Source organism: Bacillus sp. FJAT-44742, assembly GCF_002797315.1.
GTDB classification, from domain to species: Bacteria; Bacillota; Bacilli; order Bacillales; family Marinococcaceae; genus Thalassorhabdus; species Thalassorhabdus alkalitolerans.
The window spans coordinates 1,405,019-1,806,853 of sequence record NZ_KZ454936.1 but is presented as its reverse complement, the minus strand read 5'-3'; the positions used below and the strand labels follow the sequence as shown (position 1 = coordinate 1,806,853).

Below are 401,835 nucleotides of genomic sequence, written 5' to 3'. Positions count from 1 at the left end.
GTAACCGATTCTCAAAGAATCGCTGAACCATCAGAAGTCAGCCGAAGCCATAGTACCTTACCTTCCGGAAGGTAAGGGAAGGGCTGAATCATAAAATGAGTACCATTTCCCTGGCGTACGCGTCATCCGCTGACACAGAATAGACCAACTACCTACGAAAGAGAAGTGAAGTCTTCGAGGGCGCAGGTAGGGTGGAGGATGGTCGCCACACAAAAGAACGAAATGGTCACGTGGAGGGTGAGCAACATGTTGGAACACATTCTACACCGAAACAATCTGAATGCCGCCTACTACAAGGTGACAAAGAATAAAGGAAGTCACGGCGTTGATGGAGTTCCCACTTCCGAACTGAAAGCTCAGATTTCGGAAGAATGGGACACCATCCACGACCAACTTCTGAAGGGTACGTACCAACCGTCTCCCGTCCGTCGAATCGAAATCCCGAAAACGAACGGAGGCAAACGGAAGTTAGGTATCCCTACGGTGATGGATCGTACGATCCAACAAGCGCTCAACCTCTATCTTCAATCGATGTATGACCCTAAGTTTTCTCCGCAAAGCTATGGGTTCCGACCAGGAAAGCGAGCACATGATGCGGTGAGACAGGCGAAAGCCTATATCAATGAGGGGTACACCTGGGTGATAGACATCGACCTCGAGAAATTCTTCGACCAGGTTAACCATGACCGGTTGATGCGAACGCTAAGCTTCCGCATTAAAGACCCCCGGGTGCTTCGTCTTATCCGAAAATACCTCCAAGCAGGCATTATGGAAGGTGGGCTCACGACCCCAAACCGAAAAGGAACACCACAGGGAAGTCCATTAAGCCCACTCCTTTCTAATATTGTGCTCGATGAACTGGATAAAGAATTGGAATCCAGAGGGCTTCGCTTCGTTCGGTTTGCCGATGACTGCCAAATATATGCAGGTTCTAAACGAGCCGCCGAGCGAATCCTCAGGAATATGACAACTTTCATCGAAAAGACGTTAAAACTCAAGGTAAACCGAGAGAAAAGTGCGGTGAGCCGCCCGTGGAAACGTAAGTTTCTCGGATTCAGCTTTACACCTTCGGTGAAAGGTAAGGCTAGAGTGCGTGTCCATAATGATTCGGTTCATAAGGCTAAGGAACGTCTGCGTCAACTGACAAGTCGAAAATGGAGTACCGATATGAAATACCGAATTGAGAAAATCAATACATTTCTTACAGGATGGTATAACTACTTTCAGTTGGCAGAAACGCCATCCATTTTCAAAAGACTGATGGAATGGTTGAGAAGAAGACTCCGAATGATTCGATGGAAGGAATGGAAGCTGCCCAAAACAAAGGTGAAGAATCTGATGGCACTGGGAGTGACAAAGGCGAAAGCCTTGGAATGGGGAAACACAAGAAAAGGCTACTGGCGTATAGCCAGCAGCCCTATTCTCCATCGCACACTCAATGACCATTATTGGCAGCGTATGGGTTTGAAATCATTGAATTAACGTTAGAATTTTATGAAACCGCCGTATACGGAACCGTACGCACGGTGGTGTGAGAGGACGGAGGTTAGTCACCTCCTCCTACTCGATTAGCTGAGTTTTGTCCCAGCATCTTTTTTTATCAGAAACTAGAACAGGTGACTGTAGGGCTGTAGATCCACTTTCTTTTCTTTAAGCTTAGCACGGAGAAATTTATGGTCTCGTTTAGGAGTGGCTATAATGTAGCCGCGAATAATTAAATCTTCATCAATGGTGTCAACTTGTTCTTTAAGTGCAAGCTCACCGATTTTCCCGGCAATTTTTTCCCTGGCTACATCTCTAAACAATTCAGGGACGGGAGAGACCAGTTCTTCTAATAGCATTTTTTTATCTTCCGGCCACAGATGGCGGGTTTGCTCGATATAATAATCCTGCCAGTCCAAGATTGATTTTCCATCTTCTTTAGGGAAACGTTTCAGAAACTTTCTGAACATAAAGTATCCCCCGATAAACATCATTACCGTCAAGAATATAGACCACAATACGATGAACCACATGAATAGATCCGTAGGCATTTTCTTCACCTCTGTCTTAATTGGTCCTTCATTATTTTATCACAGAAAAATAAAAAGATGGAATTATATTTATGAGGATTTTTTTATCTGTTATAGTGGTAAAGGAAGTGAGGTGGAAAAGTCTATGTTGTTGTATTTAACAAGCTATATTTTGCATTGGGTGATTTCAATTTTCTTCTTCTTGCTCATACCATTGCCTTTTTTGTATAAGGGAGTAGATGGATCCTACAGACTACCCCTTTTTAAAATTTACCGGGGTATTATCCATGGGGCTCATGCCGGAATAATCATTGCTTTCATTACCGGAATCATTCTTACAGATAACTGGTTATCTTTATGGACGGTGGTGGTATTGGTAAACTGGGTCGCTATCAGTGCCTTTCTAGGACTGACTTCTAAACAAATCAGGTTATTACTGTCAGCAGAAAAGGAAAACAAAGAAAATAAAGAAGCAGGAGATAAGCTGTTTCAATTCAGTTTGCTGTTATCCATCCTTATAATTTTCCTGTTTTTTATTAAGTTTTCAAATCTCCTTGGTGCATAATAGGAAAGGTGGTATCAACGTGCCTTATTATTTTGCGTATGGCTCCTGTATGAATGTAAATGATATTAAAAGAACGGTAGATGGGAAACGTCTTGGACCAGCGCTTCTCCATGATTATACGTTCGGCTTTCGCGCTTTTTCCCATAAACGCGAAGGGGGAGTGGCAGATATTATATTTGAAGAAGGAAAAACCGTAGAAGGCGCCCTTTTTGAAGTGCCTGGGTTTGAAGAGCTTGATATTAGAGAAGGATACCCCCTCGTATACGATCGTATACCTGTGCATGTAAAAAGGCTCGAATCAAATGAATGGGTAAAAGCTGAAACCTATACGATAAAAGATAAAGCTGAAACAGATATACCTCCGTCGAAATATTACGCTGGGCTAATTGAAGAAGGGGCTGAGATATTATCCCTTGAATACCAGGATCAACTTAGAAAAATGATCAGGGAATTGTGGCGCAAAGGGAAATAACACCAGGATAAAAGGGAGTGAATATTCATTGAGTTCACGGGATGTAAATGATTATATCCAGGAAGGTATTCATGGGAGCAGAAGAGTAAATCCAGACGAACAACGGAGATTTTTAGGTACATTCCGGGAAAGAGTACTTATTGCTTTAACAAAAGAACAGGTAATGAAAAAAGGAACGTATCCAGAAGTTGAAGAAATGATAAAGAAATACCCGGACGCTCATTTACTTGTCAATGGCTTGATTGGGCACAAGGCTGTGAGTGAATATACAAGGCTTGCCAGTGAGAATGGAATTCATGCCCAAAGAGTCACAGACCATGATTCCAACACTGATATCGGTCTTCTTTTGGCGAGTGACATAGCTGTTGATAATGAAGAAATCTTCATTGAAGATGAAAAGTCCGAAGAACAAGAAACAGATAAAAAGCCTTCCTTTTTCCAACGCTTATTTGGCCGGTGATATAACAATAGATCCTTACAATGTAAGGGTCTTTTTATTTTATATTCACAACCTCCTTGGAAGGATTTATCCCCTCCGGAAATCATTAAAAGTCGTAAAATGCTGTAACTGAGACATGATAAGAAACGACAGTCACTTTCCTCGTGCAAGTGAATCAATAACTTAAAGGGGAAATTTATCATTCAAGGGGGTGAAAACAGTGGAAAGAAAAAAGCTTCAGCAGATTTATTATGAATTGAAAGAAGAAGAAAAAGAGCTAAAGGCCAGATTAAACAAGTACCACTTTGGCAATGAATTGGAGCTTGTCCATGAATCAATGGATGAATTGTCTAGTTATGATAATCATCCAGGAGATTTAGGAACAGAATTATATGAAAGAGAAAAAGATATTGCATTAAATGAACATGCTGAACAAGAATTAAAGGATGTTCAAAGGGCCTTAAAAGCATTAGAAGAAGATACGTTTGGACGGTGTGAGGTGTGCGGAGGGCCTATTTCAGATGAACGATTGGAAGCTCTTCCTACGACAACTACTTGTATCAAGCATGCCCCTCATGAAATATATACAAATAATGAACGCCCTGTAGAAGAAGATATAATAAAGCCTGCATTCGGGCAATTTGAATATGATGAAAACGAAAGTGAAACCTTTTTTGATGCTGAAGATGCCTGGCAAGAAGTAGAACGATATGGTTCTTCTGAATCGCCATCTGATTTTTATGAAACGGCAAAGAGTTATAACGAAATGTATGTGGAATCTGATGAAAACGTAGGGTACGTGGAAGAGGTAGAAGGTTTTTTGCAGGCAGGCCTTGACGGACGTTTTACCGGAGTCGGCACTGCGCATGAAAAATATGAAAGGTATCTTGACACAAACGAGACCGATTCAGTGCTTGGGTATGATGAAGAATAAGGGCCGCCCCTGCGGCCTTTTTAAGTGGGCTTAATAATAGGAGTGAAAGAGTCATCGCGTGTATCAATGTACACCATGCCAGAAGAATCAACTTGAGCCACAAACACGTCTCTCATGTTTTTGATCCCATGCTCTTTTAATATATTATCGGCCCACTTTTTATCTTTTCCCATTGCTTCTAAGCTGTAGGGGAGAAGCTTGCCATTCAAAATAAAGGTCTGCGGCATTCCCTTTGACAATTTTGTTACTTTCATGTCTTCCCGGTTCACGAAGTGGGATTGAGGCTTTTTCAGGACACTTATTGTCCCATCGGTTTCCATCATCGCCCCCTCGATTTCATGTAAATAAAAATCTCCTCTTTTACGCAAGTTCGCTAATAAGTCATCTACCGTACGCATATGAAAGCTCTTAATGGCAAGGATGTCAGAAATAAGAGCCAACAGAGAAAAAAGGACAACCCCGGCAATACCGATTAGTAGTGGAATCTGTTGCGTAAATGTGACAGTAGCAACCATCGACCCGATGGTAATAGCGGCCACAAAGTCAAAGAAGGTCATTTGAGCGATGAACTTCTTATTAAGGATACGGGCGATTACATATAAAATAATAAAAAGAACAAAGGATTTTACTATGACGTGTTCCAGAAGCATAGCAGGAAATCACCTCTTTTACATAGAAGTAGTATTCCGAAGAGTTACCAACTTGAACGTTTTTTAGCATACCCAATAAAGACCCATACATTCTTACTCAAAATAGAAGGATCGAGTTTGTGGAATAGTGTGAAATTTTTTCAAGGTCTTTGTAAAGATGTCTAATTGTGATACAATATTAGAATTCATGTTTACTGAATGGCTTGCCGGTGAAAACTCATACTAAAAGGATAAAAGAAAAAATGCTTTTATCAAAAAGTGAGATGGAGTGAACCGGCGTGTCGCAGGAAAACAAAATTGCAAGTTACGTAGGAAGATTAATCCGTGATCATTTTGGTAAAGGTCCAAAGGCAATTTATGTGACTTTTTCCCATCCTTATTTCACTATTTATGTGGAAGATTTTTTAGGGCCTATGGAAAAAGTATTGCTTGGTGAAAACGATGAAATGTCTGTTCAACACCTGAGAGAACGGGTGGTGGCCACATTAATTCCAGAAATTAAAACCTATGTTTACGCAGTCACAGACTTGGAAATAAAAGAATTTTACTATGATTGGAATTTGGCCAATAAGACCGGAATCTTTATGGGGATTACTTCCGAAAAAGATGAAGATGCCTATCTTGTAGGCGAGTATAAAGAAAAAGAAGCAATTGAACAGGAAATGATTTCTGTAAGCATAGAAGCACAAAAAGCACCAGAAAAAATTCACTCTAATAAAGTAAACGATCTAACATTCATGATTGTCAGGGAAGGGATACTTGTTCCTATAGAAAAAGAATTAATCAGCTTAGGAAAAGAAGAAAATTTAAAAGTGGCCAAGCGGAAATTAGAAAAGAGAAAGCTAAATCAGGGAAGACGTTTCGAGCTGCTTTTAAATACGAAGCTTAAAGATATCTTTGTAGATTGGGATTTTAATCTCGATAGAAGTATTGTCACCCTTATTTTAGATCCCGTACATTTGAATAAAAACAGGCGGAAATGAGCTAGACAAAAAGCTAGACGTAAAGCCGAAAAGAAGTATTCTTCTTTTCGGCTTTTTTATATGGCTGCAAGGTTATGTAAACTAAGCAAGATGGAGATGGATGGAAGAGAGGTGTTTAGAATGGCCAACTTTAAAAAAGCACAAAGTTTTTACTGTTACTCATGTTTTAAGGATTTTGAACAGGGGGAACTTGTTTATTTTTATCAAACTAGAAAACACTATTATTGTCACGATTGTGCCGATGACCAAAAAGACAGAAATCTAGAAACCCATATTTACCAGGATTTAAAGAAGGAAATGTAAAATCCCTTACTTCTTGGCGATAAAACATCTCTGTCCCTTTTTTACATCAGGGACAGAGCGATCCGTGTATTAAATTTTTCTTTTTTCTTCTTTTGGTTTACCTACAGGAGTAAGAACATCCTTTCGTTTCCCGCAAAGCTCACACTCATACTTGCCGCTCTCTTTTTGATTGACGACCGTACCAGGATCGTTGTCTGGTTTTGTCACAAATTCGTTCCATTCTATAAATTCATACTTGTGAAAGCCTAAGCGGCAACGCAATGGCTTACTCATTGGTACTCCCTCCTTAATTTACCGTTACCCGTTTTGTAAACATTTTACTCCTGTTCATAATTTCTTTTGATAAATTTATAATTTTTCTACAATTTTCTACCTTTTTCAGGTAAAATAGACGAAAAAGGAGGCTGGATAAAAAATGTATGGCGAAAGATTGCAGAAATTACGGATTGAATACGGCTTAACGAAAAAAGAGGTAGCTGAAGGATTGGGTCTTACCCCCGAGGAGTACCAGGAAGTAGAGCAAAATGAGAGGTCCTTAAGCCTGGATAAGATAGAATTTTTAGCGTCCTATTTTGAAACTTCGACTCGGTACATATTAGGAACGTCCCAAAAGAAACAAGTAAGCAAAGTAATAGATCTGGGACTCGTGCTTATGAATAGAGAAGAAAGTGAACATGTGCGGGCAATCAAAAGGCATATGGGTCTTGTTAAACCGTAACCTAATTATAGAAAGAGGGCACTCAACCGTTGATTATACAGAAAATTGGATACAGTAAGCGAGTGGACATTCCTGTAAGTACAGGTGGTTCGTTTTTGAAAACGCCCTTAAGCGGGCGTTTTTTTGTTTTCTTCTTAAAATGTAACTGAATGCTCTTCGAAATTACTGAAATGTAGAATATTCAAAAAATATTCTTCGAGGTTTACAACGTGGTGCGGGAAGGTAATTGACTAGAAAGTTTACATTTAATTAGGGAGGTCAGACAATGAAAACGTTTAAAGTAAGGTTTTATTTTGATAATGATAATTATAAGACATTAAAAATAAAAGGAGAATCTCAACAGGAACTCTTGGATCAAATAACAAACAGGGATGAACAGTGGCTCATACATGAAGGAAGTACTTCTGCCATTAACCTTTATCTCGTAACAAAAATAGCTTTCTTAGAAGAAACCTCTGAAGAAAGTTCAGGCTCTGAGGAAAAAGAAGACAACAATAAGAAGTCGAAAAAGAAAAAAAAGGATTCACTAAAAAAGCATAGGTATGAAGCTTCAAAGCCTAAGAAAAATGAACTGGTTTCTGAAGACACTTCAGAAAAGGATTCTGGTGAAGAGAGGGAAGAGGAAAGAAGTTCTTCAGAGGAAAATGTAGAAGAAGAACCGTCTGAGAAGTCCAAAGAGGGTGAGAACACAGGCGGCAACAAAGAGGCCAAAGAAGAGTCTGAGGAGTCCAAAGGAGACGAGGACACCGGCGACAGTGAAGAGGAAGAAGAAGGGTCTGAGGAGTCCGAAGGAGACGAGGACGCAGACGACAACGAAGAGGACGAAGAAGAGTTTGAGGAGTCCGAAAGTGACGGGGACACCGACGACAGTGAAGAGGAAGAAGAGTCTGAGGAGTCCGAAGGAGACGGGGACACCGACGACAGTGAAGAGGAAGAAGAAGAGTCTGAGGAGTCCGAAAGTGACGGGGACACCGGCGACAGTGAAGAGGAAGAAGAGTCTGAGGATTCCGAAGGAGACGGGGATACCGACGACAGTGAAGAGGAAGAAGAAGAGTCTGAGGAGTCCGAAAGTGACGGGGACACCGACGACAGTGAAGAGGAAGAAGAAGAGTCTGAGGAGTCCGAAAGTGACGGGGACACCGACGACAGTGAAGAGGAAGAAGAGTCTGAGGAGTCCGAAGGAGACGGGGACACCGACGACAGTGAAGAGGACGAAGAAGAGTCTGAGGAGTCCGAAAGTGACGGGGACACCGACGACAGTGAAGAGGAAGAAGAGTCTGAGGAGTCCGATGCGTCCGAGGACGCAGACGACAGTGAAGAGGAAGAAGAAGAGTCTGAGGGGGCTGAAGAGGCCAAGGACACCGACGACAGCGAAGAGGCTGAAGAACAGTCTGAGGAGTCTAACGAGTCCGAGGACACCGATGACAGTGAAGAGGAAGAAGAGTCTGAGGAGTCCGAAGGAGACGAGGACACCGGCGACAATGAAGAGGAAGAAGGAGAGTCTGAGGAATCCCAGCAGGAGAAAAACAAAGATAATAAGGAAGAAGAAAAAGGGAAAAAGAGCTCCAAGAAGTCTAAAGGAAAAACTAAAAATGAAAAAGTAGAAGAAATCTTGGAAAATGGGGAGAAACCTAAAGGAAAGAAAAGCAGCAAGAAAAAATCCTCAACGTCCTCTTCTAAAGACAAAGAAGATAAATCCCAGAAAAATAAAAAGAAAAACAAGCAAAGTGAAGAATAATAAAACAATAAACAACCCAGTCAAGTGGCTGGGTTGTTTTCAATATGATTATGAGAATTGGGTAAGGAAAGCTTGAAGTCTTGATCTATCGACTTCTTCTCGAAGTGCCTCATGATGAGCTTCCTCAGTAGACAAGGTTGCGTAGGCAGGAATAGGCTGGCTTCTTTCTGTTTTTTCAATGCTGGAAATAGAGTCAGCATGTTCTTCAGCCCATGATTGAAGCTGGCGGAGGTTTTCCCATCGTTTTCCCTGGAACTCATCATCCTTAGGAAAATATACTAGTGGTTTGTTTATCCAATTCAGACGAATAGAAGAGGAATGATATAACCCGGTGACCGCTGAAAGCTCAATTTCATAGATGTTTCCTGAATGGAAAACTATACGGTCTCCTTTGCAAAGAATCGGAATCGGTAGATTCATCAGATCTTTCCCCTTTCATGTAACGGTTTGTACTGACGGTCAATTGTTCCGTCCTCTTTTGTTTTATCCTACCATGGGAAATACAGGGGAAAAAGGGCCATTCGACTTCTTTTGCACTTGTAGTCGGAAAGAGGACATGATTTTATGTCATCTGATATAATTCTGTCCCTATATACAAAGAAAATGAAATTTCTTAATAAAGACAGCTCTTTACTCGTCTTATCGAAACTAAGTGCTTTCAGTAAACTAGAAAAGATAGTCGGCTTTTAATAGGGAAGGCAGAAATGAGGGTATAAAGTATGAGAACTTACATAGCAAAAAAGGATCATTCTATAGAAACAAGTTATTGATTTAAAACTGAGGGTATACATGCTACAAAAAATAATAGTTGAAAGGTTACCTACTACTTAATTGATAACGAGGGAAAAGCCTATGAGAAAAGAAGTAAAGATAACAAGTATTATTCTCTCTGGAGCCATAATGGCAGGAGGCATTTTTGCGATGCTTCCCATAGAGAATGATCAGTTTCAACGTGAATTTTTACAGTCCTCAACTGCCGAAACTTTTGATCGTGAAAAAGAAAAGGAAATTAAGCACAAGAGAGAAAAAGCAGTGTATGGTCATGTTCACATTTATTATCCTCAAAAAGAGGAGGAAATCCTTTCTCTAACTAAGGATGCCTTTAAACAGGCGATGAGAAAAAATGAACAACTTCTAGGAAGCTATAATAAAAGACAGGTAGATGCTGTAGTATTAGGTGCTCAAGAAGAACTCACAGAACTGGCTGGTGTAACAGATGCAGATGGGTACTACAAAGACGATGAAAAGTTCATAGGATTCCTGCTGCATGATAAAGAAGCCATCCTTGCAGGAGAAAAAATGATTGTATTTGAACTCCAATCTACTATTATGCATGAATACACTCACTATGCCTTCAGACAAAGAATCAAGGATGCAGGAATAGACCAAAGTGAGATTCCTATATGGTTTGAAGAAGGGTTAAGCGAATATGTGGGAAATGATAGTGAAGTTGAATCGAAAACGAAAATCCTTCCTTTTAGTCAGATAAAGGATAAAAAAACATGGGACGAAGCGAAAAAAATAGAAAATGGAGATATTTATGGGCAAAGCTTTCTTGCGATTGATTATCTTATCGAGAAATACGGTATAAGAATTATACAAGATATTATAAAAGAAACAAAAAAATCCGGAAGTTTTAATATAGGCTTTTATTCAGCCACAGGAATTGAGGTAGAAGAATTACACATTATTTTAATAGAGGAATTGGCAGCCTAAGAACTGGCAGGTAATAAAACAAAGCGGTTATGGCATCTTTTCTATTGGAAATCAGTTTTATAGGGCGTACTTTTTTCTATGAATCATTTATAATAGAATGTCATGCAATAATAAATTTTATGTATTCGATGACACTTTACTAGTAAAACGAATTGGAAAAGGAGGCATTTTTATGAAAAAACATAATTTTGTAATCATGCGATACAGCTTATTAACTAAAGAAGGGGTAGAATGGCAAATCGGAAGGCAGGAGTTCGATAACTATAAAGAGCAACTCTTTAATGCTAATCGTTTAGCCCAACATGAATTTCTGTTTGAAAATGTAACTCTCCCATCATTGGTTAACCAAACAATAGAACCGACAGCAGATAATTTTACTCTCTTAGTTTTGACTTCTGAGCTTTTACCAGAAAAAAACCTTAAGAAATTAGAAGATTTACTACGTCCATATCCCTGGGCTAAGGTTATTTCTCTTCCTCCGTATGACACTGTTGATAATATTATCCTTGACTGTTTTACAGAAGAGCTTAAAAGGTTTAATCATGACCTGACATATAGTACGACCCGTTTAGATGATGATGATGGCTTATCTGTTCATTTCATAGAACGTTTAAATCAATACGTTGATCCACAGTTTGAAGGATATTGTGTTACATTTCCTAATGGTTTTTCAGCGTTGTATGATGATCGACTACAAAAATACATATCCATCCATAAGCATTATGCCCCTAAAATAGCTTTAGGTCTTTCTTATATCAATACATACGATCCTGCTACAAAGAACACAGGCAATGAGATACCAACAATTTATCACAACGGGGTCCATTCCAAAGTTGATTTTGTCAGCCCGACGATCATCGATTCCAAATATCCAACTTTTCTAAGGACCGTTCATTCTGCCAGCGATAGTAACAATGCTAATCAAGTAAAAAAAATTAAGTCCATGCCAGTGTCGAAAACTGAAGACATAGTAGAAGTGTTTCCACTACACGCAGGGTTGTTTACTTCGTCAGAAACTCTCTCTACCTACTCAAGTACACCGACGAAAGTAAGCAAAAAAGAAAATGAGCTGAAACCCACACAAAGACTGGAAAATGAAATGAAAAACATGAAAAATGAAATTAGTCTGCTGTATAAAGAAAATGAAAATCTAAAAGATGAAGTGAAAGAGTTAGTGAAACAAAAAGAACTGTTTAAGGATAAGTATATGAATATACAAGAAAGCCGGATCTGGCGTTATACAAAACCTATAAGAGAAGCAGGAATAACAGTCAAGCGGCTCATACGTAATAAATAATTATATTCATAAATCTGTACATAGAAAATGCCTCCATCAGACAAGGGATTGAGAATGTTTTGTCTTTTTCTGTGCAGATAACACAATGGGAAAAAAACTTCATTCTGTCTTTATGCATAGAACAAAGGCTTTTCTTAGGAACATACGCTCTTATGTAACACTTTCATTCCTCTTTTGGATCTTTAAAAAAGATCTGGTATGCAATTAAAGATATCATCGTTAATAAAATGACCCCCATGGTCAATAAATCAGTTCCAGTCGCTTTAAAGATAGACCAGTTCATAGCATGCAATAACATCATGTGATCACTCTCCCTAATAAGTTTGGCCTGGATAACCAGACGAAGAAAAAGGTCCAAATCATTTGTTCCTCTACTTGAGATTGTTTCTGTGAGTGATAGAGTTGTGCTTATAACTATGAAAGAGCAGGAAGAGATATGCTGACAAATAATAGTTTTGAGTCTTGCGGAAATTTATTGTGCAACGATCAACAAGCATACTGTTCACCAAGGTTGTATTTGTTTCTTTCAAAAAACAGAGAAGGGAGCTTGAAAAAAGGTCCCTCGGAAAAATAGAGAAACTAAGCTAGAATAAAAGCGATAGCTTCATATTAATTCTTTAAACAAAACGGTTAGAAAAAAAGTAAAGTGACTGCTTTCCAAAAAAATTTACTTTTTGTTGATGGATCAAAGTAATAAATGAGAAATATTATCATAAACCACTAAACAGAGGATTGATAAATAGTTGTAAGCAGTGCAGAGTAGTTTTTAAGGAACTACTAACAAATGGGGTGAGAATAGTGAATAATGATTTTGCGGTTGAGGCAAAAGGACTTGTAAAAGTATTTGGCAAGCAAAGGGCTGTGGACGGAGTGGATCTGGCTATTCCAAAAGGAATGGTTTATGGGTTTTTGGGACCAAACGGAGCAGGGAAGACAACAACCATTCGTATGCTTGCCACGTTAATGCAGCCTGACGGAGGAGAAGCTCACATTTTTGGGCATAACGTTGTGTCCGATGCAGCAAAGGTACGCGAGCGAATTAGTTTAACTGGACAATATGCATCCATAGACGAGGACTTGACCGGGGTGGAAAACCTCGTTATCCTTTCTAAGCTTGCGGGTTATTCGAGGAAGGAAGCAAAATCCCGAGCAAATGAACTTCTTATCGCTTTTGGACTTGAAGACGCTGCGAAAAAGCAGGTAAAAAATTATTCTGGTGGAATGCGGCGGCGAATTGATATTGCAGCAAGTCTCATTGTTACCCCGGATCTTTTATTTTTAGATGAGCCGACTACGGGTCTTGATCCGAGAAGTCGTAACCAGGTTTGGGAAATCGTCCGCACCCTGGTAAATGCAGGTACTACTGTTTTATTAACCACTCAGTATTTAGAAGAAGCAGACCAACTGGCGGATCGTATTGCCGTGATCAATCAAGGGAAAATAATTGCAGAAGGCACAAGCAGTGAATTAAAAGCATCCGTTGGAGCCGGAACGCTTCATGTTCACCTTGAACAATCGGAAGATAAGCAGAAAGCCATCGAAATTCTTCAAGATAAGCTTCAAACTACGATACATTCTTCTTCTGAAGGGGGCAATTTGTCTGCTCAGGTGAGCGATGCATCACTTGTTGCCATATCCCTGGGTGAGTTAGTGAATGAAAACATCCAGGTAAGTGACTTTTCATTAGGGAAACCAAGTCTCGATGAGGTATTTCTTACGTTAACAGGGGAAAACGCGGAAGTGAAAGAGGAGGAAGAAAATGAACCAGCCAAATGAGATTAGAGAAGCAGAATTACAAAAGGCCATTACTTCGCGAAATCGGCCTGAACGCCCTACAGCACTCTCTTCCTCTTTAACCTTTTCATCAAGGGCCCTCCTAAGAATAAAGCATGTGCCCGAGCAATTGTTTGATGTTACAGTATTTCCTGTGATTTTTCTCCTTATGTTTACATACCTATTTGGGGGAGCCATTGCTGGATCTACCAGTGAATACCTCCAATTTCTCTTGCCAGGTATTCTCGTTATGACGGTAGCTCAAATTACAATGTACACAGGTATCGATTTAAATAATGATATTCGTAAAGGTATTTTTGACCGTTTCAGGACACTGCCCATTTGGTTGCCATCTGCGCTGGTTGGCGCGCTTCTGGTAGATATGATTCGGTATTCTGGGGCTTCTGCCATTATGTTAGGCCTTGGCTTTATTCTTGGCTTCCGGCCGGAAGGTGGATTCATCGGAGTTTTAGGAGCGGTTGGCATGATCCTTATTTTCTGCTTCTGTTTATCGTGGGTGTGGACGACACTGGGTATCATCATGCGTTCAGAAAAATCCCTCATGATGGTTAGTTTTATGTTTCTTTTTCCACTGACGTTTGTAAGTAATGTCTTTGTTGATCCGGAAACGTTACCTTCCTGGCTTGAAAGCTTTGTGGATGTGAACCCCATTTCCTTACTTGTAGATGCAGTACGAGGGTTTATGCACGGAAATGTGACTGGAGAAGCAATCGCATGGGTGTTTTTTGCCTCGGCTATTTTTCTTGTGATCTTTGCTCCCCTGACGATGTATTTATACCGAAATAAAAAGTAATAGGGCTAAGATGAAGAGGAGGAGTGAAAAAGGCATTTTCAATGCTTAACATCAAGTTGCTTTTGAAGTAATGAGCCACTTATGAAGAAACAACGTTGAGGCGTATTGATCATTTGATTAATATGCCTTCTTTAATAACATACTGAATATAGTTAGGGCTGGGAAATGTAAAAAGTTTACCTCACACTAAGGCCGTTTCCCACTCGCTAAGCATAGTAAGATAGTAAGGGAAATAAACTCAGCAGCTAAGTATAGCAAGGAAGAAGAGCTTTACACTATTCAGCTTTTAGGTAACCAATTTGGCCAGAGCTCCTTCTCTCATTGATACAACCATTAATATGTATCTCCATTCCTAATCGGAATGGAACTCCTCTTGAAAGTTTTCAAGAGGGATTTTTTTCTTCATAGGGATTTATTTTTTTATTTGTGAGAAAATTTTATTACTATTAAGTATACGTGGTGAGAGAGGAGTATTTTGAATGAACGAAGAAGTGAAAAATAAGTTAAAAAAGATCTTACCAACAAATAAACTGCACTTTGAATTATCTGATCGTTACTGTTATAGCTTTGATGCTTCTTTTGGTGAATATCTACCTGAAGGAGTAGCCCAACCGTCAAGTGCACAGGAAATCAGCGAGATAGTAAAGCTTGCCAATCAATACGTATTCCCTCTTTATCCAAGAGGATCTGCCACCTCTTTAAGTGGAGGGCCGCTGCCAGTAGAAGGCGGTTTGGTTCTTGATATGTCTCAGATGCGCGACAAACTGATTATTGATAAGGAAAATATGATTGCTATTACATCTCCAGGTGTACTTACTTCTGACATTCATAATGAAGCTGAGAAAGCCGGGCTTTTTTATCCGCCAGACCCAAGCAGTGCTCATGTTTCTACCATAGCGGGAAACATACTTGAAAATTCGAGCGGTCCGAAAGGACTAAAGTACGGAACAACAAAGGAATATGTTATCGGTATGGAAGTGGTCACGCCTACGGGTGAAATTGTCAGAGTGGGAGGGAAAACAGTAAAGAACGTTACAGGGTTTGATCTAACGCGCTTAATTACCGGCTCCGAAGGCCTCCTTGGAATCGTTACAGAAGCAACCCTCCGGCTGATTCCAAAACCAAAAGACAGAAAAACAATGATGGCCACCTTTCACAATCCAGTTGATTGTGGGAGGGCTATTACGAAAATTCTTTCTCAGGGAATTCTTCCCGCAGCAATGGAATTGATGGACAATGCTTGTATCCGCGCTGTGGAACATTTTGAACCGAGCGGACTTCCTGTTAACGCCGGAGCTTTGTTGATACTTGAAGTTGACGGACATCCTCTGGCCCTTCAGGAGGAAATAGAGCAGAGTCGTGAAATCTGTGAAGAAATTGGAGCACTAACAATTAAAGTAGCGGAGAGTGAAAAGGAAAGAAACGATATATGGACAGCGAGAAAAAAAGTATCTCCGGCAATCACTCAACTCGGTCCAACTAAAATATCGGAAGATGCAACAGTTCCTCGAAGCAAAATTCCTGAAATGATGGAGAAGCTTAATGACATTCGCGATCGCTACCATTTAAATCTAGTAGTATTTGGACATGCAGGAGATGGCAACCTTCACCCAAATATTATTACAGACAAAACCAACATAGAAGAGATGAAGCGGGTAGAAGATGCTGTGGGTGATATCTTTCAGGCGGCACTGGATCTAGGGGGAACCTTGTCAGGGGAACATGGAATCGGAACATTAAAAGCTCCTTATTTGGAACGGGAATACGGAAAAGAAGGGGTTGCACTCTTAAAATCTATTAAACATGCATGGGATCCTAATAATGTTTTAAATCCTGGTAAAATGTTTGCAAAAGAAGGACAAATCAAGGTGGTGCTTACATAAATGGCTGCAACACAGGAAGAAACAAAGAAATGGGAAAAAGAACAAAAGGTACACTCACACCAGCTCTATGATTTAGCATACCGTGCGACTAACCAGTGTATTCAATGCGGTTATTGCCTGCCTTCTTGTCCTACCTACATGTCCATGGGGAAAGAATCAGCATCTCCCCGAGGGAGAATTAACCTGGTGAAAATGGCGGCTGAGGGAAAGATTGATCTATCACAAGATTTATCTGAACCGATTGATTTATGTCTTGGCTGCAGAGCCTGTGAAACAGCTTGCCCTGTAAACGTACCTTATGGTCATATACTTGAGTCAGCCAAAGATACGATTAAGGAGTATGAAGAAGATACAAAGCAAACAACAAAGGCAGAAGGTTTGAAAGGAATTCTACTGCGACAGGTATTTACACGGCCAGGACTTATACGGGCTGGGGGGAATGCAACGTGGCTTTACCAAAGGTCTGGTCTAAGCAATCTTGTTGGGAAGACAAATCTACTTTCAAAAATATCAGAACCAATCGGTGAAATTGAAAAAATATTGCCTTCAGTGGAAGGGCCAGGAAAAAGGGTGAAAAGAGGCAAGGTACTAGAACCCTATATGGAAAAGAAAGCAACAGTTGCTTTTTTTACCGGCTGCGTTTCGGAGGCAGTTTTAAACAGAACGAACCGCTTAACTATTGAATTATTAAGGCACATTGGCTGTGAGGTTCATATTTCAAATAAGCAAAATTGCTGTGGAGCGCTTCACGCTCACCAGGGTTACAGTTCGATTTCTAAAGATCTTGCAAAAGAAAATATTAAAGCGTTTGAAGAAACAGAAGCTGATTATATTATTAATAACGCGGGAGGCTGTGGGGCTATCCTCCGGGAGTATGACCATTTATTAAAGGATGATCCTGATTGGAAGAAAAGGGCTTCACGGTTTTCCACTGCATCAAAAGATGTGTCTGAGATTTTTGTAGAGCTTGGCCCACTTCCTTTTAAAAAGGAGTGGAAAGGGAGAATCACCTATCAGCCATCCTGTCACTTAACGAATGTCCAAAAAGTGACGGGGGCTCCTGAGGAATTATTAGCTTCGATTCCTGGAGCAGAATATATTGAGATGGAAAAAAGTAACGAGTGCTGTGCTTCTGGGGGAATTTACAATCTTATACATTACGAGGAGTCCATGAAAATACTGGATAAAAAAATGGGATATGCGAAGGAAACAACAGCCACTACTATTGCCTCTAGTAACCCAGGTTGTTTGTTGCAAATGAGGCTGGGAATCAAAAGGGCAGGTTTAGAAGGGAAAGTCCAAGGAGTTCATGTAGTAGATATTTTAGCTGAATCATGCGGTATTGAATAATCAATAATAGTAAGCTCGGTCTATAGTTGCCGAGCTTTTTATGCATATGTAATATTAACAATAATTTGTCCGATAGATTTCTTTTTATTTACTTGGAATGTAGGGATTTTAGTAAAAATAGGAGGAGGGTTTAAAAAACCGCAGTGCAATCTCTACATGCGGTTTTTTTATATGCTTTTTTTCACTTCATTATTTTTATTTCTTATTACATTTTGAGTGTCTTCGCAAAAATTTCCATATGGAGCAACACAGAAGGGGAGCTAAGGGATAAAGATGACTGGTTCTTTTACCAGTTATTAATGCAGTTCCTTCAAATCACTATTTTGTAAGGGGAATAGATTGCTATGAATGTGTTTGTTAAAGGCAGCACTTGTTATTTTATTTTCACACAATTATAATTACTTTTATATGTTCCGTATTGTGGATCTTAAGTTCCGTAAATCGGAATTTAAGAAAGCTGAAAAGGAGGGGAAATATATGCAAGCTTCATCAAGTTCAGAAGTAAAGGTGTATCCACTAAATGAAACGGCAGTCACTGTCTCCTTTGGGGATTCTTTTTGTCCAGCCATTCACAAGAAGGTAAGACTATTATCTCTTTCACTTGAAAAACAGCCCCTGCCAGAAATGGTAGAGTACATACCTTCTTATACAGGAGTAACTATTTTTTATAACCCTATGCAGGTTGAAACAACACGAGGTAATAAACCTGTATTTGAATTAGTAAAAGAAAAGGTAGAAAAGCTCCTCTCTGCTATTGATCAAGAGACAGAGGATAAACCACGCACAATTGAAATACCTGTTTATTATGGAGGGGAGACTGGCCCGGATTTAGGAAATGTGGCCACTCATAATGGGCTTACTCCTCAGGAAGTCATAGAGATACATTCCAGTGAAAATTATTTAGTTTATATGATTGGGTTTGCCCCGGGCTTTCCATATTTAGGTGGGATGTCGGAGAAAATTTCCACACCCCGGTTAGACAATCCGCGGACATGTGTGCCGAGTGGATCGGTAGGAATTGCAGGTGCACAAACCGGCGTCTATTCCTTATCAACCCCGGGGGGGTGGCAGATTATAGGCCGAACACCCTTATCGTTGTTTGATACAGCAGGTGATCCCCTTACTTTATTAGAGTCTGGTGATATTGTCCGTTTTAAGCCTATATCAAAGGCAGAATATCAGGTTTATGAGGAGGTTGGAAAATGAGTATTAACATTCTTCAGCCGGGCCTCCTGACAACCGTTCAGGACCTTGGAAGACATGGCTATCAAAGACAAGGTTTTATAGTGAGTGGTGGAATGGATCCATATTCTCTTAGGCTCGCTAATATGCTTGTGGGTAATCGAGAAGATGAAGCAGTATTAGAAATGACGTTGAAGGGACCGGTGTTAGAGTTCCAAAATGACGCGGTGATAGCCATAGTTGGTGGGAATTTCACTCCTTCTATTGAGGGAAGGTCTCTTCCCCTTGGAAAACCTGTTTTAGTAAAGAAAAATAATGTTGTAAAGATGGGAAGCTGCAGTGAGGGTTGCCGTGCATACGTAGCATGTGCTGGAGGAATCAACGTTCCGGAGGTTATGAATAGTAAAAGTACATATTTACGGGCTGAAATAGGTGGTTTTCATGGACGACCCTTGCAAGCAGGGGACATTTTAAAGGCGGGGAAAACAGATGAAAAGAACGGCCGCGTCTTTTCTTACCTGGCATCAGGGCAGAGTGAGCGCTTTATTAGCACTACCTGGAGTATTAATAGAAAGCCTTTTATACCGGTAAAAGAAAAAGGTCCTATTCGAGTCATAAAGGGTACGCATTTTCACCTTTTTACCAACAATGCTAAAAGAAAGTTCTTTCAAAAAGAATTTAAAATCAACCCTCAATCTGATCGAATGGGTTACAGGCTTAGGGGGCCGCTCTTACAAAAAGATGAAAATAAAGACATTCTTTCAGAAGCTGTAGCTCTTGGGACTGTTCAGGTGCCATCAGATGGCAACCCAGTGATCCTGATGGCTGATCGCCAGACAACAGGCGGGTATCCAAGGATCGCACAAGTAATACTGACTGATATTCCAAGACTAGCACAGCTGAAACCGGGGGATTCTCTTCATTTTGAAGAAGTGACTATCCAGGAAGCAGAAGAGCTTCTTCTCAAAAAAGAACAGGATATGAAAGAAGTACAGACTGGATTAACCATTAAGTTTGATAATTCATAACTAAATTGATATGGAGAGATGTAAAATGTTTACTGTTGAAGATTTAAAAACCATGATTAAAGAATTGGAAGAGTCACCAATAGAGAATTTTCAATTTGAAAATAGTGAAGTGAAACTTAGCATAAACAAAGGGAATAAGGAACGGGATTCTGTCACTGTAAAAGAGTCAAACAATAATAGTGAAAAAAATGAATTAGAACAAGGCAGTCACCCTTCTAAAGATCCGGAAAATACTAAAAATGATAATACTGAAGAAACAGTAAAAGAGAAAACTATCGTGTCCCCTATGGTAGGAAAATTTTATTCTTCACCGGACCCTGACACGGCTTCCTATGTGAACAGTGGAGATCAAGTTACTCCAGAATCGGTTGTTTGCGTTGTAGAAGCGATGAAGCTATTTAATGAAGTAGAAGCGGGGATAGAGGGCGAGATTGAAGAGGTTCTTGTAAGTGATGGGGACATTGTAGAGTACGGCCAGCCTTTATTTAAGGTGAAGTAGGTCCAAGCACTGTAACTAAGAAGCAGAAAAAGGGGGATTATATGTTTAAGAAAATACTAGTTGCTAATCGAGGAGAAATTGCAATTCGCATCATCAGGGCCTGCAAGGAAATGAACATCCAGAGTGTAGCTGTTTATTCTGAAACAGATAAGGATGCACTCCATGTGAAAACAGCAGATGAAGCCTATTGCATTGGACCCGCACAAGCTTCTGAAAGTTATTTGCATATGGAAAATATCATAAGTGCCGCATTATTATCCAATGCCGATGCTATTCACCCGGGATATGGATTTCTGTCAGAACAGCCCAAGTTCGTAGAGCTATGTGAAGCTGTGAACCTTACCTTTATCGGACCTTCCTCAGAAGCGATACGCAAAATGGGCGAAAAAGCCGAAGCCAGAAAGACAATGAAAAGTGCAGGCGTGCCTACGGTACCAGGAACAGAAGGGGTGATCGAAGAGCTTGAAGAGGTCCGAACCATAGCTGAAAAAATCGGCTACCCTGTTATAGCCAAGGCAAGTGCAGGCGGCGGGGGAAAAGGGATGCGAAAAGCAGATAATAAAGAAAGCCTCGAAAAAGCTGTACGGCAAGCACAAAATGAAGCAAAATCTATATTTGGTGATGGAGGAGTCTACGTAGAAAAATTTATTGAAGAACCAAGGCACATTGAGGTACAGCTATTAGCTGACCGGCACGGAAATGTCGTTCACTTGGGTGAGAGAGACTGCTCCATACAAAGACGCCACCAAAAACTTATTGAGGAGGCACCTTCACCGGCTTTGAACCTTGAACTAAGGGAAAAGATGGGGGAAGCATCTATTAAGGCTGCTAAAGCAGTGAATTATTGCGGGGCAGGCACTGTGGAATTTCTGTTAGACAAGCATAATCGGTTCTATTTTATGGAAATGAATACAAGAATTCAGGTTGAACATCCTGTAACAGAGATGGTTACAAGGGTAGATATTGTGAAGGAGCAGATTTCTGTGGCCGCAGGTGAACCCCTTTCTTTTACCCAGGAAGAAGTTATTCTAGACGGACATTCGATTGAATGTAGAATCAATGCTGAAGATCCGGAAAAGAATTTCAGACCTTCCCCTGGAGAGATCACTGAATTTGCTCCTCCGCAAGGATTTGGTATGAGGATAGATACGGCTGTCTACAAGGGATACGAGATCACGCCTTTTTATGATTCAATGGTTGCTAAGCTGATTGTGTGGGGTAAAACGAGAGAAGAAGCGATCAGCCGGATGAAGCGAGGGCTTACAGACTTGAAAATAGGTAATATCCAAACGACCATTCCTTTACACTTACAGATAATAGAAAATTCTCAATTTCAAACCGGTGCCTTTGACACAAGCTTCATGGAACATTTCTTAGATCAAGGGAGCTCTGTTAAAAAGTAAAAGACTGCCAACCAAGGTTTTTAGAAATAGTGTTCCCTGCTTCCTTTGCTTTGTTTATATAAAAAGGGAATTGATCTTTTTGAAAACGGGTTTCAGGCCCAGCTATACTTACCCCACCTACTATTGAATTCTTGTAGTCAAAAATGGGTGCCGCAACTGAAACGGTATCGTTTTCTAACTCAGAGAAGCTAATAGTATAGCCATCGATACGAGAGCGGTGCAATGATTGGAGCAATTTTTCTTTGCTGGTGATCGTTCCTGAGGCAAAAGGAATCAAATTTGCTTTCTCAATATAAGCTTGTTGCTCAGTTTCTTCTGTATAGGCCAGGATGATTCTAGGGCAAGCTCCGGCATACAGAGGAGATCGTCTTCCAATCTTAGTGTAAAGGCGAACAGGGTGACTTGCTTCAAGTTTTTCTACATAGATGGCTTCCAACTGGTCTTTTACGACCAGATTGATGGCTTCCCCGGTTTCACGATTGACTTTTTGCATAACAGGTAAGGCCGCTTTACGTATATCCAGACGTTCGGACACAAGCTGGCCAAACTCAAGAAAAAGCATGCCAAGAGAGTACCTTCCGTCCTTTTCCTTTTGTAGAAAGCCCATTTCTAGCAGGGCTCCGACCATGCGGTGGGCAGAGGTTTTAGGAATACCGGAAAGCTTTACCATCTCCTGCAACGTTAATTCTTCATGTTGCCGAAAGAGAGTAAGCAGTGCCATTGACTTTGTGACAGTTTTGTTTTGATTTTGCATGATAACTCCTCCAAGCTTGGTATGTATTTAGGTTCAGTTCTTTAGCTTGAGGGCGTTTTCTTAAATCTAAGAAAAAGCAAGCTGTTACCCTTAGTATACAAAACAACTCTATTTTCGTCTAAACCACTTAAAAACGTTTTTTGGTGGATACGTTTAATCGATTATAGTAGTAAGGAAGGAGAAATAAAATGGCGAATACTCCGCTTACGGAGAAAGGATTAACTCCAAAAGAAAGAATTAGGGCTTTAACGGGGGCAGCATTTTTGATGGCTACTTCTGCTATTGGACCCGGCTTCTTAACTCAAACAGCTGTGTTTACAGAACAGCTTTTAGCAAGTTTTGCTTTTGTAATCTTAGTGTCTATTATCCTCGATATCGGCGCTCAAATGAATATATGGAGGATTATTGCTGTCACAAAAATGAGAGGGCAGGAAATTGCGAATGCTGTCTTACCTGGATTAGGTTATGTCGTTGCATTTTTTATTGTTTTGGGAGGTCTTGCCTTTAACATTGGAAATGTAGCAGGGGGAGGGCTGGGAGTGAACGCTCTTCTTGGTTTGGATACAAGAGTTGGAGCTATAATGACCGGTGTGATATGTATTGCTATTTTCCTCTTAAAAGAAGCAAACGCGGCAATGGATCAAATTGTACGTTATTTAGGTGCACTGATGATACTTTTTACTGCTTATATTATGTTTGGGAGCAACCCGCCATATGGGGAGGCGGCCTTACGTTCGGTGGCCCCTCTGGAGGTAGACTTTCTTGCTATTGTTACCATCGTGGGTGGGACAGTAGGAGGATATATAACGTTTGCCGGAGGACATAGGTTATTAGATGCGGGGATCACTGGCAAGGAAAATTTAAAGTATGTGACAAACACGGCGATCTCCGGCATTATTGTTGCTTCTATCATGAGAACTATTCTATTTTTGGCAGTTCTTGGAGTTGTGTCTGCTGGATTTGCTTTAAATCAGGATAATCCAACAGCTTCTGTTTTCCAAATTGCAGCGGGTGAAATCGGCTTCCGTATATTTGGATTAGTGCTGTTTGCAGCCGGAATTACCTCGGTCATAGGAGCGGCTTATACATCTGTTTCCTTCTTAACTACTTTTCATGAGAGCATTGAAAAATATAAAAACTATTGGACTGTGGGCTTTATTGTATTTTCAACAGGAGTCTTTGCCATGATCGGTCAGCCTGTAATGCTTCTTGTTCTGGCAGGGGCGTTCAATGGATTAATCCTTCCCCTTACCTTAGGGTGTATCCTTTTGGCAGCCCACCGCTCAACCATTGTTGGGAGCTATAAGCATCCAGTCTGGATGACCGTTTTTGGAGGTATTATTGTTGTATTAACTGCTTATTTAGGGGTGCGTACTCTCCTGCAAACATTCCCACAATTATTTTCATAATGAATTTTTAAAACCCAATTGTCTGGTATGACAATTGGGTTTATTGTACGTGGAAGAAAATCATTAAGTATGAGGCTCATTATTTTCCGCTTTAAATACTCCTTACATTAAACCCAGATTACAAATTTTATATCTATAAAGTTTGGTATAATTCCATTAGTCTAGATTAAGTGGGGCATTTTGCCTCAGGAGGAGATAAGTGGTGTGCGTGAAGGAACTATATGATAAAGTGAGTATCCCTCTTTTTATCACTACTTTAGAGGGAGCCATAAAGTTTGTTAACGAAAAAGGGAAAAACGCTTTTCAGACCGAGGATTTTGGAAGAAATATCTTTTCTTATATACCTAACAAACAAGTCAAAAGGATAAAAATGTTCCTTGATACCTTATATAAAAAAGAGAGTTTTGGGAATCAAATATCTCTCGAGGTAGAGGCTTTATTCGCAGACCGAAGTCTAAATGGAGAAGTAAGCCTGTTAGATTCGACTCATTTGTTGTTTCAGTTTCCAAGGTTTAACGATCAAGTCTCTTCACCCCAGGAAACTTATAAAGCAATTATTCATATGATAGCAAAGAATGCACCACTTTCCGACATTATAGCGTCAGTGCGAAGCTCTATTGAAAGCTATATAGGTCTGGAAGGTTCTTCTATTTATGTGATAGAGCATGAGAGGAGGGCTCCTCTTTCAGCCAGTAACGATATATTTCCTGCTATTGAACAAGATCATGATGTTTCTGGCCCGGATCTTAAGTCTTCTTATGTCGTCCCTCTGCATATAAACGGGGATTTGGCTGGTGAATTAATATGCGTTCTTCCTTCATATATTTCATTTTCAAACGATAAAAAAGATTTTCTAACAACATGCGCTGACTTGCTTAGTTTTGCTCTGGACAAAAAGAGCCGAGAAAAACAAGTAGAAGCCAGATTCCTCCCTGAACATGCTGGCGATGCTGGATGCGTCCTGGATGCAAAAGGAACAATTCAGTATGCTACACCTTCCAATACTTCCATATTAGGTTATGAAGTCGAGGAAGTAGAAGGCACGAGTACATTTGATTTGCTGCATCCAGATGATGTGTCGTTTGCCATGCAGGTGTTTGAAGAAGCGGTTCTCACAAAAAAAGAACAGAAGGTAGAACTTAGGTATCGTAGAAAGGATAACCGTTACATTGATCTTGCCTTAACAATAAAATCTGTAGTTGAGGATCGGAACCAGGTTTCCAGAATGGTAGTGACAGGACGAGACATTACAGAAAAAAAGCAAGCGAGAAGAAGGTTGGAGGAAATTGAGCAGCGGTATAAGTCTCTTTTTGAACATAGCCCTTACCATGTCTTTTCTCTAGATTTAAAAGGAAGGGTTGTTTCAATGAATACACCATCGGACACCTTCCTTGGTTATCGAAAAGAGGAGTTGATCGGCCCTTATTCTCCTTGGATTCATCCCGATTATCTAGCTCACACCAATAAGCATTTTACACTTGCAGCTAATGGCACTCCACAGGCCTATGAAACAGTATGTCTAAATACAAAAGGAGAGGAAGTGTATTTCAAGGTAACGAATATTCCGGTAAAAGTAGAGGAGAGAGTAGTGTCAGTTTATGGGATGTTGGAAGACATCACAGAAAAGAAGAAAGCTCAAAAGAAGATCGAAGACAGGGAGGAAAAACTTTCTTCGTTACTGAATGCCATGCCTGAATTTGTGCTTTTTAAAAACAAAAGAGACAAACTGATCGAAATGAATGACTCGGCAAGAGTACTGTTTGGAATGAAAAGGGAAAAGGAGTCAGAATTAGTAAGCAGAAAACCTATGTATAACTTATCTCTCATCTCCTCCTCTAAAGATGAAGTCGCCTGGAAGCAAAAAGGAATTCTTCAATATGAACAAAATGTCAATCACCCTAACGGAGAAGTGAGAACTTTTGAAATAGTAAAAGCCCCGCAATTTAGTAATCTTGGAGACCGAAAGTATTTGGTAACCATTGGACGGGATATTACAAGACGTCAAGAAATGGAAGCAGAGCTCCAAGAAACAAAAGAGCAGCTGTGGGCGTTATTTACTCATAGTGCCGATGCGATATCCATTCTTACGCTTGAGGGAGACTTGTTAAAAGCAAACCCGGCGTTTTACAGCCTGTACGGATTCTGTGACAAGGATAAGATTAATGTTTTTGATGATTTGGCACCAGGAGAATTATATCAGGAGACAAAACAGGCATTACAAAAGGTGAAAAATGGAGAAGAGGTTATAGACTATCAAACTCTGAGAAGAAGAAAAGACGGAGATGTATTTGATGTAAGTATCACATTTTCTCCCATCCAGAATAAAGATGGCCAGGTAACAGGGATATCAGCGATTTCTCGAGATATACATGAAAGAAAGAAAACGGAACAATTACTAAGAAGGTCGGAAAAACTGTCCGCGCTTGGTCAGCTAGCTGCAGCGGTGGCCCATGAAGTGAGAAATCCTATAACAACAGTGAAAGGGTTTACACAGCTTTTACAGGGGAAAGTAGAGTTTGAATATACGGATCTCATGCTTTCAGAACTAGACAGGGTAGAAATCATTATAAATGAATTTCTAACATTAGCTAAACCACAAGCTGTTCATTTTAAAGAAGAAGACGTGGCTGATGTTATTCATAACATTCTTGCTTTGGTCAAAACACAAGCAGCCATGCACAGCATAGAAATTCAAACCTATTTTCAACCGGATGTATTACCGATTTTTTGTGATTCAAACCAAATTAAACAAGTATTTCTGAATATATTAAAAAACGCTATTGAAGCGATGCCGAACGGTGGATTGTTGAAAATTGAAGCTAGAGAGTTCTCCTCGTATGTTGAAATTGAAATAGAAGATGATGGGATTGGAATCTCACCGGAGCGCATGAGAAAACTTGGTGAGCCATTTTACTCTAATAAAGAAAAAGGAACGGGACTGGGGTTAATGGTATGTTACAAAATCATTGAAGAGCATCATGGGGAGATTTACTTTGCTAGTGAAGAAGGAAAAGGAACAACTGTAACAATAAGATTGCCAAGAGAAAAATGAAATTCCTATGTTTACAGGCAAGGAAACCGTTCTGGTTGGTCTTCGGCTAGAATTCAAAAAAGTTCCGATGAAGAATGAACTCTCTTTGGAGTTGTAAAATGATGAAGAGAGCAGACTCATACTTGTTATCCTTTCTTACTCTTTGATTAAATAAATATATATGAGCAATAGGAGGAATTGATCTCGAAGTAAAAAACTGCAATTTTTGTTTTATGAATCTTTGGTGTATCAGTAGCTGCTGTAAGAAGGAGCCGGGTGTGTAGTACAATAGGAATACCCAAAAAAAATGGATAATTATCCTCTTATGTTCATACTCATCTCCTTGTATTATTGGACCCAAGTATTAATGTAGAATTGATTATAGTGGCGATTGTGTCCCTTCTGAACCACCGTAGGGACCTTTCCTTATCAATCGAAAAAAACAACCACCAGAATCATCCGATGGCTGCAAAAGGAGGTTCTCCGAACAATAAATAAGAAGTGATACTCAGCATCAGCAAATGACTCATTAAGGACTTATCATTTGCTTAAAGAACTTTTTCCTTTTTTGCAAAGAGTTAAAACCAAATGGTTACAAAACAGGATAAAACTCCTAGAGATAGAATTTTTTAGAATTTTCAATACATATGATCTATTCTCTGTTGCAAGTTAAATAAGGAAACAGTAATTTGATAGAATACACCCCTACATTAACGTAAAGGAAGTGAAGTCGTGAAACCAAAAGTCATTGTCTATAACCGTATTCCCGAAGATTTGATGGAAAAGCTAAGCTCTTTCTGCGATACATATCAATGTTCTCCAGAGAGCAAAGAGTTTTTTCACCACCTGCCTAGTGCAAAGGGTATGATAGGTTCAGGATACAATATTGATAAAAAATTACTAGATAAGGCTCCTGAATTAAAAATTGTTTCCAATGTATCTGTTGGATACAATAACTTGAATATCGAGGAATTAACAAAAAGAGGAATTATGGCGACGAATACACCAGATGTTTTAACTGAAACCACTGCTGACACAATTTTTGGTTTACTTCTTGCTACCGCTAGAAGAATGCCTGAACTTGATCGTTACGTAAAAGCTGGAAAGTGGGAGGCTTCTATTACAGAAGAATTATTTGGTAATGACGTTCATCATAAAACATTAGGAATGATAGGAATGGGCAGGATTGGCGCTGCAGTAGCAGAGCGAGCTCATTTTGGCTTTAAAATGAACATTCTTTATCATAATCGTACAAGAAAGCCAAGCATGGAAAATAGGCTGGATGCCTCCTATGTTTCCCTGGATCATCTGTTACAGAACTCTGATTTCGTTTGTGTAATGGTTCCACTGACTCCTGAAACTGCTAATCTAATCGGGGAAAGAGAATTTAAACTCATGAAAAAAAGTGCAATCTTTATTAATGGCTCTCGAGGAAAGGTAGTTAAGGAAGAGGATCTAATAAAAGCCCTCGGGGATAAGGAAATATTGGCTGCTGGCTTAGATGTATATAGGGAAGAGCCGATTGACACAGAGAGTCCTTTGTTACGAATGGATCACTGTGTTACGTTGCCGCATATTGGTTCAGCGACAGCAGAAACCAGGTACAAAATGGCTGAGCTTGCGGTGGAAAATTTAATTCAAGGGTTACAAGGGAACAAGCCGCCTAGTTTAATTAATGATGTTATTGTCTAATAAAGTTTTACCCTAGAATTTTAATGACAAGCGGTGTTAGGTAATGGGGGCCTATGCTCAAAAAATTAAGGTTCTCAAGGGTTCCGTAATTGTATAAATTAGTCTGAACAAGAGAAAACTCATAGCTATGCAACGCCACGGAGGATAAAAGCCCGGGAGGTTACTGTAAAAGTACCTCCTTGGCTTTTTTCATTTTGTGAATTATTAGAAGGTAATTCATTTGCTTTATTATATAGCTTGATTACTGCATTGGCTTTAGGTTGAAGAATTGAAGACTTTATCGCCGCTCTGATTTCAAAACGAGTATCAACACTATTTCAGAAGGCATGTGGACTGTTTTCTTTACTATGACACGTTCATTTATCGCTGTAGCTATAAGATATTACTATTCAGGCGTGAAAATGGTCGAATGGAAAATACTACCTGGCTTTGGGAGTAGGGTTTTTTACAGACATTTGCTGCAATCACGTATGTACTCGGTGTTAATATGGGACTGTTGTCAATTGTGGCTCATGCGGGAGCACACTCTCCATTTTCCTTTGTGCTAGATTGCTCATTAAAGAAAGTTTATGTAGAACCCAAAATCGCAACGTTTTCCAGCTAGTGAGGGGTAACAATTTTAGTTTTTAACACGTAAGTTTTTCATTCCATAAAACCAATAATTTTCCCTCATTAGAGGGATGTGAGTGTTTATCAAGGCATCAGAAAAAAGGCCTGTATCTGATAGTCTTATAAGGAAAGCATAGTTGTTGTTGGTGAAATCCAATACCTTACCAACTGAAAAAAAGTTTTAATATCTGTTTACACTCCAGGCATAAGTATATATAATAAATTACAAATCGTAATGATTACGCTTTTAATCGTGTTATACAAAGAGTTGCCCCTGCGACACGCCAAAAGAATGAATGCAAATTAGGGAAAAGGAGGTTATTGGAAAATTGCTTGTTTACTTATCGCCTTGAAAACAATAGTCTGGGCTGTAAATCGTAATTATTACACTTTGAAAAGGAGTCAATTATGAAAAAATCATTAATCAAATGGTCAAGTATTGCAGCAATGAGTACTTTATTAGTGGCTTGCCAAGAGGCTGAAACCAGTCAGGAGGCTGCTGAAGAAGAGGAAGAACAGGCAGAAGAAAGTGAATTGGAAGAAAACGAAGAGGAAGAAGTACATAGTAATGAAGACGAAGAACACAACCATGAAGAAAGCAGTCATGACCACGACCATGATGAAGAAGGTCACGACCATGACCATGCCCATACCCATGATGAAGACAGTCAGAGAATATATGATGGATATTTTGAGGACGAGGAGGTTGAAGATCGAGATTTATCCGATTGGGAAGGTGAATGGCAGTCTGTTTACCCATACTTGCAAGATGGAGAATTAGATGAAGTGTTTGAACATAAGGCTGAAGAGAATGAGGAGATGACAGAGGAGGAATATAAGGAATACTATGAGGAAGGTTACGAGACTGATGTTCATCATATCGTGATTGAAGATAATACTGTTACTTTCTTTGAGGACGAAGAAGAGTATTCCGGTGAATATACCTATGATGGATATGAGATTCTTACTTATGAAGCTGGTAACCGGGGAGTAAGGTTCATATTTGAACTAACAGAGGAAAATGAAGCCATGCCTCAGTTCATTCAGTTTAGTGACCATAACATCTTTCCTACGGACTCTGACCATTTCCATTTATATTGGGGAGATGATCGGGAAGAGCTACTAGACAATGTAACAAACTGGCCTACTTACTATCCTTCTGAGTTAGATAGTAAGGATATTGTTCATGAAATGATCGCTCATTAATAATTAGGAAGGAGAGTACATTTATGTATGTGCACTCCTTCCTTTTATTGTGATCCCGTTCAGTCTTCAATCAGCCATTGATCCATTTTCGATCGTTAGTAAAAGATACGGTCAACCATTTTTTATATTGTAAATCGTTAGTACGGTTATTAATTTCCTCTCGAATTAAATCCTGTTCTGCGACAGTTTTTACTTTGGATTGCTCATTTAGAATAAAATCAACTTCGATGAAAAGTTTACTTCCTACCTTTGACATTCGAAGCACGGAATCTTCTATTTGATAGTGAGCCTGGATGGAATGGATCACAGCTTTACATTTCTTTTCAATCAATTGGTCCGGTGCCATTTCTAGTACTTCTTTTAAAGCTTTTGTGATTTCTACCACTGGCACCTTCAAGAAGTAACCAGCAGAAATGAGTACCATAAGCGGATCAATATAAGGAGTTAAAAACGTAAATTGAGTGTAAGACAGAAGTGCAGCAATGAAAAACCCAATTAGAACAGCTGCACTGAGTATCGTGTCCATTCTCCATTGATTAGCTTCTGCTTGAATAAACCCTGATCCTTGCTTTTGTTTTTTGAGATACACAAAAATACCACAACATGCTATCGTGGATAAAACAGAATAAAGAAGAGCAAACCCCACGTTGGTTTCTCGACCACCTGAAAGCAGGGCATCCACTGCTGTTATTAATGCAACTAAACAAAGGAACAACATGACTGCGTATTTAATAATAATGACCAGAGGTTCAAGCATCTCCTTACCGAATGGAAACTTTTTCGTATCTCGCTTCTGAATAAAGTGTGCTGCAAATAATGACAAGAGACTCAGCATCACACTAATTAGAGAATATAGTCCGTCGAACATGATCATTTGTGAAGAAATCAGGTACCCTAAAACGATGCCAGTCACAGCAAACATGACCGCACCATAAACTGAAACTTTTAACAACTTCTTTTCCAATGCATAATAGGTATGCATCTTAACACCTCATCTAGGCTTTGTTTGATGATGGACAATCAGTCAATGCACTTCTGATAAACAGTAATACTTGGTTTTTACTTTTTTCCTTGCTCGTTTCACTTTGATTTGTTAAATAAAATGTCTCCGCTGAATTTTCTATTAAATTAATAATCATTTTAGCTAACGCATTTGAGTCAAAATTTGTGTGAATGAAACCATTTTCATTTGCTTGATAAATTCTTTTCTCAAGCCAGCTATAATAAGGCTGGTATATCTCTTCCCAACGTTCAAACGAATGGTAATAAGCAAGTCCGGAGTAACAAAATAAAATGAGTTCACGATACTCCTTCGTTATATCAAATGTAACTTCAACGATCATTTCAAGCGTATGAAAAATGGTTTCTTCTGCTTGGAAATTTTGTTTTATTTTCGAGAAAAGAGCTTGTAAAATCGTCTCGGCAATAGCCGGAACAACTGCGCTTTTAGAGTCAAAGTATAAATAAAATGTCCCTTGGGCAACACCTGCTTCTTTAACGATTTGAGATACTGATGCTTTCTCAAACCCTTTTTCTTTCATCACAGTAAGTGCTGCATTTACTAATAACTCATATTTACTATCTCGGTTCATTCTCAATCCTCCAAAGAGATATAGCTTGTAGTGACTGACTGTCAGTCATTATTGTATCATGCATGACAGATGTTGGCTACTTTCGTGTGCTTTTGGTTTTCAGATAATATAACTTGAATGAAAGCCATGTTGCTCATACTTCCATAAGGATAAAAATAAATAAAGCTAAAAATGTATGACGCCGAACATACTGGCAGTTACAAATATATGGTGTTATTGTCATGTAAACGAAGGGGGATAATAGTTGAATATGACATAAAGGGCATTGTTTATTATAAATAAAAGAAATAATCATACTTATAAAAGACAGAGAAGTTATAGTAAAGTAAATATCAGAGTTTAATCATGTAAGAAAGGGGATTTTAATTGGAGTACATATTTAGCCTTGCTCGTTGGATCCACATTTTTTCCGGGTTTGTAGCGCTGCTGATTTTTTGGCTTCCGCTAGTAACACGAAAAGGTGGAAAATTACATAGAGGAAGCGGGTTGCTTTTTGTTATTTCTATGGCAATTGTTTCGATAACAGCATTTTATATGGGAATTTACCTAATTTATTTCGATGCTGGCACTTCCATAGGTGACATACCGTTCTCATGGTTTCTAATTTTTATCTCAATTCTTAGTGGGGCAACCACATGGTATGGTGTCCGTGTCCTTCGGTTTAAAGGGAGAAGAATTTCACACCGCAATCCCGTTGATTTGTTGTTTCCGGTTTTGCTGATCACTTCAAGTATAGGTATCATGATATACGGTTGGGTGGTTGGTTTTCCATTACTTCAATACTTTCCGATTGTTGGTCTGTTCTTAGGCGGTACACAACTTAAATACTGGATTTCTATACCAAAAACAAGTTCTCACTGGGTTGTTGAACACATCATCGGGATGCTTTCCTCCTGTATAGCGGCAATCACGGCATTCACAGTGTTTGGTGCTCCAAGATTGCTGCAAGTCGAATCAGTTAACCTGCTCATGTGGTTTCTTCCGACTCTTGTTTTTGTTCCGCTCATTATAGTTTTAACGATTTATTATGGAAAAAAGTTTACTGGTGTGCACAAGGTCTAAACATAATCGCCTTTAGTAAACTATCGAGTAGTAAGAGTTGAAGATCCAGAATGCTGCAAATGCAGCTGATTTTAATGCTCGATAACTAGGAAATAATGGTAAGCTAAAGGGAGGTTTATTATTTCCGTTCACAAAAAGGGGGGTTCATTTGAGCAGCTTCACGAAGGAATTTATAGAGATTGATGGTCATAAAAATGCGCTTTAGAACGGATGGAAATTAACGGTCCCAAGGACGAGGACGTACGTTCTTCTGCTATGAGGCGATTGAGTGTAGAACGAGAGCCTTTATACCCTTGATGACGACATTCTTTTTCAATATCATCTCCTGCTGCGTAGGCCTTTGAACCATCTCGAGTGACCAGCTCAATATAAGGATATTGTTGTAGCCATGTCTTTACATCTTCTTGTGTTCGTCTTACAAACAAATCAATAGGACAACATTTCTCTAAATCAATCACAAGGGTGCCATAGGTAGAGCGTTTACGAATGGCGAACAGGAGGGATGAGCTCAAAACCATTTAATAGTGAGAATGATCAAGTATACCTTTTTTCCACTCATAGGCAAATCGGTAACGCGCCGCGAATAGCGACTGTGTTTTCGATGGGAACACTTGTGACAGGAAGGGTAATGTGCTGATGTCGATAAAACTTTCGTAACAACTTCTATCTCACGAGATTGTTCGGTCACAACACTTGCAGCCTATCATCTAAGTCAACAAAGTTGGTCACAGGTGTTTCGCTCCTTTTTTAGAAGATATTCCTAAATACTATCAATGGATAAACTCACCAAGTACCGGGTAATCATGAATTCTATTTAAATCATTCCTTCTTCCCCCTAAAGTGCTCAGTTAGTTGACAACCACACTCTTTACTAATACGTTCTTTTACTTCCTGAAAAGTTCCTGAACCCCTGTTCACATCTCATTTTAACAGAAGAAAGGTGCCTGATTCACCATGCGCATTATCCTACTTAAAGTTTATTAGGTTTTTTGACGAAAACATGGTATGCTCTATCTAACCATTTTAATACCTGTTTCATGTTGTTTCTGTGGCTGGCTAAAATGCCTAATCCATTAATTACGAAAATATAGACTTTCTCTTAACATTGGTCTATTTTTAAGTTTTGATTAGGATCGGGCATTAATAGTCAGCTTTTTTGATACATATTCCTTAACTATAGATTCAGCTTGCAGCGAACAGTCACAATAAGAAAACAAAAAAGGACTCTATAAAAGAGTCCTTTAATAATTATGCCTTGTTTACGTTAGTAGCTTGAGGTCCACGTTGACCTTGCTCAACGTCAAAAGTAACTGTTTGACCTTCATCTAAAGTTTTAAACCCTTCACCTTGAATAGCTGAGAAATGTACGAATACATCGTCTCCACCTTCAACCTCGATGAATCCGAATCCCTTATCTGCGTTAAACCATTTTACTGTACCTTGTTGCATGTTTGTTTCCTCCTGTGTGGATCTTTTCCACTATTTAATACTATTATTGCTCAGTTTTCAAAGGAGAAAAGCTTATATACTAATTCTTTTCTTAGCTTATATACTAATTCTTTCCTTAAAGACACGAACAAAAATAATTCTTTTATATAATAACAATTAAAATTCATAAAGTCAAATTTTTTAATCATAGCCTCCTCTTGAAGACTTTCAAGGGGAAAACACCTTTTTTATTTTGAGGTATTCACCCAATAGGCCGATTCTTGGCTGGGATGGAGGGGAGACAAAAAACCTTCTTGAATTCAAGAAGGTTTTTCTTAGAGGGTTTAGATAAAAAATGAAAAGCCTTTGCAGGTCATCAATAAGGGAGAATATAAAATATATTCTCTAATATTATAATACACTTCATTTATAAATGGGAATGGTTCTCATTTGTCATTTTACTTTGTAGGTATTCCCATTATGATCAACTTATTATCCATTCATTATTACCTAATTTTATTGGAAGACGGCTCTAACTTGTACATTCTCCACTTGTTTGCGTGGGATGCCTCCACCATCTGCTAAGGGATCAAGTTGGTAACTCCAAGAATATGTCACATGCCACTCTTGAATATTCATCCTTTGAGCGTGTAAAGCATCAGCTACCCTTGAAGCTATAGAAAGAAGAGTTAACTTATTATCTATTATCAAATTCGCTTGTTGTAGAAACGGGAATACGAGCCACACGTTTTTTCTACACCCCCACCCCCTTGCTTGCGCTGATCGTTTTGCCGATTGAACAGACATAAAAACCCTCCTTGAAAATGTTTCACTAACGCCCCTATTTATGACTTTCTAGTGGTATATAGCGAAAAATAAAAAGAGCCTCTAAAAAACCACAAAAGTATTATCACGGTTTGCAAATTCTTGAAAGAAATTTAGATATTTAGAACTTGCTCTTCCTACTCTAACCATTTTCTTATTAAACAAGTCTGTTTGAACACTTGAAACCCTTGTTCCCACTGGATTTTTGGTTTGTTCACTTAGAGTGTACTCTGAGTTAACACGGGTATAAAAAAGAAGAGAATAATAAATGGTCACAAATGTTTAAAGACGCTGACCTACTAAAAGAAAAGTTATAAAGCTCATGCCTTAAAAACAGATCTGATATAATACCTAAAAAGGACGAGTGGTATGTATGTTTTTTATGTCCCCATACCGCTACATGCTGGAATTACATGGAGAAGAGCGAAGCCAACGCACCATCTCAAAACAAAGGTAGGAGGAGTTTAAGTGACATTGCAACAATTGAGATATGTGATTGAAGTGGCGAAGCAACGATCGATTAGTAAAGCTGCGCATCGATTGTTTATTAGTCAGCCGAGTCTGTCGAATTCGATTAAAGAATTGGAGAATGAACTGGGGATTGCGATTTTTTCTCGTACGAATAAGGGGATTGTTATTACGTCAGAGGGTTCGGAGTTTTTAGGTTACGCCAGGCAGGTGATTGAACAGACAGACTTGCTTGAAAACCGCTATGCCAATGCGACTCAATCCCCGCAGCAGCATTTCTCTGTATCTGCCCAGCACTATGCCTTTGCGGTCAGTGCGTTTGTGAAGCTGTTGAAAAATTATAATCGGGATGAATATGAGTTTACGTTACGAGAGACGAGGACGTATGAAATCATTGATGACGTAAAAAACCTTCGCAGTGAAATTGGGATTTTGTATGTAAATGATTTTAACCAACAGGTCATTCGGAAGTTTCTGAGAGAAGGAAATTTAACGTTTCATGAGCTATTTCAGGCCAAGCCGCATGTGTTCATCAGTTCAACTAATCCACTTGCGTCTCAGAAGTTTGTTACCTTAGCTGATTTGGATCCTTATCCGTATTTGTCATTTGAACAAGGGGACTATAATTCGTTTCATTTCTCCGAAGAGATATTAAGCACCATCTCAAGGCGCAAAAATATTCGTGTCAGTGACCGGGCCACGTTGTTTAACCTGCTGATAGGATTGAATGGATACACGATTTCCACAGGGGTAATCAGTTATGACATCAACGACGATGATATTGTGGCGGTGCCGCTTAAGGTGGATGAGAGCATTACAGTCGGGTATATTCAACATAAGAATGTGGCAAACAGCCCGCTGGCAACGATTTATATCAATTTCTTAAAGGAAACGATTGCCGAAGAACTACCTTTGCTATAGGTTAAAGCTATGACAAAGCATAGAATTTACGTGTTATGCTATACCATTATTCAATGCTACACTGACCCTACAATACTAAAGGAGAGGGTTAACAGTGGGGAAAAGAAGTTTAGAACAAAGATTAAACGAAGGCACAGTCGTTGTAGGCGAAGGATATTTATTTGAAATGGAGCGCAGAGGTTATTTACAGGCAGGATCGTTTGTACCAGAAGTAGCGCTGGAGCACCCGGAGGTTTTAAAGCAAGTATATCGAGATTACATGAATGCCGGTTCAGATGTGGTTTTAGCTTTCACCTATAATGCCCACCGTGAAAAAATGAGAATTATAGGTAAAGAACATTTACACGAGCCGTTAAACCGGAGTGCGATTCGTTTGGCGAAGGAAGTGGCGAAGGAACATCCTACAGAAGAAGCGTTAGTTGCAGGCAACATTTCGAATACGAATATTTTTGATTCGAAAGATGCTGATTCTGCGGAAGAAGTAAGAAGTATATTTGCAGAAATGGCCACGTGGTGTAAAGAAGAAGGCGTCGATTTTATAAATGCGGAAACTTTTTATTACCATGAAGAGGCTGTTATTGCGCTAGAGGAAATTCAAAAACAAGGTCTGCCGGCAGTAGTTACATTAGGACTGATGGGTGAAAATATACTGCGGGATGGTTATACCGTTGAAGAATCCTGTAAAATTCTTTCTGAGAAAGGTGCGTTAGTGGTTGGGATGAACTGTTTCCGCGGACCAAATACGATGCAGCCATACCTGAAGGGAATTAGAAATGAGGTAGAAGGATATGTCGGTGGATTGCCCATTCCATATCGCACGACAGAAGAACACCCTACGTTCTTCAACTTGCCCGATGGAGGATGCAGTTGTTCTTTGCCGACCGAAACCACGTTCCCGACATCCTTAGACCCTCTTTATCACAATCGATACGAATTAGCGGAATGGGCGAAAGAAGCAAAAGATATTGGTATTAATTATATTGGTCTTTGTTGCGGGGCCTCACCTGCGATGATAAGAGCAATAGCAGAAGCGATAGGATACGAAACCATTAATTCCAAATATTCACCGGATATGGAGAAACATTTCTTATTCGGGAAAGATAAAACGCTAAAGGATCATAATCTAAACTACAGTAAAAAAGCATAAGTCATAAGGTGATCATTGAAAGAGGGTAAGCAGGAAAGCGATAATAAATATGGCTTTACTCGGGCGCTTCTTATTTGAACAAAATGGATGCATTCTTCATTAACTGAAGCTGCATCCATTTTTAAGACTGGTAAGGTCTCCGCAAAAGCTGGTACAAAAGATTGCATACGTGGCAAAAAACGCCCGCCGTACTCACAATAGGATATGAAAAATTCTAAAAAGATCATTAAGGCTTTACGAAAAGAGGGTTTTGACGTGGATTATGAAGATTTCTGGGATTGATAAAAATCGATTTTCTGTGAGCTTTATATTCAAACTTTTCGGTAGTTTCAAAGGGATGCAAGTCATAAAAAAGAAAAACGCCCCAAAGGCGTTCAGGCTGTTGAGAAAGTCTCAAAAGCATTCCGTTGTTTTTCCTTTAAAATGCTCCGTTCTAATTCACTAAATCCACTCATGACTATTAGAAAGAATTTACCGGTAGGGGTCTTGTATCAATTCCCATATCCATGATGACAAGGTGAACGTTCTTTTCCTGCAGGTATTCCACTAAGTTCAATTGCAACTAATAATGAAGGTTATAAATACTGACCACGTTATCGTTTTTTTATAAAAGGATCGTAGAGGACAGCAATGCAATGGTTATGGATGTTGGAATCAAAGACAGTGCACTTATTGAAAGTGCTTTGAAACGGGCATATGCTACTGGACAGGATCTATACCCTATTACAATAGATAAATGCACATATTTCACTTCTTTCCTGGCGTCCATGGTGTACGTCTAGGGAACAATCTAGGTATGTTCCTTTTATACTCCCTGTAATCCTCTCCAAACTGTTTTTGAAGTTTAGGCTCTTCCCCTACAATAAATAAGTATAATTTACGATAGTAAAAAAGAGAAACCATAAAAATAAAGCAACGGAACCAAAAATAATTACTTCACCGAGTAATATGAATACCACTCCGCTTATCATAGGATTCCGAGTATATTGATACGCCCCGCTTACAACTAGTTTTCTTGGGGGATCCCATGGGGCTAATGTGCCTTTCCCTTTTGTTGCAAACTGAAAAATCGTTAAGGTGACGAGTAACAGCCCTAAAATCATAATTATTGTACCTATCAATACAACTAATATAGTAATAGGAGGTTTTATCCCCAACCGACAGAATTATGAAAGAAATATAATATTAGTGCAGGGATGATAACTGTAACATTAAGAGGTAAAAGTAATATTGACACGAAATGAGAAAGTACTGAAGATTGTTGGTTGGTTGCCACCATACACATTCCCGAAACCAACTTCCTGTAATGTTCTAGTCTCTCTTTTTTCTTTTATAATAATGAAATTACTATTATTGAAGATAACCGCCAAGGATTGGGGAAGGATTATATAGGCACAACCATTTAAGAATATAGAAGAATAGTTTTCATTGAAGTAACGGGTTAGCGTTAGTTCAAAAAGAGCAACCTCAGTGGTATTATGCTCTTTTTTTGTGTATTCCAGTGCAAGATTAATCTTAGTACCCATCAATATTACTTGACACGATTCCCATGAGAAGGTCTCACATTAAGGCATTAAAAAAGTTTGCAGGTTACGTAACGTCATCCTTTATTGTCTAAATAAGGGAGGGATATAAAATGAAAAATCATGATTGTTTCTTTGGGACATCACCGTGGAATTGGAAAATTGTAATAAAATTACTTATATTGGTACTAGTGCTGGTTCCTATTTTTATAGAATCTTTATTAAAGGGGTATCTAACAGAAGTATTACAAAATGATTTATATTCAGGAATATTGACAGGTTTTGTCATGGCTATCACCTTCATGTTCGGACTTTATTTTTTGGCCATAAAGCCAGAAAATCTTAGCTGGCAGGAAGTCGGATTGAGAGGATTTTCTCCAAGGTATTGGAAACCTATTGTTACATGGACATTCGCAATTATCGCAATAGCCTTAGTAATGATTATGGTTATAGAGCTATTCCTAGGTATTGGTTCGGAAAATAGTAAGACAGAAAGCCTACAGTCGAGAATGACACCTCTTAACTTCTTGATTGGGTTTGTATCAGCAGCCATTATTTCCCCTATATATGAAGAAATATTTTACCGAGGATTCCTTTACCGTTTCTTACGCAGCAAATACGGAGTACCTGTTAGCATGTTGGCTAGTTCATTTATTTTTATGACTGTACACATTCCAACTTACAATACCCTCTTATTAAATTTTGTATCCGGACTTATATTTGCCTGGACGTATGAAAAAACAGGGTCCATTGTTCCAGCAATGATTATACATGGGACAACGAATGGAATATTCATCATCCTAGTTGCCCTTGGGTGAAGGCATAAGCCTCTTCGAGAAAATCGATGATTTCCTGGTTGATCGGATACAGATTTAGTTGATTTGATAATTCTTGAGAACGGCGTACTCTCCAAAACTTATCCATTAGGTCTTGGTCCCCCTGAAAAGTCTCCTCTGAGAGAATCTCAATATCTTCTATAATAAGCTTAGCATGCGCTGAATCTGGGGAGATATTGTCTTGTATGCATACCTCAATTCGTCTAACAAGATTAATCCACCTTTTAATAGAGGGGGTATCCATCTCTAATTTGGGCAGACTTTCACGTAGTTTTTCTTGCTCGTCAGCAGAAAAAAATGAGCTCCAACTTCTTTTTTGTTTTGGAGGGACTACTAGGGAGATGAGATCTTCCCAATTAATCGTCCCCTCTATACTAAGAATGTTCAGTAATGAATTTGTATGTGCAATTGATTTTTGTATGTTAGATACTTGCTCTTCCAAATAGGATTTATGCACCATTAGAATACTCTCTGTGGATTGATCTTTGATTATCCTATTTATTTCTTCGAGTGGAAGCGCAAGAGATTTAAGCAACAGGACCTTTTGTAGAATTAGGCAGTCTTCCTCTGAATAGAACCGTTTGCCTCCCTCACCTAATTTAGAAGGACATACCAGGCCAATTTGATCATAATATCGAATGGTTCTAATGGATACATTGAAACGCTTTGCCAATTCCCCGCTTGTTATATACATAGTTCCTCCCTATACAAATATAAAGTGTCCCCCGATAGTAACTCCAGTTAAAGATTATCACTCTTCTTTATGTTTCTCTACTTTCTTCCAAAGTCCTATTCAAATATGTAGGGTAGTTATTGTTTATACTTTAAGTTTATCATCGTAGATTTCGATAGACGTCGGTATTGAAAGATGAGAGAGTATGATTTCCTGACTCTCTTTTTTTTAATTACATTCATCAACTCCACGCAAGGCACCATTGAAGTTTATTTCTTCATATCAATTCAGTAAGACAAACATCTTATCAAATTAGTTAGTAAGTAAAAGGGATACAGGTCAGGGTATTAAAACGATGAAAGAACTGACAAAGAATCGAGATACTGGGAAGGTTGCTAAAAAGAAAAAACTCTATTGACATATCAACAATGCAGGGATAAACTTTTGAAAGTAATTTATTTTAGTTTAGGAGGATTATTAAAAAATGTTACCTAGAATTTGGTTCCGTGCTTTGAACAAGTAATTTCATACGTTCAAAGGCTCTGCTTGTGTATGCAGAGTAAACGGGATCAGTCTATCCTTTTTTAATAATCTTCATTTTGCATAGGGATATGTTATATGCAGAAAGGCGGACCGTTCTGCCTTTCTTTTTTATGCTAAAGTATATTTTAATGAAGGCAGGCGGCCATATTTATTTCCTTCTTATCCTAAAAAGATAGGTTTATTGGGCCAGGCGATTATACGACTGTCCACATTTGTAGATGCTCTATTCGTTTACTCTAAATCACAGGCAGCTGGCCTGTGATTTTTTATTTGGAAAAACGGGTGGTAACGAATGATGGAACAATTATGTATAGAATTATTAAAAATTGAAGCATCGTATTTAGATAAGGTGACCCTGGATATAAATCATTTATCAGTGCACCAGTTTGATGAGCCGGAAGACCGGATGTTTGTTGAGCGTGTCGCTGACGTTGTTTATGGTATCGAAGAGCAACAGTTAAAAATAGAAGGCAGAGGTGTTCATAATGAATAAAATAAAAGAAATTACAGAGAGTGCAAAGAGAAACGGAATTATCATTGAGGAAGATTCCGTTAAAATCAACGAGTCCGGCCTGGACTTTCAAGTCGTTCATGCAACTGACCAGAAAGGTGACCGATGGATACTCAGATTACCAAGAAGAGATGATTCAATGGCAAAAACAGAAGTGGAAAAACAAGTGCTGGATATTGTGAGTCGCATTGTTTCATTTGAAGTTCCTGTATGGTCTGTGTATACGGAGGCAATGATTGCATATAAACAATTATCAGGTATCCCAGCAGGGACAGTTGATCCGAAAATACAAAACTATGTGTGGGAGTTCGATGAACACAATGTTCCGGAAAACTACATTAACTCGCTTGGGAGGGTGTTAGCTGAACTGCACCAGGTTCCAACAGAGTCCATCCACGTCCAGGGATTGACGGTACAATCTGTGGATGAAGCGAGGGATGCCATGATAAAACGAATGATGAAAGTGAAAGAAAAGTATGGCGTTTGCGATGAGTTATGGAAAAGGTGGCAGGCATGGGTGACCAATGATAAGATGTGGCCGCAGCAAACTGGGCTTCTTCATGGTGATGTGCATGCTGGTCATACTTTGATCAATGAGCAAGCAGCAGTGACTGGGTTGATTGATTGGACAGAAGCGGCGATTACAGATGTGTCCAAAGATTTTGTCGGTCCTTATATGACGCACGGAGAACAAGCGTTACAACAAATCATAGAGGCTTATAAAAAAGCAGGCGGAATCACATGGCCGCTCATGAAAGAGCATATCATTGAGTACGAGGCAACTTCAGCAATCGATCTGGCTGAGTTTGCCGAATCCTCTGGTTCAAAAGAGTATGAACAGATGGCTAAAGAAAGTTTAGGTGTCAATAAAAAGTAAAAATGGTGAATGAATCAGAGTATTTTAAAATGAGTTGCAGGTAAATGCTTAACAGCGGATTTCTCAGTGAAAAGGTTGTAAGGAAATAGGCGATGAATACTTCAAAAAACACCTTTAGAACTGATTATTTTCTCTCTCAAAAATCTTTGAAACCAAATTGAGCAAATAGAAAAGCGAATAGATAAAGGTATGGAGCAATAAATATGTCTTCATACCTTTATTTATGCTCTGTTACGCTTCTTCACTAGAATAATCAACACTTATCTTGGAATAGACTTTTTTATTATAGGACAGAGCACTTCTGAAGCTTATAACCTGTTTCCTAAAGATAAAGTTATGACACGAAAGGTACTTTCTACCTTATATCTCGTGTAGATGTAAGGGTCATTATTGTACGAAAAAAAGGCAACAATTTAAAAGGCATTTACAAAATATCATTTAACTCCGTATCTGAATATATGGAGACTAACACCACGGCTTTTTTATCTCCAACATTTTTTACAAAGTGGGGAACACTTGCATTCCAACTGAATGAATCTCCCGCTTCTGCAATGACAGTATCTTCCCCTTGTTCAGCGAGGATTTTTCCTTCTAATACAAAATGGCATTCTTCCCCTTCATGGGCATGAGGTTCTCCTATCGTCGCTCCTGGTGGTAGTTCAACTATCAACATTTTCAGGCCTCCTTTTGAGGATAAATGCTCAACGTTTAATCCATTAAAAGTTGATTTGGTTCTTGAATTTTTACGAACTACACGCATGTGCTGTTCTTTCTCCAATAGGAGGTAAGGCATAGGCACTCCAAGATAGGTGGAAATCATACTTAATGTACTAATTGAAGGGGAGGTATTATTGTTTTCAACATTACTAATGAATCCTTTTGAAAGGCCGGTCCCTTCGCTCATTTGCGCGATGGTCATTTTTTTTCTATTACGGATTGCACGAATTTTAGTTCCAATTTCCAGCGTAATCACCTCTAATGTTTACTTATAAAAAACTTATTTACATAATAACAAACAAATCTATAGACAATCTACTGGTTTGATTGTTATCTTATAAATAAAAATTATTCATAATAAGAAACAAATGGTTCTGCTTCTTGCTGTTTATGCATTTTTCTTGAGAATATTTTCTTCGAGAAGAGCTGAAAAGAAAGTAAATCACAATTAGTGAGGAGGAATAGAACATGCTACCATCATTATTTGTTGCACACGGAGCGCCTATTTTAGCCATTGAGGATAATGATTACACCCAATTTTTAGAGCAAATAGGAAGAAAATACCCCAAGCCAAAAGCAATAGTGGTGTTTTCAGCACACTGGGAATCACGTACTCAAAAAGTAAGCAAGGTAGATGAATTTGAAACCATTTATGATTTCGGTGCTTTTCCTGAGGAGCTGTATCGGATCAAGTATCCGGCTAGAGGAGATCATTCCATTACAAAGGAAATAGAAAAGTGCTTTTTGTCACGGAATATTCCTTATGAGCTAGATACAAAACGTGGGTTGGATCATGGAGCTTGGGTCATTCTTAAAATAATGTATCCAAATGCCGATATCCCGGTGATTTCAATGTCTGTAGACACAAACCTTACACCTATGGAACAGTATGAAATCGGAAAGTCTCTATTAGATATAAGGAAACAGGATGTTTTGATCGTTGCAAGTGGGGGATTGGTTCATAATTTAGGAGCAGTAAGAATGGGGAGTGATGATGGAACAATAGATCAATGGGCGTGCGAATTTGATACATGGTTAGAACATCAAATAACGACCTGGGAGGTAGAGACTCTTTTCAACTATCATTTATTAGCTCCATATGCTGAACTTGCCGTACCACCTTATGGCAGGGAACACTTTATTCCATTATTTTATGCCATGGGTGCAGCAGACGATGAACAGAGTGCAACATTATTACATCGAAGCTACCGGTACGGAAACCTTAGTCATACTGTTTGGCAATTTGGTGATAAAAAGTGAGTTTATTTTACTTGTCTGGAGAGGAGTGGATAGATTTTTATGTTACTATCTTTAATTCGTGATATTTGAATATTACATTTGATCCCAAAGGAGGTGACATAATCAAGTAAAAAAAGGAACGGATATATATCCATCCTATTACAGCTCTAGTAGGATATACAAGAAAAGTAAGATATCCTATGTGTGGGTATTTCGGTGGGTTAATAAAACAGGAACCTTTCATTTTTTAGAAAAGAGGAGTAGTAAATAGTTACTTTTTTAAAGAAACTTACAAAAATAAAGTTAAATATCTTGAAATAAAGATATTCAAAATGATACTATTCGAAATAGAGATATGTAAAAAAATATTTTTTAAAAAGGAGAAAAGCAATGTCAAATAAACATGAAATTGGGAGTCTACTGCTACGAGTAACGTTAGGAATTATTTTTTTAGCCCATGGTCTTGATAAATTTCAAGGTGGGATTGAAAATACAGCTGGTTGGTTTGATAGCATTGGCATTCCAGGATTTTTAGCGTACGTGGTCGCTCTCGTGGAGCTTGTTGGAGGAATTGCTTTAATTCTAGGCTTTGGCACTCGAATCGCGTCTCTTTTATTAGGTCTTATCATGATAGGAGCCATTGTGACCGTTCAACTGCCAGCCGGCTTTTTGGGTGGATATGCTTATGACCTTGTATTACTTATTATTGCGGTTCATCTTTTCTTAAATGGAAGTAAATTATTGTCTTTAAACAAAGTCCTATTTAGAGGGAAAGAGGACAAAAGCACGGTAGCGAAATCAGCTTAATTATCTTGGAATCAAGATAATTAAAATGCAGAGGATGGTCATTCTTTATTAAGACTCCAGAATTCTGAAAGATAAGGAAGGACATGCAAAAGAGAGGGGAGGGTATCCCCCTTTTTGTTGTGTTCTTATGCTATGGCCAATCCCAGGGGAGAAGTAGTCTGTGTACCCAACTGGAACGTCACTAGCGTTTACATTTAAAGAAGAACCGAGAGCAGCAGATGCAATCGGTTAATAAGAATTTATTATCAAATCGAACTGTACAACCGACTAGTCGTGTTTTTGCAAACGGACATTTAAGATCTCTTTCTCCCACAACTAATTCTTAGGGGGGAAGAAAAATTAATTCTCAGAAATTTGTGCTAAAATTAAGAGAACCCTAGTGACTGCCTAGGGTTTTCTTTATTACCACTACCTGAAACATAATAATACTTGTCAGATCAAATTAGGAAGATTTACTTTGAAGGTGACATACTTAATTGTTTCTTTCATAATAATTAATGGTCTTTTAATAGGGTGCAGTGATCAAAGGTCGGTAGAGTTTGTAGGAGAAGGGAACAACTTGGAGGGAAAATACACTGCTCACATTCAGGGAGAAAATCAAGAAGATATTGATTACATAATAAGATATATTGGTTCTAATTCTCCTCCAGATACTATTAATTACAAAATTGATAGTTTAGAAGTAACTGGTGCTACTTTAAACGAAAATGCCTATGTGGAGCATACTAACAATCGTTGTAGTGGGTGTGCTATTACCAATGAGAATAATGAATTAGAAGTAACCATTAAGTGGGAAGAAGAATCAGAGTCTTTTTATCTAACAAGTAATTAATAAACTTATTTGTCAAATTAAATGTTTAAAGTTAAGAGGTTATACACATGGAAACATCTAAACCAAAGTTATGGAGTAAAGATTTTATCCTCATGTCATTGATCACTTTTTTCATTGCACTCACTTATTTTTTAACAATAACAACCATAGCTGGGTACGCAATGGAGGGTTTTAATGCCACTGAAGGAATAGCTGGACTTGCCGCAAGTGTTTTTGTTATTGGCGTTCTTACTTTTCGTATCCTGACAGGAAAATACATTGACATCATCGGCAGGAAGAAGCTGCTTTTTATCGCATTAATTTTAGCTTTTTTTTGTACACTCCTTTATTTTCTAGCGGGGCACTTAAATCTTTTATTATTCATTCGCTTTCTGCATGGTGCAGTCGTTGGCATCGTGCTGACCGTGATGCAAATCGCGGTAATCGATATCATCCCTGTTAAACGCCAAGGGGAGGGAATTAGTTATTACACTCTAAGTTTTATTCTAGCAACAGCTATTGGACCTTTTCTGGGCCTTCTAATGATTCAGTTAGCAAGTATTAACATGATTTTTATCACTTGTACGATTTTGACGGGGATTGGTATTTTGTTAACTTTGTTTATCACATTACCTAAAGTAGTGATCAAAAAAGAACAACTCGAAGAATTAAAAGGGTTTCATTTTAGTCAGTTCTTTGAAAAAAAAGCAATTTCTATGTCCTTAATTATGACTGTTTTAGCTTTATGTTTCTCTGGTATTATTACATTCCTTGCTTCTTATTCAATGGAAATTAATTTAACCTATGTTGCGAGCTTCTTTTTTGTTATCTATTCTGTCTGTATCTTCATTTCCAGACCAATCACTGGCAGAATACTTGATACAAAAGGAGATAATATTGTAATGTACCCAGCGTTTATTCTTTTTGCGGCTAGCTTTATGGTTCTCGGTCAAGCAAATCAAGGTTTTACTTTAATACTAGCCAGTATATTAGCGGGGCTCGGATATGGAAACCTTCAATCTTCTATTCAAGCGATCGCAGTTAAAAAAGCCCCGCCGCACCGAGCGGGACTTGCAGCTTCCACTTACTTTATCTTTAATGACATAGGAATAGGAATTGGACCGTTTATTCTTGGCTTTTTTATTCCACTTATCGGGTACCAAAACTTGTATTTCTCATTATCCATAACAGTTATTGTTTGTGCGTTTGCCTATTATGTTATCCACGGAAAACAACATGCAGTAAAACTAAAAGAGCCTCATACCTCTCACCATACTGGAGCATAAATAGATTGTTTGAACCGTTCTTTCCTTCCAACTTTCTCAAATTGAAAACAAAAAAACACATACATCCTACTCAGTGAGCAGAATGTATGTGTTTTTTTTATATGACTCCTTGAGTAATCATAGCATCAGCAACTTTTTTAAACCCTGCTATGTTTGCTCCAACAACCAGGTTGCCGGCGTCACCATATTGTTCAGATGCTTCCATTGAAGTACTGTAAATATCTTTCATAATCTCTTTCAACTTAGCGTCTACTTCTTCAAATGTCCAGGAAATCCGGCCGCTGTTTTGAGCCATCTCTAATGCAGAAACGGCTACACCTCCGGCATTAACTGCTTTTGCTGGGCCAAATAATACATCATTATTTAGAAATACATCAACCGCTTCAAGGGTAGACGGCATATTTGCTCCTTCACCGACGGCAATTACCCCGTTACTAACCAGAATTTTAGCTGAGGTATCATCTATTTCATTTTGGGTCGCACATGGCAAAGCAATATCACATGGGATCGTCCAAACGCCGTTACAGCCTTCATAAAATTCAGCTTGAGGGTTTTCGTTCAAGTATTCATTGATTCTTTTGCTTTCTTGTTCTTTCAGTCTTTTAACGAGATCAAGGTTTATACCGTTTTTGTCATAAATATAACCGCTTGAATCACTGCACGCTACTACTTTTGCTCCTAATTCTTGAGCTTTTTCCATTGCATAAATAGAAACATTTCCTGATCCGGATACAACTACGGTTTTGTCTTTTAGAGAAAGTCCTTTATCTTTTAGCATTTCATCTACAAAGTAAACCGTTCCGTACCCTGTTGCCTCTTTTCTAGCTAAGCTTCCACCATATTCAAAGCCTTTACCAGTTAGGACACCTGCCTCGTATGCACCACGAAGCTTCTTATACTGACCAAACATATAGCCGATTTCACGAGCACCTACGCCAATATCTCCGGCAGGAACATCGGTGTCTGGTCCAATATGCTTGGATAATTCAGTCATGAAGCTTTGAGTAAAACGCATGATTTCTGTATCGGATTTTCCCTTAGGGTCAAAATCCGATCCACCCTTTCCTCCACCAATGGGCTGTCCAGTCAGGGAGTTCTTAAAGATTTGCTCAAACCCAAGGAATTTAATAATACTTGCAGAGACGGAAGGGTGAAAGCGGAGTCCGCCTTTATACGGTCCGAGCGCACTGTTAAACTGGACACGAAACCCACGATTAACCTTTACGTTACCCTCATCATCCATCCATGGAACACTAAAAGTAATCAATCTTTCGGGTTCAATCATCCGCTCAAGCACATTGTTTTTCCGGTAGATAGGATTCTCTGCTAAAAAAGGAACGAGAGAGTCAAAAATTTCTTTCACGGCCTGGTGAAATTCTTGCTCATTTGGATTCCGTCTTCTCATTATTTCAAAAACATCATCTACATACTGCTTTGTGATTTCTAACTCATCTTGTTTTACTGCTTGAAAAGTAGTCAATCGTAACGCCCCTTTGAATACATAAATATTTTAGTAAGATTTTCTAACGTGCAATTTGGTGATGCCTTATATTAACTGTAAGAAAATTTAACAATCCTATTTTTAATCTTATGTTTAAAAAGATAAGGGAACAATATAAAAATTAGATTAATTATATGCCGAAAATGCATGAATGGTTAGCTGAATTGCAATAAGTCATGCAGACCCATCCAAAACTTACACTGTGTGCACCTTAGAAACAGTTTTTATAGGCATTCTAACCCCATCTTAAGGCTTTTATTGAATTTCCTAAACGCGCTAAACATGATCACCTTCAAGAAATAAAAGGAAATTAAAGAAGAGATTAACTTGGGTAAGAGGAGGGGGAATGGAGATATCCTTCCTTTTTGCGGTAGAGACATCTAATAAATCGTCAGAAAAATTTAAAAGCATTCAGAAAAATATTCACAACTGGTTGTTTGGAAGAATTTCTTACATACACCTTGGAATATTTGGAGTTAGCGCAAAAATGTGCTTTGAGGGAGAGTCTTTAATACTGTCTTCTTTTTGAGGACCTTGTTACATATTCTTTTTCTGATGTTAATTTTTAAATGCTTTGTATCCAGATTACCGTAGCTTAATTCCCATGGTGGGTTTTCCTTCTCAATGTGGTTGTAAGTTCTCTCGTATTTATTCCTATTTCGGTTCTTTATAATAACCTTATTAAAGGAAGAACATACTCTAAACAGTGGAAATAACTTAAATATTAAAAAAATTTGCGGGCATATCATATTCTATTCGTATCATATTTACATTCCTTTCAGCTATGTAAAATCTTACGCTGCCTAAATGGCGAGTTTAATATAAAAAGTAAAAATAGGTCAATTTATTCTTCCCGTTCTAACCTTTACCATGAGTAAAGTAAGTTGAAAAAAAGCTTTTTTTATTAATTTTTATTGCTAATCAATTTCTTAGAAAACCTAGAAAAGGATAGGGAGTAGACGTTCTCTCATAGTTGATTAAAGGTGAAACGTGTTTGCTTATTATCATATTTAATTCTCCAGTGAAACGTAAGGGTAGAAATAACCGTATGTATGTCAGTCCCCGATTTCCTTAATAAGGTCGATCCCCCTAGCTATTACTTATCATCCTGGTTTTGTTATTTTGTTATGACACTGTTTAAGGAAAAAAAGTGTGGTGGTGCAATCATATTTTCTTCTATTAAATGAAAAGAATTATACCGTATAGAAATTGTTTTTCAAGAAGGGGGAGTAGAATAATAATTTACCCAAGGTAGAAAAAATACTTTTTCTTTCTTCACCTAAGTGTTATGGTGTTTATATAAACATATACAAATGGGAGCAGGTGTACTAAGTAAGTGATACTAGTTGGGATAATGGAAGATGCTCATTCCTGGATTCCTTTTTCTTGCTCTTTGAAGAAGTAAGAAAGGAAAAAATGCACCTGGGGAAATATGTGACTAAGGAAGTGGATGAAACATGACACTTGAAATAAGAGGTATTAAGAAAAAGTTTGATAATACTTACGCTGTTAACGATATTTCTCTTACAGTTGGAAAGGGAGAGATGTTTGGAATGCTTGGCGCAAATGGGGCAGGAAAAACAACCACCTTTCGAATGATCCTCGGGCTCCTTGACCCTACTGAAGGAGACGTTACCTGGGAAGGAAAGCGAATAACCTACAAAAGAACCCATTTAGTAGGGTACTTGCCGGAGGAACGTGGTCTCTTTCCAAAACTGACAGTAAAAGAACAATTGTTATATTTAATGAGCTTAAAAGGAATGAAAAAGAAAGAAATCATAAAAGAACTGCGTCTTTGGCTTGAACGTTTTCAAGTTCAGGAATATGAAAATAGAAAAATAGAAGAATTGTCAAAAGGCAACCAACAGAAAATACAGTTCATATCTGCCGTGTTACATAAACCAGAACTGCTTATTTTGGACGAACCATTTAGTGGCCTTGACCCTGTTAATTCGGAAATGCTGAAAGAAGCGGTACTCGACCTTCACGGTGAGGGCACGACAATTGTTTTTTCTAGTCATCAAATGAGCAATGTAGAAGAACTTTGCGAAGATCTTATTATGCTAAAACGAGGGAAGCCTGTTTTACAAGGAAGATTAAAAGATATAAAACGATCCTTTGGTTTGAAAAGTATAAGTATTCATGCTGACTATGACTTAGGTTTTTTGAAGTCACTGCCAGGAATCTTATCGGTAAAGAAAACAACAGACGGAGCTAAAGTAAAAGTAGCAAACGAGGAAGTTGAAAAAGATGTGTTTCGTGTGATATTTGAGAAGGGTTTTGTACGGAAGTTTGAAATAGAAGAACCATCATTGCATGACATTTTCATCTCTAAAGTAGGAGGTGATAAAGATGAATAACTTTTGGGTCACAATTAAACATACGGCAAGAAATAGGCTTAAATCAAAAGCTTTTGTTTGGTCGACAATCCTCATTTCACTGATTGTAATAGGTTTAATGAATGTTGAAAACCTTGTAACTGCCTTTGGTGGAGATGCGGAAACAGATACCTCTACTGTGGCAGTGATAAGCGAAACTGAGAACGAAGAGGTAGCTGAATTGCTCACGTCTTTAGATAGTGGAGAGTTAACTTATTTGAATTATGCGGACGAAGATACAGATTCGGCCATACAGGCGGCAGAAAATGATGAGATTGATTATGTCTTAGAATTATCAGGGGCCATTCAACAGCTAGAAGCAGAGTTTTTTAGAACTGGATCTGATTTTATGTTAGGTCAACAGGTTCAAATGGATGTTCAACGAGTAAAAGAAACGGTTGTAACAAATGAATTAGGGTTAGATGAAGAAGAACTTTCCATGATTTACAATCCCATTTCTTTTCAAGAATCCTCGTTAGGTGAAAATGATGCGGTACAAACAGAGGAAACCCATATGCAATCCTATTGGATGGTTTATGGCCTTGTTTTTGTTATTTATATGATTATCATCTTATTTGGTTCAATCATTGCTACAGAGGTAGCCACCGAGAAGTCTTCGAGGGTGATGGAACTCATTGTATCTAGTGTGAACCCAGTTACACAAATGTTTGGCAAAATAATCGGGATCGGAATCGCAGGATTTGTTAATATCCTGACTATAGTTATGGCTGCATTTATTGGGTATCTCATTAGTGGGGCAACGTTTTTGGAAATGCTTGGAGGGGAAGAGATTCAATTTTCCTTAGTAGGATTTGCCGTTTTACTTATCGTTTTAGGATATTTATTATACGGAGGCATTGCTGCGATGCTTGGTGCGTTAGTCAGTCGGGCTGAAGAGGTAAACCAGGCTTTACAACCGTTAATCTATCTGGCTATGATCTCATTTTTCCTTGCTATATTTGGCCTGAACGTTCCGGATGCCCTATTTGTAACAATCTTATCCTATATTCCTTTTTTCACTCCGCAATTATTATTCCTGAGAATGGGAATGACAACTATCCCAGTATGGGAAATTATTGTTATTTTTATGATATTAGTTATTAGTGTCATTTTAGTCAACCTGCTAGCTGCGAGAATTTATAAGGGTGGAGTACTAATGTACGGGAAATTTTCCTTTAAAGGAGGCATGAAGCAAGCTCTCCGCTTAGGGAGAAAAGAAAGGTAATGAATTTAGAGGTTTTCTTTATGAAAGTATAATGATGGATTAGATTACCCTGGTCTAAAATCGAAACTTATTTGTTTTGGAACAATTTTCACATTGCCTGATAAATACTTACATTCTATCAAAGGGACAAATGAAGTGGTCTTTCCCACTACACTAAATAATTTTGGTAGGAATATGTATTCGCTTGTTCTTTAATGTTCCCATATTAAAATAGGGTATTGATTATAAGAGTGTCAACAGACAAGATCTATGTATTTCACAGGAGGGGATTCATACCCCCTCCATTATTATAACTGTTAGTATAAGAAATCAGAGGATGTTTAAAAACACATGTTTTTTTTATGTGTTTTTTTGGATGATTCTTATATATCAATAAATTTATCTCCTCATAGTCCTTTCTGTATTGCCTGTTTAAAAAAAACCTTCGATAATATTATTCTTCTAAATATAGTGTGGAACACCTTCCTTCTTCATCCCAATGGCACAAGAAGCGTACAGTAATTCAAAAAAAGTTACTACAAATGTCCTTAACTCTTTTTATCTTTTTAAGATTCAATATTAAATTGGTAGTTGGAAACAAAGGAGTGAAAGAAATAGTACGTGTTGTACCTGTGAGGTGCTGAATTGTAAATTTCCGTTTTGGTCCTACCAATACACTTCTTATCCAAAGAATGCTCGGCTATGTTTTCTTTGCTTAATAACCTATTACTACAGTGTAGGAAGCTATAAAACCTAAGCTTCACCAAGCTCCTATCTTTCAAACATTACATTTGTAACTACTCATTATAATCGCCTTTCTTTAAGATAAAAATATCAATCATATACTATCTGGGAGGGTAAGTTGATGGGAATCGTCAATATGGAAAACATAGTGAAGCGGTATGGTTCACATTTAGCGTTGGATTATGTGGACCTTGAAATTGCTGAAGGTGAGATTTTAGGGTTGTTGGGCCCTAATGGAGCTGGAAAAACCACGTTGATACATGCCCTGGCTGGAATTATAAAGATAGATTCTGGTGACATTCGCGTGTTCAACAAGGAACAGAAGGCTAATTTACTCGATATCAAGCGTGAAATTGGACTGGTAACACAGGAGATATCCGTATTTACCGATTTAACGGCACAGGAAAACCTGGAGTTTTTCGGTGGAATTTACGGTTTGAAAGGACAGGAATTAAAAAAACGTGTGGAAGAAACGCTTAAATTTGTTGGGCTTATAGACCATGCCAATAAGCTTCCGGATAAATTTTCCGGCGGTATGAAGCGAAGGCTCAACATTGCCTGTGCTCTTGTTCACGAGCCGAAATTTCTGATTATGGATGAACTGACTGTAGGGATAGATCCACAATCTCGAAACCATATCCTCGAGACTATCCGTGAATTGAACCATCGGGGGACAACCATCCTTTATACTACCCATTATATGGAGGAAATTCAGAATCTTGCCTCACGGGTCGTGATCATGGACCAGGGTCATATTATTACCCAGGGTACAATCGATGAGCTGGTTGAAAAAATTCACCATGAAGAAAAAATCAAACTTCAGGTAGCTGAGCCAGATGATGAGCTTTTAGAAAAGCTGCGAAAACTCGATGGGGTGAAACAAGTATCGAAAACAGGGAAGGAGATTCAGATCATCTCCCAGGCAGGGGCCGGGACCCTCGATAGAGCGCTTACTGTTGCAAAAAAGTTTGGCGGAATCCATTCTGTAACAGCGGATAAGCCTACACTCGAAGATGTATTTTTAACTTTAACAGGAAAGCAGCTCCGGGACGGAGGGAATGAAAAGTGATTATCTTAAGATCCAGCTATTTTATGTTCCGCAGGATGTTAAGGAACTATGTTGGTTTTGCTATTTTACTATTAACTCCTATCGCGCTAATAACATTGCTCGGCTTTTTAGCTGACGATGCGGTGAATGAGCAGCTTGGAATATTAGTAAAGGCAGAAGTTGCCTTTACGATTATATTTGCCTTCCAGCTATTTGGCGGTTTTTATACGATGGAATATATAAAAGAGGATCTCCTGTCCTCATCAAGATGGAGAATGTATTCTTTGCCAATTGAAATACAGTGGCATGCAGTATCCATCTTGTTGACGAGTACAATTTTTAATATCCTTCAAGGTTACGTCATTATTTTGTACACCCAGTTTATGTACAGTATTGATTGGGGCAATCATTTCTTTATCTTATTAACATTGACAGCGGTTGCACTTTTCTCCCAACTTGTCTTTTTGAACCTTGTATTAGGCATTAAGAAATACAAAACGGCGGATAGATTAGGGACAACATACGGTATTGCTGTTTTGGTGGTGGCAGGGGTATGGTTCCCATTGCCAGATAACCTGGTATTCAACTTTCTGTCTACCTATGGCAACCCCCTTTCCCTTGGAGAAAACATGGCGTATGCCAGCATGGCAGGAGGAAACCTGGAAAAAGGAATCATTAGCATTGGAATCTTGCTTGTTTCTTCTATCATTCTCTTGATTACATCTTCTTATCTAGGAAAACGGAGGCTTTTATGACTATCTTTACCTTTGTTTTTAAACGTTTTTTCCGCAAGAGATCAAATTTGCTTTTCCTGCTTATCCTGCCGGTTGGAGTGATGTTTCTTCCTGAGGGGGAATGGCCTCCCATTCCACTTGGCTTTCAATACTATGGCATTTTGCTTATGTTTATTGCTGCTAAACTTGCTGGTATCATCATGCAAGACCGTTACGACAAAGCATTGCTTCGCCTAAGTATTGCACCGATAACTCATTTTCAATACTTGCTGCAAAACCTGTTAGCTTATTTTCTCATTCTGACCTTGGTAAACATTGCTGCTGTTTTAACAGGTGTGATTGTGCATGGGAATAATATTCCATCACCAGTCCTTCTGTTTATAATCTACTCATTTTTTACACTGACAGCTTTAGGGTTTGCTTTAGCATGGATTTCACTTTTCCATAACAAGGAAACTGCATTTGCTGTGGTTAGTGGTGTGATTGTCCTTATGGCCATGACTGGGGGAGTCATGTGGCCGGTGGAACTAATGCCTGAAGTTCTCCAGCGCGTGGTCATGGTGATTCCAACATACTGGTTAGCGGAAGCGATGCGGGTGGTTTCCTTTGATGTGCCAGTGGAAGAACTGGCTGTGCCTTTAGTAATGATGCTGTTGTTCAGTGCAGCATTTTTGCTTTTAGGAAGCAGAAGAAGGATTTCCTGAGACATTTGGTATAATAGATGGCAGAAACTAGAGGAAAGTGTGTGCGAGAATGATGGATCTTAAGGAGAAATGGACTTCAGGAGCAGTTGTACTTATTTGCCGAAGCCTGGGGTTACTACTGCTTTTCCTGCTATGGCTCAGAAGTGATGGCAGTGAAGCTGGTATAATCCTTCTAGTGTTTCTTGCAGTCATGTCCATAGCCCGCTGGAGGTTCAATGTGCCAGAATCGGCGGTCCTCGTTGACCAGGCAGCCTGCTTCGTTGCATTTATCTTTTGGCCTCCGGCTGTTTTCTTACTGGCTCTGCCGCTGTTCGAAGCTTTTTTAGCCAGATGTTTATGGTGTAGTATTCCCGTAATTATATTCGTCTTTGTTTTTCCAGAAGCAGTGACTTTATCATTGATTACTGTATTCATTCAAGCAGGGGTGACTGGGGCTATTATCGGCGGCTGGAGGGAAGAGACAAAGAAATACCAGCGGGAAGCAGACCGGCAGCGAAAGGATCGGTACGAACTGGAGAACTTAAAAGAAGAGCTTCTTGCAGCGAATGTACAAGGAGTGCGGATGGCAGAGCTTAGTGAACGGAATCGAATTGCCCAGCAGCTTCACGATGAGGTTGGTCATGAACTCACCGCATCAGTTTTGGCTTTGCAGGCTTTTGAACAGCTCTGGAAAGAAGGGGACCCCGCCTCAGAGGAAATGTTCGCCCAGGCGCAGCAACGAATCAATAACAGTGCCTTCCATCTGAGGGAAACAGTACATAACATGAAGCCTGTCAAAGAACTAGGTATAGATGGGTTGGAGGAGATCTGCCGCCGGTTTGAGTTATGTGCTGTCCGTTTGCACGTTTATGGGGATACTTCCACTGTGCCTTCACATTTATGGACTGTTCTTTACCCGTGCTTAAAGGAGGGGCTGACCAATATTTTCCGCCATGCGGTTAACCCAACGAAGGTCGAGGTGACGTTGGACATCAGCCCATACATCGTGAGGATGTCCGTCTATAATGATGGGGTGGTAGATGGAAAGGGGAAAAGGTTTGACGGAGTCGGCCTGAGAAACCTCCGCCAAAGAGCAAAAGCTGTTGGCGGCAGTATCACTACAGATGCCGGCGATGGATTCCGGTTGATATGTGTACTTCCTTTAGATAGAAAATAGACGGAGGAGGACCAGGACTTGAAAATAATAATTGCAGATGACGATCCGCTTGTGTGCAAGAGCTTGAAGGTGCTTCTTTCTCGCGAAAAAGATATGGTGGTTCATGGTACTGCAGGCAACGGTGCTGAAGCGATCAGCTTATGCCGTGAGGACCTGCCCGATATTGTGCTGATGGATATCCAGATGCCAGTTATGGACGGCATTCAAGCCACCCGGCAGATAAAGGAAAATTGGCCGCAAGTTCGTGTCATGATGCTGACAACCTTTAAAGATGAAAAAAATATCGGGCTCGCCATTTCTGCTGGAGCAGAGGGGTATGTGATCAAATCAACCTCTGTATCAAGCATGGCACAGCAGCTTCGCGCCCTAATGTCCGGTTCCACAATTTTAGGTGCGGATGTGCTGAAACAGCTCACCCAACCGGCAGAAAGAGAAGGGTTGGAGCAGTTGACTCCACGTGAAAAGGACATTGTTGTACTGGTTGCCCAGGGCCTCGCCAACAAGGAAATAGCGGAACAGCTGTTTATTGGGGAAGGGACAGTCAGAAACACTTTGTCGATAATACTGGAAAAGTTAGAGCTCCGCGATCGGACCCAGCTGGCGATTTACTATTGGAAAAAGACATAGGTGGGAAGGGAGCAAAGGAGAAAGCAGAAATCAGATACTGGAGATTGCCCAGCTGGTTCCTCAGGTGAGAGCTGATAATACGTATGAAGGATGGTAATAATAAGCTGCTACATCGGATGTGTTAATTTAAAAGAGCTAGAGTTAAGAAAGACAGCATACCTTTTTTGAAAAGGAAACATTGTATTAAGTGGAATATCGTTTAATTATGGGGGACAAATGAAAAAAATAATAAAAATCAGCAGCTTTATCATCATATTATCGATTGCTGTCAGTTATTTAATAAATGAATTATCTCAATCAAGATCGTTCCAATTCTTTGGTGGTTTAGTTACTAGTGTAGAAACAGACGAGAAAGTCGTAGCCTTAACTTTTGATGATGGGCCTGGGGTAAATACTCATGAAATCTTAGATATACTAGGAAAGCATAATGTTAAAGGTACTTTCTACTTAACTGGTTATGAAATTGAAAAATATTTTGAAGATGCGAGTAAAATCGTGCAAGAAGGACATGAAATTGGAAATCACTCTTATTCCCATCAAAGAATGGTTTTTAAATCTCCATCATTTATTAAAGCTGAAATAGATAAAACGGATGAGCTAATACGACAAATCGGTTATGAGGGAGAAATCACTTTCCGTCCACCTTTTGGGAGAAGGTTAGTTTTGTTGCCGTATTATCTATCCAAGCAAGATAGAAATACGATTTATATGAATATCGAGCCTGATTCTTATCCCGAAATTGCTAATGATGCAAATAAAATTGTAAACCATGTTGGAGAGAATATAGAACCTGGCTCAATCATTCTATTGCATGTCATGTATGAAAGTAGAAGAGAATCTCTCAATTCAGTAGAAGGTATTATTACTTCGTTAAGAGAGGAAGGGTATAAATTTGTAACAATCTCGGAACTGTTAAAATATGAAGTTCAAGAATGATATTGTAAAAATCCTCAATGGATGCGTTCCTCTCATGAGCAGGAACGTTTTTCTTTTTCTAAATGAACAAATACAATATGCAAGATTAAAATATAGGCACTCTACAACAAAATGGGAGTTGAAAGTGACTCCTAACTAGATTACTTATCCTATTTTAACGCCTCATTTTGAAACATTAGATTGGCAGTGAAATCAAGTTGCCTCCCCGTATTAAGATAATAAAAGAGAGGAAGCATTAGCTCTCCTCTCTCTTTTTTAGTGTCTAATTAAGAAACAGAAAATCCTTTCTGCTCTTTCACTCCATCTTTCTCTTTATTAAATTCATCAAGTATGGCGCGCACTTCATCAGTGGAGTTCGTCTCCATCAACCGATTTCTCAACTCACTCGCACCTCTGAAACCACGAACATAAATCTTGAAGAAGCGGCGGAGTGGTTTGAAAATCCGTGGTTCGAGTTCTTCGGAATATTTATCATGAAGATCGAGCTGCAGTCTCAATAGATCGAGTAGTTCGTCACTGGAATGCTCTCTTTTTTCTGTTTCAAAGGCAAATGGATTGTGGAAGATGCCCCGTCCGATCATAACGCCATCGACGCCGTATTTTTCTACAAGTTCTAATCCTTTTTGTCGGTCAGGAATATCTCCGTTGATCGTTAGTAACGTATCCGGCGCTACTTTATCACGAAGTTGCTTGATCTCGGGAATCAACTCCCAATGGGCATCAACATTACTCATTTCCTTTTTCGTACGGAGGTGGATGGACAGATTGGTAATGTCCTGCTCCAAGATATGCTTCAGCCAGTCGTGCCATTCATCAACTTCCGTATATCCAAGACGGGTCTTTACACTGACGGGTAGGCCGCCTGCTTTTGCAGCTTGGATGATTTCTGCTGCCAGCTCTGGGCGTCGGATCAGTCCACATCCTTTCCCTTTCGTTGCGACGTTTTGCGCCGGACACCCCATATTGATATCTACGCCACGAAAGTTCATTTCAGCCATTTTGATACTCATTTCTCGGAACTTTTCAGGCTTGTCTCCCCAAATATGAGCAACAATTGGCTGTTCGTCTTCTGTGAACGTCAGACGCCCTCGCACACTGTCAATTCCATCCGGGTGGCAGAAGCTTTCTGTGTTTGTAAACTCTGTAAAAAACACGTCAGGTCTAGCGGCTTCACTGACAACATGACGGAACACGACGTTCGTCACCGCTTCCATCGGTGCCAATACAAAAAATGGACGAGGCAACTCATGCCAAAAATTTTCTTTTATCATCTATCTGAACCCTTTCTCAAAGGAAACTGTGTTCCTGAAAATAAAAGTTGGAAATATTGAGCTTATTCATTATTAATGACAGTCCTTCACTGTATATATACTTTAATAGCATTAATCAAAAAGTTCAAGTGTATAACTCATCCATAACTTTATTAAAGTGCTACCCCTCTAAGATCGCTCCACAGTACAACGATAGTAGGCAAGATAAAAGATTTTCAACAATCGGGCGGAAATATGGAATGAAGAGTAAATAAAGTAGCGAACTCTTGGTTTTAAAAGGGATCGGTTTACACCGACGAAAAAAATATAAAAGATGATTCATGAGCTTTTAAAAACAAATTTACCCCATAGTAAATAAGGAAATGAAATATCTTCTCATGTCCCTGAATACCTTTAAAAGAATTCATGTACAATGAGGTGATTTGATGAATTCCTTTCCTGTTCCTCCTATAGTGGTCACCGTATCGTGGAACTTTCCCTTGTCTGTGGTTTATTTTCCTCAATTGTTTGGCGTCCCTTCATTCTTTACCCAACAAACAATGAACCGAAAGATTACGAGCAAAGTAGCAGAGCTTCTTCAAAGCTTCGCTGAACTAGGTTACCTTCATTGGGGAAAAACATCGGTAAATGGCTACTTTGAAATAAAAAATGTGCAAAGAAATGTTTTGAGTCTTACTCTTGGTAGTGAAGCCATGATGCCTGGTATGGCACATCCTGCAAGTGCATTTTCTTCTCTCACCTTTGATTTACAGACAGGAGAAGAATACGAACTGAAGGATCTGTTTTTACCAGGGAGTCCGTACACTGAACGACTGTCCTTGTTAGTTAATGAGCAGATAGAAGAGCTTCAAATACCGGTCTTTGAAACTCCTGTAACAGTGAGTGAAAACCAGGACTTTTATATCGCTGATAAATCCCTTGTCATCTTTTTTCAGAGGTATTCAATCAGCCCTGGTTATGCAGGCTATCCAATGTTTCCCATTCCTATTTACAAGCTTGACGATATCATAAATAAAGAAGGTCCTTTAGCAAGGATGAGAGGATAGAAGCAAAAGTATTGAGACGAAAGTTTGTGGAAATAATACATTAGTAATACTAGATAATAGTAATTAGCAATGGCTGCTTTCGTTCGTGGAAGCAGCTAGTTTAGTAGACAAAAGGGGTTGCGAAGTGACGTTTTTATGCCTGGGTGGAAAAGCGTAAGTAAAAACATCATTTAAATCGTGAGTGATGTAAAAGTTGTTAGGTCATGTTTATTGCTCTTTTACTTTTTATATAAAAGTGTAAAATGTTATTTGACATGGTTCTGCAAATTTTATCACGTTGAAAGAATTATTTTAAAGACAATCAAAAATTCATGTATGCCCTATTGGTTTTCGTTCTTCACAGTTTTTTCATACTTTTAATTTATTAATAGTATGAGAAGGTTTTGTTTTATTGAGCTTTATAGAAAAAATTCTCACGCCTGTAAAACAATTATCTGTATAGGGTCCATCATATTTACTTTTATCTCAAAACAAAAAAGAGAAGGAGACATCACGCGCATGTTAGCAAGAATTCTAGTCGGAATCTTATTTTTAATCACACTATCAACTTCTTTATCATTTCAATCCTTCGCTCAGGAAGATCTTACGCTTCACAGTGAAGCTGCTCTGTTAATGGATGGTAAAACAGGCCAGGTATTATACGAAGAGCAAGGACATAATCAAATGTATCCTGCTTCTATTACAAAAATAGTTACGGGAATCATGGCACTGGAAATGGCAGACCCCGAAGAAACGGTTACCATTAGTAAGGAATCCACTGAGGTGGAAGGAACAAGTGTTTATCTTCTAGAAGACGAGGAAGTTTCCTTGCAGCGATTGGTTCAAGGGTTAATGATTAATTCAGGTAACGACGCGGGTCATGCAATTGCAGAACATATTGCAGACAGTGAAGAAGAATTTTCAAAGAAAATGAATGAGTTTGTAAGGAAAAAGACAAATGTTGAAAACACTAACTTTACAAATCCCCACGGACTTTTTAATGAAAACCATTATACGACAGCCTATGATATGGCTGAAATCACAAGGTATGCTTTACGAAATGATGACTTTCGAGATATAGTTTCCACGAAAGAAATGGAATGGAACGGTGAAGGGTGGGAAACAGACATTTACAACCATAATCGCATGCTTTGGCGTTACGAGGGAGCGTTTGGCGTGAAGAATGGTTTTGTCCAAATGTCAGGGTTTACACTCGTAACAGCTGCCGAAAGAGACGGACATGAACTGATTGCTGTAGTGTTAAAGAGTGGAACGGCTGAGCAAAGTTATCAGGACACAGAAAAGTTATTAGATTATGGGTATGAGGCATATGACCAAGAAACACTACCTAAAGGAAAAGAGTTCTCCTCAGAGGAAGGTTCAACCTTTTATGTACCTCATGAAATAAAATTTTCCTTAGAAAAAGGAGCAGAACCAGAGTTCAATGTAGAGGATGAAGAGAAGGGGCTTCTGAAAATAAAAGAAGATAAAGATGAGATTCATGAAGTGTATTTGCCAAAGAAGAATAAAGAGTCTCTAAAAAAAGAAAAAGAGGGACTGGAGACTGAATCGGCTGAGAGAGAACTAAAATACAGTGACTGGGCAAAGTGGCCCAGTTCCAGCAAAGCAAGGGTAGGCTTAATGAGACCATAAGGACCTGATAAAAATTAAATCAACTATAAAAACACCTCCTCAATTTTTATGAGGAGGTGTTTTTATTACTGTGCTTGACTAAAAGGAAAGAAGGTGAGAACAAGTTTTGACAGAAACAAACACTCTATGAAAGAAGCCTAGAGAAAAAGGGATCAAACTCTGTTAAAAATTAGTTCCAATTGATGCTAATGGCCAATTTTATTTTTATCTTTATACACGCGGAAATGGACTGAATACACACCCTCTTCATCTTCTACTTTGTTAATATTTAACATTGTCACTCTATCCGTGTTTTCGCTTCTTTTCGTTTCTTCGATAAACTGGTCTATTGCTTTGCCATAATCTTCGTCATTCACTTTGATTACGTTTGTTTGATCTTGAAAACTCATAAACCTCATTTTTCTACCTCCTTTTTGGGAAGCTGTATTTGCATAAGTGACCTTTTTTCATATTTTATAATAGATTGGCAGAAAAATACATATTAAGCGCTTACATTATTTTAAAAAGAACTTTTTTCCTACATTATCTGTAGAGAACTAGAATATTGGAACCATTAGGTCTTGACCTAAGAAGATATTCTTTGGTTCGCTTTTCCAGGACTCACCACGTTGCGTATTCCCAGTTTGTCCATGTCTGTCCTTTTGCTAACGCTCCATGATACATGATAAAATTAAAATATAATAACCGATATATATTGAGTGATATTGATACTCTTTAAATAGGAGAGATGTACTGCCATGCCACCCAAGACGAAATTTACGAAGGAACAAATTAGTAATGCAGCATTTGAAATTGCAAAAAGTGAAGGAATTGACAGCATCACAATCCGGAAAGTAGCGGATCGTTTAGGGAGTTCCATTGCACCAATTTATGTGAATTTTAATGATGTTGATGAGCTTAAACAGGCCGTAGCAAATAAAGTTGTTCAACTGAGCCAACACATGATATATGAAGAAAATTCAGGGAATACCTTTCGGGATATAGGGGTTGCCAGTCTTCGTTTTGCTCAGGAATATCCAGTTCTGATCAGAGATTTTGTGATGAAACCAAACGATTATTTTCAGGATCATGAGAAAGAAATGGGTAGTGACCTTGTAGAACATATGAAAAAGGATGCAACGCTTGAAGGTTTTACAGATGATGAACTGATGACGATTTTATTTAAGATGAGGGCCTTTCAAATGGGACTTACGATCATGGTAGCCAATGGGCTGCTCCCAAAGGAATTTGATTTGGACAAAATGATTGCGATTTCAGACGATGTTGCTGAAGATGTGATGATTGCGACTCGAATGCGAAAGGAAAAAGAATAATTTGGAATTGTTAACTCGAACCAAGTGAAATATCAACTTCGCTCGGTTCGTTTTTTTTACGGTAAAGGTAAATTTATTACATGTATCAAACATTTGAAATGCTTTAAGAGGGTGACCAAAAAGTTATATCTTGGGTACCCTCTTTTTTGCTTTACGCAACGAATTTTTCATCTAACTCCCAGTTTTTTCTTTTACTATAACACCATTAAATGAAAACGGGTTTTCTAAAAGAAAAAGTTCTTAAAATGGTTTACAAAAACATAATTCGGCATATAAAATAATATATGATATATAACAATTGTTATTTATAAAAAAGAAGCGGGGAAGAGAGCCAACGAAGCCATAGATATAAAGGAAGGAAAAGGAGAGTAGACAATTGAAAATGATTCAAAGGTTGAAAAAGTCGCCTGTTACTTTGTTATTTTTTACGTTATCGTCGTTGATCTTCCTTGTTGCCCGTTTAAGTGACCCAGAACATATACGGTTTTTAGCATTAAACAATGAGGAGTTACCAGAAAGATGGTACACAATTCTTACCCATGGCATTGTACATGTAGAACCTTATCATTTTTTATTAAATATGGCAGTGTTGCTGTTAGTAGGGCCGTGGGTAGAACAATTACTAGGGAAGAACAGGTATTTTATATTGATTGTTTTATGTATTTTGGCAGGCGGATTATCCATTGTGTTATGGAGAGAAGCTGGTATTGGGTTTAGTGGGGCAGGATTTGGACTGCTATTCTATTATTATTTAGCATTCCCGAGGGATAAAGAGTTATTTTTTCAACTGCCGAATGTTGTATTGCCTATTATTTTATTTGGAGTTTCTGTTATAGCTATTGTCTTTGGTTTGTTTGGTTCTGTGGGTCATATCCCTCATTTAGCAGGTGGAATGGCAGGGGCAATATGCTTGTTCTTATTTAGGAGTAAACATGGCGATTGCCTGCATAAGAAAGAAAACAAGTAAAGCTATATTCGAGGAGGAATATAAAAATGAAAAACAAGACGGTAATCATTACTGGGGCGAATTCGGGAATTGGGAAGGAAGCCGCGTTACGATTTGCTAAAGAGGATTACAAGGTTATTATGGGTTGTCGGAACTTGGAAACTAGTAGAAAAGTGCAAAAAGAAATCATAGAAGCAACTGCCAATAATCACGTGGAACTGATGGAACTCGATACATCCTCATTCGAATCCATTCGTAAGTTTTGTTCAGCCTTTCAAAATCGCTATGAACAGCTGGACATTCTTATTCATAACGCAGCTTATTTTAACCACGGAGAACCATACCGAGAGAGTGCTGAGGGTATTGAGCTCACATTTGCCACCAATGTTTTTGGACCGTTTCTTATGACACACTTATTATTGGATCAATTGAGAAAGTCTGAAGATCCGAGAATCCTTCATGCAGGAAGCAATATCATTAAGCATTTCTTTGACACAAAACGTAAGATTGATTATTTGGACGGTAAGCACGAAGAAATCATTAAATCATTCAGTGTGTATAAAATGTATGCCGAATCGAAAATGGCACTCACTTTATTAACGTTTAAAATGGCTGAGAAGTTTGAACAAGACGGGATCAAAGTCAATGCCATACAAATCAATGGCGCGAAAATGTCTAAGGCAACGATTCAAAAATTCAAGCCTAAGTACAAAGTGATCGCCAGGGTTCAAAATTTATTTATCCCACCAGCTTCCTACATGGCTGATAAATATTTCAAGATTTGTACAGAGGAAGACTTTAAACATACAACCGGGAAACTATTCAACGATAAACTGGAAATCATGCAACCGTCACCGAAAGAATTTCCGGGTTTCATCAAGCAAATGAAACAAATTATTGGTACCAGTGTTTACCCTGCTTATGAAGAGAACACAAATGTTAGCCAGGAACTATGGGCCCTATGTATAGACAGTAGCCGCTCAAGAATCGGTTAATACTAGACTCAAGGTGATGGGTGTAGAACTTAAGTATTGATATGAAAGAACACAATCTTTACTTAAGGAAATTTCCAATTCGAAGGTAGTATAAAAGTATTATTAATAGGCGATCCCTACACGTGATTTTATATAATCGCTTGTTTGAAGCTGGCTGAATGTAAATTCTGCGGTATCCGGTACGGATATTTTAACTCCATCTTCCGGCAAAAAATTTCGCTCTATACGATATTTGCCTATTTTTTCGCCATCTGGCAAGTAGGTAGGGCAGACAATCGTCCAATCAAGGGTTGATTGTTTGAGCATATCGTAAACTTTATGATGTTCTTTCGCTGCACGGGTTAACTTACGCTTTGATTCATTTGATTGATAGCGCAGGGAAGTTGGCGTGGTTCTACTTTGCAGGATACCTGCAGTTCCTATAGTTATTATTCGTTTTGTACCTTCTTTTTCCATTGCTTCGATAATAAGTCGCATACTTTCTAATAGAGTGGTGGTGCCATCAGTGTTTAATGCGCTTATAACCACATCACTTTCATGCATTGTCTGTGCGATATCTTCTTTATTTAAAACATTCCCTTGAATAACGGTTAAATTTTCATTATTTATTTGAATTTTTTCTGGAGTACGGACTAATACAGTAACATGATGTCTGGCGTCCAGAGCGTGAGTAACTAAATGACTTCCCACTCGTCCAGTTGCCCCTAAAAGTAAAATATTCATGAGAATGAGCCTCCTTTTGCAAATACTAATAGTTTACTATAAAAGCTATACAATTGTCTTATTCAACGCTGTTTATGTTTAATAAGAAAGGTGAAAACAACAGAGTCATTACTGTACAGTAGATTGATGCTGTTGATAAATTCGCTATACTAAACCAATTTTAAAGAAAATAGCAAATAAGTAAAAAGGTAACCATATCGCGTATACATTAGTTACCTTTTTTTATTGGTATTTATTCTCTAATGAAACTTAATAAATTGTTAAAATAGTTATATGTTATATTCAGTAAAGGTTTATTTTATTAAGTAAATTGGGTGTCAGTGAACATTGTTGGAAACTTGTTTTAATAATAATTCTAAAGGAGAAGTAGTAATGGGAAATTTAAAACGTTTTGGGGTCTCCATGGAAGAAGGCCTATTGAATAAATTTGACCAGTTAATAGAAGAAAAAGGCTATGAAAACCGTTCTGAAGCTGTGAGGGATCTAGTAAGGAACACTATAGTACAAGAAAGTACTGAAAAAGACGAGGAGTTTATCGCAGGGAGTATACTTATCTTCTATAATCATCGGCAGCAGGATTTGATGCAAGAGTTAACAAAAATACAGCATAATCTGCATCATGAAATCCTTGCAACAACACATTTTCATTTAGATGCTGACAATTGCCTGGAAATTATAGTAGTGAAGGGGGCAGCGCAGAAAATACGTGCTATCAGTAATCAGCTAATCAGTATAAAGGGAGTCAATTATGGGAAGTTCACAGCTGCGCCATTGAATTCGTTTGAAGAAAAATAGAAATTGTGTCACAATTTAATCAATTCGTGTTACAGTGGTAATATAAAAAAGTTATATAGTTTGAGAGGAATAGATACTAAATGAAAAAAACTGTTACATCCTTCCCTATTATTCTATTAACCACTGTTACAATAACCGGTTGTTCGTTATCGGCAAATACAGATACCTCAGAGGAAACAAAGGATAGTCTAACGATGTCCTGGCCACAGGATATAGGTGAGTTAGATCCTCACAGCTACGCTCCTAATGAAATGTTTGCTCAAAACCTAGTGTACGATTCATTAGTTTTATATGACAAAGACGGAGAGATTCAACCGCATTTAGCAAAAGAGTGGGAAGTAGCCGACGATGGAAAAGAATATATTTTTACTCTTCGGGATGATGTTGTCTTTTCCGATAATACGGTGTTTAATGCAGAAATTGTAAAAAAGAATTTCGATCATGTTTTAGCAGAAAAAGAAGATCATAGTTGGCTTGAATTAGTGAATCAAATTGAAGATACAAAAGTCATAGATGAAAGAACCTTTTCGATTTCATTAAAGAACCCTTATTATCCTTTACTGCAGGAATTAGCACTAGTAAGACCTTTTCGGTTTCTAGGAGCCTCTGGCTTTAATGAAAATGGCGCTGGGATAGATGAGCCCATTGGCACTGGTGCCTGGGTATTAAAGGAATACCGTCAAAACGATAGAGCGGTATTTGAGAGAAATGAAAATTATTGGGGCGAAAAGCCGGACTTTGAGGAGTTAATAGTAAAAGTTATTCCAGATAATGAGACCAGGGTTATCGAATTTGAAAATGAGAGCATAGATCTTATTTATGGAAATGGACTAATTAGCTTGGACGCTTATGAATACATAAAAGATAGTGATACATACGAAACGGGCCTAAGTGATCCTATGGGCACGAGAACTCTTGCTATTAATTCAGACCGCGGGCCTACAAAGGATATAGAGGTCAGGCAGGCTCTTAATCATGCTTTGGATAAAAGCATGGTGATCGAGGGAATTTTGCATGGAACGGAAAAGAAAGCTGATACTCTTTTTGCACCCAATGTACCATATAGTGATCTAGATTTACCGCCTTATGAATACGATTCAGGGAAAGCAGAGGCCTTATTAGAGGAAGCAGGCTGGCAGCAATCAGATGAGTCAGATTATCGAATGAAAGATGAAGAAGAATTGGTGCTTGAGCTTTCCTTTGATTACAACAACCATCTTCAAAAAGCAATTGCAGAATTTATGCAGGGTGAGTTTCGTGAAATGGGGATCAATTTAATCTTACTCGGAGAAGAAGAGCAATCCTATTTGAACCGCCAAAAAACTGGAGATTTTCATTTGATATTTAATAATACATGGGGGGCCCCATATGATCCCCATTCTTTTGTATCTTCCATGCGCACTCCATCTCATGCGGATTATGCTGCCCAGGCTGGTTTGCCAATGAAAGAAGAAATTGATGAAAAAATCAGTGAAGTGTTAACTACCCTTGAAGAAGGACCCCGCCAGGAATTATATGAAGATATATTAAGTACTCTTCATGAACAAGCTGTTTATTTGCCTATAAGCTATACAACCAATATAGCGGCTTACCACCCTCATGTTCAGGGGGTCGACTATTCTCCGGTAGAATATGAATTTAAGTTGGAAGAAATTGAGTTAAAATAGGATGTTTATTTTTGTAATCAGACGTTTAGTAATTATGATACCTGTGTTGGCTGGTGTTTCTCTTATCACATTTTTTCTTTTGCAGCTTGTCCCAGGAAACCCTGCGGAGACATACCTTCGATTATCTAATATACCTCCTACAGATGAGGCGATCGCTAGAGTACAGAGAGAACTTGGTCTCGACCGTCCTCTGGCAGTACAATATATACATTGGCTCGGCCAGGCCTTGCAATTGAATTTTGGCTATTCCTTTGTCACGCAGCGCCCAGTGCTTGAAGAAGTACTATATTATTTTCCTGCGACTATTGTACTGACTTTTGCTTCAGTAGTTATGACGGTAGTCTTCAGTATCCCAGTTGGAATCTTATCTGCTATATTCAGAAATCGTTTGATAGATAAGGTCATGAGGTTCAGTGCTATTGCGGGTAATTCCATGCCTTCCTTTTGGCTGGGTTTTTTGCTGATGTACTTTTTTTCTTTAAAGTTAAACCTTTTCCCTGCATCTGGCACAGGCTCTTTGGCACACATTTTTTTACCGACCATGACCCTGGCGATACCATATATAGCGATTTACAGCCGTCTTCTCCGGACAAGCTTTTTAGAAAGCAAGGATCAGCCATTTGTTATTTATTCAAAAGCACGAGGAATAAAGCCGCATGTGATTTATGGGAAACATATTCTAAGACATGCTCTCCTGCCATGTGTGACCATTTTTGGCATCAGTATAGGGTACATGTTAAGTGGAACGATTATCGTTGAAAGTGTCTTTTCATGGCCGGGAATTGGCCGTTACTTTGTATCTGCGATCTTGAACCGGGATTATCCTGTCATCCAATTTAGTGTCATGTTTATGGCAATCACATTTATGCTTATAAATTTGTTGGTTGATATCATCTATGCTTATTTGGAGCCGCGCATACGATGGAACTCAGAGGTGGGACATCATGATTAAGATAATGAGAAAAAGCACACTTCCGCCAGGACCTTTATTGGCTCTAACCTGTGTGATGATCTTATGTATGGCAGCTATACTTGCTCCCTTTATTGCTCCACATGATCCCACAGTAAATCATATGAATTTGAGATTGCAGCCACCCTCTGCAGAATTTTGGCTTGGAACGGATCATTTAGGCAGAGACATATTTTCTCGGTTGTTATATGGAGCTCGCATTTCTTTAGGCAGTGCGCTTATCGTCGTGGCCGTTTCCATGCTGATCAGCATAGTTGTGGGAATTATTTCAGGCTACAGCGGAGGTGTGATCGATTCACTATTTATGAGAGCATGTGATGTTCTAATTTCCTTTCCTGGTTTAATACTTGTATTTGCATTAATCGCCATTCTTGGTGCAGGGTTGCTGAATTTGCTTGTAGCTATGATATTAGTATTTTGGATTAGTGATGCCCGGCTGATAAGGGGGATGGCACTTAGTCTGAAAAAAAGAAATTATGTGATTGCTGCAAAGTTATCCGGGACACCTGCTCCGATCATTGTATGCCGTCATATTTTACCTAATGTATTACCTCAAGTTATTATCTTAGCAACACTAAATATCGGAAGTGTGATCCTTCATATTGCTGCCTTCTCCTTTCTAGGGTTGGGCATTCAACCGCCGGCTCCAGAATGGGGCACGATGCTAAATGACAGCCGCCCTTTCCTCCGCAGTAACCCTGAACTAATGATAGGTCCTGGATTAATGATATTTATAGTTGTTCTTTCCTTTAATATATTGGGAGACCATTACCGTGATCGGAAAGATTTTAGCTTAAAGGAGTTATAACATGGCTCAGACTTCAGCTCTATCAGTGAAACACCTTAAGGTAACGATCCCGGAGAAGAATGCTTCTTTTCTTCACGGAGTTACTTTTGAGATCAAGAAAGGAAGAGTACTTGGCTTAGTAGGGGAAAGCGGATCTGGCAAAACTTTAACCAGCCTGGCCATACTCGGACTGTTGCCCCCAAGTCTTCATGCACAGGGAAGCATAAGGTATGCAGGCAAAAATCTTTTAACGATCTCTCAAAAAGAATGGCAATCCATCCACGGCCAGGAGATTGCTTCTATCTTTCAGAATCCAATGTCTGCTTTTGACCCTATTTTCACCATTGGTTCTCAAATGGTTGAAACCATCCAATCTCATCAAAGAATATCAAAAAGTCTAGCGCAGGAAAAAGCGATAAAAGCCTTACAAACATTTCAACTGAGAGATGCCGAGGCCATTTTTCATCAATTTCCTTTTCAACTGAGTGGTGGAATGCTCCAAAGAGTGATGATAGCGTTAATCTTTGTATTAAAACCTTCCTTTTTAGTAGCAGATGAGCCTACTACGGCGTTAGATTCTGTCAATCAGAAAATAGTCCTTGATGAATTGGAGAAATTATCCCTGGAAACAGGGATGGGTATGCTCCTTGTCACTCATGATTTAAGTGTCCTATATAGAATGGCCCACGAGGTCATTGTCCTAGAAAATGGAAGGATAGTTGAACATGCTTCTACTCAAGAATTATTCTTCAGGCCACAACACCCGTATACCCAGAAACTACTATCGTCAAGTAGAAGAATTAGAGGTGAGTTCAGGTGATGCTCATGAGAATGGAGGCGGTGACAAAGAGCTTTAAAAAACAGGGGAGAATAGTACAAAATGTTCAAGCGATGTCAAATGTCTCTCTTAATATCAGACAAGCTCATTGTCTTGCATTAATTGGGGAGAGCGGGTCCGGTAAAAGTACAACAGGAAGAGTTTTGTGTGGGATAGAGGAGCCTGATTCTGGTAGGATCTTTTACTTAGGCAAAGATGTGAAAGCTTTTCGCAGCAAGGAACGAAAAATGTTAAGAATGAACCTTCAGTATGTGTTTCAAGATCCCCTTAGTGCTTTAAATCCAAAACTGACTATAAGAGAAAGCTTACAAGAACCTTTACGGAATCAGCGAGGTGACCAATCAGAACGAGAAGAAATTATTCAAACTGTATTAAAAAATGTAGGATTGGACAAGCATCATTTAAACAAATACCCTTCACAATTAAGTGGCGGCCAGCTGCAAAGAGTGAATATTGCTCGTTCGATCTCTACAAAACCAAGCATGATTGTACTTGATGAGGTAGTGAGTAATTTAGATGTACCCACCCAGTTGCAAATACTGGATCTTCTTGTGGAATTAAAACATTCCTACCATATGTCATACCTTTTTATATCTCACGATCTTCAAGTGGTTAGATATATTGCAGATTCTGTCGCCGTAATGGATAACGGTAGAATTGTGGAAAATATCGATAATATTAATAACCTTTATCAGCTTGACCATCCAGCTTCCCTTCGGCTCATAGATGCTGTACACGAGATACCCGAAGGAACAGTGAAAACGGATAAGGCTGCGATACGATAGCAAAGGTTTGCCTTACTTCCTTAGTGACTGGGGGAATTCGCTACAGCAAAGGGCTGTCCCATAAATCCTTAAAATTAACTCTTCATTGGTGTCACCTTTTGTGATGCCAGTATTATGTCTGAAAAAATGGGAAGAGACAATTGTTCCGTTATGAGAACTGACTGTGGTCGTTTGGTTGTTACTCATAAAAGTCGTCACTTTCTAGATTCTCGTCAATACTTCGGGAATTTTGTTCACTAAACAAAGTTCAACCTAAAAAATTCGATTCCTTAACGTTTGAGGAATCGAATTTTTTGGGTTTTATTGTTCAAAGGCTCTCGCTTGTTAAATCATATTAGTAGTGTTGTAGGTCACTTGTAAATTGTCATTTTAAAATCAAGATTTAGTAATGAATTTTCATGTACAAATTTTTCCTCACTATACAAGAATATTCGCTCTTATGTTTTTGTTTTGATTTTAATGTACGTACAGACAGTAGCCGCTTAAAATCTGGTTAATACTAGACTCAAGGTGATAGATGTTGCACGTAAGTATTAATATATCTTTTCCTAAAGCAATTTGAAAAACTTATGGTATCAATACATCGGCCGTTTTGAAAAACATTCCATTGTTTAAGACTTATGCGAATCTCTTACATTCAGGAAAAGGGTGATGTCCAAATGGACTACAAGGGTGTAGAAAAAGAATTTTTAATGACGCAGGTAAATGTATTCGTCCAGGCTTCTTCAAAAGAATCTCTGGTAACTTAATAAGCCCGAGCAAAGCAAGGTACTGCTCAGATGATCGTTATCTAAGGTGAGAAATTCAATAAAAGGTAAACAGCAATAACAATTGGTCAGGTAGTTCTAATTCCGTTAATAACAGTGTCTATGGCATTTTTATAAAGAAGCTCTTTAGATTCTTGAGTGTTGAACGCTAATAATGCTGTATCGTATAATCCGGAAATGAGGGCTAATAGAATGACACTTATCTCTTCAACATTTAGGTCCTTATTAAACTCTTTTTTATGAATACCCTCTTGTATTATCTCCGAAACGATCTCAAATTCAGGCTTGAACAGTTCTACGACAAAAGATTTTTCTTTCTTTGTTGATATCATATACTCCGATAATGTTGTGATTAAAGGATTATGAATCTCTAAACTGCATAAACGTGCCCACAAGTATAATTTATCAGTAGCCCACTCTTCTTTTACCATCAGTATTTCCCACTCGTTAATAAATTTGTTTAATGCTTGTTCTATACAGAATAAATAAAGCTCTTCCTTATTTTTAAAGTGGTAATAAATAGTTCCTTTGCTTAATTGTGTTTCAGTTTTTATATCCGACATAGATGTCGCTGCGAAGCCTTTTAATTCAAACAATTTAGTTGCTTTATCCTCAATTAACTTTTTGGTATCTTCACTATTAATTCCAGATGGCCTACTCATAAATCCTCCCACTTACTTAGTAAATTTATTATAAAAAATGTAGCTGTAAATAACATATAAAAGTAATTTTATACGACTTTGAATTTATATCAAGCACCATTCTATAAATTAATTGACCGATCGTCCGAATAAATGGTAGTATATTTTCCATAAGCTTATTAATTGTTTTTTACCCCTGGTTATAAAAAAGGAGTGTTTCATGTGAAAGAAAAAGTAATTATCATTGGGGCTGGTGTTGGTGGTCTTGCCACTGCTCTATTTTTAAAAAAGGCTGGAATAGAAAGTAGTGTATTTGAAGGTGCTTCAGTTGAAAGAGAAAGCGGGGCAGGATTTGTACTCACACCAAATGGCCTGAATGTCCTGGAAACACTGGGTATAAATAAAATTGCAGACCATAGTTTTCCCTTGGAATCTGAGACCACATACACCAGTAACTATAAAGAACTGTCCAGCATGACATTTGCGGGAAATGATTTTTTTAGTAAAACATTTATTACGATTAGTAGACATAGCCTAATGAAACTACTTTTAGAAAAAGCTGAGGAATATAATATACCCGTACACTACAATAAAAAGCTGGTTAATTTTGAACAAAACTCTGAAAGTATTACAGCTTTCTTCTCTGATGATTCAAAGGAAAAGGGAGAGATCTTGGTCGGGGCAGATGGCATTCATTCAAGAACAAGAGAAATAATATATCCTCATATTAAACCTATTTATTCTGGTTACTATGGTATTCACGGGCTGGTATCTTCTTCGAATGTAAAGCAAACAATTGATACTAATGCAAGTGTCTATGGTGATTTTGATAATTATTTAGGTACTTTTGTAAGTAAATGTTCTCCAACTTCAGAAGCAGATATATTATGGCAATTTGTGGGGAAAGAAGAAAGAAAAATTCCTGCAACGAAATTAGAGTTGGCAGACAATCAGTTTATAAAGGATTGGTTATCAGAAAAAATTAGTGGGTGGGATAATCCATTTAGTGAACTTCTGAACAATACAGAAAGCATTACCTCTAGAAATATCTTTGAGTTGGAAGAACTGCCTCATTGGTATCATGGGCGAGTCACTTTTGTAGGGGATGCCCTACATGCCACCAATCCAATGCTGGGAATTGGTGCATCATGGGCTTTAGAAGATGGGATGTATTTAGCAAAAATGTTAAAGGAGCATGGATATAGAGATGCCTTTTATTATTTTGAGAATGACCGTAAACCAATAATTGAACCTGTAAGAAAGGGAGCCACTAAGGTACTTGATAAAATATTTGAACTAAGAAACATGACGAACACCATTTATGATAATCGTATTGATTGGTAAAAAATAAAAGTAAACAGCTGTAAAAGAGTATGTACATTCCTGTACATACTCTTTTGTTGTTATATAGACATCCTGTCCTTAGACAGAGAGTTTTCTTCGTAGGATGTAGGACCATCATAATAGTTTTAGAAAAGATATCGTTTCCCAATAGAGGTTGTTTAAGGGGATGAAAATCTTAAAAATTGGGTTCGGTCGAAGATGCTGCACAAGTGTTTGATTTGGTACCGAACTGGCTCCAAGCAAAAAAGGAATTCTATTGGAGGCTATTTGCTTATGTATCTTAAAGCCTTATTTCTTCTTTTTCTGTATAGACATATTTTTTCAGCCTTAATATCTTCCGTTACAAGAGACCGTTGCAAACTAAATAATATTAAAGCCTGCTCATCATTTAAACCGAACTGCTCTAGTATATTCATGGTAACCCCCTAAAGAAATTTAAAGTTTTAGACAATAATAGATTGTATAACTATTCTAATTTGAGTCAACTAATTAACTATTACAAAAGTCCGAAGTGAAAGTTGAGTTATTGAAAGAGCTATAAAGAATTATATAGAATAATTTAGACCTAATAAATTTATGAACTCAGGTTGACCTCGATATGTTACATCACCATTAACATCTACCCATGCCTGAACAATCCCAAGTTTATTCAGAGCTTTTTCTATTCTTGAAACCTGAAGTCTAAATCGTTTTATATCGGGATTGGCAATTATAAATATTGGATCTATTCTTTCTTTATGGCTTTGCATGAATCTCATTATCTGGTTAACTTGTTCTGGAAGATGAATGCTTATTTGATCAGTTTTGTATACTTTATTTGTTCCAATATGAGCAAGAGCTTGATTCCCACGTGATTCAATGTGAAATATTAGTTCTCCCTTTGCTGCTCTCAGATCAATTGCGCTTTGGTGGTTACCGAATGTTGTTTCAAACCCTTTTCTCTCTAAGTCTGCAGCAACAGCTGTAGTAATTTTGTTTTGGTCTGCAATAAACGGGTCTGGGACCTGTAATGAACTATTAACCACTGACATGTGATTCCTCCTTAGTTATTGAATACTCTCTAATTTCAAGGAATTTAAATACATTTCTGCAATGCGTTCTTGTTGAACAACTGCTAACTTAACTTCCCTCTGTAATTTCTCTGTTAGTTCTTCCTGTAATTCGTTGATGGCGTTTAGGTAATCTTTTTCTAGCTGGCCCATAATGAATAAATAAGCAAGACTCTTATTAGAGTTAATTATGCATTTTTCTAAATCCCTAATGGGTCTTTTATCCGTAACAATCCCTCTATAGTTTTTACATTGTACTGGAATACCTTCTAGTAATATCTCATTTGATAGTGGATCTGTAGTTTGAATCAGTAAATCCCAACCTTTACCTGAATCCCGTACTGCAGCGGCCATTCCAGGAATACTCTTTATTAAATCCTCAACGAAGTACTCGAAAGCTTTCCCAGGCCATTTTTTCGATATCATATCTATAGTAGTTTCAATAATAGCGGTTTTCGTATCAGAGATTGCTATTTCATTTGTTAACTTTTCTTTGTAGTCATTTTTCTCCCATAAGTGTTCCTCTATTAATTCTTCAATATTTTTTATAGCCTCCTTAGGGTAAATCTGATAATACTGTCCACGTTTCGTTATTGCATGTCTCAATGATTTGGTTACGTACTTTGATTCAATAGAGATAAAGTCTTTTGTGATAGGCTTGCAATGGATAATATGATTAAAATCCTCTTTTTCCTCAGTAGCATAATCGTAACCATCTGTTACTTCAGCAATAAGTAATTTTCTTAAAGGTTGCTCAAACTGAATAAGTAATACATCACCTTTTTTAATTCGATTTACAAGGAACTGTGTATATCGCCATGTCACCTTTTCTTGATTACTCATTTGATTTTTACTTTTATTTTTTAATATGTTTAGATATGATCCAGGTGGACTCCAACCGAAGTGAAGCCTACCATCTAGAAACTCCTTATACATCCACTCTTGATCACGATTGTTAATAGCTACTAACTTATAAAATCGTGTCATTTCATCTACCTCCTTTTTTCTGTTTAATTGGAATGTAATATCCACATTGTTTCGTGCAAACCCATGTTGGAAATGCATCAATTATGGTTTTACCATCTGGCCCAAACTCAATGGTTTCCCATGCATCCTCATATTAGAACCACAAGACCAAGACTTACGGCAGAGATTAGTATCCAAATTCGCACTCCTTTCGTTTCATATAATATACGTATCGTGCTTTTCATCACCAAGGTTGTGTCATATTTTCATACCTTACTATCATTAATTAATTTATGTAAGTGTTATCAAAATTAGCTGTTTAATAATATGATATGATACAAAGTAAAAAAAAACAATATTTTCCATATCCTTACACTCTTGTATGTGTTGATGATCAATTCAGGTATTTAAAATAGGGACAGTGTTCCATGGTAAGTGAAAGAAATTTACAAGAGTGGTCTTATAAAGAGACTGTTGGGAAAATTATTGAGCTTTATAAACAAAAAGCAATGGGGAAAATCCTAAAAGTGATCGTGAAAAAAGAGTCAAGGCTAGTTTTGAAAAGTTAGTGAAACGTAACGGTAAAGCTATGGAGGGAATTAGTAAGAGAGGAAAATATACCTTGCTAAAAAAGATGTAGAAAATACTCCAGGACACGTTAATCAAAGGTTATGTAGGCACATACATAGAGAAAAGGAGAAATCGTTTCTCTGACGGTCATAAATGCACATTCAATGCAGCAGGTACGGTTATGATTAAATAGCTTTGGGTGAAGAGATTGAAGAATGGAGGACTCCACCATCGCTGACGACAAAACAAGACCTTCTTTTAAAGAGGCTGTCATTTGGATAGAGCAACATGCATATAAAAGAGAAGAATAGCTCCCTTTTCTGTAATGGAATTGGGGGCTTTTGTTGTACGACTGGTCTATATTTAGGAGTAGGTTAGGTTATAATTTGCCAGGTTTTGCATAATGGAGTGTGGGTAAGAGAGTAGTAATGAAAGGAGTGAAAGGATGAAACTGCGACTTTGGCAAAAAATTGCGCTTGCAGTTATCGTCTTAGCTGTAGTTCTAAGCTTTGTAGGGATATTGAATGTTCCTAGTAATATAATAGCCTGGAGCGCCGTAGTTTTTACCTTTATTCTATTCATCGCTGAGATTCTCAAAAAGAAACAGAAGGAAAAAAAGGAAGAAACAAATAATCCTATGAAAACAGATAACTAACTCAGTAATAAGGTGCCAGGGGTATATTCCTTGCCCTTTTCTACGTTTAAAGGTGAATAACACCACCTCTTTCCATAAAAAATTTCTCTAGTGTCGGGAATGGAGGAAGTACGTATCGACCATGCATAATCAAATGGTTACGTTTGTCCTCTTGTATGATAAGAGGAGGCGTTGGCATGAGCGGTTTCAAAACATATTCAGAAGTGATGGAAGTAAAAATTGCGTTTACCGGTAAAGGTCATAGACGGTTTCTCTCTGTAAAAAAAATTTGAATTTATACCTGTATAGACAGCATCCCCACCCAAGGTGCTGTTTTTTATTTGAAAATCCCCTTACAAAAGGAAAAAATATCCAAAAAATATACTTTTTCGAAATGAAAGGGTTGTATTAAGTACATAGTAAAATCCCAATGGGTCAGAGACGCACCCTCTGTCAAAACGCTATCATTTAAGCTGAGTTCGATAAATAAAAAACCATAAAAAAATAACAGTCGAGAATGCACTGAAAGCGACTATAAAGAAACAAACAGTGAAAAGGTACTCCACAACACGTTTGATGAATCATCCAAGAGTAACACAGACAAAATGACAACACCATGTAAGCCTATGATTCAACACAGCAACATGAATTGCGTTCATCACAAGGCTTGAAGCGCAGCTCAGCCTTGTTGAACACCCAAAACCTAAGATAGTCCAAAGCTACTGTGTTTACACATAAGCCAATGAAACAAAGTGCAGAGAAGTATATTAGGAGTATTTCCAGAAGCTAATAAGAAGAAAACCAAAGGGGTAAACAATGGTTGCAGGACAGTAGAGGGAGGTTAATGCTCAGGAATACAAGTTGAGGCTAAAGAAGAAGCTCTCTATGTTACTAGTATCCATTAAACGGTCATAGGATTAGAGTATAGATTTAGCGGCTACCATACTGTAAAATACAGGACAATATATTAATATCTGGGAGGGAAGTAACATGAAAATCCAAAGTTATGAATATCTTGATGATAATCTTAGAGTTAACATCGCAGAATTTGACGATGATATATTTGAGGTAGCTGTTGAACGGAGGGAAAACCCTATCCAGGACCCTGCAAAATGGGAAACAGATAAAAGTTTTTTCAGAGCTACAACTGTTACAGGGGCATGGAGAGTAAAAGAGTTAGTGAAATATAAAATCAAGTCAAAATATAAGCAACAACACCAGTCATAGGGAAGCCACTTCAATTAAAATAGAGCATTGTGACAACATAAGAATAAGAACAAATGCACTATTAGTGGAGGGTGGATAGAGGATGAATTATTCAGAAGAAGATTAAGAGACCTTTGATTCATTTATTGTAATTGGCTAAGTAGTTAAAAATCTTGAAAGGGATGTAAAATCCTACATAAAGCGCCTTAAAAAAAACACCCTTATACCTATCTGCTCGATGAAGCTAGCCTATTGGCAAGTTCAGAACTTATGGAAAGACACTACTATAAAATTTGTTTTCCTCCAGCCTTGACTTGGGGCCCCTGCCCCCTTTGGAAACCTGAGGTCAGGAAGCAACTTTTCCTTCCTTTTTACGCGCTGAACACGCTAGAGGATACCAAAGGGGGCTTACCCAATAAGGGGACGCTTGGTTTTGGTTTCATGTGCGTTAAGTGGGATGGAGCCTGTTTTAAGATCTACTTTTTTCTTCTTATTTGGACCAATTCAGAAGATCTAACCATTGTATCCAGTTATACAATTGTGAAGAGTGCGTTTTAAATTTACTTGATACTTGTGATCTTTTGTACATACGCTTGACTGGTTTTTTAGACATAATAAAACCTCCTACTTTTATTTTGGTAGAAGGCTAAAGGCGATATAACCATGAAGGTTTTGTGAATAGGTCTGCCTAGGTTATAAGCAAAAACCCTCATGAAACCTTGGCAAAGGTATAGTATGTGTAAGTCATAAACCTATGTGTTGGCGGGACTGTGTGGGAATCGAACCCACCGGAGACTGCACGAGCCTCCCTGAAGGTTTTGAAGACCTCGGCGTGCACCAGCATCACAACCAGCCCCGTAAAGACCTTTCGGCCACAGATATTTATTTTATTATGTTGGCCTAAAAAAATCAAGGGGAATGTGTGTTACAGCCTCTATTTCCCTAAGAAGGTTAGGAGATAAAGCAACTGCTGAGTCGTACGGCGTATCCTTACATAACATACATAAAGATACTAAAATAGATAAAGGGCGGGGTGTCTGTAAGGAGGAATCCAATGAAAGTCATTATATGTTCTTCCTATGAAATGGTAAGTCTCAAGGCTTCCCAAATAGTAAGCAGCCATGTAAGGGAAAAACCAGATTCTGTTTTTGGACTGGCAACCGGTGGGACTCCTCTTCGCATGTATGAACTTTTGGCTGAAGATCACCGTCTTAATGGAACATCTTATCAAAAAGCTGTCAGCTTTAATCTGGATGAATATGTAGGATTGAATCGGTCACATCCTAACAGCTATTATTATTATATGCAAAATCATTTTTTTGGTAAGGTAGATCTCTTACCAGCTAATCGTTATGTACCTGATGGGTTGGCCAGTGACTTACAAGAGGAATGTGAACAATATGAAAAACAGATAAAGGATGAAGGAGGGATTGACCTCCAAATTTTAGGACTTGGAGAAAATGGGCATATTGGGTTTAATGAGCCAGGAACCTCCTTTAAAAAAGGGACGCATGTCACAACGCTCACCAATAATACAAGAAAAGCGAATGCCCGCTTTTTTAAGAATCAACGAGAAGTTCCTCATTATGCTATTACGATGGGACTCAACACAATTACACAGGCAAAAAAAATTGTCCTTTTAGCTGCTGGAAGGAAGAAAGCAAAAGCTGTGAAAAGAATGATTACTGGCCCAGTGACCGAGTCTTTCCCGGCTTCTATTTTACAGACCCATTCAGATGTAACCATCCTGATAGATAAAGAAGCTTCTTTTGAAAATAGAAAAGAGGAAAAATGATTTCCACTATGGAATTTGTTATACGAAAGTCCAATACATCATTACGGATGATGTCTTAGACCTTAACTATGAACAGGGGTGTACAAGTAATGACCATGAGATTAAATCCATACCTCGTCATGGACGGGACGGGTAAAGAAGCGATTGAATTTTATGAACATGCTTTAGGTGCAAAAGTTATCGGAGTGCAAACGTTTGGCGAGATGCCAGAAAGCCCGGAGTTTTCACTTCCTGAAGAAGCAAAGGACCGGATAGCACACGGCTTGTTAAAAGTAGGAGAGACAGATTTGATGCTTTCTGATACTTTTCCGGGCCAGCCCCACCAGGCAGGGAATCAAGTGACAATTTGTATTGTTCTTTCCGATAAGAAAAGGACAAATGAAGTGTTTGAGGCTTTAAGCGCAGATGGAAAAGTGACCATGCCTTTACAGGAAACCTTTTGGAGTCCGGCTTACGGAATTGTTACTGATAAATTTGGAGTTACTTTTCAGATTACGACAGAGTAAAAACGGTGAATCATCATTATCAAGGACTGGGCGGAACACTCCTTATAGGAGTGTTTTTTCTTGTTTGAAGATAACTGATTGCCCAAAAGTGCACACTTTTTTTTATTGAAAACAAGATAGAGAGTCTCGTGCTTACATAATTATTTTTGTTGGCTGCTCAAATATAGTAAGATGTACGTAAGTAAAGACGTTAGCAAAGAGGTGGGGAAACCCGTGAAACATACATACACCATTGGAATGGCAGGTCATATTGACCACGGAAAAACAACACTTACAAAAGCATTAACAGACATAGATACTGACAGGCTGCAGGAAGAAAAGGAAAGAAATATTTCGATTGAACCAGGATTTGCTCCCCTTTCCATACATGAAGAGATGGATATTTCAATTATTGATGTTCCGGGACACGAACGATTTATCCGCCAGATGATTGCCGGGGTGGCTGGAATTGACGGAGTAATCCTAGTAGTTGCGGCAGACGAAGGAGTGATGCCCCAAACGAGGGAGCACTTAGAAATCCTCTCGTTTCTTGGAATTACTCATTCATTAATTGCAGTTACCAAAGTAGACCGTGTAGAAGAAGAGCTATTGGAACTTGTGGAGGAAGATATCAGAGAAGAAGTTCAAGGTACTCCATTTGAGCAAGCTGACCTGGTGTTTGTTGATAGTTTGTCTGGAAAAGGTTTGGATCATCTCAAGAGCAGGATTCAGGAAATGATGAAAGGAGTCCCTGGCCGAGACCCTAAGGGAGCCTTTCGCCTGCCTATTGACCAGGTATTTACCGTTCATGGCCAGGGAACGGTCATAAGAGGGACAGTATACGAAGGAAAAATTGCCGAAGGAGAAACAGTAAACCTTCTGCCAGCGCAAAAAACGGTTAGAGCAAGACAGCTCCAAGTACATAAGCAGCCTGTAAGGGAAGGAATAGCGGGTCAAAGACTTGCTATTAACCTTGGAGGGATTGACAAGGAAGAAGTGGAAAGAGGAGATGTCCTTGTATCAGCAGACCATTATGTGTCTGCTGATACAATTGATGTGGAACTTACCACAGTGGATGCGATCAAATTCCCTCTAAAACAACGGGGCTATATTAAGCTTCATTTAGGGACAGCGGAAGTTTACGGGAAAATTGTATTCTTTGACCGGAATGTTCTTGAAGCAGGGAAAAAGCGGGTTCTTTGTCAGGTAAGGCTTGATGAACCTGTGGTCACAAAGAGAGGAGATCGTTTTATCTTGCGAAGGCCTACTCCTGTTGAAACGATAGGCGGGGGAATGGTGATTAATACGGATACCCAAAAGTATAAGTTTGGGCAAGAGACAATAGACAAGCTTGAAAAGGATCTCGAAGGGACGCCGGAAGACCGGATAAAGGATGTTCTCCTTGAGTATAAATGGCTGAGAAAGGATGAAATAGTGAAACATTCAGGCCTTACAGCCGATGAGGCAGAAGAAACGCTTTCTCTCATGCTGGATAGAGAAACAGTCATTGAAGTAAAGAATCAGATGTTTACGTTACCGGATTTATTTGACAACTTTATGGATCGTTTAAGGGAAAGCTTAGAAACATTTCATACTGCCTATCCATTAAGAGCAGGTAAAAATAAAAGTGAAATTCTTCAGGAGAATAAAGGATCTTATCCAAAAGGGTTGTTAGAGCATTTCCTTGATAGTGGGATTCAAAAAGAATTAATTAAAAGGAATAACCAATATATTGCTCTAAAGAATTTCACTCCACATTTCCCTAAAGGCTGGGAGTCTCGAATGGAGAACGTAGTCACAGCTCTGCAAAGGGAAGGATTACTTGTTTCGCCTTTTGAAGAGACAGCCAGGGAACAATCTTTGCCAGACGATTTAATGAAAGAGCTTCGCCAGTACCTTTTAGAAAATGGAAAAGCAATTCCTATGGATGACAAGCATATTTGGGACCAAAAGGCTGTGTCAGAAGCTAAAAGGAAGTTACATGACGGAACAAATGAGGTATTTACTTTGCAAGAGGCAAAAGAAGTTCTTGGTGTGACCCGGAAGTATTTAGTTCCTTTTTTAGAATGGCTTGATAATGAAAAATGGACAGCAAGAAAGGATAAGGAACGAACATGGCTAAAATGAAGGCAACTAAGGATAAGAAAGAATTAAAGGTTGTCTTTCTTACTCCTTACCTTTATTCAATCAGAGGAAATGCCACGACAGCAAAACGCTTGACCCAGGCTCTTTCCCGGGAAGGGGTAAGCGTAAAAGTGGCTTCTTATGAAGAGGAAAGTTATGAAAAAATTAAGGAATTAATAGCAGAAAGCGACATCGTGCATGCTCTTCATGTGAGAAGGTTTGTAGAATGGCTCAGTGAAACAGGCATCAAGATTACCCAGCCCCTTTTACTAACCTCGGGAGGGACTGACGTGAATGTAGACTTCAAAGATCCTGATAAACTGAAAGAAATGAAAGACATTATACTTCAAAGCAGCGGAATTACTGTATTTACTCAGGACGGAAAAGAGAAAGTTCTTCGATCCTTTCCTGAAAGCAAAGGGAAAGTGCATATCATTCCTCAAGGGATACACCTGGAAGATAACAAGGAGATGGATATGCAGCTTCCTGCCGGCTGCCCAAAGATACTCCTTCCTGCAGGACTGCGTCCAGTAAAGGATGTATTGTATCTTGGAGAGGCGCTTGTCTCTTTACGAAAGGTATTTCCTGATTTGCAATTTGCCATCATTGGTGCAGACCTCGATGAAAAAACCTTTCAAGAAGTAAAGAAATGGGATCTCCAATATAAATGGTTTCATTACTGGGAACCTATACCCTTGGATAGAATGTCTACCCTTTATGAGTGGGCGGATATCGTCGTTAATACATCGAGTTCAGAAGGGCAGCCGATGGCTGTCTTAGAGGCAATGGCGTGGGGAACCCCGGTGCTTGCACGAAATATTCCAGGAAACAAAAGCGTCATTTTTCATGGCTCTAATGGTTATTTGTTTAATAATGCCGAAGAGTTTATGGAGCAATGTAAAACCTTGATGGCTTCTACTGAGCTGCAACATAAATTCATTTCTGGTGGAAAGAAAACAACATCCAAGCATCATGACCCGTCCGAAGAGGCAAAAGCTTACCTGTATTTGTACAAAGAAAGCATAAGTAAGAATGAAGAAAACAAGGGCTGAACTTTGAGAGAAGGCCCTACACTTCCTTTTTTAAAAGGGAGTAGCCCCTCTCTAGTCCTTTCTTTTTTGAGTGAAGGTAGTGAAAAGAAGATCGCAGAGCCTCTTGTGGGCGGTGATCTTCTTTTACTGTTTTTACATAGGAAGCATTTTTTTCGCCAGCTTTGTAAATGCCTCGCTTTCATGAAGATTTTCACCGTGTTGAAGGTAAGAGGCATAAAAGGTTCTGCTCGAGGGGAGAAATCCGTAGCGCCCAACATTTCTTTTCTTTTCATGCTGCAGTGCAAGATCAGACACAAATCCATATCCAATGCCTGCTTCAACCAGTGAAAGCATGGACTCTGTCGTAGGTGAAATAGCTGCGGTTTCAAGCTCAGCCATCGACCCGCCCCATTCATTTAATCCTCTTTCTGCCGCGATAAATGTGCCTGACCCTTCCTTTCGTTTAATAAAAGGAAGATGCTGGAGTTCCTCCATTGAAGTTATCTTTTTTTTATCAGGATTAGAAGGTCCAATAATTGCAAGCCTGTCTTCGATAAGAGGGACGACCATAAGCTCAGGATGAGTATGGAAGGCCCCGGTGAGCGCCATATCTAAATCTCCTTTCTTTAAGGAAGCAGAGATGGTTTCTGAATCATCAACCTGCAAAGAAAGGCGAATGTCAGGATAGGCTTTTATAAAAATGCTGCACAACTTTGGCAGAAAGTAGGTTCCGGGTGTGGTGCTTGCACCTATGCGGAACGTTTTTTTCCAGCTTTCCCCTCTTTGAGAGCATCTTTCCTTTAAATCCTCCCACTCTGTCAGCCATTCACTAGCTTTTTCATACACCCATTTTCCTTCCTCGGTCAATGTGAAATGATCCCGGTCAATTAAAGAGACACCAAGTTTTTGTTCCAGAGCCTTTAAATGCTTGGTCACAGCAGACTGAGATATGTGAAGTGTATCAGCTGCTTTGGAAAAGCTTTCTTGATCAGCAAGAACAACAAAGGTTGAAAGCCATTTTTCGTTCATGTATGTCCACCGCCTTTGGTATGCATATAACTTTACAATTATCTTAAACAATGGTAGCTTAATAACGCAATCGTATTCCGTTATGGAATGAATATTTGTACGTTTTGGAAATGATAAGAAAATTGTGAAAGGATGAATGTTCTCCTATGAAAAAGTTTACTATGTTGTGTACAGGTATTATTCTTGCAGGCACCCTCGCAGCCTGTGGAGAGGAAGATGGACAGGAGGAAGTGGATGAAGGGACAGAGGTAGAAGAAACAGAAGAGGAAGCCGGGGAAGAAGAAGCAGAAGAGCCTGGGGAAGACGAAATGGCCGGTGAGGGCGACGATGATGTATTAGAAGTCGCAGTGATCCCTGCTCAGTCAATAGGTGAAATGCAGGACGGTCTTGATCGTCTGGAAGAAACATTGTCAGAAAGCCTGGACAGAGAAGTAGAGGTAGAGCATTACCCTAACTATAACGCTGTGGTTGAAGCCATTAACTACAGTCATATTGACCTTGCTTATTTAGGGCCACTTACTTATTTAATTGCTCACGAAGAAAGCGGAGCCCAGGCTATTTTAACTCAGGAAATTGACGGGGCTCCGTATTACTATTCATATATTATTACCCATGAGGAAGCGCCGTGGGACGACCTTGATGAGCTTCTTGAAGACAGGGAGGAAATTGACTTTGCATTCGCCAGTATTTCCTCAACGTCAGGCTCTTTGATCCCTGGACTTGAGCTGAACCAGCGGGGAGTATTTGAAGATGAAAATAATCATGAATTTGCCAGCGTTCGGTACACCGGCTCTCATGACATTACTTCACAAGTGGTTCAAAACCAGGAAGTTGATGCCGGGGCTGTAGATAGTGCTATTTATAATGCACTGGTAGAAGAAGGAGCAGTCGACGATGACCAGATTAAAGTTATCTGGGAGTCAGAGCAGCTCTATCAATACCCATGGGTTGTCCCTCACGATATGGAAGAGGACGAAATTGAAGCGATTCAAGAGGCGTTTATTGCCATAGAAGACGAAGGAATTTTAAATATCTTTGGCGGGGCTTCAGCATTTGTGGAAGCGGATGACAGCCAGTATGAAGACGTCCTTGAGGCAGCAAGAGAATTTGATATGCTCGATCCTGAGGTTCTGGATTAATCACGCTTTGTTTTAGCCGGTCATCGGTTGACGTATTTCAGCCAGACCGGCTTTTTTCATAATGAACATCTACCTGTCGAAAACTGAGGCTTTCCGACTTTGTCTGTCAGCCTGGTTTTGGAAACACTGGGGAAAGGGTTGAAAACATGATTTGGTTCCACAAAAGATACCTCCTTTATGGAGTTATCTTACTAGCGATCACCTGGTGGAGCATGAGGGAAACGGGCTTTGAGCTTGAAAGATTTGCTCAGTTTACAGATGCTTTTACTTTCATACAAAACCGTTTTTTGCCACCGGAATGGTCTCTGCTTCCTTTGCTGCTCAGGGAATCCCTGGTGACATTGGCAGTGGCTTTCCTTGGTACTTTTTTTGCGCTTATTATTGCTCTGCCACTCAGCTTTGCGTCTGCTTCCAACACAAGCAGAAGCAGAACGGCTTATACGTTCAACCGCTTTTCTTTATCCGGCCTGCGGTCCATCCCTGAGATTGTCTTTGGTCTGGTTTTTGTGGTGGTTATCGGTTTAGGCCCCTTTGCAGCTGTTCTTGCTATTTTACTTCATAATATTGGAGTCCTTGGAAAGCTGATATCCGAGTTGATTGAAGCTTCTGATCCAGGCCCCCATGAAGCAATGAAGTCAGTAGGAGCTCAAAGGCGGATTGCAAGTCTGTTTGCTATCGTCCCGCAAATTTGGCCGAATATTTTATCTCATTATTTTTATCGGTTCGAAGTCGCTATTAGAACCTCTTTAATCCTTGGATTCATTGGCGGGGGCGGGATTGGCCAGCAGCTCTTTAATCAATTTCAAAGCTTTAATTATACAGCGATGGCAGTGAGCATTTTACTTATTATGCTTCTTGTCATAATGGTAGATATGTTTGGCTCATATGTAAGGAAACGAGTGATCTAAGGAAGGAGGGAAAGGTTTGATTATATTAGAAAATGTAACGGTAAAATATCCAGGAGCCGCTGATCCGGCTATTGATAATTTGTCTTTATCATTTCAAAAAGGAGAATTTATTGGTGTGCTTGGAAGGAGCGGGGCTGGAAAATCAACCTTTATCCGGACCATAAACGCCCTCCAGGAGGTAAGTTCAGGAGAAATTTTTGTTGATGACTATTCTGTTCACTCCTTATCAGATGAGGATAAGCGAAGGCTTAGGACAAAGGCCGGCATGATCTTTCAGCATTTCCACCTCATCCCCAGGATGACTGTGCTTCAAAATGTGCTGACCGGGCGGTTTGGCCAAAAGAAATGGTATGAGAATCTACTGGGCTTATATTCGGAGGAGGAAAAGAACGAAGGGAAGAGTGTCATTGAACAAGTTGGCCTGGAGAAAATGGCAGGAAGAAGAGTTGAGGCTCTCAGCGGTGGACAAAAACAGCGAGTGGGAATTGCTCGCGCCCTTATGCAGCAACCTGATATTTTTCTTGGAGATGAGCCAGTAGCAAGCCTTGATCCAAGTACGGCTAAGTCGATCTTTGGGATTCTTCGTTCCGTTCATGACGAAAAAAACCTGGTAACGATCATCAATATCCATGATGTTGAGATTGCCAAGAAGTTTTCAACGAGAATCATTGGCTTAAAAGAAGGAAAGCTTGCTTTTGATGGACGCCCTGAGGAGCTTGATGACAAGGCATATAATAGGATTTACGATGAATAAACCCCTTGGGCTTTTCCAAGGGGTTTATTATACGCTATTTTACTTCAATCGGTCGTTCTGTTCTTTCTGTCACATGGCCGATGATGGCTGCTTCATGAATTCCTTTTGTATGAAGGGCCTCGACATATTGGTCAGCTTCTTCTTCAGGCAATGCTACAAGGAGACCACCTGACGTGATGGCATCACACAATAAAAGCTGCTGAGCTTTACTTAGTCGGTCATCAAAGGAAATGATAGATTCAAGCCAGCTGGCATTGGCCTTTGAGCCACCGGGGATTATTCCCTCCTCGGCAAGCTGCAAGGCTCCTTCAAGGACAGGAATCCGGTCATATTCAAATGAAAAGGTAACATCGCTGGAGCCTGCCATTTCATATCCATGACCGAGTAATCCAAAGCCTGTTACATCTGTTACAGCACTTGGATGGAAAGAATCCAGAGCTTCAGCTGCCTTATTGTTAAGTGCAGCCATTGTCCGGGTAACGGCTTCTTCTTGTTCTTTTGTGACAACCTCACGTTTGATGCCAGTTGTAAGGACGCCAACCCCGATCGGTTTTGTTAAGACAAGAACATCGCCAGGTTTAGCTCCCTGGTTTCTAAATATCTTGTCAGGGTGGACAATTCCAGTTGCAGCCAGTCCGAATTTGGGTTCACTGTCATCAATAGAATGGCCGCCTACAATGGTTGCTCCTGATTCTGCTACTTTATCAGAAGCTCCTTTCATAATCCCTGCTAAAACTTCGTCAGGGAGAGACTTGATTGGAAAACCTACGATATTTAAGACCGTCTTTGGTTTTCCTCCCATCGCATAAATATCGCTTAATGCATTTGCAGCAGCGATTTGGCCAAACATATATGGATCATCCACGATCGGAGTGAAGTAGTCAACGCTTTGCACAAGAGCAAGGTCGTCGGTCAAACGATATACGCCCCCGTCATCAGAGGTGTTCGTACCGACTAACAAATTTGGATCAGCTTCTCGTTCTGGTAAGTGACGCAAAACTTGCGCCAGGTCTTCTGGACCAATTTTGCATCCTCAGCCAGCTTTTGAGGAAAGACTAGTTAGCCTGATTTTATCTTCTTTGCTCATATTAGGACACCTCCTGTAAATTCCTTTTTTGCTGCTTACACTAGTATAAGGGTATCATTTGCATAGTGACAAACAATATCCTAAAATAAAGTTCAGAAATCAATTATAAAGGAGAAGATTTTATTATGAAAGTAACCGTGGAATTTTGCATGCAGTGAAACTTTGCTCCAAAAGCCGTGAGTTTCGCGGACAAACTACTAGATAAATATCGAGGCGCAGTCAGCGCTGTGGAATTAATAACGAGTTCAGGCGGGGCCTTTGAAGTCACAGTTGATGGCGAAAAGGTATACTCAAAGCTTGAACAGGGCAGCTTCCCAGATGAAGATCAATTGATTGAAGAAATTGCAAAATTTAAAGTATAGGTAAACAGGCGGGCCGGTTATTTCTTGGAAAACGGCCCGTGTTTTTATCTCATGGGAGCTGGGATGAAGAGGCGTCCTCGATTAGAAAGGTGAGAAATAATATGAAAGAAGCTGTAAGAATGCTCCCCCCAATTCATGAGCTTCAGGTTGAGCCTGAATATACAGCCCTGGCCTTTCAGGAGAATGGAGTATCATCTGAGAAGTTGACAGAGTGGCTTCGTGAAGAAGTAATGAAGCTGCGAGGTGACCTTCTCCAAGGTCAGGCACCAGTTCCCGTATCTGCTGCTTCCTTTAAGAACCATGTATTGAATGCATTAAAAAAAAGAGTGCAAGCCTTTGAATCCTACACACTTACACGTGTCATTAATGCCACCGGGACGATTCTGCACACCAATCTAGGGCGGGCGCGCTTGAGTGACGAAGCGATTAAACAGGTGATTATGACTTCCTCAAATTATTCCAACCTCGAATATAATATTGGGGAGGGCAAACGGGGATCCAGACATGATTTGATCGAAGATTTACTTACCGAGGTAACCGGGGCAGAAGCTGCTATGGTTGTTAATAACAATGCTGCGGCTGTTTTTTTCGTCCTTCATGCTCTGGCAAAAAATAAGGAAGTGATAGTTTCCAGGGGCCAGCTTGTAGAGATCGGCGGATCCTTCCGTGTTTCATCAATAATGGAGGAAAGTGGTGCACACTTAGTCGAGGTAGGCACAACGAACAAGACTCATTTATATGATTATGAAAATGCGCTGAATAATGATACGGGCATGATAATGAAGGTGCATACGAGTAATTTTAAAACGATTGGTTTTACAGCCGAAGTGGGTCTTGAAGAGCTTATTACGTTAAAAGATAAAAAACAAGACAGCCAGTTTATAATATATGAAGACCTGGGAAGCGGAGCGTTGTATGATTTTTCTTCTCATGGAATTGGAGACGAGCCTACTGTAAGAGAGGTTATTGAAAAAGGAGCCGATTTAGTTACATTTTCAGGAGATAAGCTGCTTGGCGGTCCTCAAGCTGGAATTATAGCCGGCAAGAAGGAAACCATCCAAAAGCTCAAGAAAAATCAACTGGCCCGAGTACTTAGGGTTGATAAAATGACCCTGGCCGCCTTGGAAGCCACGTTGAAAGCATACGTAAAAGGAATTGAGGGGGTACATACTCTTCCTGTCGGTAAAATGGTCCTAGAGAGCAAGGAGGAAGTAAAGAACCGGGCAGAGGTCTTTTTAAAGGGCTTGGACGCTACTTCCTGGAGGGCATCTCTTATTGAAGAAACCTCACAAATAGGTGGAGGAACGATGCCGGATGTTTCATTATCCACGTTTGCAGTGAAAGTGGAGCTTGAGGCTGAAATAGTTGAAAAAGTACTAAAATTATTGAGAAACGGTGATGAACCTCCAGTTGTGGCCCGTGCGAAAGGAAACAGTGTTATTTTGGACTTTCGTACCGTTACCTGGGAAGAAACTGAGGTGCTCGTTCATCGTTTTGTCGCTCTTGACCAACATTTTCATTCCTCATAGCGGCTGTCGTCAAAGGCTTTTTATAGAAAGAAAAACGAGCTGGCATGAACGCTTTCAGCTCGTTTTTCTTTTCTTTTTCTTTTTGAAGAAGTGGACTTATTTATCCTCTGCCTCCATGTGCCTGATTGACGTGATTGCGCTGTTTTACTTTTTTTGAACCTGGCATAGGTTCTTGCATTCCTTCTGAGTCTGTATTTTTAGGTGAATTTCTTCTCTGGTCTTTATACGTGTTTTTTTCCGTCATCCTGTACCCTCCTTTCGTACGTAGGATAAACAGAGGGGAGAAAAACATACAGAAAAAAGAAATCTTACAAAAGGACATATCACAAGAGGGTGAAATAAAAGAACTAGCACGGCTGCATGTTGCAGTCAACAACCTTTTTCCTCGTACATATTACAGAAAGATGAAAATATTTTCACTAAGCCATTTATATTTTTAAAAAGTTTTGCTATTCTTGAATAGGGAAGATTTGCGACTACAAGTATCAAAGCGTTTTCAATAGTTTTGAGCAATATCTTCGACATTTTCCCAAATGTGTTATATGATAGTTTTAAAAAGGAGGGAATACATAATGAGTAAAAACAATGATGTTTTTAACTCCCGCAAGTCCTTTTCTGTCAATGGAAAGACTTACAACTATTATGACATTAAAGCGCTTGAGGAAGCAGGAGTAGGTAAAGTATCTAATCTTCCATACTCCGTGAAAGTATTACTGGAATCTGTACTAAGACAGTACGATGATAAAGTAATCAAGAAAGAGCATATTGAAAGTCTGGCAAAATGGAGCGCCGACAATAGTGGTGCCGAGGATGTACCTTTTAAGCCCTCACGTGTTATCTTGCAGGACTTTACAGGGGTGCCGGCTGTTGTAGACTTAGCTTCTCTTCGTAAGGCTATGGCTGACATTGGCGGTGATCCTCAGTCTATTAATCCTGCTATTCCGGTAGATTTAGTCGTAGACCATTCTGTTCAAGTGGATAAGTTTGGACAAAGCGACTCTTTAGAGCAAAATATGAACCTTGAATTTGAAAGAAATGAGGAGCGTTACAAGCTTCTAAGCTGGGCAACAAAAGCATTTGATAACTATAGTGCAGTGCCGCCGGCGACTGGTATTGTCCATCAGGTGAACCTTGAGTATCTTGCTTCCGTAGTACATGCTGTAGAAGGTGAAGACGGCAGCTATGAAGCATACCCGGATACACTGGTAGGAACAGATTCCCATACAACAATGATAAACGGCCTTGGTGTCCTAGGCTGGGGTGTGGGCGGAATTGAGGCAGAAGCTGGAATGCTTCAGCAGCCTTCTTATTTCCCAGCTCCGGAAGTTATTGGTGTGCGCTTAAGCGGCTCCATTCCTGAGGGAGCAACAGCTACTGATGTCGCCCTTAAGGTAACACAAGTACTTCGTGAGCAAAACGTTGTTGGTAAGTTTGTTGAATTCTTCGGTGAAGGACTTGCAGATCTTCCTCTCGCTGACCGAGCTACGATTTCCAACATGGCTCCTGAATATGGAGCAACTTGCGGGTTTTTCCCAGTAGACCAAGAAGCTTTGAATTACCTTCGCCTGACTGGCCGCAGTGAAGAGCATATTGAAGTGGTTTCTACTTATTGTAAGGAAAACGGCCTTTACTATACTCCAGGTACAGAAGAGCCGACATTTACTAAAGTAGTAGAAATTCCGTTAAATGAAATTGAACCAAGTCTTTCCGGGCCAAAGCGTCCTCAGGACCTTATCACTCTTAAAGATATGCGTGAGCAGTTTGTGAAAGCATTGTCTGCTCCAGCAGGAAACCAAGGGTTTGGACTTGCTCCGGAGGATATTGATAAGGAAGTAGAAATCGATCATCCAAGTGGAAAGAAATCCACGATGAAAACAGGTGCGGTTACAATCGCAGCGATTACGAGCTGTACAAACACCTCTAACCCTTCTGTTATGCTTGGAGCCGGACTCCTTGCTAAAAAAGCTGTAGAGAAAGGTCTTGAGGTTCCAGGCTATGTGAAGACCTCTCTTGCACCAGGATCAAAAGTAGTTACAAGATATTTGGAAGATTCCGGTCTGCTTCCATATTTGGACAAGCTTGGATTCAACCTTGTGGGCTACGGCTGTACAACTTGTATCGGAAACAGCGGACCGCTTCCAGTGGAAGTGGAGGAAGCAATTGCTGATAATGATATGCTTGTAAGCTCTGTTCTTAGCGGAAACAGAAACTTTGAAGGACGCATTCACCCCCTTGTAAAAGCCAACTACCTTGCTTCACCGCCGCTTGTAGTAGCTTACGCTCTTGCAGGTAATGTGAACTTTGATATTCAAAAGGACTCCTTTGGAAAAGACAAAGACGGCAACGATGTATATTTTAAAGATTTATGGCCGTCCGCCGGGGAAGTCAAAGAATTTATCGCTCAAAGTGTTTCCCCTGAAATCTTTAAGTCAGAATATGAGTCTGTATTCGATAACAATGAACGCTGGAACGAGCTTCAATCCGATGAAAATGACGCATTATATGATTGGGATGAAGAGTCCACGTACATTCAAAACCCGCCGTTCTTTGAAGATCTTTCTGAGAACCCAGAGGATATTAAAGAGCTTAATGAACTGCGCGCGATCGGTAAGTTTGGTGACTCCGTTACTACGGACCACATTTCTCCTGCCGGTTCAATTGCAAAGGACAGCCCAGCAGGTAAATACTTGATGAGCAAAGGCTTAAAGCCTGCGCAATTTAACTCCTATGGTTCCCGTCGTGGTAATCATGAAGTTATGATGCGTGGTACGTTTGCAAATATCCGCATTAAGAACCAGCTAGCACCTGGCACAGAGGGCGGTTACACTACGTACTGGCCAACTGGTGAGGTAATGGCTATTTATGATGCAGCTATGAAGTACAAAGAGAATGAGACTGGTCTCTTAGTAATGGCTGGAAAAGACTACGGTATGGGAAGCTCTCGTGACTGGGCAGCCAAAGGTACAAACCTTCTAGGCATCAAGACAGTTATCGCCGAAAGCTTTGAGCGTATCCACCGCAGTAACCTTGTTCTTATGGGTGTTCTTCCTCTTCAATTTAAAGAAGGCGAGAACGCTGAGAAGTTAGGACTGACTGGTAAGGAAACCTTTGATGTGAAGGTGGATAATACCGTTCAGCCTCGTGATCATGTAACCGTGATTGCTACAGATGAAGATGGAAAGACTACTGAGTTTGAAGTACTTGTACGTTTCGATAGTGACGTTGAAATCGACTACTATCGTCATGGCGGTATTCTTCAAATGGTTCTTCGCAGCAGATTGGCTGCTGCAAAGAGCAGCTAATAAGGTAAAAAGGCTGACCTGCCGGGTCAGCCTTTTTTATGATCATTAATGACAATCACACGAATATACAGGGGGCAACGCAGGCATAGGTACAAGACGAAGATAATAAAAGGGCGTCTCCCTTAAGAAACAAATAGTCATCGTCCCCTTAAAAATTTCCCAGTAGTTGTCCGAAATATATCGGCTGTTTGTTCTATAGTCTAAAAGGTATGGTGCATTACATACAGAGCCATTTATACCTCCTGTATAACGGATGCGTATTAGTGGCTATTAAGCAGCGAACTAGATCTCTATTTTATTGTTTTTATGAATATTTTCCGTTCCTGCGTTCACAGCAGTCTTGTAATACCAGCATTTATGCTCAATGAGTGCCATCGTCTTCTTTAAATCTTCTATTTGTGACTCTACCTTGGCCTTTCGTTCTAGGAACAAGTCATACCTTTGCTGCAATGTGGCATCCCCGTCAGCACACCAATCAATAAAGTTTTTAATTTCCTTAATGGGCATCCCGGTGGATTTTAGACATTCTATTATGTTCAAAGCATCGATGTCAGATTTTTTAAACAATCTTGTTCCATTGGGCGATCGTTCCACAAAAGGTAATAACCCCTCCTTGTCGTAATAACGTAAGGTATATGCTGTAAGGTTCAGCTCTTTAGCAACTTCGCTTATAGAATATGTCTTCATCACTTATCTCCTTTTTTAGGATCGTATAGATTTGTTAGATTTAGAGTTAACTCTATGTTTTAAGGTGAATGTATCACTGTTTATAGTAAGTGTCAAAGTCCTCGTATATAGAGACATGGAGAGTGTGTTACAACTCATATAAAGAATCCGGTTACAACTTCTTTTATTTATTGAAACTGGATGAAAGGCGTAAATTTCAAAGGAATGTAATACCTTGACTTAGAGTGAACTATAAGGATTACCATTGTGATAGAAGAGAAGAAGCAGGATGGAAATGAATCAAAGGTTAGTTCAAAACCCTGAGTTCTTTCCTTCATCCTGTACAAGTGTATTCTCTGAAGAAAAGTTATAAATACAGGAGGTTTTACCTTTGATCACTGCTAAAGCACGAGCCGTTGATGGACCAAACAAACCCTTTCGAGCTACTGAAATTAAACGACGTGACCTTGATGGGCAAGATGTTTTGATTGAAATAAAATATTCAGGAATATGCCACTCTGACATTCATACTGCTCACGGTGAATGGGGAGGTGTGAACTATCCTCTTGTACCAGGGCATGAAATTGCAGGCATTGTGACGGATGTAGGAGACGAAGTGACGAAGTACAAGGTTGGTGACCGGGTAGGGGTTGGATGTATGGTCGACTCTTGTGGAGAATGTGAGAACTGCCAAAAAGGAGAAGAGCAATATTGTCTCAAAGGAAATGTACCTACCTATGCTGGTGTGGACAAATACGGGGAGTCGACTCAAGGTGGCTATTCCACCCACATTGTTGTAACTGAGGATTTTGTACTTCGTATTCCTGAGGGGATCGAATTAGATGCTGCCGCACCATTACTTTGTGCAGGAATTACAACTTACTCTCCGTTAAACCATTGGGGAGCTGGGCCAGATAAAAAAGTCGCGATAGTAGGCATGGGCGGTCTTGGTCATATGGCTGTTAAAATTGCACACGCCCTGGGTGCAGAGGTTACCGTTCTCTCACAAACATTAAAGAAAAAAGATGATGGGTTGCAATTTGGGGCAGACCACTACTATGCCACTAGCGATCCTGAAATCTTTAATAAGCTTGCTGGAACGTTTGATCTTATAATTAATACTGTTAGTGCAAAAGTGGACATGAATGCTTACCTCTCGTTGTTAACATTAGATGGAACCCTGGTAAACGTGGGAGCCCCTTCAGAGCCACTGCCCATAAATGTATTCTCTCTCATTGGTCATCGTCGTTCATTTGCGGGATCTATGATAGGAGGTATCCGTGAAACACAGGAAATGCTAGATTTCTGTGCAGAACACCATATTTTTCCGAAAATTGAAGTGATATCTGCAGACCAAATTGACGAAGCATATAAACGAGTATTAGGATCGGATGTAAAGTATCGATTCGTAATTGACATTAGTACCATGTGAGGGATGGTAAAGAATAGCTCTGCTTCAACACTTTATATACCAATCATCCTTTGCAAATACTAATAGGAATGTAAATAGCCGCTCCCCCTTCATGCCAATAAGATGCCCACAAGGTAAGCTGTCCCTGGTTATAAATCAATTTACTTGGATAATTCCATTTTAACGGCAGGATAGCAAATCCTGTCGTTTTTTATAGCTTAAGTAAGTTTTGCTTTAGGTGTACATCTGAACGTACGTTATTGTAAAGAACCCGGTAAGATTTAGAAGTTTATTAATATTTAAATAAGAACCTCTTTTTGGTGTAAATATCTACTAGAATAAGCAATAGGAAAGAGGATGTAGGTGCGCTTTTTTTACCATTGACATTACTCAGTACTAACCACTGAAATGCTTGTTACCATACCAGCTTCTTTATGACCAGGAAGCGAACATATAGCTTGATAAATTCCAGGCTCCGTAAAAATAACGGACTGGCTATTAGTGGTCCTGGGAGATGTATGAATATGAGCCCCTGCCTCTTTAATTACAAAGTCATGCTCCTGAGAACCCGAGTTCGTTAACGTAAAAGTAATCTCTTCATTTAATGGTACACGAATATCCTTTGGATGAAAATTATATTCCGTGGCATGAAGCATAATATTGTTGTGTGAAGCATGACCTTGGGTAGAATCATCTATTATGCTGATGTTAGCCGGAAAGGAATAAGTATGAAAACTGATAATGAAAAGGAAAACAACAAAAAAATAAGCCAGTGGTTGAAACAAAACATTTTTTTTCATTTTTACTTTATTTATCTCATGAATTTGCAACAGGTACACAAGAAAGAAAATAGCTACAGTTAAAAGAGTCATGACCCGCAGCAACTGAATAAATGTTTCAGGAGCACTCATAACACCGAGCATCGTACCCATCATTCCACCCATTATTCCAGCCATAAGCCCCTCTAAAGAGGCTGCCAGAGAGAATGGGTAGCCTGATATAACTCCAATGACTAATCCTATAAGCATACTGATAACCGTCATTTCAAAAAAGGCAGTGGGATATAAAATAGATGTTATTGTCCCTGTACTTAAACCAACAATCATTCCTAATGTCATGGCAATTACCATGCCTGCCATATTGCTTATTACGCTTTTAAATAAATAGGAAAAGATTAATAACCAACTTAACAACAAGGTGATAATAATTACAAGGGCGATAAGATGCAGCACATTATTTTCTCCTCTCCATGCTTAACTCCTTTTCATTTTATTAAGAGAGAAATATTAATATGTACAAGTATTTCCTTTGGCCTTTAAGAATAGGAGGATTTGTTCTTTAGGTGGTAGAGTGATAGACAGTATGTTGTTTAGGGGGTGAACTTACTCACTCTATGTTTTCTTTTCTATGTATTTTAACCAAGCAATGTTAAAAGTTTTTCTCGGGAAAGGAGAGTTGTTAGAGTTTGTTGTTCCCTATAATTTTTTATCCTTTTCGTATTGTTTACGCCATCCGTATTTGGTTACACCTTTTGGTTTATACATTGATAAAATCATATTAAGAAGCAGTACAACTAGAGCTCCTACTGAATGGAGGAGACCATGGGCTCCCTTTAGCTCATCAAGGCTAGTACTTGGTTCTCTTGCTAATTCTGCTACTAAACTGATAGTCTGCGTGTATTGGAATAGGATAAAGATAGCTATTATAGTCAGCAAAAATTTTGCCAGGATCCAATAGTGACGAAATAATCCCCATGTGGTACTCAGTGACATAAATAGCCCGGTAAGCAGGGAGGCCAACGCTAAGGGAACAACAGCATAATAGGTGATTGGTTCCATGGAGATAAGAGCTGCACGTATTATATGAGCATCCCGGCTAGTTAAAGTTGTAATGACTAAAGCTAGATAGGCGAATACTGCTCCTATCCATCCGATCGAAACTGTAACGTGAACGGTTAATGCAAACTTACGAAATTGTGTATTCGCTTTCTTTCCTCTATTCTTAATGCCCAAAATGCATCCCAGGTCCATGGTTTCCTCCGGTAATGATTATAATAATTATTACCAACAAGAGTATTACGATCAGGGAAAGGCCTGAAACTTTTACCCACCGTGGTGTGCTTGGTGGACGCGGCTGTTTATTAGAATTATTGTTTAACTGTGGTGTTTTACTCAAATGAAGATAACCTCCTTTTTAAATTTATTACACAATCTCAGTATAACAAGAATTTATGTAGAGAGAGTGAAGACAGACCACTTCTTTTTAAGTAACCGCTTTGTAAATTCTTTACTGTTTTTAAAACTTGAGTACGTACAAAATAAGGCAATAGAATCTCTACTAACTTGCAAAATGAAAATACATAAGCAATTTTACGTCTATTTGATATGGAGCGGCGTACAAAATACCCAATTTAGCAAAGTCAGACAACAGGTATGCCTAGCTTCCTTTCTTTTATAAATCAAGATCGCAGAGGATTCTATCAAAGAGAACGATCCTTTTGTATTTTAGATACAGTACTGTGTGTCAACCCTTAGAATATTATGTTCGGCCATATTGTAAAACACAATGGCATCTATTATTGTGGTTTAAGGATAAAAAGGTATTGAAAATAGAAAGGTTATCAGTGAAACATTATAAAAGGAGGTTTCATATGATTAAAAAATGGTGGTTTTGGTTGTTAGTTGTTTTGTTTATTGTGATTAATATATCCATCACTAACATGTCTAACGACAGTGATGCTAAATATCAAAATGATCGTCCTCACCCTTTATATAGCGACATACCAACTCATTAATATAATAAGTCTAAAATGAGCATTAAAAAACCCTATTGATAATTGTCGACAGGGTTTTTTAATGCTCATTTTTATTTTAATCAAACTTTCATCACAATTAATGTTTATCCTTATATATGGCCAACCAATGAAATGGAAATCTCACAATTAAGTAGAGAAAAGATCAACTCTTTACAATGAAAATTTACTATTTGGAGGTGTACGGAATAAAAAGTGAATTGGCGGTACCTAAGGGAGCCCTTAAATCATAAATATTTATTGGGACAAACAGTGGAGGTATACAACACAATAACTCAAGAGGATAGGGTCACTTTTAACACTCAGTATTCATAGAAGAAGGAGGTTAATTGTATGAAGAAAAAGCGAAGATTGATTATTAGGTCTACAGTCTTAGGGGTAATTGCCCTAGCTCTTGGTTATACATTTTATAGTAATTTTTTTAATGACGAGGAAACTCAAGTTCAGGTGGGAGATGAGGCTCCTAATTTTGTGTTGGAAGACTTAGAAGGAAATAGAGTTGAATTAGAAGAGTATAAGGGACAAGGAGTCTTCTTAAACTTTTGGGGAACTTTTTGTCCACCTTGTGAGAGAGAGATGCCTTATATGGAGAACCAATATCAAATTTATCAGGATCAGGATGTTGAGATCTTAGCTGTCAACGTTGGGGAAACAGACCTTGCTGTGTCCAGGTTTGTGGATCGCCATGAATTGACCTTTCCTATTCCCATGGATAAAGGGTCGGATGTAGTTGATCGATATGGAGTCCGACCACTGCCAACTACCTTTCTTATCGACTCAGAAGGCATAGTCACAAAAGTAATCACAGGGGGCATGACGGAAGAACATATCTCAGACTATATGGAAAGCATCACCCCTTAATAGAAAGGAGAAGAATAATGAGTAAGATTACTTGCAGTTGCGGGCAAGTAAATCCCGAGGGAACAGACATATGTCAAGCATGCGGAAAGCCCCTCACAGAAAATGTAAAGAATAAACAGTCTATATTAGATATGAGGTACGAGGGTGCTGCCAGGCGCTCACAAACCTATAACAAATCACTTATAGATAAAATTTGGAACTTCTTTTCTTCTGTTAAAGTAGGGGTTGGAATTATTGTTATTTTATTGGTTTCTTCTTCGTTAGGGACCCTTTTCCCTCAAGAATTATACATCCCAAGAACTGGAGATCCGGGACAGTACTATTACGAAGAATACGGAGTGGCCGGTAAAGTTTTTTATGACTTAGGATTTCACAACCTATACAGCTCTTGGTGGTATATGCTTCTAGTGGCTGCCTTAGGAGTTTCATTACTTATTGCAAGCATAGACCGCGTTGTGCCACTTTATCGCTCTCTCAAAAATCAGAAGGTGACAAGACACTCTTCTTTTTTAAAAAGACAACGCTTTTTTAGCCGTACATATGCAAATACTGCAGAAGTAGATAACATTCTGTCAAATTCGATGTCTGCGTTACAAGCAAAAAAATATAAGGTTCGACAAGAAAATGGTAACCTCTTTGCTGAAAAAGGACGGTTTTCAAGGTGGGGTCCCTATGTTAATCATTTAGGGCTTATTATATTTTTAATTGGTGTCATGTTTCGATTTTTTCCAGGCATGTATGTCGATGAAGTTCTGTGGCTCCGTGAGGGGGATAAAGCAGTGATCCCTGGAACAAATGGAGAGTATTATTTGGAAAACGAAGAATTTAAAGTAGAACTTTACGATCAAGAAGATGAGCTGTTTGGAGAAGCCATTGCTCGTGCTGGCGGTATGGTAGTTGAAAACTATCAAACAAACGCAACATTGTATAAGAGTATGGCTGGAGAGGTTGTTGGTCAGAATACACTCGAAGAAAAGTTCAGTGGTGAAATTCGAGTCAATGAACCTATGAAGTTTTCCACTTTTGGTCTTTACCAAGTTGATTACAAATTAAACGAGTTTAGTACCATCACTTTTGCTCTTGAAGATAGTGAAACAGAAGAAGTGCTCGGGGAATTTACTGTCGATCTCTTCGATCCAAAAAATATGTATGAGGTAGGAGACGGGAACCGTGTCGAGTTACGAGAGTATTATCCTAACTATTTCTTAGATGATGATGGTTTACCTAGTACAGAATCAAGTATCCCTGATAATCCGGCCTTTATTTTTGACTTTTTCACACCAGATACACCTGAAGGAGAATCCAGCTTTCTTGGGATAGGAAGGAATGTGGAACCTATGGGTGAGGAGGACAACCAATATCAAATCCGCTTTGCAGATATTGACACTCACAATGTAACGGGTTTAACAGTGAGAAAAGATCAAACACTAGGGCTTATTAGTGTTGGAGGGGTGATCTTTATGATCGGCCTGGTGCAAGGAAGTTATTGGAACCATAGGAGAATTTGGATTCAGAATGTTAACGGAGAGGTGTGGATGTCGGCTCACACAAATAAAAATATATATGGCATTAAAAAAGATCTTGAATCTATCTCAACTACAACCGGTTTAATACCACCAATAGACCAAAAAGAAAAAGAGGGAAAGGAGAGATAGAATGGCTTCCATAAGTAGTGCTCTTTTGCTGGCAGCCTTTTTTATCTATTTAATAGCTACCGTATTTTTTTCATTAGCTGTCACAGGAGAACATAAACAAAAAGAAGCGAAAAAGAACAAGAAATGGGACAACGTTGGTTTTGCTCTTGCTACACTAGGATTGGTTTTGCAACTCGGTTATTTCATAACAAGATGGATAGCTGCTGGCCATGCCCCCATTAGTAATATGTTTGAATATACCGTATTTTTAGGAATGACGATCTCTTTTGGTTTTTTAATTCTTCATTTAATTTATAAAAAGAGTGTGCTTGGTTTATTTACAATGCCTCTTGTTACAATCATTATTGCTTACGCTTCTGTATTCCCAACAGAAATATCGCCCTTGATTCCGGCTTTACAAACCTATTGGCTTCAAATCCATGTTTCGACTACAGCGATCGGTCAAGGGATTTTAGCCATCGGCTTTGTCGCTGGTCTTGTTTACTTAATCCGTGTCGTGGATCAAAGTAAAAGAAGCAAACAAACCTTTTGGCTTGAAGCAATTATGTTTACAATGGTTAGCGCGGTTGGCATAGCGTTTACACTTTTCCTTTTTAGTTTGCTAAATTATGAAGTTACATTTAACTGGGTTAACGAGTTGGAAACGGAATCTCAGATTGATTACCAACTTCCAGCAATTGTAGGTCCTCATGAGGGAGAATTTGCTTCCTCGAGTAATGGGAATTTTGGACCTCTTTTTGAAACTCCTTCCTGGATGAATGGAGTGGAGTCCCCAAGAAAGTTTAATACATTCTTATGGTCCCTTGTCTCAGGAATTATATTATATAGTGGGCTAAGGGTGTCATTACGAAAAAGAATTAGCGGAGCAATCCAACCATTGCTAAGTAAGACCAACCCTCAATTGTTTGATGAAGTGAGTTACCGATCTGTGGTCATAGGATTTCCAATCTTTACATTAGGGGGACTTATTTTTGCTATGATTTGGGCACAAATAGCCTGGACAAGGTTTTGGGGATGGGATCCTAAGGAGGTTTGGGCCTTAATTACTTTCTTATTTTATGCTGCGTACTTACATTTACGTTTATCACGAGGATGGCATGGAGAAAAGTCTGCCTGGCTTATGGTTATTGGGTTTGCGATCATCATGTTTAACCTTTTATTTATCAATTTAGTCGTAGCCGGTTTGCATTCTTATGCTTAATAGTTAAGGAGGAAAATAATGGGAGATGTCACCATTTTACTAGCCTTTGGGGCGGGCGTGTTATCCTTTGTTTCCCCGTGTAACTTGCCTTTATATCCTGCTTTTATTTCTTATATCACGGGAGTATCGGTAGATGAATTAAAGAGGGAAGACAAGAAATTGCCACCTTCAGCGATTATTCATACGATCTTTTTCTTGCTAGGGTTTTCAATTATTTTCGTAGTACTTGGAATGTCTACGAGTTTCATAGGTTCCTTGTTTATGCAATACAATGATTTTATTAGGCAAATGGGTGCTATATTTATCATTTTGTTTGGTTTAGTTATCCTTGGCATTTTCCAACCAAGCTTCTTGATGAAAAACAAACAGTTGAAGTTTAAAAAGAAGCCATCTGGCTATGTCGGGACTAGCTTTATTGGAATGGGTTTTGCTGCTGGTTGGACACCATGTATTGGACCTATCCTTGCTGGGGTTATGGCATTGAGCCTAACAAATCCAGGGTCTGGGATGATGTATATGGCGATTTACAGTCTCGGTTTTTCTATTCCATTCTTATTGATGACATTCTTTATTGGAAAATTAAACATCATTAGGAAATATAGTTACCAAATCACTAAGATAGGTGGATCTGTTATGGTGATAATGGGGGTGTTTTTGTTTTTCGATTGGATGACACAAATTACTTCTTTTCTAGTTAATCATGTATTTGGTGGATTTACAGGATTTTAAAAGAGGTTATACTATATGAACAAATAAACTGTATCAGTTAACAGTACCCAAGAATAGAAAAAAGAAGACTGCATGAGAGATAGGAGGATACATTTTATGATAAAGATAAAGTACGGTCTATTCGCATTAGGGATATCTTCATTAGTGTTGGCTGCTTGTGGTGATTCGGATAGTCCCGGTATAGGAGTAGATTCTTTTACCCATGTCCACGGTCTTTCATATGGAGCCGATGCTCCTTATGATTTATACATGAGCACACACCATGGACTTACTAAAAATGATGAGGAGAGAAATTGGGAGTGGGTTGGTGAACCAGAAGAACGACATGATTTGATGGGCTTTGCCATTTCAAATGAGGGGACAATGATTTCAAGTGGTCACCCCAATGCACAATCAGATTTAGAGAATCCCTTAGGGCTCATGATTAGTGAAGACGATGGGGAAACGTGGGACCCAATTGCCTTACATGGAGAAGTCGATTTTCACTTATTAGAGGTAAATGCCAATGACCCAAGCATCATTTATGGGATTGATAGCCATCAAGAAGGGCTCTTTAAATCAACGGACGGAGGTTACAATTGGGACCGTGTAGAAGCAAGCGGATTTCCTGACAGTGGATCCATTGCTTCCATTGTTTCCGATCCAGGGGATCCTGAATCTTTACTCGCAGGAACGGAACACGGGATCTTACAGTCAGATGACGGGGGAGAAACATGGGAAGAAAAAGATAATACCAGAGTAATGTATAGTGCTACGGGTGCAGGAGAAGCTGGACATATTGTTGGCTATGTGGTGGATCACCAATCGGCAGTCCTTGCAAAAAGTGATGATTTTGGAGAAACATGGGAATCACTTCACTTATCCCTTGAAGAAGATGTAGGAACTCATGTAGCTGTCCACCCTTCCGAGGAAGGGGTGTACGCTGTGGGTACTTTCCATGAAAATTTATATGAAACGAGAGATGGAGGGGAAACGTGGGAGTTGCTTGCTGAAGAAGGAGTACCCGGGGGGCAAGGGAATTAGTTTTTAATAGCTCTGTTTTTCTTCAGTACCCCCAGGTTTCTCATCTCTTCTACTAATTCCTTTTTAGGGGTCAAGAAAAGGAATAGGGGAATGCTTCATATTAAGGAAGTTAACTTTCTCTAAAGGAAGTTAGCTCTGTGAATTTAGCATAGTTAGATAAAGAATTTGCTTAACTTATGTATTTGTTAGTTAGTGGAGGTAAGGCTCGATGGGGAATAGGAAAATCCTGATTGTTGATGATGAGTGGTCCATGCGTAACCTGCTAAAAATCTATTTACACAAAGAAGGGTTTGATTATAGTGAGGCAGCTAATGGAAAAGAGGCCTTACAAACGATAGGATCTTACTCTTTTGAAGTGATAGTGCTGGACCTAATGATGCCCGACATGGATGGGATAGAAGTTTGTAGAAAGATCCGAGACCAAAGTGACGTTCCTATTTTAATGCTAACAGCACGAAAAGAGACGAAAGACAAAGTGGAGGGTTTAAATATGGGGGCAGATGACTACTTAACAAAACCCTTTGAACCAGAAGAACTTGTAGCTAGAATAAATTCTTTAATAAGAAGAAAAAGTACAAGTTTCCTCCCAACAGTGAAAGAAAAGGTCCTCAAGATTGACGGTTTAACCATTGATCATGTCAGCAGGAAAGTTATAGTACACCAATCAGTCATAGAAGTTACCCCTAAGGAATTTGATTTGCTTCACTTATTGGCCAACCATCCTGAAAGAGTTTACACTCGTGAAAACATTTTAGATATTATTTGGGAAGGGGATTTTATTGGATATGAACGCACGGTAGATACCCACGTAAAAAGCATTCGGTCCAAGTTACGAAAAGCTGGATTACCGTTTAATCCAATTGAAACGGTATGGGGTGTAGGTTATAAGTTCAATCCGGGACATAAACAATGAAGTGGAATAGGATCAGTGTAAAGCTGGGCGCTATTATAATTACCCTTTTCCTTTTGGTTTTACTGCCATTAGGTTTTGTCATTAACCAAATCCTCTCAGGTTTTTTCCATCAACAATTGGAAGAGGAGACCAGTCAATTATCTTCTCATTACGCCAGTTTAATTGAAAATAATCAGGATGATATGATTGTCCCAATGATTCAAAGAATGGCTGAACTCTCTCAAATTCCTATGTATATTACCAACTCTGAGGGAGAAGTAATAGCTCTTGCCCACCTTGCTGGGGTAGAGGAAGGACAGTTAATTACTCAGGATGAAATGACGGAACTTTTAACAGGTCGTACAGTAGAAAGTCTTTATGAAGACCCGGAAGGACAGTCCTATTATGCGATAGGCACACCGTTTTTCTCCGAGAACTCCTTTGAAGGAAGTGTATTCGTCTTATCTACTATGGAAGGGTTGGAGCAATCCCTCCTTCAAGTAAGAAACTTGTTACTGCTATCTGGGGCAGGAGCCTTTTTTTTAGCACTAGGATTTACCATTGTAGTATCGAAAAAATTATCTACACCCTTATTGCAAATGGAAAAAGCAACACGCAAAATTGCGAAGGGAGAATGGGAAACGACAGTACCCCAGAATTCAGGAGATGAAATTGGTTCGTTAGCTAATGCGATTAATGACCTTGCTAGCGATTTGAAAAGATATAGAGATACCAGAAGAGAGTTTTTTGCAAATATATCTCATGAGTTAAAAACCCCTATTACCTATTTAAATGGGTACTCCAAAGTGTTAAAGGAAGGGCTATATCAAACAGAGATGGAAAAAAATGAATATTTAGATATTATCCAGGGTGAATCCCAAAGGTTGTCGCAACTTATTAATGATATATCGGATCTTTCACAAGCAGAAGAAGGAAAGATAAGTTTGGAGCTCGAATGGGTGGATTTATCTGAAGTTCTTGAAGGGGTTATAAGAAAGACAGCTCTCAAAGCTAAGGAGAAAGGTTTGGATATTCATTTGAAAATTGATAATCACCTTCCTTTAATATATGGGGATGGTTTACGTTTGGAACAGATCTTTCTAAACTTAGTTGAGAATGCAATTCGCTATACAGACAAGGGTTTTATTTCTCTTAGCACTCTAAAATCTGACAAACAAAATGTGATCATTCAGGTAGAAGACTCAGGAAAAGGAATATCCAAAAAAGACCTCCCCTATATCTTTGATCGCTTCTATCGTGTGGAAAAATCTAGGGCGCGCCAATATGGAGGAACTGGGTTAGGGTTAGCTATTGTTAAAAACCTAGTTGAACTTCATAATGGAAATATTGAGGTATCGAGTCAATTGGGAAAAGGAACAGTAATTATAGTAGCTTTCCCTATTAATAGGAGGGAGAAAAGGGATGAGGGGTTTTGATTGGTTTGTAGCTGCGGTGTTAGTTGTGATTGGTCTATCATGCTTAACCATGTCGGCCACATGGATGTTCAGTCCTGATTCCTTACAATATTATGCAGCAACTCTTTTTCATATCTGTTTGTGGGTAATGACACCCTTAGCCGTACTTCTTCTTGTGTATATAACACTTAGAATGTATATAAAAACAAAAGGGAAAAGCATTAAGAATAGAGATTGAAAACATTAAGGATAGGATTGAAAAGACATTTAATTTAATAGTAAAGGGGGGAACTTCCCATATCGGAAGTTCCTTTTTTACGGTGGCTTTTCCTACATTTAGCCTCTTTGCAAACAAGGGCTAAACCCTTTTCTAAAACAGCCTGAACACCTTTCCCTCGTTAATTTTTTGTGTGAATAAGCACATTTTCTTCCTAAGTACATACTTCTTTCACAAACTTTTGTTAAAGTAATTCCGTTATTAAATTGTTAGAGCGAAAGGACTGTGTTGATAGATAACTTGTAAGGTCGGTATTTTACACTCCAAGAGTTTAAAAGAGAAAACAAATGTAATAAGGGAGAGTGAAGTGTGAGAGAACTTAACACAGAAGAAAAACAGTATGATATTAACATTCTTTTTGTTCTATTTTTATTTGCTGTAATTAGTTGTTTATACATTCTTTACGCCCAGCAGATGCCTCAATACAATGAAAATTTTGCTGTCAGACAATTGATTTTTTACTTTGTTGCCTTTGGCGTGGTTTTTGCAGTCATTCATTTTGATTTTGAATACTATGCTAACTTGTCTTGGGTGCTTTATGGGTTTGGTCTGTTTATGCTGCTAGCCCTTGAATTCGCCCCACAATCAATTGCCCCTACTATTGCAGGGGCGGTACGATGGTTTCGAGTTCCTATCATTGGTTCTTTTCAACCCTCTGAACTGGTCAAAATATTCATAATCATTACTTTAAGTACTGTGATTTATAAACATAACCTTCAAAAAACCGCGGCTAATCTTAAAGTCGACTTGTGGCTCCTATGTAAGATGGCATTCGTTGTTCTCCCACCTGTACTTCTACTACAGAGACAACCAGATATGGGAATGGTTATGATGACAGGGGCTATTTTTCTCTCCTTAGTTATTGTATCTGGAATTTCCTATAAGTTAGTATCCTTGATTATTGGAGGACCAGTATTACTATTTACTGGCTTTATTATTGCTTTTTTCCGGTTCCCAAGTTTTGTTGAACAATACTTTTTCAACTTTATATCTGATTATCAAGTGAGGAGGTTTTACGGCTGGCTAAACCCGGCAGAATTCTCAGATGAAGGGTATCAAACAGTTCAGGCAATGACGGCAATTGGGGCAGGACGGTTATATGGAAATCCAGAGGCAGATGTTTATCTTCCTGAAGCCCATACCGATTTCATTTTTGCGGTGATAGGAATGGAACATGGATTTTTAGGAGCTGCTCTAGTTATCACTCTTTACTTTGTTTTACTGTATCAAATTTTGATGACGGCCCTTCGCTGCCATAATAGTTTTGGCACCTACTTATGTGCAGGGGTGATTGGTATGCTTTCGTTTCAAGTGTTCCAGAATGTTGGAATGAACCTTGGGATTTTGCCAGTAACCGGATTTACACTGCCTTTACTAAGCTACGGAGGAAGTTCTCTTATTGCTACAATGTTTGCTATTGGTATTGTCCTAAGTGTAAGCTATCACTCAAAAAAATATATGTTTGAAAGTCAGGAATGATAAAAGTAAATTACATCGTTTGCATAATCATTAGCAACCATTTTGGATCAGAATATTAGTTATGGTGGTATGATAAGTGGCTCAAGCAACAGAATAGCCAACATGATGGAAGCTATAAAAGCTTTATTGAATCCTAGCCTGAAAAAGAGAGTTTTCCATAATAAACGGTAAGTGACAAGGGACTGCAAATAACTTGTCCTAGCGAAAAGTCTGGAAACCAATAAAGGAAACTCAATATTTTCCGTTTAGTAGGAGTTTCTGCAAGGAAATAGAGCAATAGTGAATTCTACAAAAAGGAGAGGATCGGATTGATACATGAACAACGTCAACAAATGCTTCAAACGTTAAATGAATGCATTCAGGAATGCGAACACTGTTATCATGCTTGTTTACAAGAAGAACATATAAATATGTTGGCAGACTGTATTCAATTGGATAGAGAGTGTGCTGACATATGTGCGCTAACCGCAAAAGCATTATCTCGTGAATCTTATTTTACTAAGGATTATCTTGAACTATGTGCAAAAATTTGTGAAGAATGCGGGAAAGAGTGTGAAAAACACGATCAGCATGAGCATTGCAAAAGATGTGCTGAAGCTTGCTTTAAGTGCGCGGATGCATGTCGAAAGGCTATTGCATAAAAAGAATCTCATTATTGGCTCCGAGGTTTTTGCTACCTTCGGAGCTTTTTTGAGGTTTGTCTCGAAGCGAGCTGAAAGCATACCAAATTGAAAAAATAGTTATTTCGCAAAGTAAAGACTAAGCAATTAACATAGAGTAAATAGTATATTCGCTTTCTTTTTTAGCTACCTAGTAAAACCTATATCTTTAACCATAGCAAATGGGAGTGATAATCAGTTTAGCTTTATTTTTTGTCGTCCAATTGTAGCTCAGTTTTTTATTTAAAAACCATTTAAAAAAGCCTACACAAAAGTGTAGGCTTGGCCTGGTCTCAAAGGTGTTTCTATTAGTGTCCTCCATGGCCATTGAGACCTTCAAGTTCTAATTTCTGATCAATAATTCCTTGTGTTTCAAAAGATATATCATCGAACGTTCCTAAAATGAAGCCGTGGTTATAAGGACCTTCCATCGGGTTGTTTTCAAATATCGGTTTAAGTGCAGAAAAATATTCGTACACTTCGTCGGTTAATTCTCCTTCTTCCAGCCAAATCATTGGTGCATGTTTACCAAGATGCGCAAATGGGGCACCGGCTATAGCTAAATAAGGGGTATCAGTAGAGATGAAAGATAGACCATGACCCGGTTCATTAATTCCCCAACCGAAATCATTATCATCATCTCTAAATTGTGCAAAGGCAACTGAAAGTTCTGCAGGAGATTCACCTTCTATTCGTTCTACTTCCCCGTACTCGTTTAGTTCCTCTTCCACATTAGCACTGATTGCACTTTCACTGCCTAAAAGGTAGATATTAGCGTTTCCTTCTCGTATCTCTAAGGCTTCTGAAGTAGCCTCTGGTATTTCGTCGCTATCTACGTATAAAAGACTTTCATCCATGTGGGCAATCCAGTTTCCTGCCACTGTGGTTAACTCTCGGCTTTCATCTTCCATGGAGCCAACTATTACGTTTTCTGGAGCTTCTCCAATAATTGAAGCATACGCTTCGTCTATTTCATAAGCAAAGGACGCTGGGTCATCTTCTTGTATTTGTTCTACGTTATACTCATCAAGTTCCTCAATGACTGAATCACTTACACTTCCCATGACTATAACTTCAACGCCTTCATCATTTCCTTTTGGTTGTAAACGACTAATTTCTTGGGATACAACCTCGGGAATATTATCAGATTCTATAAAAAGCGCAGGGCCATCATTAGGATGGTGGACCAAATTTAGACTTGCTAAAGAAACTTGCCAATTATCTTCTGGTACAAGAATGACTGTACCTGGTTGATTTTCCTCATAAACTGCAGGCCATACTGTTTGAGATACTTGAACAGCAAACTCGATCGTGTCATTGTTATCAATTCGAGTAATGTTTTTTGTCTGATTGTCGATTAAACCTTGTGTGGCATTTTCATTAAGGGATTCAGGAGGAGTGGCCGCTTTTTCTCTTATTTCTTCTTCACTGCCACCCTCCATGTTATGATCCATATCCCCATGATCCATATCCCCATGATCCATATCCCCATGATCCATATCTTCATGGTCCATGTCCCCATGGTCCATGCCTTCCTCCATATCTTCACTCTCTTCTTCTACGTTCTCATTCGTAGTATCCTCTTCAATCACCTCAGGTTCTTCCTCGTTATTACAGGCAGCTATGATAGCAAGAAGTCCTGCCGTACTAAGTACCTTAAAAACTTTCTTTTTCATTATAATCCTCCTTATTTATGATCTATGTATAGTAACAAAGGACATTATAGCAAGTAAATTTGAAAAAACTATGGAGATAGTTTGAGCTTCAACAAAGAAGTTGATTTCTAGTTTTCTTTGTAAGAGGCGAAAGCTATTAGTTGGCTAAAAGTAAATTCACCGGTACAATCACTACATATAATGGTAAGTGCTTCTTTCCTTCTTTTTTTCTTTTATAGATATCTCAAAATCCACTTTTGTAGTGTATCATTTTAATTTTCTAAGTTGCAATTCGTAATACTGCTATTGCAAGCATGGTTAGAAGCAGCACATTCTATTTTTTCCTTGTGTGCGTTTCTTGCAGTGAAAGTGGTCTTGTTTTGGTTTATTTCTTTGGCTCTACTTCTTTTCTTCTGTTTTTTGATAATAATCATCTAAGTAGCTTCTGTTGGCGAATCCATTTTTTCGGCGGTACCATATAAGGAATAAAGAACTGAAAATAAGGATTAAAGATATAACCTGAGCAGTGCGAAGTACGTCAAATATCATTAAACTGTCTGTGCGTAACCCTTCAATGAAAAAACGTCCTACAGAATACAAAATGAGATAGGTGAAAAACAGTTCACCTTGTCTAAGGTTCACTCCCCGAAGCCAAAGCAAAATAGCCAAGACAGCAAAATTCCAAAGTGATTCATATAAAAAGGTTGGTTGATAATATGTTCCATTAATGTACATTTGATTAATAATAAATTCTGGAATCATAAGTGTTTCCAAAAACTCTCTTGAAACGGGACCTCCGTGAGCTTCTTGATTCATAAAGTTACCCCAACGGCCGACAGCTTGTCCCAATATAATGCCGGGTGCTACTAGATCTGTCAGCTTCCAGAAGGAAATGCCCCGTTTCTTAGAAAAGACAAATATAGTCACAAAGGCACCTAAAAGCCCTCCATGAATTGCAAGACCTCCTTCCCAAATAGCAAATACTCTTGCGGGATCATATATATATGTTTCCCATTCAAAGACCACATAGTATATTCGGGCGGACACAATGGCAATAGGGAAGGCCCACATTAAAAGGTCTGCAAATATCTCTTTCGATAATCCTCTTTTTTCAAACTCTCTAGAGACAAGAAGATACCCAAGGAATGCACCGAAACCGATAAGCAATCCATACCAATAGATTGTAAAAGGCCCTAGTTCAAAAGCGACACGATCATAGGGCTGTATTGCTAATAACATGTATTACACCTCCTTTTTTCTTTTTATGTTTTTCATAATGAACAGGTAAAATTGTTCCCTAAAAAAGACGGAACGGGTTAACAGAAAAATCCCTCATTCGCTTAAGCATATAAGAAAAATGTGATGGTTTCTTGAAGCCACAAAGTTTTATTAGAAGCAGAAGAACCGCAAAGTGGGGGAAGTCAGTTTGCGGATGGAGAGAATATTTCTATCTTTAATATTTAGTACATAGTATTTTTCTAACCACGGCTGTTTTGGGTTTTTGTCTGTTTGGGTATAGGGATAGGCTTGCCTATTAAAAACTGGGTGATTTGAAAAGGGGAGGCCAGTTTTGCAACCGTATAAGAACAAAACATACTAAACGCAACAGCAAAGATAAAATAGACCAGTGGATTTAAAAAATCGATAGGTGGTAAATAAAAAAGAAAAAAGGTGTGTAGTAAATAAATATTAAAAGAGTACTTGCTTATTAAGAGAATAAAGTGGGGAACTTTCTTTACATATAAGGAAAAGAATATGATAGCTCCAATTACACTAGAAGTATAAAAGAGATTATCGATTCTCTTAGAGGAAACGACAGGTAAGATATCACTTCTCACTAACACAAACATAATTATCAAATTAATCATAGGAAAAAGAATAATTATTTTTTTATATTTGATTACTAGTTCTTTTAGAGACTCATAATTTTTTCCACAATAGTAACCCAATACAAAGTAAAAGATCCATCCGACAAATGGCAACCAATGCCCCCTCTGCCAAATGTAATCACCTAAAGGTATAGCTAAAGGTTCAGTAAAGTTAAAAAATGATAAATAAACAACATTGATGATGAGGGAGACAAGAATCACTTTAACTGGTGACCAATTTTTCAAAAATTTATGTAGGAAAACATGTAAGATGTAAAACTGAAAAATAATTAAAATAAAGTAACCCGTATAACCCCCTAGGAAAACATTAAACAATGACTCGCGTATAAATCCACTCAGACTATCCGTGGTTATAAAGGCAAAGACTAGCCCCATAAAAACAAAGGGAAATAACAAATATTTTACACGCTTTAAAAAAAAGCCGTGAGGCACCTTATTTGGGTAAGAGCGTGCTAGGAGTAATTCAGATATAAAGACGAAGGCCGGGGTACCAAAAAAAGCAGCAAAGCGTACAGCAATTAAGAAATATTCTTCAAACTGAGCCACAGTGTGTTCATAATTGGTTAAAGTAATATTTACAGAGTGAATGACAACTACGGCCAAACAGGCAATCGCTCTCACCCAATATATTTCGTTTATGATTTTTTTTTCCAAGATCAACACCTCTCTACAAGGACAGACACGCACCTGAGGTGCTTTTTTATGCAGTATGCCCTTGTCCACACCTATTACATTCCTATAAGTTCTGTAAGGTTAAAAGTATAAATCTTAAATATGCAGAAAGTATGAAGTTATCAATGTTATTAAAGTGAATTCGTGTTTAAAAGAAATAAAGAAATTTTTTTACAAAAGGCTTAGGACCAGTCAGTTTATATTATTAACTTGTTTTTTAAATGAAGTACTTCATTATTTCTTCAAAGAGCTATGAAATACTAGTAAAAAAGCAGAAGGAGGAATGAGGGTGAAACTTTGTCGAAAACATATTGTATATGGGGTAATTACAATACTTATATCATATTTATTCTTTTTGACTAGGTCAGAGTGGGATCCAATGCACGCTTGGAATAGGGCTTTTGCTAATGTTTCTCTCTTGTATCTTTTTATTATTATGTTTCTTGGGCCTTTCTCTAAGATTAAAAAAGGGGTTGGGAAGTGGCTGCCTGCGAGAAGGGAACTTGGGATTTGGGGAGGAATTGCTGCACTCATTCATATTTTTATTATTTTTGATGGTTGGATTGAGTGGGAGTTCTCACGCTTGTTTGTCGTATTTAGTCCTGTTGAGGGAAGCTTCTTTCTTCATCCTGGATTTGCCATAGGAAACATTATAGGAATAGTTGCTACGATCTATTTAATCTTTCTCTTGCTGACCTCAAATAATAAAAGTATGCGTTTCTTGGGTCAAAAAACATGGAAGCACGTACAACAAAAAGCAGGCATATATTATATGTTGGTTGTGTTACATACTACATACTTCATTTTTTTACACATGCCTCAAAATCCTAATTGGATCCAAGGGCCGTTTTTGATTTCTATTTTGGTTATTATTTTAGTACAGGGTCTGGCTTTTTGTAAGGAAAGCAAGAAGTCACGTTCCAAGATGAATACAAAATAAAAGGAAAATGTTGGAGAACGTGTCTTTACGAGTGATCCCTTTAACCTCCAAGAAGGGAACATGCAAAGAAAATAAACAAAGGTATTTGGTTACAGAGAATTTCAGACAGGAGAGTCTCCATTCATTTCTGTAATTAAGGATATTGTTTTTTCACATTCCTAAAGATTACACTGTAGCTTTTGTCAATAGAATACTGGCTTTTGTAACTGCTAGACTAAGTTGAACAGTTACTGCTTGATTGATTTGAGCGCTTTTCCCCTACTTAACACCTCTTGTCATGTACACTATAAAGAAAATGTGTGACTGGCGGAGGGGAATGAAGGTGGAGAAATTGGAAAAGCATGTTTATGTTCATCAGCTAAGAAAAGAAGGGTTTTCTGTGGCAGCGATTGCTAGAAAGTGTAACTTATCAAGGACTACTGTTTATGCTTACTTGAAGAGGGATTTTGAGGATGCAAGCGAATGGGTGTACCAACTAAAAACCAGGAAGCGGAAGCTGGATCCTTATCAAAATCATTTACTCCAGTGGTTAAAGGAACACCCTGACCTTTCGGCTTCTCAGATTTCAGATTGGTTAGAAGAACGTTGTTCTTTTAAAGATGTGGGGGCAAGCACTGTTCGAGCTTATGTTAAAGAACTAAGAAAAACATATTGTATTCCTAAAGTAAAAGAAGTCCGAACCTTTGAAGCCATCGAAGAACTCCCAAAAGGCAAACAAATGCAGGTTGATTTTGGAGAAAAGAAAGTTTTTACTTATGAAGGCAAAACTAAAAAGCTATACGTTATTGCCTTTGTCCTCTCGCATTCTCGCTTTAAATACGCAGAATGGCAGGATCATCCGTTTACGACTCAGGATGTGTTACGAAGTCACGAGAATGCCTTTCAGTATTATGGAGGGATCACAGAAGAAATTGTTTATGACCAAGATAAATTAATGACCGTCAGTGAAAATGGAGGTGATTTTATTCTGACAGAAGACTTTCAGGCTTATAAGCAACAAAGAGGATTTCGGATTTACTTATGCAGGAGAGCAGATCCTGAATCAAAAGGGAAAGTAGAAAACACAGTAAAATTCGTAAAACACAACTTTGCGAAACATCGAGTATTTTATGACATAGAAACATGGAATGAGCAATGCCTTGCCTGGTTAGAACGCAAGGGAAACTTCCAAGTACACAATACAATAAAAAAGAGACCAGTCGAAGTGTTCGCCCTGGAAAAGCCACACTTACGAAAAGTCTCTTACCTACTCTCTTTCGAGAGTCACCGTGGGTTAAGTATATCAAGAACCGTTCATAAGGACAACATCATAAAATATCATTCGAATCGCTACTCCGTCCCGTTAGGGACTTACCAAGCAAACGGAGAGAATACGGTGTACGTGCGCATAGAAGAAGGACACCTTATTATTGAAAAAACTCCACAAGGAAAGCAGATTGCGATTCATCCTCTGGCTGTTGGAAAAGGCCAGCTTATCAAGAACACTCACCATTCCCGAGACCGATCAAAAGGTATACCTGCTTATATGGAAACAGTAAAAGGCTCCTTTGATCAGAAAGAGGATATCCAACGGTTTCTTGAAGAGATCCATCAACGTTACCCAAGGTACATAAGAGACCAATTGAAGATTCTCCAACGTGCCGTGAAGCAGTACCCTTCTTTCGCTCAACAAGCGATTGAAATATGCATAAAAGAAAATTTGTGGAGTGCCAACTCGTTTGAAGATGTAACCAGATATCTAGCAAGGAACCAACAATTTGATCGGTCCCTTCTCCCAGAAAACCTTCCTTCCATTCCTTATTCAAAAGCGTGGGAGGAAACAGCAGAAGTGAGAAACTTGGAAAGCTACCTGAAGATTTTGGGAGGGGCCTAACATGAGTCTTTCTACGGAAAGTTTACAACGACAATTTCATCAACTTAGGATGGCAGAAACATCTAAAAGGCTGCCTCTCTTTCTGAGAGAAGCTGAAGCCCAATCCTGGACCTATCAAGAGTTTCTTCATGAACTCCTTACTTATGAAGAGAAGCGTAGAGAGGAAAAAATGATTGAAAAACATTTGAAATGGGCAAGGTTTCCGTATCAAAAGACCTTGGAAGAGTTTGACCTTGCGGAGCAGCCGTCTCTCAGTCAAAGACAGCTAAAGCAGCTCAAAGAGCTGTCTTGGCTGGAACAGACGTTTAATTTAATCTTTCTGGGGCCACCTGGCATTGGAAAGACGCATCTAGCTATTGGTTTGGGGTTGGAAGCCATTCATAAGGGATTTCGAGTTTCTTTTATTTCGATGGGAGAACTTGTACCCCTCTTAAAAACAGAGGAATACGTTCGGAAATCTCAGTTATCTATGAAACGTATTCGACAGGCTGACTTGGTTATCATCGACGACTTAATGTATATGGCTATGGATCAACAAGAAGCTAATTTATTTTTTCACTTAATCAATCATCTATATGAAAGAAGTTCAGTCATCTTAACTTCGAACAAAGGGCCCGAGGAATGGGGAGAATTGATCGGAGATCAAGGTATCACCACGGCCATCTTGGATCGCCTTCTCCATCGCTCGGAAGTCGTTCACTTGAATGGCGGCAGTCATCGAATTAAGTATCGTAAATCTTTGTTTCAAGCGAAAAGTGCTCAAACATAACGAGCAAAAAATGTTCATTTCCACTTGACGGTTACAGCTTTTCATGAAACGTATTGGAACTATATACACTAATTGTTAATGTATTTTAATGATATGTAGTGGAAGTGAAATCTTTTATTGGAGCTTGATAGGTGTTGGAAGAATTGGTTCCAGTCACTCCTCTTATCCAGGGAAACGGTGATACTCTTTTTTCTTTGAATAAGGGAAAAGGAGTTAATTACATTCTATATCTTCATTTATTACTTGGTATCCTATCTCATCGACTTTTTTAATGACGTTTGTTTCGAAGCCACTATCCTTTAGTTTTGTTCGGATGTTTCTTATATAAGAATCTATATTTATACTCTCACTTTCACCAGACAACTCAAGTTGAGCAAGCAGTTCTTTCGTATATACTTGCCCTGGGTATTGAGACATTCTCTTAAAAACAACAAACTCTTTATTCGTTAGAGGAATTTGTTGGTTTTGATAGGTCACGTGCTGTTTTTCTATGCTTATTTTTAATCCATCGGGGAATAGGATGACATCCTCCCTGACAGAAGTCCTTCTGCGGAGTACAGACAGAATGCATTTTTGTAAATCTTTCGGTTCAAAAGGTTTCACTACGTAATCGTCTGCTCCAAGGTTGATGCCTTCTACAATCCTTTCTTTGTCTCCTAGCGCAGAAATCAGGATCACGGGTACTTGATTCTTTTCCTTTTTCCTTAATTGATGAAGGATCTCTAATCCACTCATACCTGGCATCATGATATCTAGTAGAATTAAGTCGTGCTTTGTTTCTGTTACCATTTTCATAGCTTTTTTACCTGAAGAAGCGGTATCTATAGTAAATTTACTTGTAGGTTTAATACAAATACGTAAGAGTTTTCTCATTTCACTTTCGTCATCAATAATTAAAACTTTTTTCTTTGTCATATCATCACCTCATGACTGCTTTCCTAGTAAAAAGTACTGGTATTGTCTATGATGTGTTTTTCCTTTAGCTTTACAGAAGGTGCATTTATTTACATTATAAAAAGCTTTTATGAAGAAATTATGTATTCCTGATTCATTAGTTATTTTATCTAGAAAAGAATCTGATTACTATAGAAATAGGATGGAACAACTACGGCCACAATATAATCTAGTGTGGCTAACACTTAGTACAAATACCAAACAGTATACTTATAGTGGTATATAAATCCAAAAGGTGAAAATAAAAAGAGATCCCAGGTCTACTCAGGGATCTCTTTTGCTATTACCTGGGTGTTACGTAGTAATAAGTACCTTATGGTGAGATTATTGTGAGTATTTCTTATCAGGGGCCTTTTATAATAGGATTCTATTTTAAATTTAGAAAGTTTTATATCAAGCTTCTACAAATTATACTTGTGTTACCTCCAAGATGTTACTTTTTGTTACAAGTATTACTCTTTGTGCCCTCTGTATAAATTATTTAACTACATAATCTTTTCACATTTCCATGTCACAATAACAACTCATGGAGGAGGGTAAATATGGAAAAAAACAAAAAGTATATTCTTTTTTTCTCTACTGTTTTGTTAGTAACAGCTTGTTCAAACGAGAGTGTAAATGAAGAAATAAACGAGACTGGGGTTGTCACTGGAGAGGGGATAGCAATTGAGAATTCAGATAGTGATACTTCGACTAGTGAAAACGATAAGGAAAAAACCACCATACATATAACAGCGTCTGAGGAAGAGTGGTTTCTAAGTGAAGACTTTTCTTTTGACGCCTGGGTTTATAACAACACTTTGCCTGGTGAAGAAATAAGGGTCCAAGAAGGGGAAGAGGTAGAGATAAAACTGACAAATGATTTACCTGTTCCTACTGCACTCCATATGCACGGCATTCCGTTGGATCATGAGATGGATGGGGTTCCAGGGATTACTAAAAATGTGGTAATGCCCGGCGATTCCTTTACCTACGAATTTACCGCGAATACTCCTGGAACGTATTGGTACCATTCTCATCAAGACGGAGCCACCCAAGTAGAAAAAGGGTTATATGGTCCCCTTGTTATTGAAAAAGAGAACGATCAAAAGTATGACATCGACGAGGTATTAGTCTTAGATGATTACTCTTCTATGATGGAAGGCATGGAGGATCATGGCAATATGGAAGGCATGATGGATCATGGGTCGCACGGCGCGGTAGAAGAGATGACGCATGATGAAATGATGGTACATATGTACGATACCATGCTTATTAATGGTAAAGCTTCTCCTGAAATTGAAAGAGTAGAAGTGCAAGAAGGAGATGCAGTGAAGCTGCGTTTTGTAAATGCGGGTTTGTTTACACAAGTTATTCAAATCCCTGATCATAATTTTAAAGTGACCCATTATGATGGACAAAAAGTCAATGAACCTGAGACTCTTTCTAATACCTCAGTAACCTTAGGCGCTGCTGAACGAGTAGATATTGAAATAGAAGCTAACAACCCGGGAGCTTACGGAGTCGAAATATTTGCTGATACAAATAAAGATAACTTACACACAGTTCTACCATTTGTATATGAGGAGTATACAGGGGAAGAGCTTGCTCCAAAAGAGGTTGAAGCTGAATTTGATATTTTATCATATGGAAAACCAGCTGAATCTCTCAACCTAGAAGATGTAACCAAAGAATTTGATATGGTCCTAGACTCAGAAGATGGGAGGGGAATTTTTACAATCAATAATAAAAAAATGGATACGAAAACAGCCGAAGGGCATGAAGTATATGAAGTTGAAGAAGGTGATTTTATAAAAATGACCATTGCAAACGAAACAGAAGTGGATCATCCGATGCACTTGCACGGTCATTTCTTCCAAGTTATTTCTAGAAATGGTGAAGAGGTTTCCGGTTCTCCTATCATAATGGACACGTTAAACGTTCGAGAAGGGGAAGAGTATGAAATCATCTTTGAGGCTGATAATCCAGGAAATTGGCTGTTCCATTGCCATGAGTTCCATCATGCAAGGAATGGAATGGTTAGTGAAATTAAGTACGATGGGTTTGAACCCTCCTTTACTCCAGACCCTAATGCTCCAAATAAACCGGAATAAAAGACGTCTTATAACCTTCCACTATGTGCACAGGCAGGTTGATCCTATTTTGGCCTGCCTTTGCAACCAAGGTGAATTTACAGGACGGATGGGTATAGAAAGTGCCGATTATCTTGTCGAACAAGGTTTTCAAGATGTATTTAATTTTGGTGGAGGAATGGAAGAGTGGAATGGTCCCCTTAACTAAAGATAAGAGGTAAGGATAAAGGAACTGTTGAGTATTTTTCTCAACAGTTATTTTAGTTAAACTCTTTGAATGAAGGACGTTTTCTGACAAAGGTCAAAGAATTTTTACAAGAAAACTAATAAATCATCAATCTTCATCATATCTTCATATTTTATAGGTAAAGTAACATGGTGCTTTCTCTGAACTTAAATGATGTTGTATTTCTTACCTACCAAATAAAAGGGAGAGAAGTTATGTTTTTACTACCTAAAATCTTAGTTACAGCTATCATTGTTTATTTGTTATTTTACCATTCACCGCTTTCCTCCTCTGCCCAAGAGCGCCTGGACCTTTATAGTGAATCTGTTCTTTTAATGGATGGAAAAACTGGGGAAATAATATATGAAAAACAAGGCGAAAAACAGATGTACCCGGCATCCATCACAAAGATTGTTACTGGCATTCTTGCATTAGAAATGGGAAAGCCAGAAGAACAAGTAATAATTAGTGAAGAAACGACAACAATAGAAGGCACAAGGGTATATCTTCTAGAGGATGAAGTCGTCTCATTAGAACGATTAGTCCAAGGACTCATGATTAGTTCCGGGAACGACGCGGGTCATGCGATTGCTGAGCACCTGGCTGGAAGTGAAGAAGACTTTTCTGAGAAAATGAATGAATTTATAAGAAAACGTTTATATCTACAGAACACCAATTTCACCAACCCTCACGGACTATTTAATGAAAATCATTACACTACAGCCTATGACATGGCTGAGATTACGAGGTATGCTTTATCTAATGAGGATTTCCGGGAAATTGTAGCAACAAAAGAAATGGAATGGAATGGCAAGGGCTGGGAAACAACCATTTTTAATCACAATCGGATGCTTTGGAACTATGATGGTGCATTTGGGGTTAAAAATGGTTTTGTCCAAAGGTCTGGGTTTACCTTAGTAACCGCAGCCGAAAGAAATAACCGTGAACTTATTGTTGTTGTGTTAAATGCCGGAACTGCCGATCAGAGTTATCAGGACACCACAAGGTTATTAGACTATGGGTTTGAAAATTATGCCCAAGAAGAAATGAAGGAAAAAGAGTCTTTCTTAAACACAAACCCATCCCCTTATTACCCAAATGAATTAATAGAACCTTTGGAAAAATTCAGGATCTTGAAACTGGAAGTTATAGAAACCAGAGAAGAAAGAATGGAATAAAAGTCCAAATTATTCTTCTGGACTTTTATTTATTCTTGAGATACATAACTGGGGTATAGTAAGATCTATATAGTGGTATGTTATTCGGTCATATAACGGATCACATATTGTATAACTAGTTTTGAAAGAATGTTTATCAAGAAGGGCGTGAAATAGATGGAAGACCTCTCTAACCCATCTCCTAAAAGGGTAGTCCAGCCAAATAAACAACAATTATTGAATCGACTGAAACGAATTGAGGGTCAAGTTCGTGGAGTTCATAAGATGGTTGAAGAAGATCGTTACTGTGTTGATATATTAAACCAAATTGCAGCTATAAATTCTGCTGTAAATAAAGTATCACTAGCTCTTTTAGAAGACCATACTACCCATTGTGTCTCTAAAGCGGTAAAAGAAAATAGCGGTGATGAGGTAATAAGCGAGTTAATGGATGTTTTTCAACGATTAGTTAAGTAGTGAATACGACTGGAAAAGGAGGTGCATGTAATGCTAACGGAAACGTTTCATGTTAAAGGAATGACTTGCGGTCATTGTGTCTCCTCTGTGGAAAACAGTGTTGGAGATCTAGATGGTGTGGAAGAGGTAAAAGTTGAACTTGACAAAGGTGTAGTAGTGGTTTCTTTTAATTCTACCCAACTAAAACGGAAACAAATTAAAGAAATGATTGAGGATCTAGGTTACAGCGTCGATTCCTGATTATCCCCGCCTTGGCCTTCTCTTTACTAAAGAGAAGGTTTTTTTACTTCTATTATAATATCAGTACATATATAATATTATGTCACCCTTTACATACCATACAGGGGTATTGTATTATTAAAATAATTACGATTGCCTTCATTATTTTCCTTCCTTTAGTGAGAATAGTCACTAGGGCTCTTAAACATTTTAGATAAAATGAAAAAAACGCTAAAGGACGTGGTTATAAATGATGAATGAATTTGGTTGGAGCATGATGGGTTGGGGAATGATATTTTTCGTTTTCGTTTGTTTATTTTTCATTGGGCTTGTTATTTATTTTGCCGTGAAATTAGCGACAAAAAAACGTTAAAAGTATCTCAATATATTTGAACTTCCTTTACGTCTAGGAAAGGAGAGGAAATTATGACTGTCAGGACGTTTTCAATTCAGGGAATGAGTTGTGCTTCTTGTGTGAATCGAATAGAAAAAGAGATATCCAAACTCAAAGGAGTACATTCAGTAAGTGTGAACTTGGCGTTAAACCAAGCACAAGTGAAAGGGGATGAAAAGGAAGTATCCGCCCCTCAGATTGTTGAAGCCATTGATAAAGCTGGGTATAGTGCAAGACAAATAGAAGAGGAGCAAACTCGCCGGAAACTTACCTTTTCAATCGAAGGGATGAGTTGTGCTTCTTGTGTCAACAGAATCGAAAAAGCTGTTTTAAAAGTGGAAGGTATGCACGAAGTAAATGTAAACTTAGCTTCAAATCAAGCTCAAGTGACCGGAGAAAAAGGAGTGCTTTCTGTTGAAAGTGTAATAGAGGCAATTGATAAGACTGGATATAAAGCTACTTTAATCGAAGAAAAAGAAAATAGAGAGTTTAGAGATGAAAATGAAGAAGAAACAAAGAAATTGTTTAAAGACTTTACAATTGCAGCTATCCTTACCTCAATTGTTTTAATCGGAAGCATTCCACATATGATGCACGAATGGGGTAATTGGGTACCTGCTGCTATTGCAAGTCCGTTTTTTTTATTGTTATTAACCACCTATATCCAGCTAGTACCCGGGTGGAGATTCTATAAGAACAGTTATAAAGTGCTGAAAAATAAATCAGCTGACATGAATGTACTTGTGGCTATGGGAACAACGGCCGCTTGGTTTTATAGCGGGGCGATGACTTTGTTTCCAAGTCAGCTGACGGAAATGGGGTTTCCTTACCAACTCTACTATGATGTAACGACTGTTATTACTACACTTATTCTGTTAGGTCGTTACTTTGAAGCAAAAGCAAAAGGGCAAACATCTACAGCAATAAAAAAATTAATGAGTTTGCAAGCAAAGACAGCAAGAATAGTTCGAAACGGGGAAGAACTTGAGCTGCCAGTAGAAGAGGTTCAAATTAATGATCATGTCCTTGTACGACCGGGTGAGCGTATTCCAGTAGATGGAACGATTCTTCAAGGAAGATCTGCAGTGGATGAGTCGATGTTAACCGGTGAATCACTGCCAATAGAGAAAACTGAGGGAGATAAAGTGATTGGGGCTACTATTAACAAATCCGGAAGCTTTACCTTCCGTGCAACAAAAGTGGGGCAAGAAACTGCCTTAGCCCAAATTGTGAGAATGGTCAGTGAGGCCCAGGGGTCCAAAGCACCTATCCAACGGGTAGTGGATGTCATTTCAGCTTATTTTGTTCCAGCGGTTGTCATTTTTGCTGTTCTTTCATTTATTACTTGGTATTTTATCGGTCCAGAACCATCCCTTATTTTCGCCCTGACAACATTTATTGCGATACTCATTATTGCATGCCCTTGTGCTCTTGGCTTGGCTACACCCACAGCGATTATGGTGGGTACGGAAAAGGGGGCAGAAAATGGAATATTAATTAAAGATGCCACTAGCCTGGAACGTGCTCATAAAGTAGAAACTGTGATCTTAGATAAAACAGGTACCATTACAGAAGGTAAGCCTAAACTAACTGATGTGCTTCCTACTCCTAACGGTTTTTCTGAAAATGAATTATTGCAAATCGCTGCTTCTGTGGAGACTAGTTCCGAACATCCATTAGGGGAGGCAATCGTTGAAGGAGCGCAGACAAGGGGTATAGAGGTTCAAAAACCTGAATCCTTTGAAGCCATTGTAGGCCAAGGTTTAAAAGCAGAGATGGAAGGAAAAGACGTATTGATTGGCAACGTAAAATTAATGAGGCAGTATAACATTGAGTTAAAGGCATTTGAGGAAAAAGCCACACAGTTGGCTGACAAAGGGAAAACCCCTATGTATGTGTCAGTGAACGGAGAGTTTGCAGGGGTGATTGCTGTTGCAGATACCCTGAAGAAAGATACTATCCCTGGGATAAAACGACTTAAGTCCATGGGAATTGATGTGATTATGTTAACAGGAGATCATGAGCGTACGGCAAAAGCCATTGCCAAGGAAGCTGGAATTGATCACTTTATTGCTGAAGTATTGCCAGAGCACAAAGCAGAGGAAGTTAAAAAGTTGCAAGACCAAGGAAAGTTGGTTGCTATGGTTGGTGATGGGATTAATGATGCCCCAGCTTTAGCACAAGCGGATGTTGGTATTGCTATCGGTACTGGTACAGACGTGGCTATGGAAACCGCCAATATCACACTGATGCGTGGAGATATAACAAGTATCGCAACGGCTTTGCGTTTATCCAAGTCAACAATGAAAATGATTTGGCAAAACCTTACCTGGGCGTTTGGCTATAACGTGGTGTTAATTCCAGTAGCGGCAGGTCTTTTCTATCCCTTCTTTGGAATTTTGTTAAACCCAATGCTGGCAGGAGCGGCTATGGCATTTAGTTCAGTGTCAGTGGTTCTAAATACTTTACGATTAAGAAAGTTCAAAACAGCGGTATGAAAACAGCTATCTCCTTTTTTTCGCTCGTATGGTGAGATGTTGGATTAAGTACCGCGTGAGGAACTGGTTAAGATTCAAATAGGCCAAACTTAAAAGGCTGAAGGACAACAAATTTCCTAAGAGGACCTAAAAAATAAAAATGGAATGAAATTTAATGATAGTAAAATAACCTCACGAGTTTGTAAAGTGGGGTTATTTGTGTGCAATTTCTTTTCGTGTCCTACATAAAGCATCCAAACAGCAACCAAAGGTCTTTTTATGTAATGGCTCTTAGTACTTCCCAGTCATCAGAAAGTTTCTCGTCAGGGAATTATTAACCTTACCTTGTATAACTTAAATTTCACGTACCGTAGTATAAAATTTAATAACGTAAAGAAAAATCGTACACAATAAAACTAGAAAAAGAAAGGTGGAGGATGTATGAAAGAGAAGAAACAGACAAAAAAGAAAGAAAAGCAGCATGTTTCTCCCGGCCAGGAGGCTGAAGAAAGAAAGCATATGTCATATGCTGAAATTGAACAAGATAAAATGGATAGTTCTAAAAAATGGTAAGAAATTGAGGTGAGAATCCTGGAATTCTGGACAGGTTCAGAAGCACTTCCAATCACAGGATTTCTAATTAGGGCTAGTATCGTCTACATTTATATCTTTCTCATGGTAAAGATACTAGGTCAGCGATCGATGGGCTCTATTGATCCTTTAGATTTTATATTTGGTGTCGTGATCGGTGATATTGTCGGGGAGCCTTTATCAAGCGGTGATCTTCCGTTGGGTGGTCCATTAGCATCAGCAGGGTTAATAGCAGCCCTTCACTTTACCCTTACCTTTACGGCATTAAAAACACCGCGCTTCAGAAGAGTAATTGAAGACGAGCCTCTCATTGTCATAGAAAAAGGAAAAATTTTGCATGACCAATTAAAAAAAGCAAAAGTCACAATAGAATCCCTATTAATGGACTTACGGCTGAGGGATGCATCAGATTTAAATGAAGTGGATTATGCCATTCTTGAGGCAAACGGCCAAATAAGTGTAATTAAAAAGAGTGCCAATCAGGCTCTTACCCCAACAGACATGAACATGGACCCTAAAGATAAAGGTTATCCTAAGGTCATTATTGAGGACGGGAAAATTATTCATGCCAATCTTAAGGAATTAGGATCCATAGATTGGCTGAAAGAAGAACTGTTAAAACGTGGGCATAGAAATCCCCATGAAATCTTTTTACTGACCATCGATGAAACCTCTGGCTGGTATATCAGCCCTAAACAACAGGTATAAGATGAATCTTTTTTTTCCATAATGGAGAAAAAGGAGTGAAGAATATTGAGAAAAATTAAGCGTTTAACCTTTGAAGAATTAGTGAAGGTAAATAAAGTGGAAATCATGAAGGACAAAAAGATGCTTGAAGAACTTGAGGAAAGATGGGAAAATCGCAGAGCAGTCAGATAATATTATCATCGTACCAGCAGGAGCCTGTTGCTCTTTCTGGTTTTTTTATTTAGAGAATGGATTATGTATTTGCATAATCTTTCGTATTACATAACGCGACGAATTAACCGAATTAAATGATTTTCTTAGTCTCTAAATACTTAAAAAGCAGAGGAAAGGATTATGGTATTGTCTTGCAGGGTAAAGGTGTGTCGAACAGGCACTATAAAAATCCATTGTCACTGATTATAGATCATTTCATAATAAACATGCACCTATTAATTGAATAACAGGGGGAGTGATACATATTCTCCAGACGGAAATAAGCGATAAAAAAATAAGGTCTGTCCTAACCCCGTTGCTTTGGGCTGTATTTATTATTTATATGGCAGTTCTTTTCTATGTCACGTTGTTAGCGTGGAATTACGGAGCTTCCTTTGGGCCACAGGGTCCAGGCGGGAGAAATTACAATCTCGTTCCCTTTCGCAGCATTTATAGAATTGCTGTCTTCAGCCCGGGGTTAGCAGACCCCCTCCGCATATTAGCAGGGAATATTGTGCTTTTTATTCCTTTTGGTTTCATTTTAGGTTTGTTAAGCAGAAAAAAAAGCAGAGCAGTCTTGACCATTACTTTTGCCGCTATGCTTGTTTCTACTTTTATTGAAGTTAACCAGTTTATTTTTACGCACAGAGTGGCCAATATTGACGATGTCATATTAAATACCCTCGGAGCATTAATAGGAGTCATTGCTGCCATTTTCATTGGCTTTCTACTCAGGCGAGTGATATGGATTTCCGTGAAAAACCGTCAGTAAAAGGCGGTTTTTTTGAGGGAACGGGCCCTGCTCTTTCGAATGCCGAAAAAATGATACAATAAAAAGTGGAATACATAGCACTATAGAGAGAAGAGGATCGAACAATGAAAGAACGTCCAAAGTGGCTGGTTTATGTCATGCTTGTTTTTGCAACGTCAATGTGGGGGAGCGGCTTTATTGCCGGGAAAATAGCTGTGGAAGATTTTGGACCTTTTACTGTGGCGTTTCTCCGTTTTTTCTTTGCCGCGATCTTATTGTTTCCTCTCATGTGGAAAATGGAACCAAAGCGTCCTGCGGTTACTCGAAGAGACTGGCTGTTCTTTGCTCTTCTTGGTTTAACAGGAATCTTCATCTACAATGTCTGCTTTTTTCTTGCAAGCATGTATGCCCCTGTGGTAAAAAGTTCATTGTTTATTGCTACCAACCCTATTTTGATTTTACTATTATCGATTCTTTTCTTGAAAGAGAGAGTTACTCGTTTTCAAATCACAGGAATGATTTTGGCACTTAGCGGTGCAGCAACAATTATAAGTGAAGGAAACATGGGAGCCATTTTGACTGGCGGCTTAGAAGCGATTGATATTATTTTGTTTGTAGCAGTGATAACATGGGCATTGTACAGCGTGCTTGGAAAAGTGGTGTTAAAGAAGTTCAGTCCTGTAGTTTCGACTACTTATGCTGTCATGTTCGGAACAATCTTTCTTTTGCCTTTCTCCTTTTATGAGGCTTCTCCTCTCAGCTGGGTGGAAGCCTCACCTTCTTCCTGGCTGGCCATCTTACATATGAGTGTTTTTGTGACAGTGATCAGTTTTGTTATGTACTATGATGGGATCCAACAAATCGGAGCTTCAAAGGCAGCATTATTTATAAATGTAATGCCTGTTTCAGCAGTAGTGATGGCGGTAATATTTTTAAATGAATCCTTTGGCATGATACATTTAGCAGGAGCACTTCTTGTTTTTTCTGGAGTAACTTTAGGGACAAAAGTGATAGGGCCTCAGGAAAAGCCCGTTCCTTTCTTTCGGAAAAAGGCAGGATGAGGCTCAGACGATACCTTGCAGGCTGTAATAGAACGTGATCCAGGTAAAGATAGGTGATTGTATGACTCAACAAGAAAAAAATGAAATCATAGATGAAATAAAGGCGTGGGAAAAAGATCTAAGTCTTTTTTCAATGGAGAAAGCCAGGAAATATATTGATATTTTGTCGGGTGGAGAAAATGATGTGGAATCATTTATAGGCGTCTTATACGCTTTCATGTCATATACCCGTTTTAAGCAAGTAAGAAAAATAGATCCCCTTATTCGTGACTGGATGGATAAAGGTGAGAAGCGCAATGAGAACTATCCTTTATTTCTTATAATCAAAGGACAGGATATTCTTTGGAGAGCAGAGCAGACCCTCTTTCCTAACAACCTTCCTTCGATAAGAGAGACAGATCAGAGTTCTGCAAGAAAAAAAACAGCTGAACAGCTATACACCGCTTCCTCTTCCCAGATAGAGGAAATGAAGGCTCAAAGCGAGGCTCTCAAGAGAGCAAAGGTCATGTTTGAGAAAGCGGACATGGAGCAAGAAGCAGATTTTGCAGAAGAAGCGTATCAAATACTGATCAAAGGCTTAGAGCATCTCCGTCTGTTACAGGAATCATCACGGCTCTATCAGGAAACGGCGACCGGCACCTTTTATTCCCCTGAACATGTGAAAGAAATGAAAGATGCGTTGCAGGAGATTAATCATATTTCCAGGGAATGGCAGTTTCATTTTGAAGGGTTCAAAGACACAAAAGAAGATGACAGTCCCCTGCAGGAATTAGATCAGTTAATTGGCCTGCAGGAGGTAAAGGACCGGGTTCATCAGTTGTATTATTATCTCCAATACCAGAAAAGGAGAAAAGAAGAAGGTTTTGTCCTTCAGGATGAATTAAGCTTAAACATGATTTTAACCGGGAATCCTGGCACTGGAAAAACCATGCTTGCCCGCTTGCTCGCCAAAATTTATCATGATGTCGGACTGTTGCCCCGTGAAGAGGTATTAGAAGCGGACCGCTCACATTTAGTTGGCTCTTATGTAGGTCAGACTGAAGAAAAGACTCTTAATTTAATCAAAGAAGCAGTAGGAGGAGTTCTTTTTATAGATGAAGCCTACAGCTTGAAAAGAGAAGGAATGACTGGCAACGATTATGGACAAACCGCTGTTGACACTTTGGTGTCTGCCATTACAAGCAGTGAGTATGCAGGGACGTTTTCTCTTATTCTGGCTGGATATCCTGAAGAAATGAGACAGTTTCTACGTGCTAACCCGGGGCTTCGCAGCCGTTTTCCGGAAAGTAACCACATTCATATTTCTGACTATTCTCTCAAGGAATTGCTTGATATAGGTGATAAGGTTGCGTTAGCAAATGATTATACGATATCTGCTGATGGGAAAAGAACGCTGGAAGAGCGGATTGCAGCTGAGCAGGTAGATGAGTCGTTTGGAAATGCTCGTACAGTCAAGAACATCATCCTTGATGCTATTTTTCAAAAAGGAGCAAAGGCAGGAAAAAAAGAGTCACCTTCCCTGGATGATTATGCCGTGTTAACAAGTGAGGATTTGAAAGATAAGAAAAAGGAACAAGAAAAAGAACGGCAAGCAGGTATAGAGGAGCTAAACGAGCTTGTCGGACTGGATAAAGTAAAAAAAGAAATGAAAAAGCTGGCTTCCTTTGTGCAGGTGCAGCAAGAAAGAAGACAGGCAGGCCTTCCTTCTGCTCCTCTTTCTCTTCACACGATTTTTAATGGAAGACCAGGTACGGGAAAAACAAGTACAGCTGCCATTTACGCAAAGATTTTAAAGGAACTGGGCTTTTTAAAAAGAGGGCATCTCGTTGTCTGCGGACGGAGTGACCTTGTAGCAGGATATGTCGGCCAGACGGCATTAAAAACAAAACAGAAAATCCGTGAATCCCTGGGAGGAGTACTCTTTATAGATGAGGCCTATTCATTACTGCCAAAAGGAGCTGGGGATTTTAGCAGAGAGGCAATTGACACGCTTGTTGAAGAAATGACAAAGCATGAAGAAAATCTGGTGGTCATTTTATCCGGTTACCCAGAACCAATGGAGAATTTACTTGAAAGTAATCCAGGACTGCGCTCCCGTTTTAAAAAGTCTTTTACGTTTCCCGATTATTCAGGCGAAGAGCTGGCTGAAATTACAAAGAAAAAAGCTGGTGAGTATGGATACCGCTTTACCCCGGAAGCGTGGGAGACTTTACTTGAACATCTGGCAGAAAGAACGGTCCCGGGGAATGGCCGGCTGGCACAAGATCTTGCAGAAGAAATGTTTCAGCAGCAAGCGGTCAGGCTGTTGAACCATAATGAGGGTGGGGACTATTCACTTTTGGAAAAAGAGGATGTGACAGAGGCTTTGCACATTAAGTTATAAAAGGAGCTGGAACAATGAAAGCAGCAGCAAACATTGAAGTCAGATATGCAGAAACCGATCAAATGGGAATCGTCCACCACTCTAATTATCTTGTATGGTGTGAGCTTGCACGCACAAAATTGATCAATGAACTTGGCTTTAATTACAAAGAGCTTGAAGAGCAAGGCATACTATCCCCAGTGACAAATGTAAACCTTGATTATAAGGCTCCGTCAACATATGGGGATGTCATCACCGCTGAAACATGGATAGAAGCTTATGATGGTCTGCGGGTGACATACGGTTATAACATAATCAACCAAAAAGGTATTCTCTGTGTTAAGGGAACCACCACTCACGTGTGTATTCGCAAAAATACATTCCGGCCCATCTCTATAAAGAAGCATCTTCCTGACTGGCACGAGAAATATGAAAGGGTTAAGAAACAAGTGAAAGAAAATGTATAACAACCTTCTTCTCATTCCACACTAATGTGGACAAATGAGAAGGAGGAAATGAAATGGCTAAACCTGATGACCGTTCAGATAACGTTGAAAAACTGGAAAAAATGAAGGATAACACCCTTAAGAATATGGAAGCCGCCGAGGAAACGATGAATAACCTTGATTTGAAGGAATCAGACAAAAAAGCAATTGAAGCAAAGAATGCAAGAAGGCAGGAAAGCCTGGGAAATATATATGAAGAAATCGCAGACGAAGAAAGAGATGCGAAACGACGGTAGCAGGAAGGGGCAGCTCCTTAGTAGAGCTGCCTTTTTTTCTTTTATTATAAAAAGAAACATCTGATATCCCTCAACGCCACCCTTACATACCTTTATGAATCCAAAGAAACATTTTCTTCCGTTATAACAGACAAAAATGCCTTCGTATGATATAAAAAAGAGACAGGGAAATTGGAAAAGGAGCTAAATTATGGCCTTTGGAATCAGGCGAGAAGAACTCAATGAATGGAAACGAAAAGCTTCAAATGGAGAAATCGCGTTTATCACTCATTTTTGGTATGATCCAAGATTTCCGGATTGTGATACAGTCACAAAAGTAGGCTGTTCAAATCTGAAAGCACTGATCAGCTGGGGAAAGCAATACGGCCTGAAGGAAGAGTGGATTCATCTTCGAAAGCCATACCCCCATTTTGACCTGTTAGGGGAAAAACAAACCGAAATTTTACAGAAAGAAGGAAAACAGTCCCAATTATTAAAGCTGAAAAAAAGAAACCATGTCCCTTAATGCTTTGGTTTAGTATACTGGGATGTAGGATAAATAATTAGTAAATGATGGTCATTGGAGTGATTAAATTGTCTATTTCACAGCAGCAGATTGTAGAAGCTTTGGAAGTGAAGCCCGATATTGATCCTGTTGAGGAAATTAATAAGAGAAAAGATTTTTTAAAAGCATACGCAAAAAAAGCCCACGTATCTGGATATGTATTGGGGATATCCGGGGGGCAGGATTCTACATTAGCCGGTAAAATAGCACAAATGGCTATTGAGGAATTAAATGAAGAAGAGGACAAAGAATATTCTTTTATTGCCGTTCGTCTGCCATATGGCGAACAGTTCGATGAAGATGATGCACAACAGGCACTAAATTTCATCAGCCCATCAAAGACAATTACTATAAACATTCAACAAGCAGTGGATGCGGCAGAAAATGCTTTTGAACAAGCAGTGGGCCATAAGATGAGTGATTTTAACAAAGGGAATACAAAGGCAAGGGAAAGAATGAAAGCCCAATACGATTTGGCAGCAGAGTTTGGCTGCTTAGTTATCGGGACAGACCATGCAGCTGAAGCTGTTACTGGATTTTATACTAAGTATGGTGACGGGGCTTGTGACGTCGCACCGTTATTTGGTCTGAACAAAAGGCAGGGAAAAGAGCTTTTACGTAAGCTCGATGCTCCGGCACACTTATACGAGAAGGTGCCTACTGCTGATCTAGAAAGCGATAAACCAGGTATTTCAGATGAAGAAGCTCTGGGAGTCACCTATGACGATATTGATAATTTCCTGGAAGGCAAAACGGTAAATGAAGCAGTGAAAGTAAACCTCATTACCAGGTATACTCAAACAGAGCATAAAAGGCAGCTGCCGGTTACCATTCAAGATGATTGGTGGAACGAAGGGAAATAAGCGTGCTATTTGTTTTATTAGAACAAGGTGGCCGTAACGGTCGCCTCCTTTGATGTGAGGTGGAAAACAGAGAACAAGCGCCTATGTGATATAAAATGATGCTAAGCTTTGTTCTATGGAAAAGCAAAGTCTCATATCTTTTCTGTTGAGAAGGGCACCAGGTTTGAACATGTTGGAACAGATTAGGTAGAATGGAGAGAGTGATTTAGCATGACGGTGAAGTATGGGGTATTACTTGGACTTGTTTTATTGCTCGGTTTTTTCTCAGGAGTCTTATTTCAGTCACAGACAACAAGCGGATTAACGGATAACCCCTATGCACAGATTGTGGAGGGGTCTGAACACCTGCTGGAAAAAGGTGAAACGGCAAGAATAGGCGGAATGGATGTGACCGTCCACGAAGCATATGAGACCGAAGAGGAAGGGGAAACCTTTTTGGTTGTTGATGTCTCCTTCTTTAATGCCACGGAAGAAGTAAAAGAAATATCTTTATTCAACACATTGGTCGTAAACGATGAAGGATATACGTATGAGTACCATGACAACTATGACGATAAAAGGCTCATTGGAGGTCAACTCCGGCCTGAAGGGCAAAGAAGAGGGACGTTGGCTTTTAAAGTAGAACCATCTTCCTATTACGAGTTTACCTATACAGACCATATGAGAAAAGGGCAAGTAGCTTGGGCAGTGAAAACTGCTTCGTAAACAAAGCGGAGGTGGACTAGCAATTGATGCAGGCAGACTTACATATGCACTCTACGGCTTCAGATGGGGGCTATTCACCAGCTAAGCTGATGGAAAAGTGCAAAGAGGCAGGAATACACATCGTAGCATTGACAGACCATGATACCACAAATGGGGTAAAAGAAGCGCAGGCGGCAGGGGAACAGCTGGGTCTGACTGTGATTCCCGGCATTGAGCTTTCCACGAAGTGGAAAGGGAAAAGCGTTCACATGCTAGGCTACGGGGTGAATATTGAAGATGCAGCATTTCAAGAAGTGCTGGAAGGACAACGACAAATGAGAAACAAGCGTATGGAAGTTATGCTTGAACGTTTACAGGGTGCTGGAGTTACTTTGCAGGAAGAAGATGTTCTCCGTTATGTGGACGGGGGCAGTGTAGGCCGCCCGCACGTAGCAAAAGCACTGATTGATAGAGGGTACGTGAAAGAAGTCTCAGAGGCATTTGATAAATATTTAGGAGAAGGAAAGCCGGCTTATGTATCGAAGGCAAAAGAATTCACTCCTGAAGAAGCCATATCACTTATTCATCAAGCCGGAGGACTTGCAGTCGTTGCTCATCCTGGGTATTACGGTCTTGATGAAGACATTGAAAAATGGGTGCATCAGAGCGGGCTTGACGGGGTGGAAATTGAACACAGAGATCACGACCCTGAAGAAAGAAAACACTACGAAAAACTGACTTCCAAACTGGAGAAAGAAACAAAGAAGACTCTGCTTCGAACAGGAGGATCAGATTTTCACCATGAAGAATACGGAAGGAAAAAAGAACCTCTCGGTGTAACCACCATTTCTGGCGAAAGAGCTGAAATATTACTTCATGCTATAGAAAAAAGGCATTCCTCTCAAACATCCGGCTGATCCCGGATGTTTCTTTTATAAAAGCCTTGTGAAAGGGCCTCTTATTATAGAGTTATCCTTAGTCAAATAGACTGATTTACTAAAAGAACCCAAGGGAAGCCAATATACCCCCTTTTGGGACCGTGGCCAGGGTGGGGAGCAGGTGTTGCAGCTTTTCTCCAAAAAGAAGAATAGATAAGACAATAGATAGATACGTTATAAAATAGTATAATGAGTCCTGTAAGAGATTTGCGAAAAATTCGGTTTTATGATAATTTTAACAATTACAGAATAACTTTATGAAAGTATGATAGATCAGTTGGAATGGGTAGATACCAATCAAGCTGATCTGTAGAGAAGCAGCTTTTCATTTGACTGGTGAGCTTTCTGGTTTTACCTATTCACCATATGATATAACTTCTGAAAACGAATCGTTCAGGGAGCACTATGAAAGACATAAACAATAAAGATAGCTGAGTATTGAGAGAAAGTAGGAGAGAATTATGCCTATTAAGGTACCCGATCATTTACCCGCAAAGGATATATTATCGAAAGAAAATATATTTATAATGAATGAAAGCAGGGCTTATACTCAGGATATTCGCCCACTTAAAATACTGATTTTAAACTTAATGCCAATAAAAGAAACGACAGAAACACAATTGCTCAGGCTTTTGGGGAATACCCCTCTTCAATTGGATGTTTCATTGCTTCATCCTCATACACACAGATCCAAAAATACACCAATTGAGCATCTCGCCTCTTTTTATAAAACCTTTGATGAAATCCGTGAAAGAAAATTTGACGGAATGATTATAACCGGAGCGCCTATAGAGAAGCTCCCTTTTGAAGATGTTACTTATTGGGAAGAGTTAAAGAGCATCTTAGAATGGAGCAAGTCAAATGTCACTTCCACCCTTCATATTTGCTGGGGGGCGCAGGCAGGCATGTATTATCATTATGGGGTTCCTAAACATGAACTTCCTGTTAAGCAGTTTGGTATTTATGAACATTTTGTTGAAAAGCCGAATGAAAGCTTAATGAGAGGATTTGATGATGTTTTCTATGTCCCTCATTCCAGATATACTGGTACTAGACGTGAAGATGTAGACAAGGTTCCTGAGCTTCAGGTGCTGTCTGAATCTCCTGAAGCCGGCGTTTATATCGTGGCTTCAAAAGACGGGAAACAGATTTTTGTGACAGGCCACAGTGAATATGATACCTGTACACTTCAGGATGAATATGAACGGGATTACAACCGGGGAGTTAAGACAGCGGAGCCAGAGAATTATTACCCGGAAAACAACAGGAAGGCAAGGCCTCAGCTTAGATGGAGAGCCCATTCTAATCTTTTGTTTTCAAATTGGCTCAACTATTACGTATACCAGCAGACACCATACGACCTTCGTTCGTATTAAGACGGTGACAAGACAGTATCAGTCCCCTCCACACAATTAGATTTTTATTACGCAGCCATTGGCTGGTTTGAGTTTCGGATTGAACGAGACTTAAACCAGCCTATTTACTTTTACTTGCTCTTTAATTGATTTGGATGCTTTTTGCGCTTCAACTCTCAGTAGGCAGAAGGGAGGTTCCTCCTCCTGGATCTCTTGATCATTACCTCAAAGAAAGAAAGAAGTGGTCCATTGCTGCGTGATCCGTCCCTATTGATTTATTTCTTGGCCTTTGGACAGTGGGTCTGCATCCCAAACATGAAATTGGTTTTTATTACAGCCGCACTTTTTGAATCGTGGAAAAGAAAAAAAAATACATGGAAACATTGCTTGTGTAAATCATATAAAGGAGATGACAGTGGACGAAGAAAAGGAAGGGTGCTATGGAGGGCAAGTATATAAAAGTGAACAATGTATCTGTATATGTTGAAGAATACATGCCAAAAAGCTATGGAAGAGATACTCCTGACGTATGTTTAATCCACGGCCTCGTGTCTTCCGTTCACAGCTTTAAGCCTGTTATCCCGAAGCTTGCTGAATTTGCACGTGTGATTGCACTGGATCTTCCCGGCTTTGGCAAAAGTGAAAAAGGAACCGGGTACCTTTATTCATATGAAAATTATGCAGCTACCATCGCTGAATTAATGGAAATCCTCTCTGTGAAAAAAATAACAGCGGTGGGACACTCGATGGGAGGACAAATCTGCCTCTACCTGGCTAAGTATTATCCAGACCTTATTTCGGAGCTGGTGCTTATGGCTCCTTCCAGTTATGTAGGACGGTCTTCAATTAGGCTGCGCCTGGCTACTTATCTGCCTCTTGCCCCCTTATGCGCCCGCTTTCTTATTAACCGTTCAGATTTACGAAATATTTTTAAAAGTGTAGTGTATGATGAAAAGCATGCGGACGATGAAAGCTATCAAATATATGTGACCCCTTTTAAGGACAAGGCCTTCTACCAGTCCCTCATTGGTTTAATACGCCATCGTGAAGGGGATTTGAAAGATGAAGACCTTTACGGTATTGCTCATCACACTCTGCTTCTATGGGGGGAGAATGATCAAGTAGTTCCTTTATCTATAGGTGAACGTCTATCTACCCAACTGTCTCAGGCAAGTTTTATTACTTATCCCAAAACAGGACATCTCCTCCCAAAAGAGCAGCCAGAAAAAACTCTGACTGAGATGATAAATTTTTTAGAAGAGAGAGGACGTTTTCAGAGGTTGCCTAAGAAAGAAATCTAGAATACGATGAGAGGAGAGGTGAGAAAGATGAACATTGATGCAAAAAAATTATCCAGGAAAGAAAATTATAAGCTGTTAATCTCCAGTATTCTCCCGCGGCCTATAGCATTTATTACAACCGAGGGAAAGGATGGGACCATTAATGCCGCTCCTTTCAGCTTTTTTAATGTTATTACAGCGGAACCTCCATTAGTCGGTGTGTCAGTTGGACGAAAACCTGATGGTGCATTTAAAGATACTGCGAGAAACATTCTTGAAGCAAATAATCAGTTTGTCATCCATGTGGTAGATGAAACCTTAATCGAACAAGTTAACCAAAGTGCAGCCAATTATCCAGCACATGTCAGCGAGGTAGAAGAAACAGGATTGACATTAATAAAAAGCGAAAAAGTAACGGTTCCTGTGATTAAAGAAGCAAAAGTGGCGTTGGAATGTACCCTCCATCAACATATGGAGCTCGGAGGAAAACAAGATGACCCCCGTTGTGATTTTATTATTGGAGAAGTGGTTTCCTACCGGGTAAGTGATTCTCTCTATAAAGAAGGACATATTCAAACGGAATTGCTGGCTCCTGTCAGCAGGCTTGGTGGGGTGGACTATGGACTGCTTGGAGAGATTATATCCAAGCCGCGGCCAACCTAATAAAAGCGGGCTCATCTTCTATTGAGCCGGCTTTTTGTATGAGAAAGGTTTACATAGAATGCTCCTGATTTTTTATAATAAGATGAGCCATGATATAATAAACATGGAGAGATGTGGTAACGGATAGAAAAGGTGATAAAAAATGGATGCATTAGATATCGTTTTACATAAAGACAAGGCTCTTCCTTATTTTCAGCCTGTGATAGGAGCCGATAAACAGGATGTCATTGGTTATGAAGTAGTCGGCAGGTTCAAAAATGAAGAAGAAATCATCAGTTTAGGCTCTTTTTTCCAAGATCAGTCGGTTCCTGAAGAGTATAGGCTGGACATGGATGAATATATTCAGGATCAGGCCATTCAGAAATATATTGACGAGGAGCAGGATGGGAATCTTTTTTTAAATGTGGATGCCAACCTGTTAGTGGGAGATGGGGCCGACAAATTTATTTCCAGGCTTAGAGCACGAGAGGAAAATGAGGATTTTGATATGACCAGGGTTGTCCTCATCATTACTGAACATGACTTTCATGGTGAGGTGTCTCATCTTAAATATTTTATTCAATATGTGCAAAGTGTCGGAATAAAAGTGGCGATTGATGATGTGGAAAAAAGCGGCACCCACCTGGACCGCATTGCTTATTTGCGTCCGAATATTATTAAGGTGAATATGGACCTCATTGATGATGGATCCTTTCCTGATGTCTACCGGGAAGTTCTTCACTCGTTATCCATGCTTTCAAGAAAGATAGGTGCTGCTCTCTTGTTTAAGAGAATCAGCACATTTAACCAGTTAAACTATGCCTGGCGTCACGGGGCTCGTTATTATCAAGGTTCATATTTGGAAAAAGACCTTTCTGACTTCGTTGATCCATTTAAATATAAAGAAAGCCTTAAAAAGGATTTCCACCACTTTCTTGATTTTGAAAGAAAAAAAATTAAGGCTCAGCTTACTTTGAGTGAAAAATTAAACATACGTCTTCAAGAAGCACTGCATGATCTTAAAGATCAAAAGGATTATGATCATCTTGCCCAAGTCGTAGCAAAGCGACTTGATGATCTTTGTTTTCGGGTATATATATGTAATGAAGATGGATTTCAGCAATCTGGAAATGCTGTGAAAGTAGAAGGAACATGGGAGTATCATCCGGAAGATAAATCAAAAAACTGGAGCTGGCGCCCTTACTTTCTGGAAAATATTATTCGTATGAATTATGAAGGGAGAGGCTTTTTGTCTGATTTGTATACAGACATCCATAAGGATGAACTAATCAGAACATATTCTTCTCCAATTAATGAGCAGATGTATGTCTTCATTGACATCCCTTATTCCTACTTATTTGAACAAGACTTTTTATTGTAAGATTGCACCCACCCCCTTAATGGGGGTCTTTATTTTCTACAGCGTTTTTGGCCACAGATTGAAAAGGAGAGAAAAACTATGCGCAGGCAGACACTTCCCCTTATGGGCTACTTGTTTTTTGCTTACTCAGCCCTAACCGTCTTGGTCAGTTATCTTCCTGTATACTTTCAAAATGAAGGCTGGTCACAAAGTCAAATCGGCTGGTTGATTGCTATCGGGCCCCTGGCAGCTGTGTTTGCCCAGCCTTTCTGGGGGTACATGAGCGACAAGTGGAAAACGATCAAGAAAATACTTATAATCTGCCTTAGTTCAGGGGCCGTAGTCAGCGTCTTCTTTTTTCAGATAACTGAATTCTATGCTCTGTTCATTTTTGGCTTTATGCTCTTTATTTTTGTTGCGCCAACTACGGCTCTTGGAGACAGCTTGACTCAGAAAACAGCCATGCAGCAGGGCTTGAGCTTCGGGCGAATACGTATGTGGGGTTCTCTTGGATTCGCCATTACCTCACTGGTCAGTGGTTTCTTTTTAGAGCGTGTGGGGGTCTCTTATTTATACGTTCCCTTTTTGCTTTTTACTCTTCTTGCCCTCTCAATGGCATGGCTGGTCACAGATGCTAAGCCTGCGAATAAACCGGTTACTATCGTTCATGCTCTTCAGTTTGGAGTGAAACCAAGAGTACTGTTTTTTCTGGGAATGATTTTTTTTATTTCGGTAGGACACCGGGCAAATGACAGTTTTTTAGGGTTGTTTATCGTAGAACTTGGCGGAGCGGAGTCTTTGATTGGAATGGCGTGGTTTGTGGGGGTTGTTTCTGAAGCAGTCGTCTTTTTTCTTTCTTACTTATGGTTCCGCAGATTTCACCCGCTCTTTTTTATTTTAATTGCTGGTTTGCTGTATGCCTTTCGCTGGTTTATGATGGCAGGAATAGATGATCCAAGTCATGTTCTTTGGCTTCAGGTTCTTCACGGTATTACTTTTGGAGGGATGTATTTTTCAGCTCTTCAGTATATCTCTAAGCTAGTGCCGGAAGAACTACAGGCTACAGGGCATTTACTTTTTATTACTACATTTTTTGGATTGTCAGGTGTTATAGGATCGCTAGGCGGGGGATGGATGATGGAACATTACGGAGGAGAAGGACTGTATACTCTCCTTGGCGTTTTTGCGGTTACCGGCGTCCTCTTCCTTTTCCTTTATTCGTTGCGTCTTAAAATTGCATTAAGAGAAACCTAGAGTATAAAGTGGACTGACAATTTTTTATTCGTTACACTTAAATAAGGAACCCTAGACCGATATTGCAGGTGATAGGAAATGAGAACATGGAAGTCTGCTCTGTTGTCAAAACAGGAAGTTCAAACTTTGCTGAAGCAAAAAAGCTTTAACAAGCAAATGCTCCAGGAAATAGGGGAGGAACTTGCTGAACAATGGAAAGCCGTCGGGGATACTGAAAACTCCAAAAAAGCAGAACGACTCCTTTTAAAGATGAAGGAGAATAAATGGAAAGTAGCCTTTTGTGGGCACTTTTCTGCAGGAAAGTCGACAATGATTAATCATCTTCTAGGAAAAGATCTTCTGCCTTCACATCCTATCCCGACAAGTGCAAATATTGTTGAAATTAAAAAAGGGGATTATGAGGCAAGGGTTACATTTAAAGAAAAATCTCCTGTCTTGTTAGAAGACCCAACTGATCTTCAGGCCATAAAGGAGTATTGCAAAGATGGTGATGAGGTTACGGAAGTCTCTATTGCTACTCCGACAACCAGCATTCCTGAAAATGTCATCATTATGGATACACCAGGAATTGATTCCACAGATAAAGCTCATCGCCTGGCAGCGGAAGCAAAGCTTGATGAAGCAGATTTAATCCTGTATTTGATGGATTATCACCATGTTGAATCGGCAGAGAATATGGCATTTATCAAAGAGTTGAATGAACGGTATATGTACCCTGTAGCAGTGATTAGTCAAATCGACAAACATAATGAAGCAGAACTTTCTTTTAAATCCTTTAAAAAAAAGGTCGCAAGTACGTTAGCAAGACAATCACTTGTCACAAGTGGCACGTTTTTTTTATCTTCCTTTTCACCTGAGCTGGAAATAAATGAATGGAAGCTTTTACAGGAAGAGCTGTCATCCAGAGTGGAAAATAAGGAAAAAGATATTACTCAAACGGCAGCTTTAGGCTTTTATCGATTATTAGAAAAACATATAGCCTGGGAACAATCCAAAGCAGAAGAAAAGGAAGGGTTGACCTTTACATGGGAAAAAGGCGTTTCTTCCTATTCGCTTAATATAGAGCTTGAAAAAATGGAGGAAAAAATGAAAGCTCTTCCTTTATTGGAGGACGAAATGGAAAGGGAGCTGTTAAGGGCCTTTGACCATATTTTTTCTAATGCAAAGCTGACTCCCTATCACACTCGGAATGCTGCGCGAAGCTATCTTGAATCACGACAGGGAAGCTTTAAAGTGCGAGGCCTTTTTTCAAGGAGAAAGACAAAAAGTGAACAAAAGGAACGTCTGGAGGCTTTGACTCATTCCTTACAGGAAAATGTAAGGGCTTATATTGAGATCCATCTTAAGCAAAAATTACAGGACCTTCTTCGTGTGTACAGGATAGACGATATTGACATTGAACAGGAGATCCAAAACATTGATGTTCCAATAACCTCTGAAGTCATTCGCAAAGCAGAACGAAAAGGTGCTTTATTTACTCAGGATTATGTGCTGACCTACTGCAGATTGTTAGTATCAGAAGTCCGTTTACTATTTAAAGAAGCTCTTCACCCGGTCATTGGGAGAATGAAGCAGAACCTTGAAGAGCAAAAGAAAAAAGAACAGGAGTCATTAAAGCGACAAATAGTGGTTACAGAAGAAAAGCGGAGAATGGCAGCGAAAGCAGAAGAATATCAAACAGCTTGGAGGAAGAGGATTACAAGCTACATTGACCGTGTATCAGATATTATTGAGGAAGCCACTGAAGAAGAGAAACCATCTGAGTCAGCATTTAAAATAAATGCAAAAGAAAAAAGAAAAGGTTTTTCCGTCAATATAGGGAGCATGGCAGAGCATGATGGTTCACGCTCTCGTCTTTCTGAGACATCTGGTAATCTCGGTGAACAAGTCCGATGGATAGAAGAAGGAGCAGGCATAATATCTGCCTTTGAAGGCCTGACATTGATAAGAAAAAGACTTCTAGAACGCCTTGAAAGGCTTAAAGAGGATTTATTTCAAGTGGCACTGTTTGGGGCCTTCAGTGCTGGAAAATCGTCCTTTGCCAATACCCTTCTTGGCGGTGAGTATCTCCCGGTGTCGCCTAATCCAACCACAGCCAGCATAAACCATATCAGGTCTCCTGATGATAAAAATAAAAATGGCACAGTACTCATTATGTATAAATCAGAAAAAGATTTGCTAAACGATCTTAATGATATTCTAGTATTTAGTGAAACTGCCGTGAGTTCCATTTCTGAGTTTCTGTCTTTGTGGCAAAAACGAGATATGATGCTGCAGAGAGGGAAGCAGCAGGCGGAGATAGAGAAAGATGAGCGCAACGAGAAAGAGGAAGAGAAATGGGAAGATCCTTTTACCTATTTAGACGGTGACTGGTTCGAGCAGCTTTCCCTCTTTGCTCAAAGCTATGAAACCTATAAAGAAAATTTGGGCAAGGAGAAAAAAACAGACCTTGGCACATTTCAAAAAGCAGCGGCTCAGGAAGAACACGCCATGTATATAGCCGAAACCTATTTCTATCTTTCATGCCCTCTCACAAACAGCGGGGTGACTCTAACTGATACACCAGGAGCAAGCTCTGTTTATCAAAGGCATACGGCTACGGCTTTTGAATATATGAAAAATGCAGACGCTCTGTTATTTTTAACCTACTATAATCATGCTTTTTCAAAAGCTGATGAGGAGTTTCTTATTCAATTAGGAAGAATAAAGGAATTTTTCCGTTACGACAAAATGTTCTTTATCGTGAATGCAAGTGATCTTGCCTCAAGTGAAGAAGAACTTACGTCTGTATTAAAGCATGTAGAAGATGAGCTCATAACTTTTGGAATTCGACGCCCGAGAATACTGCCGGTTTCAAGTAAAAGCGGGCTGTTGGGAGTCAAAGCAAAGTCAGGGGAGTTAAGTTCAGCCGAGGAAAAATGGCTTAATGCTCATTATCCTTCTGTTGCTAAAGAGCAACTTCTTCACTATGCCGGCATAGAAGACTTTTGGCATCAATTCCACGGGTTCAGGCATCAGGTCATGAATGAAACTCTTATCAAAGAATGCTGGGATGATATAAAGTTTGCCAAAGAGAGCCTTTTACGTCTTAGAGGAGAAGCTTTTGAAACAATAAAGCAAAAGAAAGAAACCCTGCTCACTTACCAGAAGAAATCAGAGGAAACAATAGAGAAAATAAGAAACATGGAGACCGATGTATATGAAAAGCAACTTGCTCAAGAAATAGAGGAACTTTTGTTTTATGTGAAACAGAGGGTGTTTTATCGGTACTTTGATGAATTTAAAAAAACATTTACACCTCTTCAGTTTTCTGACGAAGAAGATTTTAAAAGACGACTCAGGCAGCTGGTCAACGAGTTCTTACGTTTCTTTTCACATGATTTAACACAAGAAATCAGGGCAACGTACATCCGCCTGGAACGCTTTCTAAATGAACAAATAAAAAAAGCCGAAGCCCATATTGAGAAAATAGGTGAAAGAATTGAGCCGATGCTTTCAGGTGGGGACACAAAGGCAGAGATCCCTACTTATCCTGTAGCAAAGGGACTTACGGTAGATGGAAAAACAGTACTCTCCCTTTATGAAGGATATACGAGCTCCTACGAGTTTTTTATTGAAAAAGGAAATGTGGAATTTAAAGACAAGCTTGAAATTGCTCTTCGTCCGTGGGTCGATGACTTCATTGAAGACTGGAAAAAGACAATGATCAAAGAGCTCCTTCCTTTTTTACAAGGGAAAATCCAGGGTATCAAAGATGAAAAAATAAAGGAATTAGATTTCATGGCTAACGATAAAGTGAAACAGCTGGACAAGCCTGTTCAGACAATAAACATAGAGGACGCCATTGAGAAGCTTACTGTCATCCAAAATAGAGAATTGGATGCGGGTGTTGTTAGTGATGGCAGATTGTGATACGGTGAAAGAAGTAGATGGAAACCCTTGCTAACGGAAATCTGCTTTATAAGGATATGGTTACTTGAATAAGAGACTAAATGTTTTTTTAGATGATGTACGTCAATGTCCAGAGGAGCATGTGTTAGCGAAAACGGCGGATGACTGTATTGAGCTTATAAGGGAAGGAAATCCAATCACTCACCTTTCACTTGACCATGACTTGGGAAGTAAGGAGAAAAACGGATTCGCAGTAGTAATGCATATGATTGAACAAGGTGTGTATGCACAACGAATTACGATTCATTCAGCTAACGCGAGTGAAGGAAAAAAAATGTACAAGCGACTTTTGGAGGCCCAGAGTGACGGCAATATGCCCCGTGAGATAAAAGTGGTTCACAGGCCTTTACCGTTATAGATTATATTTTTAAAGTGAGTTGCTTATAGAGCAATTCACTTTTTTAATAAGAAAAAGATAGCAGAGCAATCGTTTTTTACGGAAAAGCAAAGGGTATGATAAAAAGCATTGCTGTAATAATAGAAAGGTGAGGTGAAAGCATGCGTATTACAGATAGAGGACAAAAAGCGGTCTTTGAGAGCATTGTCACTACGCAAGCTTCTATTTATCTTACGGGAAAAGAAACTCATGGCTGACAAGGCACAATTGAGTACGAACTTGTCCTGGAAGGTCAAGAGCAGAACAATGAGGAAGCAGAGTCTATCAATATCACCATTGATGAGAGATTTGCAAATAGGGTAGGACCTGATCCTGTTCTCGATAAGCATCCTTCCTTAGGATGGATGTTGAAAAACAAAAATGAAACCGTTGCGTATGGTATTCCATTGACAAAAAATAAAGAAAGCAAGGAATAAATCCTTGCTTTCTTTTCTATTATCGTTATACATAGGATAGCATTATAACGGTTATGATCTTTTAATAAATAACTCGGACATTTGTCTGACAAGAGGCTGTACCTGGTGAACAGTCTGCATTACTGTATTCATTGTAGTCATTGTTTTTTGCAGGTCAAGGTTTCCTTGATCATTTACAAACCCGTTCATCACCGCAGATAATGGAGAGTTTCTTCTATGACCTCCATGATGCGGAGCTCCTCCCGGGTAAGGATAGGGCTGTTGCATTGCATATGGATGATACTGCCCTCTTGGCGTATGAGGGGAGGAATAAGGATGGTGAGGTTGAACAGGGAATGGTGGTTCTGCATAAGGAAGTTTACGATTCATTTTTTTCACTCCTCTGAACTTGATGGCTGCCAATATCACTGGCGTCTGTTTTAGTTTATGTTTGTAACCTTCTAGTAGGGTGGGCATATACCCGATACTTTTGGATAAAGGAGGAGATGTCTTGTTCATCTCTGATACTCACAGTGATCCCCTATGGAAAATGTGGAAAACGAAAGATCGTAACTTTTCCAAAAGTCCTGCTTTGTCCGTTTCAGCTGAACGTCTTGTACAAGGAGGCGTGAACGCCCAGGTGTTCGCACTGTTTGTGCCTGTTGCACCTGCCGAGCATAGCCGTTTTTCTATTCTGCTTGCACAGATGGATTTGTTTTATGAAGAAGTGATTACTCACCCGTGCATCATATGGGAGCCAGGACAGCCGTTACATGAGAGAAAAGGAAAAACTCAGGTAATTCTTGCCCTTGAAGGAGCAGGTTATATAGGAGAAGATCCTGTATTATGGAGGCTGCTTAAACGTTGGGGGGTGGAGATGGCAAGCCTGACCTGGAACGAAGCAAATGAACTAGGGGACGGTGTCCTTGAAGAAAGAGGAGCCGGATTAAGCTCAAAAGGAAAACAAGTCGTAACGTTACACAAGGAGCTCGGGATCGTAACGGATATTTCCCACCTGAATGAACATGGTTTTTGGGATGTGGTTGAGCACGGAGGTACCCTGATTGCAAGTCATTCTAATTCCTCGTTTGTCTGTGCACATAAACGTAATTTAACAGATCAGCAGATCCGGGCACTGATTCAGAAAAACAGTTTTATCGGACTTACTTTTTATCCTCCGTTTATTACAGAAAAGAAAATAGCTTTAGTGGATGACTTGGCAAGCCATATTGATCACATTGGCAGCTTAGGGGGGATTGAGCGCGTTGGCTTCGGATCAGATTTTGATGGAATTGACCAGACGATTCAAGGCCTGTCATCCCCTGCTGATTATGATGCGTTGATAAATTGGCTTCTTAAGCGTTATGATGAAAATATTGTAAGAGGAATAGCCGGGGAAAATTTTGCCCGTTTTTGGAGAGACACCCGGAGGTTTTTTTAGTTTTCAAAATGGAAATATTAATCTACAATAGGGTAGTGAAAAGAGGTGAGATGAATGGAAATTACTAATGAAGCTAAATCATTTATCCAAGATGTAATGAAAGAACATTCTATGTCTAACATTCGTGTTGTATTTGCCGGAATGGGCTGAGGAGGTCCAAAATTTGGGCTGGCTCTGGATGAGCCACAGGACTCGGATGTTGTGAAGGAGATTAACGGATTAAACGTAGCCATTGAAGAGCAGATTGTCTCTCACGTGGATACGGTGACATTGGATGTAGAGGCTGATATGTCAGGAAATAAGTCACTGACTATGAAAAATAGTGCTGGCTCTGACTGTTGTTAGTCTTTAAGAAGGAAGCCTGGTTTCTTTTATAAGAAGCCAGGCTTTTTATATTGCAATAGAGGAAATTTTTGAATAATTAATGGTGAAAAGAGGTAAGGGAAAGTAAGGAACTATACGTATAAATTAGAAAGGGGGAGTACTGATGAGTCGTAAATCGAAAGAGCTGAAAATCTTTCTTTTTGATGAAATGGTGCAAAAAGATAATCGCCTCGCAAGCGCTTTAGAAGAAGAAGGTAAAAAAGAGGGATTTAAACAAGAGGATATAAGGGAGGTACTCAATGATCTCGAGCAAAAAGGAAGTATTACCTTTGCCGAGCAAGAAAACCCCCTGCATCCTGACAAGCATCCAGAGGATGTTATTGTCATTCAGGACGATAACGTTTTCAGGGATTTCCTGCGTTAAAATCAGGGATAACAAAGGTTCAGGACGGTCTTTAACAGGAGGTATAAGCCATGGATGTTCAGAAGGAACAATATTTGCGGGAAGCGTACAAGCTGTATAAAGAAGGAAAGAACAAAAAAGGAACGTTGCAGGCAAACTCAATGACAATGGAAGACAAAAGGGACTTCCATTTTGAAAAAGGCTATATTGAAGAGCTTGAAAGGGAAGGTCTGCTACGTATTGAAACAAATAAAGACGACCGGATAGAATATACCATTACGGAAAAGGGGTACCAATTTGTGAATGAAAACCTGTTACAATAGCTGAAACATAAAAGAGGATCATACCAAAATAACACGTTCTTTTTAGTGGGAGATATAGAAAAAATAACGTAATAAAAAGGTAACCGAATTAACTGTGAATTGGTTACCTTTTTTTATCAAAATAACAACACATAAATGATAATTGGTGGGTGAAATCTATGGAAATCCGCTTACTAAATAGCAGGATGACAAAAATTAATTCGAATCTGATCTTTATTTGCTAATAACCTCTGAGTTAAAAGGGGGGAATGGAGGGATCGATTTGCACTGAAAACCAAAAAAAAATTTATACATTCTTACCCTTTATTCTCTATGGTAATTGCCTCTATACATAAGCAAGCCTTTCTTTCAAAGCACCATCTTTGTTTTTATAAAATTCGAAAAGTATCATAGGAGAAAAGGGGGCTATAGCATGAGGTTCTAATATTCTTTTGTTGTTCCTTGTTATTTTTTTGATGGCTGGTTGTACAAGGGAAGAACAATCCCAAGAAAATTTCATCAATAGTTTTAGAGCAGAGGAAGCAGGAACTTATCATGTGTATCTTTTTCATGATGATGGGGTAGAATCAGAGAATTTAATAGCAGAGTTTAACGTGAGATTTAGTATTCAGGAGCATACACAAGTAAGAGAAGCAGGAACCGTAGATTCTACGTTAAACGATATAAATTATGAAGAGTTTTTGGATAAAGAACTCCCACAAATAACTGTATTTGACGATTCGGACTTGTTGTTTATTGATAACAACGTGGATAGTTTTATTGAGTTTTTAAATGAAAACTGACCAACGTTTTATTTAGTAATAGGGACCCTTTATGGAGATATTTCAAAAAAACTGTATACCAAAAAAGGAATGAGATGATTTTTCCTTGAAGCCAACCCCACAAAATATAAGAAAGTGGGGTTGTTTTAGGAGACAGGTTAATTAAAGGTGAAAAAATATATGAAGAATTCAAATATTGGACCAGTGTATCTCCATTCTATCGAGAGACAAATGGATTTCCGGTCACCCAAAATCTCCAGGGATAGTCCTTCGCTTCTCCAGAGTTATCAATTCCGATTCTTGGCCCCTGAGAAATGTTTTCCTCGTTTCGCCCCTCAGCAATATAAAGGGGCGGCTGATGAAAGGGGTGACCGTAATCGTCCTTAATAATGCCGAAAGCCTTTGTCAATTTTCCAGGGCCATTTGTCAGATCCTTTTCCTTTTTATCACCTCGACGTTCATACATTAATTCTATCCCAAGGAATGGTTCTACTGCCCGTATCAGTACAGCTTCTGGTTTACCGGGCTCACCACTTACAACGTTCACTAAACAGTGAGTGTGCATCACATACGTGTACACATAGCCAGGAGGACCAAACATGACCTCTGTACGTTTTGTCCTTCTATTATTAAAGCTGTGTGCCGCCCGGTCTTCAGGACCCATATACGCTTCGGTTTCTACGATATAACCGGCTGTAACGCCTTCTTTTGTTTCTTTTATAAGAATGTGCCCTAAAAGCGATTTGGCAAGTGTGAGGGTGGATTTTTGATAAAAGTCCACTGGCAAGGGGGAAAACAGCATCAAGCATCTTCCTTCTCTATTGGTGTTTATTTTGGTTCTAAGTCAAATGTTGGGGTGGGAGCTTTTTGCTCCTGCCCCTTTATCCTACTTGAATGGTCTTTCCTTTTACCTGATGATGTAATAGGACTCTCATACGCAGACGGTCGTAACGCTTAAAACCAAACGCATTTCGTTTGATTACCTTGGTTTGGTTGTTTAATCCTTCGATTGGCCCGTTGGTATACCCAAACGTAAAACTGTTTAGGATTTCCATTTGCCAATTTTGGAGGGTTTGAACCACCTTTATAAATTCTTTCATGCCAGAAGCCTTTACCTCACGGTAAAAAGCATAGAGTCCTTCTTTTATGATCCTCCCATTGGAAGAACCAACAGCTTTCGCTTGATCAAACCAGCCCCGAAACATTTCTTTCAGCCGGTAGGCGCTCCGTAACTCCTCGGATAAACCCAAGTATCTCTCCAAATACCAGTGCTGCTTCTCGCTCAGAGCTTCGTACCGTTTGTTAAACACGTGTTTCATTCGTTTACATTTCTTTCGATCATACTCATGAAAGTCTTTCTGCACTCTTCTTCTCACACGATCCAAAGCCCAAAAGACATACCGGCAAAAGTGAAAACGGTCCGCGATGATCACAGGGTTTCCTAAGGCTTTCTGTACGGCAGATTTGAAGGGATAACTCATATCCATCACCACCATTTCCACCTTGTTTCCTTTTTGGCGTAAATACTGTTTCACCGTCTCCACCTTACGGTCAGGAAGAATATCCAAAGGTTCAGCGGTCTTCCCATTGGCAATGATGACCTGAAACTTCCCTTGATCGGTATCTCCTTTATATTCATCGATCGCAATGACTTCAGGAAGTTCTGTGACTTCTCGAAACATGGGAGAAGAAATGGCATCAAATCGCCTCATGGCAGTAGAAGCAGACGTTCGAAACTGTTGCGCTGTATCCTTGAAGTTTTTCCCCTGAATGATGCGCAGCCCAAACGCTTGATTCCATTCCACGCTGTGACGCTGATATCGTTGGACAAAGCGAGTGGACTCGGCAAACCGTTTCCCGCAGGAACAGGCGTAACGACGCTTTCGATAAAATACATACGTGTTTCTCTCAAACATCTTCAAGTGCTGTACTTTTTGAGTGCGGTAATCATGAACACGTTTCGTCCGCTTTCCACAATCGGGGCAGCGTTGGGCTTTTCGTTCCATCTCCACGTGGAGATGGAACGAATCCCCTATCGTTTCTGTTTTCTTTATGATCATTTCTTCAAACCCGGGAATATTCATGATAAAATGCATGTACACGCAACTCCTATCCTTATTCTTGTTTCTCGACAATTCAAGTGTAAAGGATATCGGAGCTTGCGTGTTTTTTAATAGCTAATTTTTCTAAAACCCCAACAAATAGTGTAGAGCCTTTATTTTATCAGGGTAACATAGGGTGGATACAAAACAAGAAACGGAACCTTTTTGGTTCCGCCTGTTTATTAGTGCTATTCATTTTCTTCAAGGTCGCCTGGTATATCTTCTTCCTCATCGGCGGGCGGCTGGTCACCACATGCCCCTAAAAATACGAGCATTGAGGATATTGACAATAGCATTCCAAGTTTTTTCATCTTTATACCTCCCTTATTTCCCGTCTTTATACATATCTCTTCATCTTCTCTTTCTTTTCCTTTTTCCTCGCTTCATTAAACTAATAAAACATCACACAAAACAAGGAATTAATCGAATGGTGGAGAATAGTTAAAAAAGATACTGTATTTGCGGAGGCAGAAAAAATGACGAAGAAATCAAATGAACCAATGATTGAACTAAAAAATATCACGGTCAAAATTCAAGGAAAAACGCTTCTGGAACAATTTGACTGGACCATTTCCAAAGGAGAGCACTGGGGTCTACTCGGTCTTAATGGCTCAGGGAAAACTACTATTTTAAAACTTATTACTGGCTTTCTTTGGCCGACCAAAGGGAACGTTACAGTTTTGGGAAATAAATTTGGACAAGTCAATGTACAAGAAGTAAGAAAGAAAATTGGCTGGGTCAGTGATGCACTTGATGACCGGTACCGGGCAAAGCCGGGAGATACGGCATTAGAAATTGCAGCAAGCGGAAAGTATGGTTCCATTGGTATTTATTCACCCTTATCCCGCCAGGAATATCTCAATGCTAAAGAAGCCCTTTCTCTTTTTGGAATGGAGGCAGCAGAGGAAAAAGTTTTTTACCAGCTCTCCCAGGGAGAAAAGAGAAGGGTGATGCTGGCAAGAGCCTGGCTGGCAGAACCAGATCTTCTTTTACTGGATGAACCATGCAGCGGGCTTGATGTTAAAGCGAGAGAGGATTTACTTTCCCGGCTTGAGTCCCTGTCAAAGGCACCGAACAGTCCTGCAGTGATTTATGTGACTCACCATGTGGAAGAGATTCTGCCTTTTGTCACTCACATGCAGCTCATCAAGAATGGAAGGTCAGCAGGAAACGGGCGAAAAGAGGAAGTGATCACCTCTTCTAACCTGACCAACACGTTTGATGTTCCTTGTGAAATAGAATGGAAGGACAAGAGACCGTGGCTAAGTATTGCGTCTTTGAAGTGATGAAAGGATCCTTACAAAGGAATCCTTTTCCCTTCAAAAAAATTTCACGTACCGTGTTTTAAAAATCAAAAAATAGTAAAAATATAAAGTAAGGAAAAGGAAGGTGATGGAGTTGAATAAGAAAACTTTTAGAATTCTTCGTTGGGCAGCAGGAACTGGGGCTGTTCTATGGGCTTTAGTGGTTATATTCACTGATGGAGCAACAGAAATTCCAGGTGTGTTTGGAATACTGTTCGGTGCTTTTTTACTGTTTTTAGGACTTGAATATAAAGAGGACGATGAAAGGCGCAGAGGATTTTCCTATATGTGCATTTTTGCTGCCCTTATTTCCTTTTTCTTTGCTCTAAATCGTTTTTTTGGGGTGCTTCCATAAGCATTAGGGGGTTTTGAAAATTTTACATGATTCCTTTCACTTTTTCTCATAAATGCTCTGTACCTTGATATAGAGAGAATCACAGAGGTCTAACTATGAAATAATTCCTTTGTTACGCGTATGTTACAACTTCATCACAATTGAGAAAAACATAGAAGAAGTTGAATATGTTACAATACGAAACAGCACACGAAAAGAAAGGGGAATCCTTTTGAGCAAAAAATGGATTTTAGCGACTGCAATGACAATCTCTGTAACAGTTATGGCTGCTTGTGGAGATGATGATACTGATTCACCTGAAGTAACAGATGAAGAGTTAGAGCAAGAAGAACAACAGGAGGCCCCTGAGGGTGAAGAAATGGAGCTTGAAGATGAAGAAGCTATGGAGCTTCCGGATGAGCCTGACATGGATGACTTTCCAGATCCTGTGGCCGAAGTAAATGGAGAACCGATCTCAAGTGAACAATTTGGCGAGATTTATTCATTCACCCTTCAAACTGCTGCGATGCAGGGCATAGATCCTGAAGATGAAGAAAGTGAACAAATGCTTATTGATCAAACATTAGAACAATTAATTGGCTTAGAACTGCTTACTCAAGCTGCTGAAGAGCAAGGCTATGAAGTAACAGATGAAGAAGTGGACGAGCAGCTTCAGCAGGAAAGAGAACAGGCTGGACTGGATGATGAGGAAGAGTATATTGCATTCCTTGAAGAACAAGGTCTTGATGAAGAAGAACTCAGACAAGACATTAGTGAGCAGCTGAAAATAGATCGTTTCATTGAAGAAGAAACTGAGCAGGAAGATGTTTCCGATGAGGAAGTAGAAGAGGTTTATGAACAGGTTGCTGAAATGCAGGGAGACGATGCTCCAGAACTTGATGAAATTCGAGAAGACCTTGAAGACCAAATCAGGCAGCAAAATGAATCCGAACAAGTACAAGGGCTAGTCAACAGCCTGCGCGAAGAAAGCGATGTAGAAGTTCATATATAGTATCAGGTAAGAGCAGGAAAAGCCTGCTCTTTTTTTATGTAATTTTTAAATAGGAAGCCGATATTACTCATAGAAGCTTTTTCTGCTTGTCTGAAGAAGAGCTAAGGATACATTTAACATGAAAAGGATGAGTGAGGGTATGAAAGAAACAAGCCAATCAAATATACTCCTTGAAAGTGGAACAAATGAATTGGAAATAGTCATGTATAAGGTAGGAGGGGAAACATTTGGAATAAATGTATTAAAAGTTAGAGAAATTATCCAGCCACTTCCTGTCACAAAAACCCCCCAGCATCATCAGTACGTGGAAGGAGTGTTCCGTTTAAGGCAGGAGGTTATTCCTGTTGTTAATTTAGCGAAGGTTCTGGGGTACCCTCCTTCACCGGAGCCTAACCAAGACAAGTTTATTATTGGGGAACTTAATAAAGTAAAGGTGGCTTTCCATGTCCAGAGTGTATCGCGAATACATCGTATTTCCTGGGAGCAAATAGAAAAACCTAGTGAACTTTCTCAAGGATCTCACATTCAAACGATAGGCGTAATTAAATTGGAAGATGAGATTGCTTTGTTACTGGACTATGAAAGGATTCTAATGGAAATCTCCCCTCAGGTAGGTATACATATGGATCAATTAAAGGCTCTGGAACCCAGAGATCGCTCCAGCAAAAAAATAGCGATAGCTGAGGATTCGCCTATTTTGCGTAAGATGCTTGAGGATACATTACAAGAAGCCGGATACACGCAATTAAGCTTTTTTGAGAATGGCCAGGACGCATGGGAATTTCTCGATTCGGGCAGCCATTGTGATTTATTGATTACTGATCTGGAGATGCCAAAAATGGACGGGCACCATTTAACATACAAAATTAGAAGGGACCAGAAGCTTAGTGATTTGCCTGTCATTATCTTTAGTTCTTTGATTACCGAGGATTTGTTTCATAAAGGAGAAAAAGTAGGAGCGAGTGCTCAAATCAGCAAACCTGAAATTGTTGAATTGGTAGAAACAATAGATCAACATATCGAGTAATTCCATGGAAGCCTGGCGATTTATTTGTCAGGCTTTAATAGGTTTCACTAAAAAAAACTAGTGGAAAGAGTAAAAAAGATATCAAACTTCATACAGTAGGTGAAGAAACTATGGATTTGTCACCAGATGTAGTGGGTTTTAGCTTTTTACTCCTCGGGATCTTGTTGATCCTTGGAAAGCTCATAAGAGTGTATGTCACCCCCTTGCAAAAAATTTTTTTACCAAGCTCAATTATTGCAGGCTTGCTTGCTCTTTTTCTTGGCCCCGAAGTGATTGGACTGCTTGTTCCAGGTGAAGTGAACCTCGTGTATGAGGGAGGTCTTTTTCCTGAACCAATTCTTGAAGTCTGGGGAGTTCTCCCCGAACTGCTTATTAATGTTATTTTCGCTTCATTATTTCTAGGGAAAACCATTCCTCATGTAAAGGAAGTGTGGAATGTAGCCGGTCCGCAAATAACCTTCGCCCATTTTCTGTCCTGGGGTCAATATGTTGTTGGAATTTCGCTGGTACTATTCTTTTTGACACCTGTTTTTGGTATGAATCCTTTAGCTGGTGCTTTGCTTGAAATTAGCTTTGTTGGCGGTCATGGGACTGCAGCAGGTTTATCGGGAACTTTTGAAGCCGTTGGTTTTGAAGAAGGGACTGATTTAGCAGTTGGTTTTGCGACAGTTGGAGTACTATCAGGTGTTATTATTGGAATGGTGCTTGTTAACTGGGCAGCAAGAAAAGGAAGAACTGAAATAATTGATAACCCGGAGAACTTTTCCGAAGAAAAGAAAGTGGGCCTTATCAAAGCAGAGAACCAGGAATCAGCAGGTAAGAAAACGACTCGGCCTGAATTTATTGAACCATTAACAGCTCATTTTGCTTATATAGGACTTGCCATACTTATTGGTTTTTTATTGCTGGAAGGTCTGATTTTATTAGAAGGATTTACATGGGGGCCCGCCACTGGAGTAGAACTGATGAGTTATTTGCCGCTCTTCCCTTTGGCAATGATAGGTGCTGTAGTGGTACAGTTATTTATGGACAAATTTATTAAGCACAGAACCATAGACGGGGAAATGATTTCCAGGATTCAAGGGTTTGCTCTTGATTTACTCATTGTTTCCGCTCTTGCTACTCTTTCTGTTTCAGTTATTGGTGAATACCTTGTCCCATTTATCATTATGTCTGTTGCAGCAATTTTGTGGAATGTATTAGCTTTACTATTTATTGCTCCTCGCATTATGCCAGACTATTGGTTTGAGAGAGCTATCGGAGATTTTGCCCAAGCTATGGGGATGTCGGCTGCAGGGCTGTTAATGATTAACATTACAGACCCAGAAGAAAAAAGCCCGGCTCTAAAAGGCTTTGGCTATAAACAACTATTTCTGGACATTATTGTTGGAGGAGGACTCTTTACTGCTTCATCAGTACCGCTCATTATCTTGTTTGGTCCAGAAACCGTATTAATTATCGCAGCCGTTTTAATGGTTGCCTGGCTGTTAGTGGGTCTGCTTTACTTTGGAAAGAAAAAATCAACCGAAGAATAATAAGTCATCCGTTATACGGGTGGCTTTTTTTATGTATTATTACACGTTGTGAATGACAAACAATGTGTTAAGTAACAGAATGAGTAAACAAAAAATAATACAGCTATTTTGTTATATAAAATCTAAAAAAACTGTTGACTGTATTATAACAACGTCATATAATAAAATTAACCAAAAAAACAGAAAATTAATTAAAAGGGAGAGAGACAAAATGAAAACAACAGAAAAGAAGACAAACGAGAGAAGATTTACTCCTGTGAAAGAAGAGAAGACTGTGCTTGAAATGATTAACGATTACCATATGATCAATAGATAATAACAAGACAAAAGGCTTGGTTATCCCCGCCTTTTAGAATGGAAGAGAAAGAAACCTGCGCTTATGAAGTGCAGGTTTCTTTTTGATAGGCAGCTCTATTGGATAAGAGACTAGAAAGCATTAGAATAAAACAAATATTTCAAATAAAATGAAAAATAAGGAAAGGAAAGAAGGAATTAGGGTATCTTAAATCGAATTGGTAAGGTGAGAGTTTCACTTTTTGTCTTCAGAGGGATCTTGGATGAAAGCTTAGATAGCAAGTATAGAAGAAAAAGGGGGTACCTGCATGGTACAGGGACATATTGAAGGAATTGTTCAAGGCAAACATGCTGTTTTGGTCATTGGAGAAAAAGAAATTATTGCACCTGTTGATGAACTGCCTGAAGATATTTATGTAGGTAAGACCGTGTATGGTAAATGTAACCGATTGGGAGAAATAATAGCTTTCACCGATTCAGAAGATGAGGCAGCAATGAAAGAAAATTGGGTAAACCGCACGTTTTCCCAATTGAAAACCCTTGTTGGAAAATGACTTAATTATTTTTCTATAAATATGTTATCTGAGAAAATTCCTGGATGAATCCAGGAATTTTTTTATGGGGATGTTATGGCTTTTAATTTGTATATTTCTTTCTGACAGGTAGTGGCTAAGGGGAATTAACAGCCTGTATGATGTTAATAGTAGTCAGAAAAAAAGAAAAGCATTAAGATAGGAATTAGCAGGAATAAGGGAGTGTAGAGATTATGGATCTAAATCAAAGAATAAATGATCTCAAAGACAAAATATCAGGTACAGTTTTTCAAAAGGAAAACGAAAAAATGATGAAACTGGAACAAGAAAATAAAAAACAAGCACAAAATATTGAAAATTTGCAAGGTGAAATCTCTCGTATAAAAGATTTTGTACCAGAATTAATATCCACTGCCAAGGAAGGATTCGATTTCTTTTGTATAAAGGAGATAAACATAGAAGGAAAGCACAGGGAATTTGTAGCGGTTTTCACAAAAGACGACAACCTGTATTTAAAATCATACGCGGGTAGGGATAGAAATTTTATATTCGAAGTAAAAGGTAATCACCTCGTACCTTTACAAAAATATTTGATTGAAAATATAAAAAGAACCACCCAGGACCCTGGATATGAAGAGATGGTGCTTCAAGTGCTAGAAGAAAAGGCAACTGAATGGGAGGTATTAGAGATCGAAGGAGAAATTTCTTTTGCCGGGGATTCCTCCAACGGTAAATTGCAAGAAGTCTACCAGAAAAAGGGTTATGAAGTTTATTTCAATGAAGAAAAAACAGAAGCTTTTATTCAAAAACATTTGCAAGGAAACCAAGAATAGATGGATATAAAACTGACAATAAGAGAAGGTGCTTTTATGAGCACCTTCTCTTATCCATGTATCTTTAAGTATTACTATGCTACATCTTCTTGAGTGACCCAAACTGAGGACTGTTCTCCTTCAGTTTGTTTGCCTTCCTTATCCTTATTTTTTAAGGCAAGAACAGCAACGGCTCCTATAATTATAGCTAGACCACCAAACAGAAATTTTTTCATTTGGCACACCTCCTTTGTAACATACATACATCATACTATTTTTGTTAAACATTTTGGGCAGAAAATTCAAAAAATATAAATTGACAAAATTTTGTAACATTAGGAAGCTGCAAGAAGAGACGTTCAGTAAGTAATTACTCATTTACCATACTTTTAAATAAACTATGATCCAGTTTTATTTCGCTTCATTATAAAACGCAGAGTGCACAAACCTTCTGCGTTTTTTATTGTGAGCAACTCGTGTAGCAAAAAAAGATTAAATTTTAAAAGAATAGTAGTAAGAATAAAAACGAGTGACAATCCTCACAAAAATCAAAACGCCAGCTGTGTTAATTTTAATATGACTTCAGAAAACTGTAGGAAATGAAAAAATAGTAGGGGAGTGTTTAAAATGAGAAAGTTTGAAGATAAAGTAGTTTTAATTACTGGTGGAGCCGACGGTATCGGAAAGGTTACTGCTGAGTATTTCTTACAAGAAGGTGCTAAAGTAGCCATCGTTGACATTAATCAAGAACTAATTGTCAGCGCAGAGAAAGAATTAAAAGAACATGGAACAGTTATTGCCATTCAGGCTGATGTGTCAAAGAAAGAGGACACAAAAAAATACGTGGAGCAAACATTGGATGAGTTTGATTCGATTGACGTATTCTTTAATAATGCAGGAATTGAAGGGAAAGTGGCACCAATTATAGCTCAAGATATTGAGGACTTTGATAAAACTATGGGTGTAAATGTACGGGGAGTTTTTCTAGGCCTCCAGTACGTATTACCAGTCATGATGAAACAAGAAAAAGGAAGTATTATAAATAATTCTTCTGTTGCAGGATTTATGGGGAGCCCAGGTGTTGCACCTTATGTAGCTTCAAAACATGCAGTGATTGGTTTAACGAAAACAGCAGCACTTGAAGCTGCCCCTCATAATATTCGTGTGAATTCTATTCATCCGTCTCCTGTAGAAACGAGAATGATGCGGTCTTTGGAAGAGGGCTTTAACCCTGGACATGCTGAAGAAGCAAAAGGTGAGCTGGCAAAGTCTATTCCTCTTGGCAGATATGGGGAATCTCACGAAATTGCTAAGCTTGTTCTCTTTCTCGCTTCAGAAGACAGTGCTTTCATAACCGGAGCCCAGTATCGAATTGATGGGGGAATGGGCGCTTCTTAAATTTGTAAGATGGAAATAGGATTAAAAACTTTGAAGAGAAGGGGCCTCCCTTCTCTTACTATAATGTGGTTGGCATAAGTAATAGCGTTGTGGTAGTTAGCCGGAGGCAGGGTGTACATAGCGAGGTGGAATTTTAAGGTGGACCTTCGCCCCTTGGAAACGAGTCTCATAGAATAACTGTGAGGAACAAGGGGAAAAATCTATAAAACAATAGGAAGATATAGGAAATTACTGTTTAATCACCATAAAAATGGTGAAATGGGTATAAAAGGAGCGAGGGAAGAGTCAAGAGAAGTTTCCCTGATATAGTAAGAAAAATAGTATACTAGAATGAAGAAACAATCCATATTTTTCATCTTAAACTTTTATGATTGTATGTCTTAAAATCTTTAGACTTGTTTTTTCACTTTACGGAGGTGAAGGTAAGTGGCAAAAGTGTTTTGGATAATAGCTCTATTTTTACTTATTCCCACGACAATTTTTGGGCAGGAAGAAACAACTCACACAGTAGCACCCGGGGATACAATGTGGAGTATCTCTCAGCAACATGATGTAACGATAGAAGATATTTTGAAGGTCAACCCAGATATCGTTGATGCAGAGGTTATCTACGTCAAACAAGTGATTCAACTTCCATATCAAGAGAGTGCAGAAGAGTCCCCTACTTATAACGACTCACCGGAAGAAGGCCAAGGAGGCTTTGTCAAAGAAGTTATTCGCTTGACTAACGAAGAGCGGGATCATCATGGACTGAATCTTTTGGAAGAATATGACAAACTATCTAAAGTGGCCCACTTAAAGTCGGAGGATATGAGGAATGAAGGCTACTTCTCTCACAATAGCCCAACCTATGGAAGCCCTTTTGACATGATGATTTCTCAAGGAATCAATTTTCAAGGAGCAGGGGAAAATTTGGCTGCAGGACAAACTTCTCCAGAACAAGTAGTAGAAGAATGGATGGCTTCTCCTGGGCACCAAGATAATATCTTGCGCTCAGATTTCACACATATTGGAGTAGGGTACGTCGAAGGAGGAGCGAACGGGTCATACTGGACCCAAATGTTTGTGGCACAGTAACGGCTCCTATTTACAAATGAAACCGACTATTGAAAAAATGAAAAAAATGTTTATACCTTAATCTATTATCTTGTTGTGGCCGGGGAGCGTAGGATATCTTCGTTATGATAATGTGAAAATTTAGGGATATAACATATATAACGGTTACCGCTTTCTGCCGCTTTGTTCCTGACGTCATTCATCAACTAACATGGTACTGACAAATAAAGGTAGGACGAAATAAACATTTCCTCCTACCTTTATTGTGTAGCCGGCATTTTTACACGTTCTAGGTTCCAAGTCCACAAAGGTGGAGGTCATTGTGATAAAGGCAAGGGTGGCGTGGGACTCAGAATCTGAGTGAACCATAAAACAGCTTTTTTCTCCGCGAACTCAAACGATTGTTCCAATAGTGTTACAACCAATACGGGTGCCAGGCACCATTATAAAAAGACGAATATTTGTAACAAAAGGAGAGCCTATGTAAAGGCTCAATCGTTTTTAGAATTTGAATCAAAAGTAACCTCTATGTTTGTCATATCTTTTCCATCAGGATCAATTAATTTGTTTTTATTCTTGGCAACTAGCTTCGCCCTGTCCCCGACAACGAGATTTCCCCCTTGAGATTTTTCAAATGCCTGCTGCTCCTCATGTACGGTGTTACCAAAGTTTATGGAGCTGTTATCAGACATATTGTTTACTCGGATATTTATCCTGCCCATTTATAACCCTCCTGCTATTCTCTTGTTATTTTATTATATGATCATTTTAATAAAAGGAGTGGTTTTCTTTCCTGGTAAAAGTGCGTAATTGATGGTAGTAAATATTGACCGCAAAGAAAGGATGAGTGAATAACAACGATTGATGATCTTAGTTTATTACCAGTAGAGGATAGAGAGCTTTTAGTTAAAATCATCGCAAAGGATGAATCTATTTTCAGCAAGTCACTTTGCTTATACAAAGGATAAAAGAAAGCATAGGATTATCCTTCAGACAAAACGGGATGGGTAAACAGTTACACCTTTACAAAATTTATTTTTGTCTTGGAGTGAGTAAGAATAAGCGGTTTAGTTCTGCAAAAGATAAAGATAAAGAGAAAGGGTGAAAAGCAGGATGGAAAACCAGGATATTATACAGTTGTTAAATGGCTCACATACAAAAGAGGAGGTTGATCAGTTTGTTATTTCAAACCAACAAGATTCAATAAAAGCTAAGGAGGCTCTTTTGTATCAAATAAACAAAATACAAAGTGAAATTGCAGATCGTGAGGCATTCCTATCAAATGACGCCTTTGTGTTATTGGATGGAGAAGAAATGCATGAGTGGCTGAGAACTAAGGATGAAGACTTGAATTTTTTAACTACGGTTTATTCCAGGTTTAAAGAACTCTAAAAGCTTTTACAGGGGCTCTATCGGTGAGCGAAGATACCAGATGATTTCGCAACAAGCTCATATTTATCGACATAAATAAGGCAATCTATGTGGCTGAGTGATCTTCCCTTCTTGAGCAAACGCGCAGCTGCAAGCAGGTATGTACCTTTGCCCCCTTTTATAAATAATGCCTTTGCTGACTGATTCATCAATTAACCAACACACCCATTTTCAGTGAATAGGTCTGCACGGGGGAGATAAACTAATTCCAAGACTAGAAGAAAAGAGGGCAGATCTATGAAAAAGAATATTATTTTTATCCTGCTTTTTTTTGTATTAACTTGTTCATGTGTTGGATTTTTAACTGGTGAAGCTTTGGCACAGGAAAATACAACCACACAAAATGAAGAAGTCCAGTGGTGGTGGAAAAAGGATAAAGCAAGCGATTCTGAGCAAGGTATCCCTGAGCTTAAAGGTGGCAGTGAAGCAGATCAGCGTGTTCAGGAGCCTTTAGGGCTTGATGAGCTGCAGGCCCGTTATCCAGATACAGTATTTTTACATGGACCAACCACGGAAAACAGAGTTGCTTTAACGTTTGATGATGGTCCGGATCCAAGGTTCACACCAGAAATTCTCGATATATTAGCTGAATATAATATACCGGCAACCTTTTTCTTAATGGGTGCAAGAGCTGAAGAATCACCTGAACTTGCAAGACGAATTACAGAAGAAGGGCATGTTGTGGGAAATCACACATTTTGGCATCCGGACCTAGTAGAAGAAGGCGATATTGAAACACTGGTTAATGAAGTGACACGGACAGAAGATACTTTGGCGGGAATTATTGACTACCGGACAACACTATTTCGTCCTCCTTATGGATTTTTATATGATGAATTAGTTGAAGAGCTGCAGGCACTGGAATACTCTGTCATTGCCTGGTCCGTTGATTCTTTAGACTGGCAGAACATCGGTCCTCAGGAAATTGCTCAGAATGTTCTTGAAGACATTCATCCTGGAGCGATTATTTTGATGCATGACGGCGCTCCGGCAGAAGAGGATAGAACAGAAACCATTGAGTCTCTTCGTGAAATCATCCCTGTATTACAAGAGCAAGGTTATGAGTTCGTTACCGTCCCGGACTTATTAAATATTCCATACCAAAGATAATCTTTGTTGTATGAAGAAGCAGAGGTTCCTCCATTGATAAAATGGAAGGTTATACTCTGCTCTTTTTATATTGTTTCCATTTTTGTTTATAACCTTTTATTCTTTTATAAATTTTAGGGTTTTTTAATAAACGAAATAGAGAAGTATTTGGTTTTAAATTCGCTTCTATAATCCATATATTCCCTTTCTTATCAACTCCTATATCTAATCCAATAGCTGAGTAGTTTTTAGTGGAATAGGAAAAAAGTTGTTCAACAGTTCTGAGAGAAACACTGTTTATTTGAGAGGTTGTTTTATTTGGTGTTTTATTCTTTATATTAGAACGCATTATTGCTTCTTTTACAGGAAGTACTTTTGTGGCAGAATTAGTAATCACGTACCCTGGGGAGGCAATTTTTGCAGCCTTACCTGTGATCGTCCAAATCGTCCACTCTGGTGTTGCACTCCGTTGCAGCATGACACGAATATCAAATGGCTGTTTGTTTATTTTAGCTAAAGGAATATATTGTTGAATTATATATTTTTCGTTACCGATTTTTTCAATTAAAACTTTATGCATTTCATGTTTAGTAGGAAGAACTGCGTAGTAATCTTCAAATTCCAGCTTGTATTTCCCCTTGGGCAGCATAGATAATTTGATGACTCCATATCCTAACCTTCCGTGAATTGGTTTTATGATTACTTTTTGGTATCTATTCAAGAAAGTGTCTACATTTTGTTTGGAAAAAAGTCTAGTTTTAGGGAGGTATGGACGCAGTTCTTTGTTCTCTTTTAATACACGATAAATGTCCCACTTACTTCTCGTAACCTTCATATGTGAGTAACCTCTCTTTCAAGAATTTATCTCTTTTTGTATGATTTCACCCGCAGAAAACATCATAAAAAAGCAACTAATAAAATTAGCAGACAGAGAAGACTCCTAACCCCATTGGGTCAGGAGTCCTGTTAATTTATCGACTATTTGGAATGCTTTCTTTTAAAAAAGTTTCTTAGATAAACTTTTTTCATGCCTCTTTTTGCATGCTTTTTCATGTTTTTACCTTTACGAAGTCCCATTTAACTCACCTCCTTTCTTGTTATCTACAAATAGTTAATGATTTTCGAGAGGGAAATGATCCGGCTAAATGTTTATTCTATAAAAATTGGTTGTTTATATTGCTATTCTTTCTTTTTTAAAAAAGGCTGCTAGGTTTGAAGAATGAGTGGTCAGAGTGCACGAAGTTAGTAAGCTGTAATAAAAGGGAGAAGGACAATTGGCTCATATCCTCTCAGCTATAAGCTTTTTACTTTTTCTTTTTCTTTTTTCCTTTGCGAAGTCCCATGAAATTCACCTCCCTTGGAAGTTCTATCATAGTAAATGAAAGGCAAACAAGATTTGAACCGGCTAAACGCTTACTTTGATAAATATAGTTATATATCCTATTTAATAGCTGACCTGTTGGAAGATTCCTGAGAACAGTGGGGAAGGAGCAAGTTGTGCCTGGGTTTTTCTGGTGGCAGGTAAGAGAAAGATAAAATGAATCAAATACCATGTTCAAATACCCTGCCTTTTCATTCTTCTTACCAATACACTAAAAAAGGATATGTAAGGAGAGCTATAGGAAAGGACGGGTAAGCATTGAAGAAAATAAGGGGGAGAAATAAATGGGAGTTGTATTTGGCTCTGAAAAAAGCAAAGCAGGTGAGACCCTATCTAGTATTTACAAAACGGTGGAACAGAAATAATTTTCAAAGCATGTTATCAAAATATAAGCAAATAGTTATAAAGCCAAATGACGGTTTGCAAGCTCGAAATATATATTTTGTTACAAAATCTAAAAAGAAGATTGTGGTCCAGGTGTACAGGAAGAAACGCTATTTTTCTACCAGTGATCTTGTTTATGAGTTCATGGGAAAAAGAATAGGCAAAAGGCCTTACATTATTCAAAAAAGGATTAACTTAGCAAAGATTCATAAAAGACCTTTTGATGTGAGGGTAATCATCCAAAGAAAAACTTTTCGTTCTCCGTGGGTAGCGACAGCTTATAAAGTAAGAGTCGCTGGTGCCGGGAGAAAAGTAACCAATGCCAGTAAAGGCGGAAGTGTTTTCACTTTTATAGAAGCTATGCAAGGGAGCAGCTTTCCTGACTATATGCATGAAGATCTTTTAAGGAAATTGAAACAAGTATCCATAAGGTCAGCTGAATCCCTGAACTCGTATTATCCTAAAAAAAGAATCTATGGCATTGATATTGGCGTTAAAGAAGATGGTTCACTCCATATTTTTGAAATTAACCGTAATCCTTCTTTCAAAGGATTTTCCCCACGTCAATCAAGAAGAATGAAAAGATTTAAACAAAAGAAATAAGTGGATAATTTATTTTAATGAAAGGAAGGGTTGGTAACTATATGGCCGTTCGTTTAAAAGGGAGAAATAAATATAAAATGTATAGAGCAATGAGAAAAAATAAAAACCTTCGCTCTTCTCTTCCTGAAACCAGAATGTTTAATTCGAAAAATTTTCAGCATATGATAAAAAAGTACAAAACTGTTGTCATTAAACCTAACAATGGAAAGCAAGGGAAAAGAATATATTTTGTGACCAACCGTAATGGAAAGTATTATGTTCATTTAAATAAAAAATATAAAGTCTTCTCAAGTAGACACTCCACGTACCGATATATCCGGAAAGCATCAAAGAAAAAAAGGTTCATCATCCAGCAGGAAATCAATCTAGCTAAAATAAAAAGACGTCGTTTTGATTTTCGAATTATTGTCCAAAGAAAAAGCAGAAAAGATCCCTGGGTCGTAAACGGAGTAATTGTCCGCCAGGCCGGACGGGGGTTTAAAGTTACCAATAGAAAAAACAATGGGAGGGCTCTGTCAGTTGATAAGGCTCTTCCTCAGATTAATTTAAAAAACAAAAGCGAAAAAATGATGGAGGTAAAACGTGTTTCTCTCAAAGCGGCTAAGACGTTAGGGACCTCCTTTCCCGGTCAAAGAATTTTTGGGGTCGATATTGGCATGGACCCGACAGGTAAGCTTTATATCTTTGAATTGAATCGCTGGCCTTTATTAGGGGGCTTTCGAAGCTTAAAAGATAAAACGCAATATAAACAGATTATGTATTTTAAAAGAGTGAGCCGGAAAAAGAAATAAGGAAAGGGAAGAAATAATTCTAAATGTAATATATCTATAAATTAAGCCCTTCCATGAAAGGAAGGGGAATTTGAACCGCTGCTGTCTTATTACAAGATGAGAGAGTGGCTCTTTTTTGTTTTAAAAAGGGTCCAGCCAAGGGTAAAGAAAATAAAACTATGAAGACATCGGGAGGTATTTATGAATACAAACAGCGAAAACCGGACACCGAACCGCCTGATCCATGAGAAATCCCCTTATTTACAACAGCATGCCTACAATCCTGTGGACTGGTATCCGTGGGGCGAGGAAGCTTTTGAAAAAGCGAAGAAAGAAAACAAGCCTGTGTTCTTAAGCATAGGATATTCCACGTGTCATTGGTGTCATGTTATGGAGCGTGAGAGTTTTGAAGATGAAGCGTTGGCAGCACTGTTAAATGATCATTTTATATCAATTAAGGTTGATCGTGAAGAACGACCTGACCTTGATTCCATATACATGAGTGTATGTCAATCCATGGCAGGACGTGGAGGCTGGCCGCTAAATGTTTTTTTAAATCCAGATCAGACACCTTTTTACGCAGGCACTTATTTCCCCAAAGAATCAAGGTACGGACGGCCGGGGTTCATTGATGTCATTACACAGCTTTCGGATATCTTCAAAAACAATCCTGGAAAAGTGAATCGAATCGGGAAACAGGCAGTAGAAGCTCTTCAAAAAAACCAGGAAATCCTTCGCAAAGCAACAGTTCCAGAAAGCGTTATTCATAATGCCTACAGGCAGCTAGAAAGCAAGTATGATCCTGTGAATGGCGGGTTTTCAGCTCCTCCTAAGTTCCCATCTCCACAGAATTTCTTATATTTACTAATGTATTATAAACAATCAGGAGAGAAAAAAGCCCTTGAAATGACAGAAAAAACTTTAGAAAACATTTACAGAGGGGGCATTCATGATCACTTAGGCGGAGGATTTTCCCGTTACTCTGTTGATGAAAAGTGGCTTGTACCACATTTTGAAAAAATGCTTTATGATAACGCTCTTCTTGCCTCTGCTTATATTGAAACATGGCAATTGAATAAACAAGACCTTTTCAAAGAAGCTGCCGAGAATATTCTTTCTTATGTCCTAAGGGACATGAAAGGAGAAGAAGGAGCCTTTCATTCGGCAGAAGATGCGGATTCTGAAGGAGTGGAAGGGAAATTTTATGTCTGGACGCCAAAGGAAGTGATAGACGTACTAGGGGTGGAAGAGGGAAAACTGTTTTGTAACGCTTATGATATAACAAAGGAAGGGAATTTTGAAGGAAAGTCAATTCCTAACAGTCGTCGGTTTGATCCTCAATATCTAGCAGATGAATATAACATCAGTAAAGAGGAAGTAAATGAAAGACTGAAAATAGCTCGAAAAACTCTCTTTGAACATCGGAACAAAAGAGTCCGGCCCCACAAAGATGATAAGATACTGACCTCCTGGAACGGTCTGATGATTGCAGCCTTGGCGAAAGCTGGACGTGCTTTTGGAGAAAGTAAATATACAAAGTCAGCTCAGGAAGCAGCTGTCTTTCTTGATGAGAATTTATTTGAATATGGTCGTCTGATGGTTCGATATAAAGACGGCGAAACAGCTAATTTTGGTTTTATCGAAGACTACGCTAATCTACTATGGGGTTATATTGAACTGTATGAATCAACCCAGCAACTCCAATGGCTGGCCAAAAGCAAACAGCTTGCGGATGACATGATTGAATTATTCTGGGATGATGAAAACGGTGGTTTCTTCTTTTATGGAAAAGATCAGGAACAGCTTCTTGTAAACCCTAAAGAAATGTATGATGGAGCAATGCCGGCAGGTGGAAGCGTAGCAGCGGTACAATTCCTCAGGCTTGCCAGACTGACCGGGGAAACAACTTACGAGAAAATCGTAAGTGAGTTTCAGGAAAGTTTCGCCCCATCCCTAGCCAGGTACCCAGCCGGTCATGCTTACTTTATGATAAGCGTTCTCCTTCCTAGGATGCCGATGAAGGAAATAGTGCTTTTTACCGGGGAGAGAAAAGAGGACTATGAGCCATTAATTAAAGAGCTGCAGCAAAATTATCATCCTGAATCTACCTTTCATATCGTTGGACAAAAAGAGCCTTTAGGAGAAGTTGTCCCCTTTATTCGGGATTTTGAACCTGACAATGAAAAGCCCACGTTGTATGTTTGTGAAGACTTTGTCTGTAAACAACCAATAACTTCTGTGGAAGAAGGAATCAAGATGATTACCAAAGATTAATGTGGTATTTCCTAAGGGGTTGGATGCGTGCCGCTCCTTAGGGCAATCCCGCTTATAGATATCAGAATATTCTGTTGTTTAGGGGAGTAGAATGAGACAGGAGGAAAAATTTTCATAGGAGGCGAAAAGGTGAAAACGATCCAGCGTGAAGATATGGTTTCTTCCCTTGAAATCTTTTGCGGTATACCCCGTGACCTGCTCATTCGGCTGAACAATCAAGAATTACTTACTCTTTATGAAGAAAGAATAGGAATAAAACAGCTTTCTCATATAGAAAAAGAGAAAGGTCCAAGAACGATAAGAATGAAGACAGCAATGAACAAAACTAGAAATCCATCATAAAAAGACGCTTGCTTAGTGGAAATGCTAAGATGGGCGGCTTTTTTTTGTTTTAGAGAATCAATATAGAAAAAGATCGGTAGATTAAGATTTTTTTCATAGAAAGTCAAACATATATTCGCTACAATAAAAGCATTAGAGGTGAGCGGTATATGAGAAAACAAACATTACGTGAATTAATCACATATATGAAACAGACAAAAGAAATTAGTGAAAACATTGCCTACTGGCATACGATTGATGAAACTCCGGCCCAAACGGAAGATTTTCCCCAAACCATTGATCCAAGGTTAAAAAAAGCGCTGGTAAACAGAGGAATTACCCAGCTATATACTCATCAAAAATCAGCTTATGACAAGGCGGTTACAGAAGGTGAAAATTTTGTGGCGGTGACTCCGACAGCTTCAGGAAAAACACTGTGCTACAATCTTCCTGTTCTTCAATCGATTCTTGACAATGAAGACAACCGGGCGTTATATATTTTTCCAACAAAAGCACTTGCCCAGGATCAAAAGAGTGAAATTAATGAGATCATTGATGAAATGGGCGTGCAAATTAAAAGCTATACCTATGATGGTGATACGGCCCCCAATATCCGCCAGATTATAAGGAAAGCCGGTCATGTCGTGATTACCAATCCTGATATGCTACATTCAGCGATGCTTCCTCATCACACAAAGTGGGTATCGTTATTTGAGAACCTCAAGTATATTGTCATCGATGAACTTCACACGTACAGAGGGGTGTTCGGAAGTCACGTAGCAAATGTCATCCGACGCTTAAAGAGAATTGCGAACTACTATGGCAGCGACCCTGTATTTATCAGTACGTCCGCAACCATTTCCAACCCAAAGGAGCTTGCTGAAACATTAACTGGAAAACCGACGGCTCTTATAAATAATAATGGAGCGCCAAGGGGGAAAAAACACTTCGTTTTTTACAATCCTCCCGTAGTCAACGAAGCTCTTAATCTTCGCAAAGGTGCTACTTCTGAGGTGAACAGGCTGGCAGCCATGTTTTTAAAAGAAAAAATTCAAACGATTGTGTTTGCCAAAAGCAGGGTCAGAGTGGAAATTATTTTAAGTCATCTCCAGGAGCTGGTGAAAAAGCAGCTGGGACCGAAAACGATCCGTGGCTACAGAGGAGGTTACCTGCCGAAACAAAGGCGGGAAATCGAACATGGTCTTCGCCAGGGAGAAATTATGGGAGTAGTGAGTACGAACGCCCTGGAACTAGGTGTCGATATTGGTCAGCTTCAAGTTTGTATCATGACTGGATACCCGGGAACCATTGCCAGTGCCTGGCAGCAGGCAGGCCGAGCAGGCAGACGGAAGGATGAATCCTTGATTCTTCTTGTGGGAAGTTCCACACCGATGGATCAGTACATTCTTCAGCATCCTGATTACTTTTTTGAAAAAAGTCCGGAGACCGCCCGCATTCACCCAGATAACCTTGTTATATTGGTAGACCACTTGAAATGCGGGGCTTTTGAGCTTCCATTTCAGGAAGGAGAAACCTTTGATGGCGTGGAAATTGAAGAGGTTCTTGAATACTTGGAAGAAGAGCAGGTCCTTCACCACCGGGGTAAGAAATGGTACTGGATGAATGACACTTTTCCGGCACACGGAATCAGTCTGCGCTCGGCTTCCCAGGAAAACGTCATTATTATTGACCAGTCTGATGTGGCAAATGTGAAAGTGATTGGGGAAATGGATCGTTTCAGCGCAATGACTCTGCTCCATGATGAAGCCATTTATCTTCATCAAGGGGTTCAATACCAAGTAGAAGAATTAGACTGGGAAGAAAAGAAAGCTTATGTTAGAGAAGTACAGGTTGAGTATTATACAGACGCAAATTTAGCTGTTGAGCTCAAGGTGCTGGAAATGGATAAAAACTCTCTCTCTCCTTCTTTTGAAAGCGGATTTGGGGATGTGATGGTGAACGCCAAAGCAACCATTTTTAAGAAAATTAAGCTTTCCACCTTTGAAAATATTGGTTCGGGCCCCATTCATCTGCCTGAGGAGGAGCTTCATACCAGTTCCTGCTGGGTAAGCTTTTCAAAAAATGTTTTGGAAAAATTTGGAAGGGAACCGTTGGAACAGGGGCTGATGGGGACAGCGAATGTATTAAGGCACGTTGCTCCTGTACATGTCATGTGCGACCAAAGTGACCTGCATGTTGTTCCTCAAATGAAAGCTACTCATTCAGAGCTTCCAACCATTTTTTTATATGATCGTTATCCTGGAGGTATCGGTTTGTCTGACCAGGTATATAAGGATTTTGACACGATTCTTCAAGAATGCAGGGTGCTGATTAAGGCCTGTCCTTGTGAAAGCGGATGCCCATCCTGTGTCGGCTCAGATTTAAACCTTGGGGAAGATTCCAAAAATTTCACTCTTCGTTTACTGAATTTACTGCTCAAGGAGGGCATCAATGGGTCTTAAAAACAAGTTGAAAAGAATGCAATCTCATCTTGGTGCCAAAGAAATAAATAGCAAAGATAAGCAGCGGACTGTTTTCCCTCCTGAAGAAACCGACAAGGAGGATAAGGAAAAAAAGGAAGTCTCTCACCGGGAAATATGGGAGAGATTTGATACGTATCCTCGTTTTTTGGATGGGGAATACATGCTGTTACGGACGGTTGTCTATCCGTTGTCTCATTTCCATGGAAAATATCAGTTTAAAGAATTGTATGATGTTTTTCAGCAGTGGAAGACGACAGCATATGAGCACCCTTTGAATCCTTCTTTTATGAATCCTGAAGAGCTTTTATTTTTTGATACGGAAACGACAGGCTTAAGCGGTGGAGCGGGAAATACTATCTTTCTTTTAGGGACAGCATGCGTCCAAAAGGACCAGGTCATAGTCAAACAGTACTTTCTCCCTGGACCGGAAGCGGAGGTTGCTTTGTACCATACGTTCCTGAGTGAAGTGTCCTCATTAGATCATCTGGTTACCTATAATGGCAAGTCCTTTGACTGGCCTCAAGTAAAAACGAGACATACATTTGTCAGAAATGAGGTTCCAAAGCTGCCTTCCTTTGGGCATTATGATCTTTTACATGGAGTGAGGAGGCTTTTTAAGCATACTCTCGAATCATGTAAGCTGTCTCAGGTTGAAAAAGAAATCCTGCAATTCAAAAGGCTGGATGATACTCCTGGATACCTTGCTCCAATGCTGTATTTTGACTATTTACAAGAAGGGCACCCAGAGATTATAAAAGGGATCCTGACTCACAATGAGTGGGATGTTTTATCTTTAATATCTCTGTATATTGATATTTCCAAGCGAATAATCAGTAAGGGATCGGATCAACGTGAGGCATTGGAAATTGGACGCTGGCATGAGAGTACAGGAAATATCGACCGCGCGATACAATGCTTCCATAAAGCAGAAACATTCAGCAGAGGCGAAAATGCTGAAGCTTTATATTACCTTGGAAAGCTTTATAAAAAGAAAAAAGACCTGGAAAACGCAGTGTATTATTTCCACAAGGTAGAGGACCGTAAAGGGCTCTTTGTCTCAGAAGCCTCTATAGAGCTTGCAAAAATTTACGAGCATAACAGAAAAGACTATGAAAAGGCTCTTTATTATACCCGCCGCTCCCTTGAATATTGGAAGGAAAGACAGCGAATTGTAAAAAGTCATAAGGCACTGGGCAATAATGAGGAATTTACGAAACGGATCAACAGGCTTGAAGGAAAAATAAAAAAGGGGTAGCAAGGAAATATTTTGGAGGCAAGTCCCTTGATATTTCCCGGGTAAGCGCAAAAAAAGTGTTATTTCCCTTTAATCATTCTTTAATTGACAAAGAAAAGTCAATTTTTAGGGAAAAACGTAGTTTTTGTCGCTGAGCGAATGAAGAAAGTGTTGAAATTAGGTGAATTCCCTAGTACAAGTTCACCGGCTCCTACATAGGTTGATAGTAACTTGATATAGGAGGTCAATTAAACATGTTTGGAAGACACCACAGACCAAGACCAAAAGTTTTGCCGACTGTTATGCATCCAACCAAGTGTCATGTAAAACATCATTGCTGTGAGTATATTGTTCCAGAAGTGCACCCAAGCCACACAAAGAATGTAACGCATCATAACTATAAGCATCTTCATTCGTTCCCGCATACTGAATCTGCGGTAGATCAAATTACTCATCAGCATTTTGTTGCCGGACCGGGTGCGCCTGGCCCTCAAGTAGCCGGCGCCCATATGCCAGGACCAGGGATGATGGGACCGCAAGTAGCTGGCGCTCACATGCCAGGACCAGGGATGATGGGACCACAGGTAGCTGGAGCCCACATGCCAGGGAAAAAAGGACCAATGGGACCACAAGTAGCTGGAGCCCATATGCCTGCACCTAAATGCCATACTAGGCCAAAGTTTTTTTAAGTCATACCAACAAGCCGGCATAATTTATTACTATGCCGGTTATGTTTCCTTTACTTTGTAGACAAGCTCAGGAGGAGAAGGATGGACGTTTTAGCTGTAAGTGGCTATAAGCCTCATGAATTAGGTATTTTTAAGCAGGATGCAAAAGAAATTCATTATATAAAAAAGACTCTTGAAGGGAAACTGATCTCTTTCATTGAGGAAGGACTGACTTGGGTAGTTATATCAGGACAGCCAGGAGTTGAGCTGTGGGCAGGAGAAGTGGTGAGTGAGCTGAAAAGGGAATACCCGCATATTAAACTGGCCATTCTGGCTCCTTTTTATAACCAGAAGCAGATATGGAATGAGAATCAGCAAGAACAGTACCAGCTTTTATTGGAAGCAGCTGACTTTGTTGATGTCATCTCTAAAAAAGAATATGAGGGTCCGGCCCAGTTAAAAGCCAAAAATGACTTTATTATTACAAAAACAGACGGCCTTTTACTCCTCTATCATGAAGAACAGCCTGGTACGCCTTCCTTTTACTTAAAGGCGGCTGAAATCAAAGCTGCCCATAAGGAGTATCCCATTTACTTTATTACGCCTGATGACCTACAGCAAACGGTTGAGGAAGAAAATGAAAGACTACGTGATTATTGGGAATAAAGATATATTGTGAAAGATAGGGAAAGAGCAAATTGACTTTTTTTCATTCTTTTGAAAAAATATAAAGTGAACGTTTTATGATTAAAACAGGGGCGGGGGAAACGATATGCAGCCAATTAAATTAAGCGCAAAAGACATTTTAGATAAAGAATTCAAAACAAGCATGAAAGGTTACAATAAAGATGAAGTTGATCAATACCTAGATACCATTATTCAAGATTATGAAGCTTTTCAAGAAAGAATTGATGAGCTTGAAAAAGAAGTAAGCAAGTATAAAAAGCAGCCTGTTTCAGAAGGGCCTGTACAACAAGCAAAACAAGAGCCAGCTCAAACTACCGGAAGCACTAATTATGATATTTTAAAACGGTTGTCAAACCTGGAGAAAGAAGTGTTTGGAAAAAAGTTATATGAATAAGCTTCTTTCTACTGCCATGGTGCAGATGAATGTGCAGCCAGGGGAAGTGGAGGAAAATGTAAGTAAATGCATTCAATTTATAGAGGAAGCAGCCTCAGCAGGGGCTGACCTCATCCTTTTTCCTGAACTCGTGTTAAGCGGGTACCATTTATCTCAAGATGAGTTTTCCAGAGCAGCTCTCCCAGAACGAATGTCTTCTGCCTTAGAAAAACTGGCAGTGAAAAGCAGGGAAGTGGACGCAGGACTCGTTATTTCTTATCCCGAGCAGCAAGAAAGCGGTTTGTACATTACGAGTTCTTTCATTGATGGGAAAACGAAGCAATTTTTCTCAAGTCAAAAGACGATGCTTTGGGGAAAGGAAAAGCACATCTTTAAAGCAGGTTTCGGGAATTTCACTCCCTTTGATACAAGGTTTGGAAAAATAGCTTTACTAATTTGTTATGACCTAGAGTTTCCCGAACCAGCAAGGGCTGCTGCTTTACAAGGAGCAGAGCTTATTATTTGCCCCTCTGTATGGAGCCAGGAAGGAAAGAACAGGTGGGAAATACAGATTCCTTGCAGGGCTCTAGATAACCTTTGCTTTGTGGCTGGAGTGAACCGGATAGGGGAAGGAGCGTGCGGTTTGTCACAAGCTGCTGCCCCTGACGGCTCCATTCTCGTCAAAGCACAAGAAACACAAGAAACGATTTTGTATGCTGATATGGATCTTTCATTAGTAAAAAAGACAAGGGCTTCTATTCCATACTTTCATGATTATCCTGATTCCTTTGCTCCGCAGGGGCTTTCAGGAAAATCCTGGCGGGAAAAGATCATTTAATGGGAATGAGAAGGATTGTAAGGAGGAAACACTTTCTTTGATCAAGCTTTTTATTGATGGTGCGAGCGCCGGTAATCCTGGCCCTGCCGGTGCAGGTGTCTTTGTTAAAAAAAACGATGGCGAGGTGGAACGCTACAGTATCCCACTAGGCCAGGCCACGAATCACGAAGCCGAGTTTTATGCCCTTATTGAAGGATTAAAGCTTTGTGTCGCTAATCAGTGGCATGTTGTTTCGTTTTCAACTGACTCAAAGCTTGTTGATGAGTCATTCGAAAAAAGATACACTAAAAAGAGCGAATACCAGGACTTACTTGAAGAAGCATTACAATTGAGCGATCAGCTGGATTTATGTTTTGTCAAATGGATACCATCGACAAAGAACAAAGCAGCCGATCAATTATCAAAAGAAGCGGTAAGCAAATCCAAGGGAAACAAATGATCGGTTTCTCTTGTTTTGTTTTTCAGGATATGTTATATTTATATCTGTCACAAAAAATGATGCTCAAAGTGTTCGGGCAATCGCTGCGTAATTTGCGCAGAGGAAAGTCCATGCTCGCACAGCCTGAGACGGCTGTAGTGTTCGTGCCTGACCAAACAATAAGTCAGGGCAGTTTGGCTGTTAGCTGAACTGACGGCGGAGAAAACACCTACGTTCATGAAAATGAATAAGGTGTGAATATCCTGAAAGTGCCACAGTGACGGAGTCTTGCCAGAAATGGGAAGAGTGGAACGAGGTAAACCCCGCGAGCGAGAAACCCAAAATTATGGTAGGGGCGCCTTCCTGCAGGAATTAAACTAAAGGGAAGGGCAAAAGGAAAAGCATTTCCTTTTGCAGATAGATGATTGCCCCCTAAGTGCAAGGTGATAAACCGCAGGAGCACAAAGGGACAAAACATGGCTTATAGAACACTTTGGGCCTCTGGCTGACCCCTTTATAGGGGTTTTTTGTGTATAGATACTTTTTCATAGTAGAACAAAGATTTTTTCTTTCAACAAAGAAGAAATCTTTTTTTTGTGGACTTTTTTTCTAACGTTTATAAGTAAGATTAAGACGGGAATTGATAGCAAAACCCTATTTCCTCTGGCGAAAGGAAAGGAGATGCTTTATGGAAAGGCTGAAAGCGTTATATATAAACACTTCTTTAAAAAAAAGTAACGAACCTTCCAATACAGAAGCGTTAATTGAAAAGTCTTCAGAATGGATGAAATTAGAAAACATTGAGACTGAAGTGGTTCGTATAGCGGATTATACTATTATAGCGGGTATAAGCGATGACATGGGGGATGGCGACGAGTGGCCTCTTCTTATGGAAAAGGTGAAGGGGGCAGACATCATTATTCTTGGGACCCCGATATGGAACGGGGAAAAGAGCAGCTTAGCATCCCTAGTCATGGAACGTTTATATGCTCAAAGCGGGGAAACAAATGAAAAAGGACAGGCGATCTATTATAATAAAGTATTTGGGTGCTTAGTAACTGGAAATGAAGACGGAGCAAAAGAAGCGGGTAAGTCCATTTTATTTGGAATGGCGAATATCGGCTTTACGATCCCTCCTAATTCCCTTGCTTATTGGGTTGGAGAAGCGGGGCCGGGACCGTCTTATATGGAAGCCGGACAAGACAGTGAATTCACGAAGAAAAACACAAAAATGATGTCGTATAACCTGATTCACTTTGCTCGTATGTTTCAACAATTCCCTATTCCCGCTGTTGGAAATACGTAAAAAAGGATGAGCAGCTGCTCATCCTTTTTAGTTAGAGGAAGGATAAATAATGGCGTAATGAATGGGCATGAAAAGCTCCAGACAACAAACTCTCTATCAGAAAAGGAAACGGAATAGGGAAGTCAGCACAAGAAGCATATAGCAAAGCCTTAATGTCATCTTAAACAGATATTCTTATTTACCCCGAAACTTCATTTAATTCCTTTTCCAAATCCCCTTTAATTTCTTTTTTAATTTCTTTTACTTTACTCTTTGACAGTTTAGCTTTCTTTCTCGCTTTATCGATACGGTCAAGTCTGTCACGAAGGCTGATGATCTTTCCAAATTCTTTTTGTATTTCCTCATATTCGTTTACTTTGTCTTCATACTCTCCATCTTTCATTTTATTAAGAAAAGTGTATAAAGAACGCAAATGCTTTGCTTGCACATATACGCCTTTAATCACTGGCAGGCCATTTTCTAAAGAAGCGTCTTCTTCTTTCGCTTTTTTATATTCTTCAAGTTTTTTGTGGAACTTATCTTCTTCCTCTTTAAGTTTCTCATTAGTATCGATTCCTCTTACATACTCAGGAAGACCTTCATTCAGAAATGTTTCCCACTGTTTCTTTAAGTCATTATTTACTGTTTTTGGAAGTTTTTTATTCAGTTTTTCTTGAGATTCATTACGCTTATTTTGCGCGAAAGAAGTTAACTCTTCATAAACCTCAGGAATGTCCTCATCACTTTCTTCCTTGTTTTCATTCATTTTTTCCAGGTCTGTAACAAAGACATCATACTTCCCTACATCTCCTAATAACTGATAAGACTTTTTAATTTGCTCAAGAAGCTCATTGTCTTCATCTACGCCTATAAATTCCAAGACTGTCTTCAAGCGTCTTCCGTCCATTCTTGCCTGAAGAATGTGTTTGCGATTTTCTTCATTTCCTATACTATCGTGACAATGATCAAAGTAATTCTCAAAGATTGGGTTAAGGTTTGTCTTCCATGCTTCTATCGCTTCCTGATTTCCCATTACCAGACATTCTTCACATAGCAGGCGCTGTTTTACTGGATAGAGGTAGGCATCGCTGCGCCCGCATATAATACATTGTTCATTGGCCTCCTGGAGAATCACTGTATCCTTGTCTGTTGAAAATGTTATTTCTACGCCTTTTTGCCACCCAATATAATCTCTTAGATCGCTTGGGAGAAGGAGACGTCCTTCATCATCAAGGGTTTTTACGTGCTTTTCTTCCGTTTCTTCTAAATTTGTTTTTATTACTGATATTCGCCTTTTATCTTCTTTTATACGAAGCGGCTGGTCATTTAGTTCTAATTCTTCTCTAATTTCTTTAGGTATGACGATTCTGCCGGAACCGTCCAACTGTCTTATTTGTTCTTTACTCACGATTAACACCCCACACGTCTTATTTAACAAGGGTTTTCCCTTTTCATAACTACTTTAATCCTTTTGCTTCAATCAGGAAGGAAAGGTTATAGAAAATCTGAGGAAGGGTATAGACCATTATTTATTAAAATAAACAAGCAAGGAGGTCTATATGAGTACGAAACAAGTATTTATGACCAGTGAAGTTAGCACCCTTATAGATAAATATACTAAAACCCGAAAAGAAACAATGAATCTTGTAAGGCCTCTTGAAATTGAAGATTTTGTTATTCAGTCCCATGAAGATGTGAGTCCCCCAAAATGGCATCTTGCCCATACGACCTGGTTTTTTGAGCAGATGATTTTAACTGCCTATAAAAGGGAGTACAAAGTCTTTTCAAAAAATTATCACCGGTTGTTTAACTCATACTATGAATCGCTCGGCACCCCATTTCCAAAACCCCAAAGGGGGCTTCTCTCAAGGCCAACCGTACAAGAAATCGTAAAATACCGAAATTATGTTGATAGAGCAATTATAGAGATGTTGACCACCGAGGAAATTTTACCAGATAAAATAAAGGAATTAATGATTATAGGGATCAATCATGAACAGCAGCACCAAGAATTACTGGTAACAGATATAAAATATAATTATTCTATTCACCCGCTGGAGTACCCATACTTACAGGAAGAGACGCAGAAGAGACCTGCATCAATTCTTCCGCCAATAAAATGGCACAGCTTTGAAGAAGGAATAAGTGAAATCGGCACGAATAACAAAGATTTTTCCTTTGATAATGAAAGGCCTGTCCATAAACATTGGCAGCATGCTTTTTCTATTGCATCCCGCCCTGTATCAAACAAAGAATTTATGGAGTTTATAGAGGACAGAGGATATGAGCGACCTGAACTCTGGCTTGCAGAAGGATGGGATCTAGTACGAACAAATGACTGGAAGGCCCCCCTTTATTGGCGAAAAGAAGAGGGATTATGGCGTACGTATACGGTCCGAGGAGTAGAGAGCGTGAACCCAAGTGAGCCTGTCGCCCATATCAGCTATTTCGAAGCAGACGCCTACGCAAGGTGGGCAGGGTACAGACTTCCGACAGAACAGGAGTGGGAATGGGCTTTCAGAAATAACGACTATGAAGGCAACTTTTTAGAATCTGGACTGCTTCACCCCTCATCTTTTGGAGAGAAGGAAAGTGGAAAAGAGTTTGGAGATGTGTGGGAATGGACAAGAAGCCCTTATACCCAGTATCCAAAAAGCAGCCCTTTGGAGGGTGCATTAGGAGAATATAATGCAAAGTTTATGAGTAATAAAATGGTGTTAAGAGGAGGCTCTTGTGCGACCCCTGCCTCCCACATTCGTTTGACATACAGAAACTTTTTCCCTCCGGAAAAAAGGTGGCAGTTCAGCGGATTCCGTCTTGCCAAAGACGGACAATAGGTCAAGTGATGTAAAAAAAGGGCTTCTTAGCAGGCCCTTTTCTTTTCTTTATGGAAGCTTAACTGCTTCAGAGTAAGATATGTACCTTGATAGATATTTACATAGGAGAGAACAATAATGAAAAATAAAATACATTGGCCTGTTTTTCTTCCCACCTCAATTATCCTTGTTTTTACTGTAATTCTTGGCGCATTGAGGCCTTCTTCCTTTTATGAATGGCAGACAATTATTGTAGATTTTGCCTTTATTCATTTTGGCTGGCTGTTTAATCTGACGGTGTTTCTATTAATATTTATTTGTTTATACCTTGGGTTTTCAAAATATGGAAATATCAGATTTGGCGGAAAAGAGGCAGACCCGTTTATTACCAAATGGCAGTGGTTTGCAATTTCTCTAACAGCTGGTATTGGGGTAGGGATTTTATTTTGGGGGCTTGCCGAGCCGATCACACATTTCAGTGACCCTCCACAAGTGCTGGGAATCGAGCCTTTCACTGAAGAAGCGGCTGTTTTTTCGATAGCTTCCAATCTTGCCCATTGGACACTAGCACCGTACTCTGTGTATGTCATAGCAGGAATTGCAGTCGCCTACAGCCATTACAATCTTAAGCTTCCTTATACAATCAGTGCCACCCTTTATCCCTTTCTAGGTAAAAAAGCCCTGGGCACAGGAGGGACGATTGTAGATATTTTGTGTATCTTTGGAATTGCAGGCGGAATGGCCGCAGTTCTTGGTGAAGGAGTTCTTCAGATAGGAAGCGGAATGGAATATATTTTTGGCATTCAGACAGGGGTATTGCTGTGGAGCATCCTGATTGTTGTCATAACAGCTGCCTATATTATTTCAAGTTATACAGGACTGAAAAAAGGGATACGGTTCCTGGCAGACCAAAATGCCAAAGTCTTTTTGTTCTTGCTCATTTTTGTTTTTGTAGCGGGACCCACGACCTTTATTCTGAATTTGGGTGTTCAGGGCACCGGAGCTTTTTTAAGCGGGCTTCCAGAACGATTTTTATGGACAAGCCCGATGGAAGGTTCAGAATGGCCGAGGTGGTGGCCGATTTTTCATTGGTCCATCTGGTTGGCTTATGCTCCAATTATCGGTATGTTTCTTGCAAGGCTTGCCTATGGAAGAACCATAAGAGAATTTGTGCTGTTTAATCTTTTGCTGCCTGCAGGATTTGGTATGCTTTGGTTTTGGGTATTTGGAGGAGCGTCCATTTTTTATGATTGGCAGGGAGAAGGACAGCTTTGGGAAATGATTTCAAATGAAGAAGGAGGGCTTGAACTATCCTTATTTGTATTCTTGGAATCCCTTCCTTTCACAGTAATCATTAGTATTCTTATGCTGGTTTCTATCTTTATTTCCTTTACAACACTTGCGGACTCTTTAACAACTACTGTTTCATCTCTTACAACCAAAGGCTATTCCATTGACCACCCTGAACCTCCTGCCACAATGAAAGTGTACTGGGGAGTCCTCCTTGGGACTTTGGCTCTTTTAACAATCACAGCAGGTACTGGCGGGGAAATCACAGGCATTGAAGCAGTAAAACAAATGGCTACAGTGGCAGGATTTCCAATACTCTTTTTTATTATCTTTCAAACAGCAGCCACATTGAAATCTGTCATAAAAGGAAATAAATGGAAATGATGTACATGTTCTTAAAAAGAAACAAAACAGTATTGCATGATCATTTTCCCTTTCCCTTTGTTTATGGTAAAGTTTGACTGGATGTGCTAAAGAGAACCATGTATAGTAAGAGTCTAGTTAATTTGAGTCGTGTAAGGAGAAATAATATGAACAAGATTACATTAGTCGCTACAGCAACAATGGGACTGGAAGCTCTGGTCGCCCAAGAAGTGAAAGACCTAGGTTATGAAAATGTTGAAGTTGAGAACGGAAAGGTGACTTTTACGGCTGATCCCCTCGCTCTATGTCGTGCAAATTTATGGCTTCGTACAGCTGATCGCGTCAAAGTCCAGCTAGCTGAGTTCAAAGCCACTTCCTTTGAAGAATTATTCCAAGGAACCAAAAGTGTGCCATGGGAACAGTTTCTTCCTGAAAATGCCGAGTTTCCCGTAATCGGTCGTTCGGTGAAATCAAAGCTCTATAGTGTTCCAGATTGTCAGTCGATCGTAAAAAAGGCAGTCGTTGAGCGCTTGAAGGAAACTTATAAAACAAGCTGGTTTAAAGAAGATGGCCCGTTTTTCCGCATTGAAGTTGCTCTTCATAAAGATACAGCTGTGCTGACAATCGACAGCTCTGGAGAGGGGCTGCACCGCCGGGGATATAGACCATTACACAGTAAAGCACCACTTAAAGAAACACTGGCTGCAGGCTTAATCAAGCTTACCCATTGGACCCCGGACAAACCTTTTGCTGATCCTTTCTGCGGGTCTGGCACTTTACCTATTGAAGCGGCACTGATCGGCCAAAATATAGCCCCTGGGTTTAACAGAGAGTTTGCCGCTGAAAGCTGGGAATGGGTTGGCAAGGAAAATTGGGAAAAAGCAAGAGAAGAAGCTGAGGATCTTGCGAATTATGACCAGCCTTTGGATATCCAGGGAAGTGACTTAGACCCTAAAATGATTGAGCTGGCAAAGGATAATACGATGGAGGCAGGTCTTCATGGATTGATTCAGTACAAGCAGATGCAGGTAAAGGATTTTACCTCAAAGAAGGAGTACGGCACGCTCATCTGTAATCCGCCGTATGGTGAACGGCTAGGGGAAAAGAAAGCGGTAGAAGAGATGTATAAGGATATGGGCAGGACTTTTTCTGCTCTTGAAACGTGGTCTATATATGTCATTACTTCCCATGAAGGCTTTGAAAATTTATACGGAAAAAATGCCACGAAGCGAAGAAAGCTTTATAACGGAAATATTAAAACCCAATACTATCAGTATTGGGGACCAAAGCCGCCAAGGCGATAACACGCATGATATGAAAAGGCTGTTGAGAATTTGCTCAACAGCCTTTTTTTGGGACAACTTCTAAAGGGATATGGCCAATAGAGTAGAACAGGGTACAAAATTATCGGCAGTCGCTTTTGAGCGGCTGCCGATAACGAGTTGGATGAAAATGATAGGTTTCCGATCGGTGTTATGTCTGCTGTCTTTTATATTTCCACATCATGTAACGGTATCTTATTGTGCATCCGATACAATAGCCCGTTAAAGCGATGCCTGCTGCCAGAAGAACCATAACAGAAAATGCGATGCTGATGGCAGGGAAACCGAGAAAATACAAAAGCAGAGATAATCCTAAGCAGATTGTGGCAATCCATTGGTTAAAACGCTGCTGCTCAGGGTCCTCCAACACATACTGGCTCGGCTTTTTCTTTAAAAAATTTCTGCCCAGCCTGATGACGGGGTTTGAATTTGCAATCAAACTAACCATTCCGTTTATGAACGGGAGAAAAAGAATCCATATTGAAAAAATAAGAGAAAGAAGAACTGTGATAACAATAAACGCTTGGTTTGTCTGCACAAGTGGTTTTGGGATACCCACAAATAATCATTCCTTTGTCATTTATCTTCTTCCATTGTACCATTTAGCATGCAACTGTTTAAGGAATTCGTTTTGATTCGTTGGAATAAATGATGAGCTCTCTGGATATGCTGTAGGTATATTCTTTTACTTGCGAAGGGGGCTTCTCATTGACTCGATCATATGACGAAAATCAATATAATGATTTAATGCAAGTGAAAATGTCGATTAAGGCAGCGGAACGTGCAGTGGGTCATGCCACCGAGAGTCTCGATGAAGATCAGCTCGAAGCTGCGTCCAATGCAGTCAGGTTTGCCAAACAACAATATCAACAAGCCTTTACTCACCAGACAGGGGTAGATTCTCATTTTCTAGAGGTTTCCGAAGAATTGCTTGAAAATATCGACCATCAGCTTAAAGAAGCGAAAAAGAAATAAAATATATTTGTTAGGCGCGGAGATGTTCTTCGCGCTTTTTTGATGAACAAGGAGACATTCGTACATTAAAGGTAAAAGGGATCTATACCGTACCATGTTTGAAGAAGAGGAAGCTTTGTCAAAGAGTATAGATACATATGTAAAATGAATCTCGTTATTTAAAGGATTTTTCTCTGAAACTACACGTTTCCGCCCCCCTCAGAGACCCGGGGGCAGAAAGAATCACCGAGGGTAAGATCCGTTTCCAGCCTCTTTATGAAAAACAACACTAGACTAACGTATCATACAGTTCACTTATTCTTAGCTTGATGATCATTCTGCAAGTAACAGGAAAGTGATGCGTTCATGGGTTTCTTCTCAAGCAAAAATAGAGGAGTAATGGAAGCGAATATCGAAAAATGATAGAAATCTGGTGTTAAAGAAAAGATTCGCTGAGAACGATTATACTACTTGGGGGAGGAATCTACTAATGAGAGAAGTAGTGATTGCAAGTGCTGCACGAACACCGATTGGCAGCTATGGGGGAAGCTTATCTTCCGTCAATGCAGTAGATTTGGGTGTGGCAGCTGCTAAGAGCGCGATTGAGAGAGCGGGAATACAACCATCAGACATTGATGAGGTTTTAGTTGGGAACATTTTATCCGCAGGTCTTGGTCAAAACGTTGCCCGTCAGGTTGGAATATATTCTGGCCTGCCTGATACTACGCCTGCTGTAACTATTAATAAATTATGCGGTTCAGGTTTGCGTACGGTAAGCATGGCTGCCCAGTTTATTTCGTTAGGGGATGCTGACGTCGTGCTTGCCGGTGGAGTAGAAAGTATGAGCAATGCTCCGTATGTCGTTCCTTCTGCCCGTTGGGGCCAGCGGATGGGGGATGCAAAAATGATAGATACCATGCTTAATGACGGGCTGATGGATAAATTTCATGGCATCCACATGGGAATTACTGCGGAAAATATTGCTGAGCAGTGGAGCTTTACCCGAGAAGAGCAGGATGAATTTGCCCTTGAGAGCCAAAGAAGGGCAGAGAGAGCTCAACAGGAAGGGTTATTTGCTGAGGAAATCACACCGGTTTCTGTTCCGCAAAGAAAAGGAGCCCCTTTGGTTATTGACAAAGATGAATTTCCTAAACCTGGTATGACGATAGAAAAGCTCGCTAAACTTAAGCCGGCCTTTAAAAAAGAAGGAACAGTGACAGCCGGAAATGCATCGGGGATTAACGACGGAGCGGCTATGCTCATTGTTATGGCAAAGGAAAAAGCCGAAGAGCTGGGAGTGGTACCGTTAGCCACAATTAAATCTTATGGAAGCGCTGCCCTGGATCCTAAAATCATGGGCTATGGTCCTGTACCTGCTTCTGAACAGGCGTTAAAGCGAGCAGGACTTAAGGTTGATGATCTGGACCTTATAGAAGCTAATGAGGCATTTGCGGCTCAGTCGCTGGCAGTGGTGAAAGATTTAGGACTGAATAAAGAGAAAGTAAATGTAAACGGTGGAGCGATCGCTCTCGGCCATCCGATTGGTGCTTCAGGTGCACGCGTGCTGACAACCTTACTATATGAAATGAAACGGCGGAACGCCAGGACAGGCTTAGCAACCCTGTGTATTGGCGGTGGCCAGGGTACATCCTTAATTGTGGAAAGAGAGGGAGAATCCTTCTAATCTTTTGATATTACTAATGAAATGAAGAGTCCCGCCTTCACATACAGAGACATAAAGAACCCTGAGTTTGGCTGCTGTGCCTTACTCAGGGTTAATTACATCTTTTATTTTTGGGTTTTCGAAATGGAAATAGTCAATGCCAGGTTCATAGGAAATGGTCATGCCATCGACATACCATTGGTCTTCTTCAGTGACAAAGAACGTAATTCCTTCCTTGGTTACCTGAAAGGATCCTGGAGATGGTATATCTTTTGCTACACCAATGGAAAATCCTCCTGAACCCACTCCTCCTACTCTTACAAACAGCCTGACAGCATCTCCCTCTTTTAATTCCATTTCTTTTTTGTAATGTTTGGCAGCTTCAGAAGAAATTGTAAAGTCCATAGAGATGCCTCCTTCTTTACGTTTATAACACGAGTCAAAGAAAACATCAAAAGATACAAATGGTTTTGCTTAACATGACATATAATATCCACTATAATAAACGTTACATTTCTATAGTCGAAACAAATGCTTTTACTACATAACAAGAAGGGGTTTTATGAATGTCTGACGTAAAACAAAGTGAACAGCAGCTTCATGAGCTGATGAGGAAAATGACAGCTTATCGTCAAGCAATTGGCTTAATGAATTGGGATGCCAGAACTGGTGCCCCTAAAAAAGGGATCAATCAAAGATCAGAGGCTCTCGGCTATTTATCTACAGAGGTATTTAAACTTACAACCTCAAATGAAATGGGCCAGCATTTAGAAGCTGTTCTAAGTGAAGAGGGCAGGTCGCAAGTCTCAGAAATTACAAGGAAATCAGCAGAGGAGCTTAAGAAAGAATATGACCGCTTTAAAAAGGTTCCAGAAGAGGAGTATAGAGAATATAACATTTTAAAATCTAAATCAGAAGCACAGTGGGAACAGGCTAAAGGAGAAGCTGATTTTGAAACCTTCCGTCCCAATCTAGAAAAGCTAGTCGAATTCAAGCGAAAGTTTGTTAATTACTGGGGCTATGAAGGTCATCCATATAATACGTTATTAGATGACTATGAACCTGGCGTAACCGTGGATATTCTGGATGATGTATTTGGTAAGGTTAGAGAGGGTCTGATCCCTTTAGTCAAGGGGGTAAAAGAGTCCGAAAACAAACCGAAAACAGGGTTTTTATTTGAGCATTTTCCAAAAGAAAAGCAGCGGGCATTCAGTCTTGAAATACTTAAAAAAATGAACTATGACTTTCAAGCAGGTCGTTTAGATGAAACAGTACATCCGTTTGCCATTGGCCTTAACACCAATGATGTCAGAGTGACAACGAAGTACGATGAAAAAGACTTCAGAACAGCTGTGTTTGGTACCATCCATGAAGGCGGCCATGCTCTTTATGAGCAAAATATATCAACTGATCTTGAAGGTACAGTCTTAAGTGACGGGACCTCTATGGGTATTCATGAATCTCAGTCTTTGTTTTACGAAAATTTTGTAGGCAGGAATTATGCTTTTTGGGAAAACAATTACGATTTGCTTAAGTCATACTCAAATGGTCAATTCGACAATGTGAGCATTGATGCTTTCTACAAAGCGATCAATGAAGCAAAGCCTTCTTTAATTCGAATTGAAGCCGATGAGATGACGTATGCTCTTCATATTATTCTTCGATATGAAATTGAAAAAGGTTTAATTACCGGAGATATTCAAGTCAAAGATCTTCCTGCCATCTGGAATGACAAAATGCAGGAGTTTCTTGGCGTGACTCCTCCCCATGACGGAGTAGGAGTCTTGCAGGACGTTCATTGGTCTTTTGGAGCGTTTGGTTATTTCCCTTCCTATGCTCTTGGTTACATTTATGCAGCCCAGCTGAAGAAGTCGTTAGATCGTGATCTTCCTGACTTTGATAACCTTCTTCGTGAAGGTGAGCTTTCTCCGATCAAAGACTGGATGACAAAGCATGTCCATCAGCATGGTTCGTTGAAGAAACCCGTAGAAATTCTAAAAGATACAACTGGAGAAGGAATTAATCCAGATCATTTATTATCTTATCTAACAGATAAATATAAAGAACTGTATAAATTCTAATGATCCAGTCCGTCATTCAGTCGGTAAGACAGCTACTACAAGTATGAAGAAGATGAAAGCATTGCAGACCAGATGTAGATGCTGAATTAGATGATACAGATCAAGAAGTAGATGATGATCTAGACATTGACCTAGATGAAGAAGAGGAAATGGAAGAAGAAGATAACTCCTAACAAGTAAGGCTGACCAATAGGGTCAGCCTTTTCATGTAGAAGGAAAAAAAGACCATTGAATTAATAAAAGCTAGAAAATAAAATATGTAAGTATAAAGATTTTTTTGTTTAGTGCTATAGTATAAAATAGATGTTAAAGGTTTGGAAAACTTTTAGTTAAAATGAATAATTGCTATGGGGGTTAGCTCTTTATGAGCATAGATGTTAAAAATTCAGTGATGACAGATATCTTGCAAATAGCAAGCGAATTAGTGGATACGAAGACCTTTTTTATAGGATCATTAGAAAGTGACTTTTCAGTTCTCCGGGTGCTTCATACAAGTACAAACCAGAGCTGCAGTATTTCTCAAGGAATGGTTCTGCCTCTTGAAAAATCCTTATGACATATTATTTCTTGTAGTGGTCGGGAACCACTTATCATAAATAATATACAAACTGACGAGCGGGCAGCCCATGTTAAAGAAGACCTAGAAAGCATTTCGCTGGCTTCTTATTTAGGGGTTCCGATTATTTTGGAGAATGGTGAGCTGTTTGGCACGCTCTGTGCAAGTGACACGGAACCATATGATTTTACAGAAAAAGAAATTGAGAGTGTAAAAAGGCTTGCTAACGTATTATCCTCGGTGATCTCTCAAGAGCAGCAGGTTACTCTGCCAGTTATTGAGGACAAAATGAAGCTTTTAGACAAGCAGGCGATGGTTGGGAAGTTGGCAGCAGGTCTGGCTCATGAAATTCGTAACCCTATGCAGACAATTAAAGGATTTATTGAGCTGTTGTTTGCCGACAACAAGGAAATGGCTCATTATCATGAAATAGTAATTGAGGAGCTTAACCGCTTGAACAAGCTGGTCAGTGACTTTTTGCTTACAACACAGCCTAGTGCACCGAAAAAAGAAAAAATCTCTCCTTATGAATTGCTGCGGCAGACAATGTATTTCATGGAAAGTGAATTCCACCTGCACAATATTGAATTTAACTTACTGGCAGGAACTGAATCACCCTCCATATATTTAGACCCATCTCAAATGAAACAGGTTTTTCTTAATATTTTTAAGAACGCCATTGAAGCAATCGATGAGAATGGAAAAGTAGATATAGAACTTACTGCCGATAACAACTGGGTTACCGTCTTTGTAAAAGATAACGGCAGGGGAATCCCCCTTTCTTTGGTAAATAAAATTGGTGATCCATTTTTCTCTACAAAAGAGGAAGGGACAGGTCTTGGTTTATCGATATGTAAAACCATTATTAAAGAACACCAGGGTTGTCTGGATATTGAAAATCACCCGGAAGGCGGTACGCTGGTATCCGTTCGATTGCCAATCAATGCAGGCAAGTTTTAAGATAATTAATGAAGGATCTTGGACCAATCCTGCTAATAGAGAAGGGACTTGCCATCATAGGTGAGTGCCTTTTCTTATTTTCAGGTGAGTACTCCTTATTACTTTTTAAATAGTTGCTATTATAAAATAAATAATATCGCTCAATCAAGGTTATATGCAGGAGTCCATTTCCTAATCGAAAATGAAGAAGGTCTCCGGTAGGCAGGCCAATCGGGAATCATGTTATAAAGGTAATATAATATGTTGCAGGCAAGTATTAAATCTTTGCGTAAGGAAGTTAGTTTATGAAACCTTATCCATTTTCACGCTGAGATAAAAGTAGGTTTTAAGGGACTACAGAATTTCGTGGAGGTTTTATCATATTATCGTGACAAAAATAGAATAGTTTTCATATAAAGATAATACACACCGTGCCTATCCAAAAGGGGTGATTTCAAAAGTAAGAGTTTTGAGGCAGCCCCTTTATGTATTACTCGGATTTTTCTACATGTAATCTAAATTGGACTATTACCCTGATGGGTCTTCAGCCTTACTTTACTATCAGGTCTTGTTTTAACAATCATCTAATTTTGTTAGGTTGTGTTTCATTTCATCGTTTATGTTATTATTTCCAAAATTTCACATACCGTAATATATATATTCAAAACTTGATTAATTAATAAATAAAAAGGGAAAACAGACAAAGAGTACTTATTGGAAATATTAAGAAGGAGGAATATATTAATGGCTTATGAGCAACCAACAAAAGAAGAAATTAAAGAAATTTTCGATCATGCTAAACGCATAGCGGTTGTAGGATTATCCGAGAAACCTGAAAAAACTTCTTATGAAGTAAGTAAAGTCATGCAGGAAGAAGGATATGAGATTATACCCGTGAACCCTAACGCAGAAGAAGTTCTAGGTGTGAAGGCAGTCAATTCTTTAGAAGATATCGATGGTCATATCGATATTGTTAATGTATTTAGACGTAGTGAACACTTACCTGAAGTAGCCAGAGAAGCAGCAAGCATAGATGCAGACGTATTTTGGGCACAGCTTGGTTTGGAAAACGATGAAGCCTACCAAATAGCAAAAGAAGCAGGTATGAAAGTAGTCATGGATCGCTGCATTAAAGTAGAGCATGCCATTACACGATAAAAAAGCTAAGGCTTCTCTTTAAGTACCGGTGTTCAAGGGAAAAAAGAGAAGTCTATTTAAGTATGTTGATTTGCTGTTCTTCCTCTAAATCCAAAAAGCCTCGTTGAAGTTGTTTCGGCTTATGCTTTGCATTCTGCTGATGCCCTGCAGGAAAATGTTCTGACGGTGTATCCCGCTTTGAAAGCCCTGGGTTACAACACCTTTAGCAAAAGGGCCCGGCATGTACTCCCTTGGGTTCCGTCCGTATGAGCCGGCTAATTGTTTGTCAATATAATAAGGTACTCCTAATGTAATTGCGCCAGGGCCACGGTCATCTTCCGGAAAAATTCTTTCAGCCGCTGCACTCATCACATGAAAGTCTTCCTGACGTTTAAATAACATTCTTGCTTCTGTATAGTCATTGGCCGGAGCGTGATCATGCGCTTGATCATCATTGGTTTGTGTATCAGTTTCCTGGGCTGTATCCTGCATGCCCCAAAACTGGCCTCCCAGCAAACCGCCTAAAAGTGCCCCCCCCCCACTACACTGCTGGCAACCAAGCTTTCATTTTATAATGAAATCACGCATGGTCATTCATCGTGCTTTCATCGTCCATTTGAATCCCTCCCTAATTATTATAAAATCACCACTTTAGTAATCTTTTGCCGAAATACATGTAAAATGGTAAAAGAGATCCTATACCTAGTACCCAAGTAAGTGGAGTTTTCACAAGTAATATTTCATATTTTTTATAAAGAATTATGGAAATCGGGGAAAATGGTATAAAATAAGGAATATTGTATAGTTACTTACGTAAAGAGATAGAAACGTATGTTCTCTTGTGATATGTTATAGTGAGAGATGGAAAGTGTTTCATGCAGAAAGGGGATTAAACAATTGGCACCGAAACAAGCTTTTGATTATAACGATGATGCCATACAAGTACTAGAAGGGTTGGAAGCTGTTAGAAAAAGACCTGGAATGTATATAGGAAGTACTGACAGCCGGGGGCTTCACCATCTGGTTTTCGAAATTGTTGATAACGCTGTCGATGAAGCTCTTGGGGGCTTTGGCGATCAAATAGAAGTAATTATAAATAAAGATAACAGCATTACTGTCCGGGATGAGGGCCGGGGGATGCCGACAGGAATGCATAAAATGGGTAAACCAACGCCTGAAGTCATCTTTACGGTGCTCCATGCCGGCGGAAAGTTTGGCCAGGGAGGCTATGCGACTTCCGGCGGGCTTCATGGGGTTGGAGCTTCTGTTGTTAATGCTCTTTCAGAATGGTTGACCGTCACAATTCATCGGGACGGCACCATATTTAAGCAGGAATTTGCGAATGGCGGGAAAGCGGTCACAACCTTAGAAAAGACAGGCAAAACAAAAAAGACTGGAACGGTTATTCAATTTAAGCCTGATCCTGTTATGTTTGGAACCACTACGTTTAACTATGAGGTGCTGGCAGAAAGACTTCGTGAAGCTGCCTTTTTATTAAATGGAGTAACCATACAGCTTGTTGATAAAAGAGAAGGAAAAGAACAATCGGATTCTTTTTCTTATGATACAGGGATTCAAGCTTTTGTGGATTATTTAAATGAGGACAAGGAATCACTGCATCCTGTTGTGTTTTTTGATGGGGCCAATCAAGACATTGATATAGAATTTGCATTTCAGTTTAACGATGGATATACCGAAAACATTCTTTCCTTTGTAAATAATGTTCGAACAAAGGATGGAGGCACACATGAGTCTGGCGCCAAAACAGCTATGACAAGAGCTATTAACGAATATGGGCGGAAAATGAATTTCCTGAAAGAAAAAGATAAGAATCTTGATGGGTCTGATATCCGGGAAGGATTTACTGCCGTGATATCTATCCGTGTACCTGAAGAAAAGCTCCAGTTTGAAGGACAGACAAAAGGAAAGTTAGGTACTCCGGAAGCACGATCTGCAGTAGATGCGATTGTTTCCGAAAAGTTAACTTACTTTTTTGAAGAAAACCCTGAAACAAGCTCGATGCTAATCAAGAAAGCTATTAAAGCCGCTCAAGCTCGGGAAGCTGCCAAAAAGGCAAGAGAAGAAGCCAGGAGCGGAAAGAAAAGCAGAAAGAAAGATGTGCTCTTAAGCGGAAAGCTCACCCCAGCACAATCAAAGAATGCAGCTAAGAATGAACTGTATCTGGTAGAGGGGGATTCTGCCGGAGGCTCAGCGAAGCAAGGCAGAGACCGGAAATTCCAGGCAGTCCTGCCGCTAAGGGGGAAAGTGATCAATACAGAGAAGGCAAAGCTTGAGGACATAATGAAAAATGAAGAGATCCGTACCATTATTTATGCAATCGGTGCAGGGGTAGGGACAGAATTTGCTATAGAAGACAGCAATTATGAAAAAGTTGTTATCATGACTGACGCCGACACTGACGGAGCTCATATCCAAGTACTCCTTCTAACATTCTTCTATCGGTATATGACTCCACTCGTTGAGGCTGGAAAAGTTTACATTGCACTGCCTCCTTTATATAAAGTAAGCAAAGGGACGGGAAAAAAGGAAAAAGTTGAATATGCCTGGGATGAAGACGGTCTTCAAAGTGCGATAAAAAAGATTGGCAGAGGTTATACGATCCAGCGTTATAAGGGGCTTGGCGAAATGGACGCAACACAGCTTTGGGAAACTACGATGAACCCAGAGTCACGAACCCTTATTCGAGTGACAGTAGATGACCTTGCCAGAGCAGATAAACGGGTATCCACCTTGATGGGAGATAAAGTAGAACCACGAAGAAAGTGGATTGAATCCCATGTAGAATTTGGTATGGAAGAGGATGACAGCATCTTAGAAAATGAGAACTTATTTGTCGTAGAGGAGGAGTAACCTTGGGAGAAACAGAAAAATATTTAGACCTTCCACTAGAAGATGTGCTAGGAGACCGCTTTGGACGTTACAGCAAATATATTATCCAAGAACGAGCTCTTCCCGACGCCAGAGACGGGCTTAAGCCCGTTCAGCGCCGGATATTATATGCCATGCTTAAAGATGGCAATACGTCGGATAAGCCTTTCAGAAAAGCAGCAAAAACCGTAGGGAACGTAATCGGGAACTATCATCCTCATGGTGATAGTTCTGTTTATGAGGCTATGGTAAGAATGAGCCAAGAGTGGAAAGTGCGTAATCTTTTAATTGAAATGCATGGGAATAATGGTTCCATTGATGGTGATCCACCGGCAGCTATGCGTTATACGGAAGCCAGATTATCTTCTATTGCCAAGGAGCTTTTGCAGGATATCGAGAAAGAGACTGTAGAATTCATTCCAAATTTCGATGACACACAGGAAGAGCCGGTAGTCCTACCAGCTATGTATCCTAATTTGCTTGTAAATGGCTCAACGGGAATCTCGTCTGGGTATGCCACAGACATTCCACCACATAATCTAAACGAAGTTATAGATGCTGCAATCATGCAGATCGATGATCCGGATTGCACAGTGCAAGACTTAATGACTGTTTTACGTGGGCCTGATTTTCCTACTGGAGGTATTGTGCAAGGGGTAGATGGAATTAGAAAAGCCTACGAAACAGGTAAAGGGAAAGTGGTTGTCCGGGCTAAAACAGATATTGAGGATATTCGCGGCGGAAAGCAGCAAATTGTCATTACCGAAGTTCCTTATGAGGTCGTGAAAGCAAATCTTGTAAAGAAAATGGATGAGCTTCGATTTGATAAGAAAGTGGAAGGAATAGCTGAAGTCCGTGATGATACCGACCGGACAGGACTTCGAATTGTTATTGAAGTGAAAAAAGAAGCAGACGCTGAGGGTATTTTAAACTACTTGTACAAAAACACTGATCTACAGGTTACTTATAATTTTAATATGGTCGCTATTCATAACAGGACACCTCAGCTTCTTGGCCTTAAACAGCTACTTCACTCTTATATCACTCATCAAAAAGAAGTAGTTACAAACAGATCCAGACATGATCTGCGGAAAGCAAAAGAAAGACAGCATATCGTAGAAGGATTAAAGAAAGCTATTTCCATTCTCGATGAAGTAATCGAAACCATCCGAAGCTCTAAGGATAAAAAAGACGCAAAAAACAACCTTATCAGCCGCTTTGAATTTTCAGAACCACAAGCAGAAGCAATTGTGACGCTCCAGCTTTATCGTTTAACGAACACGGATATTACAACCTTAGAAAGCGAATCAAATGAGCTTGCTAAAGAAATTGAAAAGCTCGAAAAGATTCTATCCAGTGAAAAGAATCTTTTTGCTGTCATAAAGAAAGATTTAAAGAAGATCAAAAAGACCTATGGAGACGAACGGAGAACGGTCATAGAAGAGAAAATCCAGGAGTTAAAAATCGACTTAGAAGTTATGGTCCCTTCAGAAGATGTCATCGTCTCAGTAACAAAGGAAGGGTACGTAAAGCGCACAAGTCTCAGATCCTATTCTTCCTCTAAAAATGAACGCCCTGGAATGAAGGAAACAGACGATCTTATTTACTTTAATGAATTAAACACTACAGACACCCTTTTACTATTTACAAAGAAGGGGCATTATTTGTATATGCCGATTCATGAATTACCTGATATTCGCTGGAAAGATAACGGCCAGCATGTCGGCAATATTGTCCAGCTTGACCGGGAAGATGAATTGCTTAAAGCAATAGCTGTGAAAGAATTTACAGAAGACAGCAATTTATTATTCTTTACAAAAAACGGAATGGCCAAGAAAACAAGCCTGCAGGCATATCAGGCCCAGAGATACTCCAAGGCCCTTGTTGCAGTTAAGGTGAAAGAAAATGATGAAGTCGTGAACGTAGAAATGACCAATGGAAACGAAGAAGTCTTTATAGGAACAAAACTTGGTTACGGACTTCGTTTCCATGAATCAGAAATTAGTTTAGTTGGACAGCGTGCTGCCGGGGTCAAAGGAATAAACCTGAAAGATGGAGATGAAGTAATTAACGGATTAACATTTGATCCGTCAAAAAAGGAACAGGCAGTAATTGGACTTATTACGCAAAGAGGGTCCATGAAGAAGATGCCTATCCAGGAGTTCGAAACCTCTACGCGGGCAAAACGGGGCCTTGTCATGTTACGAGAGTTAAAATCTAAGCCCCATCAAGTGGTAGGATTAGAAAAGTTTGAAACAAACGATGTAATTGCAGTGCAAACTGAAAATGAAGAAGTTACACATATAGAAACCAGCATTTTAAGAAACACTGACAGGTACAGCAACGGCTCTTATGTCGTGGATACAAAAAAGAACGGAGACGTTCATGAAGCCTGGAAATATACTAGCCACTTAAAGACAGAAGAACAAGAGTAATACAGCAATGCCTGGCAATCTTAAATGAGAAAGAAGATCGCTCAAGAAGCGGTCTTTTTTCATTCTACCCAACATTATAGAATTTACCATAATATAATTATGTTAACTTATACAAGGATGGTACATATATGAGATTAGGAACACACTTAATAGGAGCGACAGCAGCTGCCTCTGCCTATTATACAATCAGTCCATTATCTTTTACTGATATTGCAACAGCAGGTGGTGTTTATTTGGCTAGCAGCATTGCAGGAGGATTATTACCTGATATATGCAGTCCGAGGTCCTGGATAGGGAGAAGGCTGCCCCTGATTGCCACCATTATTAGCAAAACGTTTGGACACCGGACATTTACACACAGCTTTCTGTTTTTATTTATTATTTATTTCTTTACTCAGTCAATAGAAGGGGAGTGGGGGATTGCAGTTCAAACAGGTCTGTTAGTTGGGATAGCAAGTCATTTGCTTCTTGATATGATGACTTCTCGAGGAGTTCATTTATTTTTTCCAATTAAATTTCCAGTTCGTTTTCCTTTTTTTACTAAAACAGGCTCAACGCTAGGGGAAGGGAGTATTGCTGTACTTCTTACTCTTTGGGTGGTTTATTTTGCTGTTACTTATTTGTAATGTTCAAGTTAGTTTTAACCTTCTACCAACGGGGTAAATCTATTTCTGAAACGAATTAACTTCAAGGAGGCGATTTATTTGAGTACACACACATTGCTACGCACAGACGAAGAAGTTATGGAAAAAGTAGAATCATTAAAAAGCCAGGGAATAAATGAAAACAATATCTATGTTCTTTCCCATGATAAACAGCATACTAATCAGCTTGCAGATGAAACGGATGCAAATACAGTTGGCACTACGGAGACTGGATTAGATACTACTGTGAAAAACCTTTTTAGAAAAAAAGGTGATGAACTGAGAGCAAAAATGCAAGAAATGGGCATTGATGAAACAGAAGCAAATGAACTCGAGGAAGAACTTGATGAAGGTAAAATACTGGTTGTTGTAAAAGATGAAGGACCAGATGCAAACCTTTAAGTGTGAATTTCTTTAACAAACTACATTTGTATTGAACAAAAACCTGGATAGTCGGCGTTATAAAAGCGTCGGTTATTCAGGTTTTTTATATTAATGATAAAGGAGTAAATTTTGGGAAAAGTATTATTGTAAAACAAACTTGTGAGGTAAAAGTTAAATACGGGGGTGGAGATTTGAAGATACAAGGTAACATAATTGCAGGTGAGTTTGATGAAAAAATGAATGAATTTACGTTGCAAGAGATCAAATATTTTGCAACCCAATCAACACTTAGGATAAATCAATTTAATACACTTTATGAGTATTTGTGTAAACACCAAAATGAAAGTGACAGACAAGTTTTAACACTATATGACCAAATGCCAGTATATTTAACAAAAAAGGAAATAAGGCAATTAATAGAAGACTTAAGGACAATAAAACCATTATACAATTAAGTAATTACAAAAAATACTTTTCAACTAACGCTCTTCAATTGTTGAAAACTCGAAATGGAGTTAAATTTGAGGCCCTCAGTAATATGGACCTCATCTTTTACCCTTATCCCTTTACCGTAACGTTTATTTTGCATAGATTGTTATACCTCTTACTTCTTATAATACACGATTCAATTTAACTTAGAGAATACCTGTTGTTGTTTCATTTTCTCTTATAAAATATACCGATTCTTTCATATTGCATGGGAGGTGATTTAGGTTTAGCTGCGAGACATTAAAGGAATTATCATTAATGCTATTAAAAAACATATGTTAGATTAGGACTGTAAAGAGGATAGTTTGGTCCTTAAATTCACGTTCTGAAGATCACGTTGGGTTTCTAATAGCGTATACTTATCTTATGGAGGCACACTATGAGATTTGCAGGTGTAGGCTTAGTTATGCTAGCCGCTATTTGCTGGGGCATTAGTGGAGGAATTGCAGATATCCTAATGACCAAGGGCTGGGATCCTATTGTGATATCCCTTTACCGAGGGGCTGTTGGTTTTATATGTTTTTTTGTGTGGTTTCTCTTTCGCTTTAAACGAAATTGGATCTACTCTACTCGTTTTTACATATGGTCCCTATTGGCAGGTATTGGTGTTGCTGGAAATTTTACTTTTTATGCTCTCAGTATCCAAGCCTCAAGCATTGCTGTTGCCGTTACCTTAATGTATACCGCACCTGTTTTTGTCCTTTTAATCTCCTTTTTATTACGAATAGAACGTTCATCTTGGTTTAAATGGGGATGCATTTTCGGGATACTTCTGGGGATTATCCTGCTTACAGGCGCCTACAACACTGACTCAATTTCAGTAAGTTTTTTAGGAGTGGCAGCTGGGCTTGCTGCTGGCCTTTCTTATGCATTGTTTATATTCGGGTTTAAAAATGCTTCTTCTATCGGAAAGCCGCAGACCACCTTAACCATTGCCTTTTTTTCGTTTTGTCTCCTCCTTTTTCTTTTTGCGGACAATGAGGAAGCAGCTAGTGTGATGACATCAAGTGATATAGGATGGTTTCTTCTATTAGGGATCGTAGGGGCTGGAATTTCATTTATATTCTATGTGATTGGTATACGGTGGACTGCTCCCACAACTGCTTCGATGGTCGCCATGGTAGAGCCGGTGACAGCTTCATTATTTGGCTTTCTACTTCTTGGAGATCATTTGACTACCATTCAACTTGTTGGAATGGTGGTCATCCTAGGTACAGTCACCGTGCTTAGTGTGAAGCAGTCCAAATAAGAAAGTTGCTATCCAGCAATTAACTTAATATACAGGCACTAAAATAAAAATGAAGAGACTTATGAGACAGCCTCTTCCTTTTTATTTTGGACTATTTATTGTTTGTAAGATAAAACACTTTTCAGATACTCATGGAATTCTGTAGGAATTATTTATTATCGATTTCTTTTGCGGATGTACAGATTTTGCGCCCTTTTGGAGGCCTTCTTTATTGCTATCTTAAGGGTATGGGTAGTGCAAAACTTTATTTTAACTTATGATAAAATATGTTGTCAATAATAAATTTGAGATTTTTTCAAGAAAATGTTATAATAGTTTTGTTATTGTTTTTTCAATCGTATTCTGAATTTCGCTGTATTTTTCTGCAAATAAAATTATGGATACGTGTCTACAAGGAGGACTTGAATAATGAATCTAATCAATAAGAAAGTTACCCACAAGCATTTTGGTATGGGTAGTATCGTTAAACATAATGACACTATTATAGAAATAGATTTCGCATCGGAAAATAAAAAGTTCGTTTTCCCTGATGTATTTGGCAAGCACCTAAAACTGCATGATAAAACTGATGCTGATTCACTAGAAAATATTATACAAAAAAAGGAAAACGAACGAAAGAAGGAAGAATGGAAGAAGGAAGAGGAAAGAAAATTACAACGAAAAAATCAAGAACTGCGCTTGGAACATAATAAACTTATGAAAAATCATAAACTTCATTCCGAATCACAAATGGTTTTTTGGTGTGATACAGAAGAACAGAAAAGTTCTTTGTCAGAGTGGAAGGTTTTTGCAGGCGAAGTAAAAAGCGGTAATAACAAAGGGAACCCAAACAAACCTATCCGCTTGCACCAAAATAGCGCTGTCCTGTTAACAGCAGTAGATTCCAGTGAAAAAGACAGACGTATTTTAGGTGTTTATATGGTGAATGAAGATTTTATTGGTAAGCTCTGTGAAGATGGATATATTCCTGCTCATTCAAAATACAAACTCCTACTTACAGAACAAGAATCGGAGCAAATGTATTTCTGGAAATATTATGTAAATGAAAAATCCCCCCATAAAATGACATGGAAGACAGGTAAATACCGTTATTTTGAAAATACTTTGATGGCACAAATTTTGCTTGATATAGTTGCGTTAAAAGATAACTCAAAAGACCGAGAGCTGGCACAACAATTCTTTGAACATTTTTGTAAAATGAATCAGTTAACAGAACAAGATTTACCAAAGCCAAATGGTGCATTAATGCGTATATAGACACAAGCCCAAAGATAATAAGAATGGCAGGGGGCTGACACATTTTCCTACTATTCACCAATGCAAACAGTGCCCTGACACTGTTTGCTAATAAATCACTAACCAGTTTTGTAAATAAGAGAACTGAACTGTTTGATATATCCCCTTTAGTTAGACATGAAAAAAAGAGAGCATGATATTATGTTCTTAATCGTCTACCTGGAGGGGATTTTTCTGTGGAAAAAATAAACCTTTAAAGTATATACAAAGGGTTTAATGCGTGAAGTGGTACGTTTGAAGATGGAAGAGGGATGGCCTTACAGATGACTCCGTGAACGTTTTGAAAGTTAGAGTGACCCCCAGATTCTGAGTGGGTAAAGAAAGTTCAGAATGAGTAATCCTTTTATGATAAGCGAGGTCAATGGAACAAGAAGAAATTTAAAACCATGTAAGAGAGTTAAATAGGAATGTTTCTTATATGCGCAACAATAAGAGGGGATGCAAAGATAGGATTTAAAGAGTAATAGCAAGAATTAAAACAATTGTATTATAAGATTTATTGAGATCAAGTTAGCAGAATAACAAAGAGCTGTTTTAGCTGAGGCTCCATTTAGAAAAAGTCAACGATACTTTAAAGGCCTGCAACTAAATTCACGATAATAACAAAAAAGTTAAAACCTCAAGATAAAACGGTGAAAAATCTTTAAAAAATAAAAAATCGTTACTTAAACAAGGAAAATTTTATTTAAAAAGTAGCTTTACTAAAACAAATTTTTAAATTCTGTCTCATTATCTTAAGATTACTACTTTTTTGAGACAAGAAAATAAACTTCAATTTAACTTCCTATAATATATATTATGTAAACAAGATAAAATTTAATTTAACTATCGGTTACCTTCCACCTTGGCATCCCTTCATTATGATTGAATTGCAACATTTCTTCTACTGGCGATGTAGAACCATCCCTGTCAGTTATATATCAAGGTGTCTTTGTTATTGTAAGCCCAAATCACTCCATCACATATTCACATATTTCCTTATGGGTTAACTACCGTGAATGGTTATTTTCAAATTCAAATCCCAGAATGACTTTCTCATAATTTAAGTTAGGATAATTCTTGGTAAACATCAGTCTTTGATCCGTCTTTGCTGCCGGATTTTCTGCAGCACTGCCTAATAGCCTAATAAATATCGCTTTGTTTTTTCCATTTAATAGCTCAGCAAGTTCGTATTTTTGGCCCTATAACCAGGAAAAAGAAGCAAATTTTCTTTTCATCATCCTCCTCTTTTCAATGGCTTATCTTACTAATATAATAACTTTGCAAAAGATAAAGAAAAAAAAGGAGTCCATAGCATGGATTCCCTTTTTATTATACCCCTATTTTCCAGAATGTTCGCTGAAGCTGCATGCAGAGGGATCATATGCTCTTTAATGAGTGGCCACCTGACTCGCGTACTTTCATCATATTTCTATAGTGCATAAAATGAAGTGATTTTTTAGCTGCTCTTTTTTTGATTTCCCACCGAATAAAGGATTGCAAGGTGGCTTAAAAACTGATGGATACTCTCTTCGTCGATTTTTCTGTCTTCAATTATCTTTTTAATATCTTCTAGCTCTTCTGGAGAACTGTCTAAAATTTCATTAATTATAAATTGGCTGTCCATCAAATGAATGGTGTTTTTCACAGTGAAGCAATATCTTTTATTCTCTTTTACATGCAACTCAAAGAAATTTTTTAAATGCAATCGGTTATCCATTTAATACCAAACCACTTTCTTTTTTTATTAAAAGTAGTGCGCGTTACTTCCTTGTTTTCTATTTGTATTTCTGCCCATCTGTATTTATGAACGCAGTCACATGCTATTTGGGATTTTATAGTGATTCTCTTTTGCGTTCCTACTATTATTTCGGCTTCATGACTTGAACACTACTGTTATTTCGAATTTTAATCGTAATCATTACGATATTTATTCCTATTATATCGTAATGATTACGTTTTGTAAATTCGTCCTCTCCTACTTAGTAATAGCAAGGATCATAATCCTTAAAAGTTTGGACTATCATTTTCTTTTATACCGACTACCCACCGATTATGACAGCTACTTTGCACTTTGTTAGGGTATTACCATTGTTTTCACATTGCCCTTACTATTTCTATAACTAAAAAAGTTCACCACGTATGGATGAACTCTTCGTTTATTGATTATATGCTTTTAGAAAAAGGTTTATGCCTTACCATTTACTACGTACTACGAAGCATTTATTTAAGACTTCGATTTGTTTTAGAAATATTGAATGAACTCTCTTTTTGAGGAGTCGTGGGCTCAATGTCATTCCCTAGTGAATTTACTAAGAGGAAGTGTGAATTTTTGAATAAGTTTTACAAAGAATGTGAGGGGTATAGAAAAGAAATTGATACTGATTTCTGCTCACTTATCCTTTTAAGTCCGAATAATTCCTTCTTCTTTTCTCCTTCTTTCAAGTAGAAAGAAAGACTCCATACAATAGGTCATACAGTTAATCACTTCACCATATCATAAGGATGATATTTTCTATAAATGTTTACAGATCTTCTTGTTCCCTTCCCTCTCCTCTGCTCTAAAAATACCTCCTGGAGTCATTTAATAACTGTTTATTTCCTACCTGTGTAATTTTTAAGTATTTTTAAAGCGTATTGTTTTTAATTAAAGAAATAATTTATTATAATTATAATGTAATAATGAATATTACTTCCGTAATATAGTTTCATAAATAGGAAGATTGTTCATTTTGTAAATTCAAAATAGAGAGGGGAAACGTTTATAATGAAAGACAATGAAAACATCGAAAAATGTCCGTTTTCACATGGAAGTTCTACGAGAAATTCCTCCAGCGGAACGACGAACAAAGACTGGTGGCCAAATCAGCTGAATTTAAACATTCTTCATCAGCATGATACGAAGACAAACCCACTGGGAGAAGATTTTGATTATGCAGAGGAGTTTAAAAAGCTGGACTATCAAGCTCTGAAAAAGGATCTTCTAAATCTCATGACAGACAGTCAAGATTGGTGGCCTGCCGACTATGGTCATTACGGCCCATTCTTCATCCGTATGTCATGGCACTCAGCCGGTACTTACCGCATGGGAGATGGCCGCGGAGGCGGCGGCAGCGGTTCTCAGCGTTTTGCTCCTCTTAACAGCTGGCCGGATAACGGTAACCTTGATAAGGCCCGTCGACTGCTGTGGCCTATAAAACAGAAATATGGCAACAAGATCTCTTGGGCTGATCTTCTTGTTTTAGCTGGGAATGTAGCAATTGAATCCATGGGTGGCAAGACTATTGGCTTTGGAGCCGGTCGAGAAGACATCTGGCACCCGGAAGAGGATGTCAACTGGGGCCCTGAAACAGAATGGCTTGGGGATAACCGTTATTCTGGCGATCGAGAGCTTGAGAATCCTCTGGCTGCCGTACAAATGGGCTTAATCTATGTAAATCCTGAAGGTCCAAACGGGGAACCGGATCCTGTCAGAAGTGCACAGGACATTCGTGAAACATTTGGACGGATGGGAATGAATGATGAAGAAACTGTGGCCCTTACAGCCGGTGGTCATACGTTTGGGAAGGCGCACGGTGCAGGAAACGCTGACCTTGTAGGTGCAGAACCAGAGGGATCTCTTATTGAAGAGCAAGGCTTTGGCTGGAAGAGCACACATGGCACTGGTCATGGCCCTTATACCATCACAAGCGGAATCGAAGGGGCATGGACACCAACCCCGACAACATGGGATAACAGCTATTTTGATCTCTTATTCGGATATGAATGGGAGCTGACAAAGAGTCCGGCAGGTGCTCATCAGTGGAAGCCTGTTGACCAGGATGAGGAACATATGGCTCCAGATGCAGCAGATTCTTCCAAACGTGTCCCTACTATGATGACCACAGCGGATATGGCCATGCGAATGGATCCAGATTATGAAAAGATTTCCCGCCGTTTCCATGAAAATCCGGATGAGTTTGCTGATGCATTCGCGCGTGCATGGTTCAAGCTTCTTCACCGTGACATGGGTCCTCGTGACCGTTATCTTGGCCCGGAAGTTCCAGATGAAGAATTTATCTGGCAGGACCCTGTTCCAGCTGTAGACTACAAGTTAACAGAGGCAGAAATTGAAGAACTCAAAAAGAAAATCCTTGAAACTGACCTTACAGTGAGCGAACTTGTCACTACAGCTTGGGCTTCAGCAAGTACCTTCCGCGGGTCTGATATGCGTGGTGGTGCGAATGGAGCACGTATTCGCCTTTCCCCTCAAAAGGACTGGGAAGTTAATGAACCTGAAAAGCTTTCTAAAGTGCTGAACGTGTTAGAAGGCCTGCAAAGCCAGCTTGATAAGAATGTCAGCCTCGCCGATTTGATTGTATTAGGCGGAACGGCGGCAGTGGAAAAAGCGGCAAGGGATGCAGGAGTTGACGTGATCGTTCCGTTTACACCAGGACGAGGCGATGCTACCCAAGAGCAGACAGATGTAGAGAACTTTGAAGTGCTAGAGCCTTTCGCGGATGGATTCAGAAACTACCAGAAGAAAGAGTATAGTGTCAGCCCAGAAGAACTCTTAGTAGACAAGGCACAGCTGTTAGACTTGTCAGCTCCAGAAATGACGGTCCTTGTCGGCGGGATGCGTGTGTTAGGAACTAATTACGGCGGCACAAAGCATGGCGTCTTTACCGACCGTGTCGGAACACTTACGAATGACTTCTTTGTGAACCTTCTGGACATGGGAATTGAGTGGAAGCCTGTAGACAGCCTCATTTATGAAGGCCGTGACCGCAAAACAGGTGAGGTTGTTCGGACTGCTTCAAGAGTGGACCTCGCATTTGGTTCCAACTCTATTCTGCGTGCCGTTGCAGAAGTATATGCGCAAGACGACAACAAAGAGAAGTTTGTGAAGGACTTTATCGATGTCTGGGTTAAGATGATGAATGCCGATCGTTTTGACCTTAACTAGAATGCTAGAATGATTGCTGACTATTAATAGATTGTACTCCCCCCTCTTACATACGAACCGCTCATGTAAGAGGGGTTTTTTCAATTCCTCCGCTCTCTACTTTTCCTGACAAGTGATAGACCGCCTAAAATACAACAACCCTACCTGGTCTACCTCTATCGTTTTATTATTTTCTATACACTCATTCTTTGTTTGTAGATAACCGCTGTAACTGAAAAGAGGAGTAACAAAAAATAGTGACAAGAATGAAATCGACAAGATTCCTATTATAATAAATCACTTTCTCATACTCTGTCTCATTTTACCGCCCTTTTCTTCTATTATTCTTTAACCATCATTTGAAATCATTCGTGTTACTTACCTTACCTGCAGCTTTTATATTCCTCGACCAAAGTTTATTAAATAAACATATTCAAGGACTTATGATGGACTTTTGTCTGAGTATATAATTGAATTATTTTCTTAAAGGAGGTACAAAATGCCAACTTGTCAACACTGTTACACAAAGTGGGCATGGAAAGAAACGTTAAAAGGAAATTTTTCCTTACATACTGCACTGATTTGTCCTTACTGTAATGCAAAACAGTATCCTACAGCTAAGACAAAAAAATTGTCGTTTGTCATGTCACTTTTCACCCTCTCGCCCATGGTTTTGAATATGGTTTTTTCTTTAGGGTACATAACGATTCTCCTCATGTTTTTAATTGGTGTGTCTATGATTCTGATATCGCCCTTCCTTACTAAGGTATCAAACATGGAAGAATCAATAATTTGAAAAATAAATTGAAGTTTTAAAAGGTGAGCATTCTTCGACATCTGATGCTATTTTATTTCAGCTGAAGATATGTATGTTACACTCATAGCAAATGCATGCTGGAGGGTACATAAATGAAAATTTTCATTACTATTCTATTAATTTTAGCTATTATTATGGTTTTAGTTGGAGTTAGAAAGAAAGACCGTAAGATAATAACGATTTCCTCTATATCTACTATCGGACTTCTTGTGTTGTATATGTTTTTATTTCAATTATAATTTTTGTATTGATTTATAAAAGTAAAAGAGTACGAGCCTTAGAACTTTTAGTTCTAAGGCTTGTTTTTAAAAAGTACATAGAGTAGCAGGTATTTCCTTTGCATAATGATTTGGTGACACTCTGTCGATAACTTATTTATCTGAAAAAAGAAATTTGAAACGGTTCCTTGTGTTTTATAATACAAAGAACCTGAGTGTTTCCACATATAGAAAGAATGTTTCTAAGTCGTTCCAGCAAAAAGTTCTGATCATACCATTTTGCCCCTCTGAACAATCACTTAATATTTGTTCAGCTATAGCTGACACAACAGCACTTTTGGAATCAAAGTGTAAATTCTCTGAGCACGATCCTGCTTCATTAACGATTTAAGCAACAGATGCCATTTTAGTCCCCTTTTGATTACTTTACAAGCTGCTTCAATTATTAAGTCATACTTGTTCCCCCTAATAATATCCCCCAAAAAATAACTGACGGTGATTCATTCTACAGGAAGCTTTATTTTCTCTACACCGTTACAGATTTATTGTTAAAGCTTAAGGCAACCAATATATCCTTCCTGATTAAAAATTCAAAGAAGTCTTTTAAGATTTACATAAGGATACTTAGATAGTTATTAGCAAACAACATCCTCTCTACCATTTGGCGGTATTGTTCTTTTAAATAAAAATCACTTAAAGTACTTATTTTTTTCACCAAATTTGCTTGTTTATTTCTCTTTAGTTTATTCCTTCTGCGAATCTACCTATGTATAGCGTGAATGGTACTTTTCACCCCGTCTTAACAACTGATTGTCTTGACCCTAATATTTCTAGGTGTGTAACTATTACTTTTCAGCCCATAAGTAGTCTTTTAGGTAAAGGAACAATCCCCTGTAACTGCTAGACTAAGTTGAACAGTTACTGCTTGATTGATTTGAGCGCTTTTCCCCTACTTAACACCTCTTGTCATGTACACTATAAAGAAAATGTGTGACTGGCGGAGGGGAATGAAGGTGGAGAAATTGGAAAAGCATGTTTATGTTCATCAGCTAAGAAAAGAAGGGTTTTCTGTGGCAGCGATTGCTAGAAAGTGTAACTTATCAAGGACTACTGTTTATGCTTACTTGAAGAGGGATTTTGAGGATGCAAGCGAATGGGTGTACCAACTAAAAACCAGGAAGCGGAAGCTGGATCCTTATCAAAATCATTTACTCCAGTGGTTAAAGGAACACCCTGACCTTTCGGCTTCTCAGATTTCAGATTGGTTAGAAGAACGTTGTTCTTTTAAAGATGTGGGGGCAAGCACTGTTCGAGCTTATGTTAAAGAACTAAGAAAAACATATTGTATTCCTAAAGTAAAAGAAGTCCGAACCTTTGAAGCCATCGAAGAACTCCCAAAAGGCAAACAAATGCAGGTTGATTTTGGAGAAAAGAAAGTTTTTACTTATGAAGGCAAAACTAAAAAGCTATACGTTATTGCCTTTGTCCTCTCGCATTCTCGCTTTAAATACGCAGAATGGCAGGATCATCCGTTTACGACTCAGGATGTGTTACGAAGTCACGAGAATGCCTTTCAGTATTATGGAGGGATCACAGAAGAAATTGTTTATGACCAAGATAAATTAATGACCGTCAGTGAAAATGGAGGTGATTTTATTCTGACAGAAGACTTTCAGGCTTATAAGCAACAAAGAGGATTTCGGATTTACTTATGCAGGAGAGCAGATCCTGAATCAAAAGGGAAAGTAGAAAACACAGTAAAATTCGTAAAACACAACTTTGCGAAACATCGAGTATTTTATGACATAGAAACATGGAATGAGCAATGCCTTGCCTGGTTAGAACGCAAGGGAAACTTCCAAGTACACAATACAATAAAAAAGAGACCAGTCGAAGTGTTCGCCCTGGAAAAGCCACACTTACGAAAAGTCTCTTACCTACTCTCTTTCGAGAGTCACCGTGGGTTAAGTATATCAAGAACCGTTCATAAGGACAACATCATAAAATATCATTCGAATCGCTACTCCGTCCCGTTAGGGACTTACCAAGCAAACGGAGAGAATACGGTGTACGTGCGCATAGAAGAAGGACACCTTATTATTGAAAAAACTCCACAAGGAAAGCAGATTGCGATTCATCCTCTGGCTGTTGGAAAAGGCCAGCTTATCAAGAACACTCACCATTCCCGAGACCGATCAAAAGGTATACCTGCTTATATGGAAACAGTAAAAGGCTCCTTTGATCAGAAAGAGGATATCCAACGGTTTCTTGAAGAGATCCATCAACGTTACCCAAGGTACATAAGAGACCAATTGAAGATTCTCCAACGTGCCGTGAAGCAGTACCCTTCTTTCGCTCAACAAGCGATTGAAATATGCATAAAAGAAAATTTGTGGAGTGCCAACTCGTTTGAAGATGTAACCAGATATCTAGCAAGGAACCAACAATTTGATCGGTCCCTTCTCCCAGAAAACCTTCCTTCCATTCCTTATTCAAAAGCGTGGGAGGAAACAGCAGAAGTGAGAAACTTGGAAAGCTACCTGAAGATTTTGGGAGGGGCCTAACATGAGTCTTTCTACGGAAAGTTTACAACGACAATTTCATCAACTTAGGATGGCAGAAACATCTAAAAGGCTGCCTCTCTTTCTGAGAGAAGCTGAAGCCCAATCCTGGACCTATCAAGAGTTTCTTCATGAACTCCTTACTTATGAAGAGAAGCGTAGAGAGGAAAAAATGATTGAAAAACATTTGAAATGGGCAAGGTTTCCGTATCAAAAGACCTTGGAAGAGTTTGACCTTGCGGAGCAGCCGTCTCTCAGTCAAAGACAGCTAAAGCAGCTCAAAGAGCTGTCTTGGCTGGAACAGACGTTTAATTTAATCTTTCTGGGGCCACCTGGCATTGGAAAGACGCATCTAGCTATTGGTTTGGGGTTGGAAGCCATTCATAAGGGATTTCGAGTTTCTTTTATTTCGATGGGAGAACTTGTACCCCTCTTAAAAACAGAGGAATACGTTCGGAAATCTCAGTTATCTATGAAACGTATTCGACAGGCTGACTTGGTTATCATCGACGACTTAATGTATATGGCTATGGATCAACAAGAAGCTAATTTATTTTTTCACTTAATCAATCATCTATATGAAAGAAGTTCAGTCATCTTAACTTCGAACAAAGGGCCCGAGGAATGGGGAGAATTGATCGGAGATCAAGGTATCACCACGGCCATCTTGGATCGCCTTCTCCATCGCTCGGAAGTCGTTCACTTGAATGGCGGCAGTCATCGAATTAAGTATCGTAAATCTTTGTTTCAAGCGAAAAGTGCTCAAACATAACGAGCAAAAAATGTTCATTTCCACTTGACGGTTACATCCCCATACAGTTTGACGAATATGATGGTTATTGTTAACACACTACCACAACGGTTAAGGAGGCTAAACAATGGGTGTAACAACATTGTGTGTAGTAACTGTACAGATTACTGCAATAGATGGGGTGGTATTACCGGAACCAATCACGGTTTTTGCAAACCTTACTTTCCCTTCAGAAAATGGAATTGTTACTATTGATGTACTAGGAGTAAGTGTAGAAGTACCATGTCCAACTATTGACTTTGAAACAACAATAGACGTAGCGGGCCTTGGTGAGGTAACTCTTTTAATTCAAGCTCAACACGTCTAATATTTCTCAGTACTAACATGAGTTGCTAGGCGGAATGATAACCATTCTTTAATGCAGCTCATGTTTACATAGTTCTTAATTTTCTGAACTATACAAACGTTGATGTAGGGAGGGTTCCTTATTATGAAAAAAAATCCATTAATAGGAATACTAGTGCACAAACCTAAAGGACTAAAATATTTTGACTTGGTTTCCTCTTTACAAGCTGATATTTTGGTGTTTAATGCGAAAGGGATTGATTGGAAAAATAAAAGGATTCAAGGGTATGCGTGGCAGAATAATCAGTGGGAGAAGGTAATAAGTCCGCCACCCCAGGTTATATACAATCGAAGTTATATCTCGCATAAAGGACTTTCAAATAGATTAGAGAAACTCGTTGGAAAGGGAAAAGTATTTAATTGCATGACTAGATTTGACAAATGGACAATTAATGATATCTTACAGAAGACAATAATGAGTCACTTCGTTCCAGATACTTTTCTTTTTAAATCCCATACATTTTTAAAGTTGTTATCCAGTTATCGCAAGCTAGTGCTTAAGCCATCTAAAGGAACTCTAGGGAAACAGGTATATTTGGCAGAACAAACCCCTGAAAATGAATACCGGCTTTACTCTAATATATTTACGGAAAAAGCAATATCAACTAACGAATTGAGAGGTAACATGCCTACGTTAGGAAATGAATGTAGCAAAATACCAATACTGAATGCTTTAATTAATGAGAAGGCAAACAATCCTGCAAAAATTAATACATCCAATAAAGATGAGTTCCTTTTAAAAATCGGGCAATTTGCTCAAAGCGAAAGGTTCTTAGTTCAAGAATATATTCCCTTTGAAAAGGTCGAGGAAAAAATATATGATATACGAATTTATGTACAAAAAAATGAGCGTGGATTGTGGGATACTACTGCTATGCTTAGTAGAATAGGAAGTCCAACCTCCTTTATTACGAATCATAGTACCGAAATAAAAAGTGTAAAGGAGATTCTAACTCACAGTTCCCACCTTTCTGATAAAGATATAAGCCTAATGAAAGGAATTTCTTTGTTATCTGCACGAACTATTGAAAGGAAGTTAGGTCACTTGGGCGAAATATGCGTAGATTTTGGTATAGATCAAACTGGAAGACCATGGATTATTGAAATAAATGGAAAACCCCAGAAACATATAATTAAGAGAATTAATGATATAGAGGTGACAAAAAGCCTTTATCAAATGCCAATTAAATATGCAAAATTTCTGGTTAAAAACAAACATTCTCATAAATTCTCAGGAAAAAATGCTACCTTAATTAACTTTCAGGACACCCACTTTAACAGGTTATATTTTTATGTTATATCTTATTTAAAAGATGAACGTTACCTTGCAGAATCGAATCAAAATAAATACAAACCAAAAGATAATAATAATTCTATTTCCTCAAAACCTAAATCTACTTCTCATCAATCACTCATTTTAATCAATTCAGCTCCAATAGAACAGTTACAGAAAATCCCAAATATAGGTCCAAAAAGAGCAAAAGAAATAGTTTTACTGAGAACTAACAAGCCATTTACTTCTTATGAGTGCCTATTAAGAATTAAAGGAATTGGGGAAACAAGAGCCTATGCGATAAAAACGGCTCAACTTGTTTCTTTTGACTAAAGTGATAACTTTCTACTATCTATTTAAGTGAAATTTAGCCCCCAGATCCTCTTTCAAGCTTAAGGTAATAAAGTGCAGTTGAGAATGTCTCAGAAAACTTAATAGTGAACTATTTTGGATGACCTAGCTCTATTCCCAAAATGTATAGTTTGAAGAAGACGAAACTTATAAGTTTTCTTTGTATTTTAGCAATAAAAGTTCTTTCCAGTACTTCGGGTACAGTTCTTATATATGGATGTGAAGCCTAAGAATTTCCTGTAACCTTTTCACAATTGCTATTTTGCAATTCCGCCCATTCCTATCCCTTTTTAACCCTGCAAGATGGCAAATCAAGCTGTGTAAATTTACTTCTCAAATTTCATGTTAGCACGGACAACATTCAGACCCTTAGCGAGCCCCGGAAACCTCTGGCAGCATAGTAGGATTCAGCTCCATTGTGGTACACAAAAACATGATCGTAGCGGCGGTCACAAAAGATGGCACCGCCAAGTTTTCTTATACTAGCAGGCGTTTGCACCCAGCTGGAAGTTTTCATATCGAAATTTCCAAGTTTCTGCAAATCCCGGTATTGTTCTTCTGTTAAAAGTTCAATGCCCATGGAAGTTGCCATATCAATAGCATTATTTTCTGGTTTGTGTTTTTTTCTTGATTCCAGCGCTTCCTGGTCATAACAAACACTTCTGCGACCTTTAGGACTTTCTGTTGTACAATCATAAAATATGAATTCGCCTGTTTTTTTATCCTGACCTACTACATCCGGTTCACCGCTAGTTCTTTCCATTTCATTGAGTGACCATAGTTTTTCAGGGTTTTCTTCTAGTCTGGCTTGAACTTTTGTCCATTCAAGACTTTTATGCCTGTTCATATTTTTTTCAAAACGGTCTTTCAAAGTGCTAAGTAGTTCTTCGCGTTGTTCCAGTGACAGTTCCCTCTTTTTCTTTGTCATAGTAAGTCCTCCTTGTTTGTGCGCCTTCTATTATAAGAAATAATCTGGAACTAGTGGAAACAAGTATTAATCTGCACTAGCATTTAAGAAAGAAACGACTCTTCCTTTCAGCAATCAAACTCTCTACTGTTATTAGGAATAAAATACAACCGTTTCTGGTATAAAACGTACGTTCTGCTATACCTCAGGGTTATTAACTGGCCATCTCTTTATTCTTCAACACAAAGCTGGCCGCAGCTAACAACGCAATAACCGACACTAATGTTACAACTAAGACGAGAGCGAAGCTTGTATCTAATCGGCCTTCCATTGCCATCGTTCCTACAAGATCCAATGCCATTGCCGGGCTCCATGTCATCCATTGTTCAAGAACACTTGTAGTGATTGAAAGCCCGATGACCGAAGTTAGAGTCGCAAATGCGACAAGACCAGAAATCTTGGAGAGGGCATTAAAAAATACGGTCAGCGTAATAATAAAAGTAAACCAGAGCCCGTATAGGAGGAAGCTGTTTAACATGACCCCAAACGAAAGGGATCCAAACAAGAGGTTAGTATAATACCAACTGGCCAAATACCCCAAAAATAATGATAACCACCCCAGCACTATCATTCCTGCCCATTTCGCTGTTACATAAGATGCATGCGGAACAGGCCTGACTAGAATGAGTCCAGCAACTCCACTACGTCTTTCTGATGAAATCAATCCCATGGAAGCGAATACAATTACCAGGATGCCCAACATATTGAACTGCGATGTAGTCATCATCAGGACTTCGCCTGGGGAAGGCATAGGCATTTCAAAAACCGCTCCTTCAGGCAATCCACCTACACTTTCCATTATAACCGGCATGTAGTATGTAGATAATGGTTCTGTCAGACCTAATATAATAAAAACAAGCGGCATCCATATCCATTTGAAATTTCTCCACATTTCCAGACATTCTTTTTTCCAGAGCTGGATCCACTGGTTCATTGATTCACCACCTCCATGAACAGGTCTTCTAAAGTAGTCCGGGCAACTTCAATTTGGTCAAAGAATCTAAGGAGCCAAGGTTTTCCTGGTTCAAAACTTTCTGTATGCCTGAAACGGTTCCACATCTGTATGGTGCGCCCGACAAACTGATAACCACCGGGTCCCTCCATTCCGTAAACGCACATGTATGCTCCGCCAATTCCAACAGCATTTTCAGGTGTCCAGGTTCGTGCGGGATTATATTTTGTCGTCACCAAGCGATGACGCGGATCAATTGGTGTGGCTACGGGGGCACCAAGATATACATCCCCTAGGCCAAGGACAAGATAGTTTGCATCAAAAACAATATTCTTCTTACAAGTTACTTCTTCTCGTTGGGAAACCGATTTCTTATTCAATTAAAATGATAGATTTATTCTAGTAATACTTGTTCGGTAGGAAGAAAACAGGGTAATGTCAACTTTTTTAATCTCATTTCTTTTAGGCTCTGTTAGCTCTTCCTTTCTTGTTTACTTACCAGTGCCCCTATATCCATCTCCTAGTATCATAGCTTCGCTTGTTATTCGAGATCATTGTCTCAACCAGCCTCAAACATGTTTCTATGAGTAGGAGGTGGACAGTTTACTTGACAGTATCCTTTGTCCCCGTTCGCTCTATGTAAATTCATGTTAACATTAATTCCCTTTTTAAGGACACCGAACGAAAAAGCAGTCGTATAATTATACGTTTAACATCTTCCTGTCATAGGAATGGGATTATATAGTCTTTTAAAAGGAGGAGATTACTTTGAAGAAAACTTCGGTAGTACTCGTCCCTATTTTTGCAGCTGGTGCGGTGTTTGGAGCAAGTGGTTTGACCGCAGGAGCTACAACGACTTCATCTACAACAGTAGAGCCCGGTGATACTTTTTGGAGCATCGCTCAGGAGTATAATATGACAAATCAAGAAGTTATGGACTTGAACCAGGGACTTGATCCGTACTATCTTCTTCCTGGCATGGAAGTTATGCTTGAGACTGATGATGGATCAGGTGATTTTGACGGAGCAGAAACTCACACTGTTGAAAAAGGTGAAACATTCTACAGCATTGCCCAGCAATATGATGGAGTTACTGCAGACGAATTAAACAATATTAACCATGGTCTTGACCCTGATGCAATTCCAGTTGGAACTGAAATCTTACTGGAAAGAGTTGAGGACCCAGGTTATGTAGACGGTCCATTCACTCACAGAATTGATGAAGGTGAAACATTCTACAGCATTGCCCAGCAGTATGAAGGTGTGACAGTTGATGACCTTAAGGAAGAAAACCCTTATTCCGACCCTAATAAACTGACGATCGGAGCCACTATTGGCATTCCGGAGTAAAGATAAACAGCTTTAAAAATACCTCCGTTTTCTTACGGAGGTTATTTTTTATTTAATGGCTCTACACTATTTGTTGGGTTTTAGAAAAATTAGCTATAAAAAACACGCAATCTCCGATATCCTTTACACTTGAATTGTCGAAAAACAAGGTAAGGATAGGAGTTGCGTGTACATGTTTTATCATGGAATATTCCGGGGTTTGTAGTGAATTAAATATAAACCAGCCAAGTTATGGATGATTTGCATCTGCCTTTTGGATAAAACACACCCACCTTTGTTCTCAATTAACTCCTAAATAAACTATTGCCTCTTTTACTGTAGCCATTGTAGGAATGTCAGTTAAATTAATGTTTAACTTTGTTGCCTCTATAGCTAATTGAGGCCTTAAACCAGTTATAATAGACTGTACTCCAAGGAGAGATAAGACTTGTTTAATTTTAAAAAGATAATTAATCACGATATCATCCAACTCGTACACCCCAGAGAAATCCATAATTACATAATTGAGTTTTTGAGCCTGTACTTTCTCCGGTATAATTTCTAAGATCATCCTTGCCTTCTCCAAACCTATCTTACCTACTAATGGAAGAACGGCTACATCGCTCATTATAGGCACTATGGTTGCGGATAATTCATTTATTTCCTTCATCATTTCGTCCTGCTTTTTTTCGCTTTCTTTTCGGGTCGTAATATCCCGTATATATGTCTGAATTGCTTTATTGTTGTTCCCCAACATAACTGGATGACAATATAATTCAACCATTACAGTTGTTTTGTCCATTCTATATATAGTTTCTTCAATAACGGCTGCAGGAGCTTGGTAAGCAGATTGAATTCTTTGCTTAATCGCAACCTTCGAGGATTCTTGAAAGATATCTAGTGGACTTGCTCCGATAACACTTTGTTTATCGGTTCTAAAAAAATCCTCAGCAGCCCTGTTTATATAAAGAATTTTATAGTCTGTATGAATAATAATCGGATCAAGGGAATATTCGATTACTTCACGATAGTCTATATCTGAGATACTATCACACATTTTTTCACCCCTATATTAATAAGATACGCCTCTTAGCATAACACAATACGGGATGAACCCTCGCTCCCCATTATTTACAATGTCTATAATCCGCTTCACGATGACCCCCTACATGGTATTGGCTCCGAGGTATTGCCCGATATTAATAAACAGTTTAGTCTATTGGAGGAGCACCACGAAAATATTTACATTGTGGATGCATATAAAGCATTTTGCAAAAATCAAGCAGACTATATTATCGAGGGAGATATTCATCCAACAACGGAAGGACAGAGAATTCTTGCCGACGTTGGAATTGAGGTCCTAAAGCCTTATTTTGAAAACTAATAAAAGCTGAGTCCATGAGACTCAGCTTTTGCTTTTAATTGCATCTTCTATAATGGCCATGACTCTTTTTTTATAGCATTATATAAAAATAATTAGCCTTTAGGACCGACTGGTTTTTATGACTGCTAAATATAGATAATGATTATTTTTATTTTTAAACTAGAATGGTGTCCTTCTTCAACAATACGCCCCGTTTTTGAAACACTATATGCCGTGTTAGTTCCTTTTTAAGTTTTCTCTCACTCCCATTTCTGGCATAAAGAAGCATGGATTACTCTTTAAAATCTCTAAGGTCCAGACGGTAGACATCATCACCTCTATCATTTGAAATGACAAAGTGATTCTCTTTAGCATAGTCTCTTAAGGCTTCAAGTTCTGTCTTCTCGGGAGAGCCTGAAAGCTGAGAAGTCCTGTTCTCTGTTCCCAGTATGTATTGCTGTATGTAAACAAGGTTTCCGTTTTCTCTAATCGGACCTTTTACAGGGATAAAGAAGCCCTGCTCTATTTGTTCTTCGTCGTTAAATATGTTGTGACCCACGTTCCCGCGAACAAAGGTGTAAAGGGACTCCAGGGGGAGTATTCTAGGCGTGTATTGATTTTCAAGTAAAGATTTGGAGCCTTCCTGAAGGTAGATTCGGTATTCAAGCTTGGATAGTGTAACCTGTGTATCGGGCTGGCCATGATATAAAGACATCTTATGGTCTTTTGATATGATGTTTACTTCTACTTCTTTCACGGTAATGTCGTTGGTAAGTGGATTGAGGGAACAAGCAGTGACTAAAAGAGATAATGACGCAGCCAGCGATAAGATGATATAGGTGCCGCGCAATTAAAAAGACCCCCTTTCTAAAAACATATTTTGTAAAACATGGTGTTACATTATCATATTTTTTGGAATTATTTAATCATTCATATATTATTAACCATTCATACATTATTTTCTTCAATATAAAAAGGATTACTGCTTTGTGTCCATTAATCCTTTATTGAATATAGTATTTTTCTGTATAGACCTTTACTCTAACCCTTGAAGAAGAATTCCTCACTTGTTTCATTGAAAATCAGGCTTCAAGAACCTTTATCAAATGGAAATGTAACTTCCAGCAGGTTTCCTTCCAGCTCCTTAGTTGAGGGTAGCTCTTATTGTTATTTATTCTTCTGCATACGCTTCGTTCCAAGTAATATAAGCAGAATAAAGCTTGCTCCCAAAATTATAAACATTATTAAAAAGCTTGCTCCTGCTCCATACGTAATTGTATCTTGAAACGTCATAATCGGCGGTGCACCATATTCTGTTGGCATGATCAAGAAACGAGATATTTCTAAGTATCCTAAATGAAAGCCTATGGATGCCCACAAACTATCTGTCCAGATTCGCATTAGCGCTAAAGCTATGCCGAAAAAGAACAGTAAAATCATAGAGGGAATGATAAAGATGTTTTCAAGTGGTACCATTCCAACGATTACTTGTAATACTGAAAACCCAATGGAAACCCCCACAAATAAAAGTGTCTGTATGAACACAGAAAACCAGACGGTGAAACGGTGACGTAGCACATCGAAGACAAATCCGCGCAAGGCGAGTTCCTCAGACAAAGCTTCGTAAAAAAACGCAATCAACATATTAAAAAGGAATGCACCGATCCAATACTGGGATGCGTGCCATTGATCAATGGTAAGCCAACCTAATGAGCTGGAAATGAATAACCCAACGAAGAAGAGTCCGATCACAAGAAAGAAGCCCGTAAAAAAGTGATGTGCTCTTTTTAAAGAATAGACGGGTCTTGTCGGCTTGCCCGTGACCCTATATAGTCTCTGATAAACATATAAAATGGATGGCACAACGATGAGACTCATCACGACTGCTTGAACAATGAATCTACCATCTCTAGTCATTAATAACTGATCTTCGACAATACTCCCAGCAAATGTAGCCACAAATAATCCGAGAGTGACTATTCCCCAACCACAAGTAACATAGAAAACATATTCTTCAACTTAGGTTCCTCCCCCTTCCTGCCTCCTTCTCATTAGAATGCTTACAATAATCCCTTCATAGGATTAAACAGATGTAAATGCCCCCTGCTTAGAACGCTTTTCTCTGGTAAATAATAGTGGTAATTCCCCACGAAACAGCATAGAAGAACAACACAATCACCGTCGCTCCTGTATAGATAAAAGGGATGGATAAACTGGAAATAAAATCAGTAATTGCTGTTAAATTCTCTGCTAAAAATATGAAAATAGGTGGTCCAATACCTGCTAGTAGAAGAAAGGTAATGAGAACCACATAAGATATATAGCCAGGCTTAAATATATAAAACAGAGGAAAGGTGAATGCAGCAAACAGCAGGAATAAACCACTGGCAATGGCAATATGTGTTGCCGAAAACATAGTATTCGAAACAAATAATGCCAGACTAGTCACTACGATAGCTAAAATCATATAAACAATAGCACCAATATAGCGTGATGCGATAATTTCCTTACGTGTATAAGGCAAGGAGTTTAATAAGATGTTCGTCTGCGCTTTCTCATCGTAAGCAAATGAATTAAACGGAATAAAAACACTGGCAACGAGAAAAATCAAAGCAGGATGAGAATCCATAATAATAAAAAAAGAGATGAAAGGAATATAGATCCATAGTTGCCGTTTTTGTAATATGACATCACGCCTGATTAAATTAAACATTTTGTTTGCCTCCTTTCATGTAATACATAATATCTTCCAATGATGCTTGTTCAATGACAACAGAGTCTCTGAACGTATTTTTCACTGCTTGAATATTGTCTGTTAATGCCTCAAAGCCTGTTGGGGCACGATGAACATGAATGAAATCCGATTCCGTATCTCTATCCAAGAGATCAATGCCTCCTTTCACCAGCGCATAGTTTTCAGCTACATCGTGAATGGAGTGATTAAACATTAATTCCCCTTTATTAATAAAAGCAATATAATCAGCGATACGATTTAAATCTGTCGTAATATGTGTGGAGAAAAAAATTGTTCGGTTCCCATCAATCATTAATTCTTGCAATAAATCCAGCAGTTCCCTTCTGAAAATAGGATCCAGTCCTGCTGTCGGTTCATCCATTATGATGAGCTCTGCGTGATGCGACAGGGCAATAGCTAATGAAGCCTTCATTTGCATGCCTTTTGAGAATGTTTTGATCGCTTTATTAAGAGGTAAATCGAATTGTTTCACATATTGATTAAAAAGATGATCATCCCATTGTTTGTAGGCTGGTCCAACAATTTGCTTAATATCTTTTAGATTCAGCCCTTCAAAAAATACATTGCCATCATAAACAAAACCAATGCGTTCCTTGATCGCCTTTTCATGTGTCTTATAGTCCAAACCAAAAACCCTCACTTCCCCGGCATCTGGCTTTAATAAATTCATCATCATTTTTATCGTTGTTGATTTTCCCGAACCATTTTCACCAATAAATCCTGTAACAAAACCTTTCTTTACTTGCAAATCAATATTTTTCACGGAAAACCCATTCAAATCTTTTGTAACTCTTTCTAATTCAACTACATATTCCATTTAATTCACTCCTCGTATAACAAGTCCAGTAACTGGTGCAGCTCATCTAGAGACAATCCAATTTCCCTGCTGTTCGTTATGACTGCAGTCAGCTGCTCCTCAATTACTTTGAGCTTCTTTTCTCTTATAATCTCTAAATTTTGCTCTGCCACGAATGATCCTTTGCCGACAATGGAGTAGATAAATCCTTCCTTCTCCAATTCCTCATAAGCGCGTTTCGTTGTAATAACGCTAATTTGCAAATCCTTTGCGAGTTGTCTCATGGAAGGTATGGCTTCTCCCTCCTGTATTTCACCTGATAAGATAGAAGATTTAATTTGATTCGTAATTTGTTCATATATCGGCTCCTTTGAACTGTTGGAGATTATAATTTGCATGTCGCTCCCTCTTTTTTAATAGAATAAGTGTATCTAGTGTTTATATGTCATATATACAATATGTACATTATATACACGCTTAATAAATTGTGCAACAATTTGTTGGATACGAAAAAAAACTACACCTATTATTCTGATCAATAAGGATTGGTACAATTACCATTAAATTAAAATTTAAAAAGACAAAAACACATGATTGAAAAAGGTTCTAATCATGCTTTAATCGTATAAAAGGGAAATAATCCATAAACTCTGTTATTGCATGAAACCATTAGTGAAGCTTTTCGTATCAACTTAATAGTTAACGTACATTCTCAGCTTTAGTGCTTGCTACCTACTGTCATTCATCGTTTCCACCATAGAGAAGGGTCTGCTTTAACTCTCTTACTTTAAAGGTCTTAGTTCCCTGACTGAAGAAGATGAGCTCAAAAGTAAAGGAATATAGAAGTATTGGTAAAGCTGGCGTGAATGATAGTGATAGAATATTAACAATACAAGGAAACCTTGGGATGTATTACTAACAGGAAGAACTAACGTCCCAAATAAAATTACAACATCATATAAACGAGGAATTTTTATGACAAAAATGATTACTTTGTGGTGTGTAGCACTGTTTGGTATTTGCTTGCGATGGGCTTTCATAGGCGAATTTGATCCCAACCAATTATTGTTCTCTTTTCTCTTTCTGTTTTTTTCTCCCATTGTTTTGTGGATTAGTATACAGCAAAGGAAAAAAGACTCGGCTTATACTCCTGTTCATTCTTCCAGGCAATGGTCTACTTCTATGAGGGATAAGTGGCTAACTGGAGAAAAGAAGATATATAAAGAAGAGTCATTAGTGGCTTCTTATAACCGGGTGTACACCAAAACCTATCATAAGATTATAGCTGATTTGATGCGTACTCCAGGGCTTTGGTTTTTGAGGTTGAAGTTTAATTTTATAAACGGTGGCAGCTCTTTTTTGGTTACAAGTGAAACCAAAGAGAGAGGTAATGAACACTATACCATATGGGAGAGAAATACAAAGATAGCCAAGATTTATACTGACCTTCGAGCAAAAAATATAGCTACGTTACGAGAACTGACTCGGCTCACAATCGGTGAGCATGCTTACGAATTCCGTGCCAGGAGTATTCGATCAACAATTGAAGTAGTAAAAGATGGTGACCTTATTGGGGAAGTTTACAGAGGGTCTTATGGGGAGCGTTACTTAAGGGTGGAGCCTGGACAAGTAAACGAGGAAACAGAACCCCTTTTGATCATCGGATGGATTGTGTTTACTTACCGGTTTGATAAATAATTCGCTTTTCTAGTTCATCCTTCCTCAACTAGTTAAACCTTCACCTTTCACATCCTTTTGCTAGAGGATAAAAAGCGAGTATTTTAAGATGGTTTGCCATGTCTGCTGTATGACTCATTGCAAAATAGTATGTTATGTTTTGAGATAGATGACTAGTTGGCAAGCAACCGAAGGCTTTCTTAGAGTCTTGCTAAATAAACAATTCATAATTTCTACTTGTCAGCTTCCTGTTCTTTTTTCACCCGGCGTTTATTCATCCAAGGAATAATAAAGCACCAGGAAATAAAACCACCTATTGATAGACCTATGACGTATCCCCATCTTATTTCCTCATATACAAAGTAACCAAAGAGGATTGCAATGCCAGCAAACATGGCCGCAGAAATCAGACCGTTTTTGAAGTTTTCACCCATTATATCTCCCCATCCTATTAAGATAGTCTGTTAAAGTAATCTCAATCATTTCACGTTAATATGAAAGGGAAAATAAAAATGTGGCCATTTATCGGGACCACTTAAGCCCTATTTGTTCTGCTGGTACACTGTTCTTACTCATCGTTTCGCTTCTTCCTCAATATTAGTAAACTTCCAGGTGCACAGGTACCGTATACAATTGGTTTTGCCATGCTTGAATTAATAAAAGCTGAATTGATAAGCGGGAAAAATGATTCGGCTAAAAGAGTGATCGCAGTTAGTCAAAATAGATTCTAGTTTCCTAATCAAGCGAGCACCAGTCTTATAAAAAATGGCCTTTCCCATGGTGTTCATCCTGATTCATTTATTAGAAAACGTCAGGCGGATTTCTTATTTTTAATGTGGTAAATACCAAATAACAGCACAGCCAATGGACCAGTAAGTGTGGACAGGTACAGCCTGCCGCCGAATAAATAGGGCAGTCCCAAGGCGAGAAGAAGAGCAAAGAGAGGATAGACAATGATATACATAAGGACGTCTTTATTCATCATTATCTTTTCCCCCATGATTTTTAACTTTTATACGAAACCGAATAATAACTGATAAAATAAAGAGAATGATAAGAACCCAGTAATACCATTCCATCGAAACACTCCTTGGTTAATGACTTTTATAAAAGTCATTGCCCTGTAAATCCACCTGCTAAACTCCTATCATTTTTTGCATTTTCAAGGTTAACTAACTCATGGCTTCTACGAAAATATAAGGGGGACTTCTACACTTGCTCTTTTAAATTCTCAATATAGTTTTTTGCTTCTATTAGTGATAATCCTAGATGATCTCTCGCCCTCTTTACTGCTAATACGTCATTTCCCTCTTTAATAAGGTCACGTAAATAGTTATTTATCGGGTCTTCTACATTAGAATGTTCTGCTAGTTTCTCTAATGTGTATTTCATACCCTTTAACCGTGTTTCTAAAGTAATTACTTTTAGTAATAAAAACAGTACCAAAAGAAAAGTTAACGTAATAAGTATTTGATCCATATTTTTCGCCTCTCAGTCTAATAACAAGGGTGATGGTTGTTTTCATTTAATTGTTACGTGAAGCAACAAAGTAATGTAGATAAAACTGAACTGCTTTAGATTAAGTATTTTGATTAGAAGATCTTGTCTGTAAAGATGCTAATAACATTAAAGAAAAATGTTGAATGCATAAAGGAATTTCAGACAGACTATATATATTCGAGGATTTTTAAAAACGTACTGTCTTTATGCAGTAGCATTGCATATATAATAATACACACCGTGTCCATAGAAAAGAGCCCTCCTAGGAGGGTTCTCTTTTTTCGTTCCTTCAAACAATTAAAAGTGGTGCTAAAGTATTTCCGCTAGCCTTACTCTGTTTCAAAGCCAGGCTGCACAATAACAAATCCTTCTCCTTCAAACTTCATTTGAATTGATTCACCACTTCCTCTCCCGAGAAAGGTACGATAGTTGATGTCAGTGTGAAATTCCGGTTCCAGTTCTCCCGACCAGGCCACCGTGGCAGTTGGATCAGTATACACGGGGTTTCCTTGGCTAACAGGAAGTGTCAGCGGTTCAAAGTATGTGGTAATCGCTGCTTTTCCTTCTCCTTGCAGGGTAATATTAAATAATCCACCAGACATCATGCCGGCTACTTTACGCATCAGCTGTATATCCCAATTTACCGTTGGTTCAAAGGCCAAAAGATCATTACCATTCACGGTAAGTTGACGGTTTCCCAATTCCAGAATTGTGATTCGTTTTCCCTGGTCTGCTAAAAATAACCGGCCTCGACCGGTTGCCTTCATCAATTCTCCGCCTTCATTGGTAAATGTCTTTTTGAACATGCGCTCTACTCCGTGTTCTAACGCTCGCTCCCGTTCAAATTTAATGTTTCCTGTATAAGAAATCATTGCGCCCATTTTTGCCCATATTTCTCCCGTTAAATCTACTTCAAGAATACGCTCCGACTGCAGTCCGAATGCTTCATCCGGCGTATCCTTTCTCTTTGTCTTTTCCACGAATTCATGTATGGAGTAACTATTCAAGGTACCAGCCTCCTGTAATAGAAATAATCTTTAGTGTTCTCTTTTATGAGAGATAATGAGGATAGTATAATATTTTTCAATTTTCAGACGCCTGTACTATCACCTACTCATTTTTATTTTTACGTGAGAGACCCCCTTAGGGTTTCGCTGTTCTGCGATGTTTATATAGTCAAAAGACAATTCCTTAGAACAAGTTTGAATCATTTTTATCTACTAAAAGTTAGTGAAAATATTAGCCAGTGGACAGAATTATTCCTGAATTTGTTTTATAATTCTTGCTGGGTTTCCTCCTGCGAGGACATTATCGGGTAAATCTTTTGTAACGATAGAGCCAGAAGCAATGACAACATTATTACCTACTGTAACGCCTGGATTAATAACGGCTTTTCCGCCAATCCACACATTGTCTCCTATAGTTACCGGCCTCCCATATTCCACCCTGGATATTCTTTCACTGGCGGGTAATGGATGAGTAGCAGTATATATATGAACTCCTGGAGCAATAAAGCAATGATCACCAATTCGAATTTCGCACACATCTAGAAATACACAATCAAAATTAGCAAAGAAGTTTTCACCTGCGTGTATGTTATACCCGTAATCACACCGGAACGTTGGCTCTATGTATAAACTATCTCCCACGGAACCGAGCAGCTCTTTTAATAATTCGGTTCTTTTCTCCACTTCTGTTTCGTCAGATTCATTGAATAACCTTGTTAGTCTTCTAGCATTTGTTCTTTCTGCTAGTAATTCCTGATCCAATGGATTGTAGGATTCACCAGATATCATTTTTTCTTTTTCACTTTTCATTAGGCATTCTCCTTTTTATCAATGTTCTTTCTACATATCTTAAAACGACACCCGAAAAATGTGAAACCTTACATAAGCTCCATTACCCAGGTTGGTGTTACAAATAAGAGGCTGGGACAAAACAGTCTCTGAAAAGTAATAAAAGGTGTCAGTTATCGATTTTCGATAGCTGGCACCTTTTTGTTGATCAGAAATGGGATGATGGGGCTTACGGGCGGTGTGCTTTCTCAAGTTCACCGCCATTCGGGTGAAACGCAAATTAGCCTTCAGAAATCCGAAGGTTGGCTCAACATCGATCTTACGCTTCCCGTGGATCTAGCCGGTTTCTTCGTCTGAAAGCATTTCTTGAATAATGGCTTTTTGATTTTCCCACTCTCATTATAATAAAAACTTTATCAGAAGGTATCCTTTTTGTGTACATATACGTTGATTGTTCAAACATCACGAAACGCCTGCGGGAAAAGCAAGAGCTGAAGATCCCCCGGGGCGGTTTCACCCGGCTAGCTGAAGCCTTGCACGCGGCATAGAAGACACCGTGAAACCGAATGAAATGAAGCTGAACGGATGTCGCACTTGTGAATACAGGGCTAAGACCGTATGAACCATATTTAATTATTTCCACTGTCTACTTTACAGGGGGCTGTTCAGACCGGTGAAGGCCCTTCTATTTAGCTGAGTTTTGTCCAAGCCTCATTAACTAACTGATTTAGGTGCTTTATTTGAGTGAATATCTGTTTTGTCTGGACCTTTTCTAAATGTTTCTATCTTCTGACTTGCTGCAGCAGTCAGCCTGTAGATAGCCGGAATCAGGATAAGTGTAAGCAATGTAGAAAAGAGCAGCCCTGAGATAATAACCGTTGCGAGTGGTGATTGGTAATTACCTGCAGTTCCTGAAGCGAATGCAAGTGGAAGCATTCCTCCTACAGTAGTCAGAGTTGTCATTAAAATGGGACGCAGTCTATTTCTTCCTGCTTCTATTAGTGAATCCTCCACGGAGTAACCTTCTCTTTGTAACTGATTTGTCCTGTCAACAAACAGAATGGCGTTATTTAATACAATACCAATTAACATAAGCAGCCCCATCCCTGATAAGACACTTAATTCGTGGCCGGATAGCAATAAACCAATAATAACACCGATAATAGTCATTGGAATAACAGTCATGATAATTAATGGATGAATTAAGTGATTAAATTGGACTGCCATTACCAGATAAACAAGAAAAATTGATATGCCTAATATGACGAGCATTTCCTGAATTAATTCCTGCTACTGCTCCAGATTGCTAATGGAAGTTTTTACCGCTGTTTCAATTTCAGGGTAGAGATCATTTTTTACCTCTTCCTCAAAAAATACATATAAGCTGCTATTTCCTATGTAGGAAGTGGAAGAAAATTCTCTTACTCCATCTATAGAAGCGATCTGCTCTTCAAGGGGCACAGTAATGGTACGCTCTACCTCTGCAGCAGACATGTCACCCGCGTTGATGTCTACGTAAGCTCCCCCTAGATTAATAGGAGGGAACAGCTCTTTATCCAGGTTATATATGGCGTACAGGCCTATGAAGATAATTAAAGTAGACAATAATCCCACCAGAATTTTTTTCTTTACAATAAACCCCAATAATTTCATTCGCCCCACTCCTCTGATTCTTATGAACTACAACTTCAGAATTGCGACCAATAATTATTATACACATCTCTTTTAAAACAAGAAGTGAAATTCTGAAAATTAATTCAATCTTTATATACTGCTGTATTCTTCATCATTTCTACATGAAAGCTATCCTAGGAGTCAAAGTGAGTGAGAAGTTTTAACTATTTCTTTGTTGGTAATATAATGATGTGGGTAAAAATATATTTCGTGAAAGGAGATACGTTAATGAATGACTCCATACCAGAGAAAATAGGATTTGGGACTGCTCCATTAGGCAATATGTTTCGTGATATTCCAGATGAAGAAGCCAGAGCAACTGTAGACGCTGCCTGGGAGCATGGAATTCGTTATTTTGACACAGCCCCTTTCTATGGGGCAGGGCTTGCAGAGATTCGTCTCGGTGAAGCATTGGCGGACCGTCCACGTGAGGATTATTTTTTGAGTACGAAAGTAGGCCGCTTAATCAAGGATGAAGAAGATAAGCCGGCAGAAGGTGACTTGTTTGAATACGGACGACAAAATAAAGTAGTCAATGATTATAGTGGGGATGCTGCTCTTCGTTCCATTGAGCAAAGCCTGGAGAGGTTAAAAACGGATCACTTAGATTTTGTTTTTGTACACGATATAGCCCAGGATTTCCATGGTGACGAATGGCTGGCGAAGTTTGAGGAAGCTCGTACAGGTGCCTTTCGTGAGCTGACGCGCTTACGCGAAGAAGGAGTGATCAAGTCCTGGGGAATCGGAGTCAACCGAGTAGAGCCAATTGAGATCGCTTTAGAGTTAGAAGAAGCAAAACCCGATTTATGCCTAATGGCGGGACGTTATACACTGCTGGATCATGAGCGTGCTCTGCAGCGTGTTCTGCCCGAGGCGGTAAAACAGGGTGTTGGTATTATTGCTGGCGGGCCATACAATTCTGGTGTTTTAGCTGGCGGCTCTCATTTTGAGTACCAAAAAGCCTCTCCTGAGATGTTTGAAAAAGTGGAAAAAATTAATAAAATAGCTGAGAATCATGGAATTATAGCAAAAGCTGCAGCTCTTCAATTTACGTTAGCACATCCTGCAATTACTGCTGCAATTCCTGGAGGCAGTCGTCCTGAGCGAATAAAAGAAGACCAGGATGCTTTAAACACTGCTATTCCAGCTGCTTTCTGGCAAGAGCTTCGTGAGCAAAAAGTTATATCCCCGGAAGCTCCTATCCCTGTTAGAAAGTAGTTTCTAGATTACTACTTGGCCACTCTGTTTCAACTTCTTATCTATTTACGAAGACGTCATTTCATAATGGCGTCTTTTATTTTTGTACTGACCTTTCCAGGCGCTGGCTCTATCCGTTATAGTCAATCATTTCTTTCATCTTTGCGGCATCTAAATGATTAATTTCTCTATAATCGCTCTCTCCCATTTTGATTATTGCGCCTTCATCGTTAAACCAAATCTTGGATCTTATCAGGATTGTTGAAGACTGGGGATTTTTTAACCAAACGTGAACATCAGCTGGAGTCTGTCCATCCCTTTCATATTCTATCTGATTGCTGTGCATATAAATCTGCTGGAGATTATCCACAGCCCAACGGTCTTCGAGATCGTTAGTAACTGATGTGAATGTCAAATGGTTGTTTTGTTCATTCTTTTCATAGCCCGCCACAATTTCTCTAGAAGGTTCTTCATAAATAAACTTTCCCGTTATTAATCCACAAACAAAGAATGTGCCTGAAATTAGTAATGCAATGATAACCTTTCGCGTTTCCATACATACTCCCTTACATGTAAGAAATAGTGTCTCTCAAGTATAAACCTTAAGATTCCTATCCTCTACATTTTCCAAAGCATTACTTCTTTACATGAGCACCAAGAAACGTTAGTGTAATATAGGGTTTTTTTGTTTTTTTGAAAGGCTCTGTTAAAGGCGGAGGTTGATTTTTTAATATGTTATTTAACATTTGTACCTTTAGATGCAAGCGAGTGCCTTTTTACGAAAATCAAAAAACAAAATGGGAAAAAGCTTGAAAAGAACTATTTATTTATCATGACAAGTGGTCATAAAAATTAGGAGGCCTGGATTTTGAAGAGTTTATCTTACAAAGAAATATTTTTTACTGGCTTAGTGCTTTTTGCTTTGTTTTTTGGAGCTGGAAATTTAATATTCCCGCCTTTCTTAGGACAGGAAGCGGGTGACAATTATTGGACAGCCATACTGGGATTTGTAGTAACGGGAGTGGGACTGCCTTTGTTAGGAATCGTTGCCATCGCCTTAACAGGAAGCAGCTTTGAAAAAGTTGCTAACAAAGTCACACCCCTTTTTGCCATCATCTTTACTCTTGTCTTGTACTTAGCAATAGGTCCTTTTTTTGGCATTCCGCGGGCAGTCAACGTTTCGTATGAAATGGGTGCAGTTCCTTTTCTTCCAGCCCTGGAAAGCTATTCAACGCTTTACTTATTTCTTTATTCTCTTGTATTCTTTTTAATTGTTTACTGGTTAAGCTTAAACCCTTCAAAACTAGTCAAGAGAATTGGCGTGGTCATTACCCCATTACTATTGTTTTCAATTGTATTACTAGTAATTGGCAATGTAATGACAACAGCCGGGGGTGTTGATCTCTTACCGACTGATGAATACCTGCACTCCCCTTTCTCTCGAGGAATGATCGAAGGCTATCTTACAATGGATACTATAGCCGCACTAGCGTTTGGTTTGCTCATTGTAAATATGATTAGAGAAAAAGGAATAGAGAACAGGAAAAGTATAGTGAACGCCACTGTCTTAGCAGGCATAATTGCGGGTATTGGATTAGGTGCAGTCTACATAGCTATTGGATGGCTTGGTGTCCAAAGCGGTGCTGTGCAAACCTTTGAAAATGGTACACAGATTTTAAATTATACAGCAAATCAAACGTTTGGCTATATAGGCGTGGCGCTTTTGGGTTTCATTGTTACTCTGGCCTGTTTGACGACTTGTGTTGGGCTGGTAACAGCTTCCGCACAATACCTTGCAAGAGTCTTGCCTTCTCTCTCTTACGGGATACTTGTCCTGCTGATTACGATTGTGAGTTTTGCCGTAGCAAATTTAGGGCTGAATGCCATTATCTCCATTTCAGTTCCTGTTCTGGTCGCTATTTATCCACTGGCCATCATACTCATTTTTCTTACCTTGGCCAGTGTGAAAATCAACCTCCGACAAGGGCATTACGTTGGAGCAGTAGTAGGTACTGGGATAATTAGTTTATATGACGGCCTTAGATCTGCAGAGATCGAAGTTGGAGCACTTGATACCCTTTTTGGACACCTTCCATTTTTTGATTTGAATTTGGGCTGGATCCTTCCAGCTTTGATAGGTATGGCTATAGGACATTTTTTCGGAAAAAAATAAACAATCAATCGAAAGAAGCTCGTTTACTGAGCTTCTTTCATTTATATCTCCCACACTCTTATTCATTATTCATAAATGTCGTCGGCATGGCTGTACCGTAATTTCTCTGAATTAATTTTATCTTCTTTATTTACGGTGCTTTGCCTCATAGCAAACTTGTCTCTTTCCCCTCCATCAGAAAGTTCCTCTGAAAATTCAGCATCCTCTGAACTCTGATTTATCTCCTCCCTCAAGCTTTGTGTTTCTTCTTTAACAGTTGGATATTCACTTAAATAAGAATTTTCACCGGGGTCGAAGGTTTCTGCTTGTAAACGTAACTCCTCTTTCTCTTCTTCATTCATTTCATCATCTGCTCCTCTTCTTTTTGTAATACGTAAAATTCAACAAGATACTTTTTTATTATGTGTGTATTACTTCTTTTTTCATCTAACATAAATTACCTTTAAGGTAAATTGCTCAAACAAATGAAAAGTCATTCCTTTGAAAAGCCGTGAGTAGTAAGGAGGAATTCAATCGGTGTTTTAGCATTTTTACAAAAGTATAATTTCTTAGACGCATAGCATGGTTTGTTATAGCTTCCCGCACAAAAAAAAGACCAAATCACAATGGATCTGGTCTTTTATATGTTATTGATTGCTTCGTGCCTGAAGCTCTGCGAGAATAGCCGGGTATTCTTTATCTACTTTAAACAGCCAAAGAAGAATGACAAGAATGACACCTAAAGCCAGAGGTATATGGAGGTTAAGAGCCAAGATCATTTGGAGTGCAACAGCCGATTGATCCGGGGCACCGCCGATATACCCGCCGTATCCTAACAGCCATCCAATTAGGGCTAACCCGACTCCAGTACCCACTTTAATGCCAAAGCTGGCACCACTGTTCACTAATCCTTCGGTTCTCAGACCTGATTTTAATTCGCCGTACTCAATCGTATCATTAATCATCGCAAATACTAATGCAATGGACGGCATAATTCCAAATCCGACTAAAACGTGACCTGTTAGAAACACGACAAGGCTCGAAGGGTCTATGAACTTAATGAGCTGCCCTGCAATAAAGACCATCGCTCCAACGATTGCAACGTTTCGTTTTCCATATTTTTTTACAAAAGGCCCAATGAAAAAAACACCAAGAAGCATTGGAACAGCCGAGGCAAGTCCAATCACTGGAAAGAGATTTACGTTGCCGATAACGTATTGGGCATAATACATGGCTGCCCCCTGTGTTAACCCAATAGCCGCATAAAAAGTGACACAATAAGCAGTAATAATAAACCAGTACTTGTTCTTTAAAAGTGCTGCCAACCCATCTTTTAAAGGAACCTTTTTTATTTCAGTCTGATGAGCTGCTACTGCGGCTCTTTCTTTTACTGCAAAAAAGGTAATGTACATAAAGATGACCGTAACCACCCCATAAATCACGGCAAGAGAAGTCCAGCCTATGGCAGCCGCTAACGGTTGGCTTAAAGTAACAACGAGTAGATTTCCACTTAAAATAAAAATAGCAGCGTAAATATTGGCCATTGAACGACTATGCTGATGCTGAGTCATTATTCCAAGCAATGTTTTATATGAAATTGAGACAGCCGTATAAATTAGAACGAAAAGGAAATAAGTAACATAGGCATAAAATATCTGTGCACCGGCGCTTGTGTCAGGTACAGAAAATAGTAATACTGTACAGATGCCAAGAGGCACGGACAGCCAGAGAATCCATGGGCGGGCCTTACCGTATTTGGTCTTTGTCCTGTCAACAACAGAGCCCATTCCAATATCCGTGATTCCGTCAAACAGCCGTGCAACCAGCATAAGGGTTCCTACCACTGCTGCGGAAATCCCTGCTACATCAGTGTAATAATACGTCAGGAACGAACCCATGAAACTCCATACAGCAAAAATGCCAAAGCTGCCTGCTCCGTAGGCCCACATTTCTCTCTTCGGGGGCCTTTCCACCTCGGTTAGTTTCGTATCTTTAAGCTTATCATCAAGCTTATTTAATAGCATGCTCTTTCCCCTTTTCTTTTCATAAAGTCCTTGCATCACGTAAGTGACTCTACCTGTTGAAGAACATATATATAAATTTTCCAAAAGTTTTGCTGCGCAGGTAAACAAGCTAGAAAAGAGGTTTTATTACTGCATAGTTTGAGATCCTTACTCAATCAAACACCGATGATAACGCTTTCAAATATTTAAAGAAGAAACCATTTATATAAACTACATTCGTTCAATGATGCATGCGATACCTTGTCCTCCGCCAATACATGCGGTAATTAGAGCTTTTTTTCCTCCTGAACGGTGTAGTTCATGGACAGCTTTTGTGATGAGAATCCCTCCGGTAGCACCTAATGGATGCCCATGAGCGATCGCTCCCCCATTTACATTTAATTTCTCCGGGTCTATGTTAAGCTCGCGGTTACAGGCAATCACTTGGGAGGCAAAAGCTTCATTTAACTCTACCAGATCTATTTCCTCTAAAGTTAATCCAGAAAGATCCATGACTTTCTTAGTTGCAGGTACGGGGCCAATTCCCATGATGTTAGGGTCCACACCTGCTACAGCTGATTCTTTAATAACTGCCAGAGGTTTAACACCCAATTCTTCTGCTTTTCTTCTCGACATGACAACGATAGCCGATGCCGCATCATTTAGACCGGAACTATTTCCTGCAGTCACGCTTCCTTCAGGTAAAAAGGCCGGAGACAGTTTTGCCAGTCCTTGCATTGAAACGTTTGGACGAGGATGCTCATCTTTTCCAAAAATAATAGGCTCTCCTTTTCGTACAGGAACGGAAATAGGGACAATTTGTTCGTCAAAGCGTCCTTCTTCCATGGCTTTCGCCATTCGTTGTTGACTGCGAAGCGCATATTCATCCTGCTCTTCTCTGCTCACTTCGTATTTTTTTACCAGGTTTTCTGCAGTGATACCCATGGGAGGGTCACCTATTTCGTCAGGAGACAGCTGTGATTTTCTAAATTTTGGAGGCACTGGGCTAAAAGGACGTTCCGGTCGTTCCATTAGATAGGGTGCACGGCTCATGCTTTCTGTTCCCCCTGCCACATATACCTCTCCTGCTCCCGCTTGTATTGCTTGGGCGGCAAGCATAACAGCGTTAATGCCTGAACCACATTGACGATCTACGGTAAGACCCGGTATATTTACGGATAATCCTGTCTCTAATGCAGTAAGTCGAGCAATATTCCCTCCGCCGCTTAGCACGTTTCCAAATATGACGTCATCTATCATCTCAGGTTGAAGATTTGCTCGTTGAACTGCATTTTTAATTACCTCAGCCCCGTAGACATGAGCCGGTACAGACGCTAATGCCCCTCCTGCTTTTCCTATAGGTGTCCGTACGGCAGATACAATAACAGCCTCATTCGTCATCTATATTCACTCCTTGTCTTCATCATATAATGTAAATGTAACGTTACCCTTGATCACTTCTTTGTTATTCTGATTCACTGCCTCTACCTTAAAATGCAAGGTGTGCTGGTCTCTTTCTAGTAGGGTGGCTCTTAAAGTAATAACATCCTTAAGAAAAACCATTCCGGCAAATCTGATTTTGTAATCTTGAATGAAGCCATTTTCATAATAAGGGGTAAAAAGTTTAGCAAGGTTCCCCATTGTCCACATACCGTGAGCGATGACACCAGGCAGCCCAGCATTGACCGCTTCTTCATCAATCGTATGAATCGGGTTAAAATCACCTGATGCTCCTGCATATTTAATTAAATCAATCCTGGAAACAGGTGCTAAAGTCTCTTCTAAGACACTATTTTTCTGGATGTCCCCAATCGCCTTCATACTTTCATCGCCTTTCGAACAGTTTCCGTAATAATAGCAGTCATCTCTTCAGTAAAAATAAGAGTACCGTTTGGATCTTCCCCGTATCTTTTAATGACTAGAAACCCCATGAGGCCGTTTTTTCCATCTTTCTCATAGTAGTTATTCACTTCAAAATAACAGTACAGCTCTTCTCCTATGCAAAGAGGTCTCTCATAATGGTAATTTTGTTCCCCGTGGATGAGACCCTTTTTTGGAAGATCAAGTCCGTTTATTTCCCCGTAATCAAACACTCTTGGAAAAGTAGGAGGTGCAATATTACATTGATATCTGGATTTTCCCCCTGTTTCCTCATCAATGTAAATTGGGTGTGGATCATCAATAGCTTCTGCAAATCTCTTAACCATGCCTCTTTCCACTATATTTTTTACCTTGGACGATTTTTTGCCTATTACACTCTTATACATAGAATTCCTCCTGCGCAAAATTTATCATAACTAGGCTTTTGGGCCGCCTGCTACATATATAACCTGGCCATTGACAAAGGAAGATTTCTCGTCGGCAAAAAAAGCTACAGCATTAGCGATATCTTCTGGCTGTCCACTTCTTTTCACAGGTATTTCATTTGCTCTTGCTTCAATAAATTGTTCAAATGGTATACCTACACGCTCAGCTGTTGCTTTCGTCATTTCAGTTTCAATAAACCCTGGGGCCACTGCATTGCAAGTAATGCCGAATTTTCCTAATTCCAAAGCGAGAGTTTTCGTAAATCCTTGAAGTCCCGCCTTCACTGTTGAGTAATTCGCTTGTCCCCTGTTTCCTAAAGCTGATGTGGAAGAAATGTTTATTATTCGACCAAACTTCTGGTCAACCATGTATTTTTGAACTGACCGGGCAGCATTAAAAGATCCTTTTAAATGGACATCAATGACCTGTTCCCAATCATCTTCAGACATTTTAAACAGCAAATTGTCCCTTATAATACCTGCATTGTTTACAAGAATATCAAGGGAACCAAAGGCTTCTACAGCTTCATCCACAGCTGATTGTACATCCTGGCTGCTTACTACATTGGCTTGCATTGTAATTACTTTAAGATCAGAATTTTCGAAATATTTTTTCGCTTCGTTAAGCGCCTCTTCATTCACATCAAGAAGTGCTATATTTGCCCCTTCCTCGGCAAGTTGTTTAGCAATAGCTTTCCCTATTCCTCTGCTCCCTCCAGTGATCAAAGCAGTTCTTCCTTCAAATCTCTTGCTCATAATAACTCCCCCGTCTTTTAAATATATTGCCCTACCTTTACGTGTCCTTTTAATAGATTTCTAGAAAGAATCAAACGCTGTATCTCATCTGTCCCATCGTATATTCTCCAAAGCCTTGCTTCCCTGTACCAGCGCTCAATTGGCAGTTCTCTTGTATAACCCATTCCTCCATGAATCTGAAGAACACGGTCTACTACATTGTTCCCCATGTTTGCCCCGTACAGCTTAGCCATAGATGCTAAATGGCGATTATCTTCTCCTTGATCCATTGTAAAAGCTGCATTTAACACCAGCCATCTTGCTGCCTCGATTTCAACAGCTGAATCAGCAATCTGCCATTGAATAGCCTGTCTGTCTGCGATCGGCCGGCCAAACGTTTCTCTTTCGTTTGCATAATCAATTGCCATTTGCAGCAACCTTTCAGCGGCCCCAACAGCCCGGGCGCCAACAATCCAGCGCGCGAAACCAATCCATTCTAACCCCAGATTATACCCTCCGTGCAGTTCTCCTAAGATATTTTCTTCAGGTACTCTTACGTTATCAAACACTAATCCAGCAGGTCCCCATTCTCCCATGGTGTCTATATACTCAGAGATCCAGCCCATTTCCCGATCCACAATAAAACAAGTTACCCCTTCTCTTCCTGTTGTTCTGTGCTTTTCTTTATCTGTAATGGCAATAACCATAACAAAATCCGCTTCGTTTCCTCCGGTGATAAATGTTTTTTCCCCATTGAGGACCCATTCATCGCCGTCCTTTACAGCGGTCATTTTTATGTTTCTTGTATCAGACCCCGCCCCTGGTTCTGTAATGGCAAAACAGGATTTTTTCTCTCCGTTTATCGTTGGGAGGAGATATTTTTCTTTTTGTTCTTCATTTCCGTAGTACAGGATGTTATCGGCAGACCCGCCAAATCTAAAAGGCACAAAGGTTTTAGAAACTTCCATGGACACAATGGCCTGCATCATCTGCCCAAGCTCGGCACCGCCATACTCAGCTGGAGTGTTGATTCCCCAAAATCCTGCTTCTTTCGCCTTTAACTGCAGCTCTGTTTGTTTTTCTTCAGGGAGACTAGGTTTTCCTTCTCTCTCATTTCGCAGGACTTCATTTTCTAGTGGAATTAATTCTTTTTCCACGAACTTCCTGATCGTTTCCTGGACCATCTTTTGTTCGTCATTTAGTCTTAAGTGCACGGGAATCACTCCTTATACATTGATAAATATTTTCCGCCACAAACTATTTTGCAGGTTAACTGGGAGCTAATCGCGGTACCTACTTAATAAGCAAGATTTGTGCCAACGTACAGGGGTCATTAAAAAGCAGCTGAAATGCTTGTTAATTACGCTAATTCGGCTGAAGATCATTCCTTATCAACTATAAGCATTCATGCCATAATTCATTTATGAATCAAACAACGCTACTAGAGCGCATTTCTTTGATTTAAAAATGAATCAGTTAATTCAACAATGAATTAATTGGTTTATATTTTGAAACCTGAAGAGTACGAAAGAAGAAACAAAATAAAAAGGTTGCAGAACAAACAGAGAGGGAAAGAATCAAAGGGGAGGGATTTATTATGAAGAGAATCTTCATCCGTTTGCTTATGCCCGTTCTAAAAAGCATATTGGAAATATACGGAAAAGAACTGATTACCTTTATAATGACAAAGTTAAAGCATAAATTTGAAGATAAAAAAGAAGCCGACAAAGGAAGATTAACGGCGGAGACAAATCAGTTATATAAAGAGGCAAGTTTCACTCAAAATGACCAGGAAAAAGAAGAATTAATCCAAAGAGCGAAAGAACTGGAAAAGGAGATTGAAATTCTTCAAAGGAGAGAACAGGAATATAAAAAGATTATTGAGGATGTGGAAGCAAAATCCTTCTCTCATGTAGAAAATGTGAGCAGACAACTTAAGGCTAAAGATATAGTTGTCATTGATGAACAAGAGGACGGAAAAGTTAAATTAAATGAAAACAAGAAATCCATTAAAAAATTAATAAGCCGTGATTAACAACTGAATCCTTTTGGCACCTTACTATGAGAGTCCTTTATTCGTTTGAATAGGCTCTCTTTTTTGTAATTGATTTATAAAAATACCTCCTCTCTTGTCTTGGCTGATGCTCCATCGGAGCCTTATACCCTTCTCCTAACGAGATCAAAGGTAATAATCCCTCTCTTCTTAACAAATACTAGGGAACAAATGATGTTGGAGGTGCCACTCTTGAGCGATTGGAATAAACAAGCCAGCAGAAATAACAATATTCAGCCTGATTTACATTTTAAAAATAAGGACCTTACAGAAAAGAAAGTTCAGTTAAGTGTACAAGAAGAAATAGGGATGGAATCGATAGGTCAAGAAGAAAAGGACGTCAAACCACAAGGAGGGCAGTAACCGATCTCTTTTATATGTCCTCTTTTGTAAAGAAACAATGTAGGAAGATGGGAGATAAAGATGTCATCCACAGGACAATTTCGTATTGAAAAAGATACATTAGGAGAAGTAAAAGTACCTGCTTATGCTTATTATGGTTCTCAAACACAAAGGGCAGCTGATAATTTCCAAATAAGCGGGATCACGCTTCCTCGTTCTTTTATTCGAGCTCAAGGTATTATTAAAGCGAGTGCCGCCGCAGCAAATATGAAGCTTGGCGAGTTGCCTGATAACATAGGTAGAGTTATTGTTCAGGCGGCAGAAGAAGTGATTGAAGGAAAATGGGATCATCAATTTATTGTGGATGTTTACCAGGCTGGAGCCGGAACGTCACAAAACATGAATGTGAACGAGATTATTGGAAATAGAGCAACTGAACTGTTAGGGAGTTCATTAGATCCTTCATCTAACGATTTTCGGGTTCATCCTCATAACCACGTTAATATGTCTCAATCCACTAATGATACCTTCCCCTCTGCCTTGCACATAGCGACCGTTGAAAATATAAGCGAGCAGCTTCTCCCGGCCATTGAACGGTTAGTAAAGGGACTTAGCGTGAAGTCTGAGGAATTTAATTCAATAATAAAGTCTGGTCGTACTCACTTGCATGATGCCGTACCAATGAAACTTGGACAGGAATTTGCTGGTTATACGGATACAATCCGGTTTGTGTATGAAAATATAAAAGCGTCCTTAGACCCTTTCTATGAAATTGGCTTAGGTGGAAATGCGATAGGAACGGTTATTAATACACATCAAGATTATCCTCAAACTGTTATCCATGAAATAAATAGTCGGATTAACTATCCGTTTCGACAGCCTGTTGAAATGTTTAGTTTCATGCAAAACAGAAATGCTGCCCTGCGAATGATGGCCGTTTTAAAAGAACTTGCCGTCCATTTAATCAAAATCACAAGTGACTTACGCCTTCTAAGCTCTGGACCGAGAACTGGATTAGCTGAAATCAGTCTTCCCCCCGTTCAGCCTGGTTCAACCATAATGCCCGGAAAAGTAAACCCGGCGATTCTGGAAATGGTTCATATGATATGCTGCCGCATAATTGGAAATGAAGCTGCTATGGCTGCGGCAGGGACAGCCGGACAATTAGAGATCAATGTCATGATGCCTTTTATGGCTTATTCCCTTCTTGAATCCATTGAACTGCTTTCAAATGGGATTCATACACTGGTTTCTAAATGTGTATATGGTATTGAAGCAAAGGAAGAAAATTGCCGAAACTGGATGATGTCGAGTCTTTCTTTTGTAACCGGGTTGAGTCCTAGTATGGGGTATGATATGGCTTCACAAATTGGCATGCAGGCAGATGAGCAGAACAAGACGATTAAGGAAGTGTTAGAGGAATTGGGGTTGTATTCACAGGAAGCAGCAGAGGCGTTAGATCCGAAAAAATTTGTTTAATTTAGGTATCCTTCAACATTATACAGAAACAAAGGGAGCTGCAACAAAGGACGTACTCCCTTTTTCATCGTATGATTTGTCTTTAACTTACTTCATGCTTTTTGATCTTCCAATTCAGTATCAATATTCGGAAGCTTCATATGGTCTGCTATCATTTTTGCCGCAGGAGGCAGATCATCAATGCTTTCCCATGTAGAAGGATTCCATAAGCCCGAACGCTTAAATGCTTTGGCACAATGAATAAAACATTCTTCTACTTCGACGTTGATGCCTAACAAGGGCTTTTTTCCTTTGACAGCCATTTCCTCAAGAATGTCCTGGTCAGTTATAAGTGTGGCCCGGCCATGTACTCTAAGGGTTTCTCCTAATCCGGGAATAAAAAAGAGCAGGCCTACCTGTGGTTGTGCAAGAATATTTCTGAGTGTATCCACTCTTCTGTTGCCGGGCCTTTCGGGGATGACCACATTTTTTTCATCACGGATGAAAACAAAGCCGGGCCCGTCACCACGAGGAGAGATATCAGAAAAACCAAAGTTATCCGAGGAAGAAATAACTAGAAAGGGAGATTTTGAAATAAAGTGCGTGCAGTGAGCATCTAAGGAGGTAATAACTTTTTTTTCCACCGCCTCGTGAGGAACACCGATAATCGAGCTGAGTTCTTCTTCGGTTTCTACAATATTCATGAATTCTTTCGATTGGGCCAATGGATTTCACCCCTAGATAAGCTTTTAAAATATCATAACATGATCTTGTTATTAAATTATTACAATATTCTTATATCATACAAAAAGTTTGGTAGATTTCTTTACAAATTGGGAAAATATATACCATTTTGTTTTATTTTCTTTCATTTCAGGAAGTTGATAGGTGATTTATCTATGCATTTGTTTTTATTTCTTGTATAGTATCTTAAGTAGACCAATCGTTATAATGGAGGCTCTCATCAATGAGTACAAAAGAAACTCCCAAATGTAGGATTCTAAATACAGCAGCCCGGCTTTTTCGGCAGCAGGGCTACCACGCGACAGGCTTAAATCAAATTATTAAAGAAAGCGGCGCTCCGAAAGGCTCTCTTTATCATTATTTCCCCAATGGTAAAGAAGAACTGGCAGTGGAAGCAGTCCGTATTACTAAAGACAAAGCAAGCGCTGCTGTAAAAGAAACTCTTCACTCTCATCCAGATGCGGCAGTTGCTATTCAAGCATTTTTTATAGGGTTTAAAGAATATATAATGAACCGCAAAGAAAATGAAGAAGAGCCCCTTCCTATTGGATTGCTTGCTCTTGAAACGTCCCAAATGAGCGAGCCTTTACGTGTCATTTGCCAGCAAACGTATGAAGAATGGCAGGAAATCTTTAAAATGAAGTTGATCTCTGCAGGGATGGACCATAAAGATGCGTCAGATAAGAGTTTACTGATCATTATGATGCTCGAAGGAGCCGTTACCCTTTCAGCAGCTAAGGATTCTTCGCTTCCTTTTGAGGTGATTGCTGAGCAAATTCCAAGCTTATTGCATAACGTTGATTCTATATAATAAATCACACTCAGTGTTTAATTATATAGACTGGTCTAACTAGATTGGAGGTAATAACATGGAGGCTGGTTCTTTGACAGCTAAGAAAGAAGTGGGGGCCCCGCAAGACATAAAAAAAGCACCCATCATGCTTTCCTTAATTATTGGCGGATTCTTCGCCATTTTAAATGAAACATTACTAAATGTTGCACTGACAGATTTAATATCGGAATTTGGTGTGACAGCTAACACTATTCAATGGTTAACCACAGGGTTTATGCTTGTGGTAGGCATATTAGTCCCCATTACGGCTTTATTAAGCGGCTGGTTTACAACAAGACAAATATTTTTGGGAGCTATGAGTCTATTTACTATAGGAACTGTAATATGCGGATTTGCCCCCTCCTTTGAGATTCTTCTCGTTGGCAGACTTATTCAGGCAAGTGGGACAGGCCTCCTTCTTCCTGTAATGATGAATACGATTCTATTAATCTTCCCTCCTGAAAAAAGAGGCGGAGCAATGGGGATGGTTGGCCTTGTTATTATGTTTGCCCCGGCGATCGGTCCTACTTTGTCAGGCGTTATTGTTGAGGCGTTTAACTGGCGATGGCTGTTTTTTATCGTTATCCCTTTCGCTTTGTTTTCACTGGCCTTTGCTGCTTTGTTCTTAAAGAATGTTTCTATTCTAACGAGGCCGAAGGTAGATCCACTATCAATTATTCTATCCACCCTTGGGTTTGGAGGGATTGTTTTTGGTTTCAGCAGTGCAGGTGAAGGTCACGCCGGTCTGGCCAGCCCGCAGGTCTACCTATCGATCATCATAGGATTCGTGTCACTTGCTGTATTTGTTATTAGACAGCTGAAATTAAAAGAACCCATGCTTAATGTCCGTGCTTTCAAATCACCTATGTTTTCATTGACAACTGTTTTATTAATCATTGTCATGATGTCCATGTTTTCTACTATGATCATTCTGCCAATGTTTTTACAAAGCGGACTTTTATTAAGTGCATTTGTAGCAGGGTTAGCCCTTCTTCCAGGAGGAGTGTTAAATGGATTAATGTCACCGGTCGCTGGACGGTTGTTCGACAAATACGGCCCAAGAATTCTTTTAATTCCTGGGACAGCTCTCTTGATGATTGTTGTATGGCAATTTACTACCGTAACCACATCGACCAGCCTGACAACTTTTATCATCTTGCATTCTCTCTTAATGATCGCTGTTTCAATGATTATGATGCCTGGGCAAACAAACGGATTGAACCAGCTGCCAAGAGAATATTATCCTCACGGAACAGCAATCTTAAACACTTTGACCCAAGTCGGAGGGGCTGTTGGAATTGCTTTATTTATTAGTATTATGAGTGCCGGGACCCTGAATTATATGGAAAATCCTGTGCAAGGTGGAGGGAGCCTGGAAGCGGAAGCCATGACAGCAGGAGTTCAACTGGCATTTACTGTCGCGCTCTTATTTGCCATTGTTGGGTTTATTCTTTCTTTATTTATTAAAAGAACGAATCCTCCTGAAGAAGAGGTATCGATAAACGAGTTAAGTAATAGCTAGCAAAAAGAGGGTGAACCAAAATGAGAATTTTGGTTTCACCCTCTTTTTATGTACTTTTTTATAATACTTGGCTAATAGATCCTTTTGAATAGGTATATAATTAAACAAGCCTTATAGAATGCACTCACCTTTTATTTTTAAGAAAGACACTTAATAATGCAAAAAAAGTTAGAATTAAAATACCAATAAGGGTAGTGTTAGACCAAGCTATTCGAGGATCTAACAACTGAAATACAAATGTAAATATAGGAACAAAGGCGATTGAGACCATAACAAAAAAAGTATCGCAATGTTTGATGCCAACCTGAAGCATGTATAACGGCAAAAGAACCCCTAAAACACTTACAATAATTATCCATAACAAGTGATTTGACAAGTGAGCACCTAAATCACCTTCTAGAATTGATAAAACTAAGGATGCTACTATAATAAAGTAAAATCTGTGGGCTAGAATGTAAGAAGAACCCCACCCTTTTACACTAAGTTTTTTTGAATAATCAGCAGCTAGTACCGCCCCAAACCCACAAAGTAAAGAAGCAGCTACTCCAAAAATAAATTCTGAAGAAGGTACAAAATTTAACCCTGATCTCCCCGTGAAGGTTGCCCATACAAGCAAAAGACTCCCTGCCAGGGTTCCCCACGCTACAGTTGAATCTAAACGAAGAGTTTTCACTTTAGGTGTTGCTGCCTTGGCCAAAACTAAGGCAAACATTGGCCCCACACCCATTTCTATAGCACTAACAATTGCTGGTTCTACATACTTAAGAGCATAAAAAAAACTCATAAATGCAAGCGCGGTACTTAAGTTCAAATAAATAAAGTTTTTCTTACATTGACTATCTAATTTTTTTACCTTTCCACCCTTCTTTTTGGAAATGACAATAAAAAAAACAGCAGTAATAAGAAAACTAATAAAAGTAAAAGTAAATGGGCTAATGGTTTGAACTTGGTTGGCATAAAAAACTTGGTTTATTGATGTTAGTACCGCTGACCCTATTAAAAATAGAGTGCCTATTAAGTAAGTGTTATGCATGTTTCTCTTACTAGCTATACTATACATATGCGAATCCTTCCAATGACTTTTTTAAAAAATTAGTATCCCGTTAAATGAAAATAAATCAAAAGCAGAGTTGATCTCTGCTTTTGATTTTCTCGTTTCTACTCTTTTGCCTTATATTTTACTAAATATGGAGTGTGCAGTGAGTCAGTAAACCCGATGAAGATAGCTACAATAATTGTAATAAGGACATTTTCAAATGGAGACAAAAACAAACCAAAAATTAAAAGAGGTCCTACTGTTAAAGCTACTACTATTAACCTTGAAAAGAATGTTATCTTAGACTTTTTTCCGCATTCATTACATTAAATTGTACTAAACATCCAATTCCCTATTAAGGTTTTACTCCACTTAAACGAAGCATTACAATGAGCGCATTTTAACACTTTTAACACTTTCTAATTATTTAGTAACGGATAATTCAGAAAAAACATATTATCAAATTCTTCCTTAGCATAACTCCCCGTTAGCTTAAGTACAATTAAGACTCTTTGTTTAACAGGGTCTTTTTCAAATCACATCACTGCTTTGGTGACTCTAACCTTTTCACTCTTCCTCTACTATGGATTCTCCTTCAGATTGATCCTGATCGAGCCATTTCCATTTTTCTTGAAGTCTTAATTTGCCGTTTTCTATTTCCATGGGAGTTGAAACACATTCTCCGCTGCGAAGTTTATTGGATTCATTTATATGGCTATATCTAAATAACAAAGTGCCATCTTCTTTAACAACTCCTATTAATCGTCCTTCTTGGATTTCTCCCCCGCTATACTCCGCTGTAAGTATATTATTTTTCTGATGGTAGCTGAAACGAGTTAGCGAAGAAACCTCTCCATTTTCCGTATTCGAAACAGATACAAACGTTCGTCCATTATAATTTATCAATTCCTTCACTCCTTTTGGTATTGATTAGTAAAAAGTAACATATTTTTGTTCAGGTTTGCATGTAATACAGGGAAAATTTTAATACTCAACAGGTTAGAACTTGTCTTAAAAGATAAGTTTCATATTCAATGAACGGAACAAATAGGTTAAAAGTGGGTTATCTAACGGGAGGGGGGAAGGGATGAAATACTGTAGTCATTGCGGAGATGAGGCAGGAAATAATACTTTTTGCCCTTCTTGCGGGAAAGAAATTTCGAGAGAAAATAAAGAAAAAAGAACGAAAAATGGAAACAGAACAAAATCACTAACGTTTTATGTACTACTTACAGCATTGGTTACAATAGTCGGAGGTCTTATAAGTATGCACTTTATGCTTCAGACAAGTAAAGAAGAAGTTGTCAGGACTTTCCTTAGTGGTTTGCAGGAACAGGAACCGAGTGATGTATTAAATATGTAAAGGCAAAAGATAGAAGAATGATGATTGATGAAGATAGTATCAAGCCCTTATTCTCACTTTTGCAGGAACACCCATCAGCCTATGAAAAAATAGAAAAGGAAATGACACAGCAACTGGCGGAAAATGTAAAGGGTGAGAACTTTCTTTTTTCACTTGAGGAAGAAGACAAAGGTTTGTTCTCCAAGGTCTATATTATTCATCCGAAGTCGTTTTTTATAAAAGCCACAATAGAAGGAGAAAAGACCAGCCTTTTATTGAATGACAAAGAAATCAATGGCCCTGTCTCAACTTCTGCTAAAAAAGAATTTGGCCCTTTTCTGCCAGGATTGTATGTACTAGAAGCAATTAATGAGGAAGAATTTGTTACTGTCCATGACTCACAGCATATTGAGCTTTTTTCTGATGAAGGGGAAAAAACAATTGAACTAGATGTTACCGGAAATTTTATTGAAGTCACTAGTAATCAGAAAAACGTGAAACTATTTGCAAACGGTAAAGATACCGGCGTGGTTATAAATGGCACCTCCAAGTTTGGACCAGTGCCTGGAGATGGATCTCTTGAAATTTACGGTCAAAAAGAAATTTCTGGTCGGATCGTCACTAGTGACCCTATAGTCATTAATAAAGAAACTAGTGCTTCCTTATTCATTGAGGAGATAGAAGAACAACCAACCGAAAAAGAGGTCGTAACTATAGAAAAACCAGTATATCTTTCGAGCAATGACTTTATTTTTCCTGACAGCCATTTCCGGCTAATATCATCTTCAGAATTACGTGGGTTAACAAAAGATCAATTACGAATCGCCCGTAATGAAATCTATGCACGAAACGGGTATGTTTTCAATTCAAATGACTTAAGGCAGTACTTTTCTTCAAAAAGCTGGTATGTACCAAACCGATTTTACGACGGAAGTTTAAACTCTACAGAGAAGCAAAATGTTCATTTAATTAAATCATTGGAATAGTTTACAGGTAAAAAATTAGATTAGGTGATAAAAAAAGCTTAAAGCTTTCTCGTAATACCTACTAAAACGGCAACTTTCGCACGAGATCGTCTGGCGAAAGCTGCCGTATTTCTCTCACCCAGTTTTTAATGAAGTATCTGCACTATTTTGCCACTCTTTTTAGGCACCCGATTCTCCCTGCTCTTCCAATATTTGAAGAGTTGTATAAATCAAAGCGGATAAACCAGTCAGCAGTACATCTTCATCATAGTCAAAGGAAGGATGATGATGACCTGCTGCAAGGGGTGTTCCATATATCATGTAGGTTGCTTTTCCTCCTGATTCCTGAACTCTTTTTATCATATGAGTAGCATCCTCAGAGGCACCAGCTGAGATTTGTTTCATTGGTTTCTCTAACCATTTCGATTGGTCTGCAGCCTTTTCAATAAAAGAAATAAAGTCGTTATCACATTCAGCAGAGATTCCTTCTCCAACAATGGAAATGGCTGAATCTACCCCGTAAAGGGAGGCGGAAGCTTTTACAATACGCTCTGCTTCCTCGTACATATAGCTGTTTAACACGTTGGTTTCCCCTCTTGTTTCCCCAGTTAACACAGCCCTGTCGGGTATAATGTTTCTTCCAGTGCCAGCATGTAAAGTTCCTACGTTTAAACGAGTTGTTCCCTCGGAATGACGAGAGATGGCATGTAGGTGCTGGGCACAGGCAGCAGCGGCCAGAAGGGCATTTCTTCCTTCCTCTGGTTTTGCCCCGGCATGAGAAGCAGTTCCAGAAAACGAAACGTCAAACTTCGTAGTCGCCAGAAAATCAGTTGTTGTAGATGCAAGCTGGCCGATCGTAAGGTCTTTTATCCCAATATGTCCGGAGATAAACCAATCCACATGATCGAGCCATCCTTTTTCAACCATTGCTTTCGCTCCGCGGCTTCCTTCCTCCGCGGGCTGAAACAATAATGTAAAACTGCCTCTTAATATATCCAAATGTGTTGATAAGAAATGGGCATAGGCTAGTCCGATAGACGTGTGGCCATCGTGGGCACAGGCATGCATTTTTCCCCTTTCCTTTGAACTAAACCCCTTTTCATATGGAACATGAGAAGCCTGCTCAGCTTCAAAGACGGGGAGAGCATCAATATCAAAACGAAAAGCAAAATGAGGACCAGGTTTTCCACTTTCAATTTTTGCTACAACCCCAGTATGGCCCCCTTTTACCTTCTCAAGAAACTCATCACTTATTCCGTAAGCGCCAGCCCTTTCATCTGCCGTGATGAGCTCTTCTTCATTGGGAACTCCCATTCTTGCTTCTGAAAGAAGCGCATCCTTTCCGATAAATAAACGAAAGCCCAGTGGTTCCAGATTCTTTGCAATTTCATATGTTGTTATGTACTCTGTCCACCCTGTTTCCGGATGCTGATGAAACCTTCTTCGCCATTTAATCATGGAAGGATGAATATCATTAATCCATTCGTCTATATTACTTCTTCCTATGCTTTCCATATGTAACCCCCCCTTTACTTATCCTTATATCTATTGAAATTCCAGATTCTGCATAAAATATGGTCGGAATTCAGCGTATGGTCCCAACCTCTTAAAACAGCACCATTGAAAGCTTTAAGTAATGAATAAACTTAACGGATGAACATAGCAGCAATAAATGACACCACCCCTATTGTTACATGAGTCATCATATGGGCAGTTATTGCGGTCTCTAGTCCTTTTTTCCAAAAAAGCCAGCCAAAAACCAAGCCCCCTGCTCCATTTAACAACATCATTCTCAGAAATACAACCGCAGTCATTTCCTGAGCAACCGCCAAAGTAGCTCCGTAATGACCGATAGCAAATACGAAAGAAGAAATAATGATTGCACTCCAATAGATTACAGTAGGTGGTCCTTCTTTTTTTCGGGCGGCTATTTTCCATAAAAGAAACACAAGGAGAGTCATCAGTCCCCAACGCATCATTATTTCTTCAACAATACCACCATATAAGATACCAGAAAGAGTATGTAACAAACCCGGGAATTCAAACGTGGGTTGTAAGGACTGAGGCAGCCAGGGCTTGAACAATAAATCACCTAGCATCAGAATTCCACCAACTGCAGCTCCGCTGCTAATGCCTATTGTCAGCGTTGGTTTAAACGAATGCCAAAAAGGAATAGAGTACACGTCCCTGTTGTATATAAACGAAGTAAGTCCGGACCTTTCTGCAAGGAAATGGCCTATGCATATGGCAATAAGAGTCAGAATCCAAGGGTTAATCAGGCTTAAAAAAGCAACAACTTCAATAGGAATTCCACCCAGATCAATTCCTAATCCTTGAAGCTGTTGTTCTATTAACGTAAGAGTTACAGGGTAGAGGCTTAAGCAGCCTATAGTTCCTAACATTAAAAAAATAAAAAAAGACCTCCACGGTTTTCTTTTTTTCACATAGATGGCCCCCTTTTGTGGTATAGTTTAGTGTCCTTTTTAAACTACGATAGAGTTCTCCGCGATGTTTCAAGTTTCTTCAATTTCTTTCTCTTTCATTCTTATGCAGTAAACACATAAACATTAATTAGAAGAAAAAAACCTTCTCACAACATTGTGTTAATGAGAAGGTGAACCACTTTTTTAAAGAATTCCTAAGGTAAATAAAGCAACGATGACAAGGATTAAAAATATTACACATCCGCACCCTCTAAAAATCCCGCGAACTAATTTTGGAGCGACAGCTGCTATGACGATAATAATTAAAATTAAAACAAGTAATTCCATCATATCACTCTTTTCAAACTTTCTTTTATACTCTTAAAATCTCTCCATTTATTATATCAGTCAAAGAGGAAACCTCAACTTCCTTCTCCCCCTCTCAATAAACCTTCTTTTTACTAGAGGTTAAAAGATATTGTTCAGGAGAGGAAACTTGTTATAATGGGGACAACTCATAGCAAAAAGGAGTCCCTTATGAATCAAAAAAACATGGAAGAAAAAATTATAAGCAATTTTCAACAGGATGAGAATATAATGGTTCTCGTGTTTGCTCAGTGGTGTATTAATAATGATCTTGATCCAGCACAGCTTTACAAACAGGCTTATCCTGATCAAGGAGAAAACCCGGCATTACTCAATGGTATTTCATTAACAGTGCCAAAGGAAGAGGCGGGTGAAATTCCGGATGACACTGTGTTAGGGGTGCTCTCTCTCTTTGGCAACGATGACCTCGCTTTTATCGTAAGTGAAGAAATCAAAAAAAGAAAATAATCGTTGATTGTTCAAAAATCACGAGACGCCTGCGGGAAAAGCCAGCGCTGAAGATCCATCGGGTTGATCTTCCCCGGTTAGCTGAAACCTTGTGCCTTTTAGGTGCGTACTTTTACCAATCAACCAATAGAATACTAAGACCCCAAAAAGAGCTCTCACCTGATGGCGAGGGCTCTTCTCTTTAGCCGGTTTAACTTGCTTTTTTAAAATTAGCCTTATCTCGAGTGGAATCTGCCTGCTTTCCTCTTCTCATGCTTAGTTTCTTCGTTATAAATTTCTCTCCCTCTACTACAAGAAACACACCAGCACCTATTAAGCAGGGGATCACCCAGAAAGATATACCGATGGGAACAGTTCCGAAAACAGTATTCATAAAGGGAACATATAAAATAGCTATTTGCAGCATGACTAGAATACCAGAAACAAGGAAGGCAGCCTTATTGGCAAAGAAGTCTTTGCTTAAGGCAAAATCCCTCTCACTTCTGCAGTTAAATAAATGGAACAACTGAAGGATTACTATAGTATGCAAAGTTACACTGTTTACAAATTGCTGAGAGTAGCCGTTTTCCATGAGATATGAATTATATACTAATGTGGATCCTCCTATGAGCAAGGCTACAAATATGATACGGAAAATATAATACTGACTGAGAAGCGGAGTATTCAGTTCTCTTGGCGGTCTGCGCATGGCTCCTCTTTCAACCTTTTCGAAAGCCAGGGCTAAAGAAACCGTTACTGCGATAACCATATTTACCCACAAAATCTGCACAGGGGTTAAAGGCATCGTCGTTCCAAATAAGATACTTGCTATAATGAGAAAAGCTTGGGCTCCGTTTGTCGGCAGTATAAAAAGAATGGTCTTTTTTAAATTATCATACACTCTTCTTCCTTCTTCGACTGCATCAATAATAGTCTTGAAATTATCATCCACCAGCACCATTTCCGAAGCATCCTTTGCTACTTCCGTTCCTTTGATCCCCATTGCCACTCCAATATCTGCACTTTTTAAAGCCGGAGCGTCATTGACTCCATCACCCGTCATTGCACAAATCTGTCCTTTTTCCTGAAGAGCTTTAACAAGTCGCAACTTGTTTTCTGGACTCGTACGGGCAAAAATATCATACGTCAAGACAGCGTCAGCAAGCTCTTCATCAGGTAAACTGTCTATCTCCTTTCCTTCAAGGGCATGCTCTCCATCACCAAGGCCCATTTGCATGCCAATCGCCATGGCAGTATCTTTATGGTCGCCTGTGATCATTTTAACTGTTATGCCTGCTTTCTTACATTCTGTTATGGCCTCGATGGCCTCTTCTCTTGGCGGATCTATAATACCGGCAAGACCCAGCATAACGATGCCTTCTTCTATATCTTCATGAGTGATGACTTTAGTATCTTTCGGGACTCTTTTTACAGCAGCACCGATGACTCGCTGTCCAAGCTTTGCTCTTTCTTTCACTTTGTTCTCCCAAAATAAGCGGTTAAATGTACTGCTTTTCTTTTCAGCCATACCAAAAAGACGGTCGGGAGCCCCTTTGATGAAAATAAATTTCTCTCCTTGATCCTCCGCCAGAACAGCCATGTATTTGTACTCTGAATCAAATGGGATTTTTGATAGAACGGGTAGTTTGTATATGGTGTCTTCAGCTTTTTCGGAAACTGTAAGTAAGCATCCTTCAGTAGGATCACCGTTTATCACCCACTGGTCGTATTCGTCTTGAGATAAGCTTGCTTCATTACATGTTGTAACACATGTTAGAAACGAATACAGTTCCCGGGTAGTATGGGGGTGATCAGCCGAACCCCAGGCACATGTTATTTCCCCTTTTGGAGAGTACCCAACTCCGCTTACTTCATAGTCGTTTCGGCTGGTTACAATGCTTGTAACTGTCATTTCGTTTTTAGTCAAAGTCCCTGTTTTATCTGAACAGATCACAGAAACTGCACCTAGTGTCTCTACGGAAGGGAGATTTCTTACAATCGCTTTGCGTCCTGCCATGTTTTGGACACCAATCGATAAGATAATTGAAATGATGGCAGGAAGGCCTTCTGGAATCGCAGCTACAGCCAGGCCGATAATCGCAAGAAGGAGCTCTCCAGCACCGTAGTCTCTAAACAAGAGACCAAACAGGTAGATGAATACTGATAATCCAGCAATGACATAGGCCACCCCTTTGCCAAATCTTGCAGTTTGCTGAAGAAGAGGTGTCTGGGTCGTTTCCACCTCAGTGAGAGATTTATTGATTTTCCCTAATTCAGTATCTTTACCTGTTGCTGTCACAATTCCTGTTCCCGTTCCTGAAGCAACAGATGTACCGGAAAAGGCCATGTTTGCCCTGTCTCCGAGAACGGTATCCTCGGCCAGTGTTTCAGGAGACTTTTCTACAGCTGTTGACTCCCCTGTTAGAGGAGATTCTTCAATGTTTAAATTCTCACAGGAGACTAATCGAAGGTCTGCTGGAATCTTGTCGCCGGTTTGGAGTTTTACCATATCTCCAGGAATTAGATCCTTTGAATCTATTTCCAAAGTCTTTCTTTCTCTAATTACGTTTGCCTTTAGTGAGAGCATGTTTCGAATTCCTTGAAGGGCTTTTTCGGCTCTACTCTCCTGAAAGTAGCCGATACAGGCGTTAATAACTGCCACCATAACAATTACAGCTGTATCAATGTAATGACCAAGAACAAGCGTTACGACTGCAGCAGCTAATAAAATATAAATTAATATGTCATTAAATTGTTTGGCAACCTTTTTAAACAAAGACTCCTGTTCCCCAGCTGGAAGTTCATTGCTCCCATACCTCTCTTTTCTGACTTCAACTTCTGCTTTGGAAAGACCTTCAGTAATGTCTGTCTCAAGCTCCTGAAGTACCCGGTTTATATGTTTAGCATGCCATCTTTGAGTTCTGTTTTGCTCCTCCATATTCCCACCCCTTTTCGTTACATTGTCTGTGTCTGGATATGGGTCCTCACTGCTTATTGTATAGCAGTGAAAAATTATTCTCTGTGACGTCCATCACTCTGAATGCAAATCAAATGAAAATCTAAGGAGGAAATAATGGAAGAGTCTTATTAAAATTTTTACCTTACTAAGGTTACTTCACGAGAGTCCAGAATAGGGGTGAAGAATACTGGGTATATAAATGAAAGGATTAAAGAGGAGGTGATTAAATGAAACAAATGACCATTCAAATAAACAAAAGGTCAAGTGAAGAAACCATAGAAAAGTTCCAAAAAGAAATGCTGGCGCTGGAAGGTGTGGATAGAACCCTGGTTGAAGTTGAAGAGGGAGAGATTAGAATCGAATATGACGAAGGAAAAGCTGATCCAGCTGAACTCCTAAGACGGATCCAACAATATGACCATGACGTTTTATAAAAGGGATATAACATATAACAAAGAAAGCAGCTAACTATTAAAATATATAAAGCTGCTTTCTCTGTGTTCAGATACAAGGGGCACTACTGGCCCTTAATATAAATTTTACTAATTTCCATTAAATACTACAATGCAAGAAGGAATTTTACAAACCCAGGAAGTATTACATAAGTAAGACTGACATTGATAGAGGAGGAACATACATGCATACTCAGTTTTATATCCCTCAAGTTCTTATAACAAACCATAAAGAAGTACGGGGTCAGGGAGATTCTTATAAAGTAATTGAGGAAGGCTACGGCATTTATCCAATGGATGAAGAGATTCAAGTGAAAAAATCAGAGGATGGCAGGCCTTATGCTATTGGGAAAATTAATAAGCTAGAATGGGAGAATAACCAAACCATTCTAACCTTTTCGTTAGTTAAGCTGCTTGGCGTCAACTAAAAAGAAGCGAGTGGCCACTCGCTTCTTTTCTTATCTGTTATCTTTTGCTTTCCCTACGTTTTCCTGGAATTCGCCTTTGACTTTGTCTTTTTTTCCGTCTCTTTGCATATCTTTATCGTCGGTGGCATTTCCCACCTGGTCTTTAATTTCGCCCTTCGCTTTGCTTACCCCGCTCTTGAACTTATCTGAAGCACTATTATTAGCCATAATATAAATACCTCCTTTTTCTCTTCCATTACCTCTTTGAGCTTGTTTGAAACCTTAATTCTGCCTTCTTTTTTTCAAAAAAAAGAGCCCTATTCAGGACCCTGGGAAGAGAAACGTTAGATTTTTAATAAAGGTATTTTCAAACCTAATTCTCCCAGTACTTGGGAAGCTTTTTCATTAGGAGGATTCCAGACAGATGTGTCAATCGGAGCCTCTATCGGCACATCAGTACGTATTTCGGCCAGCTCTCTTGATAAATATAACATTTGTCTGTCACTTTCTATCTTTCTTTTTATGCCTGGGGGAAGCTCATCTAATTTATCTATTAGTTGATCAATAGATTCATATTCTTTCAAAAGCTTTAAGGCTGTTTTTTCCCCTATTCCTTTTACACCCGGATAGTTGTCACTTGAATCCCCCATCAAACCTTTCATTTCAACAATCTGTCCTGGAGTACAACCTTTCACTTCTTCTAGAGTATCTAAATCAAATAGCTGGTAATTTCCTCTGCCTTTTTTCATAATAACTACGTGGATATTTTCATCTACAAGCTGAAGCATATCTTGATCCCCGGTAAGGATTGAAACTTTGCGCTCAGGTGCGAGCTGGCTGGCAAGAGTTCCTATACAATCATCTGCCTCATAGTCCTCCACTCCAATATTAGGAACTTCAAAACCTTCCATAACTTGCTTTGCCATGTCAAATTGGGGCAGCAGTTCTACTGGAGGCTCGGCTCGATTGGCTTTGTATTCAGGAAACAGCCTTGTACGAAACGTCTGGCTTCCCATATCCCAGCAGCAAATAATATGAGTGGGCAGAAAAGTATCCACTGCATGTAAAAAGTATTTTGTAAATCCGTTAACCCCATTTGTTGGCTGCCCTTTATGATTATACATATAATTTCCGTAAACTGAAGTTGCAAAAAAACCTCTAAACAGCAAAGCCATGCCATCTACAAGTAGTACATGATCTTGTTTCATTATTCCACCATCCTTCTTCCTTTCGTATCATAACGCGTTTCAAGAAAAGAAGAAAGTAGTTTATAAAGGATGGAGAATCAAACTTACTACTCCTGGAAAATCTTTATTCTCAGTTCCTGAATTTGCAAATTCTTACCTCATCATCGCTTCATAAATGATCCTATTGATACCTTTCTTCTTTAAAGGGATTGGCCGTCATTGAATACCCAAGCTCTTCCCAAAATCCTTCCTCGTCTTCTTTCATAAATCGAATGCCAGACACCCATTTTGATCCCTTCCATAAATAGAACGTTTCAGGTGGAATAAAACGAAGGGGGTATCCATGCTTTGGACTTATATCCTGCCACTCTCCTCCTTCATCTTTCCAGCGGTATACAAACAGGGCATCATCTCCTAATAGGTCCTTTAATGGCAGGTTAGCTGAATAGCCAAAACGATCGCCATTGTAATACCCATAAATCTTAACAAATTCCACACCTTCATGAGGCGTAACTAATTCAAGAAAATTCCGTAGGGGAATCCCCTCAAAAGCAGTATTAAATTTTGACCAGGTTGTCACACAATGCAAATCGATCGTTGATGTCACGCTGGGCAGCTTCATAACCTCCTGAAATGAAAGAGAAACGTTCTCTTTCACTTCACCGAACAATTCAAAACTCCACTCGTTTTCATTAAAGGTATAGACATCCCCCTGGTGTAATATAGGCCAATTTTTCGTTTCAAACTGCCCTGGAGGCAAAGGTTTCTCCATTTTTACTCCTCCTTTATTTTTTAAAAACAGTGCTTTTTAGTTATTTTTATCGTACCTGTCAATATGAATGAGCGCAAGGCGTGTAAGGAAAGCTAAAAGTGAGATTGAAAACATACAAATCGTTTTACTTTTGATCATCAAATTTTGTTGATAAAATGTCCTCTAGGATGAAGTAATTCTTATCCTTACATTGAACAGAAAGTAGTTGAAATTTATGACAAATATAGGATCTATCCCTTTTTCCGTACTTGATCTTTCTCCCATTATTGAAGGGGAAACAGCGGCAGAGTCGTTTAAAAAAACAGTAGATCTGGCACAGTATGCTGAAAATTGGGGATACCAAAGATATTGGATGGCTGAACATCATAATATGCCCTTTATCGGTAGTTCTGCTACATCTGTACTTATCGGACATGTAGCAGCAGCGACCTCAACCATTCGTGTAGGTTCTGGTGGAATTATGCTTCCAAATCATGCCCCTCTTGTGATTGCTGAACAGTTTGGTACTCTTGAATCCCTGCATCCCGGACGAATTGATCTGGGACTTGGCCGCGCACCGGGTACAGATGGACTAACCGCCCAGGCTTTACGACGTAACCTTCGAAGCAGCGGACATGATTTTCCGGAACAGCTTGAGGAGTTGAGAGCATATTTTGCTGCTTCTCCATCCCAAAAAGCACCAGTTCGCGCGATCCCTGGTCAAGGGCTTGATATTCCGATCTGGCTGCTTGGGTCCAGCGGATTTAGTGCTCAGCTTGCAGGACAACTGGGTCTCCCTTTTTCCTTTGCCAGCCATTTTTCGCCGGCCAATACGATTCCTGCTCTTCGGATGTATCATCAAAGCTTCCAGCCATCAGAGGTTCTCGATGAACCGTATGCGATGGTTGCGCTGAACATTGTTGCTGCGGAGACGGATGCAGAAGCAGAATATTTAGGAACAACGTTGCAGCAGCAATTTTTAAATCTGGTCAGAAATACTGAACAGCCTCTTCAGCCACCTGTTGAAAACATGGATGAGATTTGGACAGAGCAGGAAAAGAATGCATTAGAGCAGCAATTAGGGAGCTCAATTTTTGGCAGTCCTGAGACGGTTAAAGAACAGCTTCAGAGGTTCCTGAATGACACGCAGGCAAATGAGGTTATGGTAAACACCCAAATTTATGACCATAAAGCAAGGCTTCGATCTTATGAAATCTTAGCTGAAATCATGAAGCAAAAATAAAATACATCATAGAATAGAAAAAGGGAGACCATGATGTGGCCTCCTTTTTCTTATTGCTTAACCTGTTCTCTTAATTTGAATTTCTGTAATTTTCCGCTCGCATTTCGAGGTAGCTCATTAACAAACTCGTAGCGGCGAGGGCGTTTATAGTTGGCCAGCCTGTTACTTTCTTTGCAAAATTGATCTAGTTCATCCTCCTGTAAGGATTCTTCTTTTTTCACAATCAGGGCAACAACTCTCTCTCCCCATTTTTCATCGGGCTCCCCAATAACTGCTACATCCAGGACACCTGGATGTTCATATAAAGCATCCTCCACTTCTCTAGAATAGATGTTTTCTCCCCCGCTGATAATCATATCCTTAACTCTGTCACTTACATAAAGGTAGCCGTCTTTATCAAGGTAACCTATATCTCCTGAATGGTACCATCCTTTGTACAAGGCTTCCTCAGTAGCTTCAGGACGGTTATAATACTCCACCATCATGCTGGGACCTTTGACTATAATTTCTCCTAATTCTCCTGGTTCGAGAATGTCATCTGGCTCAGACGGTCCGTTTTCTCTGGTCCTCACCACTCTTATATCATGGTTGATCAGCGCTTTGCCTGCAGATCCTGCTTTTGAAAGCTGTTCGTATTCAAATAGACAGGTGATTGCAGGTCCCATTTCTGTCATGCCATAGGCTTGGATAAGGTCAGTCTTAAACTGCTCAGCCACTTTTTTGACAAGAGCAGGTGCCATGGGAGCTCCTCCGTATAAGCCTTGCCTTAAGGAAGACAGGGTCCGGTTAACCAAGTTTTCTTGGAGAAGCATGTTCCACATTGTAGGGGCAGCAAACATGGTCGTGATCTCTTCCTCTTCTGTTACGTCCAGTACCTTTTTTGGGTCAAAATGATGAAGAAGGATATTGGTACATCCAAGGTGCAGCCGCGGGAAAAAAGCACAGTGCAATTCAGCGCAATGAAACAACGGAGCAACGGTCAAGCCTTTATCCTCTGGTGTAAGACGCAAGGATGCAAGCATTACCAGACTTTGATCCATCATGTCCCGGTGACGGTGTACAACCCCCTTTGGTTGACCCGTCGTTCCGCTTGTATACATCAGTGCATACGTGTCATCTTCTGACAGGAAAACAGAAGGTCGACGATCATTTTCTTGTTCGAGCTTTTTATAGTAGGAGGACGCAAACTCAGGAACTTCTTTTTCAATGGACCAAAATGAAACAGAAGGAAATACCTTGGCAAGCGGCATAACCTGTTCTTCAACTGCCTTTTCAAATAGAAATACTTTAGGAGAGGCATCCTTAATAATAAACTCCACTTCTTTTGTCATCAGGCGAAAGTTAATAGGATTAAAGATAGCTCCTATTTTGGTGCAGGCAAACAATGCAGTGACAAACTCGCTGGTGTTAAACATAAAAACAGACACTCGGTCCCCTTTTTTAACTCCTGCAGATAGAAAAGCGTTTGCAAGACGATTCACATCATGATCCCATTCTCTAAATGTCCAGCGTTTATTTAACCGAACATCATAAAGTCCTTCTTTTTCAGGGTTTTTCAGCACCGCTTGCTCGAACATGTCTCTTAACGTCACAGTCATCAAGGTCCCTCCTCTTTCTCGTTTTTTATGCTTGGTAATGCTCCTGAAGCTCATCCCGGAGAGCTCGTTTTAAAAATTTCCCAACGGAAGTTTTAGGAATTTCCTTTAAAAAGACAATATCTTCAGGAAGCCACCATTTCGCGAATTGAGGTTTTAGAAAATCAAATAATTCTTCTTTAGAGACACTACTATTAGAAGGGTCATGTAACACCACACATGCAAGCGGCCGTTCCTGCCATTCAGGATGAGGTACTGCAATAACAGCAGATTCAAATACTTCTTCGTGAGCCATAAGAGCATTCTCCAAATCTACCGAAGAGATCCATTCCCCTCCACTTTTGATTAAATCCTTTGTTCGGTCTACCAGTTTTATATTGCCTTCTTCATCAAGAGTGGCCACATCCCCTGTATAAAGCCAGCCGTCCTTAAAGGCCTCTTTGCTTCTTTCATCATAGTAATACTCATCAGCAATCCATGGACCTCTAATTCTAAGCTCTCCCATTTCTTCGCCGTTTTTTTCTACCTCTCCATTCACACCGACGACGGATATCTCAAGACCTGGAACCACCAGTCCTTGTTTCGACCGAATCTCCATCTTTTCGTCCGATGTCAGGCTGTCCTGATAGCTTTTAAGAGTGGAAACACTTACAAGCGGGCTCGTTTCAGTCATGCCATAAGCATGTAAGAAAGGAACGTTATATTTACGTTCAAACGCTTCGATCATGGACGGAGGAGCAGCTGAGCCTCCGCATAACACTGCCCGTAAAGAACTAGTATCGTAGTTTCCTGTCTCCATTTCTTTTAAAAGTCCCAGCCAGATGGTAGGAACTCCCGCAGTAATCGTAACCTTTTCGTCCTGAATAAGTTCTGCGAGCAGCTTAGGGGTAAACTGTGGTCCTGGAAGGACTTGGGAGGTACCGTACCAAACAGCTGCAAACGGAAGTCCCCACGCGTTTGCATGAAACATCGGGACCACTGGCAGCATACGGTCCCCCTCGGAAAGAGCAGCTGTATCTGCCAGCCCTAAAGCAAAGCTGTGGAGAACAATGCCCCGGTGACTGTACATCACACCTTTAGGCTTTCCGGTGGTAGCAGAGGTATAGCAAAGCCCGGCGTTGGCGTTTTCATCTATATCTTTTCTGAATTGAAAGGAGGGATCAGCTTCTTCAAGGATCTGTTCATAAGAGTAAGCATTCGGTAATGACGTCTCAGGCAGGACATTATCACTCATCACAATAAAAGCCTGAACACTGCTTAATTCATCTTTCACTTTTTCAATCAAAGGCAGCAGAGTTTCATCAATAAGAAGCACTTTATCTTTGGCATGATCTACAATGTAGATGATATGTTCGGGTGAAAGACGAATGTTAATGGTATGAAGAACTGCACCTAATCCCGGAATCGCAAAGTAGGCCTCCAGGTGGCGGTGATCATTCCAGCCAAACGTAGCTACACGGTCTCCTTTTTCAACCCCAAGCTTTTGAAGAGCATGGGATAATCTCCTTGTGCGCTCTCCTATTTGAGCGTAAGTGAAACGTTGTATACCGGAGCTGGTCCTTGAAACGACTTCCTTTTTCGGAAAATAGGTTTCTGCTCTTTCTATCATATTAGGAATGAGCAAAGGTACATTCATCATAAGAATCCCTCCATTTATTTAATAGACTTTTATTACTTTGGCTGCATCCGAATTGCTCCATCCAGGCGAATCGTTTCTCCGTTCAGCATGGGATTTTCGATAATCTGGTTTGCAAGCATTGCATACTCTAGCGGCTGCCCCAGCCTTTTCGGAAAAGGAGTCATTTTTCCGAGCGCTTCTTTTGCATCATCTGGCAGGGATTCAAACATAGGGGTTTCAAAGAGCCCTGGAGCAATGGTCATAACGCGTATACCATAACGGGCAAGTTCCCGGGCAACAGGAAGAGTCATGCTGGCCACTCCCCCTTTGGAAGCACTGTAAGCAGCCTGACCTATTTGACCTTCAAAGGCAGCGACGGAAGCCGTGTTAATAATTACTCCTCTTTCACCCTGTGAATCTTCTTTGTTTTCTTTCATTCTCTCTGAGACCAGTCGAATCATATTGAACGTTCCAATTAAATTAATCTGTATGACTTTAGAAAACAAGTCAAAGGAATGAGCGCCTTTTCTGGATAGTACTTTTTCAGCAACACCGATGCCGGCACAATTTACAAGAATGTGCAAACTGCCAAATGTCTTTTCTGCCTCATCTAATCCTTCTGTAATTTCTTTTTCTGACGTTACGTCACCCTTGTAAAAAAGAACGCGTTTTCCTAATTCTTCCGCTAAGTGTTTCCCGCGTTCTTCATTATGGTCGATTATGACAGCGTTAGCTCCCTGGGATACCAGTCTTCGTACAGTCGCTTCTCCTAGTCCGGAAGCACCACCGGTAACAAGTACAGTAGCATCATTAATATTCATTCCTTCTCTCCTTCCTCTTTAGCTTTCTATTCTTTCAATAATAGTGGCATTGGCCATTCCAAACCCTTCACAGATGGCCTGGAGGCCATATCGCTTTTCTGTTCTCTCAAGTTCATGGATTAGAGTTGTCATCACCCTGGCACCGCTTGCCCCCAAAGGATGCCCCAGAGCGATCGCCCCACCATTTACGTTAAGTTTGGTTAGATCTGCGTTTAATTCCTTTTGCCAATACAATGGGACAGGAGCAAATGCTTCATTCACTTCGTAAAGGTCCATCTGTTCAAGAGTCAGCCCTGCTTTCTTAAGCACCTTTTGAGTGGCGGCAACAGGACCGGTCAACATCAACGTAGGATCAGAGCCGACAACGCTTCTGGCAGTGATTTTAAAGCGAGGCGTAAGCCCAAGACTTTCCGCCTTGTCTTTTGACATGATAAGAAGGGCAGCAGCTCCATCACTGATTTGGCTGGAATTACCCGGGGTAATCACGCCCCCTTCTTGGAAGGCAGGATTCAAGGAAGCCAACTTTTCTAAAGTCGTTCCTTTTCTTGGACCTTCATCTTCTGTCACAGAGATGATGTCCCCGTCTTCATTTTCTGCGTCTACAGCCATAACTTCACGAGAGAAACGACCTTCTTCCTGGGCAGTGACAGCTCTTTGGTGGCTGGAAAGAGAAAATTCATCCAAGGCTTCTCTTGAAAGGTTCCATTTTCTCGCAATTCGCTCAGCAGACAATCCTTGATTAATGATTTCATACTGTTCAGTTAATTTTTGGCTGTAAGATGCTCCCTGAACATTTGAAAACATGGGAACCCTGGACATACTTTCCACTCCACAGGCAATAACAACATCCATATCTCCGCTCACAACGGCCTGAGCGGCAAAATGAACAGCCTGCTGACTAGAGCCGCATTGCCTGTCGATTGTAACGCCTGGGACTTCTTTAGGAAAACCTGCAATTAAGGCCGCTGCTCTTGCAATATCCGGTGCTTGCTCGCCAACTTGGGAAACACACCCTGCAATCACATCTTCTACTTCCTCTGCTGGGACCCCAGCTCGTGTAACGACCTCATTTAATACTTCTGCTAATAGATCATCCGGACGAACTTTGCTTAATTTACCGTTTCTGCGTCCCATTGGTGTCCGGACTGCTTCAATTATGACTGCTTCTTTCATCATATGGTTCCTCCTATTAGTGATTAGATTGTAAGCGCTTAACTTTTTCTTCAGGCCATCCTAGCAGTGAGGTTAATACTTCTTCTGTGTGTTCACCTAGGGAAGGAGGCTGCATGGTTTTTTTCTGGGAAAACGCCGTGGAAGTTGCAACCTGTTTCAGGCCGCCTCCGAGCTCATAGAACATTCCCCGCTCCTGGGTGACAGGATGGGCTTCTGTTTCAGATAATCGCAGAACCGGTGCCATGCAGCAATCCACTCGTTTGGAAAATTCAGACCACTCACGAAAGGTTCTGCTTTTAAACAAGGATTTCATCTTCTCAAATACATCGCTTCCATCCTTTGAAGGAGAAAATTGCTTAGAGATCCACTCTTTCTTACCTGTCTGAGTACAAAAGTTCCTCCAAAAAGATTGTTCTAATGCAGCAAGAGTGATAAACCTCTCGTCCAATGTTTCGTAAATTCCATAACAAACCACCCCTCCATTCAGCTCGTTAATTCCATATTCTCTCCCTGTTTCCTGGTGGATAAGTGAATGAACACCAAGCATGGAATGAAGGCTGTCCGTTAAAGCTAAATCTATATGAGTTCCTTCCCCAGTTTCTTTTTGGTGCAAAAGAGACGCAAGAATTTCTTCACAGGCACCAAAGCTTCCGATATAATCCGCAAATTGAATGGAGGGATGAGCCGGTTTTCCTTCTACTGTCGTTAATTGGGCAAGCATGCCCGTTAATGCCATGTAATTTAAATCATGGCTTCCAAATCCGTTTAAGGCTATCGTGTCTTGCCCGTATCCTGAAATCGAGCAGTAGACAAGTCCACGGTTCCATTCTTTACTCTGCTCATAGCTTAAGCCTAGACGCTCCATTACTCCCGGCCGAAAGCTTTCTATTAAAACATCTGAGATTTGTATTAACTCCTTGACCGCTTCTCGTCCTTCTTCAGATTTCAAGTCCAGAGCTACACTTTTTTTGTTACGGTTCACTGCGAGAAAGACTACGCCGGTTCCTTCTCTTTGTATACCCATGTGCCTTGAAGGATCGCCTTGAACTGGCTCAATGGAGATAACCTCCGCTCCCCTGTCAGCCAGGCGCATGGAAGCAAAAGGGCCTGGCAGGTACATTGAAAAATCAAGAACGCGAACGCCCTTTAGAAGATTATTCATTCTCACAGCCCCATTTTTTTAGCAATAATGGTTTTCATAATTTCATTTGTTCCTGCATAAATTGCAGCTACTGGAATATCCCGGAACCTTCTTGCAACCTCGTATTCTTCCATATAGCCGTATCCTCCGTGAAGCTGAACGCATTCAGCTGAGACTTTTTTTGCTAGTTCTGTCGTCCACCACTTCGCCATAGAGACTTCTTTTACGATGTCTTCACCATTGATATGCCGCATTATCAGCTGATCAAGATAGGTACGGCCGATTTCAACCTCTGTCTGCAGTTCCACAAGCTTAAACTGTGTGTTCTGAAAAGAAGAAATGGCTTTTCCGAATGCCTTGCGTTCTTTTACGTAATCAAGAGTCAACTCCATTATTCTTTCAGCTCCTGCAATGGCACAAATAGCAACAATCAGCCTTTCCTGCTGCAGCTGTTCCATTAAATAATAGAATCCTTTTCCCTCTTCCCCTAAAAGGTTGGAAACAGGAACCTTGGCATCTTCAAAGAATAACTCGGCTGTGTCCTGGCTGTGAAGCCCTACCTTATCAAGCTTCTTTCCCCGGGTAAAACCAGGTGTATCTTTTTCTACGACGAGGAGGCTGATCCCTTTGTGGGGCGGATTGGCTTTCGGATCAGTTTTACAGACAATAACGATCAGGTCGCTGTGTATTCCATTTGTAATAAATGTTTTTGCCCCATTAACGATATAATGGTCCCCCTCACGCACGGCCGTTGTTTTAATGGCGGATAGATCCGAGCCCGCTCCTGGTTCAGACATGGCAATCGCTGTAATGGTCTGACCCGTGATACATCCAGGAAGCCACTTTTGCTTCTGTTCTGTGGTTCCATAATGTAGAAAATAAGGAATGACAATATCGTTATGTAGGCCTATTCCAATTAAACTCGATCCAATTCTTTCAAGCTCTTCATTAATAATCACTGAATAGCTAAAATCAGCTTCTGTGCCTCCGAATTCTTCAGGAACACAAGGGCAGAGAAAACCTTGCTGTCCCATTTTCTCCCAAAATGACCGTGGTATCAGTCGATCTTTTTCCCATTTCTCATAATGGGGAGCGGCTTCTTTTTCGAGAAATTTTCGAAGAGAATACCGAAAGACCTGGTGCTCTTCCTGCAGGTACAATGGAGCTGACATATCTTCCCCTCCTTCTAGTGAATGAATAATCAGTCATTTTCATTGATGGACATATAGGAAATCGACATTTTTCATTTCTGCCTACTTTACTTATTTTTCATATACCAGGAAAATTCCTGCTCCATTTATAAAATAATTTCCAGGATTATGTCCAAATCTTCTAATCTATACACTCTTGTCCAGTCATGATGCCTGTTGTTTCATATTTTAGTAGTGAAGGATCTTCCTTCCACTTTGTTTTAAGGAGGTGAAATTATGTCAGGTTTCGCTCATCCAAGACACCATGACGGAAGAGGTTTTGCCTTAATCGTGGTGTTGTTTATCCTGTTAGTTATCGTAGGTACCTCCTTCAAAGGCTGGTAAGTCATAAAAAGGCAGCTGTCACGCTGCCTTTTCACCATAGTAGTTTATTGCTCTATTTCAGGTATATATCTCTATCCTGGAAAATAAAATAAGAAAAGAGCACAGGAGGTATTTTATGGATGTTTTTTTCCTCTCTATGATTTGCTGCCTTTCCTCTTTTTTTATCATATCGGCTTTGACCAAGCTAAGCAGTCTTCGTCACTTTATTACATTGAACGTAAATGTAGATTATATCCCGACCAAGTATCGCTCATTTTTTCTAACTTTATTGCCTTTTCTTGAATTATCAGGGGCTCTGCTGCTAGTGAATCGACAGACATTTTTCCTGGGCTGGATTCTTGTTACTGTTTTATTACTTATTTTTTTCTTTCATACCATTGTTATTGTTCTATCCAGAAAGAGTGCAGCTTGCGGGTGCTATGGAAAATACATAAAGAGTCGCATTGATCGCTTTACCTTGCTTAAAACTTCTTTTCTCCTTTTTTTAAGTGGACTTATTCTTCCATTAGTACTCTTAGAGGACACTTTTTTGGCCTTTACCCCCGCTTCACTAATAATGGGCTTTTCTCTTACCTTGATTTTGCTAGTATCTCAGATTGCCTGGACCTCTCATCAAGAAACCATGATGCTGATAAAAAAAGAAAAAAATTAATAAAGGATGGGTGGTATGGAACAATTTCTTCTCTATTCTCATATTCTCTTATGGTTGATCCAGGTGCTGGTTCTTTTTTTAATTTTTCTTCTTTACCGTCAATTTGGAGAAGTATATGTAAGGCCTGCTTCGTCCGTATCAAAGGATGGCTTGCAAATTGGAGAAAGGCTACCTGCAGTTGAATCTGTGGAATCTTTGCACGCCCAAAATAAGCCAATCATCATTCATCCGGCGGAGGAAAAACCAACCTTGATTTTGTTTGCCTCACAAAGCTGTAAAGCATGTACCGATCTGATTCCTCACTGGAATATGATGAGAAGTAAGCATGAGACAAATGTTAATTTTATTACTGTTTTTTTAGGAAAGAAAGAAAAAGAGGCAGCTGCCCAAGAGTGGGATGGCGACCTTCTGTTTGATCCTGCTGCCGAACTTTTTTCTGCTTGTCATGTCAAAGTTACTCCCTTCGCCTTTATGACAGACGAAAAGAGAATGATTATAGATAAGGGATTGTGTAATAATGAAAAACATTTGACGAAGTTACTATCCTCCTTGGAAAAGTGAGCGTGAAAAATATATGGTTTACCTTTCGGTTCTATCGAGAAGAATTGGGGAATATGTAATGCGGAAAACGGAGAATCAAAACGGGCTTTCAGCTATTTTCAATAGTTTAATAAGAAAATCAAGACATCCTTTTACTAAAAGAGGTTCCGAAAATAATTGGTGCGAGGTGTGGTACCAGCTTAGAGATTGTTATTTTCCTTTTGGGCAAGGCCTTTGCAAGCACTGCGATGTCTCTTCTCCCTGTCCCAAAGATTATCAAATATCATACGCCTATGGATACACAACTACAGGCTGTTGGTGTGTAGCGCTGCCTCATGTTTCAAAAGTCTGCTGTGACTGTACCCCTCTCGGGAACAACCCGTATAGGAGGCATGTTAATGATTGTCAGTGTCAGCACACTTTGTGACCAGCGGGAGGGATTTGAAGGTGATAGATCAACTATCGAGTGGCCAACTAGATCAATGGCTGCTTATTATTTTGGCGCTATCAGCCGGGGTATCCACTATCTGCACCTACTGAGGGATTAACGTTACCCTTGCGGTGACCCCCCTCGGTGAGGAGAGGAAGTGGAAAGAAAGCTGGAAACGTTTTGTGTTGTACTTTTTCTCAGCAGTCATTGGAGGAGCAGTTACCGGATTTTTTCTCACGTTCATGATTTATACACTGACCTTTTGGTTAAGCATAGAGAACAATATCCTGGTTCTATTCATTCTTTGTATTACTTTTTTCCTTTATGAATGTAAGCTGAATACTTTGCGACTGCCTAGCGTCAAATGGCAGGTGCCATCCTCTTGGCTCCAAGGTTCGAGAAACCTTAATATGATCGTGTGGGGCCTTATTTTAGGGAGCGGGATGTTTACCTATATCCCCTTTACCACCTTTTACTATCTGCATTTGTTTACAGGGTTTCTTTTTGAACCTTTGTATGGATTTCTGGCAGGCTCTCTTTATGGTGCAGGAAGAACTGCCGCAACGTTTGGAATAAATGCATTCAGGTGCACCACTATGAAACATAGTAATAAAATTGTCCGTGTCATGTGGGGAAGTAATAGTATATTTCGGATCCTTACCTTGCTTTTTTATATTTTCTTCCTTCTTATTTTTTATTTCAAGTTAGATTTTTAATTTGGATGGGTAGACGGCAGTTAAAATAAGTTCATACCAGGTTGGTCTTACTTTCAACGTTACTTTTCATTTGCTGGTTTTAATTAACGTTTCTGAAAAAATTAATAATAGCTCGGGGTGCTAGTAAGAAAAGGTCAGCTGTCCAGCCAAGGATCGTAGGAATACTCCAGTCATCTTTTCTTGTTTTTTTCATATAAATCGCCCTCTTTTTATTCTCTATTACATACGTATACGTAGAATCACAAAAACGGTTTCAAACATTACCGAAAAAAGGAAGACCCCCGCCTTACACATGGTGAGGGTCATAATGAGTGAATAACCATTGCCTGATAACAGCTTTTGCTTCAGGGTGAAGGGGTTTATTCATGCTTTCTTTCATAAGTTTTTTGACCTGAAGAATAGATTTTCTTTTCTTTGTTCCTTTAACCCATGCTCCATGTCTTTAATAATATGGTATTCAGCTTCCCCCTGAACTAAAGTCTCTAGTTCCTTCAGCACCCCAATATTCACGTGGCTGTCTTTGTCACCATTCATTGCAAGTACCGGGCAGCTAACAGTGCGTAACCCTGATCTTGTGTCATAGGCAGTGTGCTCTCTCAACCATTTAGCGGGCTGTTTAAAGAAAAAGAGAGAGCGAATAACGTCCTTATCCTCTGAAGCCATTCGTGCAGTCAGCTTGTCAACTTTTCTCTCGCTCTTTTCATCAATCTTAAGCTTACGGTTCAGCCATCCTATCAAGCCTGGCTTCTCCATTAATTCCTTATATGCACGCTGTCTTTGACCTTTCAAGGCCTGATCAAGATTATCCACGCTACCAGACAACAACATCAGTCCCCCAAGGTCTCGTCTTTCTGATAATGCAGTTCCAATAATCGTACCCTCGCTGTGTCCTGCTACTATGATTTGTTCTTTTATCACGTTTGGGTGTGATGATAAGAAAGTAAACACTGATTGTGCATCATCAACCAAATCATAAAAACCAGTTGAATAATAATCCCCTTTGCTCTCTCCCACTCCTCGTTTATCATATCTGAACGTTATAAATCCCAAACTGGTAATGTAATGAGCCAGTTCTCTATATACGTCAAAGGTAAATTTTCTGTTCACATTGCCGTTTCTGTCAATTGGTCCGCTTCCTGGGATAATCATAACAGCTGGTGCCTTCTCATTTGTTTTAAGCTTTGCAGGGATAGCCAGTGTACCTTTTATGTTTGAATTTTCCCCAATGGCAATTTCTTTTTCAATCCACTGTTCCATTCCTTTCTCCCTCTTTCTTTCAGTTTACTTACCATGACAACTGCAGGGCTTAAGAGCTGTATTTTTTTCGTTGTTATTAAAGCTTTGACACTGTAAGGATCTTTTCCTCTTCTAAGCCTTACTTCCGTTATTGTTTTCCCAAAGCTATAAGCAGCAAGTAATTTCTTTGCCAGACCGCTTATGTAAGCAAAGTAATAGGTAACAAACTATACATTTTGTTACATTAAGGCAGGCACTCACTAATTTGCCTGTCTGCCTTTATAAATATGGTTTTCCGCTGTCTTGTATGCTACTCTTGATGTAACATACTGAATTCACGTTACATTAGAAGTTACATATTGAGAGGTGAGCAGTTTGAAAAAAAAAGAGGTTGCACCAGATGTGTTTTTAACAGAAGAAGAAGTGAAAAAGCTTCAGGAGACATTTGGCAGCCGGCTCTTGCAGCAGAAAGTCTCGTTATTAAGCAGGCAAAAACAAACGGGGGATAAAAGAAAAGAAATGAGCGACTACCATTCCTTGCGGACCCAAGGAATGCAAAAGGTACAGCCCATCAGGGAGCTTGAAGCTATTGATCGAATGAAAAGAGCATTGAAAAGAGACAGTTTACGAAATTACTTTATGTTTGTGCTGGGTTTAAATACAGGAATGAGAATTAGTGACATCCTCCCCCTTCAAGTAAAAGATGTCCGGAACAAAACCCATATAAGAGTGAAGGAAACAAAAACGAGGAAGTCAGGCACTTTTCGGATTAACCGGGAACTGTGGCAGGATATTGCGGATTACACAGAGGACATGCAAGACGAAGAATATCTTTTTCCTTCAAGAAAAACCAACCTGCCCCTTACTAGAGTCCAGGCTTACAGAATTTTGCGGAAAGCGGCTGATAAAGCAGGGATTGAACAAATTGGCACCCATTCCATGAGAAAAACACTTGGCTACCATTTTTATAATCAAACGAAGGATGTCGCTGTCCTTCAGGAAATATTTAATCATTCTACCCCTGCCATTACAAAAGATTATATTGGAATCACTCAAAAAGAAATTGATGACAAGATGGATAATTTTTACTTATAATTCCCTAAATAAAATGAACCGTGTAATGCCCCTTGAAATATGAGATAATTTGCGAAAAATGCCCCTGAGGAACATCCTTATATTACCAATCCCAGGAGAGGCTTGTTTTTTCCCTGTTCAGCCATTAGCTTGCTGGTCTTCGTATAATAACGTGATCTTTCGAACGATTTCAGAAGCAGCATCTGGTTTTTTTAACAACTGTGCTCTTTTTTGCAATCGGTCATAAAAGGACTGGTCATATAATACTTTTTCTAAATTTGCAGGAAGCTCATGAGAATGTTTGACAAAAAGAGCTGCTCCTTCCTGAGCAAGATAGCGAGCATTATGCTCTTCATGCCCTGGAACAGGATTATAGATAATAATAGGTGTTTCACAAGCGAGTGATTCAGCCATCGTTAATCCGCCTGCTTTAGAAAGGATACAATCACTGGCCCGTAAATAGATGAGAAACTCTTGGGTAAACCCAACGACTTTGATGGAATGCTTCGATTGAAGCCTGAGGATTTTTTCTTCTGCTTTCTTGTTGTGCCCCATCATACAAATTATCTCGACTGGTTTTTCAAGGTTGTCAAGAGACCGAATGATATTCACATAATTAGCATAGCCCAATCCTCCTCCTGCAATGAGGAGGATATTTTTATCAGTTTGATCAAGACCAAGCTGAAAGCGGGCATAGGTTTTGGACAAAGAAATAACGTCATCTTTAATAATTGGGATGCCCGTGTGATAAAATTGTTCAGCAGATACTTTATGTTTTTCAGCAAATGTTTCAATATGAGGGGATGCTGTAAAATACCCGTCAATTTCATTTCTTACATACGCTGGATGAAGGACAAAATCAGTAATAATAGTATAAAAAGGCTGCTTTAATTTCTTTATTCTTTTTACTTTGGACAAAAATGCTGTTACAAACGGGTGAGTTGAAATGATAAAATTACAGCGGTAACTTTTGATCAAACTGAACAGCTTGTCAGAAAAAAGCGTGGCCACCCGGTCTAATAATAAAAATATAGGATTTTTTTCAGCATAAAAGTACGCTTTCCGCCACAAGAGTGGCCCCGTCTTTATAAGCTGAAAATAACTCTTTACCATGCATTTATGAAGAAGAGGACTAATTTCTTGAAAGGTATCTATTACTATTGGGTAAATCCCCTGATTATTAAATTCATGTTGAATTGCTTTAGCTGCCTGATTGTGCCCATGGCCAATCGAAGCAGAAAAAATTAATGGCTGGCCCATTGATATGTACCCTCTCTTTCTTCAATGCCTTTCTTCCTTCTTACAACTATCATTCCTCATTGCCACGGTTTCATACAGAGGTGCCTGGCACCCCTTTGCTATTGTAATAATTTATCCTTATTTACCAGTATCTCCAGCCTTTTTTATGTTACAGACACTCAAGGTGCCAGGCACCACAAAAAAGAGCCCCTAGTTTAGGGACTCGATATCAACGCTTATGATGTTTTTAATTTTTTTAAGGTGGTGATAGACGTCTGTCGTGTACCTTTTTTCATGAACTAATAAAAGTAAATCCAATTGTTTGTTATCAGAATCTCGAAGATCTCTTACTCGAACCTTTCTTGGCTTCATTGAATTATTTTTCATTTCCTTTAAAATATCTGTCATCACGTCTTCGTTATCGACTATAATTTTACACTTTAATTCTTTTTCCCGCAGTGATGCTGGGCCAAGGATTTTAAAAAGGTGTGGTAAAAATTCGACCCCTACCATGATAAGGGCAAGTGCCATAAATGCCTCTGCAATAAACCCTGCTCCGATAGCAATCCCAAGACCTACAGAGGCCCACATAATTGCTGCCGTGGTAATGCCGGAAACCACATCATTGTTTCGGACTAGAATGACGCCTGCCCCAATAAACCCTATACCTGAGATAAGCTGAGCGGCCAAACGTAAAGGATCCATTAAGGTGCTTGTGGTCATTTCCGAATAAATCTGGGCAGAATAAATACTTACAATTGTTACTACACAGCTTGTTACACAAAGCACAATGGTTGTTTTAATCGAAGCATTTTTTCTTTTGAGTGAACGCTCTAATCCAATAATGGCACCGAAGATAAAGGCAACCATGAGCCTGATATAAACGTCACCAGGCTCTAAGAACGTTTGAAATGCCAGATACATACACATCATTCCTCAACAATAGGATCATCGAAGGTGTTTATCCATTATCATACCATAAGCTTTGCTTTCGACGAGTAAAAAAGAGACAGACATTAGGTCCGTCTCTTCCAGTTATTCACTGAATGCAGCCGCTTCCTGGTCTTTACGAGTTAAAATGTTGTAAAAAGCAATAAAACTGGAAATGTTATGCTGCGTGTAATCAATACGCAAATCAAAGCGATTTAAGCTGCGCTGTATTGCTCCCCAGCAAAGATTTTTGTTCTCATAATACAAGGTTGACTCTGGCCGAAGCTGCATTTGAAGCTGAAACCCAATCCCCTTCCTGATAGCTTCTTTTACCCGGTCAGCCAATTCATGATGATGATAATCTTTTGCTAATTTGTATACAGCACACAGTCCCTCACTTCTGCAAGCGACAGGTGTAGATTCAGGCGGAGTCCTTGGCACTGCGTAACCTCCAAGCCAATCCGGCTCATCGGCGTGATCTACAAACTGGGTTTTCATTATTGCTTCTGCTACAAGAAACGAATGATCCTTATATAACTCTTTTGATCTTTCACGGTAAAGTTCATTTAACCCATACAACAGCCAGTGATCGTGGGCAATGGAATCTTCATTTTCATTTTTGTCCCTTATGTTTATCAGGTAGTGAGCAGCATTTTCTGCCACATCAAGCCATTTTTCATTTTTATCTATCTGATAAAGACGCACTAACGCTAATATTGATTCGCCGGGATAAAAGTGGGAAACAAAATCTGACACTTCCCCTGATCTGTATTTTTGTTTATGAATAGTAAAGCGACCCTCTTCATTCTGAATTTCATTTATCCAGGCTGCGAGATCCTGCATAATGGAAAGGTACTGAGTATCCTTTGTTAACGTTGTATATTTAGCCAGGGCTATAATCGCAAGGGCATTGCCCCCTAGCTTCATCGCATTTTTTTCCACGACAACTTTTACAGTTTCTCCGTTGATTTTATGGTTTCTTACCTGTTCTAATAAATAATCCATGGCACGTAACGCTTCTTGATAAACTTGTTCATCCTTAGTGTGTTCATATGTTTCATACATGGAGTACACTGTACCGGCATGCCGTAAAATATTATATCGTTTTTCTTGCTGGTTTTCTTGAGGCAGGTAGGAATAAGTAAAGCTGCCATTTTGATTAACCACTTCTTTAAAGTAATAATTATTTGTCCATTCAATCGCTTCTTGAACCTCTTCGCTAGTAACGCTCTTGTACATTGGATGCCCTCGAAACAGTTCTTTTACTTCATCTCCATCTGTATAGAACGATTGAGTTTGAAATTTATAGGCCTTTATTTCTTTATCGCTTTTCAACAGCTTGACTTTCTCCTGATTTGTAAGTAGAAAATGTTTTCCAAAGGCCGCCAAAACATTATCAGGGTTAATCTTTTTATCCTTTATCATTTGGTAGGCAGTTACTTCTTCTGGCAGAAATGCTAATTCTAAGTCCTCTCCAAAAGCAATACCATCTAGCCCCCGCTTATACCCTACCTTATCCTTCTTTATATGTATGAATGGCTGTTCCTTTTTCATAGGACGAACAGATGCCACAATATCAAGTTTGACTGCCTGAGGTTGAAAGTGAGGAGAGTCCATATTTTTAAAAAAGGAAAGCATTGCTCCTTCAATAGCCGAAGAAAGTGAAGTGTGGGTTCCTCTTGTTACGTATGCTTTTCCCCTGTGATCTGTAACAGATAAAAAAACAAGCTGTTTTTGTGCCTTGGTTCCTTTTTCTGGTACGGATAATTGTGGTAAAGCTGGTGACTTTCTTTTAGTGATTGAGTGATATACTTCTTTTAACACTTCATCCATGTTTATTACTCCTTCCAATCCATTTCTTTTACATTGTCTCTTCCCTTTCCTGCTGAAAGTAAATCATATGGATAAGAAAGACAAGCAAAAAAAGAAACCCTGGAATACCAGGATTTCAATTTCTTTATTGTTGAATAAATAATTGAGTCCAATAATTTCCATCATCCTCAAAGCCGATACCAATGTGAGTCACATTTGCATCAAGAATATTTCTTCTGTGACCTTCACTTTCCATCCAGTTCCTTACTACTTGTTCTGCTGATTGCTGACCGGCTGCTATATTTTCTGAAGCACTTTGATAATTGATTCCAAAATCCTCAATCATTTCAAAAGGTGTGCCATATGTTGGGGAAGTATGGGAAAAATAATTCTGCTCAGCCATGTCTTCAGATTTTGCTTGTGCAGCGTCCATTAACTGACCATGCTGCTCAAGACTGTTTAACCCATTTTGCTCCCTTTCTTGATTTGTCAATCTGATGACTTCTTCTCTGATATTTTCTGCCTCGGGCTCCTGCTGTGCGTCTCTTTCCTCTTCCCCTTCTCTTGGCTGCAGCTCCTCGGGCCTTTGTTCCTCTTGTCCTAATTCAGTGTCAGGCTCTGGATCCTGTCCAATATTTCCGTTAGGATCTGGATCTGGCTGATTCGGGTCCAGCTCTTCATCTAAGTTTTGGTTTGGGTCGGGGATCCTTACTTCCCCTTCTCTTTGTTCAGGCAGACCAGGAAAAGGTACAGCAAACCACTCTCTTTCAATGTTCTGTGCTCTTTGCTGCTGAGTACCATGCTGTGTTCCTTGTATGGCTGGACCTTCCTGTGCACCTTCTTGTGTATCTCCCCCTCCATTACAGCCAGATAAGGTGATATTACAAAGAAGAACAAGTAAAATAAATATATATGCTTTATTTCTCATTTTGACAGCTCCTTTTTACTTTTACTCTATCCTTTGTCCGTTCTTTTAGCCTTTATAATGTTTGCCTGAATACCTAATTCCCTCCAATTTCTCATAAATGTGACAAGTATTTAGACCTTTCACATAAGATATAGTAAATCAATCAAAATAGGAATGATTTGCTAAACTTAAATACACCCTTTTGAATCAATACTACGTAGTAAGAAGGAATGTAAATAGCCCTTGCTAGCCTAAACAATAAAAATAGGCAGGTGAAAAATCATGAGACACCTCGAAGTATATGATCTGAGCTTTCAAAACTTATCTGAACGTTCAATGACATTTGAACAAGTATATCAACGAATTGAACGATTTATGCAAAAGGAACCTCGTGGAAACTACAGGCTGATGGTTGGTACAGATTCACAGGTTCATTCTCGTTCGACTCGCTTTATTACAGGAGTGGCCATTCAAAGAAAGGGAAAAGGCGTATGGGCATGCTACAGAAAAACAGTAGTACCAAGAAGAATGGATATCCTTCATCCACGAATATCCTATGAGACCTCATTAACTGAAGAAGTGGTGAGTTTGTTTACAGAGGAACGTAAAAATAATTTGATTAATATTATACTGCCCTATATTTATCATGGATCCTCCTTTAGTATCGAAGGACACATTGATATTGGGGACGGGCCGAGAAATAAAACAAGAGAATTTGTAAATGAAATGGTTTCTCGTATGGAGTCTATGGGGGTGGAACCCAAGATTAAACCTGAAGCAATAATCGCCTCAGGATATGCTAATCATTTTACACGGTAACCCTTGTTCCTGGTACTTAATGAAAGTGTACTGGCTCTTCTTTAGGCAGAACTAATTTGTTCTGCCTATTTTTTTATGTAAAAGATAGATAAACACCCACCCATAAACGGAAGGAATTCATACCGTATTATATAAAATAATTGAATACCCGTAAGGAGAAGTATATGAAAACAATTCGGATATGGGCGGCCCTGATGCTAACTTCTGTCCTTATACTAAGCGGCTGTTTTTCTTTTAGTAGCAAAGAAGAGAAAGACACGCTGAAGTTGGCTACCTTTTCTCAAGGAAGCAGTTGGTATGTGTATGGAGCAACGATGGCTGAAATATTACGTGAAGAAATGACCGATGTAAATCAGATTGATGTTCTCCCCTATGCTGGAGGTCTTGGTAACGTGCAGGTGGTTGCTGAAGGGGAAGCGGATGTAGGATTAACATTCAGTGTAAATAACCAGTGGGCTGCTGAGGGTTCTGTAGCTTATGATACTCCATATGAAAACCTGACTTTATTATTAGATGGTCTTGATCATTATTACATTGGAATTATTATTCGGGATGAATTTAAAGAGAAACATGGGATTGAGTCTATTAGCGATATTAAAGCTAAAGAAATTCCTGTTAACCTTTACACCATGAACCGTGGTAGTCAAGGAGAGTTTTTAGCAAGAGAAATTCTCACTGCCCATGATTTAGATTATGATCTTTTACGTTCGTATGGCGGTTCGGTAACAAATACTTCCTTTGATGTAGTCTCATCCTCATTTAATGACGGCCGAGCAGATATGTTCATACAAATGATGACAGTCGGCCACCCTTCTTTTACAGAAATATCTATGCAGACACCAGTCACTTTCCTTTCCATTGAAGAAGAATTTAGAGAAGGGCTTTTAGCTTCAGGAATTGATGAAGCTGTATTTCCTGCTAATGTATTTAAAGGTCAAACGAAAGAAATTGAAACAGTAGGTTTTGCAACAACCTTGATCGCAAATGAAAACCTTTCTGACGATATGGCCTATGAAATAACAAAGAGTCTAATTGAAAATAAACAAAGGCTCAGCCAAGGGCATCAGGCATTAGAAGAATTTAACCCTAAGCAAACAATAGAAAGGCTAGATGGGCAGACAATTAAAATTCATCCAGGAGCAGAGAAATATTATCGGGAAAGAAATTGGATTAAGGACTAAACAAAACGGAAAGGAAATGTGAGGGAGCGCCATGAAAAAGAAACACCTTCTGTTATCTACTTTGATTGCTATAGGATGGGTTACTTTTCACATCTATACAGCAATTAATGGCATGCTCCCTGCTATGCAGCAACGGATTATCCATCTGTCTTTTGCTTTGTCTCTTGCATATTCCCTTTTCCCTTTATCCGTAAAGAGGAGGGAACTATTTCAGCGGGTTTTAAATATACTACCTTTCATTCCGTTGATGTTGGGAGCTTATTTTCTTTTTCACATGCCACGTCTAGATTTAAGAATTCAATTTGTCGATACACTCTCCCCGATTGATTTGTTTGCTGGACTTCTCTATCTGTTATTACTGCTTGAAATATCGAGAAGAATCGTTGGGAAAATGATCACATATTTGGCATTGGTATTTATCGTTTATGCGTTGGCAGGACCACTTTTTCCCGGCCTTTTAGGACACCGGGGCTTAGATTTCCCTCATCTCATAGATTTGCTGTTTTATTCAACAGACGGGATCTTCGGAATACCCGTTGGTGTAGCTGCAGATTATGTATTTTATTTTGTTATCTTTGGAGCTTTTTTTTATGTATCTGGAGGAGGTCAGCTTTTTAATGACATTGCCTTTCGCCTGACTAATAGATCAAAGGGCGGACCAGCAAAAGCGGCAGTCATTTCCAGTAGCTTAATGGGAAGCGTTAGCGGAAGTGCTGTTGCTAACGTAGCTAGTACAGGAATTTTTACAATTCCACTGATGAAAAAAGCTGGATACTCAAAAAAAGATTCGGCCGCGATTGAATCCCTTGCTTCTACAGGCGGGCAGTTGATGCCTCCCATAATGGGTGCTGCTGTTTTCATTATGGCTGAAATGATTGGCATTCCGTATGTAGAATTAATTGTTGCTGCTATGATTCCGGCTTTTCTTTATTATGTTTCCTTACTCATTATTGTCCACCTAAAAGCATCAAAAGAACAGCACTCCATTGTCCAAGTCAAGGAAAGTATGGATAACATCATCATTCGTCTTCACTTACTGCTGCCACTTATTTTTTTAGTCACTTTAATTTTTACTGGGTATTCTCTTCATCGTGCAGCCATTTGGGCAATTGGGGCAGTTATTATACTCGGATGGGCCCGGAAACCATATCGTCTGAATAGACACACCATCATAGAAGCAATAAATAAAGGAGCTAAACAAGCAATACATGTCACGATACCATGTGCAATAGCAGGAATTATTGTAGGGGTAATCGGCTTTACTGGCCTTGGCTTGAAATTCACAAGTCTGATTACATTGTTGTCTTCAGATATTATGATCATTGCGTTAATCTTAACTGCAGGTGGCTGTATTTTACTGGGAATGGGAATGCCAACCACCTCTGCTTATATTATGGGCGCGATTTTATTAGCCCCAGCACTGCAAGCTTTTAGTATCGGTCCTCTCGCTTCTCATATGTTCGTCCTTTATTTTGCAGTGCTCTCTATGATAACTCCCCCTATCGCACTTGCCTCATACAGTGCAGCTGGCATATCAGGTTCTAAAACTGGTGAAACAGGACTTGCCGCTTTTAAGCTGAGCTTGTCTGCCTTTATTATTCCCTTTGCCTTTGTATATAATGAATCATTGTTAATGCAAGGTTCTCTTTTCGAAATTTTATGGAACATTTTATTTACAACCTTGGGGATCGCGGGTCTATCTTCTGTGGTTATTGGCTATATAAAGAAAAAATTATCCCTTCCGGAAAAGGCCGTATTATTCATTTCTTCTCTTTTGTTGATCACTCCTCACGTTATCGTAGACTTAATTGGGGCGCTCTTATATCTGAGTGTGTTATTATTTCACTTAAAGAAAAAGAAAGAAGAGAATTAACTCTCTTCTTCCTCTACATACGAAGGATTAAATAGGGGAGCGTTTAATGAAGCTTCAATTTCTTCAATGGATTGCCCTCCTGAATAGAAAGCAATCTCCTCTTCAATTTTTTTTATATCTTCTAAAACAGCAGCTGGCGCTGATTCAGAAGATGAAACCTCTATCTTTTCCTTAAGCATGTGTCTTGTTTCCATAAGAACGTAAAGCTTTTCAAGCTGGTCTATATATGTGTGCTGGTCCATCCTGCTTCAACTCCTTTGTTTTCTTTTAGCTATTCCTAGTTTCGCTAAAAGAAATTCTTCCTGGAGCAATTAAATTGAAGACGTACCACTACTTTGTTTTTTTCGAACTTGCTTACTAGCAAAGAGAAAAATTGGAAGCGGGATAAGAATCCAGCCAATGTTTTTAATTAAATCATTCGTGGCTCGCTGTTTTTCTATGATGGTAAATTCCTTTACTTGCCGCTCGTAATCAGCAGCTAAAGCTTCTTCACTTTTTTCTGAAGCTGTGCCTTCCTCAAGTTTATAAGCCTGTTCATCCTTGAATTCTTCATAGGTAAGATAGTAGCCCTGAGGAACCACGAGGTCAGCTCCATTCATAAAAGCAGCCACTGTACCTCCTATCATCATCATTAATGTAATAAACATTACAGCGTAATAATACACAGAACGAGCCATACACAGGCCTCCCTTTTACCTTTTCTTTATTTTACTCTTTTACTTTCGAAGAAAGAATAGATGATGAAAACATTCTTTTATTCATAAAAAAAAAGCCTGCCACCCTTTATACCGGAGACAAGCTTTTTTCATTTTTTTTATTTAAAACCAACTGTCGTGTTCTTCTGGATGATATCAATACGTTTCCTGTTTGAGGAAATAATATAGAATGCAGAAAGGAAAACTCCTAGTACGATAAAGGTTCCAAGATTAAAGAGTCCTTTCTCACCATACCAAACAATGGAATATCCAAGAGCCCCAGTTACTGTTACATAGTATAAGAATGGAAAGACTGTTTTTCTAATAATCATTCCTTCTTTACCAACTAAACCAACAACTGCAGAAGCTGCTACTACATTGTGTACCGCTATCATGTTTCCTGCAGCACCACCTACTGCCTGTAAAGCTACAATCCAGGAAGCAGTGACACCCATTTGTGATCCCACATCATGCTGGAACAATGAGAACATCATGTTACTTACAGTGTTACTGCCTGCAATAAATGCTCCAAGGCCGCCAATAAAGGTTGCAAACAGCGGCCAATAATCGCCGCTTATGGCAGCTACGGCGTTGGCCAGCACGATCGGCATACCATCATAGCCGGAAGTACCTCCCCCGGAATTCAAGAATACTTGAACCATCGGTACAGTAAAGATTAAGGCCACCGAAGCTGCAAGGGTAGTTTTTCCAGAAGTAGCCCATGCTCTTTTGTAAGCGCTTGTACTCATACCGTGAATAAAGAATGTAATTAGAGTAACAAGAATGAAAATTGAACCTGGTGAGAACAAAGGCTGGAAGGTAGAGGATATCTCTGAACCAAAAATGTTTTCAGGTCCCACTACCCATGCTTGAAGCCACTCTCTAAAAGGAAGAAATTCCTGTCTTGAGATAACCAGGAACAACCCTACAAGAATATAAGGAGTCCAGGCTCTAACCATGCTCATGCTTCCGCTCTTATGGGCAATATCTTTAATCTCAATTCTTCCAATCCACTCAGGATCCCACTTGGACTTCTCATCAAAATCCCATGTTTCGTCTTCTTTTGGCATTAAGAAACCTTTTTTAGCAGCTGTTATAACTATGAGTAAACCAACAAGTCCACCTATCATTGACGGGAATTCCGGCCCTAGAACATTTGCCACAATGACATACGGAATGGTCATCGCAAAGGCGGCAAACAAAGCAAACTTCCAGACCTTTATTCCTTCAGAAAAGGATTTATTTTTACCGAAAAACCTGGTCATCATAGCGATAACAAATAAAGGTATCAGCGTACCCCCTACGGCATGTAAAATAGCAGTCTGTCCTGCAATGACATGAGTTAGTGCTAAAAAGTTATCAGTAATACTGGCGTCAGCAGACAGCCCGGATTGTACACCGACAAGCATTGGTGTCCCTACCGCACCAAAGGATACTGGAGTACTTTGGATGGTCATACCAGCAACAACGGCAGCCATGGCCGGGAACCCGAGTCCCACTAGTAATGGAACAGCCACAGCGGCAGGTGTACCAAACCCGGCTGACCCCTCAATGAAAGAGCCAAAGAGCCAGGCAATGATGATGACTTGTATTCGGCGGTCAGGAGATATATCAGTAAATCCCTGCCTGATTGTTTTGATTCCTCCACTTTCCTGGAGGGTGTTGAGGAGCAAAATTGCCCCAAAAATAATGTATAATAGCGTACCTGCTGTTATAAGTCCATGTACAGATGCTGCAGCGACATTGTTAGCTGGAACCCCCCAAATAAATAATGCAAGACCAACTGCAACAAAATATGAAATAGGCATAGCTTTACTTGCAGGCCATCGAAGACCAACCAGGAATACAGCAACCACAATAATAGGCAATAATGATAAGAAAGCCAATAATCCAGTTCCCACAACGTTCTCCCCTTTCCTTTTAAAAGGTAAAAAAATGCTAAAACTTATATAAATATAACCTGTGGTGGAGAATTTTAATGGGGTACCAAATGCTTATCAAAATTCTATACCACAGTTTATAACCCCTTTTCGGCAAAGCATGTACTCGTGTTGCAAAATATGAAAGCGCTTTAATAATTATGTTTACTGAATGAATGAATGTACGTTAAGCTCCATTCTACAATTTAGATTATTCAGTAAATACAACACATAAAAGATTTATTCTCTAATCTAAGGATAGCCGACCACCTGATTATCAGGTGGTCAGCATATCATTTTTACAGTGATTGAGCTGTTTTCTTTGCTTTTACAAAGTTGTTTCTCAAAACACCTATTTCTTTTATTTCACACTCAATCTCATTGTTCTCTCCAACTAATTCAGCTCCTACCGGGCTGCCTGTTAAGATAACATCACCTTTTTTCAAGGTCATAACTGAGGATAAGTACGAAATCATTTTTTTGATAGGGACAATCATTAGTTCTGTTCCGCTGTTTTGTTTTTCTTCTCCATTAAGGCGGGCCTCCACTCTAATAGAAAGTGGATCTAGTTCAGTTTCTATGACAGGTCCTAACGGAGTGAAAGTATCAAAGGATTTGCCAATTGTCCAATGGCCTGCTTCGTGAAAATATTGAGGTGCAGTTACGTCATTTCCAACCGTATATCCAAACACGTAGTCCAGTACTTCGTCTTCAGAAACGTCCTTCGTATCTCTTCCAATGATAACAGCCAGTTCAGATTCGAACTTTACTTCTTCGATGGCATCTGGGATAACAATATCTTCTTCCGGACCAATCACAGATGAAGTAGGTTTGAAGAAGAAGACTGGAATTTCAGGTAAAGTTTCTGGAAGTTCTTCGGTCTTCGTTACAAAGTTAGCTCCAATACCAATAATCTGATTTGGCTCAAGGGGAGCAGTTAAAGTTACTTCGCTTTCTTGAAACGTTTTTCCTGTGTATTCCCAGGTTCCAAGCAAATCTCCCTTGATTTCTTTGATCCCATCTGCTGTCAATTCTCCGGTTAAAATATCTGAATTGTTTTTAAATCTAACGAATTTCATATACATTATCCTTTCTGTCAACGACTATCAATAATTATTCAGTAAGTAATGGTGATCCTGAAAAGGAAATCACCATTACTGAAAGATGCTATATATTAGCTAAGGTGCTGAGCAAGTTTGGCCTTTGCTTCAATACGTCTACGGTGCAAAATTGGCTCAGTATACCCGCTTGGCTGCTTACGTCCTTCAAATACTAGATCACAAGCCGCTTGGAATGCTACTGAATCATCATAATTAGGTGCCATCGGGCGATAAGCCGGATCTCCAGCATTTTGTTCGTCCACAACTTTCGCCATACGTTTTAGTGTTTCTAATACCTGCTCTTCTGAGCAAATTCCATGATACAGCCAGTTAGTCATATGTTGACTGGAAATTCTCAGTGTAGCACGGTCTTCCATTAGTTCTACATTATTAATGTCAGGTACTTTAGAGCAGCCAACTCCTTGTTCTACCCACCTAACGACATAACCCAAGATACCTTGAGCGTTGTTATCAAGCTCCGCTTGGATGTCCTCAGCTGACCAAGTAGGGTTTTCAGCTACAGGGACCTGAAGAATGTCGTTGCGATAATCAGTAGTATCCTTTGCAAGCTCTTTTTGTACTTCACTCACATCGATCTCATGGTAATGAAGTGAGTGCAGTGTTGCAGCAGTTGGGGAAGGAACCCAGGCAGTATTGGCGCCTGCTTTTAGCTGTCCGCCTTTTTGCTTCAACATTTCTTCCATCAAATCTGGCATTGCCCACATACCTTTTCCAATTTGGGCTCTTCCTTTTAACCCCACGTCAAGTCCCACTGCTACATTTGATTTTTCGTAACCTTGAAGCCATGCTGAAGTTTTCATTTCGCTTTTGCGAATCATCGGTCCGGCTTCCATAGAAGTATGGATTTCATCCCCTGTACGATCAAGGAATCCAGTATTAATAAAGACTACTCTTTCTTTTACTTCATTGATGCATGCTTTTAAATTTAACGTAGTGCGGCGCTCCTCATCCATGACACCAATTTTCAATGTGTTTCTTTCCAGGTCCAGAAGATCTTCGACTCTGTTAAAGAGCTTGTTGGCAAATGACACTTCTTTTGAACCGTGCATTTTTGGCTTAACAATATATACAGAGCCTTCTGTGGTGTTTTGATAAGGACCATTCTTTAATAGGTCATGCTTAGCAAGTAAGCTGGTAATAACGCTGTCAAGGATCCCTTCTGGAACTTCCTCACCGTCTTTATCAAGGATGGCATTGTTTGTCATAAGATGTCCTACGTTTCTGATAAACATAAGAGAACGTCCTGATAACGATATTTCTCCGCCGTTAAGTGCAGTATAAGTACGGTCAGGGTTTAATGTTCTTTCTACTGTCTTGCCGCCTTTGGAGAATGAAACGGAAAGGCTTCCATCCATTAAGCCGAGCCAATTCTTGTATACTAGAACCTTATCTTCAGCATCCACGGCTGTAACGGAATCTTCACAATCCATTATTGTTGACAGAGCTGACTCCATTAGTACATCCTTCACCCCGGCGTTATCCGTTTTTCCGATTGGATGGGACGGATCGATTTGGATCTCAAAGTGTAATCCATTATTTGTAAATAAGATGGCAGAAGGATCTTCTGATACTCCCTGGTAACCTAATAGTTTTCCTGCATCCTTTAGTCCCGTTTTGTTTCCTCCTGAAAGAGTAACAGATAGAGTGTTGTCATTGATCTCATATTTCTCTGCATCTTTGTGGGATCCTTCCTGCAATGGAATGGTGTTGTCCAAGAATTCTTTTGCGTATGCAATAACTTTGTCCCCGCGTGCAGGGTTGTATTCTGGGCCTTTTTCAGCGCCGCCCTCTTCACTGATTGCATCCGTTCCGTAAAGTGCATCATACAAACTTCCCCAACGGGCGTTTGCCGCATTAATAGCGTAGCGAGCATTATTCACTGGCACCACAAGCTGTGGGCCTGCTTGTTTTGTTACAGCCTCGTCTACGTTGCTGGTAGTCACTTCAAAGTCCTCAGGAACAGATTCTAAGTAACCAATTTCTTCAAGAAATGCTTTATATTTATCAAAGTCAAAGCTTCCTTTGTTTTCCTTATACCAATTATCCAATTGTTCTTGAATTTCCTCACGTTTTTCAAGTAGAGATTTGTTTTCAGGAGTAAGATCATGGATTAATTTATCAAAGTTGGCCCAGAATTGCTCTTTATCTAATCCCGTTTTTGGAAGGGCTTCTTCATTTATAAATTTGTGTAGTACATCTGCTACTTGAATGTTTCCGATTTTAACGTATTCAGACATAGTAGTGCCTCCTTAGATATAGTTACTTCGTTTCTTATTAGGAAACATTGTTTCCTATCGTTCTAATTTCCTAAATTCTAACATGAAAGCGTTTAATATTCAATAATATTCTCAAAATTTCGCTATCTCTCTTCTATGTCGTTGCTGCTTCTTTCAGTTCCTTCTTTACTTCAGCACAACGGCCAGGAGAAGGGAAAAGCTTCCCTGCATTCAATAGGTTAGATGGATTGAATACCTCTCTAACATCTGTTTGAGCTTTAATTTCTTTATCTGTGAAAATAAAACGCATTTCCTCTTTCTTTTCAATACCGACACCATGCTCGCCAGTAATTGAACCACCTACATCTGCGCAAACCTGCAGGCAGGCACTTCCCGCTGCAAGTGCTTTTTCGGTTTCTCCTGGTTTCGCAGAATCAAATAATACGAGAGGGTGGAGATTCCCATCACCTGCGTGAAAAATGTTAGCAATTCGCAAGCCATACTCGTCACTGATGTCATTAATCTGTTTTAGAACCTGAGGCAGTTTGCTCCGTGGAATTACCCCATCTTGTACGAGATAATCAGGTGAAATGGCTCCCATGGCTCCAAACCCTGTTTTCCGGTTTGCCCACCAACTGGCTCGTTCCTGATCATCTTGTGCTACTTTAACGGTTCGGACATTTCTCTTTTTACAAACATCGAGAATCTGGTCAATCTGCTCATCAATCCCTGCTGCAATTCCATCTACTTCAATGAGCAGCAGTGCTTCAATGTCTTTTGGATGTCCTACCGGAAACGCAGCTGCCTCAACTGCTTCAATAGCAATTTTATCCATCATTTCAAGGGCTGCGGGCACTATCCCTGCTGATATAATGTCAGAGACAGCCTGGCTTCCATCAGCTACATCATCAAAATAAGCAAGCACTGTTTGTTTGGCGGCAGGGTTTTTCAAAATCCTTACCGTTATTTTTGTGACTATGCCTAGAGTGCCTTCAGATCCTGTCAACAAGCCCAATAGATCATAGCCTGGAGCATCGGCAATCCCATCATTTCCAATTTCCACGATTTCGCCGTTTGGCATGACTACTTCCAAACCCAAAATATGATTTGTTGTTACCCCATACTTTAAACAGTGAGCCCCTCCTGCATTTTCAGCAACATTTCCACCAATGGTGCAGCAATATTGGCTGGATGGATCAGGAGCGTAATAATACCCCTTATCAGAAATTGAGTTAGTCAGTTTTAGATTAATATAGCCTGGCTCTACCACTGCTCTTCTATTTTCAAGGTCCACGCTTAAGAGCTTTTTCATTCTGACGAGACTGATTACCACTTCTCCATTGACTGGAATCGCGCCGCCGCTTAGTCCAGTACCTGCCCCGCGGGCCAAAAAAGGAAGGTTGTTTGCAGAGCAGTATTTTACCAGCTCTGCAACTTCCTCAGTATTTTTCGGAAAAACAACTGCTTTTGGAAGGTGTTTGTGAATGACAAATCCATCGCAGTCATAGGCAAGAAGGTCTTCTTTATGGTAAAGAATAGAGTCGGCCCCGCCTGCTATGGCTGCAAGGTTCTTAATGTGCTTGTCATTTGTTTTGATTTTTTTCTTTGTGCTAAACATTATTTCCCCTCCCTTTTTTGTCCTCTTTCTGGTAAGCCCAATCAAGGAGCTGAATGGTATGGACTATCTTTTGATTCCGTCCATACTTCTGAACCCCCATAGCCATTTGCAGCATACAGCCTGGGTTCCCCATAGAAATCATTTCTACATCATCCGGCACATTTTCCATTTTGCTTTCAAGAACAGCATCAGCCATTTCAGGATTTGTGATGTTATATACACCGGCGCTTCCGCAACAACGATCAGCATTAGGCATATGAACCATTTCAACACCTGGAATATCGATAAGAAGCTCTCTCGGTTCTTTTCTTACTCCCTGTCCGTGTGCGAGGTGACAAGCATCATGGTACGTCAGACGAGTGTTAATTTCCGCTTTTGGCTTTTCGTAACCGGTATCATAGAGGTACTTGGAAACGTCCACCACTTTAGCAGAGAATTCTTCTGCTTTTTCTTTCCACTCTGGGTCCTCATGGAAAAGCTCAGGGTATTCCTGCAGCATACAACCGCAGCCTGCAGCATTACCTACAATCGTGTCGGCATCTTTAAAGGCTTCTATATTTTGCTTAGCAAGCTTTCGGCCTGTATCACGATCACCTGCGTGAACATGAAGGGCTCCGCAGCAGGTTTGATTTTTCGGAATGGCTACATCGTTTCCGTTTCTTGTCAGAACGTTAACAGTAGAATCATTAATATCACTAAACATGACATCCATTACACACCCTGTTAAGAATGCAACTTCACCTTTTGCTTCGCCTTTTGCTTTTACAATTTCTTCATCCTTATATTTCTTTCGTACAGGCTGTTTAACGTCAGGCATAATCGCTTCCATCTGTGCAAGATGTGGCGGCATCACGTTCATGAGTCCCGTTTTTCGTACAACCTTTTGTACCCCGCTCTTTTGATAGAATTTTAACAGGCTTCCGATGGAATTCAAGCGCTCTTGATGTGGAAACAAACCTTTAAGGAATAACTTACTTACCTGGCCTTTCCAGCCAGTTAGAGGCATGGCCTGACGGATCTGACCTCTGGCTTCTTCAATGAGCCCGCCTACATCTACATCTGCCGGACAAGCAGTTGTACAGGCCCGACAGTCCAGACAGGCAAATACGGGATCGAGAAATTGTTCATTCACTTCCAGCTTTCCTTCAGCGACTGACTTAATAAGATGAACTCTGCCGCGAGGTGAATGCTGCTCTTGCCCGGTGATTTCATAGGTTGGACAAGATTCAAGACACATTCCGCAGTGCACACAATCAGCCCATTTATCTGGATCGGGCTTATCATCCCAGAGGTAGTTTCCAAGACTTTGGGAACTGCATGGCGGATCCTGAAGAACTTCTTTTTCTTTAATACTCATGTTATAAACCTCCTAGGAAACGTTTATGGTTTAACGTTTTGGCTGGATCTATTTTTGTTTTTATTCCTTCCAGAAGAAAGAAATAAGAGGGTGTGTCACCCCAGACATTCATTGTTTGACGCATTGATAAAGGAAGATATTTCACAATTGCATACCCTTTTAATTCTTTCACTGACTCTCGCAGGCTATGAATGGCTGCAAGGACGTTTTCACTTGCACCTTTTATAATTACCTCACTCAGCCCATGGCCAAGGCCGCCATGGCTGATAACTTTAACGTTAAATCCTTCCTCTAACAGCTCACATTCTCCTATTACTTTGAACACGTCCAGGTTTTTGACACCAACTTTTAAAGCAGCTTCTGTTTCATTACCTGTGATGGTCATTATTCCATTTGGAGCCAGGTTGCTGAACTTCTGCCAGAATTCCTTTGCCTCTTCTTCTTGAAGAAGTGTGAAGGATGTGTTTTCTGGCTGTAGGTTTTTAATAAAATCTTCCTGGTATTTAACCGAGCTTTCAACATCCTCAAATGCAATAGCGAGAGTATAATTTGACTTCCCGGTCATTTCCTCTGCAGCCGAAGGATTTAATAGTTGAAGGGAGACGGGTTCGATTAAAGAATCCAGAATTTTAACAGCTAACTGTTTGATATTCTCTAAAGAAGATTCTTCAAAAGATAGGAGTACCAAGCTTTCATGTTTAGGTATTGGGCGAAGCTTTAGTGTAATTTCTGATAAAACACCTAGGGTCCCCATCGAACCAATAAACAATTTATTCATATCGTACCCGGCAACATTTTTCACCACTTTGCCCCCTGTACGAATCACTTCACCGTTTGGGTAAACGACCTTTAATCCTATAACTAAATCCCTTGCCGACCCGTAGCCAAGCCTTTTGGGACCGCTTTCATTTGCAGCAATGATACCTCCAATCGTAGCAAAGTCAGAAAATGGAGGGTCTAATGCGATTTTTTGATCATGCTTTGCGAGATGTTCCTGAAGTTCTTTAAACGGAGTACCTGGTTTTACGGTAACAGTCATATCTCCGACAGTATGTTCAACGATCCCTTTGAAGTTGGTTAAAGATAGTAAGATATCTGCAGCTTCCTCTACCCCACCGTATCCTCTTTTCGTCCCCATACCGCTTATTACTGCCTTCTTGTTATTCTCATTTGCATAAGAAAGAATCTGGGAAATTTCTTCTTCTGATGTAGGATAAATGACGATATCTCCGTCATTCCCTAATAGATGATTTGGATTGCCACTTTCTTCAATTTCAGTCTCAGGAAGCAATCCCCGCAAGTCGCTTAATAAATTGGAAGTAATCATTTTCACACCTCTTTGTTTCGTAATAGGAAACCATGTTTCTTTATTTGATAAAATATATATAACAGCGCTTACACATCATGCTGTCGTTTCTTCGGAAAAAATCTCATATAGCAGGCCTTCAACATAATTTAAATGTTCCTTCATTGCTTCTTTTGCCTGTTTTGAATCACCTGTTTTAATTGCTTCAAGAATAGTTAGATGTTGATCGAGAATAATTCGTAAGTTTTCAGGATCCTGTTGAATATAATCATGAAAATCTTTCATAGCCTGTTTCGTCGTGGCTGAAATAAATTCAAGCAGCTGGATGATGATTTGGTTCTTTGTAGCTTTGGCAATTGTCAAATGGAATTTAAAATCTGCCTCCCAGCCATCTAACGGACTATCCATAAGAATCTCAATTTCCTTGATATCTTCTGGTGAGCGATGTTGCGCTGCTGTTTCAGCAATTCCAGTTTCTAAGATCTTTCTTACTTGAAATAACTCCCTTATATTCTTTGAGCTAGCAATAAGGGCGGTCTGCTTGAAGACTTTAGTAGAATCAAATTCACATATAAATGTACCTTCTCCTTGTTTAACGTACACTGCACCCTTTCCAGCTAGAGTGTTTATAGCATCCCTCACGGCCGAACGCCCTACATCAAACAACTCACATAATTCACGATTAGAAGGAAGCTTCTCACCAGGCTGCAGCTTGCCAGACGTAATCATGTCTTCAATTTGCTCCACTACGATAGCCGAGACCTTCTTCTTTGAAATCTTTTCAATGTTCACCCTTCCACCACCTCTCCGGTCAGTCATCAGATGTCTGATATATGTTAAGTATACTTTTATTAAATCATTGTTAGTTTGCCAACGCAATATATTTTTTGAAAATTTCTAATCAAGGCAAAAAATAAACAACTTTCGACAAGTTTTTAAATGCATAAAAAAAGCCAGTCTAATGAAAGACTGTGCTTTTCTGGTTATTATTCTACATAACCCAACCGGTTGGATATCTGCTTTCCTGTTTTCATAATTAATGGCTTTAACTCTTGTAAACGCTTATCAGCCATTCTTATCGAGGGTCCTGATATACTGACCGCTGCAGCAATCTTACCTCTGTTATCAAAAATGGGCGCAGCAATGCAAGTAATCCCTACTTCATTTTCTTCCTTTTCCACGGCAAACCCCTGTTTATTCACTTTATGTATTTCTTTAAGAAATTCATCAATAGATGTAATCGTGTTTTCTGTGTGAACTGCCATACCTTGTTTCGTTAATATATTTCTTACTTCACGGTCTTCCAAGTGAGAAAGAATTACTTTTCCCACGCTAGTACAATGTACAGGTGCTCTTCTCCCAACCTTTGAATGGGTACGCAAAATTTCGTTTCCTTCAAGCTTCTCGATATAGACAATTTCTCCTTGATCGTAGACAACCAAATGTACAACTTCATTGGTTATTGCCTCTACTTCTTTTAAAAATGGAGCTGCCAGTGATCGAATATCCATAGATTCTAGTAGAAGTGCACTTAATTCCAGATACTTGTATCCTAAACGGTATTTTTTCGTTACTTCATCCTGTTCAATATATCTGTGCTCAGTAAGTGTCGATAATAATTTATAAGTAGAGCTTTTGCTTATTCCAAGTCGTTCTCCAAGTTCAGTAACTCCCATTCCTTCTTTTTGCTTGCTGATTAGAGAAATAATCCGCAATGCTCTGTCTACTGATTTAACCATTAAAGGCCTCCAAATCCAAAAATAGCAATGCTTTGAATAGTATAACATAGAAGCCTTTGCAGGACCTGTATCAAGCAAAAAATAGAAGAAGCAGGGCTTAACCCTGCTTAAGTCAATTGGTACGCAAGCGATTACTGCTGTCCTTGCTTAACCCATTCTGCAACTGTAGCTGTACGTTTTGCCTGGTGTTTTACAGCATCTTTTACGTCCTCTTTCATTTCACCATTTTGGTCAACTGTTACACTTGTTCCGTAAGGATTACCGCCGGCCGCGAATGTAACCGGATCGCTGTATCCTGGCGCTGCAATGATTGCACCCCAGTGCATCATAGTTGTGTATAAGGCTTTAATAGTCGCTTCTTGCCCGCCATGTGGGTTTTGTGCAGAAGACATTCCGCTCACTACCTTGTTTACAAGCTTTCCGTTAGCCCAAAGGGGACCAGTAGAATCCAGGAATTGCTTAAGCTGAGACGGAACATTTCCAAAGCGTGTCGGCATACTGAATATAATTGCATCCGCCCATTCAAGATCTTCCAGGGAAGCTTCCGGTACATCTTTCGTTGCTTCATAATGGTCCTTCCAAGCCTGATTAGATTCAATTGCTTCCTTTGGTGCAACTTCAGATACTTTGAATAGTTTTACTTCAGCCCCTGCTTCTTTTGCACCTTCCTCTGCCCATTGTGCAAGCTTATAGTTAGTGCCTGTGGAACTGTAATAAATAACTGCAACATTTGCTTTTGCCATTTCTGAATCTCTCCTTTTTGATTTAAATAAGTCTAATATCCCCATTTTTACACCTGCCACTCAAATAATTTGAAATCTTTCCTCTCCCCTTACCTAATTTCATTGATAAGAGAAAGCAAAATGCAATAGTAATGGATGAGTGTCCGCTGTATTTTGCTTATGGGGAGAACATTTATATAATCAGCAAAAACATTTAGATATTCTTGCCGGATTATCAAAATAACTACACAGTTACATAGTTACCCTTAATTAACAAAAATAAATCCCAAATTCATTTATCTTAAATTCAAGATACAAGGGTAAAATTTTTTAAACTTCATTTTCTTATAAAACTATGAACAGTGAAACATGCCTGTTCCTTGTATCATTTAAAGGAGCAGGTGATCCAATATTTCCTGCTCTCTTTATATTTGATTTAGGGTCTTAGCGGAAGACCGACTCGTTTTAACAAGTTGATCAGCAGCTCTTTTTCCTTATGATCAAGAGTGGAAAAGATTTCTTGTATCACCTTTTTATGAGCCGGAAAAATTTTGTCCATTAACTCCTTGCCTTCGTTTGTTATCTCGGTATATGTGACTCTTCGGTCTTTTGGACAAGGTTTCCGAATAAGATAGTTTTTGGTCTCCAGCTTATCAACCACATACGTAATACTTCCACTTGATAACAAAATTTTCTCGCCAATTCGTTGAATCGGTTGGCGACCTTTGTGATAAAGAAGCTCCAGCACTCCAAACTCTGTTGGATTTAACCCGTATGTTTTTATATCTTCTTTAATCTTCTCTTCAACTGCATGCTGAGTCCTTGATAATACAATAAGTGCTTTAAGTGATGGATCTCTTTCCGGAATCTCGTTGTTAGTGTTCATAAGACCATATCCTTAAAAAATATATCTTGAAATCAAGATTAATTTTATTAAAACATTAATATGCAAAGGTGTCAACATTTATATACTATTCTTAGGTTGAGTTGTCTCATAACTCATGTTGCCTTTTTTATTCACTTCATATGAATATCCTACTGACACACTCTCATTAGAGAATGTAAATAACTTTTTTAGCAGCCGGCAAACAGTGGTTAAACATATTTATTTACTTCAAAATTTGCTTCTAAGAGAAGCCAGTTTTGAGGAAATTCCCAGCCTAACACCCAGTAATAAAACCCCCTCAGCCCAAACTCTTTCACTAAATCAAATTTAGCTTGTATGCTTCTTGCGTCTTCAAACCAGACTTCATGCAGGTTGCCTTCTTCATCATAATACGTAAAAAACGGTGACTGAGCTTCTTCATCATACTCGATAGCCGCATTGTATGTGACCGCTAGTTCTATAGCTTCCTGATGATCAATTGCAGTAGCCCTCGTAACCCCTTCTTCAAAAGGCAGTGGCCAGTCATATCCGTAAAGAGGAATTCCCATCATAATTTTATCATTGGGCATTACAGAAGCTGCATACTCAATCACCCGGCGTACTTCATTAATGGGTGCGACAGCCATAGGAGGCCCCCCCGTCCACCCCCACTCATATGTCATTAAAAAGACAAAATCGGCGATTTCACCGTGAGCCGCATAATCATGTCCTTCATAAAGAATACCTTCCATACCTGGTTCCACCTGAGGAGCCAGTGCACTAGACAGGAAAAAGCCTCGTTCGTCCATCAATACCCTTGCTTTTCTCATGAGTTCATTATATTGTTCTCTGTTTTCTTCCCCTAAGTATTCCAGGTCAAAATCCAGTCCCAGATAGCCTCTCTCCTCCATTATCGAGACAGCTTCTTCAAGCAGGCGATTCTGAAGCTCCTCATTTTGAAGGACCGCTGTAGCTACTTCCGGGCTGAATTGGCCGTCCTCAATATTTGTAATCACCATCAATGGGACGATTTGATTTTCATAAGCTGTTTGTATGATTGCTTGATCGTCTATTGGTGTAAGCGATCCATCTGCATTCAACTCATAACTGAAAATTTGTAAAAAAGATAAATATTCACCAACCTCATCAACTACTGCTGGGGAATCTTCCCCTGTAATTTGAAGATCCACGTAAGCCCCAACATCAACTGTCGGCAGCTGGCGCGAATGATCATTAATATACAGCACAGAGCCTGGCGGTACAAGATGTGGAAACTGTATATTATTTCCTCGCACTATTTCCTCAACGGGTATCCCGTATTGCTGACTAATATGCCATACGCTTTCCCCGGGCTGAACCATATGATATCTCCCCTCAACAGGAATCACAATTGCCTGGCCTACAACTAATCGATCTGGATTAGGGAGCTGATTTACTTCCACAATCGTTTCATATGGGATGTTATATGTTTGGGCTACCTGCCACAGGCTCTCTCCTGGAGAAACTACATGAATCTGCATTTGCTTGTCCCCCTTGCTCTGGTCATGTTACTTTTACCAGCCTATTCGGCAATACAAAGATTCATTCTTCTAACCTTCTCTAAAGATTGGAAAGGTTAAAATAAAAAAACGTCAGTTATGGCGGGCTGATTGTCGAGATACCCTCTGGTTTTCTAAATCAAAGGATTACTCTTTCTGTAAAAATATTTATTTGTTATTAAAGAAGATCGCAAATCCCTTACATCCAGGTGGTTTGCACCTTTTTTGCAGGGCGGTGTTTCCGAGGAAGCTGAAGCGTTGCCCGCGGCATAGAAGACACCGTTCATGCGAATGAAAAGTAGCTTGAACGGATGACGCACTTGTACCTTTAGGTAAAAGCGTCCGTCTGTACCGAATGAAAAGTGTTAATAGTATTTTTAGTGGTTTAGTTATCTTAATTATTCTTTATTTATCTTAGTAATCGAGTTAATAATTCAAAAAAAATGGCTGTTGAGAAGAGTTTCTCAACAGCCTGGCCGCAATAACTGGCAGTTTTAATTTGTTTTAGGAGTCTTTGTCCTTTAATATTTTAAATCGCTTCAGTTCATCAATTGTGTCTTTAATTTCTCTTCCGGGCAAGTTAATAAGCTTTTCTGTTCCGTCACCTTTTAACTCACCTTGAACGACAACGAGAACCCCTTCTTCTTCAAACTCTTGATGAAATTCACCAATGAGCTTGTTATACGTTCCAATAGCTTTGATCGTTTCTTTTGCCAAAATAGCAAGCACACGCTGATAAACCCTGATTAAGCTATGATAATTTTGATCTAAATCAGGGTAAATATCAAAGGCTTTTGGCTTATCCCGAAAATCTTCTACAACTTTTTCATCCCATTCAAAATCAGGTAGCAACAGGGAATCTTTAATATAAATCATTTTTGGAAGACTTTCTTCACTTTCCCCGCTAGGTTTGATTCTTCCTTTAGGAAGTCCTTTCTCTTGAATAAAGGCCTGAAGTTCAGAGAAAAAACGATAAGCAAAATGATTATCAAATTCCTTATCTCTTTGCTCATTAAATGAGATCAGCTGCGGAGCTGCATCTCCGTATTCTTCATGGATGCTCTTTTCTGCATGGTTTTCAAACATGGCTGCCGTAGAAATATAATTAACTAGCATCCTGTTAATTTCCAAAAACACCGTATCCTTATTCCAGGATGACTCTTCTTTCATCTTCTTTTCAAGATTACCAATGCTGTTTTTTAAACTGGAATAATTGCCTACAGTAATTTGAAACAAGGACTTGATCCCTTGAAACAAGGAAATTTTATCTTTACATGCATTAATAGTATGTAGTTCTTCTTCACTTAATGTTCTTTTAACTCGCAGCGTTGCTTTGTTATCTACTGCTTGCGCGAACGCAATCCAATATTTCATATTTGTCCTCCGTATAATATAGTCTCCCTTTTAGGGTAACATAGCGCGGGCTAGAATTTTACCTCTGTTTCATCTTTTCTCATTATAAATGTTTACTCTTAGGGAGTAAAACAAACAGAAATATGCCAAGCCTTTAGGTAAGACTCGGCAATGGAGAAAATGTCATACCGCCCTGAAAGCTCAAAATGCTTTCTGTGTAAATAGAAAGCTGAGGACAACCTCGGAGCAGCCCTTATAGAATTTCATATAGAGAGGTTTTCCTTTAAAATAATACAGGTGTGAGAGGATTTTTTAAAAGCAGGCTACATAACATCTCTTTTATTTATATTTTTCGTACTCCGTGGGTGAGGTGAATTCTATGACGAATTGTTAAGAAATGCATGATGGTAAGAATAACAATCCCTGTGTTCATTCCTATAATAATTCCATCCATTTGAAGATTTGGCATTGACCCGAGTACAAACATAAGAACAAAAGATACAGTCGTGGACCAGATTGAATGAAGAAAAGCATCTTTCACAAGTCCTAACCCAATGAGAAACGCTTGCATGGGAATAACAAAGAAGTGAAAAAAGAAATAGGGAACAAGCAGCTGTAAATATACTGAGGCTGGCGAGTCCTCAAAGAATAAACTGGTTAATTGATCTGAAAAAAAATAAAATAATGCCACGGACGGAACAGAATATAGAAGTGTCGCAGCAATAATCTTTCTAAGCAGATGGTTAAGCTCGTGTATTTCCCGTTTAGCATAAGCCTCTGAAACAGTCGGTATTAAGACAATTAAGAGAGAATGAGCAATAAATGCTGGAAAAAACCCTATAGTAAAAGCTACTCCCGCAAGTTTTCCATACTGCACCATTGCCATTTCTTCTACCATCCCCCCTCGAACAAGAGCAGCTTTAATGAGAAACGGCTTGATAGCAAACGACGCTGCATGAAAAATTCTAAGACCCGTAGTAGGCAGAGAAACCGATAAAAGAGTTTGTAAGACAGAACTTTTTTTCACTGGGGTCGAAGGCTTTTCATCCATGACTTTTATTTCTTTAACAAACATAATGACCAAATAAACGAGTACTACCAATTCTGTCCCTATTAAAGTGCACAAAGCAATCAAAATGGCAAGGTCAGTGTCAAAATGGAATAATTGAAAGACAGCAATTAACAAAACGAGCTGTACGGCCCGCCTTAAAAAGTTAGCAACTGCTATCTTTCCCATATGTTGGGCTCCCATAAAATAACCTCTGGCAATAGAGGACAGGGCTATAATAGGAATGAGGGTAAGCAGCAGCCAAGGAAGAAGCGGATGGTACGTGTTAAAGACGGGAATCAACGGAAAAACGATAATAGAAATCGCTAAGAATGCTACCGTAAAGGCAGCGGTAAAACGAATAGTATGCTCAAGGATGCTTTTATGATAAATTTTCTCCTTTTCTGCAATGGCCTTTGAAATGGAAACGGGAAGCTCCATGCTGGCTATCACAACAAGAAATACAATCGTGGGTAAAATAGACATATAAAGACCAAGGCCCTCTTCCCCAAGCTCCCTTGCAAGCACTACATTTATGACAAACTCCAAACACTCACTTATAAAAGCTGCTGCAATCAGCAGTAAAGAACCTTTCAAAAATGTATTCATCGTACTTCCATCCCCCCACAGTTCTTATAACTATGAAAGGAGGACAAGAAGTATTTTTATTTTATTCATTTATCGTGTTCTTTTTCTACTTTCCGTTTCTTATTCATGCTTTACATAGATCTTTCTTATGTGGTATACGTCTTCTTGTAGATAATTCGAGTGATTGGCTAAAAACAGACTGGTAAGAGGGTACTCTCACCAGTCTGCAGGCTCGTTACATTATTCTACCGACCCTCATAGTAGCGGGATAGCTCTATGATCATAGCCCCCATTCGTTCCAGATCAGGACTGAGAAGCCTGGTCATTTCATTTTCTTTCATTCCTTCTGCAGTTACTTTTCCAACAGCAACCGCAAGAACGTCCTGTTCAAAAGAATCTAATAGTTGTTCTAAGTACTCATTTTCCTTCGCATATTGAAACAACGAATGCACTTGAATGGCAGTAGTAAAGCATACGGCATCCACTTCTCTGTTTATAATTTCCAGTATTAATGTATGTACGGTATCCTCCTCTGGCGGAATGTGCTGGTATGGTAAAATTTGCAACACATCAGCGCCTTTTTCTTCTAAAAATTCAATCAATGGAGGAGCACTTATCCCGTGAAGCTGTACCATCACTTTCTTTCCCGAAAAATCTTCCTTTTTTAAGGCCTGAATTAAACCTTGAGTGGTCCCATCTTCATCAACGGCGTCGGGCTTAATACCAATTTTTTTTAAAGCTGCTACTGTTTTATAACCACGAGTCGCAATACTGGCATCCTGCAATACTTGTAAAAACTGTTCTTCAATATCCAGGTTTCTTGCTGTATCCAAAAGAGTGTTTGTGCCAATCCCTGTCGTAAATAACGCCCAATCTGCTCCTTGCTTAACAAATGTTTGTAAAGCGGGTTCTATTTGTTTATCGGCAAGAAAGACTGTTCCCTGCAGCGGCCGGACAATACATGTACCTCCCTGCTTTTCTATTAAACTGGTCATTTCCTCTGTTTTTCTGGATGCTGCCAAAGCAACACGCTTGCCTGTTAACCCTTTTCCCATCTCTGTTCACACCTTTTCTCTCTATGGTTGTACCCTTATTATACCTGACTTTTGTTTTCTTTGATGTCTATCTGTATATTCAAAGAAAAAACTGAACCTAAACGACTATTAGGTTCAGTTTTTCATGAAACATCTTTTATTGAAACATAACGGAAAACGTAAGAGCTATCATCGTAAAAATATTAGGATTTTTCTTATTTGTACTTGTCATTTAAACCCCTCCAATTGTGAAAGTGAGTATGTGTTATAAATAAGATAACACATACTCTGGTCAACAAAAGGGTTTGTGTAAGGAAACATAACATGGTTTTTATATAAATATTTAAGCTGTAAAAAAACAGTTATTCTTTTAGATAGGTAAAACCATCTTTCTGTTCGATTTTTCCTTCTTTCATTAATTTACCAAGTGATCTCTTAAATGCTGCTTTACTAAGATTAAAAAGAGAACGAATGTCTTCTGGATCGCTTTTATCCCCAAAAGGCATTTTGCCTCCCTGTTGAATTAAATAGTTCAAAATTTTTTCTGCATCCTCATCCATACTCTCGAGCCTGTGTGGCCGCAAAGATAAATTAACGGTCCCATCCTCTTTGACTGCAATCACTCTTCCTTCTACTTGCTGACCTAAACGGGGCTCTGTTTTACGTTCTGTATAATGAATAAATCCACGGTATCCATCTTCCGTAAGTACAAAAGAACCGACTTTCCCTGTCTGATATACCCAGCCCTGCAATGTTTGCTGTCTGAGATCAATAGGTGCATCCTTTCTTATTTCCTCTACCTCTTGTTCTGTAATGGGTTTCGCTGTAAGTCTTCCTTCTTTGTCATGTCCCAGGGTGACATACAGATAATCCCCGGGGGAAGGCCATACCTCTGTTAAAACAGGAAGATCATCCTCAAACACTAGAAAGTCTCTTGAAATTCCTATATCTACGAACGCTCCCAGGTTTTTTACAACCTTGACTACTTTAGCCCACCCGTATGATTGTAATGTCGCTTTTGGCAGGTACATTGTTGCTTGGGTCTTCCCTTGTTTATTTTCATAAAGAAACACTTGAGCAGTATCACCTTCCTGAAGCTCTTCCTGTGTTTCGTTCTCTTGAAGATACACTTCGTTTGAACCATTTGTCATCGTATAGCCATTAGGATGCAAAGCGGCGACTTTCATTGTTTCAATCTGGCCTGGAGTAAAATTTGGCATGCTTCTACCTCTTTCTGCAATAAAATCCATATATAAAATATATATGACTTATTATAACTAGTTGTAAGGTAGATGTAAAAAGACCCTGAAAACTTTTCAGGATCTTTTCTGGACCGTTTGTTGGAGCTCTTTTAGTTCTTCAAAGGAAAGATTGGTGTACCGTTTTATTTCATTAAGATCCAGCTTGGCGTCTTCAAACATTTTGGCAGCTGAAGCTACTGCCTGCTTCTTTTTCATTTTTTCCAGTTCCTGGTTATACATCTCAAAAAACATTTTCACCTTATCCCTCCTATGCAAGTTCATCAGTACCTGGCAGCTGAGATAATAAAACAACTATCCTTGAGTGTGTATGACTGTTTCTGCTTTAATCAAGCTTCGACAAAGTCCAGCCTTTTCCTTTTAAAAATTAGAAAAAACTAGCACTTTTAGAAAGTGCTAGTCGGTATGTTGCTATGCAGGGTGAATAAGATCTTTTAACAGGCCGTAAGATTTTATCCGTTCCTTATGGTCGTAAACAGAAGTGTTTATAATCATTTCATCAGCTTGAGTTTTATCCAGAAAATCCTGAAGCTCCGTTTTTACACGTTCCGGGCTGCCAGCAATCGTTGAACGTAACTGCTGGGAGATAGAAGCTTTTTCAAACTCAGACCACAATTCATCCATATTCTCTACTGGTGGTTTCAGCTTTGTAGGGTTTCCCTTTGTTAAGCTTAAAAAAGCCTGCTGCTGAGAGGTGGAAAGCCATTCTGCTTTCTCCTCATCTTCAGCTACGATTACATTCACTCCCACCATCGCATATGGTTCTTTAAGTTCTTCAGAAGGAACAAACGACTGACGGTATAACCGTAAGGCAGGCAGAGTATACGCAGGAGAAAAATGGCTTGCAAAAGCAAATGGGAGTCCTAGTCTTCCAGCCAATTGAGCACTGTAGCCACTTGAGCCTAACAGCCAGATAGGGATATCCAACCCTTCTCCCGGTATAGCACGTACTGGATTATACCCTTTGCCTAGAGAAGGATCAAAATAAGAACGAAGCTCTTCAAGTGCCTCCGGAAAATCTTCTCCATTACTGGAAAGGTCCCTGCGAAGAGCATGAGCAGTAACCTGGTCACTGCCCGGGGCCCTTCCCAGTCCTAAATCTATCCTCCCCGGGTACATACTTTCAAGGGTGCCAAATTGCTCAGCTATCACCAGAGGAGCGTGATTAGGCAGCATGATGCCGCCAGATCCTACACGAATATTTTTTGTGCCGCCGGCAATATAGCCTATTAAGACTGATGTTGCAGAGCTCGCTATTCCAGGCATATTATGATGTTCAGCAACCCAGTAACGGTGAAAGCCCAGCTTTTCGGTATGCCTGGCTAAGTTCAGGCTGTTTTGGACGGCTTCAGATGCATTACTTCCCTCAACAATTGGAGCAAGGTCAAGTACCGAAAATTTAATATCATTAAGACGCTTATTCTGGTTAGAATCCACTTTCATCCCCCCTTTTATTTTGACTTGCTGATTTCTGTAAGCTCAAGATGAAATATTGATACTTGCTGCTCATCCGCGAAGTCTGCCAACGTCGTAGCGTATTTGGTTATATTGCCTGTAAATTGTAAATTATCTTCAGGGACTTTTACGGTAAATGATGGACTGTACAGCAGTTTCGTCACATCATGATACTCCTCGCCGCCATGTACAGGAAATCGAAAGGATATTTTAGTTGGAGAGTATGAAGTCTCTGTTTTGTAAAATTCGGAAACGAGAAATTCCACATCATTCAACATTACTTTTCTTTCCATTTGCACACTCCATCTCTTTCTCAGTGTCAGCCAAAAAGTCCATTATTCAGCTGCGGTTATCCTTTAACATGCTCAGGCATACTCTTTCCTATTTGTTCCTTTGTCCTTTGGAGAAAGATAGTAATAAGAAACCAAACCATTGAGGCAAATAAGAACAGCTGTTAAAAGTCAAAATCATCTGGATCTGGGCCAACCCGTTCATTTTTATTAAGAGAAGAGATTTGATTCATCTCTTGGTCAGTAAGCTGAAAATCAAATACATTTGCATTCGCTTTAATTCTCTCTTCATTCACAGATTTTGGTATGGTTATTACTTTATTTTGCAGGTCCCAGCGCAATATGATTTGAGCTGGCGATTTTCCGTATTTCTTTCCTATGTCTTTTATGGTTCCATCTCGGAGGAGTTCTCCTTGTTTAAGAGGGGACCAAGCCTCCAGCTGAATGCTTTTTCCCTCACAAAAAGCAAGAAGTTCTTCCTGGGTCAGATGAGGGTGATATTCGACCTGATTTACCATAGGTTTAATTTCTGCATCTTCCAGTAAATCTTTTAAGTGATGAATATGAAAGTTACTTACTCCGATTGCACGAACACGGCCCTCTTTATATAGCTTTTCTAATGCCTTCCAGGTTTCTTTATATTTTCCCTCAACGGGCCAGTGGATGAGATATAAATCCAAATAATCTAACCCAAGTTTATTTAAGCTTGTTTGAAAAGCTTCCAGAGTAGAGTTGTATCCTTGATCTGCGTTCCAGACTTTGGAGGTGATAAATAAATCTTCTCGTGTTGCTCCTGATTCTCTGATCCCTTGTCCAACCCCATCTTCATTTCCGTAAACAGCCGCTGTATCAATGCTCTTGTAACCTGTTTGTATTGCGTTCTTTACTGAGTCGATTACTTCTTTTCCTTCTTCTACTTTGAATACTCCTAACCCAAACCAGGGCATGCGCACCCCATTATGTAATGTAACAGTATCTTGAAGACTTGACGCCATGCTGATTCCTCCTTTAGTACAAGCTTGTCTTTTATTTTCTAATAAAAGAAGGGAAAGATAAACTATTTTGCACTATAGCCTAACGGGATATGCAAATCCAGCCAGAATACTTATCAAATACTCTCTACTTGCTGATACCTGGGATAAAAAAATAAGCTCAAATCCCGAAAAAGGATCTGAGCTTATTTACATGTTATATGATGCCCTGCATGCGAAGGACCACTTCAGCAATTAAAGCAGAACCGATAAATGTACCAAGAAAAACAAATACAGCCACTACAATACTTCGCCATCCAAGACTGACAAAGTCTGTCCAATTTCTGCCAATGGAAATTCCCGCGTAGGCTAGAATTGGGGTGGTGAGGGCGAGGAGTTCCACTTGTTCAGTCCAAGCAACCACATAAGATGACCCTGGAATCCAAGGCATAGAAACGAGTACTCCTATAAGGCCTATGTAGGCAACACTAGGAAGCTGAAAGGGAAGTAATTTCTGGACAATCATTCCAGCCAGAGCGATGACAATAAGTGTAAGCATACCAGGCAATGCATCAAAGGGTAAAATGTCAAAGCCCATCCAATTTCCAAATAATGCAGAAAGACCAAAAATCCCTAACAGGAGAGACCACTCTTGAATATTACGCAGCATTATGACCTCTCTCCTTTCTTTTCTTGTTCACTTTTTCTTTTCATCATTACGTTGTACAGTTTCTCCGTTAATGGTAAACCGATGAATATGCTAATATACAGACCGGTTGATAGCGACAATAAGTTGCTGGCCCCTGCAAAAGCAGCGATGGATCCTTCGAACTCTGGAAAGGCTGCAATTAAAGAACCGCTTGCAGCAGCCATCATACTTCCACTGCCTACCCCTGATGCCATGGCAAAAGAGAGTGGGCTGAGCGGTGTTAAGGTTGCGAGGTATCCGGCGGCTAAACCGAAAAATACTGCACCAAAAACTGTTCCAAATATGTAAATAGCCATTACTCCCCGGCCTTCCGGACTATTGAATCCATATTTGTCCATAATCAAGCCAACGTTGGGTTCACGAGCAATTGAATGTGTCATCCCTATTGCTTCTCGTTTAAAACCGAGCAAAATAGCAATCGGGAGAGCTATTAAAATCGTTGCCAGATTCCCAAACTCCTGCAGTAATAACGCAGGTCCGGCTTCAATAATTTCAGGCAAAGATGGTCCGATAATCACTCCAATTTTTGCAATAAGTAATGTGACGCCCAGGACAATAAAAGGCTCAGCCCGGTCGGCTGACTTTTTCTTAATAATTGGAGTAAAGTATAAGCCCAGCCCAATCACTATGGCGTATAACATTGGCAGAAGCATGATCACTCCCGGTCCAACAGCAAACTCATGAATTCCAATACTTTCTGTCAAAATAACAATTAAAAACACGACGGCGTGAAGACGCCAATCTTTTATCAAATCTGTCTGATTCACAAACTGCACCTCCTAGAATACCTAGTTTTTCTCACACCCACACACTAGAGTAAGGCTTTAGCGATTGCCTTATAAGAGTTACTTCTCATCTCATATGTAGGAGTAATCGTAACAACCATGATTTCATCAGCCTTAACTTGTTGTTGCAATTCACTTATTTTTTTACCTGCTTCTTCCGGACTTCCAATAATTACTTTTTCATTTTCTCTCCCTTCAGATCTTTTATCTGCTCTTCCTGAAAAATACTCTTTGGCTTTCATAATCGAAGGAACCCCCTGCAGCTTTTCTCCCTTTTCCATCTTTTCCTTCCAAAGCCAATAACTTAATGCCATTTCCTCAGCTTCTTCAGTCGTTTCCCCGCATATGACAGCTACCGTTAAAATAACATAAGGTTTCGCTGTATTATTTGTTTTATATGTGTTTATACATTCATTAGCATCGGCATCACTCATAAAGTGACCAAATACATAAGGCAGTTTATGCTCTGCAGCTAACAAGGCACTTTTATTATTCGTGCCTAGAAGCCAGGGCTGAGGCTTGGAAGGAGGAACAGGTGAGGCTTTGAGACTGGAATATAGATGATCCTCGGGAAAATCGTTTCTTAAAAAATGCAGCAGTTCATCTAATAGGTCAGGAAATTTCTTTACATTATCCAAGTAATTTCCTGACAAAGCCATCGAAGCTTCAGCCGAACCCCCTGGTGCCCTCCCAATTCCTATATCTATCCTTCCAGGAAACAAGGTTTCTAACATGTGATAGGTTTCGGCAACTTTATAGGGCTTATAGTGGGGAAGTAATACTGCACCTGCTCCCAGCCTGATTTTCTTGGTAGACGCTCCTATATAACTAATCATAACCTCAGGAGAAGAGCAGGATAGTCCTTTCATATCATGATGCTCAGCAATCCAATATCTCTTGTACCCAAGCTCTTCTCCAAGAAGTGCCAGTTTTTTTGATTCTTCAAGTGCTTTTGCCTGGGAACTCCCTTCCAGCACGGGAGATTGGTCAAGTATACTTACAATCATCTCATTCACCCTTTTATATACTATACTCTTGCTGCCTTATTCACCCATTATATAAAAGACAAACAAAACCAGCACTACGATAGAGTGCTGGCACCATATTACAAGGCTTTTATTTCTTCAAACAACTCAGAGAGAGTAGAAACTACCTTAGTGTTTTCTCTAACTTCTGCCTTTCCTGTCGGATCTACTAAAATAGCTTGCATATTCATTTGCTCTGCAGGGGCAATTTCATTTAAATAATTATCCCCAATGGAGACAGCTTCCTCAGCCTTGACATGATAGCGTGAAAGGAGTTCCTGAAAGTGTTTGCTTGTGTTTTGAGGCTTTTTGGCACTGGAGATAACTTCAGGAAACACACCGTGTAACTTTAAGGTTAGAAGAAGGCGCTCTACATCGTCAGCCTGACTGTTCGTTATAAGGACAAGGTCCTTTTTTTCTCCAAGGTGCAATAGTGTTTCACGCAAGCCAGGATTATCAGCAAAGGTGAATTCGTCTGTCTGCATGTAATCTTTTGTTTTGCAGTACGAATCATAAGTGCTTCCTACACCATAATGCTTCGCTGCAGCCACCGGAAGCCACCATCCATCCCCAATTGCAATGAGGTGATCAAAGTCATAAGTAAGCGAACCACTGTAATAGCTTTGTTCGTCAAGCTCTGTGCCTTCCCAGTCAAATACTTTTACAACATTGTTGTTTTCAGGATTGACTGTAAGAATCCTGTCTCTTTTTGCATCATAAATTTTTCCCACAGCTACCGGATGATTTCCTTTTAGAATGGATTGGTAGTCATTCCAGAAGAGCTCTCTTTTTTCCGGTTTGAGCTTTTTGCTTAATTCTTCAGCATAAAATTCAAAATGGTGGGTATCTTCGTACAATGTGCCATCAAGGTCAAAGATTACCAGTTTCACTTTGCTCCAAGCAACTGTCATTTGAATGCCTCCTAGACTATACGTTTACGGATGTTTGTACTGATTAAATCAATTATAGTTACTGTAATGATGACTATATATAGGATCATCCCGACATCTTCCCAGTTCCGCTGCTGGGCTGCCAAAATGAGCGGAGCCCCGATACCGCCTGCTCCAACCAGACCGAGAATAGAGGATGCCCGTACATCAATTTCAAAACGGTAAAGCCCATATGAAGAAAATTCAGGAATAACCTGAGGAATGACCCCGTACCAAAAGACTTGAAGGGGATTAGCGCCAGTTGTGCGAAGTGTCTGGACAATCTCCATGTCGATGGTTTCAATTACTTCTGCATATAACTTACCAAGCATCCCTATACAGTTTATTGTAATAGCGAGAACACCGGCATACGGACCCATTCCCACAGCGGATACGAAAATAATCGCAAACATAATTTCCGGAAAGGCACGGATAGCATTGAGAATCCCTTTACCTATATTTGAAAAATGGCCCGATACGTTCTGTGCAGCAAGAAAACCAATCGGGATTGCCAAGATGCTTCCAATTAACGTTCCAGCAAAGGCAATGGCTACCGTTTCAATCATAAACCCTATATTGGTCGGAATATTAGCTCTTGTAGATTCATCGAAAAACGGCTGAATGAATAATCTGTTTAACATTTCAGGGGCTGACGCACCAGAACCCCGGTACGTAAGGTCCGTATATAAAAACGCTACAATATATAAAGCGACAAGAACAATTGCGATTGCAGAAAAATTCATCCAATATTTAGCGCGTTTCGGGTTTCTTAAATCATAATGTTTTGTTGATTTGGTCGCCATTATACTAACCTCTTTCTAAACACCGTACTAATTGTGTCGATAATGGTGACGCCAATGAACGTTACAAATATAATCATAGACACGTTACCAAAATTAAATACGGCAAGCTGCTGATTTAGAAGTAAGCCGATACCGCCTGCTCCTACAAAACCAAGGACAATAGATGCCCTTACATTTATTTCAAGCAAATAAAGTGTATACGAAACATACTGAGGCAGAATTTGCGGAATGGCTCCGTACCAAATGACTTGAAAGATATTGCCCCCTGTAGCCCTTACAGCATCCAAAGGTCCTTCATCAATTGATTCAATCGTTTCACTCACAAATTTCACTAAGATCCCGAGTGAGAAAAAAAATAGGGCAATCATACCTGACAAAGCACCCAACCCTACAATAGCTACAAATAAAACAGCCCATACTAAATCCGGAATCGTACGAAGTACATTTAATGCCAGGCGTGTTGCATGATAGAAGAAAAAGTTTTTATTTATATTTCCTGCTGCTATAAAGGCAATAGGTAAACAGAAAATTGCAGAAAGTGTGGTGGCTAGCAGTGCAATATTCCATGATTCCAGCAGGCCAAATAATACACTTTCAAAGTAACCCCAATTGGGCGGCCACATATCATCAATAAAGAAACTAATTGCATGAGGCAGGCCTTCAATAATTCTGTCAGGGTACGCATCAGTCTGAATTGCAGCAGCTATATATAAAGCTACAACGACAAATAAGATCATTGTTATATTTCGTTTTGAAGAGGCAGGTATGACAGGAATGCGTTTTTGATGTTGAGAATCTTTTGTCATTCTTTTTCAACCTCGCCTAATAAATCATCTTCTTTAATAGGACGACCGTATATATCTTCAAATGTCTGCTCGTTTACTTCAGAAGCCGGTCCGTCAAACACTACTTCTCCTTCCCGCAATCCAATAATCCGGTCTGCGTATTCCATGGAAAGGTCAATAGCATGAAGATTTATAACCATTGTGATGTCGTCTTCTTTGTTTATTTCACGCAAGTCTTCCATCACAGCATGAGCTGTCGGTGGATCAAGACTGGCAACAGGCTCATCTGCAAGAATAACCTTTGGCTTTTGACACAAGGAACGGGCTATACTTACTCTTTGCTGCTGACCGCCGCTTAAAGTATCTGCGCGTTGATACGCTTTATCCTGAATCCCTACCCTGTCAAGACATTGCATGGCAAACTGAAGATCCTCCTGTGAGAACATGTTAAGCATACTGCGCAGAGTACCAGTATGGCCTAATCGTCCAGACAGGACGTTTCTAAGAACACTTGAGCGCTTTACCAGGTTATAGTTTTGAAATATCATTCCAATATCACGGCGAAGCAGACGAAGACCCTTGCTGTTTACCTTAAGAGCATCCGTATTTTCTATAAATAGTTTTCCTTCTGTTGGTTTTACCATTTGATTAATACTGCGGATAAGCGTTGATTTCCCAGCACCCGACAGTCCTACAACAACAACAAACTCACCCTTAGGGATTTCTAAATTAATATTTTTTAAGCCCTTATGACCATTAGGGTACGTCAACGATACATTATCAAATTTAATCATTTCATAACTACCTCTTTTATATATAAATAGAAAAACAGAAAGAACCTTTCCCGGTTCGTAAGTTCATAGAGTAAGAAACGAACTTATGTCCTGGAATTCTCTGAACAAAGTAACAACCTGCTTGTCGTATGAAAGCAGGTTGTTCACTATGAAAATAGCATGTAAGAAAATAATTTATTCCTCTACAACATCCTCAAAACGCTCATAGGTTTCACGGACGATTTCATAGTCTTCAGAGGAAGCTTCAGTCACACCAGTCCAGTTGTATACTTCATCCATAACTTCCATCATTTCTTCGTCATCATTAAAGCTAAGGAAGACGTCTTTAATTTCTTGTGCTAGTTCCTCATCCATTTCAGAACGCACGGAAATCGTATCATTTGGGATAGGGTCAGTATATTCAATAACTGTGAGTTCATCATAGATATCTGGATTCTCGTCTGCAAAGTTATCACGAGCATCGTCAAAGGTAGTTGCAAAGTCAGCTTGTCCGTCCAGAAGTGACTGCAAAGCATTGTCATGGCCGCCAACTGTCTGCTGAACAAAGTGTTCATCAACTTCTTCAATCCCCAGATCCATCAAGTGAGATGCCGGGAATAGATACCCTGCTGTAGATGTGACATCACCAAAGGACCAAGTAAGCTCTCCTGGATCAGAATTAATAATATCATCAATATCATTAATGTCAGAATCTTCACGGACAACAAATTGCGCCAAGTAAGAATCATCGCCGTGACGGATAGCTTTCAACAGCACGTTAACCTCAGCACGTTCTTCAGCTTGTACAAATCCAAATGGAGGCAGAAAACCTATGTCAATGTTTTGGGTACGCATTCCTTCAACCAATGCAGTGTAGTTTGTCATAACTTCTGCGTCAATTTCAACTCCAAGCTCTTCGCTTAAACGCTCCTGAAGAGGCTCAACGGTAGTAGCAATTTCATCAGCATCCTGTGATGGGACAAAACCCATTGTTAATTGATCTACTTGACCATTATCACCGGCTTCCTCACCATTTCCATCTCCATTGTCACCGCCTCCACAGGCTGCCAGAAGTCCTACTGAAGAAGCCACAGTTACACCAATCATCCACTTTTTCATCTTAAACCCTCCAAAAATTTGATTTGTTTATTTCTCTACTAATGTACTTAAAAAAAATGAGCTGAATGGCCGCCTCCCTTTGTGTAATAAAGTGTCATACTATTTATGTATCTTAATTCCAATAGGGAACGTGTTAATTTTTTCACAAAAAGAAAAGTCTGAAAAATACGTTTAAAAAACGTGGATATCGGGTAACAATGTCCATTTTATTTGACAATTACGTAAAAATCAATTAATTCTTTGTAAATTTTAAGAGAATTAAAGGAATTTTGTCGCTTTATTCGTAACATTTCCAGTAATCACCTATAAATTAGTGAGGCAAAAAGTATATCTCTTTTCCCTATCATTTATTGAAAAAATTTAGTAATAATTACGATATTAACCCCCGTACCCCCATAAGCACGGTGAGACTTCAAAAAAAGCCCTCCATTATGATGACATGGAAGGCTTTTACTTTAAATTTATCTATTATCGAATTTAGTAACGGAATATTAGTGTTAGATGTAGGTTATAGACAGGGTTAGGCTGATTTTTTTTGAGCTTGTTTAAGCATACGAGCGCCTTCTTCTTGGTGACGTTCGAAAACGGCTTTTACATAATTAATGATATACTTTTTCATTCATTAACCCTTCTTTCATGTGATTATATGGATATTATGCGCTTCTTTGAGCTTAATATCAAAAATGAAAATAAACCATGAAAACGAAAACATATTCCATGAAAACGGATTACATATCATAAATACTTTTGTTTTCTTTCTTTTCCTTCTAAATACTCCTGTTTCCAAAGATTCTAACGATTATAAATGTTGTATTTACTTTTATATTTTTGATTAGTTTTAAAAAATGAGCCATCCTATATATTTTTCAAGTGACATTCTTATAGAAATAGTATGACACGTATGAAAACACAGCAGCCAAGCCAGGCTGCTGTGTGTTTTAGTTACCGGTAAACATTTGACACCATGCTCCGTGATAAAAGCCCACTCCAATGGAATCAAATTCAGGTTTTAAGATATTCTCCCGGTGACCTGGAGAGTCCATCCAATCGTTCATCACTTGTTCTGGTGTGGTTTGTCCTTTTGCTATGTTTTCTCCAGCTGTACGGTAATCCACTCCAAAGGTTTGGAGCATATCAAATGGGGATCCGTAATTAGGACTTGTATGAGAGAAGTAATTTGAATTAACCATATCTTCTGCTTTTTTATGAGCAACATCTTTTACATCTGCGCGGTGTGTCAGCGGCTGAAGTCCGTTTCTGCTTCTTTCTTGGTTCACTAATTCAACAACTTGGTCTTCGAATTGATTGTGATGTTCTGCTTCTGGTTTAAGCCTTATTACTTCACCTATGTGCATATTTTGGGGCGCTATTTCTGGATTTAACCTCATTAGCTCTCTGTAATCTACTCCGTACCGCTGAGCAATAAACCAAAAGGAATCTCCCGAGCTAACCTGGTAGTGTTCAAAAGGAGGCTCGTTATAAGTTTGCACATTTTGAGCCTCTGCTGAAATCGGAAAACAGCATAAAAAGAGCAGAACGCAGCTAACAAATCTAATAAGCATAAGTGATCTCCTTTGTCGTAAAATGTACTTTTCTATTATGTAAAGAATTTGATTTATTTATGTTGCTAATTATTACGTAAAAAAGTTATAAAATGGAATGATCTCTTTAAGCAGGTGGAACACTTTTTTAGGAGAAGAAGGTAAGAGGAAAAGGCGTAACTGTTGAAGCAATGAACCGTGTTGTAGTAGTCTTTGAAGAAACAAATGCTTGGCATCATTTAATTAGATGGGGTGAGAGTGCATGAAAGCGGTAGGATTATATAAATATTTACCAATTGACCATGAAGAAAGCCTCCTTGATATTGAGGTTGACAAACCAGTGCCCAAAGAGAGAGAAATTCTTGTAAAGGTAGAGGCAGTGTCTGTCAATCCAGTAGATACAAAAGTAAGAGCACCAAAAGAAAATATTGAAGAACAGCCACGCATTCTTGGCTGGGATGTTGCCGGGGTCGTCGATGAAGTCGGGCCTGACTGCACGTTATTTGAACCAGGAGATGAAGTGTATTATGCAGGGAGTATCGATCGACAAGGCGGGAATAGCGAGTACCACTTGGTGGATGAAAGAATTGTCGGCCACAAACCAGTCCTTCTTAGTTACTCAGAGGCAGCCGCTCTCCCGTTAACTACAATCACTGCCTGGGAAGGAATATTTGACCGACTCGGCGTTAAAATGGATCCAAGAAAAAATGCCAGCAAATCCATCCTCATCATTGGAGCGGCTGGCGGAGTCGGCTCTATTGCCGTTCAACTTGCAAAGATGGCAGGGTTAAAAGTGATCGGCACAGCTTCCAGGCCTGAGTCATCCAAGTGGGCAATGGATCGCGGAGCTGATTTTATTATTGACCACCATGAGCCATTTTTGCCTCAGCTTACAGAGTTAGGGATCCATAACGGAGTAAACTATATTTTTTGTTTACATTCGACCGATCAGCATTGGGAAAACATGGCTGATGCCATTGCTCCACAAGGCAACATCTGTTCAATTGTTGAAACCGACAAGCATCTAGACTTAACCCTTTTAAAAAATAAAAGTGTAACCTTTTCGTGGGAATTTATGTTTACTCGTCCTTTGTATAAAACAGGTGACATGATTGAACAATACAGGCTTTTAAATAAAGTGAGCAAATTCCTTGATGATAAAAAGCTCGAAACTACTGTAGATACTATTCTTTCACCGATTAATGCAAATAACCTCCAGAAAGCTCACAAGATGATCGAGTCAGGCCGGACGATCGGAAAAATAGTGATAGCAGACTTTGAATAAAACTTCTATTTGAACGGCAAGAAGGAGGAACCGCTATGAAAGCTTTTGTCCATGAAGGGGCTGCCGGGTTAGAGGGGGCAAGATATACAGAACATACGGCCCCTGTTCCCAAAAAAGGCGAAGTAAAAGTGAAACTGAAATATGCTGGTTTAAACCACCGTGATTTGTTCGTGCTTGAGCGTCATAACCAACAGGACCCTCCTCTGATTCTGGGATCAGATGGCGCTGGAGTCATTGAAGAAACAGGGCCGGAAGTTACGAGGTTTTCTGAAGGAGACTCTGTCATTATCAACCCAAGTTTAGGGTGGCTTACAAAAAGTGATGCTCCCCCTGAAGGGTATAAGGTTCTGGGATTACCGGATCACGGTACATTTGCAGAAACCATTACGATCTCTCAAGAGTATATCGAAAAAAAACCAGAGCATTTGACCTGGGAAGAAGCCGGGGTGCTGGCTTTGTCAGCTCTCACTGCATACAGGGCTCTGTTTACGAGGGCTAAGATTAAAAGAACAGATACTATTCTCCTGCCCGGTGTTGGAAGCGGAGCCGTAACATTTTTACTCTTATTTGCAAAAGCGATAGGAGCCCGGGTGATCGTTACTTCTCGCTCTGAGGAAAAAAGAAGAAAAGCATTAGAGCTTGGAGCGGATATAGCGATTGACAGCAGCGGCGACTGGGATAAAGCACTGCATGGTGAAAAAGCAGATATTGCCATTGAAACTATCGGAGCTGCTACCTTTAATAAGACACTCAGTCAAGTAAGAAAAGGAGGAACTTTGGTTACGTTTGGTGCTTCGGCAGGAGATGAAGTCACCCTTAATCTCCGCTCATTATTTTACGGCCAATTTAATCTCCTTGGAAGCACTATGGGAAGCCGAGATGAGTTAAGAGAAATGCTTTATTTTATTAATCGTTACCAAATTAAACCTGTCATTGATCAGGTCTTTCCGTTATCTCACACAGCAGAAGCTATGAGACGCCTAGAAGATGCAGAGCAGTTTGGCAAAATCCCTTTGGAAATTCAGCCCACCTGACTCCAAGCATGGGATTATGCAGAATCTCAGTTTAGCTGGCCTTTTGAAAACAAGTTTTTATCCTCTTCACTAGATTTGAAATCCCGTAATAAAAAGTGGTATCTCAAAAGTTAGACTATTGAGATACCACTTTTTTGGCTCTACACTATTTGTTGGGGTTTTAGAAAAATTAGCTATTAAAAAACACGCAAGCTCCGATATCCTTTACACTTGAATTGTCGAGAAACAAGAATAAGGATAGGAGTTGCGTGTACATGCATTTTATCATGAATATTCCCGGGTTTGAAGAAATGATCATAAAGAAAACAGAAACGATAGGGGATTCGTTCCATCTCCACGTGGAGATGGAACGAAAAGCCCAACGCTGCCCCGATTGTGGAAAGCGGACGAAACGTGTTCATGATTACCGCACTCAAAAAGTACAGCACTTGAAGATGTTTGAGAGAAACACGTATGTATTTTATCGAAAGCGTCGTTACGCCTGTTCCTGCGGGAAACGGTTTGCCGAGTCCACTCGCTTTGTCCAACGATATCAGCGTCACAGCGTGGAATGGAATCAAGCGTTTGGGCTGCGCATCATTCAGGGGAAAAACTTCAAGGATACAGCGCAACAGTTTCGAACGTCTGCTTCTACTGCCATGAGGCGATTTGATGCCATTTCTTCTCCCATGTTTCGAGAAGTCACAGAACTTCCTGAAGTCATTGCGATCGATGAATATAAAGGAGATACCGATCAAGGGAAGTTTCAGGTCATCATTGCCAATGGGAAGACCGCTGAACCTTTGGATATTCTTCCTGACCGTAAGGTGGAGACGGTGAAACAGTATTTACGCCAAAAAGGAAACAAGGTGGAAATGGTGGTGATGGATATGAGTTATCCCTTCAAATCTGCCGTACAGAAAGCCTTAGGAAACCCTGTGATCATCGCGGACCGTTTTCACTTTTGCCGGTATGTCTTTTGGGCTTTGGATCGTGTGAGAAGAAGAGTGCAGAAAGACTTTCATGAGTATGATCGAAAGAAATGTAAACGAATGAAACACGTGTTTAACAAACGGTACGAAGCTCTGAGCGAGAAGCAGCACTGGTATTTGGAGAGATACTTGGGTTTATCCGAGGAGTTACGGAGCGCCTACCGGCTGAAAGAAATGTTTCGGGGCTGGTTTGATCAAGCGAAAGCTGTTGGTTCTTCCAATGGGAGGATCATAAAAGAAGGACTCTATGCTTTTTACCGTGAGGTAAAGGCTTCTGGCATGAAAGAATTTATAAAGGTGGTTCAAACCCTCCAAAATTGGCAAACGGAAATCCTAAACAGTTTTACGTTTGGGTATACCAACGGGCCAATCGAAGGATTAAACAACCAAACCAAGGTAATCAAACGAAATGCGTTTGGTTTTAAGCGTTACGACCGTCTGCGTATGAGAGTCCTATTACATCATCAGGTAAAAGGAAAGACCATTCAAGTAGGATAAAGGGGCAGGAGCAAAAAGCTCCCACCCCAACATTTGACTTAGAACCACTTTTTTAATACTTTTTTCAGCTTTCATTATCGCTCTTTCAATGTCTTTTAATGGATTATGGACCATTTTTCCATGCCCGACCGCGAGTACAGATGGTCTATAGGCAGCAATCTTCTTGGCACTTTTGACTGCTTCTTGTTTATTCCATGTTGCCAAAGCAGGAAAGGGAAAAGAAAGGCGCAAATCGCCACTTACAGCCATCCCCCCTCTTGTCTGAAAAGGATCCCCGCCAATTAGAATATTGTCTCGTTTATCTAAAAAGGATAGAGAGCCAGGTGTGTGGCCAGGGGTAGAAATTACAGTCAAGGAGCCTACGTGATCTCCCTCTTTGAGATAGATATCAGGAACAGCTTTAACATTCTTAGGTACTCCCCCTCGAATGGGCTGGCTAGGTTCACCTGGTTCTAATTCTTTGCTGCCTTTAAGTATCTTTTCCTCTCTTTTAGCCATCATTATAGGAACGTCAGTCAAGATCTCTTTCAGCCTGTCCAATGCTCCAACATGATCCCCGTGAGCATGTGTTAAAAGAATTTGTTTAATAGGCTTTCCAATTGTTGCGGCCGATTGCATTATCTTATCTGCACTATAAGGTAATGCAGCATCAATTAAGGTCAGACCTTTTTCTTCTTCGATTAAATAGCAATTGACAGGGAATACGCGCGGCATAAAACTTAATTGATAAACGTTTTTTATTCTAGTTACTCGCAAATTTACTAGCTCCTTTTTTATTTTTATTCACTCAACTTGAATGAAATGTTGAACAGGTTCCAGGTTCCTTCCATAATTTCAGCTTCTCTCTTTTCGTTAAGGTAATGCTAATATATTCTTCTCTCTTTGAAGATTTTCCTCTTTACAGAAAAATCCCCTCTTAGGGGACTCAAGTTGCATTTTTTTCATAAATAAAAGGCTGTTGAAAGAAATTTTCAACAGCCTTACTTTATTAGTTTTACAGGGAACTTATGATTAATAGGGGTCAGAAGGATGGCTAATGTCTTCTGCCTGTTTTACTGCTTCCTCCCCATTAGTGGCACCCATTGGATTTCTGTGAGAAGAGTTTTCATCTTCCTTCTTTCTTCTAAGACCCTCTTCTACTCTTCTTCCATACTCTGGATCCGCTTTTTTGAAGTTTTCTATCATTTGATTTTGAATTTCTTCCCGGCAAGGTTTCAAAGTATCGACAAGGTTTGATATTAATTCATTTCTTTCAAAGTCACTAAGTCGTCTGTATGTCTCCCCTGCTTGACCAAAGTTATTTGTACGATCAATGGACTCTCTTTTTAATTCTCCTTCTACATAAGGAGTATGTTCTTTCCCTGCTTGGTCTGCTTCCTGCAGTCCCCCAATGATAGACGGTTCATAGTTTACATGAGGATTTTGAGCTTTGCCCTTATCCACCTTGTATTCCATCTGCCCGCCTCGCTGGTTGGTTGCTACGCCCTTTTTTGGTGAGTTAATCGGTAATTGTAGATAGTTAGATCCTACTCGGTACCGCTGTGTATCAGAATAGGAGAAGGTTCTTCCTTGCAACAGCTTATCATCGGAGAAATCTAATCCATCTACTAATACGCCAGTTCCAAAAGCAGCCTGTTCGACTTCTGCAAAATAATCTTCTGGATTCTTATTTAATACCATTTTGCCTACTGGCTGCCATGGTACCTCTTCTTTATACCATAGCTTTGTAGGATCAAGGGGATCGAAGTCCAGTTCAGGGTGATCCTCATCACTTAATATTTGCACAAACAGCTCCCATTCCGGAAAGTTTCCTTCTTCTATCGCTTCAAAAAGGTCCTGGGTCGCATGATTAAAGTTTTTTGATTGGATAGATTCAGCTTCTGCCTGTGTTAAGTTGCGAATTCCTTGCTTGGGCTCCCAGTGATATTTAACAAGAACAGCTTTTCCTTCATTATTGACCCATTTATAAGTATTTACCCCGGACCCTTGCATCTGTCTATAATTGGCTGGTATTCCCCAAGGAGAGAACAAGAAGGTAACCATATGAGTGGCTTCTGGAGATTGTGAAACAAAATCAAAAATTCTCTCACCATCTTGTATATTAGTTACAGGATCAGGCTTAAACGCATGTACCAGGTCAGGAAATTTTAGAGGGTCTCTGATGAAAAATATTTTAAGATTATTGCCGACTAAGTCCCAATTTCCGTCCTCTGTGTAAAATTTCACTGCAAAACCTCTTGGATCTCTTAATGTTTCAGGTGAATGCCCACCATGAATGACAGAGGAGAATCTAACAAATACAGGAGTTTGTTTCCCTTTCTCCTGGAAAAGCTTGGCACGTGTATATGTTGATGCTGGCTCATCACCTACGGTCCCATAAGCCTCAAAATATCCATGAGCTCCTGCACCTCTGGCATGTACAACCCTTTCAGGAATCCTTTCACGATCAAAGTGACTTATTTTTTCAAGAAAATCATAATTTTCAAGAGTCGTTGGGCCTCTATTCCCTACAGTTCTTACATTTTGATTATCTGTTACTGGGTGGCCCTGACGATTAGTCAGTGTTTCCTCTGCATTTTGATTATGCTTTTCAGGTTCCTTCAAGTAAACCCCTCCTATAGATAAACATTCACTTATAGGAACATTCTTCCAAACATAAAGGCTTTATATACAAAAAACAGGTGAGTTCATCACCTGTTTTCCAAACCTAACCTAGATAATTTGTTTGCCCTGCTGAGACAGTGAATAAAAAATAGCATGTTTTAAAGTGGAAAAACAATGCAATTTCTTTTCTTCCACGCGAAAGCCGAATTTCGTCATTTGAATACTTAATTCAGGTGACATCCCTACTAGAATACTTTCCGTGCCCAGTAAAGATGTCGTTTCGGTTAACTTATGAATAAGTGCTATAGTATATTCATTAACATCGCCATGAAGTCCGGTTAAATCCAGAATTAAATATCTGGCCTTAAATTCAGGCAGCTTGGAAAGTGTTTTTTCAAGAAGCTCATTTGAGCGGTTTTCATCATAGCTTCCTAATAGGGGAATCACCACTATGTCATCCAAAACCGGTATAAGAGGAGAGGAAATTTCTTTTACTAGATTTGATAATTCTTTTGTCCTGTCCAGAACCATTTCTTCAAGCTTGCTGATCTGAGACTGTTCTTCTTTTCTTGATAAATCATGTATGTTTTGGGAAGGAGTAATAGAAGAAGCATTGTATATGTACTCACTGTATTCATCGCCAAGGATCTGTGATTTATTTATCTTATACCAGATATTATCCTCAAAAAGACCGCTAAGGACTCCTGCCCAATGCCCTGGTAAAAATAAGCCGGGCCTGTTTTTTCCTTGCTCTTTCATTACTTTGTATTCCCAGCTGTCTTTCACTTGAATGACTGCTGTTTTATTCTCAACCGAAAATTCTTTAAATGTCACCTTTCCCCATCCGGCAGCACCGTATACTTTAGGAAGCATTTTCACTACTTCTTCAACATTTGTTTGTTTAAAAAAGTCACTGACGTTCGTCCCCATTCTGTAGCCTGTGGTTTCAAGTACAACCTCGGCTGCTTCATCCCCGGATACCTCCTGAATTGTATCCAGAAAACTTTTCATAGCTGACTCTATCCAGAACAATACCACATCATTACCAGCAAACTGAAAACGTCCTTCTTTGGTATCCCAGTTAAATTGAACGTCATTTACTGCAATGGAAGGGTTTGACGTAATGCTGCCTTTACTATCTGTCATGTCTCCAACTCCTAACGACGAAAGCATTGAATAATTACCACTATTTATAACATATTCGGGTCACTAAGGAAAGAAAAGACCCATACAGGCATTTTGCAAAGAAATTATTTTACCATAAATGTACTGCCATTTAAAACCTGAAACGTATCATCTTTTTGCACATTTCTCATTAAGGCAAATAAAGCTTCATCCTTCATTTTGGCTTCTATCATACAATCAATATTTTTGACAGATCCGTTAATTTGTCCGAGAAAAGAAAAAAATGGTTTTGAATCAATATAATCATGATGAGCCTTCGGTTGTTTCTCGGTCTTTGGGCTGGATATGTGCATTTTTACTGGCAGCGGGGAATGCTCCCACGTTTTCACTATTCTGTCCCATAGGTCCTCCCATGAACGGTCGCCATCATTTGTTAGATGATGGTGATAATCAAACACCATGGGAATGTTCAGCTTTTCGCATAAATACAACGTGTCTTCAGCGGTAAAGACTGTGTCATCGTTCTCAAGAATAATCATTTCCTGAATCTGCTTTGGAATGAAAGACCAGTTTTCAATAAATGTTTCCAATGCTTGTTGTTTGTCATTGTATCTCCCACCCACATGCAGAACACAGCGGTGCACCGGATGAATTCCCATTCCCTTCAGTAAATGTAAGTGGTACTGAAGAACACGAAGCGAGTTTACAAACACTTCTTTGTTTTCACTGTTTAAAACGACAAAGTGATCCGGGTGAAACCCCACCCGCATTTGGTGTTTCTTAATTAGCGTTTTTAGTTCTGAAAGCTTATCACGCAAAGGGGTCATATAGTCCCAATGTCCAATCTCAGGGTGATTGACTAAAGGAACAAGTCTCGAACTTAAGCGAAAAAATTGGATATCGTGGCTGATATTATGCTTTAGTATACGAATACAGCTATCTAAATTGGAAACTCCCACCCTTCCCAGTTTTCGTATGGCTGCTTCTTTGTTTTTTATTTGTTTAAATTGGGCAAACGTTACGGTTTGCGATGGAGAAGCATTCACTAATTGAGTGCTCATTGCTACATACCCAAGGCGGATGGTGGTCATAACTAATCTCCTTGCTTTTTAGCATTATCTTGCCCAGTTTTGGAGAGTTTACAATAAAAATGGGGCTGTGCTTAAAAGATAAACTTTTAAGACAACCCCACCTTCTTATTCTTATTCAGCTTTAACTTTTAAATCTACATCGATGTTTCCTCTTGTTGCCTTAGAATACGGGCAGAATTCATGAGCTTTTTCTGCTAACTCTTCAGCATCAGCTTGTGACACTCCGTTTATAGATACATTTAAAGTGACACCAATTTTAAAGCCGTCATCCTCTGGATCTTTTAATAAACTCACTTCTGCTTCTATCTTTGAATCGATTTCCTTATTTGCTTTTGAAGCAATAAGATTAAGGGCGCCATCAAAGCATGCAGCATACCCAGCTGCAAAAAGCTGCTCGGGATTCGTGCCGTCGGATGAAGACTCTTTTCCTTGAGGCATTACTAGTTTGTGATCAATCAACCCGTTTTCTGATTTGACATGTCCATTCCTTCCGCCTTCTGCCACCGCACTTGCTGTAAACATTTTTTCTGCCATGAATGTCACACTCCTTTATTATCTGTTTCCTCTTCAGTTTAGTAGTTTCTGAACTAACTTACTACTTTCCTGCTCAAGTTCCACATTCTTTCTATGTAAAAGGGAAAATGATGGCGATTTTTTCAGTATGTTGTGTAAATAAGGCAGAACCTCGTCATACCATGCAGTCTAATTTTTCCTTTGAAATAGAAAGAAAGATAAGGGCTGAAGCCAGCCCTTAATGTTCAGGAACGTTCAATGCTCCCCCATGCTTATGAGAATAGAAGGTGATGGGGGACAGAAAGTTTCTTAATAACAAAATCGAGGAAACGACTCGCTGGTTCACCATCCACTACCCTGTGATCAAATGTTAAGCTTAAAGGGAGATACTTTTGTGTAATGGGTTGATTGTCACGAAGTATTACAGCTTCCTGAATAGAGCCGACTCCGAGAATTCCGGTTTCAGGTGGGTTTAAAATAGGTGTAAAGTATTCAACACCCGATGCACCTAAATTTGTAATGGTAAAAGTAGATCCTTGAAGTTCCTGATTATCTATACTCCCACCCCTTGCTTTTTGACTGAGTTCTTTTATTTTACTTGATATTTGACCGAGTGACAGGTTACCAGCATTAGTAACAACAGGAACCATTAAGCCTGAGTCTAGAGACGTTGCGATGCCCAAATGGATGTCACTCTGAGCGTAAATTTTTCCATCAATCATTGTACTATTCATCTCTTGATGATTTTTCAAGGAGAGAACAACCGCTTTTGCAATGTAATCCGTTAATGTAAGCTTTGGCATGTCTGGTACTCTTTCTTTCTCTTCTTTCAGCTTGCTTTGCAGGTCCAGTAATGGAGTAATGTCTGCTTTTCTCATAATCGTTAGCTGAGCCGTTGATTGAAGACTTTCATGCATTCTATGTGCAATTATCTTTCTCATCCCGCTGATAGGCTTCGCCTCCACAGAAGGCTTCTTTTCTGACTCATTCCTTACCGGGTTTTCTTTTGCTGGCGCTTGCCTGTTTTTATTATGCTGCTCAAGTTCTTCAATAACTTTATTTACATCTTCTTTTGTAATCCGGCCTTGAGGCCCTGATCCTTGAACTGTTTCAATATCCACTCCTTTGGTTTTAGCCAATTTCTTTGCAGCAGGGGAAATACGTACTCGTCTGCTTGGAGAAGTAAACGCTTCCTGCTTGTCTTTTGTTTCTTTATGATCTTCCTCGGCTGGACTTTCAAGGGCCGCTCCAGCTTCTTCATACGCACCGTTTGCCTGTGTGTCTTTTTTTGTAATTTCTTCCCCTTTTGCCCCCACATACCCAATCGCTTCACCAACAGCGATAACGTCATCTTCTTTAGCGGCGAATTGGATAATTCCATCTTCCGGGGCTTCAAGCTCTTTCTCAAGCTTATCTGAACTGATGGAAACGACGGGATCTCCTTTTTTTACCTCTTCGTTTTCTTTTTTTAACCATTCAACAATTGTACCTTCAGACATACTCATCCCAAGCTTAGGCATTATTATTTCAACAGCCATATTGTCACCCCTTTTGTGGTAGGTAAGTATAGAGATAAGAGCATGCCGGCACACACTCTTATCTGAAGAAATTAACATTACAGAGCCACAACTGATTCATCATCAATCAGGTCAGCCACAACCTGAAGAACTTTTTGTGATGATGGGAGATAAATATCCTCAAGGGCAGGAGAAAATGGAACTGGACAATGTGGAGCCGTGATCATTTTGATTGGTGCATCCAAATAATCAAACCCTTTGTCAGCTACCATAGCTGAAATATCAGTAGCTACATTGCACCGAGGGTTTGCTTCATCAATAATAATCAAACGATTTGTTTTTGCCACCGACTGTAAAATAGTTTCTTCATCTAAAGGAGAAAGACTTCTAGGATCCACAACTTCCGTTTCTATTCCTTTACTTGACAGTTTTTGAGCAGCCTCTAAAGCTGTATTTACCTGTTTCCCTATAGTCACAATTGTCAAGTCTGTCCCTTCCCTTTTTATGTCAGCCTCTCCAATCGGCAACGTGAAATATTCTTCAGGAACTTCGCCTTTAACGTTATATAGAGTTTTATCCTCAAAGAAAATGACAGGGTCATCATCTTCAATAGCTGCCAGCAGGAGACCCTTTGCTTCAGCCGGAGTGGAGGGAACTACAACTTTAACTCCAGGAATTGCCGTAAACATTCCATATAAACTTTGAGAATGCTGGGCAGCTGCCCTAAACCCCGCACCGTGCATTGTACGAATCGTAAGAGGAACCTTTGCTTTCCCGCCAAACATATATCGAAGCTTTGCCCCCTGGTTCATTACTTCATCAAGGCAGCTTCCTATGAAATCATTAAACATCAGCTCAGCTACGGGACGCATCCCGGTTGCGGCACAAGTGACAGCTGCCCCTACATAACCGGCTTCTGCAATAGGAGTGTCTAAAATCCGGTCCCGTCCAAATTCCTGCACAAGACCCTTCGTGACTCCCATCACTCCTCCCCATGCTTCCTCATCCTGCAAGTGATCGACGTTTGCCCCACCTGCTACATCCTCTCCCATTAAGATAACGCTTTCATCTTTTCTCATCGCTTGCTGAAGAGCTTCATTTATGGCATCGGCAAAAGTAATAATTCTAGACATTTCCACTCACTCCTTACTTATTTATTCTTTTTAAACTGAGGGCGGCAAAAGTTTGTACATCCCGTGATGTCTTCATTTCTTCTATTAAGAAATGAATGAGATTATTTATAAGATACGTAAACATCTTTTAACAGGTCTTCTGAGTCAGGCATGGGGCTTTGTTCTGCAAAGGCTACTGCTTCTTCTACTGCCTTTCTGGCCCTTTCATCTATAGCATTGAGTTGCTTTTCATCCGCAAGCTCGCTTGAAAGCATATATTGGCGGAATTTAAGGATTGCATCTTCTTCTTTCAAATGCTTGTCTGCTTCTTCTCCTTTATACGTTTGAGCATCGCCTTCAAAGTGACCGTAGTTTCTATAGGTTTTACATTCAATGAGAGTCGGTCCTTCTCCCCTTCTTGCTCTTTCTACAGCCTTTTGGGCTGCCTTATACACAGCAACAGTATCTTTTCCATCGACAACCACTCCAGGGATGTTATATCCTGCTGCACGATCGGCGATAGATTTACAGCTGGAAGCATAATGGAATGGAGTGGCTTCTGCAAAACCATTATTCTCTGCAACAAATACTACAGGCAGATTCCAAATGGCAGCTAAATTAATCCCTTCGTGAAAGGTTCCATGATTATTGGCTCCATCCCCAAAGAAGCAGACTGCAACATCATTTGTTTTTTTCAGTTTTGCGGTAAGACCTGCTCCTGCAGCCAGTGGAAATCCTCCGCCAACAATTCCATTGGCTCCAAGCATCCCTTTCTCCACATCGGCAATATGCATAGAGCCTCCTTTCCCTTTACATAAGCCTGTGGCTTTTCCGTACAGTTCAGCCATCATACCGTTTAAGTCACAACCCTTTGCAATACAATGTCCATGCCCTCTGTGAGTACTAGTAATACTGTCACTGTCTGTTAAGTGGGAACAAACACCAACAGCTACTGCTTCTTCACCAGCATAAAGATGTACGAAACCAGGGATAATGCCCTTACCAAAAACTTCATGAACCGTATCTTCGAAATGACGGATTTCACACATCTTTTGGTACATGTTCTTGGCTTTTTCTGACGTAATTCCTTGAGTTTCAATTTTAGAAGTTTCCATCTTTGTTCCTCCTTTAAGATAAGTAAGAATTACGGCGCAGAATCTCAGCAGTCTTCTTCTGCTTTTATACATTGCAAGTTTTATGCCAAGAAGAAAACGCTTACAAAATAAGCGTTTAGAGAGCTGGCTATATTTATTGTGAGAGGGGAACTGAGACGGTTTGAGACACTGTTTCATTTTGTCTCACTTTATCTCACCTGTGTCAAAATGGCTATAATTTGTATTTTTTGATCTTCCGATAAAAAGTGCTGCGGGGGATTCCTGCCAACGATGATGCTTTCGAGACATTTCCGCCGGCTGTTGCCAAAGCTGTCTTAATCCTTTCTACCTCTACTGTTTCCCGGAACGATAATGTTTTCTCTTCTTTCTTTTCATTCTTTTTCTGAGGGAGGAGCAATGGTCGTTCCTCTCTGATGAGGGAAGAAAGCTCTAAAGGAGAGGGGACCTGACTCTTAAAATGGATTCTTATCCGTTCCAAGGTATTGTGAAGCTCTCTTATGTTCCCTGGCCAATCATGTGACTGGAAAATTTCGAGATGTTCTTCGTTCCATTGAACATTCCAGCTATGTTCCTTACAAAACGAGCTTATGAAAGCAGGAATATCCTCCTTTCTTTCCTGGAGCGAGGGTAGAGATAAAGAATAAACAAAGATACGATAGTACAAGTCACTTCTAAACCGCCCTTTTTCTATGAGGTCATGAATGTTTTCATTCGTTGCAGAAATAAGCCGAATATCAATGGGGTAGGATTCTTTGCTTGCCAGGGGAGTGACCCTTTTTTCCTGGAGAACTCTCAAGAGTGCAATTTGCATTTTGAGAGGAATTTCTCCTATTTCATCCAAAAATAGTGTTCCTTTGTTGGCTTGAAGCAGCTTCCCCTCATACCCATTACGCTTTGCTCCTGTAAAAGCACCAGCCCCGTAACCGAATAATTCACTTTCTAAGAGATCCTCTGGTAATGCACCGCAGTTAATAGGGACAAAAGGTCCATCAGATCTTTCACTGTTTTCATGAAGGGTTCTTGCTGCAAGCTCTTTCCCGGTTCCTGTTTCTCCATAAATATGAACTGGAATGTCAGTGGGGGCTGCTTTTTTTATTTGATCCAGCACATCCTTAAACACCTGGCTCTCTCCTTGAATCCCCTCAAATCGAAAAGAGGAGCGTTCACTCTTTCGTTGGTTCAAGGGTTTTTTCTTATGGATTTTGGAGACTTCAGCATAATACCCAATTTCATAAGTATTGGTTGATGCTACAATGGGATCTTTCCTTGAGAGGGTGTATCCTTCTTCTTGTAATGAGGAGATCGTCAAAGAGTGAATGGAAATTTTGTCTCTCAAAAAAGGTGATGTATAGATTATTTTATTACGGCGGTTAAAAAGGATATATGGCTTGCTCTCATCCTTACAATCAAGAGCGTAATGTAATAGCTCTATCTCCTCTTCTTTCATCTTTTTTTGCCATTGATGTTCAATAGCATAAGCTGTTGCCACCACACCTCCAAGCATATGTTCATGCTGGCAGGATGTCAGCGGGCTGGAAACATCGAGGACTCCGATTAATTTACCTTCTTCATCATGTATCGGTGCTGCCGAGCATGCCCAATTTTGGGAGGCAATTGAGAAATGTTCAGCGCCGATTATTGTGATCGGTTCATCTGTTCTTAATGTTGTACCTATTGCGTTTGTGCCCACCAAATTTTCTGTCCATTGTACACCTTCGATAAAATTAATTTCTGAGGCTTTTTGTTTAGATTGTTTATTTCCGGCTACTTTTAACACATAACCGTCCTTATCAATTAACAAGAGATTGGAGTTTGTTTTTCTGAACATCTTTTGGAGATTTTCAATAAATGGAGAAGCAATCTCAAGAAGGAGAGAGTTTTCTCTCTTTCGCAGCTCCAGCTCTTTGTCGGCGAGCACTTTGGTTCCCCTGCCGTTAAAAGGGTTCACCCCGGATTTTTTGCACATATACCAGGACTCTAAAATGCGTTTATTTATTCGCGATTCATCTAGAGCCCCCTCTTTGACAAAACGGTCCCACACTTTCTTTGTTACCTGTTCAGCTTCCATTCTGATCACCCCATGTTTGAGAATGAGCTTTTCGCTGTTTCCCCTTGTCATTGGCATTTTGGAATTTCCTTACTACTTCGTTGTTCACATTTAAATTCCTTTGTCATGTTATTGAAGGAGCTCGAGTATGATTTGAAAAACACATCTTTTTACACACCAGGGACAAGCAGTATCCTGATATAATTTTCTTATTCTTTAGAGCTTCTACTCTAGGAGGGAATAGTGTGATTATCCTTAAGTTATTAACAGGCTTCTTTTCACTCACTGCCCTATCTCTAATTTCATTTCAATCCATTGAAATCGTTCAGGCTGTCATGGACACTTTATTTCATTACCGGAAATAGCTTTAATCTATAAAAAAGGCCGCCCTTTAGTAGAGCGGCCTTTTCTTTATATTACTTCTTTACACATCAGTCATCGCTGAGAACTCATCAATCAAGCCTTTGAATGAGGTTAATGCATGCTTGATAGGCTCGGGACTGGTTAGATCGACTCCTGTCTTTTTCAATAAATCAAGAGGATCTTCAGAACTTCCACTCTTTAAAAAAGTAAGATAAGATTTCTTCATCTCTTCATTTCCAGCTAAAAGCTGATCTGCAATTAAAATAGCTGAAGCAAACCCTGTAGCATACTTGTAGACGTAAAAAGGACGATAAAAGTGAGGAATCCTGCTCCAGCCATGCTTTACTTCCTCATCAAATACAAGTTCTTCCCCGTTATATTGCCTGAATAATTTTTCATACACGTTGTTAAATGCAGTCACATTAAGCGGCTCCCCATTCTCCGCTTTATCATGAACAAGCTGTTCAAATTCAGAAAACATCACCTGTGTGAAAAAGGTTCCTCTGAACTGATCAATAAAGTGGTTTAACAAATGTTTTTTCTTCTCCCTGTCCTTTGTGTTGTTTAACAAGTAATGAATAAGGAGAATTTCATTTACTGTTGATGCCACTTCAGCTACAAAAATAGTATATCCCGCCGTAATTTGAGGCTGGTATTTTGAAGAATAGTAACTATGCATAGCATGGCCCATTTCATGAGCTAGTGTAAAAAGACTATCCAGATCATCTTGATGATTTAAGAGGACATAAGGGTGAACTCCATATAACCCAATATTATAAGCACCGGACCTCTTTCCCGGAGTTTCTCTTACATCTATATATCTGTGTTCTTTAAAATACTTTAGTAAATCAGTGTATTCACTGCCCAGCGGCGCTAAGGCGTTGACCATTGTTTCATACGCTTCCTCAAACGTAATATCCTGTTTCATGCCAGGTACTAGAGGAGCATTCAGGTCATATGCTCTCAGCTCATCAAGATTAAGAATCTTTTTTCTCACTCTCATATACTGATGAAAGGGTTCAATATTATCTTTCGTTGCTTTTATTAAGTTATCATAGACAGTTGTTGGCACTTTATCTTTAAATAACGCTTTTTCCAAAGAAGAAGGGTAGTTACGCATCGTTGAAGTCATGGCATTATTTTTAATAGCTGAAGATAGCGTGGAAGCAATCGTGTTCTGGAGCTGGATATAGGGCTCATAGTAAGCTTTGTAAGCTTCCTTTCGCACCTCTCTGTCTTCATCTTCGATTAACTGGGAGTACATCCCTCTTGTCAGTTCAACTTTTTCTCCTTCTTTGTTTGTGACTTTCCCAAATTTAATATCAGCATTGTTAATCATTCCAAAAGTCTTCCCTGGAGAACTCAGTGCTTCCCCGAGCTGAGAAAGAACTTCTTCTTTGTCCTTATTCAAGACATGCTTTTTAAATCGGTAAGAGTCATATAAGTCTTCTTCGAAATATTTCAGCCCTTTTACTTGCTTGATGTAGGAATCTAAAGTCTTTCGGTCAAGTTCCAACAAGAATGGCATGAAAAAAGATGTAGCAGACTGGAGTTTGACACTTAATTGTCTGGCTCTGTCTAACAAGGCCTGGGATTCGGCATTCCGAGTATCAATGTCAGTTAAGAGCATGGCATATACATAAACTTTGCTGAACACATAATCACACTGCTCATCTAAATGGAGAAAATCATATAAATCCTGGGCGCTGGCAATCGCTCCTTCATAAGTCTTTAATTCTTCGGCCATCTTCACAACTTTATCATAATCTTTTTCCCAATCCTGCTGACGCGGATAAATGTCTGTCAGGTCCCACGTTTCCTGTACAGGCACCTCATCTCTGCTTTTATACGTTTTCATAAGTACTCCCCCTTATAGGCAATGACCGTCTTTTATCATGTATATCATAGAATAGACCAACATTGACACTTTTTTCTATAAAATAACCAGCCTTTTCTAAGGTTGGCTGCTGCTATTCTTTCTTTTTCTCTCTTTGACCGATTACATGGTTGACGCCGAAGAGTTCCTGAACATTTACGACAAATCCGATACCGGCTCCTGATTGGTCCAGCTCTCCCTCTTTCCTGATAGCTTCTACAACTTCTTTACGAATGTTGTCAGGTACTACTGTCAGCATGATTTCTTTTTCAGGTTCTATTGATAAGCCGAACATTTTCTTGCTTTCATGAATACCGGCGCCTCGTCCGTTAAATATGGTAGAGCCTTCTGCTCCCACTTCTTTAGCTGCTTTTATAAGACGGGATGCTTTTCCTTTCGGTACGATTGTTACAATAAGTTCAAAGTTTGTGACGGCACTCATTTTTTTACCCCCTTAGGATGTTTGCTTCTTCTTCACTATTACACCAAGGATAGAAACAGACAAGATTGGCGCCAGAGCAACTAACGCAACAAGCCCAAATCCTTCCATGATAGGGTCTCTTCCTTCCAGCGTACTTGCAACGCTGACGGCCATAGCTAAAATAAAGGTTACAGTCATTGGACCAGTGGCTACCCCTCCAGAATCAAAGGCAATGGAAACAAATTTCTTATCTGCAAAAAAAGCGAGCAAAAAGGCAAGTAAATATCCTGGCAAGAGCACCCACCAGAGTGGAAAACCAATAAGAATCCGAGCCATCGCAAGGGCGACAAATACACCAACTCCTGCAGCCAGGGTAAACAATAACACTTTTCCTCGGATAGAGCCGCTTGATTCTTCTTCAACTTCATAGGTTAATACACGCACTGCTGGTTCTGCTGAGGTAGCCACAAAACCCAGCAAAAACCCTATAGGGATAAGCAGCCAGTTATAATCTGCTCCACCTACAGCTGCACCAACCTCTTCTCCAGTTGGTAAAAAACCAATATAGACTCCTTGCAAAAATAGTGAAAAACCCAAAACAGCCATCAAAATTCCCATTAAAGCCTGATAAATTTCTTTCCATTCCAGCTTTAGTGCAAAAATTTGAAAAAGGGCTAGTACAGCCAGTAATGGAGCTAATGCAGTAATAACCTCGAACACTTCATCCAGCAAGCCATCAAAAATTACTAAATTAATCATAAAACAGCACTCCCAGAATCAATACAGAGAGAATCGGTCCTATAGAAGCCATGGCTACCAGTCCAAAACTATCTGATGAAGATTCATTTTTATCTCCTTTTACCACAGCAGCAACCCCGATACTTAAAGCGAGGATAAATGGAACGGTAATAGGCCCGGTGGTCACTCCCCCGGAATCAAAAGCAATAGAAATAAACTCTTCCGGTACAAGTAATGCAAAAATGAAAACAACGCCATATGAAGGTATAAGCATATAAATCAAGGGAATTTGCAATATCTTTCTAAGAAAAGCTAAAGCCACAAAAAAGCCTACACCAAGAGCAATAGTAGCGATGAGAACACCTTCTGAAACAAATTGCTCTCCGGCATCATCTATTTGTGTAGCTAAAATACGCACATCAGGTTCTGCAACAGTTACCACAAAACCCAAGAGAAAACCTATTGCTACAACCCAGGGAAAAGAAACCTTTTCCGGTAAGTATGAGCCCACTTTCTCCCCAATAGGGATGAGTCCCAGTTTTGCCCCGGCCAAAAATAAACCAAGTCCGAATATCGTAAAAAAGGCACCAATTAGGAACTGAACGAGCTGCATTAAGTCTGTGCTTACAAATATAAGTTGTAAAAGAATGACGACAATGGTTACTGGAAGTACAGCTGTAATGACATCCTTCATTTCTTTTAATAAAGTGGTTTTCACTTTGCCACCTCGCTTCCCGTCTCATTCTTTACCACAGAATGAAATGCCATAAACCTTGTCTTCCCTCTCTCCCAAGGGAATTACACCTTTCAGGAAAAATAAATAACCCCGCTTTCGCGGAGTTGGGCAAGATTATTTAATTAATTTATTGATTGATTCCTGGGCAAGGTGCATGATCGTCATATCATCCATTGGGGGATTGTGCAGTCCTGCTCTTGTATCACGGTAATATCGCTGTAGAGGGTTTTGTTCTGACAGACTCCTTGCACCCTCTATCCGCATAGCTATATCAACCACTTCAAGTGATTGGTTTACAACGGATTGCTTTACCGCCCCTAATAATGCCTTCATGGTTTCACGCTCACTCTGATCGCTATTATCCCACTGACGGGCAACAGAGTACAAAAAATGCTGGCTCTGAACTACTTTCAGTTCCATCTCTCCAATCTTTTGTTTTATGTTAGGCAGTTCTGAAATAGTACCGGTAATACTGTTTGGTGAGTACGAAGCAGCAAATTGTACAGCATGCTCTTGTGCAGCACGGGCAATACCCAAATAACAAGCAGGAATATGAAGGAGCCATCCTTGGGCACTTTTGTTGCCAGGTTGCAGCACTTGTACGAGATCATGTTTATCTACCACGGCATCATTCAGAACAATGTCATGGCTTCCGGTAGCTCTCATACCAACAGAATCCCATGTCTCTTCTATTGTTAATCCTTTGTTCTCTCTTTTGATCAGGAAATTAGCTATTTTCTCTGTTCCTTCTATCCCGGCGCTAACAACAAAATGCGTAAGAACCGGGGAAAGGGTTGTGTAGGTTTTCCTGCCGTTAATTTTCCATTTTTCATTCATTTCCACAGCTGTCGTTTCTGGTCTTCCCCCTCGTGTTGGGCTACCCGTTGCTGGCTCGGAGGCAGCATTATTAATAAGAGCCCCGTGATGTAAAACATCATTCGCGAAATCTTGGTATGTATCTTGTTCCCAAATGTCGTTTTCTCCCAAATGTTTTGTAATTCCCATATGCCAGCCAATGGATAACGCGGTAGATCCATCAGATTTTCCAATAGTTTCCTGAGCACGGACAAGTTCATATAAACTCATTCCTTGCCCTCCATACTTCCTTGGGATGGAAAGCGCTGTGTAACCAATTTCTATGAGGTCTTTTATGTTTTGAATGGGGAAGGATTTTTCTTTATCATGCTTCCCCGCTCTTGAAGAGAAAGGATTCACTACAATTTCGAGCTTGTGAAGCCTCTCTTCTATGTTTGGTATCTGTGATAGTTTCATCCTGTCACCTCGGTTGTTCTGCTCAAATATTTAAAATCATTTTACATAGAATTATCTTCCTTCTGCAATAGAATAAGCATATGCAGTAGTGGAAAAGGCCAAATGCTTGACCTTTTCCTATGAAGTAGTGATCGGCTTGCTTGCTAAAATCCCAATTGCCTTCTCTACATCTACTACGCAGCTTAAGCCGTTTCCTTCATCACTTAAATTGCCTGCTTTCTCTGCAAGTTCTAAGGCATGATCCGTGTCTTTGTCTTCTACTACGGTGAAAATGATTTCTTTTTGAGGTTCGATGGGCATACCTAATATTTTATCCTGACTTTCTTTACTAGCACCTCGTGCCTTCGTTACCGTCCATCCTTCAATCCCGTTTTCTTTATACTTGTTAAATACTTCATCTGCGTACTCTTCACGAACGATGGTAACAACTAGTTTGAGATTTCCGTATTTTGCCATTGTACTTTTCCTCCTTCATTTAAAAAGAGTACTTCCCTATACCCATAATCTCTTTGACTTAATATCTGCTTTATAAAGAGCATGGTTTATTTTCGGTGATCATAACATGAATAAGGAAGGATTTTTATCAGGAGGATAAAGATGAATTTACTTAAAAACAACCGGGTTCGTGCTTTTTTATGGGTGATTCTTGTCTATGTAAACATCACTATACTATTTGCCTTATTATATTTAATTTTTGATATGACAAGCCTTGGATTCATTGTAGATCATTATCAGAGAACGCCTGAACATGAAGCGGTTTTGAATATATGGAAAATGATTTATTTTAGTTTTATTACAATGGCCGCTGTAGGATACGGAGATATCACACCCGTAGGTTTCTCGCAAATTGCAGCCACTCTCCAATCTTTTGTGGGATACATCCTCCCTCTTACACTTGTTGTAATATTTTCAACACAGAAAAATTCGGAGGAATTGCCTTAAACGAATAAAGGGCCACATGTTAAAAAGGAAATCGAGAAGTAGCAATTCCTATTATTATTGAGAAGAAGATAAATAAAAGGGCCCCCATTGCAAAGGGGAGGATATAAGGGTGCTTACCAAATAAAAAATCAAAAAGCTGCTGGACCACTGTTTTCATTTCCCTGCCTCCTTCTTATGTAGTATGTCCTTTTTTCCTGAAATCTTTAAATTCTCTCTGTTTTGTTTCCTATGAACTTTCTTTCTCCTATGTACTTTTACCAAATAAGTGTTATTATACAAGGAGATTAGAATTGGAGGATGTTATAACTGTGATTACTTGTAATAACGTAGGACTGCGATATGGCGATAAGAAACTCTTTGAAGAAGTTAACGTTCAATTTAACCCTGGTAATTGCTATGGGTTAATTGGTGCCAATGGTGCCGGAAAATCAACGTTCTTAAAAATCCTTTCTGGTGAAATTGAGTCCCAGACTGGTGAAGTTCATATAAAAAAAGGAAACCGGCTGGCTGTCCTTAAACAGGACCACTTTGCCTATGAAGAAGAAGAAGTATTGAATGTTGTTATCATGGGGCATGAACGTCTGTATGAAGTAATGAATGAGAAAAATGCGATTTATATGAAAGAAGATTTCTCAGATGAAGATGGGATTCGTGCTGCTGAACTAGAAGGCGAATTTGCTGAAATGGACGGTTACGAAGCCGAAACGGAAGCTGCCCAGTTATTAAGAGGACTTGGATTAGGGGAAGAATATCATTACAAAAAAATGGCTGAACTGACGGGTTCAGAAAAGGTAAAAGTCCTGCTTGCTCAAACCTTATTTGGTAAACCAGATATTCTTCTTATGGATGAGCCGACAAACCACCTTGACGTTAAGGCTATTCAGTGGCTGGAAGATTTCTTGATTAACTTCGAAAACACAGTCATTGTGGTTTCCCATGACCGCCACTTCCTTAACAAGGTTTGTACACATATTGCCGATGTGGACTACGGGAAGATTGAACTGTATGTTGGTAACTATGATTTTTGGTATGAGTCTAGTCAGCTTGCTCTTCAGATGGCTAAGGACCAAAACCGTAAAAAAGAAGAACAAATCAAACAGCTTCAAGAGTTCGTTGCACGATTTAGCGCAAATGCCTCTAAATCTAAGCAAGCAACATCCAGAAAGAAAACTCTTGAAAAAATTAACCTTGAAGATATCAAGCCTTCCTCTAGGAAGTATCCGTACGTAAACTTTAAGCCTAATCGTGAATTAGGCAATGATTTATTAACGGTAGAAGGCTTGACCAAGACGGTTGACGGTGTGAAAGTTCTTGATAATGTAAGCTTCACCCTTAATAGTAATGAAAAGGTTGCTTTAGTTGGTGATCAAGAAATTGCAAAAACAACCTTAATGAAAATTCTAATGGGAGAAATGGAGCCTGACAGTGGCTCATTTAAATGGGGTCTTACTACCTCTCAATCCTATTTCCCAAAAGACAATTCTCCATACTTTGAAGGCAAGGATCTAAATCTTGTTGATTGGCTTCGTCAATACTCTCCTGAAGATGAAACAGAAAGCTTTTTACGTGGATTCTTGGGAAGAATGCTTTTTTCAGGTGACGAGGTTCATAAGAAAGCGAGCGTCCTTTCCGGAGGGGAAAAAGTTCGCTGTATGCTTTCTAAAATGATGTTAAGCGGAGCAAATGTTCTTTTGTTGGATGAGCCGACAAACCATTTGGATCTTGAATCCATTACTTCATTAAACAATGGTCTTATTGATTTCAAAGGCTCTGTTATTTTCTCATCTCACGACCATCAATTTATTCAATCCATTGCTAACCGCATCATGGAGTTTACGCCAAATGGCTTGATTGATAAAAAAATGACGTATGATGAGTATCTTGAAAGTGAGAAGCTGGTTAAGTAATTGTACTTTCCAATTCTCATCGCAAGTGGATGCAGCTTGAAAGAATCCTGCATTAGCGAGTCGGATTGTAAGTAATCAATCCCCAAAGGAGCCACCTGTTCAATAAGAAAGAGGCCGGGACAAAACTTAGCTAATAAGAAGGGCTCTCACCATCGGGGTGAGAGCCCTTTATTGTCAGATACCGCTTTGTCCCAGCCTCTTTTTCACTATACGCCGACAGGTTCAGGTGTTTTCACATGAAGGGGTGGTGGTACGAGCCAGCCCTTTTCTTTGTTCATTCTTAAAAGTCTTCCTCCGAGGGCAGCTTTTGCTGTATGAAACTGTCCAAACATCATGCCAATGTCCTCTCGAGTGCTCTCCCCCATGATCTGACTGCATGCCATTAAGCCTGCTGTTATATCTTTTGCTAAGTTTGCAGAGATTTCGGGCTCGTTAAATTTTGCACCTACCGGAATATCTTCTACATTAGCATTAGGTGTTGTTGGCGGTGTCGGAGGCAGGCCGATTCCTTCTGCCTTCAGCATGTTTTCCAGTTGTTCTTCCTCCTGTTTTCCCTGCTTTATGCGGTCTTGAAGAAAGTCAATTAAATCGTTGTCCCCACAATGATTTATAAATGTCTCATACCTGGCCACCATACCTTTAATTCCTGCAACATACGTCCACATACTAAAAATTTCACCATAATGCATTGGCTCGTCTTTAGGATTTCCTCCGAGTATGCCCATCATGATCCCCCCTGTCTTTATTGTGAAAAGCCTGCAAAGAGCTTTCCACAAAGGTTAGTGTCTGCATGAAAGACACTATATATGGCTAGCAGATTTAGCGTAAACAGGAAACTCAGCCCTTCTCAAGTTCTGACAGTCTTTCCCTTACTTCTGCAATTGGAACAGCCAAACCAACAGAATTTCGGTCAGGGTCATCCACATGCCTTCTCGCAAAAACAACTCCGGCAACATCGCCGTTTTCATCAATTACCGGGCTTCCACTATTTCCACTGTATATAGGAGCAGATATTTGCATGACATTATCATCAGCTTCTGCAGCAAGGATTTCCCCTTCATTAGCAATTTGAGTAAAAGCCAAGGGATTGCCAATCACAATAATATCTTCCTCTTCGTGTACTGGTGTATCACGCAAGGAAAGCGAAGGGAGATCATCGTCTGCTTCTATCTGAACGAGTGCAATATCTACATTGGGATCACTGGTAAGAACTTCTCCTTCAAAAACATCTCCATTTTCTAAACTTACTCCTATGGTTTGATGATGTTCAACAACGTGATGGTTCGTGACAACCAAACCGTCTGAGGAGATCAGAAACCCGGTTCCTTGAGAACGTTCAAAAAAGCCTTCCCCATGAATAGTGACAACAGATTGTCTCCATTCCTGCACCTCTTCCTGTTGAGAGAGCTGGTAAGACGTACGAAGGAACTGAAGCGCATCTAAATTAAATGTTTGAAAAAAAGAAGCTGTTACTTGAAAAATAAGCATAGCAGCAATCAAGACAGCGATCCCTTTTATGAAGGGCTTATTGCCTTTTTTCTTTTTGGGCTTGTATTCCTTTTTCCTTTCTTCTTCGTCTGTAAAAAAGTCTTCAGGAGAAGGATCTTCGTATTTCTCATCGTATAAGTCTCCATCTAATTCTTTTTCACGCACAGTCTCACTCCCCCCTTTCTTTCAATCCCTGGAATAGCAAGCATCCAAGCTGGTGAGACTAAAATAAAAAGCTTGGATTCTGGAGGCGGTAAAATGACTTTTGATGAAATTAAACAAATTATTCTGCTGACTCAAGACGCCAAAGAAATCGGATGGGACTTTAAATCTGATGACAAGTTTCTTTCTGTCCAGGATGAAAACTATGTACAAGGAGACAAAATATTTCAGAGTACAGATGAGATTCTTGAATGGCTGGAAAATCAGCATGACAAATCCCGGTGATAAGGAGGAAAAAATGGTTCCCATTGTAAAATGTCCTAAGTGCGAAAATGAAAATCCTATAAATGAGGTTCTTACCGCGCAATCTAACCAGAATGTAATTTATCAATGTCCCCAGTGCCGCTTTGAAAAAAAGAATATACCAACCAGTAAAGGATAAAGGAGAGATCGATGTTGAAAGCCTACCGATGTCCTTCCTGCAAGGCTAAAAGCAGATTCAATGTTATTGAACAGGTTGCCAAATCAGTTAAATTTAATCCTGACACAAATCAATACCTGTTAATTGAAACCCTTGAGCCTTATCATTTACCATACAATGGACCGGAAAAACGAATTCAATGTGGCTGCTGTGGAGTGATTGAAGATGAAATACGTTTTGTGAAAGCTGCAAATTATGAATCATAGACGCTGTCCTGCTTGATAGAAGGCCTCAGCTCCTCCCTCTATCATAGCTTCCATACAATAAAGAATCCACCCGCCTTGAGGGGTGGATATCGTTTATTTTGGAGCAAGAAGTCTTCTAAAGAACCTTGAAACGTATTTTAAAACGATCCCCAACAAAATGGAGCGAAAGAAATTCCCAATTAAACGGCCCATAAGTGATCTCTCCTTCTCAAATATTTAAACTTGTCTTTATCATGTTTTGTGTTTAGCGGATAAGACTGGCAGCATGTTTTAATTGCTTTCTTAATTAACATACCAAATTTAATAGGTTTTCAAACATTTTTTTAAGGAACTGAATTAATTATTCGGCACCCCTTTTCATAAAGTAGTAAAGGTTTTGATTATAGCAGGAGGTGCACGATGTGAAAAATTGGTACGAGGAAACAACATTTGAACACCAATTCTGGCTTCAGGTACTTGGAGACCATGCCCGGTTTATTAGAGATACGTTGTCCCCAGAAGAAGAGGAAAAGGTAAAGCAAGCTCGGGAATTTGTTTCTCTATTTGACGCAATGCTTGAACGATCAAGAGAAGCACTGCTTGATGATGAGCTTATCACTCTTTCAAGAGAAGCGTTTGAAGCCTCCCAAAAAATAAGAACTTTTAAGCTTGCTATAATTAAAGAGCACTTGGTAGGCCAAATAACGATTAAGTTAACGCCTACCTTCCTAAATCACATGGTCAATGAGGTTGAGGAATATATTCGAATACTCGGTTATTTAATCCAAGGGGAAAAAGCTCCACCTGCACATGCCCTTCACCATCATTTAGTGTGGCTTCTCGATGCTGCCGGACATGCCGATGGGATAACAGGATCACTGGACATGGTAGAAAAAAAACTGAAACGCTCGTCCCAATCATTCACGAAAACCTTTGAAGAATTCTATATTAAAGCCGTTGAAATGACGGGCTATCTTCGTGCTAACGTTACACAATTTCCCGCTCTATCAAGGTTTAACCACCAAGTAGAGCTTGAAATAACATTGTTTAAAGCATTTCTTAATGAAATTGAAGAATTAGGACTGACTGATGAAATGCTTTCAACCCTTTCACCGCTGATGGCTGACCATATGGCAAGAGAAGAATGCTACTATTTAATGAAGCTGGCAGAATCAAGCAACATTTCTGCTCCTGAATGCAACCCGGCTTCTCCGAGGACAGAAGAATAGAAAAGAATGCAGGCATTAAGCAGCCTGCATTCTTTTCTGGGATCTATTAATAAGCAAATACATGTTTCCCTATACGAAACTCTGGTGTTCTGGTTTTTATCCATTCAGAAGTAGCAATATCCGGATTAAAATAATAAAGTGATCCTGCAGAAGGATCCCACCCTCTCCATGCTTCGACAACTGCACGGTATGCCGTGGCATCAGGGGTTAAATTATACTGGCCATCCTGTACAGCAGTAAAAGCATTTCTTTGAAAGATCACTCCACTTACACTAGAAGGAAATTGAGTGGAATAAAGACGATTTTTCATTACTGCTGCTACCGCTACCTGTCCTTCAAATGACTCCCCTCTTGCTTCACCATAAACAATTCTAGCCATTTTATGTACTTCCTGTATTCTATGCTTGGTTCCTGGACCGGCAATGCCATCAACGGTTAGATTAAAGTCATATTGGAAATTACGAACTGCCTCTGTCGTTAAAGGTCCAAAATAACCAGTCGCTGCCACTGGCAAATAACCAAGCTTGTGTAAGTCCTCCTGAAACACAGTGACTTCATATCCCTCACTACCTTCTTCAAGGACTGCTTGTGCTTGCCCTTTATCCGGCAGGAAGGCAAAGAAAAGAAACGTTAACAACATTGCAAATGACGTTCTTACCATCCTCTTCATTTTTCCCCTTCTTTCCTAAATAAATTGATATGATATAATTTCATAACTTTATATTGCCTCATTCTTGCCCTTTTGTCCACTATAGTGAATAATTTTTGCGTAGTTATATACGCAGAGGTCCCAATCCTCTAAAAAAGACTGTTGAGAAATTCTCAACAGCCTTCCAAAAAGAATGACAGGATTATAATTCTTTAAAATATTCTTTTTTGAAACCACCGATTTTACCTGTGTTATCAATAACAAAATAAAATTCCTCAGTTTCATTTTTTAATGAGTAAACTTTACCTGGAGTCAACACATTGTTTACTTTATATTTTTTTGCATCTGCATGAATGCACTTTAGCTCTTTGATTGTCTTTGCTTCATGCCAAGAATGATGTATCATTTAAAATCCTCCTCGTATGTATCCTACCGCCATATTACTCTCTTATAAAGCAGGAATCAACAATTCCCAAAAGAAAAGAAGCTTCACCTGGCAATTTTCAGGCCAGATAAAGCTTCTGCTTCTACCATCCCCAGTAGCCTCCTGCTCCGTATCCTCCATAACCTTTTCCTGCATAGGAAGCTCCGATAATCACAAGCAGGATGAACAAAACAACTAATAAAGCAAAGCTGCTGGAATATCCGTATCCCATTTTTTCACCTCCCCCAAAACTTTCTCAATAATGTATGTGGGAGATTAAATATTGGGTAGGCTCACAGATATTTTTTATTTTTTTAGATATCAAAACCAAGTATAAAAATTTCTTACTTACCTTTCGTCATTACTATCCCTTATAAACGGTAGTTTGTCTTTGTTATTTTTAAACCAACTCTCCGCATAGTCAACAATATCTCGCTGAAGCATCAACCTGGAAAAAGCCGATCCTACTTTTCCCTGTGTAACAAGTGCAGGATATTCTTTTTCAAAATGTTCACCAATTTCATCAAATAACTCATCGCCATATTCAATGCTTTTGTATGTTTTCCAAACTCTTTCCCCATTAATGACCATGGCACAGCCATCTTGCACGATAGGTATAAAAGGGACACGATGCTCGCTTAAATGCATGGATGTATTTGAATTATAACCAACACCTATTAATAGCACCTTGCCGTCTTGTGAATAAATTTTTTCAAGTGGAGAATTCTCGCCCATGGCAAAATCCAGAGGCTGCTCTTTAGTAACGAACTCTTTATGTTTTCCCCATGCACAAAACGATTCTAAAGGGTGGCTGCTTCTTATTACACCAGGATAAGTACGAAAATATTCCGCAACGGCCCCCATCTCCTGTGTTGGGGTGACAGCTGGATCAAAGGCAGGCATTTCCTTTTTAATAATAGACCACCATTCTTGCGGGATTTCCGGCTCACACCACTCTTCTGGATCAGACCAGTCTGGCGATTGAGCTGGCATAATAAGTGTACCTTCTTCACCGACTGTCTTAATTAAAGCCTCTATTACAGCTTGAGCTCCGCCGCATACCCACCCTAAGGTTGAAAGTGCAGAATGGACTATAACCATATCTCCCCTTTTCACACCTAGTTGCTTGAGGTCGTCTGTTAGGCTTGACACTGTTCTTGGGGAAGGTGTATTTTCAATAATTTTTTTTAAGCTCATATGGTAACCTCCATCAGCTTTTAAAATCAAGTGCTTAATTACTACTATCTTACTTAATACCAATCTATCCGGCAAAATATTTCTAACATGTTTTTGCTATTATGATTTTCAAAACCTGAATTCAGCATTATAATTTCTTTTAATTGATTATTATTTTTATAAAAATAATACGGTACGTGAAATTTTATAATAAGGTTTGAAAAAAGCTCTCTAATTGAGAGCTTCTTAAATAAACATCCCTGCAATTGAAGCGCTTAATAATGATGCCAGAGTCCCAGCAATAATCGCCCGCACTCCAAGCTGGGCAATTTCACTGCGCCTGTTAGGAGCTAATCCGCCTATTCCGCCCAACAGTATAGCCAGTGAGGCAATATTAGCGAACCCACAAAGAGCAAAAGTGATGATTGCTTCTGCTTTTTCAGAAAAGTTCTCAATCTCTGGAGCAAAATTAGCATAAGCGACAAATTCATTCAGAACAAGCTTTTGACCAATAAAGCTTCCTGCCTGCAAGGCTTCCCCCCAAGGTACACCTATCATAAACGCAACCGGCGCAAATATAAATCCGAGTATCATTTCAAGAGTCAGGTTCTCCGCCCCGAACAAGCCTCCGATAAATCCAAGGATTCCATTAGCCAGAGCAATCAATGCAATAAAGGCAAGAAGCATTGCCCCTACATTTAATGCAAGCTGAAGGCCCGTAGATGCTCCTCGGGCAGCCGCATCGATAACGTTTTGTGACTCTTTATCTTTTTCAATTTTTATCTCATCGGTGGTTTCAGAGACTTCTGTTTCAGGCATAATCATTTTTGCCATAATTAAGCCTGCGGGTGCTGCCATAAAGCTTGCCGCCAGGAGGTAGTCAAGCCTGACACCCAAAGCGTAATAACCAAATAAAACAGAGCCGGCAACAGAAGCCAGTCCTCCGGTCATGACGGTAAAGAGTTCAGATTTAGTCATTCGCGGCAAATATGGACGAACGACAAGAGGTGCTTCTGTCTGCCCCACAAAGATGTTGGCTGCAGCGGACATTGATTCTGCCTTACTGGTTCCCAATAAGAAAGAAAGGGCTCCTCCTAACAGCTTAATGAACCACTGCATGACGCCTATGTAATACAAAACTGCGATTAAAGAGGAAAAAAAGATGATAATCGGCAGAACTTGAAAGGCAAATACATGACCTACCCCTTCCACCTCAAACAATCCTCCAAATAGAAAATCAATACCTTCGTTCGTATAATCCACTATACTTGAAACAACAACCGTTAACCATTCTAGGAACTCCCGCCCTGTCTGCCATTGCAAAACGATAAATGCAAATCCTATTTGAATAGCCAGGCCGCCAAGTATTGTCCTCGGACGAATTGCACGTTTTCTTGCTGAAACGAGAAAAGCCAGGAAGAGAACAAATACAATCCCCATAAGCCCCCATAATACATTCAGCATTTTAATTCACCACTCTTTTCTTATATTTTCCTTTTTATCAACTTCTAAAAAATAAGACCTTCGTAAATTTACCAAAGCAATAGCTGGATGTAAAGGATGACACGTAGAAAAGATCCATCTTCTTGTTACCTTACCCATTTTTAGTAAAAAAAGCACATAAAAAAAGAAAAACCCTGCTTTAATCGAGGGCTTTTCCCTGTATTATATTATTCAACACTTAACCTTAAATCAGGTAAGTGGTTTAGGATAAATTGAGCTTTCACAGGATCGGATAAAAATGCAAAAGTGCGGTAATATTTAAGCCCTGTCTCAAAATGGGCCGGCATATGGTTATACGCTTCCAAAACATGGTCAAACGCATCGTAGGCAAGCATTAAAGAATACACTAAATCTGTAAATGGTACTTGATAAGAGGTTGAATCATAGTGAGGAGCAGTACAAAGCGTGATTTGTTCTACCTGTTCGTCAAAAAACAAGGCTGCTTCTTTAATATACGGACGGTACAGTGGATTGACTTCCCTGGCCTTTTCTTCAAAAAATGAATGCCATTCTCTGCAAAAACTTATAAAGTAAGGAAAATCATCTTTCTCAACCTGTAAATCAAAACCTGCTTCACGAACCCTGTCCATTGTCATCGGTTCCAAAATACCATGATGACTTCCTAAGTAAAAGAATTTGCGCTGATATGATTTCATGCTACACCCCGTCTTTCCTCTTTGTCTGATTACTTTAAGATATTGTAACATCATCTATACTGCATGCCTACACTTTTTCTAACGAATTAGAACAAGCTCCTTTATATTTTTATCACAAACTCACAATATTATTACTGTGGTGCTGCGGTGCCTGGCACCCTTACATATCTGTAACATGTGTCATATTAAATCTTTACATACTGCCTATTCTACTAACATCACCTACAAGGTGCCAGGCACCGCACTAAAGCACCGCACCACAAAGGGGGAGGGAAACATCCCCTCCCCCCTCTATCTTACGACAGCACGTTTAAAAATTCTTTTGCAGTTTGTATGCTTGATTGGGGGTTCTGCCCTGTGACAAGCTTTCCATCCACTTCCACATGATCAGTGAAGTTTTCCCCTGACGTGAAAGTAGCCCCTAGCTCTTCAAGCCGGCTTTCAAGTAGAAATGGTACCTTTTCATAAACTTTCATTTCTTTTTCTTCATCGTTTTTAAAAGATGTGACACGTTTGCCATTCACTAGAGGAGTACCATCTGATAATGTTACTCCGACTAATCCAGCAGGTCCGTGGCACACAGCACCGATCGCTTTATCTTCTTCAGCCGTTTCCTTAAGCAGTGACTGCAGAGATTCATTATCTGGAAGATCCAGCATTGTCCCGTGTCCTCCAGGAAGAAAGACCCCGTCAAAATCTTTAGCATTAAATTCACTTACAGACGGTGTGTCACTTAACAACTTCATAACTTCCCGCCATTCTTCAGGGGCATCCTCTTCCAGACTGTTGGGATCAAGAGGCACGTTCCCTCCCTCTGCACTCGCGACGGTCACCTCATGACCTGCATTCTTAAATTCTAAATAAGGCTCTGTAAATTCAGAGACCCATAATCCTGTTTTCTGATACTCATTTAATTCGTAGCTGCTAGTGGTAACCATTAAAATCTTAGCCACTGGAATCTCCCCTTCCATAACTTACTTTTGTAAAGAGTCGTAACAACTTTTCCCCCGGTCAAATTTCACTAAACCTTTTCTTGCTTCTGCCTTCCACCGCGATTTTTAAATGGCCACCAGTTATGGTTTCCAAACACATTTGCCAAAACAGGGACGAACAACGGCAGCATAATAACAGCATACATAAGCAACCCAGTCAAAACGAGGGTTCCTATTTGCATAAGTGACAATACTCCAGAAAGCATCATGGCCCCAAATGTACCCGCAAGAATAACTGCAGCAGACAAAATGACAGTGCCAATTTGCCCCATAGCATGGATCATGGCTTCTTTTACAGGCAATTTCTCTACATTTTCTGCAAATCGAGCCATTAAAAAAATAGAATAATCAACACCTAGCGCCATAAGCATAACAAAACCAAAAAATGGCACTGCCCAGCTAATTCCTAAATACCCAAGAATAGTCACAAATATAAATTCAGTTAAACACACGGATACAAGATACGTTAAAATTAAAGAGGCCAAAATATATAGCGGCATCACCAAAGAGCGAAGCAGAAACACAAGAACAAGAAAAATCCCTGAAAGCATAATCACTGCTGTTCTGACAAAATCCTCATCTGACACGTCACCTAAGTCCCGGTTCATACTTGTCAAACCGCCAATGGAATATTCGTTCCCACCCAGTTCTGTCCCTTCAAGGGCAATCCCTACTCTCTCGTTTATCACATCTACCAGGTCCATCGCTTCATTGCTATAAGGATTCATTTCAAAAACAACATTAAATATAGCAGCTTGACGGTTTGGTGTGCTAAAGGAATCCCACGCTTCTTCAAGTTCCTCATCTTCTAGTATTTCATTTGCAACGAAAACCCTTCCAACGGATTCCTCTCCTGCTCTTCAATTTCTGTTACTATAGCTTCAGCTTCTGCCATACCATCGCCAGCTTCTACAGTCCCTTCACCAAGTTCTCCTAGACCATTTGCTAGGTCACCGAAAATCTATTACGTTGTCTGAACATGTATATAATCTTTCACCTATCCTGGTAAGATATAGAAAAATATATCATCTTTTTATATGGATATTCTTTTCTTATTACCCACCTATTGGAAATTTATCGGTCTGCTGTAGGCGTAATTGAGCTTTTATGTACATCAAGAGCCTTTGCGATTTCATTAGCGATTACCTTAAAGCTGACTGAGGAAGCCAATGTGTTCAATGTTCATATGGTGTAACTTTTTCTGAGAGAGTAGTGATTTTAGCCGTTTTGCAGCAAAAATACGTTTTTCTTCGTATTGGCTGGTTAATCTTTTCATTATTTTTCCCTTCATATTGTTCTGCCTCCCTTTCAAACCCAATGGTTTATTCCCTAAACGGTTTAACAGCAAAACTTTTTGCACAAACAATCTTTCCTAGTTCTGTATAAAGTGAAAAAAAAGCAAAAAAATAAAGCGCACCCCTAAGGGTTACGCTCTTTGGCTTTTACTACAGTCCATGATTATAAGCAGGACCATCTGCGTACATCACTAATAAAATCAAGAATTTCAGAATGCTTAAACTCAACATTCTCTAATTCACGACCATATAGATACAAAACAACGGTATCTCGATCACGATTATCAATCATGCTTACACCGCTTTGGTCTGGCTGTTCCTCTACCTTAGGAAGACCAAGGCGTTCAGCTGCATAATTATGGTCAATTTTCCCTTTCGGAAGATCTAATACGACCTTAAGGTGAGTATCAGAATCATCGCAGATCATACCCCAGCGTTTTCCAAACCATGCTCGGCAGCCTGTAGTACTAATCATTGTCAGGCCAAAGGGCTTTGTAGGAATAAACTGAGTACTCGCCCAACCTCTTAATTGCATTGAGCTGCAGAGCTCTCGCGCCTTGCGTTTAACTAACGTTTCCATGCTCTCTTTCACTTGCATGAAATATCCCTCCTTAGATTAGATACTCTACATTGTACTCAGGATTCAGTCCTTGATAAGATGTAGAAAATTCAGAATAATCTTATATTATTCACTATAGCACAAGAAGATGCATAGTGTCGAGCTTCCCGCAGGAAATTCTTCTTTTTGTCACAATTCCCTATTTATTTAATAGGTCTTTTGATATAACAGGCTTTATTACACAAGTATATTGCAGCAAGGATTTTACCCTTAATACCTTCAACCTTTGCTATAATTAAAATCAAAGAGCTACTCTCCTGAGCATGTGTTAACAGGGTAACATAAAAATAGTGTAAAATAGGCAGAGACTTATTACACTTCCGTGAATTTTTTGTCTATATTTCGCTCCTTTCTGTTCACCATTCTTATCAGGCTTCTCTGCCTCATAAGTACAAGCAACTATTCCCGGTGTCTCAATATATAAACTTGTTTCACTTAACTTTCACAATTATATGAAGTAAGAATCCCCCACTTAAAAAAGTGTCCGGGCACAAGGAGGAATGATTGTGAACCGCCTTATCCATGGAAAATATGTGACGGGTACTGGAATTGATCACGAAACAAGGTGCTCCCACTACTGTTCAGAAATAGATATCATTGCCTTAAAATGCTTTAAATGCCTTCGCTATTTTTCCTGCTTTCTATGTCATCATGAACACGAAGATCATCAATTTAAAAGATGGCCAAAAGCAAAGTTTGACCATCAGTCAGTGATGTGCGGTGCTTGCGGGAGAGAGATGAGCACAAATGAGTATTTAGAGAGCGGCTCTCGATGCCCATCCTGTTATTCAGCTTTTAATCCTGGGTGTAAACGTCACGCTCACCTTTATTTCCATTTCCCAAACACTGCAAAAAAAGAATGAATGTGTTACTATATCCTTTGTATGTGATTTTTTGTGCTGCAAGATGTATACATAATTAACAATAGAGATTGGAGTTTTCATCAATGGAGCAAGAATTAGTTCAGCGCTATCCTGAAGTTGAAAAAGTCCTTGAAAAAAAAGGGGTCACCTTTCAAGAATATTCAGAACAGCTGCTAAAAAAATCCAGTATACGCTCGAAAAAAAAGCGAGCGAGGCAAAAAGCATTAAAGAAAGCTTTTTATGAGGAATTTGTCTCTACAGATAAAAGCGAACAAAACGTAAGAACGAAAGAGCCTCTGAACGTAAATGGCTTTCCCGTCACATTTCTTTTGAAAATCGGCAAGGAATTTTTTAAAGAAGAAGACGCAGTTAAATTCTATTATAACGCTGAAAAAGAACAGTATTATAAAAATAAAAACTTATTAGAAGCTGTGATTACCGAAAGAAGCGCCGAGCTTTCAGAGGAAGAGTACAGATTATTCGAAAGCAGGCTTGAAGAACAAAAATCAAAGAAAAAGAAATAAGGGCTCCCTTATCGGGCGCCCTTTTTCATTATGAATATTGTTGACCCTGCTGGCCTGACTGCTGCTGAGGAGATTGCTGCTGCTGAGACTGCTGAGAAGCCATTTGGCTTAACTGCTGCTGTGCCTGATTGATAGCTTGAGTCATTTGGCTTAATGCACGGTTAGACTCAATGTACTGCATTCCCTGATTTAAGCTTTGAATCGCTTGCTGCAGTGACTGCTGAAGCTGTTGGTCAGCCTGTTGCTGCTGTTGATTTGCTTGCTGATTAAACTGTTGAATCTGGTTTAACAGCTGGTTATACTGTTGTTCTGTTTGCTGTGCCGCTTGTTGACCCTGCATGGCAGCTTGTTGACCCTGTTGCCCTGGCTGCTGTTGCTGCCCTGGCTGCTGCTGCCCTGGCTGCTGCTGTTGGACTTGCTGTTGAATATTTCCTAACTGACTTTGAAAGGATGCTATTTCTTTTGCAACTTCCTCGTCAGCCACAGCTTTAGAAACAGCTTCCACTTGCTTTTCAGAGAATTCATCCATAGTTGGTTCCTCCTTTTAAAAATAAAATCAATGGTTCGTAAAGTATCCTCTCCTATAGAGGGCTTTTTTATGAGAAGTTTTCTTTTCTTAGAGAAATGCACTCTTTTTATAGTCATGGGTAAAGGACAAGGGAAATATGTTCCTTGTCCTCATGTAAATTATTCTTCTTCGTCTTCTTCGTCCTCATCTTCTTCTTCATCTTCCATATCTTCCATCTCATCGTCTAAATCATCATCTTCATCTTCCAGCTCGTCTAACTCCTCATCGTCAAGCTCATCATCTTCTGGTTCTTCCATGTCGTCAGCAGGTTCCTCCATCTCCTGATCCATTTCTCCCTCTTCCATTCCAGGGTCTTGCTCCATTGGTTCTTCTTCAGCAGGACCACAAGCTGTAAGTACGCTAAAGGCAAGTAACGCGGATGCACCAGCTGCTAAAATTTTTTTATCCATTTCAAATATTCCTCCTTGTTATTGCAGTTTATAATTGTAGTGTGCCAACCTTTCTATCAATTATCCGCTGAATTACAATTCCATTTATTTCAATGTAACTAAATATTAAAGTGAAAAAGTGGTAAAATTACAGATAATTAGGTAAATTAACCAAACAGTTTGTCAAAATCCATTCACATTTGCATGATGTTTGTTATAAAATTGTACATAGTTAAAAGAAACGATACCCATGAAGCAAAGAGGTGCAAAATGTTAAAGAATCCTCATATGATTACACCATACACAACTTTTACCAGGCAAGAATGGTCTCAGCTTAAAAATAATGCAACGTTACCGCTATCGGAAAGTGAAATTGAAAATATGCAAGGTCTTAATGAGGTGATGACGCCACAGGAAGTGATAGATATCTATTTACCCCTTTCCAGGCTGCTGAGCCTTCATGCCACAGCTTCTCAAGATCTTCATAAAGCCACGAACTCATTCTTACATTCTGAAGTAAAGAAAGTTCCCTTTATTATCGGAATCGCAGGAAGTGTTGCAGTTGGAAAAAGCACGATAGCCAGGGTTTTAAAAGCACTGCTTTCCCTTTGGCCAAATCACCCAACTGTCGATTTAGTAACGACAGATGGTTTTTTGTATTCAAATGCTACGTTAAAAGAAAAAGGATTAATGAACAAAAAAGGCTTTCCTGAAAGTTATAATGTTAGTGAGCTTCTTCACTTTCTTTCTACCATTAAATCAGGCATAAACGGCATCGATGCTCCTATGTACTCCCATGTCACTTATGATATCGTGCCATTTCAAAAACAAAAAATTAAACAGCCGGATATTGTGATTATTGAAGGAATCAACGTTCTACAGCCTCCAACGAAAGAAGACCCGGGAAAAGTTCATGTTTCCGATTTCTTTGATTTCTCCATTTATATAGATGCAAAAGAGGAAGATATCTTTTCTTGGTACGTAGAGCGCTTTAAGCTCTTGCGGGAAACTTCCTTTCAAAATCCAAATTCCTATTTCCATATGTACGCTGATTTAAGCGAGGATGAAGCTGTCAGAACGGCAGAGGGGATATGGAATTCTATAAATAAGCCAAACCTTAAAGAAAACATACTCCCAACTAGAAACCGTGCTGATTTAATTCTTCATAAAGGGAGTGAGCATTTAGTGACCACCTTGAAAATGAGAAAGATTTAACGAAGGACACTCTTACATTGAACTTCTAACTGTTGTCGCAGACACCTTGAGTGTAGGAGGGAGGAGTTCAAACAGAGTGTCTTTATTTTTATCCTCTTTTTTGCTGCCTGCGAATTGTCATGAAAATTATTATTTTATTTAGCCGGAAGACACAGCGATTACAGGAATATGACTAGTATTACATTTTAATTATACTTGTGTATTTTTGCCTTCTAACTGCTTAAAAAGCGCTATCATTAATAGCAAGAAATAATATGTAGAAGGTGAGATGGTTTCTTTGTCTTTCGCTTTACTCTTTCTCGCTGTACTCTGCTTATTATCTGGGTGCAGCGTAAATAATTCCCCTGCAGAAGAATTATCTCCACAAAGTAATATCCTTTTATTTTCTGATGATGAGAATATAAAAGAGGAAAATAACTATTATAATGCTTTGCTTGAAGTAAGAGCAAACTTCCCTGAAAAAAGTGATTCCATTGAAGTGATTTCAAGCAATCAGGAAAAACTCCTGAACCATTTTAACGTACAGGAGCTTCCTCAATTGATTATTATAAAAGACGAGAATAATTATAAAAGACTGACAGGCGATCATCCGAAGGAGAATATTCAGCATTTCTTACTAACCCATTTGCCTATAAAAGAAGACAAAAACTCTCATACAGATACCTACACTTTATCTTTTTCTGACTGACCTAGGAGCGTACCAGCCCCTAGGTCAGTCAGTTTTTTATATCCTCAGACTCACTTTTTTCAATCTGCGCTTTATATTTATCATCAAAAGCAATGAGTACACACCCCAGCTGCTCTTCAAGGGTTTGAATTTGCATTTTTTGATGATCATCAAGTTCCGCATAGTCAAATGACATTGTATTTCCTCCTTTTTGTATATCATCCGTTATCCCTTTTATTTATTCCCTGGCTCTGCGTACTAATACACTTTGTTTATAAAGGTACAGAGTATCGTGGACATCTTTGGATATTTTCCTGGCTATTCTAGATATTTCAGTAAAATTGATTGGATTGTACTTAAAATGAGTCTTTGTTTAAGTGTATTTATCGTTAAAAGACGCTCGCTTTGCACGTAAATTACAAGTGAGTCATCCATTGGTGGTTCACTTCATCCGCATCCAAGGGTGTTGTCTATACCACGGACAAATTCCACTTGGAAAAACCCCACATAACGGTATTCCTTGGCTCTTCCTATCGATGAAGTTGTATTGATAAGATATTTACCATTACATTTCCGATAAAAATCAACACGTACCTTTAACAGAGCCTGCAAACCTTAGCTCTGTATTTTATCTCTACAAAAACAAAAAACCCGCCGGAGACGGGTTAATTTATAAATGTTCAATTGATTGTTTGAGCTGAGATATGTGGAAATAAGTTTTCTCAATGTGTTCCTCCGTAGGAGACTCTAAAGCCTGTTCAGCAGAGTCAATCACTTTCTCTACTTGTTCTTTATGATCACTTGGGACATGGAGCAAAATATTATTTTCTAAATCGAGTTTAAGCTTTTCTATAATTTCGGTTTCATCCTCTTTTATATAGCTGCTACTGTCTTTAAGATCCTTCCAGCTGTTGTATTGACTTTGAGTATCTTTCCAGATAGAAGTTCCATCAGAACTGTTGTCAGGACTTTCGATGTTTTCCCATTGATCTTTCGCTCCTGCAATCGAGTGATTGTCTACAAAATTCATTGTTATTTGAGCAACGTTAAAGAACATAACCATAATTATGCCAACAGCCAGAGCCCCTGCACCACAACTGACAGCTAACAATTTGTTCATAATACCTCTCCTTTATGATCACTTGATTCTACGTAAAGACCGACAAATACCGAAAAAAGAAAAAAAATAAACTTTTTATGTATAGCAGAACTTTAATTACTTGAACAATGTAGCATATATGAACTTTTTATACTAGCCATTTTTCACATTGTTATCCAATCATAGAAAAATAATACACATTTTGAAGTCTGTATCTCATACATTACTATGATCAATACATTGAGGAGGACATAATCAATGAGTTATCTTTATTACTATTTCGGTAATGTCTTTACTCCCTATTATATTTACCCGACGAATCATCCACGGAGATCACTTTATGATACTCACCCAAGCTTTCCAGAATACACAGTCTTGAATCGCCAGTATCCTCCAGTGGATATTAAAGACTTTCTAAACTCTGCTCTTGAAATGGAAGCTTTATTAGACGACAGTAAAGCACTGCTCCACTCCATACAATCTTCTGAAAATTTTGCTTTTCAACTTAAAGATGCTGCACAAAAAGGGGATCAGGACACCGTTGATCAATTGATTAAAGAAACAGGAGTAAAGAGAGAGGTACAAACTCAATTCACTCCCACTAGTATTATTTTTCTCCTTTTTGACCCCTGCTGTGTGCTAAGGTTGCAACTGGGATGGTGATATTCCAAAGTACATTTATTAAAAGAGACGATTGAGGATCTCTTCTTCTACTCCTTGCGGCAGAATTTCTTCAATAAGCTGGATAGCATCTGAAAGTGATTCAATAGTGATAACCAGCTCTGTTTTTATTTCCCCTTGGGAAAGCTCAACAGCAGAAAAGGTTACATTCTCAGGTAAATCCGGAAACAATATAATTCTTTCTCTGTCACTGTCCAGATAAAAATAATCTTCCTCCATTTCTATTTGATTAAGAACAAACTGGTTCGGCAATGGAATCCTTCCCATGTATGCTTCTTCTAAAGCTAAGATGAGCTGGCCGTTTTCTATCCCCGGGATAAAGAACAATCTGTATTGAGTTGCTATAAATGGAAACAATGAGCTGTTTGCATAAACAGTTACTCTTTCTTCGTTAACTTGTATTTCTAATTCTTCGATATCCTGATCATCCTCAATACTTTCCTGTGCCGCTGCATTTATATCTTCTTCATTCACTTCAAACGCAAGCTCTATTGCTCTGTTTTCTAAATCGACGTTGACTGAATCAGGACCCTGCTGCAGAAAACCATTCTCTTCATTCGAGGAGACAGGTGGTTGTAATTGCTCCACTGGACGAATTAAAAAAAAGAAAATGAGTACTGAAACAATAATGCCACCTATAATGATAAGTAATGCTTTTGTTCCTTTCACCACAACTCCTCCTGACTCCTGGATTTATATGAGTATAACGTCTTCTATTGTATCATCTGTGCAGAAATGAAAAACCCTCCAGCTTTGTAGGGATCTTTACAATGCTGCAGGGTTGAAGTTCATAAACCATATGTCATGTAGTGAAAAACCGTTCATCTTTGTCTAAAATCAGTAATCCGTTTCCTTCCATAACCGGACTGTTTCCAAGGGAAACGGTTCGCTTAATTAATTGGGCAAAAATCTCCGCTTCTGTTAATTCTCTCCGGAATGCGTCTTCACATTGGCTGATGAGCAAGGCAGCGGCTCCTGAAACGTGAGGTGTGGCCATAGAGGTGCCTGATAACCTGGCATACGAGCTGCCTGGATACGTCGACAATACATCCACCCCTGGAGCAACCAAATCAATTTCATCATTGAAATTTGTAAAAGGAGCGAGGTTTCCTTTACTATCAACCGCTCCTACCTGGACTACTTCTTTGTAGTATCCCGGATAAGCAATTTCTGTTGTTTCTTCATTAGTGTCACCTTCATTCCCCGCTGCTGATACGACAAGAATATTATGCTCTATAGCTCTTTTAATAGCTTCATGCATGCTTGGAATGTCATCTGGACCTCCTAAGGACATAGAGATGACTCTTACTCTTTCACCATTTTCCCCTCTCCAGTCGATAGCATAATGGATGGCGTCAATAATACTTTGATAAGAACCGTATCCTTCGCCGGACAATACTTTAAGAATTAATAGCGACACTTCAGGCGCAGCTCCCACCACCCCCTGGTTATCTAAGGAGGCTGCTATTGTTCCCGCTACATGAGTTCCATGTGCTTGATTATCTGAGAAATTATCCGTACTTCCTCCATAATCCTCTGTGAAATTTTTTCCGCCAACGATCCTTCCTTTAAGGTCGGGGTGGTCTGGCTGGCAGCCGGTATCGAGCACGGCTATCACGCACCCTTTTCCCTTGTATCCTTTTTCCCACAGCTTTGGTGCCTGGATCATTTCTATCCCTTTAGGTATCTTCTCATCTGCTTTTTCCATTACCTTTTCAACACGATAAGGTATTAATCGAACTTCTTTTTTAATAACAATCTCCCCCATTCATAAATGTAGGTGATAATCTTTCCATACATAATACAGTTACAGGAAAAAACGTTATTTCCTTTTATAAAAGAAAAAATGAGTCTTTTTTAACAACCATGATGTAGAAGGTAAGGCAAAAATAAAGAGCATGAATCCGATCAATCCCCGGACTCACACTCTTATGGCGGCTGCCATTCCTTATGAGCAGCTGTCTTTTTTCATATATGCCTTCCTTAAGAAGGTATTTCTCCTTTAACACTAGCAAAGGATACTGGTTGTTTGATTTTGAGTCCTTCACAGCAGGTGCATCTTTTGAATCCATTATTTTCGCAAAGTGACTCCACCACTTCGCTGGAGTATTCCTTCACTCTTTTTTCTAACGATATTTGGAGAATTTTACATTGATCACCTATAAAAGAAGTGTGATGAACTTCTTTATGTACAGGATCAATTAAATATGCACTCATATATCCTTCCTCCTATCTATACTATTAAGCTTAGCAAGAAAATTCAACAGGAGGCGCCATAGAGGCATTTTGTTAGGAAAATGTAATATACTTCAAGAATTCGAAATAGTACAAGACTCTTTACTTATCTTCCTTCATTCGATCAAGGCCAGCTTTCATGATTGCTGCAATAAGAAATTCAAATTCTTCTTTTTCTTCTCCTGAAGAAGCATTTTGAAGTTTTCTGTTCAGATCTTGAATGGTTGCTTTCTCCCTCGGTGTTAAGTACTTTATGGAGGATCTATCCATTTACTTGTAACATCCTTTCTCTTTCTGCATTTTTAAATCAGCTGTAGCTGCCTTAGGAAAGGTAAAATAAGCGGTCAAAAAAGACAACAAAATAACAGCTGGTTTCATCTTTCTCATTGCTTGTCCCCTCCTTTTACAAGATCAATCTTGTACACTATTATGACTTCCAACAAAAAAAGAAGCAAAACTAACACTTCTTCCTTTTCCATGATATTGCAATGTTGGGTTCCCTTCAATTTGGTTACTTTTTATGTTTATTTTCAAGTAAACAGCAGAAGATATGAATTAACAAATAGTAGCAAGGGTATAGAGCATTAGCTGAAAGGAGGAATTTAAAATGAAATCAGAACAAGACAACAACATACCAAATTACTCTTCCTCTTATTGGAGAGAACACGAGGCAACAAGGGAATTCCCTTCGTTACAAGAGGATATTCAAGTAGAGACAGCTGTAATTGGCGGGGGTATGGCTGGCATTCTAACGACATACTTTTTAACGAAAGAAGGTGTGAAGGTTGCCCTGCTGGAAGGAGATGTCCTCTTAAACGGAACGACTGGACACACTACAGCCAAGGTAACCGCTCAACATAGCGTAATGTATGATAAATTAATAAAAAATGAAGGGGAGGATACAGCAAGGCTTTATTACAAAGCTCAGGTTGAGGCCATGAACACAATAAAGTCTCTTATTTCTGAACATGAGATCGATTGTGACTATAAGAATCAAGACGCGTACCTTCACGCTGGCACTGATGATGGAAAACGGCAGCTTGAAATAGAGAAAAAAGCTTACGAGCAGTTGGATATTCCAGGGGAGCTTATTTATGATTCACCTCTTCCATTTGATACGAAGGCTGTACTAAAAATGCCTGATCAAGCCCACTTCCACCCAGTGAAGTTTTTACAGACACTCATTGCTGAAATCATTAAAAACGGGGGACTCATTTGCGAAAATACGACGGCTGTCAACCTCAAAGGAAATGATGATTCTATAAAAGTAGAAACCAGAAACAATTATAGCGTTACTTGCGACAAGGCAGTCATGGCTTCTCATTTCCCTTTTGACGACACGACAGGTTTTTATTTCTCAAGGCTTCATCCGGAAAGATCTTACGCTATGGCAGTAAAGACAGAAAAAGAAGTCCCTGAAGGAATGTATTTAGGTGTAGATGAACCCGGTTTTTCCTTAAGGCACACTGAGATTAATGGAGAAAAGCTGGCTATATTTGGAGGGGAAAACCATAAAACCGGGAAAAGCGAAGATACTTTGCAACACTTTAATAACATTAAAGCGTTTGCTGACAGGCATTTTGGAGTACAGTCTGTACCCTACCGCTGGTCAGCTCAGGATTTAACTACCCTAGATGAAGTGCCTTATATCGGCCAGGCTGTTTCAGGAAAACCCAATATATTTGTCGCAACCGGCTTTAAAAAATGGGGAATGACCAACAGCATGGCTGCCGGCTTGTTATTAACAGACCTGATTACAGATAAACCAAATCGTTTTGCTGACTTGTTTGCCCCTACCCGTTCTCATTTAGAGCTGAAAGACGGAAAAAGTTTTATTAAAGAAAACGTTGATGTAGCTTCCCAATTTGTGAAATCTCATCTCGAAAGAGGAAGCATTAAACTTGATGAACTTAAAAAGGATGAAGGCGCCGTCGTTAATATAAAGGGAAAACGTACAGGAGCATACAGAAACGAAAAAGGAGAACTCCTATTAGTTGATACGACATGTACACATATGAAATGCGAGCTTGAATGGAATAATGGTGAAAGAAGCTGGGATTGTCCCTGTCACGGTTCAAGATTTTCTGTTTCCGGGGAGGTCATTGAAGGGCCGGCATCTGAACCTTTATCACGTGTTAACCTTGAATAGGAAGGAAAAACCCTTAAGGTGAAAGCCTTAAGGGTTTTTCTCTGTGCACTATACAGCTGCAGAATTTTTTTCTCAGCTAGAATGCAATCTATTATTCTTCTGTTATTATATAAGAGATAACTGTTTGGATTCTTGCTATAATGGTTAAAATAAAATATTTTTTATCATAAATGAAACAAAATAATGAGGAGTGGACAAGAAAACATGGGCAAATCATCTTCACTTTTTGAGGATTTAGATATATATCAAGTATTGAATACAGTCGGTGAAAACATTTTAATCGCTGACACTTCCTATAAACTTATCTGGATGAATGAAGCTGCCAAAGAATTAATGAGAGATATCGGTCCATTTGTTAATATAAATGACCCGGAACAATTTATAGGAATAAACATTTCCACTTTTCATGGCGAGAAACAAAGAGACATTTTAGAAAAGGGAGAGTTTCCCCACAAAGCAGGTATCTCATTATTTAATCGTTTTGAAGCAAGCATTGTGGTAGACCACTTGAAAGGACGTAATGGAGAAGTCAAAGGGTTTATCCTCACATGGAAAGATGTGACCGAATATGAACGGGAAGTGAAGGCAGGCCAGGAAATGATAGAAGAGCTGTCAGCTCCTATTATTAACACCGAGGTTGAGTCGACCCTCCTTGTTCCTCTAACCGGCACTTTATGCGAGCACAGGTTCGAGACGATGAGAGAGAAGATTCTTTTAAACTGTGTAAAACATCGCAGTCAGTTTATTATATTTGACTTTACAGGTGTAAGTAAAAACATAGACGAAAAAGTTGCATTTTATTTTTCCCATATCGCTTCAGCTCTCCGGCTTATTGGGGCAACCCCCATCTTTGCAGGATTTCCAGTCGATGTAGCCAAAGACTTTGCCAATAACGGTATTCATACAGATGTGAAGACCTTCAGCTCATACAAAAAAAGCATGGAATACATCCGTGAAAAAGAAGGGTATCAATTAGTAAAAGTGAAGAAGTAAAGGCAGCAGTCTCCTTCTGCTGCCTTTTTCGCTACTCATTATTATTGTTTTTAGATTGGCTTTGTACATTGTTACTTATAAACGTTGCGGCTCCATTTAGAAAGGTTTTGATTTGCTCTGGTGATAAATTGCTTACATTTACACCTGTCTTACTGATTGTATCCATCAAATTCAAATTCATCCCGGAGGGCAGCTTGGATAGAGATTGATTTCCTCCGTTAAAAAGGCTTGCAATCGTTAATAATTTGAGGGTCCGGTCTCTTCTGTCACCTTCCCCACTGCCTGCATTTGCTGCTTTTGTGGGGCTGACACTGCTTTCTTTTCTTGGTTGTGCCAGCTCATGGGCATTCGTTTGATTTACAATAGTCTCTTCCTTTTTTGATTTTTTGTTTTTCCCCCCTGATTTCTTCTTTTTCTTTTTTCCCCCTTTCTTTTGTTTACTTTCTTTATTTTCACTGCCAATTTGATTATTTTCTTTATTTTCACTGCTACTTGAGTTATTCAGTTCATTAAACAATGAGTAGGAAAGCCCAATAAGCTCGTTCATATCAAGGTTTTCCTTGTCTTTTACAAGATTCTCCGCTTTTTTAAGAAGTTCCTTTTCATCCATTTGCTGCCTACACTCCTTTCGTATTTCACTAAACATGTCGCTACCTATTATATGTAACTGTCCCTTTCAGGTAATAGGTCACTATCTTAGGATCTGAGAAAAATATGCCGGAAATAAAAAAACCCATAGACACTGTTTCTCTATGGGTGAGCATAAAAGAGGTTATTTCCTTGAGCTTATCAGTCACTATCCGTTATTGTTATTACTTAACAGAGCAACGATTGCATCTATAATAATTTGCTGCTGGTTCTCTGTTCCTAGCAGGACTGCTACTAGCAGTGCAAGCAATAGAAGTAATACTAATACGATGGTAACTACATTAACCATGTTAGACTCCTCCTTTCTCTAAAGCGTAGAAAGGGGCCCTCTTTCACTAGATATACTATGTAAGAAACATTAGACATGCTTTAAGCTATCATCCATTTTTATAAAAAAAGGTCTTTGCCGCTGATTTTGGTTTTCCGCTTTATTGCTTGCTAGATATTCAACTAGAATCACACCTGTCCCTGGCCTAAAAAGCAAAACAACATCCCTTCACGATGTGATGACAACGTGCAAGAATGTTGTTTGAGTGATTATATAAGAAATACAATACTGGCGGGGACGACATAGATTAGGCAGATTACTATAGTAACTGCTGCCCCTCGCCTTTTCTTTTGTTATAAGATTAGTTGCCATCTCACACCTAAAAGACACAAACGGCAAGTCCTCTACACTAATATGTCATCACCTTTAGCTTTCAAAAGCCAGGTGTTCAAAGTATTCATCTGTAACGCTAGGTAAGTTATCAGGAAGGAAGTTATCAAAATTAATCTTATTCAGGGTTTAATGGTACAGATTAATTCTCATAACTTCCCCTGGCACTGTGTTCCCGTAGTTATCGGTTTACGGTACATTCCAGCGGTAAGCAATTTCTTAACTTTCCTTGCTGTTTAGTTGCCAACAGAAAAAAAGAAGCGTCCTTTCACGTAAGTTGAATGTTACTACGTAAAGAAACGCTTCTTGGTTTGTTTTATTCGGTTACTAGTGACCTGTAGACTTTCATTTCATTTAGCCTAACGTTAAGGCGAATCGGGTCTATGCGGGAGTCTAACTTGTTGGCGGCCCCGGCAGGAATCGAACCTGCGACGCACGGTTTAGGAAACCGACGCTCTATCCTCTGAGCTACGGGGCCATTTGGCATCTTCAGAAACTATTTTACTATAATAATCTATGAAAAGGAACTCTCCTAGCCCCCTGGCTGGAAAAGAGCTTGTTCACTTCCCTTAGGAAATAATATAATAACATGTAGGACACTATTATTCTACCGTCACAATGAAGGAGAAAAGTATGAAATTTATTTATATTGGTGTAGCAACCAGCCTCCTGCTTATCATCGCTGCAGGATGCAGCCCCGAAGAAACACAGGATGAAACCAGCAATGAATTAACCATAGCCGCTGCTTCTGATTTGCACAGAGCTTTTTCAGAGGTAGGTTTGGCGTTTGAGGAAGAAACAGGTACACCTGTCACCTTTTCCTTTGGCTCGACCGGGCAGTTGGCTGACCAAATTGAAAACGGGGCTCCATTTGATGTATTTGCTGCCGCTAACATTGAATTTATCGATCGTCTCGATGATCAGAATATGCTGGTAGACGGAACGAAAGAATTATACGCCATTGGGCGTATCGGTATCGTCTATCACGAAGACAGCTCTTTCACAGCGGAAGAAATTAATCAATTAGACACCGATGACATTAGACGCCTTTCCATCGCTAATCCTGAGCATGCCCCGTATGGGCTTGCAGCAAAAGAGGCTCTCGAATCAGCTGGAATATGGGAGGAAATGGATGACAAACTGGTATATGGAAGGAACATTTCAGATGCTTTATCATTTGTTGAGTCAGGAAATGCTGAAGCAGGAATCGTTGCTCTATCTTTGGCCCCAAAAGAAGATTACGAGTTTCACTTGATAGATGAAAGTCTTCACAATCCTTTGGAACAAGCGATTGCTGTGATTGATGGAACAAATGCAGAAACAGAAGCACGGAACTTTCTGGAATTTATTAAAGGGCCCACAGGAAAACCTATCATGGAGAGCTATGGTTTTGTCGTACCTGAGGAGAATCAATAGATGGAAGAGTTGAATTTGTTTCCTTTGTTTCTTTCCCTTCGAGTGGCTTTAACAGCCACTCTTTTAGCGTTCCTCATCGGACTTCCCGTTGCCTATTACCTGCACCGTTCCCAAGGGAAGACTGCTGATTTCATTGATACACTCATTACTCTTCCTGTTGTCCTGCCACCGACTGTGTTAGGTTATTATTTGTTAGTCCTTCTCGGACGTCAGAGTCCTCTTGGAAGCTATCTGGAAGATCAGTTTAACATTACCCTGGTTTTCACTCCAACAGGCGCAGTGATCGCTGCTTTAATTGTTTCCATCCCTTTTTTTATCAAATCTGCACGGGATGCCTTCTTAAGCATTGATTCTTCCATTATCAGTGCAGCAAAAGTACTTGGCAGGTCTGACCTTAACATTTTTTTCACGATCATCCTCCCTTTGTCCTGGAGAGGAGTTGTATCAGGAATAACGCTTTCATTCGCCAGGGCTCTTGGGGACTTCGGTGCAACTTTAATGGTTGCAGGAAGCATACCAAATGAAACAATGACTATGCCTATTGCCATCTATGATGCACTTCTGGCAGGAGACAGAGAACTTGCCAACTTTCTTGTTCTTATTATGACTGTTGTTTCTGTGGCAGTCCTTTATATTATTAACCGCTTAGGAAAAAGAATGTCGATAGGAAGCAGGTAACATACATGTTAAAAGTATCGATCACAAAAGAGCTCAAAAACTTTACTTTAGAAGCTGACTTTGAAACTGGTGATCAGATCACAGCAATTATTGGCCCTTCAGGGTGCGGCAAAAGTCTGACACTGCAATGCATAGCAGGGCTTCAAAAGCCTGACAGCGGAGAGATCATTCTAAATAAGCGAACTGTTTTTCAATCAAAAAACAACATCAATTTGAAACCAAATAAGAGAAACATTGGCTACGTTTTTCAAGATTATGCTTTATTTCCCCATTTAACGATTGCACAAAACATTCAATACGGATTAAAGAGGGAAGATAAAAAAAATCGTAGAGCAAAAGCTATGAAAATGATTGACAAGCTTGAGCTTGCGGGCTATGAAAATCATTACCCCTCACAATTATCCGGAGGGCAAAAACAGAGAGTAGCACTAGGGAGAACGCTGATAACAGAACCTGATATTCTGTTATTAGACGAACCTTTTTCTGCCCTCGATCACCACGTAAAGCATTCCCTTGAGCAAGAACTTCTTCACATGATAAAAGAAAATTTTTCTGGAACTGTCTTGCTTGTCACCCATAATATGGAGGAAGCTTACCGACTATCAGATAGTGTCCTTATTTACCACGAGGGAAAAGTGATCCAGGCAGGGGAAAAGGATGACGTGCTCCGTAAGCCAAAAACGACTTCTGCCGCACGCATTATTGGCTGCAAAAATATTTTTCCTATCCATGGTTATGATCAACCTTCCCAGGAAGTAACCGTTGGAGGGGTTTCGCTGAAGACAAATGAGAAACCACCCGTCTCGTCCTTTTCTCATATTGGCATTCGTGGGGAAGATATATTATTTACACCAAGAAGTTCACAAAAGGCAATAAATCAATTTGACTTCTCTATAAAACATATCGTGGCAGGGATCTACCAGACACAGGCGGTTATTGAAATAGGAAGCATCATGCTTGAGGTTGTTATCTCAGAACAAATGGTTAATACTATAGAAGGTAAACAATACCAGGCCATTCTTCCTCCAGGAAAAATATTTTTTCTAAATGATCAATAGTAAAAAGTGCTGCCAGAGTCTGGGTTACAATTAAAAACAAAATGTAAAAACAAAAAAGGAGTCCATATGTTAACATTCGAAGAGAAAATACAATTAATTGAAAACAATTTCCCCGAGTTAACAAGACATGATGTTTCTTTGGGACGAGTAAATTATCAGTTTGAAGAGAGCATGACAGACAAAAAAAACGTCATATACCATTTGCACCCAAATGGGAACGGGTTCGTTTACGCTGGAGAGCTTGCTGATTATCCAACAGATTCAAAAGGCATGGTTAATATCCGTGAATTTTCCTCCGAGGAACTTTCTTCATTGATCAGGAAATCAATTGCCTCTCTTACTGAACCCGATGAACAAGAAGAAGAAGAAATAGCTGAAAAATGGATCAATGATGAAGGACAGGTTCTCATGCTCGTAACTGAAGGAGAGCTTTGGAATGTATATGCCGGATTGCAGCTTGATGGTACATTCACGACATACGGAGAAGCCGTAGAATATCTTGATCAGGAAGGATTCACCCCTTCGATCTAAGCATAGAAAGCACCGGAAACGGGTGCTTTTTTTCATTTTTACTCATTAAATAGGGGTAAATCACTCAGAAGAAGGTTAATATCCCACGTAGATGGGAACAAAAATAGAAGATTATTAAAAGGAGTTGATATAATGGGTCTTACTATCGGAGATAAAGCGCCGGATTTTTCCTTGCCTTCTACAGACCGGGAGGATATTGCTCTGTCGGACTTTGAAGGCAAGAAGAATATATTATTAGTCTTTTTCCCATTAGCTTTTACCCCTGGCTGAATAAAAGAACTAACCTCTTGGAAAGAGGAATATGATTTGTTTGAAGACAATGATACTGTAGTTCTTGGAATTAGCGTGGATCATATATTTGCCCAAAATGTTTTTGAAACTACCCTTGGAACCTTGCCATACCCTTTGTTATCCGACTGGCATAAAGAAACTGCCAGAAAATACAACGTTTATGATGAAAAAGACGAAATTGCGAAACGCTCCTGCTTTTTAATTAACAAAAATAGAGAGCTTGTTTATAAGAATGAACAGTTTGTGGCGGACAAAACTGAGGACTACGAGCGAGTTTATGAAGAATGTAAGAATCTTGAATAAAACAAGGCTGCCATTTGCTGGCAGCCTTTTTAAAAGAGCATTTTAAATAAAACCACTTACTTCTTGTTATCTCTTCTAGTGTTTTTCTTAAGAGATTCTGGCAACAATCTTTCCCCTTACATGCCCTTTTTTTATTTTGTATAAAGTTTCAGGTACGTCTTCAAGCAGTATTTCTTCTTCAAGCAAAGGATCAATTTTGTTTTCTTCAGCTAGCTTTCCTATTTCCCTTGCCATTTTTCCAAGGTCAGCTTTTTGGTACTCATCGTCTGTCCTGTAGACAAAGCCGAGGGCTACTTCGTGAATGGAAGGAGCTATTGATTTTGGCTGGTACTGAGTGAGATCGGGAAAGTCCACAATGGAAACCAAGTGCCCGTTAAAAGTAAGCATATCAAGCGCCTCCGTAGCTGTCTTTTCACCTACCATATCCATAATGATATCGGCTCCCCTGCCGTTTGTATATTTGTGCACTTCTTTTATTACATTTTCCCGGTTATAATCAATTACTTTATCTGCTCCAAGCTTCCTAACATGATCAACATTTCTTGGGGAGCAGGTTGTGATAATGTTAAGCCCGGCCATCTTGGCAAACTGTATTGCGAATCCTCCCACTCCGCCGGCTCCAGCTTGAATCAGAATGCTCTGCCCCTTTTGAATCGGTACTTTTCGGAACAAAGACTGATATGCGGTTAAAGCGGCTGTAGGAAGAGCCGCTGCTTCTTGCCAGGACCATCCGTCAGGCAAGGGTGCCAGCACACCAGGGTCTGCAATTGTATATTCAGCAAACCCGCCTTGGTGAACCATACTGCCATGGTAGAAGACTTTATCTCCAGGAAACCATCCGCTTACCTCAGAACCAACATCATCAATTTCCCCTGCTATATCCAGTCCCGAGATATGGGGAAACTCCCATTCAGGCAGTGGGTTTTCAATAAGCTTATAATCAACCGGGTTTAAACCAGAGAAGTGAACTTTAATCCTTACTTGCCCGGAACCTGGAACCGGCTTATCTACATCCATAATTTGTAAGTTATCAATATTCCCGCCTTCTTTTACAGCTAACGCTTTCATGAGCAGCTTCCTCCTTTCACATCTTGAATCAGTATTCCTTTTTCATCTCTTTTTAAAACAATGTAAAGATCCAGCATGACTTCCCCGAAATCGTTGACAGCAAAAGCAACGTCATTCTCTTGAAGGTTAGAGACTAGATCCATCGGATAAACACTTGATTCATTATTAGAAGGCATCCATTTTGTGTTTAGACACAAGCGAGTGTATTTTTAACAATCAACCACCAGAATTATAATATAAGTAAGGCCCTCACCGACGGTGAAGGCCCTTCTATTTAGCCGGGTTTTGTTCCAGCCTCTTTTATTATTCTACTTACACCTTTACTTCCCGGGTGCGGCGTGCCAACAAGATCAATCCTGCCACTGCACTTAAAGCAATACCCGTAAACAGGAAAAAAGGATTGGTAGTGGCCGTATCAGGAAGAGATCCTCCTTCTTCTTCACCGTGCTCTTCAAGCTGCTCATCAAGTAGTTCGTCAAATTCTACAGCACTTTCTTTTACCTCATCAGGGACAACCACAGCATCGACTCCATTAAAGTTATGAAGACTCATCACCATGGACATCTGAATGTTTATCACATCTTCTGTTCCTTCTTCAAGCCCCAGTGCTATATCCATATCCACATCCATAGACATTTCTGTAAGATAATACGTGTCTTTGTCGATTTTTAAGTCAAAGGTAAAGTCATTAAAGGAGACTTCTTCCATCATCTCATCCATCATTTCATCAAGCAGTTCCATCTCTTCTTCACTGCCCATTTGACCGTTCCCGTTCATTGTTTGCTGAGCAATGTCCCACAGTTCTTCTCCGTCTCCTTCGTATGTGAGAAGATAGTGATCATTCTCTTCGTGGAGAACCATTTCTTCCCCTAAGGCTTCAGCCTCTGCCAGTTGCTGGTCAGGACTTTGGTGGAGATCTTGTAAATCTCCAAAATCATCAGCCGGGAGTCTGACCCAGCTGCCATCAGGCTCTTCCTGATACATTCCCTCTTCGGTCCAGTAGGACTCCAGCGTTATTTCTTCTCCAAGCTCTTCTATCAAGGTTGTTTCTTTCTGCCATAAAGCAAATGGTTCTATAATAATATCCTGTTCAATATAAGAAGAAATTTCTGTCTGTTCCCCTAGAGGGTCATTCATCGTTTGATGAATATCAATTGTGGTCGAAAAACTGTTTATGTCCTTCATTGCTTCTCCTGATTGCTTAAGTACATCCGACGCGGACGACGCTCCTGCTGCTGAAGGGGCGAAAGTGAGCACTGCTGCCAAAGTGAGTGAGGTACCAGTTACCAGAAACTTTTTAGCCAAAAAAATCTCTCCCATCCGTTTAAGAAAATTATTGTAATGATCCCTTCGCTTTTGCCCCCTTTCAAGGATATAATCTATTACCTGGAAAACATTCCCTTGCTTGAAAATTTTAAAACATACATTAGCAATTTTCTAAAAATTTTAAAGGTTGATAAGCTTTTTTGTAAATTAAAGTTTGTTTTTCCACTAAAAAAACCTTCCTGAAGATACTTCAGGAAGGCAATGTTATTCATTTCTGCCATAGGAGAACCTATCTTCGATAGAGCCATCTTCTTTTTTTATGACAGCTTCTGTTCCTTTATTTTCTGCTATTTCTTTTGCACGCTTAACAGCTTCTGTTTTATCGCTGAAAACTTCGCTTGGTTTTTTTGCTCCTTTTGCCTGAACAGCCCAACCATTATCATGAGGCGTGACCAATTCTGATCTTTCCATTAACTCAGGGCGATCCTCGTATTTTTTTCCTTCTTCTGACCGTTTCTGAGTATTGCCCTCTTCCAAGAAGTCCTCGACTTCCTTTGATGATGCATTTTCATGCCATTCCTTTGCCTTTTCTGTTGCAATTGGGATGGTTCTTCCTTCACTGTATCCTTCATCAAGCATGGCATTCCCTATTTCAATTGCCTTTTTACGCACTGATTTCTCAAAATTTTTCCAGGATGAAGGATAATCATTCATATCCCAAGGCATAGGCCCCAGCCTCCTTTCCTTTACTTGCTTCTTTCATACCCTATATCCTGAGAAATAACAGATTAAACCCCTTACCCCTTACCATTGTCCTGAGTATTTTCTATTTCCCTGGTTTATCCCTTTAAGAACAGAGGGTAAAAAAGCAAGAGATCTGTAATTTGGTTCTACCTATTTTACCTTGATGAACAGGAGGGCATTTATGAGATTTCCTCACAATCGTGCTTCACTATTATCGTCACTTACCGACGCAAATTACCATACTCTTAAAGCCTCATCCAATACAGTCCATTGGGGCTATTTCGATAAGTCTCTTTCTCCGGCACTGACAGTCGATTCCGGCGACCTTGTCTATGTGGAAACCGTAACACACCATGCTGGTGATGCTCCTGATTTAATGATGGATGAAGGTACAGAAGAAATATACCATTCAATACCTGAAGAAAAACGTTCTCCAGGTCCGCACCTTTTAACAGGACCGATTTACGTAAAAGATGCTGAGCCTGGAGATATGCTTGAAGTTGAGATTCTGGATCTGGCTCCAAGAGTACCCTACGGCTCGAATGTAACAGCTCCCTGGGGATTTTTATATGATGAGTTTGATAAAAAAGAAAGAGTGACCATCTATGAAATTGATCCTAAAGGACAATGGTTAACGACAAAATTTGCCTACGACTATCCGGGCACCTATGATATAAACGGCCGAATACTCCTGCCTGACGAAGTGAATAGAGTGCCCGCACTTAGTAACGTGCAGATTCCTGCTCGTCTCCATATAGGGACAATGGGAGTGGCACCTGCTGAAGAAGGTCCGGTCAACACCATTCCACCTTATCTTCATGGAGGAAATATAGATAATTGGAGAATAGGTGCAGGCACAACCATGTATTACCCAGTATTTAATGAAGGTGCCCTTCTTTCCTTAGGTGATGCCCACTTAACACAAGGAGACTGTGAGCTAAGCGGGACTGCCGTAGAAGGATCCTTGAATTGTTTACTTCGCGTAACGGTCCGCAAGGATTTCTCCTTCTCTCTTCCACTTCTTGAAACCTCTGATTCGTGGATCATTCATGCTTTCCATGAGGATTTAGATGAGGCTGCACGCATCGGATCATTAGAAGCGATACGTTTCCTTCATGATTTTCATGGAATGACAGAAGAAGATGCTTATTCCTTTTTAAGTGTGGCAGCAGACTTTTCAGTCACTCAAGTAGTGAATGAAAACAAAGGTATTCATATAGCACTACCTAAAAAAGCATTTGGTCCCTCTAACTAGACAATAAAAACCCCCCGCCATGTTTCGGCAGGGGGTTATTTCTCCCTTTTTATGCTTTACTTGCTATTATTGTTATTGTGGTCATTCATGATATCATTCATCACCATAGCTGCCTTCAGCAATTGTCTGACATTGTTTCTTCTTCTGTTCTTTCTATCCGTTTCTGCAGGTTCAGATGTTGTGTTTGCCACACCATCCTTCTTCTTTCCTTCAGTTTTGTTCAAGGATTGTTTAGTTTTATTCTTAGCCTTCTTCTTTGAGTTGTCTTTTTCACCGGACATTGTGTTACCTTTTGGTTTATTTTTAATGAATTCACGAGAAGCTCCCTCCGAAGCCTTACCAGCTGTTTTCTTGTTGGAAAGAATGCTGCTTTGATCTTGTTTTAAGGTTTCAGGCTGCTCCTCTGTTTCCTGCGCCAGGAAAAATTCAAGTTCTGGTCCATTCCAATCAGAGTACAATTTAGGATCCAGCTCTTTAACATGATCGATAAAGTCACTTAGAAACTTCCTTTCACTAAGGTTTTCAAACAGCTCCAGAGGCTTACTTTGTTCCCGTTGAAAGGAATAAACGTGGTCAATTAACTTGAATCCATCTTTTGTGATGATTATATGGCGAAGAGGCGCATCGATTTGTTTAAACCCATTATTTTTCATCGTTACCAGCATATCAAGGAGTTTTTTTGAAATCTCTATAGAAAGGAATCGTTGTTTTTTTAGAAAGCTGTTTAAATCAGGTCCTAGCAAGTATTCCATGACTGTATAGTTTGGTTGAGTCTCAAACACTTTAGGAATAAAAGGAAGGTTTTGACTTGATAATAATACATTTTGTTCTTCTTTTGCGTGATTTAATTTCCCGTAAATTTTCACGCATTTATCTTCCGCGATTCGATAAACAGCTCCTTGGTGACCTTTACCAATAAGGGGAAGTGAAATAGCGCTGTCCACTTTCACCCCGCCGTCTGGTCCTTTTGACCCAACAACTATATCTCTGAAATCCATCTGGTTTTTGTTGAAAAAATCATCCCATTCGGTATATGTTACTGGGTCGAGTTTTTTTACGTGCATTAAGAAGGACTCTTTCAACAGAATAATTTTTAAATCTCGTAAAAGCTTCAGCGGCACAGGATGATTTCTTTTAAAGCCGTTCACATGGTCCACTACTTTCAACTCTTCGTTTTCCATAACAAAAATATGGCGAAGTGGTGCATCAATCATAGTAAACCCGGCGCTTTTCAACCCATCAAGTATATCTAATAATTTTCTTGCTATATTTTCCGGCATAAACATACAGTTCTTCAAATACTCTTTTAGGTTGGGGGCGTTAAAATACTCCATGACAATATAATTTTGCCCCGTCTCATAAAGTTTAGGCATAAACGGCAAATGCTGGCCTGCTTTTAACGCTTCTCCTTCCATTTCAGCCTGTACGGGGTCCTCGTAAATCTTAACGCACTTTTCCTCTGACAGCTTAAACACTGCCCCTTGGGAACCCATTCCGATTAATGGAAAGCTGGTAGGGTTGTGAATTTCCAGCATTTTTTCTCCTTTACTCACCGTAATAGAAGTGAAGTCTTCCATCTTATCCTCCTCCTTTAAGAACCATTCTCCTTCCAAAGATTATATTTCTTCTCTCTGTACACGTGATGATTATGAAACAATCGTCAAGTCTTTTATTTATTTCCCTTTTAACAACTCATCGTAATACTTTGCCTGCTCGAGGAGCTGGGCTTCCTGGTCAAACCTTTCCTCCACTACTTTTCTGGCTGCAGAAGTATACGTCTCCCATTTTTCTCTATTTTCGATCATATTCCGAAGGGCTTGCTCCAGCTCTTCTACATTATTTTCCTGTACTAGTATTCCGTCCTGTTCATGAGTAATGATCTCAGGAATGCCCGCGTGGGTAGTAGATATTACAGGTAATCCAATCGCCATGGCTTCCTTGATCGTATTAGGAATGCCTTCCACGTTTCCATCAGAGGATTCTAAGCTGGCTGCGCAAAATAAATCAGCGTTACTCATATATTCTCTTACTTTGTCCTTGGATACATGCTGAATCAGTTTAAAAGAGTCCCCAAGAGTAAGCTGGGAGGCTAAAGACTTAATATATTCCTCCTCTCTACCGCTTCCTATGACTGTTAAGGAAGCATGAGGATAGTCTTTTCTAATTTTGTCAAAAGCCTTCATGACCACATGGTGTCCCTTTTTTTCTACAAGCCTTCCCGCTGAGATAATATTTAAAGAATCACTATTGTTTGGCGGGCGATAAGTGTATTGGCTTAGGTCTACGCCCCCGTAGAGTACTTTTATTTTTTCAGATGGGCATCCCCATGCCCTGATTCTTTCTGCTAGATAGTTACAGACCGGAAAAAACTGTTCTCCCTCCTCAAAAAGCATTTTCATGTTTTCATAATAACCGATCCTATTGTCCGCTAATGTTGCATCAACACCTCGAATGCTTGTCACCAACGGAAGATTTGTTTCTTTTTTAAATGGAATTAATAATAAACCGAGCTGGCCATGATGGGCATGCAGCAGAGAAACCCCCTGCTCCTTCACAAATGTCTGGGGAGATAATATTTCATTAAGGTAGTGAACTTTATCATTTAATAAAGATAGATCAACCATATATTTGGGCTGCCTGACTAAATGAATATAATCATAGCGCGGCACATTCCTTATTTGAGGGATATATTGAGTAGGATCAACTCTTAGATTTAAATGAATTACTTTTCCCAATCCTGTCGTCTCCTTTCCTGTATGAAGTCATGTTTAGTCTTCTTTTCCATGCTATTCAGCCAGAAAGAGAAAGCTTAGACTTCTAGGAGATTTAAGAAAAATAGGAATATCACCCGATTAGAATGTTGGAGAAGAAAGCTACTTGCCTATGAACAGGGAAGCACTTAGTAATTTTTTAAACCAAGCGGTATCCGCCGTTTCTCCTAGCAGCTTCACTAATAAAATAATAGCAATCCCTGAAAAAAGAGGTGGGACTTTCGTGGATGTATTATTTATAGGAATGGGATATGTAGGTACAACTACCGCATTAGCATTGTGCCAAGCTGGTCACAAAGTAACTGGATTTGACGTTGATAAAAGGAAAATAGACTCCTTAAATAGTGGGCAACTATACTTTTATGAGCCAAATTTAGATGAAATGCTGATAAAACACCTATCAAACAAACGACTTCTTTTTACCACAGACTCTAAATCAGCCATTGAAAACAGTGACATTATCTTTATCACTGTAGGTACACCCTCCCTGGAAAGTGGAAAGGCAGATTTAACCTATGTGAAAGCTGCCGCAAAGATGATTGGCCAGTATATGAATAAGGAAAAAACTGTTGTTGTTAAAAGCACGGTTCCAGTTGGCACGACCGAAAAAGTAAAGGAATGGATTGCAGAAAGCAAAAACAACCATTCACAAGTAAGCGTAGCTATGAACCCAGAATTCCTGCGAGAAGGAAACGCTTTAGAGGATGCTCTTTATCCTGATAGAATCGTCATCGGAAGTAAGGACAATAAAGCAATAACCGACTTAAATAACCTTTACCAACAATGGTCTTGTCCAATCATACAGACCAGTTCTCAAGCGGCAGAAATGATAAAGTACGCATCAAATTCCTTTTTGGCTACCAAAATATCTTTTATTAATGAAATAGCCAGGTTGTGCGATGCTCTTACCATTGACGTAAACCAAGTAGCAAAGGGAATGGGATTCGATGCCAGAATAGGACCGCATTTTTTGCAGGCTGGGCTTGGATATGGCGGTTCATGTTTTCCTAAGGATGTAAGAGAATTAGCAACGACCGCTTTCGAGCACGGAGTTCCCTTAGAGATCCTTCAAAAAGTTGAGGAGGTTAATATGAATCAAAGTCAATTCTTTCTAGAAAAAGTAAAAAAGCGGCTAGGTTCCCTACGTGGAAAAAAGCTAGTAATCCTTGGTCTATCCTTCAAACCCCACACTGATGATATCAGGGAATCCGTATCTCTTCGCTTGTTGGAGAATTTGATCAATGAAAAAGCCCAGATTTCTGTTCATGATCCCATTGTTAAACTATCTTCTGTGTATTTGAATCAAGGAGTCACTCAAAATATTTATCCCTATGAAGCCGTTAAAAACGCAGATGCTATTTTACTATGCACTGACTGGCCCCACTACAAAAACTTAGATTGGAAGAAAATACATTCTTTAATGAACCAAGCTTGCGTTTTTGATGGGAGAAACATGTTAGATGCAGATAAAATGAAAAGCCTTCACTTTCACTATGAAGGTATTGGGTATTCGTAAGTTTTCTATGCCCCGTAAAAAAGGAAAGGAGCCAAGATATGAAAGGACTAATTCTTGCAGCCGGTAAAGGCACGAGATTAAGACCTCTCTCATACAGCAAACCAAAGCCCTTACTACCCGTTGCAAACCAATCTGTCATAGTTTACGCCATAGAGCATTTAAATAGGATTGGCATCAAGGATATAGGTATCGTCATTCATCCTCATGAACAAGAAAAATTTACTAAATACCTTACCATGCAAACACGAAAAGATGTGAAAATCACTTATATTTACCAGGAAAATCCAAAAGGAATTGCTCACGCCTTGAAGCAAGCAGAAATATTTATAGGAGGAGACTCTTTTTGTTTGCTGTTAGGAGACAACCTAATTTATGAATCCCTGGAGACTTTAAAGAAAAATTTTATTAACAAAAACGTTCAAAGCACAGTGCTGGTTACAGAGGTAAAACAACCTAGTGACTATGGGATTGCCGAAATTAGAGAGGGAAAGATTGTCAACATTGAAGAAAAACCCGCCAACCCCAAATCTAACCTCGCAGTGATTGGAGCGTATATTTTTACTCCTTTAATATTTAAAGCTGTCAATTCAATTTCGCCATCTGAAAGAGGGGAATACGAAATTACTGACGCTATTCAATGGCTGATCAATCAGAACTATCAAGTTAATTATGTTAAAACTGATAAACCTACTTCTGATGTAGGTACAATGGAAAGATGGCTTGAAGCTAACAAATGGATGCTTCAAACCAAAGGAAATGATAATGATCAAGAATTTAATGAAAACGTCATTAGATCTATTATCATACCGCCAGTGAAGTTAGGAGATAATTGTAAAATTAAAGATTCTATCATCGGCCCATATGTATCTATCGGCTCGCACACAAATATAGAAAAATGCAGCATCAAAAACAGCATCATCCTTAACGATTGCCATTTTAAAAATATCCCATTTGTGATTTCTGACAGTGTATTTGGTGAAAGCACCATCTTTAAGGGCAGCAGTAAGTCAAATAACATGGTAAGTGGCATTTTTGCAGACCAGTCATCTTTAATACTGCCAAGTAGTCCCAACAACGTGAAGAAGAAAGAGGGAGGGTCATGACAAAAGTTCTTGTCACAGGAAGTGCCGGATTTATCGGTTCTACGTTAGTAGATTCTTTATTAAAGCAAGGCTACGAAGTTACAGGGATTGATTGTTTCACAGATAACTACGATAGCCGCACCAAACAAAAAAACATGGTTTACTCCGCACGTCATGAAAGGTTTAATTGGCTTAACGAAAATTTAATAAACATTGACTTGAAGGATCTAATGAAGACGCACCAATACATTTTTCATCAGGCTGCATTGCCGGGAGTGCGAAAAAGCTGGGGGATCAAATTTCAAGACTACTTGGATCACAATATACGCGCCACCCAAAAATTGCTTGAAGCAGCGAAAGACAGTAATATCAAGAAAATGGTATATGGTTCATCTTCCTCGGTATATGGAACCATGAGCGGACCAACAACAGAAGAAAAATTGCCTTCTCCTTATTCTCCTTATGGGGTAACAAAGCTTTCAGCAGAGCACCTTTGCCAATTGTACCACCAAAACTATGACGTGCCGGTTGTCTCCTTACGGTATTTTACTGTTTATGGTCCGAGACAAAGACCTGATATGGCCATTCACCAATTTATCAAAAATATATTAGAAGACCGTCCTATTACAGTTTTCGGACAAGGAACACAAACTAGAGATTTTACCTACATCACGGATGCCGTCGACGCTAACATTCAAGCTTTGGATAAAGGAATTCCTGGTGAATCGTATAATATAGGGGGCGGAACAGTAATTAGTTTACTTGAATTAATCAAGCTGATCGAAAGAGTCAGTGGAAAAAAAGCAACGATTATGTATTCCCCTAAACAACCAGGTGATGCTGACCACACATGGGCAGATATCACGAAAGCCAAAAAAGACTTGAAATTTCACCCATCTGTTTCCTTAGAAGATGGCATTTACCATCAAATACAGCAAATAAAAGATTTATACGGTTTGTGATAATGAAAGCGCCTAATCTTGATTGTTATTGTTTTCACAGTTTTTATAATTACTAAAAGCCTGTTGTCTTATATTTAACACAACAGGCTGTTTATGCATTGTTACATCTTTTGTTGGATTTCTTTAAAAGACGCTCGCTTTCACCTGAAGGTACATGCGCGGCATCCATCATGCTTCCCTTCATGCGCATTCACGGTGTCTTTTATGATTCGAGTATTGCCTCAGCTTCCTCAGCCAGGAGCTTGAAATCTTCTGCTCGTGCTATTTCCGAAGTTGTTGCGAGCTTTTATTCACAGTCAAATGACTTATAAGAAATCAACTCTCTCTTTAACAGAGCTTAATCATACATACGGTTTATGGCTGATCAATGGAATTTCTTGCATTTATATACCCAGCACCATAAATGTTTGGATCTCTATCTGTCCATAAGACGGGACCCTCCATTAACTGTTTCTTAACCTGAGACGGTGATAAGGAAGGATCATTTTCCAGCATTAATGCAATAACCCCTGCACAAATAGGTGCAGCCATTGACGTTCCTGACATTGTAAAGTAATGGGACCCTACTCTGTTTAATTTTTGGAGTTTGTCAATAAATGAATTAGGAGCACGAAGAGAAGTAATACTTACACCGGGGGCGACAATGTCCGGCTTGGTTTCTCCATATATGGTCGGACCTCTGCTTGAAAAGCTTGCAATCATATCATCAGAACGATCTTCGGTATTTCGATTATCAAGTGCTCCTACTGTTATAATATCAGAGCTAAGACCGGGAGTTCCAATTGTCTGGGAATTAGGTCCTTCATTACCTGCCGCGGCAACTACCACTATGCCTTCCTTCCAAGCAGCTTGAACCATTTTGACCATAGGATCCTCACTCTCATCATCATATCTAGGTGAAGCACTTCCCAAAGATAGATTCATGATATGAATCGGCTGGTCCTGATTGTTTTCATTATAATCTATGCACCACTGAATTCCTCTCATCACCGTTTCCAGTGATCCTGCCCCACCTTTGTTTAATACCTTAACACCGATGATTCGAGATTCTGGAGCTGGAGCCTTGTACCGGCCGTTTGAAGCCCTTCCATCACCAGCGGCACAGCCTGCTACGTGTGTGCCGTGACCATTATCATCATACGGTGTGTTACGGTTATCAATAAAGTCGGCAAAGTCTATGATTCTCCCTTCCAAATCCTGATGTTCCTCTACGCCTGTATCTATAATAGCAATCGTCACTCCTTTCCCTGTCAAGGCTATTTCGTCTCTTGTAACACTGCCGGCATTTGCAGCTGGTATAGCCGTATCAAGAAAAGCTTTCACTTCTCTATTTAGATACACTTTTTTAACATGTGAACATTGGGCAGCAAGCATGCCGATAGCTTCCGGTGTAAGAGTTGCACTACAGCAGGATATTTTAGGGAATTGATGCCTGTTTTTGCACCTTCTTTTGCTGCTTACAATGGAACAAAGCTCCTCATATCCTAGGTCATAACAGTCTTGTTTGAATTCTATTACGACTTCTACTCGTTTTGTTTTATTTAAAAGTTTTTCTAAGGTACTATGGAGGAAACAAGGCGTGCGCTTAAATGGTTTATAAGTGTGAATAAGGTGCTCCCGAAGAGGAGCGTCCAGCTTATAGGCATGAGCACGTACCATTTGTATCATTTTATACCCAAACATAAAACCCATCCTTTCTCATAGACTTCATATACTCTATGAAAAGGAAAGAGTGTGTGGCACGGTACATTGTCCACCATTTATAGGTGCCTTCCTCCTTGTAAGCAAGTTTAAAAAGTTTACTGAAAGGAAAAGGAAAAAATAAAAATATTATATTAGGAGACCGACTATGCCGAAGACAAAGTGGTTTTATTTTCTCTACAGTGCTGTGCTTATCTTACTTATCATCTTTTTAGGCACACAAGTAGGTTTTATTTTCCAGCCGATAGGTCAGGCGGTTGGGGCTCTCGCCCCTGTTCTTATCATCGGAACCATACTGTATTATATTTTACGCCCGCTGGTAGGGCTATTAAGCAAGTGGATACCAAAAGCGCTGTCTATTGTTATTATATTTGCAGCCTTTGCTGGGGTATTCACAGCGTTAATCGTTTGGGTCGGACCCATTTTGCAGAACCAGATTAATCATCTGGTAAACAATGTTCCAGCTTATGCCCAAAATGTACAGCAATGGGCAAATGATATGATGGAGCATGAATATGTACAGCAGATTCAAAACGAAGAAGCTTTACAGGATTTGGATCCTTCCAACATCGCTGATAACTTCACCAATTATTTAGGGAACATTGGAAGCAACATTTTAGGATTTATAGGCACTTTGTTTAGTATTATTACGGTCCTTGTCGTGCTCCCCTTTGTTCTTTTCTTCCTATTAAAAGATGGCCACAAGCTTCCAAATAATATTCTTCGTTTTCTTCCTGAGGAAGAATCCAAAGAAGGGAAAAAAATCCTAAAAGATATGGATCATACGCTGAGTTCTTATATACAGGGACAGGCTATTGTCAGTGTATGTGTAGGGATCTTGTCATACATTGCCTATTTAATTATCGGCCTTGAATATTCTTTAATATTAGCTCTGGTCGCAATGTTTACAAATCTCATTCCTTTTGTGGGACCTTTTATTGGAACGATTCCAGCGGTTATTGTTGCTTTATTTGATGAACCTATTACCGCTCTCTGGGTCATTATAGCGATTGTTATTATTCAGCAGATTGAAAGCAACCTGATTTCCCCTAATGTAATGGGCAGAGCGCTATCTATTCATCCATTAACCATTATTCTGCTACTTCTGCTGGCAGGAAATGTTGCTGGACTTGTTGGCCTTATTTTAGCCATCCCGGTTTATGCGGTAAGTAAAGTTATTGTACAGAATATTTACCGTCTGCTCCGTCTGCGCTATCCTCAAATCCCTTAAACATGTTCATCCAGGATGTTGAGAACCTCTTCTCAACATCCTGTTTTTATGTATACAGGTGCCAGGCACCCCTTTATAATTATTTCTATGGAATTTTTACCATAAAAGTGAGAAAATGAGCTCAGACAATACGATGCTTTCTTGACCCATAATAGACATAGAGATTGGAGAAAAGAAGGTGATAGACGTGCGTCCTCTTACAGCTTATGGGATGACGCTTGCTGGCGCTTCATTTTGGGGAGTAACCGGTCTGTTTGTCCAGCAGCTATACACGTTTGGATTTACACCGGTGGAAGTAGTCACTATACGCATGACTCTTTCTGCTGTGATTATGTTCATGTTTGTTGGCGCTCTTAAGCCGTATCTTCTGAAAATACACGGACGGGACCTCATTCATTTTATCGGTCTCGGCGTTGTGAGTATTGCCTTCTTTAACTGGTGCTACTTTACAGTAATGGAACAATCCTCTTTATCGGTCGCTGTCATTCTCCTGTATACGAGTCCTGTCTTTGTAGCTTTATTATCAAGAATATTCTTTAAAGAAGCTCTCACTCCAAACAAAATAATGGCAATATTCTCTACTTTGCTCGGCTGTGCCTTAGTTGCTGGATTACTGCCAGGAGGCTCAATGACTATTACTGCTCAGGTGCTTATGTTTGGACTTGCCTCAGGCTTCTTTTGTGCATTGTACAGTGTCATTGGAAAGTTTGTGAGCAGAAAATATAATTCGATTACGATTACCTCTTATTCCATGCTGTGCGGAAGTGTCTTTTTGCTACCTGTGAGTGGAATTGAGCGGAATCTTGAACCATTTACTGAACCGGCGGTTTGGTTATATGCCGTGGGAAGCGTATTAATCTCCACCATCCTTGCTTATGTCCTTTACACAGCAGGCTTAAAATATATAGAAGCTTCTCATGCAGCCATTTTATCAACGGTAGAGCCAATAGTAGCCATATTGGTAGGGGTCACTATATTTAGCGATTATTTGTCAGTGTGGCAAATAGCTGGAATCTTTTTCATTTTTTCATCCGTTCTTTTATCTATTTTTTCAAGAAAAAGAAAGTTCACCCCAACGCAAGAAAAAGAGAATGGGACAAAACTGTCTCATCTAAGTAAATAAGGCTCCAATTATCGTCTTTTCAAAATTGGAGCCTTATGATTGGATTCAAAACTATTATAAGTTTGTCGTTGATTGTTCAAACGTCACGAGACGCCTGCGGGAAAAGCAAGAGCTGAAGAGCTGCCGGGGGTTTCACCCGGCTAGCTAAGCCTTGCCCGCTGCATAGAAGACACCGTGAATACGAATGAAATGAAGCTTGAACGGATGTCGTACTTGGGCCTTTAGGTGCCAGCGAGTGTATTTTTGAACAATCAACCAACAGAATTATAATATAAGTAAGGGCCCTCACTGACGGTGAAGGCCCTTCTATTTTAGCTGAGTTTTGTCCCAGCCTCTTCCCGTTTTCCTTATACTTTTTCAACAACGTATGCTTTTTTTTCACGATAATGCTTTTCTCCATCTTCCTGGTAATGTTCAAAGAAACCTTCAAACTCATGAGTTACTTTGTACTCACGCTCCGGGTGAGAGAAAATATGGCTTTCATTGGTAGATAACAAAAGCACATCAGTAGTGGAAACAAAGCTGTCCAGCTCTTTTGCAGAATAAACTGCTCCTGGTTTTAAAGTTGTTAGTCCTGGCTTTGACATATCTATTAACCACCTTTCCTACGCTTTGTAGAAAAGATTCCCAGGGGCTACCCCTATTAAACGTTGGATTGAAATCCCGGCTTTCGGTCTATTTCCCTTTATGCTGCACTCTGCTTCTCTTCTCTAAGTCTCTTTATATCACTGCGTATCCATAGGGAGACGAAGAGGGCCACGACAAACATTCCACCGAAAATATACATGGTTAACGCATAACTGTCTGTTGTTTCCCGGAGCCAGGAAACGAGAACGGGACCTGCTAAACCTGCTGCAGCCCAGGCTGTAAGAATGTAGCCGTGTATTGCTCCGAGCTGCTTAGTACCAAAAATATCACCAATATATGCCGGAATTGAAGCGAAGCCCCCTCCGTAACAAGTCATAATCAGGAAAACAATGATCTGGAAGAGTAAAGCCTGCGTAATATTGGGCAATAAAATAAACGATACTACCTGAATAGCAAAAAATGCTGTATACACGTTAGGCCGGCCAATATAATCTGAAATTGATGCCCACGCTAAGCGGCCGGCTCCATTAAAGAACCCCATAATTCCTACCATGGCAGCAGCTGCTCCGGCTGTGAGTCCAGCAATTTCCTGGGCCATTGGCGAGGCAACGGACAATATGGCAATGCCGCAGGTTACGTTAATAAAAAGCATCAGCCATAAAAAATAGAACCTTCTTGTTTTTATCGCTTCATTGGCCGTTAAATACGAGAGGTCCTCCTTTGGAGAACTTTTCCCTTCCTCCTCTTTTTCTCGCATCCCTTTTGGCATCCAGCCTTCGGGAGGCTTTTGAAGATAAAGAGCTGACACCAGCATAATGACAAAATAGATTGCCCCTAAAATGTAAAAGGTGCTTGCAATTCCCGCTCCTTCAATCAGTGCCTGAATGACTGGACTGGCAATTAACGAGGCAAAACCAAAACCCATGATCGCTAATCCAGTAGCAAGTCCTCGTCTGTCTGGAAACCATTTTACCAGGGTAGAAACCGGAGTAATGTATCCTACGCCAAGACCTATGCCCCCAAGCACTCCATAAAATAGATAGAGAAGATAAATAGATTCAATCTGGATGGCAGCTCCTGAACCTATCATTCCTACTCCGAAAAAAATAGTAGAAACCAGTCCTGAGCGGCGGGGACCATGCTTTTCCACGAAGTGACCCATAAACGCAGCAGATAAACCGAGGAATAGGATTGCGATGCTAAAAGTAAGAGAAATCGCCGTCAGATTCCAATTAAACTCTTCATTTAGAGGAGTAGTAAATACGCTCCAGGAGTAAACAGAACCAATCGAGATATGAATTCCAACTGCTGCTGCGGCAATCAGCCAACGATTTTTATTCGTTTCCAAATCGACGTCATCTCCTCTAATGTAATTTGGCTTAGACATGAACCTGTGCAATAGAATGCACAGGCTCCAATTCTATCGGTTTCTTTCCATGGATTCCGTCTCTTCTCCCATTCCTCGCAAAAAGGTGAGCATTAAGGTTACCGCCCTGTTTATCTCAGGATCACGCATTGCTTTTAAAAGACTCATCGTACTTGTTTTAGCTTCAGAATCGGAGTGATGAGCCACCCGTTCGATGCCTGTATTTACTTTAAGAAGGATAGGCTCCAATTCTTTTACATTAATCGTGCCGAGGGTGCCAATCATAAGAAGCAGATTTTTTAGAGTATTGGTGTTTTCAGGTTTGCTTGCTTCTTTAACAATGATATCTAATACTTTATCTCCTTCTGAAAGGAGCCCGTTTACCATAGAGGTCGCCCCTGAGGTATGAAGGTTATTGAAAAGCTTAATGGTTTCAAGGATAGAATCCTTGTTTTCCACAAGAGCATCCTGAATCTCTTCCAGGTCCTGCTGCTTCTTTTCCTCTGGTGACAGTTCCATTGGCTTAATTGCTTTAATTGGTTTAGCCATTTTTCACCTTACGCCCCTTTCTGACAACATCCCCTGGGAATACATAGTCTTTTCTCTTCCACTTTTCCTCTACTTTCACGCCAATTTGCGGCTGCGGGTTGCCGTTTCGATGATTAGTGCTTGGAAGAGGACTTTTTCCCTTCGCTTCCAGTATCTCCATTTTGGCTGACACTTCTTTGTAAGCAGGAGTATCCGTGTCTTTATCTGCTTTACTGCTCGTTAAATAGTTAATTGCCCCTTCCCCGGAGTCATTCATTGGGATGTAAAGCTCTTTTCCTTTTACCCGGTCTGTAACGAGGCATTGAAGCTTGACTGATCCATAAGGAGAGGACAGTCTCACTAACGTTCCGCTTTCTAATCCCCTCTCTTCAGCAAGGTCAGGTGAGACCTCTACCCAGGCCTGTGGTGTTTTGCTTGTGATCCCCTCTGCTTTGTACGTCATATTGCCTTCATGGAAATGCTCAAGGAGACGCCCATTATTCACATGAAGGTCATATTCTTCTTCATACTGAATCGGCATAGTCCAGGAAACCGGGTACAATCTTGCTTTGCCGTCAGGGAACGGGAACTCCTTCTCAAAAAGTAAAGGCGTATCTGTGCCATCAGCAGCTACCGGCCACTGCAGACTTTCATAGCCCTCAAGACGTTCATAGGTAACTCCAGAAAACAACGGAGCCAGGCTGGCGGCTTCTTCCATAATCTCTTTAGGATGTGAATAGCTCCACCCCGCGCCAAGAGAATTGGCTACCTCAGTGATTATCTGCCAGTCGGGTTTTGAGTCGCCAAGAGGTTCTAATGCCTGGTAAAGACGTTGAATCCTTCTTTCCGTATTGGTAAATGTCCCCTCTTTTTCAAGACTTGGACTTGCAGGAAGAACCACATCAGCAAATTGAGCCGTCTTTGACAAAAATACATCCTGTACAACAAAGAAGTCCAGCTTTTCAAAGGCGGCATGCACATAGTTAAGGTTAGAATCAACAATACCCATATCTTCTCCCTTTAGGTACATTCCTTTTACTGATCCTTCATGGATAGCGGCGACCATTTCATGGTTGTTTAAACCGATCTCCCCGGACAGCTCAACACCCCACGCTTTTTCATATTTTTTTCGCACATTTTCGTCTGTTACCAGCTCGTAGCCTGGGAAGCGATTAGGCATACTTCCGAAGTCACTTGCGCCTTGTACATTGTTATGGCCGCGGAGGGGATAAGTTCCTGCCCCGGGTTTCCCATAATTTCCTGTAATGAGCATAAGATTGGAAATCGCAGTACTCGTATCACTTCCTCCTAAATGCTGAGTAACTCCCATGGCCCACAATGAACATACTGTGTTTGCCTCGGCAATCATTTTTGCCACTCTCTCAAGGGTTTTCTGATCAATGCCTGTCACTTCTTCTGCGTATTCCATGGTATAAGGCTCAAGGCTTTTTATATATTCATCAAGCCCATTTACTCTCTTTTCCAGAAAATCGTCATCGGCCCAGCCTTGTTCAATAATATATTTTGTAACCGCTGACAGCCATACTAAATCTGATCCGCCTTTAGGCTGAATAAACAAGTCAGACCGTTCTGCCATTTCATGTTTACGAAGATCAGCAACGATGACTTTCTGTCCATGAAGTTTTTGTGATCTTTTCACTCTAGTAGCAAGCACCGGGTGAGACTCAGAGGTATTAGACCCTATGATTAATACCAGTTCAGCCTGTTCAATATCTTTAATTCCGCCTGAATCACCACCATAGCCGACTGTACGGAATAACCCTTCTGTTGCAGGTGTCTGGCAGTAACGAGAACAGTTGTCTACGTTATTAGTACCAATCACGCCGCGGGCCAGTTTTTGCATCAAATAAGACTCCTCGTTTGTGGTTTTCGAGGAACTGATAAAGCTTAAGGAATCTTTTCCTTCTTTCTCAATGAGCTCAGTAAATTTTCCAGATATCAGAGAAAGAGCTTCACTCCATTCTGCTTCGCGGAAAGAGTCATTTTCACGAATTAATGGTTTTGTGATCCTTTCCTCACTATTTACGTAGTCCCAGCCGAACTTTCCCTTAACACAGGTAGAAATACTGTTTGCAGGGGCTTCCTGCTGAGGTTCTACTTTTAAGATATTCCTGTCCTCAGTAGTCCACACATCAAAGCTGCAGCCCACACCGCAATAGGTGCATACAGTCTTTGTCTTGTTAATCTTTGCATCTCTCATAGCCGCTTCCATTTCAGAGATTGCCAAAATGGACCCGTAACCGGTTTCAACATTTTTAGTAATCTCAATCATCGGACGCAACGTCTCCTGGTTCATGCCTGTCATATAGCCTGCATTGCCTTCCATACCTTTCTCCATCATGGCGTTACAGGGGCAGACAGTGGAACAGTGGCCGCAGCTCACGCAGGAAGATTCATTAATAGGCACATCATTGTCCCAAATCACGCGAGGTTTTTCCAGACTCCAGTCAATTGATAACGTTTCCGTTACCTGAAGATCCTGACAGGCTTCTACACAACGTCCGCAAAGAATGCATTGATCTGGATCATAGCGGTAGTATGGATGCGATTCATCTTTTTCCACTGGCTTTTGTTCAAAAGGAATGCTTTGATGATTAATCTGCATATCTTTAACGGTATTGTGAACTTCACAGCCCCCATTATTGTAGTCGCAGACCGTACAGTACAATTCATGGTTATGAAGAATTTGATCCATTGCAATCACCTGAGCGTCCTGTACATCCTGCTTAACCGTGTCAATTTTCATGCCGTTTTGAATGGGGGTATCACAGGAGCGGACCAGTTCACCATCCACCTCAATGATACAGGTATCACACGTCTTAATAGCCCCCAGGCTCGGATGATAGCATACCTGTGGAATCTCGATGGAACTTTTGTTGAGAAAGTCAAGGGTGCTTTCCCCTTCCTTGGCTGGTGTTTCCACACCATTTACTTGAACTCTCACTTCTTTTCCCATCTAAACACCCTTTCTTTATGGAATAAATGTGTTAAACCCCTATGTAGGATTTTTACCATTTTTGTCATATTACTTTCTCTACCCCCTTCTTAAGCAGGCAAAAACATAAATTTTTGGTTTAGGGCTGTATTTATAAATCGTCATAAAAACCGCAATACAAAGGAGTATAGTTACAATCCCGAGACGCATGCGGTTTCCAGAACCAACAAAGCCCAACCTACCGGGTCAAATAACCAATCAAATGAAACCCAGATACATATCATGGGTATAAAGAAGACTCTGTTATTAAGTAAGTATTGATTGTTCTTATCGTCTTAATGAATTTCCTTTCCTACTCAACGGATAAACGGTTAGACGCAAGACACATAACAGTCAGATGAAGATTCAATGCCGTTAGGAGCCGCAACGGACTTTAGCAAAGGAGCATTACCAGCGCGGTATTGGAGATGAAACGAGTGTTACGCTACCGCAAAACCGGCGAAGTGCAGGAAGACGATTACACAGCAAAATTGCATTAGTATTTAAAGAAACCGCAATTTTTTAAAAGGGGGCATTAGTTTGGCGATACCGAATTTAGCTGCAGTCACTGTGGAGATCACAGAAATTGAGGGTGCTGCTCTTTCGCAGCCCATCACTGTTTTTACAGATGCAGCATTTCCTGTCATAAATGGTACGGCTGACATAGATGTACTTGGAGAGAGCAGAGAGATCCCCTGCCCAACAAACGGTGTAGAAGCAACCGTTAACGTAGATGGCATTGGCGAGGTCACTCTTACGATTCAGGCGGATTTGATTTAACTTCTGTTGCTCATACACCGCTACTCCGTAAGCGTTTCCGGGCAGCTCAAAATTAAAGGAGCAGCCCAACCTACATATTGACCCTATGGGCAAAAAAAGGAGTCATTCAACATGAATTCAAAACCCTTGATTGGGATGTTAGTAGATAAACTTACCCCTTTAACCAGCTATGAAGCAGCTGAATCATTAGGTGTAAATTTGTTGCTATTTAATCCGAACGGAATTGACTGGAAGGGAAAAGAAATTGAAGGATTGTTATTCGAAAAAGGCATGTGGAAAAAACAAATTTGCCCTTTTCCAGCAGTTGTGTACAACCGGCGGTATTCTTCCAATTACGAAATCACCTCTTTCCTTGAATTGGCTATCGGCAAAGGCAAGGTTTTTAACTGTATTACTAGGTTTAACAAATGGGAAGTTTTTAGAGTTCTAAAAAACAGCTCAATTTCCAATTATTTACCGGAAACGTTTTTATACCAAACGGAAAACGTTTTAGATTTATTACACCTTTACCGTAACCTCATTCTAAAACCGGCTATGGGACACCACGGACGAGGAGTTTATTTTATTGAGCTGACAGTTGACTTTAAATACAGGTTGTTCTCTGCGCTGTATAAGACCATCTCGATCGAAAGGCACCACACTGAGAAGGACTCTACTACTGCGCCGCATAAGTATGTTCATTTGCTAAACCAATGTGAGAGGGTTGTAACTCCAGCCAAAATCAACACTACTAATAAAGACACTTTTATTCATCAAGTAAATCAATTAATAGGTGAAAAGGAATATTTAATTCAGCAATATATTCCATTAGATCTCTTTGAACAGAAAATTTATGACATTAGAATGTATGTCCAAAAAAATAAGGAAGGAAAATGGACGATTTCCAATGGTTTCTGCAGAGTCGGCCAGAGTCACTCCTTTATAAGCAATATTTGTACTGAACTAAAAAGCTACCAAGATATATTAGAAGGAGATACCAAACTAACTGTAAAGACACTAAATGAAATAAGAATGGTTAGTCTGTTGACTGCTCAGTCTCTCGAAAGAGAACTGGGCCACTTAGGAGAACTCAGTGTAGATTTTGGACTCGATGAAGCCGGGAAACCCTGGATTATAGAAGTAAACGGCAAAACTCAAAAAAAATTCGTAAAGCGATTAAACAACCTCAAATTAACCCGCGAGATTTATTTAAAGCCCATTGAATACGCAAAGTATTTAGCACTAAAGGAGACTGATTTTCGGAAAGCATATTACGACAAACAAATTGAACTACCTCCCTCCTCACTACGAGATAGCTCTTCTGGCAAGCAGGATCTTATTCAAATAAACAAGGCTGACATTGCCGATCTTATTAAAATTCATAGGATAGGAGAAAAGAGAGCACGACAAATAATTGAATTACGGAGGATGAAGCCATTTACTTCTTATAGTGATTTACAAAAAATTAAGGGCGTTGGCTCTTCATTTGTAACTGAAATCGAAAAGCAAGGTATTATTTCTTTTGACTAATACCTGCTCTTTTTGTGCGTGTAATTCAGCCATATAGAGATTAACTTTCCATTTTATCAATAAATAAACGCCCAGTGTCTTTTAAGGTTATTGTATTGCCTTTCAACACCACCTGCTTTCATTAATCTTTCCTTTCAGCAAGGAGCTTTGCATATTGAAGCGGATTGAGAAAGGCTCTATCAATTGTTTTTTTTACTTAGTACCCACATCGAATTTTTTCCCGGTTCCGCGTTGCACTCTATGATCCAAAGATTACCCCCTTGATCTATTCCAATATCTATGCCCATTTCACCAAAACGAGCATATTACAATCTTTTTATATTTCTTACAACTTTTTGTTTCCTCATTTTTTCTAACGAAATACCTTTCTTCGTTCATTTGTTAATTACATTTGTTTTATAATTGCATAGTGAGGTCTTGTACTTGTGACTAATTTCATAGGAAACTTCAAAATAGTTTGCGCAAAAAAGACGCTGCATTTAACGAAATGAAAGCAACGTCCAGGGTAAAAGCAAATAAATGTTCTTGAATAATATTGTTTCTCCAAGTTTATCTGCGGATCTCGAAATTTCTAAATTTTGTAAGTTCAGTTAAAGGTGAAACTTGTATGCTGTCTACTTTTGCTCTTTTCGGGCCATTTAGTATTGTCCCTATAAACAGTCCCATTCTGCTTGGTGTACCTTGAGCGATAATTTCAACCGTACCATTTGTGTTATTCCGTACCCACCCTTTTATTCGGTATTTAACGGCATTCTTCCTAGTGTACCTGCGAAAACCTACCCCTTGTACTATGCCATAAACAAGTACTCTACATTTTTTCATTCCATTAACTCCTTTTTTATCTTTGTCATTTTTAGTTAATGGGAGTAGGGGGAAAAAGGTGAAAGAAAGATGATGTTTTTAGAATGACATAAGCCGTGCTGCTGTATCACATATCGCATATCCCATACTTTATATAAACTGGTTACGAAGGGGATGATCATATGTGGATCAACCTATCTTTTTGGCTCAACACCTAAGTTGTCGGAACCTTAGTTAATAATACAAAACAATTTAGAACACATAATCGATAAGACAATGTTATCCTTACAAAAAATAAGTAGGCTTGAGATAATAAAAATTATTACAAAGCTTCATAGAAGCTTAAATAGATAATATGTTAATTTCTTACATCACTAGGTTGATTTGATGAAAACTTTGCTAAGTAAAAAGTAATTTTTAAACGGTGGTAACTCTCTCTAAAATATTGATTAAAGAAATTCAGTATAAGAACCTCCTTGGAGAAAGATTGTTCTTATACTGAAACATTCGTTATAAATATATATTACCTCAATTTCTGGTTTACACGTTTTCTTTTCGTTTTTTCTACCTCGCCGACCTCTGAATGACCAGGGCTTAACTTTCTGGTGTACATGTTCATCATACCAAAATCTTCTGTTAACGCACGGGCAAATGGTTCACCATAAAGCTCTTTTTGCTGTTGTTTACGTTTCGTTTCCACTCTCTCTTCTCTGTTCTGCTTTTGTCTGAAGTTACTCCTTCTCGAATACGTTGATGCTGGGATCTCGTTGTGAATCTCTTCGAGTGAACCTAAATCTTCTTCCTTTATTATGGAGGAATCCCTAGAGTATCCGTTTTCGTTAATGATACTAGTTTCTTCAAGTATACGCCTATGATTATCAAACAGCTCTTTAAAATCAATATCAGGGGATTGACTAAATGTTTCTTTCTCAGATATCTCCTCTATTACTCTCACATCTTCTATTTTTTGTACTTCATCTTGTTTGGCGTTTTTATATACTTTTTCAGTATTTTCTTGTTGACCTGCAGCTGGAACCACACCATTGTTTTCACCTGATTGTTGAACTGTTCCACTTTCTAGATCACTAGTAGGCACGACATCTGTTTTAGTCTTTACGGTTTCTTTTTCAGCTGATGTTTCCTGCTCTTTTTGTTGGTATAATTCATACCGATACTGTGCAAATAAAATGATATTTTCCATCGCATCTTGGAGCTTCTTCTCTCCATACGCCTTTAATAAAGAGACTTTGGCACTTTGTGAATTACATTCAATAAAACGTATTTGCATATCCTTGGTTAAAGCGAAGTCAATCCCAATTTCTACAAATTCCCCATATTTATACTCAGTCTCTTTATAGGTCTTAAGCAAGAAGTGTTTGATACTTTTACGCACTTTTACTCTTTCTTTTTTAGTAAGCTTCAGTTTGGTGAACAATTCATTTAGAGGCATGGCATTCGCATGGGTGGTAATCGGTGAATTTTCCTGGCTCATTCGTGCACTTACTCCGGTGACCTGTACCTCGCCAGTAGTCTTCCTCTGTAATTCTGCCCGCAAGTCAACCCGTCTATTATCTATTTCTAATAAATCTATTCCTTCTTGAATCATGAACTTTTGGTCTTTATAAAATTCCTGGATAAAATGAAGTAAGTCATTTACGTTTTCATACACCTGACTATAAACTTTTCGTTTTCTGTAATTATAATGGGTGCATTGAAATTCATTGCTGGGAAGATGTTCTACTCTTAATACATTTTTCCCTTTTCTTCCGATGACGCCCTTCAAATAGATGGTTTGATGCTTTTTTATCATGTAAAATAAATCTTCAGGATCGGTATACAGCATTGTTTCCAACAGATATTTTTCTAATGGTTTTACACTGCTAAAATAATTGTAGACTTCCCAATTTCCTAAAGACGAGGGATTGATCAGTAAGGTTTTCATATTTTCACATTGCTTAATAAAAGTAAGATACTGTTTTTGAAAGTTTTTTGAAGCCCCACCACGCCGAAATAAAAGGTCTGGATAAGGAAATTTACCTGTTTTCCACGCATTGTCCTTGAAATCAAAATAACATCCCTTGATTTCTTTTTTTCTAAGATTCACTGTGTTTATGGAGAAAAAGAACAAATCCAGCTTTTCTTCTGTGTTTGCTTCTGCCAGTAATTTCAACCGGTAATGTGGTGAATTATCAGCCAGGCCTTTCCAAGCCTTATTAGAGACTAAAACCCCCAAAAGCCCCTTTGTTGTTTTCTCTTCAGTCAAGGTGCGTCACCCTTTCTTCTGTAGCATGCTCATACATAGCATATTAAAAAATGTGGAAAAGGTGAGTAAGTAACATGTAGCTTGACACGTTGATAAATAAAAAAGCAGGCACATGCCTACGGAGAATAACTATATGGAGAGTCGTTACACAAGAGAAAAATTTTCTTTGATGTGCTTTTGGTTTATTATATGAGTCCACTTCCTTCAAAATACATTTCATCTCACAATCATAGTGCTTAAATCTCGTATGACCAAGTATTAACTACTGCCTTTTTAACATTTGATCGCTTCTCAAGCCTTTCATTAGCTAATTGAATTAACGCATGAATAAGCTGTGATATTAGTACCTTACTCATTTCCCATAGTTTTAGGTCCATACTCAATTTCATGAAACCAGGGATAGTGTTGATTTCATTAATGACTAATTCTTGAGAACTAGTAAAAAAATCCGCTCTCGCCGTTCCTTCACATTGGAGTATTTTTAAGCTTTTATTGATTCTTCTTTGATTTTCATAATTACGTTTTTATCAAGAATTGGAGGAACAATTAATTGTGTGACATCTTTATTCAAATACTTTGCTTCGTAGAGAAGAAAAACAGATGCTACTGGAGAGTCGTTTCCTAAGACTGCACATTCTATTTCCCTTCCTACTATTTATTCTTTCACAATAATCTTATGATCATAGTGAAAGCATTCTTAATCCCTTGATAAAATTCCTTCGTTGTTTTTACTTTAGTGACACCAACAGAAGAGCCTTAATTTGCTAGTTTAATAAACAGGGGGTTCCTAATTTTTTCTTTACTTCTTCGAAGTCGATTTCTATCTTTTTATTTCTTGGGTGTGTTAACTCCTTTCTTCTTTTTCTGTTGGAAGACTTTCTAGACAAAAAGTTGGCAGTGTACTTCATGTTCATTCGGCCAGAACCTTTCACTAGTATTTAAAAAAGGAAAAAGGATCAGAATTCCCAGACAAAGTGTAGCTATTGATCCGTTTCTTTTGTATAAAGCATACTTAATGATTAATGAAACATAAAATACACCCTACCTACCTATAGTTTTTGTTGTAGGCTTGATATTTCTTAATCGTTTGGTACATACTTAAATCATTTAAAAAACTAAACCCTTCTACTTTTGGATTAGCATTCACTTCTATGATCCAAACTTTTCCATTTCGGTCAACGGCCAGGTCAAGTCCCCAAATTGTGTGCCTTGGAAAATAAGAAGTCAAGCATTTGGCACAGTTTAAACTTAACCATTCTAGCTTATTCATAACCTGGTTTATATCTACGTTGTCATTGTGACAAAGTTTAAGAGCTTCTTCTACAGCAACTACACTGGCCCCTTTATTTAAATTTGTAATGAAAAATCCTGATTTAGCCACTTTCCCATGTTTTCCTGTAATTTCCCAATCAGTTTCAGTTCCTCTTCGTTGCACGATATATCGGAAATCAAGTGACATGTCATTTACCGTTGCAAGTTGGATGCAGTATTGGACAAGAAAAGGGGTCTTTCCTGTTTTCTCTTTCAAAAAAAGTTCGAGTTTTTTTCTCCCTTTAATTATTTTACTATTTGCATCTTCATGTACCTTGTAAACACCGCTTTTTATTAAGGAAATCCTAATAACATTTTTACCAAATGAGCCTATTATTGGTTTAATAACGACGTCTTGATGTTTGTTCAGCATTTTCCAAAAAGTCCACCTAGTGTACTTATAAGTCTCTGGTAAATGTGCTGCAAGGTGTTTATCCTTTATTAAGATATGATGTTTATACATTTTATTTTTTCTGTTTCTTCTCCTCACGGTTTCATTCTCACTCCTTTCCCAAAGAGTTTCTATATTGGTATATGAATTTGCTAAATTAATGGCTGTATTTATAACTATTTTTCTAAAAAAAGGCAAAGGATGATGCATTTAAATAGAGTAATGAATAATTTGTTGTAAACATTAGAAGGGAGTTTACAATGAAACCCGTTTATACTCTATATGATATTTTTGGGCCGAAGTATGTATTTAATGGAAAGGGTTCTTACTACAACAGCCAATGGCTTCCCGATGAAGATTCACAAAATTTATCCACGGGCCGTTTATTGACATTAGCTGGGAAAACTCCATTAATTATTCATAAACACTTAGTAAATTCTTTGGCACTTTCCACACTTTCGCATGCCGGTTTGCAAGTCGCTGAAAACCTTTACGTTTATAAAGATCAAAGAAGCTATAATCATTTACTACAAAATTTACAAAAAAAAAAGCAAGATATGGTATTTAATTTTGATCACCTTCCAAGTGAATATGATAAAAAGAAATATTGGATAAAATCTTCGCTTTTATGCTATTTGAATAACAAAAAACATCTTGAAGAAATTGTACCGACACACTATGTACCAGAACGTTTTGTGGTAACTATAGATGAGTTAGAAAAAGAAAAGTTTGACATAAGTTATCCTTTTGTTATTAAAGCTGCAACAGATGAACCAGGTGGTGGTGGTCTTGAAGTGATGATGTGTAAAAATAAGGATCAATTTATTAAAGCAAAAAAAATGTTTAAATCCAGCAAGTTTGTTATAGTCGAGCGATTTTTATCTATAAAAAAAAATTTTTGCATCCAATTTGCCCAAACATATAAAGGGAATTTAGTTTACCTTGGCTCTGCAGAGCAAATCATTGATAATAATGGAAAATACGTAGGTAATTGGATAGAAAAAAGAGACGAACCACCTGCTGAAGCCATAAATCTTTGTAAAAGGATTGTAGAAAAAGCAGTATCTCTTGGATATTGGGGGTTAATCGGTATTGACACGGTTATAACAGAGGATGATGAAATCTTTGTAATAGATTTAAATTTTCGTGAAAATGGATCGGCGGCAGCGTTGCTTTACCGAGAAAGTATTATGAAAAATTGGAAAGTAAACACTATAAAAACGCGTAAATGGAAATCTTTGTTGAGGACTGAAGATTTTCATTCTACAGTGCAAACCTTTATAAATAAAAAAAATCTTTTGCCGTTATGTATATATAATGACAGCAACACTATTGACAATCCAATTTACATGTGGGGAATTATAGCTGGTTGTTCTAAAAAGGAGATTAATAGAATTGAACAAGAAATGAAAAATCGAGGAATAATGTAAATACAAGGTAATGGTTTCAATATAATACTTTGTTTTCTATAACTATTAGAGTATATTTTAACAATGTAAGTACCCCCCTGTACCAAATAAGAGTAGCACATAAGTTAATCTTCTAGGGTAAGAAAAGATTAACTTATGTGCTACTCTTTTTAATATCAAAGACTTGTTTATCGAATTTAAATCGTGAAATGGGAATCAATCAATTTTTTGAGCATTATATAAAGTTGTACAGAACATTCATATAAGCCATATATATTCCTAAAGGTACATATCAATGAGTATACCCCTCATCCTCAGTGGTAAAAAATGCTTCTTTCATAGTTTGACTTTACGTAATAGCAAAATTCTTAAGGAGGAAGTTCAATTGTTTATTAAATGGATCCCATCCAATTTTTCTAATTACATTTTTATCTCAACGAAACTTCTGAAAATGCTTGATATGCCTTCCTCAAATACAATATTGTTTAAGTTTGGATCATGGAAAAGAGAATTAAAAGTTCAAATAACAGAAACCCTTCCAGAAAACACGATAGGCTTATCTGCTGCCCTGAGACATGAGATTTTTATTCCTGATGAATTGTTTTATGAAGTACAGTACTCACATAACAGCCTTAGTGTAGGACCTGTCATTTTATATTTAATATCTAGTCGATTGATCCACAAACTGAAGGAATTAAAGGAACGTATTGAAAGGTATGTGCCATTAAATGGCCTGATTATGCTTAGTACAAGTTCCTGGATTAACACAGAAAAAAAGACTATTGAGGGTTATTATTTTCAAAAAGGAGAAAAAAGAAAGTCAACTTGGAAAAAAGCCACGTTTTCCTATCCAGGCGTTGTCTTTAATAGGGAAATTATTTCACCCGAACTAAATGATATTTTATATAAGGAAACAGATGGAAAGGTATTTAACTCTAAGTTTTTCAGCAAGTGGAAAATGTGGCAATGGCTTTCATCTGACAGATTTATTAGAAACCATCTCCCTTTTACAATGGAAGTAAACTCTTGTGCAGACATCCTTAAGTATGCGCATCGGTATAAGTCTGTTTATTTAAAGCCAAAGAAAGGCTCAAGCGGAAAAGGCATTCTTACGATTAGGCAAGAAGCTTCCCATTTTATTATTACTAATAATAAAAACGACATCACGAGAACCGATACTTTGTATGGTCAAGAACTGCTTACTCATTTGATAGAGAGTGACAACCGTTACCTCCTTCAACAGGATATGCATGTTAAGCATAAATCAAGAAATGTGGACTTTAGAGTGTACATGCAAAAGGATGAAACACAACAATGGAAATGTACAGGTACAGCTGCCAGGTTTGCTGTCCCGGGAAGGATAACAACCAACCTACAGAACCTAGATTACATCCTCCCGGGCCAAAATGCCATGAAAGAAATTTTTCAATTAAGCAAAAATGAAAGTAGAACTCTTGAGAAAAAAGTTGAAGCAATATGTAAAAGGGCCTGCAATCTAATAGATCAATATGGATGCTTTGGTGATATAGCTGTAGATTGTATAATTGACCACCACCATAATGTATGGATACTGGAAATGAATAAAAGATATGGGTATCGGAGTTTTTCCTATCTGAACGACCCTGATTTATACGGGCAAATTATTAAAAACCCCTTCTTATTCGCTAGTTCTTTAGCAGGTTTTAGCAGTTATACAAAAGAACCATCAATGTACGGATTAAAGGATTTGCATGTTCAATCACCAACATAGAAGCGTGGTAGAAAAATACTGATTGATATACAGACAGACAAAAGCCCCGATCAACTATCTGAAGTAACTCGGGGCTTTTATTTCAGCTTTTATTCCTATTTTTCTTATAGTACCAAACAACATATCCAAAGGGGGCACGGTGGTGCTTGCTGTTAATTCTCCCTCTGAAAGGCCTGAAATTTGCCTCTATGAGCCATATCTTTTCATCTTTATCAACTGCAAGGTCCAGTCCTAAATCAATAACCTGAGGATACTTTTCTTCTAACACTTTAGCTATCTTAATACTTGCTCGTTTAATCTCTTCCTTTGTTTCCTCACTGATTAGTGGTTTTAAGGAAAACTTCAGCCTTCCCCCTTGATCTTTGTTGGTAACAGTTGTACATTTATCTGCCAGTCTGGCATAAAAACCTATGACCTTCCAATTTCCCGTTTTTGTTTTTTGAGGCGAGACCCTGAAATCAAATTTTTTTCCTTTGTATTCTTTACTATCAATTCCCTGTTGAACGACAAACCGATTTGGAGATGGGAATGTAGCACGGTAATATTTATACAAATCTTTTTCGGCAACCCTTCTCACTGTTTCTTTTGTGTTATATACATGAGAGATGCGATATGATTTGTCACCTTTTTCCAACATGTAAATATTGTTTCCCTTGCAGCTTCGTTTTCTTTTTATATAAACCTTCTCATAGCGGTCTGCCATGTCTTTCATCTTTGCGTATGAAAGAGTATGCGTTTCCGGTAACATAGAAGCGATCTCTTTTATCGAGGAAAAATATTCATGATTGTTAAATTTATTTCTATCTCTGTTGTTCATGACATTAAAGAAAATATAATTATACTTCCGGAGAAAAGCTACCTTTTTCCGTACCCTTTCTGAGTTTACATACTCAGTTCCAGGTTGAAGGTTTATTTTCGGAAGAGGAACCTCTTGTCTTATTAACTTATTAGTCTTATGTGAATAAACAAGAGCATTGACGGTCTTTTCTTGCATAGAGACGCTTTTCCAGTTGTAAAAACACAAATCTACTTTGTGTCTTTTTGCCTGCTTTCGGTAGAAGTCCACTCTTTGCCCAATTTTTTCGGGCAAGTTTTGTTTCCTGATCCCTGGAGACAAAACAATACCAATCATTCCTTTAACTCCTTTTCCATATTTCTTTGACCACAAGTAAAGACTTAACTCCGCTGCTTATAAGACATAATGCGATTAATCTGGCTTTTGTCTTTCAGGCTTCTAAATCCCCCTAATAAAGGCCAACGATTAAGTTCAAATACATAAAGGGACCCATCTTCATTCATCCCAATATCTACTCCAAAGATTCTTTGATTAGGAAAGGATCGTCCTAACGTTCTGGCTGCTAAAAGAGAAACGTTTTTGATTTCTTTAACTTTCTTTTCCTTTGCACTCTCGGGGAGGTTTATCTTTTTCAAGGCATCTTCTAGCGATAAAGCAGTGCCGTGACGACGTCTGTTCGTTACCTTGTATCCCTTTCCCCCTTTCCTTACGAGGATTCCAGTAACTTCCCATGGGTGGCCCCTCGTTTTCCTTTGAACAATAATCCTGAAATCAAATCGTCTCCCATCTATTTTGGCAAGGTTAACTTCTTCCTGGATAATAAACTCTCTTTTGCTTGCACCTTTATTTAAATAATCATAAACATCCTGTGTGTTTTGAAAAACAATCTTCTTCTTATTAATTTTAACTGCATATTTTTCTTTTTCTTTTTCAACAAAATATATGCTTTGACCCTGTTTCCCATTGTTAGGCTTAACGACTACAGAGTGATGATTACTAAGCATCCTTACAAAATTTTCTTTATTCCATAACACGGTTTCAGGAAGGTATTTTTGGAGGTGTTGATTCTTATGCATGACTAGGTGCATTTTATATTTATTTCTTCCTCGAAGAATTTCCAATGTTTCTCACCCTCTCTATCTTTTATTACACCTCCGTATTTAGAAGGTTAAAGCACCTTCTCGCTCCTCAACTTCTCTTGGTTCTTTCTCTACTTTGTTTTTACCGATAAGGTATTTGGAATAAAGCAAAATGTTTAACATTGCCCGATGCAATGTCTTTCTCCCATATGCTTTCATTAGTGAAACCTTGGCGCTTTGGGAATTACACTCTATAAACTTGATTTCAAGGTCTTTGTTTAAGGCAAAATCAATTCCGATTTCAGCAAAATTACCATATTTCCTTTCCGTTTCTTTGTATACTGTATACAAGAACTGTTCAATCATCTCATTCAATTTTGGTCTTTCGGCAGCAGGGATTTTAATTACCTCAAACAATTCATCCAATGGGAATGCCTGAGAATGGATAGTAATGGGAGAATTTCTCTGACTCATTCTTGCACTTATTCCGCTGATGTGTATAACTCCATTTTCACTTCGCTGTAATTCAGCCCGCAAATCGATCCTCCTTTTTTTCACTTCCAAAAGATCAATTGCCTCTTGTATCATAAACCGTTTTCCTTTATAAAATTTTTCTATGAAAGGAATCATTTCAGCAAGGCTGTTGTACACCTTTGTGTACACTCTTCCTGTGACGTGATCGTAATACTTACAGCGAAACTTCTTTGGTGAAAGCTTTTCAACTCTTACTACTTTCTGCCCTTTTCTCCCTGTTACCCCTTTCAGGTAAATGGTTTTGTGCTTTCTGACCATATAGTATAAATCTTCCGGATGATCGTACAAAATTGTCTGCAGTAAATAAGGCTGAAGCGACTCAACGCTGCTGAAATAATTGTAAATATCCCAGTTTCCTAATGAAGAAGGGTTTATAAATTTGGTGTCCCGCTGTTTACATTGTCTAATAAACACACGGTAATTTTTTCTATTATTTTTATTAATTCCTCCGCGCCGATATAGAATATCCGGGTAAGGAAAGAAGCCGGTTTTCCATTTCTTAGTTGAAAAATCATAATAATATCCTTTAATTCTTTTATTTTTTAAGTCAATCATATCTACTGAAAAAAAGTATAAATTTAAGTTCACTTTTTTATTTGCCAGTGCCAGTTGTTTTAAACGGTAGTGGGGTTTCTTTTCCGCAAAAGCTTTCATAGCTTTTTTTGACGTCAAAACCCCGAAATGACCATGTAAACTTTTCAGTGTGGTCAAAACCTTCACCCTTTCATCTTTAATATACTCACCCATAGCATATTAAGATAAAGGACGTAAGTAACGGCTAAACACCCGATTTTTAACTAGTTAATAATCTTGCATTAAAAATGTTGGTCGGGTGTATAAGAATGGTAGGTATATAACCAATATATTTTGCAGAAGAATGAAAAAAACAAAATAGAAAAAAGAAAAGATAAATATTGTATTTATCTTTTCTTCTCTAAGTGAGGAAAGCCTGCTAAACTCATGGCATACAAAAAAGGAGTTCGCTTGACCTCAGGTGCAAGTCTGGGATCTTCTACTGGATAGACATGCCTGAGGTTCATCTCAAGGATCCATACGTGAAGCTTTTTATTTATAACAAAATCAATAGCAATATCACCATATTCGCCTTTTTTATCCAGCTTCGAACAAGCCCTTTTGCAAATATTCACTATTTTCTTTTCTTGAATGGATGCTTTTTGTTCACTTAATTTATAAATTTCCTTTAGGGCTTCCCGACCGTCCACCCAATAATCTAAGTGCCTTAAATTTGTGATAATGCTATCTGGTTCTGATATGCGAGCTGTGATACCAGACGATTTCCACTGCTTTTTCTCATTCTTTTGCATGTAAATTCGAAAGTCTATATTTCTTGAACCGTATTTGGTAGGCACCCCTTGTTGAATAAGGTAAGGCCTGGAACTCTTAAGCCGTTTTAACAATCGTTCATAGTCCTCCAAATTTGAGACAATAGTTTTCTCTTTCCTATCGTCTGTTATTCTAATACCATCTTGATGTTGTTCCAGTTGAAGAATTCTTCTTCCTTCGGAACCTTTCATCGGTTTCATGTAAACAGAAGGAAAGCGTTTAACCATTTTCTTTACTTGCTCTAATGATTCTGCTTTTTCTGTATAAGGAAGGTGCTTTCTTATTCTCGCGTCACCAGACAGCCAATCCCACATTTCCCATTTATTAAAGAAATACGAATTAAATATGCGGCCTTTTGTCCATTTGTAAAGATGCCTGTTAACTGGTGGTGTCAAATGGACCCTTTTAAAAATAGCACCAGGATAAGAAAACGTGGCTTTTTCCCATTTATTTAATAAAGGATGAAAATAATACCCCTCTATTTTTTTCGTTTTAAGATTGACTCCTTCTTCTGCACATATACATATCATTCCTCTTACCGGGATGTAATTTTCAATCCGTCTTTGCAAATTAGACAGACGTTTATTCAGCCGCTCATTTGTGTTAGCTGCAATCCATAGCACCATAGGACCCACATGAAACTCCCTTTCGGAAATATTATAGTCAAATGGTACATCCTCAGGAATGAAAACTTCATTTTTTAAATCATCTGTCAATCCAATGATGTCATTTGGAAGCGTATGATCAAAACGCAACGTAAGTTTTTTCTGCCAGCTGCCAAAATAAAAATCAATTTTGGCAGGGTTTGCATTTTTGTTGTTCTGAAAACGGACTGGCAGATATATGCCCCTCTTCTTCGTTTTTGAACAAACCCACTTAACTCTTATCATTTCAACCTCCCGCCGTTTTTTATTAATATATGAATATCTAAAAAGCAGGAGTGGACGAAACACCCGTTTTTTGGAACCTTTAAATAAAGAAATATAAAAAGAATGTCTGGCGTGAAAAAATGATAAAATAAGAAAATCACTTTACAAAGAAGGGAGGCTAGCAAATGGAACAAATCATGTTTATAGAAACCGGTATGGGGATCGATGTTCACGGCCAGGATATTACAACAGCATCGATCAGAGCGATTCAAAATGCCATCCATTATAATTCGATGCCTGGCATGAGGTCAGTCCTTCCTGATAAGAACATTAACAATATGAAAGTACACGTTAAGCTTGCGGTACCTTGTGATAAAGAGAAGCTAGATTATGACAAGGTCAAAGCCACCTTGCCATATGGCAAAGTTTCAGTTGAAGTTATGGATGGGGGGATGCTTACAACAAGCGGGATTGTTCTTGAAGATAAAGGGGACAGAAACGACTTAATGTACATCGTCGTTGCAAGTGTGGAGGTAGGATATTGAACTTCGGCTCATTTGGTGGTGAAAAGATAAAGCAGGTTTTCCTGTTTTGAAAACACCTGATCCTCTTTTGTCCGGTTGAGTAAGTATTGCTTAATGACTTGGCTGGCTAAACTCCTTAGTGAATAACCAGGTAAAAAAGAGAAATGATTAATCAAACCGCTACGACCTTTGAAAAAATCCGTTTGTTTTCTCTTACGGTGAAAGAGTATACGAACTTTTGCAGCTGACCGCTGAAAACACAAAGAAGGTCGCAAACCCTTAAACGGTATGCGACCTTCTATTAATCTCGTTTAATTTGGGCACAACTCAATTTATCGGCCAAACCTATTTTAGTACTTTTTTCCTAAAAACAGCCCATTATGGCTATTTCTTAAAATCCTTCCTCTTCCTATTCATCAAAAATGAAAGAAATAGAAAAAGTAATATGAAAAACGAAATAATATAAATGATCCTCTTTTTATGACAACGCTTACATATAGTATAATACAACGCTTTAATATTATCAACACTTTAATGCAGATTATTTAGAAAATTTAGTCTAGTTTTCTTCTATCCATGTAATTATTTTTCTAAGAAACCTATTCGGTTCCTTTTCCAATTACAACGTTTTCACATATCATTACTAAAGTTTTGTCTTTTCTATTCCTTTTTTCCTATAATATTTCAAAAAGTAAAATTTCCCTATACAACAGTAGATTGAGCACTCGTTCACTACACAACGCGCTTCTATGCAAAAAATTTCTGGTTCATAATTATAAAAATTATTTAATTTGTTTGATTTTTCTTTCAAATGATTGTATTGTAATATAGTGTAATAGTTAAGCGTTTTCATAACCTTTAAAACGACAATGAAATGAGGGAAAAAAATATGGAAGGAAAAACTAAAAACAGATGGTTAATGGCGTTATCGGCAATCGCTATTCAACTTTCAATAGGTGCAGCATACGCTTATAGTGTCTACATTACTCCCCTGGCAAATACGATGGGCTGGTCTGCTTCTAGTATCACGATTGCCTTTACCATTATGATGGGTCTTGCGGGTTCCTCTGCTGCATTATTTGGTACCTTTGTAGAAAAACATGGACCTAAGAAATCTGCTACTCTGGCAGCTGTCTTATTTGGGTTAGGACAAGCAGGTTCAGGGCTTGCGGTTGTCATCGACTCTCTTCCTCTTTTCTGGCTGACATACGGGGTATTAAGCGGTGTAGGTCTCGGGATTGGATATATTTCTCCTGTCTCAACCTTGGTAAAATGGTTCCCGGACCGAAGAGGACTTGCAACCGGCATGGGGGTATTTGGATTTGGTGCCGGGTCCCTTGCCACTGCTCCTATCGCTGCCTCCCTAATGGAAAGCGTTGGTATTTCATCTGCATTCTTTATTCTTGGCGCAGCGTACTTTCTTCTCATGATGCTAGGAGCTTCTTATATAGAGCCTCCTAAACCAGGATGGATGCCAGAGGGAATGAAAAAGAGCATGGCTTCCGGTGAGAAAGTAGTGAAGAAAGATTTAGCACAGATGACAGCGAAACAAGCTGTTAAAACAAAAAGATTCTGGATGCTATGGGCCATGATGCTTATTAACGTAAGTGCAGGGCTTATGATCATCTCAGTTGCTTCACCGATGGCTACTGAAATGGTTGGTCTTTCTGCAGCAGCAGCAGCAACTATGGTTGGTATTATGGGGCTTCTTAACGGAGGCGGACGTCTTGCCTGGGCAGCTGCATCTGACTATATAGGCCGGCATAATGTTTTCTTAATTTTCTTTACTATTCAGCTTGTTGCATTTCTTGTTCTACCGAACACGACAAATGTAATCTTGTTCCAGGTTCTTATCTTCCTTGTTGTATCCTGTTACGGAGGCGGCTTTTCAAACCTGCCGGCCTTTATTGGAGATATGTTTGGAACCAAACAATTAGGGGCTATTCATGGATACCTCTTAACAACCTGGTCTCTTGGAGGGGTATTAGGGCCGATGGTAGTTTCCCAGATTAGAGAAGCTACTCAAAGCTACATTCCAGTCTTCTATGTATTTACAGCCCTAATCATATTGGCTTTCCTGATTTCTATCCTGCTTCGCAGAGATATTATGAAAGAAAGAGCTCAAAAACAACAAGAAGAAAAGATCGCTTAAGAACCATGAAAAAGCTTGCGCCCCATGAGCGCAAGCTTTTTTTAATTATAGGTTTTCAAGAAATACCCGGATGACATCTGCTCCTCCAATGATCGTTCCAAGGGTGCTTCCTATGTTTGTTAAAATGACAATCAGCAAGATCCTGGTTACTTTGTTATTCCAAAACCCCTTTGCGGTTGATACATCATCTGCCAGATTTTCAAAGTCATCCACCTTTGGCCGGCGTAACGTAGCCTGGACAATTCCTGCAAACCAGCCTGCTGCCATTAAAGGATTGAGCGAGCTTAACGGAGCAATGAGAAATGCAGTTAGAACAGCTAATGGATGGCCTAAAGCAATTGCTGCTCCAATGGCTGAAAAGCTTCCATTCCAAAGAATCCAGCTTAGCGTTTGATATAGGCCCGCTGATGGGTTTGTATAAAAAGTATAAGCAATGATTCCTAAGATCAAAAGAGGAATCGCCCAGGCAATCATTTTGGGTACTTTTGATTTTGGAGGCACCTCATCCAGTTTCTTTAAGTCCTGCTCGTTGTAGAGCTCCTTTTTAATTCCAGGAACATGAGCTGCCCCCAGAACGGCTACGACTTTATCTCCTGGAGCTTCTTTGATTTTCTGTGCTAAATACTGATCCCTCTCATCAATCAATGGTTTTTTTAATTTAGGAAAGGATGTCGTAAATTCATCGAGAATCGCGTTTAACGTATCCTGGGTTTTCATCTTTTCAAGCTCTTCTTCCGAGATGGTATCTTTATTAAATATACTCGAAGTAATCAGCACCATGAGTTTCGCTTTTCCTCCAAGTCCAATACCATGCCAGATTCTTGCGAAGGTCGTTTGGATATTTCTGTCTGCCAGCACTAATTCAGCGTCTATTTCCTTAGCCGAGTCGATCCCTTGAATCATTTCCTGACCGGGCTTGATCCCAAACTGTTTAGCCACCCTTTTTTGAGAAGAAGATATGACCAGGTTCATAAGAAGCAGAGTAGCCTTCTTTTCTTTAATAACCTTAAAAATGTCCATATCTTTCCACTTATTAGGATCCTTAATTGATTGATACCTGCCTTCATCAAGTTCTACACATACTGAATCAGGCTGTTCCTCCTCAATCACTTCTTTTACCTGTTCCGCACTTTTTTTCGAGACATGAGCTGTTCCTATTAAGATCAGCTCCTTGCCGTCAAGATTAATTCGAGTAATGTTTTCTTCCGTCATATGTACCTTCCTTTTACGCAGTTCGTTAATAGCCTTCATGATAAAAGAAATGCTAGCCCTATCATATCATGTGCCATCTAAGAAGTATTCCCTTGTGCCTGATTTCTTTGAAAACCTCTCTCTTCTCGAGCAATCTGCATTGCTGCACAGAATAGAGTGCATACTAAATTTACAATTTTGGTAAAGGAGAGAAAAGGAATGCTTCACTATTATAGGCGGGGAACTGGAGACCCCCTTCTCTTACTCCATGGTTTTTTAAGTACGAACCGGGTATTTGATAAAATTATTCCCGAATTGGAAAAAAAGTATGATATTATTGCACCCGATCTTCCTGGACACGGAAAATCTTTATATAACGGTGAGGAAACAATTGATGAATACAAGGATGCAATCATCGAGCTCCTCCACTCTTTAAACATAAAAAAAGCCACGTGGGCAGGTCATTCAATGGGGGGTTACATAACCATGGCTGCTGTGGAGAATGCTCCTTCCTACGTGAAAAGGGCGGCTTTTCTATACAGCTCACCAGCAGCTGACACAGAGAAAGACAAAGAACAGAGGGATGAAAATATTCAGCTTATCCAAAACCAGGGTCTGCAGGTTTTTATTCATCAAAAGATCCCTGATTATTTCAGTTTTGATGCAGATCCACAAGACATGAAAGAAGCTTTTCATCACGCAAAACAAGCGACAAAAGAAGGGGTTATTGCAGCCCTGCAAGCTATGAAGAACAGAAAGGATCAAGTTACAGTAGTGAACGAAGCCTCTCTTCCCCAATTGTTTATTGAAGGAAATAAAGACCTGGTAGAACAACCCTTCCCCGTTTCCTCTCACTGGGTAGAAAAAGCGAAGACAGAGTCTTCACATATGGGCATGCTTGAAAACCCTGGAGACTTTTTAAAGAAGTTAACGAGGTGGCTTGTGACAACCTATTAATAAAGCCCCCTTCACCATTCCAACATTAATGTATGGAGGATAACGATGATTATTGACGCACAAAAAGAACCACTTCCTTCTGAGGATTCTCTGTACAAACGTCCCATTTCTTCCAGGTGATATGGCTAATACTGAGACCTTTTCTTTCCCTGTTGCTTATAAAAAAGCAGCCGGGGTCACCGTACAATCCATGTTTGATAACCAACGTTCTGCTTATACTTAAATTCTTCAGACAAGCCAGGACCTTATTCAAGAAAGCGGTGTGAAAGCCATTACAGGAAACTGCGGATACTTTCAGCTTTTTCAAAAAGAACTTTCCAAGGAGCTATCCGTGCCTGTTTTTTTATCTAGTCTGCTTCAGCTCTCCCTTCTTAAAAAGTTAACCCCAGGCCCGGTAGGCATTATCACCGCTGAATCCTTACGGATGAATAAAAGCTTTTTACGAAGTCTAGATTACCCATTAAGTCAGGCAAGGATTATAGGAATGAAAAACAAGCGGCATTTCAGGGAAGAGGTAATTAAGGAAAATGGGCTTATTGATCTAGAAGAAGTCAAAAGGGAGCTATTAGAAGTTATAGAGGATCTGCTGACCACATTTTTTACTCTCTCTATCATTCTATTAGAATGCACCTTGTCATCTCCTTATGCGAAAGCTGTTCACGAAAAAACGAAGCTTCCTGTCTTTGACTATATTACGCTGGTACATTTTATCTAATCATCCGTGATCAAGAAAACATAAAAGCACAGCGAGCTCCTCCCTCCTCCTTTTCTTTTCCCTTTTTGTGACAGACAAGGTTAATACGATACATAACCGGGGATAGAACAACAAGCAGAGGAATAGAAGGGAGGAAACATGAAGAAGCTTATTTCTTTTGGGAAAGAGCTTGGCCGGGAAATTTCTAACGATAACGTCCCGCTGCTTGGAGCTGCTCAAGCCTTTTATTATTTACTGTCAGTGGTTCCTATGCTTATTCTGATCATTTCCATATTGCCGTATTTAAACATTGATCCCGAGTGGGCTATAGGAGTTATAGAAAATATGATGCCTGAGGAAACGGCAGAAATCTTTCATGATCAAATTGTCAGTGTAGTAACAGAGCCTCGGGGCGGCCTGCTGACTATAGGAATCATTGGGACCATTTGGTCGGCGTCCAATGGAATCAACGCATTTATCAAAGCTCAAAACGAAGCTTATAACGTGGAAGAAAGCCGTTCGTTCATTAAAGCAAGGCTAGTATCCATAGCCTTAACATTTGGTATGATTATGGCTTTTATCATCGCTCTTCTTTTACCCATTTTCGGTGACGTCATCATTAACTTTATCAATTCATTAGTAAACCTTCCAAGCGAGACTGAAATTCTCTTTCGAGTGCTTCGCTGGACAATCAGCATTACCGTCATTGCTGCAATTCTGGCAGCCTTATATCATTTTGCCCCTAATAAAAAGACACCATTTAAGCATGCGATCCCAGGGGCATTGTTTGCAACGATTGCCTGGCAGCTAACTTCACTCGGTTTTTCATTTTATGTAAGCAACTTCGGCAATTACTCTGCAACCTATGGAAGCCTTGGCGGTGTTGTGATTCTCATGTTCTGGTTTTTCCTCACAGGGATTATTCTGGTCATTGGTGCAGAAATCAATGCAGTGCTTCACAGAAGAAAAACTCAGGATATTTCTCAACAAGAAAGCGAGAATACAAGCCTACAGCAATAGAGCAGCCATTTACCTTGGCTGCTCTTTATTTTTGATGGGACGGTGTATATATTGGGTTTTCAGTAAAAAGGTTTCGCAGCCACTGCTCTCCCTCTTTCGGGCAGGAGGCTACAAATTCCTGCCCAATTCCTGTTGAAACCGTACATCTTTCTTTCCCAAGTTCCCAGGTTTTCTGATGAACCTGGCTTAAATTTTTATGAAAAAAAGAGGGAAGCTCCCATGTGCCCGGCTTATTAGTCAAAGCTGCAGATAAGCAAAGACTTGAAGACAACTCAGAAAAATAGCCGCACCCTGGGATACCAAGGTCCTCAAACAGCCATTCATCAGGCAGAAAGATATAATTTAGTTTCTGAAACGTCTTTTCATACATATGAGGATGGTGCTGTAATCCGAACTCCTCCAATTTGGGAAGTGCTTCTTCAAATGTTTCAATTCTATGCTTCACTTTCATCCACCCGTAAATAAAATGTCCTTTTTCTTTGCTCCCTATAGCTTCAAAGCCACCAAAGAAGAGGAAAACATCTCCTTTGCCTACTTGTTTCTTTTGCAGGTGCGGAGCAGCATTAGTCTGTCCAAATGCCCTTCCAATTGTCTTGCTGTTAGTGTCAACAATCCACGGAGCAGTCCCAAGCATGGGGTCAAAATGGGTATAAGAATCATACACATTTCCAAACTCTTTCTTTTTTAATTTCAGCTTTGATTTCTTTTTCCAAGTTTCATAGATATCGCTTAATGTTGTTCCGGTCAAACCTGGAAGGTAACCTTCTTTGACAGAAACATCCTGGTAACGAATGGTATGGGCGTATTTATTGTTTCTTTCTGGAATCGGGAACCATATATATCTCCCGGTTTCGGAATCATAAGGTGAAAAAGAACCTCCGCTCCCTGAGTCCATCCCTTTGCGGCTTAATATAAGGTTCATACTATTCCTCCCCTCCCTTTTTCATTAGTGTACCATTCTTACCTATTGCGTCTGGACTTGATTATATTGGTACTAACCAGGGAAATAAATACCACATATGAACCTTTCGCTCCACGTCATACTATGAAGAAAGTGAGGCGAACAAGATGCAAAAAACCAACCAGGTTGTTGATCATATTAAAAAGTATTCGAAAGCCTTTGAACAAGCAGAAGACCTTTATCCGCTGATTGAACAAGCTGCTAAGGCAAAGTATGTGCTTTTAGGGGAAGCATCTCACGGTACGTCTGAATTTTATACTCTTCGCAGTGAAATCACCAAAAGGCTGATCAAAGAACACGGCTTTTCCTTTGTCGCTGTGGAAGGTGACTGGCCTTCTTCCTTTGAAGTGAACCGATATGTAAAGGGGGACGCTGCAGAATACAAGAATGGCAAACAAGCCTTATCTTCCTTTCAACGATGGCCGTCTTGGATGTGGGCAAATGAGGAAGCGGCAGAACTTGCTGAATGGCTGAAAAGGTTTAATTTGAGTGGTAAAAGAAATGAAGATAAAGCAGGATTTTACGGGCTGGATGTATACAGCTTGTGGGAATCCATGGAAGCCATCGTAGACTACCTTTCCAAAAACAATTCAGAGGAAGTGGACCAGGCAAAAAGAACCTTTGAATGCTTTGAACCATTTGACAGAAAAGCTGAAAGATACGGAATTTCCGCTGCTTTATACGGTCAGGATTGCATGGAAGAAATGCTTGAACTTCTGCAGACGATACATGAGAATAAGGAAACCTACAATGATGATCCCGAAGCTTCCTTAAATATGGAAATCAATGCGATGGCAGCAAGCAACGCCGAGAATTACTACCATACGATGATCACAAGCGACAATGAATCCTGGAACATTCGTGACAGAC

General features: G+C 39.4%; 390 protein-coding genes, 2 tRNA genes, 1 other RNA gene and 6 pseudogenes (1 of these 399 running past the window's edge). 216 read left to right on the top strand and 183 right to left on the bottom strand.

What is annotated here, in order from left to right; genetic code table 11:
• Positions 1-246 precede the first annotated feature (246 nt).
• Complete coding sequence (ltrA, locus tag CEF17_RS08910) at positions 247-1,482, top strand: group II intron reverse transcriptase/maturase (protein WP_100400860.1); 1,236 nt, start codon at positions 247-249, stop codon at positions 1,480-1,482.
• A 125-nt stretch (positions 1,483-1,607) separates the two neighbouring features.
• Here the strand turns inward: ltrA and CEF17_RS08905 are convergent, their stop codons facing one another.
• Positions 1,608-2,033 carry a DUF2621 domain-containing protein gene (locus CEF17_RS08905; RefSeq protein ID WP_054637214.1) on the bottom strand — a complete coding sequence of 142 codons (426 nt, stop codon included), beginning with the start codon at positions 2,031-2,033 and terminating at the stop codon, positions 1,608-1,610.
• A gap of 124 nt (positions 2,034-2,157) precedes the next feature.
• On the opposite strand from CEF17_RS08905, the gene CEF17_RS08900 reads away from it, so the two are divergent.
• The 4 genes from CEF17_RS08900 (at position 2,158) to CEF17_RS08885 (ending at position 4,422) form a co-directional block, all read left to right on the top strand.
• Positions 2,158-2,577 (top strand): hypothetical protein, encoded by a 420-nt coding sequence (locus tag CEF17_RS08900; protein ID WP_100399223.1) that lies wholly within the window; start codon positions 2,158-2,160, stop codon positions 2,575-2,577.
• A gap of 19 nt (positions 2,578-2,596) precedes the next feature.
• Entirely contained in the window at positions 2,597-3,049 is a 453-nt protein-coding gene (locus CEF17_RS08895; protein WP_100399222.1) for a gamma-glutamylcyclotransferase family protein, read from the top strand.
• Positions 3,050-3,077: 28 nt separating this feature from the next.
• Complete coding sequence (locus tag CEF17_RS08890) at positions 3,078-3,509, top strand: YueI family protein (RefSeq protein WP_157842996.1); 432 nt, start codon at positions 3,078-3,080, stop codon at positions 3,507-3,509.
• 199 nt (positions 3,510-3,708) lie between these two features.
• On the top strand, positions 3,709-4,422 hold the full coding sequence (locus CEF17_RS08885; RefSeq protein WP_100399220.1) for a TraR/DksA C4-type zinc finger protein: 714 nt from the start codon (positions 3,709-3,711) through the stop codon (positions 4,420-4,422).
• A gap of 20 nt (positions 4,423-4,442) precedes the next feature.
• Here CEF17_RS08885 and CEF17_RS08880 read toward each other — a convergent pair whose 3' ends face one another.
• Entirely contained in the window at positions 4,443-5,072 is a 630-nt protein-coding gene (locus CEF17_RS08880; RefSeq protein WP_100399219.1) for a YetF domain-containing protein, read from the bottom strand.
• Positions 5,073-5,350: 278 nt separating this feature from the next.
• On the opposite strand from CEF17_RS08880, the gene CEF17_RS08875 reads away from it, so the two are divergent.
• Together CEF17_RS08875 and CEF17_RS20610 are read left to right on the top strand one after the other, a co-directional pair.
• Complete coding sequence (locus CEF17_RS08875) at positions 5,351-6,055, top strand: Na-translocating system protein MpsC family protein (RefSeq protein ID WP_100399218.1); 705 nt, start codon at positions 5,351-5,353, stop codon at positions 6,053-6,055.
• 60 nt (positions 6,056-6,115) lie between these two features.
• Complete coding sequence (locus tag CEF17_RS20610; RefSeq protein ID WP_232725476.1) at positions 6,116-6,358, top strand: hypothetical protein; 243 nt, start codon at positions 6,116-6,118, stop codon at positions 6,356-6,358.
• A 69-nt stretch (positions 6,359-6,427) separates the two neighbouring features.
• Here CEF17_RS20610 and CEF17_RS08865 read toward each other — a convergent pair whose 3' ends face one another.
• Positions 6,428-6,631: a hypothetical protein gene (locus CEF17_RS08865; RefSeq protein ID WP_054637223.1), complete on the bottom strand. Its 204-nt coding sequence runs from the start codon at positions 6,629-6,631 to the stop codon at positions 6,428-6,430.
• Between the two features lie 142 nt (positions 6,632-6,773).
• Between CEF17_RS08865 and CEF17_RS08860 the strand changes: the two genes are divergently transcribed.
• Both CEF17_RS08860 and CEF17_RS08855 read left to right on the top strand, forming a co-directional pair.
• Positions 6,774-7,076, top strand: a complete 303-nt coding sequence (locus CEF17_RS08860) for a helix-turn-helix domain-containing protein (RefSeq protein WP_100399216.1) — start codon at positions 6,774-6,776, stop codon at positions 7,074-7,076.
• A 265-nt stretch (positions 7,077-7,341) separates the two neighbouring features.
• On the top strand, positions 7,342-8,814 hold the full coding sequence (locus CEF17_RS08855) for a hypothetical protein (protein WP_100399215.1): 1,473 nt from the start codon (positions 7,342-7,344) through the stop codon (positions 8,812-8,814).
• A 48-nt stretch (positions 8,815-8,862) separates the two neighbouring features.
• On the opposite strand, the gene CEF17_RS08850 is transcribed toward CEF17_RS08855, so the two are convergent.
• Positions 8,863-9,234 (bottom strand): hypothetical protein, encoded by a 372-nt coding sequence (locus tag CEF17_RS08850; RefSeq protein ID WP_100399214.1) that lies wholly within the window; start codon positions 9,232-9,234, stop codon positions 8,863-8,865.
• Between the two features lie 432 nt (positions 9,235-9,666).
• Here CEF17_RS08850 and CEF17_RS08845 point away from each other — a divergent pair, with 432 nt between their 5' ends.
• Complete coding sequence (locus CEF17_RS08845; RefSeq protein WP_100399213.1) at positions 9,667-10,530, top strand: collagenase; 864 nt, start codon at positions 9,667-9,669, stop codon at positions 10,528-10,530.
• 172 nt (positions 10,531-10,702) lie between these two features.
• Entirely contained in the window at positions 10,703-11,827 is a 1,125-nt protein-coding gene (locus CEF17_RS08840) for a glycosyltransferase (protein ID WP_157842995.1), read from the top strand.
• A 163-nt stretch (positions 11,828-11,990) separates the two neighbouring features.
• Here the strand turns inward: CEF17_RS08840 and CEF17_RS20000 are convergent, their stop codons facing one another.
• On the bottom strand, positions 11,991-12,128 hold the full coding sequence (locus CEF17_RS20000; protein WP_157842994.1) for a hypothetical protein: 138 nt from the start codon (positions 12,126-12,128) through the stop codon (positions 11,991-11,993).
• A 497-nt stretch (positions 12,129-12,625) separates the two neighbouring features.
• Here CEF17_RS20000 and CEF17_RS08835 point away from each other — a divergent pair, with 497 nt between their 5' ends.
• From CEF17_RS08835 to accC, 8 genes are all read left to right on the top strand, one after another.
• Entirely contained in the window at positions 12,626-13,603 is a 978-nt protein-coding gene (locus tag CEF17_RS08835) for an ATP-binding cassette domain-containing protein (protein ID WP_232725475.1), read from the top strand.
• The gene (locus CEF17_RS08830) at positions 13,587-14,414 is read left to right on the top strand and encodes an ABC transporter permease (RefSeq protein WP_100399210.1); all 828 of its coding nucleotides are present in this window, start codon (positions 13,587-13,589) and stop codon (positions 14,412-14,414) included. The genes CEF17_RS08835 and CEF17_RS08830 overlap by 17 nt, the downstream gene beginning before the upstream one ends.
• Positions 14,415-14,893: 479 nt before the next feature.
• Positions 14,894-16,297 (top strand): FAD-binding oxidoreductase, encoded by a 1,404-nt coding sequence (locus CEF17_RS08825; protein WP_100399209.1) that lies wholly within the window; start codon positions 14,894-14,896, stop codon positions 16,295-16,297.
• On the top strand, positions 16,298-17,647 hold the full coding sequence (locus tag CEF17_RS08820; protein ID WP_100399208.1) for a (Fe-S)-binding protein: 1,350 nt from the start codon (positions 16,298-16,300) through the stop codon (positions 17,645-17,647).
• A gap of 477 nt (positions 17,648-18,124) precedes the next feature.
• Positions 18,125-18,853, top strand: coding sequence for a 5-oxoprolinase subunit PxpB (pxpB, locus tag CEF17_RS08810; RefSeq protein ID WP_100400859.1), 729 nt, complete (start codon positions 18,125-18,127; stop codon positions 18,851-18,853).
• Positions 18,850-19,857: a 5-oxoprolinase subunit C family protein gene (locus tag CEF17_RS08805; protein WP_100399206.1), complete on the top strand. Its 1,008-nt coding sequence runs from the start codon at positions 18,850-18,852 to the stop codon at positions 19,855-19,857. Before pxpB ends, CEF17_RS08805 begins: the two co-directional genes overlap by 4 nt.
• Positions 19,858-19,882: 25 nt before the next feature.
• Positions 19,883-20,356, top strand: coding sequence for an acetyl-CoA carboxylase biotin carboxyl carrier protein (gene accB, locus CEF17_RS08800; protein ID WP_232725474.1), 474 nt, complete (start codon positions 19,883-19,885; stop codon positions 20,354-20,356).
• A gap of 41 nt (positions 20,357-20,397) precedes the next feature.
• Positions 20,398-21,759, top strand: coding sequence for an acetyl-CoA carboxylase biotin carboxylase subunit (gene accC, locus CEF17_RS08795; RefSeq protein WP_100399204.1), 1,362 nt, complete (start codon positions 20,398-20,400; stop codon positions 21,757-21,759).
• Here the strand turns inward: accC and CEF17_RS08790 are convergent.
• Positions 21,749-22,513 (bottom strand): IclR family transcriptional regulator, encoded by a 765-nt coding sequence (locus tag CEF17_RS08790; protein WP_100399203.1) that lies wholly within the window; start codon positions 22,511-22,513, stop codon positions 21,749-21,751. The two genes, accC and CEF17_RS08790, sit on opposite strands and share 11 nt — an antisense overlap.
• A 188-nt stretch (positions 22,514-22,701) precedes the next feature.
• On the opposite strand from CEF17_RS08790, the gene CEF17_RS08785 reads away from it, so the two are divergent.
• From CEF17_RS08785 to CEF17_RS08770, 4 genes are all read left to right on the top strand, one after another.
• On the top strand, positions 22,702-23,922 hold the full coding sequence (locus tag CEF17_RS08785; protein WP_100399202.1) for an NRAMP family divalent metal transporter: 1,221 nt from the start codon (positions 22,702-22,704) through the stop codon (positions 23,920-23,922).
• Positions 23,923-24,121: 199 nt separating this feature from the next.
• A complete protein-coding gene (locus CEF17_RS08780) occupies positions 24,122-26,974 on the top strand; it encodes a PAS domain S-box protein (protein ID WP_100399201.1) in 2,853 nt (950 codons plus the stop codon).
• A gap of 711 nt (positions 26,975-27,685) precedes the next feature.
• Positions 27,686-28,645: a 2-hydroxyacid dehydrogenase gene (locus CEF17_RS08775; RefSeq protein ID WP_100399200.1), complete on the top strand. Its 960-nt coding sequence runs from the start codon at positions 27,686-27,688 to the stop codon at positions 28,643-28,645.
• 1,017 nt (positions 28,646-29,662) lie between these two features.
• Positions 29,663-30,460 carry a ZinT family metal-binding protein gene (locus tag CEF17_RS08770; RefSeq protein ID WP_100399199.1) on the top strand — a complete coding sequence of 266 codons (798 nt, stop codon included), beginning with the start codon at positions 29,663-29,665 and terminating at the stop codon, positions 30,458-30,460.
• A 70-nt stretch (positions 30,461-30,530) separates the two neighbouring features.
• Here the strand turns inward: CEF17_RS08770 and CEF17_RS08765 are convergent, their stop codons facing one another.
• Positions 30,531-31,442: a cation diffusion facilitator family transporter gene (locus CEF17_RS08765; RefSeq protein ID WP_100399198.1), complete on the bottom strand. Its 912-nt coding sequence runs from the start codon at positions 31,440-31,442 to the stop codon at positions 30,531-30,533.
• A gap of 13 nt (positions 31,443-31,455) precedes the next feature.
• The gene (locus CEF17_RS08760) at positions 31,456-32,052 is read right to left on the bottom strand and encodes a TetR/AcrR family transcriptional regulator (RefSeq protein ID WP_232725473.1); all 597 of its coding nucleotides are present in this window, start codon (positions 32,050-32,052) and stop codon (positions 31,456-31,458) included.
• A gap of 366 nt (positions 32,053-32,418) precedes the next feature.
• On the opposite strand from CEF17_RS08760, the gene CEF17_RS08755 reads away from it, so the two are divergent.
• The gene (locus CEF17_RS08755; RefSeq protein ID WP_100399196.1) at positions 32,419-33,114 is read left to right on the top strand and encodes a DUF2306 domain-containing protein; all 696 of its coding nucleotides are present in this window, start codon (positions 32,419-32,421) and stop codon (positions 33,112-33,114) included.
• A gap of 170 nt (positions 33,115-33,284) precedes the next feature.
• Here CEF17_RS08755 and CEF17_RS08750 read toward each other — a convergent pair whose 3' ends face one another.
• The 4 genes from CEF17_RS08750 to CEF17_RS08740 all read right to left on the bottom strand — a co-directional run bounded on the left by CEF17_RS08750 (position 33,285) and on the right by CEF17_RS08740 (position 35,349).
• The gene (locus CEF17_RS08750; protein WP_100399195.1) at positions 33,285-33,632 is read right to left on the bottom strand and encodes a hypothetical protein; all 348 of its coding nucleotides are present in this window, start codon (positions 33,630-33,632) and stop codon (positions 33,285-33,287) included.
• On the bottom strand, positions 33,623-33,802 hold the full coding sequence (locus tag CEF17_RS21040; RefSeq protein ID WP_157842992.1) for a transposase family protein: 180 nt from the start codon (positions 33,800-33,802) through the stop codon (positions 33,623-33,625). Before CEF17_RS21040 ends, CEF17_RS08750 begins: the two co-directional genes overlap by 10 nt.
• A 560-nt stretch (positions 33,803-34,362) precedes the next feature.
• Entirely contained in the window at positions 34,363-34,563 is a 201-nt protein-coding gene (locus CEF17_RS08745) for a cold-shock protein (RefSeq protein ID WP_100399194.1), read from the bottom strand.
• 495 nt (positions 34,564-35,058) lie between these two features.
• Positions 35,059-35,349, bottom strand: a complete 291-nt coding sequence (locus CEF17_RS08740) for a hypothetical protein (RefSeq protein WP_100399193.1) — start codon at positions 35,347-35,349, stop codon at positions 35,059-35,061.
• A 486-nt stretch (positions 35,350-35,835) separates the two neighbouring features.
• Here CEF17_RS08740 and CEF17_RS08735 point away from each other — a divergent pair, with 486 nt between their 5' ends.
• Together CEF17_RS08735 and CEF17_RS08730 are read left to right on the top strand one after the other, a co-directional pair.
• Positions 35,836-36,756 carry a LysR family transcriptional regulator gene (locus CEF17_RS08735; protein ID WP_100399192.1) on the top strand — a complete coding sequence of 307 codons (921 nt, stop codon included), beginning with the start codon at positions 35,836-35,838 and terminating at the stop codon, positions 36,754-36,756.
• Between the two features lie 94 nt (positions 36,757-36,850).
• Positions 36,851-37,903 (top strand): homocysteine S-methyltransferase family protein, encoded by a 1,053-nt coding sequence (locus tag CEF17_RS08730; RefSeq protein WP_100399191.1) that lies wholly within the window; start codon positions 36,851-36,853, stop codon positions 37,901-37,903.
• An 857-nt stretch (positions 37,904-38,760) separates the two neighbouring features.
• On the opposite strand, the gene CEF17_RS08720 is transcribed toward CEF17_RS08730, so the two are convergent.
• Positions 38,761-39,024: a methyltransferase family protein gene (locus tag CEF17_RS08720; protein WP_198508933.1), complete on the bottom strand. Its 264-nt coding sequence runs from the start codon at positions 39,022-39,024 to the stop codon at positions 38,761-38,763.
• A gap of 515 nt (positions 39,025-39,539) precedes the next feature.
• On the opposite strand from CEF17_RS08720, the gene CEF17_RS08710 reads away from it, so the two are divergent.
• Positions 39,540-40,244: a CPBP family intramembrane glutamic endopeptidase gene (locus tag CEF17_RS08710; RefSeq protein ID WP_100399188.1), complete on the top strand. Its 705-nt coding sequence runs from the start codon at positions 39,540-39,542 to the stop codon at positions 40,242-40,244.
• Here the strand turns inward: CEF17_RS08710 and CEF17_RS08705 are convergent.
• On the bottom strand, positions 40,222-40,935 hold the full coding sequence (locus tag CEF17_RS08705) for a MerR family transcriptional regulator (protein WP_232725472.1): 714 nt from the start codon (positions 40,933-40,935) through the stop codon (positions 40,222-40,224). The genes CEF17_RS08710 and CEF17_RS08705 overlap by 23 nt on opposite strands.
• An 835-nt stretch (positions 40,936-41,770) precedes the next feature.
• Between CEF17_RS08705 and CEF17_RS08700 the strand changes: the two genes are divergently transcribed.
• Together CEF17_RS08700 and CEF17_RS08695 are read left to right on the top strand one after the other, a co-directional pair.
• Positions 41,771-41,971 carry a hypothetical protein gene (locus CEF17_RS08700; RefSeq protein WP_100399186.1) on the top strand — a complete coding sequence of 67 codons (201 nt, stop codon included), beginning with the start codon at positions 41,771-41,773 and terminating at the stop codon, positions 41,969-41,971.
• On the top strand, positions 41,964-42,866 hold the full coding sequence (locus CEF17_RS08695; RefSeq protein WP_100399185.1) for a macrolide 2'-phosphotransferase: 903 nt from the start codon (positions 41,964-41,966) through the stop codon (positions 42,864-42,866). Before CEF17_RS08700 ends, CEF17_RS08695 begins: the two co-directional genes overlap by 8 nt.
• 424 nt (positions 42,867-43,290) lie before the next feature.
• Here the strand turns inward: CEF17_RS08695 and CEF17_RS08690 are convergent, their stop codons facing one another.
• On the bottom strand, positions 43,291-43,830 hold the full coding sequence (locus CEF17_RS08690; protein ID WP_100400858.1) for a helix-turn-helix domain-containing protein: 540 nt from the start codon (positions 43,828-43,830) through the stop codon (positions 43,291-43,293).
• 221 nt (positions 43,831-44,051) lie between these two features.
• On the opposite strand from CEF17_RS08690, the gene CEF17_RS08685 reads away from it, so the two are divergent.
• From CEF17_RS08685 to CEF17_RS08670, 4 genes are all read left to right on the top strand, one after another.
• The gene (locus tag CEF17_RS08685; protein WP_100399184.1) at positions 44,052-44,843 is read left to right on the top strand and encodes a DODA-type extradiol aromatic ring-opening family dioxygenase; all 792 of its coding nucleotides are present in this window, start codon (positions 44,052-44,054) and stop codon (positions 44,841-44,843) included.
• A 369-nt stretch (positions 44,844-45,212) separates the two neighbouring features.
• Positions 45,213-45,629, top strand: coding sequence for a DoxX family protein (locus CEF17_RS08680; protein ID WP_100399183.1), 417 nt, complete (start codon positions 45,213-45,215; stop codon positions 45,627-45,629).
• A 457-nt stretch (positions 45,630-46,086) separates the two neighbouring features.
• Complete coding sequence (locus tag CEF17_RS08675) at positions 46,087-46,461, top strand: hypothetical protein (RefSeq protein WP_100399182.1); 375 nt, start codon at positions 46,087-46,089, stop codon at positions 46,459-46,461.
• A 47-nt stretch (positions 46,462-46,508) separates the two neighbouring features.
• A complete protein-coding gene (locus tag CEF17_RS08670) occupies positions 46,509-47,726 on the top strand; it encodes an MFS transporter (RefSeq protein WP_100399181.1) in 1,218 nt (405 codons plus the stop codon).
• 97 nt (positions 47,727-47,823) lie between these two features.
• Here the strand turns inward: CEF17_RS08670 and gdhA are convergent, their stop codons facing one another.
• Complete coding sequence (gene gdhA, locus CEF17_RS08665; protein ID WP_100399180.1) at positions 47,824-49,206, bottom strand: NADP-specific glutamate dehydrogenase; 1,383 nt, start codon at positions 49,204-49,206, stop codon at positions 47,824-47,826.
• A 1,478-nt stretch (positions 49,207-50,684) separates the two neighbouring features.
• Between gdhA and CEF17_RS08655 the strand changes: the two genes are divergently transcribed.
• From CEF17_RS08655 to CEF17_RS08620, 8 genes are all read left to right on the top strand, one after another.
• The gene (locus CEF17_RS08655; protein ID WP_100399178.1) at positions 50,685-51,587 is read left to right on the top strand and encodes an ABC transporter ATP-binding protein; all 903 of its coding nucleotides are present in this window, start codon (positions 50,685-50,687) and stop codon (positions 51,585-51,587) included.
• The gene (locus CEF17_RS08650) at positions 51,580-52,830 is read left to right on the top strand and encodes an ABC transporter permease (RefSeq protein WP_100399177.1); all 1,251 of its coding nucleotides are present in this window, start codon (positions 51,580-51,582) and stop codon (positions 52,828-52,830) included. Before CEF17_RS08655 ends, CEF17_RS08650 begins: the two co-directional genes overlap by 8 nt.
• A gap of 844 nt (positions 52,831-53,674) precedes the next feature.
• The gene (locus CEF17_RS08645; protein ID WP_100399176.1) at positions 53,675-54,622 is read left to right on the top strand and encodes an ABC transporter ATP-binding protein; all 948 of its coding nucleotides are present in this window, start codon (positions 53,675-53,677) and stop codon (positions 54,620-54,622) included.
• A gap of 23 nt (positions 54,623-54,645) precedes the next feature.
• Complete coding sequence (locus tag CEF17_RS08640; protein WP_232725471.1) at positions 54,646-55,356, top strand: ABC transporter permease; 711 nt, start codon at positions 54,646-54,648, stop codon at positions 55,354-55,356.
• Positions 55,353-56,039, top strand: coding sequence for an ABC transporter permease (locus CEF17_RS08635; protein ID WP_100399174.1), 687 nt, complete (start codon positions 55,353-55,355; stop codon positions 56,037-56,039). The genes CEF17_RS08640 and CEF17_RS08635 overlap by 4 nt, the downstream gene beginning before the upstream one ends.
• A gap of 49 nt (positions 56,040-56,088) precedes the next feature.
• Positions 56,089-57,195 carry a sensor histidine kinase gene (locus CEF17_RS08630; RefSeq protein WP_232725470.1) on the top strand — a complete coding sequence of 369 codons (1,107 nt, stop codon included), beginning with the start codon at positions 56,089-56,091 and terminating at the stop codon, positions 57,193-57,195.
• A gap of 18 nt (positions 57,196-57,213) precedes the next feature.
• Positions 57,214-57,822, top strand: a complete 609-nt coding sequence (locus tag CEF17_RS08625; RefSeq protein ID WP_100399173.1) for a response regulator — start codon at positions 57,214-57,216, stop codon at positions 57,820-57,822.
• A 216-nt stretch (positions 57,823-58,038) separates the two neighbouring features.
• On the top strand, positions 58,039-58,758 hold the full coding sequence (locus CEF17_RS08620) for a polysaccharide deacetylase family protein (RefSeq protein ID WP_100399172.1): 720 nt from the start codon (positions 58,039-58,041) through the stop codon (positions 58,756-58,758).
• A 266-nt stretch (positions 58,759-59,024) separates the two neighbouring features.
• Here CEF17_RS08620 and CEF17_RS08615 read toward each other — a convergent pair whose 3' ends face one another.
• Complete coding sequence (locus tag CEF17_RS08615; protein ID WP_100400856.1) at positions 59,025-60,026, bottom strand: tRNA dihydrouridine synthase; 1,002 nt, start codon at positions 60,024-60,026, stop codon at positions 59,025-59,027.
• Positions 60,027-60,454: 428 nt separating this feature from the next.
• On the opposite strand from CEF17_RS08615, the gene CEF17_RS08610 reads away from it, so the two are divergent.
• Together CEF17_RS08610 and CEF17_RS08605 are read left to right on the top strand one after the other, a co-directional pair.
• Positions 60,455-61,075: an RsiV family protein gene (locus tag CEF17_RS08610; protein ID WP_100399171.1), complete on the top strand. Its 621-nt coding sequence runs from the start codon at positions 60,455-60,457 to the stop codon at positions 61,073-61,075.
• Positions 61,076-61,573: 498 nt separating this feature from the next.
• On the top strand, positions 61,574-62,707 hold the full coding sequence (locus CEF17_RS08605) for a D-alanyl-D-alanine carboxypeptidase family protein (protein WP_100399170.1): 1,134 nt from the start codon (positions 61,574-61,576) through the stop codon (positions 62,705-62,707).
• 185 nt (positions 62,708-62,892) lie between these two features.
• On the opposite strand, the gene CEF17_RS08600 is transcribed toward CEF17_RS08605, so the two are convergent.
• Positions 62,893-63,105, bottom strand: coding sequence for a hypothetical protein (locus CEF17_RS08600; protein ID WP_054637443.1), 213 nt, complete (start codon positions 63,103-63,105; stop codon positions 62,893-62,895).
• Positions 63,106-63,444: 339 nt separating this feature from the next.
• Here CEF17_RS08600 and CEF17_RS08595 point away from each other — a divergent pair, with 339 nt between their 5' ends.
• The 3 genes from CEF17_RS08595 to CEF17_RS08585 all read left to right on the top strand — a co-directional run bounded on the left by CEF17_RS08595 (position 63,445) and on the right by CEF17_RS08585 (position 65,961).
• Positions 63,445-64,020 (top strand): TetR/AcrR family transcriptional regulator, encoded by a 576-nt coding sequence (locus CEF17_RS08595; protein WP_100399169.1) that lies wholly within the window; start codon positions 63,445-63,447, stop codon positions 64,018-64,020.
• Between the two features lie 382 nt (positions 64,021-64,402).
• Complete coding sequence (locus CEF17_RS08590) at positions 64,403-64,987, top strand: rhomboid family intramembrane serine protease (protein ID WP_232725567.1); 585 nt, start codon at positions 64,403-64,405, stop codon at positions 64,985-64,987.
• A 26-nt stretch (positions 64,988-65,013) separates the two neighbouring features.
• Positions 65,014-65,961: an SDR family NAD(P)-dependent oxidoreductase gene (locus tag CEF17_RS08585; protein WP_100399167.1), complete on the top strand. Its 948-nt coding sequence runs from the start codon at positions 65,014-65,016 to the stop codon at positions 65,959-65,961.
• Positions 65,962-66,063: 102 nt separating this feature from the next.
• Here the strand turns inward: CEF17_RS08585 and CEF17_RS08580 are convergent, their stop codons facing one another.
• Positions 66,064-66,684: an NAD(P)-dependent oxidoreductase gene (locus CEF17_RS08580; RefSeq protein ID WP_100399166.1), complete on the bottom strand. Its 621-nt coding sequence runs from the start codon at positions 66,682-66,684 to the stop codon at positions 66,064-66,066.
• Positions 66,685-67,056: 372 nt separating this feature from the next.
• On the opposite strand from CEF17_RS08580, the gene nikR reads away from it, so the two are divergent.
• From nikR to CEF17_RS08550, 6 genes are all read left to right on the top strand, one after another.
• Positions 67,057-67,479, top strand: a complete 423-nt coding sequence (gene nikR, locus CEF17_RS08575; protein WP_100399165.1) for a nickel-responsive transcriptional regulator NikR — start codon at positions 67,057-67,059, stop codon at positions 67,477-67,479.
• Positions 67,480-67,559: 80 nt separating this feature from the next.
• The gene (gene nikA / locus CEF17_RS08570) at positions 67,560-69,146 is read left to right on the top strand and encodes a nickel ABC transporter substrate-binding protein (protein WP_100399164.1); all 1,587 of its coding nucleotides are present in this window, start codon (positions 67,560-67,562) and stop codon (positions 69,144-69,146) included.
• A gap of 1 nt (position 69,147) precedes the next feature.
• Positions 69,148-70,098, top strand: coding sequence for a nickel ABC transporter permease (nikB, locus tag CEF17_RS08565; RefSeq protein ID WP_100399163.1), 951 nt, complete (start codon positions 69,148-69,150; stop codon positions 70,096-70,098).
• Positions 70,091-70,924 (top strand): nickel transporter permease, encoded by an 834-nt coding sequence (gene nikC, locus CEF17_RS08560; RefSeq protein WP_100399162.1) that lies wholly within the window; start codon positions 70,091-70,093, stop codon positions 70,922-70,924. The genes nikB and nikC overlap by 8 nt, the downstream gene beginning before the upstream one ends.
• A 1-nt stretch (position 70,925) precedes the next feature.
• On the top strand, positions 70,926-71,723 hold the full coding sequence (locus tag CEF17_RS08555) for an ABC transporter ATP-binding protein (protein WP_100399161.1): 798 nt from the start codon (positions 70,926-70,928) through the stop codon (positions 71,721-71,723).
• Positions 71,724-71,728: 5 nt separating this feature from the next.
• On the top strand, positions 71,729-72,526 hold the full coding sequence (locus CEF17_RS08550) for an ABC transporter ATP-binding protein (RefSeq protein ID WP_157842991.1): 798 nt from the start codon (positions 71,729-71,731) through the stop codon (positions 72,524-72,526).
• A gap of 835 nt (positions 72,527-73,361) precedes the next feature.
• Here the strand turns inward: CEF17_RS08550 and CEF17_RS08545 are convergent.
• The gene (locus CEF17_RS08545) at positions 73,362-73,955 is read right to left on the bottom strand and encodes a TetR/AcrR family transcriptional regulator (RefSeq protein ID WP_100399159.1); all 594 of its coding nucleotides are present in this window, start codon (positions 73,953-73,955) and stop codon (positions 73,362-73,364) included.
• Positions 73,956-74,156: 201 nt separating this feature from the next.
• On the opposite strand from CEF17_RS08545, the gene CEF17_RS08540 reads away from it, so the two are divergent.
• The gene (locus tag CEF17_RS08540; protein WP_157842990.1) at positions 74,157-75,278 is read left to right on the top strand and encodes an FAD-dependent monooxygenase; all 1,122 of its coding nucleotides are present in this window, start codon (positions 74,157-74,159) and stop codon (positions 75,276-75,278) included.
• A 263-nt stretch (positions 75,279-75,541) separates the two neighbouring features.
• Here the strand turns inward: CEF17_RS08540 and CEF17_RS19990 are convergent, their stop codons facing one another.
• From CEF17_RS19990 to CEF17_RS08530, 3 genes are all read right to left on the bottom strand, one after another.
• Positions 75,542-75,694, bottom strand: a complete 153-nt coding sequence (locus CEF17_RS19990; protein ID WP_157842989.1) for a hypothetical protein — start codon at positions 75,692-75,694, stop codon at positions 75,542-75,544.
• Positions 75,695-75,823: 129 nt separating this feature from the next.
• Positions 75,824-76,309 (bottom strand): hypothetical protein, encoded by a 486-nt coding sequence (locus CEF17_RS08535; protein ID WP_100399157.1) that lies wholly within the window; start codon positions 76,307-76,309, stop codon positions 75,824-75,826.
• 15 nt (positions 76,310-76,324) lie between these two features.
• A complete protein-coding gene (locus tag CEF17_RS08530) occupies positions 76,325-77,314 on the bottom strand; it encodes a restriction endonuclease (protein ID WP_100399156.1) in 990 nt (329 codons plus the stop codon).
• Positions 77,315-78,308: 994 nt separating this feature from the next.
• On the opposite strand from CEF17_RS08530, the gene CEF17_RS08525 reads away from it, so the two are divergent.
• Together CEF17_RS08525 and CEF17_RS08520 are read left to right on the top strand one after the other, a co-directional pair.
• Positions 78,309-78,518 (top strand): hypothetical protein, encoded by a 210-nt coding sequence (locus tag CEF17_RS08525; RefSeq protein WP_100399155.1) that lies wholly within the window; start codon positions 78,309-78,311, stop codon positions 78,516-78,518.
• Positions 78,519-79,487: 969 nt separating this feature from the next.
• Complete coding sequence (locus CEF17_RS08520) at positions 79,488-79,724, top strand: hypothetical protein (RefSeq protein WP_100399154.1); 237 nt, start codon at positions 79,488-79,490, stop codon at positions 79,722-79,724.
• Between the two features lie 739 nt (positions 79,725-80,463).
• On the opposite strand, the gene CEF17_RS19985 is transcribed toward CEF17_RS08520, so the two are convergent.
• A tRNA-Sec gene (locus CEF17_RS19985) sits at positions 80,464-80,560 on the bottom strand.
• Between the two features lie 197 nt (positions 80,561-80,757).
• Between CEF17_RS19985 and nagB the strand changes: the two genes are divergently transcribed.
• The 4 genes from nagB (at position 80,758) to CEF17_RS08495 (ending at position 85,159) form a co-directional block, all read left to right on the top strand.
• Positions 80,758-81,498 (top strand): glucosamine-6-phosphate deaminase, encoded by a 741-nt coding sequence (gene nagB / locus CEF17_RS08510; protein WP_100399152.1) that lies wholly within the window; start codon positions 80,758-80,760, stop codon positions 81,496-81,498.
• 89 nt (positions 81,499-81,587) lie between these two features.
• Positions 81,588-82,004, top strand: coding sequence for a VOC family protein (locus CEF17_RS08505; protein WP_100399151.1), 417 nt, complete (start codon positions 81,588-81,590; stop codon positions 82,002-82,004).
• Between the two features lie 213 nt (positions 82,005-82,217).
• The gene (gene selB, locus CEF17_RS08500; protein ID WP_232725469.1) at positions 82,218-84,110 is read left to right on the top strand and encodes a selenocysteine-specific translation elongation factor; all 1,893 of its coding nucleotides are present in this window, start codon (positions 82,218-82,220) and stop codon (positions 84,108-84,110) included.
• Entirely contained in the window at positions 84,098-85,159 is a 1,062-nt protein-coding gene (locus tag CEF17_RS08495) for a glycosyltransferase (protein ID WP_100399149.1), read from the top strand. Before selB ends, CEF17_RS08495 begins: the two co-directional genes overlap by 13 nt.
• A 132-nt stretch (positions 85,160-85,291) precedes the next feature.
• On the opposite strand, the gene CEF17_RS08490 is transcribed toward CEF17_RS08495, so the two are convergent.
• The gene (locus CEF17_RS08490) at positions 85,292-86,167 is read right to left on the bottom strand and encodes a selenium metabolism-associated LysR family transcriptional regulator (RefSeq protein ID WP_100399148.1); all 876 of its coding nucleotides are present in this window, start codon (positions 86,165-86,167) and stop codon (positions 85,292-85,294) included.
• A 146-nt stretch (positions 86,168-86,313) separates the two neighbouring features.
• Here CEF17_RS08490 and phnD point away from each other — a divergent pair, with 146 nt between their 5' ends.
• The 3 genes from phnD to phnC (CEF17_RS08475) all read left to right on the top strand — a co-directional run bounded on the left by phnD (position 86,314) and on the right by phnC (CEF17_RS08475) (position 88,968).
• Entirely contained in the window at positions 86,314-87,306 is a 993-nt protein-coding gene (phnD, locus tag CEF17_RS08485; RefSeq protein ID WP_100399147.1) for a phosphate/phosphite/phosphonate ABC transporter substrate-binding protein, read from the top strand.
• Between the two features lie 146 nt (positions 87,307-87,452).
• The gene (gene phnE / locus CEF17_RS08480) at positions 87,453-88,214 is read left to right on the top strand and encodes a phosphonate ABC transporter, permease protein PhnE (RefSeq protein WP_100399146.1); all 762 of its coding nucleotides are present in this window, start codon (positions 87,453-87,455) and stop codon (positions 88,212-88,214) included.
• 16 nt (positions 88,215-88,230) lie between these two features.
• Entirely contained in the window at positions 88,231-88,968 is a 738-nt protein-coding gene (gene phnC / locus CEF17_RS08475) for a phosphonate ABC transporter ATP-binding protein (RefSeq protein WP_100399145.1), read from the top strand.
• Positions 88,969-89,002: 34 nt separating this feature from the next.
• Here the strand turns inward: phnC (CEF17_RS08475) and selD are convergent, their stop codons facing one another.
• Complete coding sequence (gene selD / locus CEF17_RS08470; protein WP_100399144.1) at positions 89,003-90,055, bottom strand: selenide, water dikinase SelD; 1,053 nt, start codon at positions 90,053-90,055, stop codon at positions 89,003-89,005.
• Between the two features lie 170 nt (positions 90,056-90,225).
• On the opposite strand from selD, the pseudogene CEF17_RS08465 reads away from it, so the two are divergent.
• Together CEF17_RS08465 and selA are read left to right on the top strand one after the other, a co-directional pair.
• Positions 90,226-90,417: pseudogene (locus CEF17_RS08465) on the top strand (Rdx family protein); the annotation flags it as partial.
• Positions 90,418-90,518: 101 nt separating this feature from the next.
• A complete protein-coding gene (gene selA, locus CEF17_RS08460; RefSeq protein WP_100399142.1) occupies positions 90,519-91,946 on the top strand; it encodes an L-seryl-tRNA(Sec) selenium transferase in 1,428 nt (475 codons plus the stop codon).
• A gap of 100 nt (positions 91,947-92,046) precedes the next feature.
• Here the strand turns inward: selA and CEF17_RS08455 are convergent, their stop codons facing one another.
• Positions 92,047-92,190 (bottom strand): small acid-soluble spore protein P, encoded by a 144-nt coding sequence (locus CEF17_RS08455; RefSeq protein ID WP_083465514.1) that lies wholly within the window; start codon positions 92,188-92,190, stop codon positions 92,047-92,049.
• A gap of 328 nt (positions 92,191-92,518) precedes the next feature.
• Here CEF17_RS08455 and acnA point away from each other — a divergent pair, with 328 nt between their 5' ends.
• Positions 92,519-95,248 (top strand): aconitate hydratase AcnA, encoded by a 2,730-nt coding sequence (acnA, locus tag CEF17_RS08450; protein ID WP_100399141.1) that lies wholly within the window; start codon positions 92,519-92,521, stop codon positions 95,246-95,248.
• A 282-nt stretch (positions 95,249-95,530) separates the two neighbouring features.
• Here the strand turns inward: acnA and CEF17_RS08445 are convergent, their stop codons facing one another.
• A complete protein-coding gene (locus tag CEF17_RS08445) occupies positions 95,531-95,935 on the bottom strand; it encodes a MerR family transcriptional regulator (protein WP_100399140.1) in 405 nt (134 codons plus the stop codon).
• A gap of 370 nt (positions 95,936-96,305) precedes the next feature.
• Between CEF17_RS08445 and CEF17_RS08440 the strand changes: the two genes are divergently transcribed.
• Positions 96,306-97,346, top strand: coding sequence for an NAD(P)-dependent alcohol dehydrogenase (locus CEF17_RS08440; RefSeq protein ID WP_100399139.1), 1,041 nt, complete (start codon positions 96,306-96,308; stop codon positions 97,344-97,346).
• Between the two features lie 365 nt (positions 97,347-97,711).
• Here the strand turns inward: CEF17_RS08440 and CEF17_RS08435 are convergent, their stop codons facing one another.
• Together CEF17_RS08435 and CEF17_RS08430 are read right to left on the bottom strand one after the other, a co-directional pair.
• Positions 97,712-98,557, bottom strand: a complete 846-nt coding sequence (locus CEF17_RS08435) for a cupredoxin domain-containing protein (RefSeq protein WP_100399138.1) — start codon at positions 98,555-98,557, stop codon at positions 97,712-97,714.
• A gap of 243 nt (positions 98,558-98,800) precedes the next feature.
• Positions 98,801-99,337 carry a DUF2269 domain-containing protein gene (locus CEF17_RS08430; protein ID WP_232725468.1) on the bottom strand — a complete coding sequence of 179 codons (537 nt, stop codon included), beginning with the start codon at positions 99,335-99,337 and terminating at the stop codon, positions 98,801-98,803.
• A gap of 638 nt (positions 99,338-99,975) precedes the next feature.
• On the opposite strand from CEF17_RS08430, the gene CEF17_RS19980 reads away from it, so the two are divergent.
• The 11 genes from CEF17_RS19980 (at position 99,976) to CEF17_RS08380 (ending at position 110,310) form a co-directional block, all read left to right on the top strand.
• Positions 99,976-100,119 (top strand): hypothetical protein, encoded by a 144-nt coding sequence (locus CEF17_RS19980; protein WP_157842988.1) that lies wholly within the window; start codon positions 99,976-99,978, stop codon positions 100,117-100,119.
• Positions 100,120-100,470: 351 nt separating this feature from the next.
• Entirely contained in the window at positions 100,471-100,998 is a 528-nt protein-coding gene (gene resA, locus CEF17_RS08425) for a thiol-disulfide oxidoreductase ResA (protein WP_054637812.1), read from the top strand.
• Positions 100,999-101,015: 17 nt separating this feature from the next.
• Positions 101,016-102,653, top strand: a complete 1,638-nt coding sequence (resB, locus tag CEF17_RS08420) for a cytochrome c biogenesis protein ResB (RefSeq protein WP_100399136.1) — start codon at positions 101,016-101,018, stop codon at positions 102,651-102,653.
• 1 nt (position 102,654) lies between these two features.
• Positions 102,655-103,854: a cytochrome c biogenesis protein CcsA gene (gene ccsA, locus CEF17_RS08415; protein ID WP_054637813.1), complete on the top strand. Its 1,200-nt coding sequence runs from the start codon at positions 102,655-102,657 to the stop codon at positions 103,852-103,854.
• 18 nt (positions 103,855-103,872) lie between these two features.
• Complete coding sequence (locus CEF17_RS08410) at positions 103,873-104,583, top strand: cytochrome c biogenesis CcdA family protein (protein ID WP_054637814.1); 711 nt, start codon at positions 103,873-103,875, stop codon at positions 104,581-104,583.
• Between the two features lie 96 nt (positions 104,584-104,679).
• Positions 104,680-105,606 (top strand): F510_1955 family glycosylhydrolase, encoded by a 927-nt coding sequence (locus CEF17_RS08405; protein WP_157842987.1) that lies wholly within the window; start codon positions 104,680-104,682, stop codon positions 105,604-105,606.
• A 208-nt stretch (positions 105,607-105,814) separates the two neighbouring features.
• Positions 105,815-106,519, top strand: coding sequence for a response regulator transcription factor (locus tag CEF17_RS08400; RefSeq protein ID WP_054637817.1), 705 nt, complete (start codon positions 105,815-105,817; stop codon positions 106,517-106,519).
• The gene (locus CEF17_RS08395; protein WP_100399134.1) at positions 106,516-107,934 is read left to right on the top strand and encodes a HAMP domain-containing sensor histidine kinase; all 1,419 of its coding nucleotides are present in this window, start codon (positions 106,516-106,518) and stop codon (positions 107,932-107,934) included. The genes CEF17_RS08400 and CEF17_RS08395 overlap by 4 nt, the downstream gene beginning before the upstream one ends.
• Positions 107,921-108,151, top strand: coding sequence for a hypothetical protein (locus tag CEF17_RS08390; RefSeq protein WP_100399133.1), 231 nt, complete (start codon positions 107,921-107,923; stop codon positions 108,149-108,151). The genes CEF17_RS08395 and CEF17_RS08390 overlap by 14 nt, the downstream gene beginning before the upstream one ends.
• Positions 108,152-108,499: 348 nt before the next feature.
• Positions 108,500-109,669, top strand: a complete 1,170-nt coding sequence (locus CEF17_RS08385) for an FtsW/RodA/SpoVE family cell cycle protein (protein ID WP_232725467.1) — start codon at positions 108,500-108,502, stop codon at positions 109,667-109,669.
• Positions 109,670-109,977: 308 nt separating this feature from the next.
• On the top strand, positions 109,978-110,310 hold the full coding sequence (locus tag CEF17_RS08380) for a four-helix bundle copper-binding protein (protein ID WP_054637823.1): 333 nt from the start codon (positions 109,978-109,980) through the stop codon (positions 110,308-110,310).
• A gap of 326 nt (positions 110,311-110,636) precedes the next feature.
• Here the strand turns inward: CEF17_RS08380 and CEF17_RS08375 are convergent, their stop codons facing one another.
• From CEF17_RS08375 to CEF17_RS08365, 3 genes are all read right to left on the bottom strand, one after another.
• Entirely contained in the window at positions 110,637-112,004 is a 1,368-nt protein-coding gene (locus CEF17_RS08375; protein ID WP_232725466.1) for a cell wall-binding repeat-containing protein, read from the bottom strand.
• A gap of 378 nt (positions 112,005-112,382) precedes the next feature.
• A complete protein-coding gene (gene lgt, locus CEF17_RS08370; protein WP_100399132.1) occupies positions 112,383-113,222 on the bottom strand; it encodes a prolipoprotein diacylglyceryl transferase in 840 nt (279 codons plus the stop codon).
• A 239-nt stretch (positions 113,223-113,461) separates the two neighbouring features.
• Positions 113,462-114,526 (bottom strand): acyltransferase family protein, encoded by a 1,065-nt coding sequence (locus tag CEF17_RS08365; protein ID WP_100400853.1) that lies wholly within the window; start codon positions 114,524-114,526, stop codon positions 113,462-113,464.
• 307 nt (positions 114,527-114,833) lie between these two features.
• On the opposite strand from CEF17_RS08365, the gene CEF17_RS08360 reads away from it, so the two are divergent.
• The 3 genes from CEF17_RS08360 (at position 114,834) to istB (CEF17_RS08350) (ending at position 118,126) form a co-directional block, all read left to right on the top strand.
• Entirely contained in the window at positions 114,834-115,484 is a 651-nt protein-coding gene (locus CEF17_RS08360; protein ID WP_100399131.1) for a hypothetical protein, read from the top strand.
• Positions 115,485-115,800: 316 nt separating this feature from the next.
• Positions 115,801-117,357, top strand: a complete 1,557-nt coding sequence (istA, locus tag CEF17_RS08355) for an IS21 family transposase (RefSeq protein WP_232725458.1) — start codon at positions 115,801-115,803, stop codon at positions 117,355-117,357.
• A gap of 1 nt (position 117,358) precedes the next feature.
• Positions 117,359-118,126: an IS21-like element helper ATPase IstB gene (gene istB / locus CEF17_RS08350; RefSeq protein WP_100399060.1), complete on the top strand. Its 768-nt coding sequence runs from the start codon at positions 117,359-117,361 to the stop codon at positions 118,124-118,126.
• A 213-nt stretch (positions 118,127-118,339) separates the two neighbouring features.
• Here the strand turns inward: istB (CEF17_RS08350) and CEF17_RS08345 are convergent, their stop codons facing one another.
• Complete coding sequence (locus CEF17_RS08345; protein ID WP_100399130.1) at positions 118,340-119,041, bottom strand: response regulator transcription factor; 702 nt, start codon at positions 119,039-119,041, stop codon at positions 118,340-118,342.
• 581 nt (positions 119,042-119,622) lie between these two features.
• On the opposite strand from CEF17_RS08345, the gene CEF17_RS08340 reads away from it, so the two are divergent.
• The 25 genes from CEF17_RS08340 (at position 119,623) to CEF17_RS08225 (ending at position 145,738) form a co-directional block, all read left to right on the top strand.
• Positions 119,623-121,173 (top strand): multicopper oxidase family protein, encoded by a 1,551-nt coding sequence (locus CEF17_RS08340; protein ID WP_100399129.1) that lies wholly within the window; start codon positions 119,623-119,625, stop codon positions 121,171-121,173.
• 25 nt (positions 121,174-121,198) lie between these two features.
• Positions 121,199-121,360 (top strand): rhodanese-like domain-containing protein, encoded by a 162-nt coding sequence (locus tag CEF17_RS08335; protein ID WP_198508932.1) that lies wholly within the window; start codon positions 121,199-121,201, stop codon positions 121,358-121,360.
• Between the two features lie 233 nt (positions 121,361-121,593).
• Positions 121,594-122,556 (top strand): D-alanyl-D-alanine carboxypeptidase family protein, encoded by a 963-nt coding sequence (locus CEF17_RS08330; RefSeq protein WP_100400852.1) that lies wholly within the window; start codon positions 121,594-121,596, stop codon positions 122,554-122,556.
• Positions 122,557-122,712: 156 nt separating this feature from the next.
• Positions 122,713-123,012 (top strand): metal-sensitive transcriptional regulator, encoded by a 300-nt coding sequence (locus CEF17_RS08325; protein WP_100399128.1) that lies wholly within the window; start codon positions 122,713-122,715, stop codon positions 123,010-123,012.
• A gap of 30 nt (positions 123,013-123,042) precedes the next feature.
• Positions 123,043-123,252: a copper ion binding protein gene (locus tag CEF17_RS08320; protein ID WP_100399127.1), complete on the top strand. Its 210-nt coding sequence runs from the start codon at positions 123,043-123,045 to the stop codon at positions 123,250-123,252.
• Positions 123,253-123,657: 405 nt separating this feature from the next.
• Positions 123,658-126,123: a heavy metal translocating P-type ATPase gene (locus tag CEF17_RS08315; protein ID WP_100399126.1), complete on the top strand. Its 2,466-nt coding sequence runs from the start codon at positions 123,658-123,660 to the stop codon at positions 126,121-126,123.
• 420 nt (positions 126,124-126,543) lie between these two features.
• A complete protein-coding gene (locus tag CEF17_RS20860; protein ID WP_269799450.1) occupies positions 126,544-126,675 on the top strand; it encodes a hypothetical protein in 132 nt (43 codons plus the stop codon).
• A gap of 15 nt (positions 126,676-126,690) precedes the next feature.
• Positions 126,691-127,401, top strand: a complete 711-nt coding sequence (locus CEF17_RS08310) for a DUF421 domain-containing protein (protein WP_100400851.1) — start codon at positions 126,691-126,693, stop codon at positions 127,399-127,401.
• A 45-nt stretch (positions 127,402-127,446) separates the two neighbouring features.
• On the top strand, positions 127,447-127,572 hold the full coding sequence (locus CEF17_RS08305) for an FbpB family small basic protein (protein ID WP_083465515.1): 126 nt from the start codon (positions 127,447-127,449) through the stop codon (positions 127,570-127,572).
• Positions 127,573-127,849: 277 nt separating this feature from the next.
• Positions 127,850-128,365, top strand: coding sequence for a VanZ family protein (locus CEF17_RS08300; RefSeq protein ID WP_232725465.1), 516 nt, complete (start codon positions 127,850-127,852; stop codon positions 128,363-128,365).
• Positions 128,366-128,469: 104 nt separating this feature from the next.
• Positions 128,470-129,405 carry a DMT family transporter gene (locus CEF17_RS08295; RefSeq protein WP_100399125.1) on the top strand — a complete coding sequence of 312 codons (936 nt, stop codon included), beginning with the start codon at positions 128,470-128,472 and terminating at the stop codon, positions 129,403-129,405.
• Positions 129,406-129,466: 61 nt separating this feature from the next.
• Entirely contained in the window at positions 129,467-131,788 is a 2,322-nt protein-coding gene (locus CEF17_RS08290) for an AAA family ATPase (RefSeq protein ID WP_100399124.1), read from the top strand.
• A gap of 14 nt (positions 131,789-131,802) precedes the next feature.
• Positions 131,803-132,234 (top strand): acyl-CoA thioesterase, encoded by a 432-nt coding sequence (locus CEF17_RS08285; protein ID WP_100399123.1) that lies wholly within the window; start codon positions 131,803-131,805, stop codon positions 132,232-132,234.
• A 53-nt stretch (positions 132,235-132,287) separates the two neighbouring features.
• Positions 132,288-132,509, top strand: coding sequence for a small acid-soluble spore protein Tlp (tlp, locus tag CEF17_RS08280; protein ID WP_100399122.1), 222 nt, complete (start codon positions 132,288-132,290; stop codon positions 132,507-132,509).
• Between the two features lie 190 nt (positions 132,510-132,699).
• A complete protein-coding gene (locus CEF17_RS08275) occupies positions 132,700-133,014 on the top strand; it encodes a hypothetical protein (protein WP_100399121.1) in 315 nt (104 codons plus the stop codon).
• Positions 133,015-133,061: 47 nt separating this feature from the next.
• Complete coding sequence (gene nadE / locus CEF17_RS08270) at positions 133,062-133,916, top strand: ammonia-dependent NAD(+) synthetase (RefSeq protein WP_100400849.1); 855 nt, start codon at positions 133,062-133,064, stop codon at positions 133,914-133,916.
• Positions 133,917-134,126: 210 nt separating this feature from the next.
• On the top strand, positions 134,127-134,621 hold the full coding sequence (locus CEF17_RS08265) for a DUF4352 domain-containing protein (protein ID WP_100399120.1): 495 nt from the start codon (positions 134,127-134,129) through the stop codon (positions 134,619-134,621).
• A gap of 26 nt (positions 134,622-134,647) precedes the next feature.
• A complete protein-coding gene (locus CEF17_RS08260) occupies positions 134,648-135,517 on the top strand; it encodes a PHP domain-containing protein (RefSeq protein ID WP_100399119.1) in 870 nt (289 codons plus the stop codon).
• Positions 135,518-135,999: 482 nt separating this feature from the next.
• Entirely contained in the window at positions 136,000-136,914 is a 915-nt protein-coding gene (metA, locus tag CEF17_RS08255; protein ID WP_100399118.1) for a homoserine O-acetyltransferase MetA, read from the top strand.
• Between the two features lie 440 nt (positions 136,915-137,354).
• On the top strand, positions 137,355-138,194 hold the full coding sequence (locus CEF17_RS08250) for an alpha/beta fold hydrolase (protein ID WP_232725464.1): 840 nt from the start codon (positions 137,355-137,357) through the stop codon (positions 138,192-138,194).
• A 27-nt stretch (positions 138,195-138,221) separates the two neighbouring features.
• The gene (locus CEF17_RS08245) at positions 138,222-138,836 is read left to right on the top strand and encodes a flavin reductase family protein (RefSeq protein ID WP_100399116.1); all 615 of its coding nucleotides are present in this window, start codon (positions 138,222-138,224) and stop codon (positions 138,834-138,836) included.
• Positions 138,837-138,978: 142 nt separating this feature from the next.
• Positions 138,979-140,196 carry an EAL domain-containing protein gene (locus tag CEF17_RS08240; protein ID WP_100399115.1) on the top strand — a complete coding sequence of 406 codons (1,218 nt, stop codon included), beginning with the start codon at positions 138,979-138,981 and terminating at the stop codon, positions 140,194-140,196.
• A gap of 78 nt (positions 140,197-140,274) precedes the next feature.
• Positions 140,275-141,429: an MFS transporter gene (locus CEF17_RS08235; protein ID WP_100399114.1), complete on the top strand. Its 1,155-nt coding sequence runs from the start codon at positions 140,275-140,277 to the stop codon at positions 141,427-141,429.
• Positions 141,430-141,507: 78 nt separating this feature from the next.
• Positions 141,508-145,341 carry a dynamin family protein gene (locus CEF17_RS08230; protein ID WP_100399113.1) on the top strand — a complete coding sequence of 1,278 codons (3,834 nt, stop codon included), beginning with the start codon at positions 141,508-141,510 and terminating at the stop codon, positions 145,339-145,341.
• Positions 145,342-145,405: 64 nt separating this feature from the next.
• Positions 145,406-145,738, top strand: coding sequence for a cyclic-phosphate processing receiver domain-containing protein (locus tag CEF17_RS08225; protein WP_100399112.1), 333 nt, complete (start codon positions 145,406-145,408; stop codon positions 145,736-145,738).
• A 506-nt stretch (positions 145,739-146,244) separates the two neighbouring features.
• Here CEF17_RS08225 and CEF17_RS08220 read toward each other — a convergent pair.
• The gene (locus CEF17_RS08220; RefSeq protein WP_157842986.1) at positions 146,245-146,562 is read right to left on the bottom strand and encodes a YppG family protein; all 318 of its coding nucleotides are present in this window, start codon (positions 146,560-146,562) and stop codon (positions 146,245-146,247) included.
• A gap of 121 nt (positions 146,563-146,683) precedes the next feature.
• On the opposite strand from CEF17_RS08220, the gene CEF17_RS08215 reads away from it, so the two are divergent.
• The 5 genes from CEF17_RS08215 to CEF17_RS08200 all read left to right on the top strand — a co-directional run bounded on the left by CEF17_RS08215 (position 146,684) and on the right by CEF17_RS08200 (position 149,445).
• Positions 146,684-147,613, top strand: coding sequence for a dipeptidase (locus CEF17_RS08215; RefSeq protein ID WP_157842985.1), 930 nt, complete (start codon positions 146,684-146,686; stop codon positions 147,611-147,613).
• 54 nt (positions 147,614-147,667) lie between these two features.
• Positions 147,668-147,958, top strand: coding sequence for an iron-sulfur cluster assembly accessory protein (locus CEF17_RS21035; protein WP_442857434.1), 291 nt, complete (start codon positions 147,668-147,670; stop codon positions 147,956-147,958).
• 142 nt (positions 147,959-148,100) lie between these two features.
• Positions 148,101-148,361, top strand: a complete 261-nt coding sequence (locus CEF17_RS08210; protein ID WP_100399109.1) for a hypothetical protein — start codon at positions 148,101-148,103, stop codon at positions 148,359-148,361.
• Between the two features lie 50 nt (positions 148,362-148,411).
• On the top strand, positions 148,412-148,663 hold the full coding sequence (locus CEF17_RS08205) for a hypothetical protein (protein WP_100399108.1): 252 nt from the start codon (positions 148,412-148,414) through the stop codon (positions 148,661-148,663).
• A gap of 431 nt (positions 148,664-149,094) precedes the next feature.
• Positions 149,095-149,445, top strand: coding sequence for a hypothetical protein (locus CEF17_RS08200; RefSeq protein ID WP_198508931.1), 351 nt, complete (start codon positions 149,095-149,097; stop codon positions 149,443-149,445).
• A 196-nt stretch (positions 149,446-149,641) separates the two neighbouring features.
• Here CEF17_RS08200 and CEF17_RS08195 read toward each other — a convergent pair whose 3' ends face one another.
• From CEF17_RS08195 to CEF17_RS20855, 3 genes are all read right to left on the bottom strand, one after another.
• Positions 149,642-150,226, bottom strand: a complete 585-nt coding sequence (locus tag CEF17_RS08195) for a DNA-3-methyladenine glycosylase (protein WP_100399106.1) — start codon at positions 150,224-150,226, stop codon at positions 149,642-149,644.
• 79 nt (positions 150,227-150,305) lie between these two features.
• A complete protein-coding gene (locus CEF17_RS08190; RefSeq protein WP_100399105.1) occupies positions 150,306-151,526 on the bottom strand; it encodes an ISL3 family transposase in 1,221 nt (406 codons plus the stop codon).
• Positions 151,527-151,714: 188 nt separating this feature from the next.
• Positions 151,715-151,837, bottom strand: a complete 123-nt coding sequence (locus tag CEF17_RS20855) for a hypothetical protein (RefSeq protein ID WP_269758310.1) — start codon at positions 151,835-151,837, stop codon at positions 151,715-151,717.
• A gap of 165 nt (positions 151,838-152,002) precedes the next feature.
• Here CEF17_RS20855 and CEF17_RS08185 point away from each other — a divergent pair, with 165 nt between their 5' ends.
• From CEF17_RS08185 to CEF17_RS08150, 7 genes are all read left to right on the top strand, one after another.
• A complete protein-coding gene (locus tag CEF17_RS08185) occupies positions 152,003-152,812 on the top strand; it encodes an ABC transporter ATP-binding protein (RefSeq protein ID WP_100399104.1) in 810 nt (269 codons plus the stop codon).
• A 112-nt stretch (positions 152,813-152,924) separates the two neighbouring features.
• Entirely contained in the window at positions 152,925-153,185 is a 261-nt protein-coding gene (locus CEF17_RS08180; RefSeq protein WP_157842983.1) for a hypothetical protein, read from the top strand.
• Between the two features lie 211 nt (positions 153,186-153,396).
• On the top strand, positions 153,397-154,176 hold the full coding sequence (locus CEF17_RS08175; RefSeq protein ID WP_054637029.1) for a SurA N-terminal domain-containing protein: 780 nt from the start codon (positions 153,397-153,399) through the stop codon (positions 154,174-154,176).
• Positions 154,177-154,315: 139 nt separating this feature from the next.
• Positions 154,316-155,203: a chemotaxis protein gene (locus tag CEF17_RS08170; RefSeq protein WP_100399102.1), complete on the top strand. Its 888-nt coding sequence runs from the start codon at positions 154,316-154,318 to the stop codon at positions 155,201-155,203.
• Positions 155,204-155,313: 110 nt separating this feature from the next.
• Positions 155,314-156,738 carry a sodium/glutamate symporter gene (locus CEF17_RS08165; RefSeq protein WP_332835290.1) on the top strand — a complete coding sequence of 475 codons (1,425 nt, stop codon included), beginning with the start codon at positions 155,314-155,316 and terminating at the stop codon, positions 156,736-156,738.
• A 602-nt stretch (positions 156,739-157,340) separates the two neighbouring features.
• Entirely contained in the window at positions 157,341-157,586 is a 246-nt protein-coding gene (locus CEF17_RS08155; protein ID WP_100399100.1) for a hypothetical protein, read from the top strand.
• A gap of 212 nt (positions 157,587-157,798) precedes the next feature.
• Complete coding sequence (locus CEF17_RS08150) at positions 157,799-158,398, top strand: hypothetical protein (RefSeq protein ID WP_100399099.1); 600 nt, start codon at positions 157,799-157,801, stop codon at positions 158,396-158,398.
• A gap of 74 nt (positions 158,399-158,472) precedes the next feature.
• Here CEF17_RS08150 and CEF17_RS19970 read toward each other — a convergent pair whose 3' ends face one another.
• The gene (locus CEF17_RS19970) at positions 158,473-158,613 is read right to left on the bottom strand and encodes a hypothetical protein (RefSeq protein ID WP_157842982.1); all 141 of its coding nucleotides are present in this window, start codon (positions 158,611-158,613) and stop codon (positions 158,473-158,475) included.
• A 391-nt stretch (positions 158,614-159,004) separates the two neighbouring features.
• Here CEF17_RS19970 and CEF17_RS08145 point away from each other — a divergent pair, with 391 nt between their 5' ends.
• Both CEF17_RS08145 and CEF17_RS08140 read left to right on the top strand, forming a co-directional pair.
• Complete coding sequence (locus CEF17_RS08145) at positions 159,005-159,775, top strand: SDR family NAD(P)-dependent oxidoreductase (protein ID WP_100399098.1); 771 nt, start codon at positions 159,005-159,007, stop codon at positions 159,773-159,775.
• 426 nt (positions 159,776-160,201) lie between these two features.
• Positions 160,202-160,852 carry a CAP domain-containing protein gene (locus CEF17_RS08140; RefSeq protein ID WP_232725463.1) on the top strand — a complete coding sequence of 217 codons (651 nt, stop codon included), beginning with the start codon at positions 160,202-160,204 and terminating at the stop codon, positions 160,850-160,852.
• Positions 160,853-161,322: 470 nt separating this feature from the next.
• Here the strand turns inward: CEF17_RS08140 and CEF17_RS08135 are convergent, their stop codons facing one another.
• A complete protein-coding gene (locus CEF17_RS08135; protein ID WP_100399097.1) occupies positions 161,323-161,553 on the bottom strand; it encodes a spore germination protein in 231 nt (76 codons plus the stop codon).
• Positions 161,554-161,932: 379 nt separating this feature from the next.
• Between CEF17_RS08135 and CEF17_RS08130 the strand changes: the two genes are divergently transcribed.
• The gene (locus tag CEF17_RS08130; RefSeq protein WP_232725462.1) at positions 161,933-162,223 is read left to right on the top strand and encodes a class-II aminoacyl-tRNA synthetase family protein; all 291 of its coding nucleotides are present in this window, start codon (positions 161,933-161,935) and stop codon (positions 162,221-162,223) included.
• A 276-nt stretch (positions 162,224-162,499) separates the two neighbouring features.
• Positions 162,500-163,372 carry a polysaccharide deacetylase family protein gene (locus CEF17_RS08125; protein ID WP_100399095.1) on the top strand — a complete coding sequence of 291 codons (873 nt, stop codon included), beginning with the start codon at positions 162,500-162,502 and terminating at the stop codon, positions 163,370-163,372.
• A 49-nt stretch (positions 163,373-163,421) separates the two neighbouring features.
• Here the strand turns inward: CEF17_RS08125 and CEF17_RS08120 are convergent, their stop codons facing one another.
• Positions 163,422-164,186 (bottom strand): YheC/YheD family protein, encoded by a 765-nt coding sequence (locus CEF17_RS08120; protein WP_100399094.1) that lies wholly within the window; start codon positions 164,184-164,186, stop codon positions 163,422-163,424.
• An 804-nt stretch (positions 164,187-164,990) separates the two neighbouring features.
• Here CEF17_RS08120 and CEF17_RS08110 point away from each other — a divergent pair.
• The 13 genes from CEF17_RS08110 to CEF17_RS08050 all read left to right on the top strand — a co-directional run bounded on the left by CEF17_RS08110 (position 164,991) and on the right by CEF17_RS08050 (position 177,091).
• Positions 164,991-165,719 carry a YheC/YheD family protein gene (locus tag CEF17_RS08110; protein ID WP_100399092.1) on the top strand — a complete coding sequence of 243 codons (729 nt, stop codon included), beginning with the start codon at positions 164,991-164,993 and terminating at the stop codon, positions 165,717-165,719.
• Between the two features lie 17 nt (positions 165,720-165,736).
• Positions 165,737-166,510, top strand: a complete 774-nt coding sequence (locus tag CEF17_RS08105) for a YheC/YheD family protein (RefSeq protein WP_100399091.1) — start codon at positions 165,737-165,739, stop codon at positions 166,508-166,510.
• A 180-nt stretch (positions 166,511-166,690) separates the two neighbouring features.
• On the top strand, positions 166,691-168,763 hold the full coding sequence (locus CEF17_RS08100; protein ID WP_100399090.1) for a thioredoxin domain-containing protein: 2,073 nt from the start codon (positions 166,691-166,693) through the stop codon (positions 168,761-168,763).
• 129 nt (positions 168,764-168,892) lie between these two features.
• Positions 168,893-169,105 (top strand): hypothetical protein, encoded by a 213-nt coding sequence (locus CEF17_RS08095; RefSeq protein ID WP_100399089.1) that lies wholly within the window; start codon positions 168,893-168,895, stop codon positions 169,103-169,105.
• A gap of 149 nt (positions 169,106-169,254) precedes the next feature.
• Complete coding sequence (locus CEF17_RS08090) at positions 169,255-171,546, top strand: DEAD/DEAH box helicase (protein ID WP_100399088.1); 2,292 nt, start codon at positions 169,255-169,257, stop codon at positions 171,544-171,546.
• Positions 171,536-172,822: a ribonuclease H-like domain-containing protein gene (locus tag CEF17_RS08085; RefSeq protein WP_100399087.1), complete on the top strand. Its 1,287-nt coding sequence runs from the start codon at positions 171,536-171,538 to the stop codon at positions 172,820-172,822. The genes CEF17_RS08090 and CEF17_RS08085 overlap by 11 nt, the downstream gene beginning before the upstream one ends.
• 233 nt (positions 172,823-173,055) lie before the next feature.
• Entirely contained in the window at positions 173,056-173,490 is a 435-nt protein-coding gene (locus CEF17_RS08080; RefSeq protein WP_100399086.1) for a spore coat protein, read from the top strand.
• An 81-nt stretch (positions 173,491-173,571) separates the two neighbouring features.
• Positions 173,572-174,135, top strand: a complete 564-nt coding sequence (locus CEF17_RS08075) for an SLOG family protein (RefSeq protein ID WP_100399085.1) — start codon at positions 173,572-173,574, stop codon at positions 174,133-174,135.
• A 106-nt stretch (positions 174,136-174,241) separates the two neighbouring features.
• Positions 174,242-174,550: a cell division regulator GpsB gene (gpsB, locus tag CEF17_RS08070; protein WP_100399084.1), complete on the top strand. Its 309-nt coding sequence runs from the start codon at positions 174,242-174,244 to the stop codon at positions 174,548-174,550.
• Positions 174,543-175,367 carry a carbon-nitrogen hydrolase family protein gene (locus CEF17_RS08065; RefSeq protein WP_232725461.1) on the top strand — a complete coding sequence of 275 codons (825 nt, stop codon included), beginning with the start codon at positions 174,543-174,545 and terminating at the stop codon, positions 175,365-175,367. The genes gpsB and CEF17_RS08065 overlap by 8 nt, the downstream gene beginning before the upstream one ends.
• Positions 175,300-175,806 carry a reverse transcriptase-like protein gene (locus CEF17_RS08060; RefSeq protein ID WP_332835289.1) on the top strand — a complete coding sequence of 169 codons (507 nt, stop codon included), beginning with the start codon at positions 175,300-175,302 and terminating at the stop codon, positions 175,804-175,806. The genes CEF17_RS08065 and CEF17_RS08060 overlap by 68 nt, the downstream gene beginning before the upstream one ends.
• A gap of 68 nt (positions 175,807-175,874) precedes the next feature.
• Positions 175,875-176,274: RNase P RNA component class B (rnpB, locus tag CEF17_RS08055), an RNA gene on the top strand.
• 199 nt (positions 176,275-176,473) lie between these two features.
• On the top strand, positions 176,474-177,091 hold the full coding sequence (locus tag CEF17_RS08050; protein WP_100399081.1) for a flavodoxin family protein: 618 nt from the start codon (positions 176,474-176,476) through the stop codon (positions 177,089-177,091).
• 178 nt (positions 177,092-177,269) lie between these two features.
• Here the strand turns inward: CEF17_RS08050 and CEF17_RS08045 are convergent, their stop codons facing one another.
• Entirely contained in the window at positions 177,270-178,478 is a 1,209-nt protein-coding gene (locus tag CEF17_RS08045) for an AbrB/MazE/SpoVT family DNA-binding domain-containing protein (protein WP_100399080.1), read from the bottom strand.
• 151 nt (positions 178,479-178,629) lie between these two features.
• Between CEF17_RS08045 and egtB the strand changes: the two genes are divergently transcribed.
• The 3 genes from egtB to CEF17_RS08030 all read left to right on the top strand — a co-directional run bounded on the left by egtB (position 178,630) and on the right by CEF17_RS08030 (position 182,843).
• Complete coding sequence (gene egtB, locus CEF17_RS08040; RefSeq protein ID WP_232725460.1) at positions 178,630-179,907, top strand: ergothioneine biosynthesis protein EgtB; 1,278 nt, start codon at positions 178,630-178,632, stop codon at positions 179,905-179,907.
• 117 nt (positions 179,908-180,024) lie between these two features.
• Entirely contained in the window at positions 180,025-181,560 is a 1,536-nt protein-coding gene (locus CEF17_RS08035) for a BCCT family transporter (RefSeq protein WP_100399079.1), read from the top strand.
• A 146-nt stretch (positions 181,561-181,706) separates the two neighbouring features.
• Positions 181,707-182,843 (top strand): THUMP domain-containing class I SAM-dependent RNA methyltransferase, encoded by a 1,137-nt coding sequence (locus tag CEF17_RS08030; protein ID WP_100399078.1) that lies wholly within the window; start codon positions 181,707-181,709, stop codon positions 182,841-182,843.
• A gap of 169 nt (positions 182,844-183,012) precedes the next feature.
• On the opposite strand, the gene CEF17_RS08025 is transcribed toward CEF17_RS08030, so the two are convergent.
• Entirely contained in the window at positions 183,013-183,420 is a 408-nt protein-coding gene (locus CEF17_RS08025; protein WP_100399077.1) for a DUF4395 domain-containing protein, read from the bottom strand.
• A 149-nt stretch (positions 183,421-183,569) separates the two neighbouring features.
• Here CEF17_RS08025 and CEF17_RS08020 point away from each other — a divergent pair, with 149 nt between their 5' ends.
• Positions 183,570-183,836 carry a DUF2564 family protein gene (locus CEF17_RS08020; protein ID WP_232725459.1) on the top strand — a complete coding sequence of 89 codons (267 nt, stop codon included), beginning with the start codon at positions 183,570-183,572 and terminating at the stop codon, positions 183,834-183,836.
• A gap of 469 nt (positions 183,837-184,305) precedes the next feature.
• Positions 184,306-185,499: an acetyl-CoA C-acetyltransferase gene (locus CEF17_RS08015; RefSeq protein WP_100399076.1), complete on the top strand. Its 1,194-nt coding sequence runs from the start codon at positions 184,306-184,308 to the stop codon at positions 185,497-185,499.
• An 81-nt stretch (positions 185,500-185,580) separates the two neighbouring features.
• Here the strand turns inward: CEF17_RS08015 and CEF17_RS08010 are convergent, their stop codons facing one another.
• Entirely contained in the window at positions 185,581-185,883 is a 303-nt protein-coding gene (locus CEF17_RS08010; RefSeq protein WP_100399075.1) for an iron-sulfur cluster biosynthesis family protein, read from the bottom strand.
• Positions 185,884-186,044: 161 nt separating this feature from the next.
• On the opposite strand from CEF17_RS08010, the gene CEF17_RS08005 reads away from it, so the two are divergent.
• The 4 genes from CEF17_RS08005 (at position 186,045) to CEF17_RS07990 (ending at position 190,212) form a co-directional block, all read left to right on the top strand.
• On the top strand, positions 186,045-187,559 hold the full coding sequence (locus tag CEF17_RS08005) for a carboxypeptidase M32 (protein WP_100399074.1): 1,515 nt from the start codon (positions 186,045-186,047) through the stop codon (positions 187,557-187,559).
• Between the two features lie 364 nt (positions 187,560-187,923).
• Positions 187,924-188,115 (top strand): 3'-5' exonuclease family protein, encoded by a 192-nt coding sequence (locus CEF17_RS08000; protein ID WP_100399073.1) that lies wholly within the window; start codon positions 187,924-187,926, stop codon positions 188,113-188,115.
• 3 nt (positions 188,116-188,118) lie between these two features.
• A complete protein-coding gene (locus CEF17_RS07995; protein ID WP_332835314.1) occupies positions 188,119-189,075 on the top strand; it encodes an ATP-binding protein in 957 nt (318 codons plus the stop codon).
• A 723-nt stretch (positions 189,076-189,798) separates the two neighbouring features.
• Positions 189,799-190,212, top strand: a complete 414-nt coding sequence (locus tag CEF17_RS07990) for a CoA-binding protein (protein WP_054637702.1) — start codon at positions 189,799-189,801, stop codon at positions 190,210-190,212.
• Between the two features lie 84 nt (positions 190,213-190,296).
• Here the strand turns inward: CEF17_RS07990 and CEF17_RS07985 are convergent, their stop codons facing one another.
• Positions 190,297-190,683 (bottom strand): gluconate 2-dehydrogenase subunit 3 family protein, encoded by a 387-nt coding sequence (locus CEF17_RS07985; protein WP_100399071.1) that lies wholly within the window; start codon positions 190,681-190,683, stop codon positions 190,297-190,299.
• 405 nt (positions 190,684-191,088) lie between these two features.
• Here CEF17_RS07985 and parE point away from each other — a divergent pair, with 405 nt between their 5' ends.
• The 7 genes from parE (at position 191,089) to CEF17_RS07950 (ending at position 199,538) form a co-directional block, all read left to right on the top strand.
• Positions 191,089-193,062, top strand: coding sequence for a DNA topoisomerase IV subunit B (parE, locus tag CEF17_RS07980; protein ID WP_198508928.1), 1,974 nt, complete (start codon positions 191,089-191,091; stop codon positions 193,060-193,062).
• 2 nt (positions 193,063-193,064) lie between these two features.
• Positions 193,065-195,515 carry a DNA topoisomerase IV subunit A gene (gene parC, locus CEF17_RS07975; RefSeq protein ID WP_100399069.1) on the top strand — a complete coding sequence of 817 codons (2,451 nt, stop codon included), beginning with the start codon at positions 193,065-193,067 and terminating at the stop codon, positions 195,513-195,515.
• A 128-nt stretch (positions 195,516-195,643) separates the two neighbouring features.
• Positions 195,644-196,141, top strand: a complete 498-nt coding sequence (locus CEF17_RS07970; protein WP_100399068.1) for a metal-dependent hydrolase — start codon at positions 195,644-195,646, stop codon at positions 196,139-196,141.
• Positions 196,142-196,219: 78 nt separating this feature from the next.
• Positions 196,220-196,561: a YflT domain-containing protein gene (locus tag CEF17_RS07965; protein WP_269799449.1), complete on the top strand. Its 342-nt coding sequence runs from the start codon at positions 196,220-196,222 to the stop codon at positions 196,559-196,561.
• Positions 196,562-196,734: 173 nt separating this feature from the next.
• A complete protein-coding gene (locus CEF17_RS07960) occupies positions 196,735-196,998 on the top strand; it encodes a hypothetical protein (RefSeq protein ID WP_100399067.1) in 264 nt (87 codons plus the stop codon).
• Between the two features lie 413 nt (positions 196,999-197,411).
• Positions 197,412-198,281 carry a DMT family transporter gene (locus tag CEF17_RS07955; RefSeq protein ID WP_100399066.1) on the top strand — a complete coding sequence of 290 codons (870 nt, stop codon included), beginning with the start codon at positions 197,412-197,414 and terminating at the stop codon, positions 198,279-198,281.
• 408 nt (positions 198,282-198,689) lie between these two features.
• Positions 198,690-199,538, top strand: a complete 849-nt coding sequence (locus CEF17_RS07950) for a malate synthase (protein ID WP_100399065.1) — start codon at positions 198,690-198,692, stop codon at positions 199,536-199,538.
• A 1,477-nt stretch (positions 199,539-201,015) separates the two neighbouring features.
• On the opposite strand, the gene CEF17_RS07945 is transcribed toward CEF17_RS07950, so the two are convergent.
• Complete coding sequence (locus tag CEF17_RS07945) at positions 201,016-201,276, bottom strand: hypothetical protein (protein WP_100399064.1); 261 nt, start codon at positions 201,274-201,276, stop codon at positions 201,016-201,018.
• Between the two features lie 1,047 nt (positions 201,277-202,323).
• Here CEF17_RS07945 and katG point away from each other — a divergent pair.
• The 6 genes from katG (at position 202,324) to CEF17_RS07915 (ending at position 210,838) form a co-directional block, all read left to right on the top strand.
• Positions 202,324-204,501 (top strand): catalase/peroxidase HPI, encoded by a 2,178-nt coding sequence (gene katG, locus CEF17_RS07940; protein WP_100399063.1) that lies wholly within the window; start codon positions 202,324-202,326, stop codon positions 204,499-204,501.
• A gap of 478 nt (positions 204,502-204,979) precedes the next feature.
• Complete coding sequence (locus CEF17_RS21030) at positions 204,980-205,276, top strand: TIGR04104 family putative zinc finger protein (RefSeq protein WP_100399062.1); 297 nt, start codon at positions 204,980-204,982, stop codon at positions 205,274-205,276.
• A 1,246-nt stretch (positions 205,277-206,522) separates the two neighbouring features.
• Positions 206,523-208,079: an IS21 family transposase gene (istA, locus tag CEF17_RS07930; protein WP_232725458.1), complete on the top strand. Its 1,557-nt coding sequence runs from the start codon at positions 206,523-206,525 to the stop codon at positions 208,077-208,079.
• Position 208,080: 1 nt separating this feature from the next.
• Positions 208,081-208,848: an IS21-like element helper ATPase IstB gene (gene istB, locus CEF17_RS07925; protein ID WP_100399060.1), complete on the top strand. Its 768-nt coding sequence runs from the start codon at positions 208,081-208,083 to the stop codon at positions 208,846-208,848.
• Between the two features lie 106 nt (positions 208,849-208,954).
• Entirely contained in the window at positions 208,955-209,194 is a 240-nt protein-coding gene (locus CEF17_RS07920) for a hypothetical protein (protein ID WP_100399059.1), read from the top strand.
• A 123-nt stretch (positions 209,195-209,317) separates the two neighbouring features.
• Positions 209,318-210,838 (top strand): YheC/YheD family protein, encoded by a 1,521-nt coding sequence (locus CEF17_RS07915; RefSeq protein ID WP_100399058.1) that lies wholly within the window; start codon positions 209,318-209,320, stop codon positions 210,836-210,838.
• A 379-nt stretch (positions 210,839-211,217) separates the two neighbouring features.
• Here CEF17_RS07915 and CEF17_RS07910 read toward each other — a convergent pair whose 3' ends face one another.
• The 3 genes and pseudogenes from CEF17_RS07910 to CEF17_RS07900 form a co-directional block, all read right to left on the bottom strand.
• Positions 211,218-211,784 carry a DUF4256 domain-containing protein gene (locus CEF17_RS07910; RefSeq protein WP_100399057.1) on the bottom strand — a complete coding sequence of 189 codons (567 nt, stop codon included), beginning with the start codon at positions 211,782-211,784 and terminating at the stop codon, positions 211,218-211,220.
• Between the two features lie 193 nt (positions 211,785-211,977).
• Positions 211,978-212,757 (bottom strand): ABC transporter permease, encoded by a 780-nt coding sequence (locus tag CEF17_RS07905; RefSeq protein ID WP_100399056.1) that lies wholly within the window; start codon positions 212,755-212,757, stop codon positions 211,978-211,980.
• A gap of 20 nt (positions 212,758-212,777) precedes the next feature.
• A pseudogene (locus tag CEF17_RS07900) lies at positions 212,778-213,110 on the bottom strand (carboxyltransferase domain-containing protein); the annotation flags it as partial.
• Positions 213,111-213,543: 433 nt separating this feature from the next.
• Between CEF17_RS07900 and CEF17_RS07895 the strand changes: the two are divergent.
• Complete coding sequence (locus CEF17_RS07895; protein ID WP_100399055.1) at positions 213,544-214,125, top strand: LysM peptidoglycan-binding domain-containing protein; 582 nt, start codon at positions 213,544-213,546, stop codon at positions 214,123-214,125.
• Positions 214,126-214,405: 280 nt separating this feature from the next.
• Here CEF17_RS07895 and CEF17_RS07890 read toward each other — a convergent pair whose 3' ends face one another.
• Complete coding sequence (locus tag CEF17_RS07890; RefSeq protein ID WP_100399054.1) at positions 214,406-215,161, bottom strand: PAS domain S-box protein; 756 nt, start codon at positions 215,159-215,161, stop codon at positions 214,406-214,408.
• Between the two features lie 192 nt (positions 215,162-215,353).
• Between CEF17_RS07890 and CEF17_RS20850 the strand changes: the two genes are divergently transcribed.
• On the top strand, positions 215,354-215,488 hold the full coding sequence (locus tag CEF17_RS20850) for a hypothetical protein (protein ID WP_269799448.1): 135 nt from the start codon (positions 215,354-215,356) through the stop codon (positions 215,486-215,488).
• Between the two features lie 271 nt (positions 215,489-215,759).
• Here the strand turns inward: CEF17_RS20850 and CEF17_RS07885 are convergent, their stop codons facing one another.
• The 5 genes from CEF17_RS07885 to CEF17_RS07865 all read right to left on the bottom strand — a co-directional run bounded on the left by CEF17_RS07885 (position 215,760) and on the right by CEF17_RS07865 (position 219,416).
• Positions 215,760-216,317 carry a hypothetical protein gene (locus CEF17_RS07885; protein ID WP_100399053.1) on the bottom strand — a complete coding sequence of 186 codons (558 nt, stop codon included), beginning with the start codon at positions 216,315-216,317 and terminating at the stop codon, positions 215,760-215,762.
• Between the two features lie 317 nt (positions 216,318-216,634).
• Positions 216,635-217,384 (bottom strand): CPBP family intramembrane glutamic endopeptidase, encoded by a 750-nt coding sequence (locus CEF17_RS07880; RefSeq protein WP_232725457.1) that lies wholly within the window; start codon positions 217,382-217,384, stop codon positions 216,635-216,637.
• 190 nt (positions 217,385-217,574) lie between these two features.
• Positions 217,575-218,180, bottom strand: a complete 606-nt coding sequence (locus tag CEF17_RS07875; protein ID WP_100399051.1) for an ABC-2 transporter permease — start codon at positions 218,178-218,180, stop codon at positions 217,575-217,577.
• Positions 218,173-219,039: an ABC transporter ATP-binding protein gene (locus CEF17_RS07870; RefSeq protein WP_100399050.1), complete on the bottom strand. Its 867-nt coding sequence runs from the start codon at positions 219,037-219,039 to the stop codon at positions 218,173-218,175. The genes CEF17_RS07875 and CEF17_RS07870 overlap by 8 nt, the downstream gene beginning before the upstream one ends.
• Positions 219,040-219,044: 5 nt before the next feature.
• Positions 219,045-219,416: a GntR family transcriptional regulator gene (locus CEF17_RS07865; protein ID WP_100399049.1), complete on the bottom strand. Its 372-nt coding sequence runs from the start codon at positions 219,414-219,416 to the stop codon at positions 219,045-219,047.
• A 577-nt stretch (positions 219,417-219,993) separates the two neighbouring features.
• On the opposite strand from CEF17_RS07865, the gene CEF17_RS07860 reads away from it, so the two are divergent.
• A complete protein-coding gene (locus CEF17_RS07860) occupies positions 219,994-220,716 on the top strand; it encodes a hypothetical protein (RefSeq protein WP_100399048.1) in 723 nt (240 codons plus the stop codon).
• A gap of 212 nt (positions 220,717-220,928) precedes the next feature.
• Here CEF17_RS07860 and CEF17_RS07855 read toward each other — a convergent pair whose 3' ends face one another.
• From CEF17_RS07855 to CEF17_RS20600, 8 genes and pseudogenes are all read right to left on the bottom strand, one after another.
• On the bottom strand, positions 220,929-221,129 hold the full coding sequence (locus CEF17_RS07855; protein ID WP_100399047.1) for a hypothetical protein: 201 nt from the start codon (positions 221,127-221,129) through the stop codon (positions 220,929-220,931).
• A gap of 377 nt (positions 221,130-221,506) precedes the next feature.
• Positions 221,507-221,680, bottom strand: coding sequence for a hypothetical protein (locus CEF17_RS19965; RefSeq protein WP_157842980.1), 174 nt, complete (start codon positions 221,678-221,680; stop codon positions 221,507-221,509).
• A 224-nt stretch (positions 221,681-221,904) separates the two neighbouring features.
• On the bottom strand, positions 221,905-222,087 hold the full coding sequence (locus CEF17_RS07850; RefSeq protein ID WP_232725456.1) for a hypothetical protein: 183 nt from the start codon (positions 222,085-222,087) through the stop codon (positions 221,905-221,907).
• A gap of 437 nt (positions 222,088-222,524) precedes the next feature.
• On the bottom strand, positions 222,525-223,202 hold the full coding sequence (locus tag CEF17_RS07845; protein ID WP_100399045.1) for an AIM24 family protein: 678 nt from the start codon (positions 223,200-223,202) through the stop codon (positions 222,525-222,527).
• Positions 223,203-223,451: 249 nt separating this feature from the next.
• Complete coding sequence (locus tag CEF17_RS07840) at positions 223,452-224,012, bottom strand: sugar O-acetyltransferase (RefSeq protein WP_100399044.1); 561 nt, start codon at positions 224,010-224,012, stop codon at positions 223,452-223,454.
• Between the two features lie 39 nt (positions 224,013-224,051).
• A pseudogene (locus CEF17_RS21025) lies at positions 224,052-224,387 on the bottom strand (IS5/IS1182 family transposase); the annotation flags it as partial.
• A gap of 318 nt (positions 224,388-224,705) precedes the next feature.
• On the bottom strand, positions 224,706-225,263 hold the full coding sequence (locus CEF17_RS20605) for an efflux RND transporter permease subunit (RefSeq protein WP_232725455.1): 558 nt from the start codon (positions 225,261-225,263) through the stop codon (positions 224,706-224,708).
• Positions 225,264-225,281: 18 nt separating this feature from the next.
• Entirely contained in the window at positions 225,282-225,644 is a 363-nt protein-coding gene (locus CEF17_RS20600) for an efflux RND transporter permease subunit (protein ID WP_232725454.1), read from the bottom strand.
• A 249-nt stretch (positions 225,645-225,893) separates the two neighbouring features.
• On the opposite strand from CEF17_RS20600, the gene CEF17_RS07830 reads away from it, so the two are divergent.
• On the top strand, positions 225,894-226,883 hold the full coding sequence (locus CEF17_RS07830) for an aldo/keto reductase (RefSeq protein WP_100399043.1): 990 nt from the start codon (positions 225,894-225,896) through the stop codon (positions 226,881-226,883).
• Positions 226,884-226,992: 109 nt separating this feature from the next.
• Here the strand turns inward: CEF17_RS07830 and CEF17_RS07825 are convergent, their stop codons facing one another.
• On the bottom strand, positions 226,993-227,418 hold the full coding sequence (locus tag CEF17_RS07825; protein ID WP_100399042.1) for a hypothetical protein: 426 nt from the start codon (positions 227,416-227,418) through the stop codon (positions 226,993-226,995).
• A 312-nt stretch (positions 227,419-227,730) separates the two neighbouring features.
• Between CEF17_RS07825 and brnQ the strand changes: the two genes are divergently transcribed.
• On the top strand, positions 227,731-229,035 hold the full coding sequence (gene brnQ, locus CEF17_RS07820; RefSeq protein WP_157842979.1) for a branched-chain amino acid transport system II carrier protein: 1,305 nt from the start codon (positions 227,731-227,733) through the stop codon (positions 229,033-229,035).
• 65 nt (positions 229,036-229,100) lie between these two features.
• On the opposite strand, the gene CEF17_RS07815 is transcribed toward brnQ, so the two are convergent.
• The 7 genes from CEF17_RS07815 to CEF17_RS07785 all read right to left on the bottom strand — a co-directional run bounded on the left by CEF17_RS07815 (position 229,101) and on the right by CEF17_RS07785 (position 235,272).
• Complete coding sequence (locus CEF17_RS07815; protein WP_100399040.1) at positions 229,101-229,376, bottom strand: hypothetical protein; 276 nt, start codon at positions 229,374-229,376, stop codon at positions 229,101-229,103.
• A gap of 285 nt (positions 229,377-229,661) precedes the next feature.
• Entirely contained in the window at positions 229,662-231,038 is a 1,377-nt protein-coding gene (locus tag CEF17_RS07810) for an MFS transporter (protein WP_100400843.1), read from the bottom strand.
• Positions 231,039-231,248: 210 nt separating this feature from the next.
• Positions 231,249-232,418 (bottom strand): thiolase family protein, encoded by a 1,170-nt coding sequence (locus CEF17_RS07805; protein WP_100399039.1) that lies wholly within the window; start codon positions 232,416-232,418, stop codon positions 231,249-231,251.
• Positions 232,419-232,424: 6 nt separating this feature from the next.
• Positions 232,425-232,838: a MaoC/PaaZ C-terminal domain-containing protein gene (locus tag CEF17_RS07800; RefSeq protein ID WP_100399038.1), complete on the bottom strand. Its 414-nt coding sequence runs from the start codon at positions 232,836-232,838 to the stop codon at positions 232,425-232,427.
• A complete protein-coding gene (locus CEF17_RS07795) occupies positions 232,835-233,284 on the bottom strand; it encodes a MaoC family dehydratase N-terminal domain-containing protein (protein WP_100399037.1) in 450 nt (149 codons plus the stop codon). The genes CEF17_RS07800 and CEF17_RS07795 overlap by 4 nt, the downstream gene beginning before the upstream one ends.
• A gap of 30 nt (positions 233,285-233,314) precedes the next feature.
• Positions 233,315-234,079, bottom strand: coding sequence for a 3-oxoacyl-ACP reductase FabG (gene fabG, locus CEF17_RS07790; RefSeq protein ID WP_100399036.1), 765 nt, complete (start codon positions 234,077-234,079; stop codon positions 233,315-233,317).
• A gap of 17 nt (positions 234,080-234,096) precedes the next feature.
• On the bottom strand, positions 234,097-235,272 hold the full coding sequence (locus CEF17_RS07785) for an acyl-CoA dehydrogenase family protein (protein ID WP_100399035.1): 1,176 nt from the start codon (positions 235,270-235,272) through the stop codon (positions 234,097-234,099).
• Between the two features lie 383 nt (positions 235,273-235,655).
• On the opposite strand from CEF17_RS07785, the gene CEF17_RS07780 reads away from it, so the two are divergent.
• The 3 genes from CEF17_RS07780 to CEF17_RS07775 all read left to right on the top strand — a co-directional run bounded on the left by CEF17_RS07780 (position 235,656) and on the right by CEF17_RS07775 (position 237,932).
• Entirely contained in the window at positions 235,656-236,093 is a 438-nt protein-coding gene (locus CEF17_RS07780) for a hypothetical protein (RefSeq protein ID WP_100399034.1), read from the top strand.
• A gap of 210 nt (positions 236,094-236,303) precedes the next feature.
• Positions 236,304-236,474: a hypothetical protein gene (locus tag CEF17_RS20360; protein WP_198153464.1), complete on the top strand. Its 171-nt coding sequence runs from the start codon at positions 236,304-236,306 to the stop codon at positions 236,472-236,474.
• A gap of 60 nt (positions 236,475-236,534) precedes the next feature.
• Positions 236,535-237,932, top strand: coding sequence for a class II fumarate hydratase (locus tag CEF17_RS07775; protein ID WP_100399033.1), 1,398 nt, complete (start codon positions 236,535-236,537; stop codon positions 237,930-237,932).
• A gap of 92 nt (positions 237,933-238,024) precedes the next feature.
• Here the strand turns inward: CEF17_RS07775 and CEF17_RS07770 are convergent, their stop codons facing one another.
• The gene (locus CEF17_RS07770; protein WP_100400842.1) at positions 238,025-238,615 is read right to left on the bottom strand and encodes an MSMEG_1061 family FMN-dependent PPOX-type flavoprotein; all 591 of its coding nucleotides are present in this window, start codon (positions 238,613-238,615) and stop codon (positions 238,025-238,027) included.
• A gap of 263 nt (positions 238,616-238,878) precedes the next feature.
• Between CEF17_RS07770 and CEF17_RS07765 the strand changes: the two genes are divergently transcribed.
• A complete protein-coding gene (locus CEF17_RS07765; RefSeq protein ID WP_100399032.1) occupies positions 238,879-239,466 on the top strand; it encodes a TetR/AcrR family transcriptional regulator in 588 nt (195 codons plus the stop codon).
• A gap of 58 nt (positions 239,467-239,524) precedes the next feature.
• Positions 239,525-241,009 carry a DHA2 family efflux MFS transporter permease subunit gene (locus CEF17_RS07760; protein WP_100399031.1) on the top strand — a complete coding sequence of 495 codons (1,485 nt, stop codon included), beginning with the start codon at positions 239,525-239,527 and terminating at the stop codon, positions 241,007-241,009.
• Positions 241,010-241,133: 124 nt separating this feature from the next.
• Here the strand turns inward: CEF17_RS07760 and CEF17_RS07755 are convergent, their stop codons facing one another.
• Positions 241,134-242,069: a DMT family transporter gene (locus CEF17_RS07755; RefSeq protein ID WP_100399030.1), complete on the bottom strand. Its 936-nt coding sequence runs from the start codon at positions 242,067-242,069 to the stop codon at positions 241,134-241,136.
• Between the two features lie 543 nt (positions 242,070-242,612).
• Complete coding sequence (locus CEF17_RS07750) at positions 242,613-242,951, bottom strand: avidin-fold protein (RefSeq protein WP_198508925.1); 339 nt, start codon at positions 242,949-242,951, stop codon at positions 242,613-242,615.
• A 181-nt stretch (positions 242,952-243,132) separates the two neighbouring features.
• On the opposite strand from CEF17_RS07750, the gene CEF17_RS07745 reads away from it, so the two are divergent.
• Positions 243,133-243,408 carry a hypothetical protein gene (locus tag CEF17_RS07745; protein ID WP_100399029.1) on the top strand — a complete coding sequence of 92 codons (276 nt, stop codon included), beginning with the start codon at positions 243,133-243,135 and terminating at the stop codon, positions 243,406-243,408.
• A 20-nt stretch (positions 243,409-243,428) separates the two neighbouring features.
• Entirely contained in the window at positions 243,429-244,373 is a 945-nt protein-coding gene (locus tag CEF17_RS07740; protein WP_198508924.1) for a YARHG domain-containing protein, read from the top strand.
• Positions 244,374-244,532: 159 nt separating this feature from the next.
• Here CEF17_RS07740 and CEF17_RS07735 read toward each other — a convergent pair whose 3' ends face one another.
• The 3 genes from CEF17_RS07735 to CEF17_RS19960 form a co-directional block, all read right to left on the bottom strand.
• Positions 244,533-245,867 carry an amidohydrolase gene (locus CEF17_RS07735; RefSeq protein ID WP_100399027.1) on the bottom strand — a complete coding sequence of 445 codons (1,335 nt, stop codon included), beginning with the start codon at positions 245,865-245,867 and terminating at the stop codon, positions 244,533-244,535.
• 131 nt (positions 245,868-245,998) lie between these two features.
• The gene (locus CEF17_RS07730) at positions 245,999-246,754 is read right to left on the bottom strand and encodes a CPBP family intramembrane glutamic endopeptidase (RefSeq protein ID WP_198508923.1); all 756 of its coding nucleotides are present in this window, start codon (positions 246,752-246,754) and stop codon (positions 245,999-246,001) included.
• A gap of 225 nt (positions 246,755-246,979) precedes the next feature.
• The gene (locus CEF17_RS19960) at positions 246,980-247,126 is read right to left on the bottom strand and encodes a hypothetical protein (RefSeq protein ID WP_232725452.1); all 147 of its coding nucleotides are present in this window, start codon (positions 247,124-247,126) and stop codon (positions 246,980-246,982) included.
• A 186-nt stretch (positions 247,127-247,312) separates the two neighbouring features.
• Between CEF17_RS19960 and CEF17_RS07725 the strand changes: the two genes are divergently transcribed.
• Positions 247,313-247,609: a hypothetical protein gene (locus tag CEF17_RS07725; protein ID WP_100399025.1), complete on the top strand. Its 297-nt coding sequence runs from the start codon at positions 247,313-247,315 to the stop codon at positions 247,607-247,609.
• Positions 247,610-247,799: 190 nt separating this feature from the next.
• Here the strand turns inward: CEF17_RS07725 and CEF17_RS07720 are convergent, their stop codons facing one another.
• Positions 247,800-250,526: a cation-transporting P-type ATPase gene (locus tag CEF17_RS07720; protein ID WP_100399024.1), complete on the bottom strand. Its 2,727-nt coding sequence runs from the start codon at positions 250,524-250,526 to the stop codon at positions 247,800-247,802.
• A gap of 248 nt (positions 250,527-250,774) precedes the next feature.
• On the opposite strand from CEF17_RS07720, the gene CEF17_RS07715 reads away from it, so the two are divergent.
• Both CEF17_RS07715 and CEF17_RS07710 read left to right on the top strand, forming a co-directional pair.
• Entirely contained in the window at positions 250,775-250,981 is a 207-nt protein-coding gene (locus CEF17_RS07715) for a hypothetical protein (RefSeq protein ID WP_100399023.1), read from the top strand.
• Positions 250,982-251,184: 203 nt separating this feature from the next.
• Positions 251,185-251,427, top strand: coding sequence for a DUF2584 family protein (locus CEF17_RS07710; RefSeq protein ID WP_100399022.1), 243 nt, complete (start codon positions 251,185-251,187; stop codon positions 251,425-251,427).
• Between the two features lie 30 nt (positions 251,428-251,457).
• On the opposite strand, the gene CEF17_RS07705 is transcribed toward CEF17_RS07710, so the two are convergent.
• The 3 genes from CEF17_RS07705 to CEF17_RS07695 all read right to left on the bottom strand — a co-directional run bounded on the left by CEF17_RS07705 (position 251,458) and on the right by CEF17_RS07695 (position 253,365).
• Positions 251,458-251,634, bottom strand: coding sequence for a CsbD family protein (locus CEF17_RS07705; protein ID WP_083465356.1), 177 nt, complete (start codon positions 251,632-251,634; stop codon positions 251,458-251,460).
• A 116-nt stretch (positions 251,635-251,750) separates the two neighbouring features.
• Positions 251,751-252,614 (bottom strand): 5'-3' exonuclease, encoded by an 864-nt coding sequence (locus CEF17_RS07700; RefSeq protein WP_100399021.1) that lies wholly within the window; start codon positions 252,612-252,614, stop codon positions 251,751-251,753.
• A 160-nt stretch (positions 252,615-252,774) separates the two neighbouring features.
• Positions 252,775-253,365, bottom strand: a complete 591-nt coding sequence (locus CEF17_RS07695) for a molybdopterin-dependent oxidoreductase (protein WP_100399020.1) — start codon at positions 253,363-253,365, stop codon at positions 252,775-252,777.
• Between the two features lie 214 nt (positions 253,366-253,579).
• Here CEF17_RS07695 and CEF17_RS07690 point away from each other — a divergent pair, with 214 nt between their 5' ends.
• On the top strand, positions 253,580-254,587 hold the full coding sequence (locus CEF17_RS07690) for an LLM class flavin-dependent oxidoreductase (protein WP_100399019.1): 1,008 nt from the start codon (positions 253,580-253,582) through the stop codon (positions 254,585-254,587).
• A gap of 50 nt (positions 254,588-254,637) precedes the next feature.
• Here CEF17_RS07690 and CEF17_RS07685 read toward each other — a convergent pair whose 3' ends face one another.
• The 6 genes from CEF17_RS07685 to CEF17_RS07660 are packed head-to-tail and all read right to left on the bottom strand — an operon-like array spanning position 254,638 to position 262,107.
• A complete protein-coding gene (locus CEF17_RS07685) occupies positions 254,638-256,185 on the bottom strand; it encodes a fatty acid--CoA ligase (protein ID WP_100399018.1) in 1,548 nt (515 codons plus the stop codon).
• Between the two features lie 25 nt (positions 256,186-256,210).
• Positions 256,211-257,821, bottom strand: a complete 1,611-nt coding sequence (locus tag CEF17_RS07680; RefSeq protein WP_100399017.1) for a long-chain fatty acid--CoA ligase — start codon at positions 257,819-257,821, stop codon at positions 256,211-256,213.
• 32 nt (positions 257,822-257,853) lie between these two features.
• On the bottom strand, positions 257,854-258,621 hold the full coding sequence (locus CEF17_RS07675) for a 3-hydroxyacyl-CoA dehydrogenase (RefSeq protein WP_100399016.1): 768 nt from the start codon (positions 258,619-258,621) through the stop codon (positions 257,854-257,856).
• An 18-nt stretch (positions 258,622-258,639) separates the two neighbouring features.
• Positions 258,640-259,794 (bottom strand): thiolase family protein, encoded by a 1,155-nt coding sequence (locus CEF17_RS07670; protein ID WP_100400840.1) that lies wholly within the window; start codon positions 259,792-259,794, stop codon positions 258,640-258,642.
• 16 nt (positions 259,795-259,810) lie between these two features.
• Entirely contained in the window at positions 259,811-260,956 is a 1,146-nt protein-coding gene (locus CEF17_RS07665; protein ID WP_100399015.1) for a CaiB/BaiF CoA transferase family protein, read from the bottom strand.
• A gap of 2 nt (positions 260,957-260,958) precedes the next feature.
• A complete protein-coding gene (locus CEF17_RS07660; RefSeq protein ID WP_100399014.1) occupies positions 260,959-262,107 on the bottom strand; it encodes an acyl-CoA dehydrogenase family protein in 1,149 nt (382 codons plus the stop codon).
• A gap of 255 nt (positions 262,108-262,362) precedes the next feature.
• Between CEF17_RS07660 and CEF17_RS07655 the strand changes: the two genes are divergently transcribed.
• From CEF17_RS07655 to CEF17_RS20595, 4 genes are all read left to right on the top strand, one after another.
• Positions 262,363-262,470: a YjcZ family sporulation protein gene (locus CEF17_RS07655; RefSeq protein ID WP_100399013.1), complete on the top strand. Its 108-nt coding sequence runs from the start codon at positions 262,363-262,365 to the stop codon at positions 262,468-262,470.
• 115 nt (positions 262,471-262,585) lie between these two features.
• Complete coding sequence (locus CEF17_RS07650; protein WP_100399012.1) at positions 262,586-263,122, top strand: MauE/DoxX family redox-associated membrane protein; 537 nt, start codon at positions 262,586-262,588, stop codon at positions 263,120-263,122.
• Positions 263,123-263,137: 15 nt separating this feature from the next.
• Entirely contained in the window at positions 263,138-263,683 is a 546-nt protein-coding gene (locus CEF17_RS07645) for a TlpA family protein disulfide reductase (protein WP_100399011.1), read from the top strand.
• A gap of 314 nt (positions 263,684-263,997) precedes the next feature.
• Entirely contained in the window at positions 263,998-264,210 is a 213-nt protein-coding gene (locus CEF17_RS20595) for a hypothetical protein (RefSeq protein ID WP_157842977.1), read from the top strand.
• A 973-nt stretch (positions 264,211-265,183) separates the two neighbouring features.
• On the opposite strand, the gene CEF17_RS07635 is transcribed toward CEF17_RS20595, so the two are convergent.
• On the bottom strand, positions 265,184-266,065 hold the full coding sequence (locus tag CEF17_RS07635) for an alpha/beta hydrolase (protein ID WP_100399009.1): 882 nt from the start codon (positions 266,063-266,065) through the stop codon (positions 265,184-265,186).
• A 531-nt stretch (positions 266,066-266,596) separates the two neighbouring features.
• Between CEF17_RS07635 and CEF17_RS07630 the strand changes: the two genes are divergently transcribed.
• The gene (locus CEF17_RS07630; protein ID WP_100400839.1) at positions 266,597-267,139 is read left to right on the top strand and encodes a site-specific integrase; all 543 of its coding nucleotides are present in this window, start codon (positions 266,597-266,599) and stop codon (positions 267,137-267,139) included.
• 117 nt (positions 267,140-267,256) lie between these two features.
• On the opposite strand, the gene CEF17_RS07625 is transcribed toward CEF17_RS07630, so the two are convergent.
• The 4 genes from CEF17_RS07625 to CEF17_RS07610 form a co-directional block, all read right to left on the bottom strand.
• The gene (locus tag CEF17_RS07625; RefSeq protein ID WP_100399008.1) at positions 267,257-268,378 is read right to left on the bottom strand and encodes an MGDG synthase family glycosyltransferase; all 1,122 of its coding nucleotides are present in this window, start codon (positions 268,376-268,378) and stop codon (positions 267,257-267,259) included.
• A 189-nt stretch (positions 268,379-268,567) separates the two neighbouring features.
• Positions 268,568-269,281: an MgtC/SapB family protein gene (locus tag CEF17_RS07620; protein WP_232725451.1), complete on the bottom strand. Its 714-nt coding sequence runs from the start codon at positions 269,279-269,281 to the stop codon at positions 268,568-268,570.
• 111 nt (positions 269,282-269,392) lie between these two features.
• Positions 269,393-271,120 carry a glycoside hydrolase family protein gene (locus CEF17_RS07615; protein ID WP_100399007.1) on the bottom strand — a complete coding sequence of 576 codons (1,728 nt, stop codon included), beginning with the start codon at positions 271,118-271,120 and terminating at the stop codon, positions 269,393-269,395.
• A 124-nt stretch (positions 271,121-271,244) separates the two neighbouring features.
• Positions 271,245-272,027 (bottom strand): CAP domain-containing protein, encoded by a 783-nt coding sequence (locus tag CEF17_RS07610; protein WP_100399006.1) that lies wholly within the window; start codon positions 272,025-272,027, stop codon positions 271,245-271,247.
• 261 nt (positions 272,028-272,288) lie between these two features.
• On the opposite strand from CEF17_RS07610, the gene CEF17_RS07605 reads away from it, so the two are divergent.
• The 3 genes from CEF17_RS07605 to CEF17_RS07595 all read left to right on the top strand — a co-directional run bounded on the left by CEF17_RS07605 (position 272,289) and on the right by CEF17_RS07595 (position 275,879).
• Positions 272,289-272,825 carry a ribonuclease H-like YkuK family protein gene (locus CEF17_RS07605; RefSeq protein WP_100399005.1) on the top strand — a complete coding sequence of 179 codons (537 nt, stop codon included), beginning with the start codon at positions 272,289-272,291 and terminating at the stop codon, positions 272,823-272,825.
• Positions 272,826-272,989: 164 nt separating this feature from the next.
• Positions 272,990-274,006: a TAXI family TRAP transporter solute-binding subunit gene (locus CEF17_RS07600; RefSeq protein ID WP_100399004.1), complete on the top strand. Its 1,017-nt coding sequence runs from the start codon at positions 272,990-272,992 to the stop codon at positions 274,004-274,006.
• 31 nt (positions 274,007-274,037) lie between these two features.
• Positions 274,038-275,879, top strand: coding sequence for a TRAP transporter permease (locus CEF17_RS07595; protein WP_100399003.1), 1,842 nt, complete (start codon positions 274,038-274,040; stop codon positions 275,877-275,879).
• Here the strand turns inward: CEF17_RS07595 and CEF17_RS07590 are convergent.
• From CEF17_RS07590 to CEF17_RS07445, 30 genes are all read right to left on the bottom strand, one after another.
• Positions 275,876-276,121, bottom strand: a complete 246-nt coding sequence (locus CEF17_RS07590; RefSeq protein WP_100399002.1) for a hypothetical protein — start codon at positions 276,119-276,121, stop codon at positions 275,876-275,878. The two genes, CEF17_RS07595 and CEF17_RS07590, sit on opposite strands and share 4 nt — an antisense overlap.
• Before the next feature lie 69 nt (positions 276,122-276,190).
• Positions 276,191-276,556, bottom strand: a complete 366-nt coding sequence (locus tag CEF17_RS07585) for a hypothetical protein (protein ID WP_100399001.1) — start codon at positions 276,554-276,556, stop codon at positions 276,191-276,193.
• A gap of 137 nt (positions 276,557-276,693) precedes the next feature.
• The gene (locus CEF17_RS07580) at positions 276,694-278,475 is read right to left on the bottom strand and encodes an L-lactate permease (protein WP_100399000.1); all 1,782 of its coding nucleotides are present in this window, start codon (positions 278,473-278,475) and stop codon (positions 276,694-276,696) included.
• A 317-nt stretch (positions 278,476-278,792) separates the two neighbouring features.
• Positions 278,793-279,572: a fumarylacetoacetate hydrolase family protein gene (locus tag CEF17_RS07575; protein WP_100398999.1), complete on the bottom strand. Its 780-nt coding sequence runs from the start codon at positions 279,570-279,572 to the stop codon at positions 278,793-278,795.
• A gap of 95 nt (positions 279,573-279,667) precedes the next feature.
• Positions 279,668-281,851, bottom strand: coding sequence for a malate synthase G (locus CEF17_RS07570; protein ID WP_100398998.1), 2,184 nt, complete (start codon positions 281,849-281,851; stop codon positions 279,668-279,670).
• A gap of 133 nt (positions 281,852-281,984) precedes the next feature.
• Complete coding sequence (locus tag CEF17_RS07565) at positions 281,985-283,448, bottom strand: FAD-binding oxidoreductase (protein ID WP_100398997.1); 1,464 nt, start codon at positions 283,446-283,448, stop codon at positions 281,985-281,987.
• Positions 283,441-284,805 (bottom strand): (Fe-S)-binding protein, encoded by a 1,365-nt coding sequence (locus CEF17_RS07560; protein ID WP_100398996.1) that lies wholly within the window; start codon positions 284,803-284,805, stop codon positions 283,441-283,443. Before CEF17_RS07560 ends, CEF17_RS07565 begins: the two co-directional genes overlap by 8 nt.
• A gap of 1 nt (position 284,806) precedes the next feature.
• Positions 284,807-286,132, bottom strand: coding sequence for an FAD-binding oxidoreductase (locus CEF17_RS07555; RefSeq protein WP_100398995.1), 1,326 nt, complete (start codon positions 286,130-286,132; stop codon positions 284,807-284,809).
• Positions 286,133-286,207: 75 nt separating this feature from the next.
• Positions 286,208-286,903, bottom strand: coding sequence for a FadR/GntR family transcriptional regulator (locus tag CEF17_RS07550; RefSeq protein WP_100398994.1), 696 nt, complete (start codon positions 286,901-286,903; stop codon positions 286,208-286,210).
• A 194-nt stretch (positions 286,904-287,097) separates the two neighbouring features.
• Positions 287,098-287,850 carry an IclR family transcriptional regulator gene (locus CEF17_RS07545; protein ID WP_198508922.1) on the bottom strand — a complete coding sequence of 251 codons (753 nt, stop codon included), beginning with the start codon at positions 287,848-287,850 and terminating at the stop codon, positions 287,098-287,100.
• Between the two features lie 131 nt (positions 287,851-287,981).
• Entirely contained in the window at positions 287,982-288,593 is a 612-nt protein-coding gene (gene wrbA, locus CEF17_RS07540) for an NAD(P)H:quinone oxidoreductase (RefSeq protein ID WP_100398993.1), read from the bottom strand.
• Positions 288,594-289,008: 415 nt separating this feature from the next.
• The gene (locus tag CEF17_RS07535; RefSeq protein ID WP_100398992.1) at positions 289,009-289,458 is read right to left on the bottom strand and encodes a MarR family winged helix-turn-helix transcriptional regulator; all 450 of its coding nucleotides are present in this window, start codon (positions 289,456-289,458) and stop codon (positions 289,009-289,011) included.
• A 209-nt stretch (positions 289,459-289,667) separates the two neighbouring features.
• A complete protein-coding gene (locus CEF17_RS07530) occupies positions 289,668-290,957 on the bottom strand; it encodes a glycosyl hydrolase family 18 protein (RefSeq protein ID WP_100398991.1) in 1,290 nt (429 codons plus the stop codon).
• Between the two features lie 522 nt (positions 290,958-291,479).
• On the bottom strand, positions 291,480-292,349 hold the full coding sequence (locus CEF17_RS07525; protein WP_100398990.1) for a hypothetical protein: 870 nt from the start codon (positions 292,347-292,349) through the stop codon (positions 291,480-291,482).
• A 322-nt stretch (positions 292,350-292,671) separates the two neighbouring features.
• Positions 292,672-293,985 (bottom strand): polysaccharide biosynthesis protein, encoded by a 1,314-nt coding sequence (locus CEF17_RS07520; RefSeq protein ID WP_100398989.1) that lies wholly within the window; start codon positions 293,983-293,985, stop codon positions 292,672-292,674.
• Between the two features lie 224 nt (positions 293,986-294,209).
• On the bottom strand, positions 294,210-295,019 hold the full coding sequence (locus tag CEF17_RS07515) for a uroporphyrinogen-III synthase (protein WP_100398988.1): 810 nt from the start codon (positions 295,017-295,019) through the stop codon (positions 294,210-294,212).
• Between the two features lie 341 nt (positions 295,020-295,360).
• On the bottom strand, positions 295,361-296,218 hold the full coding sequence (locus tag CEF17_RS07510) for a CvfB family protein (RefSeq protein WP_100398987.1): 858 nt from the start codon (positions 296,216-296,218) through the stop codon (positions 295,361-295,363).
• Positions 296,219-296,314: 96 nt separating this feature from the next.
• Positions 296,315-296,497, bottom strand: a complete 183-nt coding sequence (locus tag CEF17_RS07505; RefSeq protein WP_100398986.1) for a hypothetical protein — start codon at positions 296,495-296,497, stop codon at positions 296,315-296,317.
• Between the two features lie 171 nt (positions 296,498-296,668).
• Positions 296,669-297,700 carry an LLM class flavin-dependent oxidoreductase gene (locus CEF17_RS07500; RefSeq protein WP_100398985.1) on the bottom strand — a complete coding sequence of 344 codons (1,032 nt, stop codon included), beginning with the start codon at positions 297,698-297,700 and terminating at the stop codon, positions 296,669-296,671.
• 8 nt (positions 297,701-297,708) lie between these two features.
• Positions 297,709-298,005 (bottom strand): DUF3219 family protein, encoded by a 297-nt coding sequence (locus tag CEF17_RS07495; protein ID WP_100398984.1) that lies wholly within the window; start codon positions 298,003-298,005, stop codon positions 297,709-297,711.
• Positions 298,006-298,166: 161 nt separating this feature from the next.
• The gene (locus CEF17_RS07490; RefSeq protein ID WP_100398983.1) at positions 298,167-298,997 is read right to left on the bottom strand and encodes an aldo/keto reductase; all 831 of its coding nucleotides are present in this window, start codon (positions 298,995-298,997) and stop codon (positions 298,167-298,169) included.
• Between the two features lie 193 nt (positions 298,998-299,190).
• A complete protein-coding gene (locus CEF17_RS07485) occupies positions 299,191-299,643 on the bottom strand; it encodes a hypothetical protein (RefSeq protein ID WP_100398982.1) in 453 nt (150 codons plus the stop codon).
• Positions 299,643-300,449 carry a DUF3100 domain-containing protein gene (locus tag CEF17_RS07480; protein ID WP_100398981.1) on the bottom strand — a complete coding sequence of 269 codons (807 nt, stop codon included), beginning with the start codon at positions 300,447-300,449 and terminating at the stop codon, positions 299,643-299,645. Before CEF17_RS07480 ends, CEF17_RS07485 begins: the two co-directional genes overlap by 1 nt.
• A 44-nt stretch (positions 300,450-300,493) precedes the next feature.
• Positions 300,494-301,474: an LLM class flavin-dependent oxidoreductase gene (locus CEF17_RS07475; protein ID WP_100398980.1), complete on the bottom strand. Its 981-nt coding sequence runs from the start codon at positions 301,472-301,474 to the stop codon at positions 300,494-300,496.
• Between the two features lie 98 nt (positions 301,475-301,572).
• The gene (locus CEF17_RS07470; RefSeq protein ID WP_100398979.1) at positions 301,573-302,403 is read right to left on the bottom strand and encodes an HAD family hydrolase; all 831 of its coding nucleotides are present in this window, start codon (positions 302,401-302,403) and stop codon (positions 301,573-301,575) included.
• Positions 302,404-302,414: 11 nt separating this feature from the next.
• Entirely contained in the window at positions 302,415-303,224 is an 810-nt protein-coding gene (gene phnE, locus CEF17_RS07465; RefSeq protein WP_054636041.1) for a phosphonate ABC transporter, permease protein PhnE, read from the bottom strand.
• Entirely contained in the window at positions 303,224-304,030 is an 807-nt protein-coding gene (gene phnE / locus CEF17_RS07460; RefSeq protein ID WP_054636040.1) for a phosphonate ABC transporter, permease protein PhnE, read from the bottom strand. The genes phnE (CEF17_RS07465) and phnE (CEF17_RS07460) overlap by 1 nt, the downstream gene beginning before the upstream one ends.
• Positions 304,027-304,803 (bottom strand): phosphonate ABC transporter ATP-binding protein, encoded by a 777-nt coding sequence (gene phnC / locus CEF17_RS07455; protein ID WP_100398978.1) that lies wholly within the window; start codon positions 304,801-304,803, stop codon positions 304,027-304,029. The genes phnE (CEF17_RS07460) and phnC (CEF17_RS07455) overlap by 4 nt, the downstream gene beginning before the upstream one ends.
• A gap of 174 nt (positions 304,804-304,977) precedes the next feature.
• Positions 304,978-305,901 (bottom strand): phosphate/phosphite/phosphonate ABC transporter substrate-binding protein, encoded by a 924-nt coding sequence (locus tag CEF17_RS07450; RefSeq protein WP_054636038.1) that lies wholly within the window; start codon positions 305,899-305,901, stop codon positions 304,978-304,980.
• A 938-nt stretch (positions 305,902-306,839) separates the two neighbouring features.
• Complete coding sequence (locus CEF17_RS07445; RefSeq protein ID WP_100398977.1) at positions 306,840-307,463, bottom strand: CAP domain-containing protein; 624 nt, start codon at positions 307,461-307,463, stop codon at positions 306,840-306,842.
• A gap of 241 nt (positions 307,464-307,704) precedes the next feature.
• Here CEF17_RS07445 and CEF17_RS07440 point away from each other — a divergent pair, with 241 nt between their 5' ends.
• The 3 genes from CEF17_RS07440 (at position 307,705) to CEF17_RS07430 (ending at position 311,230) form a co-directional block, all read left to right on the top strand.
• Positions 307,705-308,727, top strand: a complete 1,023-nt coding sequence (locus tag CEF17_RS07440; protein WP_100398976.1) for a zinc-binding alcohol dehydrogenase family protein — start codon at positions 307,705-307,707, stop codon at positions 308,725-308,727.
• Between the two features lie 35 nt (positions 308,728-308,762).
• The gene (locus CEF17_RS07435) at positions 308,763-309,761 is read left to right on the top strand and encodes a zinc-binding dehydrogenase (RefSeq protein WP_100398975.1); all 999 of its coding nucleotides are present in this window, start codon (positions 308,763-308,765) and stop codon (positions 309,759-309,761) included.
• Between the two features lie 248 nt (positions 309,762-310,009).
• On the top strand, positions 310,010-311,230 hold the full coding sequence (locus CEF17_RS07430) for an ISL3 family transposase (RefSeq protein ID WP_100398974.1): 1,221 nt from the start codon (positions 310,010-310,012) through the stop codon (positions 311,228-311,230).
• 51 nt (positions 311,231-311,281) lie between these two features.
• On the opposite strand, the pseudogene CEF17_RS07425 reads toward CEF17_RS07430, so the two are convergent.
• From CEF17_RS07425 to CEF17_RS07355, 15 genes and pseudogenes are all read right to left on the bottom strand, one after another.
• Positions 311,282-311,986: pseudogene (locus tag CEF17_RS07425) on the bottom strand (MBL fold metallo-hydrolase); the annotation flags it as partial.
• A 255-nt stretch (positions 311,987-312,241) separates the two neighbouring features.
• Entirely contained in the window at positions 312,242-313,834 is a 1,593-nt protein-coding gene (gene katX / locus CEF17_RS07420; protein WP_232725450.1) for a catalase KatX, read from the bottom strand.
• A 108-nt stretch (positions 313,835-313,942) separates the two neighbouring features.
• Complete coding sequence (locus CEF17_RS07415) at positions 313,943-314,980, bottom strand: STAS domain-containing protein (RefSeq protein ID WP_100398971.1); 1,038 nt, start codon at positions 314,978-314,980, stop codon at positions 313,943-313,945.
• Positions 314,981-315,084: 104 nt separating this feature from the next.
• Positions 315,085-316,050, bottom strand: coding sequence for a UV DNA damage repair endonuclease UvsE (gene uvsE / locus CEF17_RS07410; protein ID WP_100398970.1), 966 nt, complete (start codon positions 316,048-316,050; stop codon positions 315,085-315,087).
• Between the two features lie 111 nt (positions 316,051-316,161).
• Positions 316,162-316,584, bottom strand: a complete 423-nt coding sequence (locus CEF17_RS07405; protein ID WP_100398969.1) for an organic hydroperoxide resistance protein — start codon at positions 316,582-316,584, stop codon at positions 316,162-316,164.
• Positions 316,585-316,835: 251 nt separating this feature from the next.
• A complete protein-coding gene (locus CEF17_RS07400) occupies positions 316,836-318,101 on the bottom strand; it encodes a dihydrolipoamide acetyltransferase family protein (RefSeq protein WP_100398968.1) in 1,266 nt (421 codons plus the stop codon).
• 77 nt (positions 318,102-318,178) lie between these two features.
• Positions 318,179-319,213, bottom strand: coding sequence for an alpha-ketoacid dehydrogenase subunit beta (locus CEF17_RS07395; RefSeq protein ID WP_100398967.1), 1,035 nt, complete (start codon positions 319,211-319,213; stop codon positions 318,179-318,181).
• Positions 319,214-319,314: 101 nt separating this feature from the next.
• On the bottom strand, positions 319,315-320,307 hold the full coding sequence (locus CEF17_RS07390) for a thiamine pyrophosphate-dependent dehydrogenase E1 component subunit alpha (protein ID WP_100398966.1): 993 nt from the start codon (positions 320,305-320,307) through the stop codon (positions 319,315-319,317).
• Positions 320,308-320,518: 211 nt separating this feature from the next.
• Complete coding sequence (locus tag CEF17_RS07385; protein ID WP_100398965.1) at positions 320,519-322,432, bottom strand: sigma-54-dependent Fis family transcriptional regulator; 1,914 nt, start codon at positions 322,430-322,432, stop codon at positions 320,519-320,521.
• Between the two features lie 346 nt (positions 322,433-322,778).
• Positions 322,779-324,575 carry an oligoendopeptidase F gene (pepF, locus tag CEF17_RS07380; RefSeq protein WP_100398964.1) on the bottom strand — a complete coding sequence of 599 codons (1,797 nt, stop codon included), beginning with the start codon at positions 324,573-324,575 and terminating at the stop codon, positions 322,779-322,781.
• 112 nt (positions 324,576-324,687) lie between these two features.
• Positions 324,688-325,035, bottom strand: coding sequence for a P-II family nitrogen regulator (locus CEF17_RS07375; RefSeq protein WP_100398963.1), 348 nt, complete (start codon positions 325,033-325,035; stop codon positions 324,688-324,690).
• A gap of 12 nt (positions 325,036-325,047) precedes the next feature.
• Entirely contained in the window at positions 325,048-325,773 is a 726-nt protein-coding gene (locus CEF17_RS07370) for a DUF1538 domain-containing protein (protein ID WP_100398962.1), read from the bottom strand.
• Entirely contained in the window at positions 325,766-326,470 is a 705-nt protein-coding gene (locus tag CEF17_RS07365; protein ID WP_332835288.1) for a DUF1538 domain-containing protein, read from the bottom strand. Before CEF17_RS07365 ends, CEF17_RS07370 begins: the two co-directional genes overlap by 8 nt.
• A 132-nt stretch (positions 326,471-326,602) precedes the next feature.
• Positions 326,603-327,760: an acyl-CoA dehydrogenase family protein gene (locus CEF17_RS07360; RefSeq protein ID WP_100398961.1), complete on the bottom strand. Its 1,158-nt coding sequence runs from the start codon at positions 327,758-327,760 to the stop codon at positions 326,603-326,605.
• A 117-nt stretch (positions 327,761-327,877) separates the two neighbouring features.
• Positions 327,878-328,216, bottom strand: coding sequence for a P-II family nitrogen regulator (locus CEF17_RS07355; RefSeq protein WP_100398960.1), 339 nt, complete (start codon positions 328,214-328,216; stop codon positions 327,878-327,880).
• Positions 328,217-328,357: 141 nt separating this feature from the next.
• Between CEF17_RS07355 and CEF17_RS07350 the strand changes: the two genes are divergently transcribed.
• The gene (locus CEF17_RS07350; RefSeq protein ID WP_100398959.1) at positions 328,358-328,702 is read left to right on the top strand and encodes an ion channel; all 345 of its coding nucleotides are present in this window, start codon (positions 328,358-328,360) and stop codon (positions 328,700-328,702) included.
• Between the two features lie 19 nt (positions 328,703-328,721).
• Here CEF17_RS07350 and CEF17_RS19950 read toward each other — a convergent pair whose 3' ends face one another.
• Positions 328,722-328,859 (bottom strand): hypothetical protein, encoded by a 138-nt coding sequence (locus CEF17_RS19950; protein WP_157842976.1) that lies wholly within the window; start codon positions 328,857-328,859, stop codon positions 328,722-328,724.
• A gap of 151 nt (positions 328,860-329,010) precedes the next feature.
• On the opposite strand from CEF17_RS19950, the gene CEF17_RS07345 reads away from it, so the two are divergent.
• Positions 329,011-330,609 carry an ABC-F family ATP-binding cassette domain-containing protein gene (locus CEF17_RS07345; RefSeq protein WP_100400835.1) on the top strand — a complete coding sequence of 533 codons (1,599 nt, stop codon included), beginning with the start codon at positions 329,011-329,013 and terminating at the stop codon, positions 330,607-330,609.
• Between the two features lie 206 nt (positions 330,610-330,815).
• On the opposite strand, the gene CEF17_RS07340 is transcribed toward CEF17_RS07345, so the two are convergent.
• Both CEF17_RS07340 and CEF17_RS07335 read right to left on the bottom strand, forming a co-directional pair.
• Complete coding sequence (locus tag CEF17_RS07340) at positions 330,816-331,334, bottom strand: DUF3231 family protein (RefSeq protein WP_100398958.1); 519 nt, start codon at positions 331,332-331,334, stop codon at positions 330,816-330,818.
• 112 nt (positions 331,335-331,446) lie between these two features.
• Positions 331,447-332,262, bottom strand: a complete 816-nt coding sequence (locus CEF17_RS07335; RefSeq protein WP_100398957.1) for a S1C family serine protease — start codon at positions 332,260-332,262, stop codon at positions 331,447-331,449.
• Positions 332,263-332,355: 93 nt separating this feature from the next.
• Here CEF17_RS07335 and CEF17_RS07330 point away from each other — a divergent pair, with 93 nt between their 5' ends.
• The 3 genes from CEF17_RS07330 (at position 332,356) to CEF17_RS07320 (ending at position 334,154) form a co-directional block, all read left to right on the top strand.
• A complete protein-coding gene (locus CEF17_RS07330; protein WP_100398956.1) occupies positions 332,356-332,544 on the top strand; it encodes a hypothetical protein in 189 nt (62 codons plus the stop codon).
• Between the two features lie 168 nt (positions 332,545-332,712).
• Positions 332,713-332,946 carry a DNA alkylation repair protein gene (locus CEF17_RS07325; RefSeq protein WP_100398955.1) on the top strand — a complete coding sequence of 78 codons (234 nt, stop codon included), beginning with the start codon at positions 332,713-332,715 and terminating at the stop codon, positions 332,944-332,946.
• 401 nt (positions 332,947-333,347) lie between these two features.
• On the top strand, positions 333,348-334,154 hold the full coding sequence (locus CEF17_RS07320; RefSeq protein WP_100398954.1) for a DUF2935 domain-containing protein: 807 nt from the start codon (positions 333,348-333,350) through the stop codon (positions 334,152-334,154).
• 46 nt (positions 334,155-334,200) lie between these two features.
• On the opposite strand, the gene CEF17_RS07315 is transcribed toward CEF17_RS07320, so the two are convergent.
• The 10 genes from CEF17_RS07315 to CEF17_RS07275 form a co-directional block, all read right to left on the bottom strand.
• Positions 334,201-334,824: a cell wall hydrolase gene (locus CEF17_RS07315; protein ID WP_100398953.1), complete on the bottom strand. Its 624-nt coding sequence runs from the start codon at positions 334,822-334,824 to the stop codon at positions 334,201-334,203.
• A gap of 181 nt (positions 334,825-335,005) precedes the next feature.
• Complete coding sequence (locus CEF17_RS07310; protein WP_100398952.1) at positions 335,006-335,209, bottom strand: DUF6501 family protein; 204 nt, start codon at positions 335,207-335,209, stop codon at positions 335,006-335,008.
• Positions 335,210-335,330: 121 nt separating this feature from the next.
• Complete coding sequence (locus CEF17_RS07305; RefSeq protein WP_100398951.1) at positions 335,331-335,459, bottom strand: YjcZ family sporulation protein; 129 nt, start codon at positions 335,457-335,459, stop codon at positions 335,331-335,333.
• Positions 335,460-335,575: 116 nt separating this feature from the next.
• A complete protein-coding gene (locus CEF17_RS07300) occupies positions 335,576-336,424 on the bottom strand; it encodes an AAC(3) family N-acetyltransferase (protein WP_100398950.1) in 849 nt (282 codons plus the stop codon).
• Positions 336,425-336,649: 225 nt separating this feature from the next.
• Positions 336,650-337,864: a NupC/NupG family nucleoside CNT transporter gene (locus CEF17_RS07295; RefSeq protein WP_100400834.1), complete on the bottom strand. Its 1,215-nt coding sequence runs from the start codon at positions 337,862-337,864 to the stop codon at positions 336,650-336,652.
• Between the two features lie 209 nt (positions 337,865-338,073).
• Complete coding sequence (locus tag CEF17_RS07290) at positions 338,074-338,562, bottom strand: hypothetical protein (protein WP_054636024.1); 489 nt, start codon at positions 338,560-338,562, stop codon at positions 338,074-338,076.
• 296 nt (positions 338,563-338,858) lie between these two features.
• On the bottom strand, positions 338,859-339,515 hold the full coding sequence (locus tag CEF17_RS07285) for a type 1 glutamine amidotransferase domain-containing protein (protein WP_332835287.1): 657 nt from the start codon (positions 339,513-339,515) through the stop codon (positions 338,859-338,861).
• A 68-nt stretch (positions 339,516-339,583) separates the two neighbouring features.
• The gene (locus CEF17_RS07280) at positions 339,584-340,369 is read right to left on the bottom strand and encodes an MMPL family transporter (protein WP_100398949.1); all 786 of its coding nucleotides are present in this window, start codon (positions 340,367-340,369) and stop codon (positions 339,584-339,586) included.
• A gap of 332 nt (positions 340,370-340,701) precedes the next feature.
• Complete coding sequence (locus CEF17_RS19945; protein WP_157842975.1) at positions 340,702-340,845, bottom strand: hypothetical protein; 144 nt, start codon at positions 340,843-340,845, stop codon at positions 340,702-340,704.
• Between the two features lie 167 nt (positions 340,846-341,012).
• Complete coding sequence (locus CEF17_RS07275) at positions 341,013-341,447, bottom strand: hypothetical protein (RefSeq protein WP_100398948.1); 435 nt, start codon at positions 341,445-341,447, stop codon at positions 341,013-341,015.
• 527 nt (positions 341,448-341,974) lie between these two features.
• Between CEF17_RS07275 and CEF17_RS07270 the strand changes: the two genes are divergently transcribed.
• Together CEF17_RS07270 and CEF17_RS07265 are read left to right on the top strand one after the other, a co-directional pair.
• Entirely contained in the window at positions 341,975-342,331 is a 357-nt protein-coding gene (locus CEF17_RS07270; RefSeq protein ID WP_232725448.1) for a CHY zinc finger protein, read from the top strand.
• 83 nt (positions 342,332-342,414) lie between these two features.
• Positions 342,415-342,855, top strand: coding sequence for a hypothetical protein (locus CEF17_RS07265; protein WP_100398946.1), 441 nt, complete (start codon positions 342,415-342,417; stop codon positions 342,853-342,855).
• A gap of 28 nt (positions 342,856-342,883) precedes the next feature.
• Here CEF17_RS07265 and CEF17_RS07260 read toward each other — a convergent pair whose 3' ends face one another.
• Together CEF17_RS07260 and CEF17_RS20355 are read right to left on the bottom strand one after the other, a co-directional pair.
• Positions 342,884-343,384 (bottom strand): hypothetical protein, encoded by a 501-nt coding sequence (locus tag CEF17_RS07260; protein WP_100398945.1) that lies wholly within the window; start codon positions 343,382-343,384, stop codon positions 342,884-342,886.
• 158 nt (positions 343,385-343,542) lie between these two features.
• Entirely contained in the window at positions 343,543-343,833 is a 291-nt protein-coding gene (locus tag CEF17_RS20355) for a hypothetical protein (protein WP_198508920.1), read from the bottom strand.
• 249 nt (positions 343,834-344,082) lie between these two features.
• Between CEF17_RS20355 and coaA the strand changes: the two genes are divergently transcribed.
• Both coaA and CEF17_RS07245 read left to right on the top strand, forming a co-directional pair.
• Positions 344,083-345,027 carry a type I pantothenate kinase gene (gene coaA / locus CEF17_RS07250; RefSeq protein ID WP_232725447.1) on the top strand — a complete coding sequence of 315 codons (945 nt, stop codon included), beginning with the start codon at positions 344,083-344,085 and terminating at the stop codon, positions 345,025-345,027.
• A gap of 268 nt (positions 345,028-345,295) precedes the next feature.
• The gene (locus tag CEF17_RS07245; protein ID WP_100398944.1) at positions 345,296-345,715 is read left to right on the top strand and encodes a YbbN family protein; all 420 of its coding nucleotides are present in this window, start codon (positions 345,296-345,298) and stop codon (positions 345,713-345,715) included.
• A gap of 28 nt (positions 345,716-345,743) precedes the next feature.
• Here CEF17_RS07245 and CEF17_RS19940 read toward each other — a convergent pair whose 3' ends face one another.
• Both CEF17_RS19940 and CEF17_RS07240 read right to left on the bottom strand, forming a co-directional pair.
• Complete coding sequence (locus CEF17_RS19940) at positions 345,744-345,890, bottom strand: hypothetical protein (protein WP_157842974.1); 147 nt, start codon at positions 345,888-345,890, stop codon at positions 345,744-345,746.
• A 474-nt stretch (positions 345,891-346,364) separates the two neighbouring features.
• Positions 346,365-346,814, bottom strand: a complete 450-nt coding sequence (locus tag CEF17_RS07240) for a hypothetical protein (RefSeq protein ID WP_100398943.1) — start codon at positions 346,812-346,814, stop codon at positions 346,365-346,367.
• 237 nt (positions 346,815-347,051) lie between these two features.
• Between CEF17_RS07240 and CEF17_RS07235 the strand changes: the two genes are divergently transcribed.
• Positions 347,052-347,456, top strand: a complete 405-nt coding sequence (locus CEF17_RS07235) for a YuzC family spore coat inner layer protein (protein WP_100398942.1) — start codon at positions 347,052-347,054, stop codon at positions 347,454-347,456.
• 18 nt (positions 347,457-347,474) lie between these two features.
• On the opposite strand, the gene CEF17_RS07230 is transcribed toward CEF17_RS07235, so the two are convergent.
• The 4 genes from CEF17_RS07230 to CEF17_RS19930 all read right to left on the bottom strand — a co-directional run bounded on the left by CEF17_RS07230 (position 347,475) and on the right by CEF17_RS19930 (position 349,979).
• A complete protein-coding gene (locus CEF17_RS07230; RefSeq protein WP_100398941.1) occupies positions 347,475-348,143 on the bottom strand; it encodes a DUF2140 family protein in 669 nt (222 codons plus the stop codon).
• Positions 348,144-348,276: 133 nt separating this feature from the next.
• A complete protein-coding gene (locus tag CEF17_RS07225; protein ID WP_100398940.1) occupies positions 348,277-349,242 on the bottom strand; it encodes a S8 family peptidase in 966 nt (321 codons plus the stop codon).
• 215 nt (positions 349,243-349,457) lie between these two features.
• Positions 349,458-349,691, bottom strand: coding sequence for a hypothetical protein (locus CEF17_RS19935; protein WP_157842973.1), 234 nt, complete (start codon positions 349,689-349,691; stop codon positions 349,458-349,460).
• A gap of 120 nt (positions 349,692-349,811) precedes the next feature.
• Positions 349,812-349,979, bottom strand: a complete 168-nt coding sequence (locus CEF17_RS19930) for a hypothetical protein (protein WP_157842972.1) — start codon at positions 349,977-349,979, stop codon at positions 349,812-349,814.
• Positions 349,980-350,316: 337 nt separating this feature from the next.
• Here CEF17_RS19930 and CEF17_RS07215 point away from each other — a divergent pair, with 337 nt between their 5' ends.
• Together CEF17_RS07215 and CEF17_RS07210 are read left to right on the top strand one after the other, a co-directional pair.
• Positions 350,317-351,858 carry an FAD-dependent oxidoreductase gene (locus CEF17_RS07215; protein ID WP_100398938.1) on the top strand — a complete coding sequence of 514 codons (1,542 nt, stop codon included), beginning with the start codon at positions 350,317-350,319 and terminating at the stop codon, positions 351,856-351,858.
• Positions 351,859-352,062: 204 nt separating this feature from the next.
• Positions 352,063-352,851 (top strand): STAS domain-containing protein, encoded by a 789-nt coding sequence (locus tag CEF17_RS07210; protein ID WP_157842971.1) that lies wholly within the window; start codon positions 352,063-352,065, stop codon positions 352,849-352,851.
• A gap of 31 nt (positions 352,852-352,882) precedes the next feature.
• On the opposite strand, the gene CEF17_RS07205 is transcribed toward CEF17_RS07210, so the two are convergent.
• From CEF17_RS07205 to CEF17_RS07200, 3 genes are all read right to left on the bottom strand, one after another.
• Positions 352,883-353,461: a hypothetical protein gene (locus CEF17_RS07205; protein WP_100398936.1), complete on the bottom strand. Its 579-nt coding sequence runs from the start codon at positions 353,459-353,461 to the stop codon at positions 352,883-352,885.
• A 186-nt stretch (positions 353,462-353,647) separates the two neighbouring features.
• Positions 353,648-353,788, bottom strand: a complete 141-nt coding sequence (locus tag CEF17_RS19925) for a hypothetical protein (RefSeq protein ID WP_157049876.1) — start codon at positions 353,786-353,788, stop codon at positions 353,648-353,650.
• A 771-nt stretch (positions 353,789-354,559) separates the two neighbouring features.
• A tRNA-Arg gene (locus CEF17_RS07200) sits at positions 354,560-354,635 on the bottom strand.
• Positions 354,636-354,790: 155 nt separating this feature from the next.
• Between CEF17_RS07200 and modA the strand changes: the two genes are divergently transcribed.
• The 5 genes from modA (at position 354,791) to CEF17_RS20590 (ending at position 358,434) form a co-directional block, all read left to right on the top strand.
• Positions 354,791-355,573, top strand: a complete 783-nt coding sequence (modA, locus tag CEF17_RS07195; protein WP_100398935.1) for a molybdate ABC transporter substrate-binding protein — start codon at positions 354,791-354,793, stop codon at positions 355,571-355,573.
• Positions 355,574-356,251, top strand: coding sequence for a molybdate ABC transporter permease subunit (gene modB, locus CEF17_RS07190; protein WP_100398934.1), 678 nt, complete (start codon positions 355,574-355,576; stop codon positions 356,249-356,251).
• A gap of 5 nt (positions 356,252-356,256) precedes the next feature.
• Positions 356,257-357,309, top strand: coding sequence for a sulfate/molybdate ABC transporter ATP-binding protein (locus CEF17_RS07185; protein WP_100398933.1), 1,053 nt, complete (start codon positions 356,257-356,259; stop codon positions 357,307-357,309).
• Positions 357,310-357,375: 66 nt separating this feature from the next.
• Complete coding sequence (locus tag CEF17_RS07180) at positions 357,376-357,840, top strand: hypothetical protein (protein WP_100398932.1); 465 nt, start codon at positions 357,376-357,378, stop codon at positions 357,838-357,840.
• A 132-nt stretch (positions 357,841-357,972) separates the two neighbouring features.
• Positions 357,973-358,434: a redoxin domain-containing protein gene (locus CEF17_RS20590; RefSeq protein WP_232725446.1), complete on the top strand. Its 462-nt coding sequence runs from the start codon at positions 357,973-357,975 to the stop codon at positions 358,432-358,434.
• An 87-nt stretch (positions 358,435-358,521) separates the two neighbouring features.
• Here CEF17_RS20590 and CEF17_RS07165 read toward each other — a convergent pair whose 3' ends face one another.
• The 4 genes from CEF17_RS07165 to CEF17_RS07155 form a co-directional block, all read right to left on the bottom strand.
• The gene (locus CEF17_RS07165) at positions 358,522-359,502 is read right to left on the bottom strand and encodes a zinc-binding dehydrogenase (RefSeq protein ID WP_100398929.1); all 981 of its coding nucleotides are present in this window, start codon (positions 359,500-359,502) and stop codon (positions 358,522-358,524) included.
• Entirely contained in the window at positions 359,499-359,678 is a 180-nt protein-coding gene (locus CEF17_RS19920; protein WP_198508919.1) for a hypothetical protein, read from the bottom strand. Before CEF17_RS19920 ends, CEF17_RS07165 begins: the two co-directional genes overlap by 4 nt.
• Before the next feature lie 136 nt (positions 359,679-359,814).
• On the bottom strand, positions 359,815-360,807 hold the full coding sequence (locus CEF17_RS07160) for a DUF6612 family protein (protein WP_100398928.1): 993 nt from the start codon (positions 360,805-360,807) through the stop codon (positions 359,815-359,817).
• 225 nt (positions 360,808-361,032) lie between these two features.
• Positions 361,033-361,494: a DUF2188 domain-containing protein gene (locus tag CEF17_RS07155; RefSeq protein WP_100398927.1), complete on the bottom strand. Its 462-nt coding sequence runs from the start codon at positions 361,492-361,494 to the stop codon at positions 361,033-361,035.
• 199 nt (positions 361,495-361,693) lie between these two features.
• On the opposite strand from CEF17_RS07155, the gene CEF17_RS07150 reads away from it, so the two are divergent.
• Positions 361,694-362,767 carry an acetamidase/formamidase family protein gene (locus CEF17_RS07150; RefSeq protein WP_100398926.1) on the top strand — a complete coding sequence of 358 codons (1,074 nt, stop codon included), beginning with the start codon at positions 361,694-361,696 and terminating at the stop codon, positions 362,765-362,767.
• A 56-nt stretch (positions 362,768-362,823) separates the two neighbouring features.
• Here CEF17_RS07150 and CEF17_RS07145 read toward each other — a convergent pair whose 3' ends face one another.
• Positions 362,824-364,344, bottom strand: a complete 1,521-nt coding sequence (locus CEF17_RS07145) for a protein kinase family protein (protein ID WP_198508918.1) — start codon at positions 364,342-364,344, stop codon at positions 362,824-362,826.
• A gap of 96 nt (positions 364,345-364,440) precedes the next feature.
• Entirely contained in the window at positions 364,441-365,502 is a 1,062-nt protein-coding gene (locus tag CEF17_RS07140) for a glycosyltransferase (RefSeq protein WP_100398925.1), read from the bottom strand.
• Between the two features lie 259 nt (positions 365,503-365,761).
• Between CEF17_RS07140 and CEF17_RS07135 the strand changes: the two genes are divergently transcribed.
• The 3 genes from CEF17_RS07135 to CEF17_RS07125 are packed head-to-tail and all read left to right on the top strand — an operon-like array spanning position 365,762 to position 369,098.
• The gene (locus CEF17_RS07135; protein ID WP_100398924.1) at positions 365,762-367,054 is read left to right on the top strand and encodes a UDP-glucose dehydrogenase family protein; all 1,293 of its coding nucleotides are present in this window, start codon (positions 365,762-365,764) and stop codon (positions 367,052-367,054) included.
• 38 nt (positions 367,055-367,092) lie between these two features.
• Complete coding sequence (locus tag CEF17_RS07130) at positions 367,093-368,157, top strand: glucose-1-phosphate thymidylyltransferase (RefSeq protein WP_100398923.1); 1,065 nt, start codon at positions 367,093-367,095, stop codon at positions 368,155-368,157.
• Positions 368,154-369,098 (top strand): NAD-dependent epimerase/dehydratase family protein, encoded by a 945-nt coding sequence (locus CEF17_RS07125; RefSeq protein WP_100398922.1) that lies wholly within the window; start codon positions 368,154-368,156, stop codon positions 369,096-369,098. The genes CEF17_RS07130 and CEF17_RS07125 overlap by 4 nt, the downstream gene beginning before the upstream one ends.
• A gap of 354 nt (positions 369,099-369,452) precedes the next feature.
• On the opposite strand, the gene CEF17_RS07120 is transcribed toward CEF17_RS07125, so the two are convergent.
• On the bottom strand, positions 369,453-370,781 hold the full coding sequence (locus CEF17_RS07120; RefSeq protein WP_100398921.1) for a S8 family peptidase: 1,329 nt from the start codon (positions 370,779-370,781) through the stop codon (positions 369,453-369,455).
• 166 nt (positions 370,782-370,947) lie between these two features.
• Here CEF17_RS07120 and CEF17_RS07115 point away from each other — a divergent pair, with 166 nt between their 5' ends.
• Both CEF17_RS07115 and CEF17_RS07110 read left to right on the top strand, forming a co-directional pair.
• Entirely contained in the window at positions 370,948-372,030 is a 1,083-nt protein-coding gene (locus CEF17_RS07115; RefSeq protein ID WP_100398920.1) for an AI-2E family transporter, read from the top strand.
• A 178-nt stretch (positions 372,031-372,208) separates the two neighbouring features.
• Positions 372,209-373,153: a DMT family transporter gene (locus tag CEF17_RS07110; RefSeq protein WP_232725445.1), complete on the top strand. Its 945-nt coding sequence runs from the start codon at positions 372,209-372,211 to the stop codon at positions 373,151-373,153.
• Positions 373,154-373,500: 347 nt separating this feature from the next.
• Here CEF17_RS07110 and CEF17_RS07105 read toward each other — a convergent pair whose 3' ends face one another.
• The 4 genes from CEF17_RS07105 to fdhF form a co-directional block, all read right to left on the bottom strand.
• A complete protein-coding gene (locus CEF17_RS07105; RefSeq protein ID WP_100398919.1) occupies positions 373,501-373,740 on the bottom strand; it encodes a hypothetical protein in 240 nt (79 codons plus the stop codon).
• A gap of 98 nt (positions 373,741-373,838) precedes the next feature.
• The gene (locus CEF17_RS07100) at positions 373,839-375,089 is read right to left on the bottom strand and encodes an L-lactate MFS transporter (protein WP_198508917.1); all 1,251 of its coding nucleotides are present in this window, start codon (positions 375,087-375,089) and stop codon (positions 373,839-373,841) included.
• Positions 375,090-375,161: 72 nt separating this feature from the next.
• Positions 375,162-375,656 (bottom strand): helical membrane plugin domain-containing protein, encoded by a 495-nt coding sequence (locus CEF17_RS07095; protein ID WP_100398917.1) that lies wholly within the window; start codon positions 375,654-375,656, stop codon positions 375,162-375,164.
• Entirely contained in the window at positions 375,649-378,612 is a 2,964-nt protein-coding gene (gene fdhF, locus CEF17_RS07090) for a formate dehydrogenase subunit alpha (RefSeq protein WP_100398916.1), read from the bottom strand. The genes CEF17_RS07095 and fdhF overlap by 8 nt, the downstream gene beginning before the upstream one ends.
• Before the next feature lie 558 nt (positions 378,613-379,170).
• Here fdhF and CEF17_RS07085 point away from each other — a divergent pair.
• Positions 379,171-379,410, top strand: coding sequence for a hypothetical protein (locus CEF17_RS07085; RefSeq protein ID WP_100398915.1), 240 nt, complete (start codon positions 379,171-379,173; stop codon positions 379,408-379,410).
• Between the two features lie 111 nt (positions 379,411-379,521).
• Positions 379,522-380,919, top strand: coding sequence for a YheC/YheD family protein (locus tag CEF17_RS07080; RefSeq protein WP_100398914.1), 1,398 nt, complete (start codon positions 379,522-379,524; stop codon positions 380,917-380,919).
• 179 nt (positions 380,920-381,098) lie between these two features.
• On the opposite strand, the pseudogene CEF17_RS21020 reads toward CEF17_RS07080, so the two are convergent.
• From CEF17_RS21020 to CEF17_RS07060, 5 genes and pseudogenes are all read right to left on the bottom strand, one after another.
• Positions 381,099-381,209 (bottom strand): annotated as a pseudogene (locus CEF17_RS21020) (YheC/YheD family protein); the annotation flags it as partial.
• A 259-nt stretch (positions 381,210-381,468) separates the two neighbouring features.
• The gene (locus tag CEF17_RS07075; protein ID WP_100398913.1) at positions 381,469-381,741 is read right to left on the bottom strand and encodes an acylphosphatase; all 273 of its coding nucleotides are present in this window, start codon (positions 381,739-381,741) and stop codon (positions 381,469-381,471) included.
• Between the two features lie 502 nt (positions 381,742-382,243).
• Positions 382,244-383,983, bottom strand: a complete 1,740-nt coding sequence (locus CEF17_RS07070; protein WP_100398912.1) for a YheC/YheD family endospore coat-associated protein — start codon at positions 383,981-383,983, stop codon at positions 382,244-382,246.
• 236 nt (positions 383,984-384,219) lie between these two features.
• Positions 384,220-384,623, bottom strand: a pseudogene (locus CEF17_RS21015) (hypothetical protein).
• Between the two features lie 405 nt (positions 384,624-385,028).
• Complete coding sequence (locus CEF17_RS07060; protein ID WP_232725444.1) at positions 385,029-385,757, bottom strand: YheC/YheD family protein; 729 nt, start codon at positions 385,755-385,757, stop codon at positions 385,029-385,031.
• Positions 385,758-385,945: 188 nt separating this feature from the next.
• Between CEF17_RS07060 and CEF17_RS07055 the strand changes: the two genes are divergently transcribed.
• Positions 385,946-387,115 carry an ATP-grasp domain-containing protein gene (locus CEF17_RS07055; RefSeq protein ID WP_100398909.1) on the top strand — a complete coding sequence of 390 codons (1,170 nt, stop codon included), beginning with the start codon at positions 385,946-385,948 and terminating at the stop codon, positions 387,113-387,115.
• 364 nt (positions 387,116-387,479) lie between these two features.
• Complete coding sequence (locus tag CEF17_RS07050) at positions 387,480-388,844, top strand: YheC/YheD family endospore coat-associated protein (RefSeq protein WP_157842967.1); 1,365 nt, start codon at positions 387,480-387,482, stop codon at positions 388,842-388,844.
• An 82-nt stretch (positions 388,845-388,926) separates the two neighbouring features.
• On the opposite strand, the gene CEF17_RS07045 is transcribed toward CEF17_RS07050, so the two are convergent.
• The 4 genes from CEF17_RS07045 to CEF17_RS07030 form a co-directional block, all read right to left on the bottom strand.
• Entirely contained in the window at positions 388,927-389,976 is a 1,050-nt protein-coding gene (locus CEF17_RS07045; RefSeq protein ID WP_100398907.1) for a YheC/YheD family protein, read from the bottom strand.
• Positions 389,977-390,020: 44 nt separating this feature from the next.
• A complete protein-coding gene (locus CEF17_RS07040; RefSeq protein ID WP_269799476.1) occupies positions 390,021-390,728 on the bottom strand; it encodes a YheC/YheD family protein in 708 nt (235 codons plus the stop codon).
• Positions 390,729-390,800: 72 nt separating this feature from the next.
• Complete coding sequence (locus CEF17_RS07035) at positions 390,801-391,907, bottom strand: YheC/YheD family endospore coat-associated protein (protein ID WP_198508915.1); 1,107 nt, start codon at positions 391,905-391,907, stop codon at positions 390,801-390,803.
• A gap of 266 nt (positions 391,908-392,173) precedes the next feature.
• Positions 392,174-393,487, bottom strand: a complete 1,314-nt coding sequence (locus tag CEF17_RS07030) for a YheC/YheD family endospore coat-associated protein (protein ID WP_100398904.1) — start codon at positions 393,485-393,487, stop codon at positions 392,174-392,176.
• A 164-nt stretch (positions 393,488-393,651) separates the two neighbouring features.
• On the opposite strand from CEF17_RS07030, the gene CEF17_RS07025 reads away from it, so the two are divergent.
• Both CEF17_RS07025 and CEF17_RS07020 read left to right on the top strand, forming a co-directional pair.
• The gene (locus tag CEF17_RS07025; RefSeq protein WP_100398903.1) at positions 393,652-394,011 is read left to right on the top strand and encodes a Lin0512 family protein; all 360 of its coding nucleotides are present in this window, start codon (positions 393,652-393,654) and stop codon (positions 394,009-394,011) included.
• 868 nt (positions 394,012-394,879) lie between these two features.
• Positions 394,880-396,142, top strand: a complete 1,263-nt coding sequence (locus CEF17_RS07020) for an L-lactate MFS transporter (RefSeq protein ID WP_100398902.1) — start codon at positions 394,880-394,882, stop codon at positions 396,140-396,142.
• A gap of 45 nt (positions 396,143-396,187) precedes the next feature.
• Here the strand turns inward: CEF17_RS07020 and CEF17_RS07015 are convergent, their stop codons facing one another.
• Positions 396,188-397,354 (bottom strand): TraB/GumN family protein, encoded by a 1,167-nt coding sequence (locus CEF17_RS07015; RefSeq protein WP_100398901.1) that lies wholly within the window; start codon positions 397,352-397,354, stop codon positions 396,188-396,190.
• Positions 397,355-397,552: 198 nt separating this feature from the next.
• Here CEF17_RS07015 and CEF17_RS07010 point away from each other — a divergent pair, with 198 nt between their 5' ends.
• The 3 genes from CEF17_RS07010 (at position 397,553) to CEF17_RS07000 (ending at position 400,004) form a co-directional block, all read left to right on the top strand.
• Positions 397,553-398,290 carry an alpha/beta fold hydrolase gene (locus tag CEF17_RS07010; RefSeq protein WP_100398900.1) on the top strand — a complete coding sequence of 246 codons (738 nt, stop codon included), beginning with the start codon at positions 397,553-397,555 and terminating at the stop codon, positions 398,288-398,290.
• 262 nt (positions 398,291-398,552) lie between these two features.
• Positions 398,553-399,005: an aspartate/glutamate racemase family protein gene (locus CEF17_RS07005; protein WP_100398899.1), complete on the top strand. Its 453-nt coding sequence runs from the start codon at positions 398,553-398,555 to the stop codon at positions 399,003-399,005.
• Between the two features lie 138 nt (positions 399,006-399,143).
• Positions 399,144-400,004 carry a YihY/virulence factor BrkB family protein gene (locus CEF17_RS07000; protein WP_100398898.1) on the top strand — a complete coding sequence of 287 codons (861 nt, stop codon included), beginning with the start codon at positions 399,144-399,146 and terminating at the stop codon, positions 400,002-400,004.
• Between the two features lie 25 nt (positions 400,005-400,029).
• On the opposite strand, the gene CEF17_RS06995 is transcribed toward CEF17_RS07000, so the two are convergent.
• Positions 400,030-400,926: an Nmad3 family putative nucleotide modification protein gene (locus CEF17_RS06995; RefSeq protein ID WP_100398897.1), complete on the bottom strand. Its 897-nt coding sequence runs from the start codon at positions 400,924-400,926 to the stop codon at positions 400,030-400,032.
• A 146-nt stretch (positions 400,927-401,072) separates the two neighbouring features.
• Here CEF17_RS06995 and CEF17_RS06990 point away from each other — a divergent pair, with 146 nt between their 5' ends.
• A protein-coding gene (locus CEF17_RS06990) for an erythromycin esterase family protein (protein ID WP_100398896.1) crosses the window boundary here: on the top strand, positions 401,073-401,835 show its 5' portion. It continues 491 nt past the right edge of the window; 763 of the gene's 1,254 nt are visible here — the first part of the coding sequence; its start codon is at positions 401,073-401,075; its stop codon lies off the right edge, out of view.

Bases quoted from the DNA above. Each gene is read 5' to 3' on its own strand.
- ltrA (WP_100400860.1), top strand. From the start codon at position 247: ATGTTGGAACACATTCTACACCGAAACAATCTGAATGCCGCCTACTAC.
- CEF17_RS08905 (WP_054637214.1), bottom strand. From the start codon at position 2,033: ATGCCTACGGATCTATTCATGTGGTTCATCGTATTGTGGTCTATATTC.
- CEF17_RS08900 (WP_100399223.1), top strand. From the start codon at position 2,158: ATGTTGTTGTATTTAACAAGCTATATTTTGCATTGGGTGATTTCAATT.
- CEF17_RS08880 (WP_100399219.1), bottom strand. From the start codon at position 5,072: ATGCTTCTGGAACACGTCATAGTAAAATCCTTTGTTCTTTTTATTATT.
- CEF17_RS20610 (WP_232725476.1), top strand. From the start codon at position 6,116: ATGGCTGCAAGGTTATGTAAACTAAGCAAGATGGAGATGGATGGAAGA.
- CEF17_RS08865 (WP_054637223.1), bottom strand. From the start codon at position 6,631: ATGAGTAAGCCATTGCGTTGCCGCTTAGGCTTTCACAAGTATGAATTT.
- CEF17_RS08860 (WP_100399216.1), top strand. From the start codon at position 6,774: ATGTATGGCGAAAGATTGCAGAAATTACGGATTGAATACGGCTTAACG.
- CEF17_RS08855 (WP_100399215.1), top strand. From the start codon at position 7,342: ATGAAAACGTTTAAAGTAAGGTTTTATTTTGATAATGATAATTATAAG.
- CEF17_RS08850 (WP_100399214.1), bottom strand. From the start codon at position 9,234: ATGAATCTACCGATTCCGATTCTTTGCAAAGGAGACCGTATAGTTTTC.
- CEF17_RS08845 (WP_100399213.1), top strand. From the start codon at position 9,667: ATGAGAAAAGAAGTAAAGATAACAAGTATTATTCTCTCTGGAGCCATA.
- CEF17_RS08840 (WP_157842995.1), top strand. From the start codon at position 10,703: ATGAAAAAACATAATTTTGTAATCATGCGATACAGCTTATTAACTAAA.
- CEF17_RS20000 (WP_157842994.1), bottom strand. From the start codon at position 12,128: ATGATGTTATTGCATGCTATGAACTGGTCTATCTTTAAAGCGACTGGA.
- CEF17_RS08830 (WP_100399210.1), top strand. From the start codon at position 13,587: ATGAACCAGCCAAATGAGATTAGAGAAGCAGAATTACAAAAGGCCATT.
- CEF17_RS08825 (WP_100399209.1), top strand. From the start codon at position 14,894: ATGAACGAAGAAGTGAAAAATAAGTTAAAAAAGATCTTACCAACAAAT.
- CEF17_RS08820 (WP_100399208.1), top strand. From the start codon at position 16,298: ATGGCTGCAACACAGGAAGAAACAAAGAAATGGGAAAAAGAACAAAAG.
- pxpB (WP_100400859.1), top strand. From the start codon at position 18,125: ATGCAAGCTTCATCAAGTTCAGAAGTAAAGGTGTATCCACTAAATGAA.
- CEF17_RS08805 (WP_100399206.1), top strand. From the start codon at position 18,850: ATGAGTATTAACATTCTTCAGCCGGGCCTCCTGACAACCGTTCAGGAC.
- accB (WP_232725474.1), top strand. From the start codon at position 19,883: ATGTTTACTGTTGAAGATTTAAAAACCATGATTAAAGAATTGGAAGAG.
- accC (WP_100399204.1), top strand. From the start codon at position 20,398: ATGTTTAAGAAAATACTAGTTGCTAATCGAGGAGAAATTGCAATTCGC.
- CEF17_RS08790 (WP_100399203.1), bottom strand. From the start codon at position 22,513: ATGCAAAATCAAAACAAAACTGTCACAAAGTCAATGGCACTGCTTACT.
- CEF17_RS08785 (WP_100399202.1), top strand. From the start codon at position 22,702: ATGGCGAATACTCCGCTTACGGAGAAAGGATTAACTCCAAAAGAAAGA.
- CEF17_RS08770 (WP_100399199.1), top strand. From the start codon at position 29,663: ATGAAAAAATCATTAATCAAATGGTCAAGTATTGCAGCAATGAGTACT.
- CEF17_RS08765 (WP_100399198.1), bottom strand. From the start codon at position 31,442: ATGCATACCTATTATGCATTGGAAAAGAAGTTGTTAAAAGTTTCAGTT.
- CEF17_RS08760 (WP_232725473.1), bottom strand. From the start codon at position 32,052: ATGAACCGAGATAGTAAATATGAGTTATTAGTAAATGCAGCACTTACT.
- CEF17_RS08750 (WP_100399195.1), bottom strand. From the start codon at position 33,632: ATGGTTTTGAGCTCATCCCTCCTGTTCGCCATTCGTAAACGCTCTACC.
- CEF17_RS08745 (WP_100399194.1), bottom strand. From the start codon at position 34,563: ATGCAACAAGGTACAGTAAAATGGTTTAACGCAGATAAGGGATTCGGA.
- CEF17_RS08740 (WP_100399193.1), bottom strand. From the start codon at position 35,349: ATGTCTGTTCAATCGGCAAAACGATCAGCGCAAGCAAGGGGGTGGGGG.
- CEF17_RS08710 (WP_100399188.1), top strand. From the start codon at position 39,540: ATGAAAAATCATGATTGTTTCTTTGGGACATCACCGTGGAATTGGAAA.
- CEF17_RS08700 (WP_100399186.1), top strand. From the start codon at position 41,771: ATGATGGAACAATTATGTATAGAATTATTAAAAATTGAAGCATCGTAT.
- CEF17_RS08695 (WP_100399185.1), top strand. From the start codon at position 41,964: ATGAATAAAATAAAAGAAATTACAGAGAGTGCAAAGAGAAACGGAATT.
- CEF17_RS08685 (WP_100399184.1), top strand. From the start codon at position 44,052: ATGCTACCATCATTATTTGTTGCACACGGAGCGCCTATTTTAGCCATT.
- CEF17_RS08680 (WP_100399183.1), top strand. From the start codon at position 45,213: ATGTCAAATAAACATGAAATTGGGAGTCTACTGCTACGAGTAACGTTA.
- CEF17_RS08670 (WP_100399181.1), top strand. From the start codon at position 46,509: ATGGAAACATCTAAACCAAAGTTATGGAGTAAAGATTTTATCCTCATG.
- CEF17_RS08655 (WP_100399178.1), top strand. From the start codon at position 50,685: ATGACACTTGAAATAAGAGGTATTAAGAAAAAGTTTGATAATACTTAC.
- CEF17_RS08650 (WP_100399177.1), top strand. From the start codon at position 51,580: ATGAATAACTTTTGGGTCACAATTAAACATACGGCAAGAAATAGGCTT.
- CEF17_RS08645 (WP_100399176.1), top strand. From the start codon at position 53,675: ATGGGAATCGTCAATATGGAAAACATAGTGAAGCGGTATGGTTCACAT.
- CEF17_RS08640 (WP_232725471.1), top strand. From the start codon at position 54,646: ATGTTCCGCAGGATGTTAAGGAACTATGTTGGTTTTGCTATTTTACTA.
- CEF17_RS08635 (WP_100399174.1), top strand. From the start codon at position 55,353: ATGACTATCTTTACCTTTGTTTTTAAACGTTTTTTCCGCAAGAGATCA.
- CEF17_RS08630 (WP_232725470.1), top strand. From the start codon at position 56,089: ATGATGGATCTTAAGGAGAAATGGACTTCAGGAGCAGTTGTACTTATT.
- CEF17_RS08620 (WP_100399172.1), top strand. From the start codon at position 58,039: ATGAAAAAAATAATAAAAATCAGCAGCTTTATCATCATATTATCGATT.
- CEF17_RS08610 (WP_100399171.1), top strand. From the start codon at position 60,455: ATGAATTCCTTTCCTGTTCCTCCTATAGTGGTCACCGTATCGTGGAAC.
- CEF17_RS08605 (WP_100399170.1), top strand. From the start codon at position 61,574: ATGTTAGCAAGAATTCTAGTCGGAATCTTATTTTTAATCACACTATCA.
- CEF17_RS08600 (WP_054637443.1), bottom strand. From the start codon at position 63,105: ATGAGGTTTATGAGTTTTCAAGATCAAACAAACGTAATCAAAGTGAAT.
- CEF17_RS08595 (WP_100399169.1), top strand. From the start codon at position 63,445: ATGCCACCCAAGACGAAATTTACGAAGGAACAAATTAGTAATGCAGCA.
- CEF17_RS08590 (WP_232725567.1), top strand. From the start codon at position 64,403: ATGATTCAAAGGTTGAAAAAGTCGCCTGTTACTTTGTTATTTTTTACG.
- CEF17_RS08585 (WP_100399167.1), top strand. From the start codon at position 65,014: ATGAAAAACAAGACGGTAATCATTACTGGGGCGAATTCGGGAATTGGG.
- CEF17_RS08580 (WP_100399166.1), bottom strand. From the start codon at position 66,684: ATGAATATTTTACTTTTAGGGGCAACTGGACGAGTGGGAAGTCATTTA.
- nikR (WP_100399165.1), top strand. From the start codon at position 67,057: ATGGGAAATTTAAAACGTTTTGGGGTCTCCATGGAAGAAGGCCTATTG.
- nikA (WP_100399164.1), top strand. From the start codon at position 67,560: ATGAAAAAAACTGTTACATCCTTCCCTATTATTCTATTAACCACTGTT.
- nikB (WP_100399163.1), top strand. From the start codon at position 69,148: ATGTTTATTTTTGTAATCAGACGTTTAGTAATTATGATACCTGTGTTG.
- nikC (WP_100399162.1), top strand. From the start codon at position 70,091: ATGATTAAGATAATGAGAAAAAGCACACTTCCGCCAGGACCTTTATTG.
- CEF17_RS08555 (WP_100399161.1), top strand. From the start codon at position 70,926: ATGGCTCAGACTTCAGCTCTATCAGTGAAACACCTTAAGGTAACGATC.
- CEF17_RS08550 (WP_157842991.1), top strand. From the start codon at position 71,729: ATGAGAATGGAGGCGGTGACAAAGAGCTTTAAAAAACAGGGGAGAATA.
- CEF17_RS08545 (WP_100399159.1), bottom strand. From the start codon at position 73,955: ATGAGTAGGCCATCTGGAATTAATAGTGAAGATACCAAAAAGTTAATT.
- CEF17_RS19990 (WP_157842989.1), bottom strand. From the start codon at position 75,694: ATGAATATACTAGAGCAGTTCGGTTTAAATGATGAGCAGGCTTTAATA.
- CEF17_RS08535 (WP_100399157.1), bottom strand. From the start codon at position 76,309: ATGTCAGTGGTTAATAGTTCATTACAGGTCCCAGACCCGTTTATTGCA.
- CEF17_RS08530 (WP_100399156.1), bottom strand. From the start codon at position 77,314: ATGACACGATTTTATAAGTTAGTAGCTATTAACAATCGTGATCAAGAG.
- CEF17_RS08525 (WP_100399155.1), top strand. From the start codon at position 78,309: ATGAAACTGCGACTTTGGCAAAAAATTGCGCTTGCAGTTATCGTCTTA.
- CEF17_RS08520 (WP_100399154.1), top strand. From the start codon at position 79,488: ATGAAAATCCAAAGTTATGAATATCTTGATGATAATCTTAGAGTTAAC.
- nagB (WP_100399152.1), top strand. From the start codon at position 80,758: ATGAAAGTCATTATATGTTCTTCCTATGAAATGGTAAGTCTCAAGGCT.
- CEF17_RS08505 (WP_100399151.1), top strand. From the start codon at position 81,588: ATGACCATGAGATTAAATCCATACCTCGTCATGGACGGGACGGGTAAA.
- CEF17_RS08495 (WP_100399149.1), top strand. From the start codon at position 84,098: ATGGCTAAAATGAAGGCAACTAAGGATAAGAAAGAATTAAAGGTTGTC.
- CEF17_RS08490 (WP_100399148.1), bottom strand. From the start codon at position 86,167: ATGAACGAAAAATGGCTTTCAACCTTTGTTGTTCTTGCTGATCAAGAA.
- phnD (WP_100399147.1), top strand. From the start codon at position 86,314: ATGAAAAAGTTTACTATGTTGTGTACAGGTATTATTCTTGCAGGCACC.
- phnE (WP_100399146.1), top strand. From the start codon at position 87,453: ATGATTTGGTTCCACAAAAGATACCTCCTTTATGGAGTTATCTTACTA.
- selA (WP_100399142.1), top strand. From the start codon at position 90,519: ATGAAAGAAGCTGTAAGAATGCTCCCCCCAATTCATGAGCTTCAGGTT.
- CEF17_RS08455 (WP_083465514.1), bottom strand. From the start codon at position 92,190: ATGACGGAAAAAAACACGTATAAAGACCAGAGAAGAAATTCACCTAAA.
- acnA (WP_100399141.1), top strand. From the start codon at position 92,519: ATGAGTAAAAACAATGATGTTTTTAACTCCCGCAAGTCCTTTTCTGTC.
- CEF17_RS08445 (WP_100399140.1), bottom strand. From the start codon at position 95,935: ATGAAGACATATTCTATAAGCGAAGTTGCTAAAGAGCTGAACCTTACA.
- CEF17_RS19980 (WP_157842988.1), top strand. From the start codon at position 99,976: ATGATTAAAAAATGGTGGTTTTGGTTGTTAGTTGTTTTGTTTATTGTG.
- resA (WP_054637812.1), top strand. From the start codon at position 100,471: ATGAAGAAAAAGCGAAGATTGATTATTAGGTCTACAGTCTTAGGGGTA.
- resB (WP_100399136.1), top strand. From the start codon at position 101,016: ATGAGTAAGATTACTTGCAGTTGCGGGCAAGTAAATCCCGAGGGAACA.
- ccsA (WP_054637813.1), top strand. From the start codon at position 102,655: ATGGCTTCCATAAGTAGTGCTCTTTTGCTGGCAGCCTTTTTTATCTAT.
- CEF17_RS08410 (WP_054637814.1), top strand. From the start codon at position 103,873: ATGGGAGATGTCACCATTTTACTAGCCTTTGGGGCGGGCGTGTTATCC.
- CEF17_RS08405 (WP_157842987.1), top strand. From the start codon at position 104,680: ATGATAAAGATAAAGTACGGTCTATTCGCATTAGGGATATCTTCATTA.
- CEF17_RS08400 (WP_054637817.1), top strand. From the start codon at position 105,815: ATGGGGAATAGGAAAATCCTGATTGTTGATGATGAGTGGTCCATGCGT.
- CEF17_RS08395 (WP_100399134.1), top strand. From the start codon at position 106,516: ATGAAGTGGAATAGGATCAGTGTAAAGCTGGGCGCTATTATAATTACC.
- CEF17_RS08390 (WP_100399133.1), top strand. From the start codon at position 107,921: ATGAGGGGTTTTGATTGGTTTGTAGCTGCGGTGTTAGTTGTGATTGGT.
- CEF17_RS08375 (WP_232725466.1), bottom strand. From the start codon at position 112,004: ATGAAAAAGAAAGTTTTTAAGGTACTTAGTACGGCAGGACTTCTTGCT.
- lgt (WP_100399132.1), bottom strand. From the start codon at position 113,222: ATGTTATTAGCAATACAGCCCTATGATCGTGTCGCTTTTGAACTAGGG.
- istA (WP_232725458.1), top strand. From the start codon at position 115,801: ATGAAGGTGGAGAAATTGGAAAAGCATGTTTATGTTCATCAGCTAAGA.
- istB (WP_100399060.1), top strand. From the start codon at position 117,359: ATGAGTCTTTCTACGGAAAGTTTACAACGACAATTTCATCAACTTAGG.
- CEF17_RS08345 (WP_100399130.1), bottom strand. From the start codon at position 119,041: ATGACAAAGAAAAAAGTTTTAATTATTGATGACGAAAGTGAAATGAGA.
- CEF17_RS08340 (WP_100399129.1), top strand. From the start codon at position 119,623: ATGGAAAAAAACAAAAAGTATATTCTTTTTTTCTCTACTGTTTTGTTA.
- CEF17_RS08330 (WP_100400852.1), top strand. From the start codon at position 121,594: ATGTTTTTACTACCTAAAATCTTAGTTACAGCTATCATTGTTTATTTG.
- CEF17_RS08325 (WP_100399128.1), top strand. From the start codon at position 122,713: ATGGAAGACCTCTCTAACCCATCTCCTAAAAGGGTAGTCCAGCCAAAT.
- CEF17_RS08320 (WP_100399127.1), top strand. From the start codon at position 123,043: ATGCTAACGGAAACGTTTCATGTTAAAGGAATGACTTGCGGTCATTGT.
- CEF17_RS08315 (WP_100399126.1), top strand. From the start codon at position 123,658: ATGACTGTCAGGACGTTTTCAATTCAGGGAATGAGTTGTGCTTCTTGT.
- CEF17_RS20860 (WP_269799450.1), top strand. From the start codon at position 126,544: ATGAAAGAGAAGAAACAGACAAAAAAGAAAGAAAAGCAGCATGTTTCT.
- CEF17_RS08295 (WP_100399125.1), top strand. From the start codon at position 128,470: ATGAAAGAACGTCCAAAGTGGCTGGTTTATGTCATGCTTGTTTTTGCA.
- CEF17_RS08290 (WP_100399124.1), top strand. From the start codon at position 129,467: ATGACTCAACAAGAAAAAAATGAAATCATAGATGAAATAAAGGCGTGG.
- CEF17_RS08285 (WP_100399123.1), top strand. From the start codon at position 131,803: ATGAAAGCAGCAGCAAACATTGAAGTCAGATATGCAGAAACCGATCAA.
- tlp (WP_100399122.1), top strand. From the start codon at position 132,288: ATGGCTAAACCTGATGACCGTTCAGATAACGTTGAAAAACTGGAAAAA.
- CEF17_RS08275 (WP_100399121.1), top strand. From the start codon at position 132,700: ATGGCCTTTGGAATCAGGCGAGAAGAACTCAATGAATGGAAACGAAAA.
- nadE (WP_100400849.1), top strand. From the start codon at position 133,062: ATGGTCATTGGAGTGATTAAATTGTCTATTTCACAGCAGCAGATTGTA.
- CEF17_RS08265 (WP_100399120.1), top strand. From the start codon at position 134,127: ATGACGGTGAAGTATGGGGTATTACTTGGACTTGTTTTATTGCTCGGT.
- CEF17_RS08260 (WP_100399119.1), top strand. From the start codon at position 134,648: ATGCAGGCAGACTTACATATGCACTCTACGGCTTCAGATGGGGGCTAT.
- metA (WP_100399118.1), top strand. From the start codon at position 136,000: ATGCCTATTAAGGTACCCGATCATTTACCCGCAAAGGATATATTATCG.
- CEF17_RS08245 (WP_100399116.1), top strand. From the start codon at position 138,222: ATGAACATTGATGCAAAAAAATTATCCAGGAAAGAAAATTATAAGCTG.
- CEF17_RS08240 (WP_100399115.1), top strand. From the start codon at position 138,979: ATGGATGCATTAGATATCGTTTTACATAAAGACAAGGCTCTTCCTTAT.
- CEF17_RS08235 (WP_100399114.1), top strand. From the start codon at position 140,275: ATGCGCAGGCAGACACTTCCCCTTATGGGCTACTTGTTTTTTGCTTAC.
- CEF17_RS08230 (WP_100399113.1), top strand. From the start codon at position 141,508: ATGAGAACATGGAAGTCTGCTCTGTTGTCAAAACAGGAAGTTCAAACT.
- CEF17_RS08220 (WP_157842986.1), bottom strand. From the start codon at position 146,562: ATGAATCGTAAACTTCCTTATGCAGAACCACCATTCCCTGTTCAACCT.
- CEF17_RS08210 (WP_100399109.1), top strand. From the start codon at position 148,101: ATGAGTCGTAAATCGAAAGAGCTGAAAATCTTTCTTTTTGATGAAATG.
- CEF17_RS08205 (WP_100399108.1), top strand. From the start codon at position 148,412: ATGGATGTTCAGAAGGAACAATATTTGCGGGAAGCGTACAAGCTGTAT.
- CEF17_RS08195 (WP_100399106.1), bottom strand. From the start codon at position 150,226: ATGCTGTTTTCCCCCTTGCCAGTGGACTTTTATCAAAAATCCACCCTC.
- CEF17_RS20855 (WP_269758310.1), bottom strand. From the start codon at position 151,837: ATGAAAAAACTTGGAATGCTATTGTCAATATCCTCAATGCTCGTATTT.
- CEF17_RS08185 (WP_100399104.1), top strand. From the start codon at position 152,003: ATGACGAAGAAATCAAATGAACCAATGATTGAACTAAAAAATATCACG.
- CEF17_RS08170 (WP_100399102.1), top strand. From the start codon at position 154,316: ATGAAAGAAACAAGCCAATCAAATATACTCCTTGAAAGTGGAACAAAT.
- CEF17_RS08165 (WP_332835290.1), top strand. From the start codon at position 155,314: ATGGATTTGTCACCAGATGTAGTGGGTTTTAGCTTTTTACTCCTCGGG.
- CEF17_RS08155 (WP_100399100.1), top strand. From the start codon at position 157,341: ATGGTACAGGGACATATTGAAGGAATTGTTCAAGGCAAACATGCTGTT.
- CEF17_RS08150 (WP_100399099.1), top strand. From the start codon at position 157,799: ATGGATCTAAATCAAAGAATAAATGATCTCAAAGACAAAATATCAGGT.
- CEF17_RS19970 (WP_157842982.1), bottom strand. From the start codon at position 158,613: ATGAAAAAATTTCTGTTTGGTGGTCTAGCTATAATTATAGGAGCCGTT.
- CEF17_RS08145 (WP_100399098.1), top strand. From the start codon at position 159,005: ATGAGAAAGTTTGAAGATAAAGTAGTTTTAATTACTGGTGGAGCCGAC.
- CEF17_RS08135 (WP_100399097.1), bottom strand. From the start codon at position 161,553: ATGGGCAGGATAAATATCCGAGTAAACAATATGTCTGATAACAGCTCC.
- CEF17_RS08125 (WP_100399095.1), top strand. From the start codon at position 162,500: ATGAAAAAGAATATTATTTTTATCCTGCTTTTTTTTGTATTAACTTGT.
- CEF17_RS08120 (WP_100399094.1), bottom strand. From the start codon at position 164,186: ATGAAGGTTACGAGAAGTAAGTGGGACATTTATCGTGTATTAAAAGAG.
- CEF17_RS08105 (WP_100399091.1), top strand. From the start codon at position 165,737: ATGAAAGGAAGGGTTGGTAACTATATGGCCGTTCGTTTAAAAGGGAGA.
- CEF17_RS08100 (WP_100399090.1), top strand. From the start codon at position 166,691: ATGAATACAAACAGCGAAAACCGGACACCGAACCGCCTGATCCATGAG.
- CEF17_RS08090 (WP_100399088.1), top strand. From the start codon at position 169,255: ATGAGAAAACAAACATTACGTGAATTAATCACATATATGAAACAGACA.
- CEF17_RS08085 (WP_100399087.1), top strand. From the start codon at position 171,536: ATGGGTCTTAAAAACAAGTTGAAAAGAATGCAATCTCATCTTGGTGCC.
- CEF17_RS08080 (WP_100399086.1), top strand. From the start codon at position 173,056: ATGTTTGGAAGACACCACAGACCAAGACCAAAAGTTTTGCCGACTGTT.
- CEF17_RS08075 (WP_100399085.1), top strand. From the start codon at position 173,572: ATGGACGTTTTAGCTGTAAGTGGCTATAAGCCTCATGAATTAGGTATT.
- gpsB (WP_100399084.1), top strand. From the start codon at position 174,242: ATGCAGCCAATTAAATTAAGCGCAAAAGACATTTTAGATAAAGAATTC.
- CEF17_RS08065 (WP_232725461.1), top strand. From the start codon at position 174,543: ATGAATAAGCTTCTTTCTACTGCCATGGTGCAGATGAATGTGCAGCCA.
- CEF17_RS08060 (WP_332835289.1), top strand. From the start codon at position 175,300: ATGATTATCCTGATTCCTTTGCTCCGCAGGGGCTTTCAGGAAAATCCT.
- CEF17_RS08050 (WP_100399081.1), top strand. From the start codon at position 176,474: ATGGAAAGGCTGAAAGCGTTATATATAAACACTTCTTTAAAAAAAAGT.
- egtB (WP_232725460.1), top strand. From the start codon at position 178,630: ATGAGTACGAAACAAGTATTTATGACCAGTGAAGTTAGCACCCTTATA.
- CEF17_RS08035 (WP_100399079.1), top strand. From the start codon at position 180,025: ATGAAAAATAAAATACATTGGCCTGTTTTTCTTCCCACCTCAATTATC.
- CEF17_RS08030 (WP_100399078.1), top strand. From the start codon at position 181,707: ATGAACAAGATTACATTAGTCGCTACAGCAACAATGGGACTGGAAGCT.
- CEF17_RS08015 (WP_100399076.1), top strand. From the start codon at position 184,306: ATGAGAGAAGTAGTGATTGCAAGTGCTGCACGAACACCGATTGGCAGC.
- CEF17_RS08010 (WP_100399075.1), bottom strand. From the start codon at position 185,883: ATGGACTTTACAATTTCTTCTGAAGCTGCCAAACATTACAAAAAAGAA.
- CEF17_RS08005 (WP_100399074.1), top strand. From the start codon at position 186,045: ATGTCTGACGTAAAACAAAGTGAACAGCAGCTTCATGAGCTGATGAGG.
- CEF17_RS08000 (WP_100399073.1), top strand. From the start codon at position 187,924: ATGAGCATAGATGTTAAAAATTCAGTGATGACAGATATCTTGCAAATA.
- CEF17_RS07990 (WP_054637702.1), top strand. From the start codon at position 189,799: ATGGCTTATGAGCAACCAACAAAAGAAGAAATTAAAGAAATTTTCGAT.
- CEF17_RS07985 (WP_100399071.1), bottom strand. From the start codon at position 190,683: ATGCAGGATACAGCCCAGGAAACTGATACACAAACCAATGATGATCAA.
- CEF17_RS07970 (WP_100399068.1), top strand. From the start codon at position 195,644: ATGAGATTAGGAACACACTTAATAGGAGCGACAGCAGCTGCCTCTGCC.
- CEF17_RS07955 (WP_100399066.1), top strand. From the start codon at position 197,412: ATGAGATTTGCAGGTGTAGGCTTAGTTATGCTAGCCGCTATTTGCTGG.
- CEF17_RS07950 (WP_100399065.1), top strand. From the start codon at position 198,690: ATGAATCTAATCAATAAGAAAGTTACCCACAAGCATTTTGGTATGGGT.
- CEF17_RS07945 (WP_100399064.1), bottom strand. From the start codon at position 201,276: ATGGATAACCGATTGCATTTAAAAAATTTCTTTGAGTTGCATGTAAAA.
- katG (WP_100399063.1), top strand. From the start codon at position 202,324: ATGAAAGACAATGAAAACATCGAAAAATGTCCGTTTTCACATGGAAGT.
- CEF17_RS21030 (WP_100399062.1), top strand. From the start codon at position 204,980: ATGCCAACTTGTCAACACTGTTACACAAAGTGGGCATGGAAAGAAACG.
- istA (WP_232725458.1), top strand. From the start codon at position 206,523: ATGAAGGTGGAGAAATTGGAAAAGCATGTTTATGTTCATCAGCTAAGA.
- istB (WP_100399060.1), top strand. From the start codon at position 208,081: ATGAGTCTTTCTACGGAAAGTTTACAACGACAATTTCATCAACTTAGG.
- CEF17_RS07920 (WP_100399059.1), top strand. From the start codon at position 208,955: ATGGGTGTAACAACATTGTGTGTAGTAACTGTACAGATTACTGCAATA.
- CEF17_RS07915 (WP_100399058.1), top strand. From the start codon at position 209,318: ATGAAAAAAAATCCATTAATAGGAATACTAGTGCACAAACCTAAAGGA.
- CEF17_RS07910 (WP_100399057.1), bottom strand. From the start codon at position 211,784: ATGACAAAGAAAAAGAGGGAACTGTCACTGGAACAACGCGAAGAACTA.
- CEF17_RS07905 (WP_100399056.1), bottom strand. From the start codon at position 212,757: ATGAACCAGTGGATCCAGCTCTGGAAAAAAGAATGTCTGGAAATGTGG.
- CEF17_RS07890 (WP_100399054.1), bottom strand. From the start codon at position 215,161: ATGTGTGATAGTATCTCAGATATAGACTATCGTGAAGTAATCGAATAT.
- CEF17_RS07880 (WP_232725457.1), bottom strand. From the start codon at position 217,384: ATGACTAGAGATGGTAGATTCATTGTTCAAGCAGTCGTGATGAGTCTC.
- CEF17_RS07875 (WP_100399051.1), bottom strand. From the start codon at position 218,180: ATGTTTAATTTAATCAGGCGTGATGTCATATTACAAAAACGGCAACTA.
- CEF17_RS07870 (WP_100399050.1), bottom strand. From the start codon at position 219,039: ATGGAATATGTAGTTGAATTAGAAAGAGTTACAAAAGATTTGAATGGG.
- CEF17_RS07865 (WP_100399049.1), bottom strand. From the start codon at position 219,416: ATGCAAATTATAATCTCCAACAGTTCAAAGGAGCCGATATATGAACAA.
- CEF17_RS07860 (WP_100399048.1), top strand. From the start codon at position 219,994: ATGACAAAAATGATTACTTTGTGGTGTGTAGCACTGTTTGGTATTTGC.
- CEF17_RS07855 (WP_100399047.1), bottom strand. From the start codon at position 221,129: ATGGGTGAAAACTTCAAAAACGGTCTGATTTCTGCGGCCATGTTTGCT.
- CEF17_RS19965 (WP_157842980.1), bottom strand. From the start codon at position 221,680: ATGATGAATAAAGACGTCCTTATGTATATCATTGTCTATCCTCTCTTT.
- CEF17_RS07850 (WP_232725456.1), bottom strand. From the start codon at position 222,087: ATGAAATACACATTAGAGAAACTAGCAGAACATTCTAATGTAGAAGAC.
- CEF17_RS07840 (WP_100399044.1), bottom strand. From the start codon at position 224,012: ATGAAAAGTGAAAAAGAAAAAATGATATCTGGTGAATCCTACAATCCA.
- CEF17_RS20605 (WP_232725455.1), bottom strand. From the start codon at position 225,263: ATGCTCGTCATATTAGGCATATCAATTTTTCTTGTTTATCTGGTAATG.
- CEF17_RS20600 (WP_232725454.1), bottom strand. From the start codon at position 225,644: ATGAAATTATTGGGGTTTATTGTAAAGAAAAAAATTCTGGTGGGATTA.
- CEF17_RS07830 (WP_100399043.1), top strand. From the start codon at position 225,894: ATGAATGACTCCATACCAGAGAAAATAGGATTTGGGACTGCTCCATTA.
- CEF17_RS07825 (WP_100399042.1), bottom strand. From the start codon at position 227,418: ATGGAAACGCGAAAGGTTATCATTGCATTACTAATTTCAGGCACATTC.
- CEF17_RS07815 (WP_100399040.1), bottom strand. From the start codon at position 229,376: ATGAATGAAGAAGAGAAAGAGGAGTTACGTTTACAAGCAGAAACCTTC.
- CEF17_RS07810 (WP_100400843.1), bottom strand. From the start codon at position 231,038: ATGCTATTAAATAAGCTTGATGATAAGCTTAAAGATACGAAACTAACC.
- CEF17_RS07805 (WP_100399039.1), bottom strand. From the start codon at position 232,418: ATGACGAATGAGGCTGTTATTGTATCTGCCGTACGGACACCTATAGGA.
- CEF17_RS07800 (WP_100399038.1), bottom strand. From the start codon at position 232,838: ATGAAGGCGATTGGGGACATCCAGAAAAATAGTGTCTTAGAAGAGACT.
- CEF17_RS07795 (WP_100399037.1), bottom strand. From the start codon at position 233,284: ATGTATAAGAGTGTAATAGGCAAAAAATCGTCCAAGGTAAAAAATATA.
- fabG (WP_100399036.1), bottom strand. From the start codon at position 234,079: ATGAGCAAGAGATTTGAAGGAAGAACTGCTTTGATCACTGGAGGGAGC.
- CEF17_RS07780 (WP_100399034.1), top strand. From the start codon at position 235,656: ATGAAGAGAATCTTCATCCGTTTGCTTATGCCCGTTCTAAAAAGCATA.
- CEF17_RS07775 (WP_100399033.1), top strand. From the start codon at position 236,535: ATGTCATCCACAGGACAATTTCGTATTGAAAAAGATACATTAGGAGAA.
- CEF17_RS07770 (WP_100400842.1), bottom strand. From the start codon at position 238,615: ATGAATATTGTAGAAACCGAAGAAGAACTCAGCTCGATTATCGGTGTT.
- CEF17_RS07765 (WP_100399032.1), top strand. From the start codon at position 238,879: ATGAGTACAAAAGAAACTCCCAAATGTAGGATTCTAAATACAGCAGCC.
- CEF17_RS07760 (WP_100399031.1), top strand. From the start codon at position 239,525: ATGGAGGCTGGTTCTTTGACAGCTAAGAAAGAAGTGGGGGCCCCGCAA.
- CEF17_RS07755 (WP_100399030.1), bottom strand. From the start codon at position 242,069: ATGTATAGTATAGCTAGTAAGAGAAACATGCATAACACTTACTTAATA.
- CEF17_RS07745 (WP_100399029.1), top strand. From the start codon at position 243,133: ATGAAATACTGTAGTCATTGCGGAGATGAGGCAGGAAATAATACTTTT.
- CEF17_RS07740 (WP_198508924.1), top strand. From the start codon at position 243,429: ATGATTGATGAAGATAGTATCAAGCCCTTATTCTCACTTTTGCAGGAA.
- CEF17_RS07735 (WP_100399027.1), bottom strand. From the start codon at position 245,867: ATGGAAAGCATAGGAAGAAGTAATATAGACGAATGGATTAATGATATT.
- CEF17_RS07730 (WP_198508923.1), bottom strand. From the start codon at position 246,754: ATGTTAGGAACTATAGGCTGCTTAAGCCTCTACCCTGTAACTCTTACG.
- CEF17_RS19960 (WP_232725452.1), bottom strand. From the start codon at position 247,126: ATGATGGAATTACTTGTTTTAATTTTAATTATTATCGTCATAGCAGCT.
- CEF17_RS07725 (WP_100399025.1), top strand. From the start codon at position 247,313: ATGAATCAAAAAAACATGGAAGAAAAAATTATAAGCAATTTTCAACAG.
- CEF17_RS07720 (WP_100399024.1), bottom strand. From the start codon at position 250,526: ATGGAGGAGCAAAACAGAACTCAAAGATGGCATGCTAAACATATAAAC.
- CEF17_RS07715 (WP_100399023.1), top strand. From the start codon at position 250,775: ATGAAACAAATGACCATTCAAATAAACAAAAGGTCAAGTGAAGAAACC.
- CEF17_RS07710 (WP_100399022.1), top strand. From the start codon at position 251,185: ATGCATACTCAGTTTTATATCCCTCAAGTTCTTATAACAAACCATAAA.
- CEF17_RS07705 (WP_083465356.1), bottom strand. From the start codon at position 251,634: ATGGCTAATAATAGTGCTTCAGATAAGTTCAAGAGCGGGGTAAGCAAA.
- CEF17_RS07700 (WP_100399021.1), bottom strand. From the start codon at position 252,614: ATGAAACAAGATCATGTACTACTTGTAGATGGCATGGCTTTGCTGTTT.
- CEF17_RS07695 (WP_100399020.1), bottom strand. From the start codon at position 253,365: ATGGAGAAACCTTTGCCTCCAGGGCAGTTTGAAACGAAAAATTGGCCT.
- CEF17_RS07690 (WP_100399019.1), top strand. From the start codon at position 253,580: ATGACAAATATAGGATCTATCCCTTTTTCCGTACTTGATCTTTCTCCC.
- CEF17_RS07685 (WP_100399018.1), bottom strand. From the start codon at position 256,185: ATGACTGTGACGTTAAGAGACATGTTCGAGCAAGCGGTGCTGAAAAAC.
- CEF17_RS07680 (WP_100399017.1), bottom strand. From the start codon at position 257,821: ATGATGAATGTACCTTTGCTCATTCCTAATATGATAGAAAGAGCAGAA.
- CEF17_RS07675 (WP_100399016.1), bottom strand. From the start codon at position 258,621: ATGAATATTAATGATGCTACTGTACTTGTTACCGGTGGTGCTTCCGGA.
- CEF17_RS07670 (WP_100400840.1), bottom strand. From the start codon at position 259,794: ATGAAAGAAGCAGTCATAATTGAAGCAGTCCGGACACCAATGGGACGC.
- CEF17_RS07665 (WP_100399015.1), bottom strand. From the start codon at position 260,956: ATGAATAATCTTCTAAAGGGCGTTCGCGTTCTTGATTTTTCAATGTAC.
- CEF17_RS07660 (WP_100399014.1), bottom strand. From the start codon at position 262,107: ATGTCAGCTCCATTGTACCTGCAGGAAGAGCACCAGGTCTTTCGGTAT.
- CEF17_RS07655 (WP_100399013.1), top strand. From the start codon at position 262,363: ATGTCAGGTTTCGCTCATCCAAGACACCATGACGGAAGAGGTTTTGCC.
- CEF17_RS07650 (WP_100399012.1), top strand. From the start codon at position 262,586: ATGGATGTTTTTTTCCTCTCTATGATTTGCTGCCTTTCCTCTTTTTTT.
- CEF17_RS07645 (WP_100399011.1), top strand. From the start codon at position 263,138: ATGGAACAATTTCTTCTCTATTCTCATATTCTCTTATGGTTGATCCAG.
- CEF17_RS20595 (WP_157842977.1), top strand. From the start codon at position 263,998: ATGTTTCAAAAGTCTGCTGTGACTGTACCCCTCTCGGGAACAACCCGT.
- CEF17_RS07635 (WP_100399009.1), bottom strand. From the start codon at position 266,065: ATGGAACAGTGGATTGAAAAAGAAATTGCCATTGGGGAAAATTCAAAC.
- CEF17_RS07630 (WP_100400839.1), top strand. From the start codon at position 266,597: ATGCAAAAGGTACAGCCCATCAGGGAGCTTGAAGCTATTGATCGAATG.
- CEF17_RS07625 (WP_100399008.1), bottom strand. From the start codon at position 268,378: ATGGGCCAGCCATTAATTTTTTCTGCTTCGATTGGCCATGGGCACAAT.
- CEF17_RS07620 (WP_232725451.1), bottom strand. From the start codon at position 269,281: ATGTATCTGGCATTTCAAACGTTCTTAGAGCCTGGTGACGTTTATATC.
- CEF17_RS07615 (WP_100399007.1), bottom strand. From the start codon at position 271,120: ATGGATGAAGTGTTAAAAGAAGTATATCACTCAATCACTAAAAGAAAG.
- CEF17_RS07610 (WP_100399006.1), bottom strand. From the start codon at position 272,027: ATGAGAAATAAAGCATATATATTTATTTTACTTGTTCTTCTTTGTAAT.
- CEF17_RS07605 (WP_100399005.1), top strand. From the start codon at position 272,289: ATGAGACACCTCGAAGTATATGATCTGAGCTTTCAAAACTTATCTGAA.
- CEF17_RS07600 (WP_100399004.1), top strand. From the start codon at position 272,990: ATGAAAACAATTCGGATATGGGCGGCCCTGATGCTAACTTCTGTCCTT.
- CEF17_RS07595 (WP_100399003.1), top strand. From the start codon at position 274,038: ATGAAAAAGAAACACCTTCTGTTATCTACTTTGATTGCTATAGGATGG.
- CEF17_RS07590 (WP_100399002.1), bottom strand. From the start codon at position 276,121: ATGGACCAGCACACATATATAGACCAGCTTGAAAAGCTTTACGTTCTT.
- CEF17_RS07585 (WP_100399001.1), bottom strand. From the start codon at position 276,556: ATGGCTCGTTCTGTGTATTATTACGCTGTAATGTTTATTACATTAATG.
- CEF17_RS07575 (WP_100398999.1), bottom strand. From the start codon at position 279,572: ATGAAATTCGTTAGATTTAAAAACAATTCAGATATTTTAACCGGAGAA.
- CEF17_RS07570 (WP_100398998.1), bottom strand. From the start codon at position 281,851: ATGTCTGAATACGTTAAAATCGGAAACATTCAAGTAGCAGATGTACTA.
- CEF17_RS07565 (WP_100398997.1), bottom strand. From the start codon at position 283,448: ATGTTTAGCACAAAGAAAAAAATCAAAACAAATGACAAGCACATTAAG.
- CEF17_RS07560 (WP_100398996.1), bottom strand. From the start codon at position 284,805: ATGAGTATTAAAGAAAAAGAAGTTCTTCAGGATCCGCCATGCAGTTCC.
- CEF17_RS07555 (WP_100398995.1), bottom strand. From the start codon at position 286,132: ATGATTACTTCCAATTTATTAAGCGACTTGCGGGGATTGCTTCCTGAG.
- CEF17_RS07545 (WP_198508922.1), bottom strand. From the start codon at position 287,850: ATGGTTAAATCAGTAGACAGAGCATTGCGGATTATTTCTCTAATCAGC.
- wrbA (WP_100398993.1), bottom strand. From the start codon at position 288,593: ATGGCAAAAGCAAATGTTGCAGTTATTTATTACAGTTCCACAGGCACT.
- CEF17_RS07535 (WP_100398992.1), bottom strand. From the start codon at position 289,458: ATGAACACTAACAACGAGATTCCGGAAAGAGATCCATCACTTAAAGCA.
- CEF17_RS07530 (WP_100398991.1), bottom strand. From the start codon at position 290,957: ATGCAGATTCATGTAGTTTCTCCAGGAGAGAGCCTGTGGCAGGTAGCC.
- CEF17_RS07525 (WP_100398990.1), bottom strand. From the start codon at position 292,349: ATGAAATATTGGATTGCGTTCGCGCAAGCAGTAGATAACAAAGCAACG.
- CEF17_RS07520 (WP_100398989.1), bottom strand. From the start codon at position 293,985: ATGAATACATTTTTGAAAGGTTCTTTACTGCTGATTGCAGCAGCTTTT.
- CEF17_RS07515 (WP_100398988.1), bottom strand. From the start codon at position 295,019: ATGGGAAAAGGGTTAACAGGCAAGCGTGTTGCTTTGGCAGCATCCAGA.
- CEF17_RS07510 (WP_100398987.1), bottom strand. From the start codon at position 296,218: ATGCCAAATTTTACTCCAGGCCAGATTGAAACAATGAAAGTCGCCGCT.
- CEF17_RS07500 (WP_100398985.1), bottom strand. From the start codon at position 297,700: ATGAAAGTGGATTCTAACCAGAATAAGCGTCTTAATGATATTAAATTT.
- CEF17_RS07495 (WP_100398984.1), bottom strand. From the start codon at position 298,005: ATGGAAAGAAAAGTAATGTTGAATGATGTGGAATTTCTCGTTTCCGAA.
- CEF17_RS07490 (WP_100398983.1), bottom strand. From the start codon at position 298,997: ATGGCGTCAAGTCTTCAAGATACTGTTACATTACATAATGGGGTGCGC.
- CEF17_RS07485 (WP_100398982.1), bottom strand. From the start codon at position 299,643: ATGCTGCGTAATATTCAAGAGTGGTCTCTCCTGTTAGGGATTTTTGGT.
- CEF17_RS07475 (WP_100398980.1), bottom strand. From the start codon at position 301,474: ATGATTGTAAGTATACTTGACCAATCTCCCGTGCTGGAAGGGAGTTCC.
- CEF17_RS07470 (WP_100398979.1), bottom strand. From the start codon at position 302,403: ATGACAGTTGCTTGGAGCAAAGTGAAACTGGTAATCTTTGACCTTGAT.
- phnE (WP_054636041.1), bottom strand. From the start codon at position 303,224: ATGGCGACCAAATCAACAAAACATTATGATTTAAGAAACCCGAAACGC.
- phnE (WP_054636040.1), bottom strand. From the start codon at position 304,030: ATGACAAAAGATTCTCAACATCAAAAACGCATTCCTGTCATACCTGCC.
- phnC (WP_100398978.1), bottom strand. From the start codon at position 304,803: ATGATTAAATTTGATAATGTATCGTTGACGTACCCTAATGGTCATAAG.
- CEF17_RS07450 (WP_054636038.1), bottom strand. From the start codon at position 305,901: ATGAAAAAGTGGATGATTGGTGTAACTGTGGCTTCTTCAGTAGGACTT.
- CEF17_RS07445 (WP_100398977.1), bottom strand. From the start codon at position 307,463: ATGCTTATTAGATTTGTTAGCTGCGTTCTGCTCTTTTTATGCTGTTTT.
- CEF17_RS07440 (WP_100398976.1), top strand. From the start codon at position 307,705: ATGAAAGCGGTAGGATTATATAAATATTTACCAATTGACCATGAAGAA.
- CEF17_RS07435 (WP_100398975.1), top strand. From the start codon at position 308,763: ATGAAAGCTTTTGTCCATGAAGGGGCTGCCGGGTTAGAGGGGGCAAGA.
- CEF17_RS07415 (WP_100398971.1), bottom strand. From the start codon at position 314,980: ATGACAGATAGTAAAGGCAGCATTACGTCAAACCCTTCCATTGCAGTA.
- uvsE (WP_100398970.1), bottom strand. From the start codon at position 316,050: ATGACCACCATCCGCCTTGGGTATGTAGCAATGAGCACTCAATTAGTG.
- CEF17_RS07405 (WP_100398969.1), bottom strand. From the start codon at position 316,584: ATGGCAGAAAAAATGTTTACAGCAAGTGCGGTGGCAGAAGGCGGAAGG.
- CEF17_RS07400 (WP_100398968.1), bottom strand. From the start codon at position 318,101: ATGGCTGTTGAAATAATAATGCCTAAGCTTGGGATGAGTATGTCTGAA.
- CEF17_RS07395 (WP_100398967.1), bottom strand. From the start codon at position 319,213: ATGTCTAGAATTATTACTTTTGCCGATGCCATAAATGAAGCTCTTCAG.
- CEF17_RS07390 (WP_100398966.1), bottom strand. From the start codon at position 320,307: ATGGAAACTTCTAAAATTGAAACTCAAGGAATTACGTCAGAAAAAGCC.
- CEF17_RS07385 (WP_100398965.1), bottom strand. From the start codon at position 322,432: ATGCCAATGACAAGGGGAAACAGCGAAAAGCTCATTCTCAAACATGGG.
- pepF (WP_100398964.1), bottom strand. From the start codon at position 324,575: ATGAAAACGTATAAAAGCAGAGATGAGGTGCCTGTACAGGAAACGTGG.
- CEF17_RS07375 (WP_100398963.1), bottom strand. From the start codon at position 325,035: ATGAGTGCCGTCACAAACTTTGAACTTATTGTAACAATCGTACCGAAA.
- CEF17_RS07370 (WP_100398962.1), bottom strand. From the start codon at position 325,773: ATGATTAATTTAGTAATTTTTGATGGCTTGCTGGATGAAGTGTTCGAG.
- CEF17_RS07360 (WP_100398961.1), bottom strand. From the start codon at position 327,760: ATGAAACTATCACAGATACCAAACATAGAAGAGAGGCTTCACAAGCTC.
- CEF17_RS07355 (WP_100398960.1), bottom strand. From the start codon at position 328,216: ATGGCAAAATACGGAAATCTCAAACTAGTTGTTACCATCGTTCGTGAA.
- CEF17_RS07350 (WP_100398959.1), top strand. From the start codon at position 328,358: ATGAATTTACTTAAAAACAACCGGGTTCGTGCTTTTTTATGGGTGATT.
- CEF17_RS19950 (WP_157842976.1), bottom strand. From the start codon at position 328,859: ATGAAAACAGTGGTCCAGCAGCTTTTTGATTTTTTATTTGGTAAGCAC.
- CEF17_RS07340 (WP_100398958.1), bottom strand. From the start codon at position 331,334: ATGGGCATACTCGGAGGAAATCCTAAAGACGAGCCAATGCATTATGGT.
- CEF17_RS07330 (WP_100398956.1), top strand. From the start codon at position 332,356: ATGACTTTTGATGAAATTAAACAAATTATTCTGCTGACTCAAGACGCC.
- CEF17_RS07325 (WP_100398955.1), top strand. From the start codon at position 332,713: ATGTTGAAAGCCTACCGATGTCCTTCCTGCAAGGCTAAAAGCAGATTC.
- CEF17_RS07315 (WP_100398953.1), bottom strand. From the start codon at position 334,824: ATGAAGAGGATGGTAAGAACGTCATTTGCAATGTTGTTAACGTTTCTT.
- CEF17_RS07310 (WP_100398952.1), bottom strand. From the start codon at position 335,209: ATGATACATCATTCTTGGCATGAAGCAAAGACAATCAAAGAGCTAAAG.
- CEF17_RS07305 (WP_100398951.1), bottom strand. From the start codon at position 335,459: ATGGGATACGGATATTCCAGCAGCTTTGCTTTATTAGTTGTTTTGTTC.
- CEF17_RS07300 (WP_100398950.1), bottom strand. From the start codon at position 336,424: ATGAGCTTAAAAAAAATTATTGAAAATACACCTTCCCCAAGAACAGTG.
- CEF17_RS07290 (WP_054636024.1), bottom strand. From the start codon at position 338,562: ATGAAATCATATCAGCGCAAATTCTTTTACTTAGGAAGTCATCATGGT.
- CEF17_RS19945 (WP_157842975.1), bottom strand. From the start codon at position 340,845: ATGAAGGGAAAAATAATGAAAAGATTAACCAGCCAATACGAAGAAAAA.
- CEF17_RS07275 (WP_100398948.1), bottom strand. From the start codon at position 341,447: ATGCAAGTGAAAGAGAGCATGGAAACGTTAGTTAAACGCAAGGCGCGA.
- CEF17_RS07265 (WP_100398946.1), top strand. From the start codon at position 342,415: ATGGAGCAAGAATTAGTTCAGCGCTATCCTGAAGTTGAAAAAGTCCTT.
- CEF17_RS07260 (WP_100398945.1), bottom strand. From the start codon at position 343,384: ATGGATGAATTCTCTGAAAAGCAAGTGGAAGCTGTTTCTAAAGCTGTG.
- CEF17_RS20355 (WP_198508920.1), bottom strand. From the start codon at position 343,833: ATGGATAAAAAAATTTTAGCAGCTGGTGCATCCGCGTTACTTGCCTTT.
- coaA (WP_232725447.1), top strand. From the start codon at position 344,083: ATGTTAAAGAATCCTCATATGATTACACCATACACAACTTTTACCAGG.
- CEF17_RS07245 (WP_100398944.1), top strand. From the start codon at position 345,296: ATGGTTTCTTTGTCTTTCGCTTTACTCTTTCTCGCTGTACTCTGCTTA.
- CEF17_RS19940 (WP_157842974.1), bottom strand. From the start codon at position 345,890: ATGTCATTTGACTATGCGGAACTTGATGATCATCAAAAAATGCAAATT.
- CEF17_RS07240 (WP_100398943.1), bottom strand. From the start codon at position 346,814: ATGAACAAATTGTTAGCTGTCAGTTGTGGTGCAGGGGCTCTGGCTGTT.
- CEF17_RS07235 (WP_100398942.1), top strand. From the start codon at position 347,052: ATGAGTTATCTTTATTACTATTTCGGTAATGTCTTTACTCCCTATTAT.
- CEF17_RS07225 (WP_100398940.1), bottom strand. From the start codon at position 349,242: ATGGGGGAGATTGTTATTAAAAAAGAAGTTCGATTAATACCTTATCGT.
- CEF17_RS19935 (WP_157842973.1), bottom strand. From the start codon at position 349,691: ATGAGTGCATATTTAATTGATCCTGTACATAAAGAAGTTCATCACACT.
- CEF17_RS19930 (WP_157842972.1), bottom strand. From the start codon at position 349,979: ATGGATAGATCCTCCATAAAGTACTTAACACCGAGGGAGAAAGCAACC.
- CEF17_RS07215 (WP_100398938.1), top strand. From the start codon at position 350,317: ATGAAATCAGAACAAGACAACAACATACCAAATTACTCTTCCTCTTAT.
- CEF17_RS07210 (WP_157842971.1), top strand. From the start codon at position 352,063: ATGGGCAAATCATCTTCACTTTTTGAGGATTTAGATATATATCAAGTA.
- CEF17_RS07205 (WP_100398936.1), bottom strand. From the start codon at position 353,461: ATGGATGAAAAGGAACTTCTTAAAAAAGCGGAGAATCTTGTAAAAGAC.
- CEF17_RS19925 (WP_157049876.1), bottom strand. From the start codon at position 353,788: ATGGTTAATGTAGTTACCATCGTATTAGTATTACTTCTATTGCTTGCA.
- modA (WP_100398935.1), top strand. From the start codon at position 354,791: ATGAAATTTATTTATATTGGTGTAGCAACCAGCCTCCTGCTTATCATC.
- modB (WP_100398934.1), top strand. From the start codon at position 355,574: ATGGAAGAGTTGAATTTGTTTCCTTTGTTTCTTTCCCTTCGAGTGGCT.
- CEF17_RS07185 (WP_100398933.1), top strand. From the start codon at position 356,257: ATGTTAAAAGTATCGATCACAAAAGAGCTCAAAAACTTTACTTTAGAA.
- CEF17_RS07180 (WP_100398932.1), top strand. From the start codon at position 357,376: ATGTTAACATTCGAAGAGAAAATACAATTAATTGAAAACAATTTCCCC.
- CEF17_RS07165 (WP_100398929.1), bottom strand. From the start codon at position 359,502: ATGAAAGCGTTAGCTGTAAAAGAAGGCGGGAATATTGATAACTTACAA.
- CEF17_RS19920 (WP_198508919.1), bottom strand. From the start codon at position 359,678: ATGCCTTCTAATAATGAATCAAGTGTTTATCCGATGGATCTAGTCTCT.
- CEF17_RS07155 (WP_100398927.1), bottom strand. From the start codon at position 361,494: ATGCCTTGGGATATGAATGATTATCCTTCATCCTGGAAAAATTTTGAG.
- CEF17_RS07150 (WP_100398926.1), top strand. From the start codon at position 361,694: ATGAGATTTCCTCACAATCGTGCTTCACTATTATCGTCACTTACCGAC.
- CEF17_RS07145 (WP_198508918.1), bottom strand. From the start codon at position 364,344: ATGGAAGACTTCACTTCTATTACGGTGAGTAAAGGAGAAAAAATGCTG.
- CEF17_RS07130 (WP_100398923.1), top strand. From the start codon at position 367,093: ATGAAAGGACTAATTCTTGCAGCCGGTAAAGGCACGAGATTAAGACCT.
- CEF17_RS07125 (WP_100398922.1), top strand. From the start codon at position 368,154: ATGACAAAAGTTCTTGTCACAGGAAGTGCCGGATTTATCGGTTCTACG.
- CEF17_RS07120 (WP_100398921.1), bottom strand. From the start codon at position 370,781: ATGTTTGGGTATAAAATGATACAAATGGTACGTGCTCATGCCTATAAG.
- CEF17_RS07115 (WP_100398920.1), top strand. From the start codon at position 370,948: ATGCCGAAGACAAAGTGGTTTTATTTTCTCTACAGTGCTGTGCTTATC.
- CEF17_RS07105 (WP_100398919.1), bottom strand. From the start codon at position 373,740: ATGTCAAAGCCAGGACTAACAACTTTAAAACCAGGAGCAGTTTATTCT.
- CEF17_RS07095 (WP_100398917.1), bottom strand. From the start codon at position 375,656: ATGGCTAAACCAATTAAAGCAATTAAGCCAATGGAACTGTCACCAGAG.
- fdhF (WP_100398916.1), bottom strand. From the start codon at position 378,612: ATGGGAAAAGAAGTGAGAGTTCAAGTAAATGGTGTGGAAACACCAGCC.
- CEF17_RS07080 (WP_100398914.1), top strand. From the start codon at position 379,522: ATGAATTCAAAACCCTTGATTGGGATGTTAGTAGATAAACTTACCCCT.
- CEF17_RS07075 (WP_100398913.1), bottom strand. From the start codon at position 381,741: ATGAAAAAATGTAGAGTACTTGTTTATGGCATAGTACAAGGGGTAGGT.
- CEF17_RS07060 (WP_232725444.1), bottom strand. From the start codon at position 385,757: ATGTATAAACATCATATCTTAATAAAGGATAAACACCTTGCAGCACAT.
- CEF17_RS07055 (WP_100398909.1), top strand. From the start codon at position 385,946: ATGAAACCCGTTTATACTCTATATGATATTTTTGGGCCGAAGTATGTA.
- CEF17_RS07045 (WP_100398907.1), bottom strand. From the start codon at position 389,976: ATGATTGGTATTGTTTTGTCTCCAGGGATCAGGAAACAAAACTTGCCC.
- CEF17_RS07040 (WP_269799476.1), bottom strand. From the start codon at position 390,728: ATGCACCTAGTCATGCATAAGAATCAACACCTCCAAAAATACCTTCCT.
- CEF17_RS07035 (WP_198508915.1), bottom strand. From the start codon at position 391,907: ATGAAAGCTTTTGCGGAAAAGAAACCCCACTACCGTTTAAAACAACTG.
- CEF17_RS07030 (WP_100398904.1), bottom strand. From the start codon at position 393,487: ATGATAAGAGTTAAGTGGGTTTGTTCAAAAACGAAGAAGAGGGGCATA.
- CEF17_RS07025 (WP_100398903.1), top strand. From the start codon at position 393,652: ATGGAACAAATCATGTTTATAGAAACCGGTATGGGGATCGATGTTCAC.
- CEF17_RS07020 (WP_100398902.1), top strand. From the start codon at position 394,880: ATGGAAGGAAAAACTAAAAACAGATGGTTAATGGCGTTATCGGCAATC.
- CEF17_RS07015 (WP_100398901.1), bottom strand. From the start codon at position 397,354: ATGACGGAAGAAAACATTACTCGAATTAATCTTGACGGCAAGGAGCTG.
- CEF17_RS07010 (WP_100398900.1), top strand. From the start codon at position 397,553: ATGCTTCACTATTATAGGCGGGGAACTGGAGACCCCCTTCTCTTACTC.
- CEF17_RS07000 (WP_100398898.1), top strand. From the start codon at position 399,144: ATGAAGAAGCTTATTTCTTTTGGGAAAGAGCTTGGCCGGGAAATTTCT.
- CEF17_RS06995 (WP_100398897.1), bottom strand. From the start codon at position 400,926: ATGAACCTTATATTAAGCCGCAAAGGGATGGACTCAGGGAGCGGAGGT.